At 71.4% G+C, this 349,784-nt stretch carries 336 protein-coding genes, 5 tRNA genes, 1 pseudogene and 1 riboswitch (1 of these 343 running past the window's edge); of the genes and pseudogenes, 126 read left to right on the top strand and 216 right to left on the bottom strand.

The window, feature by feature from the left end:
- The first annotated feature begins 135 nt into the window (after positions 1-135).
- From NYZ95_RS03265 to NYZ95_RS03240, 6 genes are read left to right on the top strand one after another with little or no spacing between them, the layout of a single operon-like run.
- On the top strand, positions 136-1,140 hold the full coding sequence (locus NYZ95_RS03265) for an ABC transporter permease (RefSeq protein WP_262848621.1): 1,005 nt from the start codon (positions 136-138) through the stop codon (positions 1,138-1,140).
- On the top strand, positions 1,133-2,068 hold the full coding sequence (locus NYZ95_RS03260; RefSeq protein ID WP_262848620.1) for an ABC transporter permease: 936 nt from the start codon (positions 1,133-1,135) through the stop codon (positions 2,066-2,068). The genes NYZ95_RS03265 and NYZ95_RS03260 overlap by 8 nt, the downstream gene beginning before the upstream one ends.
- Positions 2,069-2,075: 7 nt before the next feature.
- Positions 2,076-3,086, top strand: a complete 1,011-nt coding sequence (locus NYZ95_RS03255; RefSeq protein ID WP_262848619.1) for an ABC transporter ATP-binding protein — start codon at positions 2,076-2,078, stop codon at positions 3,084-3,086.
- Positions 3,083-4,138 (top strand): ABC transporter ATP-binding protein, encoded by a 1,056-nt coding sequence (locus NYZ95_RS03250; RefSeq protein ID WP_262848618.1) that lies wholly within the window; start codon positions 3,083-3,085, stop codon positions 4,136-4,138. Before NYZ95_RS03255 ends, NYZ95_RS03250 begins: the two co-directional genes overlap by 4 nt.
- A gap of 4 nt (positions 4,139-4,142) precedes the next feature.
- Positions 4,143-4,877 carry a type 1 glutamine amidotransferase gene (locus NYZ95_RS03245; RefSeq protein WP_262848616.1) on the top strand — a complete coding sequence of 245 codons (735 nt, stop codon included), beginning with the start codon at positions 4,143-4,145 and terminating at the stop codon, positions 4,875-4,877.
- Positions 4,877-5,677 (top strand): serine hydrolase, encoded by an 801-nt coding sequence (locus NYZ95_RS03240; protein WP_262848614.1) that lies wholly within the window; start codon positions 4,877-4,879, stop codon positions 5,675-5,677. Before NYZ95_RS03245 ends, NYZ95_RS03240 begins: the two co-directional genes overlap by 1 nt.
- Positions 5,678-5,686: 9 nt before the next feature.
- On the opposite strand, the gene sigJ is transcribed toward NYZ95_RS03240, so the two are convergent.
- A complete protein-coding gene (sigJ, locus tag NYZ95_RS03235; RefSeq protein ID WP_262848612.1) occupies positions 5,687-6,601 on the bottom strand; it encodes an RNA polymerase sigma factor SigJ in 915 nt (304 codons plus the stop codon).
- A 108-nt stretch (positions 6,602-6,709) separates the two neighbouring features.
- Here sigJ and NYZ95_RS03230 point away from each other — a divergent pair, with 108 nt between their 5' ends.
- Together NYZ95_RS03230 and NYZ95_RS03225 are read left to right on the top strand one after the other, a co-directional pair.
- Positions 6,710-8,059, top strand: coding sequence for an FAD-binding oxidoreductase (locus tag NYZ95_RS03230; protein ID WP_262848610.1), 1,350 nt, complete (start codon positions 6,710-6,712; stop codon positions 8,057-8,059).
- 28 nt (positions 8,060-8,087) lie between these two features.
- A complete protein-coding gene (locus tag NYZ95_RS03225) occupies positions 8,088-8,564 on the top strand; it encodes a GNAT family N-acetyltransferase (RefSeq protein WP_262848608.1) in 477 nt (158 codons plus the stop codon).
- 17 nt (positions 8,565-8,581) lie between these two features.
- On the opposite strand, the gene NYZ95_RS03220 is transcribed toward NYZ95_RS03225, so the two are convergent.
- Positions 8,582-9,448, bottom strand: a complete 867-nt coding sequence (locus NYZ95_RS03220) for an AraC family transcriptional regulator (protein ID WP_262848606.1) — start codon at positions 9,446-9,448, stop codon at positions 8,582-8,584.
- 140 nt (positions 9,449-9,588) lie between these two features.
- Here NYZ95_RS03220 and NYZ95_RS03215 point away from each other — a divergent pair, with 140 nt between their 5' ends.
- Together NYZ95_RS03215 and NYZ95_RS03210 are read left to right on the top strand one after the other, a co-directional pair.
- Positions 9,589-10,455 (top strand): TrmH family RNA methyltransferase, encoded by an 867-nt coding sequence (locus tag NYZ95_RS03215; protein WP_262848604.1) that lies wholly within the window; start codon positions 9,589-9,591, stop codon positions 10,453-10,455.
- Positions 10,452-11,180, top strand: coding sequence for a hypothetical protein (locus tag NYZ95_RS03210; protein WP_262848602.1), 729 nt, complete (start codon positions 10,452-10,454; stop codon positions 11,178-11,180). Before NYZ95_RS03215 ends, NYZ95_RS03210 begins: the two co-directional genes overlap by 4 nt.
- 12 nt (positions 11,181-11,192) lie before the next feature.
- Here NYZ95_RS03210 and NYZ95_RS03205 read toward each other — a convergent pair.
- The 4 genes from NYZ95_RS03205 to NYZ95_RS03190 form a co-directional block, all read right to left on the bottom strand.
- Positions 11,193-11,266, bottom strand: a tRNA-Leu gene (locus NYZ95_RS03205).
- Positions 11,267-11,309: 43 nt separating this feature from the next.
- Positions 11,310-12,107 carry a hypothetical protein gene (locus NYZ95_RS03200; protein WP_262848600.1) on the bottom strand — a complete coding sequence of 266 codons (798 nt, stop codon included), beginning with the start codon at positions 12,105-12,107 and terminating at the stop codon, positions 11,310-11,312.
- Positions 12,100-12,918 (bottom strand): uracil-DNA glycosylase, encoded by an 819-nt coding sequence (locus tag NYZ95_RS03195; protein ID WP_279307321.1) that lies wholly within the window; start codon positions 12,916-12,918, stop codon positions 12,100-12,102. Before NYZ95_RS03195 ends, NYZ95_RS03200 begins: the two co-directional genes overlap by 8 nt.
- A complete protein-coding gene (locus tag NYZ95_RS03190; RefSeq protein WP_262848596.1) occupies positions 12,915-13,298 on the bottom strand; it encodes a winged helix-turn-helix transcriptional regulator in 384 nt (127 codons plus the stop codon). Before NYZ95_RS03190 ends, NYZ95_RS03195 begins: the two co-directional genes overlap by 4 nt.
- A gap of 106 nt (positions 13,299-13,404) precedes the next feature.
- On the opposite strand from NYZ95_RS03190, the gene NYZ95_RS03185 reads away from it, so the two are divergent.
- The gene (locus tag NYZ95_RS03185) at positions 13,405-14,049 is read left to right on the top strand and encodes an NAD(P)-dependent oxidoreductase (RefSeq protein ID WP_262848594.1); all 645 of its coding nucleotides are present in this window, start codon (positions 13,405-13,407) and stop codon (positions 14,047-14,049) included.
- 8 nt (positions 14,050-14,057) lie between these two features.
- Here NYZ95_RS03185 and NYZ95_RS03180 read toward each other — a convergent pair whose 3' ends face one another.
- From NYZ95_RS03180 to NYZ95_RS03145, 8 genes are all read right to left on the bottom strand, one after another.
- On the bottom strand, positions 14,058-14,972 hold the full coding sequence (locus NYZ95_RS03180) for a Ppx/GppA phosphatase family protein (RefSeq protein ID WP_262848592.1): 915 nt from the start codon (positions 14,970-14,972) through the stop codon (positions 14,058-14,060).
- Positions 14,969-15,523 carry a DUF501 domain-containing protein gene (locus tag NYZ95_RS03175; protein WP_262848590.1) on the bottom strand — a complete coding sequence of 185 codons (555 nt, stop codon included), beginning with the start codon at positions 15,521-15,523 and terminating at the stop codon, positions 14,969-14,971. The genes NYZ95_RS03180 and NYZ95_RS03175 overlap by 4 nt, the downstream gene beginning before the upstream one ends.
- Positions 15,520-16,080 carry an FtsB family cell division protein gene (locus NYZ95_RS03170; RefSeq protein WP_262848588.1) on the bottom strand — a complete coding sequence of 187 codons (561 nt, stop codon included), beginning with the start codon at positions 16,078-16,080 and terminating at the stop codon, positions 15,520-15,522. The genes NYZ95_RS03175 and NYZ95_RS03170 overlap by 4 nt, the downstream gene beginning before the upstream one ends.
- A 3-nt stretch (positions 16,081-16,083) precedes the next feature.
- Positions 16,084-17,361, bottom strand: coding sequence for a phosphopyruvate hydratase (gene eno / locus NYZ95_RS03165; protein WP_262848586.1), 1,278 nt, complete (start codon positions 17,359-17,361; stop codon positions 16,084-16,086).
- 117 nt (positions 17,362-17,478) lie between these two features.
- The gene (locus NYZ95_RS03160) at positions 17,479-18,393 is read right to left on the bottom strand and encodes a nucleoside triphosphate pyrophosphohydrolase (RefSeq protein WP_262848584.1); all 915 of its coding nucleotides are present in this window, start codon (positions 18,391-18,393) and stop codon (positions 17,479-17,481) included.
- Complete coding sequence (locus tag NYZ95_RS03155; RefSeq protein WP_262848582.1) at positions 18,390-19,061, bottom strand: hypothetical protein; 672 nt, start codon at positions 19,059-19,061, stop codon at positions 18,390-18,392. The genes NYZ95_RS03160 and NYZ95_RS03155 overlap by 4 nt, the downstream gene beginning before the upstream one ends.
- 83 nt (positions 19,062-19,144) lie before the next feature.
- Positions 19,145-20,590: a catalase gene (locus NYZ95_RS03150; RefSeq protein WP_262848580.1), complete on the bottom strand. Its 1,446-nt coding sequence runs from the start codon at positions 20,588-20,590 to the stop codon at positions 19,145-19,147.
- Positions 20,587-21,033 carry a Fur family transcriptional regulator gene (locus tag NYZ95_RS03145; RefSeq protein ID WP_308212216.1) on the bottom strand — a complete coding sequence of 149 codons (447 nt, stop codon included), beginning with the start codon at positions 21,031-21,033 and terminating at the stop codon, positions 20,587-20,589. Before NYZ95_RS03145 ends, NYZ95_RS03150 begins: the two co-directional genes overlap by 4 nt.
- Before the next feature lie 83 nt (positions 21,034-21,116).
- Here NYZ95_RS03145 and NYZ95_RS03140 point away from each other — a divergent pair, with 83 nt between their 5' ends.
- A complete protein-coding gene (locus NYZ95_RS03140) occupies positions 21,117-21,470 on the top strand; it encodes a glutaredoxin domain-containing protein (protein WP_262848578.1) in 354 nt (117 codons plus the stop codon).
- Positions 21,471-21,498: 28 nt separating this feature from the next.
- On the opposite strand, the gene mfd is transcribed toward NYZ95_RS03140, so the two are convergent.
- The 4 genes from mfd to NYZ95_RS03120 all read right to left on the bottom strand — a co-directional run bounded on the left by mfd (position 21,499) and on the right by NYZ95_RS03120 (position 28,285).
- Positions 21,499-25,053 (bottom strand): transcription-repair coupling factor, encoded by a 3,555-nt coding sequence (gene mfd, locus NYZ95_RS03135; protein ID WP_262848576.1) that lies wholly within the window; start codon positions 25,051-25,053, stop codon positions 21,499-21,501.
- A gap of 65 nt (positions 25,054-25,118) precedes the next feature.
- Positions 25,119-26,306 (bottom strand): ScyD/ScyE family protein, encoded by a 1,188-nt coding sequence (locus NYZ95_RS03130; RefSeq protein ID WP_262848574.1) that lies wholly within the window; start codon positions 26,304-26,306, stop codon positions 25,119-25,121.
- Between the two features lie 116 nt (positions 26,307-26,422).
- Positions 26,423-27,490 (bottom strand): LCP family protein, encoded by a 1,068-nt coding sequence (locus NYZ95_RS03125; protein ID WP_262848572.1) that lies wholly within the window; start codon positions 27,488-27,490, stop codon positions 26,423-26,425.
- A 45-nt stretch (positions 27,491-27,535) separates the two neighbouring features.
- Positions 27,536-28,285: a 3'(2'),5'-bisphosphate nucleotidase CysQ gene (locus NYZ95_RS03120; protein WP_262848570.1), complete on the bottom strand. Its 750-nt coding sequence runs from the start codon at positions 28,283-28,285 to the stop codon at positions 27,536-27,538.
- Between the two features lie 148 nt (positions 28,286-28,433).
- Between NYZ95_RS03120 and NYZ95_RS03115 the strand changes: the two genes are divergently transcribed.
- The 4 genes from NYZ95_RS03115 (at position 28,434) to NYZ95_RS03100 (ending at position 35,709) form a co-directional block, all read left to right on the top strand.
- Complete coding sequence (locus NYZ95_RS03115; RefSeq protein ID WP_262848568.1) at positions 28,434-31,259, top strand: PKD domain-containing protein; 2,826 nt, start codon at positions 28,434-28,436, stop codon at positions 31,257-31,259.
- 156 nt (positions 31,260-31,415) lie between these two features.
- Complete coding sequence (locus NYZ95_RS03110) at positions 31,416-33,059, top strand: hypothetical protein (RefSeq protein ID WP_262848566.1); 1,644 nt, start codon at positions 31,416-31,418, stop codon at positions 33,057-33,059.
- On the top strand, positions 33,056-34,603 hold the full coding sequence (locus NYZ95_RS03105) for a lipopolysaccharide biosynthesis protein (protein WP_262848565.1): 1,548 nt from the start codon (positions 33,056-33,058) through the stop codon (positions 34,601-34,603). The genes NYZ95_RS03110 and NYZ95_RS03105 overlap by 4 nt, the downstream gene beginning before the upstream one ends.
- Positions 34,600-35,709, top strand: a complete 1,110-nt coding sequence (locus tag NYZ95_RS03100; RefSeq protein ID WP_262848563.1) for a CDP-glycerol glycerophosphotransferase family protein — start codon at positions 34,600-34,602, stop codon at positions 35,707-35,709. The genes NYZ95_RS03105 and NYZ95_RS03100 overlap by 4 nt, the downstream gene beginning before the upstream one ends.
- Here NYZ95_RS03100 and NYZ95_RS03095 read toward each other — a convergent pair.
- The 4 genes from NYZ95_RS03095 to NYZ95_RS03080 form a co-directional block, all read right to left on the bottom strand.
- Positions 35,672-36,580: a sulfotransferase family protein gene (locus NYZ95_RS03095; protein WP_262848561.1), complete on the bottom strand. Its 909-nt coding sequence runs from the start codon at positions 36,578-36,580 to the stop codon at positions 35,672-35,674. The genes NYZ95_RS03100 and NYZ95_RS03095 overlap by 38 nt on opposite strands.
- The gene (locus NYZ95_RS03090; RefSeq protein ID WP_262848559.1) at positions 36,577-37,779 is read right to left on the bottom strand and encodes a hypothetical protein; all 1,203 of its coding nucleotides are present in this window, start codon (positions 37,777-37,779) and stop codon (positions 36,577-36,579) included. Before NYZ95_RS03090 ends, NYZ95_RS03095 begins: the two co-directional genes overlap by 4 nt.
- Before the next feature lie 23 nt (positions 37,780-37,802).
- Complete coding sequence (locus NYZ95_RS03085; RefSeq protein ID WP_262848557.1) at positions 37,803-39,308, bottom strand: glycoside hydrolase family 26 protein; 1,506 nt, start codon at positions 39,306-39,308, stop codon at positions 37,803-37,805.
- 127 nt (positions 39,309-39,435) lie between these two features.
- Positions 39,436-41,088, bottom strand: coding sequence for a carbohydrate binding domain-containing protein (locus tag NYZ95_RS03080; RefSeq protein WP_262848555.1), 1,653 nt, complete (start codon positions 41,086-41,088; stop codon positions 39,436-39,438).
- 245 nt (positions 41,089-41,333) lie between these two features.
- On the opposite strand from NYZ95_RS03080, the gene NYZ95_RS03075 reads away from it, so the two are divergent.
- Together NYZ95_RS03075 and NYZ95_RS03070 are read left to right on the top strand one after the other, a co-directional pair.
- Complete coding sequence (locus NYZ95_RS03075; protein ID WP_262848553.1) at positions 41,334-42,506, top strand: polysaccharide pyruvyl transferase family protein; 1,173 nt, start codon at positions 41,334-41,336, stop codon at positions 42,504-42,506.
- Entirely contained in the window at positions 42,503-43,495 is a 993-nt protein-coding gene (locus NYZ95_RS03070; RefSeq protein ID WP_262848551.1) for a nitroreductase family protein, read from the top strand. Before NYZ95_RS03075 ends, NYZ95_RS03070 begins: the two co-directional genes overlap by 4 nt.
- Positions 43,496-43,498: 3 nt before the next feature.
- Here NYZ95_RS03070 and NYZ95_RS03065 read toward each other — a convergent pair whose 3' ends face one another.
- Positions 43,499-44,413: a glycosyltransferase family 2 protein gene (locus NYZ95_RS03065; RefSeq protein ID WP_262848549.1), complete on the bottom strand. Its 915-nt coding sequence runs from the start codon at positions 44,411-44,413 to the stop codon at positions 43,499-43,501.
- A gap of 81 nt (positions 44,414-44,494) precedes the next feature.
- The gene (locus NYZ95_RS03060; protein WP_262848547.1) at positions 44,495-46,642 is read right to left on the bottom strand and encodes an O-antigen ligase family protein; all 2,148 of its coding nucleotides are present in this window, start codon (positions 46,640-46,642) and stop codon (positions 44,495-44,497) included.
- 130 nt (positions 46,643-46,772) lie between these two features.
- Here NYZ95_RS03060 and NYZ95_RS03055 point away from each other — a divergent pair, with 130 nt between their 5' ends.
- Entirely contained in the window at positions 46,773-47,264 is a 492-nt protein-coding gene (locus NYZ95_RS03055; protein WP_262848545.1) for a hypothetical protein, read from the top strand.
- A 1-nt stretch (position 47,265) separates the two neighbouring features.
- Here the strand turns inward: NYZ95_RS03055 and NYZ95_RS03050 are convergent, their stop codons facing one another.
- From NYZ95_RS03050 to NYZ95_RS03005, 10 genes are all read right to left on the bottom strand, one after another.
- Positions 47,266-48,054, bottom strand: a complete 789-nt coding sequence (locus NYZ95_RS03050; RefSeq protein WP_262848543.1) for a LamG domain-containing protein — start codon at positions 48,052-48,054, stop codon at positions 47,266-47,268.
- Positions 48,051-48,809, bottom strand: coding sequence for a WecB/TagA/CpsF family glycosyltransferase (locus NYZ95_RS03045; RefSeq protein ID WP_262848542.1), 759 nt, complete (start codon positions 48,807-48,809; stop codon positions 48,051-48,053). The genes NYZ95_RS03050 and NYZ95_RS03045 overlap by 4 nt, the downstream gene beginning before the upstream one ends.
- Positions 48,806-52,432 (bottom strand): PKD domain-containing protein, encoded by a 3,627-nt coding sequence (locus NYZ95_RS03040; protein ID WP_279307198.1) that lies wholly within the window; start codon positions 52,430-52,432, stop codon positions 48,806-48,808. Before NYZ95_RS03040 ends, NYZ95_RS03045 begins: the two co-directional genes overlap by 4 nt.
- Before the next feature lie 131 nt (positions 52,433-52,563).
- On the bottom strand, positions 52,564-55,659 hold the full coding sequence (locus NYZ95_RS03035) for a PKD domain-containing protein (RefSeq protein WP_262848541.1): 3,096 nt from the start codon (positions 55,657-55,659) through the stop codon (positions 52,564-52,566).
- A 117-nt stretch (positions 55,660-55,776) separates the two neighbouring features.
- On the bottom strand, positions 55,777-57,198 hold the full coding sequence (locus NYZ95_RS03030) for a sugar transferase (protein ID WP_262848540.1): 1,422 nt from the start codon (positions 57,196-57,198) through the stop codon (positions 55,777-55,779).
- A gap of 124 nt (positions 57,199-57,322) precedes the next feature.
- Positions 57,323-57,913, bottom strand: a complete 591-nt coding sequence (gene pth / locus NYZ95_RS03025; protein ID WP_262848538.1) for an aminoacyl-tRNA hydrolase — start codon at positions 57,911-57,913, stop codon at positions 57,323-57,325.
- Positions 57,914-57,936: 23 nt separating this feature from the next.
- Positions 57,937-58,596 (bottom strand): 50S ribosomal protein L25/general stress protein Ctc, encoded by a 660-nt coding sequence (locus tag NYZ95_RS03020; protein ID WP_262848537.1) that lies wholly within the window; start codon positions 58,594-58,596, stop codon positions 57,937-57,939.
- Positions 58,597-58,817: 221 nt separating this feature from the next.
- Positions 58,818-59,798, bottom strand: a complete 981-nt coding sequence (locus NYZ95_RS03015) for a ribose-phosphate diphosphokinase (RefSeq protein WP_262848536.1) — start codon at positions 59,796-59,798, stop codon at positions 58,818-58,820.
- Positions 59,795-61,258, bottom strand: coding sequence for a bifunctional UDP-N-acetylglucosamine diphosphorylase/glucosamine-1-phosphate N-acetyltransferase GlmU (glmU, locus tag NYZ95_RS03010; protein WP_262848534.1), 1,464 nt, complete (start codon positions 61,256-61,258; stop codon positions 59,795-59,797). The genes NYZ95_RS03015 and glmU overlap by 4 nt, the downstream gene beginning before the upstream one ends.
- A 35-nt stretch (positions 61,259-61,293) precedes the next feature.
- Positions 61,294-61,373: transfer RNA gene (locus NYZ95_RS03005), tRNA-Gln, on the bottom strand.
- A 178-nt stretch (positions 61,374-61,551) separates the two neighbouring features.
- On the opposite strand from NYZ95_RS03005, the gene NYZ95_RS03000 reads away from it, so the two are divergent.
- Positions 61,552-62,496: an acyl-CoA desaturase gene (locus tag NYZ95_RS03000; protein WP_262848532.1), complete on the top strand. Its 945-nt coding sequence runs from the start codon at positions 61,552-61,554 to the stop codon at positions 62,494-62,496.
- Between the two features lie 8 nt (positions 62,497-62,504).
- On the opposite strand, the gene NYZ95_RS02995 is transcribed toward NYZ95_RS03000, so the two are convergent.
- Positions 62,505-62,738, bottom strand: coding sequence for a hypothetical protein (locus tag NYZ95_RS02995; protein WP_262848530.1), 234 nt, complete (start codon positions 62,736-62,738; stop codon positions 62,505-62,507).
- 173 nt (positions 62,739-62,911) lie between these two features.
- Positions 62,912-63,778 carry a dienelactone hydrolase family protein gene (locus NYZ95_RS02990; protein WP_262848528.1) on the bottom strand — a complete coding sequence of 289 codons (867 nt, stop codon included), beginning with the start codon at positions 63,776-63,778 and terminating at the stop codon, positions 62,912-62,914.
- Between the two features lie 277 nt (positions 63,779-64,055).
- Here NYZ95_RS02990 and NYZ95_RS02985 point away from each other — a divergent pair, with 277 nt between their 5' ends.
- On the top strand, positions 64,056-64,706 hold the full coding sequence (locus NYZ95_RS02985; RefSeq protein ID WP_262848526.1) for a TetR/AcrR family transcriptional regulator: 651 nt from the start codon (positions 64,056-64,058) through the stop codon (positions 64,704-64,706).
- On the opposite strand, the gene NYZ95_RS02980 is transcribed toward NYZ95_RS02985, so the two are convergent.
- From NYZ95_RS02980 to NYZ95_RS02970, 3 genes are read right to left on the bottom strand one after another with little or no spacing between them, the layout of a single operon-like run.
- Positions 64,703-65,473 (bottom strand): methyltransferase domain-containing protein, encoded by a 771-nt coding sequence (locus NYZ95_RS02980; protein ID WP_262848524.1) that lies wholly within the window; start codon positions 65,471-65,473, stop codon positions 64,703-64,705. The two genes, NYZ95_RS02985 and NYZ95_RS02980, sit on opposite strands and share 4 nt — an antisense overlap.
- Positions 65,470-65,997 carry a Clp protease N-terminal domain-containing protein gene (locus NYZ95_RS02975; protein WP_262848522.1) on the bottom strand — a complete coding sequence of 176 codons (528 nt, stop codon included), beginning with the start codon at positions 65,995-65,997 and terminating at the stop codon, positions 65,470-65,472. The genes NYZ95_RS02980 and NYZ95_RS02975 overlap by 4 nt, the downstream gene beginning before the upstream one ends.
- Position 65,998: 1 nt before the next feature.
- Complete coding sequence (locus NYZ95_RS02970; protein WP_262848520.1) at positions 65,999-66,211, bottom strand: RNA polymerase subunit sigma-70; 213 nt, start codon at positions 66,209-66,211, stop codon at positions 65,999-66,001.
- A 93-nt stretch (positions 66,212-66,304) separates the two neighbouring features.
- On the opposite strand from NYZ95_RS02970, the gene NYZ95_RS02965 reads away from it, so the two are divergent.
- Positions 66,305-66,799: a MarR family winged helix-turn-helix transcriptional regulator gene (locus tag NYZ95_RS02965; protein ID WP_262848518.1), complete on the top strand. Its 495-nt coding sequence runs from the start codon at positions 66,305-66,307 to the stop codon at positions 66,797-66,799.
- 36 nt (positions 66,800-66,835) lie between these two features.
- On the opposite strand, the gene NYZ95_RS02960 is transcribed toward NYZ95_RS02965, so the two are convergent.
- The 11 genes from NYZ95_RS02960 to rsmI form a co-directional block, all read right to left on the bottom strand.
- The gene (locus NYZ95_RS02960) at positions 66,836-68,935 is read right to left on the bottom strand and encodes an MMPL family transporter (protein WP_262848516.1); all 2,100 of its coding nucleotides are present in this window, start codon (positions 68,933-68,935) and stop codon (positions 66,836-66,838) included.
- Between the two features lie 43 nt (positions 68,936-68,978).
- A complete protein-coding gene (locus NYZ95_RS02955) occupies positions 68,979-70,748 on the bottom strand; it encodes an ABC-F family ATP-binding cassette domain-containing protein (RefSeq protein ID WP_262848514.1) in 1,770 nt (589 codons plus the stop codon).
- Between the two features lie 49 nt (positions 70,749-70,797).
- Entirely contained in the window at positions 70,798-71,715 is a 918-nt protein-coding gene (locus tag NYZ95_RS02950; protein WP_262848512.1) for a 4-(cytidine 5'-diphospho)-2-C-methyl-D-erythritol kinase, read from the bottom strand.
- Positions 71,716-71,724: 9 nt separating this feature from the next.
- Positions 71,725-72,582, bottom strand: a complete 858-nt coding sequence (gene rsmA / locus NYZ95_RS02945) for a 16S rRNA (adenine(1518)-N(6)/adenine(1519)-N(6))-dimethyltransferase RsmA (RefSeq protein ID WP_262848510.1) — start codon at positions 72,580-72,582, stop codon at positions 71,725-71,727.
- A gap of 8 nt (positions 72,583-72,590) precedes the next feature.
- On the bottom strand, positions 72,591-73,697 hold the full coding sequence (locus NYZ95_RS02935) for a resuscitation-promoting factor (RefSeq protein ID WP_308212215.1): 1,107 nt from the start codon (positions 73,695-73,697) through the stop codon (positions 72,591-72,593).
- A 256-nt stretch (positions 73,698-73,953) separates the two neighbouring features.
- The gene (locus NYZ95_RS02930) at positions 73,954-74,799 is read right to left on the bottom strand and encodes a TatD family hydrolase (protein WP_262848508.1); all 846 of its coding nucleotides are present in this window, start codon (positions 74,797-74,799) and stop codon (positions 73,954-73,956) included.
- Positions 74,796-76,673 (bottom strand): methionine--tRNA ligase, encoded by a 1,878-nt coding sequence (metG, locus tag NYZ95_RS02925; protein ID WP_372500447.1) that lies wholly within the window; start codon positions 76,671-76,673, stop codon positions 74,796-74,798. The genes NYZ95_RS02930 and metG overlap by 4 nt, the downstream gene beginning before the upstream one ends.
- Positions 76,670-77,803, bottom strand: coding sequence for a hypothetical protein (locus NYZ95_RS02920; protein WP_262848504.1), 1,134 nt, complete (start codon positions 77,801-77,803; stop codon positions 76,670-76,672). The genes metG and NYZ95_RS02920 overlap by 4 nt, the downstream gene beginning before the upstream one ends.
- A 1-nt stretch (position 77,804) precedes the next feature.
- Positions 77,805-78,968 (bottom strand): hypothetical protein, encoded by a 1,164-nt coding sequence (locus tag NYZ95_RS02915; protein WP_262848502.1) that lies wholly within the window; start codon positions 78,966-78,968, stop codon positions 77,805-77,807.
- Entirely contained in the window at positions 78,965-80,188 is a 1,224-nt protein-coding gene (locus tag NYZ95_RS02910; protein ID WP_262848500.1) for a hypothetical protein, read from the bottom strand. Before NYZ95_RS02910 ends, NYZ95_RS02915 begins: the two co-directional genes overlap by 4 nt.
- Before the next feature lie 104 nt (positions 80,189-80,292).
- Complete coding sequence (rsmI, locus tag NYZ95_RS02905) at positions 80,293-81,120, bottom strand: 16S rRNA (cytidine(1402)-2'-O)-methyltransferase (protein ID WP_262848498.1); 828 nt, start codon at positions 81,118-81,120, stop codon at positions 80,293-80,295.
- A gap of 35 nt (positions 81,121-81,155) precedes the next feature.
- Here rsmI and NYZ95_RS02900 point away from each other — a divergent pair, with 35 nt between their 5' ends.
- Entirely contained in the window at positions 81,156-82,817 is a 1,662-nt protein-coding gene (locus NYZ95_RS02900; protein WP_262848496.1) for a dolichyl-phosphate-mannose--protein mannosyltransferase, read from the top strand.
- A 52-nt stretch (positions 82,818-82,869) separates the two neighbouring features.
- Positions 82,870-84,540 carry a carboxypeptidase-like regulatory domain-containing protein gene (locus NYZ95_RS02895; protein WP_262848494.1) on the top strand — a complete coding sequence of 557 codons (1,671 nt, stop codon included), beginning with the start codon at positions 82,870-82,872 and terminating at the stop codon, positions 84,538-84,540.
- A gap of 27 nt (positions 84,541-84,567) precedes the next feature.
- Here NYZ95_RS02895 and NYZ95_RS02890 read toward each other — a convergent pair whose 3' ends face one another.
- The 4 genes from NYZ95_RS02890 to NYZ95_RS02875 all read right to left on the bottom strand — a co-directional run bounded on the left by NYZ95_RS02890 (position 84,568) and on the right by NYZ95_RS02875 (position 87,769).
- Positions 84,568-85,827 (bottom strand): RNA polymerase sigma factor, encoded by a 1,260-nt coding sequence (locus tag NYZ95_RS02890; RefSeq protein ID WP_262848492.1) that lies wholly within the window; start codon positions 85,825-85,827, stop codon positions 84,568-84,570.
- A complete protein-coding gene (locus tag NYZ95_RS02885) occupies positions 85,812-86,189 on the bottom strand; it encodes a YciI family protein (RefSeq protein WP_262848490.1) in 378 nt (125 codons plus the stop codon). The genes NYZ95_RS02890 and NYZ95_RS02885 overlap by 16 nt, the downstream gene beginning before the upstream one ends.
- A 121-nt stretch (positions 86,190-86,310) precedes the next feature.
- Positions 86,311-87,141: an aldo/keto reductase gene (locus NYZ95_RS02880; RefSeq protein WP_262848488.1), complete on the bottom strand. Its 831-nt coding sequence runs from the start codon at positions 87,139-87,141 to the stop codon at positions 86,311-86,313.
- A gap of 46 nt (positions 87,142-87,187) precedes the next feature.
- Complete coding sequence (locus NYZ95_RS02875; RefSeq protein WP_262848486.1) at positions 87,188-87,769, bottom strand: TetR/AcrR family transcriptional regulator; 582 nt, start codon at positions 87,767-87,769, stop codon at positions 87,188-87,190.
- Between the two features lie 75 nt (positions 87,770-87,844).
- Here NYZ95_RS02875 and NYZ95_RS02870 point away from each other — a divergent pair, with 75 nt between their 5' ends.
- The 3 genes from NYZ95_RS02870 (at position 87,845) to NYZ95_RS02860 (ending at position 89,900) form a co-directional block, all read left to right on the top strand.
- Positions 87,845-88,258: a VOC family protein gene (locus NYZ95_RS02870; protein ID WP_262848484.1), complete on the top strand. Its 414-nt coding sequence runs from the start codon at positions 87,845-87,847 to the stop codon at positions 88,256-88,258.
- Between the two features lie 101 nt (positions 88,259-88,359).
- On the top strand, positions 88,360-88,932 hold the full coding sequence (locus NYZ95_RS02865; protein ID WP_262848482.1) for an RNA polymerase sigma factor: 573 nt from the start codon (positions 88,360-88,362) through the stop codon (positions 88,930-88,932).
- On the top strand, positions 88,929-89,900 hold the full coding sequence (locus tag NYZ95_RS02860) for a DUF4349 domain-containing protein (protein WP_262848480.1): 972 nt from the start codon (positions 88,929-88,931) through the stop codon (positions 89,898-89,900). Before NYZ95_RS02865 ends, NYZ95_RS02860 begins: the two co-directional genes overlap by 4 nt.
- A 68-nt stretch (positions 89,901-89,968) precedes the next feature.
- Here NYZ95_RS02860 and NYZ95_RS02855 read toward each other — a convergent pair.
- The 7 genes from NYZ95_RS02855 to NYZ95_RS02825 all read right to left on the bottom strand — a co-directional run bounded on the left by NYZ95_RS02855 (position 89,969) and on the right by NYZ95_RS02825 (position 95,287).
- Positions 89,969-90,041: transfer RNA gene (locus tag NYZ95_RS02855), tRNA-Ala, on the bottom strand.
- Between the two features lie 63 nt (positions 90,042-90,104).
- The gene (gene sepX / locus NYZ95_RS02850; RefSeq protein WP_262848478.1) at positions 90,105-90,968 is read right to left on the bottom strand and encodes a divisome protein SepX/GlpR; all 864 of its coding nucleotides are present in this window, start codon (positions 90,966-90,968) and stop codon (positions 90,105-90,107) included.
- A 133-nt stretch (positions 90,969-91,101) separates the two neighbouring features.
- Positions 91,102-91,671, bottom strand: coding sequence for a GNAT family N-acetyltransferase (locus NYZ95_RS02845; protein WP_262848476.1), 570 nt, complete (start codon positions 91,669-91,671; stop codon positions 91,102-91,104).
- A 35-nt stretch (positions 91,672-91,706) separates the two neighbouring features.
- On the bottom strand, positions 91,707-92,204 hold the full coding sequence (locus NYZ95_RS02840; protein ID WP_262848474.1) for a MogA/MoaB family molybdenum cofactor biosynthesis protein: 498 nt from the start codon (positions 92,202-92,204) through the stop codon (positions 91,707-91,709).
- Positions 92,201-92,671, bottom strand: coding sequence for a cyclic pyranopterin monophosphate synthase MoaC (moaC, locus tag NYZ95_RS02835; RefSeq protein ID WP_262848472.1), 471 nt, complete (start codon positions 92,669-92,671; stop codon positions 92,201-92,203). The genes NYZ95_RS02840 and moaC overlap by 4 nt, the downstream gene beginning before the upstream one ends.
- Complete coding sequence (gene glp / locus NYZ95_RS02830; RefSeq protein ID WP_262848470.1) at positions 92,671-93,891, bottom strand: molybdotransferase-like divisome protein Glp; 1,221 nt, start codon at positions 93,889-93,891, stop codon at positions 92,671-92,673. The genes moaC and glp overlap by 1 nt, the downstream gene beginning before the upstream one ends.
- A gap of 10 nt (positions 93,892-93,901) precedes the next feature.
- Complete coding sequence (locus tag NYZ95_RS02825; protein ID WP_262848468.1) at positions 93,902-95,287, bottom strand: UTP--glucose-1-phosphate uridylyltransferase; 1,386 nt, start codon at positions 95,285-95,287, stop codon at positions 93,902-93,904.
- Positions 95,288-95,317: 30 nt separating this feature from the next.
- On the opposite strand from NYZ95_RS02825, the gene NYZ95_RS02820 reads away from it, so the two are divergent.
- Positions 95,318-95,902, top strand: a complete 585-nt coding sequence (locus NYZ95_RS02820) for a 5-formyltetrahydrofolate cyclo-ligase (protein ID WP_262848466.1) — start codon at positions 95,318-95,320, stop codon at positions 95,900-95,902.
- Positions 95,903-95,914: 12 nt separating this feature from the next.
- Here NYZ95_RS02820 and NYZ95_RS02815 read toward each other — a convergent pair whose 3' ends face one another.
- Genes NYZ95_RS02815 through NYZ95_RS02805 form a run of 3 tightly spaced genes read right to left on the bottom strand, consistent with a single transcriptional unit; the run spans position 95,915 to position 100,930 of the window.
- Positions 95,915-98,491, bottom strand: a complete 2,577-nt coding sequence (locus NYZ95_RS02815) for a penicillin acylase family protein (protein ID WP_262848463.1) — start codon at positions 98,489-98,491, stop codon at positions 95,915-95,917.
- A gap of 46 nt (positions 98,492-98,537) precedes the next feature.
- On the bottom strand, positions 98,538-99,584 hold the full coding sequence (locus NYZ95_RS02810; protein WP_262848461.1) for a hemolysin family protein: 1,047 nt from the start codon (positions 99,582-99,584) through the stop codon (positions 98,538-98,540).
- Positions 99,581-100,930, bottom strand: coding sequence for a hemolysin family protein (locus NYZ95_RS02805; protein WP_262848459.1), 1,350 nt, complete (start codon positions 100,928-100,930; stop codon positions 99,581-99,583). Before NYZ95_RS02805 ends, NYZ95_RS02810 begins: the two co-directional genes overlap by 4 nt.
- A 143-nt stretch (positions 100,931-101,073) precedes the next feature.
- Between NYZ95_RS02805 and NYZ95_RS02800 the strand changes: the two genes are divergently transcribed.
- The 3 genes from NYZ95_RS02800 to mscL all read left to right on the top strand — a co-directional run bounded on the left by NYZ95_RS02800 (position 101,074) and on the right by mscL (position 102,709).
- On the top strand, positions 101,074-101,376 hold the full coding sequence (locus tag NYZ95_RS02800) for an FmdB family zinc ribbon protein (protein WP_262848457.1): 303 nt from the start codon (positions 101,074-101,076) through the stop codon (positions 101,374-101,376).
- Positions 101,377-101,592: 216 nt separating this feature from the next.
- On the top strand, positions 101,593-102,216 hold the full coding sequence (locus NYZ95_RS02795; RefSeq protein ID WP_262848455.1) for an SAF domain-containing protein: 624 nt from the start codon (positions 101,593-101,595) through the stop codon (positions 102,214-102,216).
- Positions 102,217-102,307: 91 nt separating this feature from the next.
- The gene (gene mscL / locus NYZ95_RS02790; RefSeq protein WP_262848454.1) at positions 102,308-102,709 is read left to right on the top strand and encodes a large conductance mechanosensitive channel protein MscL; all 402 of its coding nucleotides are present in this window, start codon (positions 102,308-102,310) and stop codon (positions 102,707-102,709) included.
- Positions 102,710-102,725: 16 nt separating this feature from the next.
- On the opposite strand, the gene NYZ95_RS02785 is transcribed toward mscL, so the two are convergent.
- The 6 genes from NYZ95_RS02785 to NYZ95_RS02760 all read right to left on the bottom strand — a co-directional run bounded on the left by NYZ95_RS02785 (position 102,726) and on the right by NYZ95_RS02760 (position 108,233).
- Positions 102,726-102,923, bottom strand: coding sequence for a hypothetical protein (locus tag NYZ95_RS02785; protein WP_262848453.1), 198 nt, complete (start codon positions 102,921-102,923; stop codon positions 102,726-102,728).
- Positions 102,916-103,830: an NAD-dependent epimerase/dehydratase family protein gene (locus NYZ95_RS02780; RefSeq protein ID WP_262848452.1), complete on the bottom strand. Its 915-nt coding sequence runs from the start codon at positions 103,828-103,830 to the stop codon at positions 102,916-102,918. Before NYZ95_RS02780 ends, NYZ95_RS02785 begins: the two co-directional genes overlap by 8 nt.
- Positions 103,831-103,935: 105 nt before the next feature.
- On the bottom strand, positions 103,936-105,009 hold the full coding sequence (mgrA, locus tag NYZ95_RS02775) for an L-glyceraldehyde 3-phosphate reductase (RefSeq protein WP_262848451.1): 1,074 nt from the start codon (positions 105,007-105,009) through the stop codon (positions 103,936-103,938).
- A gap of 14 nt (positions 105,010-105,023) precedes the next feature.
- Complete coding sequence (locus NYZ95_RS02770; RefSeq protein ID WP_262848450.1) at positions 105,024-105,827, bottom strand: HAD-IIA family hydrolase; 804 nt, start codon at positions 105,825-105,827, stop codon at positions 105,024-105,026.
- A 19-nt stretch (positions 105,828-105,846) separates the two neighbouring features.
- Positions 105,847-106,869 (bottom strand): CNNM domain-containing protein, encoded by a 1,023-nt coding sequence (locus tag NYZ95_RS02765; protein WP_262848449.1) that lies wholly within the window; start codon positions 106,867-106,869, stop codon positions 105,847-105,849.
- Positions 106,866-108,233 (bottom strand): hemolysin family protein, encoded by a 1,368-nt coding sequence (locus NYZ95_RS02760; RefSeq protein WP_262848448.1) that lies wholly within the window; start codon positions 108,231-108,233, stop codon positions 106,866-106,868. Before NYZ95_RS02760 ends, NYZ95_RS02765 begins: the two co-directional genes overlap by 4 nt.
- A gap of 144 nt (positions 108,234-108,377) precedes the next feature.
- On the opposite strand from NYZ95_RS02760, the gene NYZ95_RS02755 reads away from it, so the two are divergent.
- Positions 108,378-109,412 carry an LLM class flavin-dependent oxidoreductase gene (locus NYZ95_RS02755; RefSeq protein WP_262848447.1) on the top strand — a complete coding sequence of 345 codons (1,035 nt, stop codon included), beginning with the start codon at positions 108,378-108,380 and terminating at the stop codon, positions 109,410-109,412.
- 229 nt (positions 109,413-109,641) lie between these two features.
- Positions 109,642-109,908 (top strand): GNAT family N-acetyltransferase, encoded by a 267-nt coding sequence (locus NYZ95_RS02750; RefSeq protein ID WP_262848446.1) that lies wholly within the window; start codon positions 109,642-109,644, stop codon positions 109,906-109,908.
- Between the two features lie 2 nt (positions 109,909-109,910).
- Here the strand turns inward: NYZ95_RS02750 and NYZ95_RS02745 are convergent.
- Together NYZ95_RS02745 and NYZ95_RS02740 are read right to left on the bottom strand one after the other, a co-directional pair.
- Positions 109,911-109,983, bottom strand: a tRNA-Arg gene (locus tag NYZ95_RS02745).
- Between the two features lie 24 nt (positions 109,984-110,007).
- Complete coding sequence (locus NYZ95_RS02740) at positions 110,008-110,574, bottom strand: protein-L-isoaspartate O-methyltransferase family protein (RefSeq protein WP_262848445.1); 567 nt, start codon at positions 110,572-110,574, stop codon at positions 110,008-110,010.
- A gap of 21 nt (positions 110,575-110,595) precedes the next feature.
- Between NYZ95_RS02740 and NYZ95_RS02735 the strand changes: the two genes are divergently transcribed.
- A complete protein-coding gene (locus NYZ95_RS02735; protein ID WP_262848444.1) occupies positions 110,596-110,940 on the top strand; it encodes a hypothetical protein in 345 nt (114 codons plus the stop codon).
- Positions 110,941-110,970: 30 nt separating this feature from the next.
- Here NYZ95_RS02735 and NYZ95_RS02730 read toward each other — a convergent pair whose 3' ends face one another.
- From NYZ95_RS02730 to NYZ95_RS02720, 3 genes are all read right to left on the bottom strand, one after another.
- The gene (locus tag NYZ95_RS02730) at positions 110,971-111,522 is read right to left on the bottom strand and encodes a PGPGW domain-containing protein (RefSeq protein ID WP_262848443.1); all 552 of its coding nucleotides are present in this window, start codon (positions 111,520-111,522) and stop codon (positions 110,971-110,973) included.
- 53 nt (positions 111,523-111,575) lie between these two features.
- On the bottom strand, positions 111,576-113,954 hold the full coding sequence (locus NYZ95_RS02725) for a putative bifunctional diguanylate cyclase/phosphodiesterase (RefSeq protein ID WP_262848441.1): 2,379 nt from the start codon (positions 113,952-113,954) through the stop codon (positions 111,576-111,578).
- A gap of 114 nt (positions 113,955-114,068) precedes the next feature.
- A complete protein-coding gene (locus NYZ95_RS02720; protein ID WP_262848440.1) occupies positions 114,069-114,770 on the bottom strand; it encodes an iron-dependent transcriptional repressor DtxR in 702 nt (233 codons plus the stop codon).
- A 55-nt stretch (positions 114,771-114,825) separates the two neighbouring features.
- Between NYZ95_RS02720 and NYZ95_RS02715 the strand changes: the two genes are divergently transcribed.
- The 3 genes from NYZ95_RS02715 to NYZ95_RS02705 all read left to right on the top strand — a co-directional run bounded on the left by NYZ95_RS02715 (position 114,826) and on the right by NYZ95_RS02705 (position 118,650).
- Positions 114,826-116,172 carry a cryptochrome/photolyase family protein gene (locus NYZ95_RS02715; protein ID WP_262848439.1) on the top strand — a complete coding sequence of 449 codons (1,347 nt, stop codon included), beginning with the start codon at positions 114,826-114,828 and terminating at the stop codon, positions 116,170-116,172.
- A 42-nt stretch (positions 116,173-116,214) separates the two neighbouring features.
- Complete coding sequence (locus tag NYZ95_RS02710; protein WP_262848438.1) at positions 116,215-116,940, top strand: hypothetical protein; 726 nt, start codon at positions 116,215-116,217, stop codon at positions 116,938-116,940.
- Positions 116,941-117,033: 93 nt separating this feature from the next.
- Complete coding sequence (locus tag NYZ95_RS02705) at positions 117,034-118,650, top strand: glycoside hydrolase family 13 protein (RefSeq protein ID WP_262848436.1); 1,617 nt, start codon at positions 117,034-117,036, stop codon at positions 118,648-118,650.
- Here the strand turns inward: NYZ95_RS02705 and NYZ95_RS02700 are convergent.
- Positions 118,611-119,555, bottom strand: a complete 945-nt coding sequence (locus NYZ95_RS02700; protein WP_262848435.1) for a hypothetical protein — start codon at positions 119,553-119,555, stop codon at positions 118,611-118,613. The genes NYZ95_RS02705 and NYZ95_RS02700 overlap by 40 nt on opposite strands.
- A gap of 120 nt (positions 119,556-119,675) precedes the next feature.
- On the opposite strand from NYZ95_RS02700, the gene NYZ95_RS02695 reads away from it, so the two are divergent.
- Complete coding sequence (locus tag NYZ95_RS02695; protein ID WP_262848434.1) at positions 119,676-120,260, top strand: PadR family transcriptional regulator; 585 nt, start codon at positions 119,676-119,678, stop codon at positions 120,258-120,260.
- Positions 120,261-120,263: 3 nt separating this feature from the next.
- Here the strand turns inward: NYZ95_RS02695 and NYZ95_RS02690 are convergent, their stop codons facing one another.
- A complete protein-coding gene (locus tag NYZ95_RS02690) occupies positions 120,264-121,484 on the bottom strand; it encodes an MFS transporter (RefSeq protein ID WP_262848693.1) in 1,221 nt (406 codons plus the stop codon).
- A gap of 319 nt (positions 121,485-121,803) precedes the next feature.
- On the bottom strand, positions 121,804-122,445 hold the full coding sequence (pdxH, locus tag NYZ95_RS02685; RefSeq protein WP_262848433.1) for a pyridoxamine 5'-phosphate oxidase: 642 nt from the start codon (positions 122,443-122,445) through the stop codon (positions 121,804-121,806).
- Positions 122,446-122,497: 52 nt separating this feature from the next.
- Between pdxH and NYZ95_RS02680 the strand changes: the two genes are divergently transcribed.
- Both NYZ95_RS02680 and NYZ95_RS20280 read left to right on the top strand, forming a co-directional pair.
- Positions 122,498-123,616: a citrate synthase 2 gene (locus tag NYZ95_RS02680; RefSeq protein WP_262848431.1), complete on the top strand. Its 1,119-nt coding sequence runs from the start codon at positions 122,498-122,500 to the stop codon at positions 123,614-123,616.
- Between the two features lie 173 nt (positions 123,617-123,789).
- The gene (locus NYZ95_RS20280; RefSeq protein ID WP_262848429.1) at positions 123,790-124,251 is read left to right on the top strand and encodes a peptidoglycan-binding domain-containing protein; all 462 of its coding nucleotides are present in this window, start codon (positions 123,790-123,792) and stop codon (positions 124,249-124,251) included.
- A gap of 8 nt (positions 124,252-124,259) precedes the next feature.
- Here NYZ95_RS20280 and meaB read toward each other — a convergent pair whose 3' ends face one another.
- From meaB to NYZ95_RS02650, 5 genes and pseudogenes are all read right to left on the bottom strand, one after another.
- Positions 124,260-125,234: a methylmalonyl Co-A mutase-associated GTPase MeaB gene (gene meaB / locus NYZ95_RS02670; RefSeq protein WP_262848428.1), complete on the bottom strand. Its 975-nt coding sequence runs from the start codon at positions 125,232-125,234 to the stop codon at positions 124,260-124,262.
- A pseudogene (gene scpA, locus NYZ95_RS02665) lies at positions 125,234-127,336 on the bottom strand (methylmalonyl-CoA mutase); the annotation flags it as partial. The pseudogene scpA and the gene meaB, both read right to left, overlap by 1 nt.
- A gap of 77 nt (positions 127,337-127,413) precedes the next feature.
- Positions 127,414-129,261 (bottom strand): methylmalonyl-CoA mutase family protein, encoded by a 1,848-nt coding sequence (locus tag NYZ95_RS02660; RefSeq protein ID WP_262848424.1) that lies wholly within the window; start codon positions 129,259-129,261, stop codon positions 127,414-127,416.
- Between the two features lie 157 nt (positions 129,262-129,418).
- Positions 129,419-130,255 carry an ABC transporter permease gene (locus NYZ95_RS02655; protein WP_262848422.1) on the bottom strand — a complete coding sequence of 279 codons (837 nt, stop codon included), beginning with the start codon at positions 130,253-130,255 and terminating at the stop codon, positions 129,419-129,421.
- Positions 130,252-131,262, bottom strand: coding sequence for an ABC transporter ATP-binding protein (locus NYZ95_RS02650; protein ID WP_262848420.1), 1,011 nt, complete (start codon positions 131,260-131,262; stop codon positions 130,252-130,254). Before NYZ95_RS02650 ends, NYZ95_RS02655 begins: the two co-directional genes overlap by 4 nt.
- A gap of 56 nt (positions 131,263-131,318) precedes the next feature.
- On the opposite strand from NYZ95_RS02650, the gene NYZ95_RS02645 reads away from it, so the two are divergent.
- Together NYZ95_RS02645 and serC are read left to right on the top strand one after the other, a co-directional pair.
- Positions 131,319-132,143, top strand: a complete 825-nt coding sequence (locus NYZ95_RS02645; RefSeq protein WP_262848418.1) for a TetR/AcrR family transcriptional regulator — start codon at positions 131,319-131,321, stop codon at positions 132,141-132,143.
- Positions 132,144-132,194: 51 nt separating this feature from the next.
- Positions 132,195-133,301: a phosphoserine transaminase gene (gene serC, locus NYZ95_RS02640; RefSeq protein WP_262848416.1), complete on the top strand. Its 1,107-nt coding sequence runs from the start codon at positions 132,195-132,197 to the stop codon at positions 133,299-133,301.
- Between the two features lie 4 nt (positions 133,302-133,305).
- Here serC and NYZ95_RS02635 read toward each other — a convergent pair whose 3' ends face one another.
- From NYZ95_RS02635 to NYZ95_RS02615, 5 genes are all read right to left on the bottom strand, one after another.
- A complete protein-coding gene (locus NYZ95_RS02635) occupies positions 133,306-134,196 on the bottom strand; it encodes a hypothetical protein (RefSeq protein ID WP_262848414.1) in 891 nt (296 codons plus the stop codon).
- 115 nt (positions 134,197-134,311) lie between these two features.
- Positions 134,312-135,076, bottom strand: coding sequence for a maleylpyruvate isomerase family mycothiol-dependent enzyme (locus tag NYZ95_RS02630; protein WP_262848413.1), 765 nt, complete (start codon positions 135,074-135,076; stop codon positions 134,312-134,314).
- 52 nt (positions 135,077-135,128) lie between these two features.
- Positions 135,129-136,502, bottom strand: coding sequence for an MFS transporter (locus NYZ95_RS02625; protein WP_262848412.1), 1,374 nt, complete (start codon positions 136,500-136,502; stop codon positions 135,129-135,131).
- A complete protein-coding gene (locus NYZ95_RS02620) occupies positions 136,499-136,912 on the bottom strand; it encodes a MarR family winged helix-turn-helix transcriptional regulator (protein ID WP_262848410.1) in 414 nt (137 codons plus the stop codon). Before NYZ95_RS02620 ends, NYZ95_RS02625 begins: the two co-directional genes overlap by 4 nt.
- Before the next feature lie 222 nt (positions 136,913-137,134).
- On the bottom strand, positions 137,135-138,595 hold the full coding sequence (locus NYZ95_RS02615) for an NCS2 family permease (RefSeq protein ID WP_262848408.1): 1,461 nt from the start codon (positions 138,593-138,595) through the stop codon (positions 137,135-137,137).
- Positions 138,596-138,827: 232 nt separating this feature from the next.
- On the opposite strand from NYZ95_RS02615, the gene NYZ95_RS20275 reads away from it, so the two are divergent.
- Entirely contained in the window at positions 138,828-139,175 is a 348-nt protein-coding gene (locus NYZ95_RS20275; RefSeq protein ID WP_262848406.1) for a DUF2530 domain-containing protein, read from the top strand.
- Between the two features lie 65 nt (positions 139,176-139,240).
- Here the strand turns inward: NYZ95_RS20275 and NYZ95_RS02605 are convergent, their stop codons facing one another.
- From NYZ95_RS02605 to NYZ95_RS02550, 12 genes are all read right to left on the bottom strand, one after another.
- Positions 139,241-140,812 (bottom strand): MFS transporter, encoded by a 1,572-nt coding sequence (locus NYZ95_RS02605; RefSeq protein WP_262848404.1) that lies wholly within the window; start codon positions 140,810-140,812, stop codon positions 139,241-139,243.
- On the bottom strand, positions 140,809-141,339 hold the full coding sequence (locus tag NYZ95_RS02600; protein WP_262848402.1) for a MarR family winged helix-turn-helix transcriptional regulator: 531 nt from the start codon (positions 141,337-141,339) through the stop codon (positions 140,809-140,811). The genes NYZ95_RS02605 and NYZ95_RS02600 overlap by 4 nt, the downstream gene beginning before the upstream one ends.
- Positions 141,340-141,467: 128 nt before the next feature.
- Positions 141,468-142,280: a DUF3027 domain-containing protein gene (locus tag NYZ95_RS02595; protein WP_262848400.1), complete on the bottom strand. Its 813-nt coding sequence runs from the start codon at positions 142,278-142,280 to the stop codon at positions 141,468-141,470.
- Between the two features lie 56 nt (positions 142,281-142,336).
- Positions 142,337-142,732, bottom strand: a complete 396-nt coding sequence (locus NYZ95_RS02590; protein ID WP_262848398.1) for a cold shock domain-containing protein — start codon at positions 142,730-142,732, stop codon at positions 142,337-142,339.
- A 55-nt stretch (positions 142,733-142,787) separates the two neighbouring features.
- Positions 142,788-143,429 (bottom strand): HAD family hydrolase, encoded by a 642-nt coding sequence (locus tag NYZ95_RS02585; RefSeq protein WP_262848396.1) that lies wholly within the window; start codon positions 143,427-143,429, stop codon positions 142,788-142,790.
- Between the two features lie 280 nt (positions 143,430-143,709).
- Positions 143,710-146,322: an FtsX-like permease family protein gene (locus tag NYZ95_RS02580; RefSeq protein WP_262848394.1), complete on the bottom strand. Its 2,613-nt coding sequence runs from the start codon at positions 146,320-146,322 to the stop codon at positions 143,710-143,712.
- Entirely contained in the window at positions 146,319-147,059 is a 741-nt protein-coding gene (locus tag NYZ95_RS02575; RefSeq protein WP_262848392.1) for an ABC transporter ATP-binding protein, read from the bottom strand. Before NYZ95_RS02575 ends, NYZ95_RS02580 begins: the two co-directional genes overlap by 4 nt.
- Positions 147,059-147,613 (bottom strand): PadR family transcriptional regulator, encoded by a 555-nt coding sequence (locus tag NYZ95_RS02570; protein WP_262848390.1) that lies wholly within the window; start codon positions 147,611-147,613, stop codon positions 147,059-147,061. The genes NYZ95_RS02575 and NYZ95_RS02570 overlap by 1 nt, the downstream gene beginning before the upstream one ends.
- 207 nt (positions 147,614-147,820) lie before the next feature.
- Complete coding sequence (lon, locus tag NYZ95_RS02565) at positions 147,821-150,157, bottom strand: endopeptidase La (protein ID WP_262848388.1); 2,337 nt, start codon at positions 150,155-150,157, stop codon at positions 147,821-147,823.
- A gap of 31 nt (positions 150,158-150,188) precedes the next feature.
- The gene (locus NYZ95_RS02560) at positions 150,189-151,268 is read right to left on the bottom strand and encodes a YihY/virulence factor BrkB family protein (RefSeq protein ID WP_262848386.1); all 1,080 of its coding nucleotides are present in this window, start codon (positions 151,266-151,268) and stop codon (positions 150,189-150,191) included.
- A gap of 57 nt (positions 151,269-151,325) precedes the next feature.
- Positions 151,326-151,736 (bottom strand): VOC family protein, encoded by a 411-nt coding sequence (locus tag NYZ95_RS02555; protein ID WP_262848384.1) that lies wholly within the window; start codon positions 151,734-151,736, stop codon positions 151,326-151,328.
- Entirely contained in the window at positions 151,733-151,894 is a 162-nt protein-coding gene (locus tag NYZ95_RS02550) for a hypothetical protein (RefSeq protein WP_262848382.1), read from the bottom strand. Before NYZ95_RS02550 ends, NYZ95_RS02555 begins: the two co-directional genes overlap by 4 nt.
- 93 nt (positions 151,895-151,987) lie before the next feature.
- Here NYZ95_RS02550 and NYZ95_RS02545 point away from each other — a divergent pair, with 93 nt between their 5' ends.
- Positions 151,988-152,458 carry a CGNR zinc finger domain-containing protein gene (locus tag NYZ95_RS02545; RefSeq protein ID WP_262848380.1) on the top strand — a complete coding sequence of 157 codons (471 nt, stop codon included), beginning with the start codon at positions 151,988-151,990 and terminating at the stop codon, positions 152,456-152,458.
- Positions 152,459-152,470: 12 nt separating this feature from the next.
- Here NYZ95_RS02545 and NYZ95_RS02540 read toward each other — a convergent pair whose 3' ends face one another.
- Positions 152,471-152,935: a type II toxin-antitoxin system PemK/MazF family toxin gene (locus NYZ95_RS02540; protein WP_262848377.1), complete on the bottom strand. Its 465-nt coding sequence runs from the start codon at positions 152,933-152,935 to the stop codon at positions 152,471-152,473.
- 52 nt (positions 152,936-152,987) lie between these two features.
- Between NYZ95_RS02540 and NYZ95_RS02535 the strand changes: the two genes are divergently transcribed.
- From NYZ95_RS02535 to NYZ95_RS02525, 3 genes are all read left to right on the top strand, one after another.
- Positions 152,988-154,853: a helicase-associated domain-containing protein gene (locus NYZ95_RS02535; protein WP_262848375.1), complete on the top strand. Its 1,866-nt coding sequence runs from the start codon at positions 152,988-152,990 to the stop codon at positions 154,851-154,853.
- Positions 154,850-155,698 (top strand): thioesterase family protein, encoded by an 849-nt coding sequence (locus NYZ95_RS02530; protein ID WP_262848373.1) that lies wholly within the window; start codon positions 154,850-154,852, stop codon positions 155,696-155,698. Before NYZ95_RS02535 ends, NYZ95_RS02530 begins: the two co-directional genes overlap by 4 nt.
- Before the next feature lie 175 nt (positions 155,699-155,873).
- Entirely contained in the window at positions 155,874-156,467 is a 594-nt protein-coding gene (locus NYZ95_RS02525; RefSeq protein WP_262848371.1) for a CGNR zinc finger domain-containing protein, read from the top strand.
- A gap of 65 nt (positions 156,468-156,532) precedes the next feature.
- Here the strand turns inward: NYZ95_RS02525 and NYZ95_RS02520 are convergent, their stop codons facing one another.
- Entirely contained in the window at positions 156,533-157,096 is a 564-nt protein-coding gene (locus NYZ95_RS02520; protein ID WP_262848369.1) for a DinB family protein, read from the bottom strand.
- 111 nt (positions 157,097-157,207) lie between these two features.
- Here NYZ95_RS02520 and NYZ95_RS02515 point away from each other — a divergent pair, with 111 nt between their 5' ends.
- From NYZ95_RS02515 to NYZ95_RS02505, 3 genes are all read left to right on the top strand, one after another.
- On the top strand, positions 157,208-158,836 hold the full coding sequence (locus tag NYZ95_RS02515; protein ID WP_262848367.1) for a DNA repair helicase XPB: 1,629 nt from the start codon (positions 157,208-157,210) through the stop codon (positions 158,834-158,836).
- Between the two features lie 81 nt (positions 158,837-158,917).
- Complete coding sequence (locus NYZ95_RS02510) at positions 158,918-159,505, top strand: TIGR03086 family metal-binding protein (RefSeq protein WP_262848365.1); 588 nt, start codon at positions 158,918-158,920, stop codon at positions 159,503-159,505.
- A gap of 71 nt (positions 159,506-159,576) precedes the next feature.
- On the top strand, positions 159,577-160,035 hold the full coding sequence (locus tag NYZ95_RS02505) for a calcium-binding protein (RefSeq protein ID WP_262848363.1): 459 nt from the start codon (positions 159,577-159,579) through the stop codon (positions 160,033-160,035).
- A 2-nt stretch (positions 160,036-160,037) separates the two neighbouring features.
- Here NYZ95_RS02505 and pflA read toward each other — a convergent pair whose 3' ends face one another.
- Together pflA and pflB are read right to left on the bottom strand one after the other, a co-directional pair.
- Positions 160,038-160,847: a pyruvate formate-lyase-activating protein gene (gene pflA / locus NYZ95_RS02500; protein WP_262848362.1), complete on the bottom strand. Its 810-nt coding sequence runs from the start codon at positions 160,845-160,847 to the stop codon at positions 160,038-160,040.
- Complete coding sequence (pflB, locus tag NYZ95_RS02495) at positions 160,847-163,111, bottom strand: formate C-acetyltransferase (protein WP_262848360.1); 2,265 nt, start codon at positions 163,109-163,111, stop codon at positions 160,847-160,849. Before pflB ends, pflA begins: the two co-directional genes overlap by 1 nt.
- A gap of 161 nt (positions 163,112-163,272) precedes the next feature.
- On the opposite strand from pflB, the gene NYZ95_RS02490 reads away from it, so the two are divergent.
- Positions 163,273-163,845 (top strand): HD domain-containing protein, encoded by a 573-nt coding sequence (locus NYZ95_RS02490; protein WP_262848358.1) that lies wholly within the window; start codon positions 163,273-163,275, stop codon positions 163,843-163,845.
- A gap of 44 nt (positions 163,846-163,889) precedes the next feature.
- Positions 163,890-164,240 carry a DUF8819 family protein gene (locus tag NYZ95_RS02485; RefSeq protein WP_262848356.1) on the top strand — a complete coding sequence of 117 codons (351 nt, stop codon included), beginning with the start codon at positions 163,890-163,892 and terminating at the stop codon, positions 164,238-164,240.
- Between the two features lie 9 nt (positions 164,241-164,249).
- On the opposite strand, the gene NYZ95_RS02480 is transcribed toward NYZ95_RS02485, so the two are convergent.
- The 8 genes from NYZ95_RS02480 to NYZ95_RS02445 form a co-directional block, all read right to left on the bottom strand.
- Positions 164,250-164,969 carry an SRPBCC family protein gene (locus tag NYZ95_RS02480; RefSeq protein WP_262848354.1) on the bottom strand — a complete coding sequence of 240 codons (720 nt, stop codon included), beginning with the start codon at positions 164,967-164,969 and terminating at the stop codon, positions 164,250-164,252.
- Complete coding sequence (locus NYZ95_RS02475; protein ID WP_262848352.1) at positions 164,969-165,823, bottom strand: FAD binding domain-containing protein; 855 nt, start codon at positions 165,821-165,823, stop codon at positions 164,969-164,971. The genes NYZ95_RS02480 and NYZ95_RS02475 overlap by 1 nt, the downstream gene beginning before the upstream one ends.
- Positions 165,820-168,300 carry a xanthine dehydrogenase family protein molybdopterin-binding subunit gene (locus tag NYZ95_RS02470; RefSeq protein ID WP_262848350.1) on the bottom strand — a complete coding sequence of 827 codons (2,481 nt, stop codon included), beginning with the start codon at positions 168,298-168,300 and terminating at the stop codon, positions 165,820-165,822. The genes NYZ95_RS02475 and NYZ95_RS02470 overlap by 4 nt, the downstream gene beginning before the upstream one ends.
- On the bottom strand, positions 168,297-168,809 hold the full coding sequence (locus tag NYZ95_RS02465) for a (2Fe-2S)-binding protein (RefSeq protein ID WP_262848349.1): 513 nt from the start codon (positions 168,807-168,809) through the stop codon (positions 168,297-168,299). Before NYZ95_RS02465 ends, NYZ95_RS02470 begins: the two co-directional genes overlap by 4 nt.
- Positions 168,810-168,920: 111 nt before the next feature.
- Positions 168,921-170,054: an XdhC family protein gene (locus NYZ95_RS02460; RefSeq protein WP_262848347.1), complete on the bottom strand. Its 1,134-nt coding sequence runs from the start codon at positions 170,052-170,054 to the stop codon at positions 168,921-168,923.
- A gap of 54 nt (positions 170,055-170,108) precedes the next feature.
- A complete protein-coding gene (locus NYZ95_RS02455; RefSeq protein ID WP_262848345.1) occupies positions 170,109-171,206 on the bottom strand; it encodes a vWA domain-containing protein in 1,098 nt (365 codons plus the stop codon).
- A 2-nt stretch (positions 171,207-171,208) separates the two neighbouring features.
- A complete protein-coding gene (locus NYZ95_RS02450) occupies positions 171,209-172,093 on the bottom strand; it encodes an AAA family ATPase (protein ID WP_262848343.1) in 885 nt (294 codons plus the stop codon).
- Between the two features lie 9 nt (positions 172,094-172,102).
- Complete coding sequence (locus tag NYZ95_RS02445) at positions 172,103-172,711, bottom strand: nucleotidyltransferase family protein (RefSeq protein ID WP_262848341.1); 609 nt, start codon at positions 172,709-172,711, stop codon at positions 172,103-172,105.
- Between the two features lie 56 nt (positions 172,712-172,767).
- On the opposite strand from NYZ95_RS02445, the gene NYZ95_RS02440 reads away from it, so the two are divergent.
- Positions 172,768-174,033 (top strand): ArgE/DapE family deacylase, encoded by a 1,266-nt coding sequence (locus tag NYZ95_RS02440; RefSeq protein ID WP_262848339.1) that lies wholly within the window; start codon positions 172,768-172,770, stop codon positions 174,031-174,033.
- Between the two features lie 6 nt (positions 174,034-174,039).
- Here the strand turns inward: NYZ95_RS02440 and NYZ95_RS02435 are convergent, their stop codons facing one another.
- From NYZ95_RS02435 to NYZ95_RS02425, 3 genes are read right to left on the bottom strand one after another with little or no spacing between them, the layout of a single operon-like run.
- A complete protein-coding gene (locus NYZ95_RS02435) occupies positions 174,040-174,672 on the bottom strand; it encodes a hypothetical protein (RefSeq protein ID WP_262848337.1) in 633 nt (210 codons plus the stop codon).
- A gap of 3 nt (positions 174,673-174,675) precedes the next feature.
- Positions 174,676-174,813, bottom strand: a complete 138-nt coding sequence (locus tag NYZ95_RS02430) for a hypothetical protein (protein WP_262848336.1) — start codon at positions 174,811-174,813, stop codon at positions 174,676-174,678.
- A gap of 38 nt (positions 174,814-174,851) precedes the next feature.
- Complete coding sequence (locus tag NYZ95_RS02425) at positions 174,852-175,877, bottom strand: hypothetical protein (protein ID WP_262848335.1); 1,026 nt, start codon at positions 175,875-175,877, stop codon at positions 174,852-174,854.
- Positions 175,878-175,956: 79 nt separating this feature from the next.
- Between NYZ95_RS02425 and NYZ95_RS02420 the strand changes: the two genes are divergently transcribed.
- Both NYZ95_RS02420 and NYZ95_RS02415 read left to right on the top strand, forming a co-directional pair.
- Positions 175,957-176,781, top strand: coding sequence for an N-acetylmuramoyl-L-alanine amidase family protein (locus NYZ95_RS02420; RefSeq protein ID WP_262848333.1), 825 nt, complete (start codon positions 175,957-175,959; stop codon positions 176,779-176,781).
- Between the two features lie 42 nt (positions 176,782-176,823).
- Positions 176,824-177,702, top strand: coding sequence for a metallophosphoesterase family protein (locus tag NYZ95_RS02415; protein ID WP_262848331.1), 879 nt, complete (start codon positions 176,824-176,826; stop codon positions 177,700-177,702).
- Here NYZ95_RS02415 and NYZ95_RS02410 read toward each other — a convergent pair.
- The 3 genes from NYZ95_RS02410 to NYZ95_RS02400 form a co-directional block, all read right to left on the bottom strand.
- Positions 177,657-178,349 (bottom strand): FMN-binding negative transcriptional regulator, encoded by a 693-nt coding sequence (locus tag NYZ95_RS02410; RefSeq protein WP_262848329.1) that lies wholly within the window; start codon positions 178,347-178,349, stop codon positions 177,657-177,659. The two genes, NYZ95_RS02415 and NYZ95_RS02410, sit on opposite strands and share 46 nt — an antisense overlap.
- Positions 178,350-178,832: 483 nt before the next feature.
- Entirely contained in the window at positions 178,833-180,464 is a 1,632-nt protein-coding gene (gene groL, locus NYZ95_RS02405) for a chaperonin GroEL (protein ID WP_262848327.1), read from the bottom strand.
- A 175-nt stretch (positions 180,465-180,639) separates the two neighbouring features.
- Complete coding sequence (locus tag NYZ95_RS02400; RefSeq protein WP_262848325.1) at positions 180,640-181,584, bottom strand: LysR family transcriptional regulator; 945 nt, start codon at positions 181,582-181,584, stop codon at positions 180,640-180,642.
- Positions 181,585-181,656: 72 nt separating this feature from the next.
- Here NYZ95_RS02400 and NYZ95_RS02395 point away from each other — a divergent pair, with 72 nt between their 5' ends.
- Positions 181,657-182,553 carry an EamA family transporter gene (locus NYZ95_RS02395; protein WP_262848323.1) on the top strand — a complete coding sequence of 299 codons (897 nt, stop codon included), beginning with the start codon at positions 181,657-181,659 and terminating at the stop codon, positions 182,551-182,553.
- A 23-nt stretch (positions 182,554-182,576) separates the two neighbouring features.
- Here the strand turns inward: NYZ95_RS02395 and NYZ95_RS02390 are convergent, their stop codons facing one another.
- The 5 genes from NYZ95_RS02390 to NYZ95_RS02370 all read right to left on the bottom strand — a co-directional run bounded on the left by NYZ95_RS02390 (position 182,577) and on the right by NYZ95_RS02370 (position 185,722).
- The gene (locus tag NYZ95_RS02390) at positions 182,577-182,777 is read right to left on the bottom strand and encodes a cold-shock protein (RefSeq protein WP_262848321.1); all 201 of its coding nucleotides are present in this window, start codon (positions 182,775-182,777) and stop codon (positions 182,577-182,579) included.
- A 73-nt stretch (positions 182,778-182,850) separates the two neighbouring features.
- On the bottom strand, positions 182,851-183,129 hold the full coding sequence (locus NYZ95_RS02385; RefSeq protein WP_262848319.1) for a ubiquitin-like small modifier protein 1: 279 nt from the start codon (positions 183,127-183,129) through the stop codon (positions 182,851-182,853).
- A 9-nt stretch (positions 183,130-183,138) separates the two neighbouring features.
- A complete protein-coding gene (thrC, locus tag NYZ95_RS02380; protein ID WP_262848317.1) occupies positions 183,139-184,413 on the bottom strand; it encodes a threonine synthase in 1,275 nt (424 codons plus the stop codon).
- Positions 184,414-184,422: 9 nt separating this feature from the next.
- A riboswitch (SAM riboswitch) is annotated at positions 184,423-184,565 on the bottom strand.
- Positions 184,566-184,697: 132 nt separating this feature from the next.
- Positions 184,698-185,546: a trehalose-phosphatase gene (otsB, locus tag NYZ95_RS02375; protein ID WP_262848315.1), complete on the bottom strand. Its 849-nt coding sequence runs from the start codon at positions 185,544-185,546 to the stop codon at positions 184,698-184,700.
- A gap of 50 nt (positions 185,547-185,596) precedes the next feature.
- Entirely contained in the window at positions 185,597-185,722 is a 126-nt protein-coding gene (locus NYZ95_RS02370) for a hypothetical protein (protein WP_262848314.1), read from the bottom strand.
- Positions 185,723-185,758: 36 nt separating this feature from the next.
- Here NYZ95_RS02370 and NYZ95_RS02365 point away from each other — a divergent pair, with 36 nt between their 5' ends.
- Entirely contained in the window at positions 185,759-186,232 is a 474-nt protein-coding gene (locus NYZ95_RS02365) for a CPBP family intramembrane glutamic endopeptidase (RefSeq protein WP_262848312.1), read from the top strand.
- A gap of 20 nt (positions 186,233-186,252) precedes the next feature.
- Here the strand turns inward: NYZ95_RS02365 and NYZ95_RS02360 are convergent, their stop codons facing one another.
- From NYZ95_RS02360 to NYZ95_RS02350, 3 genes are read right to left on the bottom strand one after another with little or no spacing between them, the layout of a single operon-like run.
- Complete coding sequence (locus NYZ95_RS02360; RefSeq protein ID WP_262848310.1) at positions 186,253-187,887, bottom strand: alpha/beta hydrolase; 1,635 nt, start codon at positions 187,885-187,887, stop codon at positions 186,253-186,255.
- A 35-nt stretch (positions 187,888-187,922) separates the two neighbouring features.
- Entirely contained in the window at positions 187,923-188,435 is a 513-nt protein-coding gene (locus NYZ95_RS02355; RefSeq protein ID WP_262848308.1) for a LytR C-terminal domain-containing protein, read from the bottom strand.
- Between the two features lie 11 nt (positions 188,436-188,446).
- Positions 188,447-188,755, bottom strand: coding sequence for a DUF3263 domain-containing protein (locus NYZ95_RS02350; protein WP_262848306.1), 309 nt, complete (start codon positions 188,753-188,755; stop codon positions 188,447-188,449).
- An 89-nt stretch (positions 188,756-188,844) separates the two neighbouring features.
- Here NYZ95_RS02350 and NYZ95_RS02345 point away from each other — a divergent pair, with 89 nt between their 5' ends.
- Genes NYZ95_RS02345 through NYZ95_RS02335 form a run of 3 tightly spaced genes read left to right on the top strand, consistent with a single transcriptional unit; the run spans position 188,845 to position 191,999 of the window.
- Positions 188,845-189,837, top strand: coding sequence for a Gfo/Idh/MocA family protein (locus tag NYZ95_RS02345; protein WP_262848304.1), 993 nt, complete (start codon positions 188,845-188,847; stop codon positions 189,835-189,837).
- 50 nt (positions 189,838-189,887) lie between these two features.
- Positions 189,888-191,363 carry an alpha,alpha-trehalose-phosphate synthase (UDP-forming) gene (locus NYZ95_RS02340; RefSeq protein WP_262848302.1) on the top strand — a complete coding sequence of 492 codons (1,476 nt, stop codon included), beginning with the start codon at positions 189,888-189,890 and terminating at the stop codon, positions 191,361-191,363.
- 45 nt (positions 191,364-191,408) lie between these two features.
- The gene (locus NYZ95_RS02335) at positions 191,409-191,999 is read left to right on the top strand and encodes a GNAT family N-acetyltransferase (RefSeq protein WP_262848300.1); all 591 of its coding nucleotides are present in this window, start codon (positions 191,409-191,411) and stop codon (positions 191,997-191,999) included.
- Between the two features lie 24 nt (positions 192,000-192,023).
- On the opposite strand, the gene NYZ95_RS02330 is transcribed toward NYZ95_RS02335, so the two are convergent.
- The 3 genes from NYZ95_RS02330 to NYZ95_RS02320 form a co-directional block, all read right to left on the bottom strand.
- Entirely contained in the window at positions 192,024-193,232 is a 1,209-nt protein-coding gene (locus tag NYZ95_RS02330) for an MFS transporter (protein WP_262848298.1), read from the bottom strand.
- 115 nt (positions 193,233-193,347) lie between these two features.
- A complete protein-coding gene (locus NYZ95_RS02325) occupies positions 193,348-194,292 on the bottom strand; it encodes a hypothetical protein (protein ID WP_262848296.1) in 945 nt (314 codons plus the stop codon).
- Positions 194,289-194,795 (bottom strand): SigE family RNA polymerase sigma factor, encoded by a 507-nt coding sequence (locus tag NYZ95_RS02320; RefSeq protein WP_262848294.1) that lies wholly within the window; start codon positions 194,793-194,795, stop codon positions 194,289-194,291. The genes NYZ95_RS02325 and NYZ95_RS02320 overlap by 4 nt, the downstream gene beginning before the upstream one ends.
- Before the next feature lie 82 nt (positions 194,796-194,877).
- Here NYZ95_RS02320 and NYZ95_RS02315 point away from each other — a divergent pair, with 82 nt between their 5' ends.
- The 7 genes from NYZ95_RS02315 to NYZ95_RS02285 all read left to right on the top strand — a co-directional run bounded on the left by NYZ95_RS02315 (position 194,878) and on the right by NYZ95_RS02285 (position 200,153).
- A complete protein-coding gene (locus NYZ95_RS02315; RefSeq protein ID WP_262848292.1) occupies positions 194,878-195,195 on the top strand; it encodes a YidH family protein in 318 nt (105 codons plus the stop codon).
- A 31-nt stretch (positions 195,196-195,226) separates the two neighbouring features.
- The gene (locus NYZ95_RS02310; protein WP_262848290.1) at positions 195,227-195,901 is read left to right on the top strand and encodes a uracil-DNA glycosylase; all 675 of its coding nucleotides are present in this window, start codon (positions 195,227-195,229) and stop codon (positions 195,899-195,901) included.
- Between the two features lie 31 nt (positions 195,902-195,932).
- A complete protein-coding gene (locus NYZ95_RS02305) occupies positions 195,933-197,132 on the top strand; it encodes an AI-2E family transporter (RefSeq protein ID WP_262848288.1) in 1,200 nt (399 codons plus the stop codon).
- A gap of 24 nt (positions 197,133-197,156) precedes the next feature.
- Positions 197,157-198,200 carry an iron-containing redox enzyme family protein gene (locus NYZ95_RS02300; RefSeq protein WP_262848286.1) on the top strand — a complete coding sequence of 348 codons (1,044 nt, stop codon included), beginning with the start codon at positions 197,157-197,159 and terminating at the stop codon, positions 198,198-198,200.
- Complete coding sequence (locus NYZ95_RS02295; RefSeq protein WP_262848284.1) at positions 198,197-198,448, top strand: CDGSH iron-sulfur domain-containing protein; 252 nt, start codon at positions 198,197-198,199, stop codon at positions 198,446-198,448. The genes NYZ95_RS02300 and NYZ95_RS02295 overlap by 4 nt, the downstream gene beginning before the upstream one ends.
- Complete coding sequence (locus NYZ95_RS02290; RefSeq protein WP_262848282.1) at positions 198,445-199,623, top strand: alcohol dehydrogenase catalytic domain-containing protein; 1,179 nt, start codon at positions 198,445-198,447, stop codon at positions 199,621-199,623. The genes NYZ95_RS02295 and NYZ95_RS02290 overlap by 4 nt, the downstream gene beginning before the upstream one ends.
- A gap of 62 nt (positions 199,624-199,685) precedes the next feature.
- A complete protein-coding gene (locus NYZ95_RS02285; RefSeq protein ID WP_262848280.1) occupies positions 199,686-200,153 on the top strand; it encodes a DUF6328 family protein in 468 nt (155 codons plus the stop codon).
- Here NYZ95_RS02285 and NYZ95_RS02280 read toward each other — a convergent pair whose 3' ends face one another.
- The 10 genes from NYZ95_RS02280 to NYZ95_RS02235 all read right to left on the bottom strand — a co-directional run bounded on the left by NYZ95_RS02280 (position 200,154) and on the right by NYZ95_RS02235 (position 208,032).
- Positions 200,154-200,840, bottom strand: a complete 687-nt coding sequence (locus tag NYZ95_RS02280) for a GAF and ANTAR domain-containing protein (RefSeq protein WP_262848278.1) — start codon at positions 200,838-200,840, stop codon at positions 200,154-200,156.
- A 109-nt stretch (positions 200,841-200,949) separates the two neighbouring features.
- Complete coding sequence (locus NYZ95_RS02275) at positions 200,950-201,864, bottom strand: glycosyltransferase family 2 protein (protein WP_262848276.1); 915 nt, start codon at positions 201,862-201,864, stop codon at positions 200,950-200,952.
- A gap of 79 nt (positions 201,865-201,943) precedes the next feature.
- Positions 201,944-202,216 carry a DUF4235 domain-containing protein gene (locus NYZ95_RS02270; protein WP_262848274.1) on the bottom strand — a complete coding sequence of 91 codons (273 nt, stop codon included), beginning with the start codon at positions 202,214-202,216 and terminating at the stop codon, positions 201,944-201,946.
- A gap of 1 nt (position 202,217) precedes the next feature.
- A complete protein-coding gene (locus NYZ95_RS02265) occupies positions 202,218-203,633 on the bottom strand; it encodes a cytochrome P450 (protein ID WP_262848272.1) in 1,416 nt (471 codons plus the stop codon).
- Between the two features lie 39 nt (positions 203,634-203,672).
- Positions 203,673-204,110: a DUF6098 family protein gene (locus NYZ95_RS02260; RefSeq protein ID WP_262848270.1), complete on the bottom strand. Its 438-nt coding sequence runs from the start codon at positions 204,108-204,110 to the stop codon at positions 203,673-203,675.
- Between the two features lie 10 nt (positions 204,111-204,120).
- Positions 204,121-205,134, bottom strand: a complete 1,014-nt coding sequence (locus NYZ95_RS02255; protein WP_262848268.1) for a DNA topoisomerase IB — start codon at positions 205,132-205,134, stop codon at positions 204,121-204,123.
- A gap of 5 nt (positions 205,135-205,139) precedes the next feature.
- Entirely contained in the window at positions 205,140-205,958 is an 819-nt protein-coding gene (locus NYZ95_RS02250) for a sigma-70 family RNA polymerase sigma factor (protein ID WP_262848267.1), read from the bottom strand.
- Positions 205,959-206,074: 116 nt separating this feature from the next.
- Entirely contained in the window at positions 206,075-206,833 is a 759-nt protein-coding gene (locus NYZ95_RS02245) for an MBL fold metallo-hydrolase (RefSeq protein WP_262848265.1), read from the bottom strand.
- A complete protein-coding gene (locus NYZ95_RS02240; protein ID WP_262848263.1) occupies positions 206,833-207,411 on the bottom strand; it encodes a hypothetical protein in 579 nt (192 codons plus the stop codon). Before NYZ95_RS02240 ends, NYZ95_RS02245 begins: the two co-directional genes overlap by 1 nt.
- Positions 207,412-207,504: 93 nt before the next feature.
- Positions 207,505-208,032 carry a MarR family winged helix-turn-helix transcriptional regulator gene (locus tag NYZ95_RS02235; protein ID WP_262848261.1) on the bottom strand — a complete coding sequence of 176 codons (528 nt, stop codon included), beginning with the start codon at positions 208,030-208,032 and terminating at the stop codon, positions 207,505-207,507.
- Positions 208,033-208,088: 56 nt separating this feature from the next.
- Between NYZ95_RS02235 and icmF the strand changes: the two genes are divergently transcribed.
- From icmF to NYZ95_RS02210, 5 genes are all read left to right on the top strand, one after another.
- Positions 208,089-211,211: a fused isobutyryl-CoA mutase/GTPase IcmF gene (gene icmF, locus NYZ95_RS02230; RefSeq protein ID WP_262848259.1), complete on the top strand. Its 3,123-nt coding sequence runs from the start codon at positions 208,089-208,091 to the stop codon at positions 211,209-211,211.
- A 93-nt stretch (positions 211,212-211,304) separates the two neighbouring features.
- Positions 211,305-211,820: a hypothetical protein gene (locus NYZ95_RS02225; RefSeq protein WP_262848257.1), complete on the top strand. Its 516-nt coding sequence runs from the start codon at positions 211,305-211,307 to the stop codon at positions 211,818-211,820.
- Positions 211,798-212,631: a helical backbone metal receptor gene (locus NYZ95_RS02220; RefSeq protein WP_262848255.1), complete on the top strand. Its 834-nt coding sequence runs from the start codon at positions 211,798-211,800 to the stop codon at positions 212,629-212,631. Before NYZ95_RS02225 ends, NYZ95_RS02220 begins: the two co-directional genes overlap by 23 nt.
- Positions 212,632-212,675: 44 nt before the next feature.
- A complete protein-coding gene (locus NYZ95_RS02215; RefSeq protein ID WP_262848253.1) occupies positions 212,676-214,010 on the top strand; it encodes a M20/M25/M40 family metallo-hydrolase in 1,335 nt (444 codons plus the stop codon).
- Positions 214,011-214,055: 45 nt separating this feature from the next.
- Positions 214,056-215,399 (top strand): anaerobic C4-dicarboxylate transporter family protein, encoded by a 1,344-nt coding sequence (locus tag NYZ95_RS02210; RefSeq protein WP_262848251.1) that lies wholly within the window; start codon positions 214,056-214,058, stop codon positions 215,397-215,399.
- A gap of 4 nt (positions 215,400-215,403) precedes the next feature.
- Here the strand turns inward: NYZ95_RS02210 and NYZ95_RS02205 are convergent, their stop codons facing one another.
- Genes NYZ95_RS02205 through NYZ95_RS02190 form a run of 4 tightly spaced genes read right to left on the bottom strand, consistent with a single transcriptional unit; the run spans position 215,404 to position 216,953 of the window.
- On the bottom strand, positions 215,404-215,712 hold the full coding sequence (locus tag NYZ95_RS02205; protein ID WP_262848249.1) for a hypothetical protein: 309 nt from the start codon (positions 215,710-215,712) through the stop codon (positions 215,404-215,406).
- Positions 215,684-215,845, bottom strand: coding sequence for a hypothetical protein (locus NYZ95_RS02200; RefSeq protein ID WP_262848247.1), 162 nt, complete (start codon positions 215,843-215,845; stop codon positions 215,684-215,686). Before NYZ95_RS02200 ends, NYZ95_RS02205 begins: the two co-directional genes overlap by 29 nt.
- The gene (locus tag NYZ95_RS02195) at positions 215,842-216,003 is read right to left on the bottom strand and encodes a hypothetical protein (RefSeq protein WP_262848245.1); all 162 of its coding nucleotides are present in this window, start codon (positions 216,001-216,003) and stop codon (positions 215,842-215,844) included. Before NYZ95_RS02195 ends, NYZ95_RS02200 begins: the two co-directional genes overlap by 4 nt.
- A gap of 14 nt (positions 216,004-216,017) precedes the next feature.
- Positions 216,018-216,953 (bottom strand): coiled-coil domain-containing protein, encoded by a 936-nt coding sequence (locus NYZ95_RS02190; protein WP_262848244.1) that lies wholly within the window; start codon positions 216,951-216,953, stop codon positions 216,018-216,020.
- Between the two features lie 115 nt (positions 216,954-217,068).
- Here NYZ95_RS02190 and NYZ95_RS02185 point away from each other — a divergent pair, with 115 nt between their 5' ends.
- From NYZ95_RS02185 to NYZ95_RS02175, 3 genes are read left to right on the top strand one after another with little or no spacing between them, the layout of a single operon-like run.
- Positions 217,069-217,536 (top strand): MarR family winged helix-turn-helix transcriptional regulator, encoded by a 468-nt coding sequence (locus NYZ95_RS02185; protein ID WP_262848242.1) that lies wholly within the window; start codon positions 217,069-217,071, stop codon positions 217,534-217,536.
- Positions 217,533-217,895, top strand: a complete 363-nt coding sequence (locus NYZ95_RS02180; RefSeq protein WP_262848240.1) for a hypothetical protein — start codon at positions 217,533-217,535, stop codon at positions 217,893-217,895. Before NYZ95_RS02185 ends, NYZ95_RS02180 begins: the two co-directional genes overlap by 4 nt.
- A gap of 53 nt (positions 217,896-217,948) precedes the next feature.
- Positions 217,949-218,854, top strand: coding sequence for an SDR family oxidoreductase (locus NYZ95_RS02175; protein ID WP_262848238.1), 906 nt, complete (start codon positions 217,949-217,951; stop codon positions 218,852-218,854).
- Positions 218,855-218,867: 13 nt separating this feature from the next.
- Here NYZ95_RS02175 and NYZ95_RS02170 read toward each other — a convergent pair whose 3' ends face one another.
- Positions 218,868-219,887, bottom strand: coding sequence for a P1 family peptidase (locus tag NYZ95_RS02170; RefSeq protein WP_262848236.1), 1,020 nt, complete (start codon positions 219,885-219,887; stop codon positions 218,868-218,870).
- Between the two features lie 17 nt (positions 219,888-219,904).
- Entirely contained in the window at positions 219,905-221,707 is a 1,803-nt protein-coding gene (locus tag NYZ95_RS02165) for an acyl-CoA dehydrogenase (protein WP_262848234.1), read from the bottom strand.
- Positions 221,708-221,854: 147 nt separating this feature from the next.
- Here NYZ95_RS02165 and NYZ95_RS02160 point away from each other — a divergent pair, with 147 nt between their 5' ends.
- Entirely contained in the window at positions 221,855-222,790 is a 936-nt protein-coding gene (locus NYZ95_RS02160) for a CDP-glycerol glycerophosphotransferase family protein (RefSeq protein ID WP_262848232.1), read from the top strand.
- A 15-nt stretch (positions 222,791-222,805) separates the two neighbouring features.
- Here the strand turns inward: NYZ95_RS02160 and NYZ95_RS02155 are convergent, their stop codons facing one another.
- Positions 222,806-224,443: a thiamine pyrophosphate-binding protein gene (locus tag NYZ95_RS02155; RefSeq protein ID WP_262848230.1), complete on the bottom strand. Its 1,638-nt coding sequence runs from the start codon at positions 224,441-224,443 to the stop codon at positions 222,806-222,808.
- The gene (locus NYZ95_RS02150) at positions 224,443-225,213 is read right to left on the bottom strand and encodes a cyclase family protein (protein ID WP_262848228.1); all 771 of its coding nucleotides are present in this window, start codon (positions 225,211-225,213) and stop codon (positions 224,443-224,445) included. The genes NYZ95_RS02155 and NYZ95_RS02150 overlap by 1 nt, the downstream gene beginning before the upstream one ends.
- Positions 225,214-225,329: 116 nt before the next feature.
- Between NYZ95_RS02150 and NYZ95_RS02145 the strand changes: the two genes are divergently transcribed.
- Positions 225,330-226,355, top strand: coding sequence for a 3-oxoacyl-[acyl-carrier-protein] synthase III C-terminal domain-containing protein (locus NYZ95_RS02145; RefSeq protein ID WP_262848226.1), 1,026 nt, complete (start codon positions 225,330-225,332; stop codon positions 226,353-226,355).
- Here the strand turns inward: NYZ95_RS02145 and NYZ95_RS02140 are convergent.
- Positions 226,338-228,437 (bottom strand): bifunctional lysylphosphatidylglycerol flippase/synthetase MprF, encoded by a 2,100-nt coding sequence (locus tag NYZ95_RS02140; protein WP_262848224.1) that lies wholly within the window; start codon positions 228,435-228,437, stop codon positions 226,338-226,340. The genes NYZ95_RS02145 and NYZ95_RS02140 overlap by 18 nt on opposite strands.
- Positions 228,438-228,535: 98 nt before the next feature.
- Here NYZ95_RS02140 and NYZ95_RS02135 point away from each other — a divergent pair, with 98 nt between their 5' ends.
- Together NYZ95_RS02135 and ppk2 are read left to right on the top strand one after the other, a co-directional pair.
- Positions 228,536-229,957: an alanine--tRNA ligase-related protein gene (locus NYZ95_RS02135; RefSeq protein WP_262848222.1), complete on the top strand. Its 1,422-nt coding sequence runs from the start codon at positions 228,536-228,538 to the stop codon at positions 229,955-229,957.
- Entirely contained in the window at positions 229,954-230,847 is an 894-nt protein-coding gene (ppk2, locus tag NYZ95_RS02130; RefSeq protein WP_262848220.1) for a polyphosphate kinase 2, read from the top strand. The genes NYZ95_RS02135 and ppk2 overlap by 4 nt, the downstream gene beginning before the upstream one ends.
- A gap of 5 nt (positions 230,848-230,852) precedes the next feature.
- Here the strand turns inward: ppk2 and NYZ95_RS02125 are convergent, their stop codons facing one another.
- The 5 genes from NYZ95_RS02125 to NYZ95_RS02105 form a co-directional block, all read right to left on the bottom strand.
- The gene (locus NYZ95_RS02125; RefSeq protein WP_262848218.1) at positions 230,853-231,746 is read right to left on the bottom strand and encodes a hydroxymethylglutaryl-CoA lyase; all 894 of its coding nucleotides are present in this window, start codon (positions 231,744-231,746) and stop codon (positions 230,853-230,855) included.
- Entirely contained in the window at positions 231,743-232,294 is a 552-nt protein-coding gene (locus tag NYZ95_RS02120; RefSeq protein WP_262848216.1) for an isochorismatase family protein, read from the bottom strand. The genes NYZ95_RS02125 and NYZ95_RS02120 overlap by 4 nt, the downstream gene beginning before the upstream one ends.
- 71 nt (positions 232,295-232,365) lie before the next feature.
- Positions 232,366-234,237 (bottom strand): hydantoinase B/oxoprolinase family protein, encoded by a 1,872-nt coding sequence (locus NYZ95_RS02115; protein ID WP_262848215.1) that lies wholly within the window; start codon positions 234,235-234,237, stop codon positions 232,366-232,368.
- Positions 234,238-234,241: 4 nt separating this feature from the next.
- Positions 234,242-236,326, bottom strand: a complete 2,085-nt coding sequence (locus NYZ95_RS02110; protein ID WP_262848213.1) for a hydantoinase/oxoprolinase family protein — start codon at positions 236,324-236,326, stop codon at positions 234,242-234,244.
- A 25-nt stretch (positions 236,327-236,351) separates the two neighbouring features.
- Entirely contained in the window at positions 236,352-237,557 is a 1,206-nt protein-coding gene (locus tag NYZ95_RS02105; protein WP_262848211.1) for a CaiB/BaiF CoA transferase family protein, read from the bottom strand.
- Between the two features lie 173 nt (positions 237,558-237,730).
- Between NYZ95_RS02105 and NYZ95_RS02100 the strand changes: the two genes are divergently transcribed.
- The 4 genes from NYZ95_RS02100 (at position 237,731) to NYZ95_RS02085 (ending at position 243,084) form a co-directional block, all read left to right on the top strand.
- Positions 237,731-238,399, top strand: a complete 669-nt coding sequence (locus NYZ95_RS02100) for a GntR family transcriptional regulator (RefSeq protein ID WP_262848209.1) — start codon at positions 237,731-237,733, stop codon at positions 238,397-238,399.
- Between the two features lie 121 nt (positions 238,400-238,520).
- Complete coding sequence (locus NYZ95_RS02095) at positions 238,521-239,669, top strand: acyl-CoA dehydrogenase family protein (RefSeq protein WP_262848207.1); 1,149 nt, start codon at positions 238,521-238,523, stop codon at positions 239,667-239,669.
- A gap of 37 nt (positions 239,670-239,706) precedes the next feature.
- Entirely contained in the window at positions 239,707-240,915 is a 1,209-nt protein-coding gene (locus tag NYZ95_RS02090) for an acetyl-CoA C-acetyltransferase (RefSeq protein WP_262848205.1), read from the top strand.
- A gap of 3 nt (positions 240,916-240,918) precedes the next feature.
- A complete protein-coding gene (locus NYZ95_RS02085; protein WP_262848204.1) occupies positions 240,919-243,084 on the top strand; it encodes a 3-hydroxyacyl-CoA dehydrogenase NAD-binding domain-containing protein in 2,166 nt (721 codons plus the stop codon).
- 48 nt (positions 243,085-243,132) lie between these two features.
- Here the strand turns inward: NYZ95_RS02085 and NYZ95_RS02080 are convergent, their stop codons facing one another.
- On the bottom strand, positions 243,133-243,768 hold the full coding sequence (locus tag NYZ95_RS02080; protein ID WP_262848203.1) for a TetR/AcrR family transcriptional regulator: 636 nt from the start codon (positions 243,766-243,768) through the stop codon (positions 243,133-243,135).
- A 20-nt stretch (positions 243,769-243,788) separates the two neighbouring features.
- A complete protein-coding gene (locus NYZ95_RS02075) occupies positions 243,789-245,033 on the bottom strand; it encodes a TetR/AcrR family transcriptional regulator (RefSeq protein ID WP_262848201.1) in 1,245 nt (414 codons plus the stop codon).
- Between the two features lie 174 nt (positions 245,034-245,207).
- Between NYZ95_RS02075 and NYZ95_RS02070 the strand changes: the two genes are divergently transcribed.
- The 10 genes from NYZ95_RS02070 (at position 245,208) to NYZ95_RS02025 (ending at position 257,582) form a co-directional block, all read left to right on the top strand.
- Complete coding sequence (locus tag NYZ95_RS02070; protein ID WP_262848200.1) at positions 245,208-246,761, top strand: long-chain-fatty-acid--CoA ligase; 1,554 nt, start codon at positions 245,208-245,210, stop codon at positions 246,759-246,761.
- Positions 246,761-248,707: a GMC family oxidoreductase N-terminal domain-containing protein gene (locus NYZ95_RS02065; protein WP_262848199.1), complete on the top strand. Its 1,947-nt coding sequence runs from the start codon at positions 246,761-246,763 to the stop codon at positions 248,705-248,707. Before NYZ95_RS02070 ends, NYZ95_RS02065 begins: the two co-directional genes overlap by 1 nt.
- Before the next feature lie 103 nt (positions 248,708-248,810).
- Entirely contained in the window at positions 248,811-250,055 is a 1,245-nt protein-coding gene (locus NYZ95_RS02060) for an ABC transporter substrate-binding protein (RefSeq protein ID WP_262848198.1), read from the top strand.
- Between the two features lie 49 nt (positions 250,056-250,104).
- Complete coding sequence (locus NYZ95_RS02055; protein ID WP_262848196.1) at positions 250,105-252,054, top strand: ABC transporter permease; 1,950 nt, start codon at positions 250,105-250,107, stop codon at positions 252,052-252,054.
- Complete coding sequence (locus tag NYZ95_RS02050) at positions 252,041-252,814, top strand: ABC transporter ATP-binding protein (protein WP_262848195.1); 774 nt, start codon at positions 252,041-252,043, stop codon at positions 252,812-252,814. Before NYZ95_RS02055 ends, NYZ95_RS02050 begins: the two co-directional genes overlap by 14 nt.
- Entirely contained in the window at positions 252,811-253,530 is a 720-nt protein-coding gene (locus NYZ95_RS02045) for an ABC transporter ATP-binding protein (protein ID WP_262848194.1), read from the top strand. Before NYZ95_RS02050 ends, NYZ95_RS02045 begins: the two co-directional genes overlap by 4 nt.
- Positions 253,531-253,680: 150 nt before the next feature.
- Entirely contained in the window at positions 253,681-254,550 is an 870-nt protein-coding gene (gene ddaH / locus NYZ95_RS02040) for a dimethylargininase (RefSeq protein WP_262848193.1), read from the top strand.
- Positions 254,547-255,596, top strand: a complete 1,050-nt coding sequence (gene ocd, locus NYZ95_RS02035; protein ID WP_262848191.1) for an ornithine cyclodeaminase — start codon at positions 254,547-254,549, stop codon at positions 255,594-255,596. Before ddaH ends, ocd begins: the two co-directional genes overlap by 4 nt.
- A gap of 43 nt (positions 255,597-255,639) precedes the next feature.
- On the top strand, positions 255,640-256,335 hold the full coding sequence (locus NYZ95_RS02030) for a sortase domain-containing protein (RefSeq protein ID WP_262848190.1): 696 nt from the start codon (positions 255,640-255,642) through the stop codon (positions 256,333-256,335).
- A 29-nt stretch (positions 256,336-256,364) separates the two neighbouring features.
- A complete protein-coding gene (locus NYZ95_RS02025) occupies positions 256,365-257,582 on the top strand; it encodes an MFS transporter (RefSeq protein WP_262848188.1) in 1,218 nt (405 codons plus the stop codon).
- A gap of 7 nt (positions 257,583-257,589) precedes the next feature.
- Here the strand turns inward: NYZ95_RS02025 and NYZ95_RS02020 are convergent, their stop codons facing one another.
- The 5 genes from NYZ95_RS02020 to NYZ95_RS02000 form a co-directional block, all read right to left on the bottom strand.
- The gene (locus NYZ95_RS02020) at positions 257,590-257,973 is read right to left on the bottom strand and encodes a hypothetical protein (RefSeq protein ID WP_262848186.1); all 384 of its coding nucleotides are present in this window, start codon (positions 257,971-257,973) and stop codon (positions 257,590-257,592) included.
- A complete protein-coding gene (gene gadC / locus NYZ95_RS02015) occupies positions 257,966-259,411 on the bottom strand; it encodes a glutamate/gamma-aminobutyrate antiporter GadC (protein ID WP_262848184.1) in 1,446 nt (481 codons plus the stop codon). Before gadC ends, NYZ95_RS02020 begins: the two co-directional genes overlap by 8 nt.
- A 7-nt stretch (positions 259,412-259,418) precedes the next feature.
- Positions 259,419-260,798, bottom strand: a complete 1,380-nt coding sequence (gene gad / locus NYZ95_RS02010; RefSeq protein ID WP_262848182.1) for a glutamate decarboxylase — start codon at positions 260,796-260,798, stop codon at positions 259,419-259,421.
- 246 nt (positions 260,799-261,044) lie between these two features.
- Positions 261,045-261,689, bottom strand: a complete 645-nt coding sequence (locus NYZ95_RS02005; protein ID WP_262848180.1) for a class I SAM-dependent methyltransferase — start codon at positions 261,687-261,689, stop codon at positions 261,045-261,047.
- A gap of 9 nt (positions 261,690-261,698) precedes the next feature.
- Entirely contained in the window at positions 261,699-263,024 is a 1,326-nt protein-coding gene (locus NYZ95_RS02000; RefSeq protein WP_262848178.1) for an FAD-binding oxidoreductase, read from the bottom strand.
- Between the two features lie 82 nt (positions 263,025-263,106).
- Here NYZ95_RS02000 and NYZ95_RS01995 point away from each other — a divergent pair, with 82 nt between their 5' ends.
- Entirely contained in the window at positions 263,107-263,796 is a 690-nt protein-coding gene (locus NYZ95_RS01995) for an HD domain-containing protein (RefSeq protein WP_262848176.1), read from the top strand.
- Here the strand turns inward: NYZ95_RS01995 and NYZ95_RS01990 are convergent.
- From NYZ95_RS01990 to NYZ95_RS01965, 6 genes are all read right to left on the bottom strand, one after another.
- Positions 263,755-264,768, bottom strand: a complete 1,014-nt coding sequence (locus NYZ95_RS01990; protein ID WP_262848174.1) for an alkaline phosphatase family protein — start codon at positions 264,766-264,768, stop codon at positions 263,755-263,757. The two genes, NYZ95_RS01995 and NYZ95_RS01990, sit on opposite strands and share 42 nt — an antisense overlap.
- Positions 264,769-264,830: 62 nt before the next feature.
- Entirely contained in the window at positions 264,831-266,708 is a 1,878-nt protein-coding gene (locus tag NYZ95_RS01985; protein ID WP_262848691.1) for an FtsX-like permease family protein, read from the bottom strand.
- A gap of 5 nt (positions 266,709-266,713) precedes the next feature.
- Entirely contained in the window at positions 266,714-267,493 is a 780-nt protein-coding gene (locus tag NYZ95_RS01980) for an ABC transporter ATP-binding protein (RefSeq protein WP_262848172.1), read from the bottom strand.
- A gap of 136 nt (positions 267,494-267,629) precedes the next feature.
- Entirely contained in the window at positions 267,630-268,295 is a 666-nt protein-coding gene (locus NYZ95_RS01975; protein ID WP_262848170.1) for a response regulator, read from the bottom strand.
- Positions 268,292-269,572: a sensor histidine kinase gene (locus tag NYZ95_RS20270; protein WP_262848168.1), complete on the bottom strand. Its 1,281-nt coding sequence runs from the start codon at positions 269,570-269,572 to the stop codon at positions 268,292-268,294. The genes NYZ95_RS01975 and NYZ95_RS20270 overlap by 4 nt, the downstream gene beginning before the upstream one ends.
- A gap of 9 nt (positions 269,573-269,581) precedes the next feature.
- On the bottom strand, positions 269,582-270,250 hold the full coding sequence (locus NYZ95_RS01965) for a maleylpyruvate isomerase N-terminal domain-containing protein (RefSeq protein ID WP_262848166.1): 669 nt from the start codon (positions 270,248-270,250) through the stop codon (positions 269,582-269,584).
- 141 nt (positions 270,251-270,391) lie between these two features.
- On the opposite strand from NYZ95_RS01965, the gene NYZ95_RS01960 reads away from it, so the two are divergent.
- Positions 270,392-270,949 (top strand): SRPBCC family protein, encoded by a 558-nt coding sequence (locus NYZ95_RS01960; protein ID WP_262848164.1) that lies wholly within the window; start codon positions 270,392-270,394, stop codon positions 270,947-270,949.
- A gap of 93 nt (positions 270,950-271,042) precedes the next feature.
- Here the strand turns inward: NYZ95_RS01960 and NYZ95_RS01955 are convergent, their stop codons facing one another.
- Complete coding sequence (locus tag NYZ95_RS01955) at positions 271,043-272,131, bottom strand: carboxylate-amine ligase (RefSeq protein ID WP_262848162.1); 1,089 nt, start codon at positions 272,129-272,131, stop codon at positions 271,043-271,045.
- 152 nt (positions 272,132-272,283) lie between these two features.
- On the opposite strand from NYZ95_RS01955, the gene NYZ95_RS01950 reads away from it, so the two are divergent.
- A complete protein-coding gene (locus NYZ95_RS01950) occupies positions 272,284-273,048 on the top strand; it encodes a trypsin-like serine protease (RefSeq protein WP_262848160.1) in 765 nt (254 codons plus the stop codon).
- A 340-nt stretch (positions 273,049-273,388) separates the two neighbouring features.
- On the opposite strand, the gene NYZ95_RS01945 is transcribed toward NYZ95_RS01950, so the two are convergent.
- The 3 genes from NYZ95_RS01945 to NYZ95_RS01935 all read right to left on the bottom strand — a co-directional run bounded on the left by NYZ95_RS01945 (position 273,389) and on the right by NYZ95_RS01935 (position 274,806).
- A complete protein-coding gene (locus NYZ95_RS01945; RefSeq protein ID WP_262848158.1) occupies positions 273,389-273,727 on the bottom strand; it encodes a hypothetical protein in 339 nt (112 codons plus the stop codon).
- A 344-nt stretch (positions 273,728-274,071) separates the two neighbouring features.
- Positions 274,072-274,144 (bottom strand) — tRNA-Thr (locus NYZ95_RS01940).
- Between the two features lie 32 nt (positions 274,145-274,176).
- Positions 274,177-274,806: a TM7S3/TM198-like domain-containing protein gene (locus NYZ95_RS01935; protein WP_262848156.1), complete on the bottom strand. Its 630-nt coding sequence runs from the start codon at positions 274,804-274,806 to the stop codon at positions 274,177-274,179.
- 107 nt (positions 274,807-274,913) lie between these two features.
- Between NYZ95_RS01935 and NYZ95_RS01930 the strand changes: the two genes are divergently transcribed.
- The 5 genes from NYZ95_RS01930 (at position 274,914) to NYZ95_RS01910 (ending at position 279,688) form a co-directional block, all read left to right on the top strand.
- The gene (locus NYZ95_RS01930) at positions 274,914-275,324 is read left to right on the top strand and encodes a phage holin family protein (protein ID WP_262848154.1); all 411 of its coding nucleotides are present in this window, start codon (positions 274,914-274,916) and stop codon (positions 275,322-275,324) included.
- The gene (locus NYZ95_RS01925; RefSeq protein ID WP_262848152.1) at positions 275,314-275,574 is read left to right on the top strand and encodes a DUF3618 domain-containing protein; all 261 of its coding nucleotides are present in this window, start codon (positions 275,314-275,316) and stop codon (positions 275,572-275,574) included. The genes NYZ95_RS01930 and NYZ95_RS01925 overlap by 11 nt, the downstream gene beginning before the upstream one ends.
- 54 nt (positions 275,575-275,628) lie before the next feature.
- On the top strand, positions 275,629-278,148 hold the full coding sequence (locus NYZ95_RS01920; RefSeq protein ID WP_262848150.1) for a D-arabinono-1,4-lactone oxidase: 2,520 nt from the start codon (positions 275,629-275,631) through the stop codon (positions 278,146-278,148).
- A 40-nt stretch (positions 278,149-278,188) separates the two neighbouring features.
- A complete protein-coding gene (locus tag NYZ95_RS01915; RefSeq protein WP_262848149.1) occupies positions 278,189-279,400 on the top strand; it encodes a DUF4032 domain-containing protein in 1,212 nt (403 codons plus the stop codon).
- A 75-nt stretch (positions 279,401-279,475) separates the two neighbouring features.
- The gene (locus NYZ95_RS01910) at positions 279,476-279,688 is read left to right on the top strand and encodes a hypothetical protein (protein ID WP_262848147.1); all 213 of its coding nucleotides are present in this window, start codon (positions 279,476-279,478) and stop codon (positions 279,686-279,688) included.
- 9 nt (positions 279,689-279,697) lie between these two features.
- Here NYZ95_RS01910 and NYZ95_RS01905 read toward each other — a convergent pair whose 3' ends face one another.
- From NYZ95_RS01905 to NYZ95_RS01890, 4 genes are all read right to left on the bottom strand, one after another.
- The gene (locus NYZ95_RS01905) at positions 279,698-281,350 is read right to left on the bottom strand and encodes an FAD-binding dehydrogenase (protein WP_262848145.1); all 1,653 of its coding nucleotides are present in this window, start codon (positions 281,348-281,350) and stop codon (positions 279,698-279,700) included.
- A gap of 137 nt (positions 281,351-281,487) precedes the next feature.
- Positions 281,488-281,907 carry a tetratricopeptide repeat protein gene (locus NYZ95_RS01900; protein WP_262848143.1) on the bottom strand — a complete coding sequence of 140 codons (420 nt, stop codon included), beginning with the start codon at positions 281,905-281,907 and terminating at the stop codon, positions 281,488-281,490.
- 82 nt (positions 281,908-281,989) lie between these two features.
- Positions 281,990-282,781, bottom strand: coding sequence for an ABC transporter permease (locus tag NYZ95_RS01895; protein ID WP_262848141.1), 792 nt, complete (start codon positions 282,779-282,781; stop codon positions 281,990-281,992).
- Positions 282,778-283,713: an ABC transporter ATP-binding protein gene (locus NYZ95_RS01890; protein WP_262848139.1), complete on the bottom strand. Its 936-nt coding sequence runs from the start codon at positions 283,711-283,713 to the stop codon at positions 282,778-282,780. The genes NYZ95_RS01895 and NYZ95_RS01890 overlap by 4 nt, the downstream gene beginning before the upstream one ends.
- A gap of 53 nt (positions 283,714-283,766) precedes the next feature.
- Between NYZ95_RS01890 and NYZ95_RS01885 the strand changes: the two genes are divergently transcribed.
- Complete coding sequence (locus tag NYZ95_RS01885; RefSeq protein ID WP_262848137.1) at positions 283,767-284,312, top strand: hypothetical protein; 546 nt, start codon at positions 283,767-283,769, stop codon at positions 284,310-284,312.
- Between the two features lie 13 nt (positions 284,313-284,325).
- Here NYZ95_RS01885 and NYZ95_RS01880 read toward each other — a convergent pair whose 3' ends face one another.
- The 3 genes from NYZ95_RS01880 to cysS form a co-directional block, all read right to left on the bottom strand.
- Positions 284,326-286,869, bottom strand: a complete 2,544-nt coding sequence (locus NYZ95_RS01880) for a carboxylate--amine ligase/circularly permuted type 2 ATP-grasp protein (RefSeq protein WP_262848135.1) — start codon at positions 286,867-286,869, stop codon at positions 284,326-284,328.
- A 67-nt stretch (positions 286,870-286,936) separates the two neighbouring features.
- Positions 286,937-287,881: a 23S rRNA (guanosine(2251)-2'-O)-methyltransferase RlmB gene (gene rlmB / locus NYZ95_RS01875; protein WP_262848133.1), complete on the bottom strand. Its 945-nt coding sequence runs from the start codon at positions 287,879-287,881 to the stop codon at positions 286,937-286,939.
- Positions 287,881-289,329: a cysteine--tRNA ligase gene (gene cysS, locus NYZ95_RS01870; RefSeq protein WP_262848131.1), complete on the bottom strand. Its 1,449-nt coding sequence runs from the start codon at positions 289,327-289,329 to the stop codon at positions 287,881-287,883. Before cysS ends, rlmB begins: the two co-directional genes overlap by 1 nt.
- 46 nt (positions 289,330-289,375) lie before the next feature.
- Between cysS and NYZ95_RS01865 the strand changes: the two genes are divergently transcribed.
- From NYZ95_RS01865 to ispF, 3 genes are read left to right on the top strand one after another with little or no spacing between them, the layout of a single operon-like run.
- A complete protein-coding gene (locus tag NYZ95_RS01865) occupies positions 289,376-290,626 on the top strand; it encodes a C39 family peptidase (RefSeq protein WP_262848129.1) in 1,251 nt (416 codons plus the stop codon).
- A gap of 50 nt (positions 290,627-290,676) precedes the next feature.
- Positions 290,677-290,895 (top strand): hypothetical protein, encoded by a 219-nt coding sequence (locus NYZ95_RS01860; RefSeq protein ID WP_262848127.1) that lies wholly within the window; start codon positions 290,677-290,679, stop codon positions 290,893-290,895.
- Positions 290,896-290,929: 34 nt separating this feature from the next.
- Entirely contained in the window at positions 290,930-291,409 is a 480-nt protein-coding gene (ispF, locus tag NYZ95_RS01855) for a 2-C-methyl-D-erythritol 2,4-cyclodiphosphate synthase (RefSeq protein WP_262848126.1), read from the top strand.
- Here ispF and nirD read toward each other — a convergent pair.
- Together nirD and NYZ95_RS01845 are read right to left on the bottom strand one after the other, a co-directional pair.
- Positions 291,393-291,746, bottom strand: a complete 354-nt coding sequence (gene nirD / locus NYZ95_RS01850) for a nitrite reductase small subunit NirD (protein WP_262848124.1) — start codon at positions 291,744-291,746, stop codon at positions 291,393-291,395. The genes ispF and nirD overlap by 17 nt on opposite strands.
- 147 nt (positions 291,747-291,893) lie before the next feature.
- Entirely contained in the window at positions 291,894-292,379 is a 486-nt protein-coding gene (locus tag NYZ95_RS01845; protein WP_139086947.1) for a CarD family transcriptional regulator, read from the bottom strand.
- Positions 292,380-292,633: 254 nt separating this feature from the next.
- Between NYZ95_RS01845 and NYZ95_RS01840 the strand changes: the two genes are divergently transcribed.
- Positions 292,634-293,224, top strand: a complete 591-nt coding sequence (locus NYZ95_RS01840) for a hypothetical protein (protein WP_262848120.1) — start codon at positions 292,634-292,636, stop codon at positions 293,222-293,224.
- A gap of 13 nt (positions 293,225-293,237) precedes the next feature.
- Here NYZ95_RS01840 and NYZ95_RS01835 read toward each other — a convergent pair whose 3' ends face one another.
- The 3 genes from NYZ95_RS01835 to NYZ95_RS01825 are packed head-to-tail and all read right to left on the bottom strand — an operon-like array spanning position 293,238 to position 295,934.
- Entirely contained in the window at positions 293,238-294,032 is a 795-nt protein-coding gene (locus tag NYZ95_RS01835) for a deoxyribonuclease IV (protein ID WP_262848118.1), read from the bottom strand.
- Positions 294,033-294,075: 43 nt separating this feature from the next.
- A complete protein-coding gene (locus tag NYZ95_RS01830; RefSeq protein WP_262848116.1) occupies positions 294,076-294,756 on the bottom strand; it encodes a response regulator in 681 nt (226 codons plus the stop codon).
- A complete protein-coding gene (locus NYZ95_RS01825) occupies positions 294,753-295,934 on the bottom strand; it encodes a sensor histidine kinase (protein ID WP_262848114.1) in 1,182 nt (393 codons plus the stop codon). The genes NYZ95_RS01830 and NYZ95_RS01825 overlap by 4 nt, the downstream gene beginning before the upstream one ends.
- A gap of 132 nt (positions 295,935-296,066) precedes the next feature.
- Between NYZ95_RS01825 and phoU the strand changes: the two genes are divergently transcribed.
- Positions 296,067-296,714, top strand: coding sequence for a phosphate signaling complex protein PhoU (gene phoU / locus NYZ95_RS01820; RefSeq protein ID WP_262848112.1), 648 nt, complete (start codon positions 296,067-296,069; stop codon positions 296,712-296,714).
- 25 nt (positions 296,715-296,739) lie between these two features.
- Here the strand turns inward: phoU and NYZ95_RS01815 are convergent, their stop codons facing one another.
- The gene (locus NYZ95_RS01815) at positions 296,740-297,534 is read right to left on the bottom strand and encodes a sulfite exporter TauE/SafE family protein (RefSeq protein WP_443677469.1); all 795 of its coding nucleotides are present in this window, start codon (positions 297,532-297,534) and stop codon (positions 296,740-296,742) included.
- A gap of 18 nt (positions 297,535-297,552) precedes the next feature.
- Entirely contained in the window at positions 297,553-298,302 is a 750-nt protein-coding gene (locus tag NYZ95_RS01810; RefSeq protein ID WP_262848110.1) for a phosphoglyceromutase, read from the bottom strand.
- A gap of 80 nt (positions 298,303-298,382) precedes the next feature.
- Here NYZ95_RS01810 and NYZ95_RS01805 point away from each other — a divergent pair, with 80 nt between their 5' ends.
- A complete protein-coding gene (locus NYZ95_RS01805) occupies positions 298,383-299,384 on the top strand; it encodes an NAD-dependent epimerase/dehydratase family protein (protein WP_262848108.1) in 1,002 nt (333 codons plus the stop codon).
- A 9-nt stretch (positions 299,385-299,393) separates the two neighbouring features.
- On the opposite strand, the gene NYZ95_RS01800 is transcribed toward NYZ95_RS01805, so the two are convergent.
- Positions 299,394-299,912, bottom strand: a complete 519-nt coding sequence (locus NYZ95_RS01800) for a type III secretion system chaperone family protein (protein ID WP_372500444.1) — start codon at positions 299,910-299,912, stop codon at positions 299,394-299,396.
- 12 nt (positions 299,913-299,924) lie between these two features.
- Complete coding sequence (gene mshA / locus NYZ95_RS01795) at positions 299,925-301,193, bottom strand: D-inositol-3-phosphate glycosyltransferase (protein ID WP_262848685.1); 1,269 nt, start codon at positions 301,191-301,193, stop codon at positions 299,925-299,927.
- A gap of 88 nt (positions 301,194-301,281) precedes the next feature.
- Here mshA and NYZ95_RS01790 point away from each other — a divergent pair, with 88 nt between their 5' ends.
- A complete protein-coding gene (locus NYZ95_RS01790) occupies positions 301,282-302,040 on the top strand; it encodes an SDR family NAD(P)-dependent oxidoreductase (RefSeq protein WP_262848106.1) in 759 nt (252 codons plus the stop codon).
- On the opposite strand, the gene NYZ95_RS01785 is transcribed toward NYZ95_RS01790, so the two are convergent.
- Positions 301,994-302,605 carry a TetR/AcrR family transcriptional regulator gene (locus tag NYZ95_RS01785; RefSeq protein WP_262848104.1) on the bottom strand — a complete coding sequence of 204 codons (612 nt, stop codon included), beginning with the start codon at positions 302,603-302,605 and terminating at the stop codon, positions 301,994-301,996. The genes NYZ95_RS01790 and NYZ95_RS01785 overlap by 47 nt on opposite strands.
- Positions 302,606-302,670: 65 nt before the next feature.
- Between NYZ95_RS01785 and NYZ95_RS01780 the strand changes: the two genes are divergently transcribed.
- Together NYZ95_RS01780 and NYZ95_RS01775 are read left to right on the top strand one after the other, a co-directional pair.
- Complete coding sequence (locus tag NYZ95_RS01780) at positions 302,671-303,813, top strand: acyl-CoA dehydrogenase family protein (protein WP_262848102.1); 1,143 nt, start codon at positions 302,671-302,673, stop codon at positions 303,811-303,813.
- Positions 303,814-303,820: 7 nt separating this feature from the next.
- Complete coding sequence (locus NYZ95_RS01775; RefSeq protein WP_262848100.1) at positions 303,821-304,579, top strand: SDR family NAD(P)-dependent oxidoreductase; 759 nt, start codon at positions 303,821-303,823, stop codon at positions 304,577-304,579.
- Here the strand turns inward: NYZ95_RS01775 and NYZ95_RS01770 are convergent.
- On the bottom strand, positions 304,542-306,125 hold the full coding sequence (locus tag NYZ95_RS01770) for a DHA2 family efflux MFS transporter permease subunit (RefSeq protein ID WP_262848098.1): 1,584 nt from the start codon (positions 306,123-306,125) through the stop codon (positions 304,542-304,544). The genes NYZ95_RS01775 and NYZ95_RS01770 overlap by 38 nt on opposite strands.
- A 231-nt stretch (positions 306,126-306,356) precedes the next feature.
- Between NYZ95_RS01770 and typA the strand changes: the two genes are divergently transcribed.
- Positions 306,357-308,231: a translational GTPase TypA gene (gene typA, locus NYZ95_RS01765; protein ID WP_262848096.1), complete on the top strand. Its 1,875-nt coding sequence runs from the start codon at positions 306,357-306,359 to the stop codon at positions 308,229-308,231.
- Between the two features lie 52 nt (positions 308,232-308,283).
- On the opposite strand, the gene NYZ95_RS01760 is transcribed toward typA, so the two are convergent.
- The 7 genes from NYZ95_RS01760 to NYZ95_RS01730 form a co-directional block, all read right to left on the bottom strand.
- A complete protein-coding gene (locus NYZ95_RS01760; RefSeq protein WP_262848094.1) occupies positions 308,284-308,628 on the bottom strand; it encodes a DUF2200 domain-containing protein in 345 nt (114 codons plus the stop codon).
- Between the two features lie 17 nt (positions 308,629-308,645).
- Entirely contained in the window at positions 308,646-309,581 is a 936-nt protein-coding gene (locus tag NYZ95_RS01755) for a hypothetical protein (protein ID WP_262848092.1), read from the bottom strand.
- A 302-nt stretch (positions 309,582-309,883) separates the two neighbouring features.
- Positions 309,884-310,513, bottom strand: a complete 630-nt coding sequence (locus NYZ95_RS01750) for an alpha-ketoglutarate-dependent dioxygenase AlkB (RefSeq protein ID WP_262848090.1) — start codon at positions 310,511-310,513, stop codon at positions 309,884-309,886.
- Between the two features lie 40 nt (positions 310,514-310,553).
- Positions 310,554-310,907 (bottom strand): DUF2568 domain-containing protein, encoded by a 354-nt coding sequence (locus NYZ95_RS01745; protein ID WP_262848088.1) that lies wholly within the window; start codon positions 310,905-310,907, stop codon positions 310,554-310,556.
- Positions 310,904-311,191: a DUF2516 family protein gene (locus NYZ95_RS01740; RefSeq protein WP_262848086.1), complete on the bottom strand. Its 288-nt coding sequence runs from the start codon at positions 311,189-311,191 to the stop codon at positions 310,904-310,906. Before NYZ95_RS01740 ends, NYZ95_RS01745 begins: the two co-directional genes overlap by 4 nt.
- Before the next feature lie 80 nt (positions 311,192-311,271).
- Positions 311,272-312,000, bottom strand: a complete 729-nt coding sequence (locus NYZ95_RS01735; RefSeq protein WP_262848084.1) for a hypothetical protein — start codon at positions 311,998-312,000, stop codon at positions 311,272-311,274.
- Positions 311,997-312,389, bottom strand: coding sequence for a helix-turn-helix domain-containing protein (locus NYZ95_RS01730; protein WP_262848082.1), 393 nt, complete (start codon positions 312,387-312,389; stop codon positions 311,997-311,999). The genes NYZ95_RS01735 and NYZ95_RS01730 overlap by 4 nt, the downstream gene beginning before the upstream one ends.
- A gap of 110 nt (positions 312,390-312,499) precedes the next feature.
- On the opposite strand from NYZ95_RS01730, the gene cysC reads away from it, so the two are divergent.
- The 5 genes from cysC to NYZ95_RS01705 are packed head-to-tail and all read left to right on the top strand — an operon-like array spanning position 312,500 to position 317,543.
- On the top strand, positions 312,500-313,657 hold the full coding sequence (gene cysC / locus NYZ95_RS01725) for an adenylyl-sulfate kinase (protein WP_262848080.1): 1,158 nt from the start codon (positions 312,500-312,502) through the stop codon (positions 313,655-313,657).
- Entirely contained in the window at positions 313,654-314,610 is a 957-nt protein-coding gene (locus NYZ95_RS01720; protein WP_262848078.1) for a sulfite exporter TauE/SafE family protein, read from the top strand. Before cysC ends, NYZ95_RS01720 begins: the two co-directional genes overlap by 4 nt.
- A complete protein-coding gene (locus NYZ95_RS01715; protein WP_262848076.1) occupies positions 314,610-315,290 on the top strand; it encodes a lysoplasmalogenase in 681 nt (226 codons plus the stop codon). Before NYZ95_RS01720 ends, NYZ95_RS01715 begins: the two co-directional genes overlap by 1 nt.
- A gap of 49 nt (positions 315,291-315,339) precedes the next feature.
- On the top strand, positions 315,340-316,251 hold the full coding sequence (cysD, locus tag NYZ95_RS01710; RefSeq protein WP_262848074.1) for a sulfate adenylyltransferase subunit CysD: 912 nt from the start codon (positions 315,340-315,342) through the stop codon (positions 316,249-316,251).
- The gene (locus NYZ95_RS01705) at positions 316,251-317,543 is read left to right on the top strand and encodes a sulfate adenylyltransferase subunit 1 (protein WP_262848072.1); all 1,293 of its coding nucleotides are present in this window, start codon (positions 316,251-316,253) and stop codon (positions 317,541-317,543) included. The genes cysD and NYZ95_RS01705 overlap by 1 nt, the downstream gene beginning before the upstream one ends.
- A 68-nt stretch (positions 317,544-317,611) precedes the next feature.
- Here NYZ95_RS01705 and NYZ95_RS01700 read toward each other — a convergent pair whose 3' ends face one another.
- The 3 genes from NYZ95_RS01700 to NYZ95_RS01690 all read right to left on the bottom strand — a co-directional run bounded on the left by NYZ95_RS01700 (position 317,612) and on the right by NYZ95_RS01690 (position 324,463).
- Positions 317,612-321,385: a glycosyl hydrolase gene (locus NYZ95_RS01700; protein ID WP_262848070.1), complete on the bottom strand. Its 3,774-nt coding sequence runs from the start codon at positions 321,383-321,385 to the stop codon at positions 317,612-317,614.
- A 144-nt stretch (positions 321,386-321,529) separates the two neighbouring features.
- Positions 321,530-322,681: a mannose-6-phosphate isomerase, class I gene (gene manA / locus NYZ95_RS01695; protein ID WP_262848068.1), complete on the bottom strand. Its 1,152-nt coding sequence runs from the start codon at positions 322,679-322,681 to the stop codon at positions 321,530-321,532.
- Positions 322,682-322,684: 3 nt separating this feature from the next.
- Positions 322,685-324,463, bottom strand: a complete 1,779-nt coding sequence (locus NYZ95_RS01690) for a DEAD/DEAH box helicase (RefSeq protein WP_262848066.1) — start codon at positions 324,461-324,463, stop codon at positions 322,685-322,687.
- 150 nt (positions 324,464-324,613) lie between these two features.
- On the opposite strand from NYZ95_RS01690, the gene NYZ95_RS01685 reads away from it, so the two are divergent.
- Positions 324,614-325,942: an oligosaccharide repeat unit polymerase gene (locus tag NYZ95_RS01685; RefSeq protein ID WP_262848064.1), complete on the top strand. Its 1,329-nt coding sequence runs from the start codon at positions 324,614-324,616 to the stop codon at positions 325,940-325,942.
- The gene (locus NYZ95_RS01680) at positions 325,939-326,829 is read left to right on the top strand and encodes a glycosyltransferase family 2 protein (RefSeq protein WP_262848062.1); all 891 of its coding nucleotides are present in this window, start codon (positions 325,939-325,941) and stop codon (positions 326,827-326,829) included. The genes NYZ95_RS01685 and NYZ95_RS01680 overlap by 4 nt, the downstream gene beginning before the upstream one ends.
- Here the strand turns inward: NYZ95_RS01680 and NYZ95_RS01675 are convergent.
- The 9 genes from NYZ95_RS01675 to NYZ95_RS01635 are packed head-to-tail and all read right to left on the bottom strand — an operon-like array spanning position 326,796 to position 336,770.
- Entirely contained in the window at positions 326,796-328,088 is a 1,293-nt protein-coding gene (locus tag NYZ95_RS01675) for a lipopolysaccharide biosynthesis protein (protein WP_262848060.1), read from the bottom strand. The two genes, NYZ95_RS01680 and NYZ95_RS01675, sit on opposite strands and share 34 nt — an antisense overlap.
- Before the next feature lie 31 nt (positions 328,089-328,119).
- Positions 328,120-329,199, bottom strand: coding sequence for a non-hydrolyzing UDP-N-acetylglucosamine 2-epimerase (gene wecB / locus NYZ95_RS01670; RefSeq protein ID WP_262848683.1), 1,080 nt, complete (start codon positions 329,197-329,199; stop codon positions 328,120-328,122).
- 5 nt (positions 329,200-329,204) lie between these two features.
- Positions 329,205-330,326 (bottom strand): polysaccharide biosynthesis C-terminal domain-containing protein, encoded by a 1,122-nt coding sequence (locus NYZ95_RS01665; protein ID WP_262848058.1) that lies wholly within the window; start codon positions 330,324-330,326, stop codon positions 329,205-329,207.
- Positions 330,323-331,342, bottom strand: coding sequence for a polysaccharide biosynthesis protein (locus NYZ95_RS01660; RefSeq protein ID WP_262848056.1), 1,020 nt, complete (start codon positions 331,340-331,342; stop codon positions 330,323-330,325). The genes NYZ95_RS01665 and NYZ95_RS01660 overlap by 4 nt, the downstream gene beginning before the upstream one ends.
- Positions 331,339-331,959, bottom strand: coding sequence for a GNAT family N-acetyltransferase (locus NYZ95_RS01655; RefSeq protein ID WP_262848055.1), 621 nt, complete (start codon positions 331,957-331,959; stop codon positions 331,339-331,341). The genes NYZ95_RS01660 and NYZ95_RS01655 overlap by 4 nt, the downstream gene beginning before the upstream one ends.
- Positions 331,956-333,212 (bottom strand): glycosyltransferase family 4 protein, encoded by a 1,257-nt coding sequence (locus NYZ95_RS01650; RefSeq protein WP_262848053.1) that lies wholly within the window; start codon positions 333,210-333,212, stop codon positions 331,956-331,958. Before NYZ95_RS01650 ends, NYZ95_RS01655 begins: the two co-directional genes overlap by 4 nt.
- Positions 333,212-333,808, bottom strand: coding sequence for a sugar transferase (locus tag NYZ95_RS01645; protein ID WP_262848052.1), 597 nt, complete (start codon positions 333,806-333,808; stop codon positions 333,212-333,214). Before NYZ95_RS01645 ends, NYZ95_RS01650 begins: the two co-directional genes overlap by 1 nt.
- The gene (locus NYZ95_RS01640) at positions 333,805-334,989 is read right to left on the bottom strand and encodes a DegT/DnrJ/EryC1/StrS family aminotransferase (RefSeq protein WP_262848050.1); all 1,185 of its coding nucleotides are present in this window, start codon (positions 334,987-334,989) and stop codon (positions 333,805-333,807) included. Before NYZ95_RS01640 ends, NYZ95_RS01645 begins: the two co-directional genes overlap by 4 nt.
- The gene (locus tag NYZ95_RS01635; protein ID WP_262848048.1) at positions 334,986-336,770 is read right to left on the bottom strand and encodes a nucleoside-diphosphate sugar epimerase/dehydratase; all 1,785 of its coding nucleotides are present in this window, start codon (positions 336,768-336,770) and stop codon (positions 334,986-334,988) included. Before NYZ95_RS01635 ends, NYZ95_RS01640 begins: the two co-directional genes overlap by 4 nt.
- Before the next feature lie 182 nt (positions 336,771-336,952).
- Between NYZ95_RS01635 and NYZ95_RS20265 the strand changes: the two genes are divergently transcribed.
- Positions 336,953-338,365: a tyrosine-protein kinase domain-containing protein gene (locus NYZ95_RS20265; RefSeq protein WP_262848047.1), complete on the top strand. Its 1,413-nt coding sequence runs from the start codon at positions 336,953-336,955 to the stop codon at positions 338,363-338,365.
- Positions 338,366-338,368: 3 nt separating this feature from the next.
- Here NYZ95_RS20265 and NYZ95_RS01625 read toward each other — a convergent pair whose 3' ends face one another.
- The 3 genes from NYZ95_RS01625 to NYZ95_RS01615 are packed head-to-tail and all read right to left on the bottom strand — an operon-like array spanning position 338,369 to position 341,190.
- Positions 338,369-339,682, bottom strand: coding sequence for a UDP-glucose dehydrogenase family protein (locus tag NYZ95_RS01625; RefSeq protein ID WP_262848045.1), 1,314 nt, complete (start codon positions 339,680-339,682; stop codon positions 338,369-338,371).
- A 22-nt stretch (positions 339,683-339,704) separates the two neighbouring features.
- Complete coding sequence (gene ygfZ / locus NYZ95_RS01620; RefSeq protein WP_262848043.1) at positions 339,705-340,688, bottom strand: CAF17-like 4Fe-4S cluster assembly/insertion protein YgfZ; 984 nt, start codon at positions 340,686-340,688, stop codon at positions 339,705-339,707.
- Positions 340,681-341,190, bottom strand: coding sequence for a heme-binding beta-barrel domain-containing protein (locus NYZ95_RS01615; protein ID WP_262848041.1), 510 nt, complete (start codon positions 341,188-341,190; stop codon positions 340,681-340,683). Before NYZ95_RS01615 ends, ygfZ begins: the two co-directional genes overlap by 8 nt.
- A 62-nt stretch (positions 341,191-341,252) precedes the next feature.
- On the opposite strand from NYZ95_RS01615, the gene dtd reads away from it, so the two are divergent.
- Positions 341,253-341,714, top strand: coding sequence for a D-aminoacyl-tRNA deacylase (gene dtd, locus NYZ95_RS01610; protein ID WP_262848040.1), 462 nt, complete (start codon positions 341,253-341,255; stop codon positions 341,712-341,714).
- Positions 341,715-341,810: 96 nt separating this feature from the next.
- Complete coding sequence (locus NYZ95_RS01605) at positions 341,811-342,923, top strand: LCP family protein (RefSeq protein ID WP_262848038.1); 1,113 nt, start codon at positions 341,811-341,813, stop codon at positions 342,921-342,923.
- A gap of 72 nt (positions 342,924-342,995) precedes the next feature.
- Here the strand turns inward: NYZ95_RS01605 and NYZ95_RS01600 are convergent, their stop codons facing one another.
- The 4 genes from NYZ95_RS01600 to NYZ95_RS01585 form a co-directional block, all read right to left on the bottom strand.
- Entirely contained in the window at positions 342,996-343,301 is a 306-nt protein-coding gene (locus NYZ95_RS01600; RefSeq protein WP_262848036.1) for a DUF1416 domain-containing protein, read from the bottom strand.
- Positions 343,302-343,303: 2 nt separating this feature from the next.
- On the bottom strand, positions 343,304-344,152 hold the full coding sequence (locus NYZ95_RS01595) for a sulfurtransferase (RefSeq protein WP_262848034.1): 849 nt from the start codon (positions 344,150-344,152) through the stop codon (positions 343,304-343,306).
- Between the two features lie 68 nt (positions 344,153-344,220).
- Entirely contained in the window at positions 344,221-344,673 is a 453-nt protein-coding gene (locus NYZ95_RS01590; RefSeq protein WP_262848032.1) for a DUF4395 domain-containing protein, read from the bottom strand.
- Between the two features lie 218 nt (positions 344,674-344,891).
- Positions 344,892-345,362, bottom strand: a complete 471-nt coding sequence (locus NYZ95_RS01585; protein ID WP_262848031.1) for a TlpA family protein disulfide reductase — start codon at positions 345,360-345,362, stop codon at positions 344,892-344,894.
- 22 nt (positions 345,363-345,384) lie between these two features.
- Here NYZ95_RS01585 and NYZ95_RS01580 point away from each other — a divergent pair, with 22 nt between their 5' ends.
- Complete coding sequence (locus NYZ95_RS01580; protein ID WP_262848030.1) at positions 345,385-346,128, top strand: DNA alkylation repair protein; 744 nt, start codon at positions 345,385-345,387, stop codon at positions 346,126-346,128.
- Positions 346,129-346,141: 13 nt separating this feature from the next.
- Here the strand turns inward: NYZ95_RS01580 and NYZ95_RS01575 are convergent, their stop codons facing one another.
- Positions 346,142-346,966: a hypothetical protein gene (locus NYZ95_RS01575; RefSeq protein ID WP_262848029.1), complete on the bottom strand. Its 825-nt coding sequence runs from the start codon at positions 346,964-346,966 to the stop codon at positions 346,142-346,144.
- A complete protein-coding gene (locus NYZ95_RS01570; RefSeq protein WP_262848027.1) occupies positions 346,963-347,298 on the bottom strand; it encodes a ubiquitin family protein in 336 nt (111 codons plus the stop codon). Before NYZ95_RS01570 ends, NYZ95_RS01575 begins: the two co-directional genes overlap by 4 nt.
- Positions 347,299-347,375: 77 nt before the next feature.
- Here NYZ95_RS01570 and NYZ95_RS01565 point away from each other — a divergent pair, with 77 nt between their 5' ends.
- The 3 genes in view from NYZ95_RS01565 to mshD are tightly spaced (at most 52 nt apart) and all read left to right on the top strand, a layout consistent with a single transcriptional unit that may run on beyond the window.
- Positions 347,376-348,134 (top strand): winged helix-turn-helix transcriptional regulator, encoded by a 759-nt coding sequence (locus tag NYZ95_RS01565; protein WP_262848026.1) that lies wholly within the window; start codon positions 347,376-347,378, stop codon positions 348,132-348,134.
- Between the two features lie 52 nt (positions 348,135-348,186).
- Positions 348,187-349,638, top strand: coding sequence for a carboxyl transferase domain-containing protein (locus NYZ95_RS01560; protein WP_262848025.1), 1,452 nt, complete (start codon positions 348,187-348,189; stop codon positions 349,636-349,638).
- A protein-coding gene (gene mshD / locus NYZ95_RS01555; protein WP_262848023.1) for a mycothiol synthase crosses the window boundary here: on the top strand, positions 349,635-349,784 show its 5' end (the start). The gene runs 672 nt beyond the window's last position; the window shows 150 of its 822 coding nt (coding positions 1-150); its start codon is at positions 349,635-349,637; its stop codon lies off the right edge, out of view. Before NYZ95_RS01560 ends, mshD begins: the two co-directional genes overlap by 4 nt.

The raw sequence follows: 349,784 nt of genomic DNA, 5'->3' as shown, positions 1-349,784 counted from the left end.
GGGGGGGTCGAGCGTGGGGGGGGTGATATCACGCGGCGCGGGCGCGGGGGGGGGGGGGGGGGGGGGGGGGGCCGCCCCCCCCCCCCCCCCCCACCGCTCGCACCATGTTTCGAGACGTAGGGAGATGAACGCGCGTTGGGCCGATACGTCACACGTCGGGTGCTGCAGGGCTTCCTCACGTTGTTCCTCGTGATCTTGCTGCTGCACCTGCTGACGACGCTCGCGATCCAGCTGAACGGCAACCCGGCGCAGGCGTTCTTCGGTGACCGCACCCCGAGCCCGGCCCAGCTGGCTGCCGTGGAGAAGCGGTACGGGCTGGAGGACCCCTGTTACGACCAGCTGGGCAACCCGTGCCTCGGTCCGTTCGTCGACCGCCTCGCCGCGTACGCGTCCGGGGACTTCGGCGAGAGCCTGCGAGGCCGCGAGGTCACCGACATCGTCGGTACGGCAGCCCCGAACACCCTGCGGCTCTTCGCGGTGGTCGCCGTCACGTGGATGCTCGTCGGGATGACGCTCGGCTCGATCGCGGCCCGGCGTCGCGGCAAGCCGTCGGACCAGGGCATCCGTGGGCTGTCGGTCCTCATCGACGCGCTGCCGATCTTCGTGCTGCTGCTGGTGTACAAGTACGTGTTCTCGGTCCCGCTGAGCAAATGGGCCAAGGAGACGTTCGGCAGCGACAGCCTCCCCGCCCTCCTGTTCAAGCCGTCGTTCTCGATCGACCACCCGTGGGCGACGCTGATCGTCCCGGGCATCCTGCTGGGTCTGGCCGGCTCCGCGGCGTTCATCCGCCTGGTCCGCGCGGCGCAGCTGGAAAGCTACAACGCCGACCACGTACGCGCCGCCCGCTCGAAGGGTCTCTCCGAGCGGCACGTCACCGTCCACCACGTCATCCGCAACTCCTCGATCCCGGTCGCCACGGCGGTGGGCATCATCTTCACCGAAGCGCTCGCAGGTGCCGTCATCACCGAGGGGATGATGAACATCTACGGGATGGGCGGGGTGCTCTGGAAGGCCGTCCAGGACAGCGACGTGTCGGTCGTGATCGGCATCGTCACCCTGCTCGCGGTGGTGACCGTCATCGTCATGATCGTCGTCGACGTCGTGTACGCCGCACTCGACCCGAGGATCCGTTATGAGTGACCCCAGCGTCTCCGCGCTGATCGCGGAGGAGACCGAGGGCGGCGCGCCTCAACGCTCGTTCTGGTCCGACGCCTTCCGTACGCTGCGCCGGCGGCCGACGGTCATCGCCGCCGCAGTCATCGCGCTGTTCTTCCTGTTCATGGCGACGTTCCCCTGGGTGTTCACCGACAAGGACCCGCAGCGGTGCGACATCGCGGACTCCCGTATTCCTCCGCAGTGGTTCGGTGGCGAGCACCCGTTCGGCACCAACGTGCACGGCTGCGACGTGCTGGCCGAGCTCGTGTACGGCTCGCGCCCGTCCTTGCTGCTCGCGTTCCTCGTCGTCGGCGCGTCGGTGCTGATCGGCATCGTGCTCGGCACGCTCTCTGGCTACTACCTCGGCATCGTCGACGCAGTGATCTCCCGGACGGTCGAGGTGTTCCTCGTGGTCCCGCTGCTGCTCGCCGCCCTGCTGCTGCTGTCGCTCTTCCGGACGGTCGACCTCGGCGACGGCCTGCTCGCGACGATCATCCAGCCGGCGATCGTGCTCACGATGTTCGGCTGGATGGGGTACACCCGCTACGTGCGCGCCAGCGTCCTCGAGACGAAGAACCTCGACTACGTCACCGCCGCCCGGGTCCTTGGGGCGTCCGACGCGCGGATCATGTTCCGCCACGTCCTCCCCAACGCGATCGGCACGGTGACGGCGCTGGTCCCGACCGCGATCGCCGCGGTGATCGGCACGGAGGCGGTGCTGGCCTTCCTCGGCATCGGTGTCCGGCCCCCGGCGGTGAGCTGGGGGATCATGATCACGGAGGGCTCGGAGTGGTTCACGGGCGGCTCGCAGTACCTGCTGCTCTTCCCGCTGGGGTGCCTCCTGGCCACGGTGCTCGCGTTCGTCGTCCTCGGCGACAACCTCCGCGACGCCCTCGACCCGAAGCTGAGGTGACCCGGCCGTGACCGACCAGAGCACGCCCCTCCTCGAGGTCGAGGACCTCGCCGTCGAGTTCGCGACCCCCGACGGCGTCGTACGGGCGGTGGACGGGTTGTCGTACTCCGTCACCGCCGGTCGGACCCTCGCGATCGTCGGCGAGTCCGGCAGCGGCAAGAGCGTCAGCTCGATGGCGGTGATGGGCCTGCTGCAGATGCCCCCGGCGCGGATCGTGCGCGGCGCGATCCGCTTCAAGGGCCAGGACCTGCTGACCCTCGGGCCGAAGCAGCACCGCGCGTTCTGCGGCAGTCACATCGCGATGGTCTTTCAGGACGCGCTCACCGCCCTCAACCCGGTCCACACGGTGGGGTGGCAGCTGACCGAGGCGTTGCGCGCGCGTCGCAAGATGTCGCGCCGCGAGGCCACCACGCGGGCCGTGGAGCTGCTCGACATGGTGAAGGTGCCGAACGCGAAGGAGCGGGTCAAGGACTACCCGCACCAGTTCTCCGGTGGCATGCGTCAGCGCGTGATGATCGCCTCGGCGCTCGCGATGGACCCCGAGGTGCTGATCGCCGACGAGCCGACGACCGCGCTCGACGTGACCGTGCAGGCGCAGATCATGACGCTGCTCAGCGAGATCCAGGCCGAGCGCGACATGGGGCTGGTCCTCATCACCCACGACATGGGCGTCGTCGCGAACGTCGCCGACGACGTCACGGTGATGTACGCGGGGCGAGCCGTCGAGCAGGCGTCGGTCTTCGACGTCTACTCCTCCGCCGCGCACCCGTACACGCGTGCGCTGCTGCGCTCGATCCCCCGCCTCGACCGCAAGGGCGCCGGGCTGGAGGTCATCCCCGGACGCCCGCCGGACCCGACCGCGGTCCCCTCAGGCTGCCCGTTCCACCCGCGTTGCGCGTACGCCGAGGACGTCTGCCGGGTCGATCCGCCACCGCCTCAGCACGTGCTGCCGTACGACCGCACGGCGGCGTGCCACTTCGCGGAGCGTGTGAGAGAGGAAGGGGGTGCGGTGCGATGACCGACACGGACGTGGTCCTCGAGGTCCGCGACCTCGCGAAGTCCTACCCGGTGCGCCGCGGCGTCGTCTTCAAGCGGGAGGTCGGGACGGTGCGTGCGGTCGACGGCGTCTCGCTCACGCTGCGTCGGGGAAAGACGCTCGGGCTGGTCGGCGAGTCGGGCTCGGGCAAGTCCACGCTCGCCAAGCTGCTCGTCGGCGTGGAGAAGCCGACGCGCGGCCAGATCCTCGTCGACGGCGTCGATGTCTCCGAGCTGGGCCGAGCCGACCGACGTCGCCTTCGCAGCACCCTCCAGATGGTGTTCCAGGATCCCTACACCTCGCTGAACCCCCGCATGTCCGTCGGCGAGATCGTCGGCGAGGCGTACGCGATCCATCCCGACGTGACACCTCCCGGGGGCCGGGACAAGGCGGTGCGCGAGCTGCTCGACCGCGTCGGGCTCAACCCCGACCACGTCAACCGCTACCCGCACCAGTTCTCCGGCGGCCAGCGCCAGCGGATCGGCATCGCCCGCGCGCTCGCTGTACGCCCCCGCATCCTCATCTGCGACGAGCCCGTCTCGGCGCTCGACGTCTCGATCCAGGGCCAGGTCGTCAACCTGCTCGAGGAGCTCCAGGACGACCTGGGCCTCTCGTACCTGTTCATCGCGCACGACCTGTCGGTGGTCCGGCACATCGCCGACGAGGTCGCCGTGATGTACCTCGGACGCATCGTCGAGGCCGGCGGTGACGCCGAGGTGTACGACCGCACCAGCCACCCGTACACCCGCGCCCTCATGTCGGCGGTGCCGGTGCCCGACCCGACACGGCGCGAGGATCGCGCGATCGTGCTCGAGGGCGACATGCCCTCACCGAGCGACCCGCCTTCGGGTTGCCACTTCCACACCCGCTGCTGGCTCGCGCCGACCGTCGCGGACCCGTCCTCCGGCGAGACCCGCCCGGACGGTGCTCGAATCCCGTCCGTGTGCCGACACGACAGCCCCAAGCTCGCACCTCAGGAGTCCCCCGATCATCTCGCCGCCTGCCACTTCGCCCTCGACGCCCCGCGCCGGTGACGCCGTGACCACACGCCGTCCGGAGGTCCTCGTCGTCCAGAACTCCCCCACCAGCGGAGGCGGGCGGCTCCCCGCCTGGCTCGAGGCGGCCGAGATCTCGCCGACGTACGTCGCCGGCGAGGATCTCGGCCCGAGCCTGGACGGTGTCGACGGCATCGTCCTCCTCGGCGGCGGGTTCATGCCCGACGACGACGAGCGGTCCCCGTGGCTCGCCAAGGAGCGGCGGCTCGTCGTCCAGGCGCTCAAGGCCGAGGTGCCGCTGCTCGGCATCTGCCTCGGCGCGCAGCTCCTCGCGATCTGCGCGGGCGGCGAGGTGACCGAGAAGTCCGGCGAGACCGAGCGCGGCTCGTGCCCGGTGACGCTGCTCCCTGCGGCCGCCGACGACCCCGTCTTCGCCGGGCTCGTGACGTACGGCGAGCTGCGGATGATCCAGAACCACGAGGACAGCGTCACGGTCCTGCCACCGGGTGCCGACCATCTGGCGACGAGCGACCGGTGCACGGTCCAGGCGTTCCGGGTGGGCATGTCGGCGTGGGGCGTGCAGTTCCACCCCGAGGTCGGTGCCGACCGGCTCCGCAGCTGGGACGAGGCGGCACTGCGCGCCGACGGCTACGACCGTGCCGCCCTCATCGCCGGCGCCGAGGAGGACGCGGAGCGCAACGAGGAGCAGTCACGGACCCTCATCGCCGCGTTCGCGCGCGTGGTCCACGACGTGACCGCACACAAGGAGGTGGGCTGATGTCCGCGCGCGGGACCTACAGCGACGGGGTACCCGTCGTGACGTACCGGCTGGCGACCGCGGCGGGCGAGGTCCTCGCCGAGCGGGGAGCGACGACCCCGTTCTACGCGGCGAGCACGATCAAGATCGCGCCTCTCGTCGCTGCGCTGCGGCTCGTCGAGTCCGGCGAGCTGACCCTGGACGACACGCTTCCCAGTCGCGACACGTTCGAGAGCCAGGTCCCCGAGGCCCCCGACTACCGCCTGGTGCCCGACGACGTCGACCACGGCATGCCGCCACCCGGGACGCCGATGCGGCTCGCCGACGTTCTCGAACGGATGATCGTCGTCTCCTCCAACGAAGCGACCAACATGGTCGTCGAACGGGTGGGCCTCGATGCGATCGCGAAGGTCCTCGCCGACGCCGGCGCCCACGACAGCTTCATGGCCCGGCAGTACGGCGACCAGGCGGCCGCCGAGGCGTACGGGATGAGCAATGTCGTGACGGCTGCTGACCTGGCCACGCTCATGGGGGCGCTGGTCGCCGGACGACTGACAGGGCCGGAGGCGACGGCGTTCATGACAGCGCTCCTCGCACGCCAGACCGATCCGCTGATCGCCTCGGCCGCACCGCCGGCGCTGCCGTGGGGGAGCAAGTCCGGGTCCGTCGACGCCGTACGGCACGACGTGGCCTACCTCGGCGAACCGGGCCTCAGCGCGCTCGTCATGGCGGTGTGTACGCGCGGCTATCCCGAGGAGGACGCCGAGGAGACCATCAAGGCGCTCGGGGAGCTGGCGATCACGCTCGCCGCCCCACGCTGAGGCGGGCGGTCACCGCCACAGCGCCAGCTTGTCGGGGTTGCGGATCGCCCACGCGTGCACGACCCGCGTGCCGCGGACCTCGAACGCCATCACCGTCACCAGCGCGCCGTCGGCCCAGACGAGCAGGCCGGGTCGGCCGTTGACGTCCTCCTCGGTGAAGGTGAGGTGCGGCGCCCGGACGAGGACGTCACCGAAGAAGCGCGCGACGGCGTCCGCGCCGACCACCGGCTCGAGGACGGCACTGACCTTGCCGCCGCCGTCGGCCACGACCGTGGCGTCGGGATCGAGGACGTCCAGCAGCGCCGCAAGGTCGCCCGTCTCCCACGCCCGTCGGAACGCCGACACCGCCTGTGCCTCGATGCCGTCACTGGTCGCGGCGCCGCCCACCTCGGCGTCTCGGACTCTCCGACGGGCCGACGACGCGAGCTGACGGCAGGCCGTCTGGCTGCGTCCGAGGACGGTGGCGATCTCGTCGAACGGGAAGCCGAAGACGTCCTTCAGGACGAACGCGACCCGCTCGGCGGGGGTCATCGTCTCGAGGACGACGAGCAGCGCCATGCCGACGGTCTCGTCGGTGGTGACCCGCTCAGCAGGGTCCGCCGCACCGTCGGCGTTGCTCGACCACCGTGCCGGACCCGGCACCGGCTCGGGAAGCCACTCGCCCACGTACTTCTCCCGACGCACCCGCGCCGACCGCAGGATGTCGAGGCAGACGCGGCTCGCGACGCGCACCAGCCATCCCGTGGGGCGCTCGATCGCGCGCCGCTCGTCGGGACCCAGGGCGTACCAGCGGGCGTACGTCTCCTGCACGGCATCCTCGGCCTCGGCGAACGAGCCGAGCATCCGGTAGGTCACGTCGAGGAGGACACGGCGAGCCTCGTCGGGCTCGACATCGGCCAGCACCTCGTGCCTCGTCACGGTCATGGATTCGATCCTTCCGCACGCCACCGACAGTCCACCTCACAAATTCGAGTGCCATCTCGTCAAGCAGAGGAGACGATCGAGAGAGAAATCGCGAAGGAGCCTCATCCCATGACGACCGACTTCACCGCGCTCCGCGACCAGGTGCGCGGCACCGTCCGCACCCGCGAGGACGCCGACTACACCGCAGGCGCCACCGCGTTCAACCTCAGGATCCAGCACGCCCCGGACGCCGTCGTCCACGCCACCGACGAACGCGACGTCGTCGAGACCGTACGGTTCGCCCGGGCGGCAGGCGTCCCGGTCCACCTGCACGCCACAGGCCACGGCGCCGTGGCGCCGTACGCGTCCGGCATCGTGCTGGTGCTCGACGCACTCACCGCGGTGTCCGTCGATCCTCAGGCGAAGACGGCGACCGTCGGCGGCGGCACCCGGTGGCAGGACGTCGTCACGGCCGCCGCCGAGCACGGCCTCGCACCCGTCACCGGCTCGTCGACCCACGTCGGCGTCGTCGGGTTCCTCGTCGGCGGCGGTATCGGACCGCTCGCCCGCAGCCACGGGTTCGGCTCCGACCGCCTCGTGTCCGCGCGCGTCGTCACCGGCGCGGGCGAGGTCGTCGATGCCGCGCCGGACGGGGACGCCGAGCTGCTCTGGGCGCTACGGGGAGGGAAGACAGGCCTGGGTGTCGTCACCGAGGTGACGATCGAGCTCGTTCCCTTGCCGGAGCTCTATGCAGGGACGCTGTTCTTCGACCTCGCGGTGAGCACCGACCCGTTCCCGGGGTGGCTCGAGTGGACCCGTACGGCTCCGCCGGAGGTCACGACGAGCGGCATGCTCCTGCGCTTCCCCGACCTCGACGTGGTCCCTGACCCGATGCGCGGCCGCCATCTCTTCGCGCTCCACGCTGCCTTCCCGGGCCCGGCTCACGAGGGCGAGCAGCTGGTCAAGCCGTTGCGAGAGCTCGGCACGCTCCACATCGACGACCTCGGCCCGCTCCCCGCGGCGGAGATCGCCCGGATCACCAACGACCCGACGGAGCCGGGGCCGGGCTACCACCGCGGCGCGATGCTGACGCATGCCGACCGGGACCTCGCCGACGTGCTGCTCGGACTGGTCGGCCCGGGGTCGCAGTCGCCGATCATGGGGGTGGAGATCCGCCACCTCGGAGGCGCGCTGCGGCACGAGCAGCCCCACACCTCGGCTGTCGGCCACCGCGATTTCGACTACCTCACCGGCGCCTTCGGCGTGCCCGACCCGAGCCTGTTCGAGACGGTGATGCCTGCTGCGTTCGACCAGTGGGAGGAGGCGCTCGCCCCGTGGCGCTCCCCGCACCTGTCGCCGAACTGGATGGCCGACCCGTACGACCCGGAGCAGATCGCCAAGACGTGGCCCGACCAGACCCGTACGCGACTCGACGCCGTGCGTACGGCGCACGACCCGGACGGTGTCTTCGCGAGGTGATGACCTGACGGGGTCGTACGGTGGCGAGATGACAGCGGACGACCACGCCCCGCGCCTGGCGACCCCCGACGACGCGGTCGAGATCGCCGGCCTGCTGCACGACTTCAACCTCGAGTTCGGCTGGCCCTCCCCCAGTCCCGACGTCCTGGCGCCGCGCCTGCGTGCGCTCCTCGGCGGGCCGGCGACGTTCGCCTACGTCGCCGGCACGCCGATCCACGCGCTCGCGCTGGTGACCCTGCGCCCCAACGTCTGGGTCGCAGGGAGCGTCGCGGTGCTCGACGAGATGTACGTCGTGCCGTCGCTGCGCGACCAGGGCATCGGCTCGGCGGTGATCGAGGCCGTGCTCGCGCACGCCCGCGAGCACGACATCGACCTCATCGAGATCAACGTCGACGAGGCCGACGCCGACACGCAGCGCTTCTACGCTCAGCACGGGTTCTCCGGCATCGTCGAGGAGACCGGGGAGAGGGCGTTCTACTTCGCGCAGGAGATCGAGCGCGGCTGACCGTCGCGGCGCTCCCGCTACGCGCGCTCGATCGGCATCCAGAGCTCGGTGGTCGCGGTGCTGAAGTCCTCGGCACGGTCGAGGACCGCGACGATCGAGGGACCGGGGCGCAGGCGCCACGGGTTCGACGGGAACCACTCGGACGCTGACGCGGCATAAGCATCCTGCAACGCCGCCGGGTAGCTCCCGCTGGTCCGGAACACCACCCAGGTGCCCGCCGGGACCTCGATCACGTCCAGGTCCGCGGGCGCGGCCGTCGCCGCGTCGAGCGCGACCCCGTGCAGGTAGGTCAGCTCGCTCCCTTCGGTGTAGTCGGGATCGACGTCGGCGCTGACCTGGAGCAGACCGGCGGGCTCGGTGTCCCCGAGCGCTTTGAGACGCGTGTGCTCGTCTGCGGGCAGCGACGCGACGTGCGCCTCGATGGAGGGATTGCGCCCCCGGTGGACGAGCGGGACGCGAGCAGCGTGGCCGACCAGCCGGAATACCGGCCGGTCGGTGATACGGGTGTCCATGGAGGTGTTCCCTTCGACGGTCAGGCGGAGCCTGAGCTGTGGTTGCGAGCGAAGGGGGCCGCCGTCTCTGCGCACGTCGGCGGGTGCCGCACCATGGACGGCTCGGAACGCGCGTCCGAACGCTTCGGCGGAGCCGTAGCCGAACCGCACCGCGACATCCAGCAGCGAAGCACCCGCGACCACGTCGGCTGCGGCAACGGTCATCCGCCGTCGTCGCACGTACTCGGACAGGGGCATACCCGTCAGCGACGAGAACATCCTCCGCAGGTGGTACTCGGTGGTGCCGAGGGTCCGAGCCAGTGCCGCGACGTCGAGGTCGTCGGACAGGTGTGCCTCGACGCCCTCGATAAGCCTGTTCAGCTCGGCGATCACGGAGCCTCCCTTCCCGACGATGCTGCCGACCGGCGGCGGTGGACACCCGATAGTTCCGGTCCGATGCGATCGGTGCAACCGATCGCATCGGGCACGGATCATCGGGTGCGGACGGCAGGCCGCCGCGCACGCTGGGAGACGTGGCGAGCGGCAGGAGCAGTGCGGCGACGCTGCGGATCTCACGCCCGAACGCACGGTTCCAGCAGTGGGAGGCGTTGCTCCGCACGAGGAACAAGCGTCAGCGAGCCGGCGAATTCCTCGTGCAGGGCGTGCGGCCGATCAGCGTCGCCGTCGCGCGAGGGTGGCCGATCCGCGCCGTCCTCTACGACGCGGAACGGTCGCTGTCGACGTGGGGCACGCAGGTCCTCGAGCGCTCAGCCGGCGCACGCGTGGCGGTCGCACCGGAGCTGCTGCGCCGGTTGAGCGAGAAACCGCAGGACGCGCCCGAGCTGGTGGCCGTGGCCACGATGCCGGACGACCGGTGGGCCCGCATCACCGTGGGGTCGTCGTTCCTCGGGATGGTGTTCGACCGTCCTTCGCTGCCCGGCAACATCGGCACCGTCGTCCGGTCGCTGGACGCGTTCGGCGGGTCGGGGCTCGTCGTCACCGGGCACGGCGCCGACCCCTACGACCCGGCGTCCGTCCGCGCTTCGACCGGGTCCTTGTTCGCGGTCCCGGTCGTCAGAGCGCCGTCCCACCGTCCCGTGCTGGCCTGGGTGAGCGAGCAGCGGGCGGCCGGCGTCCCCGTGACCGTCGTCGGGACCGACGAGAACGGGGCCGACGACATCGCCGACCTCGACCTGACCGGCCCGACCCTGTTCGTCCTCGGCAACGAGACCGCCGGTCTGAGCGCCGGCTGGCGGGAGGCGTGCGACGTCGTGGCGCGCATCCCGATGGGAGGCGCCGCCCGCTCGTCGGCGGCCAGCTCGTTGAACGCCGCGTGCGCCGCCACGGTCACCCTCTACGAGGCGGCCCGCCAGCGCCGCCGCGCACAGGGGCCCGCGTGACCTACCGTCACGCCCTGACGCGCGAGAGCTACGCCGACCTCTCGGGTGGCGTGCTGCACTCCGCGCCAGGGTTCCCCGGCTTCCCCGTGCGCCTGGCGAGCGAGATGTTCCAACGCGCGCTGGCGTTCGTGCCCGGCCCGGCAGCCCACCTGTGGGACCCGTGCTGCGGCAGCGGTCACCTCCTCACGGCGCTGGTCCTCCTGCACCGGCGCGACATCACCGAGGTCCTCGCCACCGACGTCGACCCGGAAGCACTGATCCTGGCGCGCAAGAACCTGGACCTCCTGAGCGAGCACGGCATGGATGCCCGCTCCGACGAGCTGCGTGCACGGGCCGAGCGCCTGGAGAAGCGCTCTTACCTCGATGCCGCCGCGTCGGCGCGACGACTCGCTCGCCGTCTCGTCGAGTCCGGCGGCACGCTGCCGTACAGGGTCGCGCAGGCAGACGTCTTCAGCGCCGACCAGCTGCGCCGCGCGCTGGCGGGGCAGCGACCGAACCTCGTCCTCACCGACGTCCCCTACGGCGAGCAGACGTCGTGGGCCGGCCCCGACAGGGCGGCAGGGATCGACGGCATGCTGGCGGCGCTCGAGGAGGTGCTCGACGACGACGCCGTGATCGCGGTCGCGACCCGGGGTCGCAAGGCGCGCCTGGCCGGACCCCGCCGGCCCCTCGCCTCGTTCAAGATCGGCACCCGAGCCGTGGTCTTCTGCCGTGCCGCACGCTGACGCCGTCAGCGGTGCTCCCGGCGGGATTCGAACCCGCACTGAGACGGGTTTAAGCCGTCTGCCTCTGCCGGTTGGGCTACAGGAGCGTGCCCGCCATTGTCCCGTACGAAGGTTCTCGAGGGCTGTTCGTCAGTCCGGCGCGGAGGTCCCGGTGATCTCGTACGCGCGGATCGTCCGGCGCTCGAGGTTGTCACGGACGAGCACCAGCGACAGGCGCCACATGCGGGCGTGCTGCGCGCCGACGGCGTCGACGACGGCATCCCAGTGCGCGACCAGGCGCCCCCCGATGCGCGCGAGGCGCTCACGCTCGTCGGCGACCACCTCGCGTACGGAGTCGACGACGAGACCGTCGGTCTCCCAGCGGGCGATCGCGGCGCTCAACGGCTCCGGATCGGTGAAGACCACCTCCGTGCGCGCGTCACCGCTGCGGGGCGCGTCGGCGAGCAGGGCGTCGGCGAGCTCGGCCGGCAGCTCCGCGCGCATCTGTCCGGGCACGTCGAGGTAGCCGGTGACGGCGTCGACCGGCTCGTTCGGGCCTCGCGGTGCAGGACCGACCGCGCCGAGCTGCACGGTCAGGCGGAGCACCTCACGCCGGTCGGCCGCCTCGAGGGCGCGCTTGGCCGAGGCGTGCTCGACGTAGTCGCGCATCAGGCGTACCGCGGTCTCGAGGTCACCGTCGACCGTGAGCTCGCCGGCGATATAGGCGCGAGCGATGCCCGTCTGCCCCGGAGACCACACGAGACGCCTGACCGTACGACGCGACTCGATGCGGGCCTCGATCGTCGCGTCACCGGTCTTCGGCTCGACCCGAGACCCGTCCCACGCCGTGAGCGTGACCGGCGGGGCCTCCCCGTAGACCTGGACGAGCAGGTCCACGAGACGTCCCGCGACTCCGGCATGAGTCTCGGTGGTGGTCTCCTCAGACATCGCTGACCTCCTTCGCGCGTGCCATGACGGCGTCGAGCATGGGCTCGGTGAGCCGCCCTGTGAACGTGTTCTGCTGACTGGGGTGGAAGCTGCCCAGGAGGTGGACCGTACCGCCCGAAGGTTTCGGGAGTGTGGCGTCGACACCATGGCCGAATTTCGGTCGTGGCTTCGGCACCGCCGCCCCGAGAGCCGCGAAGGTCCGCAGCGTGGCGTCCCACCCGTACGAGCCGAGCGCGACGATCGCACGGACCGACGGGAGGACGAGGCGCAGCTCCTCCTCCAACCAGGGTGCACACGTGTCGCGCTCGTCCGTGGTCGGTTTGTTCGCAGGCGGCGCACAGCGCACCGCAGCGACCATCCGGCCGCCGATGAGCCGCTGCCCGTCGCCTGCGTGCAGGCTGGTCGGCTGCGTGGCGAGCCCGACACGGTGCAGCGAGGCGAAGAGCCAGTCTCCGGACCGGTCTCCGGTGAAGATGCGCCCCGTACGGTTCCCGCCGTGCGCGGCCGGCGCGAGGCCGACGATCAGGAAGCGTGGCTCCGGGTCGCCCCAGCCCGGGATCGGCCGCCCCCAGTACGGCTCGTCCGCGTACGCACGCCGCTTGGTGGCCGCCACGTCCTCACGCCACTGGACCAGGCGTGGGCAGGCACGGCACACGCTCACCCGCGCCTCGAGCTCGTGCAGGCCGCCGGCGGACGCCGCACCGCTGCGCACCCCGTCGGCGTCGCGCGCGACCGGCGTGGCCGGCGTGGCCGGGTCCTCCGGCCAGCCCGTCCCGGGTGTGACCGGTGAGGTGAACTCGTGAGCCGTCAGAGGGACACCGCCTGGTCGCGCGCGAGCGCGGTGTCGGCCGCGTCGAGGATCTCGTCCCAGTGCGCCTCGGCCCAGGCACACATCGCGTCGAGCGGGCCGAGGAGACCGCGACCGAGGTCGGTGAGGGCGTACTCGACGCGGCGCTCACGTCCGCGCACCTCCGTACGGGTGACAAGGCCGCGACGCTCGAGGGTGCGCAGCGACGACGTGAGCACCTTGGCGGTGATGCCGTGCAGCGGGACCTTCAGCTCACCGAAGCGACGGGGACCGTCGGCGAGGCAGCGCAGGATCATCGCGCCCCACTTGTCGCCCACCCGCACCGGCGTAAGCGACGACGGGCACACGGGGTCGAACATGTCGGGGTCGAGAGGTGCGAGCACCTGTCCAGCCTAGTCACGGACCACCTCGGTTTCCGAACGGAAATCACCCGCCTCGTTAGCGTCCGGGCACCGGCAGGTCGCCGGATGAAGACGCTGGAGGTACGCGATGCGCAAGGTCATGATCGTCGGAGCCGGGGGCCGCGCCGGACGCGCCGCGACGGCCGAGGCCGTACGGCGCGGGCACGCGGTGACTGCCGTGGTCCGCGAGCCCGCCCGGCACCAGGACCTCGCCGGACCCGGCGTCGCGCTCGTCGCGGGCGACGTCACGGACGCCGACGCCCTCGCGACGCTCGCTGCGGGCCACGACGCCGTGGTCGCCGCGGTGTACGACAGCTCCTCGACGGACCCGCACCGATTCTTCGTCGCCACCGCTCACGCGCTGACGGACGGGCTGGCACGTGCGGGCGTCACGCGGCTCGTGTGGGTCGGCCTGGCCCCGCTGCTCCCCACGTCCGACGGGACGCTGCTGGGGGACACCGAGGGCTACCCGGACGAGCACCGCGGGTTCTTCCTTGCGCACGCCGCCGCGACGCGCGCCTTCGACACCGCCACCGGTCTCGACTGGGTGGCGTTGTCACCCTCCGGCGACTTCGACCACGGCGGGACGCCGTCGGGCGGGTACGCGACCGCACCAGGCGACGCCGACAGCCGCATCACGTACGCCGACTTCGCGAGGGCGCTGCTCGACGAGGTCGACGAGCCGCGCACCTTCCGGGCTCACGTCGGCGTCGAGGCGGCGTCCGCCCCGTAGGTCGCCGCTCAGGCCAGCGACCAGGCGATGCCGTCGAGGATGTCGTGCTCGGAGACCACGAGGACGTCGGGACTCGTACGGGTGAGCAGCCGGGACAGGATCACTGCTCCCCCTCCGATGACGTCGGCGCGCCCCGGATGCATGAAGGGCCACGACCGGCGCTCCTCGACCGAGGCGGAGACGATCGCGTCGCAGGACGCGAGGACGTCGGCGACGGGCAGTCGCGCGTGGTGGATGCGGGTGGAGTCGTACGCGTCGAGGCCGAGCACATGCGCCGCGACCGTGGTGATCGTGCCGGCGACGCCGACGACCGTACGCGCACGGGTGATGTCCACGGTGGTGGCGTCGAGCACGGCGTCGACGTCCGCGGCGCATGCGGCGATCTCCTCCCGCATCGGCGGGTCGCTGTGGAGGTGCCGCTCGGTCATCCGGACAGAGCCGATGTCGAGCGACTGCTCCGCGCTCGCGACCCCGTCCTCACCGAGGATCAGCTCGGTGGAGCCGCCGCCGAGGTCGATCACGAGGACGGGCTGTGCAGCGTCCGGCAGGTCGCGCGCGGCGCCGGCGAACGACAGCGCCGCCTCTTCGGACCCGGTGACGACGTCGGGGTCGACGCCGAGACGCTCGCGGACCCCTGCGGCGAACACGTCGGCGTTGTCCGCGTCGCGGGTCGCCGACGTCGCCACGAACCGCAGCCGCTCGGCGCCGAGCGACGCGATCACCGCCGCGTAGTCGTCGCACGCGGCGAACGTACGCTCCAATGCCCGCTCGTCGAGCCTGCCCGTGCGGTCGACGCCGTAACCGAGCCGGACGATCTCCATCCGCCGGACCTGGTCGTCAGCGGTCCCCGCCTGCGCGTCGAGGTCGGTGACGAGGAGTCGGATCGAGTTGGTGCCGCAGTCGATGGCCGCGACGCGCGTCACGGGCTCTCCTCGGCGGCGGTGTCGACGTCGGCCAGCTGCGCGGGCGGTGCACCCGGCCCGTCACACGTCGTCCCCGTCCACCAGTCGCCAAGAAGGCGCACTGCCTCGTCACCGAGGGGATTGACCCCCGGGCCCTTCGCCAGCGCGTGGCCGACGAGCACGTGCAGGCACTTCACACGGGTCGGCATGCCACCGGCGGAGACGCCGTCGATCTCCGGGACCTCGGCGATCTCGCGGCGTTCGGCGAGGTACGACTCGTGTGCGCGCTGGTAGGCGGCCGCGAGCTCGGTGTCGACGGCCAGCCTCTCGCTCATCTCGCGCATCAGACCGGACGCCTCGAGGGTGCCCAGCATCCCGTTGATCCGGGCGCAGGTGACGTAGTAGAGCGTGGGGAACGGGGTGCCGTCGGGAAGGCGTGGCTCGGTCTTCACGACGTTGGGGTGGCCGGAGGGGCAGCGGCTCGCGATCTCGACCACGCCCCGCGGCGTACGGCCGAGCTGCTCGCGAATCGCCTCGAGGTCGGCCTCGGTCGGGGGGATCGGGTCGGTCACTGTCCTTCGTCCTGCTTCTTGGGCGCCACCACGTCGGGCGGCGTCGCGGGGGTGTCGGGGGCGGATGCGGCACCGGCGGTCTCCACGGACGTCCACAGGGTGGCGTACCACTCCGGACGTGGGGCCTTGGCAGGCGAGGCGTCAGGCAGCTCCGGTCCCTTGCCGACCGGTTCACCGTCCTCTCCGAGCACCGTGAACCCGACCTCGCCCGGCATCAGCCAGCCGAAGCGCGAACGCGCCTGCTGCTCGATGTACTCGGGGTCGTCGTAGCGTGCCTTCTGCTTCTCGAGGTCCTCGAGCGCCTGCGTGGACTCCGCGATCTGCGCGCGCGCCGTCGCCAGCGCGTCACGCTGCTGGAGGAACGCCTTCAGGCTCGACGCGTACGAGATGGCAAGCACGAGCAGCACGAGCAACAGGACCGCCATGCGGCGTGTCAGGCGCGGGCGGCCGTAGGTGGTGACGGCTTCGGCGGCCGGCGTCACGCCGCGCCCACGACGAGGCGCACCCGGCCGGTTGGCGGGGCGGCTCGTCGGGGTGCGGCGCGACGGGGACGGCACGCGTCAGGCCTTGAGACGCGGGAACGCGGCCCGGCCGGCGTACGTGCCGGCGTCGTCGAGCAGCTCCTCGATGCGGAGCAGCTGGTTGTACTTCGCGACCCGCTCGGAGCGCGCCGGAGCACCGGTCTTGATCTGGCCGCAGTTCGTCGCGACGGCGAGGTCGGCGATCGTCGTGTCCTCGGTCTCGCCGGAGCGGTGGCTCATCATGCAGCGGAACCCGTTGCGGTGCGCGAGGTCGACGGCCTCGAGCGTCTCGGTGAGCGTGCCGATCTGGTTGACCTTGACGAGCAGCGCGTTGCCGGCGCTCTCGTCGATGCCGCGCTGGAGGCGCTCGGTGTTGGTCACGAACAGGTCGTCGCCGACGAGCTGGACCTGGTTGCCCAGCTCGGCGGTGATGGACTTCCAGCCGGCCCAGTCGTCCTCGTCCAGCGGGTCCTCGATGGACACGATCGGGTACGAGGCGACGAGCTCGGCGTAGTACGCCGTCATCTCCTCGGCCGACTTGGGCGCGCCTTCGAAGCGGTAGGCGCCGTCGCCGTAGAACTCCGACGCCGCCACGTCCAGCGCAAGCGCGATGTCGGTGCCGAGCTTGAGGCCGGTGGTCTCGACCGCCTTCGCGATCAGGTCGAGCGCCGCACGGTTCGAGCTGAGGTTGGGGGCAAACCCGCCCTCGTCGCCGAGTCCGGTTGCCAGGCCGTCGGCCTTCAGGACCGACTTGAGGGCGTGGTAGACCTCGACACCCTGGCGCAGCGCCTCCGCGAAGCTGGTCGCACCGATCGGCGCGATCATGAACTCCTGGATGTCCACGTCGGTGTCGGCGTGGGCGCCGCCGTTGAGGATGTTCATCATCGGGACCGGGAGGACGTGGGCGTTGGCGCCGCCGACGTACTGGAACAGCGGCAGACCCGCCGACTGCGCCGCGGCGCGGGCGACGGCGAGCGACACGCCCAGGATGGCGTTGGCGCCGAACTGCGCCTTGTTCGGCGTGCCGTCCAGACGCAGCAGCGTCGCGTCGACGTAGCGCTGCTCGTCGGCGTCGAGGCCGATGATCTCGGGGTGGATCGCCTCGTTGACGGCGTCGACGGCCTTCTGCACGCCCTTGCCGCCGTAGCGCTCGCCGCCGTCACGGAGCTCGACGGCCTCGAACTTGCCGGTGGACGCGCCGGACGGGACGTCGGCCCGACCGATCGTGCCGTCGTCGAGGGCGACCTCGACCTCGACCGTGGGATTGCCGCGTGAGTCGAGGATCTCTCGGGCTCCGACAGCTTCGATGCTTGCCACTACGGACTCCTAGTGCAGGACGGTCTGTGTCGTCCCCATCCTATGAGGCCCGCCCGTCGCGGCCCTCCTCGTCCGTGCCCTGGCGCGCCGAGGTCATATCTCCGCAGGTGCTCCGCCCTACTCGACCAAGGCGTTGACCGTACGCCGCAGGGCAGCCTCCGGGTCCTCCCCTGCCGCGCGGGCCTCGATGACCAGCGCCAGGAGACGCTCACCGAGCGTCTCGCCCGCCGGCGCCACCGCCGTACCTTCGCGCTCCAGCCTCCCGACGACCTTGTCGGCGTACGCCAGCGCCGGCAGCGTCGGCGGCACGCCGTCGAGGACGGAGGTGCGCTGCTTCTCGGTGGCCTTGAGGCGCTGCCAGGCGGCGTCGACCTCGTCGGCCGTCAACGCCTCCTCGTCGCCGAAGACGTGAGGGTTGCGCCGGACGAGCTTCTCGACGATGCCGGCCGCGACGTCGTCGATGTCCCACCCGTCGTCGCTCGCGCCGTCGACGGGTCGTGCGGCCACCGCCGCATGGAAGACCACCTGCATGAGAAGGTCGCCGAGCTCCTCGCGCAGCTCCTCGGTGTCGCCACGGTCCAGCGCGTCGAGGACCTCGTACGACTCCTCGAGGAGGTACTGCTGGAGCGAGGCGTGGGTCTGCTCGCGGGTCCACGGGCACTCGACGCGCAGCTGGTCCATCACCGCCACGAGGTCGAGGAGCCGCGCGCCCGGGAGGTCGTACGACCCGAAGACGATCTCGACGTCACCCGCGGGTTCCACACCGCCCTGCGAGCGCGCGAGGAGGGTGTCGGCGAGCGCGTGCGCCCACGCGACGTCACCCGTCGGCGCGATCCAGAGCGTGTCGGCAGCGACCTCGTCCAGGTCGCCGAGCGGAGCGACGCGCACGTCGACCCCTGCGGAGCGCACCGCCTCGACCGTGGGGTCGTCGGCCTCGGGCGCGAGCACGAGCGACGCGCCGCGGAGGGCGTCCCACCCCGCCGCCGTCAGCAGGCCGGGGGCGACACGCGGACTGGTGACGAGGATCCTCACTCGCTCGACTCTACGCCGCGGCACTGCTGGTTGGCCGGGAGCGTCGTGGGGTCGATCTGGTCGAGCTGCTCCCGCGACACCGACAGCTGGAGAGCCGGGTCGGGCTGGCCGACGTTGCTGATGCCGAAGCGCGGGTCGACGGCGGCGTCGAGCCGCTCGAGCTCCGCGGAGACGATCTCCGTCCCGACGGTCAGCAGCTCCTGGGCGTTCTGCTCGCTCGGCGCGGCACCCGACTCGTCCGCACCGATCGCCGTCCGCAGCGCCTGGCTCTCGAAGTCGCGCTCGAGGATCTCGACGATGTCGTCGAACTGGTCCCCCGCGAACGTCGTCTCCAGCTGCTCGATGTCGGCAGGCCGCAGCGCGTACTGGCCCGGCGGCACCTCGATGCCGCGGTCCTCGGCGACCTTGCGGGCGCCCGCGAGCTGCAGCTCCTGGGTCACGATCACCTGACGCACCGCACCCTGGGCGGGCGCCGGCGCGCCCTGGGCCCCGGCGACCGTCGCCAGATAGGTGCAGCCGGCGTCGGCGAGAGTCTGCAGGCGCTTCATCGACAGCTGCGACGACCCGACGACCACCGCCTCTCCAGGGAAGGTGGTCCCGCAGCCGGCGAGCAGCAGCGAGGCGGCCGCGGCGGCGAGGACGGGGCGCAGAGCGGGACGGTGGGGCATGCGGGACGGTCCTCTCGTACGGGTGACGTGACGCGGGACACAACCTACCCACCCGCCGCAGACCGGTCCACGCGGGACGGGGGCTACAGCGCGCCGAGCTCCTTCTGCACCGCCGTCGCGAGGTCGACGTCGACGTTGCCGAGGTAGACCCACACCCGCTGGAGCACCTCGTCGGTCACCCCGTCGGCGAGGTGCCCGGCGATGTTGCGCGCCAGGCGCGCTCGGGCCGCGTCGTCGAGCACCTCGCGGTAGAGGGTGCCCGGCTGGCCGAAGTCGTCGTCCTCGGCGTGCAGCTCGTAAGGGGCGCGGATCTGCTCGCCGGCCGCCGCCCAGCCCTTGCCGTCGGTGAACCGCGGGTCAGCCGCGGGACCGCCGTACGAGTTCGGCGCGTAGACGGGCATCGACGGCGGGTTCCACGTGTACCGCATGGCGCCGTCCTTGGAGTAGCTGTTCACCGGCGACCGCGGCGCGTTCACCGGCAGCTGCGCGTAGTTGGTCCCGATGCGGTAGCGGTGCGTGTCGGCGTAGGAGAACACCCGTCCCAGGAGCATCTTGTCCGGGCTCACGAAGACTCCCGGCACGAGGTTGCTGGGCTCGAACGCCGCCTGCTCGACCTGCGCGAAGAAGTTCTCCGGGTTCCGGTCGAGCGTCATCGTGCCGACCTTGATCCGCGGGTAGTCCTTCTGCGAGATCGTCTTGGTGAGGTCGAAGATGTTGAACCGGTACGACTCGGCCTCCTCGAACGGCACCACCTGCACCTCGAACGACCAGCTCGGGAAGTTGCCCTCCGCGATCGCGTCGTAAAGGTCCTTGCGATGCAGGTCGGGCTCGGTCCCCGCGAAGCGGTCGGCGTCCTCCTGCGTGAGGAAGTCGATGCCCTGGTTGGTCTTGAAGTGGTAGCGGACCCAGAAGCGGTCCCCCGCCTCGTTGATCCACTGGTAGGTGTGGGAGCTGAAGCCGTCCATGGTCCGGTACGAGCGAGGGATCCCGCGGTCGCCCATCAGCCACATGACCTGGTGCGCGGACTCCGGAGAGAGCGTCCAGAAGTCCCACTGCATGTTGTGGTCGCGCAGCCCCGAGTCGGGCATGCGCTTCTGCGAACGGATGAAGTCCTGGAACTTCATCGGGTCGCGGACGAAGAAGACCGGCGTGTTGTTGCCGACCATGTCGTAGTTGCCCTCGTCGGTGTAGAACTTCAGCGCGAACCCGCGAGGGTCGCGCCAGGTGTCGGGGCTGCCCTGCTCGCCCGCGACCGTCGAGAACCGCGCCACCATGGGGGTCTTGCGACCCGGTTGGAAGAGCGACGCCTTCGTGTACGCGCTGACGTCGCCGGTGATCTCCAGGTGGCCGAACGCCCCCGACCCTTTGGCGTGCACCACCCGTTCGGGGACGCGTTCACGGTTGAACTGCGCCATCTTCTCGATCAGGTAGTGGTCGTGGAGCGCGATCGACCCCAGGTCTCCCTGGGTCAGCGAGTGCTCGTCGCTCTCGACCGGGATCCCGTGGTTGCTGGTGGTCGGTTCGGTCATCGGTCGGTCTCCTCTGTCGCGACGGCGCACGTGGGGCAGGTCCCCCAGAACACGACCTCGGCCTGGGCGACGGAGAACCCGTGCGCGTCCGTAGGCACGAGGCACGGTGCGGTCCCGACGGCACAGTCGACGTCGTCGATGCGCCCGCAGCCCTGGCAGACGAGGTGGTGGTGGTTGTCGGCCGTCCGGGTCTCGAAGAGCGCCGGAGAGCCCGCCGGCTGGATCCGGCGTACGAGGCCGTGCGCCGCGCACGCGGCCAGCACGTCGTACACGGCCTGGACGGACACGGATCCGAGCGCCTCGCGTGTCACCGCGGTGAGCGTCTCGGCGCTGGCGTGCGGTCGGGTCTGGAGCGCGCTCAGCACGGCGATCCGCTGCCGCGTCACCCTCATCCCAGCACCGCGCAGCTCCGCCTCGGCATCCCAGACCTCGGTTCCCGGCACCCTTCCACCGTGCGCCCGGATCAGGGCCCCTGCAAGTCGTCCCGTCCACGCGCGCACGCGTGGCTGCCGCCTACCCTCGAGCCATGGAGATCTGGGTCAATCCTGCGTGCAGCAAGTGCCGTACGGCGGTCGCCGCGCTCGACGAGGCAGGCGTCGACTACACCGTGAGGCGCTACCTGGACGAGCCGCCGACAGCCGAGGAGCTCGCTGCGGTGGTGTCGCGGCTCGGGCTCGAGCCGTGGGACGTCGCCCGCCCGAAGGAGGCGCGCGAGGCCGGTCTCACCGCGATCCCGAAGGACGCCGACCACCGGACGGACTGGCTCGAGGGGCTGGCCGCGCACCCGCGGGCGATCCAGCGCCCGATCATCACCGCCGACGACGGCACGACCGTGATCGCGCGCGACCCCGAGACCCTCTCGCGGATCCTCGCGGGGTGACTCGCGGGCGCGCGGGGTGGCTCGCGGGCTAGGGGGCGGTGGGGGCGATCACCGTGTCGATGAGCGTGCGGCACCAGTCCATCAGCGCGGTGTCGCGCAGCGGCTGGCCGCCCACCTTCGCGGTCTTGGGACGCGGCACCAGCAGCAGGTGCGCCGTCGACTTGACCACCGACCCCGGGTAGACGCGCTTGAGCCGCAGCTGGCGCGACTCCGGCAGCTCGACCCCCGAGATCCGGATGTTGTTGCCGGCCACGGTGAGCTCGGAGATGCCGGCGTCGCGGGCGCGCACCCGCAGCCGGGCCACGCCGAGCAGGGCCTCGACGGGCGCCGTCGGCTCGCCGTACCGGTCGACGAGCTCGTCGCGGACCTCCGCGACCTCCTCGTCGGTGCGGACGTCGGCGAGCCGCTTGTACATCTCCAGACGCAGTCGCTCGCTCGGCACGTAGTCGTGCGGCAGGTGGGCGTCGACGGGCAGCTCGAGCTTGACCTCGCGCACCTCCTCGCCCTGGTCGCCTCGGAACTCCGCGACGGCCTCGCCGACCAGGCGGACGTACAGGTCGAACCCGACGTCGGCGATGTGGCCCGACTGCTCCCCGCCGAGCAGGTTGCCGGCGCCGCGGATCTCGAGGTCCTTCATCGCGATCGCCATGCCACCGCCGAGCTCGGAGTGCTGGGCGATGGTGGACAGCCGCTCGTGCGCGGTCTCGGTGAGCGGCTTCTCCGGCGGGTAGAGGAAGTACGCGTACGCCCGCTCGCGCGAGCGGCCGACGCGCCCGCGCAGCTGGTGGAGCTGTGAGAGGCCGAGCACGTCCGCGCGCTCCACGATCATCGTGTTGGCGTTCGAGACGTCGAGGCCGGACTCCACGATCGTCGAGCACACCAGCACGTCGTACTTCTTCTCCCAGAAGTCGACCATGATCTGCTCGAGCTGGTGCTCGCCCATCTGCCCGTGCGCCATCGCGATCCGCGCCTCCGGCACCAGGTCCTTGAGCCGTTTGACGGCCTTGTCCATGGAGCTGACCCGGTTGTGGATGTAGAACGCCTGGCCGTCGCGCAGCAGCTCGCGCCGGATCGCGGCGACGACCTGCCGGTCCTCGTACGGCCCGACGAAGCTGAGCACCGGGTGGCGCTCCTCCGGCGGCGTCTGGATCGTCGACATCTCGCGGATGCCCGTGACCGCCATCTCGAGCGTGCGCGGGATCGGTGTCGCCGACATCGACAGGACGTCGACGGCCGCACGCAGCGTCTTGAGCGCCTCTTTGTGCTCGACGCCGAAGCGCTGCTCCTCGTCGACGATCACGAGTCCCAGCTTGGGGATCTTGACGCCCTTCTGGAGCAGGCGGTGCGTGCCGATGACGAGGTCGACCGAGCCGTCGGCGAGGCCGTCGAGGACCTCCTTGGACTCCTTCTCGGTCTGGAAGCGCGACAGCGCCTTGAGCGTCACGGGGAACTGCGCGTAGCGCTCGGCGAACGTCGCGAAGTGCTGCTGGACGAGCAGCGTGGTCGGCACCAGGACGATCACCTGCATGCCGTCCTGGATCGCCTTGAACGCGGCACGCACGGCGATCTCGGTCTTGCCGTAGCCGACGTCGCCGCAGACGAGCCGGTCCATCGGGACCGGGCGCTCCATGTCGCGCTTGACCTCGTCGATCGTGGCGAGCTGGTCGGGCGTCTCGTGGTACGGGAAGGCGTCCTCGAGCTCGCGCTGCCACGGGGTGTCGGAGCCGAAGGCATGACCCTGCGTCGCCTGACGGGCGGCGTACAGCTTGATGAGCTCGCCGGCGATCTGCTTGACCGCCTTGCGGGCGCGGGACTTGCGCTTGTTCCAGTCGGCGCCGCCGAGCCGGTCGAGGCTCGGCTGCTCGCCGCCGACGTAGCGGGTCACCTGGTCGAGCTGGTCGGTCGGCACGAACAGCCGGTCCGCCGGCTGACCGCGCTTGGACGCGGCGTACTCGATGACGAGGTACTCGCGGACGGCCCCCTGGACCGTGCGCTGCATCATCTCGACGTACTTGCCGACGCCGTGCTGGTCGTGGACGACGTAGTCGCCCGGGGTCAGCTCGAGGGGGTCGATCTGCTTCTTGCGCCGCGAGGGCATCTTCCGGTCGTCGCGCGGGGCGGCAGCGGTCTGGCCGACGAGGTCGTCCTGGGTGAGCACGACCAGGTCGACGCCCTCGGCGACGAGACCGTGGTCGATCTCGCCGCAGACGACGTGCACGAGGTGAGGCACCAGGTCGTCGGCCGTCAGCGTCGGGTGGCTGTGCTGATCATGGAAGCGCGCCGGGATGTCGTGCTCGCCGAGCACCTCCACGCCGCGGGCGGCCTGTCCCTCGCCCGGGGTGACCAGGACGACGCGGGTGCCGGTCGACAGCCAGCCCTTGAGGTCGACCAGGGCGCGCTCGACCTCGCCGCGGTAGGACGGGGTCGGCGCGAACGGGAGGTTGACGCTGTCGGCGTCGAAGCGGTCGAGACCCGCGACCTCCTCGTCGAGCAGGAACGGCGACGTCGACCACCACGCCCGCCCAGAGGCCAGCGTGTGCTGGCGGACGTCGCCGAGGCTCCAGTACGCCGCGGCGCCGAGGTCGATCGGCGCCTTGCCGCCGCCGGCAGCAGCCGCCCACGACGCGGCGAGGAACTCCTCGCTCGTCGCGACCAGGTCGTGGGCGCGCGTCCGGACCCGCTCGGGATCGCAGACGAGGACGGTCGCGTCGGCGGGCAGCAGGTCGACGAGGAGCTCCATGCCGTCGACGAGCGCGGGCGCGAGGGACTCCATGCCCTCGACCGCGACGCCCTCGGCGAGCTTGTCGAGCATCTCGGCGAGCTCGGGGTGGGCGTCGGCGAGCTCGCGGGCGCGGGCACGGACGTCGTCGGTGAGCAGGAGCTCGCGGCACGGCGGGGCCCAGACGTGGTCGACGGGGTCGGTCGAGCGCTGGTCGGCCACCGAGAAGTGACGGATCTCGTCGACCTCGTCGCCGAAGAACTCGACTCGGAGGGGATGGTCCTCGGTCGGCGGGAAGACGTCGATGATGCCGCCGCGGACGGCGAACTCGCCCCGCTTGGTGACGAGGTCGACGCGGGAGTACGCCGCGTCGGCCAGCCCTTGGACGACGTCCTCGAGCGCGGCCTCGTCGCCGCGACGCAGCGTCACGGGGACGAGGTCGGCCAGCCCCTTGACCTGGGGCTGCAGGACGGAGCGGATCGGCGCCACCACGACCTTCAGCGGGCCCGCGTCGGGTGTGGAGCCGGGGTGGGCGAGGCGGCGCAGGACGGCGAGGCGTCGGCCGACCGTGTCCGAGCGCGGCGACAGGCGCTCGTGCGGGAGGGTCTCCCAGGCCGGGAACTCCGCCACGAGCTCGGGGCCGATGAGCGACCCGATCTCGTCGCGCAGCTCCTCCGCCTCGCGCGCGGTCGCGGTCACGACGAGCACGACCGAGCTCGCCGGCGCGAGGGCGGCGGCGAGGAACGGACGCAGGGACGGAGGTGCCGACAGGTCGAGCGCCGTCACGCCCGCGCGACGGTCAGCGACCGTACGGGCGAGCGTGGGATCGGCGGCGACGACCTCGGCCAAGGCGTGCAGCGACATAGGTCACCCAGGATAGTCGGACGCCCGAAGCGGGGCGGACGCGCTCGTCCGCCCCGCCTCCCCCCTCAGCGGTGGTGCTTCGGGTGGTGGTGCCGCTTCGTGCCGATCCGGTACTTCACCAAGGTCGACTCCGGCGCAGGCGGGCGGCCGGCGAACAGGTCCTCCAGCTCCGGGGACGCCGTCGCGTAGAGCGCGCCGCCGGCGTACTCGACCGACGTCGCCCACGGCAGCGGCGCGAACGTCTTCGGCGTCTTGCTGCCCCGCTTGAGCACCGAGACCCGGTTGCCGACGATCTCGGACACGTAGAGGTCACCGTTCGGGGCGACGGCGAGGTTCGTCGCCCCGAGGAACCCGCCTGCGACCTTCACGGTCCGGCCGCTGACCGGGTGGACCTTGTAGACCGCGCCGCGGGCACCGAGGCTCGCGTCCTCCGGGCCACCGGGCAGCAGGCTGACGTACAGCCACCCGTCGCGCCCCCACTCGACGTCCGTGGGGACCGGGTCGAAGTAGTACTTCAGCCCCACTGCGCAGTCGGGGAGACCGAACGCTGCGGCAAGCGCGGCGGTGAGGGTGATCGGCTGGCCCGGCATCAGCGCCAGCGTCGTGATCCGGCCGCTGCGGCTGATCCGCTGGATCGAGTTCGCCCCGGCGTCGGCGACGAACGTGGTGCCGTGCGGTCCGGGGAGGGTCGCGTACGGGTGCGGGTTGACGTCACCGGTGTACGTCGACGGCGGTGGGCCGGCGGGGTCGTTCGGGTCGGGGGTCGGCCACTGGGCGGCGCACGCGTCGCTGATGCCCCGGGCGCCGTACACGACGTCGCCGTCAGGGTTGTTCGCGATCTCGTACGCGCCGCTGTCGGCCAGCACCTTCACCGTGCCGCGCCGGTCGATCGACTTGATCCCGGTGAAGCCACCCGGCTCCTCCGGGTCGCCGGTGAAGCCGGTCTCGGCGAACAGCACGGTGCTGCCGGCGAGCGAGACGCCCCCGACCTCGGCGCCGCCCGAGCTGTAGAGGTCGGTGCGGGTCCCCTTCTTGGAGGTCCGCGTCAGGGTGCCGGCGAAGTTCTGCGTCACGTACGCCGTGCCGTCGGGCGCGATCGCCGAGCTCAGCGCGGTGAACAGGGTGTCCGCCACGGTCGTGGCGGTCGGTGGTTTCGGCGGCTTGTGGCCGCCGTGCGCCTGCGCGGGCGCAGTCGTCAGGCCGAGCGCGAGAGCGACTGCGGCACCGGCGACGAGGACAGGTGCTCGTCTCATGGAGGTTCCCCCCGTGGGTGGTGAGGGTCGCCCGAGATCGACCGGTGGACAACCCCGCCAGGCTGGCACGGCCCACCGGACGCCCGCCGGAGGTTGCACAACTCAGTCGGCGTCGCTCAGTCGACGGTGCGCGGCAGACCCGCGCCGTTCTCCTGCACCCACTCCGCGGCGCGGTCCTCGCGGACAGCGCCCCACAGGTCGCGGCCCTTGTCGCGGTCGAGGTAGACGACGCTCTGCTTGCCCTCGCGCCCGGTGCCCTTCACCGGCACCGTCGTGAAGGTGACGTCGCCGGCACGCATGTCGCGCAGCGAGAGGAGGAGTCCGCGCATGTCGCCGGTCGTCCACTCCGCGTCGACCGTCAGGTGCTTGGTCACCGCGTCGAGCACGCCGTACAGCTTCGTCGGGTTGGCCATGGTCTCGCCGGAGAGGGTCTGGCGCATGAGGGCCCGGAGGAAGTTCTGCTGGCGCTTGATCCGGTCGAAGTCACCGCCGGCGAGACCGTAGCGCTGCCGCACGTACAGCAGGGCCTCCTCACCGTCCATCTGGTGCTCGCCCGCCTCCCAGGTCTTGCCACGAGCGGAGTCACGGACCGTCTCGGGCACCGTGATGGTGACCCCGCCGAGCTCGTCGGTCAACGCCTCGAAGCCGTCCCAGTCGATGATCGCCAGGTGGTCGACGCGGAGGTCGGTCAGCTGCTCGACGGTCTCCACCGCCAGCGACGGACCGGCGAACGAGAACGCCGCGTTGATCTTGTTCTGGCCGTAGCCCGGCACCGTCACCCAGGAGTCGCGCGGGATCGAGACCAGCGTCGCGTGCTCACGGTCGCTGTCGATGTGCAGCAGCATGAGCGAGTCCGTGCGCTGCTGGCCGGGCAGCCAGCTCGGCGCAGCGGCGTCGTCGCCGGTGGTGGGCTCCTCCGAGCGGCGGTCGGTGCCCATCAGCAGGATGTTGACGCCCTCGCCTTTGGAGGGGGCCGGGCGGCTCTCCAGACCTGCGAAGGCGTCGTCGACGCGGTCGACCTGCCCGACGAGCCGGTCCTGCAGGTACCAGGCACCCGCGACGAGCACGAGCCCGAGCACGACGAAGCAGACGCCGAGGCCGATCAGGACCCGGCGAAGGGTCCGGGGCTTGCGGCGTTCGGTGTCGGACCCCTCGGGCGGGGCTTCGGTCGTCCGGGTATCCATGGCGGTCTCAGCGTACGTGGGCAGGGGCTGACGGACAGCCGAACACTACAGATCGACCTCGTCGCGCACGAACGCAGCGACCTGCGCGGCGAGCTCCGGCCGGCAGACGAGAAGGTCGGGGAGCCAGGGGTTCTCGCGGTTGTACTCCAGGGGCTTCCCGTCGGCCCGGCTCGTGTGCAGACCCGCGGCGCGGGCGACCACGACCGGTGCGGCGGAGTCCCACTCGTACTGGCCGCCGGCGTGGACGTACACGTCGGCGACGTCACGCACGACCGACATGACCTTGACCCCGGCCGACCCCATCGGCACGAGCTCGGCGCCGATCCGCCCGGCCAGCTCCTGGACGAACTCCGGCGGCCTGCTGCGGCTCACGGCGATGCGCACCGGACCGTCGGCGCGCGGCCCGACGCGACGCGGCTCCGCGGTGCTGAACGTCTCGCCGAGGGCTGGCTGGGCCACCGCACCGGCGACCAGGTCGCCGTCCTCCCAGAGCGCGACGTGCACCGCCCAGTCGTCACGCGGCGGCTCGGAGAACTCCCGCGTGCCGTCGAGCGGGTCGATGATCCACACCCGACGCGCCGACGTGCGGGCCGGGTCGTCGGCCGCCTCCTCGCTGAGCACCGCGTCCTCGGGCCGGTGCTCCGCGAGCAGCCGGGCGAGGACGGCCTGGCTCGCCTGGTCGCCCGCGTCCTTGAGCGCCCTGCCCTCGAGGCCGCCCTCGCGGACCTTCAACAGCTCGGCACCGGCCTGCTCGGCCAGCCAGGCGGCGAGCTCGTGGTCGTTCGTCGACGTCATGGGAGCCATTGTCGCGGGGCCGTCCTGTGGAGGGTCACCGGCCCGACCCGGTCTGTGCAAACGCGCGACGGCCGGACCCCACAACGGCGAGACTCGTGAACGCGTGCCCTCCGAGCGAGGGACGTCACGCAGATCCTGGGGGAACACCATGCTCGCCACCCGTATCGCACCACTGGCCGCCGCCGCCACGCTCGCGCTCGGCGGAGCGCTCGTCGCCGCACCCGCCCACGCGGACTCGATCCATCCCGACCGCATCGTCGGGACCAACCCGGCAGACCACACCCCGCACGTCCTGAACGGCCAGGTACGAGCCGTGGCCAAGGTCGGCAACACGATCGTGCTCGGCGGGAGCTTCACCCAGGCACGCAACCAGAACGAGTCGACCGTGCTGTCGCGAGCCAACCTCCTCGCCTTCGACGCGACGACAGGACGGATCAGCACGTCGTTCGTCCCCAACCCCAACGGCATGGTCTACGCCCTCGTCCCCGCCCCCGACGGGCGCAGCGTCTACGTCGGCGGGACGTTCTCGAGCATCTCCGGCGCCGCGGCGTCGAACGTGGCCCGCGTCGACGTGACGACAGGCGCGCGCGTCAGCGGCTTCACGAGCCCGACGTTCAACGGTCAGGTCCGTGCGCTCGCGCTGGACGGCAACCGCCTGTGGGTCGGCGGCAAGTTCACCCACGTCGGTGGCGTGGCCCAACGTGCGCTCGCCACGATCAACGCGACCACCGGCGCGCGCGACGCCTTCATGGGCCTGTCGATCGCCGGCCAGAACAACGGCGGCGCCACGTCCGTCCTCCGCCTCTCCAAGTCTCCGACCGACTCCAAGATCGTCGGCGTCGGCAACTTCATGACCGTCGCCGGCCAGTCGCGCCCGCAGATCGTCATGCTCCGGACGTCCGGGGCGTCGGCCACGCTCGCGGACTGGCAGACGAACTTCTACGAGCCCCGTTGCTCCAGCAGCTTCGAGACGTACCTGACCGACGTCGACTTCTCGCCGGACGGCTCGTTCTTCGCGGTGTCCACGACCGGGGCGTACGGCGGCAGCGTCCGGTCGTGCGACACCGTGGCGCGCTTCGAGTCCGAAGCGACCGGCACCGGCCTCGCGCCGTCCTGGAAGGCCTACACCGGCGGCGACACGACCTGGTCGGTCACGGTGACCGACGACGTCGTCTACGCCGGCGGCCACCAGCGCTGGCAGAACAACCCGTTCGCCGGTGACCGTGCCGGGCAGGGCGCCGTGTCCCGTCCAGGGATCGCCGCACTCGACCCGACGAACGGCCTTCCGTACCAGTGGAACCCGACGCGTACGCGGGGTGTGGGCGTCTTCGAGATGCTGCCGACGCCCGAGGGGCTCTACGTCGTCTCCGACACCGACCGGATCGGCGAGTACGAGTACCACGGCCGTGTGGCGCTGATGCCGCTCGCAGGCGGCAAGGTGCTCCCGCAGATCGCTGCGGCCACGCTCCCTGCCCAGGTGTACCGCGTGGCCTCGGGCGGCTCCCAACCGACCCGGCGCAGCTTCGACGGCGCCGCCGCGGGTCCCTCCGCGAATGCTCCGGCGGGGTCGGTGGCGTGGAACCAGTCGGTCGGTGCCTTCATGGCGGGCGGCGTCCTCTACACCGCGCTCAGCGACGGCAGCCTCACCAAGAGGACGTTCGACGGGACGAGCTACGGCGCGGCCTCCGCGGTGAACACGGCCGACCTGCTCGTCCGGATGGCGACCTGGCACGACACGGAGATCCCGCGCATCACGGGGATGTTCTACGACCGTGGCCGCATCTACTTCACGCAGTCCGGGTCCTCGCAGCTGCACTACCGCTACTTCACGACCGAGAGCGACGTGGTCGGCGCTGCCCGCCTCGTCGCGAGCGACAACGTCTCCGGGATCGACTTCTCCCAGGTGCGCGGCATGTTCGTCGCCGGCGGCGCGCTCTACTGGGCGAACGCCAGCGGCACGCTCCACCGGACGGGCTGGCGCCAGGGGGCCCAGTCGGGTGCCCCAGTGGCGGGCACCACCACTCCCGTCTCCGGCCCGGGGATCGACGGGCAGACCTGGTCGTCGCGGGTGCTGTTCCCGTACCAGGGCAACACCCCGCCTCCCGTCCAGGCCCCGACCGCGGCGTTCACCGCGTCGTGCGCGGCGTTGACCTGCACGTTCGACGCGTCCGGATCGACGGGGTCGATCTCCAGCTTCGCCTGGCAGCTCGGCGACGGCTCCACCGCAAGCGGGGTCACTGCCACCCGCACGTACGCGACGCCGGGTACCAAGACCGTGACCCTGACCGTGACAGGTCCGACGGGCCTGACCTCCACGTCGACGCGGACGGTGTCGGTCACCCAGCCCGCGCCGACGAGCCTGTCCTTCGTCGGCAGCGACGCGACCACCGGCAACCGGACCGCGCACCGCGTCACGGTCCCGTCCTCGGTCCAGGCAGGTGACCGGCTGCTCCTCTTCATGGCCGCGAACACGACCACGCCCTCCTACACCGGCCCGGCGGGCTGGACGTCCGTCACGACCGCCGACTCCGGCGGCACCGCCGGGCGAGCCTGGACGAAGGTCGCCACCGCGAGCGACGCCGGGAGTGCGGTGACGGTCCAGAGCAGCGCGTACGCGAAGTCGAGCCTGGCCGTCAGCGCCTACCGCGGGGCCAGCGCCACGGCAGCCCCCGCTGCCGTGGCGATCGACTCCGGAGGCACCAGTCACACGACGCCGTCGGTGCCGGTGAGCAACCCGTCCAGCTGGGCCGTCAACGTCTGGGCCGACGAGTCGAGCGCGACGACGACGTGGAGCGGCGTTCCTGCCGGTCAGGCCGTACGGGCGACGACGGTCGGCACGGGCAACGGCCACACCTCGCTGGTGCTGACCGACAGCGCCGGCGCGGTCGGCACCTCGACCGCGGGCGGCCTCGCCGCCACGGCTAACGCCACAGGCCGGGGCGTCACGTTCACCGTCGTGGTGCCACCTGCGTGACATCCGACCGGTATGTCCAGAACTCCCGCCGACGGGTGTGGGCTGGCTGTAGCATGAGGCGGTTCCCCCCGCCAGGAGGATGATCCCGTGCCCCAGGAACTCGGCAATGGGCCAAGGCTCGCATCGCTGAAGGCTTCGCTCCGACGCGGAGTCCCGTTGGCGATCCTCATCGTCCTGGCCGGTGCCGTGCTCGGCGGCTTCTACGGTGCGCAGCAGTCGCAGACGCACACGGCGGGCGCGACCGTCCTGATCGACCCCCTGGTCGGCAACCCGTTCAACCCCGAGGGACGCGGCGACGACCTCGTCAACCTCGAGACCGAGGCCCACCTGCTCCGGTCCGACGCGGTCGCCCGGCTCGTCGCGCAGGACATCGACTACACCGGCGCCCCTGCGGACCTCCTCAAGGGACTCAAGGTGACCGTCCCGCCCAATACGCAGATCCTCGACCTCACGTACGAGGCGCCGCGGGCCGAGGACGCCGTCGTCCGCGCGCAGAGCTTCGCCGACGTCTACCTCGCGTACCGGCAGTCGCGCGCCGACGCGCTCGTCGCGACCCAGACCGCACGGATCGACGACCAGATCACCAGCCGCAACGAAGAGCTGCGCGTGCTGACGCGGCAGCTGTCACGCACTCCGGCCGGCACGGCCAACTCCCGGCTGCTCACCGAGAAGGTCGAAGCCGTCTCCACCCAGATCAACCAGCTCCGCGCCCGGTCGGCAGAGCTGGCGACCGGGTCGCTCGACGCCGGCCAGGTCGTGACCCCTGCGTCGGTCCCGGGGACGGGGCCGTTCAGCCCCACGGTGCTGATGGCGGTGGTGGGCGCCATGGCGGGCCTCGTGGTGGCCGTGGTCATCGCGCTGGTACGGGCGCGGGCCGACAACAGGATCCACCACGTGGACGAGGTCGAGGCGCTCGATCTCGAGGTCCTCGGGTCGCTCGACGCCGAGAACCTCACCTTGGTCGCCGACCGGCTGGAGCACCCGGCTCAGGGAGTCGCGGCGGTGACCGGCGAGCTGCGCCGCATCCGGGTGGCGCTGCTGACGGGCGACCGCAAGCGTCCGTTCGTCCTCGCGATCGCGGCCGCCTCCGACTCGGAGGGGGCCGCCGCCTCTGCGCTCGCGATCGGGATGTCCATCGCCGCGTCGAACGTCTCGACCGTGGTCGTCGACGCCACCGGGCAGCCCAACGGCCCTTCCACGATCCTCCCGGACGCGACGGTCGGCATGAACGACGTGCTGTGGGGATCGGCCTCGGTCGACGACGCGCTCGCGCGGGTCGCCCCGCACCTCGACGTCGTCCCGCGCGGCGACGACGCGATGGAGGTCGACGACCTGTTCGTGGCCCCGCAGATGGAGGCGTTCGTCGACGAGCTGAGGGGACGCTTCGAGGTGGTGATCCTCGCGGCATCGACCCTCACCGACCCCCGGACCCGCGCGCTGGTCGCGCTCGCGGACGACGTCGTCATCGAGGTCGTCGAGGCCACGACGACGCACCGCGACCTCACCACGATCCCCGACGTCGTCCCGCAGGCGACGTCCCGGCTCGTCGGCTGCGTCTACCTCCGGCCCGCCAAGACTGCGCACCGGCGCCGGCGGTTGCGCAGGCCGTCGCCGAAGGACCCGTCGGGTCCGTCGAGCGGCCTCGCCACCGACACGGACGACGAGGACACGGCCGGCCCTGCGGACCGTGACACCCCGGTCGCCCGGACCGAGCCGAGCGCGAGCCAGTCCCGCTACCGCATCGTCTTGCGGGGAGGTGCGCGGCGCGTTCCCGTCTCGGGGTTCGGCGAAGGCGTATGACCGATCACGAAGCCCGCTCGCTGCGTGGTGTCGCCCGCGGCGGAGCGATCGGGATGGTCGGGGCGGCCGTCTCCGCCCTCAGCGGGTTCCTCCTGGTCGCGGTCATCACCAACACGTACAGCAAGCACGTCGCGGGCGTCTTCTTCTCGGCGACATCGATCTTCGTCGTCGCCAGCGCGGTGACGGCCATGGGCACCGAGGCCGGGCTCGGACGATTCCTGCTGCGCTTCGAGGCCACCCGCCGGTTCGCCGACGTACGCGTGGTCCTGCGCGCGGCGTTCGTACCGGTCGTGGTGGTGAGCGTCGTCGTCGGTCTCGCGATGGTGGCCGGGGCGCGCCCGATCGCCGACCTCGCCGGGCTCGGCGACGACGGCGCGGCGATCGTCGCGGTGCTGGGGGTCACGCTCCCCTTCGCCGTCGTGGGGAGCCTGTGCCTGGCGACGACCCGCGGCTTCGGCCAGATGCGATGGACGGTGTTCATCGACAAGATCTTCCGCTCGGCGGTGCAGCCGCTCGCGGCGCTGGTCACGGGCCTCCTCGGCCTGGGCATCCTGGCCCTGACCGTCGGCTGGGCGCTGGCGTACGTCCTGGCGGGCGTGGTCGCGATCGTGACGCTCCGACGCTTCTACCGGCGGCGCGAGGCGTCGTACACCGACTCCGAGCCGCCTGCGCCTCGGCAGGAGATCGTCGGTCAGTTCTGGTCGTTCACCTGGCCCCGCAGCGTGGCGCAGGTGTCCCAGATGGTCATCCAGCGCGCCGACATCATCATCATCGCCGCGCTCCTCGGGCCGGCCTCGGCCGCCGTCTACACCGCCGCGACCCGGTTCATGATGATCGGCCAGTTCGGCACGCAGGCGGTGCAGCAGGCCGTCCAGCCACGCTTCACCGACCTGATCGCGCGAGGGGAGCACGCGGCGCTCGGCACGGTCTTCCGCATCTCCACCGCGTGGAGCATGGCGATGGCGTGGCCGCTCTACCTGGTCGTCGGCTTCGCGCCGCACGTCTACCTGTCCCTCTTCGGCTCGGGCTACGCCGACGACGGCCGCACCGTGGTGCTCTTCATGGTGGGGGCGATGCTCTTCGCGGTCTTCTCCGGACCGGTCGACACCCTGCTGCTGATGTCGGGACGGAGCACGACGAGCCTGTTCAACTCGCTCGTCGCGCTGGCGCTCGACCTCGTGCTCTGCTTCGTGCTCATCCCGAGGATGGGCATCGCCGGCGCGGCGGTCGCGTGGACGGTCGCGATCGTCACCCGCTGCACGCTGGCCTTCGTCCAGGTGCACCGGATGTGGGGCATCAACCCGTTCTGCGTCCCGACCCTGATCGTGGCGAGCCTCAACGCCGTCTGCTTCGCCGCTCCCGTCGCGGTCCTCTCCCTCACGACCGATGCGGGTCTGTTCGCGCTGTGCGCCGTCGCGGTCGCCGGCGGGCTGGCGTACCTCGCCGGGCTGTGGTTCTTCCGGAAGCCCTTGATGCTGAGCACGTTCCGCGCGCTGCGTGCGCGACGCCCGTCCCCCACGCCGTCGGAGGTGGCCTCTCGATGACCGATGTGCTCTTCGAGGCGTGGCGGGGGCGGTACGCGGACAGCCCGCGCGCCCTCTCCCTGGAGCTCGCCCGGCGGTTCCCGTCGGTGCGCCAGCGGTGGGTCCACGACGGCGTGGCCGACCGTCCGCCGGCCCCGGTCGTGCGGCGCCACTCCCCCGCGTACTTCGCGAGGCTGCTCTCCTCCGACCTCGTGGTGTCCAACGACATCATCAGCAAGCACCTGGTCAAGGGCCCGGGTGTGACGTACGTCCAGACCTGGCACGGGACCCCGCTCAAGGTCATCGGGCTCGACGAGCGGGACTCCGCGTACGCGGGCGCGCAGGCGCACCGCGAGCGCATGCTGCGCGACGTCGCCAAGTGGGACATCCTGCTGTCGCCGAGTCCGACCTGCACACGGATCTTCCGCGGCGCCTTCGGCTTCGACGGCGAGGTCCTGGAGACCGGCTACCCGCGCAACGACATGCTCGTCGACGACGACGGGACGACACGGGCCCGGGTGCGGGCGAGCCTCGGCATCCCGGAGGACGCGACGGCGGTGCTGTACGCACCCACGTGGCGCGACGACGCGAAGAACGCCGACGGACAGTTCGTCCATCCGGTTGACTTCCCGTACGCCCGCGCGCTCGACGTGCTTCCGCCCGGCTCGGTGGTCCTCAACCGGCTCCACAAGAACGTGCACGCCCCGGCGGGCAGCGCCCACCCGCGCGTGCTCGAGGTCAGCGCGTACCCGGAGATCGCCGAGCTGTTCCTCGCCGCCGACCTCCTCGTCTCCGACTACTCGTCCGCGATCTTCGACTTCGCCGTGACGGGCAAACCGATCGTGCTGTACTCCCCTGACCTCGACCACTACCGCGGGTCGTTGCGGCCGTTCTACTTCGACTACGAGACGTGGGCCCCGGGGCCGGTCGCGCGTACGGCCGCCGCGCTGGTCGCCTTCCTCGAAGAACCCGCCGAGGTCGCGCGCACCTCGCGCGACCGGTACGCGACGTTCGTCGCGACGTTCTGCCCGCACGAGGACGGCCGGGCGAGCGAGCGGGTCATCGACGCGCTCGTCGCGCGAGGCGTCCTCAGTGCTCCGCGCGACCTGAGCGATCGCGCCAGCTGACCGGCCTGCCGAGCATCTGAGACAGCTCGTCGTCGAGGTCGGCGAACTCGGCTTCGAGACTGCGCCGCAGCTCGGCGGGCATGGGGTCACGCTGGCGGGCGTTCCACTGCTCGACCGCGTCCGGCGTCCACGCCGGCATCCCGAGCCAGGCGCAGAGGCGCGCGAACTCCTCCTGCGGGGTGTCGAAGAACCGGTCGGCGTCCATCACGTACACGCGGTCGTCGCCGACCGCCTCCTGGAGGCGACGGATCTGCGGCGCGTAGCGCCCCCGCGCCAGGTAGCCGTGGTGGCGGTGCTCGAAACTCTGGTACGACGGGTCTTCGACCAGACGCTGCTCCTCGCCGGCGAGGCGCTCGTCCTCGAGCTTCAGCGCCTCCTCGAACGGCTCGGTCTCGAACCCCCGGGCCAGCTCGTGCCGGTGCGCCGAGTACGCCCGCTCGACCGGGTCACGGACCAGCACGACCAGCCGGGTCCGGGGCAGATCGGCCGCGATCCGCTCTGCCGCCAGCGGGTGGAAGAGGTAGTAGCCGCTGCTCTCGAAGGTGAACGCCCGTCCGTGACGCGCGCGACGGTCGGCGAGGAACCTGACAGGGAAGTGACCGCGGTACCAGCGACGTCCACGTGCGTAGTGCAGGTCGAAGTAGCCGATGCCCTTGGAGAGCGTGGGACGCACGACGTCGGGGTGCTCCGACAGCACCCGGTAGAGCGTCGTGGTCCCGCACCGCTGTGCGCCCACGATGATGAAGTCGGGCTCCATCCGCCAGCGCGAGGTCGCGGTGCCCCAGAACGTGGCGGCCCGGCGTACCCACCGACCGAGCGACGCCGGCATCGCGTCACGGACCCGGCGCACCAGCTGACGTGACGTCTTCATCGGGACTCCTCCATCGAGTCGAGCCAGTCGTCGAGGGCGTTCGCCATCAGCTCGGCCCGGTCGGAGACGAGGTGGCCGCCGATCCTGTGGACCGACTTCTGGTAGCGCACCGTGATGGTGGCGAGGTAGGTCGCCGCGAGGACGGCGTCCGGGGACCGCCGGTCCTCGCAGGCCGGCCTGCCCATCACCAGACCGGCGCGCACGTGCGGGATGCTCAGGCCGTGGGCGCGCGTGTAGGTGTTGACGCCGTAGTGGAGTGCGTCGAGCCCGAGCGGAACGCCTGACTCGAGCCGCTCGAAGTCCCACAGCTGCGTCCGGCGGTGCGCGCGCGCCATGTTCCACGGGGTCCAGTCGCCGTGCCACGTCGCCTCGACGAAGGGGGTGTCGTCGGCGTACGGCGCGAGGCGTTCGAGCGAGCGCGACAGCACCGCCTGCACCTGGCTCGCCGGCAGCTGCGCGACATCGGCGGCCAGCCCTGCCCACACCGGCATGTCCGCCAGAGGGCGGACGTCACCGGGACCGAGCGCCCGACCGAAGGAATCCATCAGGGCGTGGGGGACGTGCCACTGGGCCTTCGGGCGCTGCGCGAAGGCCGTCCGCAGGGCGGTCATGGCGAGGACGGTCATCCCCTGCCACTCGCCGAGGTGCAGAAGACGGGGCACCTCGAACGTCGGCGGCAGCGGCGACGACCCCAGGAGGCGCAGCGACTCCGCCTCCGCGGTGACGTCAGCCCGGGAGACCTCGGTGACGCCGAGCTTGACGAAGGCCAGCGAGCGTCCGTCGGTGTCGAAGACCTGGAGGACCGGCTTGCGGTTGGCGCGTGCGGTGCCGACCCCCAGGCTGAAGACGACCGACTCCGCACCGAGGATCCCGGCCAGGTGGTCGGCGAGGCCGCCTGCCTGGTGCGGGGCCACCGACAGCCCGTCCGGCAGGAACCTGCCGGCCCCGACCCGGAGCGCAGCCGCCAGACCGAGGCGGCCCAGCGTCTCGCGCGCCGAGAGCGAGGCACTGAACCTCATCATCGACCAGGCCGCCGCGCCGTTCGGGGAGGCAGGGACGAGGAGTCGCGGGGAGCGGCGGTTCGGGACGTAGAGGTAGTCGCGGGACCCGTCGTGCCGCGCGGCGACGGTCACGGCCGCACCCGGGGCGGCGAGCTGTTCGGCGCACGCAGCCAGCGCTGCACCGGCGTCGTCCGACATCGCTCTCCTTCGCGGGTGGCGGATCAGCGCGGCAACGTCGGTGACTCGCGCACTGCGGACGCGAAGTCGGCGATCTTCGCGTCCGTCGACAGTACCCAATTGGCCGTGCTGTTGTACGGCGAATCGAAGTATGCGAACGCGACCCCTCCGCGCGCCGCCAGCGCCTTTGCCGACCGGCGGATCCACGTCGGGTCGCGCACGGCCGCAGGGTCAGAGTAGCCCGTCTCCGCGAGCCCCCAGCGCACACCTTGTCGTGACGCCCAGCGCGAGAGCGGGACGAAGTAGTCCTTCACGACGTCGTTCTCGACCAGCCGGCCGTCACGACCGTACGAGTTGTAGACGTCGAACCCGGCGACGTCGACCTTGACGCCCCTAGGCCACAGGGCGGACAGCGAGTACGCGGCCGGACCGTAGAGCTGGTTCCACCCGGTGAGGATCACCGTGTAGGCGACGTTGTCCGCCCACTTGCGCACCCGTGGCGCCAGCCGCTCCTGCATCCGCCGCCACGCCTTGACATCACCGTCGCCCTCGGGCTCGTGGTGGAAGGCCAGCCACACGGGACCCGGGATGGCGTCCAGCCGCTCGGCGAGGTCGCGCACCCACGCGTCGCCCTGCCCGTTCGCCATCGCGGCCCACGAGTGCGGGAGCTTGAAGCTGATCCACGGCAGGCGGCCCGCCGCGACGTCGGCGCGCGCCGTCCGTACGGCCTTGTCGACCCCGGACGCGGCGTAGTACGTGCGCCGCACACCCAGACGGCGCCCGATCTCCTTCTCCAGGCCGGCTGGATCAGTGTTGCCCCCGTGCGCGGCGCCGACGTACGCCCCGCACTGCGGCAGGCCGCGACGGGTGTAGCGGCAGCCGTTCGACAGGACTCCCACGTACGGGTCGACGTCCGGCTCCTCCCGGACGGCCGACGTCGCGCGCACCGTCCTCGCCGACGCGCCGTCCAGCAGCAGGGCGCCCGGCCTGGCGAACGCTCCCGTCACGCGGAGCTGGACCACGGGGCGAGCGAGCCGCGTCCGGGTGGCGAAGCTGACACGACGCCAGGTCTTGGCCGCAGGCCTCACGACCCGGACGTGGCGGCGCGCCTTCTTGCCTCGTGTCTCGCGGAGGACGACCCGGACTCGGGTGCCCGGCCGCGACGGCCGCACCCAGACCTTCACCGCGACCCGTGTCCCCTTGCCGGCGGCCAGCCTGCGCGTCGGACTGGCCACGACGACCTTCGGCACCTTCCGGGTCCCCACCAGCCTGGCGCGCTTCTTCCCCTGGACGCCGCCCTTGCCGATGGTGAGCCGACGGCTCGAGACGTTCACCGTCGTCCAGCGTGGTCGCGGCCGTTCGAACGAGCCGTTGCGGATCGTGTTCGGCCCGTGCACCGGTCGCCCCTCGGCCGTACGCTCCGTGGGCGCCGTGTGGGTCGTCGCGGCTGCCGCGGCCCGCTTCGGGAGGCCGACGGCGGCGGTGTCGGCGATCGGCAGCGAGAAGAGCATGACCCCGGTGCCGAGGAGCGCGAGACGACGCAGCGGCACCACTGCACCTGCCACCGGTACGCCCCCGTCCCGTGCTCCGCCGTCGCAGCCGAGTCTCGCGACGGCATCGTCCCTTCACCGTACGAGCGTCCTCGGCGAGCCGCACCTCGGCGGCGAGCGGGGGGGCTCAGCCGCCCGCAGGCAGCCGCGGCGAGCGCTTCAGGACCGCGCCGAACGACCTTTCCTTCTGCGTCGTGGTGATCACCCAGGAGGAGCTGCTGTTCAGCGGCGAGTTGAAGTACGTGAAGGCGATGCCGCCCGCGTCGACGAGCGCGTCGTAGGTCTCGCTGATCCAGGCAGGGTGGTCGACGGACGCCATGTCGGTGAAGCCCGTCTCGGCGAGGCCCCACTTGACGCCGGTGGCCTTCGACCAGGCGGCGAACTCCTTGAAGTAGGCCTTCATGTCCGTCGGCTCCAGCCGCACGGGACCGTCCTTGGTCGAGCCGTAGAAGTTGTAGACGTCGAAGCCGGCGACGTCAACCTTCACGCCCTTCGGCCAGAGCGAGTCCAGCGCGTACTCGGGGGCGCCGTGGAGCTGGTTCCAGCCGGTGAGCACGATCGTGTACGCAACGTTGTCCGCCTCGGCGCGCACGAGGGGCGCCAGGCGCTGCTGCAGACGCGTCCACTCGGCGATCGGACCGTCGCCCTCGGGCTCGTGGTGGAAGGCCAGCCAGACGGGGCCGTCGAGCTCGTCCAGCCGCTGCGCGATGTCACGCGCCCACGCGTCGCCAGCACCCTGCGCCATCTCGGCCCAGGAGTGCGGGAGCTTGAAGCTGATCCACGGCAGGCGGCCGGCCTCCAGGTCGGCGGCCGCGGTCTTCACGGCGCCGTCGACCTGGGTCGGCGACCAGTAGGTCCGGCGGACACCGAGGGTGCCGCCGACCGCGCGCTCGAACGACGTCGGATCGGCGTTCCCTCCGACGGCAGCCCCGAAGTAGGCGCCGCACGCAGGGATGCCTCGCGCGGAGTAGCGGCAGCCGTTGCTCAGGACGCCCGCGGTCGGCGGCGTCGTCGGCGACGCCGTCGGTGCCGTCGGAGACGGCGAGACGCTCGGAGTGGTGGGCGACGCCGTGGGGGTCGGCGTGGCGCTGGGCGAGGGCGTCGGAGCCGGACGCGTCGGCGACGCGGTCGGTGCGGTCGGGGAAGGCGAGGCGGTCGGCGTGGTCGGCGATGCCGTCGGCGTCGGCTCCGTCCCCGGCTCGAGCAGCTCCACCATCGACACGTCGTCGATCTCCAGCGCGCGGCCCGCCGGGTTCTTCCACGCCAGCACGTTGAGGTCGAGGCTGGCGCCGTCGGAGGCGGTCTCGAGCTCGAGCTCGACCTTCGTCCAGTCGGTGTCGGTGAGGTAGAAGGTCGAGCCGTGGACGGTCACGTCCTTGCCGGCGACCTCGCGAACCCTCAGCTGCCCCGAGACCTTCGGCCGCGACCCTCGGACGGAGGCGGAGACGCGGTAGCGGGTGCCCTCGGTCGTCTGGGCGACGGTGTTCACGCGGTCGTTGAGCACCACCGTCCGGGTCGAGCGGGACGTCACCGAGGCGTGCGGATCGGCGCCGTCGGTGGAGACCACCGTGAGCGTGGAGTTGCGCGCGTCGTTGGTCCGCCAGCCTGTGGTGCCTTCGTCGAAGGTCCCGTTGACGACGAGCTCGGGGCCGGCGACGAGCGCCGGCGAGGGCGCCGACGTGCTGACCACGACCGCGGCCAGGGCGAGCGAGACGAAGAGGACGAGGATCGCGCGCGGACGGCGCAACGGCGCCAGCTGCTTGTGCTTGGGGGACGGCATTCGACATCACCTGCGGCTGTCACTGACGGGTCGGCAGCAACGTAGGGATCAGAACAGGCTTGGAATGCTAGTCCGTGAGCATCAGGGCGCAAGGCCCTCAACGGTTGCCGCTCGCCCCCGGTCGCGTGCCTGTCGGAATGTCGCCAAGCGCCCCCGAAACGGCGCAAAACCCGGGGAAACGGCCCGCGCGCGCCATGGGCTCTCTACCATTCTTGAGAGCAGCGCTCGGATCCGAAAGGTCTCAGATGTCGAAGACTCGCCACACGACGAGCGTGGGGATCATGTCGATGCAACGCATCTACAACTACGGATCTTCGCTCCAGGCGTACGGTCTGCGCCGACTCATCGAGCAGCACGTCGAGGACGTGCAGGTGTCGTTCGTCGACTACGTCCCCGGCGAGCCGCTGATCAAGGACGCGGCCTCCTCCGAGCCGACCTCGCGGCTGCGACGCAGCCTCGCGAAGGTCGCGGAGTACAACCAGGTCGACGCCTCGCTGCGCGACCGGCTCCGCTTCTTCAACCACAAGCGGACCTACGGCAAGAAGTACTTCCCGCTGATGGGCATCCCGACCGAGCCCGCACGCGACCTCGCCCTCGACGTCCAGGTCGTCGGGAGCGACGAGGTCTTCAACTGCGTCCAGTCCAACACCAACGTGGGCTACTCGCGTGACCTCTTCGGGCACGGCAGCCCCGCGCGTCGCCTGGTCTCCTACGCCGCCTCTTTCGGCAACACGACCCTCGACAAGCTGAGCGCGGCCGGGGTCCGGGACGAGGTGGCAGCCGACCTCTCCCGCTTCGACGCCCTCTCCGTGCGCGACCAGAACTCCGCCGACATCGTCAAGGCGCTCACCGGCCGGACGTCCACGATCAACGTGGACCCGGCGCTGGCGTACGACTTCCTGGGGCAGGAGACCAGGATCCCCACAGCACGGCCGCACCCCGAGCCGTACCTCCTCGTCTACGGGTACTCGGGCCGGCTCGGGAAGGAGGAGAACGACGCGCTCCGCTCGTACGCCCGCGCCCGCGGCGCGCGGATCCTCTGCGCCGGCGGCGTGCAGGACTGCTGCGACGAGTTCGTCGACTGCAGCCCCTTCGAGCTGCTGGCCTACTTCCGTCACGCCGAGGGCGTCGTGACCGACACCTTCCACGGCACGATCTTCTCGCTCATCAACGAACGGCCCTTCGCGACGATCGTCCGGCGCAGCTCCGGGCACGGCTACGGCAACGAGGAGAAGCTCGGCTACCTCCTCGAGACCTTCGGTCTCGTGGACCGCCGCGTCGACGACGCCGCGCAGCTCGTCTCCACGCTCGCCGCGCCCGTCGACTACCGACCCGTCGCGTCGGTGCTGGCGCGCGAGCGTGCACGCACGGCCGACTACCTCTCGAGCGCGATCGCCCAGAAGGTGGCCGACCGATGAAGATGAACAGCTCGCGGCCCCGACAGTTCGGCAAGAAGCAGCTCCAGCGCGTGCGTCTGCGCTACCTCGCGCACAAGGACATCAGCCGCTTCTCCCGTACGGCGTCCTTCTCGGTCTTCGACGACGGCTACGAGCAGGTCGTCTCCCGCATCATGTACAACGTCCACGCCCTCGAGAAAGGGCTCGCCAGGAACTCCGACGTCCGGCTCGGCTTCGGCCGCAAGGCCCTGTCGAACCTCAACGACGCCCTCGTCGTCTACCGCTCCCGCGGCTACGACACCGCCGCGTTCGCGTACGTGGAAGGGCTGTCGATCATCCGCCGCTACGAGGAGTACCACCGCAAGCAGGAGTTCGACGTCCCGTTCCTGTCGGAGGTGATCGACGACGAGCTCCGTCGCACCGACCGGCCCGCGGAGGCCGCGGGGACCAAGACGGTGCGCCGCAGCGACAAGGAGAACAACTGCGACAAGACCTTCTACGACCTGGCGCAGGGCCGCAGCAGCGTGCGCGAGTTCTCGGGGCGTCCGATCGACACCGAGAAGGTGATGAACGCGCTCCGCAACGCGGAGAAGACCCCCTCGGTCTGCAACCGCCAGGGGTGGCGGGCGTACTGGACTGAGGACAAGCAGCTCGCTGCCCAGGTCCTGGCGCACCAGCGGGGCTTCGGGTACGCCGAGATGCCCGAGGTGCTGCTGGCGATCACCGTCTCCAACAACACCTTCCTGAGCCCGGTCGAGCGCAACGAGGCGTTCGTCGACGGCGGCCTCTTCGCGATGTCGGTGCTGTACGGGCTCGAGCACGAGGGCCTGGCAGCGGTGCCGCTGAACGCGATGATGTACTACCGCGACCAGCTGGCCGTCCGACGGCTGCTCGACATCGACGACTCCGAGATGATCATCATGTTCATCGCCGTCGGCGAGTTCCCGCCCGAGAGCGTCGTCCCGATCTCCGACCGCAAGCCGGCCGAGACCTTCGTACGCCGCCGCTGAGGCTCAGATGCCGTGGCCGCGGCGGTGGGCGATGTCCATCAGCCGCTCGGCCGAGACCAGGCGCCCGGCCACCGCTGCCGCCAGGTAGGTTCGCTGCTCGCGCGGCGACAGCCGGAAGGTGCGCCACGCGGTGCTCAGGGCCTCGCGTCGCCGTCCGATCGCGGCGAGGGCGAAGGCCCGCCTCCCGTACAGGCGCGCGAGCGCACGGTCGTCGTGCCCGAACGCGGCGTGCTTGACGATCACGTAGTCGATGGCCTCGACGATCGTGCCCCACTTGCGGGAGAAGAGCGACTGCCCCCAGGTGACGTCGACGAGCGGCTCCTCGACGACGGCGATCGGGCCGGCCGCCGCCGCCCGGAGGATGAAGTCGAAGTCCTCCCCGTAGCTTCCGGGGATCTCCTCGTCGACCAGTCCGACCGTCGTCTCGAGGGTGCTCCGCTCGATGACGACGGAGGACGGGTGCGCCGCCATCACCCGGTGCCGTACGAGGTTGTCCAGCGTCATCTGCTCCGCCGTGGGGATCCGGTCGTTCGACCGGTCTCCGTAGTTGACGGTGATGCCGGTGACGCAGGTAGGCGCACCGTCGGCCGCCATCTGCGCCACCTGGGCCGCGAGCTTCGTCGGACGCCAGAAGTCGTCGTCGTCGCAGAAGCCGACGAGGGCGGAGGTCCCGTGGAGGATGCCGGAGTTGCGGGCGCCGGCCAGGCCCGGGGTGCGCGTGTTCGAGAGGACGACGACCCGTCGCCCGGTCGTGTCGCTCTCGAGCGACCGGTCGGGCTCGGACTGGTCGAAGACCACGATCACGGTGATGTCGCCGTCGTACGTCTGCGCCAGCACCGCGTCGAGAGCCCGGCGGAGCATGTCCGGGCGGTTGTGCGTGGCAATCACGACATCGACGGACGGGGCAGAGCCAGGCATGGTCACCTCAAAGCGGATAGGACGCAACCCCTCGAGCGTATCTTGCGTCGCGCGGCCCCGAGGCAGTTCCCGATCTTTGCGTCAGGGGCGCCGACGCCGACGGAGCCGGGGGCGCGAGACGGCCTGGACTACGCGTGGCGCGAGCACGGACAAGACGGCGGCGACGGTGATCCCGAGGATGATCCCCGAGGCCACCAGCACGCCCATCGGTTTGCGCACCTCGACGGCGGTGTTGGCGCGCACCACCTCGCCGGCGGTGGTCGACGTCAGGATCAGGTTGTTGATGGCGCTGTCGATGGCCTCGCGCTCGCGCGCCCGTACGTCCGCGGACAGCTCCTCGGTGTCGTCCGGGCCGCCCGCCGACAGGTCCATCTGAGCCAACCGGTCGCGGAGGCCCTCCAGCATCTGGTCCCGGCGCTTCTCGAGGTAGTCGCGCCGCAGCTCGAGGTACCGCTCGGTGAGCGAACGGCTCTCCGCCTCCGCTCGCCGCGGGTCGGTCGACCTCACGTCGATGTTGAGGACCCGGGTCCTCGGGGCGGCGGTGACGCGGATCCGGTCGGTCAGCGCGTCCTCGGCGCCCGTCGGACCGCTCGCCGCGGCGTCGCGGGCGGCGGCGGAGAACACCAGGGCCGCCTCGGTGTCGATGGTGATGTCACGCGGGAGCGCCGACGCCTTCACGATCGCCGTCGTGAGGTAGACGGGCGAGGGCGCCAGGAGGACGGAGGTCCGCGCCACGGACTCCTGCGGCTGCCGGACGACCGCGATCCCGGCGACGAGGATGCCGATCGCTACCGCGGCGGCGTACACGCGGCGCGCCTCCCACGCGTCGCGGACCATGCGCTGGAGCGTGCGACGCCGCGGACCTCGGTACGGGGTCTCGTCGGGATGCTGGCTGCGCCACACCAGCCCGATCGTGAGCATGATCGTGAACAGCGGCATGCCGAGGGTGTCGTACACCCACATCTGCAGCGCGAAGAACAGCAGCAGGCAGGTGCAGACGGTCTCGATCGTCGTCCGGCATCGCCACGTACGCCACAGCGACGTGACGAAGAAGGCGAGGAAGAGGAAGGTCCCCAAGAAGCCTTGGGAGAAGATGACGAGCCAGATGTGACCCTGCGTGCCCAGCGGTGGGACACCGCAGGCAGGGCACTCCGGAGTCGAGGCCCCGGCGATCGACGCGAAGCTGCCCTGCACGTCTCGTGTGCTCCCGAAGCCGATCACGGGTGAGCCTTCGAACGTGCTCGAGACCGTCTGGCTGAGCAGCTGTCCGCGCCGGTCGTTGCTGTGCTGGTTCTCGAGGCGCTCGCCGACCAGGTCGCTCAGCGGGCTCACGAGGAAGGCGGCGACGGCGATACCTCCCACCAGCGCCGTCCCGACGATCGCGACCACGTTGCCGCGCACGACCTGGCGCGCGACGACGAAGGCCGCGCCGAGACCGAGCGATGCCCAGAGCCCGCGGTTCAAGGAGTAGACGATCGGCATCGCCGCGACGGCCAGGACGAGCGGCGCGGCCAGCCGCTGCCAGCGCCTGCCTTGCTTGAGCCAGGCGACGAGGAAGAAGGGGAGGTACAGCGAGATGTTGGCGCCCCACGAGTTCGCGAAGGCGAACGGGGCCTTGGGCCGCGCCTCCGGGCGCCCGAGGACGGTCTGGATGTCGGCGACACCGGGGTGCACGATCCCGCGGACGAGCGAGTTCGACCGGAGGCCGCCGGGCAAGAACAGCTCGACGAGCGAGCGCAGCTCGAGGGTCGGCGCCAGGACTCCCAGCAGTCCCCCGGCGGCGGTGACGACGAACATCCAGCCGAACAGCTGGAACACGCGGCGCTCGGAGACCGAGCGCGGGTCGGAGTTCGCCGCCCACAGGAGCGCGATCGTGCAGGCGACGTACCAGGCGACCCGGTAGCCCCAGACCATGAGGCGCGATGCGCCGCCGCCCGGGACGGCACCGGGTGCGTCCGCCCAGAGGGTGAGCACGCCGACGACCACGCACACCAGGAAGAGCACCCACCACCCGAACCCCGGCGGCACGAACACGCGGCGGCGACGCGCCAGCTGGACTGCCATCGGGACGGCCGCGAGGATGGCGATCACACCCGACAGCCCGGCGATCCACCAGAGGGGGAAGCCGACCAGCGCCACCGTCAGCGGCCAGTGCTCCGGCCACCGCCTGGGACGGTTCCTCGTCGTCTGAGGAACCGCGTCAGGTGCGAGGACGCGGGAGGCGGGCACAGCAGCACTTTCAGGTCGTGTGAGGATGGAACGAGACTAAGCGAGCCGGTGGCCTTGCTTCAGCCAAACCCGCACAAACGTACGTCCGCGCGCCTACGCTGTGAGGAGACTTCTCGGGAAGGGACGCAGGGTGCGCACGTCTGTTTCTGCTGTCGCGCTGGTCGGGGTGCTGCTGGTGGCCTCGGTCACCGCCTGCTCGGGCGAGGACGATGCTACGCCACCGCGCTCCGCGGACTCGGCCTCGACGCCGTCGGCCGAGGTCACCGCCAGCGAGGACGCCCCCGCCGAACCCGCAGCCCGAGGCCCGGTCGCCGACGACTGCTCCCTGACGACGCCGCGGGTGCGGCTGGTGCTCCGCAACTGGGACCGCGTCGTGAGCTCCGTCGGCCGCGAGGACCACGCGGACTATGCCCGCTCCTTCGCTCGCCAGACGACCCGCCTCGCCCGTCGCTCGGCGTCGTGCCCCGGCGCCGAGGAGCTGCGCAAGGTCGCGGCAGGTGCTCGCGGTCTGGCCCGGGCTGCCGACGAGCCCGACCTGCCGGCGTACGGCGAGGTCGCGCGGACCGGTGACGGCTGGCTGGACGCGCTGGGCTACTCGACCCTCTCCTTCTCGGTCGGCTGACTCAGTCGACGGCGAAGAGGACATTGTCGAGGGCGCCGTCGAACTGGTCGGTGCTCGAGGCGAGGAACGCCCCGTTCGCCCCGGCCTTCGCCCCGATGGTGAGCGGGACGGTCGCCGGCACCGCGACGTCGCCGATCGGCCCCGAGGCGGTGACCTGGTCGAGCGTGCGGTCGGCCGCGAGGTCGCGCACCACCACGGTGAGGTCGTCGCGCACCCGACGGCACTCCAGCCTGTACCACGACCCAGGGGCGAGCTGGGCCTGCGACTTCGCGAACACCCGACCGGTCGAGCCGGTGACCAGGCACGACGGGTAGCCGTGGTCGAGCTGCAGCTTGTACTGCGAGCCGTCGTCGAAGAGTCCGCGCTGGACGACGTTCTCTCCGTTGTCGAGGTCGTCACCGGCCTCGAGCCGGTCCAGGCGGACGTCGGCGCCGAGGACGAACGGCCGGCGGCCCGGGTCGAGGAGACCCGTCGACCCCCGGTCGAGCACGGTGATGACGACGCGGCTCTGCCGGGCGTCCGGGAAAGCGATCGCACGCCCGCCACCCGCACCGGCAGCGACGAACGTGACGCCGGCACCGGAGGCGAGCTCGCGAATCTCGGCGTCGAGCTCCCCGTCGTTCACCAGGCCGGCGTCGAACCGCAGGTCCAGGACCGGCGTGGCCTGGGTCGCCGTCGGCGCCGAGGACGGCAGGTCCGCCCCCGCCGGAGCGTCTTGGCAGGCGCTCAGCGCGACGGCCGTCGCCATCAGCGCCACGATCCCCGCGGCCGTACGGCGCACGCGCCTCACCTCGACCTCCGCTTCCTCCGCGCGTCGACCGTGACGACGAGGGTCGACCACAGCCCGCGGACGTAGCGCGGTCCCAGGCGCGTCGGCGCCTGGGCCAGGCGGGCGATCCACTCCAGCCCCGCTCGCCGCAGGAGGCGAGGCGCTCGCTGCTCCTCCCCCGCGAGATAGCCGAACCAGCCGCCGCAGGTGAGCACGATCGACGGTGGAAGCTGCGCCCTCCACCGGTCGACCCAGAGCATCTCGCGAGGAGCGCCCAGGCCCACGACGAGCATGTCCGGGCTCACCTTGCGCACCTTCTCGACGATCGGCTCCCAGTCTTCGACGTAGCCGTGCGCCGTGAGGACGACGGACACGTCGGCGCCGGCCTCGAGCGCCGCTGCCGCCCGCTCCGCGAGGCCCTCCGGACCGCCGATCAGCGCCACGGTGGGCCGTCGGCCCCTGGTCGCCCGCAGCTCGTGGAGCAGGTCCCAGCCGATGTCTGTGGTGGGAGCGCGTTCGATCGAGCGGGCTCCCGCCGCGCGGGCCGCGAGGACCACCGAGCCGCCGTCGGCGTAGATCACGTCGGCTCGCTCCATCGACCCCACGAACTCGGGGTCGCGGCGGGCGTTGAGACCACCGACGTGCAGCGCGTACGCCACCACGGGCTGGTCGGCGCCGCTGCCGCGCGCCACGATCGTCCGCACCAGGTCGTGCCGGGTGAGGTCGGCGACCGCGAACGGTCCGACGGGAACGGACGGGATGTCGGAGAAGGTCACGGCACCGCCTTGAGGACGAGGGAGACAGCCGCGGCGCGGCTCACCTGCGCGCCGAAGGTGGCGGTGAGCCCGCCGGCAGGACCCGTCGTGAGCGGACCACCGCTGTCGACGAGGGCGTCGGAGACCGCTCCGCCCCCACTCCCGGTCGACGTCGAGCGGACCGCCGAGCCCGTCGGAAGCTGCCAGGAGAGGACGTTGCTCGACTTCACTCCCCAGGAGGTGACCAGCCAACCGCCCGCGACGCCCGTGACCGTGGGTGACGTCGCCGACGTCACCGCAGACGAGGACGAGAGCTTCGCCTCGGCGACCGTCACCTTGCCGGTGTTCGACCGGTACGCGGCGACGGTGAAGGCCGACTTCGCGAGAGCCGAGGTCCCGGCGGTGAGGGTCGCACCGGCGTCGGAGGCGACCGCGGTCCTCGCCCACGCGCGCGTACGGAAGCCGTCCGCGTCGGCCGAGGCGATCTCCGTCCAGCCGGCCGGCGGAGTCACGGTCACCGTCGAGGAGTTGACGTTCAAGGTGGCGATCAGCTGGTCTCCTGCCTGGACGGCCGCCGGGATGGCGACGGCGTGGACCGACCTGTTGCCGTTCGTGCTCGCCGCGGCGACGTGCCCCAGCGCGGGTGCCGGCGCAGTCGTGACCGCGACGTCGCGAGTCACCTGGCGCTGAGCGCCTTCGTTGTCGGTGACGGTCAGCGTGACCGGATAGGTCCCCGCCGCGGCGAACTCGTGCTGCGTCGTGACCCCTTGCGCGGTGGCGGTGCCGATCTTCCAGCCGTACGACACGATCTCACCGTCAGGGTCCGTCGACGACGAGGCGTCGAACGCGCACACGAGCTGGTCGCACGTGACGTCGAACTCGGCCGTGGGTGCCTTGTTGACCCGGGTGACGGTGATGAGGCGCGTGGTCGTCGCGCTCGCACCCGCCTGCGTGGTGACCGTCAGGGTCACGGTGTACTTCCCGTTGGCTGCGTACGTGTGCGAGGGGTTCGCCGCGGTCGAGGTCGCGCCGTCCCCGAAACTCCAGGCGTACGAGGAGATCGTTCCTCCTGGAGCCGTGCTCTCGCTCGAGTCGAACGCGCACGTCAGACTGTCGCACTGGCTCTCGAAGCTCGCCGCCGGCGGAAGGCCCGCGCCGTTGCCGTCGGCGTTCTGGAAGAGGAACATCGCCCGGCTCGCCCACGCGTTGCCGTCGACCGCCGGGCCGGACACCACGGCGTGGGTGCCGGCGACGGGCTGCCCGTGGCGGGCGCCGCGCTGCCAGTCGATGCGGTGGAGGTTGCCGTCGGCCGTCGCCCAGAACAGCTTCTCGCCGGTCGAGAACATCCCCTTCACCTTCGAGAAGTCGATCCCGTCGACGTTCCCGCTCGCCACCAGCTGCTTGGCACCCACCACGCCGCTCTCGGGGGTGAAGTACCGGTAGTACAACGACGACGAGCCCGCACGGGTGAAGTAGAGCCGCCCGTCGTCGAGGAACATCCCGGTGGCCTGCGAGGCGTCGCTGCGCCAGGCCGCCAGCGGGACGAGCTGGTCGGCCGTGTCGACCGGGGAGGACGCTCCGAAGCCGGTGCCGTCGAACGACCTCCGGCTGAACGACCCGTCAGCCATCGCGAGGTAGAGCTGGCCGTTGACCATGAACGCCCCGCGCGTCTGGTTCCAGTCGATCCCGCCTGCGGGTGCGGTGACCGACGGGCCGACCGTCCCGGCGTTGTAGGAGCGCTTCGTCAGCGAGCCCGCCGTGCTCGGCGACTCCGGGATGTCGAGGTTGATGATCTCGATCCCGTTGATGAGCGGGTTCTCGACGATGTGGCCGAAGTCGATGTCCACGTTGCCGTCGCTGGTCACGTCGAACGTCCGCATGGTGGCGCGGTTGTGGCCCACGGCGGCGACGATGTCGAAGTCGGGGAGCACGGTGCTGCCGTCGACGGCGACGCTGAACCGCCGCTCACCCGGGTCGTCGGTGCACGAGCACTGGTTGGCGAAGTAGAGCCGGACCTGCACGCGGGTCCCGGCAGGCACCGGGAAGCCCCAGTGCATCTCCTCGCCCCCTCCGCCGTCCCACATCTCCGAGCTGAAGAGGTCCACCGGGGTACCGGCAGGCACCGTCGAGTCGACGCTTCCGACCGTCCCCCATCCAGCGCGGTTGTTGCCGGCGTTGTGGTACGGGCTGGGCGACGCGTCGGTGTCGGCGGCCCAGTCGATGCCCTTCGCGGCGCTGAGCTCGGGGCCCGCGGCGTTCACGCGGTAGAGGACGCGCGGGTCGCTGGCCGACCCGAGGGTGCCCGCCTGGTAGATCTCGTTGGGCAGGCCGGGCGTCGTCACACGAGGCACCGCAGTCCCGTTGGCCGGCATCAGCGCGATGCGGCCGTGGTACTCGAAAGCTCCGATGCGCTCGGTGTCCGAACCGACCCACAGGCCCTGGGAGGTCAAGAGGAAGTCGAAGACGCCGACACCCCGGGTCCTGGTGGGGTTCCAGCTCATCGGCAGGCCGTTCTGGGGATCCAGCGCCGCGATCCCCGGACGCGCGACCGCCCCTGCTCCCGGGGTGTCACCGGCGTACGGGTTGTTCTGCCAGCGCTGGTGTCCGCCGACGTAGACGGCGTTGTCGGTGATCTCGGCCCCGTACGTGGTGTCGCCGCCGGTCGCGTCGACCCACGACGGCTGGACGCCGGTTCCTGTCGAGCTCTCCTCGAAACGCGCGGTCGTGTCGCAGGCGACGTCGGGGCCCCCGTACGCGCCCGTGGTGCTGATGACGAAGAACGTGCCGTCCGGAGAGAAGTCGACGTCTCGCATGTAGGAGTCGAAGGACTGCGAGCACGGCGTCTCGTAGTAGCTCGTCTGGAACGCCGAGGGCGCCGCAGCACCGCCGGAGGTGTCGAGCATGAAGGCCTGGTGGTTCTTGGCGCCGGCGAGGGTGTCGAAGTTGCCGACGGCGACCAGGCGCGAGGCGGCAGGATCGACGTCGATCTTGCTGACGGTGGTGTAGCCGCCGTTGTGGACGCCCTCGATCGCCAGGCCCATGAACGGGTCGAACGCGCCCGTCGAGGGGTTGATCGTCGCCAGCGCCGGCTGCCGCTTGCCCTGGATGTGAGTGAACGCCCCCGCGACCCAGAGGCGTCCGCCGGCGAGCCGCAGGTCCTTGACCACGCCGGTCGGCGAGCCGCCGTTGAAGCCGGCGACGAGGGCACCGTCCGACACCCGGATGCGCGCGAGGTTCTTCGCCGACTGACCGGCGATCGAGGTGAACGACCCGCCGACGTAGACGCTCTGGCCGTCACCGGCGGGGATGACGACGTTGACCGTGCCGTTCGGGTTCGGGGCGAAGGACGTGATCTGGCCGGTGGTCGCGTTGAACGCGACCAGGTTCGTTCGGGCGATCTCCGTCGCGCTCGTGCTGTTGCGCGTCCGGGTGAACGACCCGCCGAGCACCATCGTGCCGCCCACCTGGGCGATCGAGTTGACCCTGCCGTCGAGCACGTGCGGGGTGAAGTCGGCCGGGTCCGCGCTGACGAGGTTGCCGTTCGTCGGTGTCGCCGCTGCTGCCGAGGACACGAGCGCGGGAGAGGTGAGCATCGCGCTGACGACGAGGACGCTCGAGCCGATGACGGCGAGTAAGCGCTTCATAGGGGTCCCCCGGTGACTGGTATGGCGCTCGACGGCGATATCTCACGGAGTCTAAGCAGACGCCTCGACCCACGAGTGCGTTTTCAGAATGTGGGGGTTGCGCCCAGTTTGGCCGGGCGCAACCCCTCCACTCACTGGGCCGTGACGAGCACCGAGAAGGTGGCCGCACGGCTGCCGTTGGGGCTCAGCGTGGCCGAGAGCCCACCCACCGCCCCTGCCGGGACGGCGCCACCGGAGTCGCCGAGCAGCGCGGAGATCCGACCGCCACCGGCACCCTCCGAGCTGGCGCGCTGCTCCAGTCCCGAGACGGTGATCGCCGTCGTGTCGCTGGACTTCACGGCGAAGTAGCTCAGCAGCCACGTGGGACCGCCCGGCGAGGTGAGACCCGGGCTCGCGAACGTCGTCACCGGGCCCGTCGCCGCGGAGCCGGCCGCGCTCACGACCGCGGCACCGTCACCGTTCGAGCGGTAGACGGCGAGCGAGAGGTCCGCCTTCACAGTGCCGCTCGTCGTCACGGTCACGGTCCCGCCGACGTCGGCGGCCGTCGCCGTGCGAGTCCAGGCCCGCGCGGCGATCCCGTCGGCGTCACCGACGGCGAGCGGCTCCCAGCCAGCGGGGTCCGCAGCCGTGCTCGTGCTCGAGTTGCCCGTGAAGAACAGGACCAACGTGTCCCCGACCTCGGTGCCCGAGGGGACCGCGAGCGGGTGCGAGGTGCGGTTGCCGTTGGTGCTCGAGGCACCGACGAACGCCAGCGCCGTCCGAGCCACGACCACGTCATGCTCCGTCGACGCGGTGGCGCCGTCGGAGTCGGTCACCGTGAGTGTGACGGCGTAGGTCCCGCCGTCGGTGAACTCGTGCGTCACGCTCTTGCCGGTCGCCGACGCGCCCGCCTCGAAGCTCCACTCGTACGACGCGATCGTGCCGTCGGGGTCGCTGGACTCCGCACCGTCGAAGGTGCAGGTCAGCTCGTCGCAGCTCGTGGTGAACGCGGCGACCGGCGCCTCGTTCACACGGGTGACCTGGACCTGCTTGGTGGTGCTGGTCGCGGTGCCCTTGCGGTTGGTGACCGTCAGGGTGACGTCGTAGGTGCCCGACGCCGCGTAGCGGTGGTCGGCCGTCGCGCCCGTGCCCGACGTCCCGTCGCCGAAGTCCCAGGCGTAGGACTCGATCACCGACGACGGCGCGGTCGAATCGGTGGCGTCGAGCGCGCAGTCGAGGCTGGTGCACGACGACGTGAACTCCGCGGTCGGCGGGAGCGGGACCCCGTCACCGTCGGCGTCCTGGAACAGGAACATCGACCGGACGCTCGACCACGACTGACCGTCCGTGAACGGCGAGGAGAGCGTGGTCGCCGTGCCGGCCACGGGAGCGCCGGCGATCGGACCGCGCTGCCAGTCGATCTGCTTGAGCTCGCTGAGGCTCGTCGTGAAGACCAGCTTGTCGCCGCCGAGGACCATCGAACGGACACCCGAGAAGCTGATGCCCGAGACGCCCGTGCTCGCGGTGAGCCGCTTCGCCCCGACGACTCCGCTCTCCGGAGTGAAGTAGCGGTAGAAGAGGCTCGAGGAGCCGCTGCGCGTGTAGTACAGGCGCCCCTCGTCGAAGAACATGCCCGTCGCCGTCGCCGCGTCGGAGTCCCAGTCCGACAGGTTGGTCAGGAGGTCGGCCGTGTTGACCTGCTCCACGGGACCGTACGTCGAGCCGTCGAAGGTGCGTCGACTGAAGCTGCCGTCGGACCACGCGGCGTAGAGGTAGCCGTTCACCATGAAGGCGCCGCGGGCGGAGTTCCAGTTGATCCCGCCCGACGGGGCGGACTGCGCAGCGGACGGCTTCGCGCCGGTGAAGGGACGCTTGGTGAGGCTCCCGTTCGTGTTCGCCAGGTAGAGGTCGTTCGGCAGCTGGGGCGTCGTGACCTTGTCGACCGGGGTGCCCCCGGCCAGCGGCATCAGCGCGATCCGGCCGTGGTACTCGTACGCACCGATCCGGTCGGTGTCAGAACCCACCCACAGGCCCTGGTCGTTGACGAGGAAGTCGAAGACACCCACACCACGGGTCCGGGTCGGGTTCCACGTGCGCGGCAGACCGTTGACGGGGTCGAGAGCCGCGATGCCGGGCCGCGAGACCGCGCCCTGCCCCGCGCGGTCACCCGAGAAGGGGTTGTTCTGCCAGCGCGCATGACCGCCGGTGTAGACGGCGGCGTCGGTGATCTCCACGGCGTACGTGGTGTCGCCGCCCGTGGACGCGATCCACGACGGCTGGAGGTTGGTGCCGACCCGGTCCTTCTCGAACCGCGCGGTGGTGTCGCAGGGGGCGTTCTGGCCGCCGTACGCGCCCGTCGTGGAGATGACGAAGAACGAGCCGTCCGGCGAGAAGTCGAGGTCTCGCATGTAGGAGTCGAAGGACTGCGAGCACGCCTGCGTGTAGAAATTTGTGTGGAAGCCCGAGACGGCGGACTGGGACCCGGAGACGTCCAGCATGACGATCTGGTGGTTGGCCGCGCCGTCCACCGTCGCGAAGTTGCCGATCGCGACCAGACGCGTGGCCTGCGGGTCGACGTCGATCTTCTGGACCCCGGTGAAGCCGCTGTTGTGCACGCCCTCGAACGCGTTCGCGACGAACGGGTCGAAGGCGCCCGTCTCGGGGTCGAGAGTGGCCAGGGCGGGCTGCCGCTTGCCCTGGATGTGGGTGAACATCCCCGCGACGTACAACCGACCGCCGGCAAGGCGCAGGTCCTTGACCACGCCGGTCGGCGAGCCGCCGTCGAACCCGGGCACCACAGAGCCGTCCGACACCCGGATGCGCGCGAGGTTCTTCGCGGGCTGGCCGGCGATCGTCGTGAAGGAGCCGCCCACGTAGACGGACTCGCCGTCCCCGGCCGGCAGCACGACGTTGACGGACCCGTCGGTCTCCGGGGTGAACGTCGTGCTGAGCTTGCCCGTCGCCGCTTCGAAGGCCAGCAGATCGACGCGCGGCACCACGGTCTCCGAGGGGTCGTTGCGTCGGTCGTCGCGTGCCTGCGTGAACTCGCCGCCGAGGACGATCTGGTCACCGACCTGGACGATCGAGTTGACCCGGCCGTCGAGGACGTGCGGGGTCCAGTTCACCGGGTCGTCGCTGACGACGGTGCCCACCGTCGACGGAGCCGCGTTCACGGAGGGCGACATCGCCGCGAGCCCTCCCACGGTCAGCGCGGCTGCGGCGCCTGCCGCGATCAGTGCCTTCTTCACGAGATTCTCTTTCGGGTCTGCCGTGCCGGTTGCAGCGGCTGGGGAAGTCTAGGGACAGGCGACGAAGGGAGATCCGGGGATTTCACGATCCCGCGCCGCCCGGCTCGCAGAGACGGCTCAATGAGCGCCGTCACCTCGGATGACCGCGCGTGCGGTCTTCGCGGCGATCGCCAGATCGCTGCGAAGCGTCCAGTTGTCGACGTAGTCGATGTCGAGGCGGACCGAGTCCTGCCAGCTGAGGTTGGACCGGCCCGACACCTGCCAGAGACCGGTCATCCCGGGCCTGACCTGGAGGCGGTGCCGGATCCAGTCGTCGTACGTCTCGACCTCCTGCGGCAGCCCCGGTCGCGGTCCGATCAAGGACATCTCGCCGCGGATGACGTTGAAGAGCTGCGGCAGCTCGTCGAGCGAGGTCTTGCGGAGGAACCGCCCGACGCGGGTCACCCGCGGGTCCTCGCGCAGCTTGAACAGCGGACCCGCCCCCTCGTTGAGCTTCAGGAGGGCGTCGAGCTGCTCCTCGGCATCGACCACCATCGTCCGGAACTTGATCATCTTGAAGGGCTGCCCGCACAGTCCGGTGCGCACCTGACGGAAGAGCACCGGGCCCGGCGAGGTGACTTTGATGGCCACCGCCGCGGCGAGGAAGACGGGCGACAGGAGGACGAGGAGCACCGCGGCGCCGGCCCAGTCGATGACGCCCTTCAGCCACAGCGCCAGCGCGGGGCGCCGGGGAGGGCGCACCGACAGCATCAGGCGCCGGCCGAGGACGCGCGGCTGCACCCGCCTGGGCATCGCGCCGTGGACCTCCGTCGCCACGGTGAGCTCGACCAGGGAGTGGTCGAGCGCCCAGTTGAGCCGACGGACGTCGTACGCGCTCAGGTGAGGCCCCGGCGCGACGACGACCTCGTCGACGCCGAGCGCGTCCGCAGCCGCCCGGACGTCGCTGAGCAGACCTACCACCGGGACGCCGCCGAGCTGCGAGGGCAGCGCGCCGTCGTCACCGACGAGGCAGATGCCCTTCATCTCGATGTCGGAGCGCTCGCCCCACTGCGCGATGAAGTGGCCGACCCCGGTGCGGTCTCCGACCAGAAGGGTCGACCTCGGCGCCGCGACGAAGTAGCGCAGGAGGACGGCACCGGCGCTCAAGGCTGCTGCGGTGAGGATGAGCGACATGCTGACCCGGGCGGTGGCCGGGCGAATGATTTCTGTAACGGTCAGCGCCAGGACGACGATGGACCCAGAGACGACGAGGTGTCGTGCGGGGCGCAGCGAGCGCGTCCGCTCGTACGCCGGGATCGTGAAGAACTCCACAACGAGGGTGCCGGCGATCGCCGCGACGACCAGCCACACGTACCCGCCCACGAACGGGGCACGCACGGCCGCGACGAGAGCAGCCCCGAGGGTCGACAGCAGGAAGGCCAGTGCCGCCATCCGTGAGCGGTTGCGCATCTTGCGCACGAGCCGGCTCTCGGACTCGGCACGAGCACTGCGTGCGCCGACACGAAGGCGTGCGGCGCGCGAGAGATCGATCTCGGTCAAGTGTTCCACCCCGTTGGACTCAAACCCCGAGGCACGAGTGAATCAGATGGATGGAGCAGCTCGTGGCGGATTGTCGAGAACAGTGGGCATGATCGGTGGCTCGGCACTGTGATCTCTGTCTCGCTCAGCTGTTGAACTCGCGTTGGGCGACCTCGAGGCCCGCGGTGAGCAGGCGTTCGACCGCGTCGGCTGCCGTCTCCACGACGAGCGGGAGCTCCTTGCGCTCGGTGCTCGAGAACGGCTTGAGCACGTAGTCGGCAGGGCTCTGGCGTCCGGGCGGACGACCGATGCCGACCCGCACCTTGTAGTAGTCGCCGGTGCCGAGCGACGCGCGGATCGACTTCAGGCCGTTGTGCCCGTTGTCCCCGCCGCCGAACTTCACGCGCATCGTCTCGTAGGGCAGGTCGAGCTCGTCGTAGACGACCACCAGCTGCTCAGGCGGCACCTTGTAGAAGGTGCACAGCGCGCGCACGCCGCCTCCGCTCTCGTTCATGTACGACCGCGAGCGGCCCAAGACGACACGGACGCCGGGAACGCCGCCGAGGCGGCCTTCCACGACGTCCGTGCGCGTGGGCTTGTGCGACTTCCAGCGACCCCCGACCCGCTCAGCGAGTCGATCGGTCACGGCATAGCCGATGTTGTGACGCGTCTGGGCGTAGGACGGCCCCGGGTTGCCGAGGCCGACGACCAGCCACGGTGAGTCCGTCACCGCCATGCTCTCCCGTCGGCGTCAGAGCGTCACTCGGACTCGGGAGCAGCCTCGGCCTCAGCCTCAGCCGCCTCGACCTCGGCCTGAGACTCGTCGCGCTCGATGCCGGCCTCGGCCTCGGCGCTCTCGAGCTCGGCCTCGACCTGCTCGGCGGTCGGCGCGGCGACGACGTTGACGATGAGCGTCTCGGGGTCGATCGCCAGCGACGAGCCCTTGGCGAGCTCGAGGTCGGACGCGTGGATCTGCGCACCGGCGTCCAGGCCCTCGACGGAGATCTCGATGACCTCGGGGAGGTGGGTGGCCTCGGCCTCGATCGGCACGGTGGCGTTCTCGGTGACGACCATGGCGCCGCCGATGACTTCGCCGACGACATTGATCGGGACGTCGACGGTGACCTTCTCGCCCTTGCGGACGACGAGGAGGTCGGCGTGCTCGATGAAGCCCTTGATCGGGTCGCGCTGGACCTGCTTGGGCAGCGCCAGCTGGGCGTCGCCGTCGACGTCGACCGACAGCAGCGCGTTCGGCTGCTTGAGGGCGAGCATCAGGTCGTGGCCCGGCAGCGTGATGTGGATCGGGTCGATGCCGTGCCCGTAGAGGACCGCGGGAACCTTGTTCTCGCGGCGGATACGACGAGCGGCGCCCTTGCCGAACTCGGTACGCGTCTCAGCCTGGATCTTGATCTCGGACACGGCGGTGTTGCTCCTCTGGAACTCGCGGGTGGTGAACTACGATCGCGTTGCACCCGGCGACGGTGGTCTTTCGGACGGCCGCATCGCGCAGGCTGTCCGCGACACCTTGTCCCAGACACCAAGTCGATCACGGCTGACGGAAAGCCAACCCTCGCCGAGGCAACTTCCCCATCCTACAAGGCGCGGGTGAGCCCTGTCGAAACGGGTTGCAAAGGAAAGGCTCAGGCCTTCCCGTCGAACAGGCTGGTGACGGAGCCGTCCTCGAAGACCTCGCGGATGGCCCGTGCCAGCAGCGGCGCGATCGACAGCTCGGTCAGCTTGTCGAAGCGCTTCTCGTCGGGCAGCGGCAGGGTGTTGGTGATGATGACCTCGGCGGACGAGCACTTCTCGAGGCGCTCGATCGCGGGACCGGAGAACACCGCATGCGTCGCGGCGATGACGACGTCGGCCGCTCCGGCCTCCATCAGCGCCTCGCAGGCCTGGACGATCGTGCCGCCGGTGTCGATGAGGTCGTCGACGAGGATGCAGGTCCGCCCCTGGACCTCACCGACGACGCGGTTGGCGACGCTCGCGTTCGGCCGGTCGATGTCGCGGGTCTTGTGGATGAACGCCAGCGGGACACCACCCAGCTTCTCGGCCCAGTTCTCGGCGACCTTGATGCGGCCGGCGTCCGGCGAGACGACCGCGAGGCGGCGGTCGCCGTAGCGCTCCAGCACGTAGTCGGTGAGGATCGGCATCGCCATGAGGTGGTCGACGGGACCGTCGAAGAACCCCTGGATCTGCGCGGTGTGCAGGTCCACGGTCATGAGCCGGTCGGCGCCGGCGGTCAAGAAGAGGTCCGCCATGAGACGGGCCGAGATGGGCTCGCGCCCGCGGTGCTTCTTGTCCTGGCGGGCGTAGCCGTAGAACGGCTGGATGACGGTGATGCGCTTCGCCGAGGCGCGCTTGAGCGCGTCGACCATGAGCAGCTGCTCCATGATCGCCTCGTTGATCGGCGCGGCGTGGCTCTGGATCACGAACGCGTCTGAGCCGCGCACCGACTCCTGGTAGCGCACGTAGATCTCGCCGTTCGCGAAGTCGTAGACGGAGGTCGGGACCAGTGCGGTTCCGACCTCCTTGGCGACCTCTTCGGCGAGCGCGGGGTGGCAACGTCCGGAGAAGAGCATGAGGTTCTTCTCGGTGGTGCGCTTGATACCGGTCACGGGGAGTTCTCCTGGCCGTCGTCGCTGTCGTGACCCGCGAGGGCGCGCGCGGCGGCCTCGGCGGACGGGGTGCCCGGACGCTTCCGCGCGACCCACCCTTCCATGGTGCGCTGTGATCCAGCCGACACCGCGAGCGCCCCCGGCGGAACGTCCTCGCGGATGGTCGCACCTGCACCGGTGAACGCGCCGTCGCCGACGCTCACCGGCGCCACGAAGGTGTTGTTCGACGAGGTGCGGGCGTGGGCGCCGATCCTCGTGCGGTTCTTGTTGACGCCGTCGTAGTTCGCGAAGATCGTCCCCGCTCCCACGTTGGCGCCCTCGGCGATGTCGCCGTCGCCGACGTACGACAGGTGCGGCACCTTGGCGCCGGCCCCGAGACGGGTGTTCTTCGCCTCGACGAAGGCGCCGAGCTTGCCGCCCGGACCGACCGTCGTGCCGGGGCGCAGGTAGGTGAACGGCCCGATCGTCGCGTCGGCATCGATCACCGACAGGGAGCCGTGGGTGCGGACCACGCTCGCGCGGTCGCCGATCTCCATGTCGGTGAGGGTGCAGTCGGGCCCGATCACGGCGTCCTCGCCGATCGTCGTCGCGCCGAGGATCTGGGTGCCCGGCAGGACGGTGGTGTCGGCACCGATCGAGACGTCGGCGTCGATCCAGGTGGTGGCCGGGTCGACGACGGTGACCCCGGCCAGCATGTGGCGCTCGACGATGCGGCGGTTTGCCTCGGCGGCCATCCGGGCCAGCTGGACACGGGTGTTCACGCCCTCGGTCTGGACGGCGTCGTCGATCTCGTACGCGCCGACCGGGCGCGACTCGGCGACCGCGATGCCGATGAGGTCGGTCAGGTAGTACTCGCCCTGCGCGTTGTCGTTGCCCACCTGACGAAGCGCGTCACGTGCCCAGACGGCGTCGAAGGCGAGGATGCCGGAGTTGATCTCGTGGATCGCACGCTGCGCGGGGGTCGCGTCCTTCTCCTCGACGACCGCCGCGACGGTGCCGTCGTCGTTGCGGACGACGCGGCCGTAGCCGGTCGGGTCGTCGACGCGGGCGGTGAGGACCGACAGCGTGCGCCCGTGGGAACGGTGGTCGTCGAGGAAGGCCTCGAGCGTCTCCGGCTCGAGCAGCGGCACGTCGCCGTACACGACGACGATCGTGCCGGCGAGGCCGTCACCGAGCGCGGCGAGCCCGATGGAGACGGCGTGCCCGGTGCCGAGCTGCTCGTCCTGGACGGCCTGGAGCACGTCGGGGTCGATCTGTGCCAGGTGCTCGGCGACCTGCTCGCGCTGGTTGCCGACGACCGCGACGACATGGTCGGGCGCGACGCCGCGGGCGGCGTGCAACGCATGCCCGAGGAGCGACCGCCCGGCAAGCGGGTGGAGCACCTTCATCGTCTTCGACCGCATGCGGGTGCCCCCGCCTGCAGCGAGCACGATCACGCTGATCGGAGCCTGTTCGCTCACGCGTTCCTCTCCACCGACGTCGCTGGGCGGATGAGCTCCCCGGGTAGGAGTCGAACCTACGTCGCTTGATCCGCATTCAAAGTGCGGCGGGCCCTGCCGACAGACCAACCGGGGATCATCCGCACCCAGCGTACGGAACACGCGCACTGGCGCACACATCGGCTCGCGGCCGTCCTTGCGCGCGGGGCGATTGCGCGGAGCGGTTGCCGGGTACCGGTGCAGCGGGAAGACTGAACCTACGGGAGCGTAGGTAGGCTTCCCCGAACTTGCTTCCCAGCACCGAGGAGACTTCGATGTCCGCAGGACTCGAGACGCCGATCCGCAACGAGGCAGGCCACGGCGCCGAAGGAACCCCGCCGGGCCGCGTCGAGCAGCTCACCCTCGGCGTCTTCGTCGCCGTCCCCTTCCTCGCGCTGCTGGCGGCCGTCCCCGTCGCGTGGGGCGGCTGGCTCGGGCCGGTCGACCTCGTCCTTCTCGCCGTCTTCTACCTGATCGGCTCGCTGGGCGTCACCGTCGGCATGCACCGACTCTTCACGCACAAGTCGTTCAAGCCGAACCGCCCGCTCAAGATCGCCCTCGGCGTCGCCGCGAGCCTGGCCATCCAGGGCCCGATCACCCGCTGGGTCGCCGACCACCGCAAGCACCACAAGTTCTCCGACCGCGAGGGCGACCCGCACTCGCCCTGGCGCTACGGCGAGACCGTGCCGGCACTGACCAAGGGATTCGCCTACGCGCACCTCGGCTGGATGTTCAACGCCGAGCAGACGCCGCAGCGCCAGTACGCCCCTGATCTCCTCAAGGACCGCGACATCGTGCGGCTGTCGCGACAGTTCCCGCTGTGGGTGCTCGTGTCGCTGGCCGCGCCGGCGGTGATCGGCGGACTCGTCACCTGGTCGTGGCAGGGTGCGGTGACGGCGTTCTTCTGGGGGTCGCTCGTCCGGGTCTTCCTGGTTCACCACGTGACCTGGTCGATCAACTCCATCTGCCACACGATGGGCGAGTCGCCGTTCAAGTCGCGTGACCGCTCCGGCAACGTGTGGTGGCTCGCGATCCCCTCGATGGGCGAGTCGTGGCACAACCTTCACCACGCCGACCCGACCTGCGCGCGGCACGGGGTGCTGCGCGGTCAGGTCGACATCTCGGCCCGTCTCATCTGGCTCTTCGAGAAGGCCGGATGGGTCCGCGACGTCCGCTGGCCGGTCGCGTCGCGGATCGAGGCCAAGCGCGTCGCGGCCTGAGCGCCGCGTCAGCGGATCCCGGCGTCCCGCTTCGTCTTGTGGGTGCCGAGGTCTGCCTCGGCGATCCCGGCCACGAGTCCGGAGATGGCGCCGAAGATGGCCAGAGCCGTGCCGACGGACTCCCACGGGTAGCTGTTGAGGGCCCCGTTTCGGACGAGCACGAGCATGACCAGACCGGAGCCGACGAACGCGACCACCACGGCGACGACGAGACCCCACTTCGCGATCTTGCTGAGATGCATGCGACCTCCTCAGGGACGGGCGTGCCCCTCCACCGTCCGCCCGGGGCCGGAGAAGCGCAAGCGGGCGCCCCGGCCGGCAGATGCGGCGAGGGCCTCCGCGATCATGGAGGGAGGCCGGGCGCGGTGCTTCCACCATCGCGCCCGGCCCCGTCACTGGAGGGAGGCTCGGGCCGTCAGTCCGGGCAGGAGTTGCGGTAGTCCGACAGCGAGAGCGAGCTCGGCGCCGGGCAGAGGAACTGCGAGTAGCGCAGGTCCGAGTCGACGTACCGCTTGAGCCAGGTGACCATCAGCCGCCCCTGCCAGTCGGGGTTCGTGTTGGCGGCCAGGTGCCCTTCTCCCCGCAGCTCGCCGTACGCACGCTCGGGCGCGTTCGTCAGGCTGTTGTAGAACGGGATCGAGTGCGACGAGTTCGGCGCGATGGTGTCGGTCTGCGCCCCGATGATCATCGTCGGCACGCGGACGCCGGGCCAGCTCTTGGTCGTGTGCCACGGCTGCAGCGCGACCGCCGCCTTCAGGCTGGAGCGTGAGCTGGCGGCGGCCAGCGTGCCCCCGCCACCCATCGAGTGACCCGACACGGCCAGCCGCGAGGCGTCCACCCGCGACCGCACGGAGCTGCGCTGGGTCAGGTAGTCGAGCGCCGCCAGGATCTGCCGGCCGCGGCTGTCGGGCTGGTCGAGCGTCGTGTTGGTGTCGATGGCGAAGACCACGAAGCCGTGCGAGGCGACGCGCCGGGCGACGCCGGCGTACGCGCTCGAGGTGGCGGTGAAACCCGGGGCGAGGACGACGCCGCCGAACGTCCCGTCCGAGGTGGTCGACGGGTAGTAGATCGTCCCGCCCCCGAAACCGCTCACGAGCAGGCTCGACACCGAGGTCGTGCTGACGCTGTACGAGCCGTTGCCGAGGACGCTGGACGACGTCGGGGCCGGTCCCCGCTCGTACGGGTTCTCGGCGCCGACGGCGGTCGGTGCCGCGACCCCGACGAGCGGGAGGGTCACGGTCGCGACGAGCGCCGCGAGACGGACCACGAGCTGTTTGTACATCTCGTTCTCCTCTTCGATCAGCGGCCCGAGAACGCCCCCAGCTGGTCCGGAAGCCCGCGAAGTGAACGGGACGTTAACGACTCGATGACAATGAGGGCAAGAGCGCCACAGAACTTCCTTTTCCTGCTATGAATCCCGATAACTAAGCGCTTGCTTACCTGTTTTCCGCGCCATATCCTCCGCGGCGGCGGCGCACCACCGGATGCTGGGATTCCGGGGATCGGCGCCGGACGACGCCGACGACGCCCGAAGCGTCGCGTGCGGCAGAATGCCGAGAATGGCCAAGAACAGCGATCCGGCACCCAAGCGGAGCAGCAAGCGGATGACCGCCGCCGAGCGGCGCGAGCAGCTCATCGAGATCGCCCGGACGCTCTTCGCGGAGAAGGGGGTCGACGGCACCACCGTCGAGGAGATCGCCTCGCGCGCCTCGGTGTCCAAGCCCGTGGTCTACGAGCACTTCGGCGGCAAGGAAGGGCTCTACGCCGTGGTGGTCGACCGCGAGGTCCAGACCCTCCTCGGCGGCATGCGCTCCGCACTCAGCAGCGGCGGGCCCCGCGAGCTCCTCCAGGGCGCGGCGTTCGCGCTGCTCACCTACATCGAGACCAGCTCGGACGGGTTCCGGATCCTCGTCCGCGACGCCCCCGTCGGCACGCCGACCGGCTCGTACGTCAGCATCATCAGCGACATCGCGAGCCGGGTGGAGGACATCCTCGTCGGCGAGTTCAAGAGGCGCGGGTACGACGCCAAGCTCGCGCCCATGTACGCACAGATGCTCGTCGGCATGGTCTCCACGACCGGACAGTGGTGGCTGAACGCGCGCAAGCCGAGCAAGGACGTCGTCGCCGCCCACCTCGTCAACCTCGCCTGGAACGGCCTCTCCCACCTCGACACCAAGCCCGAGCTGCTCCCCCGCAAGGACGAGAGCTAGCGCCGCTTCGCGACGACAAAGCTCCTCGGGAACGGCAGCACCGTCCCGTACGACCGCGTCGGGTACGCCTCGCGCAGCGCCGCCTTGTACTCCGCCTCGAAGTCCTCACGAAGACCCGGCGGCAACGCCTCGAGCACCGGACGTGCGCCGGTGCCGGAGATCCACCGGTAGACGGGGTCCTCCCCCTCCAGCACGTGGTAGTACGTCGTCCCCCACACGTCGAGGTCCCACGCGTCGTCGGCCAGGAGGTCGAGGTACGTCGCGGGCGAGACGCTGCGCGTCAGCGCGAGGCCCGCGGTGTGCTTCGCGTACGGCGCCCGGCCAGCGATCTCGCGGAGCAGCACGTGGTTGGGCTCGTGGTGGTTGTCGGGCACCTGGAACGCCAGCACCCCCTCCGGCGCGACGTGGTCGCGCAGGCGCGGCACGACCTCGAGCTGGTCCGGCACCCACTGGAAGGCCGCGTTCGAGATCACCAGGTCCACCGGCACCGGCGGCGCCCACGTCGCGAGGTCGCCCAGCGCGTACGAGACCTGCGGCCCCGCCGCGTCACGCCGGGCCTGCGCAACCATCTCCGGCGAGGAGTCGACGCCGAGCACCGTCGCATCCGGCCACCGGTCGAGGAGCACCGCACTCAGGTGGCCGGGGCCGCAGCCGAGGTCGACGATCGTGCGCGGGTGCGTGAGGATGCGCATCACAAGATCGATGAACGGCCGCGCACGCTCCGACTCGTACGCGAGGTAGAGACGTGGGTCCCAGCGCGCCGTCACCCGGCCTCCTCAGTCAGGCCCATGACGTCGGCCCGCAGCGCAGCGGGATCGTCGCAGACCGCCGAGAGGACGGACGTGGTCCTCGGATCGTCGACGGCGAGCACGCCCGCGAGGAGCTGCGCAGCGCCGACCTCGCGACCCGGACCCACGACCGTCACGAGCAGCGCGTGCTCGAGGACCGCCTTGCTCGGCCGGGTGAAGCGGAGGTGGCCGCGACCACGCCGCGCCCGCTCGAGCGCACCCTCGCCGAAGGTCGCCTCGGCCCGCTCGCGGACCGCCTCAAGGTCGACCCCGAGGCTCGCGAGCGCGTCGACGTCGAGGGCGCTGTCACCGGTCCGTGCGATCTGGGCCCGCACCGCGTCGTACGTGACGCCGTGCCGCGCGAGGACGCCGCTGGTGCGCTCCTGCTTCGCCAGGGCCCCCAGCACGTGCACCGGCTCGATGCGCCCGTCCCCCACCGCGTGTGCCTCGTGCTGGGCGTCACCGACGACCGCCCGGGCCGCGCGCGTGAACTTCTCGAACATCTCAGCCCTTCCCCTGTCGTGCGTTCTCGCCGTGCTTCTTGTGCGCCGCCTGCCGGCTCACACCGAGCGCGTCGGCGACCTGCTGCCACGACCAGCCCAGCGAGCGTGCCCGCTCGACCTGGAGCCGCTCGAGCCGGTCCGCCAGCTCGCGCAGCGCGCGCACGGCACGCAGCCCGACCTCGGGGTCGTCGCCGGTGGCTTCCTTCAGGTCCATGTCGTCAACCGTAGTTGACGGAAGGGAGGTCGTCAACCCATGTTGACGAAGCAAGCATCTCGATGTCGAGAATCTCGACGGTACGCTGAAGACATGCGAGACGAGGTCGACCGACTGGTCGCAGCCTGGCGCCGGGAGCGCCCGGACCTCGACGTCGACCCCATGGAGGTGCTGAGCCGCGTCTCTCGGCTCTCGCGTCACCTCGACCTGGCGCGACGCGAGGCCTTCGCCGACCAGAACCTCGACGGGTGGGAGTTCGACGTCCTCTCCGCGCTGCGGCGCGCCGGCGAGCCCTACCAGCTCTCCCCAGGTCAGCTGCTGCGCGAGACCCTGGTCACGAGCGGGACGATGACCAACCGCATCGACCGGCTGGCGGCGCGCGGGTTCGTGGAGCGGCTGCCCGACCCCCTGGACCGCCGGGGCGTCCAGGTGCGGCTGAGCGACGAAGGGCGCGCCACCGTCGACGCCGCCCTCGACGCGCTCCTCGCACGTGAACGCGAGCTCCTCGCCTCGCTCGGCGACGACGACGCCCGCCGGCTCGCGAGCCTCCTCCGCGGGCTGCTGCTTCCGTTCGACGCCCCGTCCTGACCCTTCAGGACGGGGCGTCGACGTCGCGTCGGCGGGTCAGCGCCGCTGCTGCAGCCGGCTCGGCCACCAGATCCGCGAGCCGATGTCGTACGACAGTGCCGGCACGAGCAGCGACCGGACGATCAGCGTGTCGAGCAGGACGCCGAAAGCGACGAGGAAGGCGATCTGCGCGAGGAACAGGATCGGCAGCACGGCGAGCGCGGAGAACGTCGCCGCGAGGACGATGCCGGCCGACGTGATGACCCCGCCGGTGACGACGAGTCCGTGCAGGATCCCCTCACGCGTCCCCCGCTGGGCAGACTCCTCCCGCACCCGCGTCATGAGGAAGATGTTGTAGTCGATCCCCAGGGCGACGAGGAACACGAACGCGTACAACGGCACCGAGGGGTCTGCGCCCGGCCAGTCGAAGATGTGGTTGAAGACCAGCGCGGCGACGCCCAGCGTCGCGAAGAAGCTGAGCACCGTCGTAGCCACCAGCAGGACGGGAGCCAGGACCGAGCGCAGGAGGACGATCAGCACCAGCAGGATGACGATCAGCACCACCGGGATGATGACCGTACGGTCGCGCTCGGCGATGTCGTCACCGTCGATCTGCTGAGCCGTCGCGCCGCCCACCAGCACGTCGTCGCCGAGGTCGTGCAGCTCGGTACGGAGGTCGCGGACAGTGTCCTCCGCCGCAGCGGAGTCGGCCGCGTCCTCGAGCGTGACCTCGACCATCACCTTGCCGTCGACCACCTTCGGCGGTGCGTCCTGGCCCGGCGCGGGCGCGTCACCGGATTCGGTCATGGGCTGCGCCGAGGCGACGCCGTCGGTGTCCTCGACCACCCGGACGACCTGATCGAGGTCAGACTCGGGCGCGATGACGACGGCGGGAGATCCGGAGCCACCGGGGAAGTGCCGCGACAGGGCTTCCTGGCCCGCGACCGCCTCAACCTCACCGAGGAAGAAGTCGCTCTGCGAGACTCCCGACGCCTTGAAGGTCGGGGCGAACGCCGCACCCAGGACGAGGACCAACGTCACGACGACCCAGAGGCGACGCGGACGGCGACGGACCAGGCCCGCGACCCGGCCCCACACGCCGGACTCCTCCGGCTTCTCCGTGCCGACGTGGGGGCGGAAAGGCCAGAACGCGGTGCGACCGAGCAGGAGGAGCACGGCGGGGAGGAAGGTCAGCGAGGCGCACATCGCCGCAGCGATCCCCAGCGCGGCCACCGGCCCCAGGCTGCGGTTGGACGTGAGGTCGGAGAGCAGGAGACACAGAAGGCCCAGGATCACCGTGCCGCCGGAGGCGAGGATCGGCTTGAAGGCGCGCTTCCACGCGATCTTCATCGCCTCGACGCGGTCGGCGTGAGCACGCAGCTCCTCGCGGTAGCGGGCCACGAGGAGCAGGGCGTAGTCGGTGGCGGCACCGACCACGAGGATGAACATGATGCCCTGGCTCTGGCCGTTCAGGTCGAGGACGCCACCGTCGGCCAGCAGGTAGACGACGAACGCGGCCAGGCCGAGCCCGAGGACGGACGTCAGCAGGACGGCGAACGGCAGCAGCGGACTCCGGTAGACGATCAGGAGGATCACCAGCACCACGGCGAGCGCGACACCGAGGAGAAGCCCGTCGATACCCCCGAACGCCTCGCCGAGGTCGGCGGAGAAGCCGCCGGGCCCGGTGACGTACGGGGTCAGTCCGTCGACCGGCTCCACCGCGTCGCGGATGTCCTCGACGACGGTCTCGACCTCGCCCTCGTACTTCGGCGAGATCTTGACGTAGCCGGCGAGCGCCTCACCGTCCTCCGAGGGCACCGGCGGACTGACGGGCCGCTCGACGCCCTCGACCTTCGACACCGCGTCCAGCTGCTGGGCGACCGCCGCACGGCCCTGCTCTGTCGCCGGCTCGTCGGACTCCCAGACGATGACGACGGGGACGCTGTCCGGGCTGAACCCTTCCTGGAGCTTCGCCACCTCCGTCGACTCCGCGCTGTCGGGCAGGAAGGCGGCGTTGTCGTTCTCGGAGACCTCGGAGAGCTTGCCGGCGAACGGGCCGGCGGCCCCACCCACCACGAGCCAGACGAGGACGACGGCGATGGGGAGCACCCACCACCAGCGGCGTCGGGGGGAACGATCGGTGGAACCCTGAGACACGCTCACTCCATTTAGGTAGAAAATCTATCCTTCTCGGTGGTCCTCAACCTAGCACGTCGGCAATGTCGAGCCAGGAGGCCTCCAGCTCCTCTCGCTCGTGGTGGATCGCCGACAACCGCTCCTGCAGCGCGGAGAGCGCGGCGACGTCGGTGGCGTTGGCCAGCATCTCCGCCTCGATCTCGGCGCTCTGCTCGGACAGCCGCGCGAGCCGCCGGTCGAGACGCGCCAGCTCCTTCTGGGCTGCGCGCTCCTCGGCGCCCGACAGGGTCGGCTGCCCGACTGCGGCCGGCGGCGCCGTCGTTGCGGTGACCGTCGCGGCCGTCGCGGCCGTCGGACGCGTACGGGCCGCGAGGTCGCGCGGCCGGTACGCCTCGATCCCGCCGACCAGCATCCGCACCGAGCCGTCGCCTGGCAGCTCGTACACGGTGTCCGTGACGCGCTCGAGGAAGTACCGGTCGTGCGAGACCACCACGAGGGTCCCCGGCCAGCGGTCGAGGTAGTCCTCGATGACCGTCAGGGTGTCGATGTCGAGGTCGTTCGTCGGCTCGTCGAGAAGGAGCACGTTCGGCTCGGAGAGCAGCAGGCGCATCACCTGGAGCCGACGACGCTCGCCTCCCGACAGGTCGCCGATGCGGGCGGTCAGGAGGTCGCCGGTGAACCCGAAGCCCTCCAGCAGCGACGTCGCGCGCAGCTCGGGTCCCCTCACGGAGTCGAGGACGCGTTCGGCAGGATCGAGCTCGTCGAGCGCCTGAGAGAGGTAGGCCACCGAGATCGTCTTGCCCCGCTTGACCGTGCCACCGTCGGGCTCCAGGGTGCCGGCCAGGAGCCGCATGATCGAGGTCTTGCCCGTGCCGTTCGGCCCGACCAGCCCGATACGGTCCCCTGGCCCGAGCCGCCAGGTCGCGTGGTCGAGGATCGTGGCGGTCCCGCGGGTCAGGCTCACGTCCTCCAGGTCGAGCACGTCCTTGCCGAGCCTCTGCGTCGCGAACCGCTCCAGCTCGAGCCGGTCCCGCGGCGGGGGTTCGTCGGCGATGAGCGCGTTGGCGGCGTCGATGCGGAACTTCGGCTTCGAGGTGCGCGCCGGCGGGCCACGGCGCAGCCAGGCCAGCTCTTTGCGGACGAGGTTGCGACGCCGGCTCTCGCTGGCCGCCGCCTGCCGGTCGCGCTCGGCCCGGGCCAGCACGTACGCCGCGTAGCCGCCGTCGTACTGGTCGACGACGCCGTCGTGCACCTCCCACGTCCGCGTCGCGACCTCGTCGAGGAACCAGCGGTCGTGCGTGACGACGACGATGGCGCACTCGCGGTTGCGCAGGTGGCGGGCGAGCCACGCGATCGCGTCGATGTCGAGGTGGTTGGTGGGCTCGTCGAGGACGAGGAGGTCGTGCTGGCCGAGGAGCAGCCGCGCGAGCGAGGCGCGCCGGCGCTCGCCTCCCGACATGCCCTCGACGACGCGGTCCAGCGGCACGCCCGCGAGCAGCACCGTGACGATCTCGCGGGTGTCGGCGTCGGAGGCCCACTCGTGGTCGGCCTTGCCGCCGAGCACCGCCTCGCGAAGCGTGTGTGCCTCGTGGAGCTCGTCGGTCTGGTTGAGGTAGCCGACCTCGAGCCCGCGTACGTGGGTGACCCGTCCGGCGTCCACCGGCTCGATCCGGGAGAGCACACGCAGCAGCGTCGTCTTGCCACCGCCGTTGCGCCCGACGATGCCGATCCGGTCGGACGCGCCGACACCGAGGCTCACCCCGTCGAGGAGCGTGCGGGTGCCGTGGGTCTTCTCGACCCCGTCGAGGTTCACCAGGTTCTGAGGCGGAGTCACCCTGCCAAGCCTACGAGGCCCCCGTACGCGCGCGAGCGCGCCGGGGCGCTCAGATCAGGTGCGCGCCGGGATGCGGGCCCGTCGCCTGGACGGCATCGACGCACACGCCCTCGGCGAGCAGCCTACGGGCGAGCTCGGCGGAGTGGTCGGCGTCCTCGGCCAGGACCATCACCGTCGGCCCCGAGCCGGACACCAGCGCCCCGAGCGCGCCCGCCTGCTCGGCGACCGCGAACACGTCCTGGAGCTCCGGACGCAGGGCGAGCGCGACGGGCTGGAGGTCGTTCGAGAGGGCCGCCCCGACCCCGGCGGCGTCGCCGGCCGCGAGTGCCGTCAGCAACGCCGGCGGCACCTCCGGCATCGGGGGCGGGTCGTCCGCGTGCCGCACGTCGTAGCCGGCGTACACCGCCGCCGTCGACAGCCCGCGGTCGGCGATCGCGAAGACCCAGTGGAACCGACCCCGTACGAGCACGGGGCTGACCTCTTCGCCACGGCCCCCGCCGAGCGCGGTGCCGCCGTGGAGCAGGAACGGGACGTCCGAACCCAGGCCTGCGGCGATCTCCTCCAGCTGGAGCCGGGTCGCCCCGGTCCCCCACAGCGCGTCGCAGGCGACGAGCGCGGCGGCAGCGTCCGCCGAACCCCCGGCCATCCCGCCCATCACCGGGATCACCTTGCGGATCGACAGCGCGACGCCGGCCTTCACGTCGAAGGCGTCACGCAGCGCGAGCGCTGCCTTGACGGCCAGGTTGTTGTCGTCGGTCGGGACGGGAGCCTGCTCGCGGAGGCCGTCCCCGCCGAAGTGCACCTCGACGGTCACGGAGTCGTCCTCGACCTCGGTGGCTCGCACCTCGTCGCAGAGGTCGACGGCCTGGTAGACGGTCGCGAGCGGGTGATAGCCGTCGCCGCGCAGAGGGCCTACTCCCAGCGAGAGGTTGATCTTTGCCGGCACCCGGACGGTCGTCGTACGCACCGCAACAAACTACCGGGAGGCCACGACGTCGTCGCCGAGCGCACGGGTGATCGCGACGAACGCGTCCAGGTCGAGCTGCTCGCCCCGGGCCTGGGGCGAGACCCCGGCGGCGACCAGCGCCGCCTCCGCACGGTCCGCACCGCCGGCGATCGACGAGAGCGCGGCCCGCAGCGTCTTGCGGCGCTGGGCGAACGCGGCATCGATGACCGCGAAGGTGCGTGCGCGGTCGGCGTCGGCCGGCGGCTCGCGCCGCGTCCACGCCACGAGGCCGGAGTCGACGTTGGGTGCCGGCCAGAAGACCGTACGTCCGACGCGGCCCGCAGGCCGTACGTCGGCGTACCAGCCGGCCTTCAGGCTCGGCACGCCGTAGACCTTCGAGCCCGGGCCCGCCGTCAGCCGGTCGGCGACCTCCGCCTGGACCATGACGAGACCGCGCTCGATCGTCGGCACGTGCTCGAAGAGGTGCAGCAGGACCGGCACGGAGACGTTGTACGGCAGGTTCGCCACGACGGCGGTCGGATCCGGGCCTGGGAGCTCACGCACCTGCATGGCGTCGGCATGGACGACGTCGACGTCGCCGGCGCGCTCCGGGGCGTACGCCGCGATCGTCGCCGGCAACGCCTCCGCGAGACGGCCGTCGACCTCGACGGCGACCACGTGGCGCACCTGCTCCAGCAGAGCCAGGGTCAGCGACCCGAGCCCCGGCCCGACCTCGAGCACGACGTCGTCGGGGCCGACCTCGGCCGCGCGGACGATCCGCCGGACGGTGTTGGCGTCGATGACGAAGTTCTGACCGCGCTTCTTGGTCGGGACGACGTCGAGCTCCTCGGCGAGCGTACGGACGTCACCGGGGCCGAGGAGCCTCACTGAGCCGCTCAGCGGGGAAGACCCAGCTTGGCTGCGCAGTGCGGCCACGAGCCGTAGCTGCCGCCGTTGGCGTCACGCAGCTTGGTGGCGACGGCGATCTGCTGTTCGCGGGTGTTCTCGTGCGGGTAGCCCTTGCCGCCGTACGCGCGCCACGTGCCGAGGTTGAACTGCAGGCCGCCGTAGTAGCCGTTGCCGGTGTTGATGCTCCAGTTGCCACCGGACTCGCACTGGGCGAGGCGGTCCCAGACCGAGCCGTCACCCGGATCGATCGACGGCGTGTCGGGCTTGGTGCCGTGGCGCTCGACCTGCGCGCGGGCCGGGACGAGGACCTCGGTCTTGATCGCCTTGCGCGAGCGGATCTTGCCGTCGGCGCGGACGATCTCGTACGTGACCCGCGCGGAGCCCTTCTTGCCCTTGCGGACGACCTTGGTCTCGCCGGCCGCCATGGAGTCGTCCTCGCGAACCTTGGTCTCGAAGTCGACGTCCTCGGTCTTGGTGCGCACGACCTTCGCGATGCGCACGACGCGCACCCGCATGCCCGCGGTCAGCGGCGTCGACCGCTTCGGAGTGACCTCGTCGTGCTCCCCGAGCGTGATGCCGAGCCCGTCGAGCGCCTCGCGCACGGTGTCGCCCGCGGCGAAGACCGTACGGCGGTTGCCGTCGGCGATGAGGCGGATCTTGTGCGGGCTGGTGATGGTCAGCGTCAAGCCGTCACGCGGGACGGTGGCGCTGCGGCTCGTGGAGAGCTCGGCGGCGGCGTGCGGGCGGATGCCCAGCTGCTCGAGCGCCTCGTCGACGCGCAGGGCGGTCGTCCAGTACGTCTTGGCCTCACCGTCGACGGTGAGGAGGAGCTGGCGGGCGTAGCGGACCGCGACCTTCGTGCCGTCCTTGATGCTCGACCCCACCGACGGCGCGACCACGTCACGCTCGCCGACGTCGATCCCCTCGGCCTCGAGGACGTCGCCGACGGTGCCGCCGAACGTCCGGACCTGGGTCTCCTTGCCGTCCACGCTCAAGGTGACGGTCTTGTTGAGCACGGTGAACGCCAGGACACCGGCGACGATCGCGGCGACGATGACAGCGCTCACCGTGGTAACTGCGAGACGGGTACGCACGAGGCTCCCTCGGGGGTGGGGACAAAAACTCTCGGCAGAGTAACCAGATCGTGACCACAAACCCAACCCCCGTGATCCGCGTCACGCTCCACAGGGGAACTTACCGCGTTGTGGTTCACCGCCGTCGTACGGGCTCCCGCACCCCTGCCTCGGCTCTCGGTTTGCCACGCCAGCGTGGGAAACCCTGGTGGGCGTGGCGTGCATGCCGCGCCAACCGGGGTTTCCCACGCTGGCGTGGCAAACTCCCAGCCGCGGGTCAGCCCCAGGGGCCGCCGAAAGCCGCGTCGCTGTTGGTGTTGATCGCCTCGCAGAGCTCCTCGAGCTCGACCTCGAGGACCTGCGCCATCGCCCGGACGGTGGTCGGGACGAGGTACGAGGCGTTGGGGCGGCCGCGGTACGGGGTCGGCGTCAGGAACGGCGCGTCGGTCTCGACGAGCACCCGGTCCAGCGGGGTCACCGCGAGCGCGTCCCGGACCGGCTGGGCGTTCTTGAACGTCACCGTGCCGGCGTACGACAACCAGAACCCGCGCTCGACGCAGGCCCGGGCGAAGTCGGCGTGGCCCGAGAAGCAGTGCATGACCGTACGCTCGGGCGCGCCGACCTCGTCGAGCACCGCCAGCACGTCGGCGTGCGAGTCGCGGTCGTGGATCACGAGCGTCTTGTCGTGCTTCTTCGCCATCGCGATGTGGGCGCGGAACGACTCGTGCTGCGCCGCGCGCCCCTCCTCGCCCGTACGGAAGTAGTCGAGGCCGGTCTCGCCGACGGCGCGGACCCGCGGGCTGGCGACGACGAGCGACTCGATCTCGGCGAGCGCGTCGTCCAGCTGCCCGTCGGCGGCCAGGCGCGGTGCCTCGTTCGGGTGCAGGGCGACCCCGGCGACGATCGCGTCGTGGGCCTCGGCGACCTGCACCGCCCACTTCGCGCCGGGCAGGTCGCACCCGATCTGGACGATCCGCGGCACGTTGACCGAACCCGCGCGCTCCAGGGCGTCGAGCACCGAGAGCTGCTCGGCCGAGTCGTCCATGTCCAGGTGGCAATGGTTGTCGACCACCGGACGCGGGAGCGGCTCGGGAAGCGGCGGCCGGTCTCCCGGCGTGCTCACGCGGGCGCCTCGGACTCGACGGGACCGCTCACGATCGGCGCCCACTCGGGCCCGGTCTCGGCGAGCGCCGGGTCGAGCTTCGTGAACAGCGGCGACGGCTTCGTGAGGGGCGTCCCGGGCACGACCTCCGTACGCCGCCACACCGCCTGCTCCACCGTGTAGTCGCCGGTGATGACCGGGTACGCGTGGCCGAGCTCGGGGACGCCGACGCCGATCGGGTCGGCGGGGACGTCGTCGACGACCTCGCGCACCTCGGGCTGCGCCGCCCAGATGCCGGTGCCTCCGAGGGTCTCGAAGACGCGCTGCGCGGCGTGCGGCAGGAACGGCGTGAGCAGCGTGTTGGCGTCGGAGACGACCTGCAGCGCGGTGTGCAGGACGGTCGCCTGCCGCTGCGGGTCGTCCTTGAGCTTCCACGGCTCCATGTCGGACAGGTAGCGGTTGGCGGCCGTGACGACCCGCATCGCCTCCCCGATCGCCTGCTTGAACCGGCTGCGCGCGAGATGCGACCCCACCGTGTCGAACGCCGCGGCGGCCACGTCGAGCAGCGCCTGGTCGGCCTCGGTCAGCGGCCCCGGCGTCGGGACCTCGCCGAAGTTCTTGTGGGCCATCGACACCGACCGGTTGACGAGATTGCCCCACTCGTTGGCGAGCTCGAAGTTGGTCCGGCGGACGAACTCCTCCCACGTGAAGTCGGAGTCCTGGTTCTCCGGACCGGCGACCGCGATGAAGTAGCGCAGCGCGTCGGGGCCGTACTCGCGCAGGAAGTCGCGGACGTAGATCACGGTGCCGCGGCTCGTCGAGAACTTCGACCCGCTCATCGTGAGGTACTCCGACGACACCACCTCGGTCGGCAGCTCCAGCTCTCCGAGAGGGCCGGCCTCACCGCCCTTGTCGCCCAGACCGCGGTAGCCGAGCAGCAGCGCCGGCCAGATCTGGGAGTGGAAGGTGATGTTGTCCTTGCCCATGAAGTACGACGACTCGGCGTCGGGGTTGGTCCACCACTCCCGCCACGCGTCGGGGTCACCGGAGCGGACCGCCCACTCGACCGAGGCCGACAGGTAGCCGATGACGGCGTCGAACCACACGTACAGCTTCTTGTCGGCGCGGTCGGACCATCCCTCGAGCGGGACCGGCACTCCCCAGTCGATGTCGCGGGTCACGGCGCGCGGGCGCAGGTCGTCGATGAGGTTGAGGCTGAAGCGCAAGACGTTCGGCCGCCAGTCCTGACGCGACTTCAGCCAGTCGCCGAGCGCCGAGGCGAGCGCCGGCAGGTCGAGGAAGAAGTGCTCGGTCTCGACGAACTCCGGCGTCTCGCCGTTGACCTTGCTGCGCGGGTTGATCAGGTCGGCAGGGTCGAGCTGGTTGCCGCAGTTGTCGCACTGGTCGCCGCGCGCACCGTCGTACCCGCAGATCGGGCAGGTGCCCTCGATGTAGCGGTCGGGCAGCGTCCGCCCTGTCGACGGCGAGATCGCGCCCGTCGTCACGCGGGGCACGAGGTAGCCGTTGCGGTGGAGGCCGTGGAAGACCTCCTGGGCGATCGCGTAGTGGTTGCGCGTCGTCGTCCGGGTGAAGAGGTCGTACGAGACGCCGAGGCCCGCCAGGTCCTCGACGATCACCCGGTTGTAGCGGTCGGCGAGCTCGCGGGCCGTCGAGCCCTCGGCGTCGGCCTGCACCAGGATCGGCGTCCCGTGCTCGTCGGTGCCCGAGATCATCAGCACGCGGTCGCCCATCATGCGGTGGTACCGGGAGAAGATGTCGGAGGGGACTCCGAACCCGGACACGTGACCGATGTGGCGCGGGCCGTTGGCGTAAGGCCAGGCGACCGCGGTGAGGACCGTCTTGGACATGGCCCCCATCCTACGGAGCGCGCTCAGCCCGTCGCGCCGCGCCCGCGTGGGCGGACAAGTCGCGAGACGAGCTGGCCGGGCGTCTTCCGGGCGAGGGTGCGCGCCGCGCGCTCGATCCCCGGCCCGTCCGCCTCCTGCGCTGCCATGATGGCCCCGGCGGCGGCCCGTGCCGCCAGGTCGGGCGGGACCTCGACGCTCTTGCGGATCTTCTCGGGCGCATCGGGCCCCGGCGGCGCGACGACCAGCGAGTCGAGGTCACCCACGACGCGTACGCCGCTCGCCCGGATCTCTTCGACCGTACGGACGCTCGCCTCACGCAGGCACTCCACCGCCCAGCGCGGAAGGACCAGGCGAGGCGCGGACGGGTCGGGCCGCACGCCCTTCAGCGCCCGCGTGACACCGAGCCGTACGAAGCGACGGTAGTCGGCCGGGTCCCAGCCGCGCTCCCGGAACTCCGCGTTCAGCGCCCGCACGATCTCGATCTCCGGGAACGTGAGCGAGCGGTTCTCCCGGTCGGCCTCCGGGACGAGGAGGCCGTCGGGCAGACCGCTCATCGCCTCGAACGTCCGCAGCAGCGCTGCGCGATCCGCGTCGTCGACCACGACGACGTGCACCCGGTCCGGACCGACCACGTCGCTCCAGCGTCGTACCAGCGCGTCGTGGCGGTGCCGGCGCCAGAAGCCTGAGGTCGCCGGATCGGCCTCGAGGGTCCGCCGCAGCCACCGCCGGAAGGGCGTTACCGCACCGTTCTGCACGTACTGCTGCCACTGCGACGGGACGATCCGGTCGAGCGGGCGCAACGTCACCACGACGTGCACGCGCTCGTCACCGAGGTCGCCCACCGCCTGCTCGACCGCCTCGCCCTCGGCGTCGGCGAAGAACTCGCTCGACACGACCACACGACCCTGCCGCGGCACCGACGCGACGAAGCGTTCCCAGTTGCGGATGTCCAGCGGCGGGTCGCCCGTCATCGGGCCGTAGCCGGTCAGCGCCGAGACGGCGTAGATCGGTGTCCGCGACCGGCCGGGGTAGCTGACTCCGTGCTGGCCCATCGCGTCACGGGCGACGAAGAAGGCGCTCTGCACCGCGGTGGTGCCGGTCTTGTGCGGCCCGACGTGCAGCAGGAGCGCGTCAGGAGGGAGCAGGAGGTCCGACATCTCAGGACTCCTGCTGCGCGCCGCCACGGTGCCTCAGCCGGTCGGCGACGATCCGTGCGATCTTGCGGCCCGAGTAGTCGCGCAGCGGTCGCCACTCGCGCGCACGCGCCTTGTCGACCGAAGGGTCGCCGGACTGCCGCGCGGCACCGATCAGCGCCAGGCTCGCGACCTTCGCGCTGACCCGTGCAGCCGACGCCGGCTGCTCGGGGGCGTCCGGGTCGGCCGGGCGCCCGAGGAGCTGGTCGAGGTCACCGAGGATGCGCATGCCGGACGACCGCAGGTTGTCGACCATCTCCGCGGTGAGCGAGGCGATGCGGTCCTGGGCCCAGGCGGGGGTGACGATCTTCGCCTCGTCGGGCCCGGGCTGACGTGTGCGCATCTCGGCGATCACGCCGTTGCGCAGGTAGTGGAAGTGGACGTTGTCCGGCCACTTCTTCTCCCGGAACCGCGCGTTGAAGGCGCGGACCACTTCGATCTCGGCCAGCGTCAGCGACCGGTTGGAGAGGTCTTCCTGCAGCTCCAGCGTGTGCGCCGGCAGCCCCACGAGCTGCTCGAAGACCCGGAGGACGTGCCCGTGGTCACGCGGGTCGAGGACGACGACGGTGACGTTGTCGCGTCCGACCGCCTCCGCCCAGCGCTCGGCCAGGCGGTCGTGACGGTGCCGGACCCAGAACGAGGGGGTCAGGCCCTTCGGAGGCTCGTCGCTGAACATCGCCCGCAGCCAGTCTTCGTACCCGACGTCGTAGCCGGTCTGAATGTACTGCTGCCACTGCGACGGGATGAGCTTGTCGAGCGGACGCAGCGTCAGCACCACGTGCGTCCGCTTCGCGTCGATCTCCTCGACGATGCGCTGCACCCGCGCGTCGTTGGCCTGGGCGAGGTACTCGCTGGAGAACACCACCCGGGCGTCACCGGCGTCGTGGATGTCGCTCAGCAGCGTGCCCCAGGCGTCCTCGGCAGGGGTCGGTCCGCCCAGGAAGCCCCGACCGCCGACTGCCTGGACGGCCGCGAGCATCGCGTGGCGGCCCTTCCCTGCGTAGTGGACGCCGTGCTCGGCGAGCGCCGGTCGAGCGGCGTGGAACGCCGCCTGCAGCGAGGTGGTCGCGGTCTTCGGGGGGCCGATGTGGACGAGGCGTACGCCCTCGGGCAGCAGGAGGTCGCTCACCGGTCGTCCTCCTTCCCTCCGACGCGGGAGAGCCCGCGTCGCGCCACCTCGCGGTTCAGGTCCCACGTCGAGACCAGCGCAGGCGGCAGGTCGCGCCCTCGGATCGAGGCGAGGTGGGTCTCCCCAGGGTCACCGACCTTGGCCACCAGCGGCGCCTTGCCGGTCGCGAGCGCGCGCTCCACGAGCGCGACGACGGCGTCGGCGACCGCCTCCGGCGCGAGCGTGAGCCCGGACTCGGTGAACGTCGACGCCGGGACCGTGCGCATCGCGCCGGCATCCAGGCGCAGGCTCTCGAGGTCGCCGACCACGCGTACGCCGAGGGACGCGAGCGCGTCGACCTCGCGGTTGCTGACCTCGGCCACGGCCTGGGCGAACTCGCTCGGGATCGCCAGGCGGACGTCGTCAGGGTCGGTCGGCCGGCCCTTGAACCCGCGCAGGGCTCCGAGCCTCATCAGCCGGAACTGCGTGCGCGCGCTCCAGCGGTTGCGCTTCAGCGCCACGTTGAAGTTGCGGGCGACGGCGGCCTCGTTCGCGGTCAGCGACCGGTTGTCGACGGTCGGCGAGAGCTCGAGCGTCCCTGCGGGCAGGCCGGTCAACCTCTCGAACACGTCGAGGATGTGCCGGTGGTCGTTGTCGTCGACGACGATGACCGTGACGCTCTCGGGGCCCACGACCCGAGCCCAGCGCTCGGTCAGCGCACGGTACGACTGCCGCCGCCAGAAGCGGTGGTCCTCGCTCGCGAGCACGTCGCGCAGCCACCGGACGTACGGGGTGCGGCTCCCGTTGACGACGGTCTGCTGCCACTGCGAGGGCAGGAGCTTGTCCAGGCGACGCACCGCCCGCACGACGTGGAGACGGTCACCGAGGTCGTCGCGCAGCCGCGAGATGGTGTCGTCCTTGGCGCCCGAGAACGTCTCGCTGCTGATCACGACCCGACGGTCGCCGGCGGCCCGGACCTCGTCGACCAGCTCGTCCCATGCCCCGCGGCGGCGCGGGACGCCCAGCCGACCGGGGTTGCCGAGGAGGTCGACAGCCGCGTCGTAGGTCTGCGTCGTACGGCCGGCGTAGTGGACGCCGAGCCGCTTCAGATCCGGCCGAGCGCGGTCGAATGCCTGCTGAACGGCTGTCGTCCCGGTCTTGTGCGGCCCGATGTGGAGGAGGCGGGCACCTTCGGGCAGGAGCAAGGAGTCCGAGGTCGACTCGTCCAGGGGGGCAGCCATGCTCGAGCGCGCTCCATCCACATTTCGATCACCGGTGAACGAAAGGACAGACTACAGGTCTGCCCTCCCCCTCCGACCAGCCCAGTTGGCGACGAACGCCCCCGTCAGCGGTGGACCAGGTCGAACACGACGCGCCGCCGCACGCCGGTGCGCCGCGCGACGTCGGCGATCGCGTCCTTGCGCGTCAGTCCCGAGCGCTCGCCCTCGGCCACCATCGCGAGCAGCGTGTCCTCGTCGTACGTACGCGGCGGTGCGCCGGCGACGACGATCGTGATCTCGCCACGGACGCGCTCCTCCTCGGCGTCGGGCGCCGCCCACGCCGCCAGCTCGTCGAGCGGGCCGCGCCGGACCTCCTCGTACGTCTTGGTCAGCTCGCGGCACACCGCGCCGCGCCGCTGGGCCCCGAAGGCCGCCACCATCGCGTCCAGGGTCTCGCGGGTCCGGTGCGGCGACTCGAAGAAGACCATCGTCCGCGGCTCGTCCGCGAGCGCGGCGAGGGCACGGTCGCGTTCGCCGGTCTTGCGCGGGAGGAACCCCTCGAACGTGAAGCGGTCGACCGGCAGCCCCGAGACCGCGAGCGCGGCGAGGGCCGCCGACGGGCCGGGAGCCGACGTCACGTCGTGCCCGGCCTCGACTGCTGCCGCCACGAGCCGGTAGCCCGGGTCGGACACGCTCGGCATACCGGCGTCGGTGACGAGGAGGACGGTACGCCCGGCGTCGAGCTCGGCGACCAGCTCCGGCGTACGGCGCGCCTCGTTGCCCTCGAAGTACGACGCCACGCGCCCGCCGATGGTCACCCCGAGATCGGCGGCGAGCCGGCGCACCCGGCGCGTGTCCTCGGCTGCGACGACGTCGGCGGAGGCGAGGAGGTCCCGGAGCCGTGTCGAGGCGTCCGCGGGATTCCCGATCGGCGTGGCGGCGAGAATCAGCACCCGCCCAGCGTACGGGTGGTCGCTAGGGTGGCGGCGTGTCCCTGACCGTCGACCGCCAGCAGGCTCTCGTGCCGCTGGGGCGTACGCGCGCAGGCAAGCCCCTGCCGCTGCTGGCGGAGCGGTTCCGTCCCCGCATCGCGGGCGCACCACGGCTGATCGGGTGGCTCGCGCCGCTGGCGATCGCCCTGCTGGCGTTCGCCGCGCGCGTGTGGCGGTTGGAGTACCCGCCCCGCCTGCTGTTCGACGAGACCTACTACGCGAAGGACGCGTGGTCGCTGCTCCACTTCGGCTACGCGCAGGACTGGGTGGAGGAGGCCAACGCCCAGGTCGAGGCGGGACAGACGACCGGGCTGTGGACCGGCGAGCCGACCCAGGTCGTCCACCCCGAGGTGGGCAAGTGGATGATCGCCGTCGGCGAGCACCTGTTCGGGATGACCTCGTTCGGCTGGCGCATCTCGGCTGCGGTGATCGGTGCCCTGACCGTCCTGGTGCTGGCGCGCATGGTCCGCCGCATGACGGGCTCGACCACGCTGGGCTGCCTGGCGGGCCTGCTCCTCGCCGTCGATGGCGTGCACTTCGTGATGTCGCGGATCGCGCTCCTCGACGTCTTCCTCGCGTTCTGGCTGGTGTGCGCGCTCGCCTGCGTGGTCGCCGACCGCGACTGGGGTCGCGCCCGGCTGGCGCGGCGGTACCCCCACACCGAGCAGATCGTGGGGTACGGGCCCGTCCGCATGCTGCTGCTGCGCCCGTGGCGCCTGGCCGCCGGCGTCTGCTTCGGGCTGGCGGTCGGCACGAAGTGGAGCGCGCTGTACGTCCTCGCCGTGGTCGGTGTCGCCGTGTGGGTCCTCGACGCGATCGACCGCCAGGCGATCGGCGTACGCGGGGCGTGGTGGCGCTCGGTGATCGTCGACGGCCTGCCCGCGTTCGTGTCCCTCGTCCTGGTCGCCCTCGTCGTCTACGTCCTCACCTGGACGGGGTTCCTCGTGAACCACGAGGTCTTCGAGGCACGGTTCGGCCACGGCTACGGCGAGACGCCTCCGTGGGGCAGCTATCTCGACGGCGGCGACAAGGGCCCGCTCGGCGAGGCCTGGCAGGCGCTGCGCTCGCTGTGGCACTACCACCAGATGGTCTACTCCTTCCACACCGGCGACTACCTTGCCGGCAAGAGCCACCCGTACCAGTCCGACCCGTGGGGCTGGCTCGTCCTCAACCGACCCGTCGGCGTGGACGCCCAGACCGACCTGCCGGCCTCGACGCCCGGCTGCCCCGCGACCGGCGAGGCCACCTGCCTGCGGCAGGTCCTGATCCTCGGCAACCCGGCGATCTGGTGGGGCGGGCTGCTCGCGCTCATCGCGTCGGTCTGGCTGTGGATCCGCGAGCGCGACTGGCGGTTCGGTCTGGTCGTGCTCGTCGTCCTCGCGGCCTGGCTGCCGTGGTTCGCCTACGACGACCGGCCGATCTTCCTCTTCTACGCGACGGCGTTCATCCCGTTCACCTGCGCGGCGATCGCCCTGGTGGCCGGGCGGCTGCTCCGCGCGTCGCGGCGCAGCCGGTGGCGCTGGTGGGGGCCGGTGGCGCTGGGGGTGTACGTCGCGGTGGCGCTGGCGTGCTTCGCGTTCTTCTTCCCGATCTGGACCGACATGCTCCTCTCGAACGACGAGTGGTTGCAACGCATGTGGTTCCAGCGCTGGATCTGACCTCTCTTTGTGCCACACTCCTGGCACCCTTCCGAGGTCTCGAGGAGTCGCCGTGCCCACCACCGTCGGTCTGTTTCCGCGCCATCCGGTCCGCGCTCTCGCGCTCGCGACCGCCGCTGCCATGACGGGGAGCCTGCTCCTCGCCGCGTCCCCGGCCGCCGCCGCACCCCAACGCGGGGCGATCACCGGGAAGGTCGTCGTGAAGGGCACCGGCAAGGCCCACGCCGGCGCCCTCGTCTGGGCGTACCGCAAGAAGCCCGGCACCCGTACGTGGGTCCGCACCGCGCAGACCACGACCTCGAGCAAGGGCCGGTTCTCGGTGCGTCTGCCCGACGGCCGCTACCGCCTCCTCGTCGGCGGCGAGGGACGCGCGCGCATCGGATGGGTCGGCGGCCCGTCGGTCTGGACGCCGATCTCGGCCAAGAAGAAGCTCACGGCGACCTCGGGGCGCACCCTGACGGTCAAGCGCGGACGCGTCACGAAGGCGCCGCGTACGGGTCTCGCGCCCGTCGGCTCGGCCACCGTGACGTTCACCGACGTCAAGGGGCTGCGCACGGTCGGCGACCTGCGCTACCGCATCCGTCGCGACGGGCGTGGCGGTGCGTGGGTGTACGCGAAGGGCAGCACCGCGTACCTCGGCGACCTCGAGGGCGGCGCCCACACCCTCGAGTACCGCACGGTCGGCGCCGGCACCTGGCAGCGCGCGCTCACGACGGTCAAGGCGCCGGGGACCACGACCGCCTCGCTCGTGATGCCCGCGGTGATCCGCCCGTACGGAGCCACGCCGTACGCCCTCGTCTCGCGCGCGGGCAAGCCGGTCTCCGGCCCGGCGCGCGTCGGTGATGTCGTGTCGGTCGACGCGTCTCGCGCCTTCAGCTACCCGGCCAGCGCGCTCACGCTCGGCTACCGGTGGCTGCGCGACGGGTCGCCCATCGGTGGCGCGACCACGGCGCGCTACACGGTGACCGATGCCGACCGCGGACGTACGTTGACCGCGGAGGTCACGGCGAGCCGCTCGGGCTACACCTCCGCGTCGGTCCGCTCGCGCGCCCTCGCCGTCTCACGCACGACCACGACCACGACGGTGACGCTGTCCCAGCCGAGCGCGCGCTACGGCAACACGGATCGGGTGAACGTCACCGCGCGGGTGGTCGCCGCCGACGGCGGGTCGGCTGCCGGGTCGGTCACGTTCGACCAGAACTGCACCGTCTACGACACGTCACACGACCCGTGCCTGGGCTCGTGGAGCCGCACGGTCGCGGTCGGCGCGTCGGGTGTCGTGACGGTCCGGCTGCCCGAGCACCTCGGCCGCTACTCGCGCATCCGCGCGACGTATCGGCCGACCGCCGCCACCGGTCCCGCGACGTCGTCGGCGACCGCACCGTTCACCGTCACCCCGCGCGCGTCCAAGACCACCCTGACGTTGGTGAAGCGCACGGTCAGCGCCGGCTCGCGCGCCAAGGTGAAGGTGGCGGTCACGGTCCCCGGCGGCATCCGCAAGCGCGACGTGGTCGGCTCCGTGGTCGTCCGCGCGAACGGCAAGGTCGTCGGACGGACGAGCTACGCCCAGGACCGTCCCGCCAACGTGACGATCCGCCTCAAGCGGCTTCCCCGCGGCACGTACAAGCTCCGCGCGTCGTTCAAGGCCTACTACGGCGGCGACGGCTCGCAGAGCGCGGCGAAGTCCAGCACGAGCAGGCCGGTCACGCTTCGCGTCCGCTGACCTGAGGGAGGCCCCCGCGCGGCGGGCTCAGGCGTCGAGCCTGCCGCGCCGGGTCTCCAGGAACTCCCTGCTCGCCGTGTCGGTGGTGAGCGAGATCGCCTTGTCGTACGCCTCCGCGGCGTCGCGGCCCTTCCCGAGCTCGTCGAGGAGGTGCGCACGCAGCGCCCAGGCGGGTTGGAACCGCCGGAGCGTGGCGGCGTCGGTCCGAGCAGCCAGCGAGTCGAGCACCGCGAGCCCGGCCGCGGCTCCGTCGACGCGTGCGGTGGCGGCCGCCAGGGACACCTGCGCGCCGAGCGTGGGGGCGAGCGCCACCAGCGCCCGGTGCAGCCGCAGGAGGGCCTCTTCGTCGGTACGACCGGTTCGTGCCCGGTCGCAGTGCGCGGACTGGATCGCGGCCTCCAGCTGGAACCGGCCGGGGCGTCCGAGGCGCGAGGCAGCACGGAGGAGGCGCTCGCCCTGGGCGACGAGCGCGGGGTCCCACCGCGCCGGGTCCTGCGCGTCGAGCGGGACGAGGCGTCCAGCGTCGTCGGTGCGGGCCGGGCCCCGGGCGAGCGACAGCGCCACCAGCGCCGCCAGGCCGAGCACCTCGGGCTCGTCCGGCAGCAGCGACGCCAGCAGGACGGCGAGGTAGTGTGCCTCGCCCGCGGTCGACGCGCGTGGTGACGTGCTCGGGACGGCAGACCAGTCGATCGCGTACGCCCCGTAGACGGCTTCGAGGACCGCCGGGAGCCGGGACGGCATCACCTCGGCGCCGGGGACGACGAAGGGGATGCGTGTGTCCCGGATCCGGCGCTTGGCGCGCACCAGGCGCTGCGCCATCGCGCTGGTCGGCACGGCGTACGCCTCGGCGATCCGGCGGGCGTCGAGCCCGAGGACCGTCTGCAGCATCAGCGGCGTCCGGACGGCCGGGTCGATCGCCGGGTGCGCGCACACGAACATCAGGGCCAGCCGTTCGTCCGGGATCGCGTCGCCCTCCCCCAGGTCGGCCGGGACGGCGGAGTCCTCCAGGTCGATCGCGCTTCCCTCCCACGGCACCGACGTACGGTGGGCCGCCGTCCGGTAGAGGTCGCGCAGCCGGTTGCGCGCCACCGTCAGCAGCCAGGCGTCCGGGTTGTCCGGGACCCCGCGCTCCGGCCACGTCCGCAGCGCCCGCTCGAAGGCGTCCGCGAGCGCGTCCTCCGCGGCCGCGAGATCGCCGGTGGGCGCGGCGAGGATGGCGAGCAGGCGACCGTACGACGTCCGCGCCGCCCGCTCGGCCTCCTCGTGGGCGCTCAGGGCTGGTACCACTGCCGCTCACGGCTCCAGGTGAGCATCGTCGGCCTGACCTCGACCGACCCGTACGTCGCTCCCGGGCACTTCTCGGCCCACGCCAGCGCCGCGTCCAGGTCCGGCACGTCGATGACGACGACGCCACCGACGTACTCCTTGGTGTCGGCGAACGGCCCGTCCTGGATCTTGGGCTCGCCGCCGACGGCGGTCACCGTCGTCGCAGCCTCGGGGAACCCGAGGATCTGGGTGGTGACGAACGCCCCGGCCTCGTCCAGCGCCTTCGCGTAGGCGTCGAACGCGGCCTGGACCGGCGCCATGTCCTCCTCGCTGATGCCGGCCTCGCGCGGGTCCGCGTTGTGGATGAAGAGCGTGTAGAGCATCGGTTGATCCTTCCCTCGGTGTGATCGTGACACCGAGATGACGGTCCGGGCGAGCCGTGATCGACACCTGGTTGCCCACAGGACCGCCCGTCGCGCCGACGCAGGATCACCGACGTACGGGTCAGAACTCCTCGTGCGTCGCCGGGTCGCCCCCGCTGCGCGCCTGTCCGCGCTCGCCGATCGTCGCGAGCTCGGCGTCGGTCAGCGTGAAGCCGAAGACGTCGAGGTTCTCGCGCTGACGGACCGGGCTGCTGGACTTCGGGATCGGGACCACCTCGCGCTGCACGTGCCAGCGCAGCACCACCTGCGCCGGGGTGACGCCGTGCCGCTCGGCGATCTCGCGGACGTCCGCGTCGCGCAGCAGGTCGGTCTTGCGGGCGAGCGGCTGCCAGGCCTCCGTGACGATGTCGTGCGCGGCGTCGTACGCGCGCAGCTCCTCCTGCGCGAAGTACGGGTGGAGCTCGACCTGGTTCACCGCGGGCACCACCCCGGTCTCCGCGACCAGGCGGTCGATCTGCTCGGGGGTGAAGTTGGAGACGCCGAGGCTGTTGAGAAGTCCGTCGTCGCGCAGGCGGATCATCGCCTTCCACGAGTCGACGTAGCGGTCGAGGCGCGGGAGCGGCCAGTGGATGAGGTAGAGGTCGACGTACTCCAGGCCGAGACGTTCACGCGACTCCGCGAACGCGCGCAACGTCGACTCGTACCCCTGGTCCTCGCCGCGCAGCTTCGTCGTCACCACGATCTCGTCGCGAGGGGCGTCGCTGGTCGCGATCCCCTGCCCGACCCCGGACTCGTTCCCGTACGACGCCGCGGTGTCGACGAGCCGGTAGCCGAGCTCGAGCGCACCTCGTACGGCGCCGGCGGCCTCGTCGTCGTCCATCGGATAGGTGCCGAGCCCGATCGTGGGGAGCGAGAGTCCGTCGTTCAGTGTGCGCAGCGGTGCGGTGGCCATGCCCCGACCCTCGCACCGGCGCCCGTTGCGCGCAGCGCGGAACGCCTCAGCGCCGGAGACCGGTGAGCAGACGGTCCAGCCCGGCATGCACGGCGTCGCGGACCGAGGGCCCCTCCTCCGCGAGAGACAGCGCGGCCTCGTTCATCGCTCCCGAGAGGAGGGTGGTGAGTGCCTCGACCTCGTCGGGGACGACGACCTCGCGTTCCCCGAGCTCGCGCAGGCCCTCCTCGAGAAGGCGGCGCGAGCTCGCGGCATCCACGTCGCGCCACTCCTGCCATCCGAGGACGGCCGGTCCGTCGACGAGCATGACGCGTCGCGCACCTGCCGACGACGCGGCGTCGAGGAACGCGTGGCACCCCGCGACCAGGCCGTCCCACGGGTCGGGCTCGGCGGCTGCCGCGCGCGCGACGTCCGCGGCGACCGAGGCCTGCACCTGCGCGAGAGCCGCGCTGAAGAGCCCGCGCTTGCTCCCGAAGTGGTGGTACACCGCACCGCGGGTCTGCCCTGCGGCGGTCGCGACCTCCTCCAGCCCGACGGCGTCGTACCCGTGCTCGGCGAACAGCCGGCACGCCAGGTCGACCAGGTGCGCCCGGTTCGCCTCGCTCTGCACCTTCGACGAGCGTCCCATCGTGCTCCTTCCCTCAGATACGTACGCAGTGTATGTTACTGAATACATACACCACGCATGTATTGAGGAGGAGTCATGACACTCAAGAGCTTCTACCCCGTGCTCGGCACCACGGACGTCACGGAGGCCGCCGCCTACTACGAGAGGTGGTTCGGCTTCCGACGCACCTTCACCTCGGACTGGTACGTCAGCCTCGAGCGCGACGGGCACGAGCTCGCACTGCTCGACCCCGCCCACGAGACGATCCCGGACGGGTACGGCGCGGCCGCACGCGGGACGATCCTCAACGTCGAGGTCGACGACGTGGACGCCGAGTACGCCCGGCTGGTCACCGAGGGCGGTCTCGAGCCGGTCCTCGCGCTGCGGACGGAGCCGTTCGGGCAGCGGCACTTCATCCTCGCGGCACCGGGCGGGGTCCTCGTCGACGTCATCACGCCGATCCCGCCGGACGCGACGTTCGCCGACGCCTTCGCCGCCGGGTCCGCATGAGGAGGCCCGCACGACCAAAGTCCGGGCACGAGGACGACCCGGCGTGAGACGGTCGTGCTCCTCACGACATAGACCAGGTGAGGCCATGCGAACGGAGCGCCATGACGACCGATCTCCCGACCGAGCACGCCGTCGACGACCGGCTGCTGCTCGCCCGGACGCGCCGGGGTGACCGAGACGCCTTCGGCACGCTCTACGCGCGTCACGTGACACCCGTCTACTGGCAGGCGTACCGCATGACGGGCACCGCGCAGGACGCCGAGGAGGTCACCCAGGACGTCTTCGTCACCGCGTGGCGACGACGTGCCGACCTGCGCGTCGTCGACACGTCGGTGCTGCCCTGGCTGCTCGCGACCGCGAAGTACGTCGCGCTCAACCTGCGCCGCAGACGCACCCGCCGGCAGTGGGAGGAGCTCGACGACAGCCTGGCGGTCCAGGCGCCCGAACCCGTCGACGAGGTCGTGTCCGCGATGCTGCTCGCCCGCGTGCGCGAGAGCGTCGCCGGCCTGTCGCCGCTCGACCAGCAGCTGTTCGAGCGCTGCGTCGTCGGCGACCTGACGTACGCCGAGGCCGCCGACGAGCTCGGCGTGACCCACGGCGCTGTCCGCAACCGGGTCGCGCGCATCCGCAGCCGCGTCCGCGCCGCCACCCACGACCTGAGGGGACCCGCATGAGCATGCACGCCGAGATTCCCGAGCTGAGCGACGAGCAGGTCGACCGGATGTACCGCCGCGTCACCGGGCGGATCGACCTCGACGCGTCCACCGCCCGCACGAAGCGACGCAAGGTGCTGCTCGCTGCGGCCTCTGTCGTCGTCGTGCTCGGGCTCGGGGGCGCCGTGGTCGGCGGCGGTGTGACCTTCGTGCCCGGCGACAGCGACAGCTCGGGCGACATGCTCTCGGTCCCCGAGGAGCGGGCTCTCGACGACTCGGCAGGGTCCGCACGTGAGGCCGATGGCGCGGCGGACTTCAAAAAGACCACTCCAGACGGCGTGCGCGAGATCGTCACCACCGCGTGGGCCTCGCTCACCGTCGACGATCCTGGGGCCGCCGCGGACACGCTGTCGGGCTGGGTCGAGGACGAGAAGGGGCGGGTGGAGTCACGGTCGGAGTCGACGCACGACGGCGAGGCCTCGGTCTCGCTGCGGCTGCGCGTGCCCGCCGGCAGCACGGGAGACACGACGCAGCGCCTTCGTGAGCTCGGCGAGGTCTCGGGGCTGTCGATCGACTCCGAGGACGTCACCGCGCAAGGCCGCGACCTGGACGCGCGCATCCGGGCGCTGGGGGTCTCGACGGCGCGGCTCCAGGACCTGATGGCCGAGGCGGCCACGACGGCCGACCTCCTCGCCGCCGAGCAGACGCTCAGCCAGCGACAGGCGGACCTGGAGGCGCTCCAGGCGGAACGCCGCGGGCTGTCCGAGCAGGTCGCGATGGCCACGTACACGGTGGAGATCTCCACGGAGGAACGGCCGGACGCCCCGAGCCGGTCCGGGTTCGTCGGCGCCCTCGACGCCGGCTGGGACGGCCTGGTGGCGACGCTCGGCTTCGTCGTCCGCGTCGTGGGGTTCCTGATCCCGTGGGCGGCGCTGCTCGCCGTGCTCGCCGGTGCCTACCTCGGCGGGCGGCGCCTGCTGCGGCACTGAGCCGAGCAACACTGAGCCGGGCCAACGACGAAGGCCGGATCCGCGGTGCGGATCCGGCCTTCAGCGGGTGGAGCTACGGGGATTCGAACCCCGGACCTTCTCATTGCGAACGAGACGCGCTACCAACTGCGCCATAGCCCCAAAGCGAGATTGAGATTACCACGCACCCGAGCCGGTTCCGAATCCGGGGGTGCCCGCCCGCACTCAGTCGCCGACCGCCCGGCGGGGCTCGGAGTCGCCCTTCTCGCCGAAGTCGATCGTCCGGACCGTACGGGGGGCAGCCGGCTTCGTGACGTACGTCGGCAGCGTCACCGGGACCGGGTCCCACAGCGTCACGCCGGAGGTGGTCGTCATCGCCGCGGCGTCGACGATCTGCTGGTCGAGGGCGCCCTCGGGCAGCGGGGTGCGCTCCATGACGTTGCGGCGGTGCGGGTCGTGGTCCTCGACCATGCCGGAGATCACCACGGTCGCCTCGTGGTCGGGATCGACGGGTGCCGCGGTCTCGGCAGCGGCAGCGGCGGACGCGCGCCGCTCCTCGCGCCTCGTCGCACGCGCAGCGGCGCGCTCGGCCTTCGCCTCGGCCTTGGCCTCCGCCCGCCCCTCGACCGGCGGCTGGCGCGTCAGACGCACCGGGCGTCCGATCTCGCTGCGCACCATGACGCGGCACAGGACGAGCCACACGACGACCAGCCCACCCGGGATCGCCGCTGCCCAGGGCAGCAGGACGCCCGCGACGGAAAGCCCGCCGACCACCGCGCACGCGGCGAGCAGCACGAGCAGGACGCGGCGTCGACGACGGGCGGCGATGCGGGCCGCACGGCGGTTGTACGGGCGCCGCACGGGTGCGGGCTTCTCCTCCGCCTCGGCGGGCTCAGCCGGCGACGAGGCGACCTCGACCGACTCCGCAGGCCCCGAGTCCTCCTTGCGGTGCGTGAGGACGCGCAGCGCTCCCGAGAACGAGGTGACGCCTCCGCCACGGGTCGCTTCCTCGTGCCGGCGCAGGAGCAGGGGTACACCGTACGCCACCCAGATGGCGATCACGGCTGCGAAGATCAGGCCCGTACCCACGGAAGAACCGTACGCGCTGCGAACGCCTCCCCTCGGGGACCTCGGTCGGTGTGTCGCGCAGAGTTGTCAAGGGATCCGCGTTGTCAAGGGATCCGCGTTGTCAAGGGATCCGCGCAGCTCACCCCGCAGATCATCACCGGTCGACGGCGCTCGAGTCCACCCTCGCCAGCAGTCCCCCCGGCACGACCTGCTCGGACGTGACGGCGAAGAGCACGTGGTCGCGCCACGCGCCGTCGATGTGCAGGTACCGCGGCGCGATACCGATGCGGTCGAAGCCCAGCTTCTCGACGATGCGCAGGCTCGAGCGGTTCTCGGGTCGGATGGCGATCTCGATGCGGTGCAGCCCGAGCGCCTCGAAGCAGTGGTCGGCTGCCATCGCCACCGCGGTGGTCGTGATGCCGCGGCCGGCGTACGGACGTGCGATCCAGTAGCCGATCTGCGCCCAGCGCGCGGAGCCCCACGTGATCCCCGAGACGGTGACCTGGCCGATCATCTGGTCGCTGCCGTACGTCGTGACGAACGGCAGCGCACGGCCCTGCGACGCCTGGTGGCGCAGCGAGCGGACCGCCGCCCCGTACGACCGTCCGGCGGCGGGCACGGTGCTCGGCAGCGTCGCCTCCCACCGTCCGAGCCAGTCGGCGGACTCCTGGCGCAGCCGCGCCCACGTACGGGCGTCGCTGCGTCGGATCGGCCGGAGCCCCACCGGACCGTGGTGGAGGGTCGCCGGCCACCCGGTGCTCAGGACGCACCGCCGTCGTCGCTGCGGACGTGGTCGACACCCGCGACCTGCTCGACCGCGTGCCGCAGCACGCCGGCCAGCACCTCGAGGCCGTCCTTGACGCCCCCGCGCGAGCCGGGAAGGTTCACGATGACGGTGTGGTCGGCCACCCCTGCCATCCCCCGCGAGAGCATCGCGGTCGGGACACCGGCGGCGACCCCGTGCGCGCGGATCGCCTCGGCGACGCCGGGGAGCGTCCGGTCCAAGACGGCCTCGGTCGCCTCCGGAGTGGCGTCGGTCGGGCTGATGCCCGTCCCGCCGGTCGTGACGACCGCCTCGTAGCGCAGCTCGACCGCCTCGCGCAGCGCCTCCTCGACCGGCAGCCCGTCGGGCACGACGAGGGGCTCGGCGACCTCGAAGCCCCAGTCACGGAGCGCCTCGACGATCAGCGGCCCCGTCGTGTCCTCGTACACACCTGCTGCGGCACGGTTGGAGCAGGTGACGACCAGGGCCTTCATGCCGACCAGTCCCCGCTCTTGCCGCCGGACTTCGCCCGGACCCGGACATCGGAGATCACGGCGTGCTTGTCGACGGCCTTGATCATGTCCACCACCGTCAGCGCAGCCACGCTGACCGAGGTGAGGGCCTCCATCTCGACCCCCGTACGGCCGGTGGTGCGGACCGTCGCGGTGATCGCCACGCCGTCGTCGGTGACGTCCAGCTCGACCTCGACACCGGTGATCGCCAGCGGGTGGCACAGCGGGACGAGGTCCGGCGTACGCTTCGCGGCCATGATCCCGGCAACACGAGCGACGCCGAGCGCGTCGCCCTTCGGGACGTCGCCCGCGCGAAGGAGCGCGACCACCTCCGGTGTCGTCCGGACCAGGCCGGTCGCGGTGGCCTGGCGACGCGTCTCGTCCTTCGCGGAGACGTCGACCATCCGGGCCGCGCCCTGCTCGTCGACGTGCGTGAGCCGCTCGCCCATCAGAACTCCCGGTCCAGGAACATCACCTTGGCGGTGTCACCGACGTGCAGGGCCGTCTCGTCCTCTTCGACCACGATGAGGCAGTTGGCGCGGGCGAGGCCCGCGACGAGGTGCGAGCCGGGGCCGCTGACGGGGGTCACCCGTACGCCGCGTCCGTTGACCTCGAGCCAGCCCCGCAGGAACTGGCGACGTCCCGCCGGCGAGCGGATCTCCTCGGTCATCGTGGCCTGGACGAGCGGACGGCGGTAGGGCAGCTTGCCCATCATCCGACGCAGCATCGGCAGCACGAACACCTCGAACGACACGTACGACGACACCGGGTTGCCCGGCAGTGTGACGATGGGCGTCTTCTCCTCGCCGACGGTGCCGAACCCCTGAGGCTTGCCGGGCTGCATCGCCACCTCGGCGAACTCGACCGTGCCGAGGTCGGACAGCGCCGCCTTCACCACGTCGTACGCGCCCTTGCTGATGCCGCCGCTGGTCACGACGAGGTCCGCCCGGACCAGCTGGTCGTTGAGCTTGTCGGCGAACTCGCGCGGGTCGTCGGAGGTGATCCCCACCCGGTACGCGATCGCGCCGGCTGCGCGCGCGCTGGCGGCCAGCATGTACGAGTTGCCGTCGTAGATGGAGTCGTAGTCGAGCCGCGCCCCCGGCTCGCGCAGCTCGGCGCCCGTGGACAGCACGACCACCCGCGGACGCGGACGCGCCCGCAGCCGCGCGAAGCCGAGCGAGGCCAGCAGGCCGACCTCGCGGGGACCGAGCACCGTCCCCGCCTCGGCGACGATCTCGCCCGCCGCGACATCCTCACCGGCAGGGCGGACGTTCTCACCGGCACGGCGCGCCTGGTAGACCTTCACCTCGGCGTCGCCGCCGTCGGTGAGCTCGATCGGCACCACCGCGTCGGCGCCCGACGGGAGCGGCGCGCCGGTCATGATCTTGACCGCCGTCTTCGGCGTCAGTGCCATCGGTGTGCTGGCGCCGGCAGCCTGCTCACCCACGACGGGGAGCACCACCGGGAACTCGCGGTTGGCCCCGACGACGTCCGCCGCCCGCACCGCGTAGCCGTCCATCGCCGAGTTCGTGAAGCGAGGCAAGTCGATCGGACTCACCACGTCGTCGACCAGCGGCAGCCCGAGCGACTCCAGCAGCGGCTGGTCGTACGGCTGCAGCGGGCCGATCAGGTCGAGCAGCTTCTCCAGGTGCTCGTCGACGGTACGCATGGGCGACAGCCTATGACCCCGAGAGCGTCGTGCCGTCGGGGATCGTCCCGGGAGAGCCCTCCGCAGGCACCGTGACGTCACCGACGACGCGGACGTCGGCGCCGAAGGTCCAGTCGCCCTCGACGGTGAGGCTGCGGGCGTCGATCAGGCTCACGGGCCCCGCGGGGAACCGCTTGTCGAACTCCTGGACGAGCTTGTAGACGCTCTTGTCCAGACGTACGAGCGGCGCGTCCTCGTCCGCCGCGACCAGGTGGAAGTCGTCGCTGAGCGCGTAGAAGTCCGACCGTACGAGGAGCAGGTCGTCGGTGGTCTTGACCGGGAGGAAACGGCTGCGGTCGACCTCGATCGCGACCGCTCCGTCGAAGACCTGCACGATCGCACCCATCGCCGACTCGACCTGGATGACCGCCGGCGAGTCCGGGTCGGTGGGGTCGACCGTCTTCTCGTTGCGGATCAGCGGCAGCCCCAGGACCCCGCCGGTCTCCTCGATCACCGCCGCGAGCGCCTCGAGGTCGAACCACAGGTTGTTGGTGTGGAACCAGCGGTGACGGGTGATGTCGTCGGCGCGCGGCTGGTCTTCCTTGGGGGTCTGCGCCGTCTCGCGCAGCACCAGCCGTCCGTCGGACTTGCGGCGGACCAGGTAGCCACCCTTGACGTCGGCCTGGGTACGGCGGCAGACCTCCGCCGCGTACGGGGCGCCGGACTGGGCGAACCAGCCGGCCATCCGCGGGCTCGGGAACGCACCGAGGTTGTCGGAGTTCGAGACCGACGCGTACCGGTAGCCCTGGTCGATCAACGCCTGGAGCGTGCCGGACGCGTCGAGGGCGGTGTAGAGGTCGCCGTGGCCCGGCGGCGTCCACTCGAGGCTCGGGTCCTGGGGCCAGGAAACTGGGGTGAGGTCGTCCGCGCGGAGCTTCGGCTCCTTGTTCTGGAGGAAGTCCAGCGGGAGTCCCTGGACGGCGAAGTCCGGGTACGCCGAGAGCGCCTCGAGGGTGTCCTCGCGGGTCCGGAAGCTGTCCATGAGGACCAGCGGCAGCGACACGTCGTACTCCGCCCGGACGTGGCGCACCTGCTCCACCACCACGTCGAGGAACGTCCTGTCGCCGCGGACCGGGAGGAGCGACTTCGCCTTGTCCATCCCCATGGACGTGCCCAGGCCTCCGTTGAGCTTGATCACGACCGTCCGACTCAGCGCCTCGCGCGCCGCGTCGTCGTCGACCTGCGCGTCGGCCAGCCGCGGGGGCGGGTCGAGCGGGTCGACGTCGGCCTCGGGGATCAGACCCGTGGCGCCTTCCTCGAGCTCGCGGTAGTAGTGGGCAAAGACGTCGATCGCCCGTGACGGGACCCCTGCCTCCTCCATCGCCTGACGTGCGGCTGCCAGTCCCTCTGCACTCATGCGAGTCATGGTAGGCACTACCGTCAGGATGTGACCGCGAAGGATCGCCTGCGCGAGAGGCTGCTCGACCGGAGGGCCGGTCTGGCCGACGCCGACGTCGTCGCCGCGGAGCATCCGCTGTGCACCCACGCGCTCGCGGCGGTGGAGGCGACAGGCGCGACGCGACGGGTCGCCGCCTACCTGTCGGTCGGCCGTGAGCCGTCGACGTGGGCGCTGGTCGACGCGCTGCGCGCGCGGGGTCTGGAGGTCCTCGTCCCGCGGGCGCTGCCGCGCCGCCAGATGGCGTGGGCCCTGTACGAGGGGCGAGAACGCCTCACGCTCGGGCGCTTCGACATCCCCGAGCCCCTCGGTCCCGACGAGCCCGGTGGACTGTCGACCGTGGAGGTCGCGCTCGTCCCCGCGCTCGCGGTGGACGTCGCCGGCTTCCGCCTCGGCCGCGGCGGCGGGTACTACGACACCGCCCTCGCCGCGCACCCCGCCGTCTGGCGCCTCGCGCTCGCGTACGATCACGAGGTCGTCGACGACGTGCACCCCCAGGACCACGACGAACGGGTCGACCTCGTCGTCACCCCTGACCGCACGCTGCACCTCCCGCCCCGCCCTCACCCTGGCTAGGCGGCGGCGCCCCTACTGCTCCAGCTCGGCGGTCAGCCGGAGCTCGTCGCGTGCGGCCTTCTCGACGGCGTCGGACGTGTACGCCCACGGCAGCGTCTTGCCGTCGACCCACAGCTTGGTCTGGTCGGTGTAGTTGCGGTGGAACGGGTGACCCGACACGCCGGTGAGGTTGATCCACCGCGACTTGTCGAGATCGCTGAGGTCGACCACCATCCGCATCGACGGGACGGCCGTCACCTCGTACCCCTCGGCTGCGTCCCAGCCGGTGGCGTCGACGATGCCCGAGCCACCCCCGAGCCCGTACGGACCACGGTTGAACAGCTTCTCGACCAGCGTGATGCCAGACGTCCCGAGCGTCTGGTTCTCCAAGGTGAGCTGGTGCACGTTGCCCCAGGACCACCGGTCGGGATCGAGCGACTGGCGCCGCGTCATCTCGTCGCGGGCGTCGCGCATGGCGGTGCGCAGCACGTCGTCACGGGTCTCCCGGACCGACTTCGTCGTACGGTCGTCCCACCAGTCGCTGTCCGGGCTGTTCAGCAGGCGGCGCACGACCTCGAACCACCGCTCGCCACCGGCCGGCCACACCTCCTGCGGCAGGTCGTCGTGGAACGTCCGCGCGAGGAGGTTGCGCCAGACCGCCGCGAAGTACGCCGCTGCCGCCGAGTCACGGTCCTGGTCCTGGCTGCTCCAGGCACGCAGCAGCTCCTGACCGTCGGCGTAGTAGCCGCTGCCGAGGTCGATCTCGAGGAGGTGCGGCAGGAGCGTCCGGGCCTGCCCGTTGTGCGTGTCGTTCTGGATCCGGGTCATGTCGGCCACCGACAGCTTCGACGAGCCTTGGAGGAGCTCGATGATGCGCTGACTGCGGTAGCCCGCCGCCTGGCCGGTCCCGATGAGGTACGGGTACTGGCGCCCGATCACCTGCTGGTTGGCGGTGACCACGTAACCCTCCGCAGGGTTGAGCACCGACGGTAGCTCCTCGTACGGGATGAAGCCCTTCCAGCCGTACGACGGGTCCCACCCGGGCACCGGCCACGTGCCGTCACCGCGCTTGCGGATCGGCACCTGCCCGGGTGCCTGGTAGCCGATGTTGCCCTCGGTGTCGGCGTACACGAGGTTCTGCGAGGGCACCGCGAACAACCGCGCCGCCTTGCGGAAGCTCGCCCAGTCGTGGGCCTTGTCGATCCCGAAGACGGCATCCATCGTCCGGCCCGGCGTGAGCGCGGTCCACTGCAGCGAGACGCCGTACGTGCTCCCGCCGCCGGCGCGTTCGCCCACGTCCGCGAGGGTGTCGTCGACGTCGGACAGCAGCGGCCCGTGCTGCGTCTCGCGGACCGTGATGGTCTCGGACTTCCCGCCCGCGACCTCGAACGTCTCCTCGCGGGTGACGAGCGGGAGCCAGCGGCCGTCGTAGAGGTAGCGGTCGCCCTGGATCTGCTCGATGTAGAGGTCGGTGACGTCGGGATACATCGTCGTGACACCCCAGGCGATGTCGGCGTTGTGGCCGACGACCACCCCGGGCATCCCCGAGAAGGTGAACCCCGCGACGTCGAACGGGCACTCGTCGCCGACCTTGCGGCAGTGCAGGCCCATCTGGTGCCAGATGCCCGGCATGCTCGGTGCGAGGTGCGGGTCGTTGGCGAGGATCGGCTCCCCGGTGGCGCTGCGCTCCCCCGAGATCGCCCAGGCGTTGGAGCCGATGCCGTCGCCGAAACCCAGCAAGGTCGGCAGCCCCTTGGCGACGTCGGCGACACCCTGCATCGAGCCGAGCAGGTCCCGCAGGGCGACGTCCTCGGACTCCTCGCCGTCGGTCGGCGTCGCCTCAGGGACGTCGGCCGCGCGGTCGGTGTCGGCGTTGCGCCGCTCCCCCGAAGACTGGTCGAACGTGCCGTCGACGACGTTGCCCTGGGTGACGATCGGGTCGTGGCGGCGGAACGGGAAGCCGGGATAGAGGGTGTCGACCTGGGCGCGGGAGAGCTTCTCCGTCGCCAGGACCCGCTCGATCTCGTCGCTCATGTTGCTGCGCAGGTCCCACGCCATCGCCTTCAGCCACGCGAGCGAGTCGGTCGGGGTCCACGGCTCCGGCTCGTACGCCGAGCCGCGGAGCGAGAGCACCGAGTACTCGAGGGACAGCGCGGAGGCCTCCCGGTCACCGATGTAGGCGTTGACGCCGCGGGCGTACGCCTCCAGGTAGCGGCGGGTGGCGGGCGCCAGCCGGGCGAGCTCCTGCTCGGCGACGCGGCGCCAGCCCATCGTCCGGACGAACTTGTCGGTCTCGAGGGCCGCCTCCCCGACGAGCTCGGCCAGCCGACCCGCGGTCACGTGGCGACGGAAGTCCATCTCGAAGAAGCGGTCCTGCGCGTGGACGTACCCCTGCGCCATGAAGAGGTCCTCGGCGGTCTCCGCATAGACCTGCGGGATGCCGTAGTCGTCGCGCAGGACCGTGACATCGGCTCCCAGCCCGGCCAGCTGCGCAGTGCCCTCGCGGTCCGGGAAGGGCTTGCGGACGGTCACCACGCCGAGCACGGCGACCGCGACCAGCACCACCGCCACCAGGATCGCGAGGATCGCGAAGAGTCGGCGGGTCAACACGGGTCGCAGTCGTAGGGCCAGGTCGCGCACTCGTGCATTGTGCCGTTCACCCGGGCTCGACGGCACGGCGGGCAGGGTCGCGCACCTCGCCGACGAGCTCTTCGAGGACGTCCTCGAGCATCACGACGCCCAGCGCCTCACCGTCGTCACCGACCACACGGGCCATGTGGGCCCCACGTTGCTGCATGTGGCGCAGCGCGTCGTACAGGCGCGTGCTCCGGCGGACGGAGCCGAGGGGTCGGATCCACTTCGCGGGGATCGGCCGGGACTCCTCCGACACCTCGAGAGCGTCCTTGATGTGCAGGTAGCCGACCAGCGATCCGTGCGAGTCGGTGACCGGGAAGCGCGAGAAGCCGGTCTGCGCGCACGCTGTCTCGACGTCGGCGCGGGTCGCCCCGAGCGAGACGGTACGGAGCGAGTCCCGGGGCAGCAGCACCCGCTCGACGGTGCCGGCCTCGAACCCCAGCGCGCCCGAGACGAGCTCGTACTCCTCCGAGTCGAGCAGGCCCTCGCGGTGGGACTCGTCGAGGAGCCCGGCGACCTCGTCCGAGGTGAACGTGGTGCCGACCTCGTCCTTCGGCTCGAGCCTCATCAGGCGGATCGCCGTGTTGGCGATGGCGTTGAGCGCGACGACGAACGGCTTCAGCACGAGGATCACGCCGACCATGAACGGCCCTAGCCACAGGACCGCCCTGTCGGGGCCGGCGAGCGCGACGTTCTTCGGCACCATCTCGCCCAGCACGACGTGGAGGTAGGTCACGATCCCCATCGCGATGACGAACGAGATCGGGTGCACCATCGCGTGGGGCACGCCGAGCGCGTCGAAGACGGGCTCGAAGAGGTGCGCGATCGCCGGCTCGCCGACGGCCCCGAGGCCCAGGGAGCACAGCGTGATGCCGAGCTGCGCCGCCGCCATCGCGAGGCTGACGCGCTCCATCGCACGGATCGCGAGCCGAGCGGGGCGAGAGCCGGCCTGCGCCTGGGGCTCCAGCTGCGTACGGCGAGCCGAGATCAGGGCGAACTCCGCGGCGACGAACAGGGCGTTGAGCGCCAGCAGGACGACGACCAGGCCGATCGCGAGCACGGGGTTCATCGCTGCTCCTCCGTGTCGAGGTCGACGTCGAGGATGACGCGGTCGATGCGCCGCCCGTCCATCCGGTCGACGCGCAGGCGTACCCCGATGGTGCTCACCTGGTCGCCGGCGACGACCGGTACGACCAGCGCGACCTCGTCCCCCACCTCGGCGAGGCGGCCCAGGCGCTGGGTCACCAGCCCGGCGACGGTCTCGTAGTCGTCGCCCTCGGGCAGCGGGACGCCGGTCTGGCTGCGCACCTCGTCGGGCCGCAGCATCCCCGAGAGCACCCACGTGCCGTCGGGCCGCGACCGGAGCTGGGAAGCGGACCGGTCGTGCTCGTCGGCGATGTCACCGACGATCTCCTCGACGAGGTCCTCGAGAGTCACGACGCCGTCCGTGCCGCCGTACTCGTCCAGCACGACGGCCATCTGGAGCTGCTGCTCGCGCAGGAGGACCAGCAGCGGGTCGAGCTCGATCGAGTCAGGGACGGTCAGCGCCGGCGACGCGAGCTCGGAGAGGCGCACCGTACGACGCCGGTCCGGAGGGAGGGCCACGGCGTCCTTCACGTGGACGACCCCCACGAGGTCGTCGAGGTCGTTACCGATCACCGGGAACCGCGAGTGCCCGGTCGCGCGCACGGTGTCCAGGAGGTCCTGTGCGGTGTCGCGCCGGTCGAGGAAGTGGACGCGCACCCGCGGCGTACGGACGTCGGCCGCCGTCCGGTCCCCGAACGCGATCGAGCGCGCGACGAGGTCCGCGGTGGGCCGGCCCAGGGCTCCCTCCTGAGCCGAGCGCTGCACGAGCGAGCTCAGCTCGTACGGGGAGCGTGCCGACCGCAGCTCCTCCTGCGGCTCGATGCCGAGAGCACGGAGCAGGGAGTTGGCGGAGCCGTTGAGCCCTCTGATCGGCCAGCCCATCGCTGTCGTGAAGCCCCGCTGGAGGCCCTGGACGGCCCTGGCGGTCGCCATCGGCACAGCGAGGGCGAGGTTCTTGGGGATCAGCTCGCCGACGAGCATCGTGACGAAGGTGCTCAGCAGGAGCGCGACCAGGTAGGACGTCGCCGACAGCGAGGCCCCGCTCACCCCGAGCGACGCCAGCGGGTCGCGCAGCAGCTGCCCGATCGCGGGCTCGGCGAGAAACCCGATCGCGAGGTTGGTGATCGTGATGCCCAGCTGGGCGCCGCTGAGCTGGGTCGACAGCGTGCGCAGACCCTTGAGGACGCCACCCGCCTGCCGGTCCCCGGCCGCGGCGGCGCGCTCCACGGACGGGCGGTCGACGGTGACGAAGGAGAACTCGGCGGCGACGAAGACACCGCAGGCGAGCATGAGGACGAAGGACGTGAGGAGCAGTAACCACTCGATCATCAGGAGGCGATCGTACCCGTCTTGTCGGGAATCTCCCCTGCCCCGACGTCGTTGTCCTAGGTAGCGCCGCGCACAATAGGCGCTGGAGATCGGTGCGGCCGCCCGGGGCGGCCGTTTCGTGCGAGTGCCGAAGAGGAGCGACCGTGCCCACTTATCAGTACCAGTGCAACGACTGCGGCCAACCGCTCGAGGTGCAGCAGAGCTTCAGCGACGACGCCCTCACGGTGTGCCCGTCGTGCGACGGACGTCTGCGCAAGGTGTTCAACGCGGTCGGCGTCGTCTTCAAGGGAAGCGGCTTCTACCGCAACGACAGCCGCTCGAGCTCGTCGAGCTCCAGCACGGGCTCGTCGTCGTCCACGACGTCGAGCGCCTCGGAGACGAGCAGCACCAAGAGCTCCGACAGCGGCTCGTCGTCCTCGAGCACCCCCGCTCCCGCCGCCGGCTGACCAGCGCTGGTCGAGTAGGGCGAGGAACGAGCCCGCCTCCCCAGAGCTGGTCGAGTAGGGCGAGGAACGAGCCCGCCTCCCCAGAGCTGGTCGAGTAGGGCGAGGAACGAGCCCGTATCGAGACCCGGCCCCGCCTCCCCTGTGGACGCGGGGTCGTGTCGTACGCGGTTGTGGAGGACGCCGGACGGGCACCACCTCTGCGTCCACATTGGAGGCATGGCCGATCTGCGTGCGTCTCCTGCCTTGGTCACGCTGCGTCGGCGCGTCCGCACGCACCGGCGTCCGCTCGCGGCGGTGTGCGCCGCGGCGTCGGTGCTCGTCGCGATCCAAGCCGCGCGTCCTGACCCCGGGCCGACCACGCCGGTCCTCGTCACGGCGACCGCTCTCACCTCAGGCGCGCGCGTGGGCACGGACGACGTCGAGGTCGTGGCGATGCCCGACAGCCTCGCCCCCGCAGGCGCGCTCCGCACCCACGAGGACACTCGCGGGCGCGTCGTCGCCGCTCCTGTCCCTGAGGGGGCCGTCCTGACCGAGCTCTCGCTCGTCGGTCCGGGCCTGCTCGAGGGGTTCGGCCGCGGCACCGCGCTCGTCAGTCTCCGGGTGGCCGACGCGGCGACCGTCGACCCTGTACGCGTCGGCGACACGGTCGACGTCGTCGGCACCGACCCTCGCGGGGCGGCCCCGCCTCGCGTCCTCGCCCGTCGCGCCCGGGTGGCCGCGCTCCCGGGAGACGAGGGCGACGACCGGGCTGTCCTCGTCCTCGCCGTCGACTCCGACGTCGCGCGAACGCTGTCCGGCGCAGGCGTCGCCTGGCATCTCGCGGTCACCGTCGTGCTGTGAGCAGGCTCGCGCCTGTCGGCGCTCGCACATCGCCCCACTCTGTGGTGGGGTGGGACGAGTTCACCACCCTTCTCACGATCGGGGCACAGGCATGGCTGGGATGGTCGCAGGCTTCAAAGAGTTCGTCATGCGCGGCAACGTCATCGACCTCGCGGTCGCGGTCGTCATGGGCACCGCGGTCACCGCGCTGGTCACGTCGTTCACCAACGCGGTCATCGAGCCGCTGCTGGCGGCGGTCGGCGGGAGCGACAGCCTCGGCTTCGGCTTCACGATCGTCAGCGGCAACCCCGCGACGTTCGTCAACATCGGAGCCGTCATCTCCGCGCTGATCAACTTCGTCATCATCGCGGCGGTCCTGTACTTCCTGCTCGTCGTGCCGATGAACAAGTTCCGCGAGCGCTACATGAAGCCCGCCGACGACGCCCCTCCGCCGGAGGACGTCGCCCTGCTGCGCGAGATCCGCGACGAGCTGCGCGCCCGCCGCGAGCCCTGAGCCGGGCGGCGAACGTTCAGCCGCCGTGGTGAGGGGGCACGTCGCGACGCAGCTCGGCGTCACGGCTGCCGTCGCGCTCTCCCCAGCCTTCGGCCGTCTCGTCGCGCGTGGTCGCGGGCACCACGTCTCCGAGCAGCCGCGCCGCGCGGATCCGCCGACGGCGCTCCTCGTCGGGCGTGCGCGCCCCTGAGCCTGCCGGCCGGTCGTCAGACACGGGCCGCCTCCGCGACCATCGGGAGCAGCCAGCCGGCGTCGAACCGGGCGTGCGTGGCCCGCCATCCGGTGGCCCTCGCGAAGCGTTCGGAGCTCACGCGCTGCGACCGGGTGAGCCACTCGAGGCGGTCACCGCCGAGCCGCAGCGCCAGACGGCGGTAGAAGCTCGCCTCCTTCTGCCCGACGGCCTCCGCGAAGGCCGCGACCAGCTCGCCGCGGCGTACGGGGTCGGCTCCGACGTTGTACGTGCCGGCCGGAGCCGTGAGCGCGGCGAGGACCGCGCCCCCGATGTCGTCGGCGTGCACGACGTGGGTCCACGACTGGGGCTTGCCGAGCCCGACGGCCTGGCCGGCCCGCGCCCGCGCCAGCCGCCAGCGTGTGACGGCGTCGTCGCCGACGATCGTGCCGAAGCGGAGCACGACCGCTTCTCGCCGCGCAGACGCGTAGTGCTCCGCGTGCGTCTCGGCGAGGACGACGGGCTCAGCAGCGCAGGACACCGCAATCGGACTGTCCTCGTCGATCCAACGGTCGCCGTGGTCGGCGTAGAGGAACGACACGCTCTCCTGGACGAGCCTGCCGACACCAGCCTCGGCGGCGGCCTGCGAGACGCTGCGCGAACCCTCGACGTGGATACGGTCGTTGGACTTCCACGCACCAGGGCGCAACCCGCTGCTGCCCACCGGCATGTGGGTGGCGAGGTTGGCGACGGCGTCGCACCCCTCCATCGCCTTGACGAGGCTCGCACGGTCGAAGAGGCTCGCGCGCACCGACGCGACGCCGCGATCGGCCAGCGTGGCGGCGCTCTCGTCGCTGCGGGCGAGCGCGCGGACCTCGTGACCCGCACCCTGCAACGCGTGGATCACGGACCGCCCCATGACACCGGTGGCGCCTGTCACGAAGACCTTCACCGTGATGCCACTCCAGAAGATGCGTGCGGCGCAGAACGCCTGTGCCGGGGGGACTCCATCACAAAAGGATAACGGACAGGTCGCAGAACGGACCAGACCGGCGTGTCAGGCCTCGCTCGAACCGGCCCAGATGTTGAGGTTCCCGTCCACCGCGTGGGTGTCGATCTGGGCGAGCTCGTCCTCGCTGAAATCGAGGTTCTGAAGGGCGCCGAGGCTGTCCTCGAGCTGGGCGACGCTCGACGCCCCGATGAGCGCGGAGGTCACCCGCGGATCGCGCAGCACCCACGCGATCGCCATCTGCGCGAGGGTCTGTCCCCGTTCGCGCGCCATCGCGTCGAGCGCCCGGACGTGGGCGAGGTTGTCCTCGATCATCTGCGGGTCGAGGGACTTGTCGGCCGCAGCCCGCGAGCCCTCGGGGACGCCGCCCAGGTACCGGTCTGTCAGCACCCCCTGCGCGAGCGGCGAGAACGCGATGCAGCCGACGCCGGTGTCCTCGAGCACGTCGAGCAGCCCGTCCTCGACCCAGCGGTTGAGCATCGAGTACGACGGCTGGTGGATCAGCAGCGGCGTGCCGAGGTCCCGGAGGATCTGCACGGCCTCGCGCGTGCGCTCCGGGCTGTACGAGCTGATCCCCGCGTAGCGCGCCTTGCCGGAGCGCACGGCCGCGTCGAGCGCGCCCATCGTCTCCTCCAGCGGCGTGTGCGGGTCGAAGCGGTGGCTGTAGAAGATGTCGACGTAGTCCAGGCCCGTGCGCGCGAGCGAGTCGTCGAGGCTGGCCAGGAGGTACTTGCGCGAGCCGAGGAACCCGTACGGGCCGGACCACATGTCCCATCCCGCCTTCGTCGAGATGACGAGCTCGTTGCGGTACGGCGCGAAGTCCTCCGCGAGGATCCGCCCCGCGTTCTTCTCCGCCGCGCCGTACGGGGGCCCGTAGTTGTTCGCGAGGTCGAAGTGGGTCACGCCGAGGTCGAACGCGCGGCGGAGGATGGCGCGCTGCGTGGCCAGCGGCGTGTCGTCACCGAAGTTGTGCCACAGCCCCAGCGAGATCGCCGGAAGCTGCAGGCCGGAACGCCCGCACCTGCGGAACAGCGCGGGTCCGCCGTCGGCGACGCCGTCGTAGCGGTCGTCGGCCGCGCGGTAGAGGTCGTGGGGGTCGAGGATGGTCCGGCGCTCGCTCATCTGGCCAGTATCGGTCACTGCGTCCCGGGAGGCGGTGCGACGACGTCGTCGACGAGCTCGGCGATCGAGTCGACGATGCGGGTGGGGCGGTACGGGAACCGCTGCACGTCCTCGCGTCGCGTCGAACCGGTCAGCACCAGGACGGTGCGCAGACCCGCCTCCATCCCGGAGACGATGTCGGTGTCCATCCGGTCGCCGATCATCACGGTGGTCTCGGAGTGCCCCTCGATCCGGTTGAGCGCGCTGCGCATCATCAGCGGGTTGGGCTTGCCGACGAAGTACGGCTCGATCCCGGTCGCCCGCGTGATGAGGGCGGCGACGGACCCGGTGGCCGGGAGGGGCCCTGCGGGCGACGGACCCGTCGGGTCGGGGTTGGTGGCGATGAAGCGCGCCCCGTTCACGATCAGCTGGATCGCCGTGGTGATCGCCTCGAACGAGTACGTGCGCGTCTCGCCGAGCACGACGTAGTCCGGACGCGAGCGGGTCAGGACGTAGCCGACGGCGTGCAGCGCGGTTGTCATCCCCGCCTCGCCGACGACGTACGCACTGCCGTTCGGGCGCTGGTCGGAGAGGAACTGCGCGGTCGCGAGCGCCGACGTCCAGATGCGGTCCTCGGGCACGTCGAGACCGGAGTCGGCCAGACGTGCCCGGAGGTCTCGCGGAGTGAAGATCGAGTTGTTCGTGAGGACGAGGAACTTGCACCCGGACTCGGTGAGGCGCGCCAGGAACTCGGCGGCACCCGGGATGGCGTCCTCCTCGTGGACCAGGACGCCATCCATGTCGGTGAGCCACGTCGCGACGGGCAGCTTCTCGGTCATGGCCGAAGTATCGCCCGCTCTAGGCGGAGGCGCTTCCTGCGACCGCCGGCGAGAGGGTGCGCAGGACGTCGGCGAGCGTGACCACGCCGTCCACCCGCCCGTCGTCGCCGGTGACGACGACGAGGTGGTTGCGGGTCTCCCGCATGACAGCGAGCGCCTCCGAGAGGAGCGTGCTCGCACCGAGCGCGAACGCGGGCCGCGTCACTGCCGCGATCGGCGCGTCGGCCGGCAGGTCGAGCGTGTCGCGCACGTGGACGACGGCGTGGAGGTCGCGCCCGCTGCCGACCAGGACGCGGAGGTGGCCGGAGCGGCGGCTCGCGGCCTGGACGTCGGCGACGCGAGAGCCCGGACGGACGGCGGTGGGCGTCGCGGCGTCGCGGATCAGGTCGCCCAGCGTCGCCGTCTCGAGATCCAGCGCACCCGAGAACTGAGCCGAGTACGAGGCGTCGAGCGCTCCGACGTTGGCGGAGTGCTCGACGAGCTGGCGCAACGCTCGGGGATCCTGCCCCGAGGCGGCCTCGTCGACCGGCTCGACACCGATCGCACGCACGCACCGGTTGGCCAGCGCGTTGAGGCCCAGCAGGGCGGGACGGAAGACCGTCATGAAGGCACGCATCGGGATCGCCAGGGCGATGGCCGAGCGCTCGGGGTGCGCGATCGCCCACGACTTCGGGGCCATCTCGCCGACCACGAGGTGCAGGAACGTGACGACGATGAGCGCGAGCACGAACGACGCGACGTCGGCGGTCCACAGCGGCATCCCCCACGACTCCAGCCAGGGGGTGAGCGCGTGGTGCACCGCGGGCTTGGTGATGGCGCCGAGCGCGAGGGTGCAGGCGGTGATGCCGAGCTGCGAGCCTGCGAGGACGACCGTCAGCTCGCTGGAGCTGCGCAGCGCGGCGCGTGCCGAGCGGCTGGTCGCGGCCGCGTCCTCGAGACGGTGCCGCTTGGCCGCGAGCAGCGCGAACTCGACGGCGACGAAGAACGCGCTCAGCGCGATGATCGCGACGGTGGCGATCACGACGACCCAGGGGTTGCTCATCGGTCGGCCTCCGGCTGGTGGGGCGCGAGCACCTGCACGCGCAGTCGGGACGGGACGTGACGCTCGACCTCGAGCACCGTCACGCGCAGCGTGGAGCGGGGCGGGTCGTCGTCGAGGGCGAGCTCACCGGGATCCGGGGGCAGCTCGACGTCGATCTCGTCCCCTGCCGCCGGGAACGCCTGGTGGTAGGCGATCGCGAGACCCGCGACCGTCTCGAAGTCACCCTCGGGGACGACGTGGTCGATCAGTCGGGAGAGCTCGTCGATCGGCAGACCGCCGGCCGTGACCCACGTGCCGTCCTCGACGGTCTCCGCGAACACGTCGACGGCGTCGTGCTCGTCGTCGATCTCACCGACGAGCTCCTCGGCGAGGTCCTCCGACGTGAGCACGCCGACGAAGCCTCCGTACTCGTCGAGGACGCAGGCGAGCTGCTGGCGCTCCTCGCTCATCGCGGCGAGCGCCGACGGCAGCGGCATCGCCGTGGGGAGGACGAGCGGCGGACGCATGAGCGACCCGGCCGTCGCACCGTCGTCAGCGCGGCCGAGCTCGAGCACGTCTTGGAGGTGGACGACACCCACCACCTCGTCGCGCTCGCCCAGGACGGGGTAGCGGGAGTGGCCGCGGCTCATCCTGGCGCGGACCTGCGACAACGGCTCCGACGGGTCGAGGGTGTCCACCCGGGCCCGCGGGATCATCGCGTGCTCGACGTCACGGTTCGGGAAGTCGAGGATGCGGTCGAGCAGGACCGACAGGTGGGGCGGCAGGTCGCCGGACTCGCGCGAGTCGGCGACGATGTGCTCGAGGTCGCGCGCCGTCGCGGCGTGCTCGACGTCGTGCACGGGCTCGATGCGCAGCGCGCGCAGCAGCAGGTTGGAGGCGTGGTCGAAGACGGTGATGAGCCAGCCGAACACCGTGAGGTAGAGCGACGTCGACCGCGCCAGCGCCAGTGCCAGGGGCTGCGGACGGGCGATCGCGAGGTTCTTAGGGAACAGCTCGCCGAACAGCATCTGGACGAACGTCGAGAACACCAGGGCGATCACGGTCCCGATGGCGATCCCGACACCGCGCGGCACGTCGACGCCGCCGAGCATGTCGCCGACGGCCTCGCCGATGAGAGGCTCGGCCACGTAGCCGACGAGCAGCCCCGTGACGGTGATGCCCAGCTGGGCACCGGAGAGCATGAACGAGGTGCGACGGGTCACGCCCAGCGCCCGCTCGGCGGCGGGAGATCCCTCGGCCGCCTGCGCACGCAGCGCCGACCGGTCGACCGACATGTACGCGAACTCCTGGGCCACGAAGTACGCCGTCAACGCCGTGATCGCGAGGACCACGACCACGCCCGCCAGCAGGGACAACGCCGTCACCATGTCCCCTCACCCCCTCCCGGTGGACACGCCGGAAGGGGGTTCGTACTGCCTGAGCTCATGTCTCTCACTCGGGTAGGGGGTAGGCCTTGTCCGGTGCAACGCATTGCGCCCCCTGTTGGTTCCCCCGATACCGTCGTGGTCGTGATCACACCTCTCGAGCTCGGCCACGACACGTTCGGTGACATCAGCGCGGATGCGGACGGGCAACCGGTCCCCGCACCCGAGGTGCTGCGGCAGGTGGTCGAGCAGGGCGTGCTCGCGGACGAGGTGGGGCTGGCCTTCCTCGGCCTCGGCGAGCACCATCGCGCCGACTTCTCGATCACGGCTCCCGACGTCGTGCTCGCCACCCTTGCGGGCAAGACCGAACGCATCCGGCTCGGCTCGGCGGTGACCGTGCTGAGCTCCGACGACCCGATCCGCGTGTACGAGCGGTTCGCGACGCTCGACGCGCTGTCGCACGGCCGGGCGGAGGTGATCCTCGGCCGGGGCTCGTTCACCGAGTCCTTCGGGCTCTTCGGGTTCGACCTGGGCGACTACGAGGTGCTGTTCAACGAGAAGCTCGACCTCTTCGTCGCCCTCCTGGACGAGCAGCCGGTGACGTGGTCCGGCACGACGCGACCGCCGCTGAAGGACCAGCCGGTCTACCCGCCGACCGAGTCAGGACGCCTCACGACCTGGATCGGGGTCGGCGGGACGCCGCAGTCCGTCCTGCGCGCGGTCCACTACCGGCTCCCGATGATGCTCGCGATCATCGGCGGCCCGCCGCTGCAGTTCGTGCCGTACGCGGACTTCTACCGCGAGAACCTCGAGAAGGACGGGGCGGAGCCCCTGCCGGTCGGGATGCACTCCCCCGGCTACGTCGCCGAGACCGACGAGCAGGCCCGCGAGGAGCTGTACGACCACTGGATGGCGCAGCGCAACCAGATCGGCAGCGAGCGCGGCTGGCCGCCCGCGACCCGCAACGAGTTCCTCCAGGCGGCCGGGCCCGAGGGCGCGCTCTACGTGGGCTCGCCGGAGACGGTCGCGCGCAAGATCGCGCGCAACGCCGCCGCGCTCGGTGTGAGCCGCTTCGACATGAAGTACGCCAACGGCGCGATGCGTCACGACCAGCTGATGCGGTGCATCGAGCTGTACGGGACGCAGGTCGCCCCGCTGGTGCACGACATGATGGCCTGATGCAGATCCGCGACGCCTCCGACGCCGACTGGGACAAGATCTGGCCGTTCTTCGCCGAGATCGTGGCGGCGGGCGACTCGTACGCGTACCCGCTCGACCTGGACGCCCCCTCGGCTCGTGCGCTCTGGATGGAGCAGCCTCCCGGGCGTACGACCGTCGTCGTCGACAGCGACGGAACGTCCTCGGCTCGGCGAAGATGGGGCCGAACCGGCCCGGCCGCGGTGCTCACGTGGCGACGGCGAGCTTCATGGTCGCCCCCGCAGGTCGGCGCGGCGGCGTCGGGCGGATGCTCGGCGAGGACATGCTCGCGTGGGCGACCCGCGAGGGCTACCGAGGCGTCCAGTTCAACGCGGTCGTCGAGACCAACACCGCTGCGGTACGCCTCTGGCGGAGCCTCGGGTTCGAGGTAGTCGGCACCGTCCCCGAGGCGTTCGACCACGCCGTGCACGGGCTCGTGGGCCTGCACGTGATGTACCGGCCGCTGCCGCGCGCCTGACGTGCCCCCGGCTGGATTCGAACCAGCGACACCCGCTTTAGGAGAGCGGTGCTCTATCCCCTGAGCTACGGGGGCGCACGGCAAGACTATCGGGCACCCTCACCAGCCGATCAACGGCACGAAACGGTACGACCCGTGCTCGCTGGCGCGCGCCTCGCCGTCGGCGTCGCGCACCACCCGCGTCATCTTCCCGCGGACCGGGACGACGAGGACCCCGCCGGGCGCCAGCTGGTCGACGAGCGGGGTCGGGAGCGAGCGCGCCTGCGCCGACACGAGGATGCGGTCGTAGGGAGCCCCCTCCGGCCAGCCGAGGGTCTCCCCCGCGAGCTCGACTCGCGCCTGAGCCACCCCCAGCCGCTCGAGCGTACGAGCAGCGCGCTCACGCAGCTCGGGCACCACCTCCACGCCGACGACCTCGCCGGCGGGGCCGACCAGGCGTGCCAGGAGCGCCGTCGTCCACCCTGAGCCCGCGCCCACGTCGAGCACACGCATGCCGGTCACGACGTCGAGCAGACGCAGCATCGCCTCGACCGTGCGGGGCTGCGAGCTGGTCTGCCCCCACCCGATCGGCAGCGGACCGTCCAGGTCGGCCAGCGCCTTCTGGTCGTCGGGCAGGAACTCCTCCCGCCGCACGTCGGACATCACCTCGGTGACCGCGTCCCCCATGCTCCCCAGTATCTTCGACCCATGGAAACGCTGCGTCTCGTCCTGCTGGTCTTCCACATGCTCGCCTGGGCTTTCGTGATCGGCGCATGGGCCTCGCGCCTGCGGACGCCGGTCCCGATCGCGAAGGGCGTGTGGCACGCAGCCGCCACCGCGCTCGTCACCGGGATCCTCCTCGTCGGCGTCCGTGAGATGGACGACCTGCCGGTCGACCACACCAAGATCGGCGTCAAGCTCGTCGTGGCCCTCGCCGTGACCGTCCTCGCTGTCGTCGCGACGCGCAAGGGCGACCGCGCGCCCGTCTGGATGGCCCACGCCGTCGGCGGTCTCGCCGTCCTGAACGTCTTCATCGCCGTCCTCTGGCGCTGACCCATCCTCGTACGAGCAGCTTGCCCGCGCTCAGACGCGGTCGGTGGGGCCGGGCTCCGGCTCCCCTTCCGCGTCTGAGAGCGCGTCGACCAGCTCGTCGTCGATCACGTCGAAGGGCTGGTCGTCCTCCTCGTAGCGGAACCGTTTCACGCTGTAGACCACGAGCCCGAGCGCGATGAGCGACGACAGCATCATGCTGAGACCTGTCGCCCACCCGTTGAAGGGGAGCTCGTCACCGAAGGGGCCGATCTCGGGGACCTTCGGGCCGATCCACCAGATGACACCCATCGTCATCACCGAGAACGCACCGAGCACGCTCAGCATGATGCGCGGCCAGGTCGCCACCCCGTAGCGCGCGGCGTCGAACGCCCTCGCCTTGATGGGCTCCACACGGCGGTTCGCCCACTCGTAGCGGTTGGACAGGATCGCGAGGCCGGCGACCATCATGAGCAGGCCCGGGCCTGGGAGCACCAGGGCCGCGATGCCGGCGACGACGAGCAGCCACCCGACCAGCTCGAGACCGGTCAGACGCAGCCAGGACAGGAATCCGCGGAGTCCGCTCTTCACTCGTGACCGCCCCATTCCCCCAGCATGCCAAACGCCTCGAAATCCCCCGCCCGTACGAGTCCCGCGCCTCACCGGCGCCGCAGCGACGCCGTCCGCGAGCGTTGGGCCACCCATCGTACGAGGGTCGCGGGGCTCATCGGCCCTCCGAAGTAGTAGCCCTGGAAGGCCAGCTCGGCACCGTCGCCCGGCGCGTTCGCCCGGACCGCTTCGACCTGCGACTGGCGCTCGATGCCCTCGACGACGGTCTTGAGGTGCAGTGCCGCCGCCATCTCTAGCATCGACGCGAGCACGGCCGCGCTCTGGGGCTCGGTGTCGATCTCCTGGGAGAAGAAGCGGTCGAACTTGAGGAGCTGGACCGGGAGGCGCCGGAGTCGCTCGAGCGAGGAGAAGCCGACCCCGAAGTCGTCGACCGCGAAGCTGACCCCGCGCGCGAGCAGCCGCTCCATCACGCCTGAGGCCATGAGGTCCTCGCTGATCCAGCCGGTCTCGGTGATCTCGAGGGTCAGCGGGTGCGGCGCCAGCGACTCGACGGCGTGCTCGACCGCCGCGACGAACGCGGAGGACCCTAGCTGGGGCGCCGAGAGGTTCACGGCGATCGCCGTGTCGGGTGCGAGCGCGCGGTCCAGCTGCGGACGGTCGTGGCAGACCTGCTCGAGGACGAGCGTCCCGATCGACTCGATGAGGTCCGCTTCCTCGGCCAGCGGGATGAACTCTGCTGGCGAGATGACCTCCCCGTCCTCGGTCCAGCGTGCGAGCGCCTCGATGGCGAGCAGGCTCTGGTCGACCGCGGAGACGATCGGCTGGTAGACGACCCGCAGCCGACGCTCGTCGATCGCCCGCCGGAGCCTGTCGACCAGCTCGAGCGAGCGCACCCGCTCGACCCCCATCGCCGCACTGTAGACCACGACCCTGTCCCTTCCTGCACGCTTTGCGGCGTACATCGCGATGTCGGCGTTGCGCAGGAGGTCGGCAGCCGCGTCGACCAGCGAGCCCGTCACCACGGTGGGCGCTGCTGCCGTGGCCACCCCGACGCTGACGGTGATGTCGATCGAGCGCGAGTCGACGAGCAGCGGACGCGCGACGATCTCGCGCACCGACTCGGCGACCTCCTGCGCCTCGGCCTCGATGCCCAGCTCGCCCCCCTCCCCGCAGACGAGGATCGCGAACTCGTCCCCACCCAGCCGTGCGAGGTGGACGTCGGGCGGCAGCTCGGACGACAGCCGCGTCGCCACCTCGATCAGAGCCCCGTCGCCGGCGGCGTGCCCGAACTGGTCGTTCACCCGCTTGAAGCCGTCGAGGTCGCAGAAGAGGACGGCGCACCTGCGTGCGGCCTCGCGGCCGGCGGCGCCGACGGTCGCCAGCTCAGCGGCCACCGTCTCGAGGAAGACGGACCGGTTGCTGAGCTTCGTCAGAGGGTCGCGCTGCGCGTTGGCCACCAGGTCTCTGTTCATCCGCATCCGGGACAAGGCCTCCTCTGCCTGCTGAGCGATCGACTCCAGCGCCTCAGCCCATCCGAGCGTGCTGCGAGGCGGGCCGTCCTTGGTCGTCGTCTGGATCACCAGCCAGAAGACGTCGTCGCCGGAGATGAACAGCCGGCGAAGGTCTGCCGAGTGCGGCAGCTCCGCGCGCAGCCCCGAGCCCGGGGTCTTGCCGAGCTGGCGGACGCCGAGGTCGAGTGCGGTGAGCACCTGCGCCTCGGTGGACGCCGAGTGCAGCGCGCCGGCCGTCTCGAACAGCACGTTGAGGCGGCGCGCCGTCTCCCGCTCGCGGGTCAGGCCGGTCACGGCGACGAACACGATCGCGAGCGCGGGGACCACCGCGAGCAGGGTCCACGGCGACTCCGTGCGGTAGAGCAGCACGCACACGTAGCCCATCGCGTTCACGCCGACGAAGACGGCGTAGAGCGTGAGCACCTCGTACGTGCGCGAGGCGAGGGCACCGCCGGGAGGCATCGAGAGGTCGTGCACCCACAGCACCGACGCCACGATGTCGACGACGAAGGCCAGCGTGAAGGCGAGCAGGAGCGTGAGCACCTCGCCGTACCCGAAGGTCCCGGTGTCGAGCGCCGCCACGACGGCGACGGCGATACCGCCGCACACGATCGACAGCGCCGAGTCGAAGACCCTGCGGCTACGAGGGAACCCCAGCACCTGCGCCAGGACGACGCCTCCGGTCCACAGCAGGAGCGCCTGCGGCCAGTCGACGGTCAGCGACAGGAAGAGCAGCACGCAGGACTCGGTGCCGACGACGAGCCAGTCGTCGTACCGGTCGAGGTAGAGCGGTGCTGCGCTCGCCAGGACGATCGCGGGAAGGCTGAGCAGCCACCACGGCTCGATGCTCCACCCGCGCGCGAGGACGGCGACCACCGCGACCGCGGCGACGACGCAGGCAGCCACGACGACCACGCCGGTGAGGAGCGAACGCGTCAGCCGCGGCGCTCGGTTCATCGACGGTCCCCCTGTGGTCGCACCCGCCGGCGTCACCGCCGACGCATCGACACCATCCAACCAGCCGCTACGCGTCCCGGCACGGACTTGTCCGGCTCGGCGCGCCAGGCCAGGTCACGGCCTCTCGACGAAGATGTGAGACGCGGCCTCGGGATCGATCTCGGCCGTCTCGCCGCCGCGGGCCACGACGACGCCGCCGTCGGGCGCAGGCGAGACGAGGACGTCGTTGCCGGGCAGGACGCCGACGCGGCGCAGCACCGACATCGCCGTCGTGTCCTTCTGGAGCTCCTCGCCGATGCGACGGACCACCAGGCGCGACGCGTCGCCGTTGCCCGCCAGCGCGGCGGTGAGGTGCATCACGCCGTCGCCCAGGAACGCCTCGGCGACCTCGTCGGTGTCACCGAGCTCACCCAGGCCTGGGATCGGCGTACCGTACGGCGACTCGGTGGGGTGCTCGAGGAGCGCGACGAGCTTGCGCTCGACCTGCTCGGAGATGACGTGCTCCCAGCGGCACGCCTCCTCGTGGACGTACTCGATCTCCAGACCGATCACGTCGGTGAGGAGCCGCTCGGCCAGCCGGTGCTTGCGCATGACGCGAGTGGCCAGAGCGCGCCCCTGGTCGGAGAGCTCGAGGTGGCGGTCGCCCTCGACGGTGAGCAGACCGTCACGCTCCATCCGGGCGACCGTCTGGCTCACCGTCGGACCGCTCTGGTGAAGACGCTCGGCGATGCGCGCGCGCAGAGGAACGATGCCTTCTTCTTCGAGCTCGTAGATGGTCCGCAGGTACATCTCGGTGGTGTCGATCAGGTCGCTCACGGCACCTATTGTTCCAGATCGGGCAGACAGGCCGGCCCCCCGTGAAGATGGGCAGATGCCGACCTCGGTGATGTGGTTCCGGCGCGACCTGCGCCTGCGTGACAACCCCGCCCTGCGGGAGGCGGTCGCCGCCGGGCCTCGGGGCGTCGTCCCCCTCTTCGTCCTCGACCCGCGGCTGTGGGAGATCGCCGGTCCGGCCCGCCGTGCCTACCTCGCCGGCTCTCTGCGCGACCTCTCCGGGCGGCTCGGCGAGGCCGGTCTGCACGTCGTCGAGGGGGATCCGGCGGTCGAGGTCGCCCGCGTGGCCCGCCGGGCCGGGGCATCGAGCGTCCACGTCGCGGCCGAGCACACCCCGTACGCCCGACGCCGCGACGCCGCGGTGGCCGACGCCCTCGCCGAGCACGGCGCGACGCTGGTCCGGACCGGGTCGCCCTACGCGGTCGCACCGGGGCGGGTCGCGAAGGGCGACGGCGGACGCTACCGCGTCTTCACCCCGTACTACGCGGCGTGGCGCGAGCACGGGTGGCGCGCACCTGCTCCCGGCGTCCGCGAGGTGCCCTGGCTGCCGCCAGGCGGGCCGTCGCGCCGCATCCCGGAGGTCGTCGCGCCGGACGGGCTCGCGCTCCCGCAGCCCGGTGAGGCGGCGGCGCTGCGGAGATGGCGGGCGTTCGCCGAGCACGACCTCGAGGAGTACGCGACGGCGCGCGACGTTCCCGGCGAGGACCGCACCTCGCGGATGTCGGTCCACCTGCGGTGGGGCGAGATCCACCCGCGCACCCTGCTGGCCGAGCTCAGGGACGGCGCGGGCGCCGAGGCGTACCGGCGCGAGCTCGCCTTCCGGGAGTTCTACGCCGACGTGCTCGACCAGCGGCCGGACTCCGCGTGGGACTACCTGGTGCCCGGCTTCGCCGCGATGGCCTATGACCAGCCGGGCGGCGACCTCCAGGCGTGGAAGGAGGGACGGACGGGCTTCCCGTTCGTGGACGCCGGGATGCGCCAGCTGCTCGCGCAGGGGTGGATGCACAACCGCGTCCGGATGGTCGTCGCCAGCTTCCTCGTCAAGGACCTGCACCTGGAGTGGCAGCACGGCGCGCGGCACTTCGCCACCCATCTCGTGGACTTCGACCTCGCCTCGAACCAGCACGGGTGGCAGTGGGTGGCCGGCTGCGGCACGGACGCGGCGCCGTACTTCCGGGTCTTCAACCCCGTCACCCAGGGCAAGACGTTCGATCCCGAGGGCACCTACGTCCGCCGGTGGGTCCCCGAGCTCGCCGAGGTCCCCACGCGCTGGGTCCACGAGCCGTGGCACATGGAGGAGCCACCCGTCACCTACCCGGCGCCTCTGGTCGACCACGCAGAGGAGCGGGCGGAGGCGCTGCGCCGCTACGCAGCGATCCGGTGACACCGCGGCCGACGCCGCCCGCGCGCGTGAGAACGTGGGGCCATGACGACCACGACGATCGCGTCCCGGTTCAACGGCCCGGACCGCTCCGGCAACGGCGGCTACGTGGCCGGCGTCGTCGCCTCCCCCCTCGCCGCACCCGGTGCCATCGTGACCTCCACGCTGCGGGTGCCGCCGCCGCTGGAGGTCCCGCTCTCGCTGACGGTCGAGGACGGCCGGGCGGTGCTGGCCGACGGTGGCACGGTCGTCGGCGAGTCGCAGGCGGGAGCCTTCGACGTGGACCCTGCACCCTTCGTCGGGGAGACGCTCGCCCGCAAGGGGTACGAGGCGTACGCGGGTCGGGTCGAGCACCCGTTCCCCCACTGCTTCACCTGCGGCACGGCGCGGGCACCCGGCGACGGGCTCCTGGTCTTCACCGGCCCGGTCGACGACGCCGACCACCCCGACACGGTGGCGGCGACCTGGACGCCCCACGCGGCGTTCGGCGGGGCCGACGGTCAGCTGGCGCCGGAGGTGACCTGGGCCGCGATCGACTGCCCGGGCGGCTGGTCGGCCCACATCGACGCGACGCCGATGGTGCTCGGCCGGATGACCGGACAGGTGCTGAGCGCGCCGGTCGCCGAGCGCGAGTACGTCGTCGTCGGGACGTTGCGTGGCGTGGACGGTCGCAAGCACCGCACCGGCACCGCGCTGTACGAGCGGGACGGGACGCTCGTCGCGCGTGCCGAGCAGACCTGGATCGCGATCGACATCGCCGCCTTCCGCTGACGCGCGGCACGTTGCGGCCTTCTCCCTAGACTGAGAGCGGCTCGCAGCGCGGCGCACCCTCGATCGAGACCTGGACACCTGGAGGACGTACTCGTGGCACCAGATCCGACCCGCACGACACCGTGGTGGCGCGACGCGGTCTGCTACGAGATCTACGTCCGCTCGTTCGCCGACGCCGACGGTGACGGCGTCGGCGACCTGCGGGGCGTCACGGCTCGTCTGGACTACCTCGAGAGCCTCAACGTCGACGCCCTGTGGCTGACGCCCTTCTACACCTCGCCGCAGGCCGACCACGGCTACGACGTCGCCGACTACCGCGACGTCGACCCCCGCTTCGGGACGCTCGCGGACTTCGACGAGATGCTCGCGGGCGCGCACGCGCGCAACCTGCGGGTCATCGTCGACCTCGTCCCCAACCACACCTCGTCCGCACACCCGTGGTTCGTCGCGGCGCTCGCCGACGGGCCGGGGAGCGCAGCCCGCAAGCGGTACCTCTTCCGCGACGGACGCGGGCCGGACGGGGTGCAGCCGCCGAACAACTGGCAGTCGCTCTTCGGCGGGCCGGCGTGGACGCGCGTCGCCGACGGGCAGTGGTACCTGCACCTCTTCGACCCCGAGCAACCCGACCTCAACTGGGACGACCCCGACGTGGGCGACGAGTTCGAGTCGGTCCTGCGCTTCTGGCTGGACCGTGGCGTGGACGGCTTCCGGGTCGACGTGGCGCACGGACTCTTCAAGGAGTCGGGGTTGCCCGACGTCGAAGGCATGACCGCGGCAGGCGAGACTCTCGACGACACCATGTCGCAGTGGGACCGACCGTACTGGGACCAGCCGGGTGTGCACGACGTCTACCGACGGTGGCGCCAGGTGCTCGACTCCTACCCGGGCGACCGGATGATGATCGGCGAGGCGTGGGTGGGGACCCCGGAGTCGATGGCGCGCTACGTCCGGCCGGACGAGATGAGCCAGGTCTTCAACTTCCACTGGCTGTCGACGCCGTTCTCCGCCCCGGCACTGCGCGACGTGATCGCCGCGACGTACGCGGCGGTGGGCCCGGTCGGCGCGAGTCCGACCTGGGTCCTGTCGAACCACGACGTGGTCCGTACGGTGACCCACTACGGCGGCGGCGACCTCGGGCTGTCGCGCGCCAAGGCGTCGATGCTCGCGATGCTGGCGCTCCCCGGGGCGGCGTACGTGTACCAGGGCGAGGAGCTCGGGCTCCCGCAGGTCGAGGTCGCCCCCGAGGACCGGCAGGACCCGACCTGGCTGCGTGGAGGCGGGGTCGGACGCGACGGGTGCCGCATTCCGCTGCCGTGGTCGGGCGACGCGCCGCCGTTCGGGTTCTCTCCCGAGACGGCCGAGCCGGTGCGCACCTGGTTGCCTCAGCCGGCCTGGTTCGCCGACTACACCGTCGAGCGCCAGAGCCGTGACCCGTACTCGACGCTCGCCTTCCTCCGCTTCGCGCTCGCCCGCCGGCGAGAGGTCGTGCCCGGCCTGTCCCACGAGTTCCACATGCTGGACCGCGGTGCCGACGTGGTCGCGTTCCGCCGAGACGGTGTCGACGGCGCTCCCGGGGTGACCTGCGTCGTCAACTGCGGGACGGAGGACGTGCCGGTCGGTGACCTGGGCACGCCGCTCGTGCTCTCCGCCGCGCTGGCGGAGAGCACCGGTCACCTGCTGCCGAACTCGGCAGCCTGGTTCCAGTCCTGACGCTGCTCGCGGAGCACCTCGTCGAGCCGGCCGAGGTCCCCGACGAAGAACCACCCCAGGCCCTCGTCCTCTCCCACGCGCCGGGGCCGCCGACGCAGCCGTGCTCCGTCGATCACGAGGATCGCGTCGGCGGGAGTGGAACGCAGGACGGCGTGCTCGACCCGCAGCGGTCCTGACAGGAGCTTGCGTCGGCCCTCGCGCGAGAGGTCGCGGTACGACAGCCCGGGCGCCATCCTCCCCATCCCCGTGACGACGAGGTCGGCGTCGAGCCGTGAGACGACACGTTCGAGCGACAGCGAGTCGACACGTCGCGGAAGCCTCAGGTAGCGCACCGGGAGGTCGTAGCGGACGCGCAGCTCTGCCGCGAGATCGGCGTCGGCACGACGCACGCTCGCCTCGACGCGTTCGTCCCTGGAGCCGCCGCCGACGACGAGCTTGGTCAGGGTCGCTCCGTTGAGGAGCGCGGCCACCGTCGCGACGAGCAGCAGGGCGCCCGAGCTGTGTCCGTGGCTGGCCACGACCAGCACGTTGCGGCGGGGGGCGTCGGGGATACCGCGCAGCACCTGGACGGTCACCGCCGGCCACGCGTCCGTCGTGAGACGGGCCACCGCGTCGATGGCGGAGAGGAGCACGCGCTCGGCGGAGAACAGCGAGGATGGGATCGTGACGAACGCGGCGCCGCTGGCGCGCGCGATCCGCATGATGCGGTCCACGGTCAAGGTGGGCACGGGCGAGCCCGACACGGCGGGCTCCGCGGTCACGGCGGGCGGGCGGGCCTCCTCGCGGAACACGAGGATCGTCTCCTCGGTCAGCGAGCCCACCTGCTCGAACGCGCGCTGGGCCTGGACGGAGCCGTCGTGGGCGATCACGTGGGCGAGCGGCAGCCGCGGCTGGGACTCGGTCATCGCGTCACGCCCGTGCGCATCGTCTCATCGTAGGCGCGGACCGCCCGACCGGCAGAGTTGCATAACGATATATCGTGATCTATCATCGACACATCATGAGATTCAACGAAAGGACACCTCATGCGAACCCCAGAAATCGACCCCCGAACGGGCTTCGACCCGACCTCCTCCCGCCGCCGGCCCCGCCCGGGCAGGCGTGACCACCGCGGGCACGACCGCGGCTTCGGCCCCGGCTTCGGTCCCGGCTTCGGCGAGGGACGCCGCGGTGGGCGCGCTCGTCGCGGCGCCGTGAAGCTGGCAGCGCTGTCGGTCATCGCCGACGGCCCCACCAACGGCTACGGCCTCATCACGACGTTCGCCGAGCGCACCCACGGTCGCTGGCGTCCGAGCCCCGGATCCATCTACCCCGTGCTGCGACGCCTCACCGAGGACGGCCTCATCGAGCCGACCGACGAGCAGGCGACGCAGTTCCGCATCACCGACGCGGGCACGGCCTACCTCGCCGACCGCGCCGACGACGTGGCCCAGGCATGGGAGAGCACGAACCCGCGCTCGCAGACCCAGGAGGACCTGCACACCAGCGCCCGAAAGCTCGTGCGCGCCGCCCGGCAGCTCGACGACGACGGCACCGACGACCAGCGCGAGCGCGCGGTCGCGATCCTCGACGAGGCACGCCGCCGCATCTACGGCCTCCTGGCCGAGTGACGTCTACGGGGCGGGCCGGCGGGCGTCGTAGCGCAGGAAGCCACGCTGCCACGCGACAGCGAGCAGCGTGGCGACCATGCACGCGACCCCGCCGTAGAGCATCGCCCCGGCCTCCGAGGTGAGCTCGGCCACCGACCCCGCCACGAACTCCCCCAGCCTCGGGCCGCCCGCGACCACGACCGTGAACACGCCCTGGAGCCGACCCCGCAGCTCGTCGGGCGCCGCCTGCTGGAGCATCGTGCTGCGGTAGGCCGCGCTCACCATGTCGGCCGAGCCCGAGAACGCCAGCATCACGACTACGAGCCACAGCACGCCGGGCAGGCCGATCGCCGCAACCCCCGCGAGCGCGACCGCCGCCCCGTACGCGAGGACCGCGACGACGACGGCGACACCCTGACGGTGCACCCGGCTGATCCAGCCCGAGAGGGCGAACGCCACCAACGACCCGATCGCGGGCGCGGCCTGCAGGAGCCCCAGCGCGGACGGCCCGCCCGCGTAGACCGTCAGCGCGAGCGCCGGGAAGAGCGCACGCGGCTGCGCGAGCACCATCGCGCACAGGTCCACGACGAAGGTCATCCGCAGGTTCGGCGCACGGCGCAGCCACTGGATCCCTTCGACGACCGAGCGCAGGCCCGGCACCCGCCCCCGCTCCCCCGCGGGCGGGATCGCCGGCAGGCGCACCAACGCGTACAGCGCGGCGGAGAACGTGATCAGGTCGACCGCGTACGTCGACGTGACGCCCCACCACGCGATCATCACGCCGCCCAGCAGCGGACCGACCGTGAAGCCGAGGTTGTACGCCGCCATGCTGAGGGCGTTCGCCGCCGGCAGCAGGCGCGCCGAGATCAGGCGCGGGATGATCGCGGACCGGGCCGGGCTGTTGATGGCGAACAACCCGCTCTGGACCGCGACCACCGCGTACAGCAGGCCGACCGACTCGATCTCGAGGACCGCCTGGGCGAGGAGCACCGCCGTGCAGAGCCAGAGCCCCGCCGCGGTCCAGAGCGCGACCTTGCGCCGGTCGTAGTGGTCGACCAGCGCCCCGCCGTACAGACCGAGCGCCACCAGAGGGATGAGCGCGACGATCCCGAGCGTCCCGACCGCGAACGGCGACTCGGTGAGGATCCACACCTGGTACGCGACGGTGACGGTCGCCATCTGCTGCCCGAGCTGGGAGACGGTGTGGCCGACCCAGAGCCTCCGGAAGTCCGCCGACTCCCTCAGCGGACGGACATCGGTCAGTACCCGTCCCAGCCCCGCCTTGCCACGAAGGCGATTGTGCCGCGCACCCGGTCCACGGCCGCCGGAGGGCCCGATAACCGGTTGGCTCGGACCGCGGCGAGGCGTACGGTCGTACGTACACGGGAAGGAGGTGGTCCGAAGAATGAATGACTTCAGGACATGTGAGGTGGCTGTCCGCTAGCCACGGTGCAGGGGCTTTTCCGCACCGTGCGGCGAATCCCAGCAGCCACCCGACCCGCGGGGGCCGAGATGTTGTCCACTCGGCAGCCAACCCCGCGGGTCGTTCTGTGTCTGCAGACCCTCAGGGCGCGAGGCGCTCCCGCTGCCAGCCGTCGTCGACGCGCGTGAAGCGGATGCGGTCGTGCATGCGCCCCGTACGTCCCTGCCAGAACTCGACGACCTCGAGCGCGACCCGGTAGCCGCCCCACCACGGAGGTCGCGCCACGACGTCGGGGTACGTCGCCGCCGCGGCGTCGTAGGCGCGCTCGAGCGCGACGCGGTCCGGGACCACACGTGACTGGCTCGAGGCGACGGCGCCGAGCTGGGAGCCGCGTGGCCGCGACGCGAAGTACGAGTCGGACAGGTCGTCGCCCACCCGTGAGACGTGCCCCTCGATGCGGACCTGCCGTTGCAGCGGGTGCCACAGGAGCGCGAGGGCGGCGTGCGGATTGAGCTCGAGCTCGTCGCCCTTGCGCGACTCCCGATTGGTGTAGAAGACGGCTCCGTCGGCGTCGAACCCCTTGAGCAGCACGATCCTCACCGACGGCCGCCCGCTCGGCGTGGCCGTCGCGAGTGCCATCGCGTTGGGGTCGTGGATGCCGGAGGCGACCGCCTCCTGGAGCCACCTCGCGAACAGCGCGACGGGGTCGTGCCCCGCCTGCGCCTCGCTCAGGCCCGCCGCCTCGTACTCCTCGCGCAGAGCCGCGATCGCCTCCGAGTCCATGGACAGCACCCTACGAGACTCCGTCGACGCGAAAGAGAGCACAATGACCGGCATGACTGACGTACCCGACACGGCGACGGTCCACGAGGGCCTCGAAGGCGTCATCGCCTTCGCCACGCAGATCGCCGAACCCGACAAGGAGGGGTCGTCGCTGCGCTACCGCGGCGTCGACATCGAGGAGCTCGTCGGCCGCGTGCCCTTCGAGAAGATCTGGGGCCTGCTGGTCGACGGAGCCTACGAGCCGGGGCTCCCGCCGGCCGAGCCGTTCCCGATCCCGGTCCACTCCGGCGACATCCGCGTCGACGTCCAGAGCGCGATCGCGCTGACGGCCCCGGCCTGGGGCCTCGGCCAGCTGTACGACATCGAGGCCGAGCAGGCGCGTGACGACCTCGCCCGCACCGCGGTGATGGTGCTGTCGTACGTCGCGCAGGCCGCTCGCGGCCTCGGCCAGCCGATGGTGCCGCAGTCCGAGATCGACAAGGCGACGACGATCACCGAGCGGTTCCTCACCCGGTGGCGCGGCGAGGCGAACCCGGACCACGTCAAGGCGATCGACGCGTACTGGGCCTCCGCGGCCGAGCACGGCATGAACGCCTCGACCTTCACCGCGCGCGTGATCGCGTCGACGGGCGCCGACGTCGCAGCCGCGCTCTCCGGTGCGGTCGGCGCGATGTCGGGTCCGCTCCACGGCGGTGCGCCCTCGCGGGTGCTCGGCATGATCGCCGACGTCGAGCGCACCGACGACGCACGCACCTACGTCAAGGGCCTGCTCGACGCCGGCGAGCGGCTCATGGGCTTCGGGCACCGCGTCTACCGCGCCGAGGACCCGCGGGCCCGCGTGCTGCGACGCGCCGCGCGCGAGCTCAACGCGCCGCGGTACGCGGTGGCCGAGGCGCTGGAGGAGGCCGCGCTCGCCGAGCTGCGCGAGCGCCGCCCGGACCGGGTGCTGGAGACGAACGTGGAGTTCTGGGCGGCCATCGTCCTCGACTTCGCCGAGATCCCCCCGCACATGTTCACGTCGATGTTCACCTGCGCCCGCACGGCGGGGTGGAGCGCGCACATCCTCGAGCAGAAGCGCACCGGGCGCCTGATCCGTCCGTCGGCGGTCTACACCGGACCGGCTTCGCGGCCGGCCGAGAGCGTCGACGGCTGGGACCCCGCCTGGGCCTAGCCCCTCCCCCGCGTACGCCGCGGCGCACCCTTTTCGAGCCTGCTCGAATCGGGTGGCGGCAGTGCTCCTGGTCGGACGAGCCTGGTGGCCCGTAGTCGTGGCCACCAGGCCCCAGGAGACAGGAGTGTGCCCAAATGCGAGGGATCTGGGAAGCGCGCGAGCGCCGTCAACCCGTGGACAGAGACGAGTCACGCACCATGTGGGTCCGTGCCCGGCTGCTCGTGGTCGCGGCCGCAGCGATGCTGATGACGATGCTGGTGGGCATCGGCGTGACCGCCACCGCCACCCCCGCTCACGCAGCCACCCCGACCTGCACCGAGGCGGTCCGGAAGTACAGCGCGAGCGGCGAGCGCATGTTCATCCCTGTCCAGTACTCCACCCTCAGCCCCACCTGCGTGATGAAGCGCGGGAACAGGAACAACGCGGTGAAGTACCTCCAGGAGGTCATGCGGGACACCTACGACTACAACATCGCGGTGGACGGCGACTTCGGCCCCGCGACGCAGAGCGCACTGATCAGTCTTCAGCGACGCCTCGGCATCACGGCCGACGGCGTCTACGGGCCTCAGACCCGTGACGCCATCTGCTGGCCGCTCTACTACGAGCCGTACGCCTGCTGGTGGTACGACGAGTAGAGGATCAGTCAGCGCTGGTCGTACGCGGCGAGGATCGCGTCGGCGGCGTTCGTGGCGGGCACCTCTCCCGCGAGCACGCCGGCGCGCACCTCGTCCAGCACACCGCGCACCGACTCCGAGCGCCGCAGGCGCTGGTCGAGCTCGTCGCGGACGAGCGCCCACATGAACTCCAGCTGCTGGGCCGCGCGTTTGTCACGCAGGCCGGCGGCGCCGAGGAACTCGCGGTGCCGCAGCACCCGCATCCAGACGGTGTCGACGCCGTCGCCCTCGAGTCCCGAGCAGGTGAGCACCGGCGGGACCCATCCGGTCGTCCCGGCGTGGACGAGCCGGATCGCGCCCGCCAGGTCGCGAGCGGCGACCCGCGCCTCAGGCTCACGGTCACCGTCGGCCTTGTTCACCGCGATCACGTCGGCGATCTCGAGGATGCCCTTCTTGATGCCCTGGAGCTGGTCACCGGTGCGCGCGAGGGTCAGGAAGAGGAACGTGTCGACCATCCCGGCGACCGTCACCTCCGACTGGCCCACACCGACCGTCTCGACCAGGACGACGTCGAAGCCCGCGGCCTCCAGCACGAGGATCGCCTGGGTCGTGGCGCGGGCGACCCCTCCGAGCGTGCCTGCCGAGGGTGACGGGCGGATGTAGGCCGACGGGTCGGCCGCGAGCTCCGGCATCCGCGTCTTGTCGCCGAGCACCGAGCCACCTGTCCGCACCGACGACGGGTCGACAGCCAGGACGCCGACCTTGTGACCGGACCCGGTCAGGTGGGTGCCGAGCGCCTCGATGAACGTCGACTTGCCGACGCCGGGCACGCCCGAGATGCCCACCCGCGCCGCTCCTCCCGCGTGCGGGGTGAGCGCCGCGAGCAGCTCGCGTGCGGCGGCTCGGTGGTCGTCGCGCCGGGACTCGACGAGCGTGATGGCACGCGCGACCGCAGCGCGCTCGCCGGCTCGTACGCGCTCGGCGAGATCCGCGACGTCGACCATCAGTGCTGCAGGGTCGTCCGGAGCTTGTCGAGCAGCTCCAGCGCCGACTCGGCGATGACCGTGCCGGGGAGGAACACCGAGGCTGCGCCCATCTCCTTGAGCGTCTCCACGTCGTCCGGCGGGATGACGCCGCCGACGACGACGAGCACGTCGGGGCGGCCCAGCTCGGCCAGCGCGTCACGCAGCGCGGGCACGAGCGTGAGGTGGCCGGCCGCCAGCGACGACACGCCCACGACGTGGACGTCGGCGTCGACCGCCTGCTGGGCCACCTCCTCCGGGGTGGAGAAGAGCGGGCCCACGTCGACGTCGAAGCCCATGTCCGCGAAGGCGGAGACGATGACCTTCTGGCCACGGTCGTGCCCGTCCTGGCCCATCTTGGCGACCAGGATGCGCGGGCGACGGCCCTCGGCCTCCTCGAACGCGTCGGTCGCGGCGATCACGCGCTCGACGTTCTCGGCCTTGCCTGCCTCGGAACGGTACACACCAGAGATCGTACGGATCACGGCCTTGTGGCGTCCGTAGACCTTCTCGAGCGCGTCGGAGATCTCGCCGACGGTGGCCTTCGCACGCGCCGCGTCGACGGCGAGGGCGAGCAGGTTGCCGTCCAGCGACCCGTCCTTGCTGGCGCCACGGCCGGCGGACTCCGTCAGCGCGTGCAGCGAACGCCGGACCGCGTCGTCGTCGCGCTCGGCGCGCAGGCGCTCCAGCTTGGCGACCTGAGCCGCGAGCACGGCCCGGTTGTCGACCTTGAGCACCTCGAAGGGCTCCTCGGTGTCGACGCGGTACGTGTTGACACCGATGACGGCCTGCTGGCCGGAGTCGATCCGCGCCTGCGTCCGCGCCGCAGCCTCCTCGACGCGCATCTTGGGGATGCCCGCCTCGATCGCCTTCGCCATGCCGCCGGCCCTCTCGACCTCCTCGATGTGGCCCCAAGCGCGGCGTGCGAGGTCGTGCGTCAGCTTCTCGACGTAGTACGAGCCGCCCCACGGGTCGATCGTCGCCGTCGTCCCCGACTCCTGCTGCAGCAGCAGCTGGGTGTTGCGCGCGATCCGGGCCGAGAAGTCGGTCGGCAGTGCGATCGCCTCGTCGAGCGCGTTGGTGTGCAGCGACTGGGTGTGGCCCTGCGTCGCGGCCATCGCCTCGATCGCGGTGCGCTGCACGTTGTTGAAGACGTCCTGCGCGGTCAGTGACCAGCCGGAGGTCTGGCTGTGCGTACGCAGCGAGCTCGACTTCGGGTTCGTGGGGTCGAACTGCGCCACCAGCCGCGACCAGAGGGCGCGGGCCGCACGCATCTTGGCGACCTCCATGAAGAAGTTCATGCCGATCGCCCAGAAGAACGACAGCCGAGGCGCGAAGGCGTCGATGTCGAGTCCCACGTCGAGCCCGGCGCGGATGTACTCGACGCCGTCGGCCAGCGTGTACGCGAGCTCGAGGTCGTTCGTCGCCCCGGCCTCCTGGATGTGGTAGCCGGAGATCGAGATCGAGTTGAACTTCGGCATCCGCTGCGCCGTGTAGGCGAAGATGTCGGAGATGATCCGCATCGACGGGGCCGGCGGGTAGATGTAGGTGTTGCGGACCATGAACTCCTTGAGGATGTCGTTCTGGATCGTCCCCATGAGCTGCTCCGGCTTCACCCCCTGCTCCTCGGCCGCGACGATGTAGAGGGCGAGCACCGGCAGCACGGCGCCGTTCATCGTCATCGAGACGCTCATCTTGTCGAGCGGGATGCCGTCGAAGAGCGTGCGCGTGTCGTAGATCGAGTCGATGGCGACACCCGCCATGCCGACGTCGCCGACGACCCGCGGGTTGTCGGAGTCGTAGCCGCGGTGCGTCGCCAGGTCGAAGGCGACCGACAGTCCCTTCTGGCCCGCGGCGAGGTTCCGGCGGTAGAAGGCGTTCGACTCCTCGGCCGTCGAGAAGCCCGCGTACTGGCGGATCGTCCACGGCTGGGTGGTGTACATGGTCGGGTACGGCCCGCGCAGGAACGGCGCCAGACCGGGGTACGTGTCGAGCGCGTCCAGACCGCTCAGGTCCGCAGCGGTGTAGAGCGGGGCGACGTCGATGCCCTCGGGCGCGGTCCACGCCTCGGCGCCGTCGGCCGCCCGGTCGTACGCGGCACGGTCGGCCTCGTACGGGGTCTCGGGGTCGAGCGGCAGCCCTGCGAAGGAGTCCGGGATGCTCATGCGTCTGCTCCGTTCTCGCCGGTGGCCGCGGTGGCCGCCGATCCCGCGCCGAGCCTGCCTCGCGTCTCGTGGAGGAAGGTCAGGGCGTCCACCCCCATGGCGGCCGTGGCGTCGACCTCGACGCCGTCGACCGGCTTGCCGGCGAGGATCACCCACTGGGCGCCCGCCGCGCGCAGCGCCGCGACGAGGTCGGCGCCCCACTCCGCGTACGCCTTGTCCGGACCTGCCAGACAGACGACGGGAGCACCGTCGTACGCCGCGAGGACTTCGTCCACCCCGCTGGTCGGGCCGGCGGTGACGGTCTCGATGCCGCCGGCGGCCAGGAGGTTCGCGACGAACGTGACGCGGGCGGTGTGGCTGGCGACCGGTCCCATCGTCGCGAGGAAGACGGGCGTGGCGACCGGGTTGTCGCGCAGCGCCTCGAAGGCGGCGCCCCAGCGCTGGAGGGGCTCGGCGCCCTCGGGGTACGGGGTGCGCTCGGGCAGGATCTCGCGCAGGTTCGGGAACTCCGACAGTCCGGTCATCGGGCGCTGACGGCGGGCGATCTGCGCCTCGCGCTCGCGGGCGACTGCGGTGTGCCGGGCGGTCAGCGAGCCGTCCTCGATGGCCTCACGCACGCCGCCCACGGCCTCGATCCGGCCGAGCTCGTCCCAGCCGGCACGCGCGAGGTCGTCGGTGAGCCGCTCGACCGCGTACGCCCCGCCAGCGGGGTCGGTCACCGCGGCGACGTGGGACTCGGCGATGAGCAGCGACGAGGTGTTGCGAGCGATCCGGCGACTGAAGGCGTCCGGCAGGCCGAGCGGGGTGTCGAACGGGAGCACCGTGACCGAGCTCGCCCCGCCGACGCCGGCGGCGAACGCGGCGACGGTCGTGCGGAGCATGTTCACCCACGGGTCGTACTTGCTGAGCATCACGCGAGAGGTGACGGCGTGCTGCACCTGTCCGCGCGAGACCTCGGCGGCACCGGAGAGGTCGGTGAGCCGGTTCCACGTGCGGCGGGCGGCGCGGAGCTTGGCGATCGTCGTGAACTGCTCGTCGGTCGCGGCGAACCGGAACTCGACGAGGGCGAGCGCCTCGTCGATGCTGAAGCCTGCCTCGGCGAGGAGGCGAAGGTACGCGGCACCGACGGCCAGCGCGTACCCGATCTCCTGGGCGTCCGAGGCCCCCGCGTCGTGCGCCGCGGTCGCGTCGACCACGAAGGCGGCGATCCCCCGCTCGGCCGCCTTGCGGGCGCCCTCGACGACGACGGTCTCGAGGTGCAGGCCGCTGCCGTACCCGCGCAGCGTCGCGCCGATCGGGTCGAGGCCGAGGTTGGTGCCGGGAGCGGGGGTCACCGCCCGCTCGTCGAGGTAGCGGCAGAAGGTGTCGGCGGCGGCGAGCGCGTCGGCGCGGGCCTCGATGACGACCGGGGCGAGGTCGACGAACACGCGGTCGAGGACCGTCGCGAGCGCATCCGGCGCGATCGCCTCGGGCCCCAGCCGGAGCCACAAGGACGTCGCGCCGTTCTCGAGGTCGGTGAGGACGGCCTCCGCCGTACGGGTCGCGTCGGGGTCCTCGTGGAGGACCCGCACATCCCAGCCGTCGTCGCTGCGGCGCGCCTGCACGCCACGGACGTACGGCGCCTGTCCCGGCAGACCCGGATCGGGGAGATCGGCCACGAGCTCGGGCGTCCCGAGCGGCGTCACCGCGAGGTCGTCGAGCGTACGAGTCGCCAAGGCGTCCCACACCGCGGAGTCGGGCTGGTCTTCGGTCAGCCTCCCGGACTTGCGGAGGACGGCGGCCGCGGACTTCTCCCACGCTTCGCGGGAGTACGTCGCGTCGCCGCTCAACGACAACTCGCTCATGGAGCGCATCGTACGGATGACGCCTGTGTAACAGCCACCCGCTGGGGTGCGGTGTGACGTACCGCACCCCAGCCCGTCCGTCCCCGATTCGGGCAGTTCCCCACCGAAGTCCCCCGTGCGATCGGTGGAGTAGTGCCCAAATCGGGGACGGGGTGGATCAGATGGTGCGCTTGACCTTCCAGATGCCGACCCACAGGCCGACAGCGCAGGTCGCGAGGGCCGCGACGACGCCCCAGGCGACCGTCGAGTCCCACATCGTGCCGGAGAAGAGCGTGCGCTCGGCGTCGACGATGTAGGTCAGCGGGTTGAACTTCGAGACCGCCTGCATCCACTCCGGACCTGCCTCGAGCGGCAGCATCATGCCGGCGAGGAGCAGGAGCGGGAAGATCAGCGACTGCTGCACGCCCCAGAACACCCACTCGCGGTTCTTCGAGGCGAGCCCGAGCGCGTACGAGAGGGAGCCGAGGCCGATCCCGAACACGCCGAGGATGAGTAGACCGACGAGGACGTGCGCCGGGTAGAACGACAGGCCGAACGGGATCGCGACCGCGGTGATCAGCAGCGCCTGCACGACGAGCGGGGCGAACTCCTTGAGCGCGCGCCCGACGAGGATGGAGGAACGGTCGAGCGGCGTCGCGAGGATCCGCTCGTACGCCCCGGTCATCAGCTCGTAGAGCAGGTTGCCGCCCACCATGCCCGTACCGAAGATCGCGATCATCACGAGCACGCCGGGCAGGAACCACTGCAGCGCCGACTCGCCGTCGATCGACCCCGCGCCGAGCATGCCGTCCAGGAGCGGGCCGAAGAGCCCGAGGAAGACCAGCGGCTGGAGCAGGGAGAAGATCAGCGTGAACGGGTCGCGCAGCGTCACGAGGATCTCGCGGATGAACACCACGCTGGTGTCGTGGACCCACTTGGCCGCGCGCGTGCGCTCCGGAAGCGGGCTGGCGGTCGGGGCGTGGGTGCCTGTGGTGGTGTCGGTCGTGGCGGTCATGCTGCCTCCTCGCGCAGGCTCCGGCCGGTCAGGTTGAGGAAGACGTCGTCGAGCGACGCCTGCTTCACGTCCGCGGAGCCGACCGTGACGCCGACCGCCTCCAGCGAGCGCAGGACGGGCGGGACGAGGTCGGGCCCGTGGTTGGTCGCCAGCACGAGGCGTACGGAGCCGTCGGGAGCGACGTGGTCCTCGACGCGACTGACGTCGTCAGGCAGCACGGACCGGGCCTTCTCGACGACGACCGCCGCCGTGTCGGCACCGGGAACGAGGCCGAGGGTGACCACGTCGTCGGCGAAGTCTCGCTTCAGCGCCGTCGGGGTCGCGTCGGCGATGACGGTGCCGTGGTCGATCAGGACGATGCGCTCGGCCATGGCGTCGGCCTCGTCGAGGTAGTGCGTCGTGAGGAGCATCGTCATCTCGTTCTCGACGCGCAGCCGCATGATGTGCTCCCACAGGTTCGCCCGGGCGTGCGGGTCGAGACCGGTGGTCGGCTCGTCGAGGAACAGCAGTCGCGGGTGGTTCATCAGGCCCATGGCGACGTCGAGGCGGCGACGCTGCCCGCCCGACAGGGAGAGGACGGTGCGCTTCTCCATGCCCGAGAGCTCGAGCGCCTCCAGCAGCTCCGCCGACCGCTGGCGCGCCACGTCGGCCGGCACGGAGTAGAACCGGCCCTGGTTCATCAGCTCGTCGCCCACCCGGTAGGAGTAGCCGCCCGCGTTGCCCTGGCCGATGTAGCCGATGCGTGCCCGCACCTCGGCAGGGTCGCGGACCACGTCGTACCCCGCCACCATCGCCGACCCCTCCGTCGGCGTGAGCAGCGAGGTCAGCATGCGCAGGGTCGTGGACTTGCCGGCGCCGTTGGGTCCCAGGAACGCCACCAGCTCGCCGTCGGCGACGTCGAGGTCGACCTGCTTGACCGCCTCGACGACTTCCTTCTTGCGCTTGAAGGTCTTCGTGAGCCCGCGCGCGGCAACCATACTTCTCGTACGGCGTACTGAATCTGTCATGCGCGCAACAGTACGCTGTACGATAAAAAGAGGCAAGCCCGTTTTGAGGAGAGTGGATGACGCACGAAGAGGCACCGCCCACGCACCGGTACGCCGCGCTGTGGGAGCCGCCCGTCGTCTCGAGCCGTGGCCGGCCCCCTCGCGTGACCCGCGACGCCGTGGTCGACGCGGCGGTGGCCGTCGCCGACGCCGAGGGCCTCGCCGCCGTCTCCATGCGCTCGGTCGCCCGCGCCCTCGGTGTCGGCGCGATGACCCTGTACTCCCACGTCCCGGGACGCGACGAGCTCGTGGACGCGATGGTCGACCGGGCGTACGCGGACTTCACCCTCCCCGACCCCGACCTCCCCTGGCGCACCGCGCTGGGCGTCTACGCGCGCGGCTACTGGAAGCTGCTGCGCCAGCACGCGTGGCTCACCGACGTGAACCCGTGGCGCCTCCCCCTGGCCCCGCACGTGTTCGAGGCCCAGGAGGCGGCCTACCGGACGCTCGTCGACACCGGCCTCACGGCGAGCCAGGTCGTCGAGACCGTCGAGATCGTGAACAACGCGGTGACGGGCGCCGCGCGGTCGGCCGCGGCCGAGGACGCCGACCGGCGTTCTCAGGGCACGGACTACGCCGCCTACTGGGCGCAGACCAGCGACTTCTGGGAGAAGACCTTCGACCCGGCGCGGTTCCCCACGATGACCCGCCTGTGGAGCGAGGGCGCCTTCGACAACGCGACGACACCGTTCGAGCCCGCGATCGAGGGGCTCCTCGACACGCTCGAGCTCCTGATCGCGCACGCGCAGCGCGAGGGGGCTGCAACGATCCCCAGCTTCGAGTCGTGCATGGCGCGCTACGAAGAGGCGGTCGCCGAGGAGATGCGCGCGATGAAGGAGTGAGCGCCCCGACCTCGCCTGTCAGCTGCGACAGGCACCGGCAAGAATGAACGCGTGCAGATCCCGAAGAAGCTCCTCCCGTCCGACGGCCGGTTCGGATCCGGTCCGTCCAAGGTTCCTCACCAGGCGATGGAGGCGCTCGCGACCTCGTCGGTGATCGGCACGTCGCACCGCCAGGCGCCCGTACGCGCGCTCGTGGGCTCGGTGCGCGAGCAGATCCGTGCGCTGTACTCGCTGCCCGACGACTACGAGGTCGTGCTCGGCGTCGGCGGCTCCACCGCCTTCTTCGACGCCGCGACCTTCGGGTTGATCCGGGAGCGCAGCCAGCACCTGGCGTTCGGCGAGTTCGGGGCCAAGTTCGCCCGCGCGGCCGAGCGTGCACCCTTCCTGGGCGACCCGACCGTCGTCACGAGCGAGCCGGGCACCCACCCCGATGCGCACCCCGAGGCCGGCATCGACGTGTACGCCTGGGCGCACAACGAGACCTCGACCGGCGTGACCGCCCCCGTACGCCGGGTGGAGGGAGGCGACGACGGCGCGCTGGTCATCATTGACGGCACGTCGGCGGCCGCCGGGATCCCACTCGACATCACCCAGTGCGACGTGTACTTCTTCGCCCCGCAGAAGGCCTTGGCGTCCGACGCCGGCATCTGGTTCGCGGTCATGTCGCCCGCCGCCCTCGCGCGGGTCGAGGAGATCGCGGCGTCCTCGCGCTGGATCCCCGCGTTCTTCGACCTGGCGGCCGCCGTCGACAACTCGCGCAAGGACCAGACGTACAACACGCCTCCCCTGGCCTCGTTGGTGTGGACCGACCTCCAGCTGCGCACGATCCACGAGAACGGGGGGCTCGCCTGGTCCGTCGCCCGCTGCGAGGACTCGTCCTCGCGTCTCTACGGGTGGGCCGAGCAGTCCTCGTACGCGACGCCGTTCGTCGCCGATCCCGGCAAGCAGTCGCCGACGGTCGTGACGATCGACCTCGAGGGCGTCCATGCCTCCGCGGTGACCGCCGCGCTGCGGGAGAACGGCATCGTCGACATCGACGGCTACCGCGGCCTCGGTCGCAACCAGCTGCGCATCGCGACGTTCCCGGCGATCGAGCCCGACGACGTCACGCTGCTCACGCAGTGCCTCGACTACGTCGTCGAGCACCTCGACGACTGAAGGCTCAGTCGAGGTCGATGACCCCGCTCGCCGGGGCCAGCATCGCCGCGCGCTGGTCCTCGGGAAGCGTCACGCGGCGGATCGGGGAGGGCAGCCCCTCGCTGCCGACGAGCACCGAGATGCCGTTGGGCTCTGCCGCCAGCGACTCGCTCTGGCCGCCCTCGGGGATCGGCGACGACCAGGTCTCCTCCCACGTGGTGGCGTCGAGGACGTGGATGCCGAGGTAGGTCCGCAGGACGACGCTCGCCCCGTCGGGGAGGAAGTCGCCGTCGGTCACCAGCGCGGGGATCTGCGCGTCGGCGATCGGCTCCGCGACGTTGACCGTCTTCGGGTCGAGGCGCTCGGGCAGGCGGTAGAGCTGCCCGCCGAGCAGGCCCTTGGAGACGATCGACATGCCGCCGGCCGGGTCGGCGAGCAACGCCTCTGCGTCGGTGTTGCCGTCGGCGTAGCGCACGCGGTAACGGGTCGGCTTGACCTGCTTCGTGCCGAGCACAGGCTCGTCGAGGGCGTAGAGAGCGACCGTCGCGCGGACCGCGTCGTTGTCACCGATGTCGGCGACCCACAGCTTGCCGGTGCGGTCGATCGCCAGCGCCTCGACGTCGACGACGTCGAAACCGACCAGCCGGGTCGAACCCACGACGTCACCGGAGGCGACCTCGATCGTGAAGACCACCGGCTCGTTGCCGGAGTCGTTGACCGTGTAGGCCAGCGACGGGTCGCGCTTGCTCAGGACGAGCGCGCTCGACTCGCGCAGACGCGCGTCCGTGACCGTGCTGACCTGCTCGACGGAGGGCTCGTCGGCGCGCGCCTCGCGCGCGAGGGCGGTCACCAGGACGACCACGAGGAGGACGACGAGAAGGCCAGGGATCAGGGCCCTGCGGTGTCGCGGATTCATCGACTCGGGGTCACTCCTGCTCGTGCTCACCAGTCCGGAACAAGCCAACACCCCCGACGCACGAGGATAGACCCTGGCCCTGGCCGGCGTACAGCCGCGGCAGGCACCGAGAAGATCAGGCGGAGGCCTCGGCGAAGCGCCCCTCGACCTCCTTCCGCAGGTCCGCGCGTCCTTCGAGCTCGAGACGGTCGGAGTCCCTCCCCCACAGCCAGAGGTAGACCGCGTGCGGCGACCCCTCGACCACCAGGTCGACCGGTGCGTCGTCGTCCTCGTCGACCTCGACCGAACGACGCGAGAGGGTGAGCGTCCAGGCCCGACCGTCGGCGACGATCCTGACCCGCGCGTCGACGGGGAAGGCCGTGACCTCGTCCTCGTCGTCCCACCACGGGCCGCCCAGGAAGACGGTCAGGAACTCCCCGATCCCGTCGAGCGCGACCTCCGGCTCGATCGGCGTCACCGCGGCGCCGGCGGCCTGCTCGGCGTCGACCCGGTGAACGGTCGCCTCCAGCGCCATCCGCCGGAACCAGAACCCGTTGGAGCGGTCGCCCGGCCACCAGGTGTGCCGGACCTCGCGCGGACCACGCTCCTGGAGCTCGGCGAGCAGCGTGGCCGTCTCCTCCGCGAGCAGGCGGCGTACGTCGCTCGTGTCGAGGTCCTCGATCGGCCACGGCGGCTCGCTCGCGCTCCGCATCGACTCGACCTTGTGGCGGAAGACCAGCCCCACGTGCTCGAGCAGGTCGCGCGCCGTCCATCCCGGACAGCCCGGGACGTCGGCGTCGAGGTCCTCGGTGATCTCGAGGATCCGGTCGACCTCGGTGCGGATCACCGCGAGGTACAGGTCCCAGGGAAGGCGATTCTCGTGGTTCGGCCTCGGAGCCATCCCTCCAGCGTGCCACGCCTCGGCGTGAGGGTCACCGTTTCTCGCGTGGTGGTCACCGTCGCAGGGCCGGCGACTGCGGCGTCTGCGCCTCGCCGGCGTCGAGCCGGTCGGCATCGTCCAGCGCCTCGACGGCGTCGGAGGTCCGGACCGCGGCGCGGGGGTCGCGGGGCACCAGCAGGAGCCGCGGCCGGTGCCGGAGGTCGATCTGGAGGTGCAGGCCCGCACGCACCAGGTAGAACACCGTCGCAGCCAAGATGCCCGCACCGGCGACGAGCCCGCCCAGGATGAGGGTCCACCGGGCGCCGAACGTCTCCCCGATCCACCCGATGACCGGGGCGCCGAACGGCGTACCACCCATGAAGACCATCAGGTACAGCGCGGCGACCCGTCCCCGCATCTGCGGCGTGACCGTCAGCTGGATGTAGGCGTTCGCCGCGGTGATCATGGTCAGCGCGCTCAGTCCGAGCAGCGGCAGCACGAGCGCGAAGGTGAGGTACGTCGGCATCAGGCCGGCGGCCACCTCCACGACGACGAAGACCAGCGCGGCCCCGACGACGAGCCTGCGTGTCGGGCGTTCGCGGCGGGCCGCCACGAGCGCACCCGCGAGCGACCCGATCGCCATGATCGACCCGAGCACGCCGTACGCCTGCGCCCCCTTGCCGAAGACCTCGGTGGCCATCAGCGCCGACGTCATCTGGAAGTTCATGCCGAACGTGCCGACGAAGAAGACCGTCGTGAGGATCAGCACGAGGTCGGGTCGCGACCGCACGTACCGCACCCCCGCGCGGACGGCGCCCCTGCCGCGCGAGGCGGGGGTCGCCGGACGGAGCTCGCGGGCGCGCAGGGCGACCAGCGACAAGAAGACGGCGAAGTAGCTGATCGCGTTGAGCAGGATCACCCAGCCGGTCGCCACCGGCCCCGAGCCGAGCGCGGCGATCATCACGCCGGCGACCGCGGGGCCGATCATGCGACCGGAGTTGAACGAGGCGCTGTTGAGCCCGACCGCGTTGGCCAGGTCGTCCTTGCCGACCATCTCGACGACGAACGACTGACGCGCGGGCGCGTCGAAGGCCGTCCCGACGCCGAAGAGGAACGCGAGGACGTACACGTGCCAGGCCTCGGCGACGCCGGTGATCGCCAGGATGCCGAGGAGCGCAGCCGGGAGCGCCATCATCACCTGCGTGACCATGAGGACGCGCCGCTTCGGGAAGCGGTCGGCGACCACACCGGCCAGGGGCGAGAGCAAGAGGGCAGGCAGGAGCTGGAGCCCGGTCGTGATGCCGAGCGCCGTCCCGCTGCCGGTGAGCGCGAGGACCAGCCAGTCCTGGGCGACGCGCTGCATCCACGTGCCGACGTTCGACACGAGTGCGCCACTGGCGTAGATGCGGTAGTTACGGACGGAGAGCGAGCGGAAGGTCGGGCTCACTCACTCACCACCAGCTTCTCGAGGAGCACGGAGGCGTCGCGCAGCGTCGCCCGCTCCTCGGTGGTGAGGGCGGCGAGGCGCGCGGCCAGCCAGGAGTCGCGTCGGGCCCGCTCGACGGCGAGGACCTCGACGCCCTGGGCGCTCAGGGACACGACGACCTGTCGGCGGTCGGTCGGGTGGGGCTGGCGCTCGGCCAGGCCCTTCTCGACGAGGCAGTTGACGGTACGGGTGGCCGAGGGCGGCTGGACCTGCTCGATCGCGGCGATCGCTCCTGGACTCAGGGGTCCGTGCTTGTGCAGCGTCGCCAGCACGGCCATCTGGTTGGGGGTGAGCTCGGAGTGCCGTTCCTGACGGAGGCGGCGGTTCAGTCGGGCCACCGACGACGCGAGGTTCTGGGCATCGGTAGGCATACGACCATCATAGGTCGTTAACCACGTTAATTAAACTCGTTAAGGAATGACGTCGGTCACCCTCCCCGTACGCGGCGGGGGGGGGGGGGGGGGGGGCCGGGGGGGGGGGGGGGGGCCCCCCCCCCCCCCCGGGGCGCGCTCCCGCGCGTGGGCGGGGGGGGCGGGGCCGTGCGGGGGGGGGGGGGGCCGGCCCCCCCCCCCCACCGCCGGAGGATCGTGCGCTCAGCTGATCCAGCGGGTGATCGGGTCGATCGCGAAGTAGAGCAGGAAGAGACCCGCGACGATCCACATCAGCGGGTGGACCTGACCGGCCTTGCCGCGCACCACCTTGATGAGCACGAACGTCACGAAGCCCGCCCCGATGCCGACGGTGATCGAGTAGGTGAACGGCATCAGCGCGATCGTGAGGAAGGCCGGGATCGCGAGCTCGATGTCCTTCCACGGGATGTCGAGCACCTGCTGCATCATCAGGAAGCCGACGAGGACGAGCGCCGGGACGGCCGCCTCGTTGGGGATGTGCGCAACCACGGGCGAGAAGATCGTCGCCAGCAGGAACAGCACGCCAGTGACGATGGCCGCCAGACCGGTGCGGGCGCCGTCTCCGACACCGGACGCCGACTCGACGTACGCCGTGTTGCTGGAGACGCTGGCAGCACCGCCGGCGACCGCGCCGAGGGAGTCGACGACCAGGATCCGCTGGGCGTTCTCGGGGATGCCCTCCTCGTCGTTGAGGTCGGCCTCGGCACCGATCGCCGTCATGGTCCCCATGGTGTCGAAGAAGTCGGCGAGCAGCAGCGTGAAGATCAGCAGCGCTGCGGTGACGAGACCGACCTGCTCGAACGACCCGAGCAGCGAGAAGTTGCCGAGCAACGAGAAGTCAGGGACGTCGATGAACGAGTCCGGCATGCTCGGGACGTTGAGGTTCCAGCCCTTGGAGGTGGCGTCCCCGCCCGAGGCGCCGGTGTCGGTGATGGCCTCCACGACCACCGCGAGGACCGTCGTGATCAGGATGCCGAGCAGGATCGCGCCGTGGACGCCTCGCGCGTACAGGGCGATCATCAGGAGCAGGCCGATGCAGAAGACCAGGACCGGCCAGCCCGAGAGGGTCCCGCCGACGCCGAGGCCGATCGGGGGCGAGGCGTTGCCGGTCGTCCGGACGACACCGGCGTTGACCAGACCGACGAGCGCGATGAACAGGCCGATGCCGACCGAGATCGCCGTCTTCAGCGGGAGAGGGACGGCGTCGAAGACCGCCTTCCGGAAGCCCGTCAGGACGAGCACCAAGATGATGACGCCCTCGATGACCACGAGGCCCATGGCGTCGGCCCACGTCATCTGGCTGGCGATCGAGTAGGCGACGAACGCGTTCAGGCCGAGCCCGGCCGCCATCGCGAGCGGGAAGTTGGCGACGGCGCCCATGAGGATGCTCATCACGCCGGCGACGAGGGCGGTGCCGGCCGCGACCAGCGCGAACGCCTCACCCTGGGTGCCGCCACCGAGGTAGTTGCCCTCGGCGTCCTGAACCCCGGCGATGATGATGGGGTTGAGGACGATGATGTAGGCCATCGTGAAGAAGGTGACGACGCCGCCGCGGATCTCGCGGCCGACGCTCGACCCTCTCTGCGAGATCTTGAAGAACCGGTCCAAGGATCCAACTGATCCGGTCTCGGTCTGGGTGGACATGAGGCTCCTGACGGTACGAAGTAGGACGGTTCCCCCAGGGGGGTACTGTAAAGGCGTGGCTTCAGGCAAGCGAAAGCTGACACCGGACACGTCTTCGAAGCGTGGCCGTGGTCACAACGTGTCCCGCAGGGCCGGTAGCCGCCGCGCAGATCGTGCCGTGTCGCAGGCGCCGGCCGCAACCCCCTCGGCGCCCCCGGCGCCCGAGCCGACACCCGCACCCGTTCCCGCGCCCGTGTCCGCACCGCGCGAGGAGCGTGCACCGGCACCGCGTCGCCGCGCGCACGGCCTCGACAAGCCCGAGGTCACCGAGCTCGAGATCGGCAGCACGGTCCACAAGGTCGTGCCCGACCCGAAGCCGCTGGACGTCGACGGCATCCGCACGATGACCGTGGGTTCTCTCCTCTGGCTCGCCGTCCTGCTCGGGCTGCTCCCGTTCCTCGGGACGTTGCAGCGCAACGGTGACGTGTGGTGGCTGTGGACCTGCCTGGCAGGTTTCGGCCTGGGCCTCATCGGTGTCGAGTACTGCCGCCGCCGCAAGGCCGCGCTCGAGGCCGAGGACGACGCGGAAGAGACGTCCTGACGCCCCTCCCCTGACATGCCGAAGGGCCGCCCTCGAACCCGAGGGCGGCCCTTCGTACGCGTGGGTCAGGCCACGGTCTCCGGCTCCCGCACTGAGTCGGCGCTCGCGTCGTCGTGCTTGCGGACCGTGGTCCGCAGCGGGACCTCCTTGATGAACGCGACCGCGATGAGCGCGACGACCGCGACGCCTGCGGCGATCAGGAAGATCTCTCCCGTCGCGTCGCCGTAGGCCAACCGGACGACGTGGGCGACCGGCTCCGGCATGTTGGCGAGGTCGAGGGTGCCACCCCCGGCGGACCCCGACATGGGGATGCCGAGCTGCCGCAGACCGGCGGTGATCTTCTCCTTGACGCTCGCCGCGAGGACGGCGCCGAGCACCGAGACACCGATGGTGCCGCCGAGCGAGCGGAAGAACGAGACGGCGCCGGACGTCATCCCGACCTCGGTGACGTCCACCGTGTTCTGGACGGCGAGGACGAGGTTCTGCATGAGCATGCCCAGGCCGAGACCCATCAGGGTCATGAAGATCCACATCTGCCACAGCGGCGTCGCGTGGTCGATGGTGCCGAGCAGCCCGAGGCCGCCGATCAGCAGCGCAGCGCCGGAGACGAGGAAGACCTTCCACTTCCCGTGGCGGGCGATGAGCTGGCCGGAGCCGATCGTGCCCACGAGCGAGCCGAGCATGATCGGGATGGTGATGAGACCGGCCTCGGTCGGCGAGTAGCTGCGCGCGACCTGGAGGTACTGCCCGAGGAAGACCGAGCTGCCGAACATGCCGATGCCGACGGCGATGCTCGCGACGATGGCGAGGGTCGTGGTGCGGTCCTTGAACACCTTCAGAGGTACCAGCGGCTCGCGGACCTTCGACTCGACGAGGACGAAGGCGAGGGCCGCCACGACGGTGCCGCCGACGAAGAGGGCACTCTGCCACGAGACCCACGCGTACGAGCTGCCGGCGAAGGTGACCCACAGCAGCGGGAGGCTGGCGGCGATGGCGATGAGGATCGCACCGGCGTAGTCGACGCTCACGTCCTTCACGAGCGTCGGCAGCTTGAGGTAGCGCTGGAGCACCACGAGGCTGACGACGGCGAAGGGCACGCACACGAAGAAGGTCCAGCGCCAGCCGAGGGCGGAGTCGACGATCACACCGCCGACGAGCGGGCCGCTCACGGTGGCGAGCGTCATCACGGCGCCCATGTAGCCGTTGTAGCGGCCACGCTCGCGCGGCGGGATGATCGAGGCGATGATCGCCTGGGCGAGCGCCGTCAGGCCGCCCATCGCGAGCCCCTGGAGACCGCGTGCCACGAGCAGCGTCGGGACGTCGTGGGCGAAGCCCGCCATCACCGACCCGACGACGAAGGCGATCAAGGCGATCTGGACCAGGAGCTTCTTGTTGAGCAGGTCCGACAGCTTCGCCCAGATCGGCGTGCTGACCGTCATCGCCAGAAGCGAGGTCGTGACGACCCAGGTGTACTGCGACTGGGTGCCCTCCAGGTCCCCGATGATCGTCGGGAGCGCGTTGGCCACGATCGTGCTGCTGAGCATGGCGGTGAAGAGCGCGGCCAGCAGGCCGACCATCACCTCCATGATGGCGCGGTGGTCGAGCTCGTCGTGGCTCTGAGGTGGAGCGGTGGTCACGAGGCGAGGTTCCTCTCGTTCGTACGGTCGAGGGTCGTGACGGTGGGGGCCGCCACGACCGGGTCAAGGGGGAGGTGGTCGAGGTACCGGTCGCGTTCACGGGCCAGTCGGTCGGCGAGCGCGCTGATCAGCTCTGCCGTCCGCGCGGTCTCGGCCTCGTCCCAGTCCGAGAGCGCCGACTGGAGCACGCCGACATAGCGCTGCGTGACCTGCTCGAGACGCGCCCTGCCGAGCTCGGACAGCCGGATCAGACCCACACGGGCGTCGGCGGGATCGCTGTGCCGCTCGACGAGGCCGTCCTGCTCGAGCGCCGCGACCTGACGGCTGATGACCGACGCCGTCACGCACTGAGCTTCGGCGAGGTCGCTCACGCGCTGCTCACCGTGGCGCTGAAGGCGCCGCAGGACGGTGAGGTCGCTGCCGCGCATGCCGATCGCGTTCTCCCACCGGTGGCTGGACGAGCGGAGCACGCGGCTCAGCTTCCCGAGGACGCCGACCATCCGTTCCGCGGTCTCGGTCGTGAGCATGCGTGGGTCACCTCGACGTTCTTAGTTGGTTTTGCTACGCAACCATAATCCGGATGCTTTCAGCACGCAACTAAATTGGTGCGGGGTTCGTCACAGCGCCCGTCCGGGCAGGAGGAGGAAGGAAAGGGTCAGACGGGCTCGGCGTCAGCCACGTCGTCCACGGTGACGGTGTCGTGGACGGGCGTCGGCAGCGCGGCCGAGGCGCGAGACACCCGGGCCTCCGAGTGGGCCCCGCAGCCGTGGTCGAACGACACGACCTTGCCGTCGTCGTTGGCCATTGCGTTCGCGCACACCCCGAAGAGCGTGCCGAGCGGAGGGCTCAGCCAGACCATGAAGCCGCAGGTACGGCAGGGCGCCGGCGCCTGCTGGGCGAGGGACGTGTCGGGGCCGTGCGCACCGTCGTACCACCGCTGAGCGGCGGCGTCGCGGCCCTCGAGCGAGAGCACCTCGACGCGACCGAGACCGACCTCGTCCGCGATCGGGCGTACGGAGGTGGGGTCGACCTCGGCGTCAACCGCGTCGTCGCCGACGAACCACGCCGGCGCGAGCCGGGGATCGTTCTCCTCCGGAGGCAGCAGGTCGCCCGGGTTCATGTCGCCAGAGCGCACACGGTCCTTGTACGGGGTCCACGGCGGCGCGATGATCGCGTCCTCGCCGGGCAGGAGGACGACCTCGTCGACGGTGACCCTCTTCTGGCGCAGCGCGCGGGCGACCGTCACCGACCAGTGCCAGCCCCGGTAGCCGGGGAGCGCGGTCGCGAAGAGGTGCGTCACCACACGGTCACCCTCGGCGCGCACGCCGAGGTGCTCCCCCACCGAGGACTCGCCCACCTCGTCGACGAGCGCAGCCCGCGCCACGTCGACGGCACCCGCAGCGACCGCGTCCAGCTTCGGCGCGCGAGCCGAGGACACACGAGTGGTCGCAGAACGAGGGGCAGACATACAACCATTCTTCCGTACGCGGCAAGCCGTGGCCACGCAGGGTCACGACCTTCCGATCAGGTCGAGAGCTCGTCGGCGAGGGCCCTCAGCAGGGCCGCCGTCTGCTTGGCCGTACGACCCTCCGGGTGACGCCCCGCACGGTAGGTGCCGCTCAGCTGGTCGAGGAGGCGGATGGTGTCCTCGACGATGACGACCATGTCCTCGGCGGGCTTGCGACGCGCCTTCGCCTGCTGCTTCGACACCGAGGGCGTCGGGTCGAGGAGGCGGACCTGCAGTGCCTGGTCGCCGCGCCGTCCCGCGACGATGCCGAACTCCACGCGCGTGCCGGGCTTGAGGGTGGTCGCCCCCGCCGGCAGCGCGTCGGCACGGACGAAGACGTCCTCACCGCCGTCTCGGCTGAGGAACCCGAATCCCTTCTCCGGGTCGTACCACTTCACCTTGCCAACAGGCACGGGGATGACCTTTCGTCGCACGTTGGGCGGCGGCGCCGCGGGGACCAGGCCCAGACTAGGACACGCCCGCGACCGGCCACACCAGGTCCAGGCGTCCCACCAGCTCGTCGAGCGAGTCGACCACGAGCGCGGCGCCGGCGTCGGCGAGCTCGCGCGGCGAGCAGGGCCCGGTCGCGACACCGACACCGGGGATCGAGGCGAGCGAGGCCGCCTCCATGTCGTGCACGTGGTCACCGACGTACGCGACCGCGCCGAGGTCGCGGAGCGCGTCGGCCTTCCCGCTGCGCCACGCCCGGCCCCGGACGTCGTCGACGACGAGGCCGAGGTGCTCGAGGTGGCGGCGGGCGTCGGGGCCGTTCTTGGCGGTGACGACCGCCGTACGTCCGCCGCGCGCATGCACGGCGTCGAACACCGCACGGGCGCCGGGCAGCGCGGTCACGCGCGCGACCGCGATGTCGGCGTACAGCGACCGGTAGAGGTCGGCCACGGAGGGGACCGCGGCCGCAGGGAACCAGTGCGCGAGCTCGGTCTCGAGCGGCGGGCCGAGCCGCGACACGACGAGGTCGGAGTCGATCGCGACACCGGTGCGAGCCGCGAGCTCCTCCATGACGGCCTTGATCCCCGGACGCGAGTCGATCAGCGTCATGTCGAGGTCGAAACCGACCAGCGGGGTGGTCCCGAGATCATGAGTGGGCACCCCCGCAGGTTACGTGCAGCGTCGGGTCAGGAAGAGGACTTCTCTTCTCGTACTGCACGCTCGGTCGTGCTGGCCGTCGCGCGACGGAGCGCGACGAGCTGAGCAATCCGGAGCCGTGCGGCTCGCCTGTGGCGTTCGGCAAGATCGATGTGCGACATCAGTGCCCCCTACACCTCGTGTCGTACCTTGTGACCACTGTAGACGCCCGTGGTACTCAGAATGTTTCCGTTCTGGGGTAACGGTTGCGTAACAGTGGGTGACACATTAGGGAGGTCGCCGCTCACTGGGCCAGCCTCCGCGTGAGCGGCACGTGCCCTCGGGTGACCAGCGCCGATGCCGCTGCAGCGACCAGAGGGACGACCACGACGATCGTCGCGAGGATCCCCCACGGGATGTCGATGACCGGTCCCGCGTCCTCGGCGAGCGGGGACCCTACCCACCTGTCCGACGTCAACGGCCAGGTGGCGGCGAGGCCCGGCGCGAACCCGACCGCGACCCCCATCGCGGCGCCGAGGACACCGAGGACCACCGCCTGCGCAGCGGCGACCGTTCGGCGCGTGGCGGGGCCGGCCCCGACCGCGGCGAGCGTCGCCAGGTCCGGCCTCGCATCGACGAGCGCGAGGCCGGTCGCGCTCAGTGTCCCGACGAGCACCGCGAGCCCGCCGGCCCCGACGAGCAGGAGCAGCTGGAGAGTGAACGTCTCCTGGAACCCGCGCTCGGTGTGCAGGCCCTGGTGGCCCGGCAGGTCGCGCAGCGCCGCACGCACCTGGCGAAGCTGCTCGGCGCTCAGCGCCTCGCCGGCGACCGCCCTGACCCGCTCGTACGGGATGCCCTGCGCGCGTGCCGTCTCGGGCGAGATCACCGCCCTCGCCACCGTGGGCTCTGGCCCTTGAGGCACCGGACCCATGCCCAGCTCGGCGACCTGCCCGTCGAGGACCACGTCTCGGGAGGTGGTCTCACCGTCCGACTCCTCGTCGACCGTGAGCCTCAGGCGACCGTCCGCGTCGCGCGCGGACGGGCTGACGAGAGCCTGGCCCGAGCGGAGTGCGTCGGCCTGTGACGGCGAGAGCTCGACACCCCAGGCCGCGAGCTCGTCCGGCGTCGCGACGGCGACCTGCGTCAGTCCCGCCCACTCGTCGTCTCGGCCGGACTCGACCCAGACGTGCGCGAAGCGCCCGTCACCGCCCTCGATCTGCTCCGCCCCTGCGGATCCGAGCGGTGTGAAGGACACGCCGGCGGCTCGACCTGCCGCCTCTCCCGCGTCGTCGACCCCGGAGGTGAACTCGCTGAGGACCGTCGTGCCAGGCGGGTAGGAGAACGTGTACTCGCGGCGGTTCTGCTCGAAGTCGCTCGCCCCGGCGATCGCCAGCGCGGTGATCCCGGCGACCGTCGCCATCACCGCGGCCACCGCGGGGGTGCTGCGGGCACGCTGGCGCGTCGTGTCACGTACGGCGAGGCGCAGCGGCAGCGGCAGGGCCCCACCGAGCCGGCCGACCCCGGCGAGCACGAGCGGCGTCAGGAAGACCGTGCCCAGGACGACGGCGATCGTCCCGACGGCGACGGCGGTCTCCCCACCGGGCCGGACGCCGCGCGTGAAGCAGAGAGCCAGTCCGACGACCACGAGCGCCACGCCGACGAGCGGCCAGCCGTTGCGCCGACCCGGCCTGCTCGGACGACCCGCGAGCGCCGCGCTCACCTCCTGGTTCGCGACCTGGCGCGCCGGGACGAGCGCCGCCAGGAAGGCCGCGACTGCTCCGAGGAGCACCGCGGCCACGACGGCCGACCACATGACGTCGAACGGACCGAACGCCTCGTTGTCGAACCACCGAGGGATCAGCGCGACGACCGCCGGCGAGAGGGCGAGGCCGAGCACCGCCCCGAGGGCTCCTGCCCCGAGTCCGAGCAGCAGGGCCTGCGCGAGGACCGCGCGCCGGACGTCCGCGGGCCCTCCGCCGGCCGCGGCCAGGAGCGCGAGGTCGCGGCGCTGGCGGCGCACGCCGACCGCGAAGGCGGGGCCCGCCAGCAGGACGACCTGGAGCACGATCGCGGTGACGACGATCGCGAGGACCTCGCGCGCGGCGTCGTCCCGATCCCACCCGACGAGCTCGGCGTACTGCTCCGACTTCGGCGGCGGGTTCTCGACGACCGACCGCGAGACGACCATGAAGCCGAGACCGTTCAGCCGTTTGACGTCGTCCCACGTGACGGGCGCGTCCTGGACGACCAGGTAGTCGGTGGACGCTCCCGCGTCGAGCAGCCCGGATCCCGGCATCGTGACGAGCGAGTGACGACCCGGCGAGGCGGCGACGGACTCGTACGTCCCGATGCCCACGACCTCCCGCTCTGAGCCGCCGAGCGTGACGGTGTCGCCGGTCTCGATGTCGCCGTCGGCCAGGCCAGGGCTGAGCACGACCTCGTCGACGGTCCGGGGGAGGTCGCCGTCCGAGAGCATGACGAGTCCCTCGGTCGCGGGCTCTGCCGCGTCCACCTCGAGGACGTCCACCGCGCCGAGGGCTCGCGAGACCACCGCGCGCCCCGAGCGCACAGGGACGAGGGTTGCCTCGGGAAGCACCTCCTGCAGGGCGCTCGCGGGAGGACGCTCCTGACCCCACGGACTGTCACCAGCCCCCGTGCCGCCTGCGATGCCGTCGGGGTCCTGCGAGACCGCTCCCGCGCCGCCCCAGGACACGCGCGCCGCTGCCTGGCCGACGGTGGCCGGCAGGTTCTCCTCGGCGGAGACGTCACCTGTCGCGATCACCGTCGTGAGGACGACGACGATCATCACCGGCACGCCGACCATCGCGGCGACCAGGGCGCTGCGGCCCTTCGACCGTCGGGCGTCACGACGCGCCATGCGCAGCGCAAGCCTCCAGCGAGCGACTCCGGTGCTCATGCGGACGCCACCTCGCCGAGGCCGACCGAGGGGGCGTCGGCGTCACCGGAGTCGACGACGAGGCCGTCGCGCAGGAAGACGACCCGGTCGGCCCATGCCGCGTGCCGGGGCTCGTGGGTCACGAGGAGCCCGCCGGCGCCGGCGTCGATCCGGCGGCGGAGCACTGCGAGCACCTCCTCGCCGGTCTCGGAGTCGAGAGCACCCGTCGGCTCGTCGGCCAGCAGGACGCGGCGGGGACCGACGAGGGCCCGCGCGATCGCGACACGCTGCTGCTGGCCGCCCGACATGTCGTCGGGGAACCTGTCGGCGGCGTCGCGCATGCCGACGTCGTCGAGTGAGCGCAGCGCGTCCTCCCGGGCGTCCCGCGCACGGGTCCCGTCGAGCTCCAGCGGGAGCGCGACGTTCTCCGCGGCGGTGAGCGTCGGGATGAGGTTGAGGTCCTGGAAGACGTACCCGAGGCGGCGGCGACGGACCTGTGCGAGAGCGCTGCGCGAGTACGACCCCAACGCGACCCCCTCGACGACGACGTCGCCGCTGGTCGGCGCGTCCAGGCCGCCGGCGAGGTTGAGCAGCGTCGACTTGCCCGATCCCGACGGTCCCATCACGGCGACGAGCTCACCGGCACGCAACGTCAGGTCGACCCCGCGCAGCGCGTGGACGGCGGTCGGGCCCTCCCCGTGCGTACGGTGCACGTCCCGCAGCGCGAGCAGGATCTCGGGGTCGTGGGGTGCGGTCATCACTCTGTCTCCTCTGCGGCGGCGGGGGTCGTACGGCGTCGGGCCCGGCGGATCCGGGACTCCATGTGGTCGAGCCAGCGCACCTGCGCCTCGGTCGCGAAGATCGAGCGCTCGAGGACGAGCTCGCGGGGGAGGTCGTCCTCGGCGAGGGCCTCGCGCTTGTGGCGGGTGAGCGCCTGGAGGTGGCGCAAGGAGTCGGCGCGCTGGGTCTGGACGACCGACGCGACGTCGACGTCCGAGAGCGTGATGCCGAGCGCGACCTTGATCGTGAGCTCGTCACGCGGGGCGGAGTCCGGCGACACCGACGAGGCGAACCACTCCCCCACGGCGGTGCGGCCGTCGGGAGTGAGCCGGTAGGTGATCCGGCCTTCCTCGTCGGGCTCGCCGTCGGCCTCCACGAGCCCGTCGCGCTGCAAGCGCCCCAGGGTCGTGTAGACCTGCCCGACGTTGAGCGGCCACGTCCCCGCGGTGCGGCGCTCGAACTCTGCGCGCAGCTGCGCGCCGTACATCGGCTGCTCAGAGAGCAGCGCGAGCAGTCCTTGCCGGATCGACATCCGCACCCCTATACCGAGTATTCATCCAGGTAGAGAGATGTATACCGGGTATATGCCCGCCTCCGCAACCCTCTCGAGGTTTCCCACGCCAACGCAGGAAACCCCGGTTGGCGCGGCTTGCAAGCCGCGCCAACCGGGGTTTGCCCCGCCAGCGTGGGAAACCGCAGGTGCGCGGACCCGGGGTGGGGAGGGGGTGAACGGAGTGCGTCAGGCCGCGGCCTGCGCCCCCTGGGTCGCCGGCTCGAGGGCCTGCGCGACGATCTCGGCCACGTCGGTCATCGGACGGACGTCGATCGCCTCGAGCACCTCGGCGGGCACCTCGTCGAGGTCGGGCTCGTTACGGTACGGGACGAACACGGTCGTGAGCCCCGCCCGCTGGGCGGCGAGCAGCTTCTGCTTCACCCCGCCGATCGGAAGGACCCGGCCGTTCAGGGTGACCTCGCCGGTCATGCCCACCTCGGATCGGACCTTGCGACCGGTCGCTGCCGAGACGAGCGCGGTCACCATCGTCACGCCGGCCGACGGGCCGTCCTTGGGGATGGCGCCGGCCGGGACGTGGATGTGGACGTGGTGGTCGAAGAACGCCGGGTCGACCCCGAGCGCCTCAGCGTGCGAGCGGACGTAGGAGTGCGCGATCTGCGCCGACTCCTTCATCACGTCACCGAGCTGACCGGTGAGAGTGATCCCCGGCTTGCCGTCGGTCGGCGTCGCCTCGATGTAGAGGACGTCGCCGCCGAACCCGGTGACCGCCAGCCCGGTCGCGACGCCCGGCACCGCCGTACGCTCGTCCGACTCCGGGGTGAACCGGGGACGGCCGAGGTACTCCTTGAGGTCCGGCTCGTCGACCACGACGGTCTCCTGACCCGTGGCGCCGGCGAGCTTGGTCGCCACCTTGCGCAGGATCTTGGCGAGCAGCCGCTCCAGCTGGCGTACGCCCGGCTCGCGGGTGTAGTCGGCGACGATCTTGGCCAGCGCCGCGTCGGTCAAGGAGACCTCGTCGGCGTCGAGGGCCGCGCGCTCCAGCTGGCGGGGCCAGAGGAAGTCGCGGGCGATCGCGGCCTTGTCGTCAGCGGTGTAGCCGTCGAGGGTCACCAGCTCCATGCGGTCGAGCAGCGCCTGCGGGATCTGCTCCACGACGTTGGCGGTCGCGAGGAACAGCACGTCGGAGAGGTCCAGGTCGAGATCGAGGTAGTGGTCGCGGAACGTGTGGTTCTGCGCCGGGTCGAGCACCTCGAGCAGGGCCGCCGCCGGGTCGCCCCGGAAGTCGGCGCCGAGCTTGTCGACCTCGTCGAGAAGGACGACGGGGTTCATCGAGCCGGCCTCGTTGATCGCACGGACCACACGTCCGGGGAGCGCGCCGACGTACGTACGGCGGTGGCCGCGGATCTCGGCCTCGTCGCGCACGCCGCCCAGGGCGACGCGGACGAACTTCCGTCCGAGGGCGCGGGCGACCGACTCGCCGAGCGAGGTCTTGCCGACTCCCGGCGGCCCGGCGAGCACCATGACGGCACCCGACCCGCGTCCGCCGACGACCTGCAGACCGCGCTGGGCGCGGCGCGCACGGACGGCGAGGTACTCGACGATGCGGTCCTTCACGTCGTCGAGGCCGTGGTGGTCGGCGTCGAGCACCGCGCGGGCGCCGTCGACGTCGTCGTTGTCGTCTGTCTTCACGTTCCACGGGATGTCGAGGACCGTGTCGAGCCAGGTCCGGATGTAGCCGGTCTCCGGGTTCTGCTCCGAGGAGCGCTCGAGCTTGTCGACCTCGCGCAGGGCAGCGGTACGGACGTCCTCGGGGAGGTCGGCGGCCTCGACGCGTTCGCGGTAGGAGTCGGCGCCGTCGGGCTCGTCCTCGCCGAGCTCCTTGCGGATCGCGGCGAGCTGCTGGCGGAGCAGGAACTCGCGCTGGGTCTTGTCCATGCCCTCACGGACGTCCTCGGCGATCTTCTCGGCCAGGTCGGCCTCGGCGATCACGTCCTTCGTCCAGCCGAGGAGCGTCTCGAGCCGCTCGGCCGTGCTGGGCGTCTCCAGGAGCTGGCGCTTCTGGACGTCGGTGAAGTAGGGGGCGTACCCGGCCATGTCGGCGAGCGTCGACGGCTCGGTGACCTTGTTGACCATGTCGACGACCTGCCACGCGTCGCGGCGCTGCAGGTTGGCGATCACGAGGGACTTGTACTCCTTCGCGAGCTCGGGGATGCGCGGGTCGTCGAGATCCTCGTCGACCTCCTCGGCCTCCACCCACAGAGCGGCACCGGGACCGGTCACGCCGGTCCCGATACGCGCGCGGCGGTGGGCCTTGAGGACGGCAGCGGACTCCCCCGTCTGCGTCCGGCCGATCTGGACGATCTCGGCCACGACGCCGTACGAGGCGTAGCGGTCCTCGAGACGCGGGGCGACCAGGAGGTGGTCGTCGGAGCTCGCACGCGCGGCATCGACCGCGGCACGGGCAGCCTCGTCGAGCTCGATCGGCACGACCATCCCGGGAAGAAGGACAGGCTCGGTCAAGAAAAGGACGGGCAGCTGCTGGGGGGCGTGAGCCTCAGTCATGAGCAACCTTTCAAAGTTGAGCGTGCCCTACTCAACTTCGATGAGGCTCGGCTTGTTCCCCCTCTGGGCCGGATCCCGTTCGCCGCGGGCGAACACGCTGCCGCTCCGGGGTCGGCGGCGGCAGCTCGACGCGGCGCCGCTCCTGCGGGTGCCCGAACGCGACCCGGATCGACTCGAACCCCTTGTGGCGCTGGGCCTTCGCGTAGTCGGAGTACGCGCGCTGGTCGGCCTTGGTCAGGCTCACGTTGTCGGTGAACGGCGTCAGGAGGGCCCGCGGGTAGAGCCGCTTGGTGCGGACCACGTTGATCTGAACCCCGATCATGGCCATCACCGCGCCGATGTAGATGAGGCCCATCATCCCGAGGACCACGGCGAAGATCTGGTTGAGGTTGCTCGACCGGGCGATCACGTTCTGGACGTACGCCGTGCCGGCGAGCTGGAGGCCCTGCCAGAGGATCGCGACGGCGAACGCGCCGGGCGCCGCCGCCCTGAAGCTGTGCTTGCGCGCCGAGGCCATGAGGAAGAGAACGGTGAAGGCCAGCCCGCTCAGGATGAACGTCCCTCCGCGGGCCGCCCATCCGGCCCACCGGTGCTCGTCGGAGAACCACGGGCTCGTGGACAGGAAGGCGGTCAGGCCGGCGATGACGAGGATCGCGAAACCGGCGAAGCCCAGCATGACCAGGCTGCGTCCCCGCCCCACGAACGGGTTGGGTCGCGAGTTGCGCGGAACCGCCCAGGCGACGTTCATCGCGTACTGCGAGGACTGGCCGAGCCCGAGCACTCCGTAGAGCGCGACCAGGGCACCGAAGATGACGGCCGCCGTCGATCCGTGCAGCCCCTCGGTGCTCTCGATCTGGTCGCTGATGATCGGGAAGCTGCCGACCGCCGTGTCGAGCAGCTGCTCGCGCAACGCCTGGTCGTTCTGGAGGAAGAAGCCCAGGACGCTCGAGCCGATGAGGAGCAGGGGGAAGATCGCCACGAACGCGTAGTAGGTGACGGCGGCAGCCAGGTAGTTGCTGGAGTCGTCGAAGAACTTGTAGACGACGGCGATGGGAAATCCGACGAACGGGTGAGTCCGCTGGAAGCGGTCGATCCGGTCGGCGACTGACACCCCGCAAAACTACCCGCTCCCGGGATCGCATGGGTTGACACCACGCGCCCGTGCCCGCTAGGAAGCCGGCGCGCAGGTGCAGAGGCAGAAGGGATGCCCGGCCGGGTCGGCGTAGACGCGGAAGTCGCGGGCCTCGTCCACGCTCGGCGGGGTGAGCGGATCCAGCGGCCTCGCCCCGAGGGACAGCGCGAGCGCGTGCGGCTCCTCGTACCGGTCCACACGAAGGTCGAGGTGCGCCTGCTGCGGCGTCCCGTCGGGCCACCGGGGCGGCTGGTGGTGGGCCACCCGCTGGAACGCCAGGCCGGTGCCCGGACCGGTCAGCTCGACCCAGTCGTCGCTCGAACCGGCCGCCACCTCGGCGCCGAGCATCCCGCCGTAGAAGGCGGCGAGCTCCCACGGGTCGGGACAGTCGAGCACGTAGAGGCCGAGCGTGACGCCCGTGCCGGTCGTGGCGGTGGGGGCGCTCATGCGACGCACCCCATCGCGCGTACGGGACGGGACCCGAGGGCCGCCGAGCTCCGGTGCGCCGTGCGCGGCTCGACCGCCGACGACGGCACGCTCGGGCGGCGGCGGTCGCGGCGCTCCAGGAGGTCCTTCGTGATCAGGTACGAGGCCCAGGGATGCATGACTCCTCCTCGGTCGGGTCAGCCGTAACTTGCGAACACACTTTGCCAGTTACGGCTTCAGGGCGCAACCAGCTATCCCACTACACTGGTTTCGTGTTCCCGTACGCAGATCTCGGCACCGACCCCGCCGACCGGGTGGTCGCCTTCCTGAACACCCTCGACGTCGAGGAGGGCACCGACGACCTCGAGTCGGTCGCGACCTACGCCGCGTGGTCGGGACGCGAGCAGACCCGTACGACTCTCGCCGAGGCTCGCGAGCTCCGCGCACGGCTGCGCGCACGCGCCGGCGGCGAGACGTCACCGGAGGCGATCGCGATCGCGATCGACGTGGTGCTCGGTGACGACGTCGCCCTCCGCGGCACCACGGTCAGCGCCGAGATCGCCGCCGCCGCCGCGCAGCTGGCGCTCGCGGGTCGCTTGGACCGCGTGAAGATCTGCCCTGCCGACGACTGCCGCTGGGCGTTCTACGACCGCTCGAAGAACCACTCGCGGCAGTGGTGCTCCATGGAGGTCTGCGGCAACCGCGCGAAGGTGCGCCAGCACCGCGAGCGCAGCCGCTCCTGAGTCAGCGCGCGCTCACCGTACGTGGGCGTGGCGCCGCACACCGGCGACGACCTGGTCGAAGCGCGCGCGGTCCAGCACCGCGCCCTCACGGCGCACCGCGGCGGGGTCGACGGTGACGAGGCGGTCGAGCCGCACCTCGCTGGGCCGACGCTGGCGGTCCCAGGAACCCGACCCGATGTCGAGCCAGTAGCGGCCCCACCGCGCCTCGTCCGCGGCGTCGCGGTCGTGGTCCTTGCTCGTCATCGTGACTCCGACCAGCGCGTCGCCGCGCCGGCCGACCAGCAGCACCGGCCGGTCCTTGCCCTGGCGGGGGTCGTCCTCGTACGGCACCCACGTCCACACGATCTCGCCCGGGTCGGGACGCCCGTCGGGCTTCGGGGCGTACTCCATCACCAGCCCCTGCGGGACCGACGGCGTACGGCGGGTGGGGGCCAGCGCCGAGGCGAGCCGACCGAGGAGATCACGAGTCCGAGACATGTCGTGAAGCGTAGTGCTCACCCGCTGTGCCGCGCGGACTACCGTGGGACGGATGAGCGAGTCCGAGACCCCTCCGCGCACGCTCGCCGAGGACCTGCGGGCCCGCAGCGACGACGCGCTGACGGTGCTGCTGCGGGCGCGCCCCGACCTCGCCGCTCCCGCGCCGTCCGACATCGGACAGCTCGCCTCCCGCGCCGCCTCGCGGCCGTCCGTCGCGTGGGCGCTGGACCGGCTCGACCTCGCCCACCTCTCGACCCTGGCAGCCATGTCGGCGCTCGAGCCTCCCGTCACCCTCGCGCACCTCCGCCGCCAGGTCGACGCCGACGACGCCCGGCTCGCCGCGCTGGTGGCCCGCCTGCACGCCAGCGCCCTCGTCTGGGGGCAGCCGGACCGATGGCACGTCGTGCGCGAGGCGCGCGACGCGCTGCGGACGTTCGGCCCGCGCGGCCCGTACGACGGCCCGCCCGCGCTGCGCACGCGCCCGGTCGACGAACGACGGATGCGGCACGCGAGCGCAGGCTCGGTCATGGAGGTGCTGCAACGCGTCGAGCACCTCCTCGCCGCCTGGGGCGAGGAGCCGCCGGCGGTGCTGCGCTCCGGCGGCCACGGGGTGCGGGACGTGCGCAACGCGGCGTCGCTCCTCGGCGTCGACACGGCGCAGGTCGAGTTCCTGCTCGACCTGTCCGGCGCTGCGCGCCTCCTCGGCCGCGCCGTCCACGAGGCGCAGGGCGAGGTGTGGGCGCCGACGACGGCGTTCGACGCCTGGCGCGAAAGGTCCGCGGCCGAGCGGTGGATCACGCTCACCTCCGCGTGGAGGAGCCGCCCCGGCCGCCGCGTCCGCGCCCAGGTGCTCCGGACCCTGGCCTCGACCGAGGGCGCCGCGTACGCCGACGTCGAGGACGTCGTCGACGCCGTGGCGTGGCACCTCCCGCGGGCCGACGACGGCCGCGACGACCTCGTACGCCGGACGCTGCGCGAGGCCACCTGGCTCGGGGTCGTCGCACTCGACGCGTTGTCCCCCGCCGGCGCCGTCCTCGGGCTCCCGGACGCCCGCGACGTGGTGGAGGGCCTCCTGCCGGAGGCCGTCACCCACGTGCTGGTGCAGGCCGATCTCACCGCGGTCGCGCCGGGTCCCCTCGAGCCGAAGACCCGCGCGCGACTCGAGGACCTCGCGGTCGTCGAGTCCCGTGGTGGGGCGACCGTCTTCCGGTTCACCTCCGAGTCCCTGCGTCGTGCGCTGGACCTGGGCTGGCCGGCGTCGGAGATCCATACGTTCCTCGCGGAGATCTCGACGACACCGATCCCCCAGCCCTTGTCCTACCTGATCGACGACACCGCCCGGCTGCACGGACGGCTCCGTCTCGGCGACGCCGCCGCGTACGTCCGCGCCGACGACCCGGCCGAGCTCGAGGCGCTGCTCGCCGATCCGGTGCTCGGCCCGACGTTCCACCGGATCGCCCCGACGGTCCTGGTCAGCACGGTGCGCAGCGAGCTCCTCGCCGAGCGCCTCGCCGCGTCGGGACGCCAGGCCGCCGCCGAGGAGGCGGGCGGGGTCCTGCGCGTCCGTGACCGTGGCCAGGTCCGGGCCGAGGCGGTGGAGGTCGACCTGCGACCTCCCCCTGACCCGGCCGAGGTGGTTGCCGGGCTGCGCGCGGGCGAGATGGCGGCCTCGCTGCGTCCCGCGGACGGACGCGACGACCAGCGGGGGTCGCTGGCGACGATGGCGCAGCTGCGCGAGGCCGCCGAGCTGCAGCAGCGGATGTGGCTCGCCTACATGGACCAGGCGGGGACCCGCACAGAGCGCGTGGTCGACCCGTTGCGGGTGGATGCGGGCTGGCTCACCGCGTTCGACCACCGCACGCAGAAGGTCCAGCGGTTCGCGGTCCACCGCATCGTCCAGGTAGCGTCCGCGCCGTGACCACTTCTCGCGCGTCGGCCGCGGTCGAGCTGCCCGAGCTCCCCGCCGCCAGCTTCTACGAGCAGGTCGACGAGACGACATTCGCCTCGACCCCAGCCACCGAGAGCCCCTGGCACCCCCAGGCCCAGCACGGCGGCCCGCCTTCGGCGCTCCTCGGGCGGTGCATCGAGGCAGGCGTGGGCGACGAGCCGATGGCCGTCGGCAAGATCGACGTCGACTTCCTCGGCCCCATCCCCCAGGGCGTCTGCGCGATCGAGGTGACGGTCCTGCGCCCCGGGAGGCGGGTACGCCAGGTCCAGGCGGTGATGCTCGCCGAAGGCCGTGCCGTCGTGACGGCGCGCGCGTGGCTCGTCTCGTACGAGGAGGACCGCGCGCCGCGCACGCACAGCGCGCCCGCGCCCTCGGCCCTGCCGAAACCCCAGCCGCAGGTCACGATGCCCGGCGTCCGTGACGAGTGGGGGTACGGGCGAGCCGTCGAGTGGCGCTTCACCCAAGGCGGGTTCGGCGCCCCGGCGTCCGAGGGGGACGACGGCCGCACACGGGTGTGGGGACGCACGCGGATCCCGCTGGTGGCAGGCGAGGAGACGACCGGACTCCAGCGCCTCCTCACGCTCGCCGACTCCACGAACGGGGTCAGCTCGCGGCTGGCGGGGAGGGACTGGCTCTTCGTCCCTCCGGCGATGGGCGTGACGCTCCAGCGGGTGCCGTCGTCGGAGTGGATGCACCTCGACGCGGTCACCGACATCGAGTCGCGCGGGACCGGGGTCGCGCATGCGGTGGTCTCCGACACCGAGGGACTGTGCGGCTACGTCTCCCAGCCGCTGCTGGTGGCGCCGCGCGGCTGAGGCCGCCAGGACGGACATCGCCCCCGCCGCGGCCGGGGGTAACTGCGGCGAGGGCGATCACGGGTCGGTAACGCCTACCGACCTTCCTGCTACTTACATCCTACCGAGCGGTAAGTCAGGCCCAAAGTGATCTGCAGCGCTTACGTGGCGCAGCCTCGCCGACTAAGATCGTCGGATGGACTTCGTGGGCTACGCCGAGCGCGCGGCGCGGCTCGTCAACGCCCCGCTGGGCAGCGTCGAGGATGTCCGCGACCACCTCGCCGACCGTACGTGGCTCGTCGCGCAGGTCACCGAGCGTGACGTCCGTACGCTCCAGCGCTTCCAGCGGCGCCTGCGTCCGATGTTCGAGCACGGCAGCGCAGGACGCTCGGACGAGGTCGTCGCGACGCTCAACGCGTTGTTCGCCGCCCACCGCATCACCCCGCTGGTCGTCCCCACGACCGCCGCCGCGACCGACTCCGGCACCAGCCCCAGCGGGTGGCGTCTGCACGTCGCCGACCGCGCCGCCTCGGTCGCCGACCTCCTCGTCGCGGAGTCGCTCATGGGTCTCGCGATGCTCGTCTGCGACCTCGACCCGGGCAGGCTCGGGGTCTGCGCGGCGCACGGCTGCGTCAACGCCTACGTCGACACCTCGCCCAACCGCTCCCGCCGCTACTGCTCCGAGCGCTGCGCGTCGCGCGCCAACGTCGCGGCGTACCGTGCGCGGAAGCGGGCCGGGGCCGCCTCAGGCACCGCCGACCTTCTCACCCCGCTCGGAGGACCCGCATGACGCCACCTCGAGCCCCCGGTCGGAGCCCGCGCAGGCACTCCGGTGCTCGATCGGTCGTCGGTGAATCAGGTGCGGCCCGGCACGGCTCCGTCCCGCCAGCGGTACAGGTCACGCAGCAGCGAGACCTCGGCGCCGTGATGGATCAGCTCCCTGTTCACGTGCAGGACCCTGTTCTCCATGGGAAGTCGCTCGGGACCCGCCGCGGGCGGATTCGCCAGGTCGGCGTCCGAGAGCTCGCGGACCCCCGCGTTCCACCTCCCGTACATCTCATCGAGCTGTCTCAGCGCCTCGTCGGCGGTCCCCGCGTAGGCGAACGTCTCGGAGTCGACATCCTGGCCACCGAAGTACCATCCGACCCGATAACCCAGGCAGGAGACGATGAGGTGTGCCAGCCGCCAAGCAATCGTGGTCACCGGGGCCGGCTCAGGGCCAGGGGACGCGGAGTCCATCGTCCACTCCCCCGCACCCTCCGACCTCGGCGCGACAGAGGTGCCCCATGGGCGGATGCTCCAGCAGTCGCGTACCGGCTCCCAGAAGTACTCCTCGTCGGAAAGCCCCTCCAGCCGTGGCCGTAGGTTGTTGCGCCAGTACCAGTCCGACTGCTCCGCGAGCCGTTCGCTTCGTGTCATTGCCGCACCCTACGAACAACGAAGGCCTTGCTGCGACCGTCGCACGGGGCATAGCCCTGCTGCGACAGGCGTTGGTGCTGTCATGAGACGACGTCATCTCCGGAGGAATGCGTGTCCTGCCTGATCGTCCAGTCCGACAAGACCCTGCTGCTCGAGGTCGACCACGACCAGGCCGCGGCCTGCCGTCGCGCGATCGCGCCGTTCGCGGAGCTCGAGCGGTCCCCTGAGCACATCCACACCTACCGCATCACGCCGCTCGGCCTGTGGAACGCCCGCGCCGCGGGCCACGACGCCGAGCAGGTGGTCGACGCGCTGATGGACTACTCGCGCTACCCGGTCCCGCACGCGCTCCTGGTCGACGTCGCCGAGACGATGTCGCGCTACGGCCGTCTGCGCCTCGAGAACGCCCCCGTCCACGGCCTCGTGCTCGTGACCACCGACCGCCCGGTCCTCGAGGAGGTGATCCGTTCCAAGCGCATCGCCCCGATGCTCGGCGAGCGGATCGACGACGACACGATCGCCGTGCACCCCTCCGAGCGCGGCGCGCTCAAGCAGGCGCTGCTCAAGGTCGGCTGGCCCGCCGAGGACCTCGCCGGGTATGTCGACGGCGAGGCGCACCCGATCGCCCTGTCCGACGGCGACTGGCACATGCGCCCGTACCAGGCCGAGGCGGTCGAGTCGTTCTGGCACGGCGGCTCCGGCGTCGTCGTCCTGCCCTGCGGCGCCGGCAAGACCATCGTCGGTGCCGGCGCGATGGCCCAGGCCCGGTCCACGACGCTGATCCTGGTGACCAACACCGTCTCCGCCCGCCAGTGGAAGGAAGAGCTGCTCCGGCGCACGACCCTCACCGAGGACGAGATCGGCGAGTACAGCGGCGCCAAGAAGGAGATCCGACCCGTCACCATCGCGACGTACCAGGTGATGACGACGCGCCGGAAGGGCATCTACCCCCACCTCGAGCTGTTCGACGCACGCGACTGGGGGCTCATCGTGTACGACGAGGTGCACCTGCTGCCCGCCCCTATCTTCCGCATGACGGCCGACCTCCAGGCGCGGCGCCGGATCGGCCTCACCGCGACGCTCGTCCGCGAGGACGGGCACGAGGGGGACGTGTTCAGCCTCATCGGGCCCAAGCGCTACGACGCACCGTGGAAGGACATCGAGGCCCAGGGATACATCGCGCCCGCCGACTGCGTCGAGGTCCGGGTGACGCTCAACGACTCGGAGCGGATCGTCTACGCGACGGCGGAGGCCGACGTGCGCTACCGCCTCGCCGCCTCGACCGAGCGCAAGACGGAGGTCGTCCAGCGCCTCGTCGAGGAGCACCGCGGAGAGCCGACCCTGGTGATCGGTCAGTACATCGACCAGCTCGACGAGCTCGCCGAGCGCCTCGGCGCCCCGGTCATCAAGGGTGAGACGTCGGTGAAGGAGCGCGAGTCACTGTTCGCGGCGTTCCGCGCCGGTGAGATCGACCTGCTCGTCGTGTCGAAGGTCGCGAACTTCTCCGTCGATCTCCCGGAGGCGTCGGTGGCGATCCAGGTGTCGGGCTCGTTCGGCTCGCGCCAGGAGGAGGCGCAACGGCTCGGGCGGCTGCTGCGTCCCAAGGGTGACGGGCGGACGGCACGGTTCTACGCGGTGGTCGCACGCGACACCGTCGACGCGGAGTTCGCCCAGCACCGGCAGCGCTTCCTCGCCGAGCAGGGCTACGCCTACCGGATCGTCGACGCGGCCGACGTCTGAGCCGGCGCTCGGGGTGCCGATGAGTTCCTCGGCCGTCCGGAGTCTGTGCTGCACCAGATTCGGACGACGAGAGGCACAGCCATGCCCGCTCTTCCCGACCTCGGCCCGGCGACGCGCCGCCTCGCTGCGCTTCTCGACGGCGTCGGCGACCAGGACCTGACCCGGCCCACCCCCTGCCACTACGACGTCGCCACCCTCCTGCACCACCTCGACGGTCTGGCGCTGGCATTCACGCTCGCGGCGCGCAAGTCCGACGACCCCATGCTGCAGGCGCCTCCCGACCCCGCCGGCGGCGCGCTCGCGTCAGGGTGGCGCGAGCGCATCCCGGAGCGGCTGGACGCGCTGGCCGAGGCGTGGCGCGCGCCTACCGCGTGGGAGGGCGAGACCACCGCCGGGGGGATCACCATGCCGGCCGACGTCGCCGGGCTGGTGGCTCTCGACGAGGTGGTGCTGCACGGCTGGGACCTCGCGCGCGCGACCGGCCAGCCGTACGACGTCGACCCGGAGGCGCTCGACCTGGTCCACGACTTCGTCGCCGCGTCCGCGAGCCCGGACCAGGCGGCTGAGCGGGAGGGACTGTTCGGCCCGCCGCTCCCGGTGCCCCAGGACGCGCCGCTGCTCGACCGCGTCGTGGCGCTGGCAGGTCGTTCACCGTCCTGGCCGCACTGACGCGTGCATGCCGCGCGGAGCGGTGGTTACCGGGTGGTGTCAGCCTGAAGATTCCTACGAAGGAGAATTCCATGACTTCGACCACTGCACGCCGCGCCCTCGCCACGGGCGCCGCGACGCTTCTCGGGATCTCCGGCCTCGCCCTCTCGACAGGGGCCGCTGACGCTGCCCAGGCCACGAGGTGCGCCGGGCTGCGCGCGACGATCGTCGGCACGCAGGGCGACGACGACCTGCGCGGCACCAACGGACGCGACGTCATCGCCGGGCTCGGCGGCAATGACGAGATCAGCGGGCTCGGTGGCAACGACGTGATCTGCGGCGGCGCCGGCGCGGACGACATCGAAGGCGGGGCCGGCAACGACCGGATCCGCGGCGGAGCCGGCAACGACGACATCGAAGGCAACCGTGGCAACGACCGGCTGTGGGGCGGCCCCGGCAACGACATCCTCGTGGGCGGCCCGGGCAGGGACGTGCTGCGTGGCGGCCCCGGTCGTGACCTCCTGATCCAGGGCGTCGAGCACGACGACTGAGCTCAGCCCACGTACGTCGGGAGGCCGTGCGCCTCGAGCTGGCGCCGTACGCGGCCGACCAGCTCGGGCGACGGCGGGTTCACGTCGGACAGCGCGTACGACGCGTCAAGCCGCTCCCACTTCTCCCTTCCCATCTGGTGGAACGGGAGGATCTCGACGCGCGTGACGTTCGGCCACCGCTCGACGATCCTGGCGACGTTCTCGACGTTCTCCTCGGCGTCGGTGAGGCCGGGGACGAGGACGAACCGGACCCAGACCTCCGTCCCGCGCGCAGCGAGCCGGTCGCCGAAGTCGATCGTGGGCTGGAGCGCACGCCCGGTCACCTGCCGGTACGTCTCCTCGTCGCCGGACTTCACGTCGAGCAGGACCAGGTCGACGTCGTCGAGCATCTCGTCGGTCGCCGCGGCCCCGAGGAACCCGGAGGTGTCGAGCGCCGTGTGGACGCCGAGCTCCTTCGCCCCTCGGAGCACGTGCGCGACGAAGCGGGGCTGCATCAGCGGCTCACCGCCCGACAGCGTGATCCCGCCGCCGGTGGCGGCGAACACCGACCGGTAGCGCGCGATCCTCGCGACGAGGTCGTCGGCACGCACCTCCGTCCCGTCGCGCATCCGCCAGGTGTCGGGGTTCTGGCAGTAGAGGCAGCGCAGCGGGCAGCCGGTGAGGAACGTCGTCATCCGCGTCCCCGGCCCGTCGACGGCCGTCACGAGCTCCCACGAGTGCACCGCCCCGACCTCGCCGGAACGCATCGCCGCAAGCCGGTCCTCGCGGTCGAGCTCGACCGTGGGGACGTCGGCGAGAAGCGTGGCCGTCATCAGACCGCTCCGTGGAAGGTCCGCGAGAGGACGTCGAGCTGCTGCTCACGGGTCAGGCGGACGAAGTTCACCGCGTAGCCGGAGACCCGGACGGTGAGCTGCGGGTACTTCTCGGGGTGCTCCATAGCGTCCTCGAGCGTCTCGCGGTTCAGCACGTTGACGTTCATGTGGTAGCCGTCGGCGCCGGTGTAGGCGTCCAGCAGGCCGACGAGGTTCGTGACCTGCTCGTCCTCCGTACGGCCGAGGCCGGACGGGACCACGGTGTTCGTCAGCGAGATGCCGTCCTGCGCGTCGTCGTACGGGAGCTTGGCGACCGACAGCGCGCTGGCCAGCATGCCGTGCGTGTCGCGGCCGTTCATCGGGTTGGCGCCCGGCGCGAACGGCTCGCCCTGCCGGCGGCCGTCAGGCGTGTTGCCGGTGGCCTTGCCGTAGACCACGTTCGACGTGATCGTCAGGACGGACTGGGTGTGCAGCGCGTCGCGGTAGGTCGGGTACGCGCGCACCTTCTCCATGAACCGCTCGACGAGGTCGCGCGCGAGCGCGTCGACGCGGTCGTCGTCGTTGCCGAACGTCGGGAAGTCGCCGCTGATCTCGTAGTCCACGACGAGGCCCCGCTCGTCGAAGACCGGCACCACGGTCGCGTACCTGATCGCCGAGAGCGAGTCCGCGGCGACGGAGAGCCCGGCGATGCCGCAGGCCATCGTCCGCAGCACGTCGGAGTCGTGCAGCGCCATCTCGAGCCGCTCGTAGGCGTACTTGTCGTGCATGTAGTGGATGACGTTGAGCGCCTCCACGTACGTCGCGGCGAGCCAGTCCATCTCGGCGTCGAAGCGCCGCATCACGTCGTCGAAGTCCAGCGGGCCCTCGCCGACCGGCGGCGTCGCGGGGCCGACCTGCTTGCCGGTGATCTCGTCACGGCCGCCGTTGATCGCGTACAGCAGCGTCTTGGCGAGGTTGACCCGCGCCCCGAAGAACTGCATCTGCTTGCCGACGCGCATCGGCGAGACGCAGCACGCGATGGCGGCGTCGTCGCCCCAGTGCTCGCGGATCTGGCGGTCGGACTCGTACTGGATCGCGGAGGTGTCGATCGAGACCTTCGCGGCGAAGCGCTTGAACCCCTCAGGGAGCCGGTCGCTCCACAGGACCGTGAGGTTGGGCTCGGGTGCGGGTCCGAGGTTGTAGAGGGTCTGCAGGTAGCGGAACGTCGTCTTCGTGACGAGGGTCCGCCCGTCGTCTCCCATCCCGGCCAGCGACTCGGTGACCCAGGTCGGGTCGCCGCTGAAGAGCGCGTCGTACTCCGGGGTCCGCAGGAACCGGACGATGCGCAGCTTGATGACGAAGTCGTCGATGAGCTCCTGGGCCTGCGACTCGGTGAGGTCGCCGCGGGCGAGGTCGCGCTCGAGGTAGACGTCGAGGAACGTCGCCGTCCGTCCGAGGGACATCGCGGCGCCGTTCTGCTCCTTCACCGCGCCGAGGTAGGCGAAGTACGTCCACTGGACGGCCTCGCGCGCATCGGTCGCCGGGCCCGAGATGTCGAAGCCGTACGAGGCGGCCATCTCCTTCAGCTCATTGAGCGCGCGGATCTGCTCGCTGTTCTCCTCGCGGGCGCGGATCACGTCCTCGCTGGCCCGCTCCATGTCGAGCACCGCGCGGTCGTGACGCTTGGCGGCGATCAGGGCGTCCACGCCGTAGAGGGCCACGCGGCGGTAGTCGCCGATGATGCGACCCCGGCCGTACGCGTCGGGCAGCCCGGTGATGATGTGCGACGAGCGGGCCGCGCGGACCGCGGGCGGGTAGGCGTCGAAGACGCCCTGGTTGTGGGTCTTGCGGTACTCGGTGAAGACCTTCTTGAGCATCGGGTCGACCGGGTACCCGTACGTGTCGAGGGCCGTCTCCACCATCCGCCACCCACCGTTGGGCATCATCGCGCGCTTGAGCGGGGCGTCGGTCTGGAGCCCGACGACGACCTCCTCGTCACGGTCGATGTAGCCGGGCGCGTGGGCGGTGATCCCGGCCGGCGTCTGCCAGTCGACGTCGTAGACACCTCGCTCGCGCTCCTCTGGGAACATGGCGGTGAGCCGCTCCCAGAGCCGCGTCGTCCGCTCCGTGGGGCCCGCCAGGAAGGCGGCGTCTCCCTCGTACGGGGTGTAGTTGCGCTGAAGGAAGTCGCGGACGTCGATCCGGTCCCGCCAGGGCCCGTCGACGAAGCCTTCCCAGCCTCGGACGTCGTTCGTGTCCAGCCGCGCGTCGGTCGCGATGCTCATGTTTCCTTCCCCTCGTCAACACCGTGCCTTCTTCCTCAGTCAACACCCGAATTTTGTTGTTTGAGCCACCAAATGGTGTCGTCTTGGACACATTGGACAGTTGCCCACGTACACCCCGGGTCGGCGATGCACGTCGACCCGAGCCGCCGTAGGCTCGACAAGTGCACCCCCGCATCAGGCTCGAGCTGGCGAAGCGCTGGTCCGAGCCACACCGCGAGCATCACGACACCGATCACCTCGCCGAGGTCATCGGCGCTCTTGACGTGCTCGCCGACGAGGGACTCGTCTTCGACGTCGAGCTGACCCGCACGGCCGCGTGGTTCCACGACGCGGTCTACGACGTCCACCGCGACGACAGCGTCGCCCGCTCCGCGCAGCTCGCTCAACGATGGCTCGGCCCGGACCAGGGAGACCGCGTCGCCGAGATCGTGCTGTCGACCCAGGACCACGTTGCACCGGACGGCGACGTCGAGGCCGCCGCTCTCTGCGACGCCGACCTCAGCATCCTCGGGCAGAGCGAGGAACGGTACGACCGGTACGCCGCGGCGATCCGCGCGGAGAACGACTACCTACCGGCCACCGAGTACCGTGCGCTGCGGGCGAAGGTGATGGCGCGCTACCAGAACCGTCCCCAGATCTTCGTGACCGAGCCGGGCTACCGGCTCTGGGAGACACCCGCCCGCGTGAACATCGCGCGCGAGCTCACCGGTCTCGGTCGCCCGGTCCCCGTCTGACGATCAGCCCACGCAACTTGGTGTCGACGCTTACTCTGGACGCCGTGACGGAGTACCTCCTCGAGGCGCGTGCCCGCGTCCTGCACGACCTGGACGCCTGCCGCATGGCTGACGCGACTGCCGTCTCGGTCCTCGAGGACGCGTTGAGCCAGCGCGGGTGGTGGGTGTCCCAGTGGCCGGACGGGGCTCCGTTCCTCGTCGGCCTCGTCGCCCAGGACGTCCAGGACGCCCTGCTGGACGCCGGCAGCCGCTGGCCGCGGTGCACGGCGTGCGAGGAGACGGCCGAGCACACGCTGGGCGTGGAGCCGGAGCTCGGCGAAGCACCGCGGTGGGTGTGCACCGAGTCCGGCATCGACGTCGCCCCGCTCGGAGGGCTCCGGGCGCTGCAGCGCTGACGGACCTGCTCAGCGCCCGCGGCGCCCCCGGACGACCCGCCACACCACGAACGCGACCACCGCGCCGACCGCGAGGCGTGGGCCGTACCGCTTGAGCACCACCGGCAGCACCGTCGCCCCGAGGTCGAGCTCGGCGGCGTCGGACGCGAGCGGGTCGCCCTTCGGCCCGCCGACCGGCGTCGGTGAGGGAGCGGGCCCGGACGCGTCCGCCGCGTGCCTGCCCGGCGCAGGCGCGGCCGGCGCTGCCGGCGCAGGCTCGGGCGAGGCGACGACCTCCTCCGGCGGCGGCGCCGACAGCTTCTCGCTGATGCACCCGACGAACTGCGACAACAGCTTGTCGCTCACGTCCTGGATGACCCCACGCCCGAACTGCGCCGGCTTGCCGGTGATCGCGAGGTCCGTCGCAACCTCCACCCTCGTGCCGTCACCGTCGGGGAAGAGCCGGGCCGTGACCTTCGCCCCCGCCGTCCCCTGGCCGCGCTTGTCCTTCCCCTTCGCGTCGATCACGACCCGACGGTCGGCCTCGTCGCGCTCGACGTACGTCCCCGCACCGCCGTACATCAGCGAGATCGGCCCGAGCTTGATCTTGATCGTGCCGGTGAAGTCGTTCTCGTCGACCACCTCGACCGTCGCTCCTGGCATGCAGGGCGCGATGGACTCCAGGTCGTTGAACGCCGCCCAGGTCGTCTCGATCGGGGCGGGGACGGTGAACGTGTGCGTCAGCTCCATCAGGCCCCCGCAGCCCGCAGCACCGCACGCCGGGCCAGCACCCGCGCGAGGTGGCGGCGGTAGTCGGCCGTTCCGTTCAGGTCCTCGGGCGGCGTGGTGCCGTCGGCCACCCCGGCGACGGCCGCCTCGACCGCCTCGGCGACGGGCGAGACTCCGATGAGCGCCTGCTCGGCCGCCTCGGGGCGCACCGGCGTCGAGCCCATGTTCGTCAGCCCGAGCCTCACCTCGGCGATCGACGAGCCGTCGAGGCGCACGGTCGCCGCGACCGCGACGATCGACCACTGCTGCGAGACACGGACGAACTTCTCGTAGGCCGCGCCCCACCCGGTGTGCTTCGGGACCCGCACCGCGGTGAGGATCTCGTCCTCTCCGACGGCGGTCGTGAAGAGGTCGACGAAGAACTCCGCGGCCGGAACCGTACGGGTGCCGCCGGGCCCCGCGATCTCGAAGGACGCCCCGAGCGCCAGTGCCGGCGCCGGCAGGTCTCCTGCGGGGTCGGCGTGCACGAGGGCTCCGCCGAACGTGCCGCGGTGGCGTACCTGCGGGTCGGCGACCGTCGAGGCCGCCTCCGCCAGCAGCGCCGCGTGCTCACGGACCAGACCGCTGGACGCGACCTCGTGGTGCGGCGTCATCGCCCCGATCACCAGGTCGTCGGCGTCCTCGCGGATGCCGCGCAGCCCGTCGATGCGCCCCAGGTCCACGATCAGCTCAGGACCGGCCAGCCTCAACTTGAGGACGGGGATCAGGCTCTGGCCGCCGGCGAGGACCTTGACGTCGTCGCCGCCCTCGGCGAGCAGGCGTACGGCGTCCTCCACCGTCTCGGGCGCCTCGTAGTCGAAAGCTGTCGGAATCACTTGTCTTCCCCCTGGTCCGTACCCGTCTGGACCGCGCCGGTCGACGCGATGTCGCGTTCAGCGACCTCGGGGCTGTTCACCGTCGGTGCGGCGGCTGCGGCCCCCCGGCCCTTGTCCGCTCCTTGCAGCGCCGCCCAGACTCGGTTGGGCGAGCATGGCATGAGGATGTCATCGACTCCGAGATGTCGCACGGCGTCGATCACCCCGTTGACGATGGCGGGGGTCGACGCGATGGTCCCCGCCTCCCCGACACCCTTCACGCCGAGGACGTTCGTCGTCGACGCCGTCTCGGTCCGGTCGGTGACGAACGACGGCAGGTCGGCAGCGCTCGGGACGAGGTAGTCCACGAACGACCCGGTCACGAGCGTCCCGGACTCGTCGTGGACGGCCTCTTCGTACAGCGCCTGGGCGATGCCCTGGGCGAGCCCGCCGTGGACCTGGCCCTCGACGATGAGCGGGTTGATCACGTTGCCGATGTCGTCGACGCAGACGTACGTGCGCAAGGACACCTCGCCCGTCTCGGTGTCGACCTCCATCGCGGCGAGGTGCGTGCCGTGCGGGAACGAGAAGTTCTCCGGGTCGAACGTCGCGTCAGAGTCCAGGCTGGCCTCGACGCCGTCCGGGAGGTCGTGCGCGGCGAACGTCGCGAGCGCGACGTCCCCGAGCGCCACGGCCTGGTCGGTGCCGCGGACGGTGAACTTCCCGCCGGCGAACTCGAGGTCGTCCTCCGCCGCCTCGAGCATGTGGGCCGCGATGACCTTCGCCTTCGCGATGACCTTGTCCGCTGCCGCCACGACCGCCATGCCGCCGACTGCCAGGGAACGGGAGCCGTACGTGTCGAGGCCACGTTGCGCGATCGCGGTGTCGCCGTGCAGCACCTCGACGTTCTCGAACGGAACGCCGAGCCGGTCGGCGACGATCTGGCTCCACGCCGTCTCGTGCCCCTGGCCGTGCGGGCTCACGCCGGTGACGACCTCGACGTTGCCGGTCGGCAGCACCCGCACCTGGGCGTACTCCCAGCCGCCGGCGCCGTAGTCGAGCGACCCGAGGACCCGCGACGGGGCGAGCCCGCACATCTCCGTGAACGTCGAGACGCCGATCCCGAGCTGGACCCGGTCGCCCTCCTCACGCCGCCGCTTCTGCTCGGCCCGCAGCTCGTCGTACCCGAGGAGGTCGAGCGCCTTCTGCGTCGCCGCCTCGTAGTTGCCGGAGTCGTACTCGAGCCCGCACACCGTCGTGAACGGGAACTCCTCGTGGGCGATCCAGTTCTTGCGGCGCAGCTCGATCGGGTCCATGTCGAGCTCGGCGGCGAGGTCGTCCATGAGGCGCTCGATCGCGAAGGTCGCCTCCGGGCGTCCGGCGCCGCGGTAGGCGTCGGTCCACGCCTTGTTGGTGAAGAGGTTGGTGCACTCGAAGCGGTACGAGGGGAACTTGTAGATCGCCGGGAACATGAACGCGCCCAGGATCGGCACGCCCGAGGTGACGAGCCCGAGGTAGGCCCCCATGTCGGCCAGCAGCGCGACCTTGAGCCCCGTCACGGTGCCGTCGCGCTTGGCCGAGAGGCTGAGGCGCTGCACCTGCGCACGCCCATGGTGCGCCGCCATGAGCGACTCCGAGCGGGTCTCGGTGTACTTGCAGGGCTTGCCGGTACGGCGCGCCACGATCATCGTGACGACCTCCTCCGGGGTTACCTGGAGCTTGCCGCCGAAGCCGCCGCCCACGTCCGGGGCGATCACCCGGACCTTGGACTCGGGGATGCTGAGGGTGAGGGCGAGCATCAGGCGCAGGATGTGCGGCACCTGGGTCGCGGACCACATCGTCGTCTGCTCTCCGGTCGGGTCGACCACGGTTGAGCGCGGCTCCATGAAGGCCGGGATGAGGCGTTGCTGGTAGTAGGTCCGCTCGACGAGGATCTCGTCCTCGGCGTCGCGCGCGTGCGTGATCGCCTCCTCGACGTTGCCGCCGGTGCCGGCCTCGCCGGAGTCGAAGACCCAGAACGCGGACTTGTTGGTGCCGAGGTCGGGGTGCGCGAGAACGGTGTCCTTCTCCGCCTCCTCGAGGTCGAGGACGACCGGCAGCTCCTCGTAGTCGACGTCGACGAGGTCGGCCGCGTCCTGCGCCTCGCTCTTGCTGCGGGCGACGACCACGGCGACGATCTGGCCCGCGAAGGCGACGCGGTCCACGGCGATCGGCGGGTGGTGCGGCGCCTTCTGCTCCGGGGTGATGGGCCAGGCGTTCGGCAGCGAGCCGGAGAGGTCCGAGACGTCGGCGCCCGTGAGGACGCTGACGACCCCCGGCGCGGATGCGGCCGCCGTCTTGTCGAGCGCGGTGATGCGGGCGTGGGCGAACGGGCTGCGCACCATCGCGAGGTGCAGCATGCCCGGCAGGACGATGTTGTCGGTGTAGCGCGAACGCCCTGTGATCAGGCGCTGGTCTTCTTTGCGGCGGCGGGGCGAGCCGATCTCGGTGACGGTCATGCCACACCTGCCTCGTCCGCAGGCGCCCCCGTACGACCCGACATCTCCTTGGCACCGGCCTGGACGGCCTTGACGATGTTCTGGTAGCCCGTGCAGCGGCACAGGTTGCCCTCGAGGTTCTCGCGTACGGTCGCCTCGTCCGGGTCGGGGTGCTCTGTCGCCAGGTCGATCGACTGCATGATCATGCCGGGCGTGCAGAACCCGCACTGCAGGGCGTGGGACTCGTGGAACGCCTGCTGCATGGGGTGCAGCGTGCCGTCCTCGGAGGCGATCCCCTCGATCGTCGTGACGTCGTGCCCGTCGGCCTGGACCGCGAACATCGTGCACGACTTGACGCTGCGTCCGTCGAGGTGGACGGTGCAGGCGCCGCAGTTCGTCGTGTCGCAGCCGACCAGCGTGCCGGTCTTGCCCAGCTGCTCGCGGAGGTACTGGACGAGAAGGGTCCGGGGTTCGACGTCGTCGGAGTACGAGACCCCGTCGACGGTGAGGGTGATCGGTTTCTTGGCCATGGACTTCACTCCGCTCGGCGTTGCACGTGCCCGACTGGTTGAAGCCTTTCCTACACCCACGTGACCTTCGTCACAACGGGATGGCAGATACTGGCCCTCCTGCCCCAGCCGTCACTCCACGTCGTGGTGGATGCGTCCGTCGCGGGCGCTGAGCCGGTCGCCGCGGCCGCCCCACTGGAGCGCGATGATCTCGGCGGCGATCGAGACCGCGGTCTCCTCGGGCGTACGGGCGCCGAGGTCGAGGCCGATCGGGCTCGACAGCCGCGCGATCGCGTCCTCGCCGACGCCCGCCTCACGCAGGCGCGCCAGGCGGTCGTCGTGGGTACGCCGCGAGCCCATGGCGCCGACGAAGGCGGGACGGTGCGGCGGCTCCAGCTGCAGCGCGAGCTCGAGCAGCGGCACGTCGAACTTCGGGTCGTGGGTCAGCACGCAGACGACGGTGCGCTCGTCGATCGCCCCGGACTCGACCTGCTTCTGGAGGTACTTGTGGGGCCAGGACACGACCACCTCGTGGGCGTCAGGGAACCGTGCGGCCGTCGCGAAGACGGGCCGCGCGTCGCAGACCGTCACCTGGTAGCCGAGGAAGGCGCCCTGCCGCGCCACCGCCGCCGCGAAGTCGATCGCCCCGAAGACCAGCATCCGGGGCTTCGGCGCGTACGAGGCCACGAACACGCGCATCCCCTCGCCGCGCCGCTCACCGTCCGGCCCGTACGTCAGCGTGGCCGTACGACCGGCCGCGAGCAGCCCTCGGACGTCGTCGGCGATCGCGGCGTCGGCCCGCTCCGAGCCGAGCGAGCCCTCGAACGTCTCCGGCCGGACGACCGCGCGACGGCCGACCCAGGACCCGTCGGGGTGGGCGATCACCGTCGCAACGGCCACCGGGTTGCCGGCCTCGATGTCGGCGGCGACCTCCCCCAGCTCGGGGAACGTCTCCTGCGACACGGGCTCGACGAACACGTCGAGGATCCCGCCGCAGGTCAGCCCGACCGCGAACGCGTCGTCGTCGCTGACCCCGTACCGCTGCAGCACCGGATCCCCTGCCTGCACGACCTCCTGCGCGAGTTCGTAGACGGCGCCCTCGACGCAGCCGCCCGACACCGACCCGTACGCGCTCGCGTCGGGCGCGACGACCATCGACGCGCCGGCGGGCCGTGGTGCCGAGCGGAAGGTCGCGACCACGGTGGCGACGCCGGCGGTCTCGCCCGCCTTCCACGTCTCCATGAGCTCCTCGAGCACGTCACGCATGTGACCCAGACTACGTCGCGGGCCGGGTGCCCTGAGGCTCCTCGCAGAGACCGTTCAGCGCCCGACCTCGTCGAGCAGCGCCTGGAACGCCGCCAGCGAGTGCCCGGCGACCAACGCGTCGAGGTGCGGGTGCACCGCGGCGATGCCGCCCTGCACCGGGGCGTAGCCGGGACGGCCTCGGTGGGGGTTGGCCCACAGGACCCGGTACGCGAGCCGCCGCAGGCGCTCGACCTGCGTCCCCAGCAGCACCGGGTCGCCGCGCTCCCACCCGTCCGACGCGATCACCACGACCGCTCCCCTGGCCATGCCGCGCTGCCCCCAACGGTCGACGAACGCCTGGAGGACCTCGCCGAGCCGAGTGCCGCCGGACCAGTCGGGCACCGTCGCCCCGGCAGCGGCGAGCGCGTCCTCCGGGTCGCGCATCCGCATCGCGGCGGTGACGCGGGTGAGCCGGGTCCCGAGCGTGAAGACCTCCACGCCGCGCGGCGAGGCGCTGACGAGCCGGTGCGCCAGCCGCAGCAGGCTGTCGGCGTACGCACTCATCGAGCCCGAGACGTCGACCAGCAGCACGACCCTGCGGGCACGCCGACGCGGTGCCCGGAAGCGCAACGGACCCGGCTCGCCCGCGCGTCGCAGCTGGTCCCGCAGGGTGCGGGTCGGGTCGAGGTCACCGCGCCGGTGCGGGATACGGCGCGGGCTGCGGCGCAGCGGCACCCGTACGGTCAGCCGGTCGAACATCCTCGCCACCTCGGCGCGCTCGGCGACCGACAAGGAGGCGACGTCGCGGTGCCGCAGCGTCTCGGTGCGGCTCGCCTTCATCGCGACCTCGTGCACGTCGTCGGTGCTGCCGGCGCCTGCGGCGTCGGACTCCTCGAGCCCCGCCTGGACGACCACCCGAGGTGCTGCCTGGGTCCGCGTGCGCAACCGCGGCTCGTCAGGGCTGAACCAGGCGGCGAACACCTGGTCGTACACCCCGAGGTCGTCGGGCTCCGCGCACAGCGTGGCGCGTCCCGCCCAGTAGACGTCGTGGCGCCGGTCGGGCCCGAGCAGGGTCACAGCATCGACGAACGCCTGCGTACGGTCCGGCGTCGCAGAGAGGCCCGCCTCGCGCAGCGCGTGGGCGAACCCGACGAAGATCGCGACCTCGGCCACGTTCAGGCCAGCATCGAGGAGAGCGCGTCGCGCACGCGGTCGATGTCCTCGCGGTACTTGCAGACCGCGCCGATCGTCGCCGACGCCGTCGCGAGATCGAGCTCGTCGCGCCCGAGACGGTCCAGCGCGGCTGTCCAGTCCAAGGTCTCCGCCACGCCGGGAGGCTTGAGGAGGTCGCCTCGCGCCCGCAGGTCCTGCACGACCCCGACGACCTGCTCGGCCAAGCGCTGCGCGACCTCCGGCATCCGCATCCGGACGATCTCGACCTCGCGCGCGAGGCCCGGGTGCTCGATCCAGTGGTAGAGGCAGCGCCGCTTGAGCGCGTCGTGCAGCTCGCGCGTGCGGTTGGAGGTGAGCACGACGATCGGCGGCTCGACCGCGCGTACGGTCCCGAGCTCGGGGATCGTGACCTGGTTCGTCGAGAGCACCTCGAGCAGGAACGCCTCGAACTCGTCGTCGGCGCGGTCGATCTCGTCGACCAGCAGCACCGCCGGCGCCTCGCGCAGGGCGCGCAGGATCGGCCGCGCCAGCAGGAACCGCTCGTCGAACAGCGACTGCTCGACCTCGTCGGCATCGACCGGCCGGCTCGGGTCTGTGGTCGCCTCCACCGTCCGCAGATGGAGGATCTGGCGCGGGAAGTCCCAGTCGTACAGTGCCTGCGCCGCGTCGATCCCCTCGTAGCACTGGAGGCGGATCAGCGGCAGCTCGTACGCCGCGGCGAGGGCCTCAGCGAGCGCCGTCTTGCCGGTCCCGGGCTCGCCCTCCAGCAGGAGCGGACGGCGCATCGCCAAGGACAGGAAGGCGATGGTCGCCAGCCCGTCGTCGGCGAGGTATCCCGCCGCATCGAGGTCGCGGACGAGGTCCTCGCTGCTCTCCGGCTGCTTCACGCGCTCAGCCTATGCCGGACCGGGCGTGCCGCGGGGCGTGTCGTGGTCCTGTCCTGCCGCCAGGTCGCCGCACTCGACCGCGACCGCCTCGTGCTCCCTGAGGTAGCGGCGGCCACCTTCGTCCCCCGACAGCGTCGCCGCCATCGCGGCCCAGCGGTCGCGGCCGATCAGGACCGGGTGTCCCGGACGGCCGTCGAACGTCGCACGTGCAAGGACGGCGCCGGGGTCGTCCACACCGGCGGTGTACGCGACGAGGCGCCGGACGACCTCGGGACCCACGTCCGGGAGGTCGACCAGCATGATCAGCGCCGCGTCCACGTCCGGGGCGTCCGCGGCCAGCGCCTGCAGCCCCGCCCGCAGGGACGCGCCCATCCCGCTCGCCCACTCCTCGGCGACGACGAACGACGCCGGCGGTCCCGCGTACGAGGCACGGGCCCGCTCGTGCGCGGCGCCCAGGACGACCACCAGGCCCTCGCACCCGCCCGCAGCGAGGCCGCGTGCGGTGCGCGTCAACCAGGTCGTCCCGTCGGGACCCTCGACGAGGGCCTTGGGCATGCCCATCCGCCTGCCCTCACCGGCGGCGAGGACCATCCCCGTCACCCGCGCACGTGTCGTCATGCCGCCTGATCCTGCCATCGGCTCCGGATCGCGCAGCGCTGACGCACACTGGGGACGTGACAGAGACGCCCGACCCCGCCACCGTCCTCGCCCATCTCGACGAGGGCCAGATCGCCGCCGACCTGGCCGCGCTCGTCGCCCTGGCCCCGGTCGACGGGACGCTCGGCGAGGTCGCCGCGAGCCACTGGGCCGCCGACCGGCTCACCGAGCTCGGCGCGGACGTCGACCACTGGGAGATCGACCTTCCCACGCTGCGGCAGGAGCCGGACTTCCCGGGGATGGAGGTCGAGAGGTCCGAGGCCTGGGGCACGGTCGGCGTCTTCGGCGCGGGCACCGACGACGTCCCCGCCCTGGCGTTGAACGGGCACCTCGACGTCGTCCCCGCCGGCGACCCGTTCCTGTGGGCCGACAACGACCCGTTCACGGTGCGCGAGCACGACGGGCGCTGGTACGGGCGCGGCGTCTGCGACATGCTGGGCGGCGTCGCCGCGATCGTCGGCGCCGTCCACGCGCTGCGGGCCAGCGGCGTCGCCCTGACGCGACCGCTCGCCGTGCACGCCGTGATCGGCGAGGAGGACGGCGGCCTCGGCACGTACGCGACGCTGCGACGCGGCCACACGGCGGACGCCTGCGTCATCGGGGAGCCGACCGCTCGCGAGGTCGTCACCGACAACGCCGGGTCGCTGACCTTCCGGCTCGTCGTACGGGGGCGTGCCGCCCACGGCTCGATGCGCTCGAGCGGCATCAGCGCCCTCGACGCGCTCGACACCGTACGCCACGGCCTGCGGGAGCTGGAGCGCTCCCGCAACCTCGACCCGGGCGAGCGGTTCGCCCATCTCGTGATCCCGTACCCGCTCTCGATCGGCACCGTGCGCGCAGGCGACTGGGCCAGCACCGTCCCCGACCTCTGCATCGCCGAGGGACGGTTCGGCGTACGCCCCGGCGAGTCCGTCGCCGACGCCCGCGCGGCACTCATCGAGGCCGTCCACGAGGCGTGCCGCACCGACCTCTGGCTGCGCGACCACCCGGTGGAGGTGACGTTCCCGGGCGGAGTGTTCGCACCCGGCCGGCTCCCGGACGAGCACGGGCTGCTCGACGTCGTGACCGAGGCGGCGGTCCACGCCGGAGCGCCACGACCCACGCCGACCGGGGCCCCGTACGGGTCCGACCTTCGGCTCTACGCCGCAGCGGGGGTGCCGACCCTCCAGTACGGGCCCGGCGACATCGGGCACGCCCACGCGGTCGACGAGCACGTGGAGGTGGCCGACGTGATGCGCTGCGCCCGCGCGTACGTGCTCACCGCGCTGCAGCTGTGCGCTTGAGGGCGGCTACGGGGTGACGACCTCGATCGTGAGGAAGGCGCGAGACTCCGCGCCCGAGCCGATCGGCTGCAGCGACAGCTCGGCGTCGAGACCGCCCGCGAGGACGGAGTCCGTCCACACCGTGCCCGCCGCCGTCTCGAGACCGATCGGACGCGCGTCGAGCTCGTCGGCCCAGGCGCGGACGGCCTCCACGGCCTCGTCGGTGGGCATCGCGCGCTGGCTGAGGCTGATCGAGCGCACGACCTCGTCGTCGGCCCACAGCGTCGCGGTGTAGACCTGCGAGCGGAACAGCGACCCGTCCGGGAGCACCAGCTCTACGCGGTCGGACTCGTACTCGTACGCCCCCGGGTAGCCGGGCATGTCGTCCTTGTCGAGCGAGGCGACCGTCACCGGCTCCCGGAGGTCGACGCGCAGCGTGTCAGGGTCGGCAGCCAGCTGTGCCCAGACGAACGTCCACGTCACGACGGCCGAGACGAGCCCGAGTGCTCCCGCTCCTGCCCACAGCAGCGGTGCGGAGCCGCGGCGCTGGTGGGCGACGACGCCGGTGAGCAGCAGCACGGCGCCTGCCACCGCGACCACACCCAGCGCGAGGACCGCGAGGACCAGGACGATCCCCGCGGCGAGGCCTGCGGCCCCCACGGGTCAGTAGCGGTCGCCCTTGCGGCGGTCGAGCATCCTGCGCACGCGTGCCTCGTCCTGGCCGAGCACCTTCGAGAGGAGCTGGACGCGGTAGACGTACGCGAGGACGACGACACCGATGATGATCAGAAGCCAGAGCATGGGTTCAGCCTACGGGGCGGGCGGCTGCGGCGGCAGGCTCAGCGCCGCACGAGCTCGATCTTCCAGGCGACCAGCGACACCGCGCCCATGAGCAGCGGTACGCCGAGGCTGACCACGCGCCAGATGAGGAAGGCGGCCACGAGCTCCGGCTCCAGGCTGTGGTCGACGTTCACGTGGTAGAGCAGGGTGGCGATGACGACGGCGTCCAGCACGCCGAGGCCAGAGAAGAACAACGACGTCAACGGGTACGCCACGAGGAACGCGGTCAGCACCGGGACTGCCGACAGCTCGTCCGCCGAGACGCCGACGAAGCGGATCGACAGCACGATCAGCGCCGCGTCGGTGACCACCATGGCGACGAGGACGAGCAGAGAGCGCGGGAGCGCCCACCGGATCCGCTGGGCGGCCGCGAGCCGGAACGCGACCACGGCCTCCCGCCACGCGTCGACGTCGACGCCGTGTTTGAACCGGCCGACCAGCCGTGCGGCGCGCGTGCCGAGGGCGGCGGCGAGCCGCTCCTCGCGGAAGCCGAGCCAGATCGCGAGCAGGAGGGCGACGCTGATCAGGGCGCTGAGGACCGCCGGCACGACCTCGGCCGTGTCGAACATGCCCGTCGCGGCCATGACCAGGACACCGAGCATCGGCGCGCCGAACCTGATGACGTAGAAGCTCAAGGTGTTCATCACCGCACCGGCGGTCGCGGCCGGGATGGACAGGCCCCACGAGCCGAACATCGCCATCCGCGTCACGTAGTCGGCCGGCGGCGGCGCCACCGCGTACATGACCGTCGAGGCCTGGTCGTTCTGGAACGCGCGCAGCACCGAGCATCCCTCGATGAACCAGGCGAGCGGCAGGCAGTTGAACACCTGCCGCAGCAGGAGCACCAGGACGAGGACGGCCAGCTGCCACACGTGCAGGGCGCCGAGCGCGCTCCACACGGCGTCCCAGTCCAGCCCCTGCGCGAGAGCCACGACGGCCGCGAGGACGAGCGCGGTGATGACCCACGGGGCGAGCGTGCGCACCGCGCTCCGCACCCGGCTGCGGCTTACCTCCGCGACCGCCATAGCCCTCAGCGTGCCAGATCCGGTGTCGGCACCGGGCGACGTACACGACGGTGAGCGGCTTTCGGGATAGCCTCACCAGATGCATGTCACCCCCGCGGTCGTGGTCGCCCTCGTCGGTGCTGCCCTCGTCGCGGCTCCCGCGCAGGCTCCGCAGGCGCCCTCGCCGACACCGGCGACGCACGCGCGCACGACGCCCGCCGCCGTCGTGGCTGCGCTCTCGACCGCCGCGACCGACCAGTCGCTGAAGGGCCGCACGATCGTCATCGATCCCGGCCACCAGCTCGGCAACAGCCGGTTCCCGCGCAAGATCAACCGCCTCGTCGACGCCGGTGGCCTGCGCAAGGCGTGCAACACGACCGGCACGGCCACGGCGAGCGGGTACGCCGAGGCGACGTTCACCTGGCGCGTGGCGGTCGCCCTCCGCAAGCAGCTGCGCGCGAAGGGCGCGACGGTGGTCATGACGCGGGACCGCAACAGCCGACGGCTCTGGGGGCCGTGCGTCGACATCCGCGGCAAGCTCGGCAACAAGGGGTACCGCGGACGCGAGCGGGCCGCCGACCTCAAGCTGAGCATCCACGGCGACGGCGCCGCCCGGTCGGGCCGGGGGTTCCACGTGATCGTCACGGGACGCCGGGGCGCGGTCGTCCGGTCGGCCCGGCTCGGACGCGAGGTGCGGGCCGCGCTCGACGAGCGTGGCTTCCGTCGCTCGACGTACACCGCCGGCGGGCGCGGCTTCGTCCGCCGCACCGATCTGGGCACGCTCAACCTGAGCCGCATCCCGACCGCGATGGTCGAGCTCGGCAACATGCGCAACCCGCGCGACGCACGGACCATGCGCTCGGCCGCCGGCCAGCGCCGCTACGCCCGTGCGCTCACGACGGCGGTCGAGGCGTACCTGCGCTGAACTCGGTCGATCTCGACACCGCGGAGCCCTAGGCTGCGTGAGGTGCCGACCACCCACCGCATCCTGCACCTCTCCGACACCCACATCAGCCGTACCGGCCCGGACGAGGACGGCGTCGACGCTGTCTCTGCGCTGGAGCGGATCCTCCACGACGTGCGCCACGTCCCCGACCTCGACCTGGTCCTGGTCACCGGCGACATCGCGGACGACGGGTCGTACGAGGGGTGCGTCGCCGTACGCGAGCTCGTCGGCGGTTTCGCCGAGGAGCGCGGCGTCCCGCACGTGTACACCACCGGCAACCACGACGACCGCGACGCGTTCGCCCGGGCGCTGGGGTCCGGACACCTCGGGCCGGACGGCCGCGACGTCGGCCGACTCGCGGGAGGGTCGAGCGGCAAGCGTGCCGCCGTGAGCGAGGTGGGCGGCCTCCGGGTGATCTCCCTCGACTCGCTGGTCCCGGGGTCGGTCCACGGCGAGCTGGACGGCGGCCAGCTCTCCTGGTTGCGCGGTCAGCTCTCGCGGCCGGCGCCAGCGGGGACCGTGGTCGCCTTCCACCACCCGCCGCTCCACGTCGGGTGGTCGCCGTTCATGCGCACCGACGGGCTGCGCGAGAGCGCTCTCCTCGCGGACGCGGTGGCAGGCACGGACGTGCACGCGGTGCTCTGCGGACACTTCCACCTCCAGCTGTCCGGGACGCTGGGCGGGGTCCCCGTCTGGGTCACGCCGGGCGTCGTCACCCGCAACGACCGCACCTGCCGGCCGGAGCACATCCGCGGCGTCCTCGGGGCCTCCGCGACCGTGGTCGACCTCGGCGGTCCCTTCTCACCGGCGTTCCACACGCTGCACGCCCGAGACCCGCGTGCGGGCGAGCAGGTCTACCTGGTCGACGCCGACTCCTGGGACGACGTCGACGAGGAGTGAGCCGCCATCGCGTCGGCGACGGCGGCCGACTCCGGGTCGCCCTCGGCCCGCATCCCGGCGATCACGCCCGCGCGGTCGGCGTCGGAGCGATTCTGGCTGAGCTTGGCCTTGCCTTCGACGAAGTCGACGACGACCTCGATCCCGACGATGCCCCGCAGCTGCCCCTCGACGTACGCCTCCGGCGCATCGCTCACCGCCCACGGCTCGTCCCGCGTCTGCTCGTGCAGCGCGGTGAGGCGGGTGACCGCGTCGCGCACCCACGCCGCGTCACGGTGCACGTGGACCGTCCCGCGCAGCTCGACCCGGCTGTAGTTCCAGGTCGGCACCACCCGCCCGTGCTCGGCCTTCGCGGCGTACCAGGACGGGGAGACGTACGCCTGCGGGCCGCTCACCACCACGAGCGCGGCAGAGCCGTCGACGATCGTGCGCCAGTGCGGGTTGGCGATCGCCATGTGCGCGACCACGCGCTGCTCCTCACGGAGCCACACCAGCGGCAACCGCGTCGCGTACGGGAGGCCGTCGCGGTCGGCGGTCACGAGGTCGCCGGCGCCTGCGGCCGCGATCATCGCGTCGATCGCGGCCGGGTCTTCGAGGGCGTTGAAGCGCGGGACGTACACGACGCCACCGTACGACCTGGCGCGGGCCACGCGGCCAGGCGACGTTGTGCGGTCGATCAGTGTCACGTGATGGCACCGATCGACCGCGCAACGCTCTCGCCAACATCTCCGAACCGAAAACGAACCGATCGGCCGCCCGCTAACGTCTCCTCGATCATGACCCCTGAAGAGCGCGTCGACTTCGAGTCGCACGTTCCGGCTGTCCAGCACGCTCGACAACCGCTCGCCCGATGACTGGATCCTCTCCCCGGACGGCCGCACGCGGCTGGTCGCCGGCCGCTCGGGCGGCGACCAGGGCGGCACGCCGGGCGCGGTCACTGCAGTGGATGTGGCGAGCGGGGCGCGAACGGAACTGTTCCTTTCGCCCAACCGCATCGGCACCCCCCAGCTCGGCCACGACAGCGACGGCACACCGATGGTGCTCACCCCACCCTGACGTACGACGACGCCCCGCCGGTCCGAAGACCGACGGGGCGTCGTACGCGGTGCGTGAGCGAGAGGCTCGGGCTCAGATCAGAAGCCCATGCCGCCCATGTCGCCCATGTCGCCACCCGGCATGGCCGGAGCGTTCTTCTCGGGCTTGTCGGCGACGACGGCCTCGGTGGTGAGGAAGAGCGCCGCGATCGAGGCTGCGTTCTGCAGCGCCGAGCGGGTCACCTTGGCCGGGTCGAGGATGCCCTCGGCGATGAGGTCGACGTACTCGCCGGTCGCCGCGTTGAGGCCGTGGCCGGCGGGGAGGCCCTGGACCTTCTCCGCCACGACGCCGCCCTCGAGGCCGGCGTTGACCGCGATCTGCTTCAGCGGAGCGGTCGAGGCCGACTTCACGATGGCCGCGCCGGTCGCCTCGTCACCCTCGAGCTCGAGCTTCTCGAAGGCCGCAGCGGTGGCCTGGACGAGCGCCACGCCGCCACCGGCGACGATGCCCTCCTCGACGGCCGCCTTCGCGTTGCGGACGGCGTCCTCGATGCGGTGCTTGCGCTCCTTGAGCTCGACCTCGGTGGCCGCGCCGACCTTGATCACCGCAACACCGCCGGCGAGCTTCGCCAGGCGCTCCTGCAGCTTCTCGCGGTCGTAGTCGGAGTCGGAGTTCTCGATCTCGGCGCGGATCTGGTTCACGCGACCGGTGATCTGGTCCTCCGAGCCACCGCCGTCGACGATGGTGGTCTCGTCCTTGGTCACGACGACCTTGCGCGCGGTGCCGAGCAGCGAGATGTCGGCGTTCTCGAGCTTGAGGCCGACCTCCTCGCTGATGACCTCGCCACCGGTGAGGATGGCGATGTCGGTCAGCATGGCCTTGCGGCGGTCACCGAAGCCCGGTGCCTTGACGGCGACCGACTTGAAGGTGCCCTTGACCTTGTTGACGATCAGGGTGGCCAGCGCCTCGCCCTCGATGTCCTCGGCGATGATCAGCAGCGGCTTGCCCGACTGCATGACCTTCTCGAGGACGGGGACGAGGTCCTTGACCGAGCTGATCTTGGAGTTCGCGATGAGGATGTAGGGATCGTCCAGCACCGCCTCCATGCGCTCGGGGTCGGTGTAGAAGTACTGCGAGATGTAGCCCTTGTCGAAGCGCATGCCCTCGGTGAGCTCGAGCTCCAGACCGAAGGTGTTGCTCTCCTCGACGGTGATGACACCTTCCTTGCCGACCTTGTCCATCGCCTCGGCGATGATCTCGCCGACCGTCGGGTCAGCAGCCGAGATCGCGGCCGTCGAAGCGATCTGCTCCTTGGTCTCGATGTCCTTGGCCATCCCGAGCAGCTGGGCGGAGACGGCCTCGACGGCCTTCTCGATGCCGCGCTTGAGCGCGATCGGGTTGGCGCCGGCCGCGACGTTGCGCAGGCCCTCGCGCACGAGCGCCTGGGCGAGCACGGTGGCGGTGGTGGTGCCGTCGCCCGCGACGTCGTCGGTCTTCTTGGCGACCTCCTTGACGAGCTCGGCACCGATCTTCTCGTAGGGATCCTCGAGCTCGATCTCCTTGGCGATGCTCACACCATCGTTGGTGATGGTGGGGGCGCCCCACTTCTTCTCGAGGACGACGTTGCGGCCCTTCGGGCCGAGGGTCACCTTCACCGCGTCGGCGAGGGTGTTCATCCCTCGCTCGAGGCCGCGGCGGGCTTCCTCGTTGAATGCAATGGTCTTCGGCATGTCTCCCGCGATTCCTCCGCGTAGAGGTGGATGGTCCAGGACGATGCCCGCGACGGACGACCCGCGTCCGCGACGATCCCTTCTCGTCGCGACCTTCGGACCTCATCGGCCTGAGCCGTTCGTACGTTGGCACTCGTACGAGACGAGTGCTAAGGCCCTTTTTAGCACTCGCTCCTCACGAGTGCAAAGGGCGGTCGGCCTCGTCCGGTGCCGCGCGCTCTGCGGCGACCTCCTCGAGCAGGGTGAGGACGCGGCGTACGGCGGCGCGTTCGGCGCGGTCGGGCCGTGACAACGCGAAGACGTGCCGGCCCGCGCGCACCCCGTCGAGGCCGAGCAGCCGGACGCCCCGCACCTGCGCCGACTTGGCCCACAACCGCGGCAGCAGCGCGATCCCCTGCCCGGCGGCGACGAAGGCCGCGACGACGTGGTTGTCGAGGAAGCGCTGAGCGACCTGCGGGGCCGACCCGTCGACCGACAGGGCCGGCAGCAGGAGGTCGAAAGGGTGCCCGGCGGGGACGCCGACCCAGCGCTCTGCGACCAGGTCCTCGGGGCGTACGCGCTCGCGTCCGGCGAGGCGGTGGCCCTCCGGCACCGCCACGTCCAACGGCTCGCGGAGCAGCGGCGTCACCCGCAGACCTGACTCGCGCCCGTCGGGGAGGGCGACGACCGAGTGCCCGAGGACGACGTCGTGGTCCGCCGTCGCGTCGGTGAGCTCGTACTCCGCCAGGTCGAGGTCACTCAGCCGAAGCCGGATGCCCGGATCGCTGGCGGCGACCCTCCCGGCGAGGGGCGCCAGGAGCATCTCGGCGCCGCTGGGGAAGGCGGTCACGCTCACCTCGCCCTCGACCGCGCCCCGGAACTCCTCGAAGCGCGCACGCGTGCGGGCCACCACCTCGGCGATCTCCCCCGCGCCCGCGGCGAGGAGGGCGCCCGCCTCGGTCAGCCGGACACCACGACCGCGGCGTTCGACGAGGACGGCACCCAGCTCACGCTCGAGGGCCTTGATCTGCTGCGAGACCGCAGACGGGGTGCGGTACGTCGCGGCCGCCACGGCGGTGATGCTCCCCCGGTCGGCGAGCTCGCGCAGCAGCGCGAGGCGTGTGACGTCCCAGGCGTCCATGTAGCGATGCTACAAGAACATTGCATGATTAATTGATTGTGCTGAAAGGTCGCCCGGCCTCACCCTCGAGAGGTGACTGCACGTGACCGTCTGCTCGCCGTCCTCGTCGCGATCTGCTGGGGCCTGAACTTCCTGGCGATCCACGCGTCGCTCGAGCACTTCCCGCCGATGTTCTGCGTCGCCCTGCGGTTCAGCCTGCTCGCCGTGCCCACGATCCTCCTCGTCCCACGGCCGGACGTGAAGCTGCGCTGGCTGCTGGCGTACGGGGCGGGGTTCGGCATCGCACAGTTCGTCTTCCTGTACGCAGGGATGCGTGCCGGGATGCCGGCCGGACTGGCCTCCCTCGTCCTCCAGGCGTCCGCCCCCTTCACGGTCGTCCTGGCGGGCGTCCTTCTGCGCGAGCGGCTCACCGGTCGCCAGGTCCTCGGGATCTGCCTGGCGATCCTCGGACTGGCAGGCGTCGCGTGGCACCGCTCGCAGACCGCTGCCCTCCTGCCGGTCGCGCTCACCCTCCTCGGGGCCCTCGGATGGGCGTTCGGCAACCTCGCGAACCGGCAGGCCCGTCCCTCGAACCCGCTCCACCTGACGCTCTGGATGGCGGTGGTGCCGCCGGTGCCGATGCTCGCCCTGTCGCTCGTCGTCGAGGGGCCGTCGGCGATCGGTGCGTCGCTCGCGACCGCCTTCACCGCCGAGGCGCTCCCCGCGGTGCTCGGCATCGCCTACACCGTCGTGATCGGCACGGTCGTCGGCTCCGGCCTGTGGACGGTGCTCATGGCGCGCTACCCGTCGAGCACGGTGGCGCCCTTCTCGATGCTCGTGCCCGTGGTCGGCATGAGCGCCAGCGCGGTGTTCCTGCGCGAGCGTCTCGACCGGTTCGAGCTGCTCTCCGGCGCCGTGGTCATCGCGGGCGTCCTTCTAGGATCCACCCGGGGCCGCCGCGGCCGACTGGCTGCCCGCACCTCGACGTGAGGTGCGGGCCCGCTCCGTCCACGTCAGCCGGGGACGACCTCGTGCGCCTCGCGACCCTTGGGACCGTCGACGACCTCGAAGGTCACGGACTGCCCGTCGTCGAGCGACTTGTAGCCTTCGGCGCGGATCTTTGACCAGTGCACGAACACGTCGTCCTGGCCGTCGATCGCGATGAACCCATAACCCTTTTCAGCGTTGAACCACTTGACGGTGCCCTGCGCCATTGCGCACTCCAGTCGTGCCGGGAGGCCCACCCTCTCGGGCCTCGGAGTGCGAAGAAACTACCGCAGCGCGGGGTCAGCAGCCGCCCGCGACGGCGGGGATGATCGACACCTGCTGACCCGCCGGGACGGCCGTGTCGAGGCCCTCGGAGAACCGCACGTCCTCGGTGCCGACGTACACGTTCACGAACCGGCGGATCGCCCCGGTCTCGTCCACCACGCGCGCCTTGATCCCCGGGTACGAGGCCTCCAGGGAATCGATCACGGCGGCGACGGTCTCGCCGTCGACGCTCACCTCGGACTCACCCTTCGTGTAGGTGCGCAAGATGGTGGGGATGCGGACGGAGACGCTCATGGTGTCCTCTCAGACGAGGCCCGCGGCGGTGAACGCGGGGTAGGTCGGGTCGATGGTGGCGGCGGGACCGACACGGTCGGCGATCGCGTCGAGGGTCTTCAGGCCGTCGCCGGTGTTGAAGACGACCGTCTCGGCCTCCGGGTCGAGCTGACCGGTCGCGAGCAGCTTCTTCAGGGTCGCGATGGTGACACCACCGGCGGTCTCGGCGAAGATCCCCTCCGTGCGCGCCAGCAGCTGGATGCCGTCACGCACCTCGTCGTCGGTGACGTCCTCGACCGCACCGCCCGTACGGCGGCACGTGTCGAGCACGTACGGCCCGTCGGCCGGGTTGCCGATCGCGAGCGACTTGGCGATGGTGTCGGGCTTGACCGGGCGGACCACGTCGTGGCCCTCGCGGAACGCCTGCGCGACCGGCGAGCAGCCGGTCGCCTGGGCGCCGAAGATCTTGTACGGGGTGGCGTCGACGAGGCCGAGCTTGCCGAGCTCGGTGAAGCCCTTGTCGACCTTGGTGAGCTGCGATCCGGACGCCACCGGGATCACGACCTGCTCCGGCAGACGCCACCCGAGCTGCTCGGCCGTCTCGTACGCGAGCGTCTTGGACCCCTCGGCGTAGTACGGACGGACGTTGACGTTGACGAACGCCCACCCCTCCTCCTCGCCGGCGATCTCGCTGGCGAGCTTGTTGACGTCGTCGTAGTTGCCGCGGACGGCCACGAGCGTGCCGCCGTACACCGCGGTGGTGAGGATCTTCGGCCGCTCGAGGTTCTCCGGGATGAACACGACGCTCTTGATGCCGGCGCGGGCGGCGGCCGCGGCGACGGCGTTGGCGAGGTTGCCGGTCGACGGGCAGGCCAGAACCTTCATGCCGAGCTCGCGGGCGGCCGACAGGGCGACGGCGACGACGCGGTCCTTGAAGGAGTGCGTCGGGTTGCCCGAGTCGTCCTTGACCCACAGGGTCTTGATGCCGAGCTCGCGGGCGAGGTTGTCGGCCTTCACCAGGCGCGTGAAGCCGGGGTCGGTGTTGGGGAACGCGGCGATGTCGGCCGGGACCGGCAGCAGCGGCTGGTAGCGCCAGATGCTCTTCGGGCCCGCCTCGATCTGCGCCCGGGTGATCGCCGGGAAGTCGTACGCGACCTCGAGCGGGCCGAAGCACTCGAGACAGGCGTAGTGGGGACCGAGCTCCTGCTGGGCGCCGCACGCGCGGCACACCAGGCCGGTCGCGTTGCCGAAGGCGCCCTCGCGGACAGACGTACAGTCGGGGGTTTCCAGCGTGCTCGCGCTCACGAGGCCTCCTCGTCATCTTCCCTGCGCGCGACTGTCGCCACAGGACGGATTTGGCACCATGCCCGGTGGCGGCCTCGCGGGATCGCGAGTCTCACACCAGGTGGTTGCCGGGGCTTCGTCGGGCCGTGTCCCTCCGCCCCTCGTGATGAGCTGGGTTCAGCGTACGCGGCCGTCTCACATACCGTCTACTCAGTCCAGGATGTGGACACGCATCGGTCGCTGAGTGGTCACGCCATCGCGCGGCGTGACCACGGAACGACCAACGCGTACCGGGCAGCACGGAATCAGCAGCCGAGGACCTCGGCGAGCCGCTCGAGCCACTCGGAGAGCTCGTCGGGACCGTGGACGACGAGGTCGGCGCGGGGCATGAGGGCACGTTGCTCCTCCGAGGCCACCGCGATGAGCATCACCTCGGCCTCGCCGGCCTCACGCATCGCCGTGAGCGCCGCGTACGCGGGCAGGTCCCCCAGGTCGTCGCCGGCGTACACGATGGTCCGCGTCCCCGTCTCGGCGACCAGGCTCCGCAACGCGGCGCCCTTGTCGATCGACGAGTCACGGATCTCGATGACGTAGCGGCCGTGCTCCGCAGCCAGGCCGTGGCGGCGCGCCAGCTCGGCGAGCGGCTCGGACATCTGCTGCTGTGCGGAGGCCGGATCGGCCAGACCCCGGGTGTGCACGACGACGGCGTGGCCCTTGTCCTCGAGGCGGGCGCCCTCGATGCCCAGCTCGGCGAGCAGCTCGGGGATCGCGGCGCGGACGAGCGCCACGGACTCCGGCGGCGGGGGCACGGAGGACTCACCGGTGTCGGCGTCCCAGCGCTCGGTGCCGTACTGGCCGAGGATCGTCATCCGCGAGAGCCCGTCGCGGTCGGCGAAGCCACCCAGCCGCACCGCGGCCTCGACCGGCCGCCCGGTGACGACCGCGAGCTTGCCCACGCACGGGGCGATCCGCTCCAGCGCATCGACCGAGCGTGCGCTCGCGTGCGCGCGCTGGGGGTCGTCGACGATCGGAGCGAGCGTGCCGTCGAAGTCGAACGCGAGCATCGTCTGCTGCGGATCGGCCAGCAGGGACGCGAGGGCGGAGGCACCCGCATCGGTGCGCGGGTGCGGCTCCAGGGCCGCCGGAAGGGACATGCCTCCATCATTTCAGGCGTCGATCAGCGACGATCCGGGAGTCACCAACCCTACGATGCCGGTGTGACCCGGGCCCCTTCGTACGCCGCCGTCGGCGTCGCGATCGTGCTCACCGCCGTCGCGCTGGCCGCGCTCCCGCTCGCAGCGTCGACGGTCGCCGCCGTCGTGGCGACCACCTCGGCGCCGGTACGCGGTGGGCGGTCGCAGCCGTCGTGGCGTCCACGCTCGCGTACGCGGTGGCGCTCGCCGTCCCCGCCTCTCGGGACCTGCTGGTCGACGACCGTGCACCCGACTCCGTCCCGGACCTGGCCGTACGGGTGCTGCTCGTGATCCCGCTGCACACGGTGCTCCTCGAGGAGCTGGTGTTCCGCGGGGTCGTGCAGGGCATGGTGCGCCGTGACCACGGCGTACGCGCGGCCGTCGTCGTGTCGTCCGTCCTTTTCGGGCTGTGGCACCTCGGCTCGGCGGGCGCGGCGCTCGACGGCAACGAGGCCGTCGCCGGCACGGTCGGATCGTCTGTCGTGACGGCCGCCCTCGGGATGCTCGCGATCGTGATCGCGACGGGTCTGGCCGGCGTCGTGCTCGCTCTGGCGCGCGAGCGCAGCGGGAGCCTCCTCGCGCCCGCCGGCCTGCACTGGGCGGCGAACGCCGCCGGCACCGTGGCGACGTACGTCGCGAGCCGCTGAGCGACCGTGACCGCTCGCGGCTACGCGTCCCCGCCCGGCGCGACGAGCGCGCGGAGCTGCTGCGACTTCTCGGGCGACCACTGCGGGGTCCGCAGGATCGTCGCCCACGCGTCCACGTGCTCGCCCGCGTAGTTGTGCCCGTAGCCGGGCGGCACCTCCGTGCCGAGCGCCATGTCGGCGGTCACCTGCCAGAACGTCACGAGCGGGATCCAGCGCACCGACGGGAGCACGTCCGGGCCCCGCTCCTCGCGGAGCCAGTCGGGCCGTGTCATGAGCAGCTGGGTGTTCCACCAGACGATCGGGTCCGAGGCGTGCTGCAGATAGAGGACTCGTGTGCCGTCCCACGGCTCGTCGGCGGGGGCGATCGGCTCCGACGTCCGCCGCGCGAACCGCACCGTACGGCCGTCCTGGTAGACCGGGAGCACCTCGGGCGTGCCGGAGTCGCGGTCGCGGACGAAGCGGCTCCACAGCGGGTTGAAGCTCGGCGGGCCGACGAACAGCGCCCCGTCCGTGCGGTTCGCGACGTCGTACGCGCCGGAGAACGCCGCCTCGCCGCCGAAGGAACCGAGACTCTCCCCGAACACGTACAGCTCGGGCCTGGCGTCGACGGGCATCGCCGACCAGTGAGCGAACACCGCGTCGAACAGCTCGCGCCCAGAGTTCTGCGCCTGCTCCTGGTCGACGAGGTAGGAGATCCACGACGGGAACGACGAGTACTGCATGCCGACGACGGCCGAGTCGCCGTCCGCGAGGTACTCGAAGCTCGACGCCGACGTCTCCTCGACCCACCCCGACCCGGTCGTGGTGACGACGAGGAGGCGCGACCGCGCGAACCCGCCGGCCCGGACGAGGTCCTCGACGGCGAGCGCTGCCCGCTCGGAGAAGTCTTCGCCGGACTCCAGCCCGGCGAAGACGCGTACGGGCTCGCGGGCAGGACGTCCCGTGAACGCCGTGATCTCCTCGGCCCGCGGCCCCGAGGCGACGAACACCCGCCCCTCGCGGCCGAGGCTGTCCCACGCGACCAGCGAGTCCGCGCTCCCCGACCGCTCGGGCTCCGTCGGCTGCTCGACGCCGTCGGGCGTGATGGTGTTGCGGTAGGAGAAGACCTCGTCGGCGGTGGAGCGGAGCCGGTCGAACAGCACACCGTCGATCGCCCCGATCAGCAGCCATGCGACCACGAGGAGGCCGAGCACCTTGGCGGCACGCTCCCCGAGCGCGCGGTCGAGGAGCCGGACGAGCTTGCGGTAGAGCCACCGCAGGCCCGTCCCCGCCTGGATCAGCAGCAGGGTGACCAGCCCCCACGCGAGCGGGATCGTCAGCAGCCACGGCCAGGGCTCGCGCTCCATGCCCATCAGGGCGCGGATCTCGTTCTGCCACATCCGTCCGAGCACGAGCGACGTCGCCAGGGCGACCGTGGCCACGCCGGCGAAGACCATCCAGGACCGGCGCTGCGCGGGGTGGGCGTCCCGGTCGACGAGCTCGCGCCACACGTACGCCGCGAGGACGCCGACCCCGTAGCCGAGCGCAGAGCTGACGCCGGCGACGAGGCCCTGGAAGACCGCAGGACGTGGCAGCAGCGACGGCGTGAACGCGAGACACCCGAGCAGCACGGCCCCGTACGCACCGGGGAGGGTGTAGGGGACGAGGCGACGCACGCCCTGAGCGTACTGACGTGTGGGCGGACGCGGCGTCAGCTGCCGGTCAGGATGACCGTGAGCCGGTCGAACTTCATCGGCTCGATCGCCGGCCGGACGCGACCGATGTCGAGATCCTTCGCGAGCCGCTTCGCCTGGTCTTCGAGCTTCTTGGGGTAGTAGACGGTCGACTGCGGGATCTTGCCGTACCAGTTGTCGACGCCGACGACCTTCCAGCCGGCGTCCTCGACGCGTGCGGCGGTGGCGTCGGCCAGGCCGCTGACCCGCGAGTTGTTGTAGACCTCGACGAACGCCCGCGGCACCTCTGCCGTCGTCGGCGCCGGCGTCGTCGGCGCGGGCGTCGCCACGGGCTCAGGGCTGGGAGTCGGGCTCGGCGCGGGCGTACGAGCCGACGGAGGCGCCGCCGCGGGGGCCTCCTCCGGGTCGTTGCTCACCAGAAGGCCGAGGGTCGCCAGCGCGAGCACGACCAGCGCGCCGACGACCGCGACCGAAGGCACCGCCCTCGGCGAGATCCTCGTGCGCTGCGCGACCCTGCGTCGTCCGTCCACCGCTGGCCTCCTTACGCGTCGGCGTCCAGGCGCCGCACCGAGCGCGTACGGCGACGCGACTCGCGCATCCGCCGGAGGCGCTTGACGAGCAGAGGGTCGTGGGCGAGCGCGGCCTCACGGTCGATGAGGGCGTTGAGGACCTGGTAGTAGCGGGTCGCCGACAACCCGAACTCCGTGCGGATCGCCTGCTCCTTGATGCCGGCGTACTTCCACCACGAGCGCTCGAAGGCGAGGATGGTCTGCTCACGCTCGGTGAGGCTGTCCGCACGTGCCGCCCGCGACGGCACGTCCGACGACGGTGTGTCCGGAGCGGCTCCCATGGGTCCATCGTAGGTGTGCGAATGACATCGTTGGTATTCGCTGCGGCCCGGCGTGGCGCGCACGAGCCCCGAGCGCGAGGATGGCCGCCATGACGTCCGACCCCGCTCCGATCCGCTGGGGCATCCTCGCCACCGGCGACATCGCCCACAGCTTCGCACGCGATCTGGCCCTCCTCGACGACGCGACGCTGCACGCCGTCGGCTCACGGTCGCTGTCGTCGGCGCGCGCCTTCGCCGACGAGTACACCGACGCCACGACGCAGCCGCGTCCGTACGGGTCGTACGAGGACCTGCTCGGCGACCCCGACGTGGACGTCGTGTACGTCGCGACGCCGCACGGGCGCCACACCGAAGACGTTCTCGCGTGCTTCGAGGCGGGCAAGGCGGTGCTCTGCGAGAAGGCGCTCACCCTGGACGCACCGTCGGCCCAGCGTCTCGTCGACGAGGCGCGCCGGCGCGGGCTGTTCTTCGCCGAGGCCATGTGGATGCGCCTCAACCCCAACGTCGTCCGGATGCTCGAGATGGTCAGCGAGGGCGCCTGCGGAGAGGTGCGGCAGGTACGCGCGGACCTGGGCTTCTCCGCCCCCGCCGACAAGGCCCGCCTCTGGGACCCCGCGCTCGGCGCCAGCGCGCTGCTCGACATCGGCATCTACCCGCTGACGTTCGCCTACCTCGTGCTCGGCAGGCCGGACGAGATCAGCGCCTCGGCCGCGCTCAGCGACACTGGCGTCGACCTGAACGGCGGCGCGACGCTGCGGTACGCGTCGGGGGCGGTGGCGTCGATCTCGTGGACCCAGGTCGCCTGGTCCGACGGCCGGGCGTCGATCGCCGGGGACGGCGGCAGGATCGAGGTCGCGGGGCCGATGAACAACCCGCGGGCCTTCACGTACGCCCGCTACTGGGAGTCCGACGAGATCACCGTGCCGGTCCTCGGCGAGGGCTACGCCCACGAGATCCTCGAGGTCGGCCGCTGCCTGCGCGGCGGGCGTACCGAGTCGTCGCTCCTGCCGCTGGACGAGACGGTGGAGATCATGGCGCTCATGGACGAGATCCGTGCGCAGGTCGGTGCGACGACGGGCTGACCTCCTCCGTCCACTGCCTGCGCGCGGTGTCGGCCGATAAGGTCGAGCCCATGAGCGACGTACGTGGATCCGACAAGGTCATCAACAGCCTGCGGGGGCACGAGGGCTCTGCGGCGTTCGTCGTCGCCGCCAACCGGCTGCCGGTCGACCGCGTGCAGATGCCGGACGGCTCGACCACCTGGCGGACCTCCCCCGGCGGCCTGGTGACCGCGCTGGAGCCGGTGCTGCGCAAGCAGGGCGGCGCGTGGATCGGCTGGACCGGCGCCCCCGACGAGGAGCTGGAGCCGTTCGACCACGAGGGCATGCAGCTGGTGCCCGTCCCGATCCACGAGCAGGAGGTGGAGGAGTACTACGAGGGCTTCTCCAACGCGACGCTCTGGCCGCTCTACCACGACGTCATCGCGACACCGGAGTTCCACCGCGAGTGGTGGGACGCCTACGTCGCCGTCAACCGGCGCTTCGCCGAGTACGCCGCCACCATCGCCGAGCCCTCGGCCGTCGTCTGGGTCCAGGACTACCAGCTCCAGCTCGTCCCGCAGATGCTGCGCGAGATGCGCCCCGACCTGCGGATCGGCTACTTCCTGCACGTGCCGTTCCCGCCGGCCGAGCTGTTCACCCAGCTGCCGTGGCGCCGCCGCATCCTCGAGGGCCTGCTCGGCGCGGACCTCGTCGGCTTCCAGACCACCGGCGGCGCGCAGAACTTCGTCCGGCTCGTCCGCATGCGCGTCGGTCACAAGACGCACCGCGACACCATCTACCTGGAGGACGGCCGTACGGTCGTCGCCAAGGCGTTCCCGATCTCGATCGACTCGCACTCGTACGAAGAGCTCGCACGGCGACCTGAGACGCAGGCCCGCGCCGACGAGATCCGCGAGAGCCTCGGCAACCCCAAGTTCGTGCTCCTGGGCGTCGACCGTCTCGACTACACCAAGGGGATGCCGCAGCGCCTGCGCGCGTTCGGCGAGCTGGCGCAGGAGGGTCTCCTCGACCCCGCCGACGCCGTCTTCGTCCAGGTGGCGCCGCCCTCGCGGGAACGCGTCGACCAGTACCGCCGCCTGCGCGACGAGATCGACCGCCTCGTCGGCCGCATCAACGGTGACGTCGGGCGGATCGGCCAGCCGCCGATCACCTATCTGCACTCCTCGTACCCGCGCACCGAGATGGCGGCCCTCTACCGCGCTGCCGACGTGATGGTCGTGACGCCGTTGCGTGACGGGATGAACCTCGTCGCCAAGGAGTACGTCGCGTGCCGCTACGAGGAGACCGGGGCGCTGGTGCTCAGCGAGTTCGCCGGTGCCGCCGCCGAGCTCAAGCAGGCCTACCTCGTCAACCCGTACGACATCAACGGGATGAAGGCCACGATGCTCAAGGCGATCACCGACCCGCCGAAGGAGAAGGCCAAGCGGATGCGCGCGATGCGTCGCCACGTCATGGAGCACGACATCGACAAGTGGGCGCACCGCTTCCTCGAGGAGCTGGAGAAGATCCGCGAGCCGCACGGCAAGCGGACCCGACCGGTCGACTGAGCCACCCGCGCGGGGGCCTCCGACGCCCCGGTTAGGGTCGAACGCATGCGACCGAGTCAGTGGTACGAAGCCCAGGACATGTTCGGCGATCACGTCACCCTCACGCAGCTGCGTCCCCACCATGCCGAGGGGGTGCTGGCAGCCTCGCAGGACGACTCCGTCTTCGAGTGGATGTCGTTCGACCGGCCGACGACCCTCGCGGAGGCCGAAGCCGTGGTGCAGCGCTACCTCACCATGCCCGACACCAACGCCTGGGCGCAGATCGACACGAAGTCAGGCGACCTCGCCGGCATCACGACCATGTACGACGTGAGCCCCGAGCGTCGCTCGCTGCTCATCGGCGCCACCTGGCTCGGCGAGCGATTCCAACGCAGCGGCATCAACACCGAGGCCAAGCTGATGCTCCTCACCCATGCGTTCGACACCCTCGGCGCCGTAAGGGTGGCGTGGGAGACCGACGAGCGCAACACGCAGTCGCAGGCTGCGATCGAGCGGCTCGGCGCGACCAAGGAGGGCATGCTGCGCAAGCACAAGCCCCGCAAGGACGGGTCGTTCCGTACGACGGTGCTCTACAGCGTCGTCGACGACGAGTGGCCACAGGTCCGCGACGGACTCCGTGCCGCCCTCGCCCGCTGAGCCACGGCCGGGCGGCGCAGACGGTCAGCGGCGCGGGGCCTGGCCCAGGGTGCGCTGCGCGGCCAGCGCCAGGATCAGCGCCGTCCACGCCGCGGCGACGGTGACGCCGAACGCCGGTCCGTAGCCTCCGGCGTCCGCGAGCCGTCCCGCCGTGGTCGAGCCGACGGCGTACCCGATCCCGGTCGCCCCGGCCAGCAGCGTCATCGCCGCCCCGACCCGGTTGAGCGGCACGATGCGCTCGCCGAGCGTGAAGTTGCTGATCATGTACGGCGCCACGGCGAAGCCGAGCACCAGCACGACGCCGACGAGCGCAGGCAGGCTGTGGACCAGCACGAGCGGCGACGAGAGGAGCGCGAGCGCGGCGGCCGCGGCGAGGATGCGCCGCTCGAACCCGATCCGCGCCGGCACCCACGCCATCGAGAGTCCCGCGACGACCGAGCCCACGCCCAGCGTCGCGTGGACGAGGCCCGAGAGCCCCGGCGTACCCTCGGCGGTTGCCAGCGCGGTCGCTCCGGTCTGCACGGAGCCGAACAGCACGCCGACGAGCAGCTGCGCGACGACGATCAGCGCGAACGCCGTCGTGAAGATGCGGCCCTTCACGGCGTTCGCGACGTGCGTCACGCGGGTGAGCGCGGCCGTGGGGTGGAGGCCGAACCATCCGCCGAACACGACGAGGAGGGCCGCAGCCACCAGCAGCGACCCCGCGGGGTCGACGAGCACGGCGACCGTGCCGACGAGCGCGGGACCGAGCACGAACGAGGCCTCGTCGGCCGCGCCCTCGTACGAGAACGCGGCGTCGACCAGCTGCGGCGACTCGCGCCCTGCACGACCGGTGATCGGCCGCCAGCGCACGCGGGCCAGCGGGCCGACCTGCGGCATCGCGGCTCCGGTCAGCGCGGCCACGGCGATCAGCCACCCGTCGGCGGCCCCGGCCTGGGCGAGCACGACCAGTGCTGCCAGGCCCGCACCGCCGGTGAAGGACTGGACCAGCACCACAGGACGCTGCCCGACGCGGTCGGCGAGCGCGCCGGCGACCGGCGAGACCACGGCGTTGGCGACCGCGAGCGCACCGGCCGCGAGACCGCCCGTCGTGTAGGCACCTGTGGTGGAAGAGACGAGCAGAAGGGTGCCCATCTGGCTCATGGCCAGCGGGAGCCGCCCGAGGAAGGCGACGACGACATATCCGGGCCCGACAAGGGAGAAGAGTCGGCGGTAGGTGGCGAACGGTGACACGGGGTGGTTCCTCAAGGGTCGCAGCACTGGCGCGCCTCCCTCCACCAGAACGCGCCAGGAACCCTGAGCCCACCCAGTGTATCGGGCGTCGCCGAGCCCACCCGACGAGTCGCGCCTAGCTCCCCGCGAGCTCGATCCGTACGACGGTCCCGACCGGGACGACGGTCCCGGGGGCCGGGGAGACGCGCACCTCGTCGTACGCGGCGAGGGTGGCCCCGCCGGTCGTCCGGACCTCTGCCCGCAAGCCGACACGCGTGAGCCGCTCCTGCATCTCCCGCGGTCGCGGCATTGCGGCGTACCCCTTCTTGCCGCCCCTCATCCCGAGCGTGACCTGCGGGACGGCGACCTCGTCGGTGGGGAGCAGACGCAGCGAGCCGACGACGACGTCGACGGCCTCGGCGGGGCCCTTCACGAGGAGACGGACGTCTTCCTGGGGAACGACGACGACGTCCTGGGTGACACCGTCGACGGTGCTGCGCACCTGGCCGTAGGGCACCCCGTCCAGCGACGCGTCGACCGGCGGGTCGTCTTGGGTGGTGCCGGTCGCGGCGAGCGAGTCGATGCGCACCGTCGTGATCGTGGGCGGCCGCTGGACGGCGCACGCCTTGAAGATGCCGACGGAGAAGAAGTAGCCGGAGTGGAGCGGCTCGTCGCACCGAGGCGCCTCCCACCGCCAGGTGTCCGGGACCGAGACGACGACGCGACCGCGCCCGACCTCGCGGAGCGCGACGCCCGGCGCGCCGAGGACGCGTGCGGCAGCGGCCTCGTCGCGCTCGGCCACGCGGGCGTCGTCCTCAGGCGTCGCGTCGGCGGCCGACGGCGGCGCGGCGACCTGCGGCGGCTCGGTCGACGGAACGCCCCCACGGCTGGCGAGACCGACCGCAGCCACCGCCACCACCGCCGCCGCAGCGAGAACCGCGGCGACCGGGGCCACCCGACGCGACACCGCCCTGGTGCGCCGCGTCGGCGCGGCCGCCGCCCATCGCCGGCGGAGCTCGTCGCCGTCGGGCGCGTGCGCGGCGAGGTCGTCGAGACGCCGCCGCAGGTCGTCGTCGTTCATCGCGGAGTCCCCTCGTACGGGTCGGTCAGGTCCTGGCGCAGCCGAGCGATGCCTCGCGAGAGCAGACTGCGTACGGTCGCCGGGCGGCACCCCAGCGCCGCGGCGATCGCCGCGTCGTCGAGGTCGACCCAGTAGCGCAGCACGATGGCGCGGCGCTGGCGGTCCGACAGGGCGTCGAGCCCTTGGCGCAGCGCGTCGACGTCCTCGTACGCGAGGGCGTCGCGGGTGTCGGCATGCACCGACGGCTCGAGCGGCACCTCCTGCAGCCTCTTGCGTCTCCACCGGCTGCGCTGGAGGTTCACCATGATCGTCGCGACGTACGCGAGCGGGTCCTCGGCGGCAGACACGCTCGCCCACGACTTCCACAGCCGGGTGCAGGTGTCTTGAGCGAGGTCCAGGGCGTCCTCACGACTCCCGACGAGCAGGTACGCCAGACGCGTCAGCCACGTCGCGTGCTCACGCACGAACGCGTCGACGTCGGCCAGCTGCTCGGAGTCGGTCATGGTCACACATCATGGACGCCGCCGGAGCCGGTGGTGTTGCATCGATCTTCGCAGGGCGAGTCTCCGTGCCAGACTCGCCCGCATGAGCAACACGCAGGTTATCCTCGCCAACGAGCGCACCTACCTCGCGTACGTGCGTACCGCGCTCGCACTGATGGCCGCCGGCGTGGCGATCATCGAGTTCGGCGACAACCTCGGAGACACGGAACGGACGCGGGTCCTCGGCGCCGTCATCTTCGCCGGCGGCATCCTGCTGTCGTTGCTCGGCTACCTGAGGTGGCGCGTCGTCGACCGCCGGATCCTCGCGAACGAGGACCCGCCCGCGACGTGGGTCCCCCTCACCCTCGTGGTGAGCGTCGGCGTGTTCGGGGCCGTGGTGCTGCTCATGTCGGTCTTCTGAGGAGCAGGGGCGCGTCGCTAGGCTGTCGCGCGTGCCCGCACCCCTGAGCCAGCTCGTCGCCCCCGACTGGGCCGAGGCCCTCGCCCCCGTCGCCGACCAGGTCACCGCCATGGGCGAGTTCCTCCGCTCAGAGATCGCCGCCGGGCGCAGCTACCTCCCAGAGGGCCGCCACGTCCTGCGTGCCTTCACCGAGCCCATGGACGCGGTCAAGGTGCTCGTCGTCGGGCAGGACCCGTACCCGACACCGGGGCACGCCGTCGGGTTGTCCTTCTCGGTGGCTCCGCACGTCCGGCCGATCCCCCGCAGCCTGATGAACATCTACGCCGAGATGCGCACGGACCTCGGCGTCGCGGAGCCCACGTCCGGCGACCTCACCCCCTGGGCGAAGCAGGGCGTGCTCCTGCTCAACCGCGTCCTCACCGTCGAGCCCGGCCGCCCGGCCAGCCACCGCGGCAAAGGGTGGGAGGCGATCACCGAGCAGGCCATCAAGTCCCTCGTCGCCCGAGACCAGCCGCTCGTCGCGCTGCTGTGGGGACGCGACGCGCAGTCGTTGCAGCCCTGGCTGGGTGACACCCCGGTCATCGCCTCGCCGCATCCGAGCCCCTTGTCGGCGTCACGCGGATTCTTCGGGTCCCGGCCCTTCAGCAGGGTCAACGAGGCGCTCGTCGCGCAGGGAAGCCCACCCGTGGACTGGCGCCTCCCCTGAGGGCATTGACCGATGCCCTAGCCTCGGTCGCGTGACCCGAGAACGCTCCGCCGTCCTGGCCAGTGGATTCAGCCGGCTCGCACGCTGGTCCTGGCAGCTGATCGCGATCGCTGCCGGCCTCTACGTCCTCGGCTGGATCATCGGCAAGTTCTGGATGATCGGCTACCCGGTGATGCTCGCCCTGGTGGTGACGACCCTGCTCGGCCCTCCGGCAGCCTTCCTGCGTCAGCGCGGTGTCCCGGCGGCGCTCGCCGCGACCGTGACGGTCGTCGGGTTCCTCGGGATCCTCAGCGGTGTGGTCGCCGTCCTCGCCCCGCAGGTCGCCGGCCAGGCCGGCGAGATCGCGGCGGAGGCGGCGAGAGGCCTTCAGGTCCTGCAGGACTGGGTGCAGGACGGTCCGCTCGGCGTCACCGACACCCAGCTCGAGAACGCGGTCAACGCCGTCGAGGACTGGCTGCGCAACAGCGCGGCCTCCATCAGCGCAGGCGCCATCTCTACCATCAGCGCCGCCACCGGCGTCCTCATCAACACCGTCCTCGTGCTCATGCTCACGTTCTTCTTCGTGAAGGACGGGCACAAGTTCCTCCCGTGGGTGCGTCGTACGCTCGGCGGCAGCGCAGGCGTCCACGTCAGCGAGGCCGGCGCCCGGGCGTGGGACACGCTCGGCGGCTTCATCCGGACCCAGGCCCTGGTGTCGTTCGTCGACGCCGTGTTCATCGGCATCGCCCTCGTCGTGCTCGACGTGCCGCTGGCCGTCCCGCTCGCGGTGCTCGTCTTCTTCGGTGGCTTCATCCCGATCGTCGGCGCCTTCGTGACCGGCGCCCTGGCCGTGCTCGTCACGCTCGTCACCAACGACTTCAGCGACGCGCTGATCATGCTCATCGTGATCATCGTCGTGCAGCAGCTCGAGGGCAACGTGCTGTCGCCGTGGCTGCAAGGCAAGGCGATGAACATCCAGGCGGCGGTCGTGCTGCTGGCGATCACGGCCGGCGGCTCGATGTTCGGCATCACGGGCGCCTTCCTGGCGGTCCCTGTCGTGGCGACCTTCGCCGCGGTCTTCCGCTACGTCAACGAGCAGATCGCCATCGCCGCCGGGGACCCACCGCCCGAGGGTGGGGTGACGCCCCCAGGCGAGGACGTCCCCGAGCCGGACCCGGACGCTCCGGCTGGCGCGTCACCCGCCCCGCCAGGTGTGACGAGGACGGCGCGGGGTACTGGGAGCGAGGACTGATCCCTCTCTCCACAGGAGCTGTCGATGCACCTTCCCGCCGCCCGCGGTCCGCTCAGCGCACGGCTGATCCACCTGCTGCGACGAGATCAGGACGGTGAATCGGGTCGCCTCGCGCACGAGGCGGAGTCGGAGGTGGCGGAGGAGGAGCACAGCTCGCCCCTCACCGACATCGACCACCAGCTCAGCCTCTGGATCATCTACGAGCTCAGCTTCCACGGCTTCGACGACGTGGACGACCAGTGGGAATGGGCGCCTGAGGTCGCCGGGCTCCGCGCGGTGCTCGAGGCCCCGTTCGAAGCGGCCCTGCGGGAGTCGGCCGCAGACTGGCTCGCGCGGGCCCGGGCGTACGACGGCGACGTCGCGGAGCAGATCTTCACCCTCACCGAGGAGTTCGACGAGGGCCCGGACCTCTCCCGCTTCATCCGCCGCGAGGCGACACCGGAGCAGGTCCGCGACTTCCTGCGCCAGCGCAGCATCTACCACCTCAAGGAGTCCGATCCGCACACGTTCGTGATCCCGCGGCTGACCGGCCCCGCGAAGGCTCACCTCGTCGAGCTGCAGTACGACGAGTACGGCGGCGGCCGCGTCGGGCACCTGCACCACGAGCTGTTCGCCGCCACGATGCGGGCCTGCGGGCTGGACGACACGTACGGGGCGTACGTCGACAAGGCCGACGCGGCCACCCTCGCCAGCTCCAACGCGATGTCGCTCTTCTGCCTGCACCGCCGTCTGCGCGGAGCCGCGATGGGTCACCTGGCCGCGTTCGAGGCCACCAGCTCGATCCCGTGCCGACGGATCGCCGCAGGACTGCGTCGGGTCGGGTTCGGGGACGAGGCAGCCCGCTACTACGACGAGCACGTCGAGGCCGACGCCGTGCACGAGCAGCTCGCGGCGCGCGAGATCTGCGGCACGCTCGTCGAGAGTGGCGACGTCGACGCCTCGGAGATCCTGTTCGGGGCGGTGACCTGCCTGGCCCTCGACGCGCGCCAGTCCGAGGCGCTGACCGGCGGCTGGGAGCAGGCGGCCGAACCCGACAGCGAGGCGGTCCCTGCCGGAGCGGCCTCGTGAGCGCCCCCACGGACCGCGAGCCCGCCGTCGAGGTCGTGCTGTGCCCCGACGGCCCGGCGCTCGTGCGCAGCAAGGTGTCGCCGGTCGACGTCGTGATCCCCACCGACGGGTCCGCGAGCACGCGGCCCGTCAGCGCGCTGTGCCGGTGCGGCCGTACGGGTCGCGACCCGTGGTGCGACGGCACCCACAAGCTTGCCGGGCGGCGGCGCCGACCGGCCGAACCCGCGACCGGGAAGGACGAGACATGAGAGCAGTGACCTGGCAGGGCCGGCGCGACGTCCGCGTCGAGACCGTTCCCGACCCCCAGATCCAGAAGCCGACCGACGCCGTGATCCGGGTGACCAGCTCCGGACTCTGCGGATCCGACCTGCACCTGTACGAGGTGCTGGGTCCGTACATGACTCCCGGCGACGTGCTCGGGCACGAGCCGATCGGGGTCGTGGAGGAGGTCGGCAGCGGTGTCGACGGCTTGGCGGTCGGCGACCGCGTCGTCGTCCCGTTCCAGATCAGCTGCGAGGCCTGCTGGATGTGTGAGCGCGGCCTGCAGAGCCAGTGCGAGACGACCCAGGTCCGCTCCACCGGGAAGGGCGCCGCGCTGCTCGGCTACAGCTCGCTGTACGGGCAGGTGCCGGGCGGGCAGGCGGAGCTCCTCCGTGTCCCGCTGGCGGCCACCACCGCCGTACGGGTGGAGCACGGGCCGTCGGACGATCGCTACGTCTTCCTGTCCGACGTGCTCCCGACGGCCTACCAGGGCCTGGAGTACGCCACGGTGCCGGACGGCGGGACGCTGGTCGTGCTGGGGCTCGGGCCGATCGGGCAGATGGTGGCGCGGATGGCCGTCCACCGTCAGATCCGGACGATCGGTGTCGACCTGGTGCCCGACCGCCTCGCACGTGCGGTGCAGCACGGCGCCGAGGTGATCGACGCGGCCGAGGGTGGCGTCACCGAGCGGATCCTCGAGCTCACCGCGGGTCGTGGAGCGGAGAGCGTCGTCGACGCTGTCGGGATGGAGGCCCACGGGTCGCCTGTCACCAAGGCGGCACAGACGGCCGTCGGTGTCCTCCCCGACGTGCTCGCGCGGCCGCTGATGGACCACGTCGGGATGGACCGCCTCGCTGCCCTCATGACGGCGATCGAGGTCGTCCAGCGTGGCGGGACGATCAGCTTGTCCGGGGTCTACGGCGGCGCGGCCGACCCGATGCCGATGCTCGACCTCTTCGACAAGCAGGTCACGCTGCGCATGGGCCAGGCGAACGTACGCCGCTGGATCCCCGACCTCCTCCCACTCGTGGAGGATCCGAGCGACCCGCTGGGCGTCGAGGGCTTCGCGACGCACCACCTGCCGCTGGACCAGGCACCTGAGGCGTACGCCACCTTCCAGCAGAAGGGCGACGGCATGCAGAAGGTCCTGTTCCGGCCGTGACGAGGTCTCTCGCGAGCGCATCGGAGGTCTCTCGCGAGCGGGGGGAGCCGTACGGTGGGGGCATGCCTGAGGCGGCACACCCCGAGGAGTCCACCGACGCGAGGCTCACGCGCAACTGGAACGAGCTGCTCCAGGAGCTGCGGGTCGCGCAGACGGGCGTCCAGATCCTCACCGCGTTCCTGCTGACGCTGCCGTTCACCCCCCGGTTCGAGGAGCTCGACGCGACCCAGGAGGGCGTCTACCTCGCGGTCCTGTCGGGCTCGGTGGCTGCGACCGCCCTGCTCGTGGCGCCCGTGGCGATGCACCGGGCGCTCTTCCGCCAGGGGCAGCGCCCATGGCTGGTCGGCGCCGCCCACGTGTGCGCGATCCTCGGCCTCGCGGCGCTGGCGCTCACCGTGTCCGGCGTGATGTGGCTCGTCTTCGACGTCGTCGTCTCCGCACCGGGAAGCTGGATCGCCTTCGGCACCACGCTCGCCCTCTTCACCGTGCTGTGGGTCGGGCTACCCCAGCTCAATCGCTCGATGCGCTGATCAGGTGATCGGCGGGAGGTTGCGGGTCGAGACGAGCATCTCCGCCACGTTGCGCAACTTCAGGTTGTGGTGCTGGGAGTAGCGGCGCAGCACCTCGAACGCGCGGGCGTCGTCCAGGTCGTACCGCTCCATCAGGATGCCCTGCGCCTGACCGATGAGCTTGCGGGCGTCGAGGGCGTACACGAGGTTGGCCTGGTGCTCGGCCTTGGCGATCGCGAGGGCAGCGTGACGCGCGAAGAGGTGGGCCAGGGCAGCGTCGTCCTCGTTGAAGAACCGCGCGGACTTGGAGTAGAGCGAGACGACCCCGATCCGTCGGTCGTCCGGCGAGAGGCTCACACCGAGGAGGCTCGAGAGCCCCAGGTCGGCAACGGCGCTCGCCCACCGCGGCCAGCGCTTCTCCACGCTCAGGTCGCCTGAGCGCAGGGTCTGGTCCCAGCTGTCGGACAGGCACGGACCCTCGCTGAGCTCGCACTGCAGCTGCTCGGCGCGGACGACCACGTCGCCTGTCGCCGCCACCGTCTCGAGCCTGCCCCGACCGCGGATCATGGTCACGACCGCGTGGTCCATCTCGAGGATCTCGCACAGGTTCTTGATGACCTGCTCCGCCGTCTCCTGCGGGGAGTCCGCCGCGTGGAGCTCCTCCACCAGATCGGCGAGCTCGTGATGATCGAGCCGTGTGTCGTTCACGATACGCCTTCCCGGTGCTGCTTCCCGTGGGGACCGTCCCCAGCCAGGGCAGCCTAGTCTGGGCACCTGGGGCGGGAGAAGGCGCGGTGGGTCTTGCCTGGACAAACTGTTACACGGGCGTCGAGATCCGTTGCCGCGCGGGCGTCCAGTCGCCGGGCAGTCCTCGCTCGGCGACGAGGTCGACGAGACGGGCCTGGGTCTCTGTGTCGCTGCCGATCGTCCGCCGACGCGCGAGGGCCAGCGGCAGGCGGCGCAGCGCGTCCAGGACACCGAGGGCGTCAGGACTCCCCCGACGTACGTGGCGGACAGCCCGCCGCACCGCGACCCTGGCAGGCCGCCTCATCACGGCGGTCAGCACCTCGCCGCGGGCACGCATACGCGCCCGGGTGGCTTCGGTCACCCTGCCGTCGGCGGGCTCGTGACGGGCGACGACGTCCGGGAGGTAGCACAGCCGCCGGCCGCTGTCGGCGATGTCGAGGGCGACGCGCTCTCCCTCTCCGCCGAGCAGCGGATCGAAACCGCCCACCTCGAGGAGCGCGGAGCGCCGTACGACGACCGCGCGGGCCACGAAGTCGAGGATGCTCGTCCCGGGGACGTCCGGGAAGCACGGCAGCGGCGAGCGCCCGACCTCCTCGCAGAAGGGGTCCAGGTGCGCGTCCTCACCGACCAGGAGCCGGGCGGCGATGACACCGATGTCCGCGTGGGTGTCGAGCACGTCGGCGGCGAGGTCCAGCGAGCAGGGCGCCCACCAGGAGTCGTCGTCGGCGAACGCCACGTACGGGGTGCTGGCCGCGTAGGCCCCGATGTTGCGGGCCACCGCACCGAGGTCGTGGTCGAGCTCGATCACGGTCGCGTCCGGAGCGAGCGTGCGGACGAGGTCCGCCGAGCCGTCGGTCGACCCGTTGTCGACGACGACGAGGGGCGCGCTGTGTCGAGGGATGGTTCGTTCGAGCTGCTCTCGGCCGTCGCGGGTGACGACCACCGTCGTCACCCGCTCGGAGTGTTCGACGTCGCCGAGGCTCATCGAGGGGAGAGTCATGTCCTTCCGGTGCCCACGCCGGGGACCGACATTCGAAAATTGTCGTAACGTCCCAGAACTGCGCTCACTCGCCGGGCCACGCGCCGGTGAACCTCTCGAACCCCTTGGCTCCGGCGCGGTCGATGACGGCCTTGACGACGGCGTAGATCATGCCCTGGATCGCTGCGGCCACGAGAAGCTCCCGCCACCCGTACGAGGAGGCCAGCGGGTTGGGGGTCTCGTCCTCGTCGGAGACCCGCTTCCAGACCCGCTTGAAGATCATGCCGGCGATCAGGCCGCCGGCCATGCCGGAGGCGAGTCCTACGGGACGGTACGCCAGCTTCGCTGCCTTCGGCATGTCAGTGCTCCTTCTCGTGGTCGGGCTCGGGCTCCCCGGTGTCCGGCTCGTTCGGCTGCGGGGTCTCAGGGTTGATCCGCGGATCAGTCTCAGGATCGGTGACCGGGTCGTCGGGCGCAGGTTCGGTGCGCCCGGGAGTCCCGCCGCCTCCCCCGCCTGAGCCACGGGTCGGCAGGAGGACGACCCGGCACCGAGGGACCGGAGGCATGCGTCGCCTCCCGACCGGCTCGTCGCGCAGGACGAATCCGAGGTCCGCGAGCCTCGGGACGAGCATCAGGAGGCACGCCAGGACGACGTCCTCGCCGGGGCAGCGGTGGCCCGTCTCCGGGTCGCCGCCCCCTTGCGGCACCATCGCGTACGGGCCGGGGACCCCCGCCTCGAAGCGCTCGGGCCAGAAGGTCTCCGGCTCCGACCACAGACGTGGGTCGTGGTCGGTCCCCCAGACGTCGAGGACCACCAGCGACCCGCGGGGGACGTCGTGCCCTTCGAAGGCGAGGTCCTTCGTGGCGACGGCGCCGAGGAACGGCGCGAAGGGCCCGTGGCGCCGGATCTCCTGCGCGACCGCGAGCGCGTCGAGCTCCCCCGACCGCACGCGGGCCCGCACGTGCGGCCACAGCCCGTACGCCCGCGCGGTCGCCGCGACGAACCACGCGACCGCGACGGTCGGTCGTACGAGGTTGAGGGCTTCGACGGCCGCGACCCGCAGCGGGAGCAGCTCCCCGTCGTCCCCGCGCCAGCGCGCGACCTCACCGAGCGGTGAGTCGTCCCCCTCCGTGCGGGCGCGCGCCACCAGCGTGCGCATCCAACGCTCGGCACGGCGCCGGGCCAGCTGCGCACGGACCTGACGCCGTCCCGCTGAGCCGAACCCGTCGACCATCGCGACCATGTCCCGAGCGCGGCGCGCCTCCTCGTCGGGATCGAGGGGGATGCCGACCCACTCGCACACGGCGGCGAGCTGGATCCGAGCCGCCTCGGCGAAGAGGTCGACCTCGCCACTCCAGTGCGGTGCGCGTGCGTCCCACCCTGCCCCCACGCGCTCGGCCACCGCGAACGCGGCAGCCGTGTCGAGCAGCGAGGTGAACCCGTCCTTGCGTCGCCGGTGCGACGGGCCGTCGAGCGTGTGCACGGCACCTTTCCCGAACAGCGAGCTCACGATCGGCGGAGGCAGGGCTCCTCGTCGTCGCAACCCAGAAGACTCGTAGAAGAAACGGGCACCGTCCTCCCCGCGGACACAGGTCGTCCTCCGACCGGCGAGACGGGTGCGGACCACCTCTGCCCCCTCCTCCTGGCGACGGCGTTCCCAGAACCCGTAGCCCTCCCTGAGGAGAGGCAGCGAGCGGTCGAGCACGCCGAAACGTGCCTGCTCGCGCGCACGGTCCGCCTGCTCCCGTACCTTCGCGATCACCGTCTGCGTCATGCGCGTCGGGTGCCCAGCCGACGTGCCTTCATGCGTGCGTCACTCGTCGCGCGAGTCGTTCCCGGCGTCGAGACGAGACTCGTAGCGCTGCTGAGCCTCGACGACCACGTCTTCGGTCAGGCGCGCCACCGGTGCGAGCGAGTCGACGAGCGGCTCGTGGTCGGGTCCGCTGCCGACACGGCGCCCCCGCAGCAGCCACGGGAAGCGGTCGGACTCCTCACCGAGCTCGCCGTACTTGCAGACCCGGCGCGCGATCCAGTCGGCGGCGGGTCGGGTCCACCACGGCTCGGGGTCGATCGTCGTCACCGACCACCCCGGCATCTCCTGCCCGCTCTCGTAGTCGCGGCTCGGTCCGTCCTTCTCGTCCTGCTCCGGTCCCGGGGAGTAGCGCAGGTACATGCCAGGGCTTGAGGCGACCAGTGCGACCAGCTCGTCAAAACTGTCCACCGTGGGCAGTCCGGCGGTCTCCTTCTGCATCACGTCCTCCTCATCCGGTGTCGGAGAGCATCTCGCGCACGGCACGTTCCACCGTGCCCCGCCCGGCGGGCTGGTCGGCGCGCCGTCCCAGCCGGCGCAGCGTCCCGGCGATCGTGACGCCCTCGTCGAACAGCTCCACCACGCGCGGGTTCACGTACGAGGAGCGCGCGACCGCGGGTGTGTTCCCGAGCTCGGCGGCGACCGCGCGCATGGCGTCGGCGACGGCACGGTTGCGGGCGCGCGCCGTGCGCGACTCCTCCGCAGCCCGCGCGAGCGCGACCGACGCGTTCACCGTGGCGTGCCACGTCCGGAAGTCCTTCGCGGTCATGTCCTCGCACACGACCGTGCGCAGGTAGCTGTTCACGTCGGTGCTGCGGATCTCGCGCCACTTCCCGTCCTCGCGGTAGGCGAGCAGGGACTCGCCCCCGCGGCGGCGGCGCATCGCGGCGACCGCCTCGTACGCGAGCGGGTCGTCGATCACCACCCGCTGTGCGACAGCGCTCTTCCCGTCGAACGCGAACTCCATCACCGCCGGCTCGCGTCGCAGCACCACGTGGTCGCGCCGGAGCGTCGCCAGGCCGTACCCGCCGTCCTCGTCGACGTACTCGACGTTGCCGACGCGGAACAGGCCGCGATCGAGGAGTCGGAACGTGGTGGCGAGTGCGCGGACGCGAGGCATCCCCTCCTCGCGGAGATGGGCGCGGACCCGCCGTCGGGCACGAGGCAGCTCGGCGGCGACCTCCAGCACCCGCTCGTGCTTGCGCTCCTCCATGAGCGCCCGCCAGCGCGGGTGGTAGAGGTACTGCACCCGACCGGCCGCGTCACGGCCGGTGGCCTGCAGGTGCCCCGACGGCCACCTGCAGATCCAGACCTCTTCCCAGGCCGGGGGTATCGCGAGGGCCACGCAACGAGCGCGGGCCTCGGCTCCGAGCACTCGACCTTTCTCGTCGAGGTAGCGGAATCCTCGGCCCACGCGCTTGCGCGTCCACCCGGGCTCCTCACGGGAGACCGTACGGAACCTCATCCGGGCTACGCCGCGAGGACCCCGTCACCGAGCTCCTCACGGAGCTGGTTGGTGATGCGGCTCAGGATCCGCGAGACCTGCATCTGAGTGACGCCGAGGCGTCCGGCGATCTGCTCCTGCGTCCACCCGCCGAAGAACCGCAGGGCCAGCGCCTCGCGGTCGCGCGGGCTCAGCTTGCGTACGAGCGGCGCCAGGGCGACGCGCTCCTCGGTACGGTCGAAAGCCTCGTCAGGCTCACCGAGCACGTCGGCGAGCGTCGACTCGCCGGCCGTGCCCGGCGACTCCAGCGAGGACGGCTGGTAGCAGCCGTCGGCGGCGCGCGCCTCGCGCACCTCGGAGACGTCGATGCCGAGCCGCTTGGCGAGCACCTCGTCCGAGGGCAGCTCGCCGAGCTCCTGCAGCAGCTCCTCGGTGCATGCCGAGATCTGCGCGCGCGCCTCCTGGATGCGACGCGACGGGCGCACCATCCAGCAGCTGTCACGGAACCACCGACGGACCTCGCCGCGGATGGTCGGGACTGCATAGGTCAAGAAGTCGTAACCGCGCTCGGGGTCGAACCCGTGGGCGGCCTTCGCCAGCCCGACGTAGGCGACCTGCTCGAGGTCCTCGACGGCTTCGCCGCGGTGACGGTAGTGGGCGGCGACCGCGCGGGCCACTCCCATGTTGGCCTCGATCAGTCGCTCGACGATCTCGGCTCGTTCGGTCTCGTCAGCGTCGACAAGGGCGGCGCACAGCTCGTCGGTGACGGTACGACGCTCAGCTCGACTGAGGTCGTGCGTGGGATCGAGAGGTCGTACGGCGATCGTGCTCGTGAAACCAGACATTGCCACGCTCCATCATTTTTTGTGATGGCGAGTAGTGGCACGCTGTTTGACCACTCGTTTTTCGTACAGGTCATTCGTAGCATGGTCGGCAGGCCGCTGTCGAGCCGACGAAATTTCTACGGACGCCCGAAACCCGCCGTGGCGCGCGCCAGCCCGGCGGCCTCGCGCATCGATCCCGTCCATGCCGGGCCGTGCCCGGGGAACAGCGTGCCGGCGTCGACCTCGGCGATCTCCTCGAGGGAGTCGACGGTGGCGCGGCGGTCGTGCGAGAAGCCGCGCGGGAGGAGCTGAGGACCGCGCAGCCGCGACACCGCGTGTCCGGTGATGAGCGCGTCGCCGCTGACGAGGATTCCCGATCCTGGCAGGTGGTAGGACGTGTGCCCGTCGGTGTGCCCCGGTGTCGGCACGGGGACGGGTGAGCCGGGAAGGTCGAGGCCCGTCGCAGGCAGGGGCTGCGCCTCCGGGAGCCCTTCGCGGTCCGTCCCGCCCAGGCGCACGATGTCGACGAGCCACGCGAGGGCTCCGTGGCGCCAGAGCACCAACGGCACGCGCAGAGGGCCGAGCTGCTGGAGGTAGTCGCGGTGCGCGTGCGGGACCTCGCGGGCGCCCGTCCAGACGTCCACGGAGTGAGACTGCGCCAGGTGGACCAGACCACCGAGGTGGTCGACGTGGGCGTGGGTCAGGAGCATGCCGCGGATGTCGCCCATCTGGTGGCCGATCTCGCGGACGGAGCGTTCGACGTCGGCCGCGTTCGCCGGGTACCCGCCGTCGATGAGCGTCAGGTCGTGGCCGTCCTCGACCAGCACCCAGTTCACGTGCTCGGTCGAGACGAGGTAGGCGTCCCCGACCCGGGTGATCGCGTACGGCGTCGTCATCACTGCTCCGTTCGTCGCGCCCTCGCTCCTGACACTCGCACGTCTGCGTCCTGTGGCGCGCGCTCCTTGCGCGACCACACCGCGTCGTAGCGCGCCACGCACCACGCCCACCACTCCCGCAACCACGACGGCGCCGCCGGGTCGGTGGCTCCGACGCGCATCGACCCGGTCGTACGCATCGCCGCCCAGAAGCACACCGGGAGCGGCCCGAACACCAGCGCGAGGACGACGAGCACCAGCCCGATCACCGCTCCGCCGCCGACGTCGCCCATGAGGACGACTGGGGCGACCCACAGGGTGAACGCGAGCACCGCGCAGCTGACGAGGGCGATCTCGGCGGGCGTCCACCTGTGCTGCACCCGGGTCACGAGCACGGCCACCCCGCAGAGCGAGGCGACCCCCACGAGCAGCGGTGCTGGATGGAACGCGAGCACGAAGATCAGGAGGGGGAACGAGGTGCCTGCGACGTACAGAGAGGCGATGACCACACCGAGCCCCCACGAGGGGCCGATCACCGCCGCGGCGAAGGCCAGGGCCTCCAGGCGCGTGAGCGGTGCACCGGGGCGTACGAGTCCCACCGAACCCCCTTTTTCGCCCTCAGAATCCGGTCCGGGTGGGCCGCGCCGACCACCCGTGGACGCCGCGAAGATAGTGGCTGGCGAGCCCGACCGTCAACCTGCGGTGAAGGGTGAGGGATGCTCCGGGAAGTCGCCGGCCGAGGCCCGCAGACGTCGCAGCAGGTCGAAGGCCTGGTCCTGCTCGGAGCCGGTCAGTCCGGTCACCGCGAAGTCGATGGCGGTGAGCGCCTTCGTGGCCTCCGTGACCAGCGTCCGCCCCTCGGCGGTGATGCGCGCGCGAGTACGCCGCCGGTCGTCCGGATCGGGCTCGCGACGGACCAGCCCCTGGGCCTCGAGACGGTCGATCGCGTTGGTCACCGAGGTCGGGTGGACCATCAGGCGGGCGCCGATCTTGCTCAACGGGAGGTAGCCGTCGCGGCTGAACGTGAGCAGCACCAGCACCTCGTACCGCGCGAACGTGATGTCGTACGGCCGCAGCGCCGCGTCCAGCTCGGCGAGGAGGAGCTGCTGGACGCGCATGATCGAGGTCGCCAGCCGCATGGCCGTGGGATCGCCGAAGTGCTCGCTCCACAGCGACCCGGCGCGCTCGACCGGGTCGAACGGCAGGCGGGGCTCAGGCATGACGCTCACCCTATCGAGTCTCGACATTAGTTGGACGTCCGACTATTTTAGATCCTATGGAGTCACAGGACGCCCTTCGCGTACGTGTCGTCACCGCCTCGAGCCTCTTCGACGGCCACGACGCCTCGATCAACATCATGCGGAGGATCTTGCAGTCGCAGGGGTGCGAGGTCATCCACCTCGGGCACAACCGCTCGGTCTCCGAGGTGGTCGACGCGGCGATCGAGGAGGACGCGCACGGGGTCGCCGTGTCGTCCTACCAAGGGGGGCACGTCGAGTACTTCGAGTACCTCGTCCAGCTCCTCGCCGAGCGCGGCGCCGGCCACGTCAAGGTCTTCGGGGGCGGCGGTGGAGTCATCGTGCCCGCCGAGATCGCACGCCTGCGCGAGAGCGGCGTCCTCATCTACTCCCCGGAGGACGGGCAGCGGCTCGGCCTGCCCGGGATGATCGCCGAGGTCGTCGAGGCGTGCCGCACCGACCTCTGGGCGCAGCACCAGCCGGACGCCGACGCGGTCCTCGCAGGCGACCGGGTCGCGCTCGCCCGGGCGATCACCGGCGCCGAGCAGGGACGGCTCGACGGCCCGCTCGCCGAGGCCGTGCGCGCGGCAGCCGACGCGTCGAACGCCCCCGTCCTCGGTATCACCGGCACGGGCGGCTCGGGCAAGTCCTCGTTGACCGACGAGCTCGTCCGCCGCCTGCGCACCGACCAGCAGGACAAGCTCCGCGTCGCCGTGCTCGCCGTCGACCCGACGCGCCGCCGCGGTGGCGGCGCGCTGCTCGGCGACCGGATCCGCATGAACGCCCTCGACGGGACCCACACGTTCTTCCGCTCGCTGGCGACCCGTGGTGCCCATGAGCTGCCCGAGACGCTGACCGACGTCATCGCCGTCATGAAGGCGGCCGGCTACGACCTCGTCGTGCTCGAGACCCCCGGCATCGGTCAGGGCGACGCGGCGGTCGTGCCGTACGTGGACGCGTCGCTGTACGTGATGACGCCGGAGTTCGGCGCCGCGTCGCAGCTGGAGAAGATCGACATGCTCGACCTCGCTGACGTCGTCGCGATCAACAAGTTCGAGCGCCGGGGCGCCGCGGACGCCCTGCGCGACGTCGGCCGTCAGCTGGTCCGCAACCGCGAGGCGTTCGGTGCCCGCCCCGAGGACATGCCGGTCTTCGGCACGTCGGCGGCGACGTTCAACGACGACGGTGTCACCGCGCTGTACCAGGAGCTCGCACGCCTGCTCGGGGAGCACGGGCTGCCGCTGGAGGAAGGCGCGCTGCCCCGCGTCGACGTCCGGCACTCGACACGGTTCGCGCAGGTCGTCCCCGCCGCGCGCGTCCGCTACCTGTCGGAGATCGCCGAGACCGTCCGGGAGTACCACGCGACCACGGAGCAGGTCGCGCAGGCGGCCCGTCGCGCGCAGGCCGCCGAGGAGGTCGCCGCGGCGCTGCCCGACGAGCCCGCCGTCGCGTCGTACGCCGAGCGGGCGCGCAGCGAGGTCCCCCCGGGCGTCCAGGAGCAGATCGCCACGTGGCCCGATGTCGTGACGACCTACGCCGAGCACACCCGGGAGACGCTGTCGGGCACGCCGGTCCCCCGCGTCGCACTTCCGCGGACGACCGACCACGGTGATCTCGTGCGCTACTGGCGCCGGGAGAACGTTCCCGGCCGCTTCCCCTTCACCGCCGGCGTCTTCCCGTTCAAGCGCGAGGGCGAGGACCCGGCACGCATGTTCGCCGGCGAGGGCGACCCGTTCCGGACCAACCGGCGCTTCAAGCTGCTGTCGGCCGACAGCGAGGCGACGCGCCTGTCGACGGCCTTCGACTCGGTGACGCTCTACGGCCGCGACCCCGACGAGCGACCCGACATCTACGGCAAGGTCGGGACCTCCGGCGTCTCCGTCGCGACGCTGGACGACATGAAGGCGTTGTACGACGGCTTCGACCTGCTCGCGCCGACGACCAGCGTGTCGATGACGATCAACGGGCCGGCTCCGACCGTGCTCGCGTTCTTCCTCAACACCGTCATCGACCAGGCCCGCGAGCGCGGGATCGACCCCGAGGAAGCACTGCGGACGGTGCGCGGCACGGTGCAGGCCGACATCCTCAAGGAGGACCAGGGCCAGAACACCTGCCTGTTCTCGACCGAGTTCTCCTTGCGCATGATGGCCGACATCCAGGAGTGGTTCATCGCCCACCAGGTGCGCAACTTCTACTCGGTCTCGATCTCCGGCTACCACATCGCCGAGGCCGGGGCGAACCCGCTCAGCCAGCTCGCGTTCACGCTCGCCAACGGGTTCACGTACGTCGAGTCGTACCTCGCGCGGGGCATGGACGTCGACGACTTCGCCCCCAACCTGTCGTTCTTCTTCTCCAACGGCATGGATCCCGAGTACTCCGTCATCGGACGGGTGGCACGCCGCATCTGGGCCGTCGCGATGCGCGACCGGTACGGCGCCAACGAGCGCTCGCAGAAGCTCAAGTACCACGTCCAGACCTCCGGGCGCTCGCTGCACGCGCAGGAGATGAGCTTCAACGACATCCGGACCACGCTGCAGGCCCTGATCGCGATCTACGACAACGCCAACAGCCTGCACACCAACGCGTACGACGAGGCGGTGACGACGCCGACGGAGGAGTCCGTACGCCGTGCGCTGGCGATCCAGATGATCATCAACAAGGAGTGGGGCCCGGCGAAGAACGAGAATCCTCAGCAGGGGTCGTACCTGATCGAGGAGCTCACGGACCTCGTCGAGGAGGCGGTGCTCGCCGAGTTCGACCGGATCACGGAGCGCGGGGGCGTGCTGGGGGCGATGGAGACGGGCTACCAGCGGGGCAAGATCCAGGACGAGTCGATGCTCTACGAGCACCTCAAGCACGATGGGACGCTCCCCCTCATCGGCGTCAACACCTTCCGCAACCCCCACGGGGAGGAGGAGCACCGGACCGTCGAGCTGGCGCGGGCGACCGAGGACGAGAAGAAGTCGCAGCTGGCCCGCGTGCGCGCGTTCCACGAGGCGCACCGGGAGGAGGCCGACCAGGCGCTGGCCCGCCTGAAGGCGGCCGCCGCGTCCGACGAGAACGTGTTCGCGGTCCTCATGGACGCCGCACGCGTCTGCTCGCTCCAGCAGGTCACGGAGGCGTTCTTCGAGGTCGGCGGCCAGTACCGGCGCAACGTCTGATCGACGGGGTGGGCATGAGTACGGCTGGGGTGGGTACCGCTCCGGACACGTACGGCCGCACCCCCGAGCGGCCAGGCATACGAGGAGTCCGACATGAACGACATCCCGTGGTGGGTGTGGGTCATCATCGCCGTCGTGGTGCTCGCACTGATTGCGCTCGCGGTCTTCGCCGCCATGCGCCAGAGCCGGGCACGTGCTGCTGCACAACGTCGGGAGAAGGCGAACGCGCTGCGCCAGCAGGCCGAGGACACCCGTCTGGAGGCCAGCCAGCGCGAGGCCGAGGCCGCTCGGGCCCGCGCCGACGCCGAGCAGGCGAAGGTCGAGGCCGAGCGTCGCGAGAGGGAGGCGCGTGAGCACCAGGACCACGCCCAGCGCACCCGCTCCGAGGTCGACGAGCAGCTCGCGAAGGCTGACCGCCTCGACCCCGACGGTCGCCACGACACCCGTCTGGCCGACGACGCATCCGACCGCCAGGGTCCTCGTGACACGGCGGAGCCCAACCGTGGTCGTGACGTCGACGAGACGGTCGAGGTCACGGAGACCTACGACGTCCGTCGCGACGACGTCGAGGGGGACACCCCTCGAGATGACGGCCGGCATCAGCGCTGATCCGTCGCTCCCCCCGGTCCACGACGACCTCGGAGCCGAGGTCGCGACGACTGCTGCAGCGCGCCGCGTGGTGTCGCTGGTCCCCTCGCTCACCGAGGCGATCGCGACCACGCGGCGCGCTGCGCTCGTCGGGGCCACCGAGTGGTGCACCCACCCCGCAGACCTCGACGTCGTGCGGGTGCGCGGGACGAAGAACCCGGACACCCGCGTGATCGTCGCGTTGGCGCCCGACCTCGTGGTCGCCAACCAGGAGGAGAACCGCGCCCTCGACGTGCAGCGGCTGCGTGAGGCCGGCGTACCGGTCTGGGTGACGCGCATCCAGTCGGTCGACGAGGCGTTCACGTCGATGCGACGCCTGTTCGACGTCGCTCTCGGCTGGGGCGTGCCCGGCTGGCTGGAGGAGGCCGAGTCGGCCTGGGCGACACCACCTGCGACCGACGCCCGTCGCCCAAGGACCGCCGTCGCCGTCTGGCGCGACCCGTGGATGGTCGTCGGACGTGACACCTTCACCGGCGACCTGCTGCGCCGGCTGGGCCTCGAGCACGCGTACGCCGGCGCCGAGGACCGCTACCCCCACGTCGACCTCGCAGATCTCGACAGCCCCGACCTCGACCTCGTGCTGCTGCCCGACGAGCCGTACGTGTTCACCGCGGGCGACGGCCCGGAGGCCTTCGCCCACGTCCGTACGGCGCTGGTCTCGGGCCGGCTGCTCACCTGGTACGGCCCGTCGCTCCGAGAGGCGCGTCGACGCCTCTCAGAGCTCGTGTCCGGGGCGGCGCCGGAGGGGCCACAAATCACCCGGCAGGGGTGACAACTCGGCGCGCCGAACCGGCGACGCCGCACTACCTTCGCCCCATGGACGATTCCACGCTTCGCCCCAAGGTCGCGGGGCTGATGCCGCAGATCAGGGAAGACCTCGAAGCGATGGTGGCCCTCCCCTCGTGCGCGTTCCCCGGGTTCCCCGCTGATCCCGTGAACGCGATGGCGCAGTACGTCGCCGACGCCTTCGGGCGCTACGGAGTCCCGGCCGAGATCACCGAGGTGCCCGGGGGGTACCCCGCGGTCACCGCGCACCTTCCTGCGCCCGACGGCCGGCCCACCGTGCTCCTCTACGCGCACTACGACGTCCAGCCTGCCCCGAAGGAGCAGGGCTGGGAAACCGAGCCCTTCACCCCCACGTGGCGCGACGGACGACTCTTCGGGCGCGGCGCGGCGGACGACAAGTCGGGCATCGCGATCCACCTCGCGACGCTGGCCGCCTTCGACGGCAAGCCGCCGGTCGGCGTACGCCTCGTCGTCGAAGGCGAGGAAGAGACGATCAGCCATCTCGAGGGCTGGGTCGAGGCGAACCCCGACGAGGTGCAGGCCGACGTGATGGTGGTCGCCGACATGGGCAACCTCGCTGTCGGCGAGCCGGTCCTCAGCACCGGGCTGCGCGGCCACGTGAAGGCCGTGGTCGAGGTAAGGACCCTCGCTCAGCCGGTGCACTCGGGGTTGTTCGGCGGCGCGGCGCCGGACGCCCAGATGGCGCTCATCAAGATGCTGGCGACCCTGATCGACGACGACGGCACGTGTCTCGTCGAGGGCATCGCGTCCGGCGCCTGGGAGGGAGCCGACTACTCGGAGGAGATGCTGCGCGCCAACGCCGGCGTGCTCGACGGTGTCGACCTCGTCGGCACCGGCTCGATCGCCTCCCGCCTCTGGGCGAAGCCGTCGATCAGCGTGCTCGGCATGGATGCCGTCCCTGTCGACAAAGCGTCGAACGTCCTGCAGCCGACGGCACGTGCCGTGGTCGCGATGCGCATCCCGCCGGGACAGGACCCGCACGACGCCATCGAGAAGCTCATGGCTCACCTGCGCGCGGTGGCGCCGTGGCACGTGCAGGTCGACGTGCACGAGGACAAGGTCAGCCCGCCCTTCTCGCAGCCCACCGACGGGCGTGCGTTCGGTCTCATGCGCGAGGCCCTCGCCACCGCGTACGGACGAGAGGTCGAGACCGTCGGCTCCGGCGGCTCGATCCCGCTGCTCGACACGCTGCGCGACGTGGCCCCCGAGGCCGACTTCGTCCTCATCGGGGCGCAGGACGCGGCGCGGGCCAACATCCACGGGCCGAACGAGTCCGTGGATCCCTCCGAGATCGAGAACATGGCGCTCGCCCAGGCCCTTCTCATCGCAAGCCTCGCCCAGTAGTCCCCCACCGGTCGCAGCCGCGTCCGGCGTTCGAAAGGCACGCGCGTGGACACCTTCCTCCTGATCCTCCAGGCGCTCGTCGTCGTCGGCGCCATCTACATGGGCGTCCGGCTCGGCGGCGTCGGTCTGGGCCTGTGGGGCGCCGTCGGCGTCCTCCTGCTGGTCTTCGTCTTCGGAGCACCACCGGGAAGCATCCCGAGCGACGCGATCCTCGTCATCATCGCCGTCATCACCGCGGCGTCGGCGATGCAGGCGGCCGGCGGCATCGACTACCTCGTGCACCTCGCGGAGAAGGTGATCCGCTCTCGCCCGAAGCTCGTGAACTACCTGGCGCCGCTGATCACCTTCGCGTTCTGTGCCGGGTCGGGGACGGGCAACATCATCTTCCCGCTGCTCCCGGTGATCTACGAGGTCTCCTACGAGCGCGGCATCCGGCCGGAGCGCCCGCTCGCGACGTCGGTCGCCGTGTCCGGCTTCGCCCTGGCCGCGAGCCCGGTGGCGGCGGCGATGGCCGCCTTCGTCGGCCTCACAGGCAACGAGGACGGTGCCCTGAGCCTCGGCGAGATCCTGCTCATCACCTTCCCGGCGGTCCTGCTCGGCACCCTCGTCGCCGCGCTGATCCAGAGCCGGGTCGGGCCCGACCTCAAGGACGACCCAGAGTTCCAGCGGCGTCTCGCCGCGGGGATGATCCACCCGCCGGCGGCCGAGACCGGCACGGAGACGGGCGCTGACGTCCCGGTCTCGGCGAAGCGCGCAGCGGGGGTCTTCTTCGCCGGCGTGCTGGTCGTCGTGCTGCTGGGCGCGTTCGACGAGCTGCTGCCGACGTACGAGGTGGACGGCAAGACCGAGACGCTCTCGCTCACGACCTTGCTGATCATGGTCATGCTCGTCGTGGCGCTCGCCGTGATGCTCGTCGGCAAGGTCAAGCCCGGCGCCGTCCTGGACGCGCCGCTGACGAAGTCGGGCCTGACCGCGATCATCGCCCTGCTCGGCATCGCGTGGCTCGCGAACACCTTCATCACCGGCAACGAGGACACGGTGATCGGCGGGCTCACCGACCTCGCGAAGGAGGCGCCGTGGTTCCTCGCCATCGGGCTCTTCCTCGTGGCGGCGGCGACGACCAGCCAGTCCGCCTCGGTCAACACGATGATCCCGCTGGGCCTGAGCCTGGGAGTCCCGGTGGCGACGCTCGCCGCGTACCTCCCCGCGATGGGCGGCGTGATGACGCTGCCGGCGAACGGCTCACAGCTCGCGGCGGTCGAGATCGACCAGACGGGCTCGACGAAGATCGGCAAGTACGTCGTCAACCACTCGTTCATCCTGCCGACGCTGGTGATGGCCGCGGTCGCGGTGCCGACGGCGCTGCTGATCTCGAGGATCTTCGTCTGACGCCTCAGCGCCGGGCGGCGCGCAGGGCCGCGCGCGCCTCGGCGAGCAGTCGCTGCGCCTGAGGCAGACCCCCGTCGGACTCCCCGGTGACCACCACCGGGGAGCTCAGCGGCGTGAGCGGAGTTGCGTCGCGCAGCGCCGTACCCAAGATCGGCTCGTCGAGCGCGGAGCCGCCCGGGGGTGGCGCGAGCAGGATCGTCGCCTCGAGCTTCAGCAGTCGGACGCCGAGGAGCCGCGCCACGACGTGCGCCCTGACGACGGCCCCCTCGGCGAGCGTCGGGGAGTCACTGGGACGACGAGCGGCCCGGACCATCGGGATCGCCGTAATCCTCGAGCCGCTTGCCGGCCCGCTTCGCCGCGGCGACGAGCTGCTCATACCTCTCGTGGCCTGCTCGCGTCCCCAGCACGTAACCGATGCCGAAGACGGCGAGGGTCCGGAGCCTCACGACGAACGCTGCTTGTCGCGGAGCGCGCTCACGGCGGCACTGGCCGCAGAGAGCCCGATCAGTCCGGCTGCCGTCAGCGCGCCGCCCCGCAGGGCGCTGCCTCCGGGCAGCCGGTCGAGGGCCCGCTCCCAGGGCGACTTCCGATGGAAGAGCTTCACGTCGATCACTCCGTTCAGGCTCGGCTGCGCGAGGCGCGCCGGATCGCGTTCACGAGCTGGGTCTTGTTCTTCTGGGACGTGTCAGGGACCCCGAGAGACTGCGCCATGTCGACGAGCTCGGCCTTCGTGCGGCGCGAGAGGCTGGTCGTGTTGTTCTCCTGCTTCTGCTCAGCCCGCACGGCCTGCGCCGCGCTCTTGGTCACGGCCTCGCGGGCAGCGACGGCACGCTGCCTCGTCGCGTCGGCCTCGCCAGCCTGCTCCTCAGCCTTCGCCACGAGGCGGTCGGCCTCCTCGCGCGCCTTGCGTGCGGCCTCGTCGGCGGCCTTGGTCGCGTCGTCTGCGAGCTGGCGTGCCTCGCTCATCGCGGCGTGCGCGGAGTCGATGCGCTCCTGCGCGTCCCGCGCTGCCTCGTCGGCCGCGGCGCGCCGCTTCTCGACGGTGCGTTCGACGTCGCTGCGGACGTCCTCGAGGCGTGCCTGCGCCTCCGCGTCAGCCTCGCGGCGCTCGGCCTCGACCTGCTCGTCGGCACGGCGGCGCGCTTCACGTACGCGCTGCTCGACGTGGTCGTGCGCCTCCTTCTGCGCCGCGCGCAGGCGCTCGCGCCCCTCGGTCTCGGCCGCGCGGGCCTCGTCGGCGCGCTGCTTGGCCTCCTGCGCGTGAGCGAGTGCCTCCTGCTCCTCGGCGCGGGCACGCTCGACTGCGGCATGCGCACGGGCGAGGCGCGTCTCGATGGAGTCGATCCCCGGCACGCGGTCGGCGACGGCGGCGGTCGCACGGCGTACCTGGTCGATGACGCCGTCCTTGGACTGCGACGCCGCCTGCGTCGCACCGTCCTGGACACCGTTGACGTTCACGGCCTTGGAGACGAGCCACGCGGCATTGCGCGGAAGGTCCTTCAACCCTCCGGCCATGCGTCGTGACGCGCGCCGCATCGTTCCTTGGTTGGACATCGTTGCCCTCCCCCTCGGTGCTGGGTCCCCCGCCCGTTACCCCTTTGTCCCGGTTTCATGCCGATCACGCCACCTGAAATCAGTTAGCGGGCTAATCGTTAGTACACTGAATGTCATGGACATCGACGACCCGCTCGCCCTCGAGCACCAGGTCTGCTTCGCGCTCGCGGTTGCGGCCCGCAGCGTCGTGGCCGCCTACCGCCCGGTGCTCGAGCCGCTGGGTCTGAGCCACCCTCAGTACCTCGTCATGCTCTCCCTGTGGGAGAACGACGGCCAGTCGCTGAAGGACCTCAGCGCCGCTCTCCACCTCGAACCGGCCACCGCCTCGCCGCTCGTGAAACGGTTGGAGGCACTCGGGCTGGTCCTGCGTGAACGCTCCGCGAGCGACGAGCGGACGCTCACGATCTCCCTCACCGACGCAGGCCACGACCTGCGGGCCCGTGCGCTCGAGGTCCCTGTCACGATGCTCGAGCGGCTCGGGATGACGGCGAGCGAGCTCCTCGAGGCGAACGCCTTCCTCCACCGCCTCATCTCCTCCGCCCAGAAGGCGACCGACCCTGTCCCCACCAGGAGCCCTGCATGACCGACCGCCCGACCCCCGCCCCGACGCAGACGCCGACCCCGGCGCGCCCGCGCAAGACCCGCGAGCAGCACGAGGCCGAGCTCGCCGCGCTGCGCAAGGTCCAACGACGCGTCGCTGCGATCGGGTTCTTCGCGATCACCGTGCACGGGATCTTCGGCTGCATCGGCCTCGCCTTCGTCCTCGACGGGCAGGGCCGGCACGGCGACGCCATCGCGCTCACCCTGATGGCAGGCGTGATCACGGTGATCACGTACGCCGGAGTCCGGCTCATCCTCAAGCGCTCGCTCTGGTCGCCGGTGTGGATCCTCGTCGCGGCGCTGCCGACCGTGGCCGCGCTCGTGACCCTGCTCGTGCGCTGACCGGAGACGGTCACCGCCCGCATGTCCGGTGGCCGACCGGGTACGGGCACGCCATGACCAACATCGAGTCCGACGTCGCCCGCAACGCCGAGCAGCTGCTCAACGAGTCCGGAGCCTTCGACCGTCAGCAGCAGGAGCCGCCAGGCACCACCTCCGCCATGTCGCCCGTCCCGGACCACGGCGAGGAGTCGTACGAGGGGTCAGGCCGCCTGGCCGGACTGCGGGCCCTGATCACCGGAGGCGACTCCGGCATCGGGCGCGCGGTCGCCATCGCGTACGCCCGCGAAGGCGCCGATGTCGCCCTCTCGTACCTGCCCGAGGAGCAGGCCGACGCCGAGGACACCGCCTCCTGGGTCGAACGTGAAGGGCGCAAGGTCGCACTGCTTCCCGGCGACATCACCGACCGTCGTACGGCGCAGTCGCTCCCGTCGCAGGTCGTCTCCGAGCTCGGCGGGCTGGACGTGCTGGTCAACAACGCCGGCTACCAGATGGCGCGCGGCGACGGCCTCTCGTCGATCTCGCCCGAGCGTCTCGACCGGGTGCTGCGGACGAACCTCTACGCGCTGTTCTGGATCACGCAGGCCGCCGTGCCGCTGATGCGGCGCGGGTCGAGCGTCATCAACTGCACGTCGATCCAGGCGTACGACCCGTCGCCGACGCTGCTCGACTACGCCGCCACGAAGGCCGCGATCAACAACGTCACCGCCAACCTCGCGGCGATGCTCGGGCCCGAGGGCATCCGCGTGAACGCCGTCGCGCCCGGCCCGATCTGGACGCCGCTCCAGCCGGCGACGCAGCCGGAGGAGAAGATCGAGGCCTTCGGCAAGGACACGCCGCTCGGCCGCGCAGGGCAGCCCGCCGAGGTCGCACCGGCGTTCGTCTTCCTCGCGTCCCCGCGCGACGCCAGCTTCGTGACGGGCGCGGTCATCGGCGTGACCGGAGGCAAGCCGGTCTTCTGACCTCTCCGTACGGTCAGCGGCCGAGGAGCCCGGCGTCACGCAGGCGGCGCCGTACGGCGTCGGCGGGGACCGCGTGCGCGACGCCGCCGCGGAACCCGCGCGTCGTCGTGGCCGTCAGCACCGAGTTGAGCAGCGCTTCCTCGACCGCGTCCATGGTCGCGCCGAACAGCGGGTCGAGTGCCGCGTCGTCGACCGGCACACCGCCCTCGGCGACGCTGAACGCGAGCGCGTAGTCACCGCTGCCGTGGGCGAACCGTGCACCGACGCGGGCCATCGCGAACACGGCGCGGCGCGCGACGCGGCCGAGTTGGCGCGCGTCCACGGCGGCGTCGGTGGCGACGACGACCATGCAGGAGTTGCCGGTCGTCTCGACGCCCGCGTGACCGAGCAGCTCTTCGGCTGGCATCGGCACACCGGCCACGGTCAGCACGCCTCCGAAGTTGGACTGCACCAGTGCACCGACGGTCGCGTCCGCGCCGCCCACGACGACGCGCCGCGACGAGGTGCCGATCCCGCCCTTGTAGCCGAGCGCCGTCGTCCCTGTGCCTGCACCCACGCACCCCTCGTCGACGTTGCCGACGTCGGCGGACGCCAAGGCCTGTGCAACGTGCTCGGCGCCGAGGGCGCGGGCGCGGATGTCGGACAGGAACCCGTCGTTCGTCTCGCCGACCACCGGGTTGAGCGTCGTCACGTCCTCGTAGCCGGGCCACGACAGCACGTGACCCACCAGCGCGTCGGCCACCCGGAACGCCGACAGCGTGCTGGTGAGCAGCACCGGGGTCTCGATCGCGCCGAGCTCGTCGACCTGCGTCGCACCGACGAGCTTGCCGAAGCCGTTGCCGACGAACAGGCCTGCGGGGAGCCAGCGGCGCTGGGCACCCAGCGCGTCGGGCACCACGGCCGTCACCCCGGTGCGGAGGTCCCTCTCGACGACGGTGGAGTGCCCGACGCGGACGCCCGGGACGTCGGTGATCGCGTTGGCCGCCCCGCGCGCGTACGGACCGAGGGCAAGAGGCAGCTCGTCGACACGCACGCGCCGACGCTACCGCGTCACAGCGCGGCGACGTCCAGGTCGAGCGTCGTACGGTCGCGGGCCGCGACGAGGTCGAGCAGCGGCGCGACCGTCGGGAGCTCGTACGTGAAGAAGTAGCGTGCCGCGAGCCGCTTGCCGTCGTAGAACGCGCCCTCGCGCCCCGCGGCGGCCAGCTCCTGCTCGAGCCACAGCCAGGCGACGACGACGTGGCCGGCGGCGTCCAGGTAGGCGGTCGCGTTCGCCAGCGCCACCGCAGGGTCACCGTCGGCCCACGTGATCCGCGTGACCTCCACGAGGCGGGCGAGCACCGCCTCGAGGGCCTCGGCGTGCACGGCGGTCTCGCCTCCCGCCTGGCGCCCGGCGGCGATCGTGGTGCCGAGGGTCTCGGCGAGCAGCGCGAGGCCGGCACCCCCGTCGGCGACCACCTTGCGACCGAGCAGGTCCAGGCCCTGGATGCCCTGCGTGCCCTCGTGGATCGGGTTCAGGCGGTTGTCGCGGTAGAGACGTTCGACCGGGTAGTCGCGCGTGTACCCGTAGCCCCCGTGCACCTGGATCGCCAGGTCGTTGGCCGTGAGGCACCACCGCGACGGCCACGCCTTGGCGATCGGCGTGAGCACCTCGAGCAGCCGTGCCGCGCGCTCGCGGTCCTCCGGATCGGGCGCGCTCGCTTTCTCGTCGACGAGGTGGGCGCAGGAGAGGACGAGCGCCGTGCCGCCCTCCACGTACGCCTTCTGCGCGAGCAGCATCCGCCGTACGTCGGGGTGCTCGACGATCGCGACCGGCGGCGCCGACGGGTCCTTCGCATCCAGCCGCCTGCCCTGCGTACGGGTCTTGGCGTAGTGGAGCGCCTCCAGGTAGCCGGCGTAGCCGAGCGCGACCGCGCCCGCGCCGACACCGATGCGCGCCTCGTTCATCATCGTGAACATGTACGAGAGGCCGCGGTGCTCCTCGCCGACGAGGAACCCGACCGCACCCGGCAGGCCTCCCGGGGTCGCGAAGCCCTCGCCGAAGTTCAGCAGCGTGTTGGTCGTGCCTCGGAAGCCCATCTTGTGGTTGAGGCCGACGAGCGCCACGTCGTTGCGCTCCCCCGGTGCACCCTCCGTGTCGGGGAGGTACTTGGGCACGACGAACAACGACAACCCGTGGACGCCCGCCGGCGCGCCGGGCGTCTTGGCGAGGACGAGGTGCACGATGTTCTCGCCGAGCTCGTGGTCGCCCGCGGAGATCCACATCTTGGTGCCGGTCAGCCGGTACGAGCCGTCGTCCTTGCGTACGGCGCGCGTCGCGACGTCGACGAGCGACGAGCCCGCCTGGGGCTCCGACAGGCACATCGTGCCGTACCACCGTCCTTCGACGACCGGCCTGGCGTAGGTCTCGATCTGCTCCGGGCTGCCGTGGGCGAGGAGCAGGTGGGCGTTGCCCGCAGCCAGCGACGGGTACGCGTGCGCCGCCACGCTCGCCGCCTGGAAGAACATCGAGGCCGCCCGCTGCACCGTGAAGGGGAGCTGGATGCCCCCGTGCGCGACGTCGAACGACATGCCGGGGAGTCCGGCCTCGGTGTAGGCCGCCAGCGCGTCGGCGACCTCCGGCAGCAGCACCACCCTGCCGTCGTCGCCGATGCGGGGCTCGTCGACGTCGAGCGCGGCGGCGAGCGGGGCAAACTTCTCGGCGGCCAGCCGCTCCGAGAGGTCGAGGACGCCGTCGAAGGTCGTGCGGTCGTGGTCCGCGTACCGCTCCCGGGACGTGAGGGCCTCGACGTCGAGCCATTCGTAGAGCAGGAAGTCGAGGTCACGGCGCGACATCAGGCGGGGGGACTCCATGAGGCAATACTAAGCGCTTGCTTAGCCCGGAGGAATTCGCGCACTGTGACCGAATCAACGGGGGTGGGGACCTTCTGGCGGGTTCTGGCCCGGCAGAGGGTTCGGGTCCTCCATACTGGCGCGGATGCCCAGCCGAAAGGTCCGTCCGTGATCAACGTCGTCGACCCCAGCGGCACCGCCTACCACGGTGTCCACCACCAGATCTGGGCGACGATCGCTCGCCACCTCCCGCGACGGTCGTGGAGCTCGGCGGGCCGCGACTACGTGCCGGGCGCGCTCAACTTCTCGCTCTTCATCAACCTCGACTCCGACGTGCTCATGTCGCACGGTGTCGCCGACAAGAACTACCTCTGGCGCAAGACCGACGACGGTGGGCGTGCACTGACCGCGGGCCACCGTACGGACGTCCTCGTTCCCGGCCCGATGCTCCAGCGGCGCGTCACCAGGTCGAGGGCGCTCACCCTCGATGCCGACCACGTCCACTCGGTGGGATGGCCGCGGCTGGACCTGCTGCTCGCGCGCGAGCGCCAGCTGCGTGCCCGCCTGCGCCGTCGCGGCCGGCGACGCCCGCGCGTCCTGTGGGCGCCCACCCACGACTTCGTGAAGAAGGGCGAGGAGCAGTTCACGATCTCGAGCTTCCCTGCGTTCCAGGAGTACCTCGAGCCGTTGCGCGAGCACTTCGACGTCGAGGTGTCCGAGCACCCGCGCAACCGCGGCGTGGGCAACAGCAAGCGCCCCACGACCGACCAGCTCATCGACGCCGACGTCGTCATCTCCGACTTCGGCACGATGGTGTACGAGGCCTGGGCGCTCGGCAAGCAGGTCATCTTCCCCTACTGGATCAACGGGGAGGCGCTCACGCGCGCGCACCGGCGCGCGGCGGAGAACACCATCTACACCGAGCGGCTGGGGCTGCACGCGGACAGCTTCGACGAGCTCGTCGCGATGATCCACGAGCGCCGCGAGCCCGGCCCACAGCTCGGGAAGTTCCTCGACGACTACCTCGACCCCCGCTACCGCGGCACCAGCGGCAAGCGCATCGCCGACCTGCTGCTGCGGCTCGACCGCGAGCGCAACGGCTGAGGCGGCGCGGGCACCTCAGTGCCCGCGGAACGCCTCCTCCAGCCACCACGACGCCGCGCTGGTGATCTTCGCGTCGACCAGGAGCGGTCGCTCGCGCGGTCCGGCGAGCCACTCCCGTACGGCGGCGACGTCGTCGCGGCCTCGTACGGTCACCGCGTCGAAGCCGTAGCCACGTCCGATCGCCGCAAGGTCGGCAGGCGGGAACGTCACGGTGTCGAGCGCGTGGCCCGACGGGCCGAAGTGGTGCACCTCAGCCCCGTACGCCTCGTCGTCGTACACCACGACGACCATCGGCAGACCCAGGCGTACGACGGTCTCGAGCTCGGCGGCACCCATCAGCGCGCCGCCGTCACCGAGCGCGGCGACCGGAAGTCGCGACGGCTGCGCGAGCGCGGCGCCGATGGTCGTGGCGAGTCCGAGACCGATCGACTGGAACGCCTGCGTGAAGCAGAACCCGCGCTCGTCGGGGACCGCCAGGAACGCGCTCGGGAAGCCCATGAAGTTGCCCGAGTCCACACCGACGACGCGCTCGGCGGGCAGGAGGTCGTCGAGCGCGATCGTGAGCGTCCGGGGATCGATGCGGTCGGGAGCTCCCTCGTCGGTGACCGTGCTCCCGTCCTCGTACGGGACGTCGCGCCAGCGCCCTTCCGAGGCGAGGCGGGCGCGCAGGCCCGGGCTGCGGTAGCCCTCGCGCGTGCCGTCCAGCGCAGCCAGCACCGCACGCGCGGTGGCACCGACGTCACCGACGACGCCGACGGCCTCGGGCCGGTGCGCCCCGATCGCGTCGGGGTCGTCGTCGACCTGGACGACCTGCGCCTCCGGGCTGATCAACCGACCGTGCCGCATCGTCCACATGTTGAGGGCGCAGCCCCATCCGACGACGAGGTCGGCACCGGCGATCAGCTCGGCGGTCAGCGGCGACGAGAAGCCGCCTGACACGTCCAGCGACCACGGGTTGCCGACGAACAGCCCGCGCGCCACGGCGGACGTGGCGAGCAGCGCGCCGGTGGCGTCGGCGAGCCGGACGAGGTCGGGCCCGGCGCCGCGCGCTCCACGACCGGCGACGAAGACCGGGCGCTCGGCGCGCTGCAAAGCGTCCAGCAGGACCGTCGGGTCTCCCGCCTCCGGCTGGGGTGCCGCGGGCGGGGCAGCGGCGTCGGTGACCTCCTCGGCCAGCGCGGCCTGCACTTCCAAGGGCATGTTGAGCAGCACGGTCCGGCGCCCCTGCCGGGCGAGGTCCACCGCCGCCCGCGCCTCGGCCACGGCCGTCGCCGCCGACGTCAGCCGTGCCGGCACCGCACCGACCGCGCGGGCGAGCGCGTCCTGGTCGACGAAGAAGTTGGACCGCGGCTGGGTGACCTCGGCCGCCAGCACCACCAGCGGCGTACGGCTCTTCGCCGCCTCGGCGATGCCGGTCATCGCGTTCGTCAGCCCGCACCCCTGGTGCACGCTCAGTGCAGCGACCCCGCCGCCGGTACGGGCGTAGGCGTCGGCCATCGTGGCGGCGCCGCCCTCGTGGCGCGCCGCGACGAACCGCGCACCGGCCGCGACCATCGCGTTGGTGACGTGGAAGTTGCCCGATCCCACGACGCCGAAGACGTGGTCGATGCCTGACGCGACGAGGACGCGGCCGACCGCCTCGGCGACCTGCATCAGCGCTCCACGAGGGCCAGCACGCGTGCCGGCGAGCCGGAACCGCCCACGATCCGCAGCGGCGACGCCACCACGACCGCACCGGTCGCAGGGAGCCGGTCGAGGTTCTGCAGCTGCGCCAGCCCGTACTTGCCGGCGCCGAGCAGGAACGAGTGGCACGGGAACGCCGGGTCGAAGGAGTGCGCGGCACCCGCGTCCGTCCCGACCGTCTCGACGCCGATGCCCTGCAGGGGCGACTCCTCGGCCACCCAGCGGGCGCACTCCGCCGACATCCCGGGGCTGGTGGGGCCGGTCTCGGTGTTGTTGACCATGTCCTCCTGCGTCACCCGCGCCGACCACCCGGTCCGGCAGAGCAGCCAGCCACCCTCCGGGAACGCGCCGTGCTCGGCCTGGAACGCGTCCAGGTGCTGGCGCTCGATGAGGAAGCCCGGGTCCTTCGCGACCTCCTGCGTCACGTCCAGCACGACGGCGGGGGCGACGAAGGCCGAGACCGGCACCGAGTCGATGTCGGCGAGATCCTTGCCGGTCACCCAGTGGTTCGGGGCGTCGAAGTGGGTGCCGGTGTGCTCGCCGGTGCGGAAGTTGTTCCAGTACCACGCCGGGCCGCGGTCGTCGTACCGGCTGATCTCCTCCAGCTCGAAACGCTGGGTCTGCCCGAGCTCCGGCGGCAGCTCGAGCAGCGGGGTCTCGCTCGACAGCGGCGCGGTGAGGTCGACGACCTCGACGGAGCCAGAGGTGAGGGCCTGGGTCAGGGCGGTCAGGACGGACATGGTGCTCCAGGAGGCTCAGAGGGCGGGGACGGCGTACGACGCGTGGGAGCACCTTAATCCGTGGCTGACCCCTGGGCCCAGCACACTGTGACACCACGCGACCAGGGGGACGACACATGACTGATCCGGGGATCACAGGGACCGGCTGGGCAGTGCCGAAGCGGATCCGCGAGGACGACGACCCGGTGTACTCCGCGCTCGACCGGACGCCGGGGCCGACCGGGGTCGCCGAGGCCGACCTCTTCACCGGCACCGGGCAGCGCCGGGTGCTCAGCACGGACGAGGAGATCGAGAGCTTCATGGTCGACGCCTGCCAGCAGGCGCTCGACGAGGCGGGACTCGACGCGACCGACGTCGACCGCATCTACGGGTACGCGTCGGTGCCGGCGTACTTCACCCCAAACTCCCTGTACGAGGTCCACGCCCGCCTCGGCATGCGGGAGGACAGCCTCGTGGTGCCGCTGAACAGCGACTTCAGCAACTTCCTCCTCGGCGTCGTGCACGGGCACGAGGCGATCGTGGCCGGCGGCTGCGAGCGCGTGCTCGTCGTCACCGGGTCCAACTGGACCCGCCACGTCGACTACCGCCGCGGGCACGCCCAGGCGATCGGGGACGGCGCGGGCGCCGCCGTCCTCTCGCCGGGCGGCGCGCTGCGCCTCGTCGACCACCAGACTCGGACGTTCGGCTGGGGCTACTCGTCGATGACGATGGCCGTACGCCCGCGCCAGGCGCACGACTGGGCCGGGATCCCGGTCGGCGAAGACGGCCACGCGGCACCGACGTACCTTCTCGAGCCCGACACCGGCGTCGAGGTCTACCAGACGATCATGCGCGACGGGCTGCCCGACCTCGTCGCCGAGCTGCTCGCACGCCACGGGCTCAGCGGCGCCGACGTCTCGCTCATCACCCACCAGGGCTCGCGCGCCCTGCTCGACCACTGGGCCGACCGGCTGTCGCCCGCGGCGTACCTCGAGACGCTGGAGAGGTTCGGCAACCTCACGCACTCGACGTATCCGGTGAACCTCGCGCTGCACGCGGGCGCGGTCCAGACCCCGTACGTGGTGATCGCCGCCGTCGGGACGGGCTTCCACGTGACGGCGCTGCTGCTGCGCGTGGACGAGGCGCTACGTCCTCGCCAGTGACAAGAGCTTCGCCGGGCCCAGCCCGTCGAGGTACGCCGAGCCGAGCGCGACGCCGATCTTGGGCAGCGCGGCCTCGTCGGGGAACACCATGTAGAGCCGCTGGTAGCGGGGCTGGAACTTCGCCTTGAAGGCCTCGAGCGACTGGAACCCGTAGTACGGCTCCAGGGTCTCCCCCACCACCTCGAGGACCCGGTCGATCCCCGAGCGGTCGAACGTCTCGTCCTGCTCACCCAGGTGCGCCAGCGGCGCCCCCGAGAGCGAGACGAGCGCGTACCCCTGCTCCTTGAACGCGAGGCACGCGGAGGCGATGAGGAACTCCATGGTGTAGCGGAACCCGTCGGGGAGTCGGCGCATGAGGTCGAGGGTCCAGCCGATCTGCACCCCGTTCTCCGCGTGGATCGGCATCCAGCTCGTGACCCCCTGCACGGTGCCTTCGTCGTCGATCGCAAGACCTACGAGCACCTGCGGGTCCATCGCCTCGTCGACGCCGCCGAGGGTGAACCCCATCTCCGGGAGCCCCTTGTCCCCCACCCAGGCGTCGGAGATCGCGCGCACCTGGACCTGGATCCCGCGCGGCGCCTCCGCCAGCCTCACGAGCCGGTGGGTGATCTCGTGCTTGCGCGCCTGGTTGAGCGCCGTACGGACGTCCTGCCACTTCTTGCCCCGGAACTCCATCGTGGGGAGGTCGATCACCGCCTCCTCCGCCACCTGGAGCGAGGACCACCCCTGCCCCCGCGCCCAGACGGCCACCTCTTCGGTGACGCTGAAGAAGCAGGGGGTCGTCCCGCCCTCCCGGGCGACGCGGACGAAGAGGTCGAGCAGCTCGGCACGTTCCTCGGGCTCCGCGACCGGGTCGCAGAGCCCGAGCGCGACACCGCTGCGGATCTGGTAGGCCACGTAGCCGTCGCGGTCGGCAGGGAACCACCACCGGTTCTCCGGCCACGTCGTCATCCAGGCGAGGTCGTTGGGCGACCCGAGGGTGGACAGGCGCGCGCGCACCTGGTCGCGGTCACCCTCCGACGGCGTCCCTCCGAACACGCTCGCGCCCTCGCGCGCGCGGCGACGCCTGCTCGGGTTGCGGAACGCGCGCCGCCCGAGCACGAGGACGGCGACCTGGATCAGGTCGAACACCAAGATCACCACGTAGAGCCCGAGGCCTTCCGGACGCTCGTGCCGGAAGGCCAGGGTGAGCACGGGGACGGTGGCGAGGACGGCCGCGACCGCCGTGACGAGCAGGGCCCCTCGCCACCACAGCCGGCGCCCGTGCAGGAGACCCACTCCGATGACGACGTCGAGGACGACGGTCGGGATGACGCTCCACCAGGAGAGGTCGGTACCGCCGAAGTGGCCGAACGGCCCCTCGACGGAGAGGAACTGTCCCGCCAGCGTCACCACCGCACCCAGCCAGAAGAACCCGGCCGCGAGCCACCGCACCTCGTACCGCGAGAGACCTGGGATCCACAGGCGAGCGGGTCGGCCGACGATCCGGGGGCCCAGCGGCAGCCAGAACAGCAGCGAGAAGAGGTGGGCGAGGTCGGCCAGCGTGCCGACCAGGATCAGGTTGGGGATCTCGTACGCCCACATGAGCACCCGCACCCGCCCCCGCCAGGGAGGGCGCATCTTGGCCGACGCCACCGCGAGCACCGCGAACGCCCCGGCGCTGAATCCCACGTCGTACGCCTCGGCCCGGGCGTGCGCCCACGCCCAGTCGGTGTGCCGCAGCACCGCCACCACCAGCGACACGAAGACGACCGCGCCGATCTGCCCGGTGATCGCGACCCACGCCGCCGTCTTCGTCCCGAGCACCCACTCGCCGATGCCGACAAAGATCGCCGACGTGAGCACGATCGGCAGGTACTGGATGGGCAGGAACGCCAGGAACGAGCCGGTCACCGGCGTCCACCACCGGCCGGCCTCCAACGACGGGAGCCCGTACGCGACGTCGTGGAACCACGGCTTGTCCACCGCCGGTGACCACGCGGTCGTCGTCGCCACCGCCACCACGAGGGACAGCAGGACCAGCGCGGACGTGAACGGGAGGCGCCGGACGACGGCAAGGACCGCCCTACCCCATCGCGCCATGAGCCAAGGCTGACACCACCGTCATAGGTGGGCACCTCGAGCGCAGACGTGCGGCGGGGCCGGTGGCGACGGATGCTGGAACGGCGGAGAGGAGTGCGATGGGCGAGCAGCCGAGCACCAGGGACACCGACGCCGTGCGCGAGACCTTCCTGGAGTTCCAGCGCGAACGCGGTCACGTGATCCTCCCGCGCGCGTCGCTCGTGCCGCACGACGACCCCACGACGCTGTTCACCGGGAGCGGGATGCAACCGCTGCTGCGCTACCTCGAGGGAGCCGAGCACCCCGACGGCCCTCGGCTCGCCGACTCCCAGCCCTGCCTGCGCAGCCAGGACCTCGACGAGGTCGGCGACGACCGCCACACGACCTTCTTCGAGATGCTGGGCAACTGGAGCCTCGGCGACTACGGCAAGGAGGAGCAGCTGCGGTCCGTGTGGGAGCTCCTGGTCGTCCGTCTCGGCCTGGATCCCTCGCGCCTGTACGTGAGCTGTTTCGGCGGGGACGACACGTACGACCTGCCCCGGGACGACGAGAGCGCCGCCGTGTGGAAGGACCTGTTCGCCGCCGCCGGGATCGAAGGGACCGTCGCCGACCTCGGGACGCTCGAACGCGCCGGGGAGATCGGCAGCGACGGCGCGCGGATCTGCTTCTACGGCCGCAAGAACTGGTGGTGCCGTGGCGACTCGATGGAACGGATGCCCCTCGGCGACCCCGGCGGCACGGACTCCGAGATGTTCTACCTGTTCCCCTCGCTCGCGCACAACCCCGCGTACGGGGCTCGGTGCCACCCCAACTGCGACTGCGGGCGCTACGTCGAGATCGGCAACTCCGACTTCATGTCCTACCAGCGCACCGAGGACGGGTTCGCCCCGCTCCCCCGGCACAACGTGGACTTCGGGGGCGGGCTCGAACGCATCGCGGCCGCGGTGATCGACAGTCCCGACGTCTTCCGGACCAGCCTGCTGTGGCCGCTCGTGCAACGGCTGGAGGAGCGCAGCGGCGTGGGCTACGACGACGCGACCGCTGCGTTCCGGGTGGTGGCCGACCACGTCCGCGGCGCGACGTTCCTCGCCGTCGACGGGGTGGTGCCGTCCAACAAGGCGCAGGGCTATGTGCTGCGGCGGCTGGTGCGGCGCGCGATGCGCAAGGCGCACGAGCTCGGGCTCGACGAGGACTTCGTGGGCGGCCTGGTCCCGACGGTCGCTGGGCTCTACCGCGACGCGTACCCGGAGGTCGAGCAGCGCCGCGACGAGGTCGTCGCGACCCTGGCCGCCGAGGAGCGCAAGTTCCGCCGTACGCTCGAACGAGGCCTCGCGCACGTGCGGTCGTACGAGGGCCGCACCGTGACCGGCGCCGACCTGTTCGCCTGGAAGGACACGTACGGGTTCCCCGTGGAACTCAGCCTCGAGGAGGTCCGCGCCGAGTCGCTCGCCCTCGACCCGGACTGGCAGCACCAGCTGGACGACCTCGTCCGCGAGCAGCGCGAGCGCTCGCGGGCGGCCACGAAGAAGGAGCACCTGTGATCCAGAACTTCCGGGAGTACCTCGAGGACCTGATCAGCCAGGGCTACACCGTGCGTCACGACGAGCACGGCTCCGACCCCGACCTCATCGATCCCGGCGGAAACCCGATCGAGACGTGGCGCGACGACTACCCGTACGACACGCGGATGGACCGCGACCACTACGAGCGCGAGAAGTACCGCCTCCAGGTGGAGCTGCTGAAGTTCCAGTACTGGGCCCAAGACACCGGCACCAAGCACGTCATCCTCTTCGAGGGGCGCGACGCCGCCGGCAAGGGCGGCACGATCAAGCGGTTCACCGAGCACCTCAACCCGCGCTCGGCGCGCGTGGTCGCGCTGACGAAGCCGACCGAGACCGAGCGCGGCGAGTGGTACTTCCAGCGCTACGTCCGGCGGTTGCCGACCGCCGGGGAGATCGTGCTCTTCGACCGCTCCTGGTACAACCGTGCCGGCGTCGAACGGGTGATGGGGTTCTGCACCGACACCGAGTACGAGCGCTTCATGCACCAGGCGCCGCTGTTCGAGGAGATGCTCACCGAGAGCGGGCTCCACCTCACCAAGCTGTGGTTCTCGGTGACCCAGCACGAGCAGCGCACACGCTTCGCGATCCGCCAGATCGACCCGGTCAGGCGGTGGAAGCTCTCGCCGATGGACATCGAGTCGCTCGACCGCTGGGACGCCTACAGCGACGCGAAGGAGGCGATGATGCTCCACACGGACACCGACGCCTCGCCCTGGACGGCGATCAAGAGCAACGACAAGAAGCGGGCGCGCCTCAACGCGATGCGGTTCTTCCTGAGCCAGTACGACTACACCGACAAGGACGCCGAGGTCGTCGCGTACGCCGACCCCAAGCTGGTCCGCCGCGGACGCGACACCGTCGGCGACTGAGACGGCTAAGACGGGAACGGGCCTGCCCGCAGCAGCGCGCTGGGGAGCCGACGGCCGATCTCACCCTCGAGCCACCCGGCGGCGTCGATGAGCGTCGCGAGGTCGAGCCCGGTCTCGATGCCGGAGCGCGCGAACGTGTAGACGAGGTCCTCGGTCGCGACGTTGCCCGTGGCGTTCGGCGCGAACGGGCACCCGCCGACGCCGCCGATGCTGGCGTCGAGGACGTCGACCCCGGCCGCGACGCCCGCGACCGCGTTCGCGACGCCGGTGTTGCGGGTGTCGTGGAGGTGGAGCCGTCGCCTCGTGCCCGACGTGGCGCGGCGTGCAAGCAGCGCGAGCCGTTCGGTCACGGCGGCCGGGACGGCGACGCCGATGGTGTCGGCCAGCGCGATCTCGTCGGCCCCGGCCTCGGCCACGCGGGCGACCACCTCGTCGAGGCGCGCGGTCGACACCTCTCCCTCGAACGGGCACCCGAACGCGGCACCGACCGTGACCGTGGTGGCGACGCCGGCAGCGCGCGCGTCCGCGACGATCTCGGCGGCGGCGTCGCACGCCTCGGCAGTCGTCGTGCCCTGGTTGCGGCGGCAGAAGGTGTCGGTCGCGACGACGACCACGTTGACCTCGTCCACCGCCGCGGCGAGCGCTCGGTCGAGCCCGCGCCGGTTCATCACGAGACCGGCGTACGCGACGTCGTCGCTGCGGGGGACGGCCGACATCACCGCTTCGGCGTCGGCCATCTGCGGCACGCGCTGAGGGTTCACGAAGCTCACCGCCTCGATCCGCCGCGCCCCGGCGGCGAGCGCCCGCGAGACCAGCTCCACCTTCGCCTCGGTGGGCAGGACCACCGACTCGTTCTGCAGGCCGTCGCGCGGGGACACCTCGCAGACGACCACGCTCATCGCAGACCTGCCAGGTAGTCGAGCGCCTCGTCCTCCGAGACCACCTGCGCGTACTTCGCCTGCAGGTCGTACAGGTTGGCCTCGTGCGGCCCCTCCGCCCGATCGGCGACGGCGTCGCGGACCACCACCGGCACGAGCCCGTGCTGGAGCGCGTCGACCGCCGTCGCGCGGACGCACCCGCTGGTGCTGACCCCCACGACGAGCAGCGTGTCGACGCCGTGCGAGGTGAGCGTGGACGAGAGCGACGTCCCGAAGAACGCGCTCGCGTACTGCTTGACGATCACCGGCTCCCCGGGCGCCGGCGCGACCTCCTTCACGATCTGCGACAGTGGCCCGCCGCCCGCGAACCCCGCCAGCGCCGGCAGCTTGCGCAGGAAGACGCCGCCGTCGGCGCCACCCGCGTCGTACGCGACCCGCGTGTGAACGACGGGTACGCCCGCCTGCCGGGCGCCGTCCAGCACCCGGGCCGCCGGGCCGAGCACCGCCTCGGACGGCAGGCAGAGCGCGGAGCCGGGGTCGAAGTACGCCTGGACGAGATCGACTGACACCAACGCTGGGCGCCGACCCGGGGGAAGCCCGACGCCCAGCGTTGGCGGGAACATGTCCGCCGGCAGCGGACTCACAGAGGCACCGGCGGCTTCGGCGCGGGGAGGCCTGTCTCCTCCTCGCAACGGGCGAGGATCTCCTCCAGCGGCGGGCCGGAGTCGAACGTCGGCAGCACGTCGGGACGCTCCTCGCGCAACGCCGAGCGCAGCGACTCGGTCGCCGACGCGTCGACCGTGCCGCTCTCGTCGCACACCACCCCGTACCGGCGGGCGCCGTCGACCGTCACCAGCCCGCGGCGTACCTCCAGTCCGACGAGCTCGGGGTCGCGGGCGAGCGGGTCGCCCCAACCGCCACCGCCCCACGTCACGAAGTGGAGGACGTCGCCGCGCGCGACCGGGACGTCGTGCACCTTGCTCGGCAAGACCTCGCGGGTGCCGTCGGCGCGCTCGAGCCACTTGGTGCCGCGGGCGCCGGGCGCACCGCCGTTGACACCCCAGGGGTAGGTGAGCCACCGGTCGTCGTGGATCGCGATCGTCCCCGGCTCGAGGAACCGGTACGCGACGTCGACCGCGTTGCCGCCTCGGTGCAGGCCCGCCCCGCCGGTGTCGGCGACGGTCTCCCACGCCTCGACGCGCAGCGGGTAGTAGGACTCGAGGTACTCACAGGGGATGTTGACGAACGAGGGCCACAGCGAGTGGCCGTCGGGGCCGTCGCCGATCGGGCGGCCCGGGATGCCGCCGAACCCGATCGAGTACAGCTGGAACCACTCGCCCTTGCGCTCGCCCTCGCTGTAGTTGCCCGAGTACATGAAGTGCGGCGACGACGAGAAGCCCGCCGCGTTGAGCAGGTCGGGGTTCGTCTGACCGAGAAGGCCGCCGAACAGGTCGAAGACGCGCCCGATGCCGTGGTTGCGGGCGTTCAGCGCCGCGGGGAACCTCGGCTTCCAGAACGAGTCCTCCGGGATCTCGACGTCGACCAGGGGGTAGAACCCGTCGTTCCAGAGGATCTGCGGGTCGGCCACGGTGATCATGTAGATCCCGAAGAACATCCGCACGAGGTTCTCGTTGATGAAGTAGTTGATCGGGCCCTGCGCCTGGGGACTGCTGCCCGTGAAGTCCAGCAGCACCTTGTCGCCGTTGCGGGTCAGGCTGAGCTTGAGCTCGTACGGGCCGTAGCCGACGCCGTCGTCGCAGATGTAGTCGGTGAACGACAGCGTCTCACCGTCCTTGAACACCATCTGCAGCAGCGCCTTCATCGCCCGATAGTTGCGGTCGAGCAGCGCGTCGAGGGCCGACGTGTACGTGTCGGCGCCGAAGCGGGCACACAGCTCCTGGACCCGCCGACCGGCCGTACGGCACGCGGCGACGAGCCCGTTGAGGTCCGCGCGGTTCCAGTCGGGCTTGCGGACCTGGTTGAGGATGATCCGCAGCGCGTCCTCGTCGAGCACGCCCTTCTTGTAGAGCTTGAAGGGCGGGATGACGACGCCCTCCTCGTAGATCGTGCGGGCGTCGGTCGGCATCGACGCGGGCGTCTTGCCGCCGACGTCGGACATGTGCCCGAACATCGACGACCAGCCGACGATGCGTCCTTCGAAGTAGATCGGCATGACGACCAGCCAGTCGTTGGCGTGGCTGATCGCGGCTCCGCACGAGTACGGGTCGGAGGTCAGGAGGACGTCGCCCTCCTCGATGGTGCCGTCGAAGTTCTCGAGGAAGTCGGGGATCGACAGCCCGAACTGGCCGACGACCATCTTGCCCTCGGGGTCGCCGATCAGCGGGAACTCGTCGTGCTGCTCGCGGATCCCCGGCGAGAGCGCCGTACGGAACAGCACCTCGTCCATCTCGTACCGCGCGTTGCGCAGCGCGTTCTCGACCAGGTCGAGGGTGATGACGTCGACGTCGACCGGCGACAACGGGGTGGTCGCGGTCTCGATGAGCTGTGCCATGGTCTCAGGCCTCCGTACCGGTGCCGGTGTGGTCGAGGGGTCGAATGAGCAGGCTGCCGCTGGGATGGACCGTCGCGGTGTGCCCAGGGAGCACGAGGGTGGTGGAGTCCATCTCGGTGACGATCGCGGGCCCTTCGACGACGTCGCCACCGCGGAGGAGGTCGCGCTGGAAGATGCCGGCGTCGACCGGCCCTCCGTCGACCCAGATCTGCTGCGTGGACGTCCGCGCGGCCGACGGGTCTCCGCCACCGGCGGTGAGCGTGGGGGCGCTCACCGCCGGGCGGGGGCCGGTCGCCGTGGCGCGCACCGTGACGATCTCGTGCTCGTTGTCGAGGAGGAAGGAGAAGAGCCGCTCGTGCTCGCGGTCGAAGGACCGACGGAGCGCGTCGAGCCCGGCACCGCTCCCGTCGAAGGTGCTCAGGTCGATCTGCACCGGGATCTCGAAGCCCTGTCCGTGGTAGCGCAGGTCGGCGGCGTAGGTGACGGTGAGCGCGTCCTCGTCGAGGCCGTCGCGCAGCAGGGACGCACGCGCGTCCTCGGCGAGCTCCGACAGGACGTCGCGAAGGCTGTCGTCGTCGAGCGCCGAGAACGGCCGCATGAGCGTACGGACGGCCTCGTCGCGCATGCTCGTCGTCGCGTCGCCGTACGCGCACAGCACGCCCGGCGACGGCGGGATGATCACCGGCCACGCGCCGGTCAGGCGGCCGAGCGCGTTGGCGTGCAGCGGGCCTGCCCCGCCGAAGGCGACGAGCGCGAAGTCACGGGGGTCGAACCCCTGCTGCACCGACACGAGCCGCAGGGCGCCGAGCATGTTCTCGTTGACAATGTCGACGATGCCCTCGGCCGCCTCCTCGACGCTGCCGAGGTCGGTCGCATCCACGATCGTCTGCACCGCCGTCACCGCGGCGTCGCGGTCGAGCGTCACCTCTCCGCCGGCCAGCGACGTCGGCAGGTACCCGAGGACGACGTTGGCGTCGGTGACCGTCGGCTCGGCCCCGCCCTGCCCGTACGCGGCCGGCCCGGGCACCGCTCCGGCCGACTGCGGTCCGACGCGCAGCGCCTGCGTCAGCGGCGGCACGTGGGCGATGGACCCGCCGCCCGCACCGACCGTACGGACGTCGACCGAGGTGGCACGCACGGTGAGGTCGCCGACCTTCGTCTCGCGGCCGATCCGGGGTGTGCGGTCCTGGACGAGCGCCACGTCCGTGGACGTGCCGCCCATGTCGAAGGTCAGGAAGTCGGTGAAACCCGCCTGCTCGGCCACCCACGCCGCACCGGTGACGCCGCCGGCCGGCCCGGACAGGAGCAGCGAGACGGGGTTGTCGGCGGCGGCTGCGGCCGAGGTGAGCCCGCCGTCGCTGCGCAGCATGTAGAGGTTGCCGTCGATCCCCGAGGCGGCGAGCTCGTTGCCGAGGTTGGTCGTGTAGCGCGCCACGCTCGGCTGCACGTACGCGTTCGCGACCGTCGTCAGCGTCCGCTCGTACTCGCGCAGCTCCGGCAGCACCGACGACGACACCGAGATCGTGACGTCGCCCAGGATCTCCGCGGCGATCTTGGCGACGCGGCGCTCGTGGTCGGCGTTGGCGTAGGAGTTGATGAGACTGATGCTCAGCGCTTCCACGCCCTGCGACGCCAGCGACTCCAGCGCACGTCGTACGTCGGCCTCGTCGAGGTCCTCGACGACCGTGCCGTCGCTCGCGACGCGGCCGCCGACCTCGACGGTGTCCTCAAGCGCCGCGAGCGGCTCGGGCTTCGGCCAGATGATCCAGCCGGCCAGGCCGCCGGGGACGAACGAGCGTGCGATCTGGAGGACCTGGCGGAACCCCCGCGTCGTGACCAGGCCGACGCGGGCGCCCTTGCCCTCGAGGATCGCGTTGGTCGCCACGGTTGTGCCGTGCATGACGTCGCCGACCTGGTCGAGCCCGATGCCGGCGCTCTCGCAGGCCTGGGTGATGCCCTTGAGCACACCGACGGACTGGTCGTGCGGGGTGGACGGGGTCTTCGCGCGGTACGTCTCCCCCGAGCGCTCGTCGACGAGCAGGATGTCGGTGAACGTGCCCCCGACGTCCACACCGAGCCGATAGGTCATACGGGTCTCCTCCAGTCAGGTGTCCTCAGATCACGCCGTCGTCACGCAGCGTGGTGAAGCGTTCGTCGTCCATCCCGAGCAGACCGCGATAGACGTCCTCGTTGTGCTCGCCGAGCGCCGGCCCCAGGTGGCGTACGGAGCCTGGGGTCGCCGACAGCTTCGGGGCGACGTTCTGGACGGGGAACTCGCCGAGGGTCGCGTGCTTGAGCCGCACGATGGCCTCGCGGGCCACGAAGTGAGGGTCCTCGAGCATGTCGCGCGCCCGGTAGATCCGGCCGGCGGGCACTCCTGCGTCGTTCAGGCGCTCGAGCAGGTCGTCGGCGTCGATGCCGGCGGTCCACTGGGCGATCAGCGCGTCCAGCTCCTCCATGGACGCGCCACGCGCGCTGTGCGTCGCGTAGCGCTCGTCCTCGGCGAGCGCTGGTCGTCCCATCACCGCGGCCAGCCGCCGGAACACGGTGTCCTGGTTGGCGGCGATGAGGACGGCGTCGCCGTCGCGGGTCGGGTAGACGTTGCTCGGCGAGACGTTGGGCAGCACCGCGCCGGTGCGCTCGCGCTGGTAGCCCGCGATCTGCCACTCGGGGACCATCGACTCCATCAGCGCCAGGACGGACTCGTAGATGGCGGCGTCGACGACCTGCCCCCGGCCGGTGCGCTCGCGTGCGTGGAGGGCGACGAGCGTGCCGACGCAGGCGAAGGTCGCGGCCAGCGAGTCGCCGAGCGACACCCCGGTGCGTGCGGGCGGCTTGTCGGGGTCGCCCGTGATGTAGCGGATGCCGCCCATCGCCTCGCCGATCGAGCCGTAGCCCGCACGGCCGGCGTACGGGCCGGTCTGGCCGAAGCCGGTCACCCGCGTCACCACCAGGCGTGGGTTGATCTCCCACAGCGCCTGCGGTGCGAGCCCCCAGCGCTCGAGCGTGCCTGGGCGGAAGTTCTCGACGAGGACGTCGGACTGCGCGACCAGCTCGCGGACGATCTCCTGCCCGCGCGGGTCGCGCAGGTTGGCCGTCACAGACCGCTTGTTGCGCGCGACAACGGGCCACCACAACGAGAGACCGTGCGGCTTCTCGCGGCCCCACTGCCTCATCGGGTCGCCCGGACCAGGGTCCTCGACCTTGATGACGTCGGCGCCGAAGTCTCCGAGGAGCTGACCGCAGAACGGCCCCGCGAGGAGCTGTCCCATCTCGATCACCCGGACGTCCGAAAGGGCCGCGGCGGCATGATCTGTCACCCGCAGACCTCCCAGAGTCGTATACAAACCGGTAGATATTCGACCGAGACGTAGATCACACCGAGAATGCGAGAGACACTAGAGTCGGGCAGGCGTCCAGGTCAAGGGATCTGACCGAACTTCGGAGTTGTATGCAATCTGGTCTGGGTGAGCCCTGCTATTCTCCCGGCCTCATGGCGGAGAAGATCGACTTCGGCGCGAGCACGGAGCGCACGTACGAGGCCATCAGGGCGCAGATCCTGTCCGGGCGACGCTATGGCGGCGAGTGGTTGCGGGAGGAGGACCTGGCCCACGACCTCGGCGTGAGCCGTACGCCCGTGCGCGAAGCGCTGCGCCGCCTGGCGGCCGACGGGCTCGTCCGGCACGAGCGGCACCGGGGCGTCCAGGTCCAGAGCTGGGGCATCGAGGACGTCGAGGAGATCTTCGAGATCCGCAGCATGCTCGAGCCGTACGGCGCGCGGCGTGCGGCGACCTCGGACGCGCTCGACGTCGGCGCGCTGTCGGACCTCGCGAGCGCGATGACCCGTGCCGCCGGGGTCCACGACCTCGACGCGGTCACCGCGCTCAACAACCGCTTCCACACGGGGATCGTGGAGGCTGCCGGCCGGGCGCGCCTCGGCTCGCTGCTGGCGTCGGTGATCCACACTCCCTTGGTCCACAACACCTTCGCCCACTACCCGCCCGAGGCGCTGCGCCGCAGCCTCGACCAGCACCACGAGATCGTCGCGGCCCTGCGCGCCGGCGACCCCGAGTGGGCCGAGTCCGCGATGCGGTCGCACATCCGCCACGGCTGGGTGTCGATCCGCGACCGCCTCCCCGTGGAGCCGCCCTCGGGCCCCTGAACGCTGCGATCTCGATTTTCTAATCTCTTGTAAAAACCATCCCGGCGCCGCTACGGTCCTGTGAAGAGCCAGACGGGGTGGACGACAGGTCTGCGCTCGTCTCCGACAGAGAGGGGCGCCGATGACGCACCGCACCCTGTACGACGCGGACCACGAGGCCTTCCGGGAGACCGTGGCAGCCTTCATCGAGAAGCACGTCGTCCCGAACGCCGAGCGGTGGGAGACCGAGGGCAAGGTCGACCGCGACCTGTTCACCGCGGCCGCCGCCGACGGGATCCTCGGCTTCTCGATCCCCGAGGAGTACGGCGGCGGCGGGGTCGACGACTTCCGCCTGAACGCGATCATGGGCGAGGAGATCGCCCGCAACCCGGTGAGCAGCGGGATGGGGTGCGTGGCGCTCCAGAACGACATCGTCTTCCCGTACTTCACCGGTCTCACCAACGACGAGCAGAAGGCGCGCTGGCTGCCCGGCATCGCCCGCGGCGAGCTGATCACGGCGATCGCGATGACCGAGCCCGGGACGGGCAGCGACCTCGCCGGGATCAAGACCCGCGCCGTGCGCGACGGCGACGAGTACGTCGTCAACGGCGCCAAGACGTTCATCTCCAACGGCCAGAACGCCGACCTGGTCGCCACCGCGGTCCGGACGTCCGACGACCGCCACCGTGGCCTCAGCCTGCTCGTGATCGAGGAAGGCATGCCCGGGTTCTCCCGCGGCCGCAACCTCGACAAGATCGGCCTGCACGCCCAAGACACCAGCGAGCTCTTCTTCGAGGACGTCCGGGTCCCTGCCGCGAACCTGCTCGGCGCCGAGGGCGAGGGGTTCATGGGTCTGGTCCGCAACCTCCCCCAAGAGCGCATCTCGATCGCGGCCGCCTCCGTCGCCGCCGCCGAGGGCTCGTTCGAGCGCACCCTCGCGTACGTGAAGGACAGGCAGGCCTTCGGGCAGCCGATCGGCAGCTTCCAGAACACCCGCTTCGTGCTCGCCGAGATCGCGACCGAGCTCCAGGTCACCCGCGTCTACCTCGACGAGATGGTGCGCCGCCACGTCGAAGGGCAGCTGAGCGCCGAGGAGGCCGCTGCCGCCAAGTGGTGGTGCACCGAGCAGCACGTGCGCATCGTCAACCGCTGCCTCCAGCTGCACGGCGGCTACGGCTACATGCGCGAGTACCGGATCGCCCGCGACTACGAGGACGCCCGGATCACGACCATCTACGGCGGCACGACCGAGATCATGAAGGAGATCGTCGGCCGCGGCCTGGGCCTCTGACCCCAGGACAGCCCCCAACCCCACACCGGAGGACCTCATGGCCGAGACGGCGTACATCTACGACGCCCTGCGCACACCCCGCGGCAAGAACCGCGGCGGCGCGCTGCACGGGACGAAACCGGTCGACCTCGTGGTCGGCCTCCTCGACGAGCTGCCGAGCCGCAACCCTGGCCTCGACCTCGAACGCATCGACGACGTCGTCCTCGGCGTGGTCTCCCCGGTCGGCGAGCAGGGCGGCGTCATCGCCCGTACGGCGGCGCTCGTCTCGGGCCTGCCCGAGAGCGTGCCGGGCGTCCAGCTCAACCGCTTCTGCGCCTCCGGCCTGGAGGCGGTCAACACCGCCGCCGCCAAGCTCGCCTTCGGTGACGGCATGATCGTCGCTGGCGGCGTGGAGTCGATGTCGCGCGTGCCGATGGGCAGCGACGGCGGCGCGTACGCCCAGGACCCGACCACCGCCTACGACGCGTACTTCGTCCCGCAGGGTATCGGCGCCGACCTGATCGCGACGCTCCACGGCTTCACGCGCGAGGACGTGGACGCGTTCGCGCTGGAGTCGCAGCGCCGCGCGGAGCACGCGTGGACCAACGGCTACTTCAAGCGCTCGATCGTCCCCGTGCGCGACATGAACGGCGTGCTGCTGCTCGACCAGGACGAGCACCGCCGCCCGGACGCGACGGCGGAGTCGCTCGCCGCCCTGCGTCCGGCGTTCGCCGGCATCGGCGCGCAGGCGGGCTTCGACGCCGTCGCCCTGCAGAAGTACCACGCCGTCGAGCGCATCGAGCACGTCCACACCGCCGGCAACTCCTCCGGCATCGTCGACGGCGCCGCGCTGGTGCTGCTGGGCACCGAGGCCGCGGGAGCGGCGATGGGGCTGACGCCGCGCGGACGGGTGGTCGCGACGGCCGCGGTCGGCAGCGAGCCGACGATCATGCTCACCGGCCCCACGCCTGCGACTCGCAAGGTGCTCGACCGGGCCGGCCTCACCGTCGACGACATCGACCTCTTCGAGCTCAACGAGGCGTTCGCGTCGGTCGTCCTCAAGTGGATCGAGGACCTCGCCCTGCCGCCCGAGAAGGTCAACGTCAACGGCGGCGCCATCGCGATGGGGCACCCGCTGGGAGCGACCGGCGCGATGATCCTCGGCACCGTCCTCGACGAGCTCGAGCGCCGCGAGCAGCGCTACGGCCTGGTCACGCTCTGCGTCGGCGCCGGGATGGGCGTCGCCACCATCATCGAAAGGCTCTGACACATGACCGGCACCGAAGGCATCCGCTGGGAAAAGGGCGCCGACGGCGTCGTCGTCCTCACGATGGACGACCCGACGCAGCGCGTGAACACGATGAACGAGATCTGGTCCGACTCCTACGCTCGCGCGATCGAGCGGCTGGAGGCGGAGCGCGACACTGTCACCGGTGTCGTGCTCACCAGCGCCAAGCTCACGTTCTTCGCCGGCGGCGACCTGCGGCTCCTCCAGCAGGGCTCTCCCGAGGACGCCCCCGCCCGTACGGCTCACGTCGACGCGATCAAGGCGCTGATGCGACGGCTCGAGACGCTCGGCCGCCCGGTCGTCGCCGCGATCAACGGCAGCGCCCTCGGCGGCGGGCTCGAGATCGCCCTCGCCACCCACCACCGCATCGCGGTCGACGCGCCTGACCTGAGGCTCGGGACGCCAGAGGTCACGTTCGGGCTCATTCCCGCAGGCGGCGGCATCACGCGTACGGTCCGCATGCTCGGCCTGCAGAAGGCCCTGAGCGAGGTCATCCTCAGCGGCGCCCGCCTCACTCCCGCCAAGGCGCTCGAGCTCGGGATCGTCGACGACCTCGTCGCCAGTCCGTCGGAACTGCTGCCACGCGCACGCGCCTGGATCGAGGCCAACCCGGACGCCACCCAGCCGTGGGACCGCAAGGGGTTCCGGATCCCCGGCGGCGGCCCCTCCTCCCCGAGCATCGCGTCGACCCTGCCGGCCATGACGGCGCTGCTGCGCAAGCAGCTCAAGGGCGCCCCCATGCCCGCGCCGCGGGCGGCCCTGGCGGCAGCGGTCGAGGGCGCGTACGTCGACGTCGACACCGCGACCCGCATCGAGACCCGCTACCTCGTCAGCCTCACCAGCGGCCAGGTCGCGAAGAACATGATCCACACCTTCTTCGCCAAGCAGCACGTCGACGCAGGCGCGAGCCGGCCGTCGTCCGAGCCGCCGTCGACGTGCCGCAAGCTTGGTGTCGTCGGCGCCGGGATGATGGGCGCCGGCATCGCGTACGTCGCCGCGAAGGCGGGCATCGAGGTCGTCCTCAAGGACACCGACCTCGAGGCGGCCCGTCGCGGCAAGGGTTACGCCGAGAAGCTGGAGGCCAAGGCGCTCGCCCGCGCGAAGACGACACCCGCCGCCGTCGAGGCGCTGCTCTCCCGGATCACGCCGACCGACTCGTACGACGACTTCGAGGGTGTGGACCTCGTCGTCGAGGCCGTGTTCGAGTCGGTCCCCGTCAAGCAGCAGGTCTTCGCCGAGCTCGAGCCGGTCGTCCTCCCGGACGCGCTGCTCGGTTCCAACACTTCGACCCTCCCGATCACCACCCTGGCCGAAGGGGTCGGCCGCCCCGAGGACTTCATCGGGATCCACTTCTTCTCGCCGGTCGACAAGATGCCGCTGGTGGAGATCGTCCGCGGCGCCAAGACGTCGGACGCCGCCCTGGCGCGGGCGTTCGACTTCGTCCGGCAGATCCGCAAGACCCCGATCGTGGTGAACGACCAGCGCGGGTTCTTCACGTCCCGCGTGATCGGCACCTTCATCAACGAGGCGGTCGCGGCCGTGGGAGAGGGCGTCGAGCCGGCCTCGATCGAGCAGGCGGCGCTCCAGGCCGGCTACCCGGCGGGGCCGTTGCAGCTGCTCGACGAGCTCACGCTGACGCTGACGCAGAAGATCCGCGGGGAGACCCGCGCGGCGCTCGAGGCCGAGGGCGGGACGTGGCAGCCGCACGGCGCGGACGCGGTGCTCGACACGATGATCGACCGGCTCGACCGGCGCGGCCGTTCGACCGGCGGCGGGTTCTACGCCTATGACGAGGACGGCCGTCGTACGGGCATCTGGCCGGGGCTGCGTGAGGCGTTCGCCTCGGGCTCGCGGGAGCTGCCGCTGCGCGACCTCCAGGAGCGGATGCTCTTCGCCGAGGCTCTCGACGCCGTCCGCTGCCTCGACGACGGCGTGCTCGAGTCCGTCGAGGACGCCGACATCGGCTCGCTGCTCGGGATCGGCTTCCCGCCGTGGACCGGCGGGGTGCTCCACTACATCGACCAGTACGACGGTGGTCCGGCCGGTTTCGTCGCCCGCGCACGCGAGCTCGCCGCCGCGTACGGGCCGCACTTCGAGCCGCCGGCGTCGTTGGTCGCGCGCGCCGAGGCGGGCGAGGTCTACGCCTGAGGGCGGCAGCCTGATCCGACGGGGTCGGCCGGCACCGACGTCACCACGTCAGTGCCGGCCGATCCCTCCGAGCACGAGCTGCTGGGTGGCGGCGACGAGGTCGTCCAGCGTGCGGTGACTGGGGTCCCACCATTCCGCCGCCCAGTTCATCGCGCCGAGGATGAGGAAGCGCGCGAGGTTCGCATCGATGTCGGGGCGCAGGTCGCCCGCCTCCCGGGCCGCCTCGAAGAGGTCGCGCCACATGTGGCTGTACGCCGCCTCCTCGGCGGCAGAGCGTTCCCGTACCTCGTCGGGCACCTGCCCGGCGTTGCGCACCGAAGCGGTCGTGTAGTCGCTGATCAACAGCTCGTAACGCAGGTGCGCCTCCACCGCGGCGAGGATGCGCTCCATCGGGCCGGTGCCCGCCGGCAGGGCGGCGAGGACGTCGCTGACGTGCCCGCGCACCCGGTGGGCGCCGACGAACATGACCTCGGCGATCAGCTCGTCGCGCGAGCCGAAGTAGTAGTAGATCGCCGGTGCCTGGAGACCCGCCTCCGCGGCGACGTCCTGCAGACGGGTGCCGGCGTAGCCCTTGCTGCTGAGGACGCGGGCGGCCGCGTCGAGGATCCGCTCCCGTGTCCGGTGGGACTTCGGCAGCGGGCGAGCCGCGCCCGATCGGCCACGCGTCCCCGTCTGCTCCGTCACGGGCAGAATCTAACACAGATTCAAATAGGGGACGGCGTCTCTTCGTCCACTCCCAGCACCGCCAGCACCAGCCGGTGGATGCGCTCCTGCGTGCCCGGGCTGCGCCGCCAGCGCACCCTCCGCCCCAGGTCGGTGACGACGCCGAGCGCGGCGTGCACGAGCATACGCGCCTCGACCGTCTCGAGATCGGGTCGCGCCGCCACGAGCAGGTCGGTCCACAGCCCGACGTGCTCGCGCTGGAGTGTCCGCAGTCGAGCCTGGTCGGCGGCCGGCAGGTTCACCACGCTGGAGGAGTAGACCGACATCTGCTCGCGGTGCGCGAACGAGTGCGCCACGTACGCACGCGCCAGCCGGCGCAGTCCGACCTCCGGTGCGGCTCCGCGGACGCCGGCGGCCGCGACTGTCGCGTCGAGGTGCTCGGACGCCAGGAGGCAGGAGGCCAGGAGCACGTCCGCCTTGGTCGAGAAGTGGCGATAGAAGCCCGACGGGGCGAGCCCGGCGGCCGCCGAGATCGCCTCCACGGTCGTCTCGGTGAAGCCCTCGGAGTGGAAGAGGTGCAGCGCCGCCGCCAGCACCTGGTCGCGGCGGCCGGCCGGCTCCGTGCCGATGGGCGACGACGCGACATCGCCACCCGTGTCCGGCTCGGCGTCGACCGGCGGCAGCGAGCACCGTACGAGGCGTTCGGCCGCAGCCACCATCACACCCGTCGTCCTGCGAACCGACGTCGACGTGTGGTGCGCGGTCAGGCTGGCGACCACGGCGAGCACGCCGGCAGCCAGCAGGTCGGCGTCAGCATCGTCGACGGGCTGCTGCCGCACGGCGGCCACCAGTGCCCCGATCCGTACGACCATCTCGTCGAACAGCGCCCCGACCTCGACCCTGTCGGCCGCCTCCAGGTAGCGCCCCTCCCAGCGATAGATCCCGCCCGAGCGACGGTTGCGCAGCGTGGTGCGTACGAGGGCGACGACGACGTCGTCGAGGTGGGCGCGCGCCGCCTCCGCCTCCGCGAGGTCCACACCCAGAGGCGCGGCCGGCCAGTCATCGAGGAGCTCGCGCGCCAACGCGTGCGCGCACTGGGCGAACAACGCGTACTTGCTGGGGAAATGGCGGTAGAGCGCGGGGCCGGAGATGCCGACGGCGAGGGCGATGTCCTCCATGCCGACGGCGTGGTAGCCGCGCTCGGCGAACTCGCGGGACGCCGCAGTCAGGATGAGCGCCTTGCGATTGCGGGGGCGCCGCGGCGATGTCGGAGCAGGGGCAGTCACGTCTCCTCCTCTCGTGGCGTCGGCGACGGTGCAGGACAGTTAACCACGACTGCGGCGTGTGAATCCCGGCTAACAAATATGTGAGTTCCCATTAACAAGAGGGGTTGCCAACGCCCGCTCGCTCGGGCATGCTTCCGGGTCATCCGCAGCACCGCCGCACGGAAGGCCAGCGCCATGAACCACCCGCCTACCACCGCACCGGAATGGACGTTCCGCAATCACTGGATGGCGCAGATCGCCGGCCACGCCCACACCCGGCCCGACGCGACAGCGCTGCGGCACCGTGGGGTCGACACCACGTGGCTCCAGCTCCACGAGCGGTCTCTCGCCGTTGCCGGCGGACTTTCTCGTCGCGGCGTCCAGGCCGGTGACCGGGTGCTGCTGCTGACGCTCAACCACAGCGAGTTCGTCGAGGCCGTCATGGCGATCAACAGCCTCGGCGCGATCGCCGTACCGGTGAACTTCCGGCTCGCTCCCGACGAGGTCCGCTACATCGTCGAGGACTCCGGCGCGACCGTGATCCTCGCCGACCAGATGCTCGCCCCCCTCGTCGGCGCCGTCTCCCAGCTGACCGACCGGCTCGACACCCGGATCTGCTTCGGCGAGGCCGAAGGCTTCACCTCGTACGAGTCCCTGGTGGCCGAGGACGACCCGGTTCCGCTCGCCGACGTCCCCGAGGACGCGACCGCGCTCATCATCTACACCTCGGGCACCACCGGCCATCCCAAGGGCGCGATGCTCTCCCACCGCAACATGCAGCTGCAGGCGCTCACGTGCATCCGCGCCAATCTCATGGGCGACGAGTCCGACGTCGCCTTCCTGACCGCCCCGTTCTTCCACATCGCGGGCCTCGGCTCGATGGTCGCCAACCTCCTCCTCGGCATCCCGACCGTGATCCACCCGCTGGGCGCCTTCGACCCGGCGGAGGTCGTCGACGCGTGGGAGCGCGAGGGCGCGACGCTGGTGTTCAACGTGCCGCAGCAGTGGCAGGCGATCTGTGCACTGCCAGACATCAAGGACCGCAAGCTCGCGCTGCGCATCATCAGCTGGGGCGCGGCTCCGGCGTCGGAGTCGCTGCTCCAGACCATGGCCGAGACGTTCCCCGACGCGCTCAACGTCGCCGTCTTCGGGCAGACCGAGACCTCGCCCATCACGTGCGTCCTCAGCGGCGAGGACTCGATCCGCAAGCTCGGCTCGGTCGGCAAGCCCATCCCGACCATCCAGTACCGCGTGGTCGACGACGAGATGAACGACGTCCCGCGCGGCGAGGTCGGCGAGATTGTCTACCGCGGCCCCACGGTGAGCCGCGGCTACTGGAACAAGCCGGCGGAGACCGAGGCTGCGTTTCAGGGCGGCTGGTTCCACTCCGGCGACCTCGTGCGCCAGGACGAGGAGGGCTTCGTCTGGGTCGTCGACCGCAAGAAGGACATGATCATCACCGGCGGCGAGAACGTGTACTGCGCCGAGGTCGAGAACGCCCTCTACGCGCACCCCGACGTCGTCGAGGCCGCGGTGATCGGCCGTCCCGACGACCAGTGGGGCGAGATCCCCGTCGCGGTCGTCGTGCAGCGCGAGGGCGCCGATCTGGAGCTGGGGGCTCTGACCGCCTTCCTCGAGGAGCGGCTCGCGCGCTTCAAGATGCCCAAGCGGCTCGTCCTCGTCGACGCGCTGCCCCGCAACGCCGGCGGCAAGGTCCTCAAGACCACGCTGCGCAACGAGGTCGTTTGATGGAGCTCACCGCCAAGCAGCGCGCAGCGCTCACCGCGATCTGCGACACCTTCGCTCCCGGCGACGGCGACGCGATCCCGTCCGCCAGCACCCTCGGGGCTGTCGCGATCGTCGAGGCGATGGCGATGCACAACCCACGCAAGGCCGAGACCGAGCAGCTCGCCCGCCTCCTCGGGCTCTGGGACTCCCCCGTGTTCGGGCTCGCGCTCGGCATCGGGCCCCGCCGCTTCTCGCGGGTGAGCCAGGAGCGCCGCGAGGCCGCCCTGATCGTGATGTCCGACTCGCGCCTCGCGCCGAAGCGCGCGCTCTTCCAGGCGCTCAAGGGTGCCGCGACCCTGGGCTACTACCTCGCCCCGGGCCCGACCGGCCACTCGCCGCTCTGGGAGGCGATGGGGTACCCCGGGCCCCTCGGGCACCGGACCGACGCCGCCCCGCCCGCGCTGGGGCCGATCACCCCCGCAGGCCCCCTCGAGCTCGACTGCGACGTGGTCGTCGTCGGCTCGGGAGCGGGGGGCGGCGTCGCCGCCGCCGTCCTCGCGGCAGCCGGCCACGACGTGGTCGTCGTCGAGAAGGGTGGCTACTACGACGACGGCGACTTCGACGGCGGCGAGCTGAACGGGCTCACCTCCTTGTACGCGCCCGGACCGACCGGCACCGCGGAGGGGCAGCTCAGCATCCTGTCCGCGCAGTGCCTCGGCGGCGGCACGGTGGTGAACTACACGACCTCGTTCCGTACGCCTGACGGCGTGCGCGAGGAATGGGCGGCGCTCGGCGCAGCACAGTTCGCCACCGAGGAGTACGACCGCTCGCTCGACGCCGTGTGGGAGCGGCTCGGGGTCAACCAGAACCACGGCGCGATCTCCTCGCGCGACGTGATCCTCGAGCGCGGGCTGACCCGGCTCGGCTGGCACGTCGACGAGATGCCCCGCAACGTCAAGGGCTGCGACAACGGGATCGAGTGCGGCCGCTGCGGGATGGGCTGCCGGATCGGCGCGAAGCAGTCGACGGCGAAGACGTGGCTCGTCGACGCCGAGCAGGCCGGTGCCCGTCTCGTGACCGGCGTCGACGTCCGTACGGTAACCCGCGCGGGCGACGTCGCCACGGGCGTGGAGGGCGTCACCGCCGACGGCCACAGGGTCGTCGTACGCGCCCGGGCCGTGGTCGTCGCAGGCGGGAGCCTCCAGACCCCCGCGCTGCTGCGTCGTTCGGGGCTGAGCAACCCCAACATCGGCCGTCACCTGCGACTCCACCCTGCGACCGCCGTGTGGGGCGAGTTCGAGGAGGAGGTCCGTCCCTGGGAGGGCGGCATCCAGACGCGTTACTCCAACCAGCACGTCGACCTCGACGGGTCCGGCTACGGCGTCATCTACGAGACCGCGGCCACCAACCCGGCGCTCGGTGTCGCCTTCATGTCCTGGCGCGGCGCGGACACCCATCGTGAGCGCATGCTCAACCTCGCCCACCTCAGCGGTGTCGGCGTGATCACCCGTGACCAGGACTCGGGCGAGGTGAAGGTCGGCAAGGACGGCGAGCCCGTCGTGCACTACCGGCTGTCGTCTCGCGACGAGGAGCGGTTGCGCCAGGGCGTCGCCGGGGCCGCGCGCATCGTCGAGGCGGCAGGCGCGCTGAACATGTTCTCCGGCCACCAGGCGGGCATCACCTGGCAGCAGGGATCCGGGTCCGTGGACGACTTCATCGCCCGGTGCGACGCCGCCGGCTACGGACCGGGCCGCTGCGCGATGGCGGCCCTGCACCTCATGGGCTCCGTCCGCATGGGCGGATCCGCGGACACGAGCGCGCTCGACCCCGACGGGGCGACCTGGGAGATCCCCAACCTCGTCGTGGCCGACGCTTCGTGCTTCCCGACGTCCTCAGGAGTCAACCCGATGATCTCGATCGAGGCCATCGCCCACATGAACGCGACGCGGCTGGCGGCCCGGCTCTGACCCGCCCCGACGCGATCCGACCCACCTGTGGGGCCCCGATCGGGAGGGCTCCGCCTTCCCGTCATGTCACCGCGCCCCGTGCGCACACCTGAAGGAGGACGCCATGCGGAAGACCGCGGCATCCCTGAGAATCACGGCAGCCCTCGCGGCGGCCGTCCTCGCCCTCGCCGGCTGCGGCTCCGACGGCGGCTCCGAAGCCGACGCGGACCCTGCGGAGGAGCTGGACGGCACGCCCGTCAAGGTCGGCTTCCTCAACCCGTCCGGCGGCCCCGTCCCGCAGCCCGGCGCCGACACCGGTGCCGAGGCAGCCGTCGACTACATCAACGGTGAGCTGGGCGGCATCAACGGCGGACCGCTCGAGATGATCCCCTGCGACACCGACACGACCCCGGAGAAGGCCCAGGCCTGCGCCAACACGTTCGTCGAGGAGGGCGTCGTCGCGGTGATGGACGGCTACAACCTCTCCTCCAGCGCGACGCTGCCGACGCTGACCGCCGCCGGCATCCCGCTCGTCGGCATGATCCCGTTCGACTCGGTCGCCGGTTCCAAGGCAGAGGGGCGCGTGTTCTTCGCCGCTCCGCAGGCGTCGTTCCTGGTCGGCGCCCTCGAGGCGTTCAAGGAGCAGGGCAAGGACTCCGTGACCCTGGCGCTGGTCGACACTCCCTCATCGCACCAGACCATCGACACGCTGCTCCCGGTCCTGGCGAAGGCCCTCGGGATCGACGCGAAGGGCGTCTACTTCTCGCCGACGAACCCGAACTTCACTGCTCTGGCCGCCACGATCGCCAAGGACGACCCCGCGGTCGGAGGTCTCGTCGCCTCGCCGAACGAGGGCGCGTGCACCGCGCTTGTCCAGAGCCTGCGCCAGCTGAAGTACGACGGCACGATCTTCACCGCCGCCTGCACCGAGTACATCGAGGCGGCTCCGAAGGAGGCTGCCGGCGGCGCGCTCTACTCATCGACGTGGCTGCCCGCCGCGAGGGACGACGCTCCCGAGGAGGTGAAGGACGACCTCAAGGCCGCGGAGGACGCGATCACGTCGGTCGAGGACGGCACCGGCGGCTACTACGCGTACGGCACCTTCGCGCAGTTCGTCACCTTCGCGAAGGCGCTGGACGGCGTCGAGGGAGAACTCACCGGCGAGACCGTGCTGAGCACGCTCAAGGGGCTCAAGGACTTCCCGAGCTTCCTGGGCCCGAACCTCACCTGCGGCAGTCCGACGTCGCCGAACTGCACGACGGAGATGCTGCTGTTCGACGTCGAGGAGGACGGCTCCATCAAGCCGGTCGGCGGCGACTTCCGTCAGCCGGTGCCTGAGGTGCTCGCGCAGATCCCCGGCGCGACCTGATCCCGCAGCGCCGCCGTGACCCGTCGCCCCCGCCTGTGAGGAGAAACCTGTGGACCAGCTCGTCCTGTTCGTGACGCTCGGCTTCGGCGTCGGATCGGTTTACGCGGTGATCGCGTCGTCGCTCGTCGCCGTGCACGCCGCGACAGGAGTGCTGAACTTCGCGCAGGGTTCGATCGCACTGTGGGGCGTATGGGTCGCGGCGGAGCTCGGGACCACGGGCACGCTCGTCCTGCCCCTCGGTTCCGTCGCTCTCGTCGACGGCCCGGCGCCGGCCCTCCTCGCGGTGGTCGTCGGCGTGCTCAGCTCGGCGGTCGTCGCGCTGCTCACCCACCTCCTCGTGATGCGACCCCTGCGGTCGGCTCCGGTCCTCTCGCAGGTCGTCGCCTCGGTCGGCGTCATGCTGCTCGTGGTCAGCCTCGTGCCGCTGCGCTTCGACACCACGGGCGCCGTCGCGTCGCCGATCCTGCCGAGCGGCACGGTCGAGCTGCTCGGCGCCCAGGTCGCGGTCGCGGACCTGATCGTCCTCGCTCTGGCGCTGGTGATGGCCGCCGTGCTCGCGGCGTACTTCCGGTTCACCCGCTGGGGCACGGCGACGCGGGCGAGCGCCGAGGACGAGACCGCGCTGCGGCTGACCGGCTGGTCGCCCGACCGGCTCGCGGCGCTGGTGTGGTTCGCGACCGGAGCACTGACCGGTCTGGTCGCGATCGTCGCCTCGCCGTCGATCGGCCTGGACCCGATCAGCTACACCTTCTACGTCCTGCCAGGTCTCGCGGCCGCGCTCGTCGCCAGGCTGCGCTCGATCCTGCTCGCGGCCGCCGCGGGACTGGCGATCGGGGTCTTCCAGTCGCTGCTGCTGATGATGAGCACGTACGACTTCTGGCCGATCTGGGCACAGGCGGGGTTCGGCGACACCCTCCCGTTCCTTCTTGTCATGGTCGCGCTGTTCGTGTTCGGCAAGGCCATCCCCGAGCGCGGCGGCGTCCAGAGCGCACGGATGCCCCCCGTACGGCCGCCGCGGACCCGGCCTGTGCTGGCGCTCGTGGTCGTGGCGAGCACGTTCGCCGCGGTGCTCCTCACCGAGGGCGGCTGGCGGTTCGGGGTGGTGACGTCGGTGATCATGATGCTCATCGCGCTGTCGCTGGTCCTTCTGACGGGCTACCTCGGCCAGATCTCGCTCGCCGCGATGGCGTTCGCGGGCACGGGTGGCTTCCTGCTGTCGCGGGTGACCACCGAGTGGGGCGTCCCGTTCCCGCTGTCGCTGGTCATCCCGGCGCTCGCAGCGACCGTGCTGGGAGTCGTCGTCGGCATCCCGGCTCTGCGGATCCGCGGCGCTCACCTCGCGGTCGTCACGCTTGCCGGGGCGCTCGCGATCCAGACGTTCGTCTTCGGCAACCCGGCGTTCACCCCGTTCGAGGGCAACCAGATCCAGGACCCGTCGCTGTTCGGGATGAGCCTGGCCGTGCGCAACGGCACCGTGCTGACGACGACGTCGTTCGCGGTCATGGTGCTCGTCGTCGTCGGCCTGCTCACCTGGGCGACCGCACGCCTCATGCGCGGACGGACGGGACGGGCGTTCCTCGCGATCCGCTCCAACGAGCGCGCCGCCGCGTCGGTCGGCATCGACGTCGCCGGCACGAAGCTGCTCGGGTTCGCGTTCTCCGCCTTCCTCGCCGGTGTGGGCGGATGCCTCATCGGCTACAGCCGCTCTCAGCTGTCGGTCGAGTCGTTCACCGTGTTCGTCGGGCTGACGCTGCTCTGCACCGTCTACGTCGCCGGCATCACCAGCCTCGCCGGCGCGGTCGTCGCGGGGCTCCTCGCACCGCTCGGGGTACTGGCCACGTTCCTCGAGGGAACCCTCGGCGTCGGCCACCTGTACAGCCTGATCGCCGCTCTCGCTCTCGTCATCACCGCCGTGCTCAACCCGGTCGGCATCACCGGGAGCGTCCGGCACGCGTCCGAGCACCTCATCGACCGGAGGAATGCCCGTGCCACCTCGTGACGACACCCCGCCAGCGCCGGACCCGCTCCTCGAGATCCGTGGGCTGACCGTCCGCTACGGCGGCGTCGTCGCCAACGACGACGTGGACCTGACCGTCGGCCGCGGCGAGGTCGTCGGCCTGATCGGCCCGAACGGGGCGGGCAAGACCTCGCTGGTCGACGCGGTCACCGGCTTCACCCCGTCCGACGGCGAGGTGCGGCTCGACGGTCGTCGCCTCGACCGGCTCCCACCGCACCGTCGCCGCCGGGCGGGACTCGCTCGTACGTGGCAGGCCGGCGAGCTGTTCGCCGACCTGACCGTCGCCGACAACGTCGCGGTCGCGACGCAGCGCCGTGGATGGCGTGGCTTCGTCGCCGACATCCTCGGACGTTCAGCCCGTACGGGACCCGACGCGTCGCTCGAGATGCTGGGGCTCGGCGATGACGTCGGCCGGCTCCCCGACCAGCTGAGCCTCGGCCGGCAACGGCTCGTGGGCGTGGCGCGAGCACTCGCCGGTGACAGCCGTGTCGTCCTTCTCGACGAGCCGGCCGCAGGACTCGACACGGACGAGAGCGAGGCGTTCGGCCAGATCGTCCGGGTGATGGCGACCCACGGGCACGGGGTGCTGCTCATCGACCACGACATGAACCTCGTGCTGAGCGTGTGCGACCGCGTGTACGTCCTCGACTTCGGGCGCGTGATCGCGTGCGGAACGCCGGACGAGATCCGCAGCGACGCCGCCGTCGTAGCGGCGTACCTGGGAGAGGAGCCGGTCTCGTGAGCGCACTGGAGCTGAAGGGCGTGACCGCGGGGTACGGACACGCGGCCGCCGTGCGGGACCTGGACCTTGCGGTCTCGGCCGGGGAGGTCGTGGCGCTGCTCGGCCCCAACGGCGCCGGCAAGACAACCGTGCTGCGTACGGCAGTGGGACTGCTGGCGCCGAGCGCCGGCGAGGTGCGCGCCTTTGGTCGCCCGCTCCCCCGCAAGGTCGAGAAGAACTCACGCGAAGGGGTCATCCTGGTCCCTGACAGCCGCGCGATCTTCCACCAGCTCACGGTGCGCGAGAACCTGTCGCTGGCCCGGCGGCACCGCGCACGCGACCTCGACGCCGTCCTCGACCGGCTCCCTCGGCTCGCACCGCTGGTCGAGCGCCGTGTCGGCCTGCTCTCCGGTGGCGAGCAGCAGATGCTCGCGCTGGCGAAGGCGTTGCTCGCGCGCCCCCGCGTCCTTCTCGTCGACGAGCTGAGCCTCGGCCTCGCGCCGCTGGCGGTGCAGGAGCTGCTCCCGATCGTCCGTACCCTCGCCGACGAGTCGTGGGTCGCGGTCGTCCTCGTCGAGCAGCACGTCGACCTGGCGCTGTCCGTCGCCGACCGCGCGGTCGTCCTGCACCACGGACGCGTCGCGCTGTCCGGCAGCGCCGCCGACCTGCGCGCCGACCGCGAGGCGGTACGCCAGGCGTACTTCGGCGGGCACGCCCCGGAGGACGCGCTGGTCTGAGGCAGCAATTTCGCAGGCGCCTAGGAACCAGATCCACCGGGCCGCCGCAACGGATCGACCGTCAGAGCCCAATCTGCGCAACGGATCGACATCGGCTGCGCAACGGGCGCGGACGTACCTTCGTCTCACTGGACTTGACGGAGGTAGTGGATGACGATCACGACCGGGGCAGCCCTGCCCACCACGGCAGAGCGCCCGGCCCTGCGGACGACGATGCGCGAGGCGACCCCTCGCCGCTTCCTCATGTGCCGCCCGGAGCACTTCGACGTGACCTATGCGATCAACCCGTGGATGGACCCGAGCAAGCCGGTCGACACCGCGCTCGCGGTCGCGCAGTGGGAGACGCTGCGCGCCACGTACGAGAGCCTCGGTCACCAGGTCGACCTCATCCGCCCGGTCGAGGGTCTGCCCGACATGGTCTACGCCGCGAACGGCGGCGTCGTGTTCGACGGCAAGGCGGTCGCCGCGAGCTTCACGTACGCCGAGCGCCAGCCGGAGGGCGCGGCGTACCACGCGTGGTTCGACGAGGCCGGGTTCCGCCCGACCATCCAGGCCGGGTCGACCAACGAGGGCGAGGGCGACTTCCTCGTCGTCGGACGTCTGATCCTCGCCGGCACGGGATTCCGTACGTCGGTGGCCGCGCACCATGAGGTGCGCGAGTTCTTCGGCGCCCCGGTGATCTCGCTCGAGCTCGTCGACCCCCGCTTCTACCACCTCGACACCGCGCTGGCGGCGCTCGACGAACGGACGGTCGCGTACTACCCGCCGGCGTTCAGCGCGGCGAGCAACGCCGTCCTGCAGCAGCTCTTCCCGGACGCGATCCTCGCGAACGACGAGGACGCGAGCGTCCTCGGCCTCAACGCCGTCTCCGACGGCCACAACGTCGTGCTCACCGACAAGGCCGTGCACCTGCGCGCGCGGCTGCGCGAGCGCGGATTCAACCCCATCGGCGTCGACCTGAGCGAGCTGCTCAAGGGCGGCGGTAGCGTGAAGTGCTGCACTCTGGAGGTACGGGCATGAGTGACGTCACCAGCACCCAGGTGGCCTTCGTGGACGTGGCACACATGCGCCGCTGGATCGCGGAGCAGGGACCCGAGCGCCTCATCGGTGAGATGGTGTCGGCGCTCGAGACCGACTTCCGCCGTTGGCCGCAGTTCGACAAGTCGCCCCGTCACGCCGTGCACACCCGCGAGGGCGTGATGGAGCTGATGCCGACCAGCGACGGCGACGAGTACGGGTTCAAGTACGTCAACGGCCACCCGAAGAACCCGCTCCGCGGATTCCAGACAGTCACCGCCTTCGGCGTCCTCGCCCAGGTGCACAACGGCTACCCCACCTTCATGGCGGAGATGACGCTGCTCACCGCCCTCCGTACGGCGGCGACGTCGGCGATGGCCGCGAAGTGGCTGGCCCGGCCCGACTCGTCGACGATGGCGATGATCGGGACCGGTTCGCAGGCGGAGTTCCAGGCGCTCGGGTTCCGCGCGGTGCTCGGCATCGACCAGCTCCGCGTCTGGGACACCGACCCGGAGGCGATGCGCAAGCTCGTCCGCAACCTCGAGCCGCTCGGCTTCGAGATCACGATCGCCACCAGCGCCGCCGACGCGGTCGAGGGCGCCGACGTGATCACGACCTGCACCGCCGACAAGACCAATGCGACCGTCCTCAGCGATGCCGACGTCGCTCCCGGCGTGCACATCAACGCGATCGGCGGCGACTGCCCCGGCAAGACGGAGCTCGACCAGGCGATCCTGGAGCGCGCCTCGGTGTTCGTCGAGTACCCCGAGCAGACCCGGGTGGAGGGCGAGATCCAGGCCTTCGGACCGGAGTTCCCCGTCACGGAGCTGTGGGCGGTGATCGCAGGCGAGGCCCCCGGCCGTACGTCGCCGGAAGAGGTCACGGTCTTCGACTCGGTCGGGTTCGCGATCGAGGACTTCACGGCGCTGCGATTCGTACGCGACGCCGTGCGCGGCACCGCGTACGAGGCGAAGCTCGACCTGGTCGCCGAGCCGAGCGACCCGAAGGACCTGTTCGCGATGGTCACCCCGGCGCTCGCACTGCGCTGACCGTCACGTGCCGCTTGTGCGGTCGTTGGCCTACCGTCGTGTGATGAGGGCCTTCCTCAGCCTCACAGCAACCGCGCTTCTGCTCTCCGCCTGTTCGAGCCCAGCCCCGCAGGCGGAGAGCATCGCGTCGCCGTCGCACTCCGCATCACCCGCGCCCTCGGCCCGTACGGATCCGACGCCGTCGCTGCCCCCCACCCCTACCCCGGCCCCGCGTCGCGAGACCCACCCGCCGCGCGACGCGCTCCTCACCATCCCCGCCCTCGACATCCGCAACCTCCGCGTAGTCGCGTACCGCGGCAAAACCGACGACGCCGCGGGCACGCGCATCCAGAACCGTGGCCACGCCGCGAGCCCGCACGGGCCCCGAGGTGGCGCAGGCCCCGGCGGGATCGGCAACTACCAGGTCACTGCCCACCGACTCTCCTCCACCCGTGCATTCCTCGATCTCCCCGACCTCGATCGCGGCGACCGCGTGCACGTGACCGCCGCCGGGACCCGCTGGACGTACGAGATCGTCGCGACCCGCAAGACCTCGTTCCGTTCGGCTCGCTCGCTCGCCGAGCAGCGCGCCGCCGTTCCCGGACACCCCGGTCGTACGCCGGCTCGTGCCTTCCTCACGTTGTCGACCTGCGCGACTCCCGAGGACCACGCCCAGGGCAACTACTGGTCCGACGCGTTCGACAATCCTGAGCACCGCATCGACAAGATCGGCGTGCTCGTCCGCACCGACCCGACATGAGCGGCCGCCGCAACCGGTAGCGTCTACCGGTGACCTCCCCCGACCAGACGCTGCGCCGCGCCCGGTTCGCCGTGGCCGTGCTGTTCCTGACCAACGGCGCGATCTTCGCCAACGTCCTCCCGCGCTATCCCGAGATCAAGACCGAGCTCGGACTGAGCAACGCCGCGTACGGGCTCGCGATCGCCGCCCTGCCGATCGGCTCGCTGATGGCGGGTCTCACCGCGGGCGTGCTCATCCGCCGTTTCCGGTCGTCGCGCGTCGCCGTCGGTGGCACGATCCTCACCGGCATCGCTGCCTTCACCATCGGTCTCGCGCCCAGCGTCGGCCTGTTTGCCGCCGCGCTGTTCCTGCTCGGTGCGATGGACGCGGTCACCGACGTCGCGCAGAACGCGCACGGGCTGCGGGTCCAGCGCCGGTACGGGCGCTCGATCCTCAACTCCTTCCACGCCGTGTGGTCGGCCGGCGCGGTGCTCGGTGGCCTGATGGGCGCCGGCGCCGTCGCACTCGGCCTCTCACCCGCGGTGCACCTCGGGCTCTCCTCAGCACTGTTCGCCGCGATCGCCGTGGCCGCCTTCCCGTTCCTGCTGGCCGGACCTGAGGCGGACCCGAGCGAGGAGGCCGCGAGGTCCGCCCGGGCGGCGGGGCAGCGCGTCAACCGCTCCGGTGGCCCGACGGCGCGGACGATCCTGGTCCTTGCCGCCCTCGTCGTGCTCGCCATCGCCGGAGTCCTCGTGGAGGACGCAGGCAGCACCTGGGCCGCGGTCTATCTCAACGAGTCGCTGGGAGCTGCCGGTTCGATCGCCGCCTTCGGCTACGTCGCACTGGTCGGTGCGCAGTTCGTCGGGCGGCTCGTCGGCGACCGGCTGGTTGACCGCTACGGCCAACGTGCCGTCGTCGCGGTCGGCGGCCTCATCACTGCCGCCGGCATGGGCGCCGCGCTGGCGTTCCCGACCGTGCCCGGAACGATCGCCGGCTTCGCAGCGGCCGGATTCGGGGTTGCGACGGTCGTCCCAGCGGCGATGCACGGAGCCGACGAGCTGCCCGGCTTCAAGCCCGGCACCGGGCTCACTCTGCTGACCTGGCTGATGCGGATCGGGTTCCTCGTGTCGCCGCCGATCATCGGGCTCGTCGCGGACGCCACGAGCCTGCGGGTCGGTCTGCTCGTCGTCCCGCTCGCCGGCATCACCCTCGTCGCTCTCTCGACGGTCCTCGACGGGCGCCGCGACGTCGACCGTCCCGACCGGTGACAACCCGTCACGCTGGGTCGAAGTTCAGGTCGTCGAGGAGGGCGTCGAGGGTCTCCTTCTCGTCAGGACAGTAGACGTCGACGACGACGCGGTCGTAGTCGACCAGATCTTGCACGTGCTCGTCTGGCATCGCGGTGACGCGTGTCCAGGCCCATGGCAACGCGACGTCGTCCGGCTGCTCGTCCAGCGCCGCACACACGGAACCACCGTCGTCGCCGTACAGGGACTTCGCCAGCTCGGTGGTCATCTCCGGAGCCACACCGGAGTCGACGGCGGCTCGGGTGAAGTCCGAGGCCAGCGCCTCCGCCGAGTCGCTGTCCGACGATCCGCACGCGGCGGACAGGCCGACGACCGCGACGAGCAGCGCCGCTCGTGTCAGGAGCTCACGCATGGCGTCCCCCTCCCGTCGGGCCCGGCTTCTTGTCGCGCTGGTCCCAGCTGGGTTTTCGGAAGGCGTAGAAGAGCAGGGGCGGAACACCCAGGACGATGATGACCCCGCCCATCACCCAGGGATAGGCGCTCGTCGGGATCCCGGCCAGTCCTGACGGCGGGACGAAGCCCAGAAGGAACGCCGCGAGCGACGCCAGGAAGCCCACCCCAGCCACCAGCGGCATCATCGGCACCCGGTAGTCACGCTTGACGTTCGGTGCCTTCCTCCGCAGGACGATCGCGGAGGCGAACATGAGCATGTACATGATCAGGTAGAGCGCGGCCGCCATGTCGACCAGCGTGAAGAACGCCGCGCTGACGTTGGGGATCACCACGAAGAGCCCCGCCAGGATCGTGACGATCACGCCTTGCGAGAGCAGGATCCCGATCTGGATGCCCGCCTTGTTCTGCCGCTGGAGCCAGGGTGGCAGCAGACCCGTACGGGCCGCGGCGAGCAGTCCCTTGCTCGGGCCGGCGATCCAGGTGACGACCGAGGCGAGCGCGCCGATGGCGATCGCCGCGGAGATCACCGCCGTCGCCCATCCGATGCCCCAGTGGTCGAAGTACGCCTGGAACGCGACGTTGATCCCCGTCGTGAGACCGAGCTGGCTCTTCGGGACGACGAACGCGATCGCCAGGGTCGGGAGGATGAACACGAGCAGGATCAGCGCCGCCGCGATGAAGATCGCGCGTGGGTACTGCTTGCCCGGCTGCTTCATGTCCTCCGCGTGGACGGCGTTGACCTCCATGCCCGCGTACGCGAGGAAGTTGCTGACGATGAGGACGATGCTCGCGAGGCCGGTGAACGGCGGGATGATGTCGCTGGTCTCCATCGGGACCTGGCTCTTGTTGCCGGCGAGCATCCACACCGCCCCGAGGATGATGAGGATGGCCCCGGGGATCAGGGTGCCGATCACGCCACCCCACGAGCCGACCTTCGCGAAGAGCCCTCCGCCGCGCAGGTTGAGCAGGGTCGAGATCCAGTAGAAGACCACGATGATGATCGCGGTGTAGATGCCGGAGTTGGCCAGCTCGCTGTTGCCGAAGATGAAGGCGATGCTGGCGGCGATGAAGGCGAGCTGGACGGGATACCAGACGACGTTCTGGACCCACTGGAGCCAGATCGCCTCGAAGCCCCACCTGTTGCCGAGCGCTTCACGCACCCAGACGTAGACCCCGCCGTTCCACCCGGTGGCGAGCTCGGCCGCGACCAGCGCGGTCGGCACCAGGAAGAGCACGGCCGGGATCAGGTAGAGCGTGATGCTTCCCAGCCCGTACGTGGACATCGTCGGCAGGCTGCGCAGGCTGGCGACGACGACGACGGTGAGGACCGCCAGCTGGAACATCGACAGGTACGCCTTGGCAGCCCGCTGACCGGACGAGCCTCGTGTGCTGCTCATCATGGCCTCAGTGGTGGAAGCCGCGCTTGGCGACCGTGTGCGGGATCGGCGCGGGAAGGCTCTCGAGATCCGCGGTGGCGGCGGCGATGTCACCGAGCAGCTTGTCGGCGAGGTCGATGCTCAGCCCGTTGCGGACCACGATGCGCTGGACCGTGAGGTCGGAGAGGTCGTCGGGCATCGGGTACGCCGGCACCTGCCATCCGTACGTGCGCAGACGGTCCGACAGGTCGTACAGAGTCCACTTGTCGGTGTGCCCCGCCTTGAGCCGCCAGGCGAAGACGGGGATGTCGCTGGCGTCGTTCCACAGCTCGAACGCGCCATGCTTTGCGATGCCGTCCGCGAGGTGCTTCGCGGTGTCTTGCGAGGCCTGCTGCACCGCGCGGTAGCCGGTCCGGCCGAGGCGCAGGAAGTTGAAGTACTGCAGCAGCACCTGTGCACCCGGGCGCGAGAAGTTGAGCGCGAACGTCGGCATGTCACCGCCGAGGTAGCTGACATAAAAGATCAGGTCTTCGGGGAGCAGGTCCCGCGAGCGCCAGATGACCCAGCCGAGACCGGGATAGACGAGGCCGTACTTGTGTCCGGAGGTGTTGATCGAGTGGACGCGTTCCACCCGGAAGTCCCATTCGAGGTCCTCCTGCAGGAACGGCGCGATCATGCCGCCCGACGCACCGTCCACATGGATCGGGATGTCGAGGCCGGTGTTCTTCTGGATCTCGTCGAGCGCGGCGGCAACCTTGGTGACGGGCTCGTACATGCCCGTGTAGGTCACGCCCATGATGACGACGACGCCGATCGTGTTCTCGTCGACGTAGGAGGCCAGGTCGTGTCCGTCGAGGGTCTTGTGCTCCTCGGAGATCGGGACGTAGCGCGCCTCGACGTCCCAGTAGTTGCAGAACTTCTCCCACACCACCTGGACCGCCGAGCTCATCACGAGATTCGGCGTAGCAGCCGGCTTGCCCGCAGCCTTGCGAGCGTTCTGCCAGCGCCGCTTGAACGCCAGACCGGCGAGCATGCAGGCCTCGGACGAGCCGATGGTGGACGTGCCGATCGTGTGGTCAGGATCGGGGGCGTGCCACAGGTCGGCGAGGATCCGCCAGCAGCGCTCTTCGATGGCCGCGGTCGCCGGGTACTCGTCCTTGTCGATCATGTTCTTGTCGAACGTCTCCGAGTACAGCTTCTCGGCGTACGGGCCCATCCACGTCCCGACGAACGTCGCCAGGTTCAGGCGCGCGTTGCCGTCGAGCATGACCTCGTCGTGGACGAGCTGGTACGCCGTCTCCGGGAGCATCTCGCCGTTCTGCAACCGGGTGCGGGAGTAGGTCGTCTCCTCTCCCGGGCGTGCGAAGAGGGGGTTGACCTCGCGGATATTGGACTCCGAGCGCGCCATAGCTTCCTCCAGGCCCCAGGCACCGTGGGCCGGCGCTGCTGGTGGGCGAGGGCCGCCGGGGCGTCGATCGGTCGACGCGATCCTCTCTTCCGTCCTAACACAGACTTTTGGACAGAGCACTCTGGATGCGCGCGACCTCGGCGCGGTACGGCCCGGCGCCAGGCCCCACCGAAGAATCGATGCCCCACCGGAGCTCTCCGGTGGGGGACGCACTCTCCGTTGGCCCCAACGGAAAGTGCGGGCGCGTCAGCCGCGCTTGCGGGCGACCACGTACGCGTGCGGGGTCGGGTGGCCGGGACCGTCGTCGGCGGCGCGGACGGTGGTGGCGTCGACGTCGAGGCCGAGGTCGCCCAGCAGCGCACCGAACTCGGCCGCGTCGGGTCGGTGGAACTCGAGCGAGACCGGGATCTCCGCGAGCGTCTCGGGTCGGAAGGTCTCGGCGTCGGTCTGGAACGCCGCGAGGAACCAGCCGCCCGGCTCGAGCACGCGGACGAGCTCCGCCACCGCCGCGCGCAGCCGGGACGGCGGCACGTGGATGAGGGAGTACCACGCGACCACGCCGGCGTACGCCTCGTCCTCGTACGGGAGATCCATCAGCGACCCGACCTCGAAGCGCAGATCCGGCCGGAACGCCTGCGCGTTGCGGATCATCTCCGGGCTGAGGTCGACCCCGCGGGCGTCGACCTCCATCGACACGAGCTGTGCCGTGATGCGGCCCTCTCCGCAGCCCGCGTCGAGCACCGGCCCTCGCCCTGCGACGCGCCGCGCGAACGCGGCGAGCACCGCGTCGTCCCACGGGCTGACCTCCATGTCGCGGATCCACTCCGCGTAGGCGTCCGCGATCGCGTCGTACGAGATGCGGGTGCGGGTGAGGAAGTCCGGCTCGCTCATCCCGCGATCCTAGAGGCGGACGCTCGGCGCGATGTTCTGGTTCAGGTGGAAGACGTTCTCCGGGTCGTAGGCGTCCTTGAGGGCGATGAGCCGGGCCAGCTTGTCGGCCGGATACGCCCGGCGCACACCCTCCGCGCCCTCGTCGCCGAGCGCGTTGACGTAGACGCCGCTGGCGAACGGCGCCAGGCGTGCTGCCGCCGCACGCGCGGCCGCCATCCGCTCCTCGTCGGCCGCCGGGTCGGTCCAGCGTGCCGCCGCGACGTACTCGAAGACGGTGCCGCGCTGGCTGTACGCCGTCGCGTCGTCGGCGACCTCGTCGATCGCGCCGCCGTAGGCCTGGATGCCCGCCGCGACACTGGGGTCCTGCGAGACGAGGACGTCGATCGCGTCGTCAGGCAGGTCGCGGAGGTAGTGGCCTTTCCAGTACCGCCGCACCGCGTGCCCCTCGACGGTGTCGTCGCGGCGCTGGAGGTCGACGTACGAGAGCTCCTCGACCCGCCGGGCAATCGGCGACCCCAGTGCGTCGAGCACGCGCGCATGCTCGCGGCCCTCGTCGGGGTCGCCGACCCAGACGAAGCCGAGCGTCACGATCCCGCCGGCGATCGTCGCGTCGTACGTCGCGCGCCGCGGGGCGGTCGCGTTCAGGTCGCGCCACCGCGCGAACGGGGCGGCTGCCTCCGCCGCGGGGAAGTCCAGCGCGACGCTCAGCGCCTGCGTCCCCGTCTCGTGCAGGCGCAGCTCGAACTCCGTGACGATGCCGAAGTTGCCGCCACCCCCGCGCAGTCCCCAGAAGAGCTCCGGGTTCTCGTCGGCCGACGCCCGTACGACGTCTCCCGTGGCGAGGACGACCTCGCAGGACTCGACGTTGTCACACGTCAACCCGTACTGGCGGGCGAGCCACCCCATCCCGCCGCCGAGCGTGAGACCCCCGACGCCGGTGTGCGAGACGTTGCCCGCGGTCGTCGCGAGCCCGTACGGCTGGGTCGCCGCGTCCAGTGCGCCGAGCAGCGCGCCGCCCTGGACCCACGCCCTGCGGCGCGCGGGCGCGACCCGCACGGCACGCATCGGGGTGAGGTCGATCATCAGGCCGCCGTCGGGGACCGCGTGGCCGACGACGCTGTGACCGCCGCAGCGGACACCGATCTCGAGGCCCTCACGTCTGGCGAGCAGCACCGCCGCGGCAACCTCAGCCGTCTCGCGACAGCGCACGATCATCGCCGGCCGGTGGTCGACCATCGCGTTCCAGACCTGGCGTGCGGCGTCGTACCCGTCGTCGCCCGGGCGCAGGATCGCCGCCTCGGCGACGGTCGTCGCCTGTCCTGGTGTGCTCGTCATCGTCCGGCTCCTCGCGGTCCTCGACATCTGGACCTCTGACCGGCCTCGACGCCGCAACTCATCGGCGTGAGAGTGTCGGGATGTGGAAGACCCAGACCTGATCCCCGCCCGCAACCCCTTCCCTGCGGGCATCGACGAGCGCCTGTCGGCGCAGCTCGCCTTCCTCGCCGAGGCCGACAAGCTGAAGACGATCCTGCGCGCGTCGCCTCTGGCCGCAGCCGACCGTCGCGAGAACGACGCCGAGCACTCCTGGCACCTCGCGCTCATGGTCGCGCTGCTGGCCGAGTACGCCGACGAGCCGATCGACATCGGCCACACCGTGACGCTCGTGGTCGTGCACGACCTGGTCGAGATCTATGCGGGCGACAGCCCGGTGTACGACGCGGCGTCGCGCCTCGATCAGCGCGAGCGTGAGGAGGCGGCAGCGGACCGGCTGTTCCCGATGCTCCCGGACGACCAGGCGCGTGAGCTCCGCGCGCTGTGGGAGGAGTTCGAGGCGGGCGAGACGCCGGAGTCGCGTTTCGCGAAGGCGGTCGACCGGCTCGAGCCGATGCTGCTGAACTGGTTCAACGAAGGCGGGACCTGGCGGATGCCGGGTGCGAGCCTCGACAAGGTCCGGGCCCGTGCGGCCGGCGTCACGGCCGGGTCGTCGACGCTCGGCGCCGCCACCGAGGCGCTCATCGACGAGGGTGTCCAGCGTGGCTGGGTACGCGGGGTGCCGGGCGCGGACTCAGCCGAAGACGTCGAGGGTGCGCCGCGCGTTGAACCGTGACCCGGGTACGCGGGGAAGGTCGAGGACGTCGGTGACGAGATCGGCGAGGTCGCCGTTGCGGATCGGCTGCGGCCCGCGGTAGCGCGTACGGGCTGATCCCGGGCTGTCGATGTCGCGGTTCAGCGCGTACAGGTTGCGCCCGGCCGCGACACCCGGGCCCCGCACCATGAACGGCACGCGGAAGTTCGCGGGCTTCGACGCCCTGTCGTGCGAGGCGCCGCGGCCGCCGTGGTCCGCGGTGAGGACGAGCAGGGTGTGCCGGCGCAGCGCCGGTCGTGCGCGGAGCGTGCCCATGATCTGTCCGAGCAGCCGGTCGGTCCTGCGCACCGCCCGCAGGTAGGCGGCGCTCATGAACCCGCGGGCGTGGCCGGCCTGGTCCGGCAGCGACAGGTGGACGAAGGTGAACGTCCGGGGGGCGCGGCGCAGCTCCGAGGTCACCCGGCGCACCAGGCGCGCGTTGTCCGTGTCCACCGTGAACCGGTCGATCGCCGCCCGCCAGCTGCGCGCGTACAGGGCGAACTTCGGCTTCGCCGCGAACAGCGCGGTCGAGCCACCGGCCCCGTGAACGACGTCGAACACGCTCGCGACCCGCCTGCCCGCCGCCCGGTGAACGGTCGTGCCGGTGTCGCTGTTGAACGTGACCCCGTGCCCACCCCTGCGCGGGTCGATCCGCCGGCCCGTCATCATGCTCGCGTGGTTCGGCAGCGTGCGGGTCTGCTCGCGCGCGGTACGGGCGTTCAGGGTCGTCGCTCCGCGGCGCATCAGCCGGTGAAAGCTCGGCGTACGGGCGCGGCCGAGGACGCGGATCGCCTGCGGGTTGAGGCCGTCCACCGAGATCGCGACGACCCTGTTCACCGGGTCGTCGGCGGAGTCGCGGGCGGCCGGAGTGGCGGCCGAGGCGGGTGAAGCGGCGAGCGCGCCGGCCAGGGTGACCCCGGCCAGCGCGCTCGCTGCCGCCTGTCGAAGGACCATCAGCCCTCCTCCCGGCTGCTCGTGCCGCCCTCTCTCACTCGAGCCTAGGACAATTCGGACATTCATGCGGCGTGTGCCAATGCGTCGCGGCGGCTCCACACCGCCCGGGCGACCACGGGCACAACAGTCACGAGGGGCACGACGAGCACGACCGCGCTCAGGACGGCGAAGCCTCGTCCGTCGAACGGCGGGACCGCGAGGCCGAGCAGACCACCGCTGACCCCGATGACCGCGGGGACGACCGTGGCTGTGCCGATCAACCAGGCCACAACTCCGATGATCAGGGCTTCCGCGCCCGCCATCGCCACGAGCTGGCGCCGCGTCGCGCCCGTACGCCAGAGCAGCCGCAGCTCGTCGCGCCGCCCGGCCGTGCTCAGCACCAGCGCGTTCGCGGCGGCGACACCGACGAAGACCAGGAGAAGGAGCAGCAGCAGGGCCGACAGGTCACGGGACGCCGCTCCTGCCGCGGTCGCCGACGCGACGTACGCCGCCTCGTCCGTCGCGGTGAGCCCGAGCTCGGCGACGGCCGGGGCCACAGCGGAGTCGTCGGTGCGCAGCAGCACGGTGTCGGCGAGGACGTCGACACCGTCCGCCGCGAGGGTGCTCTCGCCGACCAGGTAGTCGCCGAAGCCCAGCCCTCGCTCGTACGTGGCGACGACCTCGACCCACGTCAGATCGCCACCGGCCCAGCGGATCGCGATCTTCTCGCCGATGCCCTTCCCAGTGTCGAGTCGAGCGTCGCGGCTGATCGCCACGGTTCCGGGGGCGTCCAGTGCTGCCAGATCGCCCTCCCGCAGCTGCGGGTCGAGCAAGCCGTGGAGCCCACCCGCCGGGAGGGCCCGTACCTGGAGCGGCTCCCACCCCAGCGGTCCGAGCCACCCGCTCTCGTCGTCCGTCCGCACCTCGGCCGGCACCGTGCCGAGCGGAGCCGTCGCGGTGACACCCGGCACGGCCGCGAGCGCAGCGAGACGCTCCTCGTCGAGGCCGGGCCCGGTGACGATCAGGTCGGCGTCGAGGCCGGCGGCCAGCTGGCGCTCGCCGCCTTCGACCAGCGTGTCGTCGACGGTCGCCTGCACCGTGCCGACACCCAGGACGAGGGCGAGCGGCACCACCACGGTGGTCAGCCGCCGCGAGAACCCACGGGTGTTGGCGAAGGCGAGCCGGGTGGCCGAGCCGCGACGCAACCGTGCGGCGTGGTCGAGCAGCCACCCGACGAGGAGCGGGCCGGCTGTCGCCGCGGCGCCGATGAGCAGGAACGCCGAGGTCGCTGCCAGCGCACTCCCGAGAGTCCCGGGAACGACCCACGGGCTCAGAGCCGCGACGAGTCCCGCCACCGCCAGGACGGCGGCGAAGGTCCGCCGGACAGGTCCGATGCCGACCGGCTCCACCACGCTCTGCGTCACGGCCGCCGACGGCGCCGTACGCAGGGTCGGACGTGTCGCGACCCGCGCGGCCAGCGAGGCCACCGGGAGCAGGACGAGCGTGGCCACCACGACCGGCACCGGCGAGAGTGCCATCCGGAAGCCCGGCTCGACCATCTGCGCCTCGACCAGGACGGGCGTCAGCAGAGGGACGGCGAGCAGTCCGACGAGCGCACCCAGCGGGGCGGCCACCAGCACGACCAGCGTGGTCTCGCGGCGGACCAGCCCGCGGACCTGGCTCCGGGTCGCGCCGAGCGTACGGAGCAGAGCGAAGTCACGCTGCCGCTGACGCAGGGCGAGGGACACGGTCGCGGCGACGACGAAGACGACGAGCATCGTCGCGGTGCCGGTGAAGGACAAGGCGAGGGCGATCAGAAACCCGGCGCCACCCGAACGGGCGCCGGACTCGACGAGGACCCCCGTACCCGAGAGCAGCACCGCGGCGAGCGCCACCACGACGAAGGGCCCGACCAGGCTCGGCAGGTGAGCAGCGGCACCCGAGCGCGCGAGACGCCACATCGCGTTCACCGCTCCAGCCCGAGGAGACGCTCAGCCACGAGGGCGGCCGTCGGGTTCTCGATCCGGTCGACCAGGCGACCGTCGGAGAGGAACAGGACCTGCTCCGCACTCGCCGCCACCACAGGGTCGTGGGTCACGAGCACCACGGTCTGCCCGAGTCGGCGTGCCGTCTCACGCAGCAGCTCCAGCACGGCAGCACCCGTACGCCGGTCGAGCGCGCCGGTCGGCTCGTCGGCGAAGACGACGGTGGGCCGGGCGTAGAGAGCGCGCGCGATCGCGACCCGCTGCGCCTGGCCGCCGGAGAGCTCACCGGGGCGGCGGTCCGCCATCGCGCTCAGGCCCACGGCGTCGAGCAGCTCGGCCTGCCACGCCGGCTCGGCGTCGCGACCGGCCAGCATCGCCGGCAGGGCGACGTTGTCGGCGACGCTCAGGTGCGGGATCAGGTTGTACGCCTGGAAGACGAACCCGATGTGGTCGCGGCGGAAGCGCGTCATCGCGTCCGGCGACAGCCTGCTGATGTCGTGCTCGCCGACGGTGATCCGGCCGCTGCTGGCGACGTCGAGACCTGCCGCGCAGTTGAGCAGGGTCGACTTGCCCGATCCGGAGGGACCCATCACCGCGGTGAAGGAGCCTTCCTCCAAGGCCAGGGAGATGCCCCGCAGTGCGTGCACCGGCCCGGCGCTCCCGGCGTACGTCTTGTGCACGTCGACGAGGCTCAGCGCGGGACGGGCGGGACTGCCAGGAGGGTGTGGGCGGGTGGCGCGGTGGTCAAGGGGAAGGGTCATCGCAGATCCTCGGTCGTCGGAGGGGTACGTCCTCGACACTAGGAACCGGCAGGGGGTCGCCACGAGCCGCACGAGAGGGAGATCGCGGGGTTGCATCCTTCGATGCAACCCGGCGCCGACGCCGTGCGCGTACGTGTCAGTCGGGGACCGCGACGACCTTGTTCTGGTACGCCCAGACCGCAGCCTGGAGGCGTGAGCGGACGCCGAGCTTGGGCATCATCCGCGCCAGGTGCGACTTCACCGTCGAGGTCTCCAGGAACAGCTGCGCCGCGATCTCGTCGTTCGACAACCCCTGTGCCAGCAGGAGCAGGATGTCGAGCTCGCGGGCGGTGAGGAGCTCGGTCGCCCGACCGGCGGTGACCGGGACGATCTCGCGTCGCGTGACGACCTCGCGCAGCACGCGCTTGGTCAGGGCGTCGTCGAGGGTGCCGTTGCCCTTGGCGACCGAGCGCACCGCCGCCACGAGGACGTCCGGCTCTGCATCCTTGAGGAGGAACCCGGAAGCGCCCGCCTCCAGAGCCCCGAAGAGGTAGTCGTCGATGTCGAACGTCGTCAGCACCAGGACGGGGATCGGATCGGCCACGCCGGGACCGCACAGCTCCCGGGTCGCGCTGATCCCGTCCTGCCCGGGCATCCGGATGTCCATGCAGACCACGTCCGGACGCAGCGCACGGGCGGCCTCCACCGCCTCGCGACCGTCCGCGGCGACGGCGACCACCTCGAGGTCCGGCTCGGCGTCGATCAGCGTCCTCAGCCCCGCGCGTACGAGCGCCTGGTCGTCGGCGATCAGGACCCGGGTCATGCGTCCTCCGTCGGGGTCGTGGGTTCGAGTGTGAGAAGGTCGGGGTCGCGCGGGACGCGCAGGCTCACGTACCAGCCGCCGTCGGCGGTGGGACCGAGGTCGAGGCGGGCGCCGGTGAGCTCGGCGCGTTCGCGCATCCCGACGAGACCGAATCCGCCGCTCCCCTGCGGGACGGAACGGGCCTGCGCCGGATCGTTGCGGACGGTCAGCAGCACGGCGTCGGGGTCGCGGTCGTCGAGGGTCACGTCGGTGGGTGCGCCCGGCGCGTGCCGCGCAGCGTTGGCGAGGGCCTCCTGCACCATCCGGTACGCCGCGAGCTGGCCGAGCGGGCCCACCCCCTGGCCCAGCGGATGCCCACCCGCCAGCACGGTCAAGCGGACGTCACGTCCCGTGCCGCCGACCGACTCGACGAGGGCGCCGATCCCCGCCAGCGACTCGGACCGTACGCGGTCCGGCTCGGGCGTGCCGGTGCGCTCATCGTCCTCACGCAGCAGGCTGACCAGGTTGCGCAGGTCGCGCAGCACAGCCGTGCTCTGCGCGCGCACCTGGGCCACGCCCTCCTTCGCCGCAGCGGGGTCGGAGTCGATCTGAGTACCGATCGCCGCGGTCATCACCGCGATCCCGGAGAGGTGGTGGGCGGCGATGTCGTGGAGCTCGCGCGCCATGGCGGTGCGCTCCCGAGCGACGGCGGCCTGCACGAGGGCACCGCGCTCGCGTTCGAGCGCGTCGATGCGGCTCTGACGCGCCGCACGGACCTCGCGCCGCGCGGCCACGACCAGCGCGACCGCCAGCGGGAGCCCGACCGTACCCGTGCCCTGCATCGCACCGAGGCCGACGGCCACCGCGAGCGGCTCCCCGCTCTGCACCACGCTGAGCACCGAACCGACCGCCGCGAGCGCGGCCGCGCCGACGAAGGTGGGCCACGTCCGTGCGAGCGGCTCGGCCAGACCGAGGGTGAACGCGGCGACCAGCACGGCCAGCTGTGCGACACCGATGCTGGCTCCGAGCCCCCACACCCCGCACAGCGCCATCCCGAGGGCGGCGACGAGCAGGACTGCGCTCGGTGCCGTACGACGCCACAGCAGCGCGACCGCCTGCAGCACCACGGTCGCCGCCCCCAGAGCCCAGCCGAGGGGGGACGGGACCGGGTCGACGACGCCGGCGTCGGGGGCGACGGCCGTCACGGCGACGGCGGCCGCGAGAACCACGAGCGCGAGCGCCCCCGTCACCAGGGCGACCCACCGGTCGGCCACGGGAACGCTGCCTCGACGAGTCACGCCCGAACGCTACCTGAGCAGGGGAAGCGCCCTCACTGCGTCGCCGAGGACGAGGCGGTCACGTCCGGTGAGCGGCAGCCGCCCGGTCGCCTTGAGCAGGTACTCGTGGTCGTCCCAGCTCTCGGGCCGCAACGTCATGTCTCCGAGCAGCCCGTCCAGGGTCGCGGTCGCGGCCCGGGTCTCGAGCGGCCCCGGCAGCGGTGAGCGCGGAAGGTCCACGACGAGGTCGAGATGGTGGATGGCTGCCTCGGTCGCCAGCGTCGTCAGCAGGTCCGCCACGGTGAGCACGTGGCCCTGGGTGGTCACGCGGCTGTCGGGATCCGCAGCCTCGGCCGCACGTACGGCGGCGAGCGCGGTGTCCGCCCACAGCTGGACCACGTCGGTCGGTCTGTCGAAGCCGGCGGCCGCGCGCCGTACTGCCCAGGCGCTCGCGGCAGCGGGGTCGTTCTCCGCCGCGAAGGCCTTCCAGTAGGTGACGGCGTCGACATCGGACGGCCCGTCGGTCGGGCTGTCCAGCGCGGCCACCGCACGCTGCGCGTCGCCCACCAGGTGCAGGAGCAGGTCGACGACCAGCCAGCCGTGGCACCGCGTCGGCCGCTGCAGGTCGCTGTCGTCGAGGCGCGCGACGACCTGGGTGATCCCGTCGTACGCCTCGACCAGGGGGAGGTGCGGCGTCATGGAGGCACCTTCGCACGGGAGAGGTCCTCGCTGCACGGGGACAAATCGGACGCGCGAGGAATTTCGAGGCGCACCCCGTGTGGTGGCGCCATGGCCGGGTACTGCTGGAGCACACCGAGAGAGAAGGGAGCAGCAACCGACATGAGCACCATCCAGAAGACCATCGACGTCGCCGTCCCCGTCCGTACCGCGTACGACCAGTGGACGCAGTTCGAGTCTTTCCCCCGGTTCATGGAGGGCGTGGAGTCGGTCACCCAGCTCGATGCCAAGCGCCTTCACTGGAAGGCGGAGATCGCCGGCGTCACGCGCGAGTGGGATGCCGAGATCGTGGACCAGACGCCGGACGAGCGCGTCACGTGGCGCGCCATCGACGGCACCACGAACGCCGGCACCGTGTCGTTCGCTCCGGACGAGATGGGCCGGGCCACGAAGATCACGCTCCAGATGGACTACGAGCCCGAGGGCTTCGTCGAGAAGGCCGGCGACATGCTCAACATCGTCGAGCGCCGTGTCGAGGGAGACCTCAAGCGCTTCAAGGAGTTCATCGAGTCCCGTGGCGCCGAGACAGGAGCGTGGCGAGGCGACGTGAACCCCACCGGCACGGTCGACCCGACGGCGGGCATGCCCGGCACGACAGGCGGGACCACCGACCCGACGGTCCGTCCGACCGACCCGAACGGTGGCGCGCACCGCATCTGAGCGAGCGTCGCAGACTGACCGGAGGCCGTTCCCCGTACGCGGGGGACGGCCTCCGTCGTTGTCTGCGTCAGCCGTCGACGTTCGCCGTGCGCGTCACGAGATCCTCGAGCAGTGCCGGCATGCCCTTCTGGGCGTGCACGTCGCGCTGGCGCGCGTACTCCGGCGGGTCGGCGAGGAGGGCGTGCACGGCGTCGAGCGGTCGGTCCAAGCCGTCGGGTGCCAGCTGCTTGCGGGCATCGTCGAGAGCGCGCGCCGCCATCTCGCGTACGGGTCGGCGGGAGCCCTCGGCGTCGAGGATCGTCGCGTCGAGGCCGTGGCGGCACGCTCGGAGGTCGTTGGCGAGGACGACCTCGTCCGGGAGATCGTCAGCGTCTGGAGACTCGATCGCGTGGCGGGCCAGGCCCTGCACGAGGGCGGCCAGCCCGGCGGCGCGTCCAGCGACGACTGCGCGTCCATGACCCGCACCTCGATCGTCCCGAGCCTCGGCTGCGGCCGGAGCTCCCAGCACACGTAGCTGTAGTCGGGCACCTCGTGCGCCCACCGCGCGACGGCGATCGCCTCTTCATACGCCTCCCAGCTGGGAAGTGCCGGCGGCATCGTGGTGCGCGGGTACGACCGGAGGATCGCCGGCCGTACGCAGGCGAGCCCGGAGTCGCGGCCGTGCCAGTACGGCGACCCTGCCGCCAACGCGCGGAAGACGGACAGGCGGTTGCGGAGAGTGCGGTAGACCGTCAGGGCGCTGGCGGGGTCCGGCAGTCCAACGTGCACCTGGAAGGCCGCCGTCGGCGTGCGCAGCAGCCCGGCGAACTCATGTCCCAGTCGGTCGTACCGCGGCGAGGTCGTGAGCGCCGCGGCCCCGAACGCGGCGGTCGGGTGGACACCGGCGGCCAGCATGCGTACGCCCTCGTCGGTCACCGTCCTCCGCAGCTCCTTCAGCGCGTCGTACACCTGCTCGGCGTCCGCGCACACCGGCGTCTCGAGCTCGACCTCGTCGGCGAACACCTCGCCTTTGACGTTTCCGGTCGTGGCGCGCTCCCTCAGGGCGTCGAGCACCGGTGCCGCTGCCTGCCCCAACAGCTCCGCGTTCTCGTCGACGAGCAGCAGCTCGTCCTCGGCGCCAAGGGTGAACTCATCGCTCGGGTGCCACTCGAGGCTGCTGATCTCTGACGAACGACGAGCCACTGAGGGCCTCCCAAGACGTGTACGGACTTCCTGGGGAGAGGTACCCCCGCCCGCCGCCCGCAACCGCCGACGCCCGGGTCATGTGCGTCTCTTGACGCCTCCCGTACCGGGGGTGAAGGTGGAAGTCCGTCCCGCCGGTCCCAGGAGTCGACATGCACCGTCGCCTGCTCGCTCTTCTTCTCCTCCTCACGTTCGGCATGGGTGGGCTGGTGATCGGCTCGCCGGCGACGGCGATCATCAACGGAACCCCCGACGGCGAGAGGCATCCCGCGGTCGGGGGCCTCGTGTCACCGACCCAGTACTCCGACGGCACCTGGACCTACTGCTCCGGCACGTTGATCTCGCCGACCGTCTTCCTCACTGCGGCTCACTGCGGCACCGAGGGCGAGCGGGTCGCCGTGACGTTCGACAGCGACTACGAGGACGGCGACCAGGTCTACACCGGCACCTTCCACGGAGACCCGCTCTACCCGGGCAACCAGAGCGACGCGCACGACATCGCCGTCGTCGTCTTCGACGAGCCGGTCGCGGGGATCACGCCCGCACGGCTGCCTGAGGCCGGCTCACTCTCCGACCTCTCCCGCAACCAGCGGTTCACCTCGGTGGGGTACGGCGCGTACGAGGTGACCAACGAGCCCGGCGGCCACCGCTACCTGTACGACGACCGCCGCATGGTCGCGACCGGCACGCTCAATGCCATCAACCCGACCTGGCTGCGCATCTCCATGAACGCGAGCACCGGCAACGGCGGCACCTGCTACGGCGACTCCGGCGGGCCGAACTTCCTCGGCACCACCGACGTCATCGCCGCTATCACCATCACCGGCGACGCCGTCTGCCGAGCCACCAACGTCACCTACCGCCTCGACACCGAGTCCGCTCGCACGTTCCTCGCGCAGTACGTCGCCTTGCCCTGAGCGCCGACGACGCCGCCCCGCGCCCATAACGTCATACGAATCGATGGCCGCGCGCCACCATTCGTATGACGTCCCGAGCCGGAAGCCGGTGACAGGAGTCAAGCCCGCGGACCTCTTCACGCCTCGACACCGAGTCCGCTCGCACGTTCCTCGCGCAGTACGTCGCCTTGCCCTGAGCGCCGACGACGCCCCGCGCCCACAACGTCATACAAATCGATGGCCACGAACCACCATTCGTATGACGTCCCGAGCCCAGAGCCGGTGACAGGAGTCGAACCCGCGACATCCAACCGCCTCGACTCCACTCGCACGTTCCTCGCGCAGGACTGGAATAGCCGTTTCATGTGCCCTCGCCCCAGCGCAGTTCACGGATGCGGGACACGCCCTCGTCGGTTGCGGCGAAGTAGACGAGATCCCCTTGCGTTCCTTCCGCGGGAACTTCCCAATGGGGCCCCGGCGCGAGCGCCGCGCGGGCCCGGCTGGGTTCGAGCTCAACCGGAACCTCGATGGCGGGGTCGAACCCGACGAAGATGCGGATGAGCCCGTCGGTCAGGAGCTGCGTCAGCGCATCGCGGGCCGCATCTTCAGCCGACGACTCATGAGCCATTTCGAATGCGGCATCCCAGAGGCCGGTGTAGTCCTCGGCCGCGAGGACCAAGAGTCTTGTCGCGTTTTCCATCACGGCACCGCCAGGATTGGGTTGCCCACGAGCGGTATCCGTTCGACCGCGCCCCTACCCGAACTCAGCCGACGGTAGGGGCCCCCATGTACTCCGTCGGAGGCAAGTCCTGTTCCTCGCTCGTACATCATGATCTGGCTCCTGTTGGCTTGGCCGCCGAACTTCATGCCGCCACCTATGGCCTTGGGGGCGTCGGACCGATCGAGTCACCACACAGGTGGGCGCCGACGCCGCCGAGAGTGGGCTCCAACTCCGCAGTCATCGACCCAAGGAATGCCGCCGCGATCCGGGTCGACTGCCGGCACGGCACGCAACTAGGCGCGTGTCCAGGCCGCCTCTCCCAGAGCCGGTGACAGGAGTCGAACCCGCGACATCCTCATTACAAGTGAGGCGCTCTACCAACTGAGCTACACCGGCGCGGCCTCGTACGATCCGAGGCCGCGCCCATCCTAGCCGCCGACGCTCTGGCTCGGACGCCGCGAGGTCAGCCCCAGCTGGACGACGAGCCCGACGACGAAGACCACGGCCAGCGCCCCGTACCAGAGCCATGCGGGAGTGGCGATGCTGAAGGCGCGCTCGATCTGGCGCTGGTTGATCTCGCCGACCAACAGCATCACGCCGGTGACCACGAGCGTCGCGCCGGACCAGGCGCTGACGATGACGAGCAGCAGCGCCGGCAGGGACGCGACCACGGCGATGACGACCAGCAGGCCCGCGACGACAAGACCAGACGTGACGAGCACCCAGTCCTCCTCCGCACCGAACGTGCTGGCGAGGAACCCGCCGAGCACGTACCCCATCGCGGCCACCCAGACGATGACGCCGAGCCAGTACCAGAGGTACGCGAGCAGACCCAGCACCAGCGCCCCGACGATCGCCGCCACCCAGCCCCAGAAGGTGCCGAGCAGCTCACCGCCGACCTGTCGTTGCACCAGCTCCGCGCCGAGGAAGAAGCCCACGACCGCGCCTGCCAGCGCGATCAACGCCCGCAGCGCCGACCCGCCCCAGAAGACCAGCACCGCCCCGAGGCCGAGGAGGATCAGCGCGAGGACCACGTCGTTCATACCGGCGTCGTTCATGCCATGACCCTAAGCGCCCGGCACCGCCCGCGCCCCGAACGCCTCCGTGGCGCATGGTCGCGCCGTTGCCGGGCACCGGAGCGGCAACACCGATCGGGGGAGCTTCCATGGCCGAACCACACGCGAGCTCGGACGCGTCGATCGCCGACCTCGTCCGCGACCTGTCCGAGCAGACCTCACGTCTCGTCCGCGACGAGATGCGGCTCGCCCAGGCCGAGCTCAAGCAGAAGGGCGCCCGCGCTGGCGCAGGGATCGGCGGATTCGGAGCCGCGGGCCTCGTCGCGCTGTACGGGCTGGGTGCGCTGTTCACCGCGATCATCGCGGCTCTCGCGCTCGTCATGGACGTCTGGCTGGCGGCGCTGATCGTCGCCGTCGTCCTGTTCATCATCGCCGCCGTGCTCGCCCTCGTGGGAAAGAAGCAGCTGCAGAAGGCCACCCCGGCGATGCCCGAGCACACCGTAGAGAGCGTCAAGGCGGACATCGCCGAGGTGAAGGAGGCGCGCCAGCGTGAGCACTGACCCGAACGAGATCGAGCGCGACATCGAGCGGACCCGCGAACAGCTCGGGCACACCGTCGAGGAGCTGACCGACCGGCTCGACGTGAAGAAGCAGGCGCAGCAGCGTGTGGACGAGGCCAAGCACGAGGCTCAGCAGAGGCTCGAGTACGCGAAGCAGAACGCGCGGGAGAACCCTCAGCTGCCCGCAATCATCGTGGTCGGTACGGTCGCGCTGGTCGTCTTGATGTTCTGGCGGCGCAGGCGCGGCTAGAATGGGGCCCGCGCCGGGTGTCCAAACTCACCTTCCTGGCGCATACTGAGTTTCGTGGCTATTGGACACCTGCCCAACATGGAGCGGCTCGCACGCGTGACGCGTGACCTCGAGACGCCGTACGCCGTCATCGACGGCGACACCTTCACGAACAACGCCGACGAGCTCGTACGCCGGGCCGGCCGTCTGCCCGTCCGCGTCGCCTCGAAGTCCGTACGCGTGCGCGCGCTCATCGAGCGGACGCTGGCGCGACCCGGCTTCCACGGCATCATGTCCTACAGCCTCGCGGAGTCCGTCTGGCTCGCCGACGAGGGTCACACCGATCTCCTGCTGGCCTACCCGACGGTCTCGCGCGCCGCGCTGCACGACCTCGTCGCCAAGGAGCACCGGCTCTCCTCCATCACGGTGATGGTCGACTCGCTTGCGCAGCTCGACTTCATCGACTCCGTGATCGGCGCCGACCACCCGCCCGTACGAGTCTGCATCGACGTCGACTCGTCGCTCGAGCCGTTCCGGGGTCTCCACCTCGGCGCGCGCCGCTCCCCCGTGCACTCGCCGGAGGACGCGATCGCCCTCGCCCGCGCGATCGCGTCGCGTCCCGGATTCACGTTGGCTGGCCTCATGTTCTACGACGCGCAGATCGCGGGCATGCCGGACAGCTCGCCCGCAGTCCGCCTCCTGAAGTCGCGCTCCGCCGCCGACATCGTGGCGCGACGGGCGCGCATCGTGGAGGCCGTCCGGCAGGTGACGGACCTCGAGTTCGTGAACGCCGGCGGCACCGGCAGCCTCGAGGTCATGCGCGAGGACCCGTACGTGACCGAGCTGACCGCGGGCTCCGGGCTCTTCATGCCGACGCTCTTCGACTCCTACGACGCCTTCGCCTCCCACCCGGCCGCGTTCTATGTGCTGTCGGTCGTCCGCAAGCCGGCGCCGGATATCGCCACGCTGTTCTCCGGTGGGTACGCGGCCTCGGGCGCCGCGGGCAAGAGCCGCTCCCCCAGCCCGGCCTGGCCTCCGGGTCTGTCGCTGATCGGCACCGAGGGGGCAGGCGAGGTCCAGACCCCCGTACGCGGCGGAGTCGCGCGAAGCCTGCGTGTCGGCGACCGGGTGTTCATGCGGCACGCGAAGGCCGGCGAGATGTGCGAGCGGTTCGACGCGGTCCACGTCGTGACCACCGAGGGGGGGCGACGGCGCCACCGCGTCCGTCGAGACGATCCCGACCTACCGCGGCGAGGGGAAGAACTTCGGATGACCACCTCCACCCTGTCGACCGCTGGCAGCGAGCGGTGGAGCAACTGGGGCCGCTGCGTCTCCGCGACACCTGAGCGCGTCGCCCACCCCCGTACGGTCGAGGAGGTCTCTGAGATCGTGCGCCGCGCGGCCGCGTCCGGCCAGCGGGTGAAGCCGGTCGGCGCGGGCCACTCGTTCACACCGATCGCGGTGACCGACGGCGTCCAGCTCCGCATGGAGAACCTCGCCGGCATCCAGCACGTCGACCGCGAGACCGGGCACGTCACGGTCGGGGCGGGCATGCGCCTGCACGACTTCAACCGCGCCCTCCACGCCCTCGGCCTGGCCCTCCCCAACATGGGCGACGTCGACCCGCAGACGATGTCGGGGGCCACCTCCACCGGGACGCACGGCACCGGCGCCCGCCTTCCGGGCATCGCCGGCGCGCTCGTCGGGCTCCAGCTCGTCACCGGCGACGGCTCGCTCGTCACCGTGACTCCGGACGACCCCGAGCTCTTCGGCGCGGCGCGGGTCGGGCTGGGTGCACTCGGCGTCGTCACGGCCCTCACGTTCGCGTGCGTGCCGTCGTTCCTGCTCCACGCCCGCGAGGAGCCGTGGGCGCTCGGCGACATCCTCGGGGACCTCGACTCGCTCGTCGAGGACAACGACCACGTCGAGTTCTACTGGTTCCCCCACACCGACCGCGCGCAGCTCAAGCGCAACAACCGGGTCCCCGAGGGCACGCCGCGCAAGCCGCTCTCGAAGGCGCAGTTCCTCTTCGAGGACGAGGTCATGACCAACGGCCTCTTCGAGCTGGTGTGCCGCATCGGCGCCCGTCAGCGCAGCTGGATCCCCCGCATCAACGACATCGCCGGGCGCTCACTCTCCTCACGGGAGTACACGAACTGGTCGTACGAGGTCTTCGTCTCGCCGCGCCGGGTGCGGTTCCGGGAGATGGAGTACGCGATCCCGCGCGCCGCGCTGCCGGAGGCACTGCGGGCGATCCAGGCATGGGTCGACGGGTCCGACGAGACGGTGTCGTTCCCGATCGAGGTGCGCTTCGCGGCGCCGGACGACATCTGGATGTCGACGGGATACGACCGCGCCAGTGCGTACGTGGCGGTGCACCAGTACCACCAGATCGACTACCGCCCGTACTTCGACGGCGTCGAGGCGATCTTCCAGGAGCACGAGGGCCGTCCGCACTGGGGCAAGATCCACACGCTCGACGCCGAGGTGCTGCGCACGCGCTATCCGAAGTTCGACGACTTCCGCGCCGTGCGCGACCGGCTCGACCCGCAGCGTACGTTCGCGAACCCGTACCTCGAGCGCGTCCTCGGCTAGCCCGCAGGTATTTCTGCGCGGGAGGTGCCACGCTGGGCCCATGCCCGTCCAGATCCTGTCGGCCCGGCCCCGCAGCGGGCTCGTCACTCTGCCGTGGAGCCTGCCCCTGGAGGAGTGGCCCGAGGAGCTCGACGTGTCGCTGCCGCGAGGCATCCACCGGCACGTGGTGCGGTTCGTCCGCGTCGACGGTGCGGTGCTCGTGGTCAAGGAGACCAACGAGCGCTTCGCGCGCCGGGAGTACGTGCTCCTGCGGCAGCTGCGACGCCTCGACCTGCCTGCGGTGGAGCCGGTCGCCGTCGTCACCGGCCGCCGCGGGCGCGACGGCACCGAGCTGGCGTCCGCGCTCGTCACCGCGCACCTCCCGCGCTCGCTCCCGTACCGGTCGCTGTTCGAGCACCCGCTGTCCGACAACACGCTCGAGGGCGTGATCGACGCGATGGTCGTGCTCCTGGTCCGGCTGCACGTCGACGGGTTCTTCTGGGGCGACTGCTCGCTCTCGAACACGCTGTTCCGGCGCAGCGCGGACGAGTTCGCCGCCTACCTCGTCGACGCCGAGACGGGGGCCCTGCACGACACCCTGTCCGAGGGCCAGCGCGGCGAAGACCTCGACCTCGTCCGTACGAACGTCTTCGGCGAGCTCCTCGACCTCCAGGGCGCCGGGCTGCTCGACCCCGCCATCGAGCCCCTCTCTCTGGTCGACCGCGTGGTCGAGCGGTACACCGAGCTGTGGGACGCGCTGACCGGTGTCGAGGAGTTCAGCGTCGACGAGATGTGGCGGATCGAGCAGCGGATCGAGCAGCTCAACGACCTCGGCTTCGACGTGGACGAGCTCGACATCGTGACCGACCTCGACGGCGACGGCGTGCGGATCCAGCCGAAGGTCGTCGAGCCCGACCACCACGCGCGTCGCCTGCAAGGGCTCACCGGGCTCGACCTCGAAGAGGCGCAGGCGCGGCGGCTCCTCAACGACCTCGACGCCTTCACAGGTGCGCACCAGCTGCAGAACGAGGACACGATGGTCGTCGCGCACCGCTGGCTCACGCAGGTGTGGGAGCCGCTGACGCGGATGATCCCCGTGGAGTACCGCGACGTCGTCGAGCCGGCGCAGTTCTTCCACGACGTGCTCATCCACCGGCGCGACCTTTCGGAGCAGGCCGGGCAGGAGGTCGACATCTTCGCCGCCGCGGAGGACTACGTCCGTACGCGGCTGCCGCACCAGGTCAGCACGCTGCGGGCCGCGACCAGCAGCTGACCGCCGCGTCCGCGCTATGAAGCGCCCGCCAGCGGGTACCTCGTGGGAGTCCCCTCACCGACGAAGGAGAAGCCGATGGCACGCCCTGACAGCCCTGACCGCGAGAGCCACCGACCGACGGTGGAGGACGTCGATCCGTCCGTCCTCGCAGTCAACTCGACTCCGGACGAGGTCCGGATGCACGGCAACCCCGACGAGACCGAGGTCGTGCAGCGGGGCGACGGCGCCGTCGGACCTGCTGACGCCGTCACCGACATCCCCGAGGACGCCGAGTCGCCGGACGCCTGACCCGGCTCGTCAGGCGAGGTCGCGGGCGACGGCTCGACCGGCGGTGCGTCCGGAGAAGAGGCACCCGCCGAGGAACGTGCCCTCGAGCGCGCGGTAGCCGTGGACGCCGCCGCCGCCGAACCCCGCGACCTCGCCCGCGGCGTACAGGCCCGAGAAGCGTGACCCGTCCGCCTTCAGCACCGCCGCGTCGAGGTCCGTCTCGAGCCCGCCGAGCGTCTTGCGGGTGATCACCCGCAGGCGCACCGCGATGAGCGGGCCGGCCTTGGGGTCGAGGATGCGGTGCGGCGACGCCGTACGGATGAGCTTGTCACCTCGGTACGACCGGGCGCCGCGCAGCGCGACGACCTGCATGTCCTTGCTGAAGGGGTTGTCGATCTCCCGGTCGCGCGCCTCGATCTGCGTCCGCAGGGCGTCGACGTCCAGCGGCGCCTCGGGAGTCAGCTTGTTCATCCCCTCGACGAGCTCGTCGAGCGTGTCCGCGACGACGAAGTCCTCGCCGTGCTGCTTGAACGCCTCGACCGGCCCCGGTGCACCCGGGCGCACCCGCGACAGCAGCTGGCGCACGTCCTTGCCGGTGAGGTCGGGGTTCTGCTCCGACCCGGAGAGCGCGAACTCCTTCTCGATGATCTTCTGCGTGAGCACGAACCAGCTGTGGTCGTGCCCGGTTGTCCGCAGGTGCTCCAGCGTCCCGAGCGTGTCGAAACCCGGCCACAGCGGCCCCGGCAGCCGGTTGCCGCGTGCGTCGAACCACAGCGACGACGGCCCCGGGAGGATGCGGATGCCGTGGCCGGGCCAGATCGGGTCCCAGTTCTTGATGCCCTCGACGTAGTGCCAGCCGCGATCGGGGTTGATCATGTGCGCGCCGGACTCGATCGCGATCTGCTGCATGCGCCCGTCGACGTACGCGGGGACGCCCGTGAGCATGTCCTCCGGGGGCGTGCCGAGCCGGTCGGCCGGCCACGTCTGACGGACGAGGTCGTGGTTGCCGCCGATGCCGCCGGACGTCACGATCACCGCCTGGGCGGACAGGGCGAAGTCGCCGTCGACGTCACGGTTCGACGCCACTCCCCGCGGGGCGTGGTCGGGCACGAGCACCGAGCCGGTCACGCCCGTCACGGTGCCGTCGGTCACCGTGAGCCCGTCGACGCGGTGACGGAACCTGAAGGTGACGAGCCCCTTGGCCACGCCCTCGCGCACCCGCCGCTCGAACGGTTCCACCACCCCGGGCCCGGTCCCCCACGTGATGTGGAAGCGCGGCACGGAGTTGCCGGGGCCGACCGCGCCGTACCCGCCGCGCTCGGCCCATCCCACGATCGGGAAGATCTTCAGGCCCTGCTCGCGCAGCCACGCGCGCTTCTCGCCCGCGGCGAACTCCACGTACGCCTCGGCCCACCGGCGCGGCCACGCGTCCTCGGGCCGGTCGAACCCCGCGTTGCCCATCCAGTCCTGCAGCGCGAGGTCGTACGAGTCCTTGATGCCCATGCGCCGCTGCTCGGGGCTGTCGACGAGGAACAGCCCGCCGAACGACCAGAACGCCTGCCCGCCGAGGTTGGCCTCGGACTCCTGGTCGACGAGCACGACCTTCTTGCCGGCGTCCACGAGCTCGGCGGTGGCGACCAGGCCGGCGAGCCCGGCTCCGACGACGATCACATCAGCATCCATGGCGGCCATGCTCCCCGTACGGGTGCCGGTGAGGCAACGCGGGGGCCGCCCCGTCCCCGATTCGGGCGGTTCCCCACCGAATCCCGCCCCGATTCGGTGGATTGGTGCCCAAATCGGGGACGGGACGGGGCGTCAGGTCAGGCCGGGGACTCCTCGGCCGGGAGCAGGCGCGGGCGCCGGTCCTGGTCGGGATCGAGGACGGAGGCCATGCGGTGGAAGACCGCACCCTCACGGTGCCGCGACTGCCGGTCGAGCGTGAGGCCGAGCGCGACGTGCGCCCACCCGCTCGTCGGCTCCAGCTCGATCAGGCGACGGAACGCCTTCTCGGCGGGCTCGAGCAGCGCAGCGGCGAAGTACGCACGGCCCAGGAGCTCCCAGGCCGCCGCGTGGTTCGGCTCCTCCTCGACGACGCCCGTCAGCATGCGGACGGCGTCTCGCGGATGCCGGTTCGCCACCATCTCTTCCGCGCGCCGGAAGCGGTCGTACAGCGACATCTCGGCGATCATCGCGTCGTTGAAGATCGGCTTCAGGATCAGGGGACGGAAGTCCTCGGTCATGCGGGCGCACCTCCTCGGTGGCTGGGTTCACCGCCCTCAACGACGGTGGACCCGCGCTCATTCCCGACGGTACGGCAGCGGCTCAGGTGATGTCGCGACGCAGCGTGGTCCAGCGGCCGATGACAGCGAAGAGCAGCCCGTACGCGAGGAACACGAGCGCACCCGGCACCCGTCCGAGCAGCTCGCCCATGCCCAGCGAGGCGTACGTGCCCGCCCCGACCAGCGCTTCCGACGCCGCGATCGGGAGGAACCGCGCGACACCCTCGAGGGCGTCGACGCTCACCAGCGCGAGGCGCAGGATCGGCTCGACGAACTGCGTGAACGCGAGCACCACGACGATCGCGGCAACCTGGTTCGGGATGAGCGAGCCGACGCCCACGCCGACGAACGCCCACAGGGCGATCGCGACCACCGAGAGCAGCACCGGGACCAGCACGTCACCGTCGGAGAGGAAGGCTCCCTCGCCGCGCCAGGCGAGGATCGGCGCCCCGCCGGCGACGCTGGCGAGCGTGCCGACGACACCGAAGGCGAGACCGATGACCACGGCTGCCACGAGCTTCGCGCCGAGGAAGACGTTGCGGCGCGGATCGGCGAGCAGCGACGGCGTGATCGTCTGGTAGCGGAACTCCGCCGTCATCGACATCGCGCCGGCCAGCAGCGGGAAGACGTAACCGAGCCCGTTGCCGAGCGTGTAGACGGTCAGCGCGGCGTCGACGCCGCCGACCGCGGGACCGCCGCCTGCCGGTTCCAAGGTCATCGAGAACGCCATGACGACGCCGAGGAACGCCATGTAGGCGGCCATGACGATCAGCAGGATCCACCACAGTCGGGTGGAGGTCCACTTGCGGAACTCCGAGATCAGCGCCGCCTTCACGCGGCCACCTCCTGGGTCGCGTCGCCGACGTGCGCGACGTTCTGGGTCTGGCCGGTCAGCTGCAGGAACACGTCCTCGAGCTCGACCTCCTGCTGCGTCAACGCGTGCAGCTCGACGCCCGCGGCGAACGCCGCCGCGCCCACCTGGGCGGCCGCCACGTCCGACACACGGAACCCGTGCACGCCGTCGCGCGACGCCACCTCGTACGTCCAGCCCTGCGCGTCGAGCACCGCCTTCAGCGCCTCGCCGGTCGGGGACACGACCTCCACGTGACGGCTCGCCTGCGCCGCGAGGTCGCCCAGCGGTGACGCGTGGACGAGGCGGCCCTGGGCGATGATGACGACGTCGTCGACGGTCTGCTGGACCTCCGACAGCACGTGGCTCGAGACGAGCACCGTACGGCCCTGGCCGGCGAAGAAGCGCAGCAGCTCGCGAAGCCAGCGGATGCCGCCGGGGTCGAGGCCGTTGGCCGGCTCATCGAGGATCAGCACCGGCGGGTCGCCGAGCAGCGTGGTCGCCAGCGCGAGGCGCTGACGCATGCCGAGGGAGTACCCGCCGACACGGCGCTTCGCGGCGTCCGCCAGCCCGACCATGTCGAGCAGCTCGCGGCAGCGCTGGTCGGACACTCCGACCTGCGGCGCGAACACGCGCAGGTGGTCGAGCCCGGTACGGCCGGGGTGGAAGCTCGCGGCCTCGAGCGCGGCGCCGACGACACGAGCCGGCTGCGGGATCGCCGCGTACTCCTTGCCCCCGATCGTCGCCTGCCCCGATGTCGGGGAGACGAGCCCGAGGAGCATCCGGAGCGTCGTCGTCTTCCCTGCGCCGTTGGGGCCGAGGAATCCGGTGACGACACCGGGGCGTACGTCGAAGCTGAGGTCGTCGACGGCACGGACCGAGCCGAAGGTCTTGGTGAGGTTCTGGACGGAGATCATCCTGGCTCACGCTATCGAACGACGTGAGCCTGCCGGTCACTAGCCTTTCGCGCATGACTCACCAGGTCGATCCCCCCGACACGACCCGCTCGACCACCACCCAGGAACGCGACACCGCCATCCCGTACGAGGCCTCGTACTCGCCGTACCCGGTCGCCTCGTCGAACGGCTCGTCCGTCGGCCGGCACTTCGCGAGCCTGCTTCTCGGCCTGCTGCTCCCACCCGTCGCGCTCGTGCTGTTCGACTGGGGCCTGGCGCGCTACTGGTTCGACGTCCAGCGCCTCAATGCCGTCTCCGACAGCGCCCTCTGGCCGTACGGGGTGGTGGCCCTGGGTGCCGCGCTGCTCCTCGTCGTCGCGGCCGCGGGGCGCCTGTCGTGGATCGGCCCCGCGCTGGCGGGCCTCCTCTACGGAGTCGCGCCGACCCTCGCCATCGTCCTCGCCCGGGACGAGGTGCTGAGGGCCGGCGCCGAGCTCCGCGACAACCTGTACGCCCAGGCGGTCGTCAATGCGCCGTTCTACGGGTTCCTCCTGTACCCGACGATCGCTGCCCTGCTCCTCGGGACCGCGATCGCGTCGGCCCGCCGCCGCTCACGCTGAGCGGCGCCGAGCATCACTCGGTGATGATCCAGGTGTCCTTGGCCCCGCCGCCCTGAGAGCTGTTGACGATCAGGCTGCCGGGTCCGGCGACGCGCGTGAGCCCGACGGGGATCGCGCGGGTCTGACCGGGCTCGGTGCCCGTCACGTGGACGAACACGCGGAGGTCGATGTGCCGCGGCTCGAGACGCCCGTCGGAGACGGTCGGGTGCGAGCTCAGTGCGACGGTCTCCTGCGCGACCCAGTTGCCCTGGTCCTTCGCGATCTCCTTGCGGCGCCGCGCGATCTCACCCTCGGAGGCCAGCGGTCCGACGAGCACGCCGTGGCCGCCGTACCCGTCGACCGGCTTGGTGACCAGCTCGTCGACACGGTCGAGGACGATGTTGCGCTCCGTGTCGTCGTCCGTGCGGTACGTCGGCACGGGCTCGAGCAGCGGACGCTCGTCGAGGTAGTAGCTGATGAGCGCGGGGACAACCCGGTAGATCGCCTTGTCGTCGCCGACACCGTTGCCGGGGCCGTTGGCGAGGACCACGCACCCCTCGGCGGCCACGTCGATGATCTCCGGCCCGAGCGGACGTCCGTCCTCGGTGCGCAGCTCCTCGAGCTCCTCGTCGAGACGGACGTAGATCCCGTCGACGACCCGGTCGCCGTCAACGAGGCGGACGCGGCCGTCACGCACCACGAGGTCCTCGCTCGTCGCCAGGACGAGTCCGCCGTCGGCGGCGAGGCGCTGGTGCTCGTACCACGCGATGCTCGACGGCCCGTCCGCGAGCAGTACGAGCGCGCCTTCCTCGTCCACGCCGACACCGGCACGCTGCGCGCACGCGCGCAGCGTCTGCCCGACCATCGGCAACCACTCGTGCGGGTCGACCAGGCCGTCGGGGCGCGCCATGTCGGGGACGACCGTGTCGAGCATCTCGCGCGCCGCGGTGGCGTACGCCAGACCGCTGGGGTTGCGCAGGTTGTCCTCCAGGACACGCCACTCGCCGCGCTCGTCGCGGACGAGGTCGAACCCCATGATCGGGGCACGCACCGCCGACCGCGGGAGCCGCCGCCCGTCCTCGCGCCACCCCGGGCAGGCGGCGAGGTCAGGCTCGGAGACCACGCCGTCCGCGACGACCCGGCCCTCGCCGTAGACGTCTTCGAGGAACGCCTCCAGGGCACGGGCACGCTGCTCGAGCCCCTCGCTGAGCATCTGCCACTCGTGCGCGTTGACGATGCGCGGGAGCAGGTCCACCTCGAAGCGCTGCGACTCGCCGTCGAGCAGGACGGTGAGTCCCTCGTCGTCCGACCAGGTGTCGCGCTTCTCCTCGAGCGCGCGCAGCTCGTCGCGACTGCGCTCGCGGACGTACGAGATGACGTCGCTGTAGACCGGACGGGGACGCGACGCGAGGCCGATCGCCTCGTCGCCGGCACGCGCCGGGTACGACCGCAGGGCACGCTCCTCGGGCGGAAGGCCGGCGGGCGGGCCCTCCGTCTCGGCGACGACCTGGTCCATCACGTCGTCGAGCGAGCCGCTCTCGGCGAACACCGCGCGCTGACGGTCGGCGGACGTGCCGTGCGCGAGGGTCCGCTCGGCGAGCTCGGCCACCTCGTCGTAGTCGCCGAGCTCCTCGAGGGCCGGGCGCAGACGCTCGAGGAGCGAGCGCACCACCTTCGGCGCCGGGACGCGCTCCGCGTGGGTCTCCGGGTCGAGCAGCGCGCCCGCGAGTCCCGCACGGGCGGCCTGCCAGGTGGCAGCTCGCTGGAGGGGCGCGGCGAGGGGGGTGAACGGCACACCACGCTCGATGTCGAGCTCGGCGGAACGCACCATCGCGCGGAAGAGGCCCGCGACGAGGATGGCGTCGTCGATCACCGGGCACGCGTCCGCGACGCGGAGCTCCAACGTGGGGGCGTGCGACGAGGGGCGGACGTCGAAGTACGCCATCTTCGCGTCGGCGATGACCCCGCTCTGGACCAGGTCCTGGATCATGGCGTCGTACTCCTTGGCCGACGCCAGCGGCGGGAGCGCGCCCGTCGTGGGCCAGCGCTGCCAGAGCAGGGTCCGGATGCTGGCGTAGCCGGTGTCCTGACCGTTCCAGTACGGCGAGCTCGCCGAGAGCGCGAGCAGCGTGGGCAGGTCGCGACCGATGCGCTGCGCGATGTCGATCGCCAGGTCGCGGTCGGACACGCCGACGTGGATCTGCGTGCCGCAGATCAGCTGCTCGTCGACGAGGAGCCGATACTTCTGCTGCATCCGGCCGAAGCGGCCGGTCGCGGTCAGCTCGAAGTCCTCGTCGTACGACGAGTTCGGGGCGGTGCCGACGGCAGCGATCCCGATGCCCTCGGCCTCTGCGACCGTGACCAGCTGCTTGCGGAGGCTGACGAGCTCCTCGCGGAGCTCAGCCAAGCCGGTCACCACGCTCGTGTTGGTCTCCACCGTCGTGCGCTGGAGCTCGGCGGAGAAGCTCTCCTCCGGCAGCTTTGACAGCAGCTGCGGCGCCGACGCCGACAGCGTCCGTCCCTCGCGGTCGACGAGGTGAAGCTCTTCTTCTGCACCCAGGGTCAGCTCAGCAGTCATCCCGTTACCGTACGGGTTGACCAAGTCACCCTCTACGGGACCACTTTTCGGGTTTTAAACCTGTCTTTCAGGCCTCAGTGCGCCTCTGGTCGATCGCGTACAGCGCGATCCCGGCGGCGACACCCGCGTTGAGCGACTCCAGCGACGAGGCCATCGGGATCGAGACGAGCACGTCGCAGGTCTCGGCGACCAGGCGCGACAGCCCCTTGCCCTCGCTCCCGACGACGAGCACGAGCGGCCCGTCCGCAAGGTCCAGGTCGGGGAGCGAGACCTCTCCGTCGGCGGCGAGGCCGGCGATCATCAGGCCCTCGTCGGCGTACGCCTTGAGCTGGCGCGTCAGGTTCGTCGCACGGGCGACAGGGACGCGGGCGGCCGCACCCGCCGACGTCTTCCAGGCCGACGCGGTCATCCCGGCGGCGCGGCGCTCGGGGATCACGACGCCGTGGGCGCCGAACCCCGACGCGCTGCGGATGATGGCGCCAAGGTTGCGCGGGTCGGTGACGCTGTCGACGACCACGATCAGCGGGGTCTCCCCCGCCTCTCGTGCCGCGGCGAGCAGGTCGTCCGGGTGGGCGTACTCGTACGGCGGCAGCTTGGCCGCGACCCCCTGGTGGACGGCCCGGTCGGTGAAGCGGTCGAGCTCGGCCTTGGTCGCCTCGAGGATCGAGAGCCTGCGATCGACGGCGATCGCGAGGATCTCGCGGACGCGGTCGTCGCGATCGATGCCTTCGGCGATGTAGAGCGTCGAGACGGGGACGTCGGCCCGCAGCACCTCCAGGACGGAGTTGCGCCCGGCGGCCCACTCGGACTCGTCGCCGCGCTTGCGGGGCGCCTGCGGGCGGCGCTTCTCGGCCGCCTTCGCCATCTTGTACTTCTTGTGGTTCGGGCGCTCCTCGGCCTTGGGGGTCGGCCCCTTGCCCTCCAGCCCGCGCTTGCGGTGACCCCCCGTGCCGACGGCGGGTCCCTTCCTGCTCTTGTTGATCGCGCCGCGGCGCTGGCTGTTGCCGGCCATCAGCTCTCCTGCCTCTCAGTCCCGCCGACGGACCAGCGTGGTCCCGCGGGTGTGTCCTCGACCTCGACGCCGGCTGCCTTGAGCTGGTCACGCACCCGGTCGGCGGTCGCGAAGTCCTTGTCTGCCCGCGCCTGGGCACGCTGCTCCAGCAGCGCGTCCACGAGCGTGCCGAGCGCGGCGCGCTCGGCGGAGCCGCCCTCACCGGCACCGGCCCAGTGCGGCGCGTACGGGTCGAGCCCCAGCACGTCAAGCATGCGCCGTACGGCCGAGAGCGTGCTCACCAGGGCGTACTTCTGCTCCTCGCCGGCCGCGAGCTGCTTGTTGCCGTCGCGGACGAGCTCCTGCACCTGCGCCAGGGCTGTCGGGATCGCGAGGTCGTCGTCCATGGCCGCCGCGAAGCCCGGCGTCACCCCGCCACCGAGCTCGGCGAGGTCCGTGCTGGCGCCCGTGGCCTCGGTCGCCCGGCGGACGAACCCCTCGATCCGCTGGTACGTCGTGGCGGCGTCGGTCAGCGCCTCTTCGGAGTAGTCGATGACCGAGCGGTAGTGCGCCGCCACGAGGTAGTAGCGCACGTCCACGGGCCGGAACCGCTTGACGACCTCGCTCACGAGCAGCGAGTTGCCGACGGACTTGCTCATCTTCTCGCCGCCGATGCGCACCATCTGGTTGTGCATCCACAGCCGCGCGAACGGCATGCCCGCCGCGGTGGCCTGCGCGAGCTCGTTCTCGTGGTGCGGGAAGCGCAGGTCGATGCCGCCGCCGTGGATGTCGAACTCCGACCCGAGGTACTTCGTGGCCATCGCCGAGCACTCGATGTGCCAGCCGGGGCGGCCACGGCCCCATGGCGAGGGCCACGACGCCGTCTCCGGCTCCCCCTCCTTGTGCCCCTTCCACAGGGCGAAGTCGCGCGGGTCGCGCTTGCCGCGCGGGTCGGCGTCCTCGGCGTCGCGCATGTCGTCGATGCGCTGGCGCGAGAGCTCGCCGTAGTCCGGCCACGACCGCACATCGAAGTAGACGTCACCGGAGCCGTCCGGCGCCGCGTACGCGTGGCCGCGGGCGATCAGCGTCTCCACGAGCTCGATGATCTCCGGGACGTGCCCGGTGGCGCGCGGCTCGTACGTCGGCGGGAGGCAGCCGAGCACGTCGTACGCGGCGTGCAGCGCCCGCTCGTTCTCGTACGCGACCGACCACCACGGCCGGTCCTGCTCGGCGCCCTTGGCGAGGATCTTGTCCTCGATGTCGGTGACGTTGGCGACCAGCGTCACCTCGTAGCCCTCGTGCATCAGCCAGCGGCGCAGCACGTCGAAGACCACCTCCTTGCGGATGTGGCCGAGGTGCGGCGGACCCTGGACGGTGAGCCCGCAGTGGTAGATGCCGACCTGTCCGTCGACGAGGGGCACGAAGTCGCGGGTCTGCGTCGTCGCAGAGTCGTAGAGGCGCAGGGTCACGCTGACAAGGGTAGTGGCAGGCGCGGAACCGGCTTAGCATCGACGGATGCTGATCACATCGGGGGGATTCGTCCGAAAGGGCCTGGTTCTGCTGTGCGCCGGTGGCGCGGTCACCGCGGCGACGCTGACCGCACCCGCGCACGCGGCGACCGCACGCGTCGCGTCGGCACGGTGGTCGTCGACCGCTGAGCTTCAGGCCGGCGCGGAGGCAGGGACGACGGTCAGCGCAGGAACGATCCGGTTCGGCCGGGCGACCGGCGCCACGCGGATCGGTGGCCGGGTGTACGAGACCGCGCGCTGGACGTCGCCGTGGCGCGCGACCGGCTTCGGCGCCGACGAGGTCGTCCCGTCCTGGAACGCGCGGACGCCGGGCCGCTCGGCGGTCGTGGTCGCGGTCCGGGTCCGTACGACCGCGGGCCGTACGGGCAGCTGGGACACCGTCGCGCGGTGGGCCGAGCGCGACTCGACCCACAAGCGCCGCTCCGGCTCCGCCCAGACCGACGACGTCGCCAAGGTCGTCACCGACGTCGTCCGCGCCAACGGCGGTCACCGGATCGGCGCCTGGCAGGTGCGCGTCACCCTGCTGCGCGCAAAGGGTGCAGGCTCCGCACCGCGCGTCCTGTCGGTCGGCGCCGTGGCGTCGCGCGCGGCGAAGGCCAGCCGCCCGGTGTCCGCGACCACGATGACCCGCACGGTCGAGCTGCCGGTACGCCGCTACTCGCAGATGCTGCACCGTGGCCAGTACCGCCAGTACGGCGGAGGCGGCGCCGCCTGGTGCTCGCCGACCGCGACCACGATGGTACTGCGCAGCCTCGGCAAGGGCCCGACGAAGGCGCAGTACGCGTGGGTCCGCAAGGGCCTCAAGCAGCGCTACGTCGTCCACGGGGCCCGCAGGACGTACGACTACCGCTACCGCGGCACCGGCAACTGGGCCTTCAACACCGCGTACGCGGGCACGCGAGGCACCGACGCGTTCGTCACCCGGCTGACCTCGCTGCGCGACGCCGAGGCGATCGTGAAAGCGGGGATCCCGCTCGTGGTGTCGATCCGCTTCGGCCGCGGCGGCCTCACGGGGGCACCGATCAGCTCGACCGCCGGTCACCTGGTCGTGATCCGGGGGTTCACCGCGACCGGCGCCGTGATCGTCAACGACCCGGCAGCGGCCAGGCCGTCCACGGTGCGGCGCGTCTACCGGCGCGACCAGCTCGAACGGGCCTGGATCCGCGGCAGCGGCGGCACCGCGTACGTGATCCGTACGGGCAAGGCGCTGCCGTCCTTGCCGGGCCACGCCTGGTGACCGGCCCAGCGCCTAGGCATGTCACCGGCGATGCTGGGTAACCACCAGGCATGACTGACAACGACAGGCTCACCGCCATCCAGACCGTCGTCGACCGCGTCACCTCCTGGCAGGACGGCGCCACCGAGGGCACGGTCGAGGAGGAGCTGCGCCGAGGCCTCGACGAGGTCGGGGTCGAGCTCGGCGACGACGACGTCCGCCGCCTCGCCGACGTCATCCAGGACCGCCACGGCACCGTCTCGGCCGCGGAGGTGCTCTCCGGCAGCTGACCGGTCGTCCGCGCGGGTCCGGCATGATGGCCCGGTGAGCATCCCGCGTACCGGAATCGGCACCGACGTGCACGCGTACGAGGCCGGGCGGCCGATGTGGTGCGCGGGCCTGCACTGGCCCGACGAGCCTGCCGGCCTGGCCGGCCACTCCGACGCCGACGTCGTCGCCCACGCCGCCTGCGACGCCCTGCTGTCCGCGGCCGGGCTCGGCGACCTCGGCAGCAACTACGGCACCGCCGACCCCGAGTGGTCCGGCGCGTCCGGTGTCGCGTTCCTGCGCGAGACCGCGCGCCGGGTCCGCGAGGCGGGCTTCGAGATCGGGAACGTGGCTGTGCAGCTGATCGGCAACCGGCCGAAGGTCGGCACGCGACGTGCCGAGGCGGAGCAGGTCCTGTCCGAGGCGGTCGGCGCTCCCGTCACCGTCTCGGGCACCACCACCGACGGGCTCGGCCTGACCGGCCGAGGCGAGGGCGCCGCCGCGCTCGCGACCGCGCTGGTCATGCCCGCGTCGTGACGCAGACCTCGACGAACCCGTTGACGACCCGGACCGGATAGGTCGGGACGCGCGTCATCGGGTCGTCGACGCACTGCCCGGTCTCGAGGTCGAACAGCTCGCGCCCGGCCGGCGCGGCCAGCAGCGTCTGCCCGTCGCGCTGCACCACCAGCCCCCGCGCCATGGTCTGGGTGCCCGCGTACGGATCACGGTTGCCGATGGCGTGGAGACTCCGCTCCCCGGTCTTGAACAGGGCCACCTGCTTGCCCCGGACCAGCGCGGAGACGCCGATGCCGACGACCAGCTCCCCGGCGTCACACACCTTGACCCAGGTCGCCACCCCGCTCGACGTCGCCATGCCGTGACGCTAGGCACTGCGGATTTCGTGAGGATTACGTCACGCAACACCGCGGAAAACAAACCCCGTACACGCGACGGAGCCGCCCCGTCAGGAACGGGAGCGGCTCCGTCGTAACGATGTGGCGCGTGGCCCCACACCCCGGGCTCAGGACGCGAGCACCTCGTCGAGCAGCGTCTCGGCCTTGTCCTCGTTGGTGTTCTCAGCCAGCGCGAGCTCGGAGACGAGGATCTGGCGTGCCTTCGCCAGCATCCGCTTCTCGCCCGCAGAGAGCCCCCGGTCACGCTCGCGGCGCCACAGGTCGCGCACAACCTCGGCGACCTTCATGACGTCGCCGGAGTGGAGCTTCTCGAGGTTTGCCTTGTAGCGACGGGACCAGTTGGTCGGCTCCTCCGCGTGCTCCGCCCGAAGCACACCGAAGACCCGGTCCAGTCCGTCCTTGTCCACCACGTCGCGCACACCGACCAGGTCGAGGTTGCACGCCGGCACCCGTACGACGAGATCGTTCTGGGCGACGATGCGGAGCACGAGGTACTGGCGCTCCTCGCCCTTGATCGTCCGGACTTCGATGTCCTCGATGACCGCCGCACCGTGATTGGGGTAGACAACCGTTTCGCCAACAGTGAAAGTCATATGTCCATAGCCCTTTCTTAGGTGACTAGGGTAACACGGGCTCCCAACGCCGCCAGGATCGTTTATGCAGGTCAGAGGCCGGATCGTGACTTGACAAAGCAGGATTCCAGTGGCAGGCGCACGCGCGTGGGCGTACCCTCCGCGGACCTCGTCGCACGCCTCGGAGCACCCGAAGATAGGCTGTGCAGGGCCGTGTCGTGCATGCGACGCGCCATGCTCCTACCGCTGTGCTCCCTCACGAAAGGGTCGGGTCTGTGCACACTCGCTCCCGCCGCGCTCTCGTCGCCGTCGTCGCCGCGGGCCTCGCCCTCGTCCTCGCCGGGTGCGGCACCGGATTCAACGCCCAGACCAGCGCCGTCTACCAGGCGGCGATCGGCACCAACAACCGTTCGACGGACGTCGAGGTGCTGAACGCGCTCTTCGTGAAGAACGAGGACGGCTCGGCGACGCTCTCCGCAGGCCTCGTCAACCAGGCCCTGCAGACCGACCGCCTCGTCACCGTCGACGCTGCGACGCTCGCCGGCACGCCGGTCGAGGTCACCTTCGAGGGCCCGTTCTCCACGCCCGCGCGTCGCCTCGCCCACCTCGGCACCAAGCCGCAGGTCGTGATCGCGGGTGACGAGCTCTTCGCCGGGCAGTTCCTCAACATCGTGATGAGCTTCGTCAACGCCGGCGACGTCGAGATGCAGGTCCCGATCGTGACCCGCACGTCGATGTACGACTCCGTCGCGACCCCGGCGCCGGCCGAGGCGACCGACGCCGAGGAGCAGGCCGACGAGGAGCAGCTGGAGGAGGAGGGCCTCCCGCAGCCCACCGAGACCACCGAAGCGCCCGAGGGCAACTGAGCCAGGCCCTCCCTCAGCCGAGCTGCTCGCGCAGCCAGCTGATGTCGTCGCCGGTCTTGTCGTCGGCGTGCGTCTCGATGATGACCGGCGCACCGGCCTGACGGACGACCTCGACGAGCAGCTCCGGCGGGATCTTCCCCTCGGTGAGGTGGGCGTGACGGTCGGCCCCTGAGTCGAACGCGTCCCTGCTGTTGTTGCAGTGGACGAGGTCGATCCGGCCCGTGACAGAACGGATCCGGTCGACGATCCCGTCGAGCTCGATGCCGCCGGCCCACGCGTGGCAGGTGTCGAGGCAGAACCCCCAGGAGTCACCTGCGCCGCCGGCCTGGATCGCCTCCCACGTACGGGCGATCCGGTCGAAGCGCCGCGCCATCGAGTAGTCGCCGCCAGCGGTGTTCTCGAGGAGGATCGGCACCTTCGCGTCGATCGCCTCTACCGCCTTGCGCCAGTTGTCGAACCCCTTGTCGAGGTCGGCCTCGGAGTCGACGTACCCGCCGTGCAGGATCACGCCCTTGGCACCGATCGCGGCGGCACCGTCCACGGCGTTCTGGACGAGCTTGCGGCTGGGGATGCGGACACGGTTGTTGAGGCTCGCCACGTTGAGCAGGTAGGGCGCGTGGACGTACAGCGGGACGTCCTTGGTCTCGGAGTCGGCACGCAGCGCGTCGGCACCACCGGCGTACTCGTACTTCGGCCACTTCCAGCTCTGTGGGTTGCCCAGGAACATCTGGACCACGTCCGCGCCGACGCGCGCGGCGTCGTCGAAGGGGTGCTCCTGGTCGACGTGGGTCCCGATCCGGGTCGTCATGCGCTCAACCTCATACGGTCAGCCTAGGACCTGGCGCGGACAGCTAGGCCTCGTACTTGTAGCCGAGCCCTCGTACGGTCACCAAGGTGGCAGGCCGCGACGGGTCGGGCTCGACCTTGGCCCGAAGCCGCTTCACGTGAACGTCCAAGGTCTTGGTGTCGCCCACGTAGTCCGAGCCCCACACGCGGTCGATGAGCTGGCCGCGGGTCAGCACCCGGCCGACGTTGCGCAAGAAGAGCTCCAGCAGCTCGAACTCCTTCAGCGGCAGGCGCACCTCCTCGCCGTCGACGGTGACCACGTGCCGGTCGACGTCCATGCGGACCCGCCCGACCTCGAGCGCCGTGTCGTCCCCGACGCCGGAGTCGCCTCCGCGGCGCAGCACCGCCCGGATCCGGGCGACCAGCTCGCGCGGGCTGTACGGCTTGGTGACGTAGTCGTCGGCACCGAGCTCGAGGCCCACGACCTTGTCGACCTCCGAGTCCTTCGCGCTCACCATGATCACGGGCACGGAGGAGGAGGCCCGGAGCTTGCGGCAGACCTCCGTCCCGCTGATCCCCGGAAGCATGAGGTCGAGGAGCACGATGTCGGCGCCGCTGCGGTCGAACTCCTCGAGCGCGGCGTGGCCGTCGGTCGCGATCGCCACCTCGAAGCCCTCCTTGCGCAAGACGTACGAGAGGGCGTCGAGGTAGCTCTCCTCGTCCTCGACGACGAGCACACGGGTCACGGTCGGACCTCCTGGATCGGGGCGGTCTGGGGACGAGCACGGAGCTCGTCGTGCTCGCGGGTACGAGCGGCTGCAGGCAGCACGAGGGTGAACGACGAGCCCTCTCCGGGCTCGCTCCAGACCTCGACCTGCCCGGCATGGCTGGCGGCGACGTGCTTGACGATCGAGAGACCCAGGCCGGTGCCGCCGGTGCTGCGCGCCCGCGCGGGGTCGACCCGGTAGAAGCGCTCGAAGATCCGCTCCAGCTCGGCCTCGGCGATGCCGACGCCCTGGTCCCGGACGGTGATCCTGACCTCGTCCCCCTCCGCGGCGGCTTCGATCGTGACGCGGGTCCCGCTCTCGGAGTACGCGACGGCGTTCTCGACGAGGTTGTTGACGGCCTGGAGCAGCTGCTCGCCGTCGCCCAGGACGAACAGCTCGTCGTCGCAGCGTGTCGTCACCTCGATCCCCCGCGCCTCGGCGTCGACGGCGTTGCGCTCGGCCGCGGTCTCGATCATCGCCGCGACGTCGACCTCGTACGGGTCGTCGACCAGGGCGTCACCCTGCAACCGCGAGAGCTCGATGATCTGCTGGACGAGGCGGGTCAGGCGTGCACCCTCGCGTTTCATGCGGCCGCTGAAGCGGACGACCGCCTCCGGGTCGTCACGTGCCTCGGCCACCGCCTCGGCGAGCAGGTTGAGGGCGCCCACCGGGGTCTTGAGCTCGTGGCTGACGTTGGCGACGAAGTCGCGACGGATCATCTCGACGCGACGCTCGGTGGTCCGGTCCTCGACGAGCACCAGGACGAGCCGCGACGTCAACGGGGCGACCCGTACGAGCACGTGCCGCTGCCCTCCTCGTCCCAGATCGAGGGTGAGCTCCTCCTCGCGCACCTGCCCGTCCCGGCGGACGAGGCGGACCAGGTCGCGCAGCAGCGCGCTCTCGAGGCGGGTGTCCTGGAGGAGGCCCATCGCGTGCGCGGGAGCCGACGCCTTCACGACCCGGTCGGCGGCGTCGACGATGACGACCGACGAGCGCAGCACGGCGAGGACGTCGTCGGCTCCGGGCGGCACCTCGGGCTCCGGACGCTCGGGGACGTCCTCGTGCTGGCGCTCGCTGTAGCGCCACGCCCACACCACCCCGACCCCGAGCAGCAGGCCGACCGCGGTGCCGAACGCGAACGCGATGTTCGGATCCACGTCTCGATCGTACGCACCTGGCCCCGGCGGAGCCGCCTTCGCGGACGCCGGGGCGAGCGGGGTTCGGCGAGAGTTCATCCCCCGTTCACCGCAGGTCGGGAGGGGTTCACCCGGCGGTTCTAGGTTCGGGGCATGCGCGACTTCTACGATGACCGGCTCGATGCCCTGGACGCCGACCTGGTGGCGATGACGACCGCGGTGCGGGTGTCCCTCGCCCGGGCGTCGACGGCGCTCCTGGACGGAGACCTCGGTGCTGCCGAGACCGTCATCAGCGGCGACGCGGTCATCGACGCGGCCCGGGAGTCCTGCGAGAACGACGCGATCTCGCTGCTCGCGACCCAGCAGCCGGTCGCGACGGACCTCCGCCGAGTCGTCGCGGGCCTGCGTATCGCCGGCGACCTCGAGCGCATCGGCGACCTCGCCGTGCACGTCGCCAAGCTCGCCCGGATGCGGATGCCGGAGGTCGCCGTCCCGCCGTCGGCCCGCCCGATCATCACCGAGATGGGCCGCGTGGCCGAAGGCATGCTGGAGTCGGTCGCGATCGTCCTGGGCACCCACGACCTCGACGCGGCCGCGGCGCTGCTGTCGGCCGACGACGAAATGGACGGGCTCTATCGCCGGATGTTCCGCGACCTCCTCGACGGCGAGTGGGACGGCGGGGTCGAGGCGGCGGTCGACGTCGCGCTGCTGGCGCGCTACTACGAGCGCACCGGCGACCACGCCGTCTCGATCGCGCGCCGCGTCGTCTACCAGGTCACTGGCGAGGTCCCGCAGGCCTGACCCGGCCCGTCCGTCGGGGAGGGGGTCAGCGCATGCCGAGGATGTTGACGAGGGCGACGATGCCGAGCGCCACGATGCACGCCCGCAGGAGCAGGGGCGGGAGCCGTCGCCCCACCCCAGCGCCGATCACGCCACCGACGAGCGACCCGGCGGCGACGAGCGCGATGGCGGTCCAGTCGAGCGGGTGCGTCCCGCCTCCCCACGTCGCGACGACGATGTACGTCGTGGCCGACACGACGTTGACGCCGAGGACGAGCACGTTCTTCAGGGCGTTCATCCGCTGGAGCGCGAGAGGCACCAGCAGACCCAGCGCTCCGATCAGCAAGATCCCCTGTGCCGCCGCGAAGTAGCCGCCGTAGATCCCGCACAGGAACACCGTCGCCATCGCCACCACCATGCGGCCCGCGCTCATCGTGTCGAGGGTGACGGCGTCCGCACCGGCGGCCTCCCTGCGTGTCTGGAGCCACCTCTGCAGCGGCGGCTGCACCACGACGAGCACCAGCGCGAGGACCAGCAGCACGGGGACGACGGCGATGAAGGCGTCCTCCGGCAGGTGCAGCAGCAGGTACGCGCCGACGAGCGACCCGAGCAGCGAGGCGGGGAGCAGCCTCGTGAGGAGGAACCCCTGGCCGGCGAGCTCACGTCGGTAGCCGAAAGAGCCGGTGACGTTGCCGGGCACCAGCCCGACCGCGTTGCTCATCGTCGCCGTCACCGGCGGCACACCGAACGCGACGAGGGTCGGGAACGTGATCAGCGTTCCCGACCCGACGACGGTGTTGATGACGCCGGCGCCGACCCCCGCCAGGAGGACCAGCGCCATCTCGACGACGGACAGGAGTCAGCGCCCCTGGTTCGCGACGGCCTCCGCAGCGGCCCGAGCGGCCTCGGGGTCGAGGTAGCGCCCGCCGGGTGACAGCGGACGCATGTCCTCGTCGAGCTCGTACAGAAGCGGCATGCCCGTGGGAATGTTGAGCCCCACGACAGCCTCCTCGGACATCCCGTCGAGGTGCTTCACGAGCGCCCGCAGGGAGTTGCCGTGCGCGGCCACCAGCACCGTACGGCCGAGACGCAGGTCGGGGACGATCGCGTCGTACCAGTACGGCAGCGCGCGGTCGAGTACGTTCGCGAGCGCCTCCGTACGGGGCCGCACCTCCGGCGGCAGGTCGGCGTACCGGACGTCGTAGAACTGGCTGTACTCGGCGTCGGCGGGCAGCGGCGGCGGCGGGACGTCGTACGAGCGACGCCACTGCATGAACTGCTCCTCGCCGAACTCCTCGAGGGTCGCCTTCTTGTCCTTGCCCTGGAGCGCGCCGTAGTGGCGCTCGTTGAGGCGCCACGAGCGGCGGACGGGGATCCAGTGACGGTCGATGCCGTCCAGCGCGATCTGTGCCGTACGGATCGCCCGGCGCAGCAGCGAGGTGTGGACCACGTCCGGCAGCAGCCCTGCCTCGGCGAGCAGCGGCGCAGCGGCCCGCGCCTCGGCCTCACCCTTCTCGGTCAGGTCGACGTCGACCCAGCCGGTGAAGAGGTTCTTCTGGTTCCACTCGCTCTCGCCGTGGCGCAGCAGGATCAAGGAGTACGGGCTCATGCGCCTCAGCCTAGCGACGGTTGCTCTGCGCACAGCAGAAGACCTTGCAGGCGAGACGGCCGTACGCCGAGGGTGGGTGCATGAGGCTTCTGGTGCTCGGAGGGACCCATCACGTCGGTCGTGCCGCGGTCGAGGCGGCGCTCGCGCGCGGCGACGAAGTGACCACGCTGACCCGCGGGAAGAGCGGGCCGCCGGCCGGCGGGGTGGAGGCCCGGTACGCCGACCGCCGCGACCCTGGCGCCCTCGAGGCCGCGCTCGGGGACGACACCTGGGACGCAGTCCTCGACACGTGGTCCCAGGAGCCCGCGGTCGTACGGGCGGGGGCGCGGCTGCTCGCCGACCGTGTGGGGCACTACGGGTACGTGTCGAGCCGGTCGGTGTACGCATGGCCGTTGGTCCCGGGCGCCGACGAGTCCGCGGCCGTCGTCGACGGTGATCCGGACAGCGAGGACGCCGGCGACTACGCGGCGGCCAAGCGGGGCGCCGAGCTTGCGCTCCTCGACAGCTTCGGCGACCGCGTGCTCCTCGCCCGCGCCGGACTTGTCATCGGCCCCTACGAGCAGGTCGGGCGGCTGCCGTGGTGGCTGGAGCGGATCGCCCGCGGCGGGGAGGTCGTCGCTCCGGGGCCGCCGGACCGGCCGTTGCAGTACGTCGACGGGCGCGACCTCGCCGCCTGGATGCTCGACTGCGCGCGGTCGGCCACGGGAGGCGTCTTCGACGCGGTCAGCCTGCCGGGCCACACGACCACGGAGGCGCTGCTGCGCGCCTGCGTCGCCGCGACCGGCGCCGACGCGTCCCTCGTCTGGGTGCCGCCGGAGGCGCTCGCCGACGAGGGTGTCACCGGATGGGTGGACCTGCCGATCTGGGTCCCCCCGACGGGCGACCTCGCCGGACTGCACGAGAGCGACACCCGCGCCGCGTACGAGGCCGGTCTGCGGTGCCGCCCGGTCGAGGAGACCGTCGCGGACACCTGGGCCTGGCTGCAGGCGGAGGGACAGCCGACGTCGGCGTTTCCGGAACGGCAGCCGGGCGGCCTCGACGCCGCGACCGAGCAACGGATCCTCGCCCGCGCACGTGGCTGAGGGGCCCGGTCAGTCCCCCGCCGGCTCCTTGTCGAGCAGGTGGCGAAACGCCTCGAGATTGCGCGTCGACTCGCCGCGCGAGAGGCGCCACTCCCACTCCTTGCGGATCGAGGAGGCGAACCCGAGCTCCAGGATCGTGTTGAACGACTCGTCGGCGTACGTCAGCACCGACCCGAGGATCCGGTCGATCTCGTCCTCGGTGATCGCGTGCAGCGGCAAGCGGCCGTCCAGGTAGATGTCTCCGGCGCTGTCCACGGCGAACGCCACGGCGTACATCCGCAGGTTGCGCTCGAGCAGCCAGCGGTAGACCGCCTGGTGGTTCTCGTCGGGCCGGCGCGCCACGAACGCGTGGATGCCGAGGGAGTGGTCGCCGACCTCGAGCCGGCAGGTGGTCTGCAGCTTGCGGACGCCGGGGAGCGTGACCTCGAAGACGCCCGGCCGGAACTCCACGTGCTCGAGCTCGGCTGCTGCCAGCGCGCTGCGGATCGCCGCGGCAGCCGCCCAGGGTGCGTCCCTCGTGTCCTCCACCACGTCCCCTTCCTAGTGCCCGACCGCGGTCGCCAGCGCGCGCCGCTCGGCGACGGCGTCGGCGTACACGGCGAGCGTACGCTCGGCCGTCGCGTCCCACCCGAACCGCGAGGCGTGACGCAGCGCGGCACGCGACATCGACGCGTGCAGCCCTGGCTCGTCGAGCACGCGCGCGAACGCCGCCGCATAGTCGTCGGGGTCGTGGCCGTCGACGAGCAGACCGGTACGGCCGTCGCGGACCGCCGTGACGAGACCGCCGACCTTCGCAGCGACGATCGGCGTGCCGCACGCCTGCGCCTCGACCGCGACCAGCCCGAACGACTCGTTGTACGAGGGCACGCACACCAGCGAGGCGGCGGCGTACCAGAGCGCGAGGCGGTCTTGAGCCACCGGCGGCACGAAGCGGGTGCGGTCGGCGATCCCGAGGCGGTGAGCGAGGTCGACGAGGGCGGTCGGGTGCTCCCGCCCGCTGCCGGAGGGGCCTCCGACGACCACGACCGTCGTTCGGTCGCGACGCCCGGACCGCATCAGACGCGCAGCCGCCTCGAGGACCACGTCGGGTGCTTTCAGCGGCTGGATGCGGCCGGCGAAGAGGATGACGTCGCCGTCGTGCGGCAGGCCGAGCGCGGCGCGAGCCGTCGTGCGGTCGAGAGGCCGGAAGCGCTCGAGGTCGACGCCGGGGTGCACGACCTCGACACGCGCCGGGTCGGCCCCGTACAGGTTCACCATCTGCGACGCCTCGTCGGCCGTGTTGGCGATCAGCCGGTCGGCCGTGTCGACCAGCTCCTGCTCCCCCGCCACACGGCCCGCCGGCTCGCGACGGTCGCCGGCGGCCAGGCTGGCGTTCTTGACCTTGGCCATCGTGTGCATCGAGTGGACGAGGGGCACGCCCCACCGGTCGCGGGCGACCACGCCGACCTGGCCGGAGAGCCAGTAGTGGCTGTGGATCAGGTCGAACCAGCCGACCGGGTGCGTCGCCTCCGCACGGAGCACGTCGCGGACGAACGTGCACATCTGAGCGGGGAGGTCCTCCTTGTCGAGGCCCTCGAACGGGCCCGCCGCCACGTGCCGGACGCGTACGCCAGGCAACGCCTCGACGACGGGAGGCTGCTCGGAGGAGGTGGCGCGGGTGAAGATCTCGACCTCGACCGACCGCGCGGCGAGGCGGCGGGCCAGCTCGAGCACGTAGACGTTCATGCCCCCGGCATCACCGTCACCCGGCTGCGCGAGGGGCGACGTGTGCGCCGAGAGCATCGCGACGCGGCGCACCTCGGCGGACATCCTCACGCCTCCATCCTAGGCAGGCGTCCGGGGCCCGACGGCGTGACCGTCCGCACGCCCGCGCAGGCGTCGTGGCAGCATCAGCAGCATGCCGGACACCCCAGAGACCTCCCGCCGTACCGCCGTCGTCACGGGCGCCAGCAGCGGCATCGGTGCCGCGACCGCCCGCCGGCTGGCCGCCGACGGGTTCCGCGTCGTGTGCGCGGCCCGCCGGGCCGACCGGATCGAGGCGCTGGCCGCGGAGATCGACGGGGTCGCCGTCGTGTGCGACGTGACCGACCAGGCCTCCGTCGACGCGCTCGCGGCCGCGGTCGGGCCGGAGCTCGCCGTCCTCGTCAACAACGCGGGCGGCGCCGTCGGCCAGGAGCCGATCGAGCGGACGGACCCCGAGGCGTGGCGGGAGATGTACGACTCCAACGTCCTCGGCACGCTGCGCGTCACGAAGGCGCTGCTCCCCGCGCTGCGGGCGAGCGGGGCGGGCACGGTCCTCAACGTCGGCTCGATCGCCGGCCACCTCACGTACGAGGGCGGCGCCGGCTACACGGCCGCCAAGCACGGGGTCGCGATGATCACCGAGACGCTGCGGCTCGAGCTCAACGGCGAGCCCGTCCGGGTCACCGAGATCGCCCCGGGGATGGTGCACACGGAGGAGTTCTCGCTCGTCCGCTTCGGCGGCGACAAGGAGAAGGCCGAGGCCGTCTACGCCGGGGTCGCCGAGCCCTTGACCGCCGACGACGTCGCCGACGCGATCGCCTGGATGGTCACCCGGCCCCAGCACGTCAACATCGACCTCATGGTGATCAAGCCGATCGCCCAGGCCGCTCCGTGGAAGGTCGCGCGCGGCTGACCCGTACGCCCGCGTCCCCGCCGACGCCGCCGACGAGCAGGCTCGCGAGCTGGTGGTAGGCCGCGGCGTCGTCGAGTCCGGTCTGCGCCTCGAGCTCCCCGCTCTGGATCGACAGCATGACCTGGGCGGCGACGACACCCGCGAACGCGGGGTCGACCTCGCTCCCCTGCGCCCCGAGGTCCTCGACGAGCTGACGCACCCGGCGCGCCGCCCACTCGGTGTTGCGCCGGTAGACCTCGCGAGCAGGCGCGAAGGCGTCGAGGTCGGCGAAGAACGCCGGCGAGGCCGGGGCCAGCTCGCGCGAGATCGCCTCCAGGTACGCCCGTAGCCGTGCGACCGGGTCGGACTGCTCCGCGAGGCTCGCCTCCACCCGCTCGGTCGCGGCGCGGAAGAAGTCGCGGACCGCCGCCGCGATGATCTGCTCCTTGCTCGGCGCGATCCCGTACAGGGTGCTGCGGGAGCAGCGCAGCCGGGCGGCCAGGTCGCCGATGGCGAACGAGAGGAACCCCTCGTCGAGGTAGAGCGAGATCAGCTCGTCCATGAGCGCGTCGCGGCGGGCCGGCATACGGGGACAGTACCAGGATGGGCTCTGGAGTACTCTGCTCATGACACGTCTACGAGAGGGGTGCCATGCCCGTCGAGCGCCTGATGCCGACCGAGGAGTCAGCCGACCTGATCGCGCTGACCCGCGACATCGTCGACCGTGAGCTGCGGCCCCGCGTCGACGAGGCGGAGAGGTCCGCGACGTTCCCCCGGGAGGTCTTCCGCACCCTCGGGAGGGCCGGCCTGCTGGGGCTCCCCTATCCCGAGTCCTTCGGCGGCGGCGGCCAGCCGTACGAGGTCTACCTCCAGGTCGTCGAGGAGATCGCGTCGGCCTGGGCGTCGGTCGGCGTCGGCACCAGCGTCCACGCGCTCTCGTGCTTCGGCCTGTTCACCGCCGGGACCGCCGAGCAGAAGCACGAGTGGCTGCCCGACATGCTCGGCGGCGAGCTGCTCGGCGCCTACTGCCTGTCCGAGGCGCACGCCGGCTCCGACCCGGCGGCGATGCGCACCCGCGCGGTCCGCCACGGCGACGAGTACGTCATCGACGGCGCGAAGGCGTGGACGACCCACGGAGGCCAAGCCGACTTCTACAAGGTGATGGCACGGACCTCCGACGACGGCGGCCGCGGCATCTCGTGCTTCCTCGTCCCCGCGGACACGCCCGGCCTCGTCGCCGACAACCCCGAGGACAAGATGGGCCTGATGGGCTCGACGACGGCGACGATGCTGTTCGACGGGGTGCGCGTGCCGGTCGAGCGACGGCTCGGCGAGGAGGGCCAGGGCCTGTCGATCGCGCTCGCGGGGCTCGACTCCGGTCGCCTCGGGATCGCCGCGGTCGCCACCGGCGTCGCGCAGGGGGCCCTCGACGTCGCGGTGCGGTACGCCAAGGAGCGCGAGACCTTCGGCAAGGCGATCATCGACCACCAGGGGCTCGCCTTCGTGCTCGCCGACATGGCGGCAGCGGTCGAGTCGGCCCGCGCGACGTATCTCGCCGCCGCACGGCTCAAGGACGCCGGCCGCCCGTTCGGCCGCCAGGCGTCGATCGCCAAGCTCGTGGCGACCGACAACGCCATGAAGGTGACCACCGACGCCGTCCAGGTGCTCGGCGGCGCCGGCTACACCAAGGACTTCCCCGTCGAGCGCTACATGCGCGAGGTGAAGGTCATGCAGATCTTCGAGGGGACCAACCAGATCCAGCGGCTCGTCATCAGCCGCGACCTCGCCCGATAGGAGCACCATGGACCTCGCCAACACCGCCGCGATCGTCACCGGAGGGGCCTCCGGCCTCGGAGCCGCGACCGCCGCGGCCCTGGCCGCACGCGGCGCCAGCGTGTACGCGCTCGACCTCGCGCCCTCGATCGAGAAGGCCGACACCGTCGACGGCGTGACGTACGTGGAGACCGACGTGACGGACGGCGCCTCCGTCCGCAACGCGGTCACGGCGGCGGCTTCGGGCGGCGCCCCGCTGCGTACGGTGGTCAGCTGCGCCGGCATCGGGCCCTCGTCGCGCATCCTCTCCAAGCGCGGCCCCCACGACCTCGACCTGTTCGCCAAGGTCGTCCAGGTCAACCTCGTCGGCTCCTTCAACGTGATGACCGTCGCCGCCGAGGCGATCGCCCAGACCCAGGCCGACGCGGACGGGCAGCGCGGCGTCATCGTCAACACCGCGTCCATCGCCGCGTACGACGGCCAGGTCGGGCAGGCGGCGTACTCGGCGTCCAAGGGCGGCATCGTCGGCCTCACGCTCCCGGCGGCGCGCGATCTCGCTCAGTACGGCATCCGGGTGTGCACCATCGCTCCGGGCATCGTCGACACCCCGATGCTCGCCACGGTCTCCGAGGAGTTCCGTGCCGGGCTCGCCGCGGGCATCCCGTTCCCGCAGCGGCTCGCCCGGCCGTCGGAGTTCGCCGACCTCGTGACGATGATCGTCGACCACGACTACCTCAACGGCGAGGTCATCAGGATGGACGGCGCGCTTCGGATGGCTCCTCGCTGACCTCCGCCTCCGTCGGGCCCGCGGCGACCACCGCTGCGGGCCGGCGGCGGGGCAGCATCGCGACCGGGATCAGCGCCACCACGAGGAGCGCCCACGCGACCCAGAACGTGCTGGCGAACGCGTCGCCGGCGTCGGCCAGCAGCGCGTCGACCGCCCGCTGGCCACCGAGCTGCGGCACGATCTCGGGGTTGTCCCACGAGCCGACCACGGCGTACCAGATCCGCTGGGGCGGCAGCCAGTTCGTCAGCAGCACCGACATCACCGCGACGCCGACCGAGCTGCCGATCTGCTGGTTGATGTTGATGAGCGTCGTGCCGCGCGCGACCTCCTGGTGGCTCAGCGTCTTCAGGGCCGCGGTGAACATCGGCATCATCGTGGCGCCCATCCCCAGGCCCATCACGAAGAGCGCGAGCACGATCTTCCAGTAGTCCGTCTCGGACGTGATCTGGGTCAGCGGGAACATCCCGACGAGGATCCCGAGGAACCCGAACGGCACGATCCGTCCGACCGGGATCCGGTCCACCAACCGCCCGGCGATCGGCATCGTGAGCATGGCTCCGACACCCTGCGGGGCGACGAGCAGCCCGGCGCTCAGCGTCGACTCGCCGCGGACCTGCTGGAAGTAGGTCGGGACGAGCAGCAGGCTCCCGAAGAACGCCGCGACGAAGAGGAACATCACGATCACCGAGAGCGTGAGGTTGCGGTTGCGGAACAGCCGGAGGTCCAGCAGCGGGTGCGCCGGGCGGAACGAGTGCCAGACGAACGCGAGCATCAGCAGCGCACCGACCAGCATCGAGACCCACACCCGCGGATCGGCGACCGTGCCCTTCTCAGGGATCGACGAGACACCGAAGAGGAACAGCGCGAGACCCGGCGACAACAGGAGCATCCCGAGGAAGTCGAACGACTCCGAGGGCTCGGGCCGGTCTCCCGGCAGGGCCAGCCACGCGTACACGATGGTCGCGAGCCCGATCGGGAGGTTGATCAGGAAGATCCAGTGCCAGCTGGCGTTCTCGATCAGCCAGCCACCGATGATGGGGCCGAGGATCGGTCCGAGCAGCATCGGGATGCCGAGGACGGCCATCAGCCGGCCCATCCGGTTCGGCCCGGCGGCGCGGGTCATGATCGTCATGCCGAGAGGCATGATCATGCCGCCGCCGAGGCCCTGCAGGACCCGGAACGCGATCAGCTGGTTGATCTCCTGCGCGGCCGCGCACAGGACGGAGCCGGCGGTGAACAGCGTGATCGCGACGATGAAGAGGCGTTTGGTGCCGAACCGGTCGGCCGCCCAGCCGGTCAACGGGATCACCGTGGCCAGCGCGAGCGTGTAGGCCGTGACCGTCCAGGCCACGTGGGAGTACGCCAGCGGGTCGCGAGCCGACCCGAACTCCTCCTGGAACGTCGGGAGCGCGACGTTCACGACCGTGATGTCGAGGATCGACATGATCACGCCGAGGATGACCACTCCCGCGATCTTCAGGACCGCTGCGTCGATGTTCTCCGGGTACTCCGGCTGCTGCTGCGCCGTGTGCTGCGTGTCGGCCATGTGCGACGTCGCCTTTCCGTGACGGAGTCGGCACCCCCTGGTGTCGTCGGTTCCACAGTGCGCCTCCGGCGGGGGCAATGTCATCGGATTTTGCGCTGGGCGGACAGAGGAGATTCCGGTCACAACGCCCTTGCGGACCGCCGTACCTGGGGCGGGTCGCTAGGATGGACGACGCTCTGCGCCGTGCGTACCGTCCGGCGCCTTCTCCCACGCAAGGACCGCCGCACGCGCATGCCCACTCGTTCCGACCTCCGCAACGTCGCAATCGTCGCGCACGTCGACCACGGCAAGACCACCCTCGTCGACGCCATGCTGCAGCAGCAGGGCACGTTCGACGAGCACCACCAGCTCGCCGAGCGCGTGATGGACTCCGGCGACCTCGAGCGCGAGAAGGGCATCACGATCCTCGCGAAGAACACCGCGGTCTCGTACGCCGGCCCCGGCGCCCCTGACGGCGGCGTCACCATCAACATCATCGACACCCCCGGCCACGCCGACTTCGGTGGCGAGGTCGAGCGCGGGCTCTCCATGGTCGACGGCGTCGTGCTGCTCGTCGACGCCTCCGAGGGTCCCCTGCCGCAGACGCGGTTCGTGCTCCGCAAGGCGCTCCACGCGAAGATGCCGGTCGTCCTCGTCGTCAACAAGGTCGACCGTCCCGACGCCCGCATCAGCGAGGTCGTCGAGGAGACGTACGAGCTCTTCATGGACCTGCTCGACGACTCGACCGACGCCACGGGGTTGGACTTCCCTGTCGTGTACGCCTCCGCGAAGGCCGGACGCGCGTCGCTGGAGCAGCCTGCCGACGGCGGCCTCCCGGACAGCGAGGACCTGGTCCCGCTGTTCCAGACGATCCTCGACACGGTGCCCGCACCGACCTACACCGAGGACGCGCCGCTCCAGGCCCACGTCACCAACCTCGACGCCTCGCCGTTCCTCGGCCGCCTCGCGCTGATCCGGGTCCACGAGGGCACGCTGCGCAAGGGCGCCCAGGTCGCGTGGTGCAAGCGCGACGGCTCGGTCGAGCGCGTCAAGATCACCGAGCTGCTCCGCACGGTGGAGCTCGAGCGGGTCCCCGCGGAGGAGGCGAACCCGGGCGACATCGTCGCGGTCGCCGGCATCCCGGAGATCATGATCGGCGAGACGCTCGCCGACCCCGAGAACCCGCAGCCGCTCCCCCTCATCCAGGTCGACGAGCCCGCGATCTCGATGACGATCGGCACCAACACCTCGCCGCTGGCCGGGCGCGAGAAGGGCACGAAGGTCACCGCCCGTCTCGTCAAGGACCGTCTCGAGCGCGAGCTGATCGGCAACGTGTCGATCAAGGTGCTGCCGACCGAGCGTCCCGACGCGTGGGAGGTCCAGGGCCGTGGCGAGCTCGCGCTCGCGATTCTCGTCGAGCAGATGCGCCGCGAGGGCTACGAGCTGACCGTCGGCAAGCCCGAGGTCGTCACGCGTCTCGTCGACGGCAAGGTCCACGAGCCGGTCGAGCGCCTGACGATCGACTGCCCCGAGGAGTACCTCGGCACCGTCACGCAGCTGCTCGCGGTCCGCAAGGGCCGCATGGAGCAGATGACGAACCACGGCACCGGCTGGGTCCGCATGGAGTTCCTGGTCCCGGCGCGCGGCCTGATCGGCTTCCGTACGGAGTTCCTCACCGACACCCGCGGCACCGGCATCGCGCACCACGTGTTCGAGGGGTACGAGCCGTGGCTGGGCGAGATCTCGACCCGCCCGACCGGCTCGCTCGTCGCCGACCGCGCGGGCGCCGCGTCGTCGTACGCGATGACGAGCCTCCAGGAGCGCGGCGTGATGTTCGTGGAGCCGACGACCGAGGTGTACGAGGGCATGATCGTCGGCGAGAACAGCCGCGACGACGACATGGACGTCAACATCACCAAGGAGAAGAAGCAGACGAACGTCCGCTCCTCCACGGCCGACAACTTCGAGAAGCTGATCCCGCCGAAGAAGCTCTCGCTCGAGCAGAGCCTGGAGTTCTGCCGCGAGGACGAGTGCGTCGAGGTGACGCCGACGGCCGTCCGGATCCGCAAGGTGATCCTGGACGCCGGCGAGCGCGCCCGGTCGAAGCGCCGCGGCCCGAAGGGCTGACGCCCTCACGCGTTGGTCGCTGAGTGGTCACCCGCGCGCGGCGGGTGACCACTCACGCACCGACGCGTGCACAGGGATCGGCTTTGCCCTTGGCGAGCTCGTCGACGAGCTTGTCGAGGTAGCGGATCTTCTGCATCAAGGGATCCTCGACGTCTTCCACGCGGACCCCGCACACCACGCCCTTGATCAGCTTGGCCTTGGGGTTGAGGCGGGCTGCGGCAAAGAAGTCCTCGAACGTGGTCCCCGCCTCGAGGTGCTTCTCGAGCGCCGCCTCGTCGAACCCGGTGAGCCACTCGATCACCCGGTCGAGCTCCGCCTTCGTATGGCCCTTGCGCTCGAGCTTCGCGATGTACAGCGGGTAGACCGACGCCACGGTGGCGGTGAAGATCCGGCTCATGGGCCGAGCGTACGCCGCTACGGACGGCGGGAGCGGATCTTCTGGAACAGCGCGCGATAGTCGCGCCCGAACACCGGCGGCGGGCCGTCGTACCCGAGACCGACGAGGTCGGCGTACACCTCGTCCGCGAGCGTCCGCGGGTGCGCCAGCCTCTCCTGCGTGACCTGCAGGTAGGTGACGCCGCGGCGCCGGAATCGGCCGTACCGTCCGATGTCGCCGTTGAACTGGGCAGTGTCGAACGCGTGCTGGCGTCCCTCGTACTCGACGACGTAGAGCCACGCGCGGTAGAGCAGGTCGACGCAGCCGAGCCAGCGCCCGTCCACGACCAGGTCCACGTTCACCTCCGGGAGCGGCAGCCCGACCACGCACAGGATCACGCGCACCTCGCTCTCCTTGGGCGAGCGCGAGCGCGCGTCGAGCAGGGGGAGGACCGTCTGGCACTGCGGCACGCCCGGCCGCCACGGCTGGTCGGCCAGCAGTTGCCCGATCTCCTCGAGGGAGGCGTGCTCGTGGTGCAGGAGCCAGTCCCCGAGCTTGACCAGGTCGATCAGCCGCATCACCTCGCAGCACTGCACGAAGGCCGCCGCCGGGGTCACTCCGTGCGCGTCGGTGGGCGGCATCAGGAGCGTGCGGTGGAGTCGGATGTCGTTGCTGACGATCTTCTGGTCGCGGTCGATCACGAAGTGGTACGGCGTCGCGGGGGCGTCCTCGTACCCCAGGAGCCGTAGTCGAGTGGTGTGGCTCGGCAGGGCTCCCTCGGGGAGACTGAGCTGCGCCGCGCGGACCCGGTCGTGCTCGGACATCACGTACGAGCGCGCTGCCCAGACCCTGGGGAACAGCCGGATGAACCGGCTCCCGGCGAGCATCGTCGGGGTGACCCCGAGTGCGTACGCCTGCGCTGACGTGAACGGCCCGCGCCGCAGCTCGTACGGGATGGGGCGCGGCGCGGGCATGCCGCCATCCCATCCGATCGCGCTCGTCCACGGCAGGGGCGTCGTACGACCTGTGGACCAGACCACGCTGTGGACGCGTTGGTGCCTCCGTGGTCACGCCCGCCGCCACGGTGACCACCGACCGACCAACGCGCCGTCAGACGCCGGTGAGCCAGGACGCGTTGGTGCCTCCGTGGTCACGCCCGCCGCCGCGGTGACCACAGACCGACCAACGCGCCGTCAGTCGCCGGTGAGCCAGGACGCGTTGGTGCCTCCGTGGTCACGCCCGCCGCCGCGGTGACCACAGACCGACCAACGCGCCGTCAGAGGACGCCGCGGGGGCGGAACTGGACGCTGATACGGGGCCCGACAGGCTTGGCGGTCTTCGGGATCGCGTGCTCCCACGTGCGCTGGCAGCTGCCGCCCATCACCAGGAGGTCGCCGGAGCCGAGCGCGAACGACAGTGACTCGCCGCCGCCGCGAGGACGCAGCGCGAGGCGGCGGGGAGATCCGAGGGACAAGATCGCGACCATCGTGTCCTGCGTACGGCTGCGGCCGATCCGGTCACCGTGCCAGGCGACGGAGTCGCGCCCGTCGCGATAGAGGCACAGGCCCGCCGTGGAGAACCGCTCCCCCAGCTCGCCCTCGTAGTGGTCACCAAGGTCCTCGCGCGCGCGTTCGAGCAGCGGGTGGGGCCAGATCGAGCGCTCGCCGAACCATGCGAGGAGCCGCGGCACCGCGACGACACGCTCGTACATCTCGCGCTCGTCGGCACGCCACGCGACGTTGTCGTGGAGATGGGCGAACAGGTCGTCCGCGCCGTCGACCCAGCGCGGCCGCAGGTCGACCCACGCCCCGCGCGGCAGCTCGTGGCGTTCGAGGCCGGCCGCAACCGGCCCGAGGGTCGGCTCGTCGGCGGAGTCGAAGAGTGAGGCTTGGAACTGCACGGGCATACGACCAGAGTACGCCCATGATCGAACATGTGTTCGAGGATCAGTCCCGGCGCCATCCCGTGAGGGCTCCGGCGACGAAGACGAGGACCAGCGCCCAGAGCGGATAGCCGGCGAGCGCGCCGACCACCCCGACGACGACGTAGAACGCCCTCTTGACCCAGAGGCGCTGCGGGAGCGCGACGCGGTGCGGAGAGTTCGGAGCCAGCCAGCGCCCCCAGAACCAGACGGCGACGGCCACGAGGGCAACAGCCAGGACCAGACCGCGCCACCACCCGTCACCGAGCGCCCAGCCGGCGAGCGCCAGCAGGACCAGCGCCGCGAGCTCGCACGCGAATGCGAGGACGTCGAGGGGCCCGATCCGCTGCGCGTCGGGCCCTTGCGGGGCCTGGCTCAACGCCCGCCGACCTGCTGGAGCGCGGGACGCGCGTCGGCGAGGTAGACGAGCGCGGCGACGATGCCGGCGAGGTTGAGCAGGCTGATCGGCTGCCAGATCAAGAGGTTGGCGACGAGGGAGAGCCCGAGCACGATCAGCCAGAACGGCTTCGTCTGCTTGTCGGCCGCCACGAACGCCTGCGGCGAGCGCGAGACGGCGTCGATGGCGGCGAACGCCTTGACGGCGATCATCACGAGCGTGATGAGCAGCTCGACGAGATTCTGGACGGCGAAGAGATCGAACACCGTCCGAGCCTATCCCGAGCGGCCCGCGACGCGGCAGCCTTCGACCCGCCCGTGACGGGTCGAAGGCTGCCGGTACGGCGTCAGCTCGCGTCGGCCGGAGGAGTGGCCTTCTTGGCAGCCGTGGCCTTCTTGGCGGGCGTCGCCTTCTTCGCCGCCGGCGCCTTCTTGGCGGGAGCCGGAGCCTTCTTGGCCGTGGCAGGCGCGGCCTTCTTGGCGGGAGCCGGAGCCTTCTTGGCCGGCGTGGCCTTCTTGGCCGGCGCCTTCTTCGCGGCCGCCGCCTTCTTGGCGACCGGAGCGTCGCCGGCCGGTGCCGACTGGGCCTTGGCAGCGGAGGTGGTCGCCGTCTTCTTGGCGGTCTTCTTGGTCGCCGTCGACGCCTTCGTGGGCGCGGTCGCCGACGCCGTCGTGGGGGCGGTCGGCTTCGCCTTCGGAGCCGGCTTCTTGGCCAGCGGCGACCCGGCAGCCACGTCGGCGGCTGCCTTGCGCGCCACGGCGGCGAGCATGACGACGAGCTCCTTGACGTCCTCGGCGATGTCGTCGAGCTTGTCCTCGATCTTGTCCTCGAGGCCGTCGAAGACCTCCTCGACGTCGACGTCCTTGAGGCGCTTCACGACGTCGGCGTACAGCGCGCCCGCCTGCCCGGGGAGCGCCTTGGCGTCGGACTCGACCTTCTTCTGGAGCTCGTCGAGGTCGATCTCGGCGAGCTGCGAGACCAGCGAGGCCGCCGTGGCCTGCGCCTGTCCGACGAACGCGGCGGCCTGGCCGGGGAGGCCCTTGACGGTGTTGGTGATGCTGTCCTGGATGCTCATGTGAGAGTGTCCTCTTCTGGGTTGTCGGTGACGTCGGCCGCGCCGACGAACGAGCGGTAGATCTCGAGAAGCGCGCGGCGCTGACCCTCGTCCAGTCGCGGGTCGACCGCGATCGCTGCCTCGACCCCGCCGCCTTCGCCGGAGTCGTCGGGATCGAGGAGGCCGGCCTGGACGTAGACGGACTCGGCCGAGATCCGCAGGGCCTTCGCGATCTGCTGCAGCACCTCGGCGGAGGGCTTGCGCAAGCCGCGCTCGATCTGGCTCAGGTAAGGGTTGGAGACGCCCGTCAGGTCGGCGAGCTGACGCAGCGAGAGCTGAGCCTGCTTGCGCTGGTCCCGGAGGTATCCCCCCAGGTCGCCCACGGTCTTTCCGACGCTGATCCTTGCCACACCTCCATTCTGCTTGCAAGAGCAAGCAAATGCAAGCTCAGAGCATGCGGTCGGTCTCCGTTCCCGGCACACGACCTTCGTTCTCGATCGCGCGTGAAACAATCCCGTCCGTGAGCGATGCCCAGTGGACCCCCGACGCACGCGAGCTCGCCGATCTCGAGCTGGTGCTCCTCGGGGCCTGGCCCCAGGGCCGCCGCCTCGAGGTCTTCGTGCCCGGTGACGTCTCCGACCCCGTCGAGCTGCTCGATCCCGAAGGCCTCCCGCTCGCGGAGTACGAGCCCGCCTCGGGGGCGGTACGCCCGCTGGACGCCCCCACGTACGGGGCGTTCCGGCGCCTGCACCAGCCACCGGCCGAGGTCCGCTCCGCCCACCCCGGCGCGCTCGCCGTCCTCGTCGAGGCGCCCCTCACCACCGACGACGTCGCCGCGGTCCTCGACGCCGAGGCCCGTACGGGACGCCGCGCCGTCCTTCTGGTCCGCTCCGGCCCCGACCCCCGTCGTACGGTCACGGTGCCCGCGCTCGTCCGAGCGACGGCGGCAGCACTGCCCGACCACCCCGTCGTGGCCGTGGCGCTCGCCCGACGCGCCGACCCCGAGGACGACCGCACGTTCACCGACGCGGTCGTCGCCGCGTACGCCGACGAGCGCCTCACCCTCCCGCGGACGGGCGACCTTCCCGAGGCCGTCGCGGAGATCGTCGCCGCCGACCAGCCGCCGCTCGACGAGCGCGGTCTCGTCGTCTTCTTCACCGGCCTGTCCGGCTCGGGGAAGTCGACGATCGCCCGCGCCCTGTACGACCGGGTGCTGGAGGAGGGCCGGCGGACCGTCACCAGCCTCGACGGCGACGTCGTCCGTCACCACCTCAGCAAGGGCCTCGGGTTCTCCAAGGAGGACCGCGAGACCAACATCGCGCGCATCGGCTGGGTCGCCGCCGAGATCGCCCGGCACCGCGGTCTCGCGATCTGCTCGCCGATCGCCCCCTTCGACTCGACCCGCAAGCTGGTCCGCAGCATGGTCGAGGAGGCGGGCGGCTCCTTCGCCCTCGTCCACGTCGCCACCCCGCTCGAGGAGTGCGAGCGGCGTGACCGCAAGGGCCTGTACGCCAAGGCGCGGGCCGGCCTGATCCCGGAGTTCACGGGGATCTCCTCCCCGTACGAGGCGCCCGACGACGCCCTGGTCGCGGTCGACACCACCGACCGTACGGTCGACGACGTGCTGGACGAGGTCCTCGACGCCCTCGTCGACGCGGGGCTCTGGAGGCGCCCGTGAACGAGCTCCTCACCTACTCCGCGCTGTCGATCCTCGTCGTCAGCTTCGGCGTCGGGATCGTCGTGGGACTCACCGGCATGGGCGGTGGCGCCCTGATGACCCCCGCCCTGATCTTCCTCGGGGTCAACCCGACGGCCGCCGTCGCCAACGACCTCGTCGCGGCCTCGGTGAACAAGTCCGTGGGCGCAGCCGTCCACGCCCGCGAGGGCTCACCGAACTGGCGGCTGGCAGGCTGGTTGATGTTGGGCTCGGTCCCGACCGCGGCGGCGGGGGCGTTCATCATCGACGCGATCGGCGCGGAGGAGGACCAGACCTCGTTCGTGAAGGTGGCGATCGGCGTCGCGCTGCTGCTCACCGCGGCGACCTACACCCTCCGGTCGTACCTCAACGTCCGTGCGGCGCGGTTGGGCCGCCCGACCTCGACCGACGACCCGACGATCAAGCCGCTGGCGACCTTCGCGGTGGGTGCGGTCGGCGGCCTGCTGGTCGGCGTCACGTCCGTCGGCTCCGGCTCGCTGATCATGGTGTCGTTGCTCCTGCTCTATCCCACCCTGACGGCCGTACGGCTCGTCGGCACCGACCTCGTCCAGGCCGTGCCGCTCGTCCTGTCGGCGGCGATCACGCACGTGATCGTGACCGGGGTCGACTTCGGCGTGCTCATCCCGCTGGTCCTCGGCGGCATGCCGGGGACCTACCTGGGGGCTCGCATCGCCAACCGCGTCCCGCAGGGCATCGTGCGCCGCGGCATCGTGGTCGTCCTCAGCATCACCGGCCTCACGCTGCTCGGCGTCCCGCCGGTCGCCGTGGGCATCATCGCCGCCGGCCTGGTCATCCTCGGCCCGGTCGGGTGGGCGCTGTTGCGCGACCGGATCGGCGTCCCCGAGGGTGTCGACCTTTTCGCCGAGAAGCGTGATCTCGAACGTGCCCACCACCCGAACGAGGACCCCCGATGATGACCCGCTTCCTGAACGTCTTCGTCGCGCTGAGCGTCGTGCACGTCGCCCTGGTCGGACTCGACGCCGGCCCCGTCGAGTCGGTGACCAAGGCGCTCCTGGTCCCCGCGCTCGCCGTCTGGGTCGTCGCCGTCGGTGGCCCGCGACTCCTCGTCGCCGCGCTGTTCTTCTCGTGGATCGGGGACGTCGCGCTCGAGATCGACGGGTTGTTCCTGCTCGGGATGGCCGGCTTCGCGCTCGCCCACGTCTGCTTCGTGACCTGGTTCGTCCGCAACGGGGCGCTCGAAGGCCTGCGTCGGCGCTGGTGGGTCGTGCTGGTCGGCCTGGCGGCCTGGGGCGTGACGATCGCCTCGCTGTGGGGCCCGCTCGGCGAGGAGGAGCCCGGCCTGCGCGCACCGATCCTCGTCTACTCGCTCCTGCTCACCGCCACCGCCGTCACGGCCTTCGGTGTGAGCGTCGTCGCGGGCGTCGGCGGGGCGCTGTTCCTGCTCTCCGACACCCTCATCGCCCTCGACATCGCCGGGATGTCGCGTCCGGAGCCCGGTGGCGTGTGGGTGATGGTGACCTACCTCGTGGCCCAGCTCTTGCTCGCCGTGGGTATCGTCCATACGGACCGGGCTCGCAGCAGCATCCAGGATGCGACGGGCGATTCCCTCCCCACCGGCGGCTCGATACCATGACCTTTCGCTCGCTGTCGCACAAAACCCAGGAAGAACGGGAGAACCCCTGGTGACGCCCATGCACGACTACCGGCTCAGCCAGCTGGACCAGCTGGAAGCCGAGTCCATCCACATCTTCCGTGAGGTGGCGGCAGAGTTCGAGAAGCCGGTGCTGCTGTTCTCCGGCGGCAAGGACTCCATCGTGATGCTCCGGCTGGCCGAGAAGGCCTTCTACCCGGCGCGGATCCCCTTCCCGGTCATGCAGGTCGACACCGGGTTCGACTTCCCCGAGGTGCTCCAGACCCGTGACAACTGGGTGGAGCGGCTGGGCCTGCGCATGATCGTCGCGTCGGTCGACCAGGCGATCGCCGACGGCATCGTCGTCGACGACGGCAAGACCAGCCGCAACCGCCTCCAGATCGGCACCCTGCTGAACGCCATCGAGGAGAACGGCTTCACGGCGGCCTTCGGCGGCGGGCGCCGCGACGAGGAGAAGGCACGCGCCAAGGAGCGCGTCTACTCCCACCGCGACGACTTCGGCCAGTGGGACCCCAAGAACCAGCGCCCCGAGCTCTGGAGCCTCTACAACGGGCGCATCTCCGAGGGCGAGCACATGCGGATCTTCCCGCTGTCCAACTGGACCGAGCTCGACGTCTGGCACTACATCCACCGCGAGAAGATCGAGATCCCCTCGATCTACTTCGCCCACAAGCGCGAGGTCGTCGCGCGCGACGGCATGCTCCTGTCGGCCGGCGACCACCTGACCCTCAAGTCCGGCGAGTCGGCCGAGGAGCGCCTCGTGCGCTTCCGCACGGTCGGCGACATGACCCTCACCGGTTGCGTCGAGTCCGCGGCCGCCACCACCGGCGAGATCATCGACGAGATCGCCATCGCCCGCGTCACCGAGCGCGGCGCGACCCGAGGCGACGACAGGTTCAGCGAGGCGGCCATGGAAGACCGCAAGAAGGAGGGCTACTTCTGATGGCCGCCCCCGCGACCGAGACCGCCGAGACCCCGGCGTCGCCGCGCATGGACCTGCTGCGGTTCGCGACCGCCGGCTCCGTCGACGACGGCAAGTCCACCCTCATCGGCCGACTCCTGCTCGACTCGAAGGCGATCTTCGAGGACCAGCTCGAGGCCGTCGAGCGCACGTCTGCCGACAAGGGCTACGACTACACCGACCTCGCCCTCCTCACCGACGGGCTGCGGTCGGAGCGTGAGCAGGGCATCACGATCGATGTGGCCTACCGCTACTTCGCGACCCCGCGGCGCAAGTTCATCATCGCCGACACCCCTGGCCACGTGCAGTACACGCGCAACATGGTCACCGGCGCCTCCACGGCCGACCTCGGCCTCGTGCTCGTCGACGCCCGCACGGGGCTGACCGAGCAGAGCCGACGCCACGCCGTCATCCTGTCGCTGCTGCGGGTGCCGCACCTCGTCCTCGCGGTCAACAAGATGGACCTCGTCGACTACGACCAGTCCGTCTACGAGAAGATCCGCGACGAGTTCGACACGTTCGCCGCGAAGCTGACGATCCCGGACCTGACGATCATCCCGATCTCGGCCCTCCAGGGCGACAACGTCGTCGAGCGCAGCGCGAACATGCCGTGGTACCAAGGCACCTCGCTGCTGCACCACCTCGAGAACGTGCACGTCTCCTCCGACCGCGACCTGGTCGACGTCCGTTTCCCCGTCCAGTACGTCGTGCGCCCGAAGTCGGACGAGTTCCACGACTACCGCGGGTACGCGGGCCAGGTCGCCGGCGGCGTCCTGAAGCCCGGCGACAAGGTCCAGGTCCTGCCGAGCGGCTTCACCACGACGATCGAGGGCATCGACCTCTTCGACCAGTCGGTCACCGAGGCGTTCCCCCCGATGTCGGTGACGGTCCGTCTCGCCGACGACCTCGACGTCTCGCGCGGCGACATGATCTGCCGCCCGCAGAACGCGCCGACGCCCACGCAGGACATCGACGCGATGATCTGCTGGATGACCAATGAGCCGCTGCGTCCGCGCCAGAAGCTCGCGATCAAGCACACGACCCGCAACGCGCGTGCCCTGGTCAAGGACATCCAGTACCGCCTGGACATCAACACGCTGCACCGCGACCAGGAGACGGGCGAGCTCGGGCTGAACGAGATCGGCCGCGTCCGGCTGAGGACGACGGCGCCGCTCTTCGTCGACCCGTACGAGAAGAACCGCACGACGGGCTCGTTCATCCTCATCGACGAGGCCACCGGCATCACCGTCGGCGCCGGCATGATCAACGGCTGAGGCCAGCCACCTTCGACGACGAAGGCCCGACCCGGAGCGCTCCGGGTCGGGCCTTCGTCGTTCTGGCGCTAGGGCGCGTGCACCTTGAACTCGCTCATCTGCACGTTCGAGGGCGTCCCGTTGTCCCAGGCCTTCGTGATGCGGGCCCGGACGAAGCGCGTCTCGACGGCGCCGACCGCGGTCGTGGCACCCTCCTTCGGTGCCTCGACGACGGTGGCGACCGTACGCCAGGCGACGCCGTCGTCGGACACCTCGAGCGTGTAGTCCCGAGCCCCGTACAGGGACCGGCCGCCGACGGTGACCGATCCGACCGACGTCGGCAGGCCGAGGTCGACTCCGATGTGCCACGGGCGTTCAGCGGTCGGCCCCTGCCCCGCGGTGCGTCCGTACGAGACGGTGAAGGTCGCTTCGTCGTCGTCGAGGGCCAGGAACGCCGGGTAGCGGTCCTGGGTGGCGTCCACGACGAGGGCAGGGAACGGGGCGCCGCTCACGTTCGCCGCGAGGTTGCTCGTACGGTCGAGCGCCACCGCGGCGCTCCCATGGGCTCCGTTGTCACCGGTGACGGTGACCTGGAGGCTGCCGTCCTCGGTGGAGTCGGTCCGCCGGACGACGACCTCGACGACGCGGGACCCGCCTGCGGGGACCTTCACCGACCGGGCCGGCGCGGTGGCGTCGATCCCGGCCGACGGCTGCGCGGCGACCTCGGTGCGGACCGGACGCGAGGACCGGTTGGTCACCAGGAAGCGTGCGCGGTTGGAGGCGCCGTCGGCAAGCGGCACCGCGCGGTCCATGGCCTCGACAAGGAGGTACGGGTCCGTGCCCGACGTCGGCGTCAACCGGACCGGGCCGAACAGCCCGTAGTCCATCGGCGTCCGGCTCGACGCGCCCGTGCCCGGAGCGACTCGGACGGCGTTGAGGAGCGTCGACGCGACCGTCACGGTGATCGTGTTGTCACCCTCGCGGAGGTGCTTGCCGACCTCGACGTGCGCGAGGTCGGCCTGGTTGACCGGAGGCAGCGGTGTCCCGTTGACGGCGACGCGGACCGTGTCGATCGCGGAGCCGAGGTCGAGGGCGGCCGTCCGTACGCGTCGCCACTCTCGTCCCAGCCGGAACGTCGTGGTGTAGGTGCCGACGCCGGAGACGTCGCGCAGGTCGACCTCAGCCCCCTGATCGGTGGTGATGTCGCGCCAGGCGGGGAGCCTGCCGTCCTCGTCGGCACGGACGGTGACCGGGCCGACCGGGGTGTGAGCGGTGTCCCCGGGGAGCCCCGACGGTCCGGGCGTCCAGCTGTCGACCGACAGCTCCCACGTGGCGAGCGCGAGCGGGTCCGCGGCGCGCCCGGCCTTGGACGTCCCCTCGGGCTTGTCGCCGACCCCTCCACGGAAGGTCCTGTCGCGACGCTCGGTGAGCACGATCGCCGTCGCGTCGTGGGCGGCGAGGTCGACGTCGACCGTGACGGAACCGCCTCGCCGCTCGAAGTCGGTGATCGGCGTGATCGTGCCGGTCCAGGTGTCCAGGCGGTACGGGCGCCCGTCACCGACGAGCGTCACCGACTGGTGCGCACGTGCCCCCGTCTGGTTCCAGAGGTAGTAGTAGTCGCTGGACTTCCCCCGCGCGGTCTCGTGGCGTCGTACGGAGAGGATGTCGGAGGACGCCTCGCCGACCGGCGCCGCCGACGGCTCGACCCGCAGGCGTGCGAGCGCGGTCGGGACCTTGCGCTCGTCGTCGACGCGCACCACCGTACGTTCACGGACGAGGTCGGCGAGGACCCGCCGGAGCTCGGCGTCGGCGGTCCCATCGTGGTCGAAGCCGGGGACCTGGGTGGGCAGCTCGCCGACGACGACGATCGGCAGACCCTTGCGCGCGAGGGCGCGCAGCCTCTCGGCGGTGTCGACGGCCATCGTGTCTTGCTCGTCCAGGAGGACGGCCTGGTAGGCGGACGTGTCCGGGAACAGCGCGCCCTTCTCGAAGCGCGCGTCCTTGCTGCGCAGCTGCGCCGGGCTGAGGTACTCGTACGAGAACCCGGCCTTGGCCGTCGCCGATGAGCTCGGCAGGAGCTTGTCCGACCCGACGCCAGTCGTGCCGGCGCCGCTGAGCCCGAAGTCGTGCCGGTACACGGCGAGGTCGTAGCGTGGCGCGCCCTGGCGGAGGACGAGCTGCATGCGGGCCAGGTGGTCGTTCACCGCGCGGTAGTCCGACCAGCTGGGGTTGCCCTTGCTCCCGAAGGCCTCCGAGTACGAGGTGTTGCCGCCGTAGCTCATCCCGGGCCAGGTCGACTGCTGGCCGGCGCCTGCGGGCCCGCGGCTGAGGTAGGGGAACCCGTGCCAGACGACCTGGTTCACCCCACCGGCGAACCCGCGGTAGACGGCCTGCAGGTTGGAGCGCTCCGTCGCGTCGGCGACGGTCGAGCCCCAGACGTGCGTGGCGAACGCGCAGCACTCGTCGGAGACGACGGGTTTGCCTGCGAGGTGGGCTCCTGAGGCGACCACCTTGTAGTCCTCGACGTTGCTGTACGCGGTGAGGTTCATCCCGAAGGCGAGCGACTCGCCCTCCGGGACGTCGATGTGGCCAGCAGCCTCGGTGATGTCGATCGGGCCTCCGTACGGCTGGATGCGCGTCTGCATGTGGTGGCGGTTGGCCCACTCCCGCAGGACCTCGAGGCGGTTGTCGATGTAGAGGTCGCTCCAGGTCTGGCGGTAGTCGGTCCGTACGCGCGCGCCGGACCCGTCGGTGAAGTCGAAGGCGGGCCGGGACGTCATCCCCTGGTCGCCGGCGCCCGCGAGCGCCGGGAGCACCTCGACAGGCGAGTAACCGCGCCGCTTCGTCCACTCCGTGACGAAGTCGGACGTCCACTTCTGCGTGCTCCCGATCTCGAGCGAGTCCTCGTAGAAGTCCGAGCGCAGCTGCGACAGCAGCTCGCGGACGTCCGGGGTGAGGATGGCCTCGTCGTAGAAGTCGGTGGTGGCCTTCGCGCCCTCGACGCTCAGCGTGTCGAGCACGTAGTTGGTCCCCGTCGGGGTGTATCCGGAGAGCGACTGCCCGGTCGGCAGCTGGTAGAACGCGAGGAGCGCGTACGTGCTGTCGGCGTCGCCGTCGAAGGTGAGGTCGAGGCGGCCGGCGTCGTCGACCTTGTCGGTCACGTCGACGACGCTGTCGCGGTCGAGCAGACGCGGCTTGGCCGACTGGGTCGCGCACGCGCTGTCGGCGCATCGGGCGACGACGACGGCGATCAGCGACGTCTGCGCTCCGGTCGGGACGGTGACGTTGAGGTTGCGCGGGAGGTCCCCCGAGCGGCTCGTTCCTCCCTTGGCGAACTCGGTGGCGAACGCGATCTGCTGCGCGGCTGCCGGGTGGTTCACGTCGGCCACGGTCGGGGCGGTGGCAGGCCAGCGGGGGCTGATCGCGAGGTCGAGGCTCAGGTCGCGGTCGCGGGCGGCCTTCATCATCACCCGCGTCTTCTCGGCCCAGCGCGGCGTTCCCCAGCCGTACGTCTCCAGGAACGGGTTCTTGTTGTTCCCGCTGCCCTCGACCGAGAAGGCGGCCACCTCGGCGCCACCGGCGCCGGCGTCCTTCATCTGCTGGAGCTCGTTCTCGAGCTGGGCGTCGTCGGTGTAGGCGAGCGGGACCCACCAGCGGTACTTCGGGCGTACCGCCGTCGGTGGGTCGGTGAAGGTCTGGGCGGTCAGCCGCGGGGCGAGGTCGTCCTCGGTCCGGGCCGGTGCCGCGGCCGCGCTCTCGGTGAGGGGGCTCGCGGGGACGGTGAGGACCGCCGCGGTGAGCGCGGCGACGGCGGCGAGGACGGTGGGCAGGGTAGACCGTCGAGGGGTGTGACGGGGATGCAAGCGGGGCTCCTCGGTTCGCAGACGGCGACCGTGTCGGTGTGAAACGTTTCACAGTCACGGAGCGACGACGCTAGGAGCCCGGGAAAGTCAGTGTCAACGGAAATGACCTGATCCGGCCATCCGGCCACGCAGACGCGGGACGGCTCAGCGCGAGGGAGCGAAGGCCTGGACGACCGTCCCGGTACCGCTGACCAGCACAGGGCCCGTGCCGCGGCGGGCGAACGCGGACCGCCCGGCCGTGAGCGTCACTGGCCCGCTCGCCGCCCTGACCGTCACCTCGCCGTCGACGCAGAGCGCGATCCGCGGGCCGGCGCCAGGCAGGGTGGCCTCGTCGGCGCCCGTCACTGTGGCCACCGCGAGCGCGAACTCGTCGACGGCGGGGGCGAACACCCGTACTCCTGCCTCTTCCTTCGGAGCGACGACGTGCGCCTCGGCCATCCCCATGCGGACGCAGTCGACCAGCGCCTGCGGCTCGACATGCTTGGTCGTCAGGCCGGCACGCAAGACGTTGTCGGAGCCCGCCATCACCTCCACGCACGTGCCGCTGAGGTAGGAGTGCAGGACCCCGACCTCGACGAACGCCGCCTGGCCCGGCTCGAGGCGGATCCGGTTGAGGAGCGCGGCAACGACGACGCCGGGGTCGTCGACGTGGTGCTCGGCCAGCTGCGCGACCGTCTCGTACGCGCGGCGACGGTCGAGGCCGGCGGCGTACTTGTCGACGCAGTCGCGGACGAACGCGCGCAGCTCCGCGCGCGTGGGACCCATCCAGGGGGACAGCAGGCGGCCGACCATACGGACGAGACCGGGGAACCCGGGGTCGGCGCGCAGCTCCTCGTTCAGCCGCAGAGCGAGGGGCGAGTCCAAGCCGTCGAGGACGTGCCAGACCTCCGCGGTCGGCCGGAAGGCGATGAGGCCCTCGAACGGCGTCAGCGCGTAGACCATCTCGGGCTTGTGGTGCGGGTCCTTGAAGACCCGCGTCGGTGCCTCGAGCGGCACCTCACGCTCGGTCTCGCGCAGGAACCCGCGCGCCGCCATCGTCGCGTCAGGGTGGACCTGCAGCGACAGCGGCTTGGCGATCGCGAGGATCTTGAGGAGGTACGGGAGGAGCTCCCCCGCGACCTCGCTCAGCGGGACCGGAGAGCCGTCCGGGCCCACGACGCTCGAGGTGCCGAGGGGGTGGGTGCCCATCCAGAGCTCCGCCCACGGAGCCCCGTCGCGCTCGCGCCCCAGCATGTCGGGGAGGACGTCGACAGAACCCCAGTCGTAGTGCTTCACGACCGGACGGAGCTCGTGCACCCGCTACCCCTTTCGTCGACGCGGTGTCCTTGCAGAGCGTACGGGGCCTTTGCCCGCATTGTCCCAGGTGCGGGAGCCGCCCGACCGTCGCGGGCCGGACGCGCTGCCACCCCGTCGCGCACCGCGGTCGCGCTCGAGCTGGATCAGCTCGCCGCCGATACGGGTACGGCTCAGCTTGCCCTCCGTGCCGCTGGGCAGCGGGTCGGGCAGCTCGACGAGCGAGTGGTCGAAGCGGATCGAGATGTTGCCGAAGTCCGCCCGGCCGAGACCGCCCTCGTTGGCGAGAGCGCCCATGATCGACTTGGGAGTCACGCGCTGGCGCTTGCCCACGGCGAGCCGGTAGACGGCCATCCCGTCCGGTGTCGGGCGCTGCGGCCGATCGGGACGATCGCCCCGCTCGCCACGGTCGCGGTCGCGACGGTCGCGCTCGGTGAGGACGATGTCGTCCTTGGCGTCGAGCAGGAACGACCGTCCCTCGTGCACACGGACCGCGAGCGCTGCCGCGACGTCGATCGGGTCGACCCCGGTCTGCTCCGCGTACTTGCTCACGAGACCACGGAACAGGTGGACGTCCTTCGTGGCGAGCGCGGCGGTGATCGCCTCCTCGAACTGCTCCACGCGGCGCGCGTTGACCTGCTCGGCAGTCGGGATGTCCATCGGCGTGACCGGCTGGCCAGTGGTGCGCTCGATGACACCGAGGAGCCTGCGCTCGCGCGGCGTGACGAAGAGGACAGCGTCTCCGCTGCGCCCGGCACGCCCCGTACGCCCGATGCGGTGGACGTACGCCTCCGGGTCGTGGGGGATGTCGTAGTTCACGACGTGGCTCACACGGTCGACGTCGAGGCCGCGCGCGGCGACGTCGGTCGCGACGAGGATGTCGAGCGAACCGTTCTTGAGCGCGTTGACGGCGCGCTCGCGCTGCGCCTGCACCAGGTCGCCGTTGATCGCCTGGGCCGTGTGGCCGTAGGCGCGCAGCTGCTCGGCGAGCTCCTCGGTGGCCTGCTTGGTCCGGACGAAGACGATGACGCCTTCGTGTGGCTCGACCTCGAGGAACCGCGCGAGCGCGTCGAGCTTGCGGAAGTGCGGCACCAGCAGCCAGCGCTGGCGGACGTTCTTCGCCGTGACCGTCTTGGCCTCAACCTTCACCTCGACCGGGTCGGTGAGGTACTGGTTGGCGAGACGGCGGATCGTCGGCGGCATCGTCGCCGAGAACAGCGCCACCTGCTTGGTAGTCGGGGTGTCGCGGAGGATGCGCTCGACGTCGTCGGCGAAGCCCATCTTGAGCATCTCGTCGGCCTCGTCGAGGACCAGGTAGGAGATCGTCGTCAGGTCGAGGCGTCCGCGCTCGAGGTGGTCGATCACGCGACCGGGCGTGCCGACGACGACGTGGGCGCCCTTGCGGAGCGCCGCGAGCTGCTCGGTGTAGCCCGCACCGCCGTAGACGGGGACCACGTTGAGGCCGGGCAGGTGCTTGGCATACGAGGCGAACGCCTCGGCCACCTGGAGCGCGAGCTCACGGGTGGGCGCGAGCACGAGCGCCTGGGTCGCGGGGTTGGTCACGTCGATGCCCGACAGGATCGGCAGGGCGAACGCGGCGGTCTTGCCCGTGCCTGTCTGGGCCATCCCGATGATGTCGTGGCCGTCGAGCAGGGGCGGGATCGCCTCCGCCTGGATGGGCGACGGCGATTCGTAGCCGACGTCGGCAAGGGCGCGGACCAGCCGCTCGTCGGCGAGAAGATCAGCAAAAGAGGGGTGCGCTTCGTGCGGCGCGGAAACAGTCATAACCGGTCAAGTCTAGGGGCGCGGAACCCGAGACCACGAATCGAGCGAGTGTGACGTCGAGCGGCGAGTTGCGACGTCCGGGGTCTCGACCGATCCTGGCGGCACGAGGAGACCGGTCCTCGCCAGGGCAGCGACGTGGGGGTGTGGATCGTGACGTGGGTCGCTCTCCCGCTCGTCGCCGTCTTCGCGGGGTACTACACGCTCACGATCCGAAAGATCGGGCTGCTCAGTGCGAGCAGCATCTTCGTGTACCTCCAGCTCGTCATGGCCCTCGGGACCCTGCCGGTGCTGAACCCCGCCCGAGAGGCCGACCGGGTCCACGCCGCGGTGCTCGCCTACACCCTGTGCGCCTTCATGCTGGCGAGCGCCTGCTACCACGCGATCCGACCACCGGACACCACGCCGCCCACCGTGACCACGTTCAAACCGGGGATCGTGACGGTGGCATTCATGGCCGCGTCCCTCGCCGTCACTGTCGCCTACTACCTCGCCGTCGGCCACGTCGCGCTGTTCGACGGGCTCTCCAACGTCCTCTTCGGCACGCACAACGACGTGGCGACGCTGCGCCTGGAGTCGTACAGCGGCTCGGACTACCTCTTCCCGGGATACGTGAACCAGTTCAAGAACGTCCTGCTGCCCGCCCTCGTCGCGGTCACCGTCACGTACTGGATCCGCCGGCAGCACGTGCCGTACCTGCTCGCCATCCCTCTCGTCGGCGCGGCCTTCGTCGGCCTCGTGGGGACGGGGCAGCGGGGCGCGTTCGTCATCTTCGTCATGACCGTGGTCGTCTACGTGTACATGCTCGACCGGCGACGCTTTCCCAGACGTGCGGTCAGCCTCGCCATCATCGCCGTGCCGGTCGTCCTCCTCGCGACGCTGGCGCTGGGTCGCTCCTCCGACCAGCTCACGGCTGACGCCGGGGTCCTCGGGAAGGCTGCGGTCGCGGCGACGGAGTTCCAGGGCCGGATCCTCCAGACCAACCAGGAGTCGTCGGTCGTCGCGTTTCGCTACGTGTACGAAGAGCAGGCGGTCCAGAACGGCTCCGAGTGGGGCCGCGCGTTCGTCGGCATCCTCCCAGGCGAGCCGGGGAGCGACCTCGCGAACCGCATCTACTACCGGTTCTACGGCACCGACCGCGGGACGGGGACGGAGTCGTTGTGGGCGTCGGTCTACCACAACTTCGGTGACGTGGGGATCGTCCTCGCTCCGGTGCTCCTCGCCCTGCTCGCCGGCGCGATCAGCAACCGCGTCCGGTCGGCGCACCGACGCAGCACGCTGACCACCATGGGGATGGCGGGCGTGACGACGACGTTCGGTTTCTGGGTCGCCGGTCCCCCCGTGTTCCTCCTCAACGCCGGCATCGTCGTCTACCTCGCGCTCTGGTTCCTCGGCGCTCGCCTCGACCGGCGCGAGGAGGCGGAGCTCAGCGCGGTGGTCGAGCCCTCGCTCCCGGCACGTGTGACGAGAGGGGCGAGGTGAAGGTCTCCATCCTGTCGCCGGTCCACGACGAGGAGCGCTACCTGCCGGAGATGATCGAGAGCGTCCGCGCCCAGGACCACGACGACTGGGAGCTGCTCATCGCCGACGACGGCTCGACCGACGCGACCTTGGCGGTGGCTCGCCGCTATGCGGAGGGCGACGAGAGGATCCGCATCGTCCACGAGACCGAGAAGATCGGGAAGGTCCGCGCCTTCAACCTCCTTTTCGCCCATGCGAAGGGCGACGCGGTCGTCCTCCTGGCCGGCGACGACCGTCTGCCGCCGGGTTCTCTACGCCTGCGGGCCGACGACGTGGCGTCGTCCTCGTCTCCCCTGACCGCAGGCTTCTACAAGCTCCGTACGTTCTCGACGACGCCTGCGCTGGACGGGATCGTCGTCCCGCGCGGCGACCGGGTCAACGCCAGCGGGGCGGCCGTCGTCCTGTCGCGCCCGCTGGCCGAGAAGGTCTTCCCGATCGACGAGTCGCTCGTGGCCGAGGACGTGTGGCTGGGGACCGCCGCACGCGACTGCGCCGAGCGCGTGGTGAGGCGCCACGACGTCGTCGTCGAGTACCGGGTGCACGAGGACAACTCGACACCCCGCAAGCGGCCCTTCCCGGTGATGTCCGAGGCGATGCACGCCCGCCACCTCGCCTGGCAGAAGCTGCTCGAGCAGCGCCAGTTCCCCCTCAGCGATGCGCAGCGCCGCCAGCTGGTCGCGCTGTGGGCGGCCGAGGAGCATCGTCACGCCGGACGCCTGCTCCGGGTCCTCGCCTCCCCCGGGTTGAGTCTTGTCGAACGCCTCGCGATGGCCTCGATGGCGTCGCGGGCCTTGTACGCGGTCCGGTCGCGGTTCTACCGGTTGTTCTCCGGCTGGCGCGGGGTGTAGCTCCGCGCGGCCCGCTCGCACGCCCACCACATCCAGGCGTACGTGAGCGCGGAGGCCGTTCCCAGGGCCCACACCGCGACAGAGGCCGTCGCGCCCGCGGCCGCTGGCACGAGCACGGCCGCGCAGCACACGAGCAGGCGTACCGCGTCCCAACCGACCTGCGCGAGGGTGCGCTCCAGCAGGACCAACGTCGTCGACACGGGCACGACGACGGCCTGGGCCGCGAGCACGAACGCCAGCGCCTGCGCGTACTGTCCGCTGGTCCTCCACTCCTCACCGAACACCACGGCGAAGAGCTCGGGTCCTGCCGCGAGGAGCACCACTGCAGGGACCAGGCCGACGGGAAGCAGGAGGAGGGTGGTCCGGACGAAGAGCGCGTGTCCCTGCTCCCGGTGCCCGTGACGCACCATCTCGGAGAACCGCGAGCGGTAGAGCTGGGCCGCGGCCGTCCCGACGACCAGCGCAGGAACGACGAGCACCCTCATGGTCAGCCCGAGCCAGCCCGTCACCTCCGGCCCGTAGAAGACGGCCACCAGCAGGATCGGCACCTGCAGGCCGGCGACGTTCAGCAGTGCCGCAGGCCCGAGATGGAGGACGAAGGACCGGTAGCGCCCCACTGCCGTCCTCATCCGCGACCACGCGAGACCCGCTCGCGACGCGGGGGTGCGCACCCCCGCGCTGACCAGCAGCGCCCCTGCGCCGACCGTCTGACCGACGAGGTGCCCCAGCACCAGGCTGCCGCTGCCTCCGCCCGCGAGGCCCAGCCCGATCTGCGTGCCGACCGCTGCGGAGTCCTTGGCCACGTTGCGGGTCGCGACCGCACCGAAGCGCTTCTGTCTGACGGCCAATTGGGAGAGCGAGAGGAACACCCCTCCGGCCAGGACGACCGGGGGCACGAGAAGGACCGAGGGCCACAGCGCAGGCTGGTCGAGGGCGCGCGCGAGGTCGCGCCCTGCGAAGACGAGGCCCAGCATCGTGAGGGCGCTCACCACCGAGGCGCACACGATGCCGGCGTACGCCAGGGCGTACGCGTCCTCCTCCGCCTCCGGCTGGACCACGGCGAGGTCGAGGCGCAGCGTGGACACCGGGACCAGCAGCGCCGCCATGGTGACGACGACCGTCAGCGCACCGAGCTCGTACGGGGCGTAGAGACGACTCAGCACCGGCGCAGATGCGGCCACCACCAGCTGGGTGCCGACGTTCGCCGCGAGAAGCACGAGGGCGCCGCGCCGCCAGGGTGAGGTCGTACGCAGACGCATCGGCGCTCCTGGACTCGCACGTCCCCGCAGCCTACGCATCGGCGGTCGACACCAGGAACCGCACGACGCGGCGCGAGGTGTCGCCGATCTCGTACTCGGCAGGCAGCGTCGGGGCTGCCTTCCCGACGTCCTCGCGCACGAGGGAGACCCCTTGGACGACCTTCTGCGGGTCCAACCCTGTGAGCACGATGGTGCCCGCGTCGACCGCCTCGGGGCGTTCGATAGCCGGCCGCAGCGTGACCGCCGGGAAGCCGAGGATCGCCGACTCCTCCGAGATCGTCCCGGAGTCCGACACGACGCAGGCCGCGCCGAGCTGGAGGCGGTTGTAGTCGAGGAACCCGAACGGGTCGAGGAACCGTACGCGAGGGTCGGTCGTGACGCCGAGCGCGTCGAGGCGGGCGCGCGTCCGCGGATGGGTCGAGACGAGCACCGGGAGGTCCCACCGTCGCGCGAGCGCCTCGAGGCATGCGAGCAGCGCCCGCAGCCGCGCCGGGTCGTCGACGTTCTCCTCACGGTGCGCGCTCACGAGGAAGTAGCCCTCTGGCGAGAGCCCCCACCGGTCGAGCACGTCGGAGGCGTCGATCGCGGTGCGGTACTCGGTGAGCACCTCCCGCATGGGCGACCCGGTGAGCATGATGCGGCTCGGGTGCAACCCTTCGCCGAGCAGGTTCCTGCGGGCGTGCTCGGTGTAGACGAGGTTGTAGTCGGCCACGTGGTCGACGAGCCGACGGTTGGTCTCCTCCGGCACTCGGTCGTCGAAGCAGCGGTTGCCGGCCTCCATGTGGTAGACGGGGACCCTCATCCGTCGCGCCATCACCGCGGCGATCGCACTGTTGGTGTCACCCAGCACCAGCACCGCGTCGGGCCGCTCAGCGGCGATCACGCGCTCGGTGCCGATCAGCGTCTCTCCGAGGACGTGACCGAGCGAGGACGTGTCGACCCCGAGGTAGTGGTCGGGCTCGCGGAGCCCCAGCTCGTCGAAGAAGACCTGGCTGAGCCCGTGGTCGTAGTTCTGGCCGGTGTGCACCAGGACGTGGTCGACGGTGCGGTCGAGACGGGTGAGCGTGCACGAGAGCCGGATGATCTCCGGCCTCGTCCCGACAATCGTCATCACCTTCACGGCAAGAGCCTCCCGCCGGCGTGCGCGAGCTCGACCGCTTCCGGATAGGTGTCGGGAGCGGCCGGGTCGAACACGGCGTCCGTCCAGAACGACGTCACGAGCTCGTCGTCGCCCACGTTCATCAGGTCGTGGGCCCACATGGCCGGCATGTCGATCGCCACCGGCTCGTCACCCGTGACGTCGTACTCGTGGACCTCGTCGGCGAACAGCCGCCGCAACCGGATCCTCGCGCGGCCCCGTACGACCACGAACCGCTCGAGCTTCTCCAGGTGGAAGTGCCCGCCGCGCAGCGCGCCGGGGACGGTCAGAGACAGGAACGACTGCCCTCCCCGCCCGTGTGCGCGTACGGTCTCGACGAGGCAGCCGCGGTCGTCGCGGCGAGGGTCGAGGCTGAACGGCCCGCGCTGCTCGAAGGCGACCGTGCGGTAGGTGCTGAAGAGCCGGCGCCCGAGTCGCGAGGTGACGTCGGGAACCTCGCCGTGCACGTAGCGGTCGTCGAAGTCGCGCAGCATCGCGAGCACGTCGCTCACCCGCGTCACCGCTCCCTCCGGACGCTCGACCCGCGTCGGCCCCGCCAGCGCCTCCTGCAGGGCTGCCGCGGCGTCCTGGGCGTGGAGCAGCTCGACGTCGCGGTCCTGCACGACGGGCTGCTCGCCCGCGACGACCTGGTGACAGAAGGTGGCGACGAACGAGTTGTACGCGGGCCGCCCGTGCTCACCGAACAGGTTGGGGAGAAGGACGTCGACGTACGGTGCGCCGACCGCGTCAGCGGCCTGCGCGAGGATGTGCGACGCCCGCAGCTTCGCCTCCCCGTACGGCGTGCCGTTGCCGGCCTGGACACTGTTGGCGAAGACGAGCCGCGGAGCACGGCCCGACCGCACCACCGCTGCCGCGACGCCGCGAGCCAGAGCGAGGTTGCCCTCGACGACCTCCTGGTGGTTCGTCGCTCTGTTCACTCCAGCGACGTGCACGACGGCATCGGCGTCGGCGACGGCCTCCTCGAGGTCGGCGAATCCCACCCGGTCGAGCGCGAGCACGTCATCGCCGCCTGACGCCTGGAGGCGACACCTCAGGTGCCAGCCGAGGAAGCCCGCGGACCCGGTGACGACGACCCTCATCCGACCGCCTCCCGAGCGGCCTGGATCTCGGGGAGCCCGAGGAGAAGAGCGCTGACGCCGTCGACGTCGAGGCGGGTGGTGTTGTGGGAGCTGTAGTCGTCCTCGTCGAGCGTGAGGTCGGAGCCGCCGCCGGTGTCGGCGAACAGCTCGTAGTCGAGGCCGCGCGCGTCGAGCGGCACACGGAAGTAGTCACCGGCGTCCTCAGCCCGGGCGCGCTCCTCCCTCCCGAGGAGCGACTCGAAGAGCTTCTCCCCGTGCCGCGCCCCGAGCACCTTGATCGGTGGGTCGTCGACGCCCAGCACCGCCGCGACAGCACGCGCGAGCACCTCGATCGTGCAGGCCGGTGCCTTCCTCACGAACAGGTCACCCGGGCGTGCGTGGTCGAAGGCGTAGTCGACGAGGTCCACCGACTCCTCGAGCGACATGAGGAAGCGGGTCATCGTCGGGTCGGTGATCGTGAGCGGCTCACCGGCAAGCACCTGTCGGACGAAGACCGGGATCACCGACCCCCGGGAGAACATCACGTTGCCGTACCGCGTGATGCTCACCGTCGTCGACGACGACGGACGGCTGCGGGCGTACGCCTGGGCGACCCGCTCCATCAACGCTTTCGACATGCCCATGGCGTTGATCGGGTACACGGCCTTGTCGGTGCTCAGGAAGACGACCGAGGTCACCCCCGCGGCGCTCGCGGCCTCGACGACGTTGCTGCTGCCCTCCACGTTGGTCCGCACCGCCTGCATGGGGAAGAACTCGCAGCTGGGGACCTGCTTGAGCGCGGCGGCGTGGAACACGTGGTCGACGCCGTCGACGGCCTCGCGCACGCTGGAGGCGTCGCGGACGTCGCCGAGGAAGAACTGGAGGCGGTCGTCACCGACGACCCGACGCAGGTCGTCCTGCTTGGCCTCGTCACGGCTCAGCACGCGCACCTCGGTCGCGTCGCCAGCCAGCAGCCGCCGCACCATGGTCGAGCCGAACGAGCCGGTCCCTCCGGTCACCAGATACCGCGCGCTCACGAGATGGCCTCCTGGTCCGTCCACTGCCTCGCGTACTCGTGGAGCCGTCTGCCCTCGCGTGTGACGACGGTCCGGGTCCGGACCAGTCCGAGGCTGCGGTAGAACGCGTTGGTCGCGTCGTTGCCGTCCGCATCGGTGGTCAGGACGTACCCCGCACTCCCGCGACTGCGGAGCTCGTGCTCGAATGCCTGCACCAGCGCCCGCCCGTACCCGTGCGCGTGCAGTGCGGGGTCGACCGCGAGCGACATCAGGCAGGCGGGGACGGCGGCGGCCTCGTCGTCGTGCAACCGCTCGCGCCCGCGCAGGAGGCGCGCGGTGCTCGCCGGTCGGCGCAGCAGCGCGGGCAACGCGGCGAGCGCGAGCTGCGGGCCGCGTCGTCGCAGCAGGGCACGGTAGAAGCTCGCTTGGTCGGGCGATCCGCCGACGAAGCCGACCACCGCCGTCCCGCGCAGCGCGACAAAGAGGATGCCCAGGTCGAGCCGTACCAGGCCGGAGTAGAAGGCGACAAGGAACCGTGGCCCGAGCGAGGTGAGGAAGAACCCCGGAAAGCCTGCCCGGTGGACGCGCACGACCTCGGCGACGTCGCAGAGGCGGGCAGGACGGACCTCGATGCTCATGCCGCCCGCCCCGCATGCAGGTCGGCGAGGATCCCCTCGATACGCGTGGTGCCGGCCGCCAGGGAGAACTCGCGGTCGTATGCGGCACGGGCCGCGCGACCCTTCGCTCGCAGCCCGTCCCGTCCGAGCCGCGCGGCGTTCGCCAGCGCGGCCGCCAATGCCTCCGTGTCACCCGGCGCGACGCTGAAACCGGCGCGGGAGCGCTCCACGACGTCGGCTGCGTCGCCGCCGATCGCGAGCAGGATCGGCCGCGCGCACGCCATCGTGGCCTGGAGCTTGCTCGGCATCGTCACGGTGCTGTTGGCGTCGTCCCGCAGGCCGACGTAGTGCAGGTCGGCGGCAGCCATCACCTCCGCCATCTCTGCCGTCGGCACCCGGCCCAGGAAGCTCACCCGCACGTGGGGGTGCGCCCGTCGCCGAGCCAGCCCGCGCAGCGCCTCCTCCTCGACCCCGCTGCCCGCGATCCACACGTCGACCGGCGGCGCGTCGGCCGGGTAGCGTCCGCACGCCTCGATGAGGTGGTCGATCGCCTGCGCTCGACCGAGCGTCCCGCCGTACAGGACCACCACCCGGTCGTCGGGGACGCCGCGGTCACGCCGGACACGATCGCCCTCGCACGGACGGAACGACTCCTCGTCCGCCCACAGCGGGACGTACGAGAGCTTCTCTGGCGGCACCGCACGGCCCTCAAGCAGCCCGACGATGCTCGGGGAGATGCCGGCGACGTGGGAGGCGTTGCCGTACATCCAGCGGTTCCATCCGTGCACCGCCGACGCGATCGCGGCCGTCCCGCGCCGCGAGCGGACGAGCGCTGACGAGACGACGTTGTCTGGCCACAGGTCGAGCACGTGCAGCAGCACCGGCAGCCGCATCGCCCGCGTGAGACGCCACACCGGGAGCCCGACGGTCACCGGTGAGTTCGACACCCACACCACGTCGAGGCCGCGGAAGAACGAGGTGCCGACCGTCGCCGCGGAGAGTCCGAACGACGCGTAGTTCGCGGCCCGCCTCACGACCGAGGCGTCGTGGCTGGGGTAGAGCGCCACGCGCCGGATCCGGACCCCGTCGACCTCCTCGTCGGCACGCCACCGTACGGAGTAGCCGTCCTTCACGACGCCGTCCGGGTAGTTCGGGAAACCGGTCAGCACCCGCACCTCGTGTCCGCGCCCGTCCAGCGCACGGGCGAGCGCACCCGGCAGCCGGGCCGGCCCGGGCTCCGGGTCGAACCACTGCGAGAGGATCCCGATCCGCATCAGCCGCTCACCACCGCGCGCAGCGTCCGGGCGGCGATCGTGACGTCGCGCCCCACCCCACGCGTACGGACGTAGTCGCGGTACATCGCCGCCTTCTGCGGCAGCAGCACCTCGCGGTAGTAGCGCTCGGGGTCCGGCTGCGCCGCCAGCACCTCCTCCTCGTGCCGCAACGCGACGGCCGCCGGATCGGTCAGCCCGGGGCGTACGGAGAGGATCTCGTCGCGCAGCTCGTCGGGCCAGAGGGCGACGTAGCGGGCGACCTCGGGACGTGGCCCGACGAACGCCATCTCGCCACGCACGACGTTGACCAGCTGCGGGAGCTCGTCGAGCTTCGTCCGCCGCAGCCAGCGCCCGACCCGGGTCACCCGCGGGTCGCCTGCCGTCGTGACCAGCGGGGCACCTGCCCGGAGTCTCTCGTCGGACATGGTCCGGAGCTTGACGATCTGGAAGGGGACACCGTCTCGTCCGACGCGCCACTGACGGAACAGCGCCGGCCCGCCCGAGTCGAGACGCACTGCCAGCGCGAGCACGGCGAGGAAGGGGGCCAACACCACGAGGGCCGCCGCAGCGAGCACCGCCTCCACGACGCGCCTCATGCCTCCAGCACCTCCCTCACGGCGCTGACGACGCGTGTGACCTCGTCATCGGTCATCGCGCTGAACAGCGGCACGCTGACGACCCGCCCGTACGCGTCTTCGGCGACCGGGAAGGCGTCCGGCTGCAAGCCCAGCGAGTCACGCCAGTAGGTCAGCCGGTGCAGCGGGATGAAGTGGACGCTGGTCGCGATCCCCCGTCGCGCGAGCGCCTCGACGAACACATCGCGCCTGACGGGAGCGTCGTCGCCCAACCGCACGGTGAACAGGTGCCAGGCATGGAGGTCGTCGGGGCGGCCCGACGCAGGGAGGTCGAGCGGTAGGTGCGCCCACTCCGCGGCGTACGTCGCCGCGATCGCGGCCCTGCGCGTCCGCATCGCGTGCGCGCGTCGCAGCTGCACCCGGCCCATCGCGGCGGCGGGGTCGGGCAGGTTGTTCTTGAAGCCGGGCGCGACCACGTCGTACGCCCACCCGGCGGAGGCCGTGCGGTAGCGGTCGAACGCGTCGCGGTCGATGCCGTGGAGCCGCATGACGCGGGCACGGTCGGCGATGGCCGGGTCACGCGTCGTCAGCATGCCGCCCTCCCCCGTCGTCACCGGCTTGGTGGCGTAGAAGCTGAAGACGACGGCGTCGGAGTGCGGCGCCGACCCGACCGCCGCCCCGTCCCGCGAGGCGGGGAGGGCGTGGGCCGCGTCCTCGACGACCCGGACACCGTGCGCCTGCGCGACAGCGGCGATCCCGGCGGTGTCGGCGGCCAGCCCCCCGAAGTGCACCACGAGGACGGCGCGGGTCCGAGGACCGATCGCGGCCTCGACGGCGGCGGGCTCGAGGTTCAGCGTCACCGGGTCCACGTCGACGACGACCGGGTCGGCACCCAGGTAGCGCACGACCTCGGCGGTCGCGGTGAACGTCCACGTCGGCACGATCACCTCGTCCCCCGGGCCGATCCCGCACGCCTCCAGCGCCAGGTGGAGCCCAGCCGTCGCCGAGCTCACCGCCACGGCCTCCACCCCGCCGCCGACCAGGGCGGCGAGCTCGACCTCGAATCCTGCCGCCGCCGGACCGGTGGTCACCCAGCCTCCGCGCAGGGTCCGGGTCACCGCGTCGATCTCCTCCTCGGTGATGTCGGGTCGCGAGAAGGGGATCGGGGGTGCGGAGACCGCGCGCGCCGGACGTGTCGTCATCCGGCCTCCTCGAACACCGACGGACGCAGCGTGCCAGCCAGGCGCTCGAGCCCGCGGATCAGGACCGGAGGGGGAGCCCACGGATCGAGCGACTGCACCGCCGTGAACGGCAGCGGAGCAACCGGCACGTGCGAGACCGAGGGATGCGCGGGCCGCGTGTCCACCTCACCCTGCCCGAACAGCTCCTCGTGAACCTTCTCCCCGTGCCGCAGACCGATGAACTCGATGCCGACCGAGGCGTGCGACAACGCGATGAGCCGGCGAGCGACCGCATGGATGCTCACGGGGTCTCCCATGTCGAGCACGAGGACCTCGCCGCCCGCGCCGATCGCCGTCGCCTGGATCACGAGCCCCACCGCTTCTTCGATCGTCATGAAGTAGCGCGTCGCGTCCGGGTGGGTCACCGTCACCGCCCGGCCCTGGGCGATCTGCTGGACGAAAGACGTGAGCACCGAACCGCGGCTGCCGAGCACGTTCCCGAACCGCACGCTCAAGTACGTCCCGTCGGCCTCGCGGTCGCACGCGGCCGTGAGACCCTCGGCCACCCGCTTGGAGTATCCGAGGACGCTGACCGGGTTCGCCGCCTTGTCGGTCGAGATGTTCACGAACCGCTGGACGCCTGCCGCGCGCGCTGCCGCGAGCACGTTGCGCGTCCCCCAGACGTTCGTCTTCACCGCCTCACCGGGGAAGCGCTCGAGCACCGGGAGATGCTTGAGCGCCGCGGCGTGGAAGACGACGTCGGGGCGGTAGGCCTCCATGGTCGCGCCGATGGTCTGCGCGTCGCGGATGTCGGCCAGCACGACGTCGTCGCCGTCCATCGGCGCCCGCCCGTACACGTCCATCTGGACCGAGTGCAGCGCCGACTCGTCTCGATCGAGCATGATCAGCGCGCTCGGCCCGAGCTGGTGCACCTGGCGGCACAGCTCGCCGCCGATCGAGCCACCTGCGCCGGTGACAAGGATGCGCCGGCCGGTCAGGCAAGCCGAGATCGCGCGCAGGTCCGTCTCCACCTGCGCACGTCCGAGCAGGTCGCTCATGTCGAGGTCGCGGACGTCGTCGAGGCCGACCCGGCTGTGAAGAATCTGGGCGACCGGCGGGAGCACCTTGACGTCGACGCCGACCTCCTGGGCGACGTCGGCGACGGCGCGGACGACGTGGCGACGGGCCGAGGGGATAGCGACGATGATGGCCTCGACGCCCCGCTCGCGCACCGTGTCCGCGATCGCGTCGCGCCCTCCGACGACCGGCACTCCCTCGATGCGCAGGTGCCGCTTGAGCGGATCGTCGTCGACGAGCGCCACCGGGCGCCATCCCGCACCAGGATCGCGGTGGATCGCGTGGATCAGCTGCCGGGCACCCTCGCCCGCGCCCACAATGAGCACCGGTGTCGCACTGGGATTCTCGAACCGCGCGTCGTGCTCCTTCCACCGGCGCCACGCCACACGACCCCACGCCATCAACGCGACCGCGCCGACAGTGGCGCCCACCGGTACGGCGCGAGGCGTCCAGAGCGGGTCGCTGACGAAGTTCAGCGAGAAGCCGACGAGGCCCGCGGTCACCCCCACGCCCGTGACCAGGACCACCTCTTCGAGGCTGCCCGTGACCGCGCGGCCGCTGTGGAGCCGGAACACCCGACCGAAGGCGAGGAAGCTGACCACCAGGACCGCGCAGAGCAGCGCGAGCCCCGCACCGCTGACGGGCTCGAGGTTTCCGTCGAAGCGCGCGACCAGGACCGCAGCCGTCGCCAGGATCCAGGCGAGGCTGTCATAGGCCGCGAGCACCATCGATCGGCGTCGGCGAAGCAGCTGTCGCAAAGGTGCCACAGGTTCCTTTCGCTGCGAGGGACCGCCTTGAGGGTGGACATTAGCGACGCTTTTCGACATCGGCATGTCGTACGCGCGCCGGTCGCCGACCCCGCGACGCTGCCCTAGGGTGAACGAGGATCCCCGTGAAGGAGGCCCCCGTGGGAGTTCACGAGTTCCTTCAGGTGCTGCGGCGACGCTGGCTCATCGTCGTCGGCTGCGTCGCGCTGGCTCTCGCGCTCGGCGGCGTGGTGATCGCGCGCGCAGACCCCGAGTACACGTCCACGACCCGCCTGTTCGTCTCGACGCCGCAGGCGGAGGGCAGCGACGCCTACCAGGGCGGTCTGTTCTCCCAGCAGCGTGTGGCCTCGTACGCCACGTTGATCACGGGACAGGAGATCGCCGAACGTGTCGCCGGGCGCCTCGGGCTCGACGTCGCACCCAGCGAGCTCGCCGATCACCTCAGCGCGTCCGTCGTCCCCGAGACAGTCATCCTCGAGGTGAGCGCGACCGACCCCGACCCCGAGCAGGCGCAGGCGATCGCGGACGCGACCGCTACCGAGTTCACCCGCTACGTCCGTGAGCTCGAGACCGCGGGCACCAGCGAGCGCGCGCCGATCAAGGCCAGCATCGTCGACAAGGCCTTCGAGCCTGAGTCACCCACCAGCCCCGACATCGTCCGCATCCTCGGCCTCGCGCTGGTGATCGGGCTGCTGGTCGGCGTCGGCGCCGCCATCCTCCGCGAGACGCTCGACACCTCGGTGCGCAGCAGCGACGACCTCCAGGACGTGTCGGACGCTCCCGTCCTGGGAGCGATCCCGTACGACTCCTCTGCCGGCAAGAGCCCGCTCGTCACGCAGATCGGGTTGCTCGCGCCGCGCACGGAGGCGTTCCGCGTGCTGCGCACCAACCTGCAGTTCGTCGACGTCGACGCCAGCCGCAAGGTCCTCGTCATCACCAGCGCGGTGCCCGAGGAGGGCAAGACGACCACCGCGACGAACCTCGCGCTCACGCTCGCCATCGCCCAGCACCGCGTGGTGCTGGTCGAGGGAGACCTGCGCCGCCCTCGGGTCGCGGAGTACATGGGGCTGCCGTCTGACGTCGGTCTCACCTCGGTGATGATCGGACGCGCCAGCCTCTCCGAGGCGGTGCAGCACACGACGAACAAGTGCCTCGACGTCCTGACCAGCGGGCCGGTCCCGCCGAACCCGGCCGAGCTGCTCCAGAGCCAGGCGATGGCCGACACGCTGACGGCGCTCGCCGGCGCGTACGACATCGTCATCGTCGACGCCCCGCCGCTGCTCCCGATCACCGACGCCGCGGTGCTCGCCTCGCAGGCAGACGGCGCCATCCTGGTCGTCCGCGCCAAGAAGGCCACGCGTGATCAGGTCCGGCAGGCTGTCGAACGCCTCACCAGCGGCGGCGGGCGACTGCTCGGGACGGTGCTCACGATGACGTCGACGCGGTCCCGCGAGGGCGGGTGGACCGGGTACGGATACGGCTACGGGCACACCGACCCACCGCCGAAGGCGCACCCGCGCGAGGATTCCGAGAGCGTCCGGCACCGAGCCTGACGGCTACGGCCGGCCGAGGCCCCGGTACGTCCAGCCGGCGTCGCGCCAGGCCCGCGGGTTGAGGACGTTGCGACCGTCGATGACGATCGGCGTGCGCACCAGCTTGGCAAGTTCCGCAGGGTCGAGAGACACGTACTCACGCCACTCGGTCAGCAGGAGCACGAGGTCCGCGCCCTCGACGGCCTCGTCGAGGCCAGCGAGATACGTGAGCCCGGGGTGGGTCCGGCGCGCGTTCTCGATCGCGTGCGGGTCGGTGACGCGCACCTCGGCGCCCTGGACGTGCAGCCGCGCGGCGACGTCGAGGGCCGGGGAGTCGCGGACGTCGTCGCTGTTGGGCTTGAACGCCGCCCCGAGCACAGCGATGCGCCGGTCGATGACCGAACCATCGAGGACCTGGCGAGCGATCTCGACGACCCGGTCGCGACGGCGCAGGTTGATGGTGTCGACCTCGCGCAGGAACGTCAGCGCCTGGTCGGCGCCGAGCTCGCCGGCACGCGCCATGAACGCGCGGATGTCCTTGGGCAGGCACCCGCCGCCGAACCCGATCCCGGCGTTGAGGAACTTGCGTCCGATGCGGTCGTCGTGCCCGATCGCGTCGGCCAGCGCGGTCACGTCGGCGCCGGCGACCTCGCACAGCTCTGCCATCGCGTTGATGAAGGAGATCTTGGTCGCGAGGAAGGAGTTCGCCGCGACCTTGACCAGCTCGGCCGTCGGGTAGTCGGTGACCACCAGCGGGGTGCCCTCGGCAAGCGGCGCGGCGTACACCTCGTCGAGGACGAGCTTGGCGCGCGCTCCCGCGGGTCCGTCGGGAAGCCCGTACACGATCCGGTCGGGGTGCAGGGTGTCCTCGACGGCGAAGCCCTCCCGCAGGAACTCCGGGTTCCAGACGAGCGTCGCCTCCGGCTGGGCCTCGGCGATCCGGGCAGCGAGCCGCGTGGCGGTCCCCACGGGCACCGTCGACTTGCCCACCACCACGTCACCGGGCGCGAGCGACGGGAGCAGAGCCTCGATCGCGGCGTCGACCTGGCTGAGGTCGGCGGCGTTCTCACCCATGCGCTGCGGCGTGCCCACGCACACGAAGTGCACGGCGCTTCCCGCGACCGCGGCGGCATCGGTCGTGTAGCGCAAGCGTCCGGTACCGGCCTGCTCGCTCAGCAGGTCCTGGAGGCCTGGCTCGAAGAAGGGCGCGCGCCCGGCCGAGAGCTCGTCGACGAGACGGGGGTCGATGTCCACGCCTGTGACGTCGTGACCCAGCCTGGCCAGGCACGAGGAGGTGACGGCTCCCAGGTACGAGCAGCCGATGACCGAGATGCGCATGCGGGCGACCCTAGCAACCTGCTCAGAGGGACGGACGCACGTGGAGGCCGACCTCCGGGTCGACCAGCGCCTGCTGCGACGCGGCGACGCCGTCCGCGAGCAACGTCGCCTCCAGCGGCACGTTGCGCTTGACGACGGCGAGTGCGATCGGCCCGAGCTCGTGGTGGCGAGCGGTCGAGCCGACGAACCCGACTCGACGACCGTCGAGCAGCACGTCCGACCCGTGGGGCGGCAGGTGCTCCGCCGACCCGTCGAGGTGCAGCAGCACCGCGCGCCGCGGCGGACGGCCGAGGTTGTGGATGCGTGCGACCGTCTCCTGGCCTCGGTAGCAGCCCTTGGCGAGATGGACGGCCTGCAGGAGGTCGGGCGTCTGCGTCGACGCGTCGTACTGCCAGCCGTACTCGTTGGGGATCGACTTGTCGTCGGTGTCGAGACCGAGACGCGGGACGCCCGCGGCGATCCGCAACGCCTCCCAGGCCCACGTGCCGACCGGCGTGCCGTACGAGTCGGGCGCCGACGGCAGGTCGGCGCGCGGGACGACCGCGAAGCCGAGCCCGGAGAGCCCGAGAACGGCCTGTGACTCGGTCGCCAGAGCGACCTCGACGCGCATCATGAAGCGCATCGAGTCGAGGTACGCGACGAGCGCCGCGCCTCGGCCCGGCTCGGTGTGCGCCACGAAGGTCTCGCCGTCGTCGACGCCGTGGAACGCGTGCTCGACCCTCCCCTGCGGGGAGAGCACGAGCGCCTGGGTCGCCGTGCCCGGGGGCAGACCCTCGAAGGCCTGCGTGGTCAGCGAGTGCAGCCAGCCGAGCCGGTCGGGCCCGGTGATCGTGACGACGTCGCGGTGGGAGAGGTCGACGAAGGCGTCGCCCGCCTCGAGCGCACGCTGCTCCGTGCTGATCGCTCCGTAGTGAGCGGCCACGCCGCGGTCGACGCCCTCCCCCTCGACCGCCCCAGGGAGGTCGAGGAGAGGGCTGCGGTAGGTCGGGGCCTCGTGGTCAGACACGCTTGAGCTGTCCCCACAGGTGCGACTGCATGGACTGACCCTGGGCCGCCATGTCGTAGGCGTACATGAGGTCGCCCTCGACCAGCCCGTACATCCGCTGACCCGCCGTGTACTCCTTGGCGGTCGGCGTCCGGACGACGGCGTCGGTCTGCAGCGTCAGGCGTGGGCCGTCGATCTCGCCGAAGTAGATCTCCACGAACCCGGTCGGGTGCGTCAGCAGGAGCTCGACCGGGCCCTTGGCCTTGTCGATGGGGCCGCCGGGACGCAGGAAGCCGGTCTCGAGGGCACCGGGCCGGATGCGTTCGCCGGACTCGTCGGTGATCCAGGTCTGGCTGAAGTAGTGGAGGAAGGGACGTCCGTCGTGCGCGAAGGCGATGTCCTGCTCGAAGGAGAACGCCTCGATCGTCGGGTAGTCGCCGCGCCCGTTGCCGTGCCACTGACCCAGCAACCACGCGAATCCGAGGATGTCGGGGTGCAGGTCCTCGGGGATCTCGAAGGGCATGGCGCCAGTCTACGGGCGGGTCCGAGGGTTGACGCCCGGGCGGCACCCGCCAGAATGTGCGGGTGCGTGCGGTCGTCCAACGAGTGAGCTCAGCCTCCGTCCGCGTCGACGGCGAGGTCGTCGGCGCGCTCGACCGACCTGGGCTCGTGGTCCTGGTCGGCGTCACGCACACCGACAGCGCCGACGACGCCGCTGCTCTGGCCGCCAAGATCTGGAACCTGCGGATCCTCCGCGACGAGCGTTCCGCCTCCGACGTCGACGCACCGCTGCTGGTCATCAGCCAGTTCACGCTGTACGCCGACGTGCGCAAGGGCCGCCGCCCGTCGTGGGGCGAGGCCGCGCCGGGCCCCGTCTCCGAGCCCCTGTACGAGGAGTTCTGCAAGGCCCTCGGGGAACTCGGAGCCACCGTCGAACGTGGAAGGTTCGGAGCCGACATGGCGGTCGAGCTCGTGAACGACGGCCCGGTGACGCTCGTCCTGGACAGCGGTGCACTCAGCAGAAGTGACACCGTTCGCCTGGGATGATCGCCGGTCTTGAGGCAGAATGAGGGGATTGCAGCCCCGGCCACGACGTCCAGGGCTGCCGTCATGCTCGATGGCATGTACTGAACAGGGAGTTGGATGAGCGACTACGAGGGCGCGGGCAAGCGGCGCGCTGAGAAGCCGCAGAGGTGGGTGCGCCGCCACTGGGTGGCCACGGCGATCTTGACCGTGCTCTCCGTCTTCCTGGTCGGCTCCGGCGCCTACGCCTTCTCCATGATGCGCAGCCTCGGCGACATCGACCAGGTCGCCACCGGGCGCATCAAAGAGGAGAACCGTCCCGACCCGGCCCCCGGCGAGGCGCTCAACATCCTGGTCCTCGGCGCTGACGCCGAGGCCGACGGCAACAACAACAAGTCGTCCATCAAGGAAGACCTCGGCGAAGACGGCCGCTGGAAGGACGGGCGGATCCACCGCAGCGACACGATCATGGTCGCGCACGTCTCCGCCGACCGCAGCCGCGTCTCGGTCATCTCGATCCCGCGCGACTCCTATGTCACGATCTACGACGAGGAGGGCGAGGAGCGCGGCCAGGACAAGATCAACGCGGCGTTCGCCAACTACGGCCCGAACGGCGCGATCTCCACGGTCGAGCACCTCACCAACCTGCGGCTCGACCACATGGTGATCATGGACTGGGACGGCTTCCGCGACATGACGGAGGCCGTCGGTGGCGTCCGGGTCTACATCCCGGAGACGTTCTACGACTCCTCCCAGAAGGTCAGCTGGGAGAAGGGCTGGCACAAGCTCAAGGGCAAGAAGGCGCTCCAGTACGTGCGCACCCGCTACGGCCTCGGCGACGGGGACTTCGACCGGATCAAGCGCCAGCAGAACTTCATCCGGCTGCTCCTCAAGAAGATGATGAGCAGCGAGAACATCAGCAACCCGATCTCCCTCCAGAAGACCGTGGCGTCGGTCGCCAAGCACCTCACCATCGACGAGGACTTCTCCGTCTCGACCATCACCGACCTGGCGTGGAACATGAAGGGCCTCAACGTCGACGAGGTCGACTTCATGACGGTGCCGCTCGCCGAGCCTCGGTTCGGCAAGGACGCGAACGGCCAGAGCATCGTCCTGCTCAACGACGAGAAGGGCGAGGAGCTGTGGCGCATGGTCCGCAACGACCGCGTCAAGCGCTACCTGCGCCTCAACCCCGACGTGTCGAAGCTCGGCTCTGAGACCGAGGTCAGCTGACCGCCTGACACCCACCCGTACGACGAAGCCCCCGCCCGGATCTCCGGACGGGGGCTTCGTGGTGCTGGTCGGTCAGACCGCCTCGAGCGTCACCTCGATGTCGACAGCGCTCCCCCGCTGCGCCTGCACCCGCCGGTCGACCGGCTGGACCCGCGGCGCGAGCGTGCGCAGCGTCCACTGACCGGGCGCGGCGAAGAACCGGAACTGGCCGGTCGCCGACGTCGGCACCTCGGCGGTGAACTCACCGGTCGCGTCGAGGAGGCGTACGTAGGCGTTGCCCACGGGCTCACCCTCCTTCGTCACGATGCCCTGGATGACGGACTCCTTCTCGAGGTCGACCCCGTCCAGGCTCGGGCCGCCACGCGTCGCGCCGCACATGCTCAGGCCTCGCCGGGCTCGTCGCCGAGCGCGACCGGCACGCCGATGAGCGAGCCGTACTCGGTCCAGGAGCCGTCGTAGTTCTTCACGTTCGGGATCTCGAGGAGCTCCTGCAGCACGAACCAGGTGTGCGACGAGCGCTCACCGATGCGGCAGTAGGCGATGGTGTCCTTGCTGCGGTCGAGGCCCGCCTCGGCGTAGAGCGCCTCGAGCTCCTCGTTGCTCTTGAAGGTGCCGTCGTCGTTGGCCGCCTTGCTCCACGGGACGTTGCCGGCGGTCGGGATGTGGCCGCCGCGCTGGGCCTGCTCCTGCGGGAGGTGCGCCGGCGCCAGGAGGCGGCCGGCGAACTCGTCGGGGCTGCGGACGTCGATGAGGTTCTGGACGCCGATGGCGGCGACGACCTCGTCACGGAAGGCGCGGATCGACAGGTCCTGCTCCTGCGCGGTGTACGAGGTGGTCTCGCGGGTCGGGATCTCCTCGACGAGCTCACGGCTGTCGAGCTCCCACTTCTTGCGGCCGCCGTCGAGCAGCTTGACGTCCTGGTGGCCGTACAGCTTGAAGTACCAGTAGGCGTAGGCGGCGAACCAGTTGTTGTTGCCGCCGTAGAGCACGACGGTGTCGTCGTTGCTCACGCCGCGCTCGGACAGGAGCGCCTCGAACTGCTCCTTGCTGACGAAGTCGCGACGGACGGGGTCCTGCAGGTCGTTCTTCCAGTCGAGCTTGATCGCGCCGGCGATGTGGCCCTTGTCGTACGCAGTCGTGTCCTCGTCGACCTCGATCAGCACGACGCCGTCGTCGGCGAGGTGCTCCTCGACCCAGTCGGCGGTGACGAGCGCGGATTCGCGGCTCATGGGATTACCTCCACGGTTGGTGTGACGCTTGAGTTGGGAACGGGTGTTGCGGTGGTGCAGTGGTGCGGTCAGGCGCGCTGCGGTGCGACGCGACGGACCAGCAGGTACATCTCGCAGCCGAGGCAGAAGCCGGTGGCGGCGTTGAGCAGGGCGGCCGCGAGCGCGAAGCCGACGGCGACGGCGGCGACCGCGGTGAGGCCGGCGAGCGACGCTCCGAGACCGACGAGGGCGAAGACCCCACCGACCGCCTGGGCGAAGCGCGGCGGACGTGCGTCCTCCGTCTCGGCCGGCGCCCCGATCCGGGGACGGACGACACGGGCGAACAGCTGCGCGTACGGGGTACGTGCCGGCCCACCGAGGACTCCGACGGCGAAGACCGCGAGCTGCAGCCCGATCAGGACCGTCGCGAACGACGAGCCGATCGTCACGAGCGCGACGGCCAGGACGAGTGCCGTGATCGTGGCGGCGAAGCGCTGACCGCGCGGATCGACGCGACCGGCAGGCGAAGAGGATGCAGACATCGGGGACTCCATGCGCAGAACGGGTGCCGCGGAGAGTGCGGCGAAGCTGGTCGCTCGAGGCGACGGGGCGGGTTCGTTCAGCGCATACGACACAGCGCCGAGCGCACGCGGCAGTTGTCCACTGCGCGTCGCTTGGTCAGAAGTGTCGTACGAGGCATGCGGCAAGGGTAGGCGGCAACCCGGGCCGGGTCACGTCGGCGTCTCGAATAGCGAGACGGTCATCCAATATCCGAGACGTCCTTGCGGCTGACCGAGTTCAGGACCGCCTCGATCTCGGGCAGCCGCGGCACTCCGCTGGCGCGTGCGACCACGGCACCGGCAGCATCCAGCACCAGCACAGTGGGGGTCCGCATCACGTCGAGACGGCGGACGAGGTCGAGGTGCGACTCGGCGTCCACGTCCACGTACACGACGTCGTCTCGCGCGTCGGCCACCTTCGTGAGCAGCACCCGGGCGGCCCGGCACGGTGCGCAGAACGCGCTCGACACCTGCACGAGCGTCGCCCCGCTGCCCAGTCCGGCGCCGATGTCGGTCGCCGTCAGGACCTCCCGCGCGGGCGCTTCGGGCTCCGACGCGCTCGCCGACGCCTCCGGCGTCGTACGGACACGACCGTCGACGCGCTTGCGATACAGCGCGAACGCGCCGGTCGCCACGAGCACGACGAGAAGGACGGAGACACCGAGGGGCACGCCACAAGGGTACGTTCCCCCCATGGAGGACGACGTGGTGTCCGTCGCCCAGCGCCTCGCCGCCGACCTCGGTGCGCAGGGCGACCCCGTACGGGCAGCCGGCGCCGCGCGGTACCTGAAGAGCACCCGCCCTCACCTCGGCGTCCGTGTGCCCGACATCCGGAGCACCGTGCGGGCCGCGCTCCGTACGAGCGGGGCGACCACCCGCGAGGACGTCCTCGGCATCGCCGCTGCGCTGTGGGCGTCCGCGCCGCACGAGCACCGCCTCGCCGCCATCTTCGTGCTCGCGAACGGCGCCGACACACTCACGTGCGAAGACCTCGTCGCAGTCGAGCAGATGCTGCGTGACGCCGAGACGTGGGCGGTCGTCGACCCGCTCGCGACCGAGGTCGTCGCCCGCGTCACGGCCCGACCGTCCGGGCAGGTCGTGTGCGGAGAGGTGCTCGACCGGTGGGCGCGGGACCCTGACGTCTGGATGCGTCGGGCGGCGCTTCTCGCACTGCTTCCCGCGCTGAGAGCGGGCGAGGGTGACTGGGACCGCTTCAGCCGCTACGCGGACTCGATGCTCGACGAGCGGGAGTTCTTCATCCGCAAGGCGATCGGATGGGTGCTGCGCGACACGGCACGACGCCGCCCCGCGCTCGTGGCCGAGTGGATCGCCGCGCGCCCCGGCCGCGTACCGGTCCTCGCCGTAAGAGAGGCGGCACGGCGTCTCTCACCGGAGGTCGCCGAGCCTCTCGTCGCGCAGGCGTACCGCGCGCGCTGAGCACCGGCGACGCTCACACTCCGGCCCAAAGGAGGGCGGCGACGAAGACGACCGGCCCGGCGAGGGCGATCGGGGCGACCACCTCCATCGGCCAGCGCGCCGGCGGGAGAGGCCGCCACCACTGACCGACCTTCCGCCCCGCCAGGACCGCGGCAGCGATGGCCACCGCGGCGACCCCGCCGGCCACGGCGTTCACCCCCTCCCAGGACGCCATGACGATGCCGATCAGCGCGCACGCCGCGAGCGACCACACGTGGACGACCGCCCGGGGACCCCTCGGACGGTCCGCGGCGACCGTGATCACCGTGACCACCGCCGCGACGACCACCGCGGCGCGGCCGACCGGCGACTCTGCAGCCGCCAGCCATCCGGTCACCATCAGGGCGACGAACCCGGTCGCGACCACGTCGCCGAGCGCCGCCACCACGTCCGTACGCGGGGCGGGCCGCCGCACCTGGGCGACGAGCGCGAGGAGCACCAGCACCGGCAGCGCGAGACCGATCCCAGCGAGCGACCCGCTCTCCACCATGGCGCCGTCCATCACGGACGTGCCACGCGCACCGGCGGCGGTCGACGGCCACACGGTGACGACCGCGGCGAGGAGCCCGGCGACCGCGATCGGCACGACCTTCGGCGCGCGGACCGGGGTGCGGTGCACGCCGGGGACCGAGGGCGCCGACGCGAGGAGGAGCTGGACCACCAGGACGCTCACCACCGTCGCCAGGACGCCCGCCTGCGCGGACAGCGCGAGGAGCGCGACGAGCCCGGTGGTGACGAAGCCGGGTGCGAGCGTGGTGAGGCCGAGCGGCGAGCGCGCCTCCTCGCGTACGCGGCTCACGTCTCGGCTCGTCGCCCGCGTCCCCCGACCGCACCTCCGGCGAAGGGCGGCAGCAGCTCCAGCCGACCACCCGCGGGCACGGTCACGCTCGCCGGGTCAGCGCCTCCGAGCGGCTCCTCACCCACCAGCACCGAGCAGATCTCCAGCACCCGCATGAAGCGCTCGTTGCCGTCGTGCAACGCCGCCACCGCGTCCAGGACCTCGGCGACGGTGCCCGGATCGACGTGGTCGACCTCCCGACCTGCGGCGGCCTTGGCCGCTGCCCAGTAGCGCACCGTGACGGACGCACTGCGCTCGACGTCACGGTTACCGGCTGTTGATGCATCCGACACGTGGACTATTGTGGAGCAAGCAATGAAGCCCTGGGCACAGCCCTGGGCTTTCTTTGTATCCGCAGAAGGGTTCCGCGATGTCCACCTTGCTCCTGCTGACGCCGAGTACGCAGTCGTCCATCGAAGTGCTTCCTGCCCTCGCGCTCCTTCCCCACCACGTCAAGATCCTTCCTCCCGATGCCAGCGCCCTCCTCGACGCCCCCGCCTGCGACGCCGTCCTGATCGACGGGCGCACCGATCTCGCCCAGGCGCGAGGACTCACCCGTCTCCTGCGCACCACCGGCGTCGACGCGCCGCTCGTCCTGATCGTGACCGAAGGTGGCCTCGCCGTCGTGGCCGCCGACTGGGGCATGGACGACGTCCTCCTCACCACCGCCGGGCCGGCCGAGGTCGAGGCCCGTCTGCGGCTCGCCATCGGCCGCGTCTCCGCCGAGGCCGGGACCGACCCCGAGGCCCACGTCATCAAGTCCGGCGGCCTCACCGTCGACGACATCACCTACACCGCGAAGCTCGACGGCCGATCCCTCGACCTGACCTTCAAGGAGTTCGAGCTCCTCAAGTTCCTCGCTCAGCACCCGGGCCGCGTCTTCACCCGGCAGCAGCTGCTGCAGGAGGTCTGGGGCTACGACTACTTCGGCGGCACCCGTACGGTCGACGTCCACGTGCGTCGTCTGCGTGCCAAGCTCGGGCCGGACAACGAGACGCTCATCGGCACCGTCCGCAACGTCGGCTACCGCTTCGTCGCGCAGGCGCGCGACCGTCGCGAGGCCAGCAGCACGGAGGAGACCGAGGACGCCGAGCGAGCGCAGGACCCGCAGGCCTACTCGCGCCGCTGAGGGCTGTGCTTGGATCGGACCGACCGATGCAAGCAAGCCGAGGGGACCCTTCATGAGCGCACGCCGTACGGCGTCGGACCTGATCGCGCACGTCCTCGACGCCGACTCGTTCGTCTCGTGGGACGAGCCGATCGACGTGTCGCGCTGGCCGGAGAGCTACCAGCGCGAGCTCGCCCGCGCCGCCGAGCGTTCAGGTCGTGACGAGTCGGTGATCACCGGACGCGCCACCGTCCGCGGACGGCCGGTGGCCGTGATCGCCAGCGAGTTCCGGTTCCTCGCGGGATCGATCGGGGAGGACGCCGCCCAGCGGATCGTCGCCGCCGTACGCCGCGCGACCGCCGAGCGGATCCCCGTCCTCGCGACGACCGCATCCGGCGGCACCCGCATGCAGGAGGGCACCCCTGCCTTCGTCCGCATGGTCGACATCTCGCGGGCGCTCATGGCGCACAAGGCGGCTGGTCTCCCCTACCTCGTGCACCTCGGTCACCCGACCACCGGCGGAGTCTTCGCCTCGTGGGGCTCGCTCGGCCACGTCACCGTCGCCGAGCCGGGAGCACTCGTCGGGTTCCTCGGGCCCAAGGTGTACGAGGTGCTGAACCACCACCCGTTCCCCGAGGGCGTGCAGACCGCCGAGAACCTCGTCGCGCACGGCATCATCGACGCCGTCGTCTCCGCCGAGGACCTGCCGGCGCTCGTCGACAGGACGCTCGGCATCCTCGTCGACCCGCCGAAGCCTCCGACGCTGCCGCGCAGGGAGCCGGCCGACGGTGCGAGCCTCTCGACGTGGGAGTCGATCGAGCGCACACGACAGGCCGACCGGGCCGGCGTCCGGGAGGTGCTGCGGGTCGGCGGCGAGGACACGATCAGGCTCCAGGGCACCGACGAGGGCGAGCGCGACAGCGCGATGATCGTCGCCCTCACCCGGCTCGACGGCGAGCCGTGCGTCGTCGTCGGCCAGGACCGCAAGGCGCAGTCGCACTCCCCCATGGGCCCGGCCGCCCTGCGCGAGGCGCGCCGCGGCATGCGGCTGGCCAACGAGCTCGGCCTGCCGCTCGTGTCCGTGATCGACACGCCGGGTGCCGAGCTGTCGAAGGAGGCCGAGGAGGGGGCGCTCGCCGGGGAGATCGCGCGCTGCATCGCGTCGATGGCGACGATGACCGTCCCGACCGTCGCGGTGCTGCTCGGCGAGGGGTGCGGAGGCGGCGCGCTCGCGCTCTTCCCTGCCGACGTGGTCGTCGCGACCCAGAACGCCTGGCTCTCGCCGCTGCCGCCCGAAGGCGCCTCCGCGATCGTCCACGGCGACGCCGACCACGCCGCCGAGATGGCCACGGCGCAGCGCGTGTCCGCAGCCGACCTGTTCGCCGCGGGCAAGGTCCGCGTGCTGGTCCCCGAGGAAGAGGGGGACGCCGACGACCCCGTCGGACTGGCCAGCGCCGTCGCCGCCGAGGCCGCCACCCAGATCCGCCGCCTGCGCGCCCGCGCCACCGAGGGAGAGACCCGATGAGCACCACGGACGCACGGATCGCGCTCGCCGAACGCGTCGCGCGGAGCGACGGCGTCTCGCCGCTGAACGAGGCGAGCCGGATCGCCATCGACGCGGGCGCTCCGGCACGCGTCGACCGTACGACCGTCGAGGGCGGTGACCTCGTC

Origin of the sequence: Mumia quercus, assembly GCF_025506335.1 — a bacterium.
GTDB classification, from domain to species: domain Bacteria; phylum Actinomycetota; class Actinomycetes; order Propionibacteriales; family Nocardioidaceae; genus Mumia; species Mumia quercus.
The sequence above is the reverse complement of the archived record's forward strand: the minus strand, read 5'-3'. Positions and strand labels throughout refer to the sequence as shown.

Excerpts from the sequence above, each read along its gene's own strand:
- NYZ95_RS03260 (WP_262848620.1), top strand. The coding sequence starts at position 1,133 with ATGAGTGACCCCAGCGTCTCCGCGCTGATCGCGGAGGAGACCGAGGGC.
- NYZ95_RS03250 (WP_262848618.1), top strand. The coding sequence starts at position 3,083 with ATGACCGACACGGACGTGGTCCTCGAGGTCCGCGACCTCGCGAAGTCC.
- NYZ95_RS03240 (WP_262848614.1), top strand. The coding sequence starts at position 4,877 with ATGTCCGCGCGCGGGACCTACAGCGACGGGGTACCCGTCGTGACGTAC.
- sigJ (WP_262848612.1), bottom strand. The coding sequence starts at position 6,601 with ATGACCGTGACGAGGCACGAGGTGCTGGCCGATGTCGAGCCCGACGAG.
- NYZ95_RS03230 (WP_262848610.1), top strand. The coding sequence starts at position 6,710 with ATGACGACCGACTTCACCGCGCTCCGCGACCAGGTGCGCGGCACCGTC.
- NYZ95_RS03225 (WP_262848608.1), top strand. The coding sequence starts at position 8,088 with ATGACAGCGGACGACCACGCCCCGCGCCTGGCGACCCCCGACGACGCG.
- NYZ95_RS03200 (WP_262848600.1), bottom strand. The coding sequence starts at position 12,107 with ATGTCTGAGGAGACCACCACCGAGACTCATGCCGGAGTCGCGGGACGT.
- NYZ95_RS03185 (WP_262848594.1), top strand. The coding sequence starts at position 13,405 with ATGCGCAAGGTCATGATCGTCGGAGCCGGGGGCCGCGCCGGACGCGCC.
- NYZ95_RS03155 (WP_262848582.1), bottom strand. The coding sequence starts at position 19,061 with ATGCCCCACCGTCCCGCTCTGCGCCCCGTCCTCGCCGCCGCGGCCGCC.
- NYZ95_RS03150 (WP_262848580.1), bottom strand. The coding sequence starts at position 20,590 with ATGACCGAACCGACCACCAGCAACCACGGGATCCCGGTCGAGAGCGAC.
- NYZ95_RS03140 (WP_262848578.1), top strand. The coding sequence starts at position 21,117 with ATGGAGATCTGGGTCAATCCTGCGTGCAGCAAGTGCCGTACGGCGGTC.
- mfd (WP_262848576.1), bottom strand. The coding sequence starts at position 25,053 with ATGTCGCTGCACGCCTTGGCCGAGGTCGTCGCCGCCGATCCCACGCTC.
- NYZ95_RS03130 (WP_262848574.1), bottom strand. The coding sequence starts at position 26,306 with ATGAGACGAGCACCTGTCCTCGTCGCCGGTGCCGCAGTCGCTCTCGCG.
- NYZ95_RS03125 (WP_262848572.1), bottom strand. The coding sequence starts at position 27,490 with ATGGATACCCGGACGACCGAAGCCCCGCCCGAGGGGTCCGACACCGAA.
- NYZ95_RS03120 (WP_262848570.1), bottom strand. The coding sequence starts at position 28,285 with ATGACGTCGACGAACGACCACGAGCTCGCCGCCTGGCTGGCCGAGCAG.
- NYZ95_RS03115 (WP_262848568.1), top strand. The coding sequence starts at position 28,434 with ATGCTCGCCACCCGTATCGCACCACTGGCCGCCGCCGCCACGCTCGCG.
- NYZ95_RS03105 (WP_262848565.1), top strand. The coding sequence starts at position 33,056 with ATGACCGATCACGAAGCCCGCTCGCTGCGTGGTGTCGCCCGCGGCGGA.
- NYZ95_RS03100 (WP_262848563.1), top strand. The coding sequence starts at position 34,600 with ATGACCGATGTGCTCTTCGAGGCGTGGCGGGGGCGGTACGCGGACAGC.
- NYZ95_RS03095 (WP_262848561.1), bottom strand. The coding sequence starts at position 36,580 with ATGAAGACGTCACGTCAGCTGGTGCGCCGGGTCCGTGACGCGATGCCG.
- NYZ95_RS03090 (WP_262848559.1), bottom strand. The coding sequence starts at position 37,779 with ATGTCGGACGACGCCGGTGCAGCGCTGGCTGCGTGCGCCGAACAGCTC.
- NYZ95_RS03080 (WP_262848555.1), bottom strand. The coding sequence starts at position 41,088 with ATGCCGTCCCCCAAGCACAAGCAGCTGGCGCCGTTGCGCCGTCCGCGC.
- NYZ95_RS03075 (WP_262848553.1), top strand. The coding sequence starts at position 41,334 with ATGTCGAAGACTCGCCACACGACGAGCGTGGGGATCATGTCGATGCAA.
- NYZ95_RS03070 (WP_262848551.1), top strand. The coding sequence starts at position 42,503 with ATGAAGATGAACAGCTCGCGGCCCCGACAGTTCGGCAAGAAGCAGCTC.
- NYZ95_RS03065 (WP_262848549.1), bottom strand. The coding sequence starts at position 44,413 with ATGCCTGGCTCTGCCCCGTCCGTCGATGTCGTGATTGCCACGCACAAC.
- NYZ95_RS03040 (WP_279307198.1), bottom strand. The coding sequence starts at position 52,432 with ATGAAGCGCTTACTCGCCGTCATCGGCTCGAGCGTCCTCGTCGTCAGC.
- pth (WP_262848538.1), bottom strand. The coding sequence starts at position 57,913 with ATGGCGGTGACGGACTCACCGTGGCTGGTCGTCGGCCTCGGCAACCCG.
- NYZ95_RS03000 (WP_262848532.1), top strand. The coding sequence starts at position 61,552 with ATGTCCGCAGGACTCGAGACGCCGATCCGCAACGAGGCAGGCCACGGC.
- NYZ95_RS02995 (WP_262848530.1), bottom strand. The coding sequence starts at position 62,738 with ATGCATCTCAGCAAGATCGCGAAGTGGGGTCTCGTCGTCGCCGTGGTG.
- NYZ95_RS02990 (WP_262848528.1), bottom strand. The coding sequence starts at position 63,778 with ATGTACAAACAGCTCGTGGTCCGTCTCGCGGCGCTCGTCGCGACCGTG.
- NYZ95_RS02985 (WP_262848526.1), top strand. The coding sequence starts at position 64,056 with ATGGCCAAGAACAGCGATCCGGCACCCAAGCGGAGCAGCAAGCGGATG.
- NYZ95_RS02975 (WP_262848522.1), bottom strand. The coding sequence starts at position 65,997 with ATGTTCGAGAAGTTCACGCGCGCGGCCCGGGCGGTCGTCGGTGACGCC.
- NYZ95_RS02970 (WP_262848520.1), bottom strand. The coding sequence starts at position 66,211 with ATGGACCTGAAGGAAGCCACCGGCGACGACCCCGAGGTCGGGCTGCGT.
- NYZ95_RS02965 (WP_262848518.1), top strand. The coding sequence starts at position 66,305 with ATGCGAGACGAGGTCGACCGACTGGTCGCAGCCTGGCGCCGGGAGCGC.
- NYZ95_RS02920 (WP_262848504.1), bottom strand. The coding sequence starts at position 77,803 with ATGTCGGACCTCCTGCTCCCTCCTGACGCGCTCCTGCTGCACGTCGGG.
- NYZ95_RS02910 (WP_262848500.1), bottom strand. The coding sequence starts at position 80,188 with ATGGCTGCCCCCCTGGACGAGTCGACCTCGGACTCCTTGCTCCTGCCC.
- NYZ95_RS02885 (WP_262848490.1), bottom strand. The coding sequence starts at position 86,189 with ATGCTCTACACGCTCTTCATCCACAACGCGGACCCGCGCGAGGCCGGC.
- NYZ95_RS02880 (WP_262848488.1), bottom strand. The coding sequence starts at position 87,141 with ATGGCCACCGCACCGCTGCGCACACTGAACGACGGACTCTCGCTCCCC.
- NYZ95_RS02875 (WP_262848486.1), bottom strand. The coding sequence starts at position 87,769 with ATGGGACGCTCGTCGAAGGTGCAGAGCGAGGCGAACCGGGCGCACCTG.
- NYZ95_RS02870 (WP_262848484.1), top strand. The coding sequence starts at position 87,845 with ATGACACTCAAGAGCTTCTACCCCGTGCTCGGCACCACGGACGTCACG.
- NYZ95_RS02865 (WP_262848482.1), top strand. The coding sequence starts at position 88,360 with ATGACGACCGATCTCCCGACCGAGCACGCCGTCGACGACCGGCTGCTG.
- NYZ95_RS02860 (WP_262848480.1), top strand. The coding sequence starts at position 88,929 with ATGAGCATGCACGCCGAGATTCCCGAGCTGAGCGACGAGCAGGTCGAC.
- NYZ95_RS02840 (WP_262848474.1), bottom strand. The coding sequence starts at position 92,204 with ATGAAGGCCCTGGTCGTCACCTGCTCCAACCGTGCCGCAGCAGGTGTG.
- moaC (WP_262848472.1), bottom strand. The coding sequence starts at position 92,671 with ATGGGCGAGCGGCTCACGCACGTCGACGAGCAGGGCGCGGCCCGGATG.
- glp (WP_262848470.1), bottom strand. The coding sequence starts at position 93,891 with ATGCGTACCGTCGACGAGCACCTGGAGAAGCTGCTCGACCTGATCGGC.
- NYZ95_RS02825 (WP_262848468.1), bottom strand. The coding sequence starts at position 95,287 with ATGAGTGCAGAGGGACTGGCAGCCGCACGTCAGGCGATGGAGGAGGCA.
- NYZ95_RS02810 (WP_262848461.1), bottom strand. The coding sequence starts at position 99,584 with ATGAACCCCGTGCTCGCGATCGGCCTGGTCGTCGTCCTGCTGGCGCTC.
- NYZ95_RS02805 (WP_262848459.1), bottom strand. The coding sequence starts at position 100,930 with ATGATCGAGTGGTTACTGCTCCTCACGTCCTTCGTCCTCATGCTCGCC.
- NYZ95_RS02795 (WP_262848455.1), top strand. The coding sequence starts at position 101,593 with ATGGCCGATCTGCGTGCGTCTCCTGCCTTGGTCACGCTGCGTCGGCGC.
- mscL (WP_262848454.1), top strand. The coding sequence starts at position 102,308 with ATGGCTGGGATGGTCGCAGGCTTCAAAGAGTTCGTCATGCGCGGCAAC.
- mgrA (WP_262848451.1), bottom strand. The coding sequence starts at position 105,009 with ATGAGCGAGCGCCGGACCATCCTCGACCCCCACGACCTCTACCGCGCG.
- NYZ95_RS02770 (WP_262848450.1), bottom strand. The coding sequence starts at position 105,827 with ATGACCGAGAAGCTGCCCGTCGCGACGTGGCTCACCGACATGGATGGC.
- NYZ95_RS02765 (WP_262848449.1), bottom strand. The coding sequence starts at position 106,869 with ATGAGCAACCCCTGGGTCGTCGTGATCGCCACCGTCGCGATCATCGCG.
- NYZ95_RS02740 (WP_262848445.1), bottom strand. The coding sequence starts at position 110,574 with ATGGGGGACGCGGTCACCGAGGTGATGTCCGACGTGCGGCGGGAGGAG.
- NYZ95_RS02735 (WP_262848444.1), top strand. The coding sequence starts at position 110,596 with ATGGAAACGCTGCGTCTCGTCCTGCTGGTCTTCCACATGCTCGCCTGG.
- NYZ95_RS02730 (WP_262848443.1), bottom strand. The coding sequence starts at position 111,522 with ATGGGGCGGTCACGAGTGAAGAGCGGACTCCGCGGATTCCTGTCCTGG.
- NYZ95_RS02725 (WP_262848441.1), bottom strand. The coding sequence starts at position 113,954 with ATGAACCGAGCGCCGCGGCTGACGCGTTCGCTCCTCACCGGCGTGGTC.
- NYZ95_RS02715 (WP_262848439.1), top strand. The coding sequence starts at position 114,826 with ATGCCGACCTCGGTGATGTGGTTCCGGCGCGACCTGCGCCTGCGTGAC.
- NYZ95_RS02710 (WP_262848438.1), top strand. The coding sequence starts at position 116,215 with ATGACGACCACGACGATCGCGTCCCGGTTCAACGGCCCGGACCGCTCC.
- NYZ95_RS02700 (WP_262848435.1), bottom strand. The coding sequence starts at position 119,555 with ATGACCGAGTCCCAGCCGCGGCTGCCGCTCGCCCACGTGATCGCCCAC.
- NYZ95_RS02695 (WP_262848434.1), top strand. The coding sequence starts at position 119,676 with ATGCGAACCCCAGAAATCGACCCCCGAACGGGCTTCGACCCGACCTCC.
- pdxH (WP_262848433.1), bottom strand. The coding sequence starts at position 122,445 with ATGGACTCGGAGGCGATCGCGGCTCTGCGCGAGGAGTACGAGGCGGCG.
- NYZ95_RS02680 (WP_262848431.1), top strand. The coding sequence starts at position 122,498 with ATGACTGACGTACCCGACACGGCGACGGTCCACGAGGGCCTCGAAGGC.
- meaB (WP_262848428.1), bottom strand. The coding sequence starts at position 125,234 with ATGGTCGACGTCGCGGATCTCGCCGAGCGCGTACGAGCCGGCGAGCGC.
- NYZ95_RS02660 (WP_262848424.1), bottom strand. The coding sequence starts at position 129,261 with ATGAGCGAGTTGTCGTTGAGCGGCGACGCGACGTACTCCCGCGAAGCG.
- NYZ95_RS02655 (WP_262848422.1), bottom strand. The coding sequence starts at position 130,255 with ATGACCGCCACGACCGACACCACCACAGGCACCCACGCCCCGACCGCC.
- NYZ95_RS02650 (WP_262848420.1), bottom strand. The coding sequence starts at position 131,262 with ATGACAGATTCAGTACGCCGTACGAGAAGTATGGTTGCCGCGCGCGGG.
- NYZ95_RS02645 (WP_262848418.1), top strand. The coding sequence starts at position 131,319 with ATGACGCACGAAGAGGCACCGCCCACGCACCGGTACGCCGCGCTGTGG.
- NYZ95_RS02635 (WP_262848414.1), bottom strand. The coding sequence starts at position 134,196 with ATGAATCCGCGACACCGCAGGGCCCTGATCCCTGGCCTTCTCGTCGTC.
- NYZ95_RS02630 (WP_262848413.1), bottom strand. The coding sequence starts at position 135,076 with ATGGCTCCGAGGCCGAACCACGAGAATCGCCTTCCCTGGGACCTGTAC.
- NYZ95_RS02620 (WP_262848410.1), bottom strand. The coding sequence starts at position 136,912 with ATGCCTACCGATGCCCAGAACCTCGCGTCGTCGGTGGCCCGACTGAAC.
- NYZ95_RS02615 (WP_262848408.1), bottom strand. The coding sequence starts at position 138,595 with ATGTCCACCCAGACCGAGACCGGATCAGTTGGATCCTTGGACCGGTTC.
- NYZ95_RS02600 (WP_262848402.1), bottom strand. The coding sequence starts at position 141,339 with ATGCTCACGACCGAGACCGCGGAACGGATGGTCGGCGTCCTCGGGAAG.
- NYZ95_RS02595 (WP_262848400.1), bottom strand. The coding sequence starts at position 142,280 with ATGTCTGCCCCTCGTTCTGCGACCACTCGTGTGTCCTCGGCTCGCGCG.
- NYZ95_RS02580 (WP_262848394.1), bottom strand. The coding sequence starts at position 146,322 with ATGAGCACCGGAGTCGCTCGCTGGAGGCTTGCGCTGCGCATGGCGCGT.
- NYZ95_RS02575 (WP_262848392.1), bottom strand. The coding sequence starts at position 147,059 with ATGACCGCACCCCACGACCCCGAGATCCTGCTCGCGCTGCGGGACGTG.
- NYZ95_RS02570 (WP_262848390.1), bottom strand. The coding sequence starts at position 147,613 with ATGTCGATCCGGCAAGGACTGCTCGCGCTGCTCTCTGAGCAGCCGATG.
- lon (WP_262848388.1), bottom strand. The coding sequence starts at position 150,157 with ATGACTGAGGCTCACGCCCCCCAGCAGCTGCCCGTCCTTTTCTTGACC.
- NYZ95_RS02555 (WP_262848384.1), bottom strand. The coding sequence starts at position 151,736 with ATGAGCGCCCCCACCGCCACGACCGGCACGGGCGTCACGCTCGGCCTC.
- NYZ95_RS02550 (WP_262848382.1), bottom strand. The coding sequence starts at position 151,894 with ATGCATCCCTGGGCCTCGTACCTGATCACGAAGGACCTCCTGGAGCGC.
- NYZ95_RS02540 (WP_262848377.1), bottom strand. The coding sequence starts at position 152,935 with ATGTCTCGGACTCGTGATCTCCTCGGTCGGCTCGCCTCGGCGCTGGCC.
- NYZ95_RS02535 (WP_262848375.1), top strand. The coding sequence starts at position 152,988 with ATGAGCGAGTCCGAGACCCCTCCGCGCACGCTCGCCGAGGACCTGCGG.
- NYZ95_RS02525 (WP_262848371.1), top strand. The coding sequence starts at position 155,874 with ATGGACTTCGTGGGCTACGCCGAGCGCGCGGCGCGGCTCGTCAACGCC.
- NYZ95_RS02520 (WP_262848369.1), bottom strand. The coding sequence starts at position 157,096 with ATGACACGAAGCGAACGGCTCGCGGAGCAGTCGGACTGGTACTGGCGC.
- NYZ95_RS02510 (WP_262848365.1), top strand. The coding sequence starts at position 158,918 with ATGCCCGCTCTTCCCGACCTCGGCCCGGCGACGCGCCGCCTCGCTGCG.
- NYZ95_RS02505 (WP_262848363.1), top strand. The coding sequence starts at position 159,577 with ATGACTTCGACCACTGCACGCCGCGCCCTCGCCACGGGCGCCGCGACG.
- pflA (WP_262848362.1), bottom strand. The coding sequence starts at position 160,847 with ATGACGGCCACGCTTCTCGCCGACGTCCCCACGGTCGAGCTCGACCGC.
- pflB (WP_262848360.1), bottom strand. The coding sequence starts at position 163,111 with ATGAGCATCGCGACCGACGCGCGGCTGGACACGAACGACGTCCGAGGC.
- NYZ95_RS02480 (WP_262848354.1), bottom strand. The coding sequence starts at position 164,969 with ATGGAGCTGACGCACACGTTCACCGTCCCCGCCCCGATCGAGACGACC.
- NYZ95_RS02470 (WP_262848350.1), bottom strand. The coding sequence starts at position 168,300 with ATGACCGTCACCGAGATCGGCTCGCCCCGCCGCCGCAAAGAAGACCAG.
- NYZ95_RS02465 (WP_262848349.1), bottom strand. The coding sequence starts at position 168,809 with ATGGCCAAGAAACCGATCACCCTCACCGTCGACGGGGTCTCGTACTCC.
- NYZ95_RS02460 (WP_262848347.1), bottom strand. The coding sequence starts at position 170,054 with ATGCGTGACGTGCTCGAGGAGCTCATGGAGACGTGGAAGGCGGGCGAG.
- NYZ95_RS02445 (WP_262848341.1), bottom strand. The coding sequence starts at position 172,711 with ATGACGACACGTGCGCGGGTGACGGGGATGGTCCTCGCCGCCGGTGAG.
- NYZ95_RS02430 (WP_262848336.1), bottom strand. The coding sequence starts at position 174,813 with ATGCTCTGGCTTCTGATCATCATCGGTGTCGTCGTCCTCGCGTACGTC.
- NYZ95_RS02425 (WP_262848335.1), bottom strand. The coding sequence starts at position 175,877 with ATGGCGGTCGCGGAGGTAAGCCGCAGCCGGGTGCGGAGCGCGGTGCGC.
- NYZ95_RS02420 (WP_262848333.1), top strand. The coding sequence starts at position 175,957 with ATGCATGTCACCCCCGCGGTCGTGGTCGCCCTCGTCGGTGCTGCCCTC.
- groL (WP_262848327.1), bottom strand. The coding sequence starts at position 180,464 with ATGCCGAAGACCATTGCATTCAACGAGGAAGCCCGCCGCGGCCTCGAG.
- NYZ95_RS02400 (WP_262848325.1), bottom strand. The coding sequence starts at position 181,584 with ATGGACGCCTGGGACGTCACACGCCTCGCGCTGCTGCGCGAGCTCGCC.
- NYZ95_RS02390 (WP_262848321.1), bottom strand. The coding sequence starts at position 182,777 with ATGGCGCAGGGCACCGTCAAGTGGTTCAACGCTGAAAAGGGTTATGGG.
- NYZ95_RS02385 (WP_262848319.1), bottom strand. The coding sequence starts at position 183,129 with ATGAGCGTCTCCGTCCGCATCCCCACCATCTTGCGCACCTACACGAAG.
- otsB (WP_262848315.1), bottom strand. The coding sequence starts at position 185,546 with ATGTCCCTTCCGGCGGCCCTGGAGCCGCACCCGCGCACCGATGCGGGT.
- NYZ95_RS02350 (WP_262848306.1), bottom strand. The coding sequence starts at position 188,755 with ATGGGAGCCGCTCCGGACACACCGTCGTCGGACGTGCCGTCGCGGGCG.
- NYZ95_RS02345 (WP_262848304.1), top strand. The coding sequence starts at position 188,845 with ATGACGTCCGACCCCGCTCCGATCCGCTGGGGCATCCTCGCCACCGGC.
- NYZ95_RS02340 (WP_262848302.1), top strand. The coding sequence starts at position 189,888 with ATGAGCGACGTACGTGGATCCGACAAGGTCATCAACAGCCTGCGGGGG.
- NYZ95_RS02335 (WP_262848300.1), top strand. The coding sequence starts at position 191,409 with ATGCGACCGAGTCAGTGGTACGAAGCCCAGGACATGTTCGGCGATCAC.
- NYZ95_RS02325 (WP_262848296.1), bottom strand. The coding sequence starts at position 194,292 with ATGAACGACGACGACCTGCGGCGGCGTCTCGACGACCTCGCCGCGCAC.
- NYZ95_RS02320 (WP_262848294.1), bottom strand. The coding sequence starts at position 194,795 with ATGACCGACTCCGAGCAGCTGGCCGACGTCGACGCGTTCGTGCGTGAG.
- NYZ95_RS02315 (WP_262848292.1), top strand. The coding sequence starts at position 194,878 with ATGAGCAACACGCAGGTTATCCTCGCCAACGAGCGCACCTACCTCGCG.
- NYZ95_RS02300 (WP_262848286.1), top strand. The coding sequence starts at position 197,157 with ATGCACCTTCCCGCCGCCCGCGGTCCGCTCAGCGCACGGCTGATCCAC.
- NYZ95_RS02290 (WP_262848282.1), top strand. The coding sequence starts at position 198,445 with ATGAGAGCAGTGACCTGGCAGGGCCGGCGCGACGTCCGCGTCGAGACC.
- NYZ95_RS02285 (WP_262848280.1), top strand. The coding sequence starts at position 199,686 with ATGCCTGAGGCGGCACACCCCGAGGAGTCCACCGACGCGAGGCTCACG.
- NYZ95_RS02275 (WP_262848276.1), bottom strand. The coding sequence starts at position 201,864 with ATGAGCCTCGGCGACGTCGAACACTCCGAGCGGGTGACGACGGTGGTC.
- NYZ95_RS02270 (WP_262848274.1), bottom strand. The coding sequence starts at position 202,216 with ATGCCGAAGGCAGCGAAGCTGGCGTACCGTCCCGTAGGACTCGCCTCC.
- NYZ95_RS02265 (WP_262848272.1), bottom strand. The coding sequence starts at position 203,633 with ATGACGCAGACGGTGATCGCGAAGGTACGGGAGCAGGCGGACCGTGCG.
- NYZ95_RS02260 (WP_262848270.1), bottom strand. The coding sequence starts at position 204,110 with ATGCAGAAGGAGACCGCCGGACTGCCCACGGTGGACAGTTTTGACGAG.
- NYZ95_RS02255 (WP_262848268.1), bottom strand. The coding sequence starts at position 205,134 with ATGAGGTTCCGTACGGTCTCCCGTGAGGAGCCCGGGTGGACGCGCAAG.
- NYZ95_RS02250 (WP_262848267.1), bottom strand. The coding sequence starts at position 205,958 with ATGTCTGGTTTCACGAGCACGATCGCCGTACGACCTCTCGATCCCACG.
- NYZ95_RS02245 (WP_262848265.1), bottom strand. The coding sequence starts at position 206,833 with ATGACGACGCCGTACGCGATCACCCGGGTCGGGGACGCCTACCTCGTC.
- NYZ95_RS02235 (WP_262848261.1), bottom strand. The coding sequence starts at position 208,032 with ATGCCTGAGCCCCGCCTGCCGTTCGACCCGGTCGAGCGCGCCGGGTCG.
- icmF (WP_262848259.1), top strand. The coding sequence starts at position 208,089 with ATGGAGTCACAGGACGCCCTTCGCGTACGTGTCGTCACCGCCTCGAGC.
- NYZ95_RS02225 (WP_262848257.1), top strand. The coding sequence starts at position 211,305 with ATGAACGACATCCCGTGGTGGGTGTGGGTCATCATCGCCGTCGTGGTG.
- NYZ95_RS02220 (WP_262848255.1), top strand. The coding sequence starts at position 211,798 with ATGACGGCCGGCATCAGCGCTGATCCGTCGCTCCCCCCGGTCCACGAC.
- NYZ95_RS02215 (WP_262848253.1), top strand. The coding sequence starts at position 212,676 with ATGGACGATTCCACGCTTCGCCCCAAGGTCGCGGGGCTGATGCCGCAG.
- NYZ95_RS02205 (WP_262848249.1), bottom strand. The coding sequence starts at position 215,712 with ATGGTCCGGGCCGCTCGTCGTCCCAGTGACTCCCCGACGCTCGCCGAG.
- NYZ95_RS02190 (WP_262848244.1), bottom strand. The coding sequence starts at position 216,953 with ATGTCCAACCAAGGAACGATGCGGCGCGCGTCACGACGCATGGCCGGA.
- NYZ95_RS02185 (WP_262848242.1), top strand. The coding sequence starts at position 217,069 with ATGGACATCGACGACCCGCTCGCCCTCGAGCACCAGGTCTGCTTCGCG.
- NYZ95_RS02180 (WP_262848240.1), top strand. The coding sequence starts at position 217,533 with ATGACCGACCGCCCGACCCCCGCCCCGACGCAGACGCCGACCCCGGCG.
- NYZ95_RS02175 (WP_262848238.1), top strand. The coding sequence starts at position 217,949 with ATGACCAACATCGAGTCCGACGTCGCCCGCAACGCCGAGCAGCTGCTC.
- NYZ95_RS02165 (WP_262848234.1), bottom strand. The coding sequence starts at position 221,707 with ATGGAGTCCCCCCGCCTGATGTCGCGCCGTGACCTCGACTTCCTGCTC.
- NYZ95_RS02155 (WP_262848230.1), bottom strand. The coding sequence starts at position 224,443 with ATGCAGGTCGCCGAGGCGGTCGGCCGCGTCCTCGTCGCGTCAGGCATC.
- NYZ95_RS02150 (WP_262848228.1), bottom strand. The coding sequence starts at position 225,213 with ATGTCCGTCCTGACCGCCCTGACCCAGGCCCTCACCTCTGGCTCCGTC.
- NYZ95_RS02145 (WP_262848226.1), top strand. The coding sequence starts at position 225,330 with ATGACTGATCCGGGGATCACAGGGACCGGCTGGGCAGTGCCGAAGCGG.
- NYZ95_RS02140 (WP_262848224.1), bottom strand. The coding sequence starts at position 228,437 with ATGGCGCGATGGGGTAGGGCGGTCCTTGCCGTCGTCCGGCGCCTCCCG.
- NYZ95_RS02135 (WP_262848222.1), top strand. The coding sequence starts at position 228,536 with ATGGGCGAGCAGCCGAGCACCAGGGACACCGACGCCGTGCGCGAGACC.
- NYZ95_RS02125 (WP_262848218.1), bottom strand. The coding sequence starts at position 231,746 with ATGAGCGTGGTCGTCTGCGAGGTGTCCCCGCGCGACGGCCTGCAGAAC.
- NYZ95_RS02115 (WP_262848215.1), bottom strand. The coding sequence starts at position 234,237 with ATGGCACAGCTCATCGAGACCGCGACCACCCCGTTGTCGCCGGTCGAC.
- NYZ95_RS02110 (WP_262848213.1), bottom strand. The coding sequence starts at position 236,326 with ATGACCTATCGGCTCGGTGTGGACGTCGGGGGCACGTTCACCGACATC.
- NYZ95_RS02100 (WP_262848209.1), top strand. The coding sequence starts at position 237,731 with ATGGCGGAGAAGATCGACTTCGGCGCGAGCACGGAGCGCACGTACGAG.
- NYZ95_RS02095 (WP_262848207.1), top strand. The coding sequence starts at position 238,521 with ATGACGCACCGCACCCTGTACGACGCGGACCACGAGGCCTTCCGGGAG.
- NYZ95_RS02090 (WP_262848205.1), top strand. The coding sequence starts at position 239,707 with ATGGCCGAGACGGCGTACATCTACGACGCCCTGCGCACACCCCGCGGC.
- NYZ95_RS02085 (WP_262848204.1), top strand. The coding sequence starts at position 240,919 with ATGACCGGCACCGAAGGCATCCGCTGGGAAAAGGGCGCCGACGGCGTC.
- NYZ95_RS02070 (WP_262848200.1), top strand. The coding sequence starts at position 245,208 with ATGAACCACCCGCCTACCACCGCACCGGAATGGACGTTCCGCAATCAC.
- NYZ95_RS02065 (WP_262848199.1), top strand. The coding sequence starts at position 246,761 with ATGGAGCTCACCGCCAAGCAGCGCGCAGCGCTCACCGCGATCTGCGAC.
- NYZ95_RS02060 (WP_262848198.1), top strand. The coding sequence starts at position 248,811 with ATGCGGAAGACCGCGGCATCCCTGAGAATCACGGCAGCCCTCGCGGCG.
- ddaH (WP_262848193.1), top strand. The coding sequence starts at position 253,681 with ATGACGATCACGACCGGGGCAGCCCTGCCCACCACGGCAGAGCGCCCG.
- ocd (WP_262848191.1), top strand. The coding sequence starts at position 254,547 with ATGAGTGACGTCACCAGCACCCAGGTGGCCTTCGTGGACGTGGCACAC.
- NYZ95_RS02030 (WP_262848190.1), top strand. The coding sequence starts at position 255,640 with ATGAGGGCCTTCCTCAGCCTCACAGCAACCGCGCTTCTGCTCTCCGCC.
- NYZ95_RS02020 (WP_262848186.1), bottom strand. The coding sequence starts at position 257,973 with ATGCGTGAGCTCCTGACACGAGCGGCGCTGCTCGTCGCGGTCGTCGGC.
- gadC (WP_262848184.1), bottom strand. The coding sequence starts at position 259,411 with ATGAGCAGCACACGAGGCTCGTCCGGTCAGCGGGCTGCCAAGGCGTAC.
- gad (WP_262848182.1), bottom strand. The coding sequence starts at position 260,798 with ATGGCGCGCTCGGAGTCCAATATCCGCGAGGTCAACCCCCTCTTCGCA.
- NYZ95_RS02005 (WP_262848180.1), bottom strand. The coding sequence starts at position 261,689 with ATGAGCGAGCCGGACTTCCTCACCCGCACCCGCATCTCGTACGACGCG.
- NYZ95_RS02000 (WP_262848178.1), bottom strand. The coding sequence starts at position 263,024 with ATGACGAGCACACCAGGACAGGCGACGACCGTCGCCGAGGCGGCGATC.
- NYZ95_RS01990 (WP_262848174.1), bottom strand. The coding sequence starts at position 264,768 with ATGGTCCTTCGACAGGCGGCAGCGAGCGCGCTGGCCGGGGTCACCCTG.
- NYZ95_RS01985 (WP_262848691.1), bottom strand. The coding sequence starts at position 266,708 with ATGTGGCGTCTCGCGCGCTCGGGTGCCGCTGCTCACCTGCCGAGCCTG.
- NYZ95_RS01980 (WP_262848172.1), bottom strand. The coding sequence starts at position 267,493 with ATGACCCTTCCCCTTGACCACCGCGCCACCCGCCCACACCCTCCTGGC.
- NYZ95_RS01975 (WP_262848170.1), bottom strand. The coding sequence starts at position 268,295 with ATGACCCGGGTCCTGATCGCCGACGACCAGGCGCTCGTACGCGCGGGG.
- NYZ95_RS01965 (WP_262848166.1), bottom strand. The coding sequence starts at position 270,250 with ATGACGCCGCACCTCCCCCTGGTCGAGGCGTACGACGGGATCACCCAG.
- NYZ95_RS01960 (WP_262848164.1), top strand. The coding sequence starts at position 270,392 with ATGAGCACCATCCAGAAGACCATCGACGTCGCCGTCCCCGTCCGTACC.
- NYZ95_RS01950 (WP_262848160.1), top strand. The coding sequence starts at position 272,284 with ATGCACCGTCGCCTGCTCGCTCTTCTTCTCCTCCTCACGTTCGGCATG.
- NYZ95_RS01945 (WP_262848158.1), bottom strand. The coding sequence starts at position 273,727 with ATGGAAAACGCGACAAGACTCTTGGTCCTCGCGGCCGAGGACTACACC.
- NYZ95_RS01935 (WP_262848156.1), bottom strand. The coding sequence starts at position 274,806 with ATGAACGACGCCGGTATGAACGACGTGGTCCTCGCGCTGATCCTCCTC.
- NYZ95_RS01930 (WP_262848154.1), top strand. The coding sequence starts at position 274,914 with ATGGCCGAACCACACGCGAGCTCGGACGCGTCGATCGCCGACCTCGTC.
- NYZ95_RS01915 (WP_262848149.1), top strand. The coding sequence starts at position 278,189 with ATGCCCGTCCAGATCCTGTCGGCCCGGCCCCGCAGCGGGCTCGTCACT.
- NYZ95_RS01910 (WP_262848147.1), top strand. The coding sequence starts at position 279,476 with ATGGCACGCCCTGACAGCCCTGACCGCGAGAGCCACCGACCGACGGTG.
- NYZ95_RS01905 (WP_262848145.1), bottom strand. The coding sequence starts at position 281,350 with ATGGATGCTGATGTGATCGTCGTCGGAGCCGGGCTCGCCGGCCTGGTC.
- NYZ95_RS01900 (WP_262848143.1), bottom strand. The coding sequence starts at position 281,907 with ATGACCGAGGACTTCCGTCCCCTGATCCTGAAGCCGATCTTCAACGAC.
- NYZ95_RS01890 (WP_262848139.1), bottom strand. The coding sequence starts at position 283,713 with ATGATCTCCGTCCAGAACCTCACCAAGACCTTCGGCTCGGTCCGTGCC.
- NYZ95_RS01885 (WP_262848137.1), top strand. The coding sequence starts at position 283,767 with ATGACTCACCAGGTCGATCCCCCCGACACGACCCGCTCGACCACCACC.
- NYZ95_RS01880 (WP_262848135.1), bottom strand. The coding sequence starts at position 286,869 with ATGACTGCTGAGCTGACCCTGGGTGCAGAAGAAGAGCTTCACCTCGTC.
- rlmB (WP_262848133.1), bottom strand. The coding sequence starts at position 287,881 with ATGGCCGGCAACAGCCAGCGCCGCGGCGCGATCAACAAGAGCAGGAAG.
- NYZ95_RS01865 (WP_262848129.1), top strand. The coding sequence starts at position 289,376 with ATGCTGATCACATCGGGGGGATTCGTCCGAAAGGGCCTGGTTCTGCTG.
- NYZ95_RS01860 (WP_262848127.1), top strand. The coding sequence starts at position 290,677 with ATGACTGACAACGACAGGCTCACCGCCATCCAGACCGTCGTCGACCGC.
- nirD (WP_262848124.1), bottom strand. The coding sequence starts at position 291,746 with ATGGCGACGTCGAGCGGGGTGGCGACCTGGGTCAAGGTGTGTGACGCC.
- NYZ95_RS01845 (WP_139086947.1), bottom strand. The coding sequence starts at position 292,379 with ATGACTTTCACTGTTGGCGAAACGGTTGTCTACCCCAATCACGGTGCG.
- NYZ95_RS01835 (WP_262848118.1), bottom strand. The coding sequence starts at position 294,032 with ATGACGACCCGGATCGGGACCCACGTCGACCAGGAGCACCCCTTCGAC.
- phoU (WP_262848112.1), top strand. The coding sequence starts at position 296,067 with ATGCGCGACTTCTACGATGACCGGCTCGATGCCCTGGACGCCGACCTG.
- NYZ95_RS01815 (WP_443677469.1), bottom strand. The coding sequence starts at position 297,534 with ATGGCGCTGGTCCTCCTGGCGGGGGTCGGCGCCGGCGTCATCAACACC.
- NYZ95_RS01810 (WP_262848110.1), bottom strand. The coding sequence starts at position 298,302 with ATGAGCCCGTACTCCTTGATCCTGCTGCGCCACGGCGAGAGCGAGTGG.
- NYZ95_RS01805 (WP_262848108.1), top strand. The coding sequence starts at position 298,383 with ATGAGGCTTCTGGTGCTCGGAGGGACCCATCACGTCGGTCGTGCCGCG.
- mshA (WP_262848685.1), bottom strand. The coding sequence starts at position 301,193 with ATGTCCGCCGAGGTGCGCCGCGTCGCGATGCTCTCGGCGCACACGTCG.
- NYZ95_RS01790 (WP_262848106.1), top strand. The coding sequence starts at position 301,282 with ATGCCGGACACCCCAGAGACCTCCCGCCGTACCGCCGTCGTCACGGGC.
- NYZ95_RS01785 (WP_262848104.1), bottom strand. The coding sequence starts at position 302,605 with ATGCCGGCCCGCCGCGACGCGCTCATGGACGAGCTGATCTCGCTCTAC.
- NYZ95_RS01780 (WP_262848102.1), top strand. The coding sequence starts at position 302,671 with ATGCCCGTCGAGCGCCTGATGCCGACCGAGGAGTCAGCCGACCTGATC.
- NYZ95_RS01775 (WP_262848100.1), top strand. The coding sequence starts at position 303,821 with ATGGACCTCGCCAACACCGCCGCGATCGTCACCGGAGGGGCCTCCGGC.
- NYZ95_RS01770 (WP_262848098.1), bottom strand. The coding sequence starts at position 306,125 with ATGGCCGACACGCAGCACACGGCGCAGCAGCAGCCGGAGTACCCGGAG.
- typA (WP_262848096.1), top strand. The coding sequence starts at position 306,357 with ATGCCCACTCGTTCCGACCTCCGCAACGTCGCAATCGTCGCGCACGTC.
- NYZ95_RS01760 (WP_262848094.1), bottom strand. The coding sequence starts at position 308,628 with ATGAGCCGGATCTTCACCGCCACCGTGGCGTCGGTCTACCCGCTGTAC.
- NYZ95_RS01755 (WP_262848092.1), bottom strand. The coding sequence starts at position 309,581 with ATGCCCGCGCCGCGCCCCATCCCGTACGAGCTGCGGCGCGGGCCGTTC.
- NYZ95_RS01750 (WP_262848090.1), bottom strand. The coding sequence starts at position 310,513 with ATGCCCGTGCAGTTCCAAGCCTCACTCTTCGACTCCGCCGACGAGCCG.
- NYZ95_RS01735 (WP_262848084.1), bottom strand. The coding sequence starts at position 312,000 with ATGAGCATCCAGGACAGCATCACCAACACCGTCAAGGGCCTCCCCGGC.
- NYZ95_RS01715 (WP_262848076.1), top strand. The coding sequence starts at position 314,610 with ATGACCCGCTTCCTGAACGTCTTCGTCGCGCTGAGCGTCGTGCACGTC.
- NYZ95_RS01705 (WP_262848072.1), top strand. The coding sequence starts at position 316,251 with ATGGCCGCCCCCGCGACCGAGACCGCCGAGACCCCGGCGTCGCCGCGC.
- NYZ95_RS01690 (WP_262848066.1), bottom strand. The coding sequence starts at position 324,463 with ATGACTGTTTCCGCGCCGCACGAAGCGCACCCCTCTTTTGCTGATCTT.
- NYZ95_RS01675 (WP_262848060.1), bottom strand. The coding sequence starts at position 328,088 with ATGCGTCTGCGTACGACCTCACCCTGGCGGCGCGGCGCCCTCGTGCTT.
- wecB (WP_262848683.1), bottom strand. The coding sequence starts at position 329,199 with ATGACGATTGTCGGGACGAGGCCGGAGATCATCCGGCTCTCGTGCACG.
- NYZ95_RS01665 (WP_262848058.1), bottom strand. The coding sequence starts at position 330,326 with ATGAGGGTCGTCGTCACCGGGTCCGCGGGCTTCCTCGGCTGGCACCTG.
- NYZ95_RS01655 (WP_262848055.1), bottom strand. The coding sequence starts at position 331,959 with ATGAGCATCGAGGTCCGTCCTGCCCGCCTCTGCGACGTCGCCGAGGTC.
- NYZ95_RS01650 (WP_262848053.1), bottom strand. The coding sequence starts at position 333,212 with ATGCGGATCGGGATCCTCTCGCAGTGGTTCGACCCGGAGCCCGGGCCG.
- NYZ95_RS01645 (WP_262848052.1), bottom strand. The coding sequence starts at position 333,808 with ATGAGGCGCGTCGTGGAGGCGGTGCTCGCTGCGGCGGCCCTCGTGGTG.
- NYZ95_RS01640 (WP_262848050.1), bottom strand. The coding sequence starts at position 334,989 with ATGACGACACGTCCGGCGCGCGCGGTCTCCGCACCCCCGATCCCCTTC.
- NYZ95_RS01625 (WP_262848045.1), bottom strand. The coding sequence starts at position 339,682 with ATGCGCATCTCGGTCATCGGCTGCTCGTACCTGGGAGCCGTCACCTCC.
- NYZ95_RS01615 (WP_262848041.1), bottom strand. The coding sequence starts at position 341,190 with ATGCCCTTCGAGATCCCCGAGGACCTGCACCCCGACATCCTCGGATTC.
- NYZ95_RS01605 (WP_262848038.1), top strand. The coding sequence starts at position 341,811 with ATGAGCGACTACGAGGGCGCGGGCAAGCGGCGCGCTGAGAAGCCGCAG.
- NYZ95_RS01600 (WP_262848036.1), bottom strand. The coding sequence starts at position 343,301 with ATGTGCGGCGCGACGCGTGGCGGCCCGAGCCTGGACGGGGTCGACCTC.
- NYZ95_RS01595 (WP_262848034.1), bottom strand. The coding sequence starts at position 344,152 with ATGAGCCGCGAATCCGCGCTCGTCACCGCCGACTGGGTCGAGGAGCAC.
- NYZ95_RS01590 (WP_262848032.1), bottom strand. The coding sequence starts at position 344,673 with ATGTCTGCATCCTCTTCGCCTGCCGGTCGCGTCGATCCGCGCGGTCAG.
- NYZ95_RS01580 (WP_262848030.1), top strand. The coding sequence starts at position 345,385 with ATGGAGGACGACGTGGTGTCCGTCGCCCAGCGCCTCGCCGCCGACCTC.
- NYZ95_RS01565 (WP_262848026.1), top strand. The coding sequence starts at position 347,376 with ATGTCCACCTTGCTCCTGCTGACGCCGAGTACGCAGTCGTCCATCGAA.
- NYZ95_RS01560 (WP_262848025.1), top strand. The coding sequence starts at position 348,187 with ATGAGCGCACGCCGTACGGCGTCGGACCTGATCGCGCACGTCCTCGAC.